This is a genomic window from Amycolatopsis sp. GM8 (assembly GCF_021653975.1).
GTDB lineage: Bacteria > Actinomycetota > Actinomycetes > Mycobacteriales > Pseudonocardiaceae > Amycolatopsis_E.
The window spans coordinates 169,743-624,926 of the sequence record NZ_JAJKFK010000001.1; the positions used below are offsets into that span (position 1 = coordinate 169,743).

The window sequence follows — 455,184 nt, forward strand, 5'->3', positions numbered from 1 at the left end:
GCGGAGTGGCCCGGTCCCCCCGTTCCGCCCCCGCGGCGAGGCGTTCCACGCCCGCCCGCACAAGGCGCGGGGACGCGCCGCAGAGCAGGATCGCGCCGTCGCCGATCTCGCCCGCCAGCTCCAGGTTCGCGGGCCCCGTCGCGGCGATGTGGACCTCCACCCCGGGCGCCGGGTCGCGCATCCGCGAACGCACGCCGGCGAACCCGGTCGTGCGCCCGGCGAGCAGGTCGCGGATGTCCGCGATCCCCCGCCGCAGTTCGGCACGGGTACTGGGTCGCAGGCCGACCGGTGCGACCGAGCTGTTGCCGATCCCGAGGCCCAGCACGAACCGTCCGGGTGCGATCTCGGCGACGGTGCGGGCTGCCGAGGCGATCACCGAGGGGTGGCGGGTGGCGACGTTCGTGACCGCGGTGCCGATGCGCACGGACCGGGTGGCGAGCGAGGCGGCGGTGGCTGTGGCGAACACGTCGCGCCACAGCAGCTGGGAGTCGGGCAGCCAGACGTCGTCGAAGCCGAGTTCCTCGGCCTGCCGAGCCGCCGCGGCCAGCTCGGGTACCGGACGGCAAGGCGGCAGGCGCACGCCGATCCGGACCGACCGGCTCACCGCGTCTCCGCCAGGAAACCGAGGGCCAGCTCGTTGAACCGGGCCGCGTGCTCGTGCTGCGGCCAGTGTCCGCATTCGGGGAAGATCTCCAGCCGCGACCCGGGAATCGACTCGTTCATCCGGTGCGCCTCCGGCACGTCGCCGAACGGGTTCTGCGCGCCCCACACGATCAGTGTGGGGGCCTTGATGCGGCCCATCTGCTCGGCGGTCAGCAGGTCCGGCACGCGGTTTTCCAGCTGCTGCAAGCAAAGCAGGTGGTCGATGTTGGCCACGAACGCGGGCCGGTGGTAGATCGAGTGACGCACGTCGACGAGTTCCTCGGACACGTCGGCCGGATCGTGCATGAGCAGGTGCAGCCGTTTCTTCGTCAGCTCGCGGTCGTCGGTCTCGACGGCGGCACGCGTACTCGTGCGGATACGCGCCATGACCTCGGGGTTGGCGACGGTGCCGCCCGGTGCGACGAGGATCAGCTTCCCGACCCGGCCGGGGTGGTCGGCGGCGAGCCGCCCCGCGACCCAGCCACCGAGTGACTCGCCGACGAAGTGCGCGGTGCCGATGTCGTGGGCGTCGAGGTAGTCCAGGATGTGCCGGACGTAGCCGGGGATGCGCTGGTCGCTGCCCGGGCTGCCGGTGAGCCCGTGCCCGAGCATGTCGACCGCGTGCACCGAGTAGCGGCGGGCGAACGCGGGAACGTTGCGGATGAACGCCTCCAGGTGCCCGCTGGTCCCGTGCAGGAACACCACGGCCTCACCGTCTTCGGGTCCGGCGACCAGAGACCTGGTCGGGATGCCCCCGATGTCGTTGTACCGCAACGCGTAGCCCGTGCCCATCAGCTGGGTCCACAAGGTCATGAGGTCGCCTCCGTGAGATCGTCGGTGTGCGGGTACAGGGTGGCCACGCCCATGCCGGTGAGCCACTGCTCGATCGGCGCGTAGGCGAGGGTCCGGCCGGAGCCGGCGCCCACGGCGGCGGCCATCGCGACCCAGGACCGGATCTCCTGGGCGCCGTTGCCCGCGTCGGCCTCGATGCGTTCGGCGGTGTGGTCGAGGATCGGCGACACGTCGCCCTTTTCGATGAGGCCCAGGAACCATCGGTCGAAGTCCGGGCTGATGTCCGGCTCGGCGGCGCGGATGATCTGCCGGCGCCGTACCTCGTACTCCGACCAGGAGACCCGGCCGTTGAGCCACGCCTCGACGAGGAACCGGTCGTCGTCGGAGAAGGCGGCGAACCACTTCGGCCACGGCAGCCGGTGGGACAGCCCACCGGAGGCGATGACCGCGACCCGCTTGGCCTCGCCGTCGCCGCGGACGGCCCGGGCGATCGCCCGGCCGAGCTCGAAGCAGCGGCGCAGGGAAGGCAGCGGCGGCGCGAACATGTTGATCACGACGGGCACGACCGGGATTTCGAGCGCGGGCACCAGGTACTGCAGCGCGTGCGTGATGCCGTGGTCCACGGTGAGCCGCAACGAGAACGCGGGATCGAACCCGCTCGCCACCGCGGTGTCCACAATGGAGCGCGCCAGGTTCGGGTCGGCAGGCAGGCTGCCTTCCGGGGTTCCGGCTTCCCCCGCGCCGAGGACCTCACCGACACCGACGGTGAAGGCGGGCATCAGGTCCAGGAACATGCCACGGAAATGGTTGGAGCCGATGACGATCACGGCGTCGGGCCGGGCTGCGGCGAGTTCGTCGCGCGCGATCGCCAGGCCGTCGCGGAAGCGGTGCGCGTCGGCGAGGTCGTCGACCTCGTCCCAGTGGGTGTTCATCAGGGTGCTGTGCGAGGCGCCGACGCCGAGCACGATCTCGCTCATGAGCGGTTCCTTCCGGCGAGGTGGACGACGGTGTGGATGAGATGCCGCGCGAGCCGGTCCGCTTCGCGCAGGTCGACGACGTTCATCCCGGCCGGGAAGTCCAGCGGGATCGGTGCGTCGGGGCCGATGCGGTCCATCCCGACGCGCGCGGTCGGCAGCCCGCGGTTACGCAGGATGTTCGCGTCGGTGGCACCGCTGTTGGCCACGATCGGCTGGTGCGGCCTGCCTTCGAGGTGTTCCCACGCCTCGACCGCCGCTCGCACGACGGGCGCCCCGGGATCGGTGTGCGTGCCCGGAATCGCCAGCCGCATCGACCAGTCCAGCTCGATTTCGGGGTGCCGCTTCAGGATCTCGCGGATCGCTTCGCCGAACTCGCGGCGCACGGAGGCCGGGGTGCCGCGGGGGCTGGTGCGCAGGTCGACCTGGAACCGGCACAGTGCCGGTGTCACCGACGCCAGGCGCGGCCAGCCGGACTCGATGGCGGACACGATTCCTTGCGGGGCAACGAGTCCATCGGTGTGCTTTTCGGCGTAGCGCGGAAACCAGTCCTCCAGCTCCCGCACGACGATCGCGGCCGCGTCGATCGGGTTGCGGTAAGGTATCCGGTGCCTGCTGCCGACGTAGCCGAAGGTGCCGCGCACGCGCACCTCGAACCAGCACAACCCGACCTCCTCCCAGGCGACCGCCCAGCCGGGCTTGGCGATGATCGCGTGATCGGCCCAAACCCCTTGCTCCAGCATGAAAGAACAGCCGACGCCCTGACCGGTGTTACGCCGGGTGCGGCCGCCGATGAGCCTCCCGTCAGTGGGCATGCCGCCCGCCCCGAGCCCCACGATGACGTCGCCGCCGAGCGGGATTCCGGCCTTGGCCAGGGCTTCGGCCGCCGCGATCACCGCGGCGCCGTGTCCTTTGGGGTTGCTCGCGCCCAATCCGAGAACGTGGTGCCCGCTGACGATTGCCTCGGGCTTCATGTCGTTGCGCAGTTCGGGCCCGATCCAGGGCACGTCTTCACTCGCGTCGCCAACGGTCAGCGTGTCGATCGGCGCGTACAACAACACGTCATCGCCGTTGCCCTCGCCCGGGAGCCGGCCGATGGCGCTGGCCTGCCGTTCGTCGATCCACTGGGTTTCGGCCGCGAGTCCCGCGTCGCGCAGGGTCCCGGTCAGCCACTCGGCCAGCGGCGCTTCGTCCCCGGTCGGGCTCGGGATACCGACCATCCCGACGACGAGGTCCCGCAGCCGCTCCTCGCTCAGCTGCGCGCAGGCGGCGTCGATCGCGGTGTCCGCGGTCATGGCCTGCGCTCCGGGTCGACGACCAGAACGGTGGTGGCCCGGCCCGCGCGCGCCAGCATTTTGCCGGCGGGTTTGCGGAACACCCAGCCGGCGGCCAGCACCGCCAGCGCCCCGGCTGTCACGATCTTCTTCACTGTTCTCCTCCGTGCGCGATGTCCAGGAACGTGGTGATGAACGCCGCGACCTCGCCGGGGCGTTCGGACTGCGGATGGTGCGCGGTGCCGCCGAGCACGACGGCGTCGGCCCGGGGCAGCAGGCCACGCAGGGAAACCGCGCGCTCGGGGGAGCCGAACGGGTCGTCGCTCCCCCACACGAACAGGACCGGCGCGGCCACGCGCGGCAGGTACTCGACGACGCTGTCCGGTGTGCCGCGGCGGGCAGGATCGCCGGCGACGGCCAGACTCGCGGCCGTGATGCTGGCGCGGTAACGCTTTTCGACCAGCTCACCCGGAATCCGCGTCGGGTCGTGCCATTCCAGCGTCGCCATCAGCTCACGCATCGCCTCGGGATTCGGGTCCGCGTAATACTTTTCCCGCGCTCGCGCGCCGACCGGAGTTCCGCCGCCCTCGCCGAATTCCTGGGCTCCGATCAGGACGATCCGCCGGACCAGCCCGGGTTCGGTCGCGGCGAGGTGCAGGGACACCGGTCCGCCCAGCGATTGCCCGACGAGATGCGCCGCGGTGATGCCGAGCGCGGCGAGAAGCCGCCACAGCGCCGCCGCCATCGACGCATAACGCGGGCCCGCGGCGACCGGGAGAGCCGACCCGCCATAGCCGGGCAGGTCGACCAGCAGCACCGGCCGGTCCCCGAGGCGCTCGGCGACGGCGCCGAAGTCCGCGAGCGCGTGACAGCCCGGGCCGCCGCCGTGCGTGATGACCGTGACCGGCCCGGGCCGGGTCCAGTCGCCACGGCGGTGATGGCACAGGAACGCGTCACTGCCCGGCACGGCGCACCGTGGGTTGCACTTCGAGTCCGCCGCGTTCGATGTGGCGTCGCCACGCGGTGAGCGACAGGTCGGGACGGTAGAGCTTCTCGGGCGGCGCGTCCATGACGTCGACCATCCACGCGTCCTGCGCGGTGAACTGGCCGTGGAAGAGCCAGCGCATCGCCGCGAGGTACTTGAGCTTGAACAGTTCCGCCTTCAGGCCGCGTTCGAAGCGCACCATCAGTTGCACGTACCGCACGTGGTCCTCGTCCACCGGGACGTACCACTCGTAGTGGATGAACTGCGGGTAGGCCACCCGCAGCAGGCCCGGCAGCCGGATCGACACGAAACCGGGCAGGTCCAGGCTCTCGATGACCGGGTTGACCCGGCCGGCCTTGCCGGGCCGGTCCGGCAGCGGGATCCGTTTCCACCAGCGCCTGTTGGTGAAGGTACCCACGCCGGGGAACTCGGCCTCCCAGTGGATCTCGTCCTGTACCCGGATCAGCCACTGTCCTTTTTCGACGATCCGGGTCTTGTTCCACGCCGGCATGACCTTGAACAGCCGCCACAGCGCGGTGTTGTGCAGGTACTTGGCGTGCCCCTCGTCGAACCCGTTCTCCGCCGCGAACCGCCAGTTGCCGTCCCGGATGTCGGTACGGCCGCCGAGTACGAGCGCGTTGCCGGTCAGTTCTTCGGGAATGTCGCGATCGACGGGCGGCGGCTCCTCGCCGTCGGCGAGGTCGCCGAGGTAGACCCAGATCAGGCCCAGCCGTTCGGCCACCGGGTAGGTCGCGACCCTGACCCGGCCACAGATCGGCGAGTCGGGGCCGTCGGTGATGACCGCGTTGAGCCTGCCGTCGGCGAGCCCGTAGGTCCAGCCGTGGTACGGGCAGCTGATCGTGCCAGGGAACTGGCGGCGGCCCAGGGAAAGCGGCACCCCGCGATGCGGGCATCGGTCGTGCAGGCCGTGCACCACGTCACCGTCGCGCACGAGCACGATCCGCTCGCCCAGCACCGTGACCGGCACCGGCTTGGTGCCGACCTGGTGCGCCCACAGGGTCGGGTACCAGAAGTTGCGGAAGCCCAGCGCCGCCGCGTCGTAGGTCGGCCAGCTGGACCAGTCCTGGCCGCCCTGCACCGGCGGGCCGCTCACCGAGTCGGTCGTCACCCCGGCGCGCGGTGCGGCCGGACGCCGCCGGGGCCGGCGCGGCGCGACGTCCGGTTCGGCCGTGGTGGGGTTGTCAGGCATCGGGTTTCCTTCCGCTCACAGATCGAGCACGAGTTCCGGGGACGCGGCGCGGGACACGCACACCATGATCGAGTCGGTGTCCGCGGGATTCAGCACGGCGTCACGGTGTTCGGGACTGCCCTTGAGGACGCGGGTCTGGCAGCTGCCGCACACGCCGTCCCGGCACGCGCTCGGCACGGAAACCCCGGCCGCGTCGAGACAGTCCATGATGGACTGTCCTGATGGGACGGTCACGGTGACGTCGGCGCGGTCACAGACCACGACGAACTCCCGTTCCGCCGCCAGCTCGCTCGCACTCGGTGTCCTGGCCTGGAAACGTTCGACGTGCAGCGCCCCGCCGGGCCAGCCGGCGGCCGCCTTCTCCACAGCCGCGAGCAAGGGTTCCGGGCCACAGCAATAGATCGCCGTGTCGTCGCGGACTTCGCCGAGCGCCGCGGCCAGGTCGATGACCCCGCGTTCGTCCTGGGGCACCAGGCATACGGCGTCCCCGTACCGCGCCAGCTCAGCCGTGAAGGCCATCGACGCGGCGGTGCGCCCGCCGTAGGTGAGCGACCACCGGGCGCCTCGTGCGGCGGCGTGCCGGATCATCGGCAGCAGCGGGGTGATCCCGATGCCGCCGGCGACGAACACGTACTCGGCGGCATCGACCAGAGCGAAATGGTTGCGAGGTCCGCCCACCTCGACCAGATCGCCGGGACGCAGTACAGAGTGCACATAGGACGAACCACCGCGCGAATCCGGTTCGAGCAGCACGCCGAGGCGGTACTCGCGACGGTTCGCCGGATCACCGCACAGCGAGTACTGCCGGACCAGCTCGCCGAGCCACAGATCGACATGCGCGCCGGGCTCCCACTCCGGGAGCAGCCGCCCCGCCGGGTCGGCCAGCGTCAGGGACAGCACTCCCTCGGATTCCTTGCGCAGCGCCCGTATTTCCAGTTCGAGGACACCGTCCGGATCGACCGTGGTCGTCATGCCCCACCTCCGTTCGTACAATGTACGGTACGAGATACCAGTAGCATTGGCAAGGATTTTTCGAAGGGATGATCGCCTTCGGTACACCCGGCGGCGTTACCCGAGTGCTTCGACCGCCTGCTCCACCAGACCGGCGGCGGCGTCGAGCTTCCACGCGTTGCCCGGCAGCGGGTGCGCGTGCCGGTCCAGTTCGGCGTCCACCGCGGCGCGCACTTCGGCGACCGTCGGGCGGGTGCCGCGGAGCGCGTCTTCCGCACCGGTGACCCGCCACGGGGTCGGGGCGAGTGCGCCGAGCACGAGCCGCACGTCGCGCCACGTACCGTCCACATCGGACTCGACCGCCAGCGCGGCGGACGCCGTGGCGAAATCGCCGGTGTAGAGCGCGAGCTTGGTGAACGCTCCGCGCCGGCCCAGTGCGGCGGCCGGAATCCGGATCTCGGTGATCAGCTCGTCCGCGCCGAGCACGGTCTCGCCGGGGCCCGTGTAGAAACCGGACAGCGGCACGACCCTCCGCCGTCCCTGCCCCGAGATCTCGACGGTGGCGTCCAGCGCGAGCAACACCGTCGCCAGGTCCGACGGGGTGACCGCCTGGCAGCGATGCCCGTCGACAGCGGCGTGCTGGAACCGATGGTCGCCGAGCACGGCATAGCACGGGCTGGTCGCGCCATTGCGTTTGTAGCAGTCGAAACCGTTGCGGAAGAACCAGCAGCGCTTGGCCTGAACCAGGTTCCCGGCCACGGTCGCGGCATTGCGGATCTGCGGCGACGCGATACTCGCCACCGCGTCCACCACCATGGCCGGGACGGCCGGATGCTCCGCCAGTTCGGCCAGCGTCACGGCGGCGCCGATCCGCAGCCCGTCCTCGCCCTGCCGGATACCGCGCAACGCGGTCAGCGCCGCCACCGAGACGAGCACCGGGGCGGGCCTGGGCTGCCGGCGTCGTTCGACCGGCAGGTCCGTGGCACCGCCGAGGACTGCGGAGTCCGGCGTGGCGAGCAACGCCGTGGCCTCGTCGAGATCCGCCGGAACGCGCACGACCGGCTGGGGCGGCGGCGGTGCCGTGGCCGCTCGGCGCGCGGGCCCGAAGCGGGTACCGACGGAGTCGAGCAGCCGGTGCACACCGAGCGGGTAGCTCCAGCGGATCGCCGCGATCCACCAGCGGCCGGGCCGCCGCCACAGCCGGTGCCCGCGCCGCCGACCGTCCTGTTCGGACAGTGCGGTGAGGATCTTGTCCGGGGTGATCGGCAGCTCGCGGACGCGCACCCCGATCGCGTCGTACACGGCGTTGGCGACGGCCGCGCCCGGCGGCACGATCGACATCTCCCCCACGCTCTTCGCGCCATACGGCCGGGCGTCGTCGTAGCCGTCCACGATCACCGGGCGCACCTTGGGCACGTCACCGTTGCGGGGCAACGCATAGTGCAAGTAGGTGCTGTTGACGACGCGGCCGCCCTCGCGCACCAGCTCCTCGCCGAGCGCGGCCCCCAGCCCCATCACGGCGCCGCCGACGATCTGCCCCTCGACCGCGGTCGGGTTGATCGCCGTGCCCACGTCGTGGGCGGCCACGTAGTCCGCGACGCGGACCTCGCCCGTACGCCGGTCGACCTCGACCACCGCGCCGTGCGCGGCGAAGGCATAGCTCGGCGAGAGGTTCGCGGTGTCGCGGTCCGGCGCGAGCATTTCGGTGCCTTCGAGCAGATACGTGGTCTCGTGGCTGAGCACGCCGTCGCGGGACTCGTCGGCCAGCGGCACGAGGTCGCCGAGATCGATCGTTTCGCCGCCCGCCTCGGCCCGCCCGTGGCGGAGCACCACCGCGTCCTGCCCCACGCCGAGCTTGCCGGCGGCGAGCTGCCGCAACCGTCCCGCCAGCTCGCCAGCGGCCTTGCCGACCGAGGACCCGGTCATGTGGGTGGCGCGGGAGGACCACGCACCGAGCTCGAAGGGAGTCCGCTCGCCGTCCATGGACAGGACTTCGACGTCGTCGACGGCAATGCCCAGCTCGTGCGCCACGATCTGGGCGAGGATCGTGTTCTGGCCGGTGCCCGCGTCGGCGCCACCGTGCCGGATCCGCACCTGCCCGTCGGTGAACAGGTCGAGCGCCGCGTCGCTGCGGTTGGCGAACTCGTAGGCGTAAGCGCCGCTGCCGTGCATGCCCGCCGCCACGCCCCAGCCGCGCGCGATCGGTCCGCCACGGGGTCGTTCCGCCCGCGCCCGCTCCCAGTCGAGCCCGTCGCGGACCGCGATCAGGCACTCGCGCAGCCGCGTCGAGCCCACCTCGTACCCGCACAAGGTCGTGGTGCCACCGGGAGCGAGATTGCGCAGCCGCATCTCGATCGGGTCGAGTCCGAGCAGCTCCGCGATCTCGTCGACCTGCGACTCCATCGCCAGCGACACCTGCGGGGTGCCGTAGCCACGGAACTGGCCACCCGGTTGCGTCGCGGTGTCGACGAGCCGGGCCGCGTAGCGGACCCCGTCCGGCCGGTACATCGAGCCGAGCGTGATGAGCCCGACGCGCAGCACCGAGGTGCCCATGTGGTTGTAGGAACCGTTGTCGGCCCGGATGTCCGTCTCGAGTGCCCGGATGACGCCGTCCACGTCGGCCGCCGTGCGCAAGGTCGTCTCGAAGCGGTGGCGCGGCTTGTTCGCCCCGAACTCCTCCTCCCGGCTCAGCTCGACGAGTACCGGCCGCCCGCTCGCCTTGGCCAGAGCGGCGGCCAGCACCTCGTGTTCGGAGGCCTTCGACTTGCTGCCGAACCCGCCGCCCACCGCGACCTCCCGGCACACGACCTGTTCGTGCTTCAGGCCGAGCAGGTGCGACACCTCCTTGGCGATAAACCACGGCGCCTGTGTGGAGGTCCACAGCTCCACGATCTCGCGATCGGCGTCCCAGCGAGCGAGCGTCGTGTTGGGCTCCATGCAGGCATGGGCGACGCTGGGGTAGACGAATCGTCCCTCGACCGAGACAGCCGCGCCGGCGAGCCCGGCATCGGGGTCGCCCCACACGCCGTCCAGAAACATCGACACGTTCGGCTCGGCTGTGGTGCGCCGATGAAGCGCGCGTGCCCGCAGTGCCCGCGCCGCCGAGACGGTCAGCGGTGCGGTCCGCCTGCGGTAGCGGACCCGGATGGCCCGGGACGCGGCGATCGCCTGCTCGCGTGTCTCGGCCGCGACCGCGGCGACCTCCTGGCCGACGTGCCGGACGACGCCGTCGGCCAGTGGGGGCCGGTCCGACAGCGGCCCACCTCGGTGTATGTAGCGGATTCCCGGCGCGAAGTCCGCCGCGGTGAGCACAGCGTGCACCCCTGGCATGGCGCGGGCGACGGTGGTGTCGATCGAGACGATTTCGGCGTAGGCGTGCGGAGAACGCAGGATCGCACCCGTCAGATGGGCGCCCGGAAGGTCCGCGGTGTACGCGATGCCTCCCGCACTGCGCGCGTCCCAGTCGATCGGGCGGACCCGGTCACCGATGCTCATCGCGGCGGCTTCGCGGCTCGCGCGAGCGCCACGTCCGCGACGGACTCGACGATCGCGGCATACCCGGTGCAGCGGCAGATGTTGCCGGACAACGCGTGCCGGATGCGGCGGGTTCTGTCCTCTTCGGACAGTTCGGCGAGGTCTCCCCGCAGCAACGCGACCGCGTGCACGACCTGGCCTGGCGTGCAGAACCCGCACTGGAAGGCACCGGTGTCGGCGAACCGGGCCCGCAGGTCCGCGCTCTCCCCGGCCAGTCCCTCGGCGGTCTCGACGGGCTCGGTGACCAGCGCGGCCGGCGTCGTGCACGCCATCCGCGGCCGGCCGCCGACGAGGACCGTGCAGGCGCCGCATTCGCCGCGCCCGCAAGCGATCTTGGTGGCGGTGAGGCGGAGCTGGTCGCGCAGCACCTCGGCGAGCGACCGGAGCCCGGGAGCCGCCACCTCGGCCTCGCGGCCGTTGACCACGAGCCTGTGCGTCATCCCGCGGCCGCCTCCGTTCCGAGTTTCTCCTGCGCTGCCACGGTTCCCTCCGGGCGCACCGCCGGCATCAGGTAGCCCGCCACGAGGGTGACGATCCCGACGCCGGTCATGTACCACGCGATTCCGGTCCAGCCGCCGGTCGCCTCCAAAATAGACGCTCCGATCGTGGGTGCGAAGGCATTGCCCGCGATGGTGCCGATCGTGAACCCGATCGACATCCCGCTGAACCGCAGCGGCGTCGGGAAGACCTGCGAGAAGAACGCCGGGAACACCGCGTAGTTGGCGGAGTAGGCGATGAACAGCAGGACGAAGCCCAGCAGCATGAGACCGTACTGGCGCGTGTTCAGCAGCGCGAACCAGGCGAACGGCACCACCACGAGGCCGGCCGCACCGGCGAGGAAGACCCGCCGCACACCCACCCGGTCGGCCACCCTGCCGAACCACGGGACACAGATCAGCACCACGAACGCGGCGGGCAGCAGCACACCGAGCATCGCCGTGTTGCTCTTGCCCAGCGCGAGCTTCCCGTAGGTGAGCGAGAAAACGGACGCCATCGTGAAAGCCACACCGGCGGCGACCGTCCCCAGCGTCACGAGCGCCACCATGCCACCCGACCGGCGCAGCACGTCCACGATCGGCAGCTTGTGCACTTCGCCCTGCTGCTTGATGTCCGCGAAGTCGGGGCTCTCGTGCAGGGATGTCCGGACGACGAGGCCGACGATCACGAGAACGGCGCTCAACAGGAACGGCACCCGCCAGCCCCACGAGTACAGCTGGGCCTCCGGCAGCTGGACCACGAGCAGGAACACACCATTGGCCAGCATCATGCCGGCCGTCGTCCCGGTGTTGACCACGGAACCGAAGAAGCCGCGGCGGCCCGGCGCGGAGTGCTCGACGGTCATCAGCACAGCACCGCCGTACTCGCCGCCGAGCGAGATGCCCTGCAGGATCCGGGCCGCGACCAGCAGGATCGGCGCCGCGACGCCGATCTGACCGTAGGTCGGCAGCAGTCCGATCAGGACGGTCGAAACACCCATCCCGGTCAGGGTGATCACGAGGATGGACTTGCGGCCGACCCGGTCGCCGAGATGCCCGAACACCAGGGCGCCCAGCGGGCGGGCGACGTAACCGACGGCGAAGCTCGACAGCGAGATCAGGGTGCCCACCACGGGATCGGCGGCGGGAAAGAACAGTTTGGCGAACAGCACCGACGCCGCGAAACCGTAGATCGCGAAGTCGTAGTACTCGATGGTCGTGCCGAGCCAGCTGGCCAGTACCGCTCTGGTCGTCTGACGTGGGGGCCGGGGTGTGGTGGACATGGGTTTCCTCCGGGAATGCGGCCGGAGCTACACGTCTGGCTGACAGCGGCTCACGGGTCACGGCTCGGGCGCCTGAAGTTCTCGTACTATGTACGGTTCAGTGCACGAGTGTCAAGGACGCGGGCATGCCGGTAACCGGGGAAACCTGATTGTCACAAGACAGCGGCGCGTCAGGAGCCGGTCGCGTCCCGTTCGACGAGGCGCAGCGTGCTGTCGATGTACGCCTCGACACCGGCGGCGAACTGCTCGTCACCGGGCAGCGTGGCGACATGTTCGGCGAGCCCGACGACGAGCGGGAAGTCGTCGATCGGCAGTCCGGAGTAGAAATGCACGCGCTGCCTGCGGATCTCCGCGACGTCGGCGTCGTCCTCGCGACCCCAGCTGCGGGGCGTCTGGTAGCTCACGAAGCCGATCGCGTAGGTGATGAGAAAGCCGTAGCAGCGGACGGCCAGCGGCCCCGGGATCCCCGCGTCGACGAAACGCCGCAGCACGGCCTCCATCGCACCCCGCAACGCTTCCTGGCTGTCGGTGACCCGGGTCGCGAGCAGGCGGGCGGCGCTCGGATGCTCGCGCATCATGGCAAGGAGGGCGTAGGCGACCGCGCGCAACGCGTCGGCAGGACCGCTGTCCGGTTCGTCCGGCAACCGCAGCTGGCCGAGGACATGGTCGGCCATCGCGTCGAGGATCTCTTCCCGGCTGCGGAAGTAGCTGTAGAGGGTCATCGCGCCGACGTTGAGATCGGCGGCGAGCCTCCGCACCGTCAGCCGGTCGAGGTCGGCCTCCTCGTCCGCGATCCGCAAGGCGGCCTTGACGATCAGCTCGGGGGTCAACGACGTCTTGCGCGTCGCCTTCTCCTGCCGCATGATCGCGCCCTCCCCTCGTGTCAACCGTACGGTACGCCGTACCCCAGCTGCCGGCCGAGGAGCGGGTCAGGCTGCAAGAAGCTGGCGGCCGTTGGTTGTCATGATCTTTTCGAGGCCCTTCGCCCCGAGCAGGGGTTCGACGCTTTCGTACCAGCCGGTCACGCCCTCGCGGTAGGGCGGATATTCGGTATGTCCGAGGTCGCTGCCGAAGACGAGCAATGAGGTCGGGTACAGCGCGGCCAGGCGTGCGGTGGGACTGGCGGGTGGGTTCGTTCCGAGGTCGGCGACGCAGCCGACCTCGAGCCGGACGTCGAGTGCGCGTAGCGGGATCGCGAGGTCGTCGGACCAGTGCATGAATTCGAACGTCGGGTGATTGACGAGAAAGCGCCGGGCGCCGAGGTTCGCGGCGGCTTCGAAGATTTTCACTGCGTCGGGGACCGGGATGTGGCCGGACGCCAGGATGAGGTCGTGCGCCGCGACGATGTCGAGTACCTGCCGGAGTTCGGGGTGCAGTCCGTCGCCGGAGAAGACCGGGACTTCACGGAAGTGGAGGTCGCGGTGCACCGCCAGGCGGTCGGACGTCGTCGCGGCGGCTTGGTGGGCGGACGAGGAGATCGTGGGTAGCCACACGATGCGTCCGCCGAGACGTGCGGCGACTTCGGCGGCGTCGGGGTTGCACCCGCCGACCGGCGAATTGAGCACGACACCGCCTGACGCGGCTGGCCCGATCAATGCGGCTCGTTCTGCCGAGGATCCTTCGTGTGCTTTCAGGACGAAGTGGGCGACGCCGGTGTCACCCGTGGCTTCGAGGGTGGCCCTATCGTCAAGGCGCCGCGGGAGGATGCTCGGCGCCGAATGCACGTGGAAATCGACGATTCCGCTGCCGATCACAGTTCTATGACCTCGATGGCGTTGCCGACGTCGAGTTCGCGGCGTCGGGTCTTGCCGACGGTCGTGTCCCGGGGCAGGGCGTTCAGGCGGGCGACGGCGGAGGGCCGCATGAAGCTCGGGAGTTCGGATGCGGTCTTGCGGATGTCCTCGAGTGGCGTGGTGGCGGCTTGGATGAAGAGGACGAGTTCCTCGTCGATCAGGCTGCTGGGGCGTTTCCAGAGCGCGAGGTCGTCGATCGTGCCGATCGTGCGGAAGGTGTCCTCGACGAACCCGAGTGGAACGAATTCTCCTTTGACCCGAACGGATTCCGACGCGCGGGCGAGGTAGACCAGTCCACCGTGGTCGTCGTCGTAGCCGAGGTCGCCGGTGGCGAACCAGCCGTCGCGCACGAACGACTCGACGACTCCGCCGGGCCGGACGTAGCCGTCGGCGAGCAGGCCGGGTTCGAGGGCGCGGATGTGGATCTCTCCGTCATCGGAGATGCGGTGGAGGAGTCCGGGCCGGTGTTGCCCGCCGTAGTGCACGGCTCCCTCGGGTGGTTCTGCTGTGTCGTCGCGGCGCCAGAGGTGGGTGTGGCACAGTCCGCCGGCTTCGGTCGAGCCGTAGACGGTGACGGCGAGCGGGATGTCGAATGTGGACAGAAATTCCGGGTCGGCGTAGAAGACGGCGCGCAGTGCGTGCTTTCCGGCGTCGGCACGGGTGGTGCGGCGTTTGAGGATTTCCAGCGGCGGGCCGTGGAGGATGGCCACGGTCGCCGCCGTGTCCCGTACCTGCGGCCAGAACGTGCTGGCGGAGAATCTGGGCAGGCTCAGGCAGTTCGCGCGTGCGGTCAGTGCGCCGAGCACGGCGTAGCCCAGCGGATTGATGTGGAACAACGGAAGTGGGGACAGCACCGTGTCCGTCTCGGTCATCCCCATCACGTCGGCGACGTAGCGGCCGAGGGAGCGGAAGTACCGGTGTGACTGGGCGACCAGCTTCGGCGGGCCGCTCGTCCCGGAGGTCAGCATGAACGCGCTGAGGTCCGAGGCTCGCGCGTCGACGCCCGGCAGCGGGCCGGATCCCGCGCCGCGCGGCAGGTCCGGTGTGCTGGTCCACCGCTCGGCCAACTCGGCGAGCGCCGGACGCGGATCGGTGGTCAGGACGGCCTGTGGAGTGAGTGGGCGCAGGACGTCGGTGAGCAGGTCGTCGGGGAACGACGGGTTGATCAGCGCGGTGGGCAGCGCTGCCAGCTGGCAGGCCATCCAGGTGATCAGCCAGTCGTTGGAGTTGGCGCCGATCAGCGCCACGGGCCGTCCGGGTTCGAGTCCACGGTCGAGCAGGGTCCCCGCGAGGCCGGCGGCCCGGTCGACGGCGTCGGCGACGGTCATCGGCGCGCCGGCGAGGCCGAGCCGGGCCCCGGGCGAGTCCTCGCGCCTGGAGAGGAGGAGCTGAGCGACATTGGGCATGTCAGGCCACCCCTTCGAAGGTGTCCGAGCGCAGCACCCGGCGGGCGATGTAGTTGCGCATGACCTCGACCGAACCGCCGCCGATCCGGTAGACCTTGACGTCCTGCATCAGCTGCCCGAAGTCGGTGTCGGAGTAGCAACCGTGGGAACCGACGAGGGCGAACGCCTCGGAAGTGGCGCGCTCCGCCGCGGCGACGGCCGTTGTCTTGGCGATGCTGGTGGCGAAGGCGGGGTCTTGGCCGGCGTCGGCGATGGTGGCCGCGTGGTCACGAGCCAGCGAAGCGGAATACAGCTGGGTGTAGATGTCGGCGACGGTCCATTGGATGCCCTGGAACTCAGCCACCATCTGGGTACCGACCTGGCGGTTCTTGGCGTATTCGATCGCCTGGGCCAGTGCCCGCCGGCCGTAGCCGATGAGCTCCGAGGCGTTGCCGAGCCGGCTGACGTTGAAGGTCCGCAGGAAGGTTTCCATACCGGCCCCGGGCACCCCCAGCACGGATGTGCCCGGCACCCGGACGTCCTCGAACACCATGTCCGCCGTGGGCAGCATCTTCAGGCCGATCGGGACGGTCTGCCGACTACTGACCCCCGGGCTGCCGGTATCGACCAGGAAGGCCGTCAGCCCGTCCTCGGTGGTCGCGTAGACGAGGGTGACGTCGCTTTGGTGCCCGAGGTTCACGTGCGTCTTGTGGCCGTTGATGATCCAGTCGTCACCGTCGCGGCGGGCGGTGGTCCGGATCGCCTTGAGCGAGGACGCGGCGCCGGGCTCGGAGATCGACTCGGAGAAGACGATCTGCCCGCGCGCGATCCCGCCGAGGTAGCGCGCGCGTTGCTCGGGCGTGCCGAAGGCGAGCAGCCATTGCTGGCCCTGGATGGCGATCTGTGGTGAGACGAGACCGTGGCGAGCGACTTCCTCGCAGAGGAAGCAGTACTCGGCGATGCCGCCGCCGAGTCCGCCCTCGGCTTCAGGTGTGGTGGGCCCGACCCACCCCCGCTCACCCATCGCGCGATAGATGTCCTGTGGGAAGCGGCCTTCGGAGTTCGCCTTCTCGAGTTCAGCGCGGTGCTGGTCGGCGAAGTCGCGGAGCTCGGCGCTGGTGCGCGCGGCCCATTCGGGACCCGCACGGAACCTCATCTCGATGTACATGTTTCTCCTAGCGTCCGGCGATGTCGCCGAGTGTTCGATTGCGGGTGCTGACTCCGTAAGCGGCGAGAGTTACCCCGCCCAGCAGCAGGGCGGTCGCGGTGGTGACGAAGACGCCGGTGAATCCGAACCCGGCCGACACGGCGGCGATGAGGAGGCTGCCGAGGACGACCGCGAGGCGTCCGGCCCCGTTCGCGATGCCGGCGCCGAGGCCACGGAGGCTGGTCGGGAAGATTTCGGCCAGGTAGGCGTATTGCACGGCGACGTTGGTCTGCAGGAGCAGGGTGACCAGGAAACCCGCCACGACGAGGACGACCGGGCTGGTCGTGATCGCGAAGACGATCATCGCGGCGGCGATGAGCACGCACAGCACCGGCGAGGTCCGTTTGCGTTCCCACCGGTCCGCGATCGGCAGCGCGGCGAGCGCGCCGATGAAGGGCGAGATCGCGAGGATGGTGGTGACGGTCAATGCCTGCGCGGTGCTGTAGCCGCGTTGCACCAGCAGCGTCGGCACCCAGGCGCTGAAGCCGTAGTACCCGAGGTTGCCGAACGCGAGGGTCAGCGAGATGACGACGACCCGGCCGAGATACGGGGATCGGCGTAGTTCGGCCAAGGGCCGCGGCGGTTCGGGGGTGCGCTCGACCGGATCCGGAAGCGGTGCGCCGGTGCTGGCCGCACACTCCCGTTCGAGTTTGCCGACGAGCAGTTCGGCGGTCTTTCCCGCACGGCCGCGCACTTCCTGCCAGCGCACCGTCTCGGGCAGCACGAACAGCGCGATGAGACCGGGGATGATGCCGAACCCGCCGATGACGAACACCCAGCGCCACGCGCCGGGTCCGAGCGGGACGATCGCTCGTGCCGCCCCAGCCATCACCGGCAGGCCGAGCAGGCCGATGCCGAGCAGGATGGACTGCAGCCGCCCGCGCAGCCGCCCGGGGAACATCTCGGCGGCGTAGACGATCACCACGCCCGTCACGGCCTGCAGGCCGAAGCCGGTGAGCACCCGCAGCACGGCCAGCACCGCGAAGTTCGGTGCCACCGCGCAGGCGACCGAGGCGAGTGAGTAGAACAGTGTCGCGGCGACCAGGGTCGGCCGCCGGCCGATCCGGTCGGACAACCTGCCGCCGGCGATGGCTCCGGCGAGCATGCCCAGGAAGGTGTAGGACGTGAGGGCACCGACCTGGCCGAGCGAGAGTGTCCACTCGGAACGGATGGCCGGCAGCGCGTAGGACAGTGAGTTGATGTCGGCGACGTCGCAGAGGAACAGCACTCCGAGCAGGGCCATCCACCCGAAGTGCGTGCGGGTGAGCCGGGGAAGCCGTTCCATTCTGGCCGTGAGCGCGACTGCGGCGAGGTGGTGCTGTTCGGGTGTGTTGGTGACCGGGTCCATGGCTCTCCTTTGAGCGGATCGGCGTTGCTGGATTCAGCGACCGGTGAAGGTCGGCACGCGGCGGTCACGGAAGGCCGCCATCGCCTCGGCGGAGTCGGCGGTGGCACGCGCCACCGCCTGGTGCGACGCGATGAGGTCGAGCGAGGTGCGCAGGTCGGCACGTTCGCCGTGCCGTACCGCGCTTTTGATGAGCTGCACCGCGACGGGTGGCTGTCCGGCGAGCTGGGTGGCGAAATCGGCAAGGCGTGCCGGCAGCTGTGAGGACGGGTGAACCTCGTTGACGAGTCCCCAGGCCAGTGCCTGCCCGGAGTCGACGAACTCGCCTGTCCACAGTAGACGCAAGGCTCTGGACCGGCCGATGATCCGGGGCAAGAAATGACAACCGCCGTCGCCGGGCACCAGCCCGACCCGGATGTAGCCTTCGCTCAGCCGCGCCGTTTCCGACGCGATGCGGTAGTCGCACATCAGGGCCATGTCCAGCCCGGCCCCGACGGCGACCCCGTTGATGCCGGCGATCAGGGGTTTCGACAACTCGTCGGCGGCCAGCACGACCTGGTGCACGTGGTCGGTCATGAGCCGCCGGTCCTCGAGCGGGCTGCGCTCGCCGAGCACGTCCAGATCCGCGCCGGCGCAGAACGCGTCGCCGTGACCGGTCACGACCACCACCCGGACGTCGTCGTCGCGCTGGAACGAGCGATAGGCGTCGGCCCACTCGTGCAGCATGGCGACGGTGAACGCGTTCTTGTGATCCGGCCGGTTGAGCCGGATCCAGCCGATGTGACCGGCGACGGTGACCTCGAGATCGGGTGCCATCAGTACCCCGAACTCAACGGCTGGATCTCGTCGGCGGCCGTGACACGGTGCCGGAGCTCACCGAGTTCCTCGACGGCCAGCCGCACCTCGTCGCCGGGGCGCAGCCAGTCCCGGAACCGCTCCGAGCCGAGCTTGTGGTGCTCATAGAGACAGCCGGTGGGCACGGTCCCGGAGCCGATGACGTCCCCGGGGCGTAACACCGTCCCCCGCGAGACATAGGAGATCATGTCGGAGAACGTCCAGTCGATCGTGTCCCAGCAGCCCTCACTGACCGGCTCGCCGTTGAGTTCGGCGGTCATCTGGAGAGCGAAGCCCTTCTTGCTGCGTAACCGCTCCAGTTCGTCCGCGGTGACCAGCGCCGGGCCGATCGTGGTGGCCGTGTCCTTGCCCTTCGCCGGTCCCAGGCCGAGCGGGCGTTCGTTGAGCTGCAGGTCGCGAGCGCTCCAGTCACAGAGAATCGAATACCCGGCGATGTACTCCTCGGCCTCGCTGACCGCGATGTTGCGGCCCGCTTTCCCGATGACGGCGCAGACCTCCAGTTCGAAGTCGAACTGGCTGCTGCCCGGCGCGATCGGCACCGTCGCGTGTGGACCGACGACGGCGGCGGGGTTGGTGAAGTAGAAGACCGGGAACTGGGTGTGACGGTGGTCGAGAACGCCGTTCGGGTCGCCGGTGCAGTTGCGCATGTGCTGCAGGAACGCCGAACAGTCGCGAATCGAACGAGGCTCGAGTGGCGCCCGCAGCTGGATGTCCGTCGTGGCAACGGTTTCCGCCGGTGAGCGGAGTGCGTGCTCACCGGCCTCGATCAGCTCGCCACGGTCGAGCAGATCCAGCAGGGTGACGCCGGGTTCGAGACCGGCCACCCGGTCCCCGTCGAGCACGCCCACCCGGTCACCGCCCGCGGCTGAGGAATAGGTGACGAAACGCATCATCGGATCCCTTCAGGAGTAAGGAATCCCTCCAGCGCGCCCATGCGGTTGAGCACGGCGAGGCGGTCGAACCGGACTGATTCGGGGTCCAGCTGCTGGTAGACGTTGATGACGTTCTGGGCGAGCCGGCCGTGCTCGGGAAGGGCCGCCCACTCGCCGAGGTCGATGGACGCGATCGCCTCGTCCGCGGTGAGGCCCTTGTCGAACCGCTTTCTGGCTTCCTCACCGACGTAGGCCAGGTAGTCGCGAGAGGCGCGGACCTCGGTCTTGGTCGCGATCGGACCGTGGCCGGGAACGATGTGGTCGACGTCCATGCCGAGGATGAGATCCAAGGCGTCGAGCCAGCGTTCGACAGGTCCCGCCCACACCACCGGGGTGCCGCCCGAGAACAGGATGTCGCCCGAGTACAGGATGCGGGCGTCCGGCACATGGACGAGCGTGTCGCCGGGGGTATGGGCGGGACCGACCTGAATGAGCTCGATTTCGCGGCCGCCGACGTCCAGGGACAGGTGCCCTTCGAAGGTGCGGTGCGGCGGGGTCACCGTCACCTCGTCGAACCGGAAGGACCCGAAGATGTGCCGCACGAAATCCCCGTCGGGGCCGGGCAGGCGCAGCATTTCGAGCACCGAGTCCACGGAGTCCTGGGTCATCAGCTCGGCGGCCGCCACGGATGCCACGATTTCCGCGCCCTTCGCGGCGAGCAGCTCGTTGCCGAAAATGTGGTCGCCGTCGGAATGGGTGTTGACCACGGTGCTCACCGGCCGTGCGTCGGTGACGCTCCTGATCCCGTCCAGCATGTCCTGGGCGAGCCGGAGGTCGAACAACGTGTCGACCAGGAGGCTCGTCCCGGCTCCGGTGATCAGCCCGGCATTGCTCAGTCCCCAGCCGCCGTCCGGCTGCAGCCAGGCGTAACAACCCGAACCCAGGTCCGCGAGGCCTTTTCGATACGTCACGAAATCCCTTTCCTTGCCCGGTCAGCCTTGCGGTGACCCGAGAGCCGATTGAGTGAGCGCGGGCAGCCTGCTCTCGACGAGACGCTCGACGAAGTTCCGGCCGTAGGGCACGGCGTCGAGGCCGCTGACCATCTCCACCCAGGCGGCGTGCTGGCAGGCACCCGCGAGCGCGACCGCCTCCAGCCGGAGGTCGATCCCGTCGTGCACCGAGCCCCGGTCCCGCTCGACGGCGAGATAGGCGGCCAGACGCTCCCAAACCAGGTGTGGCCCGGTTCCGGCGCGGCGGTGCGCGGCCGCGTACCGGTCGAACAGTTCGCGATCCGACAGTGCCGATCCGGACATCGGCAGGCTGACGCGGTAGTAGTCCCTCGTCGCGGACACCAGGATGACCAGTCCGGCCCGCAGGTCACCCACCTCGCGGGCCCGTGCGGCGGCGGCCATCAGCGCCTGGCCTTCCGGCAATCCCTCGGTGAGGACCGCGGCGACCAGCGCGCCCTTGTCCTGGAAATACTTGAAAATCGTTCCCTCGGCACAGCCGGCCAGCGCGGCGATCCGCTTCGTGCGCACCGCCGCGATGCCGTCCTCACGAATGATCCTCGCCGTCGAATCGAGAATCCGTTCACGCATCGACACTGACCCGACCTCCTGAAACACACTCTGCAGTGATTGCTCACTCATTACGTGTGCACCACGTTAACCTGCGGAATCGACCACGTCAACGAGATCGTCTGTTGACGGCAGTGATGCCTCGGCTGATACTCGACACACGGCGATGAGTGGACACTCACCTCCTCGCCCGAGACAAGGAGGTCATGTCAATGGCTGACATGCCTGGCCCGGCCGTCGGATCGGCCCAGTGGCCGGCTCGCCGGCTCGACGGCGAGCGCTTCGTGCGCGGCGCGGTCCGCTATCTGGACGACGAGATCCCGCCGGACTGCCTGCACCTGTCCTTCGTGCGCGGCACCGTCGCGCACGCCCGGATCCGGGGCCTGGACACGTCCCTCGCCGCTCGGGTGCCCGGTGTCCGCGGCCTGCTCACCGGCGCCGAAGCCGCGTCCCTGATCAAGGACCTCGTCGCGTTACCGGCCGGCTTCCGCCCCGATGTCGACGGGCCGGTCACGGTGCCATGCCTTGCGGTGGACCGAATCCGCTATGCCGGCGAGCCGCTCGCGCTGGTGGTCGCGGACAGCGAGCGGACCGCTCGGCGAGCCGCCGAACTCGTCCAGGTCGACTACGAACCCGTCCGGCCGCTACTGGAGATCGACGACGCGCTCGCGCCGGAGTCGCCGCGACTTCATCCCCAGCTGCCGGGCAACGAACTGATGTCCGGCGTGGTCTCCGGTGGCGACGCCGAGCGGGCGCTCAGTCACGCGCCCCACGTGATCGAAGGCCGGGTGGACATGGGCCGGGGCAGCGCCGTGCCCTTGGAGACGCGAGGGTGTGTCGCGTCGTGGGATGCCGCCGAAGGCCGTCTTCTCGTGCGGGCGGCCGTGCAGACACCGCATGCGCTGCGCGCCGACCTGGCCCGGCAGCTCGATCTCGCGGAAAGCGATATCCGGGTGCTGGCACCACCGCTCGGAGGAGGCTTCGGGTTCAAGTTCATCGGCCTGCCCGAGGAACCCTTGGTGTGCCTCATGGCACGCCGCCTCGGTCGCCCAGTGCGCTGGGTGGAGTGCCGGGAAGAGGCCTTGCTGATCGGGGCGCGCGAGTACCACGCGCGATACCGCGCCGGTTTCGACGGCACCGGTCGCATGCTCGGGCTCGCCGTCGACCTCGACGCCAATGTGGGAGCTCTCGCGGCCAACCCGGGCATCGGGATGCCCTCGGTCGCCGCGTCGTGCTTTCCCGGTGGCTACGACGTCGCGGACTACGTGGTGCACTGGCGGGCCGTGCTGACCAACAAGGGACCGTGGAACGGCGCACGCGGATACGGCAAGGAAATCACCGCTCTCGTACTGGAAGCGGCGGCCGACGACATCGCCCGCGCCCTGGGTGTCGACCCGGTCGAGGTCCGCCGCCGCAATCTCCTGCACAGCCACCAGCTTCCGCATCGGACCGCGACGATGACCATCGACTCCGGCGACTACCACCGGGCACTCACAAAGGCTTTGGACCTGGCCGGGTACACCGACGCCCGGGCCCGCCAGCATCGCCGTGACAGTGGCTCCTCGCGGATCGGGATCGGCGTCGCGTTCGAACTGACCCCCGAGGGCAGAGACCCGGCCGGCGGTGTCTCCCGTGGCTCCGAAACCGCGACGGTCCGCCTGGACACTTCCGGGCATGCGACCGTCCTCACCGGAGTGACGAGTCCCGGCACCGGCAGCGAAACGGCCATCGCCCAACTGGTCGCCGAACGTATTGGAATTGGTCTGGACCGGGTGCGGGTGGTGCAGGGCGACACCGACCGAACCCCGTATGGGGGCGGCAGTTTCTCCAGCCGCGCGGTGCTCACCGGCGGCACTGCCGCCTGGAAAGCCGCCGATCAGCTCCGCGGGGTCCTCCTGCGCGCCGCGGCCGTCCACTTCGGCTGTACCGAGGAGGAGATCGAGGTCGCGGACGGGACCTACCGCCTCGCCAAGGACTCCTCAATGCGGGTCTCCGTCGCGGACCTGGCCCGCGACGTCCGTGCCTACGGCTCGGCCCGCCCGGGCGTGGCCTTCGAAGAACTCGAGGCGACCGCCACATATATGCCCGGCAACCTGCAGTCCGTCCCCGACGCCCTCGGCCGGGTCCAGCAGTACCCGACCTATTCCTACGGCGTCTACGTGGCCGAGGCGGCGGTCGACCTCGACACCGGCAGTGTCTCGATGCGACGCCTCACAGCCGTGCACGACTGCGGCACCGTGGTCAACCCACGCATGGTGAACGCTCAGATCAACGGCGCGATCGCCATGGGCATCGGCATCGCGTTGTGCGAGGAGGAGACCTACACCCCCGAGGGCCTGCCCGTGAACACCGACTTCAAACGGTACCTGCTGCCCCGCCTGCCGGACATGCCACACATCACGCTCGATCACCTCGAAACCCCGTCCCCCTTCAGCCTGCTCGGCACCAAGGGCGCGGGAGAGTCGGGCATCGGCGGCACGGTCGCCGCGATCGTCGGCGCCGTCCGCGACGCCATCGGTCCCGGACGGCACGCGATACGCACACCGCTGACCCCGCCCAGGGTCCTCGCACAACTGGACGCGATGGAGCAGCACGCATGAGAATCGCTGTCCCCGGAACCCTGGACGAACTCAATGCCTGCCTCGGTGATGCCGCGTACCCAGCGGTGATCGGCGGAGGAACGATGCTCATCCCCCAGCTCACACGAGGCACAATCGCGCCGGACGTGCTGGTTGACCTCCACCGCCTCCCCGGCGCGGCACGCCTACGCACCAGCGCCGGCGCGACCACACTCGGCGCCATGGTCAGCTACACCACACTCATCCGCGACCCGACCGCGCCACCCCTGCTGCGGCATATCGCCCAAGGCATCACCGGCGGCCCGCAGATCCGCAATCAGGGCACCATCGCCGGTTCCGCCTGCTACGCGAACCCAGCCTCCGAGATGCCCACAGCGCTCGTCGCCTCAGGCGCGATCATGCGGATCGCCGGACCCGCCGGGACCCGGTCCTGCGGTGCGGCGGACTTCTTCGACGGCGCGTTCACAACCCGGCTCGCCCCGAACGAAGCTCTGGTGGCCCTGGACCTCCCCGCATCCACCAACTCGCCGGACTACGGTTACTGCAAGATCAAACGATCGGAAAGCAGCTGGCCGATCGCGACCGCCACAGCACTCACATCCGGCAACGGGATGCTCAACCTGGTGCTCGGCGCAGCAGTCACGCGTCCCGTCACCATCACGGTGCCACCCGAGATTTCCACGCTGACCGTCGCGACAATCGACCAAGCCGTCGAGCACCAGGGCGCCGAGTGGTGGGCGGACGAACTCGCCGACATCGGCTACCGCCGGAGAGTCGCCATCGTCGCACTCACCAGAGCCCTCGCCTCCCTCCAAGAGCGAATCGTGAAACGAGACCGGCCATGACCCTCACCGTTGATTTCACCCTCGATGGAGCAGCCACCTCGATCACCGTCACCGAAGCGGCGATCACACTGCTCGACATCCTGCGGCAACAACTGGGCAAGACCGGGACCCGCGCAGGATGCCGGAACGGCGACTGTGGCGCGTGCACCGTCCTGATCGACGGCGAAGCCTACAAGTCCTGTCTCGTCCCCGCCTGGCGAGTCACCGGCACAACCGTCGAGACCATCCAAGGCCTCGCCCCGAACGGCGAGCCACTGCACCCCGTACAACAAGCCTTCCGCAACGAAGACGGCTTCCAATGCGGCTTCTGCCTCGCCGGATCAGTGCTCTGCCTCGTATCACTGCTCAGAACCAACCCCGACCCGACCGACCAATCCATTGTGGACAGCCTGGTGGGAAACCTCTGCCGATGCACCGGCTACCAGCAGATCATGACCGCCGCCCGCGCGGCGACGGATCCGTGACCACATCACACAGCGCTCGTTCGGGCGTGAACCTCGGCCGTTCGTGGGCACGATACTGAGTTGCAGGTGTCTGCTGCCGCCACTTCATGCGCTGAGGGCCACGTCACCGCCTCCCACGATCTGGTCGACGAACCCGTAGGCCAGCGCCTCCTCGGCATCGAACCAGCGGTCCCGGTCTGCGTCGGCGGTGATTCGTTCGACAGGCTGTCCGGTCAGTCGGGCGGTGATCTCCGCGATTCGGCGCTTCATCTTGCCGAAGACCTCGGCCTGGATGGCCATGTCGGTAGCTGGGCCGTGGATACCGGCCGAGGGCTGATGCATGACGATGCGCGTGTTCGGTAGCAGAAAACGCTTTCCGGGTGTGCCCGAGGTGAGCAGGAACTGGCCCATCGACGCCACGAAACCGAGGCCGAACGTGGACACGTCCGGTTTGATGAGGCACATGGTGTCGTAGACGGCCATGCCGGCGGTGACCGAGCCGCCCGGTGAGTTGATGTAGAACGTGATGTCTTTTTCCGGGTCGTCGGCCGCTAGCAGCAGGAGCTGCGCGGTGATCCGGTTGGCGACCTCGTCGGTGACCTCGGAGCCGAGGAACACGATGCGGTCGCGCAGAAGCTGTTCGTAAACGGAATCGGTGAACGTCAGGTCACTTCCCGGCGAACGCAGCTGGGGCAGCAAGTGGGCGGTCATCTCGGGCGCCTCTCGTCGGTGGTCGGGACGCCACCGACGGTATTCGGGTCCGGAACCCGAAACGGGCACCGTTCGCTCTCAGCGTGCGGAGTTCGCTGGTGGCGATCACACGAGAATGCCGTCGAGAAGCCAACTGCCGACCGGCACTTCGAGTCGTCCGCGGAGGCCCGCAGCCCCGGGTTCAGCTCGACGGCCTCGCCCCAATCCGGGTCCGAGGTGCCGACCACGGCGCAGTCCTGGACGGCGGGATGCCCTCAGAGCACCTGCTCGACCTCGCTCGGGTACACGTTGAACCCGCCGGAGATGATCAGGTCCTTCTTGCGGTCGGTGAGATGCAAGTACCCATCTTCGTCGAGGTGGCCGAGGTCGCCGGTGTGCGGCCGGCCGTTCCCGGCCACGTTCGTCGAGGATCCGGACCTCGATCAGCGGATAGGGGCGCCCGCACGAACCCAATCGCGAATCCGGGGCGATGTCCCCGCCGACGAGGTGTTCCTCTGGTCGCAGGTGGGCGATCACGGCGAACGCCTCGACCTGACCATAGCCTCCGGTGAGCACCGGTCCGAACACCCCACCGCGAGCGGTCGCGGGCAGCGAGAACAGGCCCGCGGTGTGCGTGATCGGTGCCGCGGCCAGGTTGACGATCGGCTCCTCGGCGCGGTAATTCAGGGCCATCATCATGTGCGCGACGGCGGCTGTGATGCCGCGGTGGTGAGCATGGCGCCTTTCGACGGGCCGATGGTCCCTCCGGCCGGGATGATCGCCACGACGTCATCGGGGTGGCGATCCGGGCACGGATCCGTGTCCGGATACCGGCCGGCCCACTCGATCAGCGCGGAACTGTCCTGAGTGGAGTCGTCGAAGCAGACCCATACCTCGACCGCGGGCAGTTCCAGGCGACGTCCGCCGCGCACCGGCTGTCGAACAGCACTGCTGAGCAGCCGAAGCGGCGCATGAGGTTGCGGTTGTCCGCGAGCGGGTTCGCGGCGTTGAGCGGCACCCAGGTGTAACCGGCACGCCAGATGCCGAGGATGCTGATCAACGCCAGCGGGTGGTTCGGGGACAACACCGCGATCTTCGCGTCGTCCGCGAGCCCTGCGGCCCGCAGCGCATAGGCGATCCGGCACGACAGGAACCCGGCCTCGTCATCCGCCAGCCACGATCGAAGAACTCAACGATCGACATCGGTCACCGAGCCAGGACCATGATCACGGCGACCGCTTTCCTCGCCGTCCTGGAAACCGCCGCCGTTCTCCGCGAGGGCGATCCGCGCGCCGTCGACCTGCCGGGCACCCGCCTCGTCGCGCAACTGCTTTGGTCCGCTGTGGACACACAGCTCAGCTTTGGTCATCTTCGAGCGGCCTTTGACGCCATGCTCGCGGGCGATCCGTTCAAGATCCGTCTTGGAAATTCCCGACAGGTCTTTCCCGGCGTTCTTCCCGGCGCGTTCGGATGTCCCCGGCGATGGCGTTCCACACTGCGCGACAACGCATCCATCAGGTCTTCACCACGCCGGGCAGCCTCGGCAGGGCTTGCCCCGGTTCCGGGCGACCGCGACCTTCTCCAACTCGGCCAGCGCGTCGCGCAGCAGCACGTATGCGCGATCGGATTTCTCGTCGTCCGGACCGAGCCAATAGGACCGGTCGAACAAGACCGGATCGACCTCCCTCAGCTCAGCGAAGAACTCGGCATCCATCGTTTTCGATAGTCCGGGCGCGACGTCGTCGATATCGGATACGGTCGCCCGTTCCTCGCTGCAGCTGGCCATGATGACCTCCTGCTTTCGGGATTACCAGAGTGTCAGATTGCCAAACATCGACCCGTGACCGCTGACGTGTTTGACCGGGACGCGATCGGGTAGGGCTAGAGAGTCAGATTCCCAGCAACGAAGGAGAATTCTCATGGCTGACAACACGAGCGGACCTGCCGAGGGCGTCAAGGGCGTGGTCGAGGGCGTGAAGGGAAAGGCCAAGGAAGTAGCCGGCGCCGCCGCCGGGAACGACTCGCTGCGGCGGGAAGGCAAAGCACAGAAGGACAAGGCCGAGTCGCAGCGTGAGGTCGCCAAGAAGGAAGCAGCCGCGGACAAGGCCCGCGCAGCGGCAAAGGCGGACGAAGCCCGGCAGCAAGCCGAACAGTGACGAGCGAACCGCCGCCGTCGGTCGAACCACGGCGGCGGTAGCCGACCCAGGGTAGGAGAGGAGCCATTGTGGACACCAACGCATATGTGACCTTCCTGCTGGTAGGAATCGCGCTGGTCCTGATCGACGGCCAGATCATCTACCACAGCGGAAAGCGCTATCTGCGGAACATGGACGGCGAGGACTCACAAGCCCGTTCTTCGATGACCCAGTTGATCACGGTCTTGTTCCACCTCGTCGTCTTAGGTGTATTGGCGCTGATCTCGACCATCGGCTTCCCAGGTGGCAGCTCCTTGCCTTCCGTCGTCGGGCGGGTCGGTGTGATGCTGCTCGTACTGGCGCTGGCCCATGCGATCACGTTGAGCGTGCTGGCCAGAATGCGCGAAGAGCAGGTGGTCGAGGAGATGCACACCGAACCCCGCACCCGGGGGCACCTCGACAGTCGGCTGGACGCGCCGGTCGTAACACCCGCGCCGGGCCAGCCGGGGCGACACCCACAAGTAAGCCCCAGCCTGGAAGCGGACCCCTACTCGGCAAACCAGAACGGCGGGAGCCGCAACTATTGAGCCAGCTGCACGACGCGGCCGCCGGCGTTCGGCAGGTCCGCGGGTGTGATCGCGGCGTGCTGCCGAGACGTTGTGGGCGAACTGACCAGCTGCGGCGAACACACGATCACCGCCCGCTGAACTCCTCAGCCGCTGATCTCGCCTGCCAGCGACCGATCGAGCGCGACCCGCACCAGCGCCGCCGCGAGCGAGGCCAAGTCCTCTTCGGCGACAAGCCCTGCGAGCTCGGTGGTGTCGGTCGGCAGACTTACGCGCTGCGCACCGCTGAGGGCTTTCTTGTCCAGATAGGGCCGCAGCTCGGGCCACACGAGTTGCGCTTCGCGGCAGAAGATGTCGCCACCGACGGGTCCGACGCGGGAGAACGCGCGCAGTCTCTTCGTGATCTCACGCGGATCTCGCCCGGCATCATGGCGCAGTTTCCGCAGATCGCCGGAATGTCGCTCCAGCAGCGTCTCCGCGCTCTGCCCGAGCGCGGTCGCCGTCTGCTCGTCGTACCGTTTGTAATGCGCCCTGCCCAGAGCGTCAACCCGCTGCTGCCACGCCGTTTCGGCCATGGCGCGCGGCGTGGTGAGCTTGGCGCGGGCCAGCTCTTTCGCGGCGTCCACCGCGATGCCGGCGCTGATGCGCGTTGACAGCAGCGTGGAAAGCACGAGCAGCCGATACAGCGGGGCCGGTTTGTCGGCGAGCCTGATACCGGCTTCCGCCGCATACGTCTGACCCGCGCGATTCAGCAGGCGCCGCACAGTGGTCTTGTTCTGGCGCTCAGTCATTTCACCGGCTACCCCGTTTCGTTCCACCGCACACGGGAACTCACTGGCCATCCGGGTGAACGGTGAGGTGATCGCCGCCCCGAGCGGCGAGATCACCCCGGGTTGATCGTCGGGGTCACTCGTCTCTGTCGGCGCGCGGCAAACCCTCGTCCGAAAGCAACGGGCCGAGCGGCCCGAGGTCGATGTTGAGTTCTTCCGGACCTATACCGAAATCGTCGCACAGTCGCGACATCCGGTCCTCCAGGAGCATGAGCGTGCGGCCGATGGTTTCGATCTTTTCCTCGTCGAGGTCGCCCCGGTCCACCCTGCGCAGCGCTTGCCTTTCCATGAGTTGCCGCAACAGTTCCACGACGGTGAGCACCAGGGTCGCCAGCCCGCGTTCGGCGTTCTCGGGGTCGGCATTGACGCGGTTGCGCTCCGGCTCAGTCATCCGGGGCCTGCAACGCGGTGATCGAGGTCAGCAGGGTGCGCAGCGACACATGCACGAGATCGACATCGGCGATGGACAAGGTCAGCTCACCGCTCACCACAACGCCACCGGCGAGGACACGGTCGAGGAGATCGACGAGCGCGATCGGCTGTTGCACCGGCTGCGCGGGTACCGGTTGTGTCATCGTTGCTCCAGGGACGAGAAGGAATAGGGCGGCCAGGGACCGGTCAAGTGCACGCTGATCGTGTCGTGTTCGCCGTCGCACGCCGCGACGGCTTGGGCGAACGACGCCGCGTGGTCGTCGTCGATCAGGTAGGCCGCATTGAGGATCATCCGTCCGGCGTTCCCGGCCAGTACCTGGCTCTGCGGCGGATGTAACCGCGACCCGGCGGCGAGCGTGGCAAGTGTCCGGTGGACCCTGTCGGCCTGCTCGGCGGCGCCACGGTCATGCCGTTCCCGCTGGGTCAGGGCCGCTCGCCGTCGGGCCAGATAGGCGGTGCCGGCTCCGTGCTCGGAGGATTTCCCAGCAGTGGGCCGGCTTTCCGCCACCGGCGTGACGAAAACCTTGACTCCCCACTCGGCCCGGCCGGCCACGTGATCGAGTACCTGGGCGAACTCGGTCGCCCGGTCCGTCAGAACCGTCCGCACCCGATCGTCGTCGCCGTAGACCGTCGCGAGACGAACCGGTACCGCGGGTCCAGCCGCGACGACCGCGCCGATCACGGCGTCATGTGCTCTCGCGACCGCGGCCAGCCAGTCCAGATCCTCGAAGTTCCGGTGCAGCGCTTCTTCACCGAAAGCAGGTAGCGGCACATCGCCGACGACGGCGACCAGTCCGCCCGCTTCGACGGTGCGCGGTGTTTCGGACGCGACGCCCGACCGGTCGCCGAGCGCGGCCGGATTCGCCTTCCGGGTCACGGCATACAGCCAAATCCCCTGGCGCTCAGCCACTCCGCCCCTCCTCGATGGCCTTCGGATCCCGCGTCGATTCGAGTTCGGCGATCCGGGCGCGTAGCTCGCGGTTCTCCTTCTCGAGCTCCCCGCCGTCCCCGGTCAGCCATGGATCGCTTTCCCACCAATTGATTCCGACCTCCCTTGCGGTTTCGAGCGACGCGATGACGAGCCGGAGCTTGATCGTCAGCAGCTCGATGTCGAGCAAGTTGACACGGATGTCCCCGGCGATCACCAACCCCTTGTCCAGCACCCGTTCGAGAATGTCGCCGAGATTGGCGGGCTGGTGGTCACCCTGGCCAAGTCCGCTCGGCGAGGCCGAACTGGGCACGGGCTGCTGGGAAGCCATCTCAACGCGCTCCGTTCACGAGGTCGGTGCGGCCCCTCGGGTACCGTTTCGTGCGACGGTACGCGAGCAGGTCGCCGCCGAGATCGAGCTCGATCTCGTACAGTGCGAGCAGGTCCGACGACGACGGAATCCGGCGTTCCTCCAGCACTTCCACCTCGACGAGCCAGCCATCGTCAACCGGCTCGACCGAAGTGACGGCGGCCGGGTTGCTCGTGATCAGCTCGCCGATGTGGTGCAACGCCGTCGATGCCGCTGTGGACGCCGACATCGTTTCGCCTTCGCTGCCGCCACCCCGGGACTGGTCCTCGTCACGTGCCTTCGCCGCGGCCATCTTTCGTCACCTCGTTTCCTCGTCCGGCCGGCCCGGCGCGGTCATCCGGTCCAGCACCTGTTGCTGTGCTTCGGCTTCCGTGTCAGCCGAGATTTCACCGGCCTCGCGTGCCTCCTCGACCGCTTCCAGGTCGCGGCGCGCGGACGCGGGATTGTTCAGCTCGTCGTTCACCCGCCGCTGGATGAGCTCCCCGAGCGACAACACGCCGCGTACGGGTGCGAGCGGAAAGCCGAGGATCGAGCCAAGGATGCCCATCTGCTACTCCCCCGGCCGCTCAGTGATGACGAAGTCGTAGGCCGCGAGTGGCCCCAGCAGCCGCACGGTGACCCGGCCTTCCCATTCGCGGGCGAGTTCCCCGACCGCTTCTTCGATACCGCTTTGCTGGGCGAGGTCGGCCAGGCATGCCAGCTGCACCGCGTCCTCTTCGTGCGTGGGTTCCCGGACGCTGAGCTGCACCTCGAAGGGCGCCAGCGCGTCGGTCACCTTCTTGGTGTCATTTTCGCGCTTCGCCGCGACGGCGTTGTTGATCTTCTCACCCAGCGCGATCCGCTCATTGCGCGTGGCATCCTCCGGCTTGCCCCGGATCGCTTCGCGCAGCCCGGCCAGTTCCTGGTTCTCACCGAGGATCTCATCCAGGATCGCCTGTTCGACATATCGACCTCTGATGACGTACTCCGCCTTGCCATCCAACTGGTCGAGCGCCGCGCGGAAATCGTCCTGGTTGGCCTCGAGCAGTTCCTCGGCGACAGCGTCTTCGCTGCCGACCACCGCGCCGAACCGCAGCGGCAGCACCGGGACCTCCGCGGCCGCGGCGTCGAGCAGGGCCGCGTGCGCGGTCAGATCCTCGGGCCGGCCCAGCGGCTTGTCGTGGGGGATTTCGCTGACGAGCGCGGCAAGTTCACCCTGGCGCACGGTCGTGACGCGAGCCGGCGGATCACCGACGCCCCGGGATTCCGGGTCGGTCTCGATGTCGGCGGGCGCGATCCCGTACACATAGAAGACGGTTTCGGCTGTATCAGACACTTTCAGTCGCCGCCCTTCCGTCCTTGCCCGGACCGTTCGTGCTCGTCCTCACCGAGGATGTCGCGGAGTTTGTCGCCGGCCGCTTCGAGCGCTCCCTTCGTTTTCGCCTTGGACCCGCCCTCGTTCATGTCCTCGATCAGATCGGGCAGGCCCTTCTGGCCGGTGTCGGAGATGTCCAGCCGGTTCACCGCTTCGGCGAACCGCAGGTAGGTGTCCACACTGGCGACGATGACGCGCGCGTCGATGGTCAGCAGCTCGATTCCGACCAGTGACACGCGGACGTAGGCGTCAATGACAAGCCCCTTGTCCAGGATCGTGTCGATCACGTCGGCCAAGCTGCTCGAACTCGGGCCGGTCCCGCCGCCGCCCCCGCCGGAGGGCTGTATTGCAGTCGTCATCGCCGCCTTCCTCCTCGCGCACGGCCGGGGGCCTGCTCTTCCTCTTCTTCGTCCTCTTCCTGTTCTTCCGGTTCTTCTTCGGCTTCGCCGTCTTCGGCCTCGACCACTTCGCCGTCACGGATCTCGCCTCGCCAGCCCTCGATCTCGTCGGGCCGCAGCAGCGTTTCGGTCATCACGTAGCGGCGGAAATGCTTCAGCTCGAGCCGGACCCGCCTGCCCTGGGCACGCCAGAGGTTTCCGGTGTGCTCGAACAAACCCTGCGGGTGATACGCGAGTACGAGCACGATCCTCGTCAGGTCCGGTGCGATTTCGTGGAATGTAACGGCCCCGTCGACGTGTCCTTTTTGGCCTTCGGACCGCCAGATGATCCGCTCACCGGGTACCTGTTCCAGGATCGTCGCCTTCCAGCTCCGATGCGACCACAGGACCTGCGCCCTCCACTGGAGCGTCTCGTCGCTGACCTGGTCGACGTTCTCGACCTTCTTCATGAACCGCGGGAACTCCGTGAACCGGGTCCATTGGTCGTACACGAGATCGACGGGGGCACCGACGTCGATTTCCTCAATGATGTTGGTGACCTTGAGCTTGTCGCCGCCACCACCACCGCCGCCGGGTAGCGCGTCCTTGACCTGCGCCATCAAGCCCGACAGCCCGCCCTTGACAGCCCCCAGCGCGGCTTTGCCTTTCACACCGGGCTTCGCACCGGTTATCGCTTCCATCAGGCCACCGCCACCGCCCTCGGCGTAGTCGGTGAGACGGCCGGACGTCGCGGTAACCTTTTTCGCCATCGACGTCGCCGCCCGCGTGGCGACGGTTTGCGCGAGGCCACGCAGAGCGTCGGTCAGTTCGTTGGATCCGGCGGCCTTGTCCTTGACTTTGCTCAGCTGCTTTGCGGCCATCGCCCTCACCGCCCCGCTCGCCGAACGGGCGAACGCCCGCTACTGGCACGGGTACGACGAGTCGATCCCTCGTCGCCCGCCGAGCGGGACGTACGCCGGGTGGCGGTACGCCGGCGGGTAGAGTTTTCCGGCGTTTCGTCATCGTCGTCGTTGCCGCGGGCCTGTTCCTGGTCTTCCTCGCCCTGGTCCTCTTCACTCTCGGCCGGCGCGTCGCTTTCCTCCTGCTCCTCCGCGCGCTCGTCCTTCTCCTGCAAGGGATTCCGCACGCCGCCGCCGGACTGGAGACGCTCATTGAGAGACTCGATGCGGTTACTCGCCGCGGCCACCGCGGCGGACTTCGCCGCACCGACCAGCTCGTCGCGCGCCAAGTCGGTCAGCTTGCCGACTTCGGCTGTGGCACCGAGTTGCTTCAGCCCGTTCTGGACGAGCTTTCCGGGAGAGGTGCCCACTCGTCCGGTCGCTCCTGCCGCGGCGATCATCAGCGCGAGCCGCATTTTCTTGGAGCGGCCCAGTAAATAGCCGGCGCCGACCGCAAGGGCGACCCGTACTCCTGCCTTCATCGTTGATCCTCCTGACTCCAATTGGACCGAATTACCCCCCGACGACGCGGTGAAACGACCGCCGGCCATGAAAACGAGATTCCAAATTAGGGGCAAGAATGGAGAATAATTGGCGCGGAACTCTTCGTGGCGACACGCACTGGCCCAGTCGTCCCGGGTCAGCCGGCGCCCCGATTACCTGCCCACTCAGTGGGTATGCGACGGGCATGTGGAGACGACTGAAGCAATGGCCGCCGGCCAGACACGAGCCCATCGCCTCTGAGCCGGGGTATCCGTTAGTGGTCGGGTGTTGGTGCCGTTCAGCATCGCGTGCGGTAGTTGCCGCACCTGCGTCGACGGGTGGACTTCGTTCTGCATGCGCACGATGCTCCTGCCGTGGCGGTCTTCGGTGGCGCCACGGCGGAATGCCGCCAGAAGGGCCTCCCGTATGCCAGACTTGACAGCACACTCGTATTAGCCACGCCGCGGCGCCGGCACGGCGGCGCCGCAAGCAGTCTGATGCCTAACCCTGGCGCGAGGTGACCGATGAGCGTCCAGCACCAGCCTTCTCACCCTGCCCTTGGCCACCGCAGCCAGCCCACTGCGGCCGGTGTCTATGACTGGTGCCTGCGGGGGCGTCATCACCTGCCGTGCGACGCGGACGCGGCCATCGCGGCCCAGCGACTGTTCCCACTCGCAGGCCGTACGGCCCAGTACAACCGCGACTTCCTCCGACGAGCCGTGCGCTGGCTGGTGACCGATGGCGGCATTCGCCAGTTCCTCGATATCGGCTCCGGCTACCCCACCGCCGGCAACGTGCACGAGATCGCGCGGACCCACGCCCCCGACACCCGGGTCGTCTACGTCGACCTGGACCCGGACACCGTCGCCGTCAGCAACCGGCTACTCGCCCAAGACCCCGACACCGTATGCCTGCAAGGCGACCTACGCGATCCCGACAACATCTTCGGACAGCCGCAGATCGAGCTACTCAACCTCGACCAGCCGATCGCACTGTTGCTGGTGTCCGTACTGCCGTTCGTCGCCGGCGACGCCACCTCACTCATCCGCCGCTACACCACCCGCCTGGCCCGGGGCAGCTACCTGGCCATCACGCACATCACCCCACCTGAGGACGAACGAACACGGCGACAACAGGCCGAACTCGCCAAAACCTACAACGCCGTCGTGCAACAAACCGCCCACCTGCGTACCCGTGACCAGATCACCGACCTGTTCGCCGGCACCGAACTCATCCACCCCGGCCTCGTCCGCGCCACCGACTGGCAACCCCCACAGGGCTACCAACCCGATCTCAGCGACCAGGCCGCAGCGGTCATCCTTGGCGGCGTCGCTCGTATTCCCTGACACTTATCGGCGGAATGGCGCCGCATGTCTGGCAGCCTCGCAGATCGGCCGAAATGTCGGACCGTCGTCGTCGACTTCGCGACATGGCCGACGACGGCGACGGAGCGCTGCCCCAGCTGGGACGACTGGAGACCCTGCCGCTGCGGGACGTGTGGCTGCACGAAGCGCAGGATTTCACGCCGTGGCCGCTCACCAACACCGACGCGCTCGGCGAGGCACATGCCGCGCTGGACTGGCTCAACGCCCGCACCCTTGTTCCGGCTGGTGGCGCAACGCAATGACTGGGGCAAGTCCGTGCGGACGCGGGCCCAGTCCCACGACGGCAGCACAACCTGTTCTACGGCGAGTTCTGGGACCGCTACCTCGACGCACTGCGCAAGGCACAGCTGCCGTGGACACGAGCACGCAAGGGGCCCCGCAGCAGAACTGGCTCCCCACGCCCAGCGGGGTGTCGTCCATCGAGTTCACGGTCTCGTTCAGCAAGCAGGGCCTGCTCGTTCGAACCACTGGACGGGCGGAAAGGCTGCCGCATCGGTGACCGTCGACCGGGTGCCGTCGCCGAACAGGACCAGTGGCCGTCCTACATCGACTGGTTCGTCGGCAGCCAGCGGCGGCTCCGTAACGCCGTAGCCGAAGTCGGCGGTACCCGGTAGAACATCCCAACTTCGCACTGCCGAAACACGCGTCGATCGATGATTCCGGCCATGTGCCGCCACCACACACCCAAACACAGAAGGAGTCGAGTTCTCCGTGTCGATCCCACAGCCGGCCGGCGGACCGACCGCTGATGACTATGCACCCCAGCACGAACTGCTCGACCGCTGCATCTCCGGCGACGGGCGCGGCGACTCACTCGCCTCCTTACGGCAATACTTCCGCGAAGACGGTCCGGGCGAAGCGTTGTACAGCGGCCGCCGATTCGAGCGGCTGGCCAGTGGCGGCGACGCACCCGACGTCCGGGACGTCATAACCCCTGCGGACGTGCTGGCTCTGAGTTTCTTGAGCATCACTGACAGGCTGCCGGCGGTCACGATCAACGTCACCGAGACCTACGCCGACCAGATCACGAAACTACTGGCTCAGCTTCCCACCGAACTGGCCATGCACGAGGCGTCGTGGGATTACTACGCCGAAGGATCACCCGCTGCCGAACTCTGGACACTGCTCTGCCACTGCGGCGGGAAACACCGCTGGGTGACGGCCAACAAGCTCCTGGCCCGCAAGCGGCCACACCTGCTGCCCGTCTACGACAACGAAGTGGCGAAACTCCTGGACCAGCCCATCAGCTTCTGGGCCTGCCTGTGGACCTGGTTTCACGCCAACCCAAGCCGGCAGGAAGCCCTCACCAGGCTTCGGGCCGAGGCGGGCGGGATTGAGGACATCAGCCTGCTTCGCTGCCTGGACGTCGTGCTGTGGATGCGCGGTGCGGCCTTCGGAGCCACATCGCACAGCCACGATCGGCGACACCATGAACGACCAGCTCCTCAGGCTGAATGAGATCCTTGACATGTTATGGCGGCGGACGTCCTGGGCTGCCTGGTTGCGCAACCGGACTCTTCCCCTACGACGTCGACGAATAGGGCTTGACACAAAGCGCAATACTGCCTGAAGAAGGCAGGGCCTGCCTCGGCCCGCCCGATCAGTACGAGCGGGCCGCCCGAGTCGAACGCCGCCTTACCCCACCGGCCAGCGCGAATCTCGTCAGAGGTACCAGCCCACGCTAATTCGCGGTCGCAGGGTGGTGACAATGGGGCAGTGCGCTGTCGGCGCATATTCGGGCATTCGGTGCGCAGCGTTTCGCTCAGCCCGGGGAGGGAGAGTAGACCCTCGACCGATATTACTCGTTCTCCTGCCAAGATTCGCTTCTGTCGAATTGTGTGTGTTGCGACGGTGCCCCCTTCTGTCGCGTACTGCGGCTAGTATGATCGAAGTTCTCGACCCCACTCGAACGCACCGCTCAATGCTTGAGTGTGTCGGTGCGTGGAGGATAATCGAGTCATGGCTTTCGACCACGATCTCGCCGAGCGCATCCGCGAACTCCTCGCCGGTGCGCCGGGCGTCACGGAGCAGCGAATGTTTGGCGGCCTGGCCTTTCTGATCAACGGGAACATGGCAGTGGCTGCCAGTGGCCAGGGTGGCCTGCTGGTCCGGGTAGCCCCCGAAGACACCGACACCTACGTCGACGACGAGCGGGTGCGCCGCATGGTGATGGGTGGGCGTGAGATGCGTGGCTGGCTGCACGTTGACATCACGGCCACGGGTGCTGCGAGCGAATTCGACCAGTGGGTGGCTCGCGGTGCCGCCTACGCCCGTTCGTTGCCCGCCAAAAGCCCCGGCCGGCGCCGCCGAGCCCGTTCAGCAGGCTGAACCGATGCCAGGGAGCAACCAGGTGCGCCGAACAGTTCTGAACTGCACTAAACGACTCTGAACGAACCCGCGCCGACCTGCGGAAGTTGCGTTTCCGCAGGTCGGCGCACTATTGCGTCGTTGGTTCACACCGACGAGGTCAGCGGCTCGCCCCAACTGCGGAACGACCAGCACGGGGAATGGCACCGCAGCGAACGGCTGAGGGGTCCACGAACTTGATCATGCGGATCAATGAACTGATGGTGGCGCCCCGTCGCCCGGCCGAAACGGCTGCGGTCCGCGACCAGATCTCCTGGACCGCGCCTACCGAGACAACACACCTGTTCTGCGCCCCGATAACCGCAAACGGGCGACAACGGCCCTACAGGCCAGCCAACGGGCACCATCGCACGCCAACAGCGGCCTGGAGACGCCAACCGTCACCATCCGACCGCACCCAGCGACGGGTTGGAGCACGTTGACGCCCATTCAGCGACCTTGGGCGCATCACCAGAAGGAGCGGCAGCCGAGGCGACCCCGAATGGCCTCGGGTCAAAGCGGTTTCATGATCGACTCCTGATTTCCTCCTGCACACCCCTGTTGATCTTGATTCAGACCACAATGGACAGACAGTCAAGATCAATGGAAAGTAAGAAAAAGACCCGCTGACCTGGGCTCTCACCCAGACCCAGCGGGCCCTTACGACCGTCGGGACGACAGGATTTGAACCTGCGACCCCTTGACCCCCAGGCGGCCTAAAGGGGTCCAGCGGGTCCTGGCCAGTCCAAACAGGCTGGTCGGAGTCCGGGAATCGTCCAGGTCAGGGCCTCTGATCCGGCCCAGTCTTGCCAGTCCGTGAGACGCGTGTGAGACGGGGCCACGAACGGAGACCCATGTTTACGTCTCGTCCCAGGCCGCCCAGCGGCCGTCATGCCCCTGCCAACCCGCTGGCCGCCAGGATGCGGTTGCACGGGCCCACGCGCGCCGGTAACCGCGCGTGCCCTGGCTATCATCGCCGCCTGTCCCCGGGGCACGGCCGTGGTCGACACCACGCTGCCGCGACCTCCTCACCTGCGACGCGCCTGGTCCTCACCTGGCGCCTATGGGCACCGAGGCTCTATGCGGCAGCCCTCCTCGCGACGTGCCGGTATAGGCCAACGATGGCTGGGGGTCGGCGATGAGCGTCGAAGCCATCACCTGGGCACTTACCCAGGCGCCGATACCGCGGAACCGCAAGAACGCTTCGTCGATGGCAAGCGTGCTGGTCGGTCTGGCCAACCACGCTGGTCCCGACGGCACGAACGCCTTCCCCGCCATCGCCACCCTTACCCAGTACACACGTCTGTCCACCCGCTCGGTCCAATACGCATTACGCGATCTCGAGCAACTGGGGCTAATCAGCCCGTCCGATCCCGAGATCATCGCCGCCTACGTCAAACGGGCCGACCGGCGCCCACACGGTTGGGACCTCGCCCTTCGCCGGGCAGAAACCCCACCCCTCACCGCCGCTACCCCCAAGCCGCGCGAGCCTGTGGACAACCACGCGAACGAGGTGCATGCATTGCACCCCGCCGACACCCACGGGGTGCAACAACAGCCGCGCGGGGTGCAAACAGCGACGTTACGGGGTGCAAGCACTGCACCCGAACCATCCCTGAACCGTCCGGGAACCACCCGCCCGCGGCAGCCCAGCCGACGCGGCCGCGTGACCGCGACGGTCGAGCCGGGCGACCGGCCGCCCGCACCGCAGCGGCCGTGCGGGCAGTGCGACGGACGACCCCGAGAACCGGTCGCGACCCGGCTCGTGTGGCACGGCGAGACCGCCGTCCCGTGCCCGCGCTGCAACCCCCGCTCGCCGCACTACCCCAGCAGACCCGGCCTCCCGGCCGCTTCCTGAACCCTCGGCAGAACCCCTGCGCACATATCGAAGGAGAACCCCATGGCTACCGCCATGCTCGACCATCAACATCTCACCGCCAGCGTCGCGGCCCTGCGGGGGCACGCCGCCACCCGACTGGCCGGAAAGATCATCACCGTGCTGTCCCCCAAGGGCGGGCAGGGCAAGTCCACCTTCGCCAAAGAACTCGCCTGGCTGCTAGACGCGATCCTGGTGGACCTGGATTGGGACGGCGGCCGCGTGTCCCGCCTGCTCGGGTATCAGACCGCCCGCTACGTGCGCGCGCCGCTGCTCGACGCCCTGTTCGACCCTCAGGGCCGCCCGCCGCGGATTCACCGCAGCCGCAACCGGCCGGACATGGTGCCCGGACACCGGGACTTCGAGCCCAACCAGCCCGAGCCCGACGCAATGGCCGAGTTGCTCATCGCCTGGAGCCAGGGCTGGGCACGGCCCATGGTGATCGACACCCACCCCGGTGGCAGCCGATCCACCCTCGGTGCCGCGCAAGCCGCCGACCTGGTGATCATGCCGGTCATCTTGGGCACCGGCGAGCTCGACGCTGTCGAGGACGCCCTCGACGAACTGGCTGATTTCAACCTCCTGCTCGTGCCCAACCACGTGCCCACCAACCCCGCCCACCTACCCGGATACGAATCCCGCCGCCTGCTCGCGCTCGCGCAGCGGCACCGAGTGGGCGTCGCCGACACCTTCGTGCGCCACCACGGCTGGATGCCCCGCCGCCGGATCCGCACCGTCATCACCGCCCGCACCACCCACGGCACCAACAGCGCAGCCCTCACGCGCGACCTGACCGCACTCGCCCAAGAGGTCCTCACCCATGCAGCCTGAACCCCCCAATCGCACAGGCGGAACCGAGCACGCGATCGCCGGCACTGCGCGCCTAGCGGCCGCCGGAAATAAGGCCGCCCGCAAGACACGGCACGCCCCTACCCCAAAGGACGGGACCACCAGCCGGACACCCGCGAACCCGCCTACAGCGCCGACCGTTACCGATACAGGACCCCAGGGACCATCTGAGCCAGCTAACGGCCACACTGTAGCGCTATCACCCGCGCACGAGGGCGTCGCGCGAGTACGGCCCATTCACAGTAGCGAAGCCGGCGCGGACTCGCGGCCAAGCCCAGCCAGTGCACCAGGCAATATGGCCGATGGCGGCAGGAACCCGTCAACTGTCGCGCTCGGTCGCAGTCTTCTCCCCGCAATACCACCGCCTACCGCTGGGCCGGTGATGCCCGAGTCCGTCCGCAAATCACTACGTCTGGGCCTGATCAACACCCTGCGCGCTCTCAACGCCGCCCACCGGCTCGTTGAGGCCCGCCAGGACGAGCTCGTCAAGGCCTTCGCCGACGCCCGAGACCAAGGCTTCCCCGAGCGGGAGATCGCACGCCTGCGCGGCGAAGCAGTTGGCCTCGGCTTCGACGACGACCAATACACCCAACTCCTCCACCACACCGGCTGGACTGCCTAGCCGTCCCCAGGGGGTGTCCTCGCCCCAACCACCCGGACGAGGACACCCCCGGCAACCACGAATGCGACAACCCGGGAGCATCCGTGGGAATAGTCGACGCCCACCAGCACCACAGCGCGCACACCCAGCCCCCGGGGCCAAGCCCCCAACTGCCGACGCACGCGCCGAAGACCAACACGCGCACCCGCGCTCCGACGACAACCCGACACCGCGCCCGCATCGCCCTCGAACCACCTGCGCAACGACACGCCCGTCGACGGAACGCGCGAAACCGCCTCATCCATCACACCTGTAGCGCAAGCGCAGAAGGCACCGAACGGCAGAAGGCGCGTCGCATCACCGGCTGGCGCGCGCACGCACGCGCGCGTCGTTGCGCGCGCAACGCGCGCGATACACGTACTCGCCACCACCGTCAAGACCCCGGACGGAAGCCAGCGGCGCCACTCCGCCAGCCCACCTCCACCCGAAGCCGCGCCGCGGCGCTCACCTCCGCGACTGCCATGTGCGCGACCACGGGTGGGCCTGGTCGCCCGAAGGCAGCCGCGCAACGCGCGGAGAAGCATTCATTGCCGAGCCACCGGTGCGCCCGGGGATTTTCGCGGGTCAACATGTAGGAGACACGGTTCCGCTGGCGATTCCGCCGAAAAGGTGCCTGACGTGAGTAACCCCCAACCTGCTACCGATGTCGCGATGGTGCATCGTCATTCACTATCGGAGTAGTCAGTTAGGAGTGAAAACGTGTAGGCTGCCTTGAACGATGGCATAAAGTTGCAGGTTGGCTGAGCGGACTTCCGGAGACCACGCGATGCAGGACACCCCGCCCAACCTCCTGTCCAGCCGTGCTGGACCGCTTCCGGGAGCGGCGGGACACGCAGGTTGATGGTGCGGGCAAAGAGCGGGAGGGGGCCCTTGATCGGTTGGACTTCTAGCGCGACCCCGAACTGGGAGAACATACGCACCGTCAGTGAAATTCACCGACAGTCGCTGCGATGGCGCGCCCACGCGGGCCACTTGTCCGCGTCGCAGGGCATCGCCGCCGCCCCGACCAGGCCACAGGGCGGCCGACTTGAGGTTCAAAGCGCCGTCCCTCACTGATTGCAGGAGGTGAGCCGAAAACCGCAGGCCGCCCACGTAAGTCGCTGGGACCCAGCACGAATTCGCCTCTCGCCATGCGGCGCTGGAGATCACAGAAATTGCCGCGTGTTCGCGAAGGGGGCCACAGCCAGCCCGAGTGGAGGTGGAGCATGCCCCTGGACGTATGCCCGGACGCGGCAATCTGTTGGGCATGCCTTGTGTCGCGATCCGAGACGCCCGAAGAAGAGCCCTGGTATCACGACGGCTATCTCAATGTATTCCTTTGTGGACAATGTGCATGCGACGAGGGTTATGCCGTTGACTCGGCGGTCCCCGCGGATCGCCTAGTCGAATCCATAATCTATCGAAGATACTTGGCGTGGTGACAATTGACCGACACCGGTACTCATATCTGGCCAGAAGCGCGCGTACTTGACGACGCAGTTGATGCATTCCGCATTGGCGGCTTTAGCGCAGCGCGCGCCACACTCGCCGGGGAAACTCGTGCCCGACCGCACATCGTCGACGCCGTCAGCGCAATGGCGATTAGCGTGCTCGTCGTGACTGAGCGAAAATTGTTCAACGAAACAATCGGGCCGACCGCCGACAACGGTGTAGAGCACCTGCTTGGCGTCGTCAAGGTCGACCTCGCGGAACCGCTAATCGATGAACCCGAAGTTGACAGCTCACCTGTCGACGTGGCGAGCATTCTCGTTGCACGTGTCGCCGTTGTCTGTTCACGTGCCGCACGCCCCTCCCATTACCTCATACTCCACCATGCGTTGGAGAACGCGGCACAGCGTCTCGACTTTGAGGATGGTATTTCCCCCCAGGATTCTTACCGCCCCAACGCGCTTAGTTGCGCGAGGCTGATCGGCTTATTTTGGGCAACCGACGGGCTTCCGATCAGTATCGCCACCACTCACGTGCGCGATCACCTCGCAGCGTTGTTCCCGAGGCCACAGGCGATGCGCCGCGCGGCAACTCTATGCGCTTTCGCGCTCGCGCTGACTTACACCAACGCCGACGAATGGTACTTCCCCATCACGTACGGCCAAACCCCCAACATACGCAGCAGTGGCTACCACGATCCCGGCCAATGGCCCGCCGAATCACTCGAACGACAAAGAGCAGTCGTCGCCCGACTGATACGTCTCGCGATTCAACGCAAAACACGGCGGATGAATAGCGAATTGAAGAAACATCTGCCTAGCACGGCATTGCTCGCGGAGCACCTCCTTATGGTCGCCAATAACATCGGCGAGCAGATCATCCACGCTCGCTTCGAGTTCCCAAGAGGCTGACATCCCGTGCTAACGACCACGCCGAACATCGGAGGAGAACATGGTCGTCGCCAACTTCGGCCCGCGATGGCGGGTTATGACGGCCGTCGATGACGTCCATGGCCGGCCGCGGAGGACGCCAGGAATCAGGGCCTGCGCGGCAACTTCAAGGCCAAAGCCGCGGAATCCCGCCATACGGGAGCGCAACGAATGAAATGGCAGCCACCAGATCCGCGCAATCTACCGCTCCTAAGGGGCCAACTCGTAGATCAGATGCGAAAGCCTCTACAAGTGACTACCACCGCAGGAATGCTGTCTCACGGGTTCGGTGCTATTAATCCCGATCCGAGACATCCCAGGCGCGCTGCGGCGCGACTCCTGGAAGACGAGCGCGATCGTCTAATCAGCGCGCCGATGTACTATGTCACCGATGAAATGACTGCTGTGGCACAGCAAGCTGGAGCCAAGCTGCCAACGTGGTCAGTGTGGCCACACGATATTCCCTCGCCCAGTGGCTTTATGGTCTTTGGTGCGTCGATTGGCGGCTACAAATCCGAACACCCGAGCACGGGCTACGCCGATATTTCGATCGTGGCCGCCTCCTGGGGACGAACGAGCCTCATGGGACACCCCGATCAGTATCTGTGGGTCACCTATTGGTCGGCCGTCAATCGTGAAGACGGCATCGCGCTTGCAATGGATAGCATGGGGCTTAATCGTCAGGACGCTCAACGCTTCGTGGCCGAGAATGAGGCGGATCTCGCGTGGGACAACGAGGTACTTGTCGAGTACGGCTCGCCGCTCACTCGAGTCAGGACCAGGTCGAATGAGATCCTCGAGATCGACCCTGCCGAGGATGCGAGTCCGCTCGATGGCACCTGCGCCAGCTACACGCAGACCGTCCGCGCCGCGTGGCTCCTGATGAAAAGGGAGGCGAAGAAACCCATTGCAACCACGGAAGAACGATGGATGCGTAAGAGCATGCAGCGACAGGCCGAGAATAGCGGTCAGCCAATTTACGGCGAGCCCCGCGTGACAGTCGTCCGGCTGCACACCTCGCGGCGCTCGCCGTCGGCGGCCACTACCGGCCAAGCACGCGGCAAGGTGAAGTTCCGCTCGTTGGTCTCTGGCCACGTACGTTGGCAGCCATACAAGTCTCGCAACATCATCGAGCCTATTTGGATCGAGCCGTACGTCCGGGGGCCGGACAATGCTCCCTTCCGGGCCGGACCAAAGAAAGTCAAGGTCAACCTGTTGGACCGACCGCCTGGCGGCCGCCCACCTGTGAGGGGAAAATGAATCACTGTTCCAGCAACGGAATGAGTTGCAGGTGATCCGTGAGCTTTGGCGGCGCATTAGCCGCCACGGAAGCGCAGAAGTACTCATTTTTCCCGCCGACGAGAACAGCTCACAGGAAGCACTCCTAATACGTCGCCCGAGCTCTTATGCGAGAAAGATAGGCGATGATGGCGAGTGGATACCAGTCGAAATTCCGAGAGAGCAGGAGTTCGGAGAAATACTGTCGCCTATTGACAAGAAGCTTCGCGAAGAGTTCTCAAACATTCGACCGTTCAAGCTCGAAGAATGGGACGAATGGCCGCTAGAGGCGGCATGAGGATGACCGAAGACGGCTACTTCATCGACCTGAACCTGCTCGGTGCCATCTCGATCGAATGCGGAGACCCCGCGTGTAACGACCATCAGATCTTCGTGGGTGATGCCATTACGAGTAAAGAGCTACGTAAGCGCATGCTTCGACATGAGGAAGATGTGCCAACCTGTAACAACGCCCGGCGGCGGCGCGCATCCATCTTGCGGGCGCCGCCGGATGCGCTTGCGTCAGACGATCGGGTGTGAGCGCGACGAGAGGCCCCTCCTGGTCGACCGGCCGCAAGAGTGGGTTGTCCACGGCGCCGACTGGCAACTCGGTCCGAGACGCGAGCCAACCAGGTGGCGGCAAAGTTAGGGGCCTTACGTACGGATTCGGAGGCCTTTCACCGCGCGGCGAACGCCGGGTACGCTTCGGCCGCTTGCAGTGATCTGGGTGATCGCGTAGTGACCGTCGACAGACATCCCGACGCGGGTGCCGAACGCCGCGCCGGGTGCGAGCGCGACTGGTGAGCTGAGACCTTGACTAGCCAAGCCGCGGCCGCCCAGGCCAGGTCGGACATGTTCGCGACTTTGTGCGCAGGCGTCATGAACCTCCGTGCCACCCCGTGGCCACGATCAGCGGTGGACACCTCGGCCGACATGTCGACTAACTCGAAGAATTTACAACTCTTCGGAAGGTGGCACCCAACAGTCCGCCCCCGGTGCAGCTTCCCGGTTGCAGGCCCAGCAACTCCAATCGGCCATCGATGCAGTCGAACTCCCGGCAGGCGATTGGCTGCGGATGCGCATCGGGTGCGCCGCCCGTCCGCATTCAGACGTCAACTCCATCTGCATCCGCCAAACGCGTGAATCCTCTCACGAGTGTGCTGGGCGGCACTCATGGCCCCGATGCAGCTGACCTGCGGAAATCAACCCAGATCCTGGCCTGTCATGCACTATCAGAAAACTCCGATAGTGACAAAGATGATCATGCCTGTTCTTTTGAGGACAGAGCCGATAGACCTATCCGCCGTGCCGCCAGAAGCCAAGAAGCCCCCGTCCAACCCGTTCCTGGGCAAGCTGGGCAATCGGTTGCGCTTGCGGCGAGAGGACCGCGACCTGACTCTGGACGAACTGTCGACACTGTCCGATATCAGCGGGTCGACGATCAGTGCGATCGAGCGAGGTCAGAAGAACGCGGGGATCAGCACGATCGCGCGGCTCGTGCAAGTTCTAGAACTCGACTTTGCCGCTCTCATGCGCGATCTGCCAGAACCACCCCCGCCCAAGTCGCGTGGTCGGATGGGACCACCGCGCAGAACGGGGCACGAGGAATAGCTGGAGTTGGGCCCCGAAGAATTGGGTGGCTGCGGGATCAACGTCGGCGAGGTAATCCGGGGACAACCGACGCAACGAGTCAACCGCTTTCGCCGACAAGTCATTAAGGAGCGGTTCATCACACGACCGTGGGATCGATTGCTGCGCCACGCTAGAGCCGCATACGCCGGCCCCCCGCGAAGCCTAACCGCCTGGCAGCTCACCATCGAATCGTTTGATTACCCGTGGCGGTCGTGGCTCTCCGGGCCAGAGCACGACCCGGTACAGATCGTTGCCGAATCGCCCGTCGGGCGAGATGGTGCGGAGTCCGCGGTAGTAGATGCGCGCGGTGTAGTCGCCGGCCGGGATCGGGGTGCGGGGGATGTTGTCGGTGTAGTCGAACGCCGACACGAGAAGCCGTCCGGTTTCGGTGTGCAGGCCTGCCTCGGTGATGTGATCCCAGTCGTCGGGGTTGATGTCGGGTTCGGTGGCGCGGATGTCGAGGATGACGGGCACGGTGGTGCGCCGCGCCGTGCCCACGCCGATCGCACCGGGGGCGGTGGCGACGAGGTCAGTGATGAGGGCCCTGGTCCATTGCCGGTCGGGTGCGAACTGAGCCGCCTCGTCCTGCACGACGAAGGCGTTGTAGTCGGCGAACACGTCCAACTCGGCGTAGGCATGCTGCTCGGTGTCGGTGTTCGTCGTGGGTGGCCGTTCGGTCATGAGGTTTACCTGTACTCCGTCGGGTAGCTGGTGTAGCTGCTGGGCCAAGGGACCGCGGATCCGCATGCACTCGGCTGCGGGTTTGGCGACGATGTTGTCGAAATCGTAGGTCCCGCCAAGGTTGAAGAACCGCAGCGGGATCAAGCGCTGGTCGTGGGTGAGCGCTCCGTACCGGTCCTGCCACGTCGTCGCGTAGCCGCGACAGGCGTTCCTCTCGGGGTCCGCGAGTAGCCAGGCCGCCCAGTCCTGCAGGCACGTGCCGATCCGCGTGCGTTCGGCGGTTTCCGGATCGAACAGAACCACGTGCTCCTGGTGTTCGACCGCGAACTGGCGCCCGCAGAGGTCCTGGCCGAAACAGAACAGGCCATCCGCGAGCCCGTTGTAGGTCTCCTTCCAGGATCCGGGTGTGTTCCATTGGGCGAGCTCAGGGCCGAGACCCGCGCTTCCCGCGTGGAAGACCTGCACGCCGGCGTTGAACACGGTGAACCCATTGACCGCGGTCAGTAGCAGCGCCAACTCGGCGAGTGGGCCGGACTCGTCGAGGACGACGGTGACCTGAGGGCCGAGTGGGTACCGGGCCTGCCGCAGTAACTGGTCGACCAGGTTGGCGGGTGCGGTGGGGTCAGTCGGCAAGGATGATCACTTTCTCGCCGTTGTCGAGGCCGGCGGTTTGGTGTCGGATCGAGGACCCGGCGCCGCGATTGTCGAATGGGTCGATGTATTTGACCGAGGACCCTTCGCCGCCTTCGGCGAACATGGCCGGCGGATACTCGTCCCGGTCGTAGCCGGGTTTGGTTTGCGGGACCTGTTTCATCGACTCGTCGCGCCGTTCCTCAGCACCCTCGCGATCCAGCGTGACTTCCATCGGCTGGGTCCTCGGGAAGGGCACGTCTCCGCGCCAGGAGGTGCCCATTTGGGCCTCGCGCACGTGGTTCGCGGCCTCCGGATAATCGCCCTGGTCGACGATCACGTACTGCGGCCCTGTCGGTTTGGGTTGCTGATCGTTGATGTCGTTGGCGATGTGATCGACCCATCCCGACGCGGTGGTCCCGGCGTCGTGCATCGCGGTGTCGGCGGCATGGGCGGCGGATTGCCCGGCGCGGTGGATGTCCTCGGACGCCTCGTGGGTCGAGGAGGTGACGGTGTTCGCGGCGTCGTCCAGACCGACGGCGCCCAGGACGTGTCCGCTGAGGTTGCCGGCGGCGTCGACCATGTCGGAGCCGAAGTTGGTGGCGGTGATGACGACGTCGCTGGCGAAATGTCCGGCCAAGTCGGCAGCGCCGCGGATCGTGGCGCCCGCCGAGTGCACCACGCCCGCCGCCTGATCTCCCATCCAGTCCACTGCGGAGGTGAATCCGTCGGTGAGGTCGTCGAGGAGGGTGGGTGTCTGGGGGGCGTGTTCCTGTGCCTTGTCGATCGTGGCTACCGCCTGATCGCCCGCGGTGATCAGTTGTGCCCGGGCGCGGTCGAGCATTTGCTGGGCCTGCGTGCGGGCAGCCTCGCCGGGGTCGGTGAACGGCGGCTGGGCCGGTGCGGGTTGCCCGGCCGCGGCGGCCTGCTGCGTCGCAACGGCGACGGCCTGGTTGTGCTGCGCCTGGGCTTGCTGTGTGGCCTGCTCGCCCTGCTGGTAGATGCCGATGGCTTCCCGCGCCTGCCCCTGGGCCCATTCCAGCGTGGCCGTGTAGCCCTCGATGGCTTGCGCGGCAGCGTGGAACGCGTCCCCGGCGATGGTCCAGCGACCCGGCTCGGTGTCGAAGCGTTCGTGGTAGGCGTCGGCAGCTCCGCCGGTCCAGCCGCCGGTGTCGAGCGTTTTCAACCCGTCACCGGTCTGCACCATCTTGTTTCCACACACCACCAGATGGGCGATCGACTTGCGGATTTCACCCGGCTCGCCCGGCACCAACTGCTTCGGATCGGTCGTGTCACCCAACTCCGCCAACGGGGTCACTCCATGCTCTCGAGGCCGGGATCGACGCCAGTCCCGTCGAGCAGGCCCGTCAGGGTGTGCTGATGCGCCTGCTCGATCTCGATGTACGCCCCGGCCGCGTTGATCAGACGCCGGGACAGCTGCTGACCGTCCTTGGTCAGGTTGGCGACCCCGACCTGCCAGCGCGTGGTGAACGACTCGTAGGAATCCGCCAGACCCTTGTGTCCCACGAACTTCCGGTCACAGTCGATGTCCTCCACCGGCACCGCACCCAGCTCGCCAACCAGATCAGACAGCCCAAGGCCGGCCTCTTTCAGGGCGTTGACGTCCACATGGAAACCACCTGATGTCACTCGCGCGTCCCCTCATCCTTGCCCCACCGGGCGACCACCTGAGAGTAGTGGAACAACCTCATAACGTGACTCTAATTCGCACGAGTTTCGCAGCTGCAAATGCCCAAGGTGGCCCGAGGGTAGCCTCGGCAAGGCGCCAACAGTGTGCCACTGAGCGCAGCGTCGTGGGCGAATAAGGCAGAAGCGGGCGCGCAAATTTCTGACGGCAACCCGCTCGCCAAACCGCCCAGCATGCCACCCCGGCGGGTTCCCCCTTTCAGTCCAAGGCCGTCTCGTCCTCGGCGGGCAGCTTTCCGCTGCCCAACGAAAGCGACGAGTGGAGCTTCCTGGTGGGCGCAACAGCTCAGCGACAATCCCGAGGTAGTTGGACGGGCGAAGTGACCGAGGAGACACAATGGACCGTGCATAGCGGCTCATCTTGGCTCCTGTTTCAATCACCTTCACTGGGCCCATGCGGTTGATCAGCCATTTTGGACTTCCGAGGCCCACTGGTGGTTCGATTTCGGTCGAACAGACGTGACTTTACGTCACAGGTCGTTCCTCTGCACAGCGATCGACCCCTTCGCCAGATCGTCCTTTAGTGGTGGTGCCGGGGGTCAGGCCGAACAGGTCGACGACGGGCAGCCACCCACCACATACGGCTCTTTTTTGTCCGACACGGGACGTGGCCGTCGGCGTGCGCAGACGCGTCAGTGCGATTTTCGGTTCGACGCAAGCTGTTCGAGACCGATGTTCAGTGTTCGGGCTATGTGGCGGGCCTCGACCACCGGAAGGTTTCGCAAGCGAAACTCGACGAGAACTACTTGTGACCATGGCACACCAGCCTGACGCGCCAACCCCCGTCTCGAAAGACCGCTATCTTTGCGGTAATATCGAAGATTACGACCGACGCCCCAGTTGGCAGTTACGCTGACACTCCATATACCAATTCGTCGTCGCGCGCGTTTTTCCAATTTTCGAAGCCAATTAGCCATCTATTATTACCCATAACTGGTGGACGCCTTGCGCATGTCTAATTTGACGTCTTTTCATATTGCACACTCTCGCTAGATTTGGTGTCCGCCATATTCAGAGCCACCGTCGACACATCCGACGAGGTGGAAGTGGCATTAGACGCCAGCCCGCCGTTGGGTTGCAGGGACTCCAACGCCTGATGTCGCAGGGTCGCACGTGTTTCCATGGCACCTACCAATAAGAAGCCGGCGACGACTGGCATAAACCACTGCGGGGAATTCAATATAATAGCAGCAACCGCGCCGACGGCGAAAATCGAATAGGCCGCGGAAACTAGGCGGCGGCGGACTTGCAACCATCTCGCCACCTTGGATGTACACATCAATTTCACACAGCGAGTGCAGGCGGTCGACTTATGCACCGAAAGCAACTGTCCGGTTGCAAAGACTAACAAACCAACGGGCCCGACAAATACGATCGCACTGATCGGCTGAGCCCCTCCGTCACTGCACAGCGTGGAGCACGGCGACGCGTGCACACTCTTCGGTATCCCTAAGGCCAGCATAGCGAAGCACAGCCCCAGAATGATCCACGCGATGTGGAGGTTGTGTACGACGATTCTCATTCAATTACGTCCTTCTTGTTTAAGACATCTAAGCGTGGAAGTAGGATCGTCGCAAGAACCAAGACGATCAAGTTAGGCCAAATCCCCTGAAGCGAATTTCTCTAACATATCATCATGACGTGATTCCCAACCATCGATGGCACATTAGGTCAAGCTATCGAATTTCTCGATGTTCGTTGCTCCCAGAACAGCCGAGCGCACCTGAGCACACGGACATCGCTAGTCTTCCAACCCGGCGGGTTCCGGCTTCAGCGCCAGCCCCCCGACGACGCACGACCGCGCGGGATTGCCGTGCAGCGTCGCGATAGCTGGCGACTCGTAAATGTCTGGAAGCCATTCGGGCAGCCACGCTAGGCCGCACGATTCGAAAGCGAAATCGCCGTAGAACGATCGGATTTCATCACGCGTTCGGAACGTGACTGGAGTAGATGATTTCTGGTACAACTCGATAAATTCGCGGATCTGACTCAGTTCAGGTTCGGGGACGCCCTCCTCGACCACGTGAGTCAACGCCAGCGCTGAACCGGGCACCATCAGTTCACGGTAGGATTGGAGTGCGTCGTGGACATCAGGTTTCAGCACGAAATGCAGGACGGCACCAGCGAGGACCGCCAAGGGTTTCCCAGGATCGAGCACTCCTGTACTGACCGCGGTTTCCCACACGGCCCGTGCATCGAGGAGGTTCTCGTGAATGACAGTGTGCCGCTCGGGATCGCCGTGTTCTTCAAGCAGGAGACGAGAGTGTGCTACCGCAACCGGCTCGAAGTCGACATAGACCACACGGGCGTCAGGGCAGATCGTATCGACGATTTCATGCACATTCCCAGCAGTGGGAATGCCGGACCCGAGATCAAGAAACTGCTTGAAACCACGCTGAGCACAGAAGACCGCAGCTCGTTGAATGAACTCGCGGTTGGTCTTCGCGAGAACACGGACGATAGGCATCTTCTCGATCGCCCGTTTCGCGAACCCGCGATCGATCGCCCAGTTCGTGGTTCCACCGAGCAGGAAGTCGTACACCCGAGCCGCGCTTGGGTGCTCAAGGTCCAACCCCGGGAACGGCCCGGTTGCACGCTCCAGTGTCATAGCACCCCTTAACATCTCGCAATAGCCAAAATTCCAGCGGGCGCAGGTCGGCAAAATCGCGATTCCACGATTTCTTTGTTCGCTACTGTGCACCGACTTCGAATATTTGAATCCGACGGCGCCGACGCCAACGATGCCCCGACCGCAACCGCCGGCGGGATACTCATCAGTCGCTCGGAGATGGACGTATGGCGATTGACTCTTCCGAGCGAGCGTTGTAAACGGATGCCAACCTGGCAATCAGCCATGGGTCGACAGTGGCTTGACAAAGCCAAGCAATGCCCTCGACGGCAAAGTCCCAACGCAGCCTGGCCATATCCGCGGACGCCGGAATGCGTGCGGTCACGCGCGTAGCCACCCCGATATCTGACCTCTCTGAGTGCAGAGACCGGAAGTCTGGGGACGAGCTCCCCGCCTTCGCCAACCCCGATGTCGCCGCACACGAGCCGGCGGGGGCGCGCACCCTCGCGCGCCGGGGACTGTGGTCGCAGCGCTGCGGCTGCCACAAAGTGACATCGCGGACTGCACACGGAATTGATTCATGGCGACTTTCAGGACGGGTCGAGGCGGGGCGTACGGAGCTTGCCGCAACCGGAGCGAGGTCAGCTATCCCTGAGGGGGACCGTATCACTGGACAGCCGACCGCATGCTGGACAAGATCTGGACACTCGGTGATTTCGGCTGACCTGCTACTCAAAACGGCCAGGTAAGGCTTTCGGCCGGGGCGGTTGGGCCGTTGACCTGCGCACGGTCCAAGTGCCCCTCGGAGACAAGGCGGCAATTTCACGTGACCAGGCTTGCGTCGCGGGCCTATCCAGGCTGAGTGTGCGATGATCACCTGCGACGGAGTACCCCGTCTCGCACGCATGGTCGTACAGGCGGGTGGCGGGTGCGCTCGTCCCGTAGATGTCGTGCGGCACCGTACGTGCGACACATGTTCGCGGCGCACGTTAGGGAGTGACGAAAATGCACCAGGTGGAGTTCACGTCGATCGACAAGATTAGCCTGGAAGGCGTCATCCACCCGGGCGTCGGCGATTTGACGCGAGGCGCGGTAATCCAGGTCCACGGGATAAACGCGGATATGACCGAGGGCGGCATGTTCGTGCGCCTCGCGGAGCGTCTGGCGGAGGCAGGGTTCAACGTTCTGCGGTTCTCCTTCCGCGGCCACGGCCACAGCGGTGGAACCCAGCGCGGGGCGACGATCGCGGGCGAACTGCTCGATCTACAGGCCGCGATCGACTATGTACGTGAGCGGTTCCCAGGCCCTCTGTCAATTGTGGCGTCGAGTTTCGGTGCCGTGTCGACAGCGCTTTCCCTACGGTGGTTGGGCAATCGGCTCGCTCAGCTCGTCCTTTGGAACCCCGTGTTGGACTTGAAGGCCACCTTCATCGAACCGGAACTACCGTGGGGAAGAATGAACTTCAGCCCGGAGCAGCAAGAGCTGTTGGCTACTCAGGGCTTCCTGATGCTCGATGACGAGTTCGAGGTCGGCCGAGTGTTATTCGAGGAGTTCCACCACTACCAGCCGCTGAACTCGCTCTTAGCGAGCGCGGTCCCTGCGATTATCGTGCACGGGGACCGGGACAGCGCAGTCTCTTACGAGATTGCGCAGCAAGCCGCAGAAGTCAAGCCCAACACAGAATTCTGCACAGTCTCGGGTTCGGATCACGGATTTGACACGCGAGCACGCGAGGACGAGGCAGTTCAGGTGACAGTGAACTGGCTCACGACCGACGAGGGGCCCGCGTGACCATGGCTTCTCTGTATGCGCAGGTCCAGATCCACGACACGACGCTGATCGGCGAGCACTGCGTCTTCGGCTTCCCGAAAGAGGCACGGGTTCGAGCCGAGCAACAGAAGCCTGGATCGGTGTCGATCGGTGCAATGGTGACCGTGGGGCCAAACTGTATCGTAGCGAGCCACGTTGTGATCTACGAGGGAGTCCACGTGGGCGCAGACTGCGTGATCGACGACCGCGTTCGCATCGGCTACGACAGCACTGTTGGCGAACGAACGCGTATTACGTACGGCGCATATGTTTGCGACCGCGTGACGATCGGCGCGGACGCCTGCGTCGCCGGATTTATCTGTGACGCCACCACCATCGGAGACCGTTCGACGGTGATGGGTGAACTGGTACACGAGTATACCCATCCGCACGAGGGCTGGTGGGACGTCGAGGAGGCCCCGCCTGTGATCGAGGAGGACTCAGTAGTCGGTTATGGCGCGCGCGTTGTGGGCGGGGTACGGATCGGCCCGCGAAGCTATGTCGCCGCAGGCGCCGTGGTCACCAAAGACGTTCCCCCAGGGCACGTCGTGACGGGCGTGAATATCCACACTCCCACAGAGCAGTGGCCGGGACACCGACTGCAAGGCCTGATCCGCCATTGGCTTTCGTCGCCGGGGCCGCGTGTGTGGTGATCGACACCGGCAGAGGAGTGGTAGGGACACCGACTACAACGCTGCGAACTCCGGCCGGCGCACTCCTCCTTGCTACTGACCCGGCGTCCCGGCTCGCCCGCGCTGCCCGTGCCTTCTGCTGATTGCGCTGACGGTCTGCTCGCGTGCCGACCAGTGCTCCCTCACCGGCGTCGAGATTTCGCTAGCATGCGAAATGTCTCCCTTACGCAGTTCCAACGGTCGGTTCGTCACTTCCCCACAGGCCCGACGAAGTCGGAGTCCTCGGTGTCGCTGCCCGCCTGACCTTTCGAACGCTGGCGAACCAGAGGAGGGTCGTAGGCGAGGGCGGTAAGTTGCCGTGGAAATCTCGCACGGAGGTCGGGGCGTGGATGGTCAATGTAAAGGGCAGGCAGAAACTCGTCCACGGGCACGATGGCGCTTTCCAGGCGGGTAGCAAGGACGACATCGACTGCGGCTCGGCTAAGCACATAGCCGAAAGTGCAGTGGCTGTAAGCCGGTGAAACGAATCCTTCCATGACTGACGGCTCTCGCCCGGCTGCCAATGGGAAACGACCCAGGTACAGCAGATCGAAGGCAGCGTGCTTGGTCAGCCGATTGAGGCCGTCGAGCAGGTCTTCGAGGAAAGTGGTCGGCAGCAGCGCGTCGTCTTCGAGGATGACAATAAACGTGTTGCTGCCCGCCTTAGCGGCGTGACGCCAGCACGCAAGGTGTGCGAGGGTGCATGCGACCTCCCCGTACTTCAGCGGTCTGCTCCACCACGGGTTGTCTGACTCGATCTGCCACGGAAAGAGTTTGTACCCCCCTTCCTCCAGTAGGTTCATAGTCAGGTTCTGGCCGTCAAACGGTCCGGTCCAGTCCGACGTGAACGTGACCGGAAGGTCACGTGGAAGTGCGTGGTTCATCCATGCGCGGCGGTCGGGGCGCCGGGCCAGGTTGATCACGTAGGTCCGGAGGTCAGCTGGCGTGATCAACGCTCAGCATTCCTTTCTGGCTTCGGTCATTTCGGTAGCGCGCGGAGTTGTCGATCACCGCCGTGAACGGATCATTGTTGCGACGCGCGAGCAGCAGTAGTGGATTGACCATGGTCAGGTCGGCCACGTCCGTGATGCCGCCGACGCGTCTGGCTTCGGTCACCAGGACGAAGTCGGCGTCGCCTATGTGCTCCGTGACGTAGCGGACGCTGCGGGCGCCGCGCTGTGCTTCGAGTAGGCAGCGAGCTGCGCCGAGCACGCCGAGTGTGAGGCACCCCCCGAGCAGGAACACCGTGGTGCCCTGGGCAAGCGTCAGCCGGGTGAACACAGCGACGTCTTCCAGCAGTTCCTGACGCTCAGTCCAGCGAGGCCCCAGGACGAGTCCGTTCAGGCCCGGTACGACCAACGGATCGTCTTCACCCAAGGGGTGAGGCTCGAAATAGAACGGCAGCTGCGGGAGAAACTCCCGGTACTTGGAGTTCCAGGGCGGACCGCCGACGACCACCAAGACATCGGCCTGCGTGTCGTAGTACTCGGATGGCGCGAAGTCGCGGATCGTCAGTGTCGGTGCCAGCTGTGCGAAGCGCGTCCGCAGGTAAATCAGACTATCCAGGTCGGCGAACTTGGCGTAGCGGAGGTAATTGCGGTCGGCTGGCGAGGCGTACTCGGCGACCTCGTTGTCCGGAATCTCCGAACACACGATGTCAACGTGGGACTCGTCGGACAAGCGCCAGAATGACCGAAGGTCATCCCACCAGCGAGCGCTTCGAGACCCCTTCCGGCTACCGGGATCATCGGAATCCCACGCGGCCTCGGACGGCCGGTTTTGGGACGGTCCTGACGGCTGGCGGCCGGCCAGGAGCAGAAACGCGAGCGTGTCCAGAGCCCGATTGGCGTGCCGGCGCACGGTCTTCACCGCGCATTTCTGGACGCGTGCCAGCGACTCCTGCCGCTCGGTGAGGGTCGGGAATTGGTGTTCGCCAACAAGGTTGAAATCGACCTCGACATACAGGCGCTCGTCTTCGACTAGTCCTCCTATCGCCCGGCGGATGACCGCCACGATCAGCGTGATCTCTTCCGCTGAACCAGAGTCCGGCGTACCGCCCTTGGCTAGGTGAGCTCGTACAGCGTCGGGCAGCGTCGTCAGCACCGCCGTCGGACGGGCGAGGCCGTGACCTTGACGCAGGCGTTTCAAGGCGTCTTTGACGTCATCAACGGAGAGTGAGTGACTGGCCACAGTGTCCAGCATATGTCCATCGGTTTGAGCGATGACCACCAACACTGTCGCTGAATGGCCTACGGCGGCATCCATCCTCCACAGAGGCCTACGAACTACGCGCACGCGGCAGCAGAGTCCACACCATCTTCCCGGATAGCAACGTACAGCTCGCCGAATTCTGGCGATGACGCATGCGAAATCAGTCGACTCGGGAGGCGTGACCACACGTGATCACGCCTCGGATGGTCGACGGGCGTGACCTGCCTGACGCTACCTTCGCCTGCTCCGACCGGACCACGTTCACGCGCCCGGACGAGCTGGGACTTGACGTCATCGGGAACGACTCGAAGCCGGTGGCTTCAGGCCGCAGCTACACGCTTCTACATGGCTGGATCGCAGAGCAGCTACCGACAGCTCCCATTTTGCCGGTCAGCGATCCCGACACAGGCCCACGGTGGATCATCGGGCTAGAGTAGTGATCGTTCGGCGTCGGTTCTGCCGGAATTTCACGGAGTGGCTTCGGTTGGGGTCAACGCGAGTTCGCGGGCAAGGCGCATGTTCGCCGCGGCACGCTCAGGGTCGCGCCGGCCGAGCCCGCAGGGCGCGGCGACTGCGTTGACCGGTCGACCGAGGGCCGCCTCAGTGAGCCGAAGCGCCGCGGCGGTCTCGGCCGGGTGCTGTTCGTCGACCACCCCGGCGTAGAACGGGATGTCGGGATCGAGCCGGTTCAATGGTTTGTAGAACTCCGGGTCGAGGGACGGTGGGGTGACGCCATCACACAGGGCGGCGTGCATCGGCGGGATGGTCCGCCCGCCGGCGCGCAGGCGCGCGGCAATCCGGTTGCGGAAGGCCACCAACGGCAGGAGCGTACCCGGGTCAGCGATCGGCTTGTTCATGTAGTCGCCATGGCAGTAGTCGTGCACGATGACCAGCGCGTCTGCGGGGATGGCTTCCAGCACGCGCGCGGTGACGCTGGTCAGGAAGCCGGTCGCGACCGGCCACAGCGATCGCGGGGCACGGTCGTAGCTCACGCACACCGCGGGGGTTTCGACCTGGAAGGCAACCTGGTCGCCCCAGCGGTCATGGATCGCGCGGATCTCGTTGACGACCGCGGTTGTGAACGTCGGCAGGTGGGCCAGCGCAGCGCGGACCGCGGCCACAGCATGGCGGCGGGAGAGGAGCCCCGTCAGCGCCGCGGGGACACCGAAAACGAACGCGGCAAGGTCCAGTGGGCTGGGGATGCTGACCTGATGCGGCGGCAGTCCGGGGTGTTCAGTGGCCAGGTGCCGGTGCGCGACCATCGCCGCGTCGACCTCCGCGACTCGCCCGAGCGTCACGTCGCCCGGAGCAAGGCACCGGCGGCGGGCTACGCGGTAGACGGTGAAGTCGTCGTAGTCGCGGAACTCGCCCGGCACGACGACCTCAAGCACGGCAACGTTGGTGAGGTTGCGCAGATAGCCGATGATCCAGTTGGAATCCCGGTCGGCCGGGAGCCCGGTGAGCGCGACGGGGCCAGCCTGCTCCAGGATCCACCGCATTGCGGTGTCCTCGTCGACAGCGAGCGACGGCGGCAGGGTGCCGACCATGTGCAGCGTCCGCCGCCGCGGGCCCGGTGCGGGATATGGGTGGTGGCGATGATGGATCGCGGTGGATGTCATGGGAATGCTCCCCAACGTGAGGTGGTGGATGAGGCGGGGCCGGTGCGCGGGGAGCGGCCGCACCGGTGTCGTGGTTGCCGCGTGAGGGGACGCGAGCTACCGGTCGGTGATCGGATCGGGTTGGTGGCTCAGCAGACGCCGGGCCCGCGGCCCGTGTTGGCGACGTAGTCGGCGCGCATGTATCCGGTCGGGCCACCGGGGATCTGCAGCGACCACCAGCCGGGGAACTGGCCTGGGGTGGCGAAGCAGCGCAACGACACGGGTTGGCCGCAGTTGTAGGTGCCGAGGATCCGGTAGCCGGTGCCGGGGCCGCTGCGCAGGTTGACCCGGTCGCCGGCCACATAGGCCGGGCCGGGCCGCGGGGCGCACACGGCCAGCCGCACCGGGCCGGCCCCGATCGCCGCCGACGACATCTCGGTAGCCGGTGCCATCGTGCCGATGGTGGTGGCGTCGGCCACGGCCATGCCGCCGAGGATCGCTGTACCGGCTAGAACCGTGGTCAGAACGGCCTTACGGGTTCGCGTTAACATCACGGTTTTCCTCCCCTGTAACAGTTCTCGTGGAATCACGAACGGTTTCGTGTGGACAGTCGGACGTGGATGGGCGGGAACCGGTGCGCGGGGAGCAGGCGCACCGGTCTAGCGGGTGCCACGTGAGGGCGCGGGGCAGCACGCAGGTGCCGGGGAGGTGGCCACTGCGTGGCCGAACGCGGGTCAGCAGTGGTTGGGCACGCCCGCGTGAGCGTCGCCGCGCAGTGCGCCGGCCCAGAAGTAGAAAACGTTGCCTGCCCACGGGCTGACCCGGATCCACGCGTTGTTGGTGACACCGAAATCGGTGATCCACTGGCCTTCGGTCCAGCACTGGCCCCACCATCGGGATCCCGGCAGCGCGGCGCCGTACGCGTGGGGCCCGACGGCCGGCTGGTAGAACATCGGCAAGTTCGGGATATCGCGGCGCACCTGGATGGGTGCGCCACCGACGGCGCTGACCCCAACACCGATCGGGCCGACGTTCACGTTTGCGCTGGGCGCGCCCGTGGCGGCGTCGGCGGTGGCCACACCGCCGAGCGCGGCGGTCCCGGCCAGCACAGTGGCCAGCACTGCTTTGCGGATTCCTCTCAATTTCACGATTTTCCTCCCCTGTAACGGTTTTCACGGAATGCAGAATTGTCGTGTGTGGACAGTCGGGTGTGGACTCGGGTGGTGGCCTCCTTTCATTCCGCGGGCTCGAGGGTCTGGGAGCCGATACGCTCTCGGCTAGCACGGACAGCGCTGCCGGGTGACGCCGGACGAGGTAGCCGGCGCGGATGGCTCGGGATCGGGACGGATTTGCCCGCGATCGCGGCCGCGCCGGTTCCCGTTGGGTGCGCGCGTGTGGGCGCGGCACCGCCCGCACACTGGATCCCGGAGATGACCAGGTCCCTGCGGTATCGTCGGTATAGCGGTGGCGAGCAGCGTGCCGAGGACCCCGGCCAGGGGCGGATAATCCGATCGGCGGCACGAAACCGTCCTGTCTGCACGGACGCGCGGGAATACAGGATCGGATGGGTGCACGGGAGCGCCCACACCCGCGTCGCCGTCAGAGGTGGCTGAGGGTGGCGTCGACCCAGCCGAGGATCTGCCGGTTGGTGGTGGGTGCCGTGGTGGACAGTTGCAGATCGTGCGCCGTATCGGGCACGACGATCCCGTCGACCTGCGCGTGCGCTCCGTAGAAGGCCCGCTCGGCGGCGGCCACCGCGGCACCGCTGCTGCAGTCGATGCCCAGCGGGGCAGTTCCGCACATGATTCGATCCGCCTGACCGTTGATCACCAGGACAGGGCCCTCATACATCCGGGACGACGGGTTCAGGTACTCGGGCAAGTACGAAATGAAATCGGTGGCCGAGTAGACGTCCTTCAGTCGCTCGTCCTCGGCGATCACGGCCGGGTCGGAGGTGCCAGGGGCATAGAACGCGTCAGCACGCACGCTGGCCGATATGGTCAGGTAGCCGGGATCGAGCCGCTTGCTCACGAACTGCGGATCGAGCGTCGCAGGGCGGGAGCTGCCGAGCACGATGCGGATGGCGTCGGCCAGGTTGAGTCGGTGGCTAATGCCGGCGGTCACGACGGCGTCAACGTCTCGGAATAACCCTGCTTCGGTGTAGGCGGTGATCGCGCCCCAGGAATGCCCTAGTTCGATCACCCGGCGGTAGCCGCTGCCGATCGTCCCAGCACGTAGCGCCTGGATGACCTGGTGCACGGTGAACGTGCCGTTGACAAGGTTTACCTCAGTGGACAGCGGATGGGTGCTGGCGCCCGTGCCGAGCCGGTCCAAGGTCAGCGTGGCATAACCGGCCCTGTTGGCCGCGTGCGTAAACGAGTACATGCCGGGATCCATCGGGAAATCCCAATAGGCCCGATTGTAGGTTATGCCCGGAATGGTCACCATAACCGCTTTCGCGCCGACGGGCTGGCACAGTGTGCCGGCCAGCTGCGCTGCGGTGCCGTCGGTCAGGGTGACCGGAACCCGCACCTCCTGACAGCCGGTCGAATTCGGCTCGGCCCCGGACGCGGACGCGGTAAGCGCGGCGAGCAGCGTCGCCGCCGCCAAAATAGCCATTGCGGCGGTGCGAGTGATCGCGCGGGTCAGATGGCGTCGACGGCGGACAGCGGACGGTATGGCGAACATGGGTCCTCCCAATTGGTTGCGAGTGGATCTGGTCGCTGCGTGGGGAGGAGCACGCAGACGGAGATTGGCGAGGGATCCGGGTCGTGACGGCGCAACGAACTTCGCGCTCGCACTGGGACGATGTTGGGGTCGCGGGATCCGGCGTCAGCCGCTAACCGTGACGTGGCCAGGCTTTCGCAATGGCACTGAAACCGCGGGGTCCACATCCGGGTCGCGAAGCGCGCCACTACTCGGCACAGCACAACTTGGTCGAGGCCTCAGACAGAGCTTGGCATGACGGAGCCGACAGGACGGCGAGCGTGGTGTTAGCGGTGACCAGCGCGGCCGACACGATCCTCGCGCGGTGGCGCGGGAGTCGCCGCGAGGGCAGCATCTCGGTCGAGCGCCGCTTTCCCCCTGGAGTCACCGGGCCGCGGGACATGGGAGTGCGACCACCGGGCAGGACCTCCTGCAGTGCACGGTCGCGCTGGTCGGCAGTCATAGACATCACCTCCTCTTTCTCGAATGCGATGACGCGAAGGCGAGATGCGTGAACGCCACAGGCGGCCGCGTCATCCCGGTCTCCGCGGGCTATTACCGGCATGACGCAGCCAGAATCGTCGAGCTGCGGGCCGACTGCAGGTTATGCAGCCGGGCATCGAGGTCAACCGAGTCGATGTGGCGCGCAGGTAGAGCGGCGAACCCACGGCTCAGCATCACGGGCGTCCAATCCCCCAGTGACTGGACGCTGACGTCGAGCGCCGTCCACGGCGTAACAAAATTCGCGCGGAATCGTCGCAATTCCATGAGCTTGCCCTCTCGACTCTATGTCTAACCGCGCTGCATTCGGCGAAGCGACAGCGAACAACGGGACCGATGTACGTGCAAAACGCGGGGCGACAGGAACTTGGAATTTTGTCGGTCGTGCCCGCAGTTTGTGACCAACGGTCGTCGCTCTGTCCAATGTCAGAATGCCGGACCGCATCGCTCGCCGTCAACATATTTCCTCAGGAAAATTCAATTCTTCGTTCTCAGCGGTGCAATTATTTGCGGCACCATTGAAGACCTCGTTACGTTCTCAGCCAACGAGGGAGTGGAGTGTTTTGACAGCGTTCCTAAGGCGCCGTCAGCCTCATCATTTCAGAACAACTGCCGGTCTCTCATCGCACACGGAAATGGTGTCGGCCGTGCTGGGGATGCGGCCGACGATCTTCGCCACTCCCCCGTCGATGTCATTCACGCCTATGTGCGCTCGCCGAGCCACTGGCCCACACATCCGGCCCTGCGGATCGGGCAGGCGAGGAACGGGGCCTATAGTGTTGTGTCGTCCAGCTGGCGACAACAAGAACCGCGACTATCGTGCCGACCAATAGCGCCGCACACCTCCAAACGCTGGTCATGCGATGTCTTGGAATGATGAGTTCGCTGAAGTCCGGAAGCTAGCATCGTGCACGAGGTCGGCGAGCCATAGAAGCGAGTTAGGTTCACGCTGGCGCGCTTGTGCGCGCGCCAGCAAGTCGCGGGCCGCGTCGCCATCAGCGAATCCCCAGCCGAGCACCCACAGTTCCTCGGCGCGGTAGTGGCAGCGACGCAATGCGTAGAGTTCTCCGGTCCGCGACACGTAGCCGACCTCCCAGGGCCCGGCGAGCTCGAGCGGGTCGGCGTCGGGATCAGGTTCATCGTCGTCCCGGCGCCAACCACTCGTCAGGTGCTCGGCCGCAGTGACGCGTCCACCCCATCCAGCGGTGACCGCGCGTCGCGCGTCGCCGTCGAGGAAAGCATCCTCGCTCGCATACGTCTCTGTGACCCACGCCGGTCGCAGAGAGCTGCGCCGCCATCCGCGCGCGGCCTCGCCCAACAGTCCATCGTCGCAGTCCAGCGCAAGGACCACGGTCCGCAATGCGCGGATCAACCAATCGGTGTGGTGCATCTCGTCGCTGACCTGTTGCGCCTCCCCGACCAATTCACGCAGGTCTCCGGCCAACCGCCGGCGCTCATCCAAGGCGCGGTGGCGAGCACCCCCGTCGCACACACCAAGAACCCGGCTGAGTTCGCCGACGCGGCTGGTCTTGCGGGCAAGCAAGAGGGTGAGCTGCTCGCTGCGCTGCCGCAGGTTCTCAGCCCGCCGGCGTAACGTTTCCTCGGCACGCAGCAAGTCATCGGTTGGATCATCCAGTCCGTCGGGGAAGGCCTTGAGCAGGTGCGCCGCAAGCTGGGCCGGAACCAGCGTCAAGCGTTGTCCAGTCCGCAGAGCGAGGCAGTTATCGCGGCGCTGCCATGTCACCAACGGCGGGTAATGGGTCATCGCATCCTCCCAGTTGTATTCGATATCGTCGGGGCGCATGGCAGGGTCATGCGCCTGGTCGGACCGCGCCGATGAACTGACGGGCCCAGTAGGAGCCGGGCGCCCAGATGTTGTCGGTCACCTTCACTACGTCGCCGGATTCCGGGCTGTGAACGACCTGACCGTTGCCGAGATAGATGCCGACATGATGGATCCCGCCGGGAGTCCCGTTGCTGGACAAGAGGATCAGGTCTCCCGGCTGCACTCCGCCCGGGTCGGTGACCGCGGGCTGGAAAGTCGCCCAGATCGCTTGCGTCTGGTGTGGTACCGAAATCCCGACCTGCGCATAGGCATAGAGCGCGAGTCCGGAGCAGTCGAATCCCACAACACCCGCGTCGGCCCCCGTCCCGGGCGACGGCCCCTGAGCAGTTCCACCCGCCCAGGCGTATGGCACGCCACGCTGGGACATCGCCGCCGCGATCACCTTCTGGGCACGCGCCGAGCCCCCGCCGCTGGATCCGCCTGTCGAGCCACTGCCCTGTTTCCAGGTCGCACAGGCGGTGCCAGAGAGCGCGCCGACCACCTGGCGGGCGTCGTCTTCGAACTTGGCGTACTGGTCGGGCAATGCGCTTCGCTCGACTGCCTGGGCAGCGTTGCCCGGCGGTATCCCTTGCCAGTCCGGCACCGCAGTTAGAGCCGCGTAAAACATGGCGGCCGCATACGCGGGGTCGGTCAGTTGGGCGACCGTGCCCCAGCCCTGGGAGGGGCGCATCTGGAATAATCCGAGGCTGTCGCGATCTCCATAGGGCAGGTTGCGCAACCGGGACTCGACCATTGCCGCCATCAGCGCGACCACGATTCCCTGGTCGGGGATCTGTTGCTGACGACCAACGACAACTATCGTCGTCGCGTTGGTCATTTGGTCGCCCGACCATGGGCCGACCTGACTGGCATTGGCTCCACCTGGCGCACAGTTGGCCCCTTTCACCGGCGCAGCCTCGGTGTCGTCGGCGACAAGAAACGCCGTGATCATCAGACACACCACCGCAAGCGGAAGACCAAACATCAGCAGGCAGCCCCACCAAGCCGCGCGGCGCGCTCGCGGGTTGCCCGCCAGTTGAGCCGCAACGATCGCCATCGCTATATCGCCACATCGGATCCACCGCGTTGTGCATCGTTGACCGGTGCGGTCGCGGCCTGGCGTTGCTCCCGCTCGCGCTCAGCGGCCCGAGCCGGCTCATTGACGGCGACGGTTTCGGGGGCGAGCACCAAGGTCAGCAGGAGCTCTCGCTGCCGCTGCAGCCGTGCCAGATCCGCGTACGTGTGAACCATCAGCGTTCGCCCCCGGTACCACGCAACCGAGCCACGATGACCGACACCGCGATGCTGAACGCCCTGCGCTGCCACTTGTCCTCCACCCAGCTACGGAATAGATCGGCGTTGTCCAGGCCACTGGGGTCGTGGGTTCCATCGCAGTGCGGCGTGCCCCAGTTCGGATCCGCCCAGCGGACCCGAGCGCGATCCAGACGTTCTTGAAATGCCAGCGGCGCATCAGCGCTCGCACGGGTGGTCCACGCGTTCTCCCACGCGAGAAACAGCGCTGTGAGGTCGAGGACCAGCAGCGGGTGCAGAGGCCAGCACGGCGGGATTACGGCGCTGAGCCGGGCCTGCCCGGCGAGCCACTCGACCCACCGGTGCAGCCGATGCCATGCCTGCACGGCTTCCTGCGGACCGACCGGGTTCCCGGTGGCGAATGGATGGTTGAACCGGAACGCTGCCCTGCGACCGACTCCCTCTCGCACGTCGGCGCCCTCGACCGCCTCGATGCGCGCGACGAGCGCCGGCAGCGTGCGGTCCACCAACTCTTCCACCGTGTCCAGCGCGGCCTCGACTCGATCGTCCAGCGACGCGGCCACCGCGTCGGTTTCCGTTCCGGGAGGCGGGGTGGGGTGGGTCATAGCAGGCTCCGCTTCTCATTAAGGGCAGCGAAGAACTCCGCCTCGCTGCGGGCGGTCACGGCGTGGTCATCGCGTTCGTAGTAGGGCTGGAGCTCGGTCAGGACCGGTCGCAGCCCGCCGGCGGCAAGCACTAAGGAGTGGAATCTGTCCAGGCCGCGCACGCCGGCCGGCTCCAGGGCTGCACGGGAGCGCATGGTGTAGGACGTGGTCGTGCCGTGCGCTCCCGTGCTGAAGGTCGGGATCTCTTCGTCGAATTCCCCCGCGTAGCCAGCAATGGTGCGGAGCTGGGCCTCGTCACTTAGGCCGGGTAACACCATGCGGATCGCAGCTGACCCCCACATTGCACGTGCATCGTGCTCGCCCCACCGGTACGCCGCCTGCGCGTTTTCCTGGACGACGAGGGTGGTTGGGATTCCGTCTCCGCCTCCTGCAGAGATCAGCGTGGGCATCTGGCCTAGCGTGGCGGTGTTACGGCCTTCATCGGCGATGAGCCGTAGTGGCGGGTCGAGGCGGTTATTGAGTGCGCGTTGCCCGTGCTCGCGGGCGACGGTGAGGACCTCATCGACTAGAGCGCCCAACAGGTCAGCCACGCCGGCGGGTTCGTCTTCATGGGAGAGTACGTACAGCGTGCTCTGTCCGGCCGTGGTGTCGAAGAATGATCTCGGGTCGAATCCCCGCCCGGGTTGGGGCAGGCAGCTGGCAAGCACCCGGGGGTGGTCGAAAGGTTTGAGTGCGGATTCGACGCCCATGTAGTAGCCGGCGCGCTGGCGGTCGGGAAGCCGCGTGGTCGCGTACTGCATTTCTGCCCAGCTGTCTGGTGTGGCCGTGTTGCGTGCGAGGATCGCTGCAGGTTCGACGCTGGTCTGGTCGAAGGCCCAGCGCAGGACCGTACGAATATCCTTATGTGCCAACGCCGCCGCGTGAAGCAGGTTGCGCAGCACGGCCTCGCCGCGGTTGCGCCACGTGTCCGAGTCGGACACTCGGCTCATGTCTACCTTGGACATGAGCTTTTGGGCTCGGCGGATGGCGACGACAGGGTCAGGGCAGTCGGCGACGGGATCCCACTGCACGAGCGGCAGCACCGGTGTTGTGGCGAGCGGGTGGAAGAGGATGACGCAGCCACGATCGGCGCGGGCTCCCCAGGTCGCGGCGAGAACGTCACCTCGGCTGGAGGAAGCAATGAGCGGACCGTCGTGATCGAGGGCTTCGGGAATCACCACGCACGCCGTCTTGCCGGATTCGGAAGGCCCCACGACGTATTTGGATTTGCGGACCGAGGCCCAGCAATCGACGCCTGTATGGATGTCGCGGCCGAGCGGGGTGCCCATCTGCTCGGGTCTGATCCGCGGGGTGGTGCGCGCGAGCTGAGGCCGGAGCCGGGGCGCTTGTTTGATCATCGCCGTGGCGCCGAGCTCGCGGATCACCGTGGCACGGGTGGCGAACCCTGGTCGGAACCGGCCGCGCAGCTCCCGCGTGAGCCTCCATGTCAGCCAGGCACTGATTGCAAGGATTCCGGTGAAGAGAAACCAGAAGATCGCAGCGGGCGGCGGTGTCGCGCCGTCGAGCCCGGGCCAGTCCCGCATGGGGTCGCTAGCGTGGACGTACACGCCGAGGATCGGAGCGAGCGGGGTGAATCGCCGTCCGCCCCATGCCGGCCAGCCGCGATCGGTTACGAGCGCGGTGAACTGTCCCGTCAGGGCCGTCAAAAGAGCGAGGGCGACGACGCCGCCCGCGGCGACCAGACTGACGGTTTCCTGGGTGAGGTGGCGGCGAATCACCGGTCGTTGTTGGTTGCGCCGGCCCATCATCACGTGTCCTCCCGGGGCGAAGCGGACAGCTCGAGAAGGGAATCCCAGTCCTCATCCGCAATCTCGTCGCGATCGGCGCGGCGCAGGTTCATGCGGGAGTCGGTCTGCACCAGTGGTTCCTCCACGGAGGACAACAGGTGTTGGACGACGAATGCGCGGTTGCCCAGAAGCCACATACCGGTGCCTTTGCGGAGGTACTTCAACAGTCCGGTTTGGACGTCAGTGAGGCCGAGCATGTCCCGGGTGATCGGAAGGCTTGCGTCGGTCTGGCGGTAGACGACGCGAAACCCGGTGTCCTCGATCAGACCCCGGGCAAGGCGTGCAGCTTCGGAGCCTTCGGCGCCGGCGGCATAGTCGGTGAGCCGGTGCGCGGCCAGTATGTTGGTGATGCCGAACATCCGGGCGAGTTTCGCCGCTTCCTGCAGTCGTCGCAGTAGCGGCACATAGCGCATCGCGAGCCAACTTTCATCGTAGCCAACAAGTCGGGGGCGGGCGTTGGGGCGCATGAGGGCCGCTTCCATGGCCGACTGGGCGCAGACCATCGACATGACCGTGACGGCCTGGTCGGCGCGCACCGCGTGCAGGTTCAGCACCGTGCCGGGTGCGTCGAAGTCGAGGTAGCGGTGGGCGTCGTCGGTGGCGTCGAACATGCCGCGTAGGGGGCCGTCGACCAGGCTGTGCAACGCCAGGCGCGCATCCCGGGAGTCGTCAAGCAGTTGGGTGGCGGTGACACCGCGATCGCGGAGCGCACTGGTCCATTCCTCGGTGGCTTGGAGTTTCCCGACGACGGCGGGTAGGGAGGCCGGTGCCAGGGTGCCGCGGGCGACGCCGGGGAGTTGGCCGGTGCAGGAGGCGAGCGCGAGTTCGAGCGCGGTACGTTCGGTCATTGATAGCGGCCGGTCAAGCCGCACATGCACGAGTCCCTCAAGCAGGTTGAGCCGACGGGCAGTGAGGTCGGCGCGCCAGGCGTCGTCGGTCTGTCCGGGGTAGCGGCCGTGTGCGGCCAGCGGGTTCAGGCGTACTCCGAGACCTGGGCCTAGGCGCAGGGGCTCGACGCCGAGGACCTGGGCCAGCGGGGTGTATTCGTCCTTGACGTCGACCCAGGAGAATGGGATCCCTACTGCGGCGAACCGCATGATCATGCTTTTGAGCAGTGAGGATTTCGCGCTGCCGATCTCTCCGACGAGGATCCCGTTCGGGCTGGTGATGATCCCTGCCGCGTACAGCTCCCACGGGTCCCAAAGGAAGCTTGCACGGGAATAGAGATCCATGCCGATGTAGATGCCTGGAACTCCTAGCCCGGGGTCCATCACCCACGGATAGAACGATTTCAGCACGCCGGAGGTTGCGGTGTGCGCGGGCAGCCGCATCCGGTGCGCGAGGCGTCCGGACGCAGGTCGGTGCGCGCCGAGGCGGTCCCGGCGCGGTCCGTCGGCGGCGCGGCGTGCCGTCGCGAGATAGCCGCGTCGTGCGCGTTGGGCACGCTGGTGTTCCCGGGCGGCGTCGGCGTCGTGCAGGCGACGGCGAATCTCGGCAAGGAGTCCTGTGTGGGTGGTGTCGGCGCATGTGGGAGGCGGCTGTGTGTTGTGGTTCGGCATGGTTTTCCTTCTTGTTAGGTGCCGGTTAGCGACCACATCGGCGCTAGGCCTCGCGCCAAGGGCAGGGCGGCGGCGTAGAAGCCTTGGTCCTGTTCGCCGTAGAGCACCATGGAGGCGCATCGGATCCGGGTCAGTCGCCGACGCACCGCGGTCACCGCTGTGCGCAGGGAAACCATGTCTGGGGCCGTGCAGGTGACGAGCATCGAGTAGCGGAAGTAGCCGGCGCCCTCGGCGATTTCGTCATCAAGGCGTTCGGCGGCATCGAGCTCCCTGCGGGTGCGGGCGTCGATGACGAGTCCGTGTCTGGCCTTTGCATGTATCGAGCCACCGGCGGCCAGGCGCTGGTTGTTGATCGAGCGCTCCGCGCGTGACACGCCGAGGGGCTCGGCGACCAAGGTGACGGCGCGCCGGACGTCGTTGTGTTGGAGCAGAGGGGTCAGCCAGTTGCGGCTGACCGGGCGGCGCGGCATCTCGTGTACCCAGATCGTGCTCGAGAAAGCGGAATCGTGGACGAAGGCCCGCCACTGGCGTTCGGTGGCCGACGGGCCGGCCGCGCGCGGGTCGAGTTCGCTGTCACGTCCCGCCTGCAGGTCGTACAGCGGAAGAGAGTCGGGATCGAACTGAGAGTGGATTACTGCGGCGTAGTGGCCGGGCGACAGCCACCCGCGGACCGGGATGCGGGCCTCAGCGATCTGGCGCTGCAACTCCGCGAGCCGTTCCACCACGACGATCCCGATCGCCTCGTCATCCCCGCCCGTGGACTTGATCTCGCCGCTTAGGCGTGCCAGGTCGAACGCGACCGCGACGAACACCTCGTGGCGTTGTCCGACCGGCGCGGCCTGCGACACCAGCTCACGTAGCGCCTGCGCCGAGGGAGCCTCGCGGTCGGTGGTGCGGTCGAGGTAGTAGCGCTGTGCAAGGTTTGTCGAATCTGGCATCGAACGGAACAGGAGTTGCCAACGGGAGACGGCGCCGTCCTCGTCCGTGGTGGACTCCATCACGGCCTCCCACTCGTCCAAGCGGGAGGCCTGTTCGGCGGTGTCTTCGAGGATGATCGGGGTGCCCTCCGTCATTAGGGCCGCCGTCACGGTCTCGCTCGATTCGTCGAGCACCAGTCCTATGCGTGTGTGCCCGTCCGGGCTCGGCGCGGACAGCATCCGTAGCCCGGCCAGATCACCCGGCAGATCCATCCGGTGCGCCAGTGAGCTCGGACCGAACACTGCACCGCGGTACACATGGCTGCCCCGTACCTGCGACCACACCGCCCCCAGCACCGGACGTACCCATTGCGTGATCGCGCGGCCGCCGATCCGTGAGAACGCGACTGCCACGACGCACGCGCCGGCCGCAGAAGCGAATGCGAATACGATCGGGGAGCCCGAGCGGATGCCTAGCCACGGCAGCGCGATGCCGATCAGGACGGCGATCGCCTGGCCCAGCCCGATGCGGCCGAAGATGCCGTTGGTGCGGCGTGGCGGAAACACGAAGTCCTGCTCCTCCGTCGACAAGCTTTCCTCCTAAATAAGTCGGTAGCACTGGCCTGGTCCGATGTCCGCGCTCACGCCGGTGGCGGGACCGGTGGATTCGGCGGCGGACCTGCGCCACTGTGGGAATGGCCGCCGGCACCCGTGTCACCGCGGCCACTGGCGGACGAATCCCAGCCACTGATCTGGCCGCCCGGCGCGGCGGGCTCGTCGCGGGTGTCACGGCTGAATCCCCGTGCCACGACGCTGCCGAGGTTGGCCGCGGGACGCAGCCGGCCGTCGGGTGCCGTGCCGCTTGTTCCCGCCGCGGGCGCGGGCGAACGATCCGAGCCACCCGTACCGCTACGACCACCGGGCGCTGCTCGACGGCTGCTTCGGGTGTCCCCGTCGTTGCTACCGTGCGCCGGCGACGCCGACGCTCCCGGCGGGCCAGTGTTACTTTTCCCAATGCCTGCGCCGAGGCGTGCCGTTGCCAGGGCGGCGCCTGATTTCATAGCGCCGACCGCCTTCACGACGCCCTCACGCCCGGCTGTCGCGGCCCGGGCGCCGACCGCGGATGCGCCCTTTCCCGCACGATCGCTCGCCCCGCCCGCGACCGCGGCTGCGCCACCCGCGCGGTCAGAGACGAACTCAACCAATTCCCACAACACCGCTGGCGACGCAGCCAGGGCGAATACGAGAGCGAGGCCCTGAAGAACGTCGACGATCTGTTTGATCAGGTCCTGCCCGGCGTCCATCGGCAGCATCAGTGCGTGGGCTAGCAGCATGACTCCGACCATGACGAACGGAGTCCATGCCAGCGCGGTCCCCCGCCCTGCCCATTTCATCAACCAGCCTGCTGATGCCGGATGTACCTGACCGGCGGCAGCAACCCCGCCCAGTAGCGCCCACATCATGGTCAACGCCCCATGCAGAACGAGGAAGATCAGCGCGAAAACCAGGCACACGGCCATCACGACCCCGACGATCACCGCCACGAAAGGGTTGGTTTTCGCCAATGATTGGGTGAAGTCGGCTTGGTAAGCTAGTGACCCGCCAGCGCTGATCAGAGACTGGGTGCATTCGGTGGCCAGCTGCTCCATCAAAATTGCGCCGACGCCGGCCAGGGTCACGCCGACCGCGGCTTTGAGTCCGCCGAACAGGGCGTACTGCATGCGGCCTTGTTTCCACGACGTCGCAAGGGTGAATAGCCACCCAAGGAACGCTACCGCCAGGGCAACGCCGGCAATCAGGTTGTACACACTGGTAAACGAGTTCCCGGCGATGTTCGGAGTCGCCCCGTTAACTACGATCTTTAGGAACATCGCCCACAAGTTGGTGACGCCCTGGATCACGAAGGAAACCACCTGCGCCATACCTTGCTGGGTGGTCCAGTCCATGATGTCCTGCGCGATCTCACTGGGGGACTTCAACTTGGTATCGGTCTCGCCGTGGAGGACGGCAGGGAACTTGTCGTACGCCCGGTCACGCATGGCCTGGACCTGGCGCACGTATTGGTCGCTGAAGCTGTTCCAAGACTCACATTGTTGGTGCGCCTGCTGTGTAGTCGCGCCGTCGCACGAGATGTAGAACCCGCCGCACGGTGCGTTGTCTGCGCCCTGGGTATTGGTGCAGGCCGCCATGACGGAGTGTTCTTGCCCGGTAGTGTTGTCCGCCTGCGGGTAGTCACCCCACCGGAATCCAAAAGGCCGGAATGACGGGTCGGGAACCGCCCATTGGCGGAGCGTGTCGACACAGAACCCGGCCGGCACGGTAATTTGCGCCGCGATGTCGCGGTAGCCCTGCAGGATCAGCGGCGCGCGTTGGGCGGCGTCGAGATCCATGCCGCCGTAAGTGGGCTGAAAGAAGGCCAACAGATCCGCGTTGTCGCGGATGACGTTTTTCGTGTAGACCGAGAAATCCCCGCCGCGGTCACGGCAGGGCGCAGAGGTCATCCACGGCGACGTCACCCACCCGGGGGTGTCCACAATGTACTGGCGCAAGTTGGCAGGGATGGTGTTCACGTCGATCGGGTCCGCCGACGCCGACGGTGTGACGACTATGAGGATGGGCACGACGGAGACAAGTAACGAGAGGATCCGCCGCCATGCGCGGCCCCGGGGTTGAGGGGCGGACGTCACCGTCGGCTGGGAGACAGTAACGTCCGCCGGTAGCATGCCGCCTGTCGGGGCGAGCGGCGGCATGCGGGTCTCAGGACTCGGGGACATAGGTCCATCCCTGACTGGATTCGTGGGATCGGAAGGAGAAGTCCCCGCGGCCGGAATTCAGCCGCTCGTCGGACCGCACGGGCCACGGACCAGGTTGAAAATGCTGATCCGCCACTCGCCACTGGATGCCGTCCCAGATCACCGAGATGGTGGAGTGTCCCCAGTCCTCGGTGGCGCCCCATTGCGGCGCCAACTGTGATGACTCCGCGGCGACGCCCCAGACCTGGACGTCTGCCCGATCAGGATTATAGGTCTGGACCATGGCGGATACGGGCGCGAAGGTGGACCGTTGCCGGACTAGCTCCGTACGCGGCTGCGTGGGAGCGGCCAGAACGGCAGCGGCGGCGGAGCTGGCGTGTCGGTCGAGCAGGACGGCGGCCGCGGCCGCGGCGTCGAGAGTGCCCGCGGCAACTCGAAATCCGGCGATTTGGTAGTTTTGAGCGGCTGTCGCGGCGCCAGCCGCAGTGCGCCGTTCGGGCACAGGAATGCCGTCGTGCAACGGAAGCTCCGACGCGGAGACCGCCTGCACGGCAGGACGGGGTGCCAGGCGTTCGATCACTAGATACTCGCCGGTGCCGAACAACGCGAGCACACCCACACCGACGAGAACGGCAATCCAGCGTCGTCGGACACCGACGGCGGTATAGCCCACTGTTCTCGCACGCACCACAGAAATTCCCCTCGAATTTTCGCAGACTCGCCGTCAGCTGACGGCGACAATCCAGGTCCATAACGCCCCGGCGGAGGTCAACAGAATTCCGCCAAAAGCCGAGCGCACCATGTTCGTTTTGGCGTTCTGGCTCAGGTGCATTCCACCGGCCAAGTGCCCACCGACCCAGACGATGATTCCGCCGATGAGCACGACAAAGCAGATCCCCAAGCCGAAATACATCAGCACCTGGGCAATCGTGTACATGACGCCCGATTTCGGGACGCCTTTACTGTCAGGAGCGATGTTTCCAAAATCTGGGCCACCCGGGGGTGGCGCTGGGGTTTGCTGCGCCAGGTAAAGGCCCACCTGGTGGACCAGTTCGTGATATGCGGACAGGGTCCCCCACCTCCCCAGGGGTTCCCACGCGCTCAACCAGTTGCAGGCAGGCACCGGCGGTGGACCTGCCGACCTGGTCCAAACGCAATGCCTGGCCGCTGGCCAGGGTCGCGTCGAAGGGGAGGTGAACCAGGGTGGTGACGCCGGCGGCACGCACGAGTGTGCGCGCGGCGTAGATCCGACGCCGGTCTGAGGGTGCTGTCGAAGACAGCACGACGAGTGGCGGCGCGGGCAAGCGGCGCTGCAAGAATGTGAGCGCGGCACAGACTGCCTGCGCGCCAGCAAGGTCGGCGCGCCCGACGAGGATCAGGGGCCACTGGGCCTCCGCGAGGCGCACCGCCAGAGCGAGGTCGACACGGCCGCCATCGACGACGGTGGTCCCGGAGGGTTCCGCGGCCAAGGCGATCAACACAGGGAGCGGGGTGTAGCCGTCGACGTCATCGACGACCATGGTGCCTGCGCCGCTGCACGGGGCGCCAGCTCGAGCTTGCGCCGTCGCCGCGCCTTGGTCGATGAGCCGGCGCGCAGCGGCGGCGGGCAGCCCAGCACGTTCACCGAGGAGTCGCATAGCCAGGGTCGCCGCCCACGGCAGACCAGACTGGTCGACTGCGATGGCCGGTGCGTGGCTGGCGGCCGCGGCTGTGTCGGCCAGCAGTGCCGTGACGGTGGTGGTACCGGCACCGCCGTGGGCACCGGCGACGATAAGCCGTTGAGGTGGCCGGGGTTGGGCCAGCCTGGCGAATATAGGGATCCCCACGCGCGCGGGCCATCCTTTGGGCAGCGATTTGGGTCGCAGCGCGGCGGCCGAGTTGGTCGCCACGGGAATGAGAGGTGTCACGTGTGGCCGGGGTTCGGGCTGGCGCAATGCTCCGGCGCGTGTTCGAAGCATGCGCCAGCCCTCCCCGCCCCAGTTCGCCCGTAGGGCGTGAGCGAAATCCGGGGCAGCCGCCCGGACGGGCGACACCTCCCTTGCCAACCGTCCGGTGACGGCCAGGGATTCAACGGTGATCAGCACGAGAGAGCCCCCCAACGCGACGGACTGGCCGAAGCACCGACGTCGATGCGGACGCACCCAGCGTGCCCCGGCCAATCGCCGGACCACGCACTCCCCAGGCACGCCCGCATCGAAGTCCCCCCTCTGTGCAGTGCCGTGAATCCCCTCGATGCCACAGCGAACGGGCCAGCGCCAACCCCTCAGATGGCGCGATCGACCCAACACGGCGGCACCTCCGCCGACGCAAGCCAGAAATGCTTGGGCTAGCTTGCATTGACGACAGAGCAGAGTTTAGAGATCGCTCTCAAAATGTCAAGGCTAGCTTGCAATTGGGCCCGATCGCCCGCGACGATGGGCAATAGAGTCACAACTGACTGGCGTCGACATGGGGTCTATCGTGGCGGTGACAGGCCGCCGGAACGGCAGGAAGGAGACGCACCGTCGTGGATGCTCCTTCGTCGCCACGGCAGCCCTCGTCCCAGCAGCTGACCCGCGGCCAGTGGGTCAGGGCAGTCCGCAAGAAGGCCAAGCTGACCCAAGAGGACGTTGCCCGGTTGATGACTGAGCGCATGGGCACGCGCTGCAGCCGGAACTGGGTTATCGCGTTGGAGAAGGATCGGATCAACTCCGGTGGCGAGACGGTGGCACGCATGTCCGCTTTGGCCGACATTCTTGGCGTGTCCGCTGTGGAGTTTCTCGAGGATGAGCGAAGCCGACTGCTCTCCGCCGAGATGCCGTTGGTGCTTCTGCTCCATGAGGCTCGCACCGCGGGGATCGAGAGCATCTCGACTGGACGGGGGTTCGTCACATCGGACCTCGCCGATGTCGTACTCGCCCTCGCGGACGCCATCCGTGCGGCACGTCAGCACGTTGAGGATGCCGCACGGGCGGGCACGCCTCGCACGCGCCGCGGCGTGATCGTCCGGACCCCGCAAGATACCTGAGCACGCCGAATCGATGGGCGATTGTGCGCTCGGTCAGGCATGACACATCGCCCGCCAATAACCGGACTTCATGCTCTCAACTCGCAGTCGATGGCCAATCCTCGGACCGGGGCCTGGCGGACTCGATGCAGTGACGCGGCACATGTCGACACCAAGCCTCGATACGCCGAGTATCAATGTCGGTGGACGAGCGCAGCACGCTTGGTTAAGATCATGCCGAACGCACGACATCATGGTGACGTTCTGTCAGTTGTCGCGCCGATCCCAGTGGCATTCGGGCAAGGCCGGTCCCACCCAATAGCCGTGTGGCACGTCACTCGGCGGCGAGGCCGTCCTCCGCCAGGTGACCTGCATTCGCGGATTTCGCGGAGATCATCGCTGTGCGTCGTGCTAGTCATGCCCTACGTGAACAATGCGAGAACCGCATTGACCACCTTGGTTTGCCGCTACCGTTTGAACCTGCCGACCTGCTGCAGGCCGTCGCGAACGTACGACGGCGGACGCTGGTTGCCATGCCGGCGGCGTTGGCTGGCCGTGCGTTGAGTAGTCATGTCATCACGATGCAGGATCGCGATGTCATCCGGTATCCGGCTGACACGACCGACATGCACGGCGACTATCTCATTACATACGAGGCATGGAACCTTGCACTCGAAGTCGATCCACTCACGGACGACACCAGCGGGGACACGTCACTTGGCGCGCTGGCTGAGATCCGTGGCGTGTCCAGTGCGACTGGCATCGGAGGGATGGTGACCACAGCAAATCGGGACCGTCGACGGGAGCTCGAGGTGCTGACGACCTTGTCACAGACCCGGTCAGCGCACGTGATCAGCAAACCTCGAAGCCACAATCTCGTTGCCGCCCAGATAGCCGTGCCGAAACGGGACCTGGATGAATTGGACACATTACGCGACACTCTGGTCAGGGTCCTCGGGCCAGCATCGCAGCCGATCGGACTCGGCGAGTCTGACTACGACTTCACAGAGAACCTCTACCGCAGCTTGATTGAAATTCGCGACGCAGAGCTTCTGCTTGCGGCATTCGTACATCCCGACGCCCGCAAGATCGCCGTCGGTCTATGCCGCGAACGGGGCGACTCCTCGCGTCGACTGGCAGCCGTCACCGAGGCGGCGAACTTGTCTACCGCGTTACACCGCTTCCAGGCGGGATGGCGAACGAGACGTGAGCTGCCTACGAACGTCATTCCCGCAGGATCGCGCCGGCGCACCTTCGCATCCGAGGTTAGACATCTTTGCGCAGTAGCCCAGGCGCTTGACAAAGACCCGATCGTACGCAAGGTAAGCCAATACTGTCTCAACTACCCCGACTCGTCCACCCCCGCGTGACGGCATCATGCCGAACATCACAAAATGCGCGTTCGGAACTCGATAATGCGCAATACGTCGGATATCACGATCGCACACAAAACCAATGACGCGGGTGATTTCGGCTCACCCGAGGCGAATGGAAACGTATTCAGCATGGCCGTAGATCAACCTACTTAGTTGCGATCACCCTGACCCACCAGGCGCACACTTATCACGACTACTCCCCCACCCGGCCCCGGTTGAGCTGCTCATCAGGGGCAGGTTTGATCGGCGTATCGTCGAGATGAAACGGGCTAAGATGATTAAACTGCATACCTTCGGACTCATAGCGTTCATACGAGTCTTCCTTGCTACGCCCTTCGTGCCAAAAGGCGATAGCACCGACGACCACCAGGCCGACAATGACTGCGAGTTCGCCTATCATTTCACACACCTAGATCGGGCTCGCACAGAATCCGAGGGTGCTGGACTCCAGGCCCACGCCGGCAGCCGCCCGGGTTCCACCAAGGCGGCCCTCGTCAGCGACCACCAGGCCACGCCTATTGAAGCGCAAGGGTCCATCGCGGCCGCAACGTCCGCCGGACCGCATTCACGCACAGGCCAAGCACCTTGGATCCCACGAGCCAAGGGCCCAGCTTGCACGCCGCAAGGGTGGCCACGGTCGTTCTTCGAACCGGCAGGAGTTTCGGCAGGATGGAGCAACCTGTAGATCACTACGGCATCGGGCACCACCTGCCGCAGGCAGTCCATGAGTTTGCGTGGCCTCATTGTGGCCGTCACCGCTGTCGCGTTGGGTCGTCGGTCGCAGGAAGACGGCGAAGGCCTCTGAGGACTCGTTGCTTCGTGACCAGGTCGGTGGAGTAACTGGAGGGTGAATCCCTATCCACCACAGGCCAATTCACAAGCCTCGCATCGAGGGCCGCACCGGGCGAACGCCTGGGCAGGCGGACGACGCTAGTCGGTCCCATGGCGACCTGGACCAGGGAGCCGGATGCCGTCGGCACCGACGCGGGCGGCAACCAGCGTGCAACGTCGTGGGCGAGAGGATTTGGTGGCGCGGCCTCGACAACCAATGCCGTTACTCCGCTGCACGACCAAGCCAACATCATCATCGGTACATTGACTTCGGGGTGCAGCAGAGAATTCAGCTCGCCGTCCCAAGACTCAACTCCACCGTGGGCCGCGACAGCGAAAACTGATTTCACAGCGCTGGTAAGAGTTGCTTCAAGGGCCATGTTGTCAACAGATACTATAAGCGATCTGATAGATCCGCCGACCTGAGGCAGCATTAGGCGGCAAACTTCGAGAGGAGGGACAACATCATATTCCGCCGTAGTCGCAGAACACAGCTGACGGCGGTAATTGTGAGTCGTGGCACCCCGATCGAAACCCGGATATCGTGGAATTTCCTCCGGCTCCGCTGGTATCGATAGCTGCTGCGTGTGCGCGATATTGTCCAGAAGCTCAATGAGGCAGATGGGGCGCCGAAGATGCAGTTCCTGAATAGTTCGTTCCTGAGTGACGCGCGGGACACGCGCACCAGCGGTTGACACGGCGGGGCTCTCCCGATGTGGATCAAGCGTACGGCAGATACCGAACGACCTGGCCGTCGGATATGTTCGCACGTTGATATGGGACAGAGCGACACATGCTCTGCCTGGGTCCGGCCGCGCCCTAATGCTACTGGGGTCGGCTCGAGGTAGCTCTCTGGTACCAAAATATGCGTTGAACTCGCTGGCCGATGATACCCATGATGCCGGACACGGTCCACAGGCACATCGAAACCAGACGGCAACCCGAGATTGGTTGCAGACCTAGGGCTCCCCTGTCCGGGCCTTCCGCACGTCCATGTCGTGCCGCGGCCCGCGCTGCGTTCCCGGGGGTGTTGTGTTCGTCAGACGCGTGAGTGTTGGGTGACTTGTCGCGATCACATCACGTCGGAGCATGCGGTTTGTGTTCGTGGGTTGTGGCCGAAGCTATCCGAGCCCGAGCTCGGCTGCCCCGCTAGCCCGTATTGACGCTTCGCGAGGCGAGTCCGGAGCATAAGTGATAACACCGAGACCTCGGCAGCGGCCACGCCGAAGGCGTGGGTGGTGCCCTGCATGAAGGCGCAGACGGATGAAGAGTCGTTACGATCTCCTCGCCAGCCCGTGACTCTCAGGCTGAGCCGTATATTCGATGCCCGCGGCTGTTCGACTCGCCGGTCGGCGCATCTCCGGCGGCGGCGGTCCGCACTCGGCGAGGACCGCCTACGACCTGGCCGCGTAGACGAATCGGCTGCCACGCAAGCTCAACGGATGCGCCCAAGACGGGCGCCGGGTTCCACGCACAACCGGTCCGTCCGCATGAACGGGCCCGGCGTAGACGACCTGTCCGGCGACCGTCCGCTCTACAACAGCTACCGCGATACCGGACGGCGGGGTGTTCGTGCCTCAGTCCCGCTGCCGTGCGGATGGCGGCGATCCCGGCGCCCGCAGGACCGGCCACATGCTCTGGCCGGCGCGAGGAAGAGTTCTCGACGAAGAAGCGGTGTCCGAGCCGAATGACTACGGCCAAGGTGACCGTACCCGCAGAAGGGCCTGGCGGCCGCCGTCGGCGTGACGCCCGTCTACCTCAGCGCCTTGGTGACACTCCACGTCGACGCGTGGGCTTCGAGGTGATGAACGAGCGAGGAACCCCTGCGACCGGTCGTCAGCGTGTTCGACGATGGCCGACGGGTCGACGCCCGCGAACTGTGCCACGCGTTGGAGCAGCATGCTGAGCCGGACGACCTACGCGCCCACGCGGCTCGCGCCATCGCCGAGTTTCATGGCTGTCGTGTGAAGTCTCAGGAGATAGATGACTGATCGTTCTCGGGACTTCCTTGACAGAGTCGATCACTGGTGTTGATCATTGCCAGCCGTGGTGGACGACACGCGGGCTGGGGATCGGGACTGGTTAGTGGAGCAGCGCTACCGGGCGGTGCTGGAAGTGCTGGACGGATCCCCGGTCAGCGAAGTGGCGGTCCGATACGGGGTTTCCCGGCAGGCCGTGTATGCCTGGAAGGCCAAGCACGCGGCCGGCGGTATCGAGGCGTTGCGGGAGGTGTCCCGGCGTCCCAAGACGAGTCCGACCCGGGTGTCGGGCGACGTCGAGGCGCTGGCGTGTGAGATGCGGCGCGCGCATCCCCGGTGGGGTGCGCGGCGGATCGCCTTCGAACTTGCCCAGGCCGGGATCGCGTCGCCACCGTCGCGGGCCACGGTGCACCGAGTGTTGGTCCGCAACGGACTGGTGCGCCATCAGGAACAGCACCACCGGCGCAAGTACAAGCGCTGGCAACGGGAAACGCCGATGCACTTGTGGCAACTGGACCTGGTGGGCGGGATCTTCCTGGCCGACGGGCGCGAGTGCAAGATGCTCACCGGCATCGACGACCATTCCCGGTTTGTCGTCGTGTCCGCGGTGCTCGCGGTGCCCTCTGGTCGAGCCGTGGCCGATGCGTTCCTCAAAGCGATGCGGGTCTACGGCGTGCCGGCGGAAGTGTTGACCGACAACGGGAAGCAGTTCACCGGCCGGTTCACCAAGCCCCGCCCGGCCGAGGTGTTGTTCGAGCGGGTTTGCCGGGAGAACGGCATCACCCAGAAGCTGACCAAACCGTACTCGCCGACCACCACTGGCAAGATCGAACGATGGCACCAGTCGCTGCGCCGCGAACTACTCGATATCACCGAGCCGTTCGTCGATCTGCCCACCGCGCAGGCGGCGATCAGCGCCTGGGTGCATACCTATAACCACAGCAGGCCACACCAAGCGATTGGCATGGCTACCCCGGCCAGCCTGTTCCGTCCCGGTACTCTACCCGAACCTCTCAAGGTCACCGTGGCGACTCCATCGGAGCACGAGGCCACGCCTGACGCCGTTCCACCTGGTGCCACCTCCGGCACTCCCATCAGAGCGGCTGAGATCACGCCTGGTTTCGTGTTGCCACCGTCGGCCGGCGCGGTGGAGTTCGACACGGTCGTCGCGGCCAGCGGCCAACTCAACGTGCTGGGTGCGGTTCAACGCGTCCGGATGGGCGCCCAGCACGCCGGACAACGCGTGCACGTATGGGTCGACGAGCACAGCGTCCACGTTCTGATCGACGGCGACCTGGTCAAGACCGTGCCGTCCAACCTCACCGCCGACGACCTGCATCAACTGACAATGCGCGGCGCCCTGCGCGCGGGACCGCCGCCAGCCCCACCCTCGATCGCTCGGGCCGGCACGCTGGCCGCAGGCGCCGTGGTCGAGGTTGATCGCAGCCTCGATGCCAACGGCGCGACCAGCCTGGCTGGGCTTCGCCTCAAGGTCGGTCCCGAACTGGCCGGCAAGAAGGTGACGCTGCGCCTGGACGGGCACCTCGTCCACGTCGTGCACGAGGGCGTGCTCGCGAAGACCCTGCCCTCCCCACTGGCTGCCGACCAGCGCACAAAGATCCGCGGCGCCCGGATCGCCACCGGTCAGTTGCCCCCGCCGGCCGCCGGGCCGATCAGCGTCCAGCGCAAGGTTCCGCAAGACGGCGTGGTGATGGTCGCTCGCCAACGCCTGCGCATCGGGCGCACCTACCTAGGCAAGATCGTCACCATCCACGTCGAAGACACTCATTTCCGCGTCACCTGCGATGGCGCCGAACTGTCCCTGCACCCCCGCGACAGCCAGCATCCGGTCCGACGCTGGAAGGCCAAGATCCACGCTCCCCGACTCTAACCGGTTGTCCACAATGTCCCGAGACAGTCAACGATGTCGTGCGCCGATCATGTCAACGAACTCCTGAGACCACACACGACACATGGCCTCACCTCGATGTCCTGAGTCCGCTGTTGGCCAAGATGATTGAGGTTCGCAAGGACCCTGCCCGATTGGCAGAGTTCGAAGAGTTCATCGTGTTCGGGGTGAAACGCAATGGCGGTCCGCGGCATCAAGACGCCAGCGATAGGTTGGGCGACAGACAGGACCTTCAGCGACCGGTGGACCACCACGGTGGTGGAATTCGGTGGGCCGGACAGTCGCAACAACCGATGATGGCAGCACTCAGCATGTTCTGCCACGGATCGATAGCGGCGAAGCGACGGCGGCGCGTAGCCGCCGGCCGTCATCGTTTGCGGCCGAGTCCGGCGTAGACGTGGACGCGATCGGGATTGCGGTCGCCGACCTCTCCTGGGTCTGGCCGCCACAAGGGAAGCGGCACGATCCCAGGCTCTACCAGGTCGAGTCCAGTGAAGAACGACTTCTGACGGTCGGGACCACGCAGGTTGGGCCGCGGCCGGTCCCCGAGGTGCATTTGCTCGAACATCTCGTAACCGGCTTGAATCGCCGGGCTATCGTCGAAGTGCGAGATGCCGAGGTAGCTGCCTGATGGAACGGCGTCGACGTAGGCCGAGACCAACTGGTCTGGATTGTCCTCGTCACGAATGTGCAGCAGGGTCTCGATCAGGAGCACTGCGACGGGCTGGTCGAAATCGATAAGCTGAGCTGTCTCCGGGGCGTTAAGGACATCGTCCACCTGGCGTATGTCCAGGCTCAGGAAGCACGCCCGTGCGTTGTCGGCCACGATTGCCTGACCATCCTTGGCCAGTCCTGGCTCATTGTCGACGTACACCACCCGGCACGCCGTGCGTGCGCCCTGTGCGACCTCGTGCACGTGACCGCCGGTGGGAAGTCCCGAGCCGAGATCGAGATACTGGTGGATGCCCTGACCGACTAGATAGCGCACCATCCGGCCGAGCATGTCCCGCTGGCGCCTGATCAGATGCGGGATATGCGGAGCCACGAGGGCGACGTTGTCGGCGAATTCGACCGCTCGGTCTGGCTGATCGCGCAACCCCGTCAACCACACGTGGTTGGCCCGTGCGATGACGCTGGCGTCGAGGCCACTGTGGCCTGGCGCGGTCGGTGATGCCACAGCTGTAACACCTCCATCAGCTTCTGCCGGTAGTCGTGTCGGCCAGCGCGTCACCGGGCGATTCTAGGATGATCCCAGCCGCGCGGACAGTGCCATGTTCCAATGACCTGTCTTCCGGAGCCGCTGTCCGGTGTGACTTGATGAGAATCGCGGCACGTGAGTTACCGGTTCATCACGTACCGTCATCCACCGTTGCCGGGATACCTCACGCCCGTGAGGTGTTCGCTCTGACTCCACAGTCGTTCTTGCGCGGCACGGTCGTGCGAGCCGGCTGAGGAGTGAAGGCATTCTGGGAAACCAGTGAACTGGGCGATGCCTGCCGGCCCGTAGTAGTTGCCACCGCGCGCCGCGGGGTCGACGGCTGCCCGCAGGACCGCGAGTGCGCCCATAAGCGGGTCCTGGAACAATCGCAACCAGTTAAGACGGGGGCTTGCGGCGGCGCGGATCAAGGGATGAAGCTCGTCACCGAAGGCGGTGCGGCAGTTGCCAGGGTGCGCAGCTACAGCGGCGGTCGGCGCACCGATGGCAGCCAACCGGCGCTGGAGCGTGTACGTGCTCAGCAAGAGCGCCAGTTTCGAGCGGGCGTAGGCGCGTAATGGGCGGTAGCCGTGCCGCCCGTGAAGATCATCGAAATCGAGTCGGACGAATCGGTGCGCGGTGCTACTGACGGTGACAATTCGCGAAGCTGGGACGGTGGCGATCTGATCAAACAACAATCCGGTGAGCAGGAATGGGCCCAGGTAGTTCGTGGCGAACGTGCGCTCGAACCCGTCCTCAGTGAGCTCACGGCGCAGCCGCATGAGGCCGGCGTTGTGAATCACCAAATCGAAGCGCGGGTGATCCGCGCGCAACCGCGCAGCCGCACGGCGGATCGAAGCCAGCGAGGCCAGGTCCAGTTGTACTGTGTCAATCTCGACCCGCGGCGCGTGCGCCTGGATGCTGGCCTGCGCCGCCGCAGCCTTGCGCTCATCGCGGCAGGCCAACACGACGGCGGCACCGTGGTGAGCGAGAATGCGGCTGACCTCATAGCCGATACCGCTGTTGGCGCCAGTGATCAGGGCCTTGCGGCCAGTCTGGTCGAGGATTTCGGCTTCGGTCCAGCGCCCCTTATGAGTACGCAATCGCTGTGCCTCCCGACAGATCCGGCGGCGAGGTCATGTAACACCAAGGATAACCCGGCGTCATGCAACCTCGGTTGCTGTCAGTGTTTGGCAAGAACGCGCAGCCGGACTCGAGGAGACGGGGCCATGGTGTGCCCGCGCAACTGTTCGTTGGAACCTCGGGGCTCGCGCATCTCGAGATCCATGTGACGCAACGCCCGGATCAGGATCATCGCGACCTCGAGCTGTCCGAGCTGGGCGCCCGGGCAGCGTCGCGATCCACCTCCGAACGGGAAGTACTCGTCGATCGGCGGACGGCGGAACCGGCCTCGGGCGTCCAGGAAGCGATGTGGGTCGAACCGCTGTGGCTGGTTGAAAACGGCGGGGCGACGGTGGGTGACATAAATGTGCGGCGTCACGATGGTCCCTGCAGCGAAACGCCTTGTTCCGAGTTCGCGGGCTTCGGTGAGTCTGCGGGTGCCGGCGGCCGGAACCGGTGGAGTCAGCCGCAGGGTTTCCGAAATGACGGCGTGCAGGAGTGGTGCGGAGCCCGGCGCAATTCCATCGTCGGGCACATGGCTGAGCTCCGCCCGCACCCGTTCGGCGATATCGGGGTAGCGGTGTAGCCAGACCAATGCCCAGGCGGCGGTCGAAGCGGTGGTCTCGTGTCCGGCGAACAGCAGGGTGACGAGTTGATCGCGGAGTTCCTGATCTCGGCGGTCACCGTCGCGTATGGCGGCCAGGGGTCCGTCGGGTGCCAGCAGATGTGCAGCAAGCGTGCGGGGATCACGATCGGCGGCACGTTTGGCGTGCCGTACCAGCGCGTGGTTGAGCTGCTGATCGGCGGTGGGCAAACCGCCGCGAAGATACCGGTAGGCGAGGGTGCGCGGGCGTGATCCGATGGCCTGGTCCATCCAGTGAGTGAACGGTTCGACAACTTCGTCGTCGACGGTCCCGAATACGAAAGTCGACATGACTCGCATGGCCACCGTGCGGGTCCAGTCCGCCAGCGGGACCTCGGTGCCTGCGGTCAGGGTTGCGATTGATTGATCGATGATGCCGGCGATCATGGCGCGGTAGGTGTCGAGGTCTCGTGCAAGTGGTCCGTTCAATACTTTGCGGTAGTCGCGGTGGCGATCTCCGTCCATCCAGATCAGCGAGTGCTCGCCGAGGACCGGTCGAAACGAGCGACTGCCCGGATGCTGGAGCGTCCGGTCGGTCTGCCAGATTGCACCGATGGCTTTGGGATCCGAGACCAGGATTCGGGGCTGTGGCTGAGTACGGATTTCGATTAGCCCTGCCCCACGGTCGGCGAGGGTGTTGAAGTAACTCAGTGGCTGCAACGCCAGGGCCAACTCCGCCGGGGTCATCAGGTATGCCTCATGCCGCGGTGGATGCGTTTGCGAGTGCTGGATTTTCTCGTGCCCACGCGCGCAGCTCAATGAGCTCGCGGCGCCCAAACGCTTTGGCCAGCCGGATGAAGGGCAAGTCCTGCGCGATCTGCTCTTTCAGCGAAACCGGCTCTGCGGGGAAGTCCCAGCTTTCGTCATAGGTCTCAAGGCCTGCTGGCGTGATCTTCGTGATGATCGTGGGCTTCTCGGCTGGGTAAGGCGCGTACCGTGTAACCAGCCGCCGTACGCGTTTGGCCCTTTCCGCGGGAGTGTCGGCGCGGCAGGCCTCCTCAAAGGCGTCGAGCGCCGAAGCGAGTTCTGCCGCTCTGACGAGGGTGTCATCCTTGGACCTGGACTTGCCGCGAGCGGTGTCCCGTGCCCGCGCCGCTATGCCGGGGTGTATGTAGTCGACCATGCTGCCTCGGACGTCCTGGATTTGACCGGCAATCCAGGTGCGAACCATGCAGAGGTCGTCGTGGTCGTAGTGGAGCAGAAGCTCCCGGGGCAGTACCTGATGCAAGGGCGTCATGGCGCGGACAGATATCCACGCCCATCCGAGTGACAGTCGGTCTAGCACGGCGGGTGCCCACATCAGCCACGTTGCGCCGATGACCATGGACCCGAAGCAGGCGGCCGAGACAAGCTCGCTGATCGTGTTGTTGTCCAGAACGGTGTTCCCACCGTTCAGATCGGCCCACGCCCTCGCGATCTGCCACACAGAGAAGACGAGGGCGACGATCGCGCCGGTGACCTCGAGCCAAATGCTGATTGCCACGCGCCGCGGCGGCCTGTCGCGGCGGAGGTAGCGGACACAAATGAAGAGAAATTCGCTCGCACCGAGTGTCAGGTAGAAACTGTACGTCGTCTGGATCCAGGCCACGTGCAGTTCTCCGCTGTAGGCCGGGAAGATGGGGACGTTCGTCTGGGTATGTAGGCCCGTCACCAGCGCAGTCATCACGCCGGTGCACGCGAGGAGCACGGCTGCGCGCCGGATGGTGCGTCGACGTCCGGCTCGCGGATCGTCCAATGTGGTGGAAAACATCGACAGCACGGAGAAGGTGGCGATGTCGGCGAGAACGCAGGTGAGGAGGTAGGTGACTTTCGGCGCCAGGCCGGCCTGAATGATCGCGTGGTTTGTGACTGGATCGTAGAAGACCGCCCCGAGTCCGCCGAAGATGAAGACGGCGCAGAAGAAGTTGAACCCAGGATCAGATCGCCTTAATCCTCGTGCGAGAAGTGCGGCGACGGCCAGCACTGCGGCAATGGCGGCGCTGGTGCCGTACCAGCTGCCCACCCGGGCGCCCAATAGCAGCACAGCGATGATTGCGAGACTGGCCGCGACGGCGCCGGCTGTGCGATACCCGCTGAGCATGTCATCCTCGCCATTCGCGTTTTCGCGTGCTGCCGAACAGCGACTGGACCGGATCGCGGGGCTTCCACCGCATCATCGCGTGTCGGGGATCGGTCGTGTAATGCTCCAGCAGGCGGGCTGACGCCTCAATACGTTGCTCAGTTTCGGTGTCGTAGATGTCGCGGGCCAGAATGGCGGATGGTTCCTGGTTGCGGACGATGGCGAGGAGTTCCTCGTCCTCATCAGCCAGCTCGGGTGCGAGTTTCTTCCAGAACTCACGCCGTTCGGCGTCCACGTCATGATCGATGTCAGCGGTCGCCGTTCCGTCGAGCGAGGATGTGACTGTGTCGGCATGTCCGGCGTCAAGTGGGAGGTCGCGGTAGTGGAAGAGTTCGTGAACCTCGACCCGCCGGCCGATCGCGGGACCGCCGGGCTCCATCTTGACGCGGTCGGAGATCACGACGACGTCGACGTCAGGGTATTGAACGGTGAGTCCGCACGTCGCGCTGCCAATGGGCCCTCGGGCGATATAGATGGTTCGGCCTCGGCGTTCGGCCTCCATCTGGAACAGCTGATGGGGCCGCACGGGCCCGGAAAAACGCTGCGCGTGTGCCTCGATGACGGCATTCACATCGTCCTTGGCGCTGGCGAGCGCCTGTGGATCCACCCGGCGGAGAAACGGGTCATTGGCCACGAGCCGTTCACTGCCAGTAAATTTGGTCCTGCCGAACACCTCTACTCACCTCCTGTGGAGGGCGGTGCTAAAAACTGAGGCTCTGCAACCGAACGTTGCGCCGACATCGCCTGCTCGCGCTCGATCGCCTTGGCGACCTGCACGAGCCCAGCAAGATCAATCTGTCCGGAGTTGCGAGCAGCCACCGGAAGCCCGCCGAGGAGTCGGCGGGCTTCGAGAAACTGACCGATGTACCCTTCGTCCCACTCGGCACCGAGACGGAACACCATGACCGTCGCGTGGAAGAAGTCGGCGATAGCCGTGAGGGCCTCGACGCTCAGCAGGCGGCCCGGGGGCCTATGACCGTACAACAGGTATCCGACGTCAACGGCCAGCCACCGCTCGCCGGTTTTGTCACTGAGATATTCAGCCAAGTCCGCGAGGCTGTAACCGCCGCCCTCGGGCCGCTCCTTCTCTGCAAAGAAGGTCACAATCCAGTTGAGACGTCGGACGAATTCGGTGAAGCCATCAGGCTCGTTGATCTCCAAAACCAGCAAGCCGTAGCGCCTGGCCACAGCGTCGCCGGGCCATGGGCGAAGGGGGTTGATCCAATGATCACCAACGCCCAGGTACAACGCTGAAGCTGCGATTACCTTGCTTCCCGGGTTCGCGATCTCACCTTTGAGGAACTTACTGATCTGGGCTCGACTGTACAGGCGGACGTGCTCGTAAACGAATTCCGCTAAGGTCTTCTGGTTCCACGTCTTTCCGTCTATTGGACGGGGTCTGCGGTCGTAAACCCTGAGGAAAAACGCAATACGTTCCCATGACGACAGTGACCGACTCTCGTCTGCCATGGACTCTGTCATCGACTCTCCGAACCACGAACCGGTCATCGTCGCGATGACCGCGACGATGGTGCTGCGGCTGACTGTGCCGCCCGTACACCCGACGGCCGCGTCAACTATAGCACAAGTCTACAGAAAAGTGACCTATCGCGAGCGTCGTTGGATCTACTATAGGACAACCAGCCCGTCTCAGCCAGCACGCCGATCCGGCTAGAACGGGGCAGACACCTTCCCAACACCGGGGGTGCCGTGAGCCGATATGGCGCCTCGTGGCGGGACATCGCCGCGGTGCACCGCCTGGACCTTTCGGTAGCAATACTTGCGATTTGCTACGGGTGGCGAGGAGCGTGCTATGCGGTCACGGAACCCACGCAGCTGGTGTCGGCCGCCGCGTTGCTGGCCGCAATCGCGAACGTCCTGCTGTTCCTAGGCGGTGGCCTTGCCCTCAACACGGCCGCCGACGTGAACACTGACGCCCAGCATGCTGGAAAGGCCACGCTCGTAGGAGCGGCAGAACGTACACATGTCTCCCACTGGAGCGCAACGGAAATTGTCGTGGGCGTCGCGGCAGCGATCGCGGTCACGGCGCTGACCGGGCACGCACTCCCGGCCATCGCAGGTACGGTGACCGCCCTGTCATACGCCGCATACAACCTTGACATGCTCGGTCGTCTCAAGCATAAAGGGTTCGTCGGCGCCCTGGTATACGGCGCTGCGACAGGTGGCCTGCCGTTCCTGGTCTCCGCCGGCGCCGTTGTGTCACGGTTGCCGGGCTGGGCATGGTGGCTAGCCATCGGCCTGACCACAATCTCCGCGGGCCGAACCGCGTGGTGGTCTGTGCCCGACCTGTTGGGCGACCGCAAGGCCGGGGCCTACACGCCTTCCGTGCGGCACGGCGCCTACAGGACTACGGCCGTCGCCTGCCTCTTCATGGCGGTCGGCCTCGCCGCCGCTGCCGCGGGGCTGTGGCGATTCGGGCCCATCCAGACCACGCTCGCTATGGCAGCTCACCTCGTTGTATTCGCCATTGCGGCCAACCCGTTGCTCCGTCGAGGGGCGAAGTTCCCGAGCTGGCGGACGATCACCATGCGCATCCTCCCCCTCATCACCCTCGGCGAAGTGCTGGTGCTAGCGGTACCGCTGGTCACCCTGCTGGGCGTACCACGCATCTAGCCGCACGTGACCAATGCGTCAACTTTAGTGCAACTTGCGAGCCCGATGTCACACCCCACTAGACCTGCTCAGCAACCCGCCCCGCCTGTGAGTTGCACTAAAGTTGACAGCCTGAGTGATCGTCATATACTCCCCCCATCAGTGTCAACTTTAACGCAATTCAAGGCGCACGCGATGGACCTACACGGCAACCATGACCGGCCGAACCAGCCAAAATCGTCGACTCACGCGGGTCAACCACGTATCGCAGAGGGCCGTGCTCGACGGCACGGCGGGGCTTCGCCCCGGAGGTCCTCAACGCTGCGAGGCATCAAGTGCGCCAAGCATGGGCACAGGACAACAGGGGCACCAACGCAGCGCGTTGGACACGAGGAAGGGTGACAGATGGCGGGTCAACTGGAAGGCCAGGTTGCTTTTATCACGGGGGCCGCACGCGGCCAGGGACGCGCGCACTGCGAGCGCTTGGCTGAAGAAGGCTGCGACATTATTGGCGTCGACATCTGCAAGGACGTGCCAACGATCGACTATCCGCTCGGAACTGCCGACGAGCTGGCGCAAACCGTGAAGCTAGTCGAGAAGCGGGGACGGCGAATGGTCGCACAACAGGCCGACGTCCGGGACCCCGAGAACCTGCGTGCGGCGTTCCAGGCCGGTTACGACGTTTTCAAACGCGTGGACATTGCGATCGCCAATGCCGGCGCTATTCGCGTCGGCCCGGAGCTCCAGCCCAACTTGGAGTTTGCTGACGTCACCGACACCATTATCAATGGCGCCTTCCATACCATTCGGGCAGTTCTACCCGAAATGAAACAAGGCGGCCAGGGCGGAAGCATCGTGCTCGTCTCCTCAAGCGCAGCACTGAAGCCGACGGGCAGCGAAGTAGCAGCCCACGTGGCGTACAACGCGGGAAAAATGGCACTGATTGCGATAGCGAAAACTTACGCCGCCATTCTTGGAAAGCACCGGATCCGCGTCAACACCATTCATCCGACCGGCGTCGCAACGGGAATGACGATGAATGCAGCAATGGAAACAGCACTTAACGACGGCAGCGCGCTGGCTACAATGCAAAACGCACTGCCCGTCAAAATGCTCCAAGCCGAGGATGTGGCAAACCGGGTCGCACGGCTTGTATCCGCCGAGGAATATTACAACACCGGCGCGACAATCGAACTCGATGCCGGGTTCAGCGTACTTTGAGCGAAGGCAACCCTTCAATGACTACCCGCATACAGGCGCTTCAAGCCGCACAGGCTCAGCCAGGTACATGTGTCGTCGCGACCGAGAAGATTCGACATGAAGTCATCGCCGGACACTTCCCCGCGGCCAAATTGGTGCGGTACGGCGCCGATTTAGTACGCGAGCGAATCGAGCGAGGCCCGTTCGAACGGCGATCACCGGTCATCATCATGGTCGGTAAAAATGACTATGAGGGTGTATGTGGCGATCCAATCCTGGGTGCGGAACTGGACTTCCTGCTAAAGAATCAAAAAAACCGCGACGTTCGAGTGCGAGTAATGGTAATCGACGACGACCAGGTATGCCCAAATAGCCGTAGCGATTCCGGCAAGTGCGCATAATACCGTCTACGACCGATTCGTGGGATCCATATTGCGACAACGGACCAATCCCAAGCTCGTCACACATCGCAACGGTTCTCGCTCGGGCGGTTGCGGCTCCGCTAGGTCGCTGCCACACGGCGCTGCACAACTGGGAATGTGCAGCAGTGTCGTTCCGAATGCTTTTTTTGGGGGGAGCAATGCTCTTGAGTTCGCCAGCTGAGCGCCAGCCGCGTCCGGCGATGGGCGCGGTACCAGCTACCACACGTCCTAGGCATCAAAATCGGCTACCGGATCAGCGTCGCCAAGCTCCTCGGGCTGACCGGCCCGCATACCCGCACCAAAATCATTGGATCTTGGTCGATTCCCGCCTGCTGCTGCTGGCAGTCGGCGCGCGACTCTTCGATGGTCAATCTTCGCGAACTGCGCTTGATCCGACTGCCCGCGGCATCCTGTTACCTCGTATACGCGAAGTCCTTCGGGAAGGGCGTCCGCTCGCGGACACGGCTTTCCACTCCGGTCGTGCATGGAACTTTCGCGTACTGCCAGTAGTGGGTGCGGCAACCGGCACAGTCATCGCCGCGCAGGCTGTCTACGGGACAAATCTACCTGACCGTCCACTGGTGGGGAGTTGGGAATGGCGCGTCCCACCGCCCGATTCCGGTGAAAATCTTCGGACGTACTGGGGCCGGGACGTGTTCCCATTGTACGGTTTTGACCAGCCCCGAGGAAAAGATGGACCGTACCCTCGGGGGGTGTGGTGGGAAGGCCCACGATTTCTCGATGAAGTCATGGTCGGCTCCTATCGCGCACGTATGCGCGAGCTCATCGCAACTGCCCTTCGCTCGCCCGATGTTCTGCACATCGAGGAATTCGAGGTGCTTCATCAGCGAACCGGGCGCAACATGCCGATGCGAATGATAGGACGCCAAGTCCCTGACGACGCAGGACCAGTGCGATGGTTGCAAGGCGTTACCCACCCGATCAGGCGGCTTACACCGGGGCGCCCACGAGTCCAAAGTCTGGAACTCATCACTGCAGCGTTCGCTAACGCTGGAGACCCGCTCGGTGTCATTGATCCTGAGTACCGACAGATCTGGATGACCTCGAACGACTTCGGACATCAGCTCGGAATAGCTCTACCGGATGATCGCTCATTGGTCGCGATGTGCCACCCGGACGACATGCCGATTCTGCATCAGCTAATCACCGATGGAAGTGCAACACCGGCCAGCAGCCCGATCGGACCGCGCCGTGTGCGCATGCTTGGACGTGACGGCAGTTGGCGCATTATCGACCTCACCGCCAGTGGAGTGCGGCTTGACGGTGAGACCCACGTACTCGCGCGCTTCAGACCCTTCACGTAGGCATGCGCGCACGCCGACTGGAACGCGGTGCACTCGACATCCAACGGATGGCCTCGTGGTCATGAAGTGCCCCGCTTCAACGATCTCGTGACAATGAGGATTCTCGTATGACCAACTGGATCTGGCACTCAGGCGTCTGGCGAATCACCGGCGACCACGCCGTGCACCACGCTCGCGCGTACATACAAGCCGGCCACGGCGGCCGTTACGTAGCTGAGGAGCTCCACGACTCCAGTTGGACAGCCATTCGTTCCGTCCTCTCGACGGCGTGGCGTGACGAACGCAACGACGTAGAGGTCCGCGCGTTGCTCATGTCCGAATTGAACCAAGAAGCCACTCACGTCACGTGGCGTTTGGCGGCCGCAAGTCGGAGCCCTTGGCGTTTCGACATGGAGCCGCCAGCCCGCATACTTGGCCTCACTGAGGTCGCCCCTTGCTCGGATCTCAGTGGTTTGCCACTCATGAATGACGTTCTCGACGGTCGCGAGCTGACTGGTGGCCAAATTGCCTTACGCGCAGAGCAAATCGCATCCGCTATCAACGACAGGCGCCGGACAACGGCCATCATGGTTATCTCGGCAGCCGCACTGCAGAACTTCAACGACGACTCGTTGCTCGTATGGCCAGGACTCCTTTCCACCGTCGTGGTTGATGAGCCAACTCGTAGGGCGATAGCGAACAAACTTTCTCTGCTAGACATTCCACCTGCCGGTGCTCGACTTTTCCCTGCTGCTCGGGATAATTTGCCCAACACCCGGTTCACTGCCAATGAGATCAGCATTGCAGCCCTGCAGGTCGTATTCGCCGACTTACTAATCACCCGACAAAGTACGCAATTACCATCCGACTGGATCACCGATAGAGAATTGCGGCAATGGTGGTATGGCGACCCTTTCGCGCAACCCGCGCCTGTGTACCGCGACCCCACGGTCGAGGCCGAGATCCAACGTGGCCGCTCGGAGATCGTGGCCCGCGATCGACAGTTGCGAGAATTGGAACATCGGCACGCGCTGACGACACACATGCTGAACGCCACAACTGCGCGTGTCCACGACCTTGAAACCGACAACAACAGGCTCAGGGAAACTCTCGCTGCGGAAGGCGACCCACATCGAGGCAAATTCGCGGCGCGCCTAGCTTCGGCCAGCGCCGAGGCGAGACTTGAGTGGGAGCGGGCGGAACGAGCGAGCGAGGAACTTGACTGGATCTATCCTCGTTATGGTCGTGTCACTGGGGCGCTCGCGACACTCCGCCCCCAAGACGCTGTCGAGATCCTTCATGCCATCCCACCAGGCTTCGCATCGTTCCCGGAATTGTTGGCCGCGGCGACGGAACAGTTTTCGCGGCTGCGTGTCACAGCAGCCCCAGAGCCAGCAGCAATGTTGGACCGATACCTTAAAGCCGCCCACTGGCGTGCGAAGGCATGGGCGGCATTGGCTACGCTGCAGGCATACGCCGATGCGAAAGCAGTATCTCTGGACCAGGGCTCGGTCCCGGAACCCGAACTGTCAAACGTCGGATCTTTCATACACACTGATCAGCCTGGAGTGCAGATAAGCCTCCACAACGTGGCACTTAGCGAATCCCCAGGCGTGGCCGATCACGCCGTCCATCACAACGCCCGAATGTTCGTTGTTGATCGTAAGACTGATTCATCTGGCGTTGCCTATTTCTCGGCGCACATCCGGCTCGAAGCTTTCCGTCCACCTGCGCCACGAATGTATTTCTATGACGACGTCACAAGATCCGGCGTCGTATATGTCGGCTACTGCGGACCGCAGCTAAGCGGGTCAGGTGCCTGGGCGCCTTAGGCGACGTCGAGGCGTAAGGACACACGGTGAACGAACGCGTAGCGACGCGGGTCGCCCGCTTGCAGCTGGCGACCAAATCCTTGCGGCAGCGTCGGTCGCTTGCGCCGTCTCTGCGACGGCGGCCAACTGTCGTATGGAATCCCATCATTCGCGCAATCGAGCTGATGAACGGCGTTTGACTGGCGCGTTCGGCCCATAGGTCGTCCGGCTCACCGGTTATCCCGGCGATGTTCGGCCGGCGATCAAACATGCTCCGCGACGCCGTCAATCAGCATGCGCACAGCCGCTCCGCATGGGCTGTCCCGGGCGGCGCAGCTTGTCGCCGCACTCGCCGTGTCTTGATGACTGCGTGTCCGGTTTCGGCGGCTGGCTGCCGCGTGTCGAGCGACCGGGTGCGCAAGGCTTCGTGTCTCGGTTCCGACTCGCGCGCTTGTTGTTGAGCACACGTCGGCAGCACTGGCGGACTGGGGCAGCAATGCATCTCCACGGCGCCAGGCCTTCGCAGTCTCAGTGCCTTGCACTCCTGTGCTGAGCGACCTCCTCGCGCAAGTGGGCGAGCCGAGCGGCTTCCCGTTCCCATCGAGCACGCTCGGGACTGGCGACGTCGGGCGGGCCGAACAGCTCGTCGAACACGGCCTCGGTCATGTGGATCGGCCGACGCCCCAGCTCGGGGTTCCAGAGCGGGTAGGGACGACCACGCCCGTGCGCCTCGATCGCCTCCGCCGGCCATGTCGCGTATTTGAACTCGAGCCGCTGCTTGGCGAAGGGGTGCGGGCGGTTCTTGGTGACGACCGGGTCGAAGAAGAAGGTTGCCGACTCTAGGCTCGGGTCCGGTGCGTCGTCCTCGCTGATCACCCGCCATCGGTCATCGACGTCAGCCCGCCCCATCGCTCGGGGCGCTAGGGTCACCCAGGTGACCGATACCAACCAGCTCGACACGCTGTGGGAAGAATACGAGCCTGAGCGTGCGGTCCCCTCGAGGAGGGTCAGCTGCGAATATCCGGCTCCGGCGCCTCGACGCGCACCCCGGCCGCTGTGGGCAGCTCCGCCGGCAGGCGGCGCCCCATGTACCGCCATAGGTCCGTACCAGTGAACCCGCCCTCAGCCAACACCGCGGCCGTCACCGGCCGGTCCCGCACCGGCAACGCCTCCAACCCAAGTCCGAGCGCCGTCGCGAAGCTGAACGCCTCGATCACCCGGCATCGGCTCAGCACGTTCAACGCGTGCCCCAGCATCGTCTCCACGCGGGCGAGACGCGGCAGGAGTGCTCGCGCGCTGAGAGGTCGGCAGTGGTAGTCCGAGGTGACTGGCTAACCGTCAGCCTCGGCCACCTCGACGATCTGGCGACTCAGGTCCACCACTGCATGTACACGCTCATCGTGCATGTAGGCGTCAGGCTGCATCTTGAGGTGCTGCAGCGTCTGCACAATGACCTCTCGGCCCTCTCGCAGCCAGTCCGTGCTTGATCGCGGTTGCGGCATCATGACTCCCCTTGTCGCATGGGTGTTATCGACGCGCCTCGTCCAACTTCACCAGTTGCTTCGCCAGGCGTATGCCCTCGGCAAGATCTTCTTGGACGATCGGGGCGCCAGCGCCCGTCTTGAGTTCGACTTCGGCACGCATCTGTTCCAGGACATCCCGGCCTTCCGCGAGCCACTCGACGACGGTGCGCGCCTTAGTTGGTGTGGTCATGATCAGCAGTCCTCCGACGAATGAACCGGGCGGAGCGTCCCCTCCGACCCGGCTCGCCAATGGGAACATATGTTCGACGATACGGCAAGGCTCGATGGGATGTCGTCCGCACCATCGCGCCCGGCTCGCCAACCGATCTTCGATCGATCGTGAGTCGACACACTTTGCGTTCTTCGAACGCATGTTCTAACGTCGTGTCCGTGCTGGTCGGAGCCAGGGAAGGGCTCTGACCAGCACATCAGCAAGCGGTGGAGGGTACGACGCTGTGGTTTCGGGGTCGCAGGGTGAGTTCGGGTCAGTGGTCCCTGTCCGGCCGATCGGCTGGCGCGTCGACGGACGGTGTCCCTGGGGGCACGACCTGGGCATCGGTGGGTGCACCACGACTTACTCGCACTTGTATGCCCTGCATGAGAGCTTCTGCGAGGCGTGCAGCGTTGCCGGCCGTCGCGGCGCTTGGGCAGAGGTCGACGTTGGTCGGGAACAGCAGTTCACCTCGGAAACGGCGCCCCATAACGGACTCGTGCTCGTGGCGGTCCCGCCAGCACAGCTCGCCGGACTCGGCCGTATCGAGATCCGGCTCGGTCGTACCGTGCTCGGCGATATCGACCTGTGCCTGTGCCGGGTCGAGCAACGGGCCGTGCTCGAACAGGTCCGGGTCGACGAGCAATACCGGCGCCACGGGTTCGGCACCGTCCTGGTCGCCGCCGCACACGCGCGAGCACCCCGCTACCAGTGGTCCACCACCGTCGTCAGAGGCGAGCAGGCGCGGGCGTTCTGGGCAGCCGTATCACCGCCGTTCCCGCTCGGGGAACCACACTGGTGCACCCACATGCACATCGCCGCAGGTCGAACACCCGACGGCCAGTAGAACGGCCAGCCCGCTCAGTCGTTCGGGGCACTAGGGTTGCCCGGGTGACCGATACCAACCAGCTCGACGCGCTGTGGGAAGAATACGACCGCGCACTTATCGCGTTCACTCACTCCGCCAGCTACTCGGGGGACCCGGACCAAGTCCGCAGCGACCGGGAGTGGTGGAACGAAGCGAAGGGGCCACTACGGGATGCCGGTCAGCAACCGATCCTGGAGGAAGACCAGGCGGTCGCCAAGTACGGGTGGGCGCACTACAACAAGCCCTACCTGCGGGAACAGCTCCGGCAGATGCGGGCCTGCCGACGCGCAGCGCCGTAGCTGAACCTCCGCGTGCTCTTCTCGGGCGACTGGCCACCGTAGGGTGGCGGGCATGACCGATGAGGAGATCGCGGCCGCGCTGGACGAGATCGACGAGATTGCCCACGGGGACACGATGGGTGCGGGGATGCTGGCGTTGGAGGGGCTGTGGAGTCGCGTCGGTCGTGACCGGGTCGAGCGGGTACAGGCCGGGCGTACACAGCGGTTGCGGGAGCACGCGCGGCGCGAGCTGGACGAGTACGGCGCAGCCGGACTTCCGCTGCACGATGACACCGTGCCTGAGGCGCTGCGGGAACGGTTATGGAAAGCCCTGGAGACCGGCCGGGTCCGTCGCGAGGCCGACCGAGGGACAGGCCGGGTCCGTGAACGCACGGGCATCATGCTGACCGAGGCGACGGTGGCAGACATCCCATGGTGGGGCGTGACCTGCTTTCACGGCATGTACCCCGCCCACACCTACGCCTTTCCCGCCGAAGTAGACGCGGTAGCACGCTAAGAGCTGCTCGAACAGCGACTCAACAACGACCAGCACCTGCACGAGCTTGACCAGCCGTAAAGAAACAGATGCAGGCGTTCAAAATGGCCACAAACACCCAATCCACGCCCAAACGGGGCGTATATCACGAGAAACCGCAGTCCAGAGCCCGTTCGTAAGGGTGATGTCGCCGCTACGGCGGCCGACGGTGTGGACGCGATGCCCCAGTCGGGCCAGGAACTCGCGAAAGCTGGCGCATCCGTAGTTGACGTCGTCGAAGGGGGATCCAGGGTCACCATGTTCGACCGCACTGCCGACGCGGTCATGATCGCCGACGCCGATCACGGGGACTGCCGTGCCCGAGCTGCACCAGGTCGACCTGGGTCCGCCGACAACCATGTCACTCCTAAGTGCTTTGATCTAATCAAATCCGATATGATCGTGCACGTCGCTGGTCGACTAGCCAGCCGCGCCGCGACGAAAAGGGTGCGTACGCATCAACCCGTTGCGACAGCGCGACAACGATCAACGTGGACCGAGCTTCACGCCGGCGAAGGGATGGACATCGAAGCCTCAAACCCCCAATCGCACCGTGCACCCAACGACGCGGGCCCGCGTGACGAAACCGGCATCCCTGTATCGACCGAGTTTGCGGACTCGCACGGCAATTACACAGCACCCAGAGCCGCGCGCACTATTCGATGCCTCTACCCGCTCTCGGCACCATTTTGTGTCAACCATGAATGCAAATCCCAGTCTCTAAGTGTCACACGACTGGACCGAAACAGAAGGACTCTCACAGGATGGCAATTCGGTGGACAGAAATTTCCGAGGGGCGCCCACCTCATGAGGTCGCCGTGGACGCGGTCGCCCGTGCCTACAACGACTTAGGCGCTCGGGCGGGATGCGCGGCATTGAACTGGACGATGTCCGTGTTCAACCACCAGTGTGGGAGCCTGTTGAATCCCGGCGCACGACTGCGGATCGCGGGCCGGATCCCCGATAACCTCGCCGATACCCAGGGCGAACTAGAACGATGGTCCAACCTTCTGCACGTGCGCCAACTGTTTGATCTTTCGCCGATCCACTCCACTGGCGCCCTTGATATCGACACGCACCTATTTGACGGCAAATTCGAGATTCAGCTACATCCGCCAATACGCGCGTCTCATTGAAGGCGTTTGACGTCAACATTGAGGGTAGACTTGATCGGCGCTGAATGAGTTTGACGCCGCCCGATAGGGTGAAGCTGAGCTCAAGAGCTTTCTCCAAAGGCAGATTAAGCATCTAGGACGGGAGGCCAACATGATACAATATCGTTCCGGAGTCGCGTCGTCGTGTTCTATCGCTCCAGGAGTAGTCGTACCCAACACCACCGCCCGACTTCCCAGCGTCCGCTCGGTACGCAGCATTCACCTGGGCACGTTAATCGTGACACGGGCCGTCGTGCGATTTGCCTACGGCTTGGGGCGGCGGCAAACGGTTGACATTGCTGTCCCGTCGATCAACTCGGTGGAGTTCCGGCGCGGCGTGCTACGTCCGAAACGGGGATGGTTTAGCGTCCGCACGGACGGACGGACATTCGAGTTCTGGGTGACTGCTGCGGCCGCACAGCAGGCGGGCGCCTGTTTACCGATGGCATTTTGATTTCCTCACCGCCCGGCCCTCGCGGTTCTCGCTGTGTCCGGGCCGGTCGCATCACGCAGTCGTGACGCTGCTCCATGCTGGGTGCGTCGTCGCCGGCGAACGGCACGTCCAGCCCGCGGAACCTGTCGCTTGTGAACTGCGCAAAGATCGGCCAGTACGTTGCCGATCTCGACTGCGGCGTCGAGATCCAACTGCCTGGCCTACGCCTTCTTGTGAAAGTCGCCGCGACAAAGCTGCGCCACCCACGGGACGTCGGCGGAAAGCGGTGCGTGTCCGACGCCCACGTACTGGAACCTCGCGACGAGGCCCTCGCCGTCCTGGTGCGATGGCTGCCCGGCGAGTTGGCCAGCATCCACGATGACGGCGCACGCCGCTTGGTGGCGTCGTTCGCCCGCCGACGGCACCGAGCCGGGGACGTTAAGCACGCTGCCCTGCCGAACCAGCAACCCAGAAGCACTAACTGGGGAAGAGCCATTATTCGAACCGTGCGCAATTCCCCCGAGGCGTCACGCGGCGGGACTCGGCAGCCGGAGAACGAGCAAGTCGCCAGGCTCAGGATTCGGGGAATGCGTACGACTTCGGCACGCCGAGCAGGCGCTCGGCCTGACGGTTCTTCTCGTTGAGGTGCTGCTCGAATCGCGCGATCCCCATGTAGACGATCCCGGCCGCGGCCATGTTCGACGCGTGGAAGTGCAGCTGGCCGACCGTCGGTAGCCTGATGTCGGCGAGATCGGTCCCGGTGGTGTCGGCCTCGGCGGTGGCCGCAGTGAACGCCTTCTGGTGCTCGGGGGGCGTCAGGTTCGCGCGCCGCGCGGTTTCCGCGATCAGGGCTGGCTCGCGCTCGGGATCGTGGAGGAGTTCGTGGTGCCACTTGCCGACTTCGTCGAAGAACCTCGGGAGGATGATCTTCATGTCGACGAGTTCCAAGCGGGTCGGCTCGGTCGTCAGCTTCACGATGTCCTCGCGCCAGCCCCGCGCGTAGGCGCGAACCAGGTCGACGCACCACCACATTGGCCGGTATTCGGAGGGATCACCGAGGTTCTTCCGGGGCACGATCCGCCTGTCCCATTCCCCGCGCGGGCAATCCTGATCAGTCATCCGCTTCAGCATGCCAGGCGGGCGTACCCCTCGAGCAACGAAGCCAGGACGTCGGCGTGCCGCACCGCGGCCCTGGCGACGTCGCACGCACCGATGCCACTCAGCAGCGTCTACCTGCGGCGTCTGACGTACGCCGGTGCCTCGCCCCGGCGGATCTCCTCGGGACTGCGCCGAACGATTTCGTGTTCTTGCCAGTACCTTTGCCCGGAGTCGAGCCCTTCGCCCGCCGCAGCGACGTCCTGGCGCTGCTCGGCCTCAACGGGCGCCGAGGGCGACTGTTCTTCCGGCTCGTCCATGAACCGCACTCTAATTCAGGGTCGCCCTGGCTCCGCGCGCGACGAGATCGCGGTCACCGAAGCGGCAGGAACCACGACGCGCGGCTCTCCTGCCATCATCGCCTGGTGATGGAGTACTTCGCCCTCGCCGCGAAGCCGGCTGGCGTTGATCCGGACACCGTTGACGCCGCGCTCCGCCGAGCGTGGAACGCGTGCGCCGGCGTGGCCTGCCCAAAGTGCGGGGTCCCAGCCTGGCAGTGCTGCCGGAACTGGACGGCGGGGTCCTGGCAGATCACCCGGTTTCACCGTCCCCGCCAGGATGCAGCAGGAGTTCCGGAGATCCTGACCCCGGTAGGGGTACGCGGGCTCGCGTGGGCGAAAGGGGAAATGCGGGTTCTCGTGGAAGGACCCCCGCGTTCCGACGGTGTAAATGGACCCAGGCCGCTGTGAACGAGAAAGATCACGCCTTGCCCAGGGACAGGTCCTGGGCGGTGGGTGTCCCCTGCGCCGACTGGCGCCGGGGACGTGCCCGGTGCGGCCCGCGCCCGCCGTACCGGGTCTACCTGTTCCGCCGGGCGGTCTTCTGCGCCCCGTCGATCAGGTTGATCACACCCATGACCAGCAGGACGATGCCGATCACGAGCCACCAAGATCCCAAGGTGAGGTAGGTGACGATCAGCCCGATCGCGCCGAAGATTCCGCCGGCGACCAAGCCGTCGTCGACGGGTGGCTTCGCCGCGTGGGCCCGGCGGGCGGCTTCCTCCTCAGCGGCGAGGTTGTCCCGGCGGCGTTTGAGGACGTCCTCGTAGTCCAGCAGTTTCTGTACGTCGTCGTTGATGCGAGCTTGCAGTCTGGTGTGCCCGTCGGAGCCGGGCTTGAGCGCGGTCAGCAGCTCGCGGTCCTTCTCGATCTTGTTTTTCCGCGTCGTGTCCGGCGGCGCGGGTCATCTGCGCGGCATGTGCGCGGCGGAGGACGCTGGGCCGAGCGTGGAACCAGCCGTCTGCCAGGGTGTCGAGCGCCACGAGGAGTCCGAGGTCTTCCGAGACGGGCAGGGCCATCCAGCCGCCGAGGGCGACCAATAGATCCCGTCTGACGGCCAAGGTCGAGGGATGCACCGCGAGATCGTGGGTGTCCGCCCAGCTGGTGGTGACCGAGCCGGCTGGCAGCCGACCTGAATGTGGATCGTGGCTCCACCCCCTCGTCGAGCCGTCGGGGAGCAGGTCGATAACTGGTCCGGTGGTCCACCCGATCGCGGGCTCGCTGGCGAGTACCTGAATGGCATCGGCAAGAGCGTTGGGGGTCAACTGATCGTCAGCGTCGAGGTTGTGGACCACCGATCCGCCGGCGCGGGCCAACGCAGTCGTGCGTGCCACGGCAGGTCCGCCGCGACGATTGCGACCTAGGCACACCCGTCGATCGTCCCGGATTGCAGACGGTATTTCGGGTCCGCCGGTGAGGCAGTCGATCTGGAGCAACCATTGCCACTCGACCCCTGGCGGCAGCGTTTGGGCCTGCAACGAGGCGAAGGCCGCCAGGAGATGATCAGGGTCAGCCTGCTCGGCGACCGGTGTGATGACGCTGATCAGATCTATCACCGGTTGTGCCTTTGTCTTCGGACCGTGAGAGCATCCTGTCAAGCTTGAAACGCGCCACGGCGTACAGCGCGGTGACGAGCGCGGCGAAGGCGACGCACGCAAACATCAGGAGCAGCCACTCCACCGGACCGACTTCCCGCATGACGCACAGGGTAACTGCCGCCACCGTCGTGCGGGATCACCGCCACGTGTCAAATGCTCGTGCCGGACTACACCAGGTCGATACCGAGGACCCGGACGCGGCCACGGTGACGACGTGACGTTCCCGCGAGTCGGGTCGGCAACCACCGAATGAACCGAGCCATCAGGCTGACCGTGCCCTGCGGCGAGCCGGTCCGCAGCCGTGTTCGCCTTACGTGGTTGCCAGCGCACGGGTCCATCCGTTCGAGAAATTGGTGACCACGAAGCGATCCTGGCGGAAGGTCCCGGCCATCTGCTCGATGACCGGGGTCATCTCGGCTGGCGCCTCTACCACCGCGCCGACCTCGTCGTACCACTGAACATCCCCGCCGACCAGCCTGGCCGACACCAACCGCGCGGCGCGGCAGCGCCAGCAGGTGCCGCGCTCGGCCAGGTGCTGCTCGACCTCGGTCAGCGAGTGCTGCGGCGCGCCCGGCTCGAAGCCTTCGCGCAGCCCGAGCCCGACCAGGATGCCGTCGCGCGGCGAATGGGCCGAGGCGACCGGCCAGCCCGTCTCCGCGGTGAGCCGCGTGGCCAGCGTTTCGTACTCTCGGACCTCGGGAGTGCCGTGGGTGCGACTCGGGTCACGCACGAGCAGCAACTCGTCGACCGGGTCGCCGTCGCCGCCGAACTGGAACGCGGTGATCGGCATGCCGGTGTGCGCGGTCAGGTCCTTGAGCAGGCCGCACACCGTTTCGAACGGGGTTGCGGGCAGCAGTACGCGGGCACTCCAGGCGCCGTTCGCGTGGGCGATTTCGGTGTAGGTCATCGTGGTCATCGTGGCTACCGTCAGTTCGTGCGTTGGAGGTCGGGGCGCTGCGGATTGAGGGCCGCCAGCATGTCGCTGAAACCCGCGACGGGCTGGTCCTTGCGCCTTTTTCCTGTCGCGAGGTTTATGCGGGCAAACGCTGTGTCCGGGTCCAAGATGTCGCTGCTCGCAGCGATCGGGCACGGGCAGGCTCGCACCGCCGTGTGTCTCGCATCGGATCGTCGATAGTGTGCGGCAAGTCACAATCGGGCGCGACGGACATGCTCAACACCCGCTCCTTCCGCGTGCCCTTGACGTCTACCTGCGGCGCCTGACGTACGCCGGTGCCTCGCCCCGGCGAACCTCATCGGGGTTGCGCCGAACGATTTCGTGCTCCTGCCAGTACTGCCGCCCAGCGGTGGACTCGTCGCCAGCCGCCGCGGCGCCGTCCCGGTGCTGTCCGCCTTCAACCGGGTTGCGGGTGCTTGTTCTTCCGACTCGTCCATGCACCGCACCCTAATTCAGGATCGCTCCGCGCCGATGAGCCCGATCTGCCTCTTCCGCAGCGAGACGCTGGGAAATGTTCGCGGAGTGGCGCAGCCTCGGGCTCAGCTGAACATGCCAGCCGACGAGTTCGGTCATCCCGTCGCGTTTGCGCGTGGGTTCCGCGATTCTGGTTGCCCGAATCGGCTGAACCCGCGCGGGTTCGCGGAGTCAGGCGACAGTCGCGGCTGGGTTCGCGAGCAGCACGGCGGTGATCGCGCCGAGGGTCGCCCAGTCCACCAGCGGGCGTTCGAGGAGATCGCCGTAGCGGTGGATTTCGACGTAGGTGCGTTCGGTGTCGTCGGCGACGCCGTGAGCGTTCGCGTCGGTACGGGCGTGTTGCAGTTCGTCGCGGGTGAGTTCGATGGCGAACACGTGTTGCTGGTGCCCGGACAAGGTGGCGGCTGGCTGGCGGGCTTGGTGGACGTGGATGCGGTCGGCAGTGACCTTGATACCGGTCTCCTCGGCGAGTTCGGCGACGGCCTGCTCGATCGGTGAGGCGGGTTTGAATCCTGAGCCGCCCGGCAGTTCCCGCACGAATCCGTCGGCGGTGGTGGCCGGTGATCGAAACTCGCGGACGATGACGACCTCGGTGTCGGCGAGCTCGGGTGCGCGGTGGTAGGCGACGACCGTGGAGATGTCGGGTCGGGACAGCACCACCTCGTTGGCCTTCTCGCGCTGTTCGGCGGCGACCCAGACGACGGCGTGGAACGCCCAGAACAGCACGATGCGTCGCTGGGGTCCAACGCGGAAGGTCCATTCCAGTCGGCCGGACCGAAGTTTGTTGCCGGCGCGTTCCTGGGCGGTCAGCCAGTTCTGGAAGGAGCCGGTGCGCCAGAGCAGCAATGGGACGTGGCGGTGGCCGTCGGCGCGGCGGGCGCCGACGCCGATGTGGTCGAGTGCCAGTGCGACCGTATTGGCGAGGTCGTCGGCGAGCGGGATGCCGGCTTCGGTGGCGTAGTCGCGCTGGTAGTTCACGTGCTCGGCATCGGGCGGGGTGCCGAGCACGACGCGACCGGAGTCCTTCCAGCGCCCAAATTCGTCGTTGGTGGTGTGGCCGGGCAGGCCGGGGCCTCGCGGAATCCAGAACAGCACGACGTCGGCGCGGTCGCCCCAGCGCAGTTCCCAGGTTCGGTTGTCGTCGTAGTCGGGCCAGCGTTCGCCGTTTCGCGGTTCGGGAACGAACACGACCAGATCGCCCTCCACGCGCCATTGGCTGGTGATTTCGGCGATGGCCTTGGGACGCCAGCCGTCCACGTCCTCGGTGCGCGGCGTGGGGCCGCAGAGGAAGATGCTGGCTTCATAGCCTTCCGGTGGTTCTTCGCCGGCGTGAACGAGAATGACGTTGCTGGGCAAGGGTTTCTACCTCCTGATGTTGGTGCTTTTGCCGGGGTGGGCGGTAGTGATGATGTAGTTCATCGGACGGGTCGCATAGGTGCAACATCGCGCTGCACGACAACCTCGCCCCGGACCATGTCGCCGTGCACAGCGCGCGGGCGCGGAAGAAGCTTCTCGCCGACCCCGCCCTCCGCGGCTACCGACCGGGGGCACCTTCCGGACCCGTACTACCGGATCTTCGGTCTCTTCGAGTTGGGGACCCGCGGCGACCTCGTCGGTTGATCGCGCGGCAGCCGCGGGCGTGCAACCCCGGTGAGTATCGGTGCGGGTCGAGGTCGCGTTGGAGTTCGAGGAACCGCGGCGGCATGGTCGCCGCGGTGTGCGTCCCGTCGTTGGGGTCGGTGGAGCCCCATCCGGCCATGCCGGGGCCGCAGATCATCAGGGTCATGGTGCGGCCGGGGTCGACCTCGGTGACTTCGTGGAAGACCTCGGTCCCCGTGGAATTGCATTAGATGCAAGGCTGCGCGGAGATCGGATCCCGCGAGCAGGTGTGATCCCGGTCGTAGTAGCGACCCTACAGCAGGCGTTCTGACCTGCTCGTTTGGCGTATTGCGTGCATCTGTTGCATGATTCACGCGCCGAATGAAGGGGTGATCATGGTCGACGCGCCACCTGAGCCGCCGGGGTCCGCCCGGCTGGTGCTTCAGCAGGGCGTGCGGCTGCTTCATCCGGAGGATGTCGTCTACAGCGCGATGTTGGACGGGTGGGGGATGCAGCTGCGCGGTGGCCGCCGGTTGCGGGACAGGACGGTCAAGGCGTACCGGCGCGACGTCGAGCGCTTCTTCGTCTTCTCCGCGGAGTACCCGTGGTGCTGGACGGCGAGCCATTTCGACGAGTGGATGACCACGTTGATCAGTGAGCGTGGCCTGGCGAGGTCGACGTTGCGCGCCTATCAGCTCGCCGTTCAGTCCTTTTGCGACTACATCACCTCCCCGCATTACCACTGGGCCAAGGAGTGCGAGGCGAGGTTCGGCACCCATCCGGTGCAGGTGTGCCACGAGTGGAACACCGTGGCACACCTGGTCGACTACGAGGGCGATCCGGCACGTCGGCCGATGACGCGCAAGGAAATCCCGCTCCTGTTCGATTATGCCGACGATCAGGTGGAGAACGCGGTTCGGCTGCGCCGCAAGGGCGCGCTGGCTGCCTACCGCGACGCGACCGTGTTCAAGGCGATCTACGGGTGGGGCCTGCGCTGCCAGGAAACGTCCAAACTGGATCTCGTCGACTTCTATCGCAGCCCCGAGGCGCCGGAGCTGGGCCGGTTCGGGAAGCTGCATGTGCGCTGGGGCAAGGCAAGCCGAGGATCCCCGCCGAAGCGCCGCACCGTGGCTTCCCTGATGCCGTGGGCGGTGGAGGCGGTGGAGGACTACGTGGTCAACGTACGGCCGCGACTGGGCTTTCCGGAGGTCGCGGCACTGTGGGTCACCGAGCGGGGAAACCGGTTGCGCCCGCGGGAGATCGAGAGCCGTTTCGCCGAGTACCGCGATGAGCTGGGCCTGCCGAGCGACCTGACGCCGCACTGTCTGCGGCATTCGTACATCACGCACCTGATCGAGGATGGGGTCGACGCGAAGTTCGTGCAGGAGCAGGCCGGTCACCGGTTCGCCAGCACGACCGCGATCTACACCGCGGTCGACGGCGATTTCATGAACAAGATGATGCGCAAGGCCCTGGACAAGGCGTTGACGACCGAGGAGGAGTTGGCCACATGACCGCGAAGCTGGATTACCGATGGCACCTTCGGGAGGTCATGGCCACCCGGGGCATGTTCTCCACTACCGACCTGCGGCCGCTGCTGGCCGAACGCGGGATCGATCTGTCTGCGAGTCAGGTCTACCGGCTGGTGGTCGAGCGGCCGGAACGGTTGAGCCTGAAGGTGTTGATGGCCCTGCTGGACATCCTCGGTTGCCGGATGGAGGAGCTAGTCGAGCCGGTCGCCGCCCGTGGGGCGCAGCGTCGCCGCAAGGTCGCGGGCGAATCCGCCAGCCCTGAGGCCGACTTGCGCGGCGTCGGCGACCTGCGCCCGAAACGGGCCCGGGTTGTCACCGACCGCGATGAATGACGCCGGCGACCGGCCGTCCCGCTTCCTGACCGACCCACTGACCGTCATTACCGAAGCTGTCACGGCGATCGAGCCCGACCTCGATCGCGACCTGGTCGTGCGCGTCGTCACCGACGTCGCGGGACGGCGACCGGAGCAGCGGCTCCTTGCCCAGGCGCTGCATGAGGCGCCAGACCTGCTCACGTCCGGCAGCCCCGAAGGCCCCCGCCGGATCGAGTGGCTGGTCCGTGCCCTGCAACAGGAGGGCGCGGAGCGCGCGGTGCGGCCAGCGTGCGCTGTCTGCGGCGTGATCAAGCAGCTGATCTGCACGACCCCGGACGGGCGCCGTTGCTGCGGTTCGTGCGCCGCGCGGCGCACTCAGCCGCTGGTCACCTGCCACGGCTGCGGCCGCGAGCGGCCCGGCGCGGTCCGTGTCCGGTCCGGCGAGCTGATTTGCGCTCGGTGCGCGCAGGTTCAGGCCCGTACTGAGCACCGGCCCTTCTTGCTCGAACACTTGGCGAAGCTGGAGACCGGCCTGGACGAGCAGGTCCTGGCCCGGGTCATCGACGGTGCCTTGCCGCTTGGATATCAGCGGCGGGTCGTTTGCTGGGAGCTCGATGCGAACCCGGCGCTGCTGAGCATGAACGCCGCGAAGGGATCGCTGCGTTTGGTGGCCCTGGCCGACGCGCTCATCGCCGCCGGCGCCCGCGGGGTCGCGGCTCCCGCCTGTGTGCTCTGCGGTCAGGCCGGACAGCGGCTGCGCCACACGCTCGAGGGACGCCGGTGCTGTCGACGGTGTTTCAACCAGGACCGGCAAGAGCCGTGCTCGCGGTGCGGCAAGCGCCGGCTTTCCGCGGCACGCACGCCCGCCGGGGAGCCGCTGTGCGAATGGTGCAACCGCAGCGACCCGGTCAACCACGAGCGCTGCACCGGCTGCGACATGGTGACCCTGATCAAGCATCGCGAGGGCGACGAGCGGCTTTGCCGGAAATGCTGGCCGGGCGCCACGGCAACCTGCTCGATCTGCGGCCAGACCAGGCCGTGCTACTTCGCCGACACCGCGTCCGCTCGCTGCAATCCCTGCACCCGGCGGCTGCGCACCAGACCCTGCTCCAGTTGCGGCCAGTCGAAGATCGTGTGCACGCGCACCGCCGACGGCGAACCGATCTGCTACACCTGCGGCCGGATTCCGCGTTCATGCCAAGGCTGTTCCGAGGTCAAGATCATCGCCGCCCGCCTGCCGGAGGGCTCGTTCTGCCAGCGCTGCTACCGCCAGCACCCCGCCTCGAAGCGGACCTGCACCTCGTGCGGAGTCGTCGAGCAGCTTCATCACCACGGTCTCTGCGTGCGCTGTGCCGCGCGCGACCGGCTGCACCAGTGGGCCAGCCAGGAAGACGGCTCGATCCCGAGCGCCGTCGCCCCGGTCGTCCAGGCGCTGGCAAACACCGACCCGGAGCGGCTGATGGCCTGGCTGGACCGCTCCTCCGCAGCAGCCGTCCTGCAAGCCTTGCTGCACGCCGGGGAGCCGCCGTCGCACGACGCGCTCGACGAGCACCTGCCCAGCAGATCCGTCCAGTACCTCCGAGCGGTGCTCGTCAACGCCAAGGTGCTCGAACCCCGCGACGAGTACCTCGCCGTCCTGGAGTGGTGGTTGCCCGGTGAGCTGGCCCGCATCCACGATGACGCCGAGCGCCGCGTGGTCGCGTCGTTCGCCCGTTGGCACCACCTGAACAAGCTTCGCAGCCGGTCCCGCCGCCGGCACCTGAGCTACAGCGAGCATTTCTACGTTCGCAAGCAGCTGCGGGCCACTATCCACCTGGTGATCTGGCTCCGGAAGCAGGACCGCGCACTCGGCACCTGCACCCAGGCCGACCTCGACCGCTACCTGGCCTCCGGGGCAGGAAACCGCTACCTCTGCAAGAAGTTCGTCGACTGGGCCACGCGCCGCGGCCACACCCGGAAGCTCGAGATCTCCACCGTCGACCATCAGAGTGCGGGCGTGAAGGCGATCCCCGAGGACGAGCGCTGGGCGCTGCTGCGGCGGCTGCTACATGACGACCAGCTCGATCCTGTCATCCGGTTCAGCGGCCTGCTCGTGCTGCTGTTCGCTCAGCCCGCCAGCCGCATCGTCCGGCTGACCACCGACCAGATCATCATCACAACGAAGGGCAAGACCCAGATCCTGATCGGCCGCAAGCCACTCGACCTGCCGCCGCCGCTCGACGACCTCGCTCGGCAGCTTCTTCACCGCCGTCGAGGCCATGCCCTGCTCGGACACACCGGCGAGAACCGATGGTTGATTCCCGGAGGCGCCCCCAGGCAACCCCTGACCGAAGGTGCCCTCCTGCTCCGCCTCCGGCCGCTGGGCATCCTGACCCGTCCCGCACGCAACGCCGCGATGATGGACCTCGCCGCCCAGCTACCGGCAGCGGTATTGAGCCACCTGCTCGGTCTCAGCGACCCCACGGCAGCCGACTGGGTCCAGGAAGCGGGAGCCTATCGCGCCGCCTACGCCGCCGACATCGCCCGCAAGACCTCCTGATCACCCAGTTGACCGGGTGTGGGAACCGCCCGGGCTGAGTCCGTCCGAGCGATCTTCGGGGCGGTTCGCCGAAAACGTCGGTGCTCGCCGGTACGTTCACAGTGGAGAAACCGGTTCGGCACGCACCGTGACCTCGTTGGGTTTCGGTTGCCTGGTCAACCGGATTCCGGATTGATGGGCAGGAGGACCCCGATGGACGAAGAGCAAGCACCGAAGTCCAGTTTGTACGAGCCGCCGCTGATCACCGAGGTGGGCGACTTCGCCGAGGTAACCCAGGGCCAGTACTCGAGGAACCGCTCCGACGATGGCGATGCTGGGGGCTACTTCCCCGGATGACCGCCGCCCGCGGGGATGCAACGAGGGAACATCGTCGGCTCGGTGGTCCTGGCTGGTGGTGCGCACTGCCCGATGTCGAGGACGCCGTGCCGACGGCGACCGTCCTGCGGAGCGTCGGCACGGTCGCGGCCCGGCATCCGTCCGGACGCGCGTGGATCATGTCGCACCCGGATGCTCCGCCGCCGCAAGTACTTGCCGCCGGCCCGGTCACGCTGGCAATCCTCGGACCATCGCCGTTGGGGCCGGCACAGCTGTCGTCCCTCCGGATCGCCGCAGCCAGCGGTGACCTTTCCTCGCTGATGGCGTGCGCCGGCGACGCGCACGTGATGCTCGCCGAGCCCGGCCAGGTTAGGGCAATGGCGGACGCGGTGGGGTTTCGCCGGTTGTTCACGGCCCACTACAAGGGTGTCCCGGTCGTGGCCAGTCACGCCGACGTCCTCCGTCGGCTGGTCGACGCTCCGGTCGATCGAGCATGGCTCGCGGCGAAGCTCACCAGCCCGGAGATTCCCCACGCTATCCGGGATTCTCGCTCACCGTTCCTCGGCGTCGAGCCGGTCCCAGCCGGGCATGCCGTCGAGGTCGACGGCCGGCGCGCACGGACGCGACCGTGGTGGCGGCCACCGTGCCCAGAACTGTCCCTTGCCCAGGGCGCGGACAATCTACGAACGGCGTTGCGCAACGCAGTCGGGAACCGGGTCGCCGCAGCGGCGGGGCGGGTGAGCGTGCAGCTGTCGGGTGGTCTAGATTCCACGGCGCTGGCCTGTCTGGCGGGCTCGGCGGATCCGCTGCTGGTGACCACTGCGGGTTCCTCCCCGGTCGACGACGATCTCGCCTGGGCCCGCCGCGTCGCCGCGGCGCTGCCGGGTGCCGAGCATCGAATGTTCGGCCCGACCGAGATCGCTCTGTTCTTCGCCGATCTCGATCAGCCGCTGGCGGGGATGGACGAGCCGTGCTCGTTCACCGCGGCCGCGGCCCGACAACGCTACGTGGCTTCGGTGCTCGCCGAGCACCATGTCGGCGTGCATCTCAACGGGCAGGGCGGCGACGAGGTGCTGCTGGCGCCCGGCGCGTTCCTTGCTGGGCTCCCGCGCGGCCGCCGGTCGACGTGGCAGCAGATCCGTGGTCACGCCGCGTTGCGCGGCATCTCGGCCACGGCGCTGGTCAGTGCGATCGTCCGCCGCCCGAGCTACCCGGCCTGGCTCCGGCACACGGCCGTCACCTTGCGGCGAGAGGCGCCGATTGCCACCGAGCTGGTCGCCTGGGAGGCGGCGCCGCTGCTGCCCGCATGGGCGAGCACCGAGGCAGAGCAGTTGGTGGCCGGCCTGCTGACACAGGCCAATCCGCTGCCGGTGCACCTGGACGCCGGCGTGCACGCCGGCGTCGTGCGGATACGAGCGTCGGCTTACCGGGCCGCGCTCTACCGCGACGCGATGGCCGCCGAGGGTGTGCCGACGGCGATGCCGTTTTTCGACCACGCCGTGGTGGCCGCGTGCCTGGCGGTGCGGCCCGAGCAGCGCACCGATCCGTGGCAGCCGAAACCGTTGCTACGACAGGCATTGCGGTCCGTCGCCCCCGGCATTCTGTTGTCACGCAGAACAAAAGGGTTCTACAACCACGATATCTACCGGGGCTGGGCGGCGAATCACGACCAGATGCAGGGCCTGCTCGCCGAGTCTCGCGTGGCGCGACTGGGCCTGGTCGACGAGCAGGTGCTCCGCCGCGAGCTCGCGAGGTTCGGCCCCACCGGGCTGCCGCCCGCGTTCGTGACCGACCTGATCGCACTGGAAACCTGGCTCCGGGATCTGACGCCCGCGCTGCCGAAAGCGGGACGTGCATGCGCCTGATCCGCCGCAACCCGGCACGGTCGGCCCTGGTGCTGGCCCGTGGTGTCGCAGCCACCCCGGTCGGGGACGGGACGATGCTGGTCGATCGGCGCGGAACGCTGCTGCACCTCAACACCACCGCCGCGGTCATGCTGGACGCCCTGCTCGCCGGCGGGCTGGACGCCGCGGCCACGGCCGCCCACCAGCGGTTCGAGATCACCGAGGACACCGCCCGCGCCGACGCCGTGCGGCTGCTGGCGCAGCTGCTGGACCGCAAGCTGGTGAGGTGGACGTGAGCACCCCAACCGTGCTGGAAGCCCCGGTCCCGCTCGCTCCGGGCGAGCGCGCTCGCGGTCTGCTCGCCGTCGGTGCGGCCCGGCTGATCCTCGCCGCTACCCGCGGCCGTCCAACCCGGATTCGCGCGGTCCTGCGCATTCTGCGCGTCGGCGCCAGCCCGGCCGGGCTCGAGGCCGCCGTACGGGCGCGGGCGTGCGTCACCACGGTGTCGCTGCGCTGCGCGAGCGATCACGGCTGCCTGCTGCGCTCGGTGGCGATCGTCGTGGCCTGCCGCCTCACCGGACGGTCGGTGCTCTGGCAGGTCGGGACCGCGTCGCCACCGCCTGCGTCGCACGCCTGGGTGGAGGCCGCCGACACGCCGGTCGGCGAGCCGTTCGACCCCCGTTTGCTCTACAGCCCGATCATCACCGCCTGAGCCCTGGAAGGATCGTCAACATGACCAGCGGCACCACCGCCACCCCTGACCTCGACGCCCGGCTGGCGCGCTACGCCGACGACCTGCGTGCTCGTGGGGCGATCCGCAGCGACGCCGTCCACAAGGCGTTCGCCAGCGTGCCGCGGCACCGGTTCCTGCGCACCTTCCACTTCCGCGCCGACCGGTTCGCCCTCGCACCCGGGGAGCAACCCGCCGCCGAGCTGCTCGACATCATCTACGCGAACAACTCCCTGGTCACCCACGACGGCCACGACGGCGACCCGATGTCCTCCTCATCCGGCCCGAGCGTCATGGCCAGGATGCTGGAAGCTCTCGACCTGCGGCCGGGGATGCGGGTGCTGGAGATCGGAGCGGGCACCGGCTACAACGCCGCCCTCATCCACCAGATCACCGGCGCCCCGGTCACTACCATCGAAGCCGGACGCGCCACCGCCGCCGCGGCCGCGGCCGCGATGACCGCACTCGGCCTGGCCGAGAAGGTACGGGTCGTGCACGGCGACGGCTACCTCGGCGACCCGGACGGCAAGACGTGGGACCGGGTCATCGTCACCTGCGGCGTCGCCGGTATCCCACCGCGCTGGCTGGACCATCTCGCACCCCGGGGCCTCGTCCTGGCGCCGATCGCGCACGCGGGTGTGCACCCCATCCTCGCGATCCACGCGGGCGACGGCTCCGCGACCGGGGTGATCTCGTTGTGGGCGGACTTCATGCCCGCCGCGGGAAACCTCCGGCCTGACGTCCTGTTTGGACACAACCCGGAACACGACATCACCGCCGCACCCGTGCAGCGCCTCCCCGGTGCCGCCCCGGTCGTCGGCGCCGACCGCTACAACGACCTGACCTGCTTCCTCGCCGCCCAGGACGACCGGACCACCCGTGCCTTCGTCGACGACCCAGCGTTCGACCCGGCCAGCGGGATGACCGCCCTCGTCGAAGACGGTGCCGCCGCGTGGATACAGCACACCGGCGACCTCGTTGTGGCCGGCGACTCCGAACACACCGGCGGGCTCCAAGCGCGCCTGCGCGAGCTGACCGCCAGCTGGCTCGACAACGGACGCCCCGAACTCGAACACTGGAACACCGCGCTCGCTGAACGGCCCGGGCTACCTGCGCCGCTACTGACCCCCGGCCGCTGGTCGCACATCATCGATGGGAGCCGATGACGACGTGGTCAGGCGATCGATCTGAGCGTCCTGGTAGATCCGGTTGACGGTGGTGGGCAGGGTGGAGGTCTGCGGGATCACGATCTCGCCGGGGACGTCGAGCCAGTCGTCGGGCTCGAACCAGGAGGTCACGTCGGCGGTGGAGAACTCGGCGGCTTCGGGCCGGCTCGCGTGGCGGGCGAACGTCTCGGCTAGCTCGACCTGCAGGAAGTACACGAGCGTCCGCCCGCGGTGCGCGGCGATCAGTCCCCGTAACGCGGAGCCGTAGAAGGTGGCGCTGAGGATGCCTTCGATGATGACCGGCCAGCCCACGTTGAGCAGGAACCCCGCCGAGTGCGTGATGAAGCTCGGCGCCAGGCCGCCGGGGAGGTCCTTCTTCTCCCAGAGGAGCCTGGGCTCTACGAATAGTCGGGCCGAAAGATCGACTACCACCGGGCACAGATGCGGGCGCATCTTGGATTTTGTGGTGTTCGGAAGTGGCGATTCTTCACCGTGAGCGACGACCAAGTGGACCGCAGTAACGATCGCACCCCGACGTGCCGACCTTACGGTCGTGAGTTCTACGGCTGCCGAGCACGGTGCGTTGAAACCGATCGAGCGGGCGCTGATCGATCACGTTGAGCGGGGCGAGATCCTTGATCTGTCTGGCGGCGATCTGGTTGATGAGACCGCAATGCGTTCATGCGATGAATCCCGGACCGTGCGGGCGTGGGTGTTGCGGGACATCCTGAGAGGGCGACTCGCAGCCGCCCCCGATTCCCACGGAGTGCGGCTACGCAGCGCTCGCATCACCGGCCGACTCGACTTGGACAACATCACCAGCGCGGTCTCCCTCGGGCTCAACGGCTGCCTGCTCGAACAAGGCGTCAGCGCTTGCCACGCGCACTTGGCGGCCGTTGACTTGTCAGGATGCCTGCTGGACCACCCCACCGACCCAGCTCTGGATACCGAGGACCTCACCACCACTCTGCTCTCGCTCAACCAATCAATTGTCATAGGGCATAGCGCCCGCGGTGCAGCGAACATGAACGGCGCCCGCCTCGGCTGGCTGGACTGCACAGGTGCGAGGCTGGGCAACGACTCCGGCCCCGCCCTGCAAGCCGAGAACCTGCAGGTCGACCAGAACGTGTTCCTCAGCGGCGGGTTTGAGGCGGTCGGGGTCGGCGAATCGGGTGCGGTGCAGCTGAGTGGCGCCCACCTCGGCGGGCTGGACCTCACGGGCGCGAGGCTGCGCAACGACTCCGGCCCGGCCCTCGCCGCCGAGAACCTGCAGACCGACAAGAACGTGTCCCTCAGCGGCGGGTTTGAGGCGGTCGGCGCCGGCCTTCAAGGGGTCGTCAGTTTGGCTGGAGCCCACATCCGTGGGCAGCTCAACGGCACGGGTGCGAGGCTGCACAGTGATTCGGGCCCCGCCCTCGTCGGCGACACTGTGCAGGTCGACCAGAACGTGTTCCTCAGCGGCGGGTTTGAGGCGTTCGGTGTCGGCGAATCGGGCGCTGTGCGGCTGAGTGGCGCTCGCCTTGGCGGGCTGGACCTCACGGGCGCGAGGCTACGCAACGACTCCGGCCCCGCGCTGCAAGCGGAGAACCTCCAAGTCGCCCTGGACGTGTTCATGCGCGACGGGTTTGAGGCCATAGGCGCTGGCGACCTAGGCGCGGTCCGGCTGCTCGGTGCTCACCTCAGGCGACTGGAATGTGACGGTGCGAGGCTGCGCAACGACTCCGGGCCCGCCCTGCACGCGGATAACCTGCAAGTCGCCCTGGACGTGTTCATGCGCGGCGGGTTTGAGGCGACCGGAGCCCGTGAGTCGGGAGCCGTCAGGCTGTTGGGCGCCCACCTCGGCGCGCTGGACTGCAGGGGTGCGAGGCTGCGCAACGACTCCGGGCCCGCCCTGCACGCGCAGAACCTGCAAGTCGACCAGAACGTGTTCATGCGCGACGGGTTTGAGGCAACCGGCGCCGGCGAGTCGGGAGCTGTCGATGTCGTTGGTGCCCGCATCGGCGGGCTGGACTGCACAGGTGCGAGGCTGCGCAACGACTCCGGCCCCGCCCTCGCCGCCGACACCCTGCAAGTCGACCAGAACGTATTCCTCAGCGGCCGGTTTGAGGCAGTCGGTGTCGGCGTATCGGGTGCTGTGCGGCTGAGTGGCGCCCACCTTGGCGCGCTCGATTGCGAAAGTGCGAGGCTGCGCAACGACTCCGGGCCCGCCCTGCAAGCGGAGAACCTGCAAGTCGACCAGAACGTGTTCATGCGCGACGGGTTTGAGGCCGTAGGCGCTGGCGAGCTGGGCACGGTCCGGCTGCTCGGTGCCCACCTCAGGCGACTGGAATGTGACGGTGCGAGGCTGCGCAACGACTCCGGGCCCGCCCTGCAAGCGCAGAACCTGCATGTCGCCCTGGACGTGTTCATGCGCGACGGGTTTGAGGCGACCGGCGCCGGCGAGTCGGGAGCCGTCAGTCTGTTGGGCGCACACCTCGGCGCGCTGGACTGCACGGGTGCGAGGCTGCGCAACGACTCCGGCCCCGCCCTGCAAGCGCAGAACCTGCAGGTTGCCCTGGACGTGTCCCTCAGCGACGGTTTTGAGGCAACCGGCGCTGACGACACTGCTGTCGTCAACTTAGGCGGTGTCCAGGTTGGGGGCGTATTGCGATTCGATCCAGCACGGTTAGGACACCTCGATGACCCACAGGCTCGACTACAGGTGGATGGGCTCGTCTACACCGGACTACCTCAAGGCATCTCCACCGACGATTGGCTGCGGCTGCTACGCGACGGCACCCCTGCCTACGCCGCCCAGCCTTACCAGCAATTGGCTGCTGCGAACCGCGCAGCCGGACACGAGGGTCAAGCCCGACGTATCCTCATGGACCAACGCCACAACCAAATCCAGCGACGCGCCCTCGCTGGCCGCGCCGAACGAACCTGGGCTCGGCTCACAGGCCTAGCCCTCGGCTATGGCTACCAACCCTGGCGCGCCCTCATCGGCCTACTTGCCGCAATCACCATCGCCGTGATCCTGTCAATCACCTTGGGCGGACAGGGCGGGCTCGCTCGGGTCCAAAACACGCCAGCACCGGCCGCCTGCACTGTGGTGGAACGCATCGGCGTCGGGTTGGACCTCGGCACCCCACTCATCAGCACAGGCGCCCGCGCCCATTGCGACACCACCAACACCACCACCGGCACCATCCTCACAAGCGCCGGCTGGACGCTACGACTCCTGGCCTGGGCCTTCGCCACCCTGTTCATCGCTGGCTTCACTGGCGCCGTCCGCAAAACCTGACCCACCACCAAGCACGAATACGTGCCAATCGAATACGGACCATCCCAGTGCTGATCCCCTTCGATGTCGTCCTACGTCGCACATGTTCGCCACGTTCCTGCCCAGCTCAGGCTGGGGAGCAGTTCAGGCCCGGTCGGAAAGGCCCAGCACGGATAGCCCGCGCCCATGCCGTCGGCGCACTGCGTCCGCCACCGAGGACTTCCCCGCGCCGCTCGGGCCTCTGACGATGATCAGGAGGCTGTCCGGCGATCCGACCTGCTCAAAGCCCAGCACGGCCACGAGCGTGCCAGCCAGGTACGACACTTTCACGGGCGCGCCCGCGCGACGCGCCTGTGCGCGGGGGGCTGCGTCGGGTGGGCGTGCCGACGTTGTTCGCTTAGGCTGCGGCGTGCTGGGGGTTGATCCGGTACATCCGCGCTCGGAACCGGTCCTGCTCGACGGGGTCGCGCTGGATCGCGACGTGGCAGCCGGTGTCGAGATTTATGCGGGCAAACGCCGTGTCCGGTTCCAAGATGTCGCTGATCGCTGTGATCGGACACGGGCGGACTCGTACCGTCGCGTGTCTCGCATCGGAGAGAGCGCGGCGTGTGTCACAGGTCACCTTTGGGCAGTGGTGGCCCGTAGGCCGGTGGCTTCAACAAACGGCGGTGATAGGCCAGCAGTGGTCGCTGTCGGGGTCGTCGAGCCAGATGTACTGCTTGCCGGGCACATTCAGCGCCGAGACGCCGAGACTGGACGCGTCCGGCCGACCGAGCGCGTCGAACGCGGCGACGGCGTGCTCGATGGTGTCCCACAGGCGGCAGGGGCCGTGCTGCCGCACGGCCCAGGTGCGGTCGGTCGGCGGCTTCAGGTCCGCAAGATCGGTTCCGTTGGCGTCCGCCTCCGCCATGGCCGCGCGGTGAACGATTCCTGGTGCTCAGCTGGCGACTGCTGGACACCGGCAAGAGCCCTTGATGATCTATTGGGTTATTCGCCGGTGCCGTCGCCGCCGCGGGTGGCGCATTGGGTGGGGGTGTCGCGGAGGCAGATCTTGCCGCCGGTGACGCGGAGGCCGGCGTCGTCGAACGCGGTGACCCAGTTTTTCGCAATCGTGGACTGGGCGGTGGCCAGCGGGATGAGCCCCGAGCAGACGGCGTCGTTGAGTTTGTTTTCCACGGCGTCTTTGGGGTTCGGGATGGTGCCGGGCTCGACCCAAAGATTGCGCGGGTCGTCTGGCGCGCCGCCCATCTCGAGGCTGACGAGGTGGTCGTATTCGCCTTTGACGTCTTGGCCGAGGTTGTAGGAGCGGGCTGATTCGGCCTTCATCCGGTTGGTCTTCGAGGTCGGCGGGCGGACGGTTTTCGTCCAGCCGGATTTGCAGATGGTGTCGCCGATGGTGGCCTGGGTGACGGCGGGGTTGATCGCTCCCGGTGTGCAGGCCGGGTCCGGCATTGGTTGCCCGTTGCGGCTGCCGATGGTGCAGGTGCCCGGTGCGGGCATGGGCGCGTTGGCATCGCCGACGGCCAAGCTTGCCCGGGAAGGGCTGGACGTGGACGCCGTCGCGCTGGTCCCGGAGCGGGCGGCGGGCATCCCGCTGCAGCCGGTGGCGAGCGCGACCACGACTGCGAGGACACCGACGGGGAGCGCGGCACGCAGGGGCATGGGGCCACATACTTCCTCAGGCGCGATGCCCGCGGTGGCTGCGACACGGCCCGGAACCCGTGCTCCCGTGTCCGGAAACGGTCAGTGGGTCCAGTCGGTGAGGATCTTCTGCCGGGCGGCGGCGAGGGTGGTGCTGCCGTTGCAGACCTGGGTTTTCAGGGAGTTCTCTTCCTTGTCTTTGGTCTCGGCCGCGTCGCCACTGGGGGTGGTTCCGGCGGAAGTGCGGGGTTCGGGCCACAGGTTGTTCGGGTCTTTCGGGGCTCCGCCCAGTTCCAGCGGCACCAGGTGGTCTTCCTCCAGCTCCGAGTTGGGGATGTCGCTCTCGCCGTACTCGGGCTTCTGCTGGTTTTTCAGGTTGGTGGTGTAGCTCGAGGGGGGCCGCACGGTCGCTGTCCAGCCGGACACGCAGATCGTCGAGCCGATCGTGGATTGGGTGACGTCCGGGTTGAACGCGCCCGGCGTGCACGCTGAATCCGCTTTCCCGGTCACGATCGTGCAGGTGGCTGCTGCCGCGGACGGCGCGGTCGCCACCTGGGCGATCCCGGTGGTGGCGAGCGCGAGCGTCAAACTGGCGGCGGTGACAGAGAACGGTCGGCGCGGCATGGTGTCCTCCCAGTGCGGTGTGCGAGCTCCGTGGTTCCGATCATGGGAGGCCGGCGCCGCGCATAACAGCCACTAATGGTGAACGATGCACAAAGACCGTCCGAAAGTCGTGGACCAACTACGACAAACGGGATGGAGAAGACACCGAGCCGCCCCGGTGGTGACTGGCGGTCGGACGCGACCTGAGCCCTGTTAGCTCCGCGCCCGGCACGGCCCCCCAGGTTCTCCCGCGTGTCGGTTGCGCCGGCCCGCGTTCCCGCCCAGGTGATCGCGGCCAGGTTCGTGCAGTTCTGATCACCAGTGGCCCAGCGCGCCGCTGGCCGTGTGCTCGCTCGGTCACTCAGCCACGTCGGTGTTTCCGTCCTGTGACGGCCGGACCGATGTGCCCAGTCCCTGCGGCGTCAAGGAACTCAGCGGTGGAGGGTGAGGGCGTTGTGGGCGGTGTCGGCGCCGGTGGCGGGCTCTGTGTGGATGGTGGCGGCGGCTAGTCGCGGGATGGTGTGGCGGAGTTGGTGCTCGATCTGGTGCGCGAGCCGGTGGGCCTGCGCCACGGTGAGCGTGTCGTCGACGCCGACGGCGAGCTCGGCGCGCAGGCTGTGGCCGGTCCAGCGCATCCGCATGTCCCGGACAGCCTGCACGCCGGGGACGGCGCGGGCGGTGCGCTCGGCGAGGTCGACGGTGGCGGGGTCCACCGCGTCCATCAGCCGCCGGAAGACCTCCCTGGCGGCGTCGCGCAGGACGAACAGGATGGCGACGGTGATGACCAGGCCGATGATCGGGTCTGCCGCGGGGAAGCCGAGGGCGACCCCGAGGGCGCCGAGCACCACGGCCAGTGAGGTGAACCCGTCGGTGCGGGCGTGTACACCGTCGGCGACCAGGGCGGCGGAGCCGATCTCGCGGCCCACGCGGATCCGGTACCGGGCGACCAGCTCGTTGCCCGCGAAGCCGATGACACCGGCCAGTGCCACGACCCACAGGTGCCGCACCGGCTGCGGATCAATCAAGCGCCCGATCGCCTCGGAGGCGGCCAGCGCGGCCGAGGCGGCGATGAGCAGCACGACCACCACGCCTGCGAGGTCCTCGGCGCGGCCCAGGCCATAGGTATAGCGGCGGGTCGCGGCCCGGCGGCCGAGCAGGAACGCGAGGCCGATCGGCAGTGCGGTCAGCGCGTCGGCGAAGTTATGGATGGTGTCGCCCAGCAGTGCCACCGACCCGGTGGCCAGCACCAGCGCCAGCTGGGTCACCGCGGTGACCAGCAATACGGCGAACGACACCGTCAACGCCCGTATCCCGCGCTTGCTGGCCTCCAGCGCGGTGTCGAGGCGGTCCGCGCTGTCGTGGCTGTGCGGCGTGACCACGTGCCCCACCCGATGCCACACCCGTACCCACCAGCCCGCCCGACGCGCATGCCTGTGGCCATGTCCATGGATGTGGCCGCGACCGCGCTGCACGTTGGCATCGCCGTGCGATTGCGCCATTCCTGCTCCAGCTCCGCTGCGAGGGCCGTCGTCGAGCCGACGGCCGGTTCATCGACGAGCATAACAGCGCATATGCGTATTCATGCAGATACGTAGATAGTGGGGTATTCGGGTAGGGTGGTGGTCATGCACACGTCGCTGCCGGACTTCGACATGCCCAACGACGAGCAGGTCCACCTGGCCGCCGAGTCGTTCCGGCTGCTGGCCGACCCCACCCGCATCAAGGTGCTGTGGGCGCTGTTGCAGGGTGAGTCCTCGGTTGCGTGCCTGGCCGAACTGGCCGGTGCCGCGCCGACGGCCGTCAGCCAGCACCTGGCGAAACTGCGGCTGGCTGGGCTGGTCACGGGGCGCCGCGAAGGTACCTTCGTCTACTACTCCGCCGCCGACACCCACGTCCGCGGCCTGCTGGCTCAAGCCCTGCACCACGCCGACCACGTCGACCGCGACCTTCCGGCCGACCCCGGCGGACACCCGCAGAGGCACCTGCCGCGCGAGCAGCGGGCCTGACCGACACGATCACTTTGACGCCGACCTCGACGGGAGGTCTCACCGTGCTGCCCGGACCATGGCGGCCCCGCCACCCCGGCCAGGGTCTGGGGGCCCGATCTGTTGTCATCTGGGAGTTAGGGGATGCGTTGGTTGAGTCGCAGGGCGGTGGCGACACCGGCCAGGGATAGCGCGGTGCCGAGGATCATCCAGGGTTTGCTGGCGTCGACTCGTTGGGTTTCGTAGCCGACTTGGCTGCCGATGGTGGTGTAGATCTGGTGCAGGGCCCCGGCGCTGGGGGCGTCGTACCAGTGGCCGCCGGAGATGTCGGCGATGCGTTGCATGGTGTCGGGGTCGGCGGGCACGGACACGGTTTGGCCTTGGATGGGGATGGTGACGTCGGGGTTGTCGGTACCGAAGGAGATGGTGTCGATGTCGATGTGCGCGTCCTTGCATTGTTGGGCGGGGCCATCGACCTCGCGGCCGACGTTTTTGCGGCCGTCGGACAGCAGCACGATCCGGCTGGGTGGCGGGCCGTCGGCGCCGGTGAGGAGCTGGTTGACGTTCTGCACGCCGTTGTAGGCGGCGGCGAGGGCTTCGCCGGTGGCGGTGGATTCGGCGAGTTTCATCTGGGCGATGCCGCGCAGGACGGGGTCGCGCAGGGTGGTGGGCATGACCTCGACGGTGGCGGTGCCGGCGAAGGTGGTCAGGCCGAGGTTGATGCCGGGCGGCAGGCCGCGCACGAAGTCGGTGGCCGCGGCCTTGACCGCGTCCAGCCTGCTGGGTGGCACGTCGGTGGCCTCCATGGACAGCGAGTCGTCCAGGACGAGCATCACCGTGGCACGGTCGCGGGGGACCTGGGCGTCGGCGGTCGGCCCGGCCAGCCCGATCGTGAACAGGGTCAGCGCCAGCAGCGACAACGCGGCCGGGATGTGGCGGCGCCATCCCCGTGTTCGGGGTGCGACGCGGTCGAGCAGGTCGAGGTTGGCGAACCGCAGCACGCGGCGGCGCCGGGCGCGTTGCGCGAGCAGGTGGCCGACCGCGTGGCAGGCGATGAGGGCCAGCAGTGCGAACCAGTACGGGGTGGCGAAGTCTCCCACGGACATGTCCTCAGCAGACCCTGGCGGCGGTCAGGCCACGGTGAATCACGGCGGGAATCACGGCGGCCGGGTGATCAGGCGCCCCGGGATCGCCTCCGGCGTGCGGGGGTGTCGCGGAGTTCGCGGTGGTGACCGACGGCGAGCTGGACGATGTCGACCAGGTGCGGGTCCTCGACCAGATACACCTGCCGCTTGCCTTCCCGGCGGGACCGCACCAGCCCGGCGAGCTTCAGCTTGGCCAGGTGGTGGCTGACCGTGGCCACGCTCTGCCCGACCTGCTCGGCCAGGGTGCCGACGTCGCGTTCCCCGCTGGCGAGCAGCCACACCAGGTGCAGGCGCACGGTGGCGGAGAGCAGGCCGAAGGTGGCCGCGGTGTCCTGCAGCAGGTCCGGCGGCAGGTCGTCGGCGGGGTGGGGCGGCAGGTCGGGGGGCAGGTCGGGGGGCAGGTCGGGGGGCAGGTCGGGGGGCACCGGGTGTCCTCTCGGAGGGTTCTGGCTAGCGTGACGCAGCACCCAACGCTTGTGCAAGTATTTGACTGTTCGGGGTGGCTCGGGTCTACTGGTAGCCGACCGGCCCGGAGTGCGGGTGGGCGGTGTGCGCTGTGTGGAGGGAGGTGAGCCGGGATGACCGGTGACGGAAGTAGTAGTCGCGGCCACGCGGGCACCCGGCTGCGCCGGGAGGGGCGGGGGTAAGGCCCCCGGCGGTCCGCGTGGTGCTCGTCGTCCATCACGGCCGTTGCCTCCACTGACGGGACCGCATCATGATCCACACTTCTCCTTCCCTCACACGGCGCGCCAGCCGCGACGCTGACGGGCGCCCGGACGGTGGCGCCCGGTTGCGGGAGCTGGCCGCGGCGCCGGTGCTTTCGGTGTTCCAGATGCTGGCAGGGTCGCCGAAAGGTCTGACCGAGGCCGAGGCGGCGGAGCGGCTGCGGCGCTGTGGGGACAACCGGCTGCCCACCCCGGCCGAGGCGGGAGTGGGGGTGCGTGCCCGGGCGGCGATCGCGAGCCCTTTTGTAGCGCTGCTGACCGGCCTGGGCGTGGTGTTCGTCGTGGTCGGCGATCTCCGCGGCGCGATCACCGTGGGTGTGATGGTGGCGTTGAGCGTCGGGTTGCGGTTGTGGCAGCACGCCCGCTCCGACCGCGCCGTGTGCGCGCTGCGGCGGCAGGTGGCCACCACCGTGACGGTGCGCCGCCGCGCGGGCGACGGTCACGCACCGGTGGAGCGGGAGGTGCCCGTCGAGGACGTGGCGCCCGGCGATGTGGTGCTCCTCGGGCCGGGTGATGTGGTGCCGGCGGATGTGCGGGTGGTCGCGGCGAGCGACCTGGTCGTGGATCAGTCGGTGTTGTCCGGGGAGACGCTGCCGGTGTCCAAGCACCTACCGCCCGCCTCGGCCGCGGTCTCCCGGCGCCGGGGTGAGGCCACTGGAGCGGAGTTGGTGGACGCGCCGGCGTTGTGTTTCGCCGGCAGCTCGGTGGTCGCGGGCCGCGCCACGGCGGTGGTGATCGCCACCGGCGCCCACACCTACTTCGGGTCGATCGCCCGCGAGGGCGCCGGGTGGCGGCCGGAGTCGAGCTTCGACCGCGGGGTCCGCCGGGTCGGGTGGACGCTGATCCGGTTCATGCTGGTGATGGTGCCGATCGTGCTGGCCGTCAACGGCACTGTCACCGGCGATTGGGCGCAGGCGGTGATGTTCGCCGTGGCGGTCGCGGTCGGGTTGACCCCGGAGATGCTGCCGGTGATCGTGACTACCAACCTCGCCCGCGGCGCGGTGCGGCTCTCCGCGCAGAAGGTGATCGTCACCCGGCTCAACGCGATCCAGGATTTAGGCGCGATGGAGGTGCTGTGTGTGGACAAGACCGGCACCCTGACCGAGGACCGGGTCGCCTACGCGCACAGCATCGACCCGGCCGGGCGGCCCGACGGGGAAGCCGCCGAGTACGCCTACCTCGCCGTGCGCGTGCAGGACGGCCCGCGTAACCGGCTGGACGAGGCGATCGCCGAGCAGCTCGGCGACCACGACGACGACCTAGTGCTCGACGCGGTGTTCACCAAGGTCGACGAGATCGGCTTCGACCACACCCGCCGCCGCAGCACCGTGATCGTGCGCCGCCAGCCCGCCGAGCACATCCTGATCACCAAAGGGGACCCGGACGAGATCCTGCCCCGCTGCACCCACGCCCGCCGCGCCGGGGAAGTGGTGGAACTCGGCCGGGCCGAACGTGCTGAGGCCGCCGACATCGTGCGCGCCTACGCCGAACACGGGATGCGCATCCTGGCCGTCGCCGCCACGTCAACCGAGGCACGGCCAGGACCCTACAGCGAGGACGACGAAGCCGGGCTGGTGCTGGTCGGGTTCGTCGGCTTCGTCGACCCCGTCCGCGCCAGCGCCGCCGGCGCCGCCCGCGACCTGGCCGCCCACGGGGTGACGGTGAAGATCCTCACCGGCGACAACCCGCACGTCGCCGCCCAGGTCTGCACCCAGGTTGGTGTGCCGGTCGGGGAGATCGTGCTCGGCCACCAGATCGACGCCCTCGACGACGGCGACCTGCGCGCACTCGTGCCCCGGACGACGGTGTTCGCCAAGGTCACCCCGACGCACAAAGCCCGCATCGTCGGCGCGTTGCGCGAGGCCGGGCACGCGGTCGGGTTCCTCGGCGACGGGGTCAACGACGCCCCCGCGCTGCGCCTGGCCGATGTGGGCATCGCCCCGGACACCGCCACCGACGTCGCCAAAGACGCGGCCGATCTGCTCCTGCTCGACACCGACCTTGGCGTGCTCGCCCGCGGGGTTGTCGAGGGCCGCCGCACGCTGGGCAACACGCTGAAATACGTCACCATCACCGCCAGCTCGAACTTCGGCAACGTGCTCACCGTGCTGACCGCCAGCGCGTTCCTGCCCTTCCTGCCCATGCTGCCCATCCAGCTGATGGTGGCGAACCTGCTCTACGACACCGCCCAGCTCGCCCTGCCCTGGGACCGCGTCGATGCCGGCTACCTGCGCGAGCCCCGACGCTGGGACGCCAGTGGGCTGGCCCGGTTCATGCTCACCTTCGGGCCGTTGAGTTCGCTGTTCGACCTGTCCACCTTCGCCGTGCTGTGGTGGGTGTTCCGGGCGACCACGCATCCGGCGCTGTTTCAGACCGGCTGGTTCGTCGAGAGCCTGCTCACCCAGGTGCTCATCGTGCTCGTCCTGCGCAGCACGACGGCGCCCTGGCGCGGGGCGCGTCCCGCGCGACCGGTGCTGCTGGCCGCCGCCACCGCCGCGACGGTGGGGTTGCTGCTGCCGATCTCCCCACTGGCCGGGCCGCTGCGGCTCGCCGCGCTCCCGGCCGGGTATCTGTTGTGGCTGGCCACGGTCCTGGCCGCCTACGCCGGTGCCGCCCAGCTGGCCAAGACGCTCTACCTGCGGCGACATCGATCCTGGCTGTAACCCGGAACCAGAAATCCCTGATCCAGCAAGGAAAGCGAGCGCAGGATGACGACTGCGGAGATGCTGCTGCGCCTCGGCGCGGGAGTGGGGCTGGGCACGGTGATCGGCTTCGAACGCCAGTATCGCGCCCGCATGGCCGGGTTGCGCACCAACGCCCTCGTCGCCGCCGGGGCGACCCTGTTCGTCTTGTTGTCTGCGCACGGGTTCACCGGCGGCACCGCCGACCCCACCCGAGTCGCGGCGCAGATCGTGTCCGGTATCGGGTTCCTCGGCGCCGGGGTGATCCTGCGCGAAGGACTCACCGTGCGCGGCCTGAACACCGCAGCCACCCTCTGGTGCTCCGCCGCGGTCGGGTCGCTGGCCGGGGCCGGGCTCTACACCGTGGCCGTGGCCGGGACCGCCGTGGTCGTGGCCGTGAACATCGTGCTGCGTCCGCTCGGGCGGGTGGTCGACCGGCGGCCGGACACCGGCACCGAAACCCCCACCTCCTACACGTTCCTCGCGGTGACCCGGGACGACGACGAAGCGCATGTGCGGGCCCTGCTGGTGCAGGCCCTGGGCCGCACCGATTTCGCGCTGCGCTCGGTGGAAAGCACCAACGCCGACACCCACGGCCGCGTCGAGGTGCGGGCCGAACTGTCCGCTGACCAGCGTGACGACAAACAACTGGAATCCGCCATCAGCCGGCTCTCCCTCGAACCCTCGGTGACCAGCGTGCGCTGGCAAGCCGACATGCCCGCTCCCGACCGCGACGACGACAGGTAGGCCGAGAGATGTCCCTGCTGCGCACCTTCCCCACCAAGGGCGTGCTGGCCCGGCCCGGGCGCAGTATCGCCGACGTGATCGTGTTCCTCGCCGCGGCGGCCCTGCTGTGGCTGATCGTGCGGCTTGCGCACGGCGCCACGGTTCCCTGGACACCGGAGACAGCACCGTCCACAGTGTCCACCGACCCGGCTGAACTTCCCTACTATGCGGCGCGTTCGCTGCTGCGCATGTTCGCGGCCCTGGTGCTGTCGCTACTGTTCACCTTCGTCTACGCCACCGCCGCGGCCCGGTTACGGCGCGCGGAGAAGGTGCTGCTGCCGGTGCTGGACATCCTGCAATCGGTGCCCATCCTGGGTTTCCTGTCGGTCACGATCACCGGGTTCATCGCCCTGTTCCCGGGATCGGAGCTGGGGCTGGAATGCGCGTCGATCTTCGCGATCTTCACCTCGCAGGCGTGGAACATGACCTTCGCCTTCCACCACTCCCTGGTCGCCCAACCCCGCGAGGTCGACGAGGCGGCCCGGTTGCTGCGCCTGTCGCGGTGGCAACGGTTCTGGCGAGTCGACGTGCCCAGCGGGATGATCCCGTTGGTCTGGAACGGGATGATGAGCTTCGGCGGTGGCTGGTTCTTCCTCACCGCCTCCGAAGCGCTGAGCGTGAACAACCACGACTACGCCCTACCGGGCATCGGCTCCTACGTCGCCACCGCCAGCGACCAAGGCCAACTCGACCGGGTACTGCTCGCGATCGCCGTCATGATCGTCATGGTGGTCGGGGTCAACGTGCTGTTCTGGCGTCCCCTGACCGCCTGGGCCGAACGCTTCCGCGTCGAGGAATCCGAAGCCGCCGAAGCACCCCGCAGCCTCACCCTCAACCTGCTGCGCCGCTCCCGCATCCCCGCCCTCCTCGGGCGGATCTTCGGGCGGCTGGTATTTCCCGTCGACCGGGTCACCGCGGTGTTCGGGCTGGCCGAGCATCCACTACGGACATCCCCAGCGCGCCGCCGTGCCGGAGACATCGCCTTCACTCTCGTCATCCTGGCGCTGATCGCCTACGGCCTGGCCCGGATGATCGTCTTCATCGAGGACACCGCGGGCTTCGCCGAGGTCGGGCACGCCCTGTTCCTCGGGCTGGTCACCTTCGGCCGGGTCGTCGCGCTGGTCGCGGTGGCCACCGTGATCTGGGTGCCGATCGGGGTGTGGATCGGGCTCAACCCGAAGGTCTCCCGCTTGGCCCAGCCCGTGGTGCAAGTCCTCGCGTCGTTTCCGGCGAACTTCCTGTTCCCGCTGATCACCGCGGTGCTGGTGGCCACCGGGATCTCGCTGAACTGGGGCGGCATCCTGCTCATGAGCCTGGGCGCGCAGTGGTACATCCTGTTCAACGTCATCGCCGGCGCCTCCGCGATCCCCAACGACCTGCGCGAAGCCGCCGCCAACCTGCGGCTGCCCCGGGTCTTGTGGTGGCGCAAACTGATCCTGCCCGCGATCTTCCCCAGCTACGTCACCGGTGGCATCACCGCCGCCGGCGGCGCCTGGAACGCCTCCATCGTCGCCGAGATCGTCTCCTACAACGGCACCACCCTCACCGCCACCGGCCTGGGCGCCTACATCCACGACGCCACCGCCACCGGCAACGCCAGCCACATCCTCATCGGGGTGGCCGTGATGAGCCTCTACGTCGTCGGCCTCAACCGCCTGTTCTGGCGCCGGCTGTACGCCGTGGCCGAACGCCGCTTCTCCCTGTCCTGACCCACCCACACTCCGGAGGTTTTCTCGTGACCATCACCAACGACGAGGTGCTGATCAGCGTCGAGAACGTGAGCAAAAGCTTCACCGGTGCCGCCGGCGACGAACTGCGCGTGCTCGATGACATCGACCTGCAACTGCGGGCCGGGGAGATCGTGGCGCTGCTGGGCCGGTCCGGCTCCGGGAAATCCACTCTGCTGCGCACCATCGCCGGGCTCATCGGCCCCACCAGCGGCACCGTGCGCTACCGGGGTACCGAGCTCAACGGCGCCAACCCCGGCACCGCGATGGTGTTCCAGTCCTTCGCGTTGATGCCGTGGCTGACCGTGCAGGACAACGTCGAACTCGGCCTCGCCGCCCAAGGCGTCCCACCCACACAGCGCCGTGAACGGGCGCTCAAGGCGATCGATGTGATCGGACTGGACGGGTTCGAATCCGCCTACCCCAAGGAACTCTCCGGCGGCATGCGCCAGCGCGTCGGCTTCGCCCGCGCCCTCGTCCTCGAACCCGATGTGCTGCTGATGGACGAACCGTTCTCCGCGCTCGACGTGCTCACCGCGGAAAACCTGCGCAATGAGCTGTTGACCCTGTGGGGCGGGGCGAACTTCCCTACCAAGGCGATCTGCATCGTCACCCACAACATCGAAGAAGCGGTCCTGTTCGCCGACCGGGTCATCGTGCTCGGCGCCAACCCCGGCCACATCCGCGCCGAAGTCCCCATCGACCTCGCCCGGCCCCGCGACCGCCGCGCCGCCGGCTTCGAAACCCTGGTCGACACGCTCTACGACCTGCTCACCGGCCGCGAACCCGGCGTCACCGTCCCCGAACCCACCGAAGCCACCCCCACCGCCCGGCCCCTGCCGACCGCCTCCGTCGGCGGGCTGGCCGGGCTCGTGGAGATCGTCTACGCCAAAGGCGGGCGCGCCGATCTGCCCGACATCGCCGCGGAACTCAGCTTCGAAGCCGATGATCTGCTGCCCCTGGTCGACGCTGCCGCCATGCTCGACCTGCTCATCGTCGCCGGCGGCGACCTCGCCATCACCCCGATCGGCAAGGAGTTCACCACCGCCGACATCCAGCGCAGCAAGCAGATCTTCGCCCAGCAAGCCCGCCACCGCGCACCCCTCGTGCGCACCATCTGCACGGCCCTGGCCAGCAGCGCCGACGGCAACCTGCGCGCCGGATTCTTCCTCGACCTGCTGCGCCGCGGCTTCTCCCACGACGACGCCCAGCAACAGCTGGATACCGCCATCGATTGGGGCCGCTACGCCGAACTCTACGACTACGACACCGACAGCGACCAGATCACCGCCGACCCCGCCGCCGGACTCCACCCCGCCCTCACTGCATGACACCAAGCACCTGACGGCCAGGCACAGCCGGGTGAGGCGAACTGTCGGCGGGCAGTAGCGTGTGCCGCTATGGCCCGCACTCGCCTCTACCGCAACGGTGCCCTGGACGCGGAGAACTTCCCACCCGCGGATATTTCGGACTATCTCGGTGATCCGGCCGCCACCGTGTGGCTGGACATGTGCTCACCGACCGAGCAGGACCTGGCCACCATCAGCGAGGAGCTGAACCTGCACCCACTCGCGGTCGAGGACGCCGTGCACGAGCACCAACGACCCAAGCTCGACCGCTACAACACCCACGCCTTCCTCACCGCCTACGCCGTGCGACTGGACACCACCACCGGACAACTCGACACGTGCGAGGTGGCCGCGTTCATCACCGACCGCGCCCTGGTCACCGTCCGCAACGACGAAAACTTCGACATCAACGAAGTCGTCGACCGCTGGAACTCCGCGCCCGAACTCGCCAAGAACGGCGTGGGCTTCCTCGTGCACGGCCTGCTGGACTACGTGGTGGACAGCCACTTCGACGCCGTCCAGGCCCTGGACGAACAGATCGAGGCACTGGAAGACCTCGTCTTCGCCGAACACGTCGACCACGCCGACATCCAACGCCGCTCCCTGCACCTGCGCAAAAGCCTGGTCACCCTGCGGCGGGTCGTGCTGCCCATGCGCGAGGTGGCCAACGCGTTGATGCGCCGCGACTTCCACATCGTCGACGACACCCTCATGCCCTACTACCAGGACGTCTACGACCACGTCCTGCGCGCCACCGAATGGACCGAGTCGCTACGCGACCTGATCACCACCATCCGCGAAACCCAGCTCAACCTACAGGGCAACCGGCTCAACACGATCATGAAAAACTCTGACAGCGCGACCTGCGCACGTTGCATCGTGAACTCACAGGAGAGGAACCCGAGCTACCGCATGACGACGAAGATCCCCACGACCATTTCACGCCCGACGACGACCTCTACCGCAATCGCTGACGCAAAAGACTCATCGACCGTGACCGGCGACCGCATCCCTGCGCGAGGCGCCTACTAACTCGGGCGCACATCGGTCACATCAGACATTTCTTAGTCCGGAAAAACACCCTCGTCGAGCAGCTGCTCATCCAGTAACTCGCCGCAGCCGCGGTCCCATTCCGCAGGTTCCAATATCCGTGACTACCAGTGCGACCGATCTTGTTGACCTCGCCGACGCGGTGCTCGACGTCGAGTTCGGGCACCACGTCGCCGTCTCACCTGGGAAAGAGCCCTTATTCGAACCGCGCGCTAGTCCTCGTTCTGACTTGCAGGCGGCCAGGTTTCTCGGGGCTGTTCGGTCTGGGCTGCGCGCCAGCGGTCGTTCAGTTCTTTCGTCCATCCCTTTGGGGGCGGCCATGCCACGCCCCAGACGGCAAGTTGCGCACGGGTGAAGCCGCCTGCGGGGGTGCGTGCGCGTTCGATCTCTTCCGGGGACGGCAACACATGCATGTCGAGGGCGGGCGGGCAGCCGGTCGCTCGAGTGTCCGGCTGGTAGGCCGCGGTGTCGTGGATGTCAACCAAGCCGACCGTGTCGGGTATCTCGACTTCCGCGCGTCCACGCCAACGCACCCACAACGCCACGCACCCGGCGTCGACCTCGGCCAGCAGCTTCCGCAGTGACCAGGCCTTCCCGAACTGGTCAATCTCGATCGCCACAGCGGGCAACTCCGCCGGCCGCGTACAGACCAGATCCAACCGAGCACGCCTCAGGCCGTTCTTCGATGGCCGTGTGATCCGGCCCTGAACCTCACGCGCGACAGTCCAGCCCTGCTCACCAGCCCAGCACGCCGTCCGCTCGGTCAACAATCTCGTCGCCTGCGGTGCGCTCAGCCCGCTCAACCGCTCCGGCTCGAGATACCCACGCAGCGAAGCCGCCAAAGCCATCGTCCCGTCACCCACAGAAGCCACGTGGCCACGATAGAACCTCGGACGGACGGAATCCCCGGTTCACCGCGGGTAGAACCTGCTCGACGTAGCCGGTCGCGGGTTCGATCTCCCCGCAATTCCGTCTCTTCCGCAGCGAGCCGCCGTGGAGGACGCTGGCGGAGTGGCCAGTGCGAGGCTGTCTTGCGCTGGACTTGTGCGTGTTGATCGTTTCTGTCGGTTGCGGCTGGCAGGATGACGTCCATGACAAGCAGTCAGCGAGCCGTGTACGTGGTGCATGACCGCACCACGTCTGCCCAGCCCGGCATCCTTGCGACGGCGTTCGAGTCCATCACGAAGGCGATCGCGTATCTCGACGGGTTCCGCGCCCAGCACCCCGACAACCCCGGCCCGCTCACCTGGACCACCGGCCCCGGCTGGGCCAACGGCCGCGACGCCGACGGCAACGAGATGTTCAACGTGTTCGGCCTGGCGCTGCACCCCGACAACGAACCGGCCTACTTCGAGCGGACTTCCCGCAGGTCGTGACCAGATGATCACTGAAAGGCGAAGTAAGGAGTGCGGATGAGCGGGGACCACGCGACGCTCGGGCCGGGCGTGCACGAGACGGAAGCGTTGACGGCGCTGGAGAACGGCGACATCGAGACGGCGAAGGTCCGCGCGCAGCTCGCCCAAGCGGCCGCGCTGAACCGGCTGGCCTCGATCCTTCAGCAGGCCGCCGCGCCGAAGTACGACCTGTAGCCCGCGATCAGCTGCAAGCTCTGGGTGCAGAGCGCCAACTGGCAGGCCACCGTCCGAGCCGACCGGATCATCGGGCTCCGTGTGAGCGCGGCACCAGGCACGAGCGACCCGTACGACCCGTTCCGGCTCGAAGCCGTCACCACCGACCCGATCGGCGAGCACGGGACCACGATCGTGCGGCTGTGCTCGGGGAAAGTGGAGACCTTCCCCGAGGACACCGCCATCAGGTCGGCGTAGGCGTCAGGCTGCGGCCGATGCTTCGAGGTCGGGGTCTTCCGGTGGGCAGCGAGGTCTTCGGCCAGCGCTGCGGCGTGCGGACCGATGACCTCGACAAGGTAGGGGGCCGCGCGCAACGCGTAATGCAGCATGTCGTCGGGGATCGGTTGGGTCGCGTTCTCGCCGACCTGTTCGAGTTCGGCGACCTGGGCGGCGGTCTTGCCGGGCCAGGGCATGAATCCCGCCGGGTAGTGGTCGGTGGTGAACAGCTCGGTGTAGCGAGCGAGATCCTTGACTGCCAGGATCGCGCCCATCCTGCTCCGCGGAACCAACCCGTCATCGCGGCGCTGCTGCAACCATCGGTCGCAGTGCTGCTGGGTCAGCTCGTCCAACTGCTTGATGCCGGCCTTGGCCAGCCACCGTAGCCAGGCGATGGCGTCGAAACGCCGCTGGATGCAGGTGCGCAACGCCAGCCGGTCCCGGCGAGCCCAGGCAACTCGGCGATGAGCTCATGATGCGGGGAACGCAAGGCGACCACGAACTCGCGGACCAGGACCTGCCAGTGCGGTTGCGGGATCTCGCGCCAGTCCCAGACCAGCTCGCCGGGATGCATCTGGACTCGCGCGTCGCGAACTCCGCGCAGATCCCACGTGTCGTCGTCGAACCGGGGACGCGGGCCCGCAGGGTCGAGGGGGATGTCGAGTAGTTCATGCACGAGTTGGCCGGCGAACGGGGATCGCGCGATCCTCGCGCGGCGAAGGGAACGGTCGGTCATTCGGTGGTTTCCTCGGGACGCAGGGGCAACTCGTCGTCGCGATCCCTGACGTCGGCCGCGGCGGCGGTGAGCACTGCGGGTGCGAACTTCGGCAGGATGTCGGTGTCCAGGCGATGGGCGTAGGGACCGAACACGGCCAAGAACTGTGTCACGGTCATTTGCCGGAACTGGCGGGCGAAGAACGCCTTCAGCCGCAACAGGTTCGCCGCGTGGCGCGGCGCGAACACCGCCAGCGGACGCGATCCTCGGCGTCCAGCTCGGATACCGCGATCCCGTCCTGAGCTTGAATTTTAACCTGACGCAGTCAGTCGCGGGCCACGGTTGATCACGGAAGCGGCCTCTGGTTGATCATGCTCGTTGTCGAGGGAAGCCGATCTATCGGAACCACCCGTACCCCCTTGCCGCGGCCTGCCCCGGTAAGCGACCTGGCGGTCCGAGTACGCCCCTGCTTGCATCCACACACCTAGAGCCGGGCAACGCTCCCGTCGGCTGGGCTTGACTTTTTCGGGGCACTCGGAAATCCTCTGGTCGAGGAAGTCATCACTGGCAACCTAGCGGACACACCAACTCGGGCTCAAGGGAGTGAGACCGACCGTGGTATTCCGCGGAGCATCTCACGCCAGAGTCATCACCGTGCTCGCGGCGTGTCCGATGTAGACATTATGCCAGCTCCGGCATCGCTGTTCCTGCCATCCGGTGTCCACCACCGTTCGGGTGCGACTTCCTGCCTGCACCCGAAATCGTTGCGACACACGGACAAACGAACAGGAGACCGGCATGACATACCCCGCCGACCACGACCAGCACCCGCATCCGGCGCCGGAGCGGCCGCCCTCGCCGGTGCACCTGACCGGCGCCCTGCCACCAGGCATCGATCCCGCTGGTGACCCGCCGCGGGCGGGCGGTCTCGCGCGCCGGGACGATCTGGTACTGCGCTGGGATCCCTTCAGCGGCTGGGCGCATCTGGCCCGCGACCGTCGCGGCGGCAGGCCACGGTTCCTGGGCTTCCTGCACCTGGCCGCGCCGACCCCGGCGGTGCTGAGCGCGCGACTCGCGGCCGCGGGGTGCGAGATCCTGGGCGAGCGCACCGTTGACGAGCAGCTCGTGGAATTCCGATTCCGCCTGACGCCCTTGGCCGACGCCGGCACAGATCCGTGGATGCCTGCCCAAGCGGGGGCGTGACCATGTACGACAAGGTGCATCCGGCCGGGACCGGGGTCAAGCTGGGGCAGCCCGACCGCGGCGACCATACCGAGGCCGCCACACCCATCCGTGCTGCCAGTGCCAGTCCGCAGGAGCCGAGGCTGGCCAGCTTGCTCGGCACGGCGCGCACTGTCCATTACTTCACACGTCCCGCCGACTCCGTCGGGGCCATTCCCGACGGAGCGGAGTGGACAACCAAACCCGACATCCTGCGTTCCGGCCGGATGGTCGAGTGGTGTGAAGGCCCGTGCATGGCCGCGATCCGGAGTGCGATCTCCACGGACGAATGCTCGCTCGGCGTCCTGCAGCAGTTCCGCTGGCTCCACGAAGCCCCGGTCCGTACGAGTGAGGTGGAGCAAGTCACCATCAGCGTCACGTGCACCGGGGTGATCGGACGCCGCACCACCTGGGACGTGGTGGCCCACGACGCCAACCTAGTGAAGCTCGGCCACGGTTCGATGGAATTCGTCGTCACCAACCAGGACCGCTACCAGGTTCGACACGGGCTTACCGCAGTGAGGACAGGATGAGGGTGGCCGCGAAGTCATCCGGGAGAGGTCGCCGGCATCACCTGGACCGCCGTGTTCACCCTCATCTCCACGACCATCCCGCCCGGCCCCGACGGCTGAACACACTGCCGGTCACCCCCGCAGACCACACCGGCATTCTCCCCCGCCGGACACAGGCCGGCAGCCCTTCACCTCGCGCAACTCCACACAGGACAGAAGCACAGGGGAGAATTCCACGCGACGACCTGGTGTTCTCGGTCCCGCTGCTGCGACTACGGCCGCTGCGGTGTAGCCGACGCCGACGCCAACCTTGACCTGTGCCACGACCTCGCCACAGCCGCATCACCGACATGGACCGTCCTTTGTGGATGAAACCGCTGCCCGGAACGACCAATCTCTGGAGGAAATAATGAGTGTGTTCGATGACGACCTAGGAGCCTCGGCCGTGATGGCCGGCGAGTGCGACGGCCTAGTCGGCCAGCACCTACTGTACGAGTACGGGAACGGCTGGCGATACGAGCTGTACGTGAAGAACGGCACCACCATCGACTACCGGATCCACACAGGCATGGTGGGTGGCCGGTGGGTCAAGGATCAGGCGGTGATCCTGGCTCGGCTGGACGAGGATTGGTTCACGTGTTCCTGGAGCGAGCCGACCGGAACGTCGGTGAGCTTGACAATCTGCCCGGCCCGGCGCCGGCTGCACGGTGCGATCTTCTTTCCGCGTTGGGTCGAGCAGCATCCCGAGCGCACCGTGGTGTATCAAAACGAACGTCTCGACGAGATGCGCGCCCTGCGCGATGCCGGCCCGGCCTACCCCATCGCGGTGGTCGACGAGACGGCACGGATCTTCTTCGTCGAGGACAGAGGGCTGGACGACGAGAGTGTGATCGGCTGCGCGCCGCACGACCTGGCCCCCGGCTACGCGACGCGGAGGAACTAGCGATCATGCTGAAACTGGACGGACATACGCTTCGGATCGACGACGTGGTGCACGCCGCGAGTCATCCCGGCATCCAGATCGATGTCGCCGCGGACGCCGCGCGTGCAATGCGGGACTCCCGCGAGCTGAAGATGACCTTGATCGACGACGGTCAACCGATCTACGGCGTGACCACCGGCTTCGGCGACAGCGTGACCCGGCAGATCTCACCCGAGAAGGCCGCCGAACTACAGCGAAACATGATTCGGTGCCACCTCAGTGGTACCGGACCGCGCACGCCGGAGCCCGTCGTCCGGGCCACTCTGTTGATCCGTGCGAATTGCCTGGCGCGAGGGCATTCCGCGGTGAACCCGGTGGTGATGCAGCGGTTGCTGGATCTGCTGCGCGCGGACGTGCTCCCGGTGATCCCGCAGCGCGGCTCAGTCGGCGCCAGTGGCGACTTGGTGCCGCTGTGTTACGTGGCGGCCGCCCTGATCGGTGACGGCGAGGTCACCGTCCACGGTGAAACTCGCCAGGCTAGTGCGGTGTTCGCCGAACGGGGCTGGGCGCTGGTCGAGCCGGAAGCGAAAGATGCCCTCGGGCTGTTGAACGGCACCAGCTACAGCGCGGCGTGGTCGACGGTGGCTCTGGCCGAGGCCGAGCAACTCGCCACAGTCACTGACGTGTGCACCGCGCTGGCCAGCGAAGCACTCCTCGGTAATCGCGGCCATTTCCACGAATTCATCCACCGCAACAGGGCTCACCCGGGGCAGATCACCAGCGCTCGCATCATCCGGGAACTCCTGGACGGCTCGCAGCTGGCGCTGACCCACAGCCAGGTCGTCGACCTCAACGACCCGCTCGGGGAACGCGGCTACCAGACACTGCGGCGCAGCATCCAGGACCGCTACTCAATCCGCTGCGCACCCCAGATCACCGGTGTGCTGCGCGACACGGCGGACTGGGTGCGGCACTGGCTGGAGCGCGAGATCAACGCGTCCACTGACAACCCCCTGTTCGACGTGGACTCCCACACGGTGCACAGCGGCGGAAACTTCTACGGCGGCCACGTAGTCCAGGCCATGGACGCCCTGAAAATCGCGGTGGCCAACATCGCCGACCTGCTCGACCGGCAGCTCGAGCTGCTGGTCGACGAGAAGTTCAACGCCGGCCTGACCCCGAATCTCATCCCCCGCGCCGCCGAGCACAACCGGGAAGCCGGACTCCACCACGGGTTCAAAGGCATGCAGCTCACCGCGAGCGCGATGACCGCGGAAGCGCTCCAGCGCAGCACACCCGCCAGCGTGTTCTCTCGATCCACCGAGGCGCACAACCAAGACAAGGTCAGCATGTCGCCGATCGCTGCCCGCGGTGCCGCCGAGATCGCCGGCCTTGCCCGCCAGGTGGCCGCCGTCCACATCCTGGCCGCCTGCCAGGCGCTGGACCTGCGCGGCGCCGAGCACATGAGCCCACGTACCCGCGCCGTGCACGACCTCATCCGCGACCATATCCCCACCCTCGACCGCGACCGGCGCATGGACCACGATATCGCCACCGTCGTCGACCTGATCAGCAACAACACGTTCGCCCAGATCGATGAGCCCAGGTCAATGTAATGCCTGCTACGTGAATGTCCAGCACGGCAAGGGATCCTGTGCCCGGTTAGTGCGAGAGCTGGCCGCGGACCAGCGCAGCGGGTCGCGATCACCGACGACCGCTCCACGGCGGTGTGTGTTCTTCACCTGGGGATCGGGCATACCGGTTGGAGTTATTGTCCGGTCCGTGCGGAACGGGGCATACCAGCCCGCGCCTATACGGAGACCCCGTTTCCTATAGACGCCAACTCCTGGTAACGATGGAACGGTATCTTCACCCGCCCGCTATCAGGAGGGGTGACGAGGTAGTCGCCCAGGAGCCGGCTCGCGATCAGTTTCATGCACTATTTCATCCTTTCTCGCTTTACTTGGGGTGATCTCGGCCAAATGTCATCCGGTTCTGGATCTTCGAGCCGCTGAATGAACACATTCACGACCTGTGCCGGGTCTATGAGGCTGGCGACTCGCCGCCATGCGTCGCCGGGGTCGGTGGCGTCGGGAATTCGATGCTGCGAGAGCGCGAGTTGCTGTCTGTCGCCCTTGAGATCGAGGTGCAGGAAGACGTCGAAGGCGAACATCGGCGGCTCGCCGTCTTGGCGCGATGAACGGAATCGGCGCGTGTTGACCAGGATGTCGCCCTCGCGAATGAACACAACACCTCGGAGCACGAGGATCTTGATCGCCCCTCGCGTCACTTCCGTCGAGGTTCTGTGCTCGCGCGCCAGCTTCTCGATGTTCGGCAGCCCGGAGAGCCGATCGATCACAATCGTCTCCGCGATCCGGTCAGCCATGGTTTCCGCCATGTCCTCCGGCGGAGCCCCGACAAACGTGCCCATGGTAGGGACCCTCGTCACGACTCCGCGTTGCGCGAGCAGCCTCAGCGCTGCGCGAACAGTGCCGAGAGAGACTCCATGTCGATCCTTCAAAACCTGCTCACCGGGCAGTCTGGAACTCTCCGGGTATTCGCCACCCGATATTTGCAAGGCGATCAAGTCCGCAAGGGCGACGTGTTTCTTCTGATTTTCTATCAACGACTTTTACCCCAAGATAGTGACGATTCCTATAGCCAGCAGTGCTGCCAGCATCCAGCCGACGAACGCGAGTGCATTGCCGGGCGGCTGTGCCGGCACGATCTCTGACGTTGCAGACGGGGCAGGGCGCGCTCCATCAACTCGCGCGTCAACTGTGGGGGAACGACCGGGATCGCGGCGGTATCGACGAGCATCGCACACTCCAGGCACAGCAGTCGGACCTCGTACGCCGTTTGCGCCGGGATGGACGCAACACCGCACTCCTCCGACCCCGCAAGCGTCCGCCCCTACGCCGACAGGCACGTTCTGTTCTCCGGCCTCACCTTGCGCAGGTCGCAATTGAAGAGGCCACACCAGACCTCGGTAGACTCCGTTTCCTGGAACACTGGCTCTACGTGGATTCGGCATCTGTGGCCTGGCGGTACAGCAGCTCGTACAGGTGTGCGCCCTTGATGAGGACCGAGGCTTCGACGGGGCGTTCGTTGTCGCTGTAGATGACACGCAACTGCCGGATCACGGGTGTCCCATCGGGAAGGTCCAACGTCTCGGCTTCCTCCACGGTTGGGGGTCGCGCCGAGATCCGGTCCGCGAAGGATCGCTGGGGAAATCCGAGGTCGGTGAGCGCCTGGGGCGCACCTCCGCGGATCTTCGCTGCCCTCGCCAGGCTGCTGTTGGCGGCGATCTCGGCGGGATAGTACGACGCGGACAGCTCCACGGGATGCTCGTCATGGAAGAGGATTCTGGTACGGATGATCGCGGTCGCGCCGGGCGCCAGCTGCAATCCGTCGACGATGTCCGCTGGCGGGGCGATGGTGTCGACGGTGAGCAGCTGATACCGGAACCGCCCTGGTGTGGGCGTGATGTAAGCGGCGGCGTCAATGACGAACGGCTTCCGGTCGCGGACGTAGACGCCTTTGCCGACGCGGCTGTCGAGGAAGCCTTCGTCCTTCAGCGCCTTGAGTGCATGTTGGATGGTGGCGTTTGCCGCGTTGTATTGCTTGACAAGTTGCGTGGTGGACGGCAGTTGCGTCCCTGGGCTGAGTTCGCCGCGCATGATGAGATCGCGCAGTTCCGCGGCGATCTGCTGATGCCGAGGCCGTGTATCACGTGCGCGCGGCAAAGTCGGCTCCTGAAGAGGTCGTCGGGGCGGTCATGGGGTCAGCTCGTAACGCAACCGCCGCCCGTCGGCCACCATCGTCATCACGCTGGCTTCGACAAGCAGATCGTTCTCGGCGATGAGCGTGCGCGACAGCAACAGCACGCACGACGGGTCATCCAGCTGCAGCGCGGTCCGTTCCTCGGGTGTGGCCAAGCGCGCGCTGACGTCTTCGCGGACGTGGCGCGGCGGGTGACCGAGGTCAGCCAGGAGGGCGACTGCACCGCCGCGGATCTTGCGGAATTCGGCCAGCCGGGTGCCCCGAGCGATGGTCGCGGGGTAGTAGGAGTCGACGAGCTCGACGGGGTGGTCGTCCAAGAGCATGAGGCGGCGCCTCATGACCACCGGTTCGTACCGGGCCAAGCCGAGCATGACGGCGATGGACTCGGACGCACCCACCTCGCCGACGCTGAGCAGCGTCTGGGTTCCCGTGCCGCCGTGCTCGGCCGCTTCGGCACCCCATGCGTCACCGCGCTGGCCGCTCACGTACGGCATCGACACGCTGGTCCATGGGCCGGCGTTGGTCATCGCTCACCCTCCTCGGGTCTCACGAACGTCGGGTGCTTCGGCTTCAACCTTAGTCGTACGGCAGCAAGGCCACCTCCAATCAATCTTGCTACCTTTCGGATATCGCAGTAAGGTTGTCCGAAGTGCTGAGGATACTACACATCGTCACTGGCACGCCGGCAGGTTCCCGATGGGCTGGCCGCTGCGTCGTCAAGCCCGGTCATGCGGTTCCGTCGGCAATGCAGGTCGCCCAAGCGCTATTCGGCATGACAAAGAGGGGAAGGGGGTTACATGGATTGGCGCAGCCACTGGCAGACTCCCCCGGCCTGGCCATCCCCAATACGCCGAACTGAGCCGCCGCTGCACCCTCGCTGAACCTCTTCACGTACCGCAGGCCGGGGGCCGTATTGCTTGGCAGGCAGAAGGAATCTCGACGGGCGAAACGGGGGCATCCCTGGTCGATGGGCAGGTGCGATGGTCTGTTGCCTCAGACGTGGCGGCGTGACAAATGGAGCGGGTCCGCGAGGTCCGCGCCGCAATCGTTGCAGCCGACAGCCCACTCGGCCGAGTGGGCCAAACGATCGACGACCTGGCAGCGCAACTGCCGACGGTGGATCAGCCACGGACGTGCCCGTTGTGCTCGGATCGGCCCTGGCCTCGTGACCAGTTCGATGATGCCGCGCACCGCGTACTGGCGGTCGGCCTGCGGTTCAGAGACCTGGTTCCTCTCGACTTGCACGAACGCCTGTGGCCGCCGAAGAGGGCGCGAACGCCACCGTCCTCTACCCAGAACCTTGGCGGTTGGGTTCGGCCAGGAGGAGCAGGAGCGATGACAACGACGAGTCGTCGCGTAGTCGTGCGCAGGCGGCGCCTTAACAGACGTCCGCTCGACGTAGCCCGGGGATCCGGAATCGTTCACCGAGACAGGCCGCTGAGGGGGTGAGTGGTGGTGAGACCGCCCTCCGTTTCGGCGGGATTCGACTCGCGGGTGTGCTCGCGGGAGCACTCGGCCCACCGCGGTCGGTGAGCGCCAAGCCTCGGCCCAATCTCGCCTTGACCTGTCTGGTCGAGGCGTCTGGTGCGGCGAAGAAGTCGTTGGCCTTCAGGCTCAACCAGCTTGCGGAGACCGCTGGTCTGGAGACGCACTACACCCACACCAGTTGGACGAACTGGATGAAGAGGGGGACGCGTCCGGCACAGGCGGTACGCCCGCTCGTCGCCCAGGTCTTGGAAGAGCGACTCGGGCGGCCGGTCAGCCTGGCAGAGATCGACCTTGATCACGACCCTGGCGTCGACTCAGGCATCGGCTTGGACTTCCCACGCGAGCTCGGCACCGCCGTGCAAGTCGCGACCAGGTTTTGGAGCCAGGTGGACCGCCGCGACATCCGTGGCCCCGGCGTCGCCGTTATCAACTACAACACCCCGGTTCGTCGCTGGCTGGCGCTCCCCGTTGACAGCAGCGCAGCCTCGCAGTCCTCTGCGGCGTTCCGGCGCGTTGGGAAAGCCGACGTCGTCGAACTGCTCGAAACAGCTGAACAGGCTCGGCAGTGGGATTCGCGCTACGGGGGCGGGAACTGGCGAACGTCGCAACTGACGGTCTGCCTGAAGGAGCGGGCGGCCCCGCTCCTGCACGGCTCCTACAGCGACGTCCTCGGACGCCGGCTGTTCACGGCCACGGCGCAACTCGCCCGGCTCGCCGGATGGACCGCGTTCGACAACGGCGACCACGCCAACGCCCAACGGCACTACATCCAGGCGCTGCGCCAAGCCCGCGCCGCGGGGGATGTCCAGCTCGGCGGCTACGTGCTGACCTGCATGGCCCTGCAGTGCAGCCTCGGCGGATTCCACGACGACGCGATCGACATGGCCGACAGCGCGTTCCACCGCGTTGGCGGTCACGCCACGCCGCGCGTGAAAGGCTTCTTCAAGCTGATCGAGGCCTGCATCTGGGCACGCACCGGCAACGCCCACATGGCCGACAGCGCCTTCGCCACGGCCGAGCGCCTCCTCGACGACGCGAACTCCCACACCGGTGACGACCCGGCCTGGATCGACTTCTTCGACGAGCACCGTCTCGCCTCCGACGCAATCGAGATCAACCGCGATCTCGGCCGACCGCGCGAGGCACAACACTGGAACGATTTAGCCGCCATGCCTACCGACACCTTCGCCAGGGCGCACGCCCTCCGTCAAAGCGTCCTCGGCAGCACCTACCTGCAGGGATACCATCCTGACCTCGAACAAGCGCTGGACCACGGCCACCGCGCCGTGTCCGCTCTCGCCGTTGTCAGCTCGGCCCGCGCCGTGGACTACCTTCACGCACTGATCTCCCGGATGTCACGCTGGCGCACCGAACCCGGCGTGGCCGAACTGACACGACGGATAAAGCGCGAAATATATGCGACCTGAATACGGAAAGAACCTGATCGTGACAACATCTGACACATTGAAAATCAACCTTCCGAATCCTGCAATGATAATTCTCGTCGGCTTGCAGGGGAGCGGCAAAAGCACCTTCGCATACCGATACTTTGCACCCATTGAGATACTTTCGATGGATGAGTTCCGTGCCCGAATGTGCAACGACCCAGCCAGTCAGTCGAACAGTTTGCCAGCGCGCAAACAACTACTCGACATGCTCCGCCAGCGCCTCCGGAACAGAGTCACCACCGTGGTTGACTCCACCAACCTCCGAGGTGATCAGCGTGCACAACTCCTCAACATAGCAACGGAATTTGGGACACCTACGATCACACTCGTGTTCACCGCCAGTGCGGAACGGTGTCGAGAGCGCATTAACAACCGGGCGAGCATCATCCGTGATGACGTCCTCGCCCAGAACGCTGATCTGTTGGACCAGACGCTTCGCGAAATCGACAACGAAGGCCATTCTAATGTGTTTCGCCTCGGCAATGAACAAGCGGAGTCAATCAGGTTCGAGCACGCCTTTCCTGATGATCCTGACCCGGACCGCTGGTTCGAGGTCGAGCAACTCCGCCCGCGCGCATGGGTATTCCGGCACCCCGCTGACGAACTCCGGCGCCACCCTGCTGTTCTCGCCGAGATGCGACCGACCTGGGACTTCATCGCACGGGTCGCCGCCGATATGGCGCTTGGCGCGCAGATTGCGTCGACGAACGTGCAGGTCGGCGCTGAACTGCGCGTACGGCTGCCGCACTGCCTGCCCATCCACCTCGTCGCCCGTCAGACCGGCTGGGAGCGCAAGCCGCCACACGCCAGGTGATCCGTGAGCCCCCTCGTGAGCCCTCCCGCCGCGATCCACATCGCGATTCCATGAGAGCTGGTCACAAGCAGTACGCAACGAGAGGACGAACCGTGAGATCCCACTCAGTGAACTCAACCCGAGTCGCGGTGAGCGACCTGGCTCGGAAACGCTACTGCATCGGCGACGGCAGCTTCTCGTTCGCCGCGGCGCATCACCTCACCGATCTGCTCGACACCGAGAACAAGGCCGCGCGACCCCACGGTCATACCTTCACCGTCGAGGTCGAACTCACCGACACCGAACTGCGGGCACCCGGTTTCGTGGCGGACTACGCCGAACTCGCCCCCGTCGGCGAATACCTCAAGCGCGAACTGGACCATCGCGACCTCAACGCCTTGTTCACCTTCGACACCACCACCGACTCGCTCGCCCAGCACATCACCGCGTGGTTCCTGGCCCACATGCCACCCGAGCGCGGGAAGCAGCTCCACGCCATCCACGTCAATCTCGGCGCAGCCACCAGGTCGCACCAGCACGCCGGAGACGAGTCGTTCACCTTCGAGGCGGCCCACTACCTGGAGGGCCTGCCGGACGGACACAAGTGCGGCCGGCCTCACGGCCATTCCTATCGAGTGGACCTCCAGCTGGACCAGCAGACGAGCCCCCGCCGTCGCGCCAGGATTCGCGCCCTGCTCGCCGAGTACCTCGACCGTCAACTGGACCACCGCGATCTGAACGCCGTGCTCGAGTTCCAGCCGACGTCGGAACTGCTTGCCGAGCACCTGTATGCCTGGACCCTCAGCCAGGCCAACGGACGAGAGGCCACCGCGGTCCAGGCGGTTCGCGTCTGGGAGTCGCCGCGCCGATGGGCCGAGTTCACCCAGGACGAGCGGAGCGGCCGGTGACGATCACGCTGGCCGACGACGAGCTGCTCGTCGCGGAGACATTCGGGCCGACCGTGCAGGGCGAAGGCCCGTCGACCGGGCGCCGTGCAGTGTTCATACGGCTGATGAACTGCAACCTGACGTGCAAGAACTGCGACACTCCCCACACCTGGGACGACACCCGGTTCGACTTGAACGCCGCAGGCACCGTTGTTTCGATCAGCGACCTGCTGGCCTGGGCGACAGCGCAGCCGGTCGACCTCGTAGTGATCACGGGCGGCGAACCCCTGATTCAGCAGCGCCGCCTCATCCCACTCGCGCAGGGGATCGTGTACGCCGGGATGCAGGTGGAGATCGAAACCAACGGCACGATAGCCCCCGCGCCGGATCTGCTCGCGTGGGTGACCAGGTTCAATGTTTCGCCGAAGCTGTCGACCTTCGGCGCCGGGATGCCGATCTCCAGACGGATCAAGGGACGGGTGCTTCGCCGCTTTGCGGTCAGCGGACGGTCGGTGTTCAAGTTCGTCGTCTCGAGCATCGCCGACCTCGACGAGATCACAGAGCTCGTCGAGGTCCACGACCTGGCGCCGGTCTACGTGATGCCCGAAGGCCGGACCGCCGAGGAGGTCACGCGGCGGCTGGCCGAGATCGCCGATCCGGCCATCGAGCGGGGCTTTCACCTGACCACGCGGCTGCACCTGCTCGCCTGGGGAGACCAGCGTGGCCGCTGACCCCGCCGCCGGCCGTGCCGACGTGCCGCCGTACGAGGCTTCCCGCGGTGTGATGATCACCGTCGAAGGGATCTGGGGCACCGGGAAGACGACGACCGCTACCGCGATGGGCGAGCGGCTGATCGCCGCCGGATTCTCGACGCGCGTCATGCACTACGGGCCCAGTCACGGCATCGTGGAACGTCTGTCGGACATGCTCGACACCGCGCCGCTCCGTCGGCGCGACGGCCTTGGCGGCTACGACGCGGCGCACCACGCCACGGTCGACGTCCTGCTGCGGCTGTGCCGGGAGGCGTACCACCACCGTGTCCACTACCGGCCGGCGCTGGCCGAGCACGACGTTGTGGTCGTCGACCACGGCGTGTACTCCAAGCTCGCCTACGCCCTGGCGGTGTTGTCCGAACAACACCCCGACGTGGATCCGGCGCTGCTGTTGACTCAGGTCCGGGCCGTCGCCGCGCCGTGGTTTCTGCACCCCGATGTCGCGCTGTGGCTGGACATGCCCTGGCCGCTGGCCCGCGAACGTGCCATTGACCGCGGCCAGGGCGGCGGCAACCCCGGTTCGGTGGAGCGGCTGCTGTTCCTGCCCCGCTTCAGCCACTCCTACCGCTTGGTCGCCGATGCGCACCCCGACCGCATCCGGCGGATCCGGGTCGGCGCCAGGACCACGCCGAGCGTGCTCTTGGAGATCGACAAACTGCTCTCCCCCCTGCTGCACACCCAGACAGGAGCGTTGCGATGATCGAGACCCGGATCCCCGAGGTCCTTCTGTTCTCCGGCGGACTGGACTCCTATCCCGCCTGGCACTTCCTCGGCTGCCCACCAGGTCTGTACTTCGACCTCGGACACCGTTACGCCAGCCAGGAACGCGCCGCTATCGCTGCGCTCTCCGACGCCGCCGGGATCGAAGTCGAGATCAGCGACGAACTCCGGCTCGGGGCGTGGGAGGCCGAGGACGCGATCATCCCGCTGCGCAACGTGCACCTGGCGATGCTCGCGGCCAACCGCGCGGAAACGGTGTGGTGCATAGGCGTCAAGGGCGACCACACCCTCGACAAGAGCCGCGAGGCGTTCGCCGGCATGGACCGGTTCATCACCGGGTTCTCCGAGCGACCGGTCCGGGTCGACAGCCCGTTCTGGGACATGACCAAGACCGAGATCATCGCCTGGTACTTGGCGCAGGGCCTGCCGGTTGACCACCTGCTGCTGACATTCTCTTGCAGCCGCATCGACGGCAGCACCGTGCATTGCGGCCGGTGCTCCAGTTGCCTGCGCCGCTGGACGTCCCTGGTCAACAACGGCGTTGAGGCCGAGTTCGAGCATCAGCCCTGGACCTGGGATCGGGTCCGCGAGTTCTACATCCCGGCCATGGGCGATGGCCGATACCCCGACCACCGAGCGCACGAGTTCTTCGCCGCGCTGGCCACCGTCGGCGCGGCCGTAGCGAGCTGACAAACCCTGGCAACCCTCGATCGAGGAGCATCTCCATGAAGACATACATCGCCGCACCGCTGTTCTGCGACGCGGAGAAAGGTTTCAACCTCCAGGTCGACGCCGCGGTACGCGCCCTCGGCCTCGCCACCTTTCTGCCCCAGCGCGACGGCGGCGAAGCCGCCCCGCTGGTCCGCCAGGGCCTGGACGAGGACACAGTCCGACGCCGGCTCTACGACCTGGATTGCGCCGCGATCACCGAGTGCCCGATCTTCGTGTTCATCCTCGACGGCCGCGTCCCCGACGAGGGCGGCTGCGTGGAACTCGGCATGGCCCGCGCCCGCGGCGCCGACTGCTTCGGGCTGCAGACCGACTCGCGCCGCTTCGGCGGCACCGACTCCAACAACCTGATGATCGACTACTCGCTCAACGGCGGCATCGCCCACTCGATCGACGAGCTCAGCGCCCTCCTGCGCGCCCACCTCGACGCGCTCACGCCCGCCCCCTCCACTCCACCACCGATCCGACAAGGAGCCCCGCCATGCCCCTGGGCGTCAACCTCTGCTTCGCCGTCAAGCGGATGCCGGAACCGGAACACTGGGCCGCGTTCGTCCGCGAAGACCTCGGCCTCGACCGGGTGCAATTCACCTTCGACCTGCTCGACCCCTGGTGGCCCGACGAGCAGCGCGCCCGGCTGGCCCGCCGGGTACGCGACGCCGCCGCGGCCTACGACCTGATCATCGACTCGTGCTTCGTCGGCCTGGCGCACTACGTGCCCAGCGGCATGCTCGACCCGGACGCCGACGCCCGCGCCGCCGCCGTGACCTGGTGGCAGCGCGCCATCGACCTCACCGCCGAACTCGGCGCTCCGGCCGTCGGCGGCCCGCTCGGCACGATCAGCGAGGCCGACGCCGCCGATCCCGACCGCCGAGCCGACCGCCAGGACGAGCTTGTCGACCACCTCGAACGCCTGGCCCGCCGCGCCACCGACGCCGGAGTGCGCGAGCTGCTGGTCGAGCCCACCCCGATCCTGCGGGAGTACCCGGCCTACATCGACCACTGCCAGACCCTCCTGAACACCCTGCGCGAGCGCGGGATCGACAACGTCGGGCTCACGCTGGACACCGGGCACGCGCTGTTCCAGCGGCTGCACGGCGCCGACGCCGGGATCGAGAGCTGGATCCACAACCTCGGCTCACGCATCCGGCAGATCCACCTGGACAACACCGACGGCCACGGCGACCCGCACTGGGGCTGGCCGCACCCGCAGGGCACGTTCGACGTCGGCGCACTCGCGACCTGCCTGGCCGACAACGACCTGGCCGACATCTCGGTGATCCTGGAGGTCTACCCGCGGTTCGAGGACGACTCCGCCGAGGTGCTGAAGCTGCTCACCAGCTCCGTCGAGTACTGCCGCGCCCACCTCCCCGTCGACGCCCAGGTGGTCCGCGATGCTGCCGCTGGCTGAGCTGTATCCGCGCGACCGGCTCGCGGTCGAGGTGTCGCTGTGGTCGGCCGACTTGGCCGACCTCGGCGCAGAGGTCACTCGGTTGACTCCCTACGCCGACGTCTTCCACATCGACGCCTCCGATACCCGCTTCGTGCCCAGCCCGCTGTTCTTCCCCGACCTGGTCGCGGCGCTGCGCCCTCGCACGACTGTTCCGTTCCACGTCCACGTCATGGCCGAGCGCGCCCTGCCCTTGGTCGAGGACTTCGCCCGAGCCGGGGTGGACCTGCTGTCCGTGCACGCGGAGGCCGAGGACATCGCCGAGGCCCTGCAGGCGATCCGGGCACTGGGCGGCGCCGCCGGCCTCGCGCTGCGCCTGGACACACCCGTCGACACCGTCGCCGCGCACCTGGACGACGTCGACTTCGTGGTCCTCATCGGCACACCGCTGGGAACCAAGGGCACCACGATGGACCCGGCCGCACCGGATCGCGTCCGGCACCTGCGGGCACTGGCCGCAGGCACAGGCCGATACCAGCTTCCCGTGATCGCCGACGGCGGCATCCGCGAGAACACCGTCCCCGCGCTCGCCGCCGCCGGAGTCGACGCCGTGGTCGCCGGATCGCTCCTGCTGGGCAGCGACGACCTCGCGGCCACCGCCACCTGGCTGCACAATCAGCGGGGCGACATGGCGTTCGACGGAGAGCGCGTCGAGGAGCGAACGTGACACCGGCCGCCGCAGGCCCGTTGGAGAGCTGGGTGGTCAGCGTCGACCTGTGGGGAACGCTGATCACCTACGGCGACCGTGACGCCGAAGCCGCCTGGCGGATCCGCGAGTTCGAGACCGTGCTCACCGAGTTCGGCCACGACCTACCCGACGGCCAGGTCCGCGAGGCGATCCTCACCGTGCGCGCGGAAACCCAGCAACGCCAACGCATGACCGGCGAACAACCTCCGGTGCGCGGTCAAGTCGAGCAGATGCTCACCGCCATGCGTCTGCCCCTGGACAAGCGGCTGGTCGACACCCTGCTCGTGCCGCACACCCACGCGGTCCTGCGAGCCTGCCCCGACCTCATCCCCGGCGCGCACACCGCGCTCTGGGCATTGAGGCAGGCCGGAGCCCGGCTCGTGCTGACCTCGAACACACTCGCCACCCCGGCGTCGGTGTCCCGGCTCATCCTCGACGACCACGACCTGACCGCGGTGTTCGACGAGACCGTCTTCTCCTCCGACGTCGGGCTGGCCAAGCCTCGCCGAGAGATGTTCGTGGCAGTCGCCACCGCCGCAGGCACGGACCTGGACCGGGTCGTGCACGTCGGGAACAGCCTGACCACCGACATCCACGGCGCGCTGAACGCCGGATGCCGCGCGGTGCTGTTCAACCCGCGTGGCAAACCCTGCCCGGCCGGCGTGCGGGCCATCACCAGCCTCGACCAGATGCGCGACGCCGTGCTCGCCACCTGCTCCTGAACCCACCGATCCGAGGAACCCGTTTGATGATCACGCCGATGGACATCCCCACGGCCCGCGTCTCTCCATGCCCGCTGCCGCCCGGCGGCCTGGAACTGCTCGTCGCGGCATCAGCGCGCGAAGGCCGTGCTCGACGTCTCCGCGATCTGCTGACGGGAGCCGACGCCGACGGATCGGTCTACCTGGCCCACTCGGACGAGGTGCGCGCAATGCTCAATCGCGGCATCGACCCGCAGCTCTACCACGCCTACCGCGACATCGCCGCGCCCCGTCCCAAGACCGGCCAGCCGGTCGACGGTGCGGACGGCACACACGCCTGGTTCGCAGACCTCGTCGTCTACACCGCGGCGAACCTCGGTGGCAGCCGAGAACTCGGCCGGTCGCTCGGCCACTGGAACACCCCGGCACAGGTCGAAATCTTCCAGTGCCTGTCCGGCCGGGTTCTCATGCTGCACACCAACATCGACGACGACGGAAACTCCACAATGGACTATCATGTGTGTCGGGCTGGTGATCACCTCGTCATTCCGTTCGGTGCCTGGCACCTAACCGTCGTGCTCGACGCCCCAGCGGCGGTGTTCAACGTCTACACCGACGTCGCCGACCTGCTGACCGGACACACCAGCCGGGAGGCGGTCGACAGCGACCTCAAGTACCGAGTGGCGCCCGCACCCGAGCTGACCATCGCGCGCACGGCTTCGAAGATCGCCGTGGTCGGCTCCAGCCGCGAGCTCTCCGAGCGACCTTTGCGGCGTGGCGAGTTCCCGAGCTGGGCCGAGGCCCTACTGATGCCCTCCGGACTAGCGGCGCTCTACCGCCATGCCCCGTCCGCCGAACTGGCCCGGTTGCAGGAGCACGCCGCACATTTCGGCCGCCAACCTATCCCAGCCACGGCGTCATGACGAGCCCGCGCAAGCACCAACCCACGCCTACCGATGTCTCCTGTCCGTTCGGGCCGCTGATCGGCTATGCCACGCCCGCTCGCGCTACGCGCCGCTTCGCCCAGGGCGCGGCCAGCGTCACCCTTCGCGCCGACCGCAGCGAGTTGATTAAGGACGCGGAGACCACGCTCTACTCCTACGAGCGCACCAGGACCGCGGCCAGCCGGTGGACCATCACCCTGCACACCGGCGTGTCCGTCGACCAGGTCGGTGCCAATGCCCTGTTCGCCGACGCCGACGACCACGACATCGGTCCGAATCTGAAGGCCCGGTCGATCGGCGTGCCCGGCGGCCGGGCGTTCTGGATCCGCGACCACGCCACCCTCGTGCACCTCGACCACCTGCTCGGCACAATCACCGTGCACGCCGGCGATCTGAGCGCCGCGCGGTTCTTCGCCGCCCGACTCGTGCGGCAGGCCATGACCGCCCAGCTTCTGGAGCACGACGCGGTCTACGCGCACACCGCCGCGCTCGTGCGCGCCGAGCACGGCCTGCTGATCGCCGGGCCAAAGGGCGCGGGCAAGACCACCACCCTGCTGAGCGTCCTACAACTGGTGGGTGGGGACTTCGTCACCAACGACCGGCTCCTGCTCCGCCGCGACCCCGACGGCGGCACGATCGGCTACGCCTGGCCGATGCACCTGCGCGCCACCGCCAGCACGCTGCGCGCCGTACCGGGGATGACCAGATTCCTGCCCGCCGAACAGCAGCAGAACAGCCCGGCCGGCAAGTCCACGCCCGGCGGCAAGATCGCAATCGAACCGGGCGAGCTACGGACCGCGCTGCCCGACACGCAGATCCTCGGCGAGGTCCGGCCCACGCTGATGCTCTGGCCCTACCGCAGCGCAAGCGACCTGCCGCCCAAGCCAGTGCAGCCGGCCGAGGTCCGCGACGTCCTGGTACGCACCCAGTTCTTCATGCACGATCCGGTCACCCGCGTCACCTCGCACCGCAACCACTGGCTGCTGCCGCCCGACGAAGGCCGGACCGCGCTCGCGCTCACCGGCGTCGCGGACCAGCTCGCCCGGACCGTGCCGTGTGTTCGGATTCCGGTCACCAACTCTCCCGCCATGTTGGCAGCCCGCGTGGCTGCCCTGCTCGACCACGCAGCGACCCGATCGGCCGGGCCGGGTGGTCGGGGATGACCGACCGACGGGCAGGCCGCCTCGCGGAGGACGCGGTCCGCGCCTTGTGCTGGGGCACCGGTGCCGAGAGCCACGAGATGATCGCCCGTGCGGTGGTCGCCGAGCTGGGCGCGGTACTTGAGCAGTCGGTGCGGTCGAAGACGCTCTGCCTGCTGGCCGCGTACCTGCACGACCACCCCGTCCCCGAGCTGGATCGCGCGGTGACGCGGTTCCTCGACAGCACGCTGCGCACCAACCGGTACAAGACCTACGCCTGTCGCGTGGCCGCGCTCGCCGACACGGCGGCGTTGCGCACCGCTGGAGTATCCGCCGTCGTGCTTGGGGGACTCAGCGTGGAGCACTCCCTCTACGCCGGCACCGGCGCCCGCCAGTTCAGCGACATCGACCTGCTCATCGCGCCCGGCGACGCCGACCGCACGTACGCCGTCCTCCGTACCCAGGGCTACCGTCCCAGCGGGGACAGCGGGGCCTGGACGCGGCAGACCGGCGACCCGATCGTCCCTCTCATCGTTGTCGACCTGGCCACGACCCTGCCTCGCGGCGGCACCGACGACGTCCCCTGCCTGCTGGCCCGCCGCGCCGGGATCACCGTTTCCCCGCACGACTACCCGCTCCCCATTCTCGCGCCGTCCGACGCGGTCAACCACATGCTGGCCCGGCTCGCGGCCCGGCCGCGCTGGGCGCTCGCCGCCGACGCGATCCGCCAGGTTCGCACGACCGCCCCGCCCGTCCCGCACCATGCCGACGTCCTCGCCGGCTGGTCGGTGCTGCGTTCGCAGTGGCCTCTGCTGCCTGCCGACCCGGCCCGCCTCACCGTCGACGAGGAGGCGCACCGATGATCATCGCCTTGGCTGGGCTGCCCGGTGTCGGCAAGACCACGCTGGCCGAGCAGCTCACCAGCCACATTCCCGGCGCGCTGTTGCTGCGCAAAGACGCCGTCCGGCACGCGCTGTTCGGCACCGAGCACACCACCTACACCCGCGACCAGGACGACCACTGCGTCCAGGTCCTGTTCGCCACCGCGGTCTGGCAGTGGCTGCGTGCTCCCGCCACGACCGTCGTGCTCGACGGTCGGACCTGGCTTGCCCCCGGCCAGGTCGAGGACCTGCGCGCCTTCGCCGCGACGCACCGGCAACCCCTGCTGCTGCTCGAATGCGTCTGCCCGGTCGACGTCGCTCACGCCCGGCTGGCTGTCGATCAGCAGCACGGCCTTCACCCAGCGGCCAACCGCGCCCCGCAGCTACACCAGGAACTCGCCGCCACCGCCGTGCCGATCACTGGCCCGAAACTGCTGCTGGACACCGGAAACCCGGTCGCGACCAACCTCGACATCGTCCTGCGCCACCTGGACACCCTCGCTCCGTCCGACGCCGTGACCCGTCCGCCAGCCCCGACCACCGTGGAGACCTCGTGACCACCGAACTGCCAGGACTGCTGCTGATCGCGCAAGCGACCGTCGAGCACGGCGCGGCGTTCTTGCGCACCCACCGCCCCCGCACCTGCACTGGCAAGGGCGACCGGGACATGGCCACCGACGTCGACCTCGCCATCGAACGAATCCTGCGCGACGAGCTGACCCTCGCTACCCCCGGAATCGGTGTCCAAGGCGAAGAAGAAGGCGGCCCGACCAGCGGCACCCGCTGGGTCATCGACCCGGTCGACGGCACTGCCAACCTCACCCACGACATCCCGCTGACCGGCATCTCCCTGGCCCTGGTCGTCGACGGGGATCCTCTGCTCGGAGTCATCGCGCTGCCCCAGCTCGACCGCACGTACTGGGCAGCGGACGGTCTCGGCGCCTGCCGGGACGGCCACCCGATCCGCATCGCCGGCCCGGCCCGGCTGGATGAGGCGATCATCGCGGTCGGCGACTACGGCACCGGACCCGACGCCGCCGCCCGCAACGCGGCGATGCTGGCGATCCACGCCGCCCTCGCGCCCCGAGCGCAACGCATCCGGATGCTCGGATCCGCCGCGGCCGACCTCGCGCTGCTGGCCGACTCCGCCCTCGGCGCGTCGATCACTCTCGGCAACCGGACGTGGGACATGGCCGCCGGAGCCGTCATCGCCCGCGAAGCCGGCGCCCACGTGACCGATCTCGACGGCACCGACCACACCACCGCCTCACGCTGCACCATCGCCGCCGCACCCGCCCTGATCGAGGACATCCTCGACATCGTCCAGCGTGCGAGCACGATCAACGGCTTCACCGGCGAGGATGTCGTGGCGTGCTGATCACGTTCGAGGGCCTGCCCGGAGCGGGCAAGACCACACAGAGCCGGATGCTCGCGAGGTGCCTGGAAGCCAGCGGGCATCCCGTCACCGTCCTCCCAGACCTGGCCACCCTGGACACCGATCCCGTCGCGGCCACCCTCGTCGACCTGCTGCGCACCGGCGACGACCCCTTCCTACGCAGCGGCGACGCCATCACCGACACCATGATCACCGCCGCCATCCGAGCTGACCTCGTCGCCACCGTCCTCGATCCGGCGCTGGCCGAGAACCCAGCCGCGGTCGTGATCGAAGACCGCGGCATCCACACGATGGCCTCCTACGCGATCGCCGCCCTACTCCGCCAGCACCGCGCCCCTACCAAGGTCGCCCTCGACTGGCTGAACGCCCTCGCAGCTCTGGCCGGACCGCGCCCCACCCGAGAGTTGTGGCTACGGGTACCCCCGGAAGTCGCCGCCCGTCGCGCCGACGAACGTGGCGGAGACCGCCGCCCCGCATTCACCGGCGAACAACGCGCTCACCTCTCCTGGGTCGACCACGCCTACGCACTGCTTGCCGAACAAGACCCCCAGCTCACCGTCCTCGATGTCACTGAGCTCGACCCGGTCGACACTCACCACGCAATTCACGCCATCCTGCGTCAGATCAGCCAGACGGGCGACATCGACCTGAGCCCGTGTGCGGGGCACCACGACACCGCCGAGCCTGTCTCCTACGCTGGCCCCGCCAGCCCCCGTCCATCCGTGCCGAGCCGAAACCGAGAGTCCGAAACGATGACCACGTTGGCCAGCCGCCGCGAGAACACCGCTCCCACCGACCTGCTCAGCGCCCTGCGCACCGCGCGTGCAGCCGGAGCCGACGCACTGGCCGCCACACTCGACGAACACGGGTTGCGCGCACTCGACGGTGGTCGCAACAACGACGTCTTCGCCTGGACCGCGGCCCCCACGCCGATCTGCATCAAGCTCTACAAGAAGACCGACCGGCAGCGCGTCGAGCGCGAATGGCACGGCCTCATCCACGCCGCCGGCCTGGGCAGCGCACCGGAACCGCTGTGGCTCGACGAGGACCCCGAACACCCAGCCCTCGGCATGACGCTGCTGCCCGGCTCCCCGATCCTCGACGTCCTCGACCCGGCGTCGGCCATCAGGTCGCTAGCCAACACCACCCACGCTCTGCAGAGCGTTCCACTGAAAGAGCCGCTGGCCGGCCTGGAGCGCGTCGACTCCATCGGCCACTACATCGCCCGGCTCACCGATGTCTGGCCCGGCCAGCTCGCCAACGCCGCCGACGATCCCCAGACCCCGGAGATGCTCGCTCTCCTGCACCGCTGGGAGAACAGCGGCGACGCCGAACTGCTCGCACAGCCCGCTACCCGCGTCTACTCCCGCGGCGACGCGAACCTGCTCAACTGGCTCCACGACGGCGAGTCCACCTACGTCGCGGACTTCGAGTTCAGCGGCTTCTCCGACATCGCCGTCGACGCCGCCGACCACATCGAGCACATCAGCGCCCGCGTCATTCCCGACGACGTCTGGACCAGCGCCGAAGCCGATCTCGGCGTCACGCCGGGCAACCGCGCCCGATTCGACGCCGCGCGGCGCACCATCGCCTTGCGGTGGCTCGCCGTGCTGTGGAGGCAGCGCACCAAGCGAGTCGAGGAGTTCACCGCTCTGCACGAGCGGGTCCGCGCCCTCCAAGGCTGATCACGACTGTCCACCACCCGCCAGCGACGTCAGCACGGAAACCGGGTCGAGGTCGCCAGCGCTGAGCATCGGCACGACCGCGAACAAGCCGGCCGCGAGCAGCCGCGTGTCGGCAAACATCGCGAGGCCGTCGAGCTCCTCCCGCTCGGTCCAACGGAACGGATGCTCCGGCTCTCGGACCACCTCATCAGGGTCGGTGACGAAGGCGACGTACTGATGATCGACATGCACGTGACGCTCCCCGCAGTGCCCATCCGGCGGTACAGGCTGCTCGGTGATCCACCACGGCATCGTCAGCACCGTGCGCGGAAAGGCGGGCGGGACTGCTGGACCAGGGGGCCGCACCAACCGAACCCGCCGGCCAGTTTCCTCTTCGACCTCGCGAAGTGCGGCATCAACCTGCGACTCGCCCGGTTCGGCATGACCACCGGGGATCATCCAACGCCGCAGGCGAGGATGCTCGATCAGCCCGAGACTCCACACTCCACCGACCAGACTGAAGATGAACACGCTCGATGTGAAGTGCTTGATCACTCCATGAGTTTGCCAGGCCCGACCGGCACGGCCGCGCATACGTGCGCCGGCTGGCAACGGAAGCGCATCTCGACGAGGACTGTGACGAGGAGGGCATGCAGCTATGCCAGTCTGGCCGCTGCTCCGTCAACCCGCCGAATCCCGATTTGCCCCTCGGTCGACGGGCTGATCATCAACCTCACCGCCGACGACGGGACGCGAGACATCTCGGACTTGGCTGTTCTTCGACATGGCTTCTCGTCGGAAGAGCCCAGCGTGCCGAAGGCCGTCGACCCGGGCCAGGGAGAATGCATCGCATGTCAGCGACCAGCCTGGACGACATTCGGCGTGCCCTGTGCATCAACGACGCAGCCGCTGCTATCGGTCTGCGGGAGTGTGCCTGGCTCGACGTCAAGAGCGGCCCATATCGGCTGGATAGCGCAACCGGGAAGGAGGAGTTGGTCAAGGACGTGGCGGCGTTCGCGAACGCTGTGACCGGCGGCCTCCTCCTGATCGGGTTCAAGACGCAGGTCGAGGACGGTGAAGAGGTTGTCTCTGAACTGGGCCCGATTCCCAGGGACAAGGTGGACCTCGACCAGCACCGCAAGATCATCCGGACCCGCGTGATGCCGCCTCCACGCGGCTTCACCGTCGAGTGGATCGACTGTGGCGGTGCGCGCGGTGTCCTGGTCATCGACATCCCCGCCCAATCGCAAACACGACGCCCGTTCGTCGTACCGGGACCGTCGGGAAACGACAAGGCGAGTGACCGGTCGGTCGCGGTTCCGGTGCGGGAGGCAGACGGTACCCACTGGTTGCCGCAGTCTGAGATCCGCCGACTGCTGGCGCTCGGCTGGGCGGAGGCCGGCGGCCCCAGCGAGGAAGTGCTGTCTGCACTGGTCACCGAGGCGGTGTACACCGCCAATCGCGCCACGGATGCCGCACGACCTGCATATGAAGTCGGAGTCGGCGAGCCGGGCTGGAGACAGCCGTTTCGGCAGGCGTACGAGCGGGCGCGTCAGCTGATTCAGTTGAGTCGACCAGCGACGGAGGTCTATCGGATCGGCCCAGGTGTGGCCCAGGGGTTCGAATCGGGCGGTTCGGCTGATGGGTGGGTCATTTGTGCCTTACCTGACCATCTACCGGTCACGATCGCCGAATCGGTATGGGACGGGCTGCACGCGGCGGGGAGCGGAGTGCCGGACGGCGATGTGCTCGGCGCCCTCGGGCTTCCGTTCATCGAGCAGGACAACGTGCGGTCCGGGCGGGTCGTCAACGAACTGGCCACCGTGGTCGAGTTGCGCGGAGGACGCTGGGGAACTGGCCGGCTGGTGCGTGCCGACGCCAGTCGGACCTGGAGGTGGGAGCCGAGCCCTGGCTTCAGCCTCACCACAACCCGCTACTCCGGGAACTGGACCGGCGGAGGCGCGCCGCCGCTGCTACGCGTTCGGGCGATCGCAACGCTCCCGTCGGTCGGGAATGGAGAGCGAGAGATACCGACCGCGCGGCGACGCGAATTCGCCATGACCTTGCCGATCAGCGAGCTGGCCGGCGCCGTGACCATCCTGTCGCAGCGGCGTGGCGCGGACTTGCGCGCTGCTCAGTGGAAGCCAGGTCCCAACCGAAACGCTGGTGATGCTGCCAGCTTCTCGACCACGATCGAGACCTCCGACCACCGCTCGGCGCTGTCCAGCGAGGTGATGGCGGCGCTGCCGAACGCGACGTCCTCGGCTGTCGTGACCTGCGCCGAGCTGCGGATAGACGACCTCGGGGCCTGGGCAGACGCGCTGGGGTTGCCAGACGGGCGAGCAGCTGGCGCCGACCTCCGGCTCTCGCTGGACGAGTTGACCGAGTTCCTCTCCGCGGCATGGCAGACCGCAACCGAGGTACTGCCGACGCTCATCACCCCTGACCCGCGCAGCGGCCGATGGGCCGGCCCTCCGACCGTAGAGCTGCGGTTGAGCGCCGAACAGCAGCATGGTGATCCGGGACCACCGCCGCTACTGACCGACCTGGTCGACTTCGCGGCATTCGGCGAGCGCGCTGATGACCAGCTCACGAGCATGGCCGTGACGATCACCGCGCCACCGCAGCTTCCACGGGAACTCCGCCGGACCCTGACTCGCCAAGCGCTCGCGTATATGGGTCAAGCGTTCGGCTTCACGGACGCGTCCGAAGATCAACTGTAGAGATTGGCGCGTTCCTCGAACGTATGTACGACTCGGGTGTATGTTGCAGGTCATGGGCCCGCAGACGCGTGCGAACAGCCGGCCAGACGGCGCGCTGCGCTGCCGCGTTGACGAAACTGGCACGCAGGTCGCCCGTCTTCCCCACTTGCATAACCGGCCATGACCTGATGATCGTCGACCGGTAATCACGAGCTGCCGAACGTGCGGGGTTCCCTCGTGCATGCACCGCCTTTTGGCGCACTGCATGATGGCTACTGCCAGGCCGTCGGTCGAGGGAAGTTGTGTCCAGGGACTGTCGCCACCAATATGGCAGCGCAAATTACGTATTTCAAATTTCTAGTCAGACAGGGTAACTTTCCAAACGGTTGACCGAGGACTGACGCCGTACGTTATGCAGCGCAAAAGTATCTCACCTTCGCCAGCAACTTCTATATCTGTTATATCGGCCAGTCCCGTAAGTTCAACTATGTCCGAACGCCGATGCGTGACGGTATTGAATATATAGAAGCACCAACCATTGCCATATTTGTTGCGCGCCAAGATTGCAACCCTTTGTTCGTCTAAGGCGGCAACGGCGGAAGTGTATAGATCGGATGGCGAACTCACGATTTCCGCACCTGAAGGCGAACCGGTATCCGATAGATCAACTAATGCGTAACCGTTCCCACTAGTTGTCACGAATACACTTGTCGCACCCATTGGGCAGACATCCGCAACCTTAGCCTTACATGTAATATCCAAAAGATTCTGATTGCCGGGTTCTTTCCCGATTCTCTCAATGCTTGGAGGCTTCGAGTAGAACAAGCTTGAAGTGCCTGGGCAAAACAACCAGATGTTGCCATCGATGTCCCGGGTAAGCTTACTGCCAGCGACACCACACGCGGCGATAGAAAGTATCGATTCGAGAGGATTCCAGCGTACGGTGGCTATACCTCTACGAGGTGGCGGTACTACGCTCCGGCCGTCATGCCCTCGCAGCGCGACGATGCTTCCGCCGGGTTCTGCGTATGCAGTGCTGGTACAGTCACTCAGCTTCAGTAGCATCATGCTGGAGCCGTTACTCGGATCAACTTCCTGCACGCCGTACTCGCCAGTAAATAGAAACCTGCGATCGTTGGTGACACTAAAACCGTCAGTTTCATAATGGGACCCGCTGCCGATGACGACCGGTTCAAGCGAGAACGTAATTTTGCGACGATTGTCACCGTAGAAGCTTCCTCCTTTCGGCGTGATCACGTCAGAATTTGGTGGACGCGAGCACTCGAAAGAAAGTCTCTCTCGGCTAAGGACATCCCATTGTGATGGCGCTGGATACGGATTCTCGTACGGCGGGAAAAGTACCCCAATAGGAACGAATGATCCGCCATGTCGACTACAGTAGGACATAATACGGTGCATTAGCTCTGCGGGACCTATCAAGCCGGAGAGCATAGACTCTACATGGTCACGGTTTAGTAGAATTATCTCAGGATGGCTCGCGGAAAAATCATATACATGCCTGGTATAGCCTGACATGGAGACCAAGACGCCAAGAACCCCAGGAGGTCGAACCCGCAGTCGCAGAAGCAGCTTTGCTAATGGATCTGCACTGATTGCATCCTTCCCCCATTTCGCTTCAAGTATATAATACGTGTTTCCGAGAGAGAAGCCGACATCAATCTCGTCGCGCCCTTGTAGTCCGGTTTGATCTGAACATGCCTCTACGCCCCACGCCTTGAAAAGGTCCGCAAGAAGTAGGTTGAGCTGCTGGCCCCGGGCCTGCGGTGTTATGCCACTCGCCTGGTGCAAGGTCTCATAGCGGGCCATCAAAGCTCGTAGGGCGTGCTCCATGCGGCCTATTCTGACATCGAGTACCCGCAGGCGTGTGTCCTCCGGCAGCACACCGCAGTCGCGCCGCGCCTGGGCCAATGATGCCGGCATACCCCGGGGCACTGGCAGAGCCGGTCAACGGCCACTGCCAAGCGCACGCGTAGTCGCCGATATGCGAAATGTGGGCAAGCTCCGCTGCCTGCGCGGGAGGCAGACCTTCCTGCCGCGCTTCCCAGGAACCGGCCGAACAATCGGCGATCAGCCGGGCCCGGTCATCAAGGGTGAGCGCGTCGCTGGGTACTTCCACGACCTCGCCATCGGTGCTGGAGGGCGATTCGGGGATCCAGCACGAGCCGGAGAGAGCCCCTCGAGGACGTGGGTGCGATGGCGGTCAGGGTCAGTGCCTGGCGCTGTCATGGTCGTGTTCCCCCTCGAATCGGGTGCTGGTGGTCGGCCCGCGCGCCAAACACTTGTACGCGACTTTGGCGTGGTCAGAACACCCGCCTGCCCACGCGGTAGGTGCCATCCGGCGCTCGGACGACGATCAAGGTCGCGGCGGCGTGCTCGCTACTAGGGTAGCTGCCCACAGCGCAGGCGGTGCTGATGTCGCCGGCCACCTCGACGTTGGCGGCGACATCAGTGCCTGGTGCCTCCGGCGGGATGACGGCGCGAGGGTCGCGGACGCTGCTGCGGCAGTGCCAGTCGACGAACTGAGCCCAGTCGCTACCGGTCGTGCCGTCGCGTAGTTGTTCGTCGCGAACGTGCTGGTCGTCGGAGACGTACGGTCGCACCCGGTCGATCCATACTGTCGGGCCTGGGTCGCGCCAATCGCGAGTGCGGGAAGCGATCATCCAATCCTGAGCCGCATCGACCGCACTGCGAGCTGGGGCGGTCGGGACCAGGTTGGTGCTGTCGCTCCGCGGACTCTCGCCAGCGGACGCGCTCCGTGAGGCCGACGGTTTCCCCGCTGGCCGGTTCATCGCGCACGCTCCGAGCGCAGGCACGATCAGCGCGCACGTCACGGCCGCGAACCACACCCGCCGTGCTCCACAATATGGTCTGGACATAATCGGTCAACGCCTCCTGATTGTTTTCCTTGTTTCACAGCGACTTCACGGATGCAGAGAGGACATAGCACCCGAGGCTGGTGGACACCGGCTGGCAGGAACAGCGATGCCGAATTCTCCACAATGTCTACATCGGACGGATCAAATACACAAGTATCGTGCTGGTGTTGAATGTTCCGCAGCGCGCCTCGATCAGGCTCACTCCCCCGGAGTCTCATTGGGCGTGTCCGCGCGGTAGCCAATGCTAACTTCCTCGCGTCTGAGCTTTTAAGACCACCGGTGAAATCTCAAGCTCGCTTGCCACGCGCGTTGTCAGCGCAGGGTCATGATTACGGCTCTGGGCCAACGTCGCGCTCAGTGTCGCGTGGCACGGATTCGGGTGAGCTGTGGCGAGGGCGTTGTAACCGACCGGTCAACCCGTCGAGTGCGCCGCGCAATCTCGCGGCCCGGCTCGAAGAGGACGTGGCGATGCGCGATATGGCGCGCCATTGGGGCTTGGCGGTGGTGCTGAGGTAGCGCTCCACCCAGCTGCGGGCACGCCCCTGGGCGCCGCCGTGGTGTTCGGGCAGCAGCTCGGGCACTCCGGGTGAGACGCCGAAGGCTTCGCGATAGGCGGCGACCTGCCCAGCACGGCCGATCCAGGCGGCGCGGGATATTGGATTGGCGGGAACCTCACCGAGCAATTCTGCCCACGCAGGCGGGTTCGTGGCGACGCTGTCACCCAGTGCTCCGACGCGATCCGCAATGGCGCCGGCGCGGCGGCGTAGCCAGGCGGCCAGTTCAAGTGAATCGGGGCCCCTGGGTGCGTCAGGGTCATCCGCACGTGGCGGTGTCGCCACCCAGCCGGGCAATAGCGGCGGCCGGTCGACGCCGGGTCTCGGTGTCGGCATGGCGGCGCTGACTCGGTAGTGCATGACCTGCGCGACCGACTCCGCAGTGTCCAGCTCCCGAGCTTGGGCGCACGCTTGCAGCAGGCGCATTGGGTTCGCGCCTGCGTCACGGGCCTCGTGCAGAACGGTCTGTAATGCGGGCCAGGCCGGGTCGGCGAGGATGCCGTCGGCCTGGTCGGGCATCGCGGCCCAGACCCAGGCTTCGGCTTTTCGGGCGGCGTCGGGTCCGCGCCAGACCAACATGGCGTGGGCGTAGCGCGGTACGGCGAGATCCAGGCGAAAGGGTTCATCGAGGGCGCTGCGCAGCTCCTCAGTGGCCGACCGTTCGGCGCCTTCGCGGTCGAGGATCTGCGCGAGCGCTCGGGCAGCGCCAGACGTGTTGCGGTGCCGGTAGAACAACTCCCCGGGCAGCACGGTGGGTTCGGTGACCTGTTGGATGTCCTCGACGTCGAGATAGGCGTAGTTCCCGTGGATCCCTCGGGAGAGTGCGACCAGTGCGGCCTCACGCACGGTCGAGCCGGTGAGGTAGCTGCGGGCAATGTCGACGGTGAGGCCTTGCGCCCGGTGGATTGTGGACGCGTAGCCGAGTTCGACGTGCTCGTCGACGTACCAGGCCGGGAGGGTGACGTGCCCGCGGTGCCGGATGTGGCGCACGGTCAACCGGCCGTCGGTGTGGGCCTGCTGGACGGTCCACAGATCACCGTTCTTCACCATGTCGCGACCGTTGTTAACTATGAGGCGGCGGCGATTGAGGCGGGTGACGATCCGATCGCCGACCCCAGCCACAGTGCCGTCCCGCAGCGCGAATCCGGTGGTCGCGACGAGTCCGCGGGCTCGCAGATCGGTTTGCGCGCGGGCCGACAGTTCGCGGGCAATGTCGCGGGAGTCGGAAATCATGATGCTGGTTGCCGACCCTGCCAGGTCGGCCTGCCAGTCGTGGTAGAGCTGGTCGAGCACTGCGGCGCGGGCGCCGCCGACGAGCCGGTCGTTGTCCTCGTAGAAGCCGATCGCACGTGGGTCACCGACCCGGAACTGAAGGACGGCCTCGGCCTCGTCGGGGCGGGCGAAGCGCCGGACGTCGGTGAGTTCGACGCCGCCAGTGTCGTGGTACAGCAGACGAAGCGCACCGCCTGCTTCGACGGCGCCGAGCTGACGGTGATCACCGACCAGGCGCACGACCGCCCCGGCGTGTTCCGCGATCTCACGGACCGTGTCCAGGGTGCGGGTGTCGGCCATCCCAGCCTCGTCCACCAGCAACATGTCCCCTGCTCGCACGTCCACGTCCTGCCCGTTCTCCCAGCCTGCGGTTAATGAGTGCAGGGTGTCCGCGCGAGCAGAGGGTGTCTGTCGAGGCGCAAGCTGGTCACCGGCGTTGAGTTCGTCCGTCAGCACCGATGCGGCAGCTGCCGAGGGCGCGAGGCCGATGACGCGGCCCCCGGTGGTCTCCCATGCTGTCCGGACCGCCCGCATCGCGGTGGACTTCCCGCTGCCGGGCGGGCCGATCGCGACCGCCAGCGCCGCGCCACTGGAGACGAAATGCTCGACCAGGGTCCGCTGCCCCGGGTTGAGCACGAGGCCCCGCCCACGCTCAAAGGCCGCCACGGCGCGGTCCCGGGCCGCGGCGGGCACGACGGGCCCGCCGCGTGTGCGGGAGTCGGTGAGCAGGCGCGCTTCGGCGGCCAGGATCTCGCTGCTGGTATAGCGGATGCTGGCGTGGCGGTGAAAGATCGAGAACCCATCGCGGCGTTGCAACAGGACCGGCGTCGTGTCGACCGCGACATCCAGCTGAATCGAGGACCGCTCCAGAGCCAACCCGACAATGTTTTCCACCGCAGTGGAACGTTCAGCCATCGACGCGAATGGGATGTCCCATAGCTGCCGCAGTGCTTCGGCGCGCACGTGATAGATCGTCCACGTCGACCGTGCCCGCGAAACCTTGTCGATCACAATTTCCGCCAGCACGCCCAGATCCGGAATCCCAGCCGCCGCGCCGCGCCCGCCGCCAGGAGTGCACCCGCCGATCACAGTCTCGAGGTCCAGATGCGGGGTGATCTGTTGGGCCTCGGCACGCCACCGTTGCAGCATCTGTGCCAGTGGCACCGGATCGGGCTTGTCCGGACGATCCCGCCCCAGCTGCGCCTGCTGAGCTAGCTGGATCTGTACCGAGCGCGGTGGGGTGTGGCCATACCGCGCGACATACTCCGCAACAAGCGCGTCATAGCCTGCTTCGACTTGAGCGCGGCGTTTGGAGAACGCCGTGATCCACTCTGGGGGCATTCCCGCGATCTCGTGCACGGCCTGTTTCCCGGGCCCGACCGACCGCTTTGCCCAGGCAACACCGAGCCGTTCGGTCATCAGCTGCTCAAGCATCGCGTTGTAGGTTTCCGAGATTGACACCGCGGCCTTAAACAGTTGCTGACCGTCCACTGTGCGCCATTTCCCGTCTCCGGCCAGGACCCGGTTCGCCACCGCGACGTGGGTGTGCAGGTGTGGGTCACCAGCACGGCTGTCGCGGTGATCGAAGGCGGTCGCGACGAACCCTGAGGTGTCGACCTGCGCCACTCCCCCGGCGCCTACACGGGTGAATGCGGCCTCCCTCTCGCCGTAGGCCAGCGCGGCCCGCCACGCATCGTGATGCGCTCGTTCTACTTGCTCGCGCAGCCACCGATCGCCCAGCGCCCACAGCAGAGACACGCTCTTGGCTGGCGCGAACACTAGATCGAACCCCGACACCGGCTGACGGGCCTTGCCGAGCTCGTCCTGCAGGAACTTCCGGATCTCCCGCTCGCTGGTGATCGGTCGATGCGGATGCCGCTCCTGCAGCAGACGTCGCCCGACCTCGGTCTTGAGATCGTGCCGCTCCGCCACCGTTGGACGACGGTGGTGCCGCCGGGCAAACGCGGCGTACTCGTCCCGCAGCCCCACGGACAGCGGTACATGGCTGTCGAACTGCGGCATCCGCCGGCCCAGCCGGGCGGCTTTGATCGCGCCATCGATGCTCGACCCGCCGGTGATCTGCTCGGCGATGAACTCGTTCGCGTCCGGACGCAACCCTTCACCGAACAGCGCGAGCATGTGCTCCTCGGTGACTTCCCCGGACACGCCGAGATCTGCGCACCCGGCACCCACCCAGTAGCCCGGCGGGTCGCCGCTGGTCGTGTAATAATCCACCAGCGGGTCACCGCGACCGCGGTCGTTGTCGCCGCTGGCGACGTTGCGCGTGAGGTAGGTGTAGCCGTCGCCGGCGTGCAACACGCGCGGAGTCATCGTCACCGCGTGGTCACGACAAGACCTCCTCCCCCCAGAGCATCAAATATACCGCGACGCGGGGCGCGTCGGCCGATGAACGACGATTACTGGGTGACTTCCGGTCACTCGCTGTGGGCTTTTGTGCCTGGTTGATGTTCGTGAGCGCACAGCTTTTGCGCGGCCCACCAAGCCACCCAGGTCCCAGGGATACCGGCCAGCAGGATCAGCCAGATCCAGTCGTAACGCGAAGCGGTGACAACGGTGCAGACGGCGACTAGCACCGTATTCCCCCAACCGCTATGCCAACTCGCCTGCGGCTGAACGCGGTACACAAACACCGCGGTCAGGATTACCCACCCGGCTACGATCACCAACGGTACCCATACAGGCATTGACATTCCCCCCTCGCTAGTCTGCGCACACCATCATGCCAGCGGTACCGCGGGAAAGGTCACCGAGCCGGAAAACAAAGACCATCGACGCATTTGCATCGGCATACCGACAGCAGGGTGCTGATATGAATCGTTGCCAATTCGTCGATGTGTGCTGGTCGTGCGGATGTGATGCGGGCATAAACGTGTGCCGTCATCCGGTGAGGTCTCGACGTGCCCGTTGTACCTTCACCATCGCGCGGCATGCACCTAACCTAGGCCAGGTTGTTCTGCATCCCTCGTGCCCTGGATAGGCGCTTGCGCGCCGGACGACCACAACAGGCGCCGGCGGCCGGTATTCGAGCGCGGTGCGTGTTGTCTCCGGGGTAATCAGCTCGGCGACGACCGCGACGCACAGAGATCGTCACGGTCATGGCACCCTGCCCACCCGGCGCAAGTCCAGCGTTACGTGTTTCTCGGTTGGTCAGGTGACATTGCCACAGCCCGGGCGGCTGCGCGCCAGCTTCGGCAAGGCACCTTCGCGTATTCGGTGACGGCCGATACGCCGGTGGGAGCCCCTTGCTGCTACGGGAACGAGTCGCATGGTCGTTGCGCCGGTGGTCCGATCTGATCAGGCTTCACTTCCGGCTCTGGACTCCGAGGTCGAGCACCTCGACCAGGTCATCGGCTCGTCCGGGCTGGAAGGCCGTCCGGTGCACGCCGAGGAGATGTCCTGGCTGATGCACCGGTCCTGCTCGCTCGGCCTGCCCGCGCCCCGCAACATGCCCGCGGTGCCGGGCGCGGAATGGGAGCCGGAGGACCTGGCGAGTTTCACCGACGCCGCGGACTTCCACGCCGAGCCGTACGCGCCGACGCTGACCGTGCGCGGGCGCACCGGGTCGAACGCCGGGGTGCGCCGCCATCTCGCGGTGCTGACCGTCGGCCAGATGCACGGCCTGCAGATCCCCGAGGTCGACGACCCGTGGGTGCAGCACGCCGACCGGACGAGCAACCACGGTCTGGACCGCCTGCGTGGCAAGTCGCCGCGATTGGGAGGGGTGTCCCGCGCGCGAGGCCCGGCGGACCTCGCCAAGCACCTCGATCACGCGTCCGCCGTAACGCGCGGCTCGGCGGCCACGAAACGTTATCGCAGTGTTGACCGATCGATGATCGTGCGAAAAATCATGTGGATCAGCGGCGTAGTGATCGTGGTCGGCTTCCTTGGCCTGTGCGGGTGGGGGATCTTCGTCAACAAGGACGCGACGTGGTGGGGCGCGCTCGGTCAATGGGTCGGGGGCATCGGTTCCATCGTCGCGGCGGTCGTGGCGCTTTGGATTGCCCGTGAGGGTTGGCGGCGGGTTGAGCGAGAGCGGCGCGAGGAGGAAATGATCCAGGCTGAGTTGGTGCAGTATGACGGATTCAACCGGTACGACACGGTGGATTCCGCGTACAGCAACGCCTCGATCACGATCCACAACCGCTCCGGGTCTTACGTGATGGACGTCGAACTTGTAGCGGTTCAACACCGAGGTGAGATCCGGATCGGCGATTGGTATCTTGTTGGCGCGTGTTACGTAAACGCGGCGGGCGAGTCGGTCACTCCGGAGCTGACGTCTGCGCCGGGGAAGGAATTCAATGAGGTCTTCTCCCGCGTCAGCCCAGAAGAACGAGTCCGATTTTACGTCACTTTCCGTCTCCCCGACGCCCGGTCCGAGATACCCGAGATTGGACCGATCGTGACGTTTTCTTACATGGACGCTCGCGGGCGGCGGTGGACGCGAACCGACGCTGAGCGGCCTACCCGAACGCAACCTGGTGACGGATTCGCGCGGCGTGAAGGCGCGCCGATGTTTAGCCACATCGTCACACGGCCCCCAGAACTCACGAACTAGGCGTCCAAACGCGGTGTGGAATCCGGTGTGCGCCGACGCCTGCACCACCGTGAGCGCGTCACACGCCGGTCACGCGGAGTTGGCCGACTCACCGCGGAGTCTGGCGGGCGAGCTGAAGGCGGTGATGCTCCCGACCTTAGCCGCCCCCTCGGGGCCTAGCCTTCGGCTCCCCGCGCGTCGCACACGAACACACGCCGGTCGACCATCTAGCATTCCCTGGGCGTCGCGCCTTCCAAACGAAGCTCCACGTTCACCAGGGAGACGCTCCCCTCGCGCGACTTGACGTGCACTAACGTACACGTTTACGCAGTTCACCATGCGTGTCGCGACCTCGCCTGCAACGTAACACGCGCCCGCTCACTGCGTAGTGCAAGAGGTGCCTTCGGGGTAGGGGAGGGGCGAGCAGGTGGGGAAGAGCGGTAGGTGCGGAGATGGCGGTGGGGCCCAGGTGAGCAGACAGGGAAGGAGTGCGACGCGGGTAGTGCGCTGGTGGGGTGGGCTCCTGGGTCCGGCGCGGGCGAAAGCCGTCGGGCGCGGACGCGAGGCGACCACGGGGCCGCGTAGCGGCCGGAGAGGATGAGTCGGCCCTGTGGGGTCGTCCTCTGACGGGGGGCTGGGGGCGGCGTCCTCAGACGGTGGGGCGGGCTCGATGCCCGCTCCACCGTGTTGCGGCTGCACCGGTTGGGCGGGGCCCCGGTATCAGCGGGGCCCCGCCCAACCGACGGGTTAAGCGGCGATCGGTTCGCGGGCGGCGGGGTGATTGTTCGTGTGCCGGTCGAGGATCTCGGCGCACCGGCGGAGGTCCGCGCGGTCGGCTGCGCGGCGCGCTCGGCGGCTGTCGTCGCGGCGTTGAGCTGAGCGTTCGAGCGCGGCCTTGCGGGCGGCGGCGTAGGGGTCCACAGGTGCGGGGTCGGTAGTGGTGACGGTATGGCCGAAGTGGGCGGTCACCCATTCTGTAACGGGAGTGCGGCGCTTGGGGTGATGGTGCCAGTAGTAGCGGGCGAACCGCAGCGCGGTAGCGGGTGCGTGCTGCGTGGCGATGACTTCGCAGGGCGCGACAAGGTCCGCGTCTGAGCGGTTCGCGCGCACGGGGAGGCTGCGGCGGATGGTCGCGATGGCGCCGTTGATCAGCTCGGGGGTGATTCCTACATATCCCTCGGCGCGGCAGACATCGCACAGGCCGTCATCGTGGGTGTTGGCGGCACGCGCGGTCCAGATGTGGCGGGCGGGGCGTTCGATCCAGCACGAGACACATGGGGTGCTGAGAATCGGATGGTCGGAGTACATCTTCTCGTAGTCGTTGGCGTAGCCCTCGGCGTCGTCGCACTCGTGCGGTATCCGGACATCGAAGGGGTTCCAGATGAACCGGGTAGCCATATAGACGGTGACCACCTTGGGCTCGACCTGCGCAGGGCGGGGTTCGCGGCGCTGGATCGGATCGACGCGCTCACGGAGGCTTCGTGCACTCTCGCGCTGGAGGGCGGTGGGAGCGTCGACGCGAAGGTCGCGGGGGTTCTTTTTCTGCTCGCGGCGAGGGGCGTCTTCGTCGTCCGGGTCCAACCGGCCGATTAGGCCGAAGGCCTCGACGTTGACGGTGTCGACCTTAGCGGTGTCCTTGTCGAGCTTCCACAGCTCCAGGCGCCATTCATCGGCTGTGGTGAGACGGCCCGAGTCCTGGAGCCTGGCCAGTCGGCGACAGCCCCTGTCGAGCACATCAGACGCACTCTCGGCGGCGCAGTGGTCCGGGTTGTATTGCTGGGGGTCGGCCTCGGCCATACAGAAGGTGATGAGGTCGCGGGTCACGGCGTCGCCGGTGTCCCACTGAGCGCGCAGCTTCGCTTGCGCGAGAGCGGGGCGGTGATTGGCCAGGGTATCAAGACTGCGGGAAAGGATGTCAAGCTGATCAACGGACGCAGTGTCAATCATACGGGCGGCGAGTTTCTTGGCCTCTTGCAACGTAGCGGGAGTGCCCACCTCGACCAGGAGAGAAATTTCATCCAAAAATTCGAGAACAGTAGACATTGGCTAAAACCCAATCATTCGCTGAATTTCGAGACTCACCGGGCTTGCCCTCCCGGCTGTTACCCGTCAATATTAGCAACAAGAGGGTTATATAGCAAGTTCGGAACCGATCTTCGTCCTATTTTGCATTGGCTTTGACTAGCGATTTTGTGGCCACTGTCCGCCAGACCGACCGCTTCCGCACATTGTCTGAATAGTGGGATCTGTAAAGCTGGGGAACATTGCTGAAATGGAATTTGGGGAGGGGGCGAAGTAACGGGGCAGGCGGCAGCCTGCCCTTAACTCCTGCCCCAGGGAGCAGGGGACCCGAATGTCAAGGGTTTGCCGACGAGAAGCAAGAACTACGTCAGCCGTGCAAACCCTTGACATTTGGGGGAGGCGACCGATACAATTTCGCCCCCTCCCTAAATTTCATTGGACGCAACAGTCGCAATTTTATTGGAACCGTGCAGGACTGGGACATCGTTCTGAACCAAGGACCACAGGTAACCGTAACGGAAGACGGGCTGCCGCATCGAGTTCGGCCGGTATCTAGACCGCGAGGCCGTGTAGAGAAAGCACCCGGCATGCCCGATGCATGAACCTCCGGCCGGATTCCGTGCTCGTCGCTTGAGCCGATACAGTGGCTGTGTCCGTGACGACAAGGGGCGCGTTGAACCCCGAGACCATCACCGGACACCTGTCGGTGTGATTCTTGCCCGAACGCGCCGACGACAAGGGCGGGCTCGGCACGGTCGTGCCGAGCCCGCCGCTGTCTCTGCCCCGAGCGGTCGGTTCGTTGCCGCGCGAGAACGCTGCCTGGGCGAGGCTTCCAGATCCCGCCGCGCGGGCGGCTTGTGTCAGCACGGCCGCAAACGCGGACGGGTTGGTTCCCGCCAGACCCGGGGGGTGAGCAGTGTGGTCAGGGTGTTGGGCGACTCCGTCGCTTCGCCGGCTATACGAGCCCAGGCGCCACCACCGCGCAGGCGTAGCCGGGGTGATGACACCCGACGGCGGCCGGCATACGGTCCCGCGGCCAGTAGCCACAGATGCTGCATGAGGTTTCTGCGCCAAGGGGCAGGTCATCACGGCCCGAGGACGGCGGAGCCGAAGCACAGCGGACAGTGGTTGTCGTCGCCATCTTCCGGGCAGCGTGGGCAATGCACGAACCGAGGGTTCTCGTCGATGTCAACGAGCAGGTCCGCGTACTGGTCGAAGATCGCCTGTTTCTGCTCGGCGGTGTAGCCCGACGAGGTCTCGTTCGCGACCATCGCAGGACCTCCTTTCCGTGTTCATGAGAGCGGATTTTGTGCCCCGGCCCTGGCGGAACCGGGGCGTGGACATGGCACCCAGCCGAGGGGCTGGCCCGCGCCACGGGCACACCACGGGACAAAGCGAAAACGCATCCGCAAGGGTGCCAAGAACCCGGCCTGGCCTCTGTCGGACAGACACCAGGCCGGGCGAGCGAAACCGCGCCGGTGGGGGCCAGCGTGCTCCGCTCGGTCAGATGGTTTCGATACGGATTAGAGCTGCAGCTCTCCGGCCTCCGTGCTGGCTCCGGCAGCGGGGGCCGAACCCCCCGGGTCGTCAGCGGGCACGCCACTGCCACCGCCGTATCCACCGACACCGCCAACGGGTGCCGCGGCTGACCTTGTTGACCTTGGCAGTGGCACAGCGAAGCAACGGACCGATCTCGTCGACCTCGAGCTCGACAACGGTCCGCTTCTCGCCTTCCCTGGTTTCAAACGAACGCTGCTTCAAGCGCCCAGTGTGACCACCCCCTCGCTCCCCCGGTCAAGCTCTCTGCAACGTTTTCAGCTGGCTGGCGCCCGACCACGGTGGCCTCAACCCGTCGAACGGACCGCCCGCTGGAGCACCTGGCCAGGGCGAAAGACAACGCGTTGGCAAGACCTTAGGTGTAGCTGCCGGCACGGCCCTCGGTGAACGGACGACTTACCGGTCCCAGACGTGTACGACATTGCCGGTCTTGAACGGTTTGTCGTCCGGCCCCTTGATATGGGGGTTGATCCAAACAGGCCGCCGGAGTTGGCGGTTTGGGCCGTACGCTTGGTTGCGCCAATGGCCACGAACCATCCAGCGGACGGCGAATTCGCGTTCATCACCCGCGTCATTGGTCTGGTTGTTGGTGGGGGCAGCGTCGCGGTGCCGACGGTGCACGTGGACCACCTGGACGTCGGAGTTGCGGCGTCCCTCGCGCTGGTCACGGCGCTGCTGGTTACGGCCGGCTCGTTCCTGGCTGACCTCGGTGATGCCAGGTTGGGTCATCAGTAGCCAACTGGAATAGAGGACCTTCAACCACGGAATGACGGACTGGTCCTGTGGCGTCCTGCTGATTTCGTGGGCAAGATTCAAATCGCCGATGGTGTGCCCATAACGAAGCGCAGTTTCGTTGTCCCACATCCACTCTGGTGTTGCTCGTATGGCCCTGTCAAGTTCAGCAGACTTAGGTTTACGGCCAACGATTCGGGGTAGCACATGGCGAACGTATTCATAATCGCTGGAACTATAGAATGTTACACCAATAGCAGGATCATTCTTCGTTGGATAGAACGTCGACCCCCAGGTCATCGCAGCGATCGGAATTTGACGATCGCGGAACATGTCACCAATATAGGAACCAACGGGTTCGCCGAAGACAATGAGACCACGATTCGCAGGCTGGTGCGTCTCGTCGATCCTCAGGTCCTCTGGCAGCGTTTCGGCCGCCGCACTTGCGACCTGCGTCATTTCGGGTGAAACCCAGTAGAGCGCGCCGTTCGCCAGCCTCTCGTATTCGTCATCTAGTAAGATTTTCGCCGCAACGACGGGGTCATCGGCAGGTCGCAAGCCGACTCTACCCTCAGCTATCATCTGAGCATGAAAGGCGAATATTTGGGGACTCCGCATCTGATCGCAAAGGCTTGCGCGAATCGACGGTAGTTCCCGCGCATGCGGTGCAGAGTACTTACTTTTCCATAGACCGGTGGCGGGATCGAGAGGCATTAGAACGTGATCTCCTGAATACGGTAGCTTTGGAAACGAGAATCGTTGGCGAGGGCACCGACTGGGTGCCTCGAGAACATGGCTCGCTGACACCGGAAATGGCGCGTCACCCGCGCGGGTCGCAGGACCTACAGGCCACCCGCTAGACACGCGCGCGACGATGACGTGCAGCCCACTGCAGGAAACAGCCGAGAAAGAAGTCGGCTGGGAATCTGTCGCGGCAGATTCCCAGCCGGAGTTAACGGAGCCGCGCGAAGAGACTGTCTACAGAAATCCGTGGTTATCGGTGGCAGTGCGGATCAGGGGGAGGCTCACCACCTGAACCGCCCCTTCGCCGAGGGCGCGGCCGAACCCCCACGGGTCGTCAGAGGGCGCCCCGCCAGTGGCTGCACCCGACGAGCCTGAACTGCAGCTGATCTTGTTGACCTTGGCGGTGGCATAGCGCAGCGAAGGCCGATCTCGTCGACCTCCATTTCGATGACGGTGCGCTTCTCGCCTTCCTTCGTCGCGAACGAGCGCTGCTGAGCCGTCCCCAGACCACAACCCGCATTCCGCGAGTCAGCGTTACCCGGATCTGCGGAGAGGTGTCTTTGACGTCTACAACGTCCGACGCCCAGGATCTGCTCGTGCGATGTGGACGCTCCGGTGAAAGTATCCACGAATGATTAGGAAACAGCCCGCAGATACTCGCGGTATTTCGCGACCGTGATGTTCTCTCGGCCAACCCGCGAAGCCAACACGGCTAGGTCCTGTTTGCGGGCTTGGGCCCTCAGCCGCCGCGCATACTCATGCATGCCGGGTTCGCCGTTACGTGCGGCCGCGATAGCCCTCACGGCCAGAGCGCGCAGGGTGGCGGAGGACTTCATTCTTCCTCCTCGTCTTCGTGCTCCAGCGCGTCCTGGCTAATGCTGATGTCGGGTGTGTCGGTGACCACGACGTCTGTGTCGCTGCTATTCACCTCCAGCGCGGCCCGGACCCAATGGGCAGCGGTGTACGGGTCTTCCGTATCCGTGATCTTCACCGGCACGGTGATGGTCGCCGTACCGATGAAACACGGGTGGTACTCGGGTAGCCCGAGGTCGGAGAGGACTTCATTCGTACCCTCACTGCACCACTGGCCGTCCTTGTTGTGTTTGATCGCGTACGCGCGAACCTGCCGACGGAAGTTCTCATGCGTGCGCGCCAGTTCGACGAACTCGTCCGACCTGGCGCGCAGGGATTCCTGGCCTGTGGCGACAGCCTCACGCAGCTGGGTTAACTCCTGGTCGCGCTGGTCCGCCGCTTGGTTCATCGCGTTGATTTGGTCGTTCGAGGCCGCGAGTTCCGATCGCAGGTTCACGAGCGACTCCTCGCGAACCTGAACCGCTTCCTGCAAGGCCTCGCGCGAAGCGTTGGTCAAGTGCGCGGGCAATTCGATCGTGGTCATGGCGTACCTCCTGATTGTCCGGTTACTGTGGTTTGGCCACGAAAAAGCCGAGAACGCGCAGCTGGCTTGTATGCGCGCATTCGGCCCGTCTCAGTCGGTCTTGCTTACCCAGCAGGTAGGCCGGGCATCACCGCCCCTATCCACCGGCTGGAAACCGCCAGCGTCGGGGAATAGCCAGCGGCCATGGAGCTGCGGGGCGCTCGGCCGCCACGGATGGCACGCGGCCGAGGTCGGGCGGAGCCAGTGCCGAATGATGCGCTGGCGTGCTCCACTCGGTGAGGTGGGAATCGGTGGGGATCAGAACGGCGGCTCGTCGGCGAAACCACCGCCGTCCCCCGGCGGGCACGGCCGTGCCCCACGGCTCGTTCACAGGCGCACCAGCGCCGCTGGCGCCGCCCGAGGAGCTGGAGCTGCGGCTGACCTTGTTCACCCTGGCGGTGGCACAGCGCAGCGATGGACCGATCTCATCGACCTCGAGGTCAATGACGGTCCGCTTCTCGTCTTCCTCTCGAACGACCGCTGCTTCAGCCGGCCCTGCACCACGACGTGCGCGCCGCGGGTGAGCGCTATGTGCATCTAGGCGAAGGCTGTCCTTGATGCCCACGTCGCAGGCCTCGGGTGAGGGTTCCGCACGTCCGAAGCTGCCTTGGATCCCTCGAAATTGCGTCCTAATAGGACGATCGGAAGTCAACGAGGATTCGCCGGGCTGACCAAGGTGGCCGCGTTGGTGCTACGTTACTCAACGTAGCCATAGGATGGCCAGACATCTCTCGGGCAGGTGGCCGCCGATGGGAAATTTGAAAAGGCCACCAACAGAAACCGCTCGTGACCAAAGCTAACACCGGCGGAGTGGAAACCTCTACGAAGTCGGCGGGCTGTAAGTCACCGGTTCAATGCAAATGCGCCGACCGCTCCCGCCGTCAGCGGACGTGCGCGTCGCGGCAGCTGGTGACGGCGTGCAGCTGCCCCTCGAACTGGACACGGACGCCGCGTCGGCCCGGCACGCCGTAGTAGCGGCAGACATAGGCGGCACTCACTGGTCCTCGTCGAGGTTGGCCACGTACACCTTGCTCGGGGGGATGTGGTCCAGCAGCCGCTCCATGTAGGGCGGAATGGCGCGGCGTCGCTGCTCGGGCAGCGGTCGCACGGCCAACTCGCTGACGCCGAGCCGGGCCTTCTGCTCGTCGGCCCAGTTGTCCATCGCGGCCTCGTCGCCCTGGAAGTCCGGCACAGCCGGGACGTCGCGCAGTGGTGGGTGCTGCTCGATCAGCCACTCCGCGCAGGGCTCGACCACGCCGAGCGCGTGGGTCGGCGCCGGGATCGGCACGCCGGAGAGGTATTCGAGGATGTCGCGGTACGGCCGGGCCGTGATAGGCAGGTGGTGCGTGATCGCCAGGATGGTATAGAGGTCGAATTCTTTGGCCTGGTCAGGCATGACGATTCGTCCTTTGTGATAGATGCAGCGCGCTGCTTGTGCTAGCTGATTGGGTGGCTCAGAGCCCGATTAGGAGCGACCTGCCTCGGCCTTACTCCTCGCCGGGCGACGCGACGGCTGAGGCCGTCGACGACCTGCCCTGCTAATGCCCAACCCGCAGCGCCGCCGGACTGGCCGAAATGCGTCAAATTCAGTACTGCAGATCGGGATCGGCGAGAACCGCGTTATTGATGCACCTCGGCCGGTTCGGAACAGCGATTCGTCGACATGGGTGGGCGCGAGGCGCTGCGGCACTCGCGCCCACCGGGTATCTCGCACAGGGGACCATGCGCGGTGCTAGACGCTGGCCTCGATCACGTCATCCGAGTCGACGCCAAAGCTGTCGGCGACATCGGCGTGCGTCTCCGGCGCATCCGTGCCGACCGCATCCTGTTCGTGGCTACCGACTCGCGGTGGGTCGATGCTAGCGTCTTGTCCAAGCTGTGTGGCCGCGGCATCCTCGGCGCTCTCGGGGGTGAGTACTTTGAGTTCGGTGTCGGAGGCGGGGTAACCCCATCCGATGATGGTCGATATGTATTCCTGGTCCGTTCCTCGCGGGTGCCGCCAGGCGTCTCGGGGCAGGTTTTCCTCATCGCACACAGGGTAAGGAATACGTCGTACACGGTGGCTTTCGGTGCCGATGCTTTGGCGATCTTGTCGAGCAGTGGGCTCGGCTGGTCGTGACCGGGTTCGAGCAGCTTGAGCAGTGTGTGCCCCAGCTTGTGGCCGCGCTCCATCGCGCGGCGTAGCTCCCGCGGGCCGCTGGCCTTCTGCAGGGCGAGCCACGCATGCGCCCCGCGAGGTGCTTGTTTGCGGTTGGCGAACTCCGCCAGCCATTCCTGCCGTGGTACGACCGCGGCGTCCCAGTTCTTGTTGTTCTCGCGTACCCACCGATTCGTGATGCGGCGATCTCACGGGCTCGTTCCTCGGCTGCCGCGGCGTCTGCCGGGTCGGCGGGCATCGTGTCGTCGACCAGTCCGGTCCTGGCCCTGTCGGCGTTTCCGAAGTCCACCTGGCCTTCGTGGACATGGATCAGAGCGTGGCCGTGCGCCCGGAAGTCGCGGCACCCGTAGATCGCGACCACGATCGGGTTCTCGTTGTCGTCGTGTGCCGGCTCGAGCCACGCCGCGTGGCCGGGGCACGACGCGTGAGCCTCGATGGTGAGTTCGCTGTAGAGTTCGCTGTCGGGAGCGGGCCGGAGCCGATTAAGCGTGCGCGCGTCGCCGGACCATCGGGATACAGTGGAATCGAGAACTGGCACACCGGCGTCGGTGAGTTCGGCGGTCAGCGTCTCGGTCAGCTGCTGTGTCGTTTCCCGCTCGGTGCGGTCGTTGCGCTTGCGCTGCGCCAGCGCCTTGAAGTTGTTCGGGTGCTCGACGGCGGTCGTGATGAGCTCCTTCGCGGCATCGACGTCACCGTAGCCTTCGAACTCGGCCACCACCGCAGCTTGTTCGAGGTCCAAATCGTACCGATCGGCGGCTTTGGCCGCGAGTTCGCTATCGCCGACGGTGACCACTTTCTGAATGTGCCCGACCGGGCGGCTGAACTTGCGGGCGATCCCGACCGAGGTGAGGTCGAACGCCCGCAGCTGGGCCACGGCCATGTATTCGTCCCCACGGGTGAGTCCGCGACGCAGGGTGTTCTCGTTGACCTGCGCCACGACCCGCTCGATCGTGGCTTTGCGCTCATCCGCGACGGGCGGGGCCTGCATCCAGACCGGCAGTGGGCAGCCGGCTTCCCGGGCGTTGAGGACACGACGCTGCCCGCGACTGATGACCACAACGCCCACATCGTTGCGGTACCCGTTTACCGGCTGATCGACACCGCGCTGACGCATATCGCGGATCGTGTCGGCATCGGTGGTGGCGTTTTCCTGACGCACGTTGACATCGATCTCGACGTCGTGAGGGTCGACGAAGATGATCGTGTCGTACTCGGCTTCCCTGGCAACCGCGTCCTCGGGCCGGTAGGGGGACTCGGTAGGTTCGGTCGTCCCGGCCGTGTCCGAGTCGACCAGCGGTGATCGCTGGCCGTCGCTCCCGACGGTGATATCCGTGGTGGTCACAGAAACACTCCTTGAGAAAGGTTGATGTGCTGGTGAATGTGCGGCCGGCGTCTACGGTTCGCGCGCTGTCGCGCAGTCCGGCCACAGGCGAAGGGCCGGTGTCCCCCGATGGGGTCGCCCGCTTCCATTGACGGTGCCCGAGCGCAGTGGTCTCGCACTCCACGCCAACGGGTGGTGCGGGTGGCTCACTCGGCGAGCCGCGACGCCCGACAGGTAATTCCGTCAGCGCCAGGGGGCATCGGTCAGGTGATGAAGGATGTCCTCAACGCTGGTGACCAACAGGGCACGGTGATCCTGAATCAGGCGATGGCATCCCCCGGACTGCGGCGAGGTGATCGGCCCCGGGACCGCGAAAACAGGGCGGCCCAGCTGCTCTGCGTGTCCGGCGGTGTTCAGCGACCCGCTGCGCAGACCGGCTTCGACGACGACCACTCCGCTGGTAAACATTGCCAGCAGCCGGTTGCGTGCCAGGAAGCGTGGGCCGGCTGGTGGTGTGCCGGGCGGATACTCGCTCACGAGCAGGCCGTTGCCGGTAGTACGCTCGAGTAACGCCGTATGGCCCCTCGGATATGCCGTGTCCACACCGCACGCGAGCACGGCCACAGTCGGGGCTTTGCCAGCCGAGAGCGTTCCGCGATGGACGGCACCATCGATGCCGTACGCGGCGCCGCTCCAGACCGGAATATCCCGCCGCGCCAGCGTGTAGGCGACATCGGCTGCGACGTTCTCACCGTAGGCGGTCGATGCGCGAGCGCCCACGACGGCCAATGACCGGCCCGCGACCTCGGCCAGCCGTGCAGAACCGCGAACCCACAGCGCCAACGGCATGGCGGGGACATTCACCGACGCAGTATCACCGATGTTCGTGGGCCAATCATTGTCCTCGGGGGTGAGTAGCCGGAGATCACCATTGCCTGCTCTGGACAGATCACGCTTGGCAAGATCCCAGTGGTCGCCAGCCCGACGTTCGTTCACAACCTCCTCCGGTGCGTGTCCGTTGTGGACGGTGCGTGCTGCTTCGAGGGGTCCCACATCGTCGACGAACCGCGCCGTATGCCAGGCGGGTGGTTCGACGGCGCGTGCGAGAAATGCGCGGGCGAGGCGGACATCGTTGATCAGGGTCATGACGTACTCCTTGCGACAGGAATGGAAGGTGCAAATGACGCTACGGGCCGGGGAGGGATCAGGGCGTCGGTCGCGATCGCGCACTGCTGGGATGTGTTGGCATCAGCGGGAACCGCGCGTGGGTGATCACCGCTACGGCGTCGGCGGGCCGGCCGCGGAAGATGCCAACGTGGTAGGCGATCGCGACCGCGTGGGCACGGTTACGCGCATTGAGCTTGCGATAAATATTCTTGAGATGGCTGCGAATGGTCTCGACCGAACGGTCGGTGGTTGCGGCAATCTCCTGATTTTCGTTGCCCCGCGCCGCAAACTCCAGGACCGTGAGCTCGACGTCGGTGAGTGGATTGCGGCGTTCCGCCATGTCGTGTTCTCCCAACAAGAATGAGGACCCGGAAAGGGCAGCGACAGGCAGGCGTGCCTGCCCCCGTGTCGGGTCGCTGAACGGGGGTGCGAAGGGGCGCCTGCGGCCTGTTCGCCGACGCCGACGCATCGCGCGTCAAGGTGTTGGTAAGTGCGGGTCGCGGCGGCGAGCGCCGTCGCATCGAGGGCCCCGGGCCCGTCAACGGCTAGTCAGGCCCGCGCGGTGTTGACGCTCGTATGCAGCAGGCCGTCCACCGCGAGGTCAACGCCACAACGGTCCCCTAGCCGCAACGATTCGTCGCTGCAGGGTGTAATCCCAGGCGAATGAGAAGCCCTGGCCGGGGTACTGGGGGCGCGGTTGTACCCCGGCCAGGGTGAGCGGGCAGCGCAGCAGGACTGCGCGCCTCAGCTCGGCCAGAACGTCGCGGAGTGTGTGCTCCCGCCTGGCATCGCCGTATCCACCTCGGTGGTTAGGCCATCGGCACGGCGGCCAACCTCATGCCAAGGGCCCTCGACCGCCGCCCACCGCGGCGAGGGGCGTGGCGTCAACGGGCAGACGCGTCCCCTGCGGATTTAGCCAACAAGGCGCGTGCGTCGCGTGCCGCTGTGGTAAATGCAACACTGAGGTTCTGGGCATCCGCTCCGACTCTGCTGGCCCGCACGAGCAGGCGGGTGAGCAGATCATGTGTTGCAACAGCGAGGTCACCAGCGGCGTTCGCCACGGCGCCGTCTCCGCGCAGCAAGGCGTGCGCGACGATGAGGCCGGCGAGCCGCTCCGCGAACACCGGTGGCGCCAGCTTCCACAAGGCAAGCCAGAGGGCTTCCGCGGCGCGTGCCAGCTCATCGTTCGGCGGTGCGAGCATGGCGGCGCGCACGGGCAGGCTGGCGCACGCCCCGATCAGATCGGCAATAGTGTGGTCATCCACGGGAAGTCGGCCGCTCCGGGCCTGCGCGATCGCATGATCGAGTCGCCTGACACGGGCCAGCAGCGCGGCGCGATTGTCCTCGGCTTCCTCCGTCCTCACCGCCCTGGCGGCCGCCAGGACTAAGGGTGCGACCCGAGCGCGGTCTGCCAACGAGGCCGGGGTGAACTGAGCGAGGAACTCGCGGTGGCTGCCGAAGATCACCTGCCCCTGCGCAGCGGCAGCGGACGCACAGATCGACGCGCGCGGATCAGAGAGCGTACCGGACCAGCCGGGATCGTCATAGCAGAACCAACGAGCCCCTGCCGAGAATCGCGAGAGGTGGAGAAGGTCCACAGCGCCGAACCCGTGATCGTTCAGCCAGAGGGAGATAGGCGCCACGGCTTCGGGCGACGGTGGGTCGCCCTCGGGGCCGGTCGATCCGGCAACGACGACGATCAGACGGTGGATCGGCGTATCGCCCACACGCGCCGTCATCAACGTGAGTGCACGTGCCGGATCGGCGAGGACATCACGAAGGTCCATCCGCGCAATGCCATCGAGCGTGTAGCCCTCACGGTCAGGAGTCCCCAGGGAGACCAGAAGGAGCGAGTCCTCCGGCGGGAAGCCCACCAGAGCCGGAACCCCGGCCAAGAGGCCGTCAACAGACAAAGTAACCACGTGTACATCCTTGGGTCTAAAAGAAATAGGCGAATAACAACGCACTCACAGGAGAGGAATCGATCACAGCGTCCGCACGACGCGTCAGCTCGAGCGCGAGAAATAATGACGGTCAATTCCGGCGTGCGGCGCCCCAGCATCGGATTCACCAGTCGTTTGACGTGTGGTGCAAGTTTCCATCGGCGACTGGTTCGCGAAGCAGACCGAAACGCATCCAGCCGCTGTAACCGCACCCGTATAACCGATTCTCGCAGGTGATGACATCACCTGGTTGCAGCGACTGGCTGCGTCGCCGACGGTAGTCCACGGCGACGTCGTAGAGTTCCGCACCAACGGATCGTCGACGGTGACGTTCAACAACTCACACGGTGACTTGGGATCGGCTTAGCAGGACATTCGACGAGAACATGTTTCGCCGTGTAGCCAGATAGCCGATCACCATTGATGTTGTGGAAGCCGCGGGATTGTCATGACATACTCGCCTCTCGTCGGGACGGATGGTGGACGATGACAAATGAATCCGTTCGGGAGGAAGCAATATTGGTTCCGCGTGACACGTAATCGCCGGCCCGCTCGGGTTGATCGCCCGACGCCCTGGTGGTCACGCGGTTCCGCCGTGTCGAGCGAGCCAGGCGCGTCATTTGGCTCGAACCCATCGGGCACGGCCACACGGGTGTCCTGGCTCATCGGGTGGCTAGGCGGTCGTCCCAGCAACACGGCCCTACCCAGTTGCTCTGGTAACGCATCGCGGTTTCGATAGCGACGTGATCGCGGCAGATCCAGCAGCACACCACGGAAACATCGGCGTAACCAGGCAGCAGCCCCGATGTAGCGGGCCGCGCACATGTGCCGGCGGACGCCCCGGTACCGGCTGTGGTGTTGACAACCTGGGCCACGACTGCGGTGTAGAGCGGCGTGGCCTCGAGCTCGCGCGGGGTGCGTGGATCGTTCGACGGGTCGCCGTGACACTCCTGCTCGAGCCAGCGGACCGCGTGGTCCCGAGCCTCGGTTGCCGACGTGGCGTCGATCGTGAAGAGCACTGGGCTGTAGGAGCCTGAGCAGGCGATCGTCTTGCCGCACGCGATCTCGCCGAGCTGCACCGTAGCAATGAGAGGCTCGTAGTGCGGACCAGGGCCACGCACTGCGGCGACGGTGTAGGGCCGCAAACCACGGCGCAACCGCGCACGAATCTCAGCCTCGCTCTCGCGCGGATTAACCCCGGCTTTCCTGAACCACGCGTCAAGGAGGTCCCTCATGTCCGTGTGGGTCTGGCTAGCGTGGGAAAGCAGCGCGGCAAGCTGGATTATCAGGTCGCCTTCATGACTATCCGGGTTGATCCACGTGTGATGCCGCGACGCACCGTACCGTGTGCCCGAATAGCAGGAGCAATCCGAACTACACGCCCCACCGATATCGGTGCCACAAACACGACGCATGTCGATTAGCGTTCCGCTAATAGTTTCAGTATGACCCCAATCGTTGGACATTCATTCCTCCTTGATAACAAGCGCAGCACGCTTCTTCAGGTCATGACGCCGACCGACCGGGCCACATTGCATTCGGTCGCATCGAGGTCGCAAATCACGGCAGACCCAGTAATAAATGGGGTTCTGAGCGTGCCGTTGTGGCCACTCGAACGGTCTTTCGCGCCCGCGGACAGCCACCGGGGGGGAGAGCCGGACGGATGCTGTCGCTATCGTGCCGCACCTGAGGAATGTTTCGTGTTGCCCTGACTCAACTGGAAAATCGCATTCCCGGGTAAGGCGCTCGTCAAAGCGTATGACGGTCATTTCTCGGTGGATTTGCCGAAGCGCACGCTCTCATAATCCGTCGACCGCGCGGTCGCCGATGAAATTCGGCCGGGCACTTCCACCTCAATCACGGCGACGATCACGAACTTTCGCGTGATCTTTGTTGGGGGCGCCGAGCGGGCTCTATCGTCGGGCGATGAGCCGATGGGTGGGGTACATCCGTGGTGGTCGACCGCGCGGGTACCGGTCGCGGCCGGCGCAGAGACGTTGCCGCGCGAAACCGCACCCACAGGTTATCGGCTTTGGCGGTGTTGTCGACCTGGTCTTTCAGGTCGTTGGTGGTCCCGTGCTCTGCCACTTGGAGCACACGAATCGCGTGCTCGCGTACCGCGCGCCGCCAGGCGGCGCGGAGCACGATTCCCTTGAGGTGCGCGCAATGTTGCTGGGGCGCCGGTCCGGCCGCGCCGTACGCATCGATAATCCATTTGCCGACGCGTTGGAGCCGAAATTCCTGCGGGCGTTCGGCGACCTCCGTGGCGGCATCGAAGAGGATCGTCGGAGCGGGATTGTGGCCAGCGGCGACGGCCTGAATAGCCAGCCGCAATACGAACTCGGCGACGGGATCCGCCAGGTCACTGGGACGCAGACCAGCCAACGCCGTGCGGGCCCGGTCCGGATCGAGCCACATGAGATGACCAAGGAATTGACGTTCGGCGCTCAAAACAGCCCGGTCGGGGCTGACTCCACCAGTCACAACGGTCTACTCCTTTCCGCCCGGGCCACACCTCGGCAGTGGCGGTTAATGGTACGGCTCCGGTTCCGACTCGAACGCCTTCCCGGGTCGCCGTCCTCCAACTGGAACCCGGCGGCGCGCAGCTTCGCCAGAAGGTTGGCCACAGCCGCCTCCTCGATGTCGGCCAACACCAACTCGACGACCGCTATGCGAGCGCTCCACAGCTTGTCGCTCATGGGTCAGCACTCGGTCCGGTACTCTGGGGCCAGGCGGGCGAACTGCACCGCCGTGTCGTGGGGCACGGGAGCTTCGAACGCGACGTCGTCTGTGCGCACAACAACGTCGTTCCCGTACCCGATATGCAGCTTATCCGGTGCATGCTCGAGCACCCGGCCGCCGAGCACGATCTGCAGGTCCGCGAGCATCGCGTCTCGCTTCGCGTGGTACGTGTCCGCCTCCGCCTTCTTCACCCTGGCCTTCGCCAGGGTGTCGCGGTAGCCGGGCAGTAGCGACGTGTGATCTCGTTGGTCATCTGGGTGGCGACCGGGTGGCCGCCACGGTGATCTTGTTTTCTGCCGTGCCGCGGTGCGACCGTTGCCACGCAACTCGGGCGGCAGGATTCCATTAATCGCGATACGCCCCCGACGGACGCTGTTCCAGCCGTTGGTACGGACGTGTAACCACTCGCCGTTGGGCGCGCGCAAGCGGCCGTCGCGCGAGTCGCGCTCGTCGGCTGTCCAATCGCGATCGAGGCTGGCGGTGGGCTTATGAACGAGGTCGTTCATCTGGTCAGCGTTCATCGTGATCCTTCCCGGCTCGGCGTGGTGGTTGATGCTCCGGCCGCCGACCAGGGCGGTGGATCACGTCGTCAGTGCTGTCGGCCGGTTCCCGACCCGGCCGTGAGCAGCGCGTCGCGTACGGACTCTCATAGCTATCTGTGAACCACGTTTCCTGAACCGGGCCCTCGCGCACCGCCGGTGAACACCATCATCCGCGCGATGAACGCCGCCGCAGCAAGGATTGCGGCGAGTCGGCTGTGCACGATCACTCGCCACGCTTCACCACTGCGAGCATCCTCTCGGCGAATGCGACCAGCTCCGTGATGGAACCCTCAACGGCGAGCGCTCCGCCACCGTCGCCGCCGAGCAGGAGCACCGGCGACGTGGTGGCCTCCTGGGCTTCCAGGTCTCGGGTAGCCTGCTCGGCGCTCATCAGCTCTATTCCACAGCTGCGAGCGGCATCCCATTCGATGTGCAAAGACATAGCGCCGCCCTTCCTGGTATTCGTGAATGGTGAAATTGCGCGCCCAGGCACGGGATTCGAATCGGCCGTGCGACGATCTGGCCGCTGGCGGTGCCTTGGTGGGTCACAGGACTACTGCCCTGCAATCGAGGGTGTCCCCGAGCAGCGTGTATCTGATGCTCCGAACGAAAACCGTTACCCCCCAACGTGTTCCGACGAAGGCGAGCGAATCGTCGCCGTCGGCGGGTGGTCACGAGGAGGAGTGGGGCAGTCGCTCCTGACCGGACGAGCTATAGCTCTCCCCTGTCCCGTGGCTACGACGGATCAAGCGGATTCCACGCGCTGCCCAGACGTCGCGCTCCGCCACGGGTCTCATGGTGCGGAGACCTCGGCGCGACGCCCCTGAACTACAGCGGCTCGTGCCGCCCGGCATCCATGGCCACGGTGATAGCGACAGGATCAGCCAGCCAGTCCCGCGACATCGTCAACGACCGGGCCTCGGCCTTCCCTACATCAGGTCGAGCACGCTCCTGGGCGGGCGGCCACCCAGACGCGGTTCCTTGCCACTGAGCTGGTGCAGGCACGTGGCAACGCTGGCACACCACGATGTCCGAGGGCCAGCCCCTGCACCGACTGAGCAGGACCGTGACGACGTGGACAATCTCCGGTGCAAGCGGGTCGCCGGCGGGCTCGCTTCCGGACACGGACTCGGCGTGTCGGGTCGCCGGGCACGAGGTCGCAATCGTCCTCGGTGGCGGGCGTACGATCTCGCATTGGCACGAGTCGCGGCCGCTGGCGCGGCTGGGCGCGCCGCAGAGTGGGAGATCACGCCATGACGAATCAGGCATCCGTGGCCGGCGCTTGGGACCTCTACTCCACGAAGCACCGCGACAAGCGGTTCACGTGGGGCGGTCGACGGACGCTCGGCCGCAGTCCGGGTATGAAGGTGCTGAACCCTCGGGCTGGTCAGCGCGCGCTTGAACTCGGCTGCGGCTCGGGAGACAACGCCGCGCATGTTGCGGCCCTGGGCGCGTGTGTAACCGCGATCGACATGTCCCCGGTGCAGGTGGCCGCTGCGCGCGATCTGTGGGGGCACCTGCCGAATCTGACTGTGGAACAGGCCGAAGCGGTCGCGTTCCTTGATGACGACGACGGGCAGCAGTTCGACGCCGTGTATTCGGTGTACGGGGCCGCGTGGTACACCGACCCGGAGCTGCTGCTGCCAGCGGTGAAAGCCCGCGTCGCACCTGGTGGCGTGTACGTGTTCAGCCACGCCCACGCACCGGAGACCGGGCGCGGCACGTTGGACAGTTGCCCGAGTGTCGAGCGCTGGGATTTCCATCCCCACACGTGGGTGTTTCTCCTGCGAACGCACGGCTTCCGGCAGATCGAGACGTGGGAATTGCCTGCTAGCAAGGGGTTCCCGGATTGGCCGACAATGCTGGTACGGGGCCGAATTGACAATGACTGATGTCCGTTAGCGACCTGCTGGCCGACCTGCACCGTGTGATCGAGCTGGTCCGAAGGCTCGAGTTCACTGCTACCACGTACCGGCCCCACGCCGAGATCTACTAGTCGTGGTCCGTACTGAGTGGCTGGTCAGGCTTCCACGTGTCGTCGTCGGCGTCCGGGCGTTCGTAGCGCCCGAGCTGCGGTAGGCAAAGCTGGTCGGTGCTCTCGGGGTCGAGGGCGTGCCGCTGCGCGTTGATCCCCGTGAGACGTTCGTCGGTGATGCGCCCTTGTGCCCCGGTGAGCGGCGGGGAAGTCCACCGGCCAACACTGCGCCGCCTGGCACCGAAGACGTGGCGCCCGAGCGCGGTCACAACGAACAATGCCACACCCAGCAGGGCGACGACCACCCACAAGAAGATCACAGTAAGCCTTGTCGTAGCAGCGTTTTCGTGTGTTGCGCGCGCATTCTGTCGGGGAAGAATACGTGTGGCCCCGAGTGTCCTGTGTAGACACACGGGGCCGTACGTCATTCGATATTTTGAATCCGGTCGAGAACCCGCTCCGCAAGAATGCGTTTCTCCTGCGGTGTCAACGAATCCGGGAGTTTGGTCTCCGGCTCCGGGATCGGTTGAGGCACGCGGATGGGGAGCGTGCCCCTGATCCGACCTACAGGCCCACGGGATCGATCTCTACCGGGTTGCACTTGATGCGCTGCTTTCCGTTAGGCGGCTACGATGCCGCGCGCTGTGTCGTACAGCCAACCTCGGAAGTCCGGCGAGCTGGTGTAGACAGTGGGCGCTTCGCCGGGGTATTGCGCCGCCCCCCGGCTGCATGTGCCGACGAGCGTGGGAGTGCCATGGACGAACGCAACGGCCGGACCACCGGAATCACCCGCGCCGGGTCCGTCCGTGCCGTGTGGATTGCTTGTGCAGATCTCCCCGGCTGACTGCTGCGCGTCGGCACACTTGGCCGAGGGCAGGACCCTGCTGTCGAGCTGCTGAAGCTGCGTCGGCAGGTTAGACGGATCGCCGTCCGGCTGGTCGGCGCCCCAGCCGTAGAGCGTCACCCGGTCACCGGGGCGCGCTCCCCGCCCGGCAAGCTGAATGGGCTGGACGTTCACCGGGTGATCGAGCTGGAGCATCGCCACGTCGTCCACGGGCTGCTTCGGTGCCCCGACTGACCACTGCCAGCCGGGATATACCACGATCTTGACCACCTTGGCCGTTTCACCGCCCTGGGTGCGGTCCTTCGAGCCGACACGAATGGAGAATGTCTTGGCGGCTGTCGGGATGCTTTGGGTGTTGCCCGGCATGTCGCTGACACAATGGGCGCCGGTGACCACCCACGAGCGGAACAACAGTGCGCCGCCGCAGGTGTGGTAGTTGGAGCGCCCGTAGGCCGGAGCGTCGTATTGCAGCGACACCATCCAACTCGTGTTGCCGGTGGCCTCACTGCCGCCCACGATGTTCGGCTGCACAGCGGCCGCCGCCGGGCTGGCCGCGAGTATGCCAGCCAGGCTGAGAAATGCGGCACCGGAGGCGATAGCGGTGTTCCTCAAAATCGTCCTTCCTTCGTTTGGGCATACTCTTGCGGCCTTCACATCCAAATAGATGCGAAGGGGACTGAAGGACGCTATTTCGTCGTAGCGCGGTTCCCCCGCCCACGTGCGGAACCCATGGGCGGGGGGAACTCGCTGGGAACCGTCCCCTGTGCCTGGGGGTCCGCACAGAGGGGGCGGCGTGGACTACAGCTCGTCCGGGTCGTTGACCGGCCAACGCGGGATCGCCAACGGGGCATCTGCGACTGCACCCACTGGTGTAACGGCCGAGGTCTCGCCAGGTCACCGAAGTCCACAGTGTCCTCGTTGGGGTCTACCGGTGGCGCTTCAATACGTCATCGACCAGCTCGCGCACTGGCTCGGCCAAATCGACGTTCTCACCATGCTCCGCCCGGTACAGGATCCGCGACGCCGCCCCCAGCAGCGCCACATGACCGTCGTAGGAATCGAGCACGTCCGCGAACGTGTCCCGCACCTGGCGAGCGACGTCCGGGACCAGCAACGTGAACACATACAACGTCGCCGGATCGGTGCCGACCGGTCCACGACCCCAGAATTCCCAGTCCAGCAAAGAAAAGTCCGGGACCAGCACGTTGTTCCAATGAAGATCGCCGTGCACCGTCTCCCACGCCCGCACGGGGAACGCCTCGGCCACCTCGTCACCAAAAACGCGACGTATACGGCTGTCGTGGTTCGGCCGACCCTGGAAGCGTCCGGTCGGCACCGTACGCAACTTGTCCAGGGACCCGCGCAGGTTGGCGAACCAGGACTCGGTCAACTCCAGCCACACTCGTAACGCCTCGGTATTCGACACCGGGAACCCCGTCATGTGCGTCATGACCTCGGCGCGCACGCTGCGGATGTCGTCCGTCCACTCCGTCCAGTCCAGCACACGCGGCTTGACCACTCCAGCAATCGTGTTGGCGTCCACGTTGCCCGTCCAGAAGTCGTGCATGTCCGCGACGTATACCGTCCGTTCCGAACACACCCGCAACCACCGGAGACGTCGGCCTGGGGTCCAGGCGGTCGTGCTCAACGAACGCAACGCCCACCCGAACTTCGGCTCACCGGTGGGCCACAGGTCAAAGTGGCTGCCCGCCCGTGCGAGGTTTCCCATCATCCAAGCACGGAAGGCGTCGTCGGAACGTTCGGCGTCCAATTCAGGCCCTTGGGTGGCAGTGAATCGGGTAGCAGTTCCCTTGCGGGCCGCACGGGGTGCAATTTCCCTGCGGCGGCATCCCTTGAGCGGTCAGCGCTTCTCGTGCACCCGGCATCGCAGCCAACGTGTCCACAAGCTCCTGCTCACGTACGTTCCCGGTGTCCATCCACCGAGACATGATGCACGGGCGGACCGACCCGTCCGGCAGGACCGCCGCCACACCGTCCCCGCACTGACCACACAACTGCGCGGCCGACTCGCCCACCTTGCGCACACCACGGCCGATCTCGCGCAGCAGGTCATACCCGACCTTCGGCACGCCGAGCTGCACCAGCTCGTCCCGCGCAGCGTCCGCGCGCTGGTCACCACCCATGTCGATGACGCCAGTCCGAAGCGGAATTCCTCGGGTCACGGCCTTGGCGATGTTGGCCTTCGTGCGCGCGTAGGTCGGACGACCCGTGATCTCCTGGTGCTGGTCAGCATCGTCGGAATAGTAGGAGGTCGCGAGGCTCACACCGGGCCGGGCGAACACCTCCCACAGTTCCTCGGACACGTGCACCAGGTTCGTGAACACCTCCACCGCAAGGTCCTTGTTCAACGCGTGCAGCACCAGGTCAGCGAGGTTCGGGTGCAATGTGGGTTCGCCGCCGATGAACTGGACGCCGCGCACGCCGGCCGCGGCCGCTTGGTCGATCACCCGTGTCCAGTCATCCAGGCTCATCGACCCGTGGTGACCAGCCGGTGAGCTGTCGGCGTAGCAGTGCCCGCACTCGAGCTGACACTTGCCGGTGATCTCCAGCCACAGGAACGACACCCCTGTAGGAGGCGACGACGGTTCCAGTACGGCAGTCATGCAGTTACCCAATCGGTAGTAGGGGTAGTTCTTTCGGATGCCACCACGCAGGCGCGCGGAGGATGGACCCGGCCGAGAGCACGTGCGTTCGGGGCCACCCCCGTGCCCCCAGCCGGAAGCGGGGGGGACTCAGGCAGGCCATTCCAGAACTTGCCGCACAACGTCGCGCAGCGAGCCGGTCACGATCCTTCCCGGCTCAGGCCATTCGCCTGGCGGCCAGGGAAACCCGCGGCGTTCGTATCGGCAGCAGGCCGATGCCTTGCCGCCAGCGGTCACCAGCGACATCATGTCCACGAAGTGACCAGTGAAGCGACGGGCGTAGACCTCCGACTTGTCGGGTGTCGCTCCGCTGTAGACGAACCCGTGCGAAGCAGCAACGGCCATCGCGGCGGCGTCCATGTACGCCTCGGGGTCGGGTTCCCATTGGTGGCCCAGAATCGGAACGTTGGTCTGGCCCAGGATCGGAATACCGGTACCGCCGACAAGCGGGATACCGCTGGTCAGCAGGCTACTCACGGCGAATCACCGCGCTCGGTGCGCATACGTTGACCTCCTGTGTCCGGGTAGGCCGAACGTATGCCCGAGGTCAGGGGGCGCCGTGTCCCGAGAGGACACACCTGCCCCGTTTCACCCGATCGGAGCAACACCTATTCGCCAGGCAAGTCCTCGCAGGTCAGGACCACCGGCATCCCGGCGAGCCACAGTCATCATCGATGTCACGGCGTCCCGAACGAACTGGTTGTTCCGCACCTGCTGCGGAGTCAGTTCCTCGGCTTGCAGCAACGCCCGTAGACCCTGCTCACGGGTCTGCTTACCCTGGATAAGCCCACGGCCCAGATCCATCCAATAGGCCCCCTGGCGCGACGTAGGGGCCGCCTGCCACGTGACGTTCTTGGCAACCTCCGCAACGCCCGGTCCGCGCCCCAGCTCGACGCCGAGGCTGACCTTCCAAATGCCGACGTTGGCTTGGCCGAAGTTCATCGTCCCTTCGCCCCACGTGGACAGCTCGCCAATCTTGGCGGCCATCGCGTCCGCTTCGGCTAGGTGTGTGCGAGCGGCGTCTGCGTCGCCTTGCGCGGCCTTCGCCAGGGCTGCGGTCAGATGACCCATGCCGCGTGACTCCAGCCGCGAACCAGCCATTTCGGCCGCCTGGACGGCAATTTGGTACTGCCGGCCCCGGGACCGCGACGCGATGTAGTGCGCCCGTGTCCACGTCGCGATGCCGAGCCATTCTGGATCTTCCAGCAGTTCCGCGGTCTGTTGCACGCGGTCCGTCATCAGGTAGGACAGGTGGGCCGATCCGAGCGCCGCCGTGACGCGTCCAGTCGCGTGGTAGGTGCCGATGAGCCCCTTTAGCGCATCGCCACGATGCTCGTCGTACTGCGGGTCAGCGCCGTAGATCAGCAGGTCAAGGATCAGATCGGGCACCAGTTCGCCCATCGCGGCGTAGTCCGAAGTCGGCCGTAGTTCGTCGATGAGCTTGCGCAGTTCCGCGTCCACCTCTTCCCACGGGCGGGCCGGCCGTTCGTCCGGAATCTCGCCGGGCCGCCACGAGGTCAGTACGGCTTCGATCGGGTCCAACGCTTGGTGGGCTCGGTTGCTGGTGGCGTCCACGGGGGCGTAGGGGCCGCCGCCGAGGTCCGCTGGCGATACCCGCAGTGTATGTGCGAGGGCTTCGCGCGTTTTGCGGCTTTCCAGGGATCGTTCGCCGCGTTCGATCTTGGACAGGTAGCCGAAGCTGATTCCGGACAGCTCGGCGGCCTGCCGCAGGCTCAGCTTGCGCCACTTTCGGATTTCGCGAATGCGTTGTCCGGTTGCTCCGCCGTCGTCCACGCGTGCCGGGAAGTCGTCGCGCATGTATGCACCTCTCGTTCCGCCCGAGTGCCCATATCCGCCCGAGAACCCCCGACCCGTCGGCCGGGGGCCTTGCCTCTCGGGCGGAAAGGCGCAGTTGCCAGGGTAAGCGATGATGTCCACCACCGGGTGACAGGACGATGAAACCCCCTGGTCGCAACCTCTGACCAGGGGGTTCGAGCCAATCAGGACGGCACGAACACCGGCACCCGTAGCAGGGCCAACTCGCGTTGATGCTCGGCGAACTAGTGGCGGGGATCGCCGTCGTCTGGAACGTGCGTCGGTACGGTATGCGCGACGCGCGGTTCGCCAACCGATCCGCCGTGCGGCGATACCGTGACGAGCTGGCCGACTCACGCAGCAACCAACGGGTCTCGTCATTGTCCTTCGCGGCCGCCCCCTTCCCGAGCGTAATAGTCGTGCCGGAGCGCGATATCCCAGCCTTCAGCCTCGGTCTTGCCGTTGCCGATTACCTCGCCGTCGAACGTCACGACAACCCCGTTGTCTTTGCGCTCGATCGCGTACCGCTCGTTCGGTGTCACGCGGTCGTCGTTGACTGTCGGCCGAAGTGGACGGTCGAGCAGATAGTCACAACCCCCGGAGGGGCTGACGAAATACCACTGCTCGTACCGTTCGGTTCCCGGGAACACGACCAGCACTTCGCGACCCTTGTCAGCGCGCATCTTGATCTGAGACACGGTGCCGTTGACCAGTGCCGGGCCGGGGATCATTGCCGCGACCGCCTTACCTTCCTTGTACGGGAACGTCATTGCAGGGCCTCCAAAGGAACATCGATGTCGAACACGCGGCGCGTGCCCCGCTTGGTCATGACCGTGCGGGGCAGGTCATCCGGGTCCAAATGGGGCATCCAGGTCCACGCGGCCCGGCTACACCTCGTACGTGGTGCCCCCGACGCGTTTGGTCAGCGACCGCACCGACCGGAACCGGAAGTGCTCCCCGGTGTGTGCCACTGTCGCCACATGGATCGGCCCCTGGCCGTCTGGTCCTCGGCGTCCGGCGCCCGCGTGAGCAAGGTGCGGACAACCTCGGCGCGAGGCATCCCGATGACGTCGGCCCATTCATCGACACGAGCCTTCAATTCCCTCGCCCAGCTCCTGCCGAATCTCCGACCGCTGGAGGGACGTCGCATGCGCGACGAACGAGACCCGCGCGGCGTGGTCGTGACATCTTCCTTCCGAATCGCCAGGCGAAGACTCATTTTGCGATACTGCTTGCCGCCAGCGAATACACCATACGCGTGAGGGCTTCGGCGTCCACGTCGGACACTTGTTGCATTACAACCCAATCCAAAGACGCACGCCGAAGGTGGCCCACCTCAAGCTTGCAGAGGTCACGGTGTTGAGCTTGATAATGATCTTCCAAACATTTCCTGTATGTGCGCCCCAGGTGAGGGAGGTCCTGTTGCGGATCAACCCGGGCGCAACGATGCTGCCTACCGTCGTGTGACCATCAAGAGGCCTGAACGCGTTACGCGGCGGGGTCGCGCGTCTGCGGGTCGCTGTCGAAGCCGGCCTCTGCTGACGACGAGGGCCGGCGCGGGTCTCGTTGATCCGGCGAAGCAGGTGGCTCGCTCTCGGCATCACGAACCAGTTGCCGCAACTGTTTCAAGTCGGCCTCTTTCGTGCGGAGTAGGCGTTCGACCCGACTGTACGATAGTCGTAGCTCACCGCCGACCATGCGATCCACCACTCGGCCCATCTCCGTCCGGACCTGCTGCAGATCCGCCTTGAGCTCATTCTGTTCATCAAATCTGAGCAAGAACTCCGCGATTAGGTCCGCCTCGAGTTGGTCTCTGTGCTCCCGTGCCGCGTCGACCTCCCTTTTCAGTGCCAGGGCGCGCTTGCGGGCTTGCTCTCGTTTCCGCGGTGATGGTGCTTTATTTCTACTCATGAACCTACCATAGCGGCCGCGGCGCGGAAATTGGTGAGATATGTGAACCACTAGGCAGGACCTTAGACGATAAGGGGGGCGCAACCGTCGAACAAACGACGTTGGAGGCCGACCACCGCGCGGGAGAGCAACGACTCGTGCGGCGTCGGTGACGCGGAAACGTTTGCCCGCAGCCAGACGCTGACCGGCCACGCCGTGTCCACACGCGACACGAAAATAGAGCACGCCCGTGCTCGACGGAGGAGGCGCCTCTGCCAAACCGGTTTGATCTAAGGTTGACGTAGTCGCAATTGTCAGCGGAGCTGCCGGTAAGCAAACCGGCAGCTCCGCGGTTCAAACGACCACCGCGGACGGCAGAACTCTTCGGCAATGCCGAATTGCTTCCGCCGTGCGGTGGCCCCAGTCGCGATGGCGGTCGCGTGCCGGTCGACAGCAGGTGGCAGCGTCGCTGAGCATGCATATCGGTGACGCCACGAGCCGGCGTCGACGGGGCCAGCGTGACCGAAGAGCGCGTGCCCGCGGAAGCAACACCCGTGTCCGCGACGGCGACATTTGGCGGTCCGGGCAATCACTGCGACGCGGCTCGCGGTCAGGTCGTGGATGCACGCCAGCGCTGTCCGAGGTCCGGAGTTGAGCTGTTCGCGGCGGGCTCCTGCCCGACACACGCACCGTCGGTCTCCGTGAAGCGTGGCACGCCGAGGCCGTGCTTCCAACGGACTCCCGCTTCAACCAGGTCGCTCCGAGCTGGCGCAGTTTGGTGGGGGCCCTACAGGTCGTCGAGGCCGTCACTTTATATCGTTGATCGTTTCCGCTAACATCGCTTCCAACCCCTCGCGAGAAGCATGCGCGCCGAGGGGAGTTTTACACGTTGAGTTCACCCAATGACGAGCCGTTACGAGTTCAGCCAGGCAACCAATTAACCGCGGATCGCTTGTCTAGCGCACCCGGACCCGTGATTGCCGTGACTGACGTGGCAACCTTCCACAAGACCCGGGAGGCCCGGACTCAGCTCGGCTCTGTATTCGCGTTCGACCTAGAGGGAGCCATCCCCGATCGTTCGACCTTCTGGTGGAATCCTCTCCGCACCGCGCGTGGAGCAGCGGCGGCGGCGAGAATTTCGCATGAATTGACAAAAGGCTTCCGAAGGACTCGTCGCCAATATCACAATGCAACGCTAATCCAGCTAGCAGACGCAATGCGTCACCTAATTCTTGCGGCGATAAACAAGGACGAAACCCTATTAAAAGTCCAAGAATGGGCAGCGACCCAGAGTGAAGAACCCGTGAGGATACTTGCAGACTCAGGATCCAACACTCAAGCTAAACTTCTCGGCAGCCTCCTTAAAACACCTCACGATCACAGAGGAACGATATTTGAAGGACTCGACGATCATTTACAAGAAGTACTTGACGACACTGCCGCTGCATGCGTTGCAGCATCTGCACGAAACAAACCCGGTGATCCGCCTGCGAAACCGGAGTTCACACCATGGCAGCTCTTCGATGCCGACAGCCACGGGATTGCAAGCTTGTACATCATCACAAGTCGCGCAGATTCGCCAGAAAATCTCCTCATTTCGATGCTGACCGTAGAATTGACTGCATTCGCAATCATGTACGCGAGACTCATGGGAGGAAAGATTTATCCACCTCTTTCCATCGCAAGCCCACGATTGCCTCGTATGATGAAATCACACGAGATTGGGATAATTCCCCAGATTTGATTACCAACGCTACACCGGGTGCAGGGCCGCCTATCGCGACGCAAGGTGCACGAGCACCCGCTTGATTTGGACGGCGGCCGGAACCAAAACTTGGCCGACAGTTTCCCACGCGGCGACACCAAGATTGGAATTTGGCGAGCATTCAGCTTATCGCCGTCGCCTTAGAATAGGAGCTAATACCGGCAGTGCTCGCCGCAGCATGCACGTCTCGACGGGACATTGAGTCTGCAGGCATCGCGAGGTGCGCCTCATGGTAAATCCACCGATAGAGCGCGAATTATCGACGCGGTAACTACGCGCCTCCGTCCTCCGATCATAATGACCTTGGCGGGGAATTCGTTGCGCCCGATAAGGTCGTGAGCCCAACTCGTCGAGATACCGAATGCGGCGGCCGCATGCGGCACACCCACCGTGGCCGGCCAGTTCGCGATCTCGGCCAATGTGGGACCTTGGTCAGCACCAGGATCGGCTGGGGAGGCCATCATGATGCTCGATCAAGAACTGGCTCGACGTCAAAAAGGTCGCTGATCCTTACACCCAGGCGGCGAGCCAAGGCAACCTTCTGCATTGGCCCCAGCTCTCGCTGTCGCCGCTCGACCCGGCTCAGATAGGTAGGGTCAAGGCCGCACAGATCGGCGACGTCTCGAAGCGTCAAGCCACGAGACTGGCGCCATTGACGTAGCCTGCTGGCGTCCTGCTCGGTCAACACCATCCACCCCCCTCGTATGTTCGGATGGCGACCCAACGACTTGATCGTGTCGCAGGTTGGTTGGGTTGTCAAGCGAACAAACGATATGGCAGACTAGCGCGGTGGCAAGACCCCAGACACTCAGCGAGGCAGTGGGCGAGAATCTGCGACGTATCCGCCAAGAGTATGGGATGACGCACGAGGAACTCGCCCGCCTCCTCCGCGCGAACGGGTTGAACTGGAGTCGAAGTAGCTACACAGCACGCGAAGCGGGCAATCGCCTCGACCTGGACCTCAGGGACACACTCATGTTAGCCATCGCACTAAATGTAGATCCCGTAGAACTGATAGCCGGCGATGGTGAAATTCAGATGAGCGACACCGCCGTCCTTTCCCGCAGCTTCTTGAGAAAGGTACTCCGCGGCGATCACAAGCGAGCCGACCTAAGCGATTCCACACCGAGAAACAAACAACAAACTATCACCCACGACCAGGATAATGCGTCAGCCGTCGATGCTGCGCTACAGCCGGGAGCGATCGAGGTTGACGCGCGAGTCGCCACCCAACTCGGAATACCGCTGAGGGCTGTTTTGGATGCTGCCTACACCTTGTGGGATCACCCGTTGACCGAGGAGCGCGATGTACGGGCATCAGCATACCAGGGAGTGGATTCACGCCGGAGACAAGCTCATCGCGGCCATATTACTCGCCATCTAGTCGCAGAACTTCGAGCGGAACTCGCTCGAAACGGCGTCATCGACCAGGCGCCGAACCAGAGGAACAATGACACGTGAAGGAGGTCAAATGGGCGAGCCGATCAAAAAGATCCAACTAAAGAATGGCGATGTACGATACCGATTCGTCGTCGACATAGGCGCCGATCCCACGACGGGCAGGCGTCGACAGCTGACCAGGACCTATGATTCCAAGAAGGAGGCCCGCGCCGAGTACTCCAGGATCAGGCACGAAACCGACGACGGAACATTGGTCGCACCGGCCAAGATCACCGTCTCGGACTGGCTGGACACCTGGCTCAAGTCAGCCACGATTGACGTGGAGAAAGGCACCGCCGCCAACTACGCCGACGCGCTCCTGCCCGTGCGGGAGCGTCTCGGTGACCGGCAGTTGCAGCAACTCGACGAGGAGCACATTGACGGGCTGGTGAGCTGGATGCTGACCTCCGGTCGCAAACGGGGTGGCAAGGTCGGCACTGGGCTGGGCGTCCGGTCGGTCGAGCTGACGCTCGGCCGACTCCGTTCCGCCCTCAACGTGGCCGTGCGGCGCAAGTTGGTGGTGCGCAACGTCGCGCAGTACACCAAGATCCCGCGGGAAGCGCGCAGGAGGGCCGCGGCGGCAAAGGCTAAGAGGATCCCGTGGAACGCGGACGAGGTGAAGACCTTCGTGGCCGCGACCCGCGCGGACAGGTTGCACGTGCTGATGCTGCTGTCGCTGCTGGGTATGCGGCCCGCCGAGGTTTGCGGGCTGCGCTGGGCCGCCGACGTCGACCTGGAAGCCAAGACGATCCGCGTGGAGAACACCCGGACCATCGTGGAGGGCGAGGTCGAGGAGAAGGGGCCCAAGTCGGAAAAGGGCAAGCGTACCTTGCCCCTACCTGGCCCCGTAGTCACCGCCCTGAAGGCCCTGAAGGCCCGCCAGGCGGACGAGAAGCTCGCCGCTGGGTCGGCGTACGTTGCCTCCGGGTACGTGCTGGTCGACGAACAGGGCATGCCCTGGAAGACCGACAAGCTGCGTCGGGAGACCTACAAGCTCATGGCCACTGCGAAGGTGCGGAAGGTCCGGCCGTACGACGCCCGGCACGCTTGCCTGACGTACCTCGCAACGTCTGGGGTGCCTGACGTCATCGTAAGTGCCTGGGCAGGCCATGCGGATCTCAGCTTCACCAAGCGCGTCTACATCCACCCCAACGTGGAGCACCTCCAGGATGCCGCCGACCAGCTCGACGCGCTCCTAGGCTGATTTAACAGTACAAGCGTTCGTGAGAAAATGTGAGACGACAGGTCCCGGACAAGAGTCAGGGCCCCGTCTCACCGAAGTAAGAACAAGGCCCTGACCTGGACTTTCTCAGTCCGCCGACCGTCGGGACGACAGGATTTGAACCTGCGACCCCTTGACCCCCAGTCAAGTGCGCTACCAAGCTGCGCCACGTCCCGGTCGTCATCACCCCGCGTATGGGGTGATGACGACCAGCTTACGGGGTCCGGGCAAGCGGCTCTCAGCTGGGGTCACCCGGCCGGCGGGGTCGGCGCCGCCGGCGGTGGCTCGAGCGCTGCGGGGTGTGGGGCGGCGGCAGGAGGACAATCGCCAGGTCGAGGCCTTTCTCACCGAGCTCGGCGGCATCCGGAACGACCTTGGCATAGTCGTGATCCGGGCCGGGCGTGGCTCGACGAGCATGATCTCCTTCGGGTCCCGACCGACGGTCACGCAGTGCTGGTGCAGAGCGTCCGCTTCTCACCACTGTCCGCGATGCGGATCGGCGGGTGGGGTCGCCGGAGCGACCCCACCCTGCCGGGTCACACCGGGCGTACCGGTCCGTTGACGATCACCGGCCGCACGCCCGCCGGGCTCGCCGCCGCTGTCGGCTGCACGTACCCGTTGATGTGCAAGGAAACCGCCCGGATCGAACCGGTGTCCGCGCCCGCCACATCGGCCACCTTGAACGTCCACATGCCGTCCGCCGGGGCACCCGTCAGCGCCCCGAGCGGGCTGATCGGCCGCCACGTTCCGGTGAACGGCGCCGCCGTGCCGAACGCCGACGTGATCGGCGTCGACGCACTGTCGTCGAACACGACCTGGCACATGTTGTGCCCGCTGGCGCCGTTGCGCTGGAACACCGTCGCGCTGAGCCCGGTCGGCGACGTCAGCGTGCCGACCAGGTCACCGACATACGAGTGGTTGAGCCCCACCGTCGTCGACGCGGCATCCGTGCTGCACGCCGTGCCGTCCACCGAGAACGTCACCCGCGACGCCCGGCCCACCCCGCTGACCGTGATCGGCACCGAGGCGCCGATCGGGCTGTTGTCCGGGATCGCCACCGGCGGACCGGTGTAGGCGAAGTCCCGCACCACCGGCGACGGGGTGCCCACCGGCACCGAGAACGACGTCGTGGACGGCGAGTAGGCGCCGGCGAACGTGACCTTCGCGTCGAGCACGACCGGCTGGCCGAGTTCCTGCGTCGCCGGCACGGTCAGCGTGAACTCGTTGATCCCGGTCTGGCCGGGACTGATCGTGCCGTAGGACTTCGACCGCGGCGCGATCGTGACCCCCGGCGTCGGGCTGGTCAGCACGACGCTGGTGGACACCGCGGTGCCGTCGCCGTCGTTGTGCACCGGCAGCCGCACGGTCGCGACATCACCCGGGTCGAGCCCGGCGCCGCCGTCGCGCGGCACGATCGACGGCTCCTGCGCGGTCACCAGCGGCTGCGGGCTGGCGCCGGTGTAGGCGAGTACCTTGTCCGCCAACAGGATTCCATGCCCGGTCAGATTGTCCTGGCCCGGTGCCTCGATGTCCACCGCGGTATTCAGCAGCGCCTCATGAACGTCCGTTGTAGACAGTCCGGGATTGCCGGACACCACCAGTGCGGCGATCGCGGCCGCGTGCGGGGCCGCCGCCGAGGTCCCGAAGAACGGGCTGAACCCGGTCACGCTCGTGGACACGCCGTCGGCCGCCGTGAGGTCCGGCTTCGCGCGGACCTCACCACCGGTCGAGGACACGTTCCCTGGCGTGATCGGGGTTCCGTCGGCCTGATAGAACACCCGCCGCGGACCATCCGAGCTGAACCGTTCCGCCTTGGTCGCGGCCGAGAACGAGCCGGGGTACGGACCGGCGGGGTTCGGCGGGTCACCCGGTTCGAGAGCACGCCCGAAGGCCGCCGCGGCCGGTGCCGCCGCCACGCTGAAGGCGTCGCGCGCCGCGGAGTGTCCCACCGTCACTCCGGGAGTGTTGTAGGCCTTGAGCCCGTCCGCCGAGTCGGAGAACCTGCCACGCAGGGCTGAAAGCGAAAGGTACCGGTTCGCGCCCGAGTACTTGACGATCGCGAGCCGCAAGCCGCTGCCGCCGAACGGTGACGTGGCAAGGAACTCGTACGGATCCTGGGTGCCGTCCTGCACGTCCTGGCTGAAGGCCACAATGGACCCTGCCGAGTCGAACAGGTACAGGTCGTAGTCGTCGGACGCGGCGCCCAGTGGATCGGACCAGTGCAGCGTCACCGGGATGCCCGCCGACGAGGCGTCCGAGATGGGTTCGAAGATCTGGGTGCCGGACGAACCGGCGAAGTTGTGCGCGGTGCCGGCGAACTTGCCCACCCGCTGGCCCGAGTCGACGAAGTCGCCTTCCCAGTGCGCGGCAGTGCCGTCCGCGACGCTTCCTTCATTGCCGGCCGAGGAGAAGTACAGGGCGCCGTCGGCGGTCACGTCGTTGACCGACTGCGCGATGATCCAGTCCTGGAACGGCGATTCCTTGAAATAGATGACGTCGTCGACGATCACGTCGCAGTGCCGTTCGAAGCGCAGTGTCCGGATGTTGTCGGCGAAACTGGCGTCGGAGTTGAACGCCGAGGCGAAACCGAGCGCGGCGCCGGGCGCGAGGTCATGGATGATCTCGAGCATCGCTGTGCCCTCATCGCCGGCGCCTTCCTGCCCGGCAACGACGTCGACCGCCGGCAGCTCGCCCGCCGCCTGCGAGACGGCGAGGGAGTCGACGCCGTCGGACAGCGCGCACACCTTCACCCCGACGCCGGTGACGCCGAACTGCTGGCGCGCGGCGTCGGCGTTGTGCGCGCGGTCGCCCTCGCTGGTGACCGCCGACGCGGCGACCTGTGTGCGGGCCTGCGTCTTGGCCGTGACGGCCTGCTGGAGCTCCTGCTGGATGCGGGCTGCCTTCTGCTGCTTGGTCTCGGCCGGGGTGGTCGTGCCCGGTACGGCCGGCTCCCGCTGAGTCATCGCTCCGTCCGCGGCTTCGACCCGCTTGACGTCGGACCGCGCGGCGATCGCGGTGAGCGCGGCAAGTGGCACGTCGGCGCGGATGCTCGAGTACCGGTCGGACACCGCGCGCACCCCGGCGCCGGCCTTGGTGAGCGCGGTGATGAGGTCGCCGGACACCTTGGTGACGCGGATGTCCACGAGTGCGGTGCTGCCGGCGTTCTTCCGCAGCGCGGGCAGGGCCGAGGCGTTCAGCTTGCCGCCCTGGAGCTTCTCCTGCACCAGGAGGTTGCTGTCTACTTTGGACTCGGTCTTGGTCGAACCGGCCTTGATCGCCTGCAGGGTCGCGATCTGCCGCAGTGCGTTCGCGGTCGGATCGCCGGCCTGTGCGGCGGCCGCCGTGGCCGGTGCGGCCAGGCCGAGCGCGGCGGCTATTGCCGCCACACAGGCCAGTACCGTGGATCTGGATCTTCTGCTGGAACGGTGTGGATTCACGAGCGTCCCTTCATCCTCAGGCACGTGCCCCGACACACGCTGAGCCATGCCGGTTCGATCACCGGCTCAGGAAAGGTAAAGGCTTGTGGATATCTCACCGCAGCGGCCGTACGGGTGACTTGGGGAAGATATTTTCCGGCAAGCAGCAGAGCTCGTAGGCCGTTCGGTGCAACGCCTGACGCTTTGGCACCAACAGGTCCGCACAGTCGAGTCGATTGGCCGAACCAATCGAAGTGGTTCGACCAGTGACGCGACTGCGCGAACCTGCCATCCTCCTCCGGCGTGGCGAAGGTCTTGAGGCTCAGACCTCCCTTAGGCGACCGTTCTCGAGGCGCAGCCGGCGGTCCACCTTGATCTCCGCCAGAAACCGTTCGTCGTGGCTGACCACGACGAACGCGCCCTGGTACGCGTTCAGCGCAGCCTCGAGCTGCCCGACGCTGACCAGATCGAGGTTGTTCGTCGGCTCGTCCAGCAGCAACAACTGCGGCGACGGTTCGGCATTGAGCACGCACGCGAGCGTCGCGCGCAGGCGTTCGCCGCCGGAGAGGACGCCGACCGGCAGGTGCATCCTGTTGCCCCGGAACAGGAAACGGGCCAGCAGGTTCAGCCGCTGCGCCTCCGGCATGTCCGGCGCGAACGCGGCCAGGTTCTCCGCCACGGTCCGGTCCAGGTCGAGCAGGTCCAGTCGCTGCGACAGATACGCGACTCGGCCCGCGACACGCGTGGGCTCCCCCGCTTCCGGCGAAAGGTCGCCGGCGATCAGGCGTAGCAACGTCGATTTGCCGGCACCGTTCGGACCGGTCAGGGCGATCCGTTCGGGCCCGCGGATCGCCAGGTCGATCCCGTCGCCGGCGAAGACGGGCCGCGAGTCGTACCCGACCTGCATCCGCTCGCCGAGGAAGACCATGCGTCCGGCGGGCACCTGTGTTCCGGGCAGCACGAGCACGACCTTCTGGTCCTCCCGCAGTGCCCGCTCGGCCTGATCGAGCTTCGCCTTCGCGTCGTCGACACGGGCGGTGTGCGTCTCGTTCGCTTTGCCCGAGGATTCCTGTGCGTTGCGTTTTCTCGCCCCGGCAAGGATTTTGGGCAATCCGGCGTTGCCGATGTTCCGAGCGGCGTTGCTCGCGCGCCGCGCAGCCCGTTCACGCGCCTGTTGCATCTCGCGCTTTTCGCGCTTGACCTCCTGTTCGGCGTTGCGGACGTTCTTCTCGGCGACTTCCTGCTCGACACGGACGGCTTGCTCGTATTCAGCGAAATTGCCGCCGTAGAACCGCAATTCGCCGCGACCGAGTTCAGCGATGCGGTCCATCCGGTCGAGTAGCGCCCGGTCGTGGCTGACCAGCAGCAGGCAGCCGTTCCAGTCCTCGAGCACGCGGTAGAGCTTGCGCCGCGCGTCGAGATCGAGGTTGTTGGTCGGCTCGTCGAGCAGCAGCACGTCGGGCCGCTTCAGCAATTGCGCGGCCAGGCCGAGCGACACGATCTGCCCTCCGCTCAACGTCCATAAAGGACGATCGAACGACAGATCGCCAAGGCCAAGGCGATCCAGTTGGGCTCGGGTACGCTCCTCGATGTCCCAGTCGGTGCCGATGGTGGTGAAGTGCTCCTCGCGCGCGTCGCCGGCCTCGATCGCGGCGAGCGCCTTGATCACTGGGGCAATGCCGAGCACTTTGGCGACGGTGAGGTCCCCCGCCAGCGGCAGGGTCTGCGGGAGATAGCCGAGCAGCCCGTCGACGGACACGCTGCCGCCGCCGGGACGCAGTGCGCCGGCGATGAGCTTGAGCAGCGTGCTCTTGCCGGCGCCGTTGGGCGCGACGAGACCGGTGCGGCCTCCGCCGATGGTGCAGGACAGATCCTGGAAGACGACCGTGTCGTCGGGCCAGGAAAAGGACAGGTCAGAACAGACGATGAATGCGTCGGACATGCGAAAAAGCCTTCGAGTGTGGCGCGCGTTCGCGCGAAGGAACAGGGAACGACGGCATGGCCGCTGCAGGCTCACGCACCCGGCAGCGGCCGATCATCATCCGGTCTATCCGGAGATGTCGAGGTCACCTTCCACAGTCGTCTCCTCGTTCCGTTCACTCGCTCCAGTCGATGCTACCTTGCCGATCCGGTAGCCGGGCATGGATCACCCGCGTAGCCCGTTCGGCGTCGGGCTCCTCACCGGTGATCAACGCCAGGTACACATAGGACTCCATGACAACGCTCGCGTTCGTGGTCGACAGCGGGCGAGATCGTCTTGGCGTTCCAGAAATCGTTGCATACCACAGTTTCCGATCGCGGCCGTGCCTGCTCCGGTCACGACATAGCGGCGCGCAGCCGTTCAACGGTGCCGTTCATCAGGTTCCATCACACCTGGCTCCGCGGCGAGCCCCGTGCACATCGACTCGCGCGCCGGACCGCACCGGTCAACTGCCTGCGCAACGGTCTGCCACCACGCATGTTCGCCCCCGTTGGCTGCCTTGACATCGATCGTGGCTCGGAGGACAGTCCGCGACATTACGCGAATGTGTGGCAATGGAGCGGCAGATGAGCGATTCGATGCAGAGCCCCGTCGTGACCATCAGCAGCGGTCGACTGGCCGGGCGCACTTCGAACGGCGTCACCTCGTTTCTGGGCGTGCCCTACGCCGCGGCGCCCTTCGGCGAGAACCGGATGCGACCACCACAGCCCGTCGAACCGTGGTCCGGCACGCGTTCCGCGACCGACTACGGCCCCACCGTCCCCAAGGGCGACTACCCGCCGAACTACCAGCCGCTGTTCCGTGAGGTCGTCATCCCGGGCGAGGAATGCCTGAACCTCAACGTGTGGACGCCCGACCCGGGCGCGGGCGGGCTACCGGTGCTCGTCTGGATCCATGGCGGCTCCTTCATGAACGGCTCGGGCTCGATCGGCGAATATGACGGCAGCGCGTTCGCCCGCGACGGGATCGTCTGTGTCACGATCAACTATCGCCTGTCGGCCGAAGGGTTCCTGTACCTCGGTGACGACGTCGCGAACCTCGGGTTGCTGGACCAGATCGCGGCGCTGCGGTGGGTGCGGGACAACATCGCCGCGTTCGGCGGCGATCCCTCCCGGGTGACCGTCGCGGGCGAGTCGGCCGGAGCCATGAGTGTCACGACGCTGCTGTCCATGCCACTCGCGGACGGCCTGTTCGCGCGGGCGATCATCCAGTCGGGAGCCGGCGCACACACGCTGACACCCGAGCAGGGCCGGCTCGTCGGCGGCTATCTCGCCGAAGGCCTCGGCGTGCCCCCGGTACGCGAAGCGATCGCAGGCGTCCCGATCGACAAGCTGGTGCGGACGGCGTCGGACCTCGTGGCCGCAGTACAGACAACGCCTGATCCTGCCAAGTGGGGAACGCTCGCGCTGAGCCTGCTTCCGTTCGCACCGACCGTCGACGGCGACGTCCTGCCCGCCGCGCCGGTCGACGCGTTCACCACCGGGCAGAGCCGCGACGTTCCCCTGCTGGTCGGTTCCACCCGGGACGAGGCACGGCTGTTCCTCGTGGCAGCAGGCACGATCGACCTGGTCGACGACGCGATCCTCGGCGCAAGCGCCGCAGCCTACGGGCTGGGTCACGATGCCGTGGCCCGCTACCGGGCGAACCGGCCGGACGCCTCGGCCGGCGACGTGCTCGCGGCCCTGATATCCGACTGGTTCTTCCGGATCCCGGCACTCCGCGTGGCCGAAGCACGCGGTGATGGCGACACCTGGGTCTACCGCTTCGATCACCCGGATCCGTCGGCCAATCACAACCTGGGCGCGGCCCACAGCGTCGAGATCCCGTTCGTCTTCGACACGATCGGCCGGCCCGAGGCCCGCCCGCGGATCGGGGATTCGCCCTCGCAAGCAGTAGCCGACACGACGCACGGCACCTGGGTCTCATTCATCGTGCACGGCGACCCTGGCTGGAGCCGGTACGACCAGGAGCGGCGCGCGACGGGCCTGCTCACCGACAAGGTAACCGAAGCCGCGGACCCAGCCGGCGACGAACGAGCCCTGTGGGACGGCATCCGCTGACGACCTGCCCCGCTGCCGCGTCAGACCATAACCTCACCTCCCTGCACAACATGGCGGAAATGCTTCGGGTCGGCGAGCACCTCGATGTCGGCCAGCGGATCACCATCGACGACGAGAAGGTCGGCATGCGCTCCTGGACGCAGAGTGCCGATCTCGCCCGTCATGCCGACCAGGTCCGCAGCCACCGTCGTCGCGGAGCGGAGGACGTCCAGCGCCGGCTGAACCTCCCCACGCAGCCGGAACTCATGGTTCTGGTGCCGGTGCATGCCACCCAGCAGATCCGTTCCGTAGACCAGTTTCACCCCGCCTCGCGCGGCCCGCTCCAGCGCCTCCAGCCCGGCGCCGAGCACCTCGTCCACCTTGCGCCAGTTCCGCTCCGGCAGCCCGAACTCCCGCCCCTCCTCCTTCAGCGCCCAGTACGTCACCAGCGTCGGCACCAGGAACGCGTCGTGCTCGAGGAAGAGCGTGACACTTCGGTCGTCCAGCAGATTCCCGTGTTCGATCGACCGGATGCCTTGTTCCAGCGCCCGGTTCACGGCCCTCGCCGTGTACGCGTGCGCGGCGACGTACCGGTTCGCCGCTTCCGCCTCCTCGACGATCGCCCGCAACTCCTCCACCGAGTACTGGGTCGAGTCGATGCGGTCGGTCGGTGAGGCCACCCCGCCGGAGGCCATCACCTTGATGTGGTGCGCACCCTTCCGCAGCTCGTCCCGCGCCGCGGCACGGACCGCGTCCACCCCGTCGGCGATCCGGCCCAGGCCCGCGCAGCACGGATGGTCATCGTGCACGCGGGTGCCCCGGTTCCGGTTGTCACCGTGCCCGCCGGTCTGACTCAGCGCCCGCCCGCAGAACAACAGCCGCGGACCGCGGAACAGCCCTTCGGCCTGCGCGTCCGAGAGACCGTAGTCAGCGCCGGAGGCATCCCGCACCGTGGTGAACCCGCGGTCGAGCATCTCGCCCATGATCCGCATGCCGTGCGCGGCCACATAGGACGGTGACGACGACGGTAGCGAGCCCAGATCCGCCGTCGACGCCGTGACGTGCACGTGTGCGTCGATCAATCCCGGCAGCACGACCGCGCCCCGCAGATCCTCCGTGCGCACGCCGGGCGCGGTCAGGCCGCGCCCGGTCTCCACGATCCGGCCGTCCGCACAACGCAAATCACTCTCGGTGTACTCGCCGGCTTCCGGATCGAGCAGCAAAGCGTTGCGCAGCAACAGTGAACCGGTCATCGGTCACCCGCCAGAGCCCGCAAGGCCGGCACCGCGAACGGCGCCAGCTTGACAGCCGCGGCGACGGAGGCCTCGTCGTAGCGGCCCTCGGCGTCGAGAATGTTCAACGCTCCCAACGTCTCCCCCGCGTCGACGACCGGCACGTTGATCACCGCGCCGCAGCCGAGCGAGTCGATCAGCTCGTGGTCGGCGAACACCTCGCGCACGGCGACACGATCCGGCCCGAGATACGGCTCCTGCCGGACGATGCATCGCTCGAGCCAGCCGGACGAGATTTCCACGCTCTTCTCACCGCCCACGGGATAGTGCTCGGGATGGCTGGTGTACACGCGCCGCATCGCCCGTCGCTCGGGAATCCAGGCCAGCACGGTGAACAGCCGTACCCCGATCGCCGCACGCACCCGCTCCTCCACTGTGGACAGTTCGGTCATTTCGTCAGCTCCTCGTGATGGGTGCAGGCACGCCGGATTGGGTGTTGACAACATATCGTGCAGTTCGGCATATTTGCAAGGGTCGTTGCAGACTTTGAAGAAAGGGGAGGTGAGATACGGTGGGCACGTGCCGGATGCGGAGAACCTCGCTCACTTCGACGACTTCGTCGAATGGCTGGAGAGTCTGTTGCCCGAGCGCGGCCTGCGGTCGAAGTCCGCCGCCGTGGTGCAGGTCCTGCGCACGCACCCGCGGCTGGCGTCGTTCGGGTCCACAGCGGACATCGCGCGGCGCGCCGGCGCCAACGTCGCGACCGTGACGAGGACAGCGCAGGCGCTCGGCTTCGCCGGTTGGCCGGCACTGCAACAGGAATTGCGAGGGTGGTACCTGTCGTCGCTGAGCGCACCCGAGGTCATCAAGGAGCACCACAGCGTCGACTCGCCAGCCGCCGCGTCGATCCGGCGTGACCTCGACAGCCTGGGAATCGTGCAACGCCGCTTCATCGAGCACGAGATCAACGATGTGGCCGAGGCGATCGCGAGCGCCCGGCGCACCATCGTGATCGCCGACGGTAGCTATGCGGCGGTGGGCATGGCCTTCGCACACAACGCCCGCCTTGCCGGATATGACGTGCACGCGATCTCGGTAGGCGACGCGGAGCTGGCAAACGCGATGGCGAGGACCACCGGGGACGACGTACTCGTCGCTATCAGCTTCTGGCGGCTATACCAGAGCACGGTGCTCGCCGCACACGAGGCACGTGAGCACGGTGCGCGGGTCTTCGTGATCACCGACGCCGCGAGCCCGGCGCTGGCGAAAGCGGCGGACCGGGTACTGCTGGTGCCCACGGAGGGCGTGACGTTCTTCCCGTCGCTCACGGCAGGCATGGCGCTCGCACAGGCGATCGTCGCGCAGCTGGCGGGCATCGACGAGGACCGCACCGAGAAGTCCATCGAAGCCGCCGAGGCGATGTGGGCACGGTTCGACCTCCTGCGCCGGCGTCCACACAAGGCCTCAAACGCTGATTGAAAACTTCAGAGAGAAAGGTCCACAAGCGCTGAGCCGACCGCGTCGGGGCACGCCGCCGCCCCGTGGGTGGGGACATCTGCCACCGGCCGGGCCCCCGGGCCGGTTCCTGAACGGTTTCGCCGACGGCGGTGTGCGCGTCCACCGGCCGACGGCACCTTCTGACCCGCCGTCAGAAGGTGCCGGTCAACTCGCGATCTCTGCTAACTTCTCACGGAAATCGCGCATGTGGAACGGGGGCGCTCCAATGACAGACACCGGTCTGTTCCGTCGCAAGCCCATCGACCAGATCGAATCCGTCGAGACCGGTGGCCTGCAGCGGACACTCGGGCTGTGGCAGCTGACCGCGATCGGTATCGGCGGGATCATCGGGGCCGGCATCTTCTCCCTCGCCGGTGCGGTCGCCCACGAGACCGCGGGGCCGGCGGTGCTCATCTCGTTCCTCGTCGCGGGTGTCGCGAGCGCTGCCGCCGCGTTCTCCTACGCGGAGTTCGCCGGGCTCATTCCGCGCGCCGGGTCGGCCTACACCTATGGCTACGCGGTCCTCGGTGAGCTGGTCGGCTGGTTCATCGGGTGGGATCTGCTACTGGAGTACACAGCGATCGTCGCGGTGGTCGCGATCGGGATCTCCGGCTACTTCAACGATCTGCTGGGCTTCTTCCACGTCGAGCTGCCGCTGTGGATGTCGGGCGCACCCGGCACCGAACCCGACGGCGTGGCCGCGGGGTCATACAAGGTGAACCTGTTCGCGGTGGTGCTGTGCCTGCTTATCGCGTTCGTGCTCAACCTCGGCATGCGCTCGGCGGCGCGGTTCGAGACCCTGCTGGTGTACCTGAAGATCGCGCTCGTCGTGCTGGTCATCGTGGTCGGCGCGTTCCACATCAACAGCGGCAACTGGTCCGACTTCTTCCCGTTCGGCATCGGCGGCGCGTTCACCGGGGCGGCAACGGTGTTCTTCGCCGTCTTCGGGTACGACGCGATGTCGACCGCCGCCGAGGAGTCGCGTGACTCCCAGCGGCACATGCCGAAGGCGATCCTGTACTCGCTCGGCATTTCGATGGTGCTGTACGTGCTCGCCTGCCTCGTGCTCACCGGCATGGTGAACTACAAGGACATCGACACCGAAAGCGCTTTCTCGAGTGCCTTCGCGAGCGTCGGGCTACGGGCCCTCGGCGCGGTCATCGCCGTCGGCGCCATCCTGGGCATCCTCACGGTGCTGTTCACGTTCCTGCTCGGGGCGACCCGCGTCGGCTACTCGATGAGCCGCGACGGGCTGCTGCCGAAATGGTTCTCCGGCACCCACCCCACTCGCCGGGTGCCCACCCGGATGACCTGGGTCCTGGGGGTGGCCGCCGCGGTCATCGCGGGGCTGCTGCCGATCGGCGAAGCCGCGGAACTGACGAACATCGGCATCCTGCTCGCGTTCGTCGTCGTGTGCGTGGCTGTGATCGTGCTGCGCTACCGGCGACCGGACCTGCCCCGCACGTTCCGCACCCCTGGCATGCCCGTGGTGCCCGCGATCGGTGTCGTGTTCTCGATCTGGCTGATCACGTTCCTGAAGCCCGAAACGTGGCTGCGGTTCGTGATCTGGTTCGTGATCGGCCTGATCGTCTACTTCACCTATTCACGACGCCACTCGCGTCTCGCGCGCTAGCGCCTCGTCCAGTTCGGCCAGCAGCCGCATCTTCGGCCGGGCGCCGACCAGACCGGCGACCGGCCGGCCATGGTGGAACAGCATCAGGGTGGGCAGCGACATCACCTGGAAGTCCCGTGCTACCAAGGGATTCTCGTCGCTGTTCAGCTTCACGATCCGCAGGCCGGGCCGCTCGGCGGCGATCTCCCCCAATACCGGCGCGATCATGTGGCACGGCGGGCACCACTGCGCCCAGAAGTCGACCAGCACCGGCCCATCGTGCTGGAGCACCTCGGCGGCGAACGTCTCATCGGTCACGGCAGGCAGGCTCATCAGTTCTCCTCGGAAAATACGCCACAAGGGCCGGGCTGTTTCGGTATCGCGTCGGCGAGTTTGGCCAGCAAGGTCTCGCGCACCTCGGTGAGCCGCGCGATGCAGGCAGTCACCTCGTCGATCTTGCGCTGGTACACCTCGATCGAATCGGCACACGAATCGCCGGTCTCATGACCGGCGCGCAGGCATTCGACGAACGGACGCGTGTCGTCGAGGCTCAGCCCGAACGCCTGGAGCATTCGGATCTCGCTGACCAGGCGAATGTCGTCCTCGCCGTAGTCGCGATACCCGTTCGCCGAGCGCTGAGCCTTCAGCAGCCCTTGGGACTCGTAGAACCGCAGCGCCCTGGTCGTCGTCCCGGCACGCTGGGCGAGTTCACCGATTCGCATACTCCCGAAGGTAAACCTTGACGCCGGCGTCAAAGCAAGACGTCACGCCACCGCTGGTCGATCTCCGCCGGCAAACCCGGGGCGTCCTGGGCGACCTTCGGGAACGAGTCGCCCCATTCCCAGGCAGGCGTCGGCGATCGCGCGGCTGTTGTACGCGGACGAGCCTTCGGGGTGGGCGGATCAATGTCATCGTCGACGATCGCCACGTACGGTTCACGGATGCCGACATCGCGCGATGGGGCAGGTGGCCTGGTGTGGCCGGCCGGGATACCGCTGGTGCAGGGAAACCGCGATGCACAGGTCCTTCGCCGGACGGGTCCTTGTCACGCAGGTGGTCGGAGGAGCAGCCAGCCCTCGATCGCGAGCTCGCAGGGATCGGCAACCCCGTGTCCGGCGCTCCCACCACCGGAACGCCCTTGCACGCGGACACGGTGCCAGTCGCGCTGGGCATCGGCGGCCCGGTCGTCGGCGTGGCGCTGGTTCTGGTCGCCTGGGACTCCACGGGCCGCCGCATCGGGGCGATCGCGCGGGCGCTTAGTCGGTCAGGTCCACCCGGATCGTCAAGAGGTTCGTGCCGACCGCCCGGACGCCGGAGCTGTTGAAGCGCGGCAGGGTGCGAAGCCGGGCGATGGGGTCGTCCTCGGGCAGCAGGTGCGCGACTCCGGGATGCCATCGGCCGTGCAGGCGGACCCGGACGCGCGGGTTGGCCCGGATGTTGCGTACGTACTGGGATCGCTCACCGTGCTCGGAGACGAGCCAGAACTCGTCGCCGGTGCGACGGCCACCGAGCGGGGTGTGCCGTGGCCTGCCGGACACCCGGCCCGTGGTCTCCAGGAGGATCTGCCCCGGCATCCGCCGAAGGATCGGATTCAGGATCCGCTTCTGGAATCGAATGACCCGGCGGTGCTTGCTCCGCACCGGATCGGCCGCATGTTCCAGCAGGCGCGGGATCACGCCGGTATGAATCGGCGCGGCGAGAGACCACAGCACCCGGCCCGGCGCGTTCCGGTACTCGACGGTGGTCGTCCAGCGCACCGACGCTTCGCCGGTCTCGACGACATTGCGGCTCTCGATCAACGGCGACGGCGCCTCGAGCACCACCTTCCGCGGCTCCGACGTCACGACCTGCCAGCCGAGCACCTGGGGCTGCGCCGTGGCCAGCCGGAACCCGAGCAGCCGCCACCCCGTGCGCAGGAACCACCTCATCCCGCGGGGCGCGCCTTCCCAGGTGGCGCGCGCCCACTGCTCCGCGGTCCGCTGGTCATCGCGGGGACGAGCGATCTCGGTGGTGTAGTCGACCATGCCCCGAAGCTACGCGCGCCCGGCGTGTCCCACATTCAGGACGGCGAGTTCGACGTCGGAGCAGGCCCCGCCTGGCCGGCTCTGCCGATCGCCTCGACACGGTTGCGGGCACCGAGTTCATGCAAGCGCCGGCTGCAGGTACGGCTTGGGGATATCCGTGGAGAACGGCACGCTACTGGCCACGATATACACCAAGCTGGAGAGCCATGCAGAGATCGCGTCGAAGTACAAGGCCGCCGCGTTTCTGGAGCCGCCGAACGGCAGCGTCGACTAGGGGTATGCGGTCGCGGGGGTCGGGGCTGCAGAAAGCGCTACGGCCTCACGAGTCGTAGTCGACCGTGAGCGTGTCGGAGCACGGCAGCGATTGGCAGGTGAGTACGAACCCTGCGGCGATCTCGGCCTCTTCGAGTGCGAAGTTCCGCCGCATCTCGGCCTTGCCGTCGGTGATCCGGGCGCGGCAGGTTCCGCACACGCCGCCCTTGCACGCGAACGGCAGGTCCGGCCGCACCCGCTGCGCGCCGTCGAGGATCGGGGTGTCCCGTGGGAGTGCGGTGGTCGTCGAGCGGCCGTCGAGGATGACGGTGACCTCGCTGGTCAGGCCCTCGACGGGCGCGTCCTCGTGCCGGACCGGGGCGGGCGGCACGTCGTCCACATAGAACAGCTCCTGGTGCACCCGCTCGGCCGGCACGCCGTGCTCCACCAGTAGCGCGCGGGCGTCGGTGACCATGCCGAACGGGCCGCACAGCCACCAGTGCCCGACCGCCGAGACATCGGGGAACAGCGCGAGCAGCGCTTCGAGCTTGCCCGCATCGAGCCGCCCGGTGAACAGCTCGGCCTCGCGCGGTTCCCGGGACAGCACGTGCACCAGTTCGAGCCGCGCGGGATAACGGTCCTTCAGATCGGCGAGCTCGTCGGCGAACATCACCGTGGCGGTGCGGCGATTTCCATAAAGGACGGTCACCGACGCGGCCGGGTCGCGGAGCACGGTCGCGGCGATCGACAGCACCGGGGTGATGCCCGACCCGGCGGCGATCAGCACATGGTGCGCCGGCGTTCCGAGGTCCGGGGTGAACCGGCCGGTCGGCGGCCCGACCTCGATCTCGTCGCCGGGCCGGACTTCCCGCACCAGCCACGACGAGAACAGCCCGTCGGGCACCTCGCGAACGCCGATGCGGGGCGCGGCACCTTCGGGCGCGCAGATCGAGTACGACCGCCGCTCCTCGCGCCCGTCGATCATCCGGCGCAGCGTGAGCGACTGCCCCGCGCGGAAGGAATATGTGTCGGACAGCGAAGGCGGCACGTCGAACGTAACGGCCACGGCGTCGTCACAGAGCCGCTCGACCGCGGTGACGGTGAGCGAGTGGAAGCCCGCGCGCAGAGTGGTAGTCAACTCAGATTTCCTTCACGTGCTCGAAAGGCTCCTGGCAGGCGCGGCACCGGCGGAGCGCCTTGCATGCCGTCGGCCCGAAATCCGACAACGACTCCGTGTCGGCGGAACCGCAGCGCGGGCAGCGCACCTGGCGCACGGGTGGCGTCAGCGTCAACCGCACCGGGCCGCGCGGCGCGGCGCCGGGCGGGGCGGCGCCGGGCGGGGCGATCCCGGCGTCGGAGAGCTTCTGCCGGCCCGCTTCGGTGATCCAGTCCGTGGACCAGGCCGGGGACAGCACCATGCGCACTTCGACGTCGCCATAGCCGGCGCGGGAAAGCGCGTGCAAGAGGTCATCGCGCATCGTGTCCATCGCGGGACAACCGGTGTAGGTGGGTGTGATCGACACGACCACGTGACCGTCCTTTTCGGACACCTCACGCAGCACACCGAGATCGGCGAGCGTGATCATCGGCAGCTCGGGATCGGTCACCGTCTCGGCGACGGCCAGCGCGCTCACCATGTCGCCCCCGGATAGGCCCGCGCCACGCTTTGCAGTTCCGCCAGCAGGAAGCCCATGGCCTCGGTGTGCACGCCGTCGCGGCCCGTCCGGCCCGCGACGGCCGCGCGCGGCGGCACCTCGGGCGTGGTCAGCGTCGCGGCTTCGAGTACCTGGGACAGCACCTCGTCGAACTCCTCCCGCGGCACCGGGACGCCGAGCCGGCGTTCAACATCATGCTGGGCGAACAGTTCCTCGACGTAGGGCCACGCGGAGCCGAGCCCGGCCTGCATCCGTTCGTGCGAGTATTCGGTGCCATCGCCCAGCCGCACTGCCCACCGGGCGGCGTAATCGCGGTGGTAGGTCAACTCCTTGATCCCCTTGGCCGCGATCGCCGCGAGCACCGCGTCTTCGCTGTCCACCAGCCGCGAGAACAACGCGAGCCGCCAGGTCGAGAACACCAGGAGCACCGCGATCAGCTGACCGAAGTCGCCGCGCTCCAGTTCCGCGAGCCGGACGTTGCGGAACTCGTGCTCCACCCGGAGGAACGCGAAATCGTCCTCACTGCGCCCGGAACCGTCGGCTTTCCCTGCCCTGGCAAACAAAAGGCGGGCCTGGCCGAGCAGGTCGAGGCCGATGTTCGCGATCGCCACCTCGTCCTCCAGCTCGGGCGCGTTCGTGCACCACTGCTGCAGCCGATGGGAGAAGATCAGCGCGTCGTCCCCGAGCATGAGGCAGTACGCCGCCAGTGCAGAACCGTCCACCCCGGACGGCACCGAAGTGTCCACACCGGACAGCGGATCCTCGAACCCCGTGCCGAACGCCCAGCGGGAATCGTCGGACGCGTCGGTGAGCGCTTCGAAAGCGTTGTCAAAGGCCATCACGCACTCACATGTGGGGAACGTTGTCGGGAATGTCGTAGAACGTCGGGTGCCGGTACACCTTGTCGCCCGACGGCGCGAAGAACGGGTCCTTCTCGTCAGGGCTTGACGCGGTGATGTCCGCGGCCCTGACCACCCAGATGCTCACACCCTCGTTGCGGCGGGTGTAGAGATCGCGGGCGTTGTGCAGGGCCATCTCGTCGTCCGCGGCACGCAGCGAGCCCACGTGCACGTGGTTCAGACCTCGCTTGCCCCGCACGAACACCTCGTACAACGTCCAGTCGTTCACCGCTGCCTCTCCTTCTGCCTCGCAGCATGCACGGCGGCGGCTTCCCGCACCCACTCGCCGTCCTCGTGCGCCTTCCGGCGATGCTCGACCCGTTCCGCGTTGCACGGCCCGTTGCCCGAGACCACCTGCTTGAACTCGTCCCAGTCCAGCTCGCCGAAGTCGTAGTGCCCGCGGTCGGCGTTCCAGCGCAGGTCCGGGTCCGGCAGCGTCACGCCCAGCACCTCCGCCTGCGGCACCGACATGTCGACGAATCGCTGACGCAGCTCGTCATTGGTGTGCCGCTTGACCTTCCAGGCCATCGACTGCGCGGTGTTCGGCGAGTCGGCGTCCGGCGGGCCGAACATCATCAGCGACGGCCACCACCACCGGTTCACCGCCTCCCGCACCATGTCCCGCTGCGCCGCGGTGCCCTTCATCATCGTCATCAGCAGCTCGAAACCCTGCCGCTGATGGAAGGACTCCTCCTTGCAGATCCGGATCATCGCCCGCGCGTACGGCCCGTAGCTGCTGCGGCACAACGGAACCTGGTTGCAGATCGCCGCGCCGTCCACGAGCCAGCCGATCACGCCGACATCGGCGAACGTGAGCGTCGGGTAGTTGAAGATCGACGAGTACTTCTGCCGGCCGGTGATCAGCCGCTCGGTCAGATCGGTCCGGTCGGCGCCGAGGGTTTCCGTCGCCGAGTACAGATACAACCCGTGCCCGGCCTCGTCCTGCACCTTCGCCAGCAGGATCGCCTTGCGCCGCAGCGAAGGCGCGCGAGTGATCCAGTTGCCTTCCGGCTGCATCCCGATGATCTCCGAATGCGCGTGCTGCGCGATCTGCCGGATCATCGTCTTGCGGTAGCCGTCCGGCACCCAGTCGCGCGGTTCGATCCGCTGGTCTTTCTCCAGCGTGTGCTCGAAATGCCGTTCCAGGTCCTCTTCGGACAGTGCCGCTATCATTTCGCCACCAGGGTCAGCACGTCGTACTTCGCCACCGAATCGCCGGCGGCGTTGGTCACATCGGCGTCCCACCGGACTTCGCCGTAGTCCTGGTCGATGCGCGGCGTGATCTGCTTGGCGGTCAACGTGACCGTCAGCTCGTCACCCGGCTTGACCGGGGTCAGGAAGCGAAGGTTCTCCAGGCCGTAGTTGGCCAGCACCGGCCCCGGTTCGGGCGAGACGAACAGCCCGGCCGCGAACGACACGACCAGGTAACCGTGCGCCACGATGCCGCCGAACAGCGGGTTCGCGGCGGCCGCCTCAGGATCGGTGTGCGCGTAGAACGTGTCACCGGTGAACTCGGCAAAATGGTCGACGTCGGACTGACTGACCACCCGCGGCCCGGCGACCACCGAGTCGCCGATCTTCAACTCCGCCAAGGACTTCCGGAACGGGTGCACACCTTCAGCGCGCGGCGCGCCCGGCACCCAGCGACCGGTCACAGCCGAGAGCACCTTGGGGCTCGCCTGCACGGCGGTGCGCTGCAGGTGGTGCAGCACGCCGTGGATACCGCCCATCTCCTCGCCGCCGCCCGCCCTGCCGGGTCCGCCGTGGACCAGTTGCGGCAACGGCGATCCGTGCCCGGTGGACTCCTTCGCATCGTCGGCGTCGAGCACCAGCAGCCGCCCGTGCCACGGCGCGACCCCGAGCACCACCTCGCGTGCGAACTCGGCGTCCCCGGTCACCACCGAACCCGCCAGGCTCCCCTCTCCACGCGCGGCGTAGTCGATGGCCTGCTCGGTCGAGGTGTACGGCAGCAGCGTGGACACCGGGCCGAACGCCTCGACCTCATGCGGCTCGGCGCGCTCCGGATCACCCTTGAGCAGCACCGGCGAGATGAACGCGCCACGCTCGGCGTCGGCGTCCACGACCTCGACCTGCTCCGGATCGCCGAACACCACGCTTCCGGCCGCCAGCAACGCCTTCAGCGACCGGCGCACCTCCTCGCGCTGCTCCAGGCTCGCGAGCGCACCCATCCGCACGCCCTCGGCCGCCGGGTTGCCGACCGTCACCTTCGCCAGCCGCGCGCTCGCCGCGGCCGCGACGTCATCAAGCAGCGCCGCCGGCACGAACGCGCGCCGGATCGCGGTGCACTTCTGGCCGGCCTTCACGGTCATCTCCGTGACCAGCTGCTTGACGAACAGGTCGAACTCGGCCGTGCCCGGGGTGGCATCCGGACCGAGGATCGAGCAGTTGAGCGAGTCGGCCTCGGCATTGAACCGGGCAGCATTGCGCACGATCGCCGGATGCGCACGCAGCCGCCGCGCCGTGGACGCCGAACCGGTGAACGCGACCAGATCCTGCCCGGTCACATGATCGAGCAGGTCACCCGCGCTGCCGCAGACGAACTGCAGCGTGCCCTCGGGCAGGATCCCCGATTCGACGATCAGCTCGACGAGGCGCGCGGTCAGGTACGCGGTTTGGCTCGCCGGCTTGATCAGGCTCGGCACCCCGGCCAGGAACGCGGGCGCGAACTTCTCCAGCGGCCCCCAGACCGGGAAGTTGAAGGCGTTGATCTGCACGGCGACACCCCGCAGCGGAGTCGCAATGTGCTGCCCCACGAACGTGCCGCCCTTGCCGAGCGGCTCGACGCCGCCGTCGACGTACACCGTGTCGTTCGGCAGTTCCCGTTTGCCCTTGCTCGCGTAGCTGAACAGCACACCGATGCCGCCGTCGATGTCGAACTTCGAATCGCCCAGGGTGGCGCCGGTCCGCGCGGACAGCGCGTACAGCTCCTCGCGGTGCTCACGCAGGTTCGAGGCGAGCGCCTTGAGCAGGGCCGCCCGCTGGTGGAAGGTCAGCTCGCGCAGCGCGGGCCCGCCGACGCGGCGGCCGTGGTCCAGCGCCGCGGCCATGTCGACGCCCGCCGACGAGACCCGCGCGACCTCTTCGCCGGTCACCGCGTCATGCAGCGGAACCCCCTCGTCAGGCGCGGTGTGCCAGTGGCCGCCGACGTAGCTGCGCAGGAGCGCCATCGATCCCTCCTCGAATAACCAACCGAACGTTCAGGAATTCATGGTAGCGTCTTGACAAGCGCGGGGCCAGGGGTCAGTTTGTTAACCGTCCATTCGGTCGGTAAGCAGGTGGTGCACAGTGACGGTTTCCGCGCCCGCGCAGGCGATGTTCGACGACGACGTCGCCTCCAAGTCCCTCGGCATCGAACTCGTCGAAGCCGACGGCGGACGCGCGGTCGCCCGGATGCGGATCACCGCGGAGATGGTCAACGGGCACGGCATCGCGCACGGCGGCTTCCTGTTCCTGCTGGCCGACACCGCGTTCGCGTGCGCCTGCAACAGCCACGGTCCGGTGACCGTCGCCGCCGGCGCCGAGATCTCGTTCGTCACCAGCGCCCGCCTCGGCGACGAACTCGTCGCCACCGCCGACGAACGCACCCGCTACGGCCGCAACGGGATCTACGACATCACCGTCCACCGCGGCGCGGAGGTCATCGCCGAGTTCCGCGGCCGCAGCCGCACCATCTCCCGAAGCTGAGGAGCCATGACCACGACGCACAGCGAAGTGCCGTACGCCAAGCGACTGGGGGCAGCGCCCGCCGCGGAGGACCTGTCGGCCGCCGAGCGGATGAGCGTGGACGAGCTGCGGTCCGTCCAACTCGGACGTCTACAGTGGACACTCAAGCACGCCTACGACAATGTGCCCTGGTATCGCCAGAAGTTCGACGAGGCCGGGGTACATCCGGACCACTGCCGCTCGCTCGAAGACCTCGCGAAGTTCCCGTACACCACCAAAGCGGACCTGCGCGCGAACTACCCGTTCGGCATGTTCGCCGTGCCACAGCGGGATGTCCGCCGCATCCACGCCTCCAGCGGCACCACCGGCAAGCCCACCGTCGTCGGCTACACCGAGGCCGACCTGGACACCTGGGCGAGCGTGATGGCCCGGTCGATCTTCGCCGCCGGCGGGCGCCCGGGACACAAAGTCCATGTGGCGTACGGCTACGGGCTGTTCACCGGCGGGCTCGGCGCGCACTACGGGGCCGAAAAGCTCGGCGCCACCGTGATTCCCGCGTCCGGCGGGATGACCGCGCGGCAGGTGCAGCTCATCACCGATTTCCGGCCCGAGATCATCATGGTCACCCCGTCCTACATGCTCACGCTGCTGGACGAGTTCGAGCGCCAGGGTGTCGACCCGCGCACGAGTTCCCTGCGGGTGGGCATTTTCGGTGCGGAGCCGTGGACCGAGCGGATGCGCGCTGAGATCGAGGAACGGCTGGACCTCGACGCGGTCGACATCTACGGCCTGTCCGAGGTGATGGGGCCCGGCGTGGCGCAGGAATGCGTCGAGACAAAGGACGGCCTGCACATCTGGGAGGACCACTTCTACCCCGAGGTGATCGACCCGGTCGACGAGAACGTGCTGCCCGCCGGCGAGACGGGCGAGCTGCTGTTCACGTCGCTGACCAAGCAGGCACTGCCGATCATCCGCTACCGCACGCGCGATCTGACCGCGCTGCGGCAGGGCACCGCGCGGCCGTCGTTCCGGCGGATGGACAAGGTCACCGGCCGCAGCGACGACATGATCATCCTGCGCGGCGTCAACGTTTTCCCCACCCAGATCGAGGAAATCGTGCTAGCCACGCCGGGTTTGGCGCCGCACTTCCAGATCCGGCTGACCCGCGAGGACCGGATGGACCACCTCACCGTGCTGGTCGAGGCCCGGACGGACACCCCGGCCGAACGCCGCGCCCCCGCCGCGAAGGAGATCTCGGCCCGGGTCAAGGACGGCGTCGGCGTGACCGTCGGCGTCGAGGTGCTGGACCCGGACACCCTGGAGCGTTCGGTCGGCAAGCTGAAGCGTGTGATCGACCAGCGCCCGCGCGACTAGACCAGGCCAGGGATACTCACGGTATGACGACCGCACCGCCGGCCCGGCCCGCCAAGCGCGGGCGGCCGGGCTATGACCTCGAGTCGCTGCTGGCCGTCGCGGTGAAGCTGTTCAACGAGCGCGGCTACGACGGCACCAGCATGGAGGACCTGTCGCGGAAGCTGGGCATCACCAAGTCCGCGATCTACCACCACGTGCCCAGCAAGCAGGAACTGCTGCGGCTGTCGGTGGACCGCGCGCTCGACGGGCTGTTCGCGATCGTGGCGGAGCTGGAAACCGTCGAGGGCCGCGCGGTGGTGCGGCTGGAGTATCTGGTGCGCGGCAGTGTCGCGGTGCTCGTCGAGCAGTTGCCGTTCGTGACGCTGCTGCTGCGCGTGCGGGGGAACACCAAGGTGGAGCGTGCCGCGCTCGCCCGGCGGCGTGAGTTCGACCACATCGTCACGTCGCTCGTGACGGAGGCCGTCGCGGATGGCGACCTGCGCTCGGACATCGATCCCGCCACCGCGGCGCGGCTGCTGTTCGGGATGGTGAACTCCCTGATCGAGTGGTACCGCCCGCGCGGCGGCATCGGGGCTGACGCCCTCGCCGATTCGGTCGCGACGATGGCCTTCGACGGACTGCGCATCCGCGGCTGACCACCCGCGAGTCCGACATTCAGGACAACGAGTCTCCCGTCGCGCGCCAAATTCCTTCAGCTAAAACTGGACAGTTTTAGCTGAAGGTTCTACTCTGGATCTTGTGACAGAAGGCGTATCTGATTCGGCCCTGCGCGCGGCGCGTGAGGTGCAGGTGGTCGTGAGTCGCTTGCGGCGGCGCCTCAAAGAGGTCGCCGGCAAGCACGAGATGACCCCGTCCCAGGTGTCGGTGGTCACCAGGCTGGACCGGGGCGGCCCGGCGTCCGCGAGCGATCTCGCGGCGGCGGAACGGGTCCGCCCGCAGTCGATGGCCACCGTGCTGGCCGGACTGGATGAACAGGGGTGGATCGAGCGGCGGCCTGACCCGGCGGACGGGCGCAAGCAGCTCGTTTCGCTGAGCCGGAGCGGACAGCGCTGGATGACGGAAAACCGTTCCCTGCGCGACGAATTCCTCGGCCACGCACTGCAAGATCACTTCAGCGAGAAGGAACGCCAGACCATCCTGCAGGCGTGCGCGCTGCTCGACCGGCTGACCACGCTATGACCGAACGGTTCAACCGCAAGCTGATCGCCCCGATGATCCTGGGGTCGATCCTGAACCCGGTCAACTCCTCGATGATCGCGGTCGCGCTGATCCCGATCGGCGCGGCGTTCGGCGCCCCGCCCGCGCAGACGGCGTGGCTCGTGTCCGGGCTGTACCTGGCCACCGCGATCGGGCAGCCCGTGGTGGGACGGCTGATCGACATCTTCGGCCCGCGCCAGCTGTTCCTCGCCGGCACCGCGCTGACCGGGATCGCTGGCGTGGTCGGCGTGCTCGCCCCGTCGCTCCCGGTGCTCGTGATCGCGCGCGTGATCCTCGGATTCGGGACGTGCGCCGGCTATCCGGCCGCGATGTACCTCATCCGCACCGAAGCGGACCGCACCGGGCAGAAGAGCCCGGCCGGGGTGCTGACCACGCTCGCCGTGGCCAGCCAGACGATCGTGGTCATCGGGCCCACGGTCGGCGGGCTGCTGATCGGGCTGGGCGGCTGGCGCACCATCTTCTCGGTCAACATCCCGCTGGCGGTGGCCGGTATCGTGCTCGGCCTGCTGCGACTGCCCAAGACCGGACGGCGCGGCGACGGCCACATCGACCTTCCCGGGATCGTGCTGTTCGCCGGGATGCTCACGTCGCTGCTGCTGTTCCTGATGGACCCCGTCGGCGAATGGTGGCTGGTCGTCGTGACCGTCGTGGTGGCCGCGGGCTTCGCGGTGTGGGAACGGCGTGCGGCGGAGCCGTTCCTCGATTTGCGGCTGCTGGGCGGGAATCCGGCGCTGCTGGCCACCTACGTCCGGATGCTGCTGACCGCCATCGTCTCGTACGCCTTCTTGTACGGCTACACGCAATGGCTCGAGGAGTCGCACGGGTTGTCGGCGTCGCTGGCCGGGCTCGTCCTGCTGCCGCTGTCGCTGACCGCGATCCTCGTGTCGTCGGCGACGGGCCGCAATCCGGAGGTACGCGGGAAGCTTCTCGTCGGCGGCGCTTGCCAGGCGCTCGCGTGTGGCGGCCTGCTGATCCTGCATTCCGGCAGCGCCATCTGGCTGCTGATCGTGATCGGCGTGCTCGTCGGGATCCCGCAGGGGCTCAACAACCTCGCGAACCAGAACGCCTTGTACCACCAGGCGGATCCGGCGCGGATCGCCTCGTCGGCGGGGCTGTTGCGGACGTTCTTCTACCTCGGCGCGATCATCTCGTCCTCGGCCAACGGCGCGTTCCTGAGCGAGCGGGCCGACACCCCCGGCCTGCACTCGCTCGCCTGGTTCATGCTCGGCGCGTCGCTGCTCATGCTGGCACTGACCATTGTGGACCGTTCACTGCGCCGGATCGGCGCTTCCACCGACGGGGAAGAGAAACCGATGGCACTGACCACTTTGGACGACAACACCGCACTCGTGCTGGTCGATCTCCAGCACGGCACGGTGTCGGGCTCGCGCGGCACCCCGCATCCGGGCCAAGACGTGGTCTCGCGGGCCGTCGAGCTGGCCGACGCGTTCCGCAAGCACGGCGGGCCGGTCGTGCTGGTGCGGGTGACCGGCGAGCCGGACGGCGCGGACGCGACGCCCGGCCGCACCGAGGCCGGCAGGCGGGATGCGCCGCCCGAGGGCTGGGACGTCATCGTCGACGAGTTGGCGCCGCAGGCGGGCGACATCGTGGTGACCAAACGGAACTGGGGCGCGTTCCACGGCACCGATCTCGACCTGCACCTGCGCCGTCGCGGGGTGACGCAGATCGTGCTGGCCGGGGTGGCGACGAGTATCGGTGTCGAGTCCACGGCCCGCGCCGCGCACGAGCACGGCTACCACGTGACGCTCGCGACCGACGCGATGACCGACATCGACGCCGACGCGCACCAGAACAGCATCCAGCGCATCTTCCCACTGCTGGGCGAGACCGGCACGACCGCCGAGATCATCGAGCTCCTGGAGAAAACGCGCTCCGGAGTGTCGGACTCGACGTCCTGAGTGTCGGACTCGGCGTCGTGAGCGTCGGACTCGCGAGCGGGAAGTCGCGGGGCGAGTAGGGATGTGCGACGGTACGGGATATGGCCGCTCCCGCTCGATCCACGGTGCTGTCCTGGACGACCGTCGTGCCCGTGGTCGGGGTGCTGGTACTCGTGGCGACGTGGGGGCGCGCCCTCTCGCTGGTTCCCGTGGTGCTGGTCGCGATCGTGCTCGCGGCAACCGTACTGGCCGCCGTCCATCACGCCGAGGTCGTCGCGCTCCGGGTGGGTGAGCCGTTCGGGTCGCTGGTGCTCGCGGTCGCGGTGACCGTGATCGAGGTGGCGCTGATCGTCACGCTGATGGCGTCCGGCGGGCCCGGGGCGTCTTCGCTGGCGCGGGACACGGTGTTCGCCGCGGTGATGATCACGACCAACGGCATCGTCGGGATCGCGCTGCTCCTGGGCGCGTTCAAGCGGGACACCACGCTGTTCAACGCCGAGGGCAGCGGTGCCGCGCTCGCCACCGTGATGACCCTCGCGACGCTTTCCCTGGTGCTGCCTACTTTCACGACCAGCCATCCCGGTCCGCAGTTCTCCGGCCCGCAGCTCGTGTTCGCCGCGCTCGCGTCGCTCGTCCTTTATGGCATCTTCGTGTTCACCCAGACGGTGCGGCACCGGTACTTCTTCCTGCCGGTCACCGAGGAAGGTGTGATCGAGACCGAGGAGCACGCGGAGGTGCCCACCGGCAAGGCCGTCCTGCTCTCGCTGGGGCTGCTGCTGATGGCCCTGATCGCGGTCGTCGGCCTGGCGAAGGTCGAGTCGCCCGCGATCGAGGCCGGCATCCGGGCGGTGGGCTTCCCGTCGTCGTTCGTCGGCGTCGTCATCGCGTTGCTCGTGCTGCTGCCGGAGACGATCGCCGCCGCGCGGGCCGCGTGGCGTGACCGCATCCAGACGAGCCTGAACCTGGCCTACGGCTCGGCCATCGCGAGCATCGGTCTCACCATCCCGTCGATCGCGCTGGCTTCGGTGTGGCTCACCGGACCGCTGACGCTCGGCCTCGGGCCGGTGCAGATGATCCTGCTGCTGGTGACGGTGCTGGCGAGCGTGCTGACGGTGGTCCCCGGCCGCGCGACCCGCCTGCAGGCCGGCGTGCATCTCGTGTTGCTGGCCGCGTTCGTGTTCCTCGCCGTGAACCCCTGATACGAGACACGGGGCGGAGCCCGAAAGGCCCCGCCCCGTGCCACCCCCACATCAGGCCGTCGCGGCGAACTGCGCCGAGTACAGCCGGTAGTACGCGCCGTGCGCCTCCAGCAGTTCCTCGTGCGTGCCCTGCTCCACGATCTGGCCCGACTCCATCACCAGGATCAGGTCCGCGTCCCGGATCGTCGACAACCGGTGCGCGATCACGAAGCTCGTCCGCGATGACCGCAACGCCGCCATTGCCTTCTGCACCAACGCTTCCGTCCGGGTGTCGACCGAGCTCGTCGCCTCGTCGAGGATCAGCAGCGACGGCGAAGCGAGGAAGGCCCGCGCGATCGTCAGCAGCTGCTTCTCCCCCGCGCTGACGTTCGTGCCCTCCTCGTCGATCACCGTGTCGTACCCGTCCGGCAGGGTCCGCACGAACCGGTCGACGAAGGTGGCCTTCGCCGCCGCGATGATCTGCTCCTCCGTCGCATCCGGCCTGCCGTAGGCGATGTTGGCCCGGATCGTCCCGCCGAACAGCCAGGTGTCCTGCAGCACCATGCCGATCTGCGACCGCAGATCCTCCCGCCGCAGCTGCGTGATGTCCACCCCGTCGAGCGTGATCCGGCCCGCGTCCAGCTCGTAGAACCGCATGATCAGGTTGACCAGCGTGGTCTTCCCGGCGCCGGTCGGCCCGACGATCGCGACCGTCTGTCCCGGCTCCGCGACCAGCGACAGATGCTCGATCAGCGGCTGCTCCGGCCGGTACGCGAAGCTGACGTCGGTGAACTCGACCCGGCCGCGCCGGTCCGCGGGCAGCGAAGCGGCGGTGCTTCCAGTCGCGTCGGGCTCCTGCTCCTCGGCGTCCAGCAGCTCGAACACCCGCTCCGCGGACGCCACCCCGGACTGCATCAGGTTCGCCATCGACGCGATCTGGGTCAGCGGCTGCGTGAACTGGCGCGAGTACTGGATGAACGCCTGCACCTCGCCGAGCGTCATGGCACCCGAGGTGATCCGCAGCCCGCCGACCACCGCGACCACGACGTAGCTCAGGTTCGACAGGAACATCATCGCCGGCATGATCAGCCCGGACACGAACTGCGCGCCACGCGCCGCCTCGAACAGATCGTCGTTGCGCTGGCGGAACTCCTCTTCCGACTCGCGCTGCCGCCCGAACACCTTCACCAGCTGGTGCCCGGTGAACGACTCCTCGATGTGCGCGTTGAGCTTGCCCGTGTTCTTCCACTGCGCGATGAACAGCTTCTGCGAGCGCTTGCCGATCTGGGTGGTGATGACCACCGAGATCGGGATGACCGCGAGCGCGATCACCGCCAGCAGCGGCGAGATCGTGAACATCAGGACGATCACGCCGAGCACGGTCAGCACCGACGTCATCAGCTGGCTCAGCGTCTGCTGCATCGTCGTGGCGATGTTGTCGATGTCGTTGGTGACGCGGGAAAGCAGCTCACCGCGGGGCTGGCCGTCGAAGTAGCGCAACGGAAGCCGGTGCAGTTTCGCCTCGACCTCTTCGCGCAGAGCGAAAACGACCCGCTGCACGACGCGGTTGAGCAGCCGCCCCTGTCCCCAGGAGAACACCGAGGACGCGAGGTAGAGCCCGAGCACCCATGACAGCGTCTCGCCCAGCGCGCCGAAGTCGATGCCGCCGCCGGGCACGTGCCGCAGCTTCTGCAGCACGCCCTGGAAGATCACGTCGGTGGCCTCGCCGAGCAGTTTCGGCCCGGCGACGGTGAACCCGACCGCCGCGACACCGAGCACGACGACGACGGTGAACGCGAAGCGTTCGGGCCGCAGCAGGCCGAGAAGCCGCTTCGCCGACGGGCCGAAGCTCTTGGCCTTGCTGACCGGCATCCCCATCCCGGGCATGCCGCGGCCCATCGGGCCGCCCGCGGGCCGCGGTGCTGGTCTGTTTTCGGTGGTGGTCACGCCGCCTCCAGTGTCCTGCGGGACGCCCGCACCCGGTCGGCTCGCATGAACTGGGCTTCGCGATTGTTGCTCATGCCGCCTCCGCCGGGGTGAGCTGGGACTGCACGATCTCCACGTAGGTCGGGCAGGTCTCCAGGAGCTGGTGGTGAGTGCCGACGCCGACGATCGCGCCGTCGTCGAGCACGATGATCTGGTCGGCGTCGAGGATCGTGGTCACCCGTTGCGCCACCACGAGCACCGCCGCGTTGCGGGTGTGCGGGCGCAGCGCCGTCCGCAGCGCGGCGTCGGTGGCCAGGTCGAGCGCGGAGAACGAGTCGTCGAACAGGAAGATCTCGGGCCGCCGCACGAGCGCCCGCGCGATCGACAGCCGCTGCCGCTGACCGCCGGACACGTTGGTGCCGCCCTGCGCGACCGGCGCCTCCAGCCCGCCGGGCATCTCCCGGACGAAGTCGGCGGCCTGCGCGATTTCCAGCGCCTGCCACAGTTCCTCGTCGGTCGCGTCGGGATTGCCGTACCGCAGGTTGCTCGCCACGGTGCCGGTGAACAGGTACGCCCGCTGCGGGACCAGCCCGATCCGCCGCCACAGCACTTCGGGCTCCAGCTCCCGCACGTCGACCCCGTCGACCAGCACCGTGCCGGACGTGACGTCGATCAGCCGCGGGATCAGCGAGAGCAGCGTGGTCTTGCCGGCGCCGGTGCTGCCGATGATCGCCGTCGTGGTCCCGGCCCCGGCACGGAAGGAGATGTTGCGCAGCACGGCTTCCGCCGCCCCCGGATACCGGAACTCGACCCCGCGGAACTCCAGTTCGGCCTGGGACCGGAGCTCCCGCACGGGGGCGACCGGCGGCCGCACCGAGGACTCGGCGTCGAGCACCTCGTTGATCCGCTCGGCGCAGACCGCCGCGCGCGGGATCATGATCGAGATGAACGTCGCCATCATCACCGACATCAGGATCTGCAGCAGGTAGTTGAGGAACGCGGTCAGCGCGCCGATCTGCATCTCGCCGGTGTCGACGCGGTGCGCGCCGAACCACAGCACCGCGACGCTGGAGGCGTTCAGGATCAGCATGACCGTCGGGAAGATCAGCGCCTGCAGCCGGCCGACGCGCAGCGCCGTGTCGGTCAGCGTCGCGTTGGCGTCGGCGAACCGCCGGGCCTCCGACTTCTCGCGGACGAACGCGCGCACCACGCGGATACCGGTCAGCTGCTCGCGCAGCACCCGGTTGACGACGTCGATGCGTTCCTGCATGAGGCGGAACTGCGGCACCATCCGGACCACGATCGCGCCGATCGCGATCAGCAGCGCCGGCACGCACACCAGCAGCAGCCAGGACAGCCCGACGTCTTCGTTGAGCGCGAGCACGATCCCGGCGAAGCACATGATCGGCGCGGTGACGAGCATGGTGCAGACCAGCACCACGAGCAGCTGCACCTGCTGCACGTCGTTGGTGGTGCGGGTGATCAGCGACGGCGCACCGAAGCTCGAGACCTCGCGGGCGGAGAACTCCCCGACCCGGTGGAAGATCGCGGCCCGCACGTCGCGGCCGAAGCCCATCGCGGCGCGGGCGCTGAAGAAGACGGCGCCGACCGAGCAGATGATCTGCAGCAGCGTCACCGTGAGCATCCAGCCGCCGGTGGACAGGATGTAGCCGGTGTCGCCGCGGATGATGCCGTTGTCGATGATGTCGGCGTTGAGGCTCGGCAGGTAGAGCGACGCGACCGTGCCGATGAGCTGCAGCACGAGGACGACCGTCAGCTCCTGCCGATACGGGCGCAGGTGGGTGCGTAACAGGCGGATGAGCAAGGGGTCCCCCAAGAGAAACCAACCGTATCTAACATGGACACAGTACCCCGGATCAGATAAGAAACGCAACGTATCTAAGGAGTCAGGTGTCCGAGACCAGGTCGCGCCGCCGCGGCGAGCAGCTCGAAGCGGCGATCCTCGACGCCACCTGGAAAGAGCTGAAGGAAACCGGCTACAGCGGGTTGACCATCGAAAGGGTCGCAAGCCGCGCCGGAACGAGCAAGCCGGTTATCTATCGCCGCTGGAGCAACCGGGCCGAGCTGGTGCTCGCCGCCTGGGCCCGACAGGCGCCGATGCGGCCGGAGCCGGTGAACACCGGTTCGCTACGGGCTGATCTGGTGGAGCTGTTCAGCAGGATCGCGAGCCGCGCCGGCGACATCATGGGCGAGATGATCGCCGGCGTGATGGGCGAGGCGTTCCGGGATCCCGAGGTGCTGGCCCTGTTGCAGGAGCGGCTGCGGTCCTCGCCGCTGAAGATCGCCCTGAACAGGATCGTCGACAGGGCGGTCGAACGGGGTGAGCTGCCGCCGGTCGAGCTGCCGGACCGGGTCACCCGGCTGCCGCTCGACCTCATCCGCGGCGGGGCGATGGTCACCGGCGGTCCGCCCCAGAAGGAGGAGGTCGAGGAGCTGGTCGACGACGTCTATCTCCCACTGCTGCACGGGCTCAGTGCCCGGTGAAGCGCGAGTTGAGCCGCGCGGCCTGTCGCATGAGGTGGTCTCGTTCGGGGAGGTTGGGCGCTGACCGGGCGGCTTCGGTGTAGAGCCGGGCCGCAGTGACCGGGTCGCCGGCACGCTCGTGCAGGTACGCCGCGGCGGCGGAGTGCCGCGGCAGTGCGGGATCGAGCTCCGCCAGCGCGGCCAGGCCGGCCTGCGGGCCATCGGCCTCGCCGACCGCGACCGCCCGGTTGAGCCGGGCCACCGGACTGTCGGTGAGCCGCACCAGTTCGTCGTACCACTCGACGATCTGCGGCCAGTCGGTCTCCTCGGCCGTCCGCGCGTCGGCGTGCAGCGCGGCGATGGCTGCCTGGGCCTGGAACTCGCCCAGGCGGTCGCGGGCTAGCGCGGCCTGGAGCACGTCGACCCCCTCGGTGATCAGGCGGGTGTTCCACCGTCCGCGGTCCTGCTCGGCGAGGGGCACCAGCCTGCCGTCGGGACCGGTTCGGGCTGGACGCCGCGCGTGGTGCAGCAGCATCAGCGCGAGCAGGCCCGCGACCTCCTCGTGGTAGGTCTTGACCGCGAGCTGGCGGGTGAGCCGGATCGCCTCGGCGGCGAGGTCGACGTCACCGGAGTAGCCCTCGTTGAAGACCAGGTAGAGCACGCGCAGCACCGTGCCGAGGTCGCCGGGCTGGGTGAACCGGACGCCGGAGACGGTCCGCTTGGCCCGGCTGATGCGCTGGGCCATCGTCGCCTCCGGCACCAGGTAGGCCTGCGCGATCTGACGCGTGGTCAGGCCGCCGACCGCGCGCAGTGTGAGCGCGACGGCCGAGGCCGGGGTCAGGGACGGGTGCGCGCACAGGAAGTACAGCTGCAGCGTGTCGTCGACCGCCCCGGGCTCGCCGGGCGCGGGCTCGTCCTCGATGCGGATCTCGCGTTGCCGCCGGGAAGTGTCGGCGCGGGCGGCGTCGAGGAACTTGCGCCAGGCCACCGTGACCAGCCAACCCTTCGGGTCGCGCGGCGGGTCGGCCGGCCACACGCGCACGGCCTCGATCAGGGCGTCCTGCACGGCATCCTCGGCCGCCGCGAAATCCGCTCCGCGGCGACCGAGGATCCCGATCACGGTAGGCGTGAGGGTCCGCAGCAGGGCCTCGTCCACGTGAGTCACTCCGTGATGGTGGGAACCACGCCGTAGCAGGGGCGCAGTTCCAGCCACTCGTGGATCGGCTTCCCGCCCGCGCCCGGCGCCGCGGACAGCTCGCCGGCCAGCTCGACCGCCCGCTCGTGGCTCTCGACGTCGATCATCATCCAGCCGGCGATCAGGTCCTTGGTCTCCGCGAACGGGCCGTCGGTGACCGGCGGCTTTCCCTCGCCGTCGTAGCGGACGAAGATGCCCTCCGGGGAGAGGGCCTGTTCGGCGACGAACTCGCCGGTGGTCTCGAGCCGGGCGGCGAAGTCGCGCATGTACTGGATGTGGGCGGAAATCTCCTCCGGTGTCCACTGGTCCATCGGCGCGTCGTGGACCGACGCCGGCGCGCCCCGGTAATGCTTGAGCAGCACGTATTTGGCCATCAGATACTCCTTTTCACGCGTGCTGACGCTCGGCCCGGCGGCGGATCAGCTCTTCGACCGCGGTCGGCAGTGTCGTCTCGAAGTCGATCAGCTTCGCCCAGGTCGGGGTCACCACGATCCGGACCATACTGTCGTAGAGCGAGTGGACCTCGGCTTCCCACTCGACCCGCTGTTCCGGCGTCATCTCGTAACTACCGTTCATCTGGAGGTACTCCTCAGGGATGCCGTCGACGACGTCCAGCTCGGCCCGGCCGCGGATGAGCAGGATCTTCGGCGGGTGCACCTCGGTGTCGATGGTCAGCGCGACCATCGGGTTGGCGCGCAGGGACGCCAGCTTCGGCGCGTTCGTCGAGGTGCACATGACGATCTCCGAGCCGTTCCAGGTGAACGCGATCGGGACGCTGCGGGGTGTGCCGTCCTGGGCGACATAGGCCAGCCGGGTCAGGTCGCGGGCCAGCAGCTCGCGGCTGAACGGCCGGTTCAGGACCTCGGTGATCTCGTTCGGGTGCATGGGTGCTCCTGTGGTGAGGTACGGCCCGTCGCGGCCGTGTTCACCGCGGGGACGGAGCCACGCCCGGGTTCTCGACATCCCATGGCAGGGCGGAGTTCATCAGGCCGATCATGCCCGAGACCAGCCGCATCTGCTCGACACTACGGACGTCGGCTTCGACCAGGCGCGGTGAGCACACCAGCACAGCCAGTGCCTGCGCGCGAGACAGGGCCACGTTGAGCCGGTTGCGCGAAAGCAGGAAGTCGAGCCCGCGCGGCAGGTCGAGCGCCGAGGACGAGGTCATGGTCGCGATCACGACCGGCGCCTCCTGCCCCTGGAACCGGTCCACCGTGCCCACGCGGACGCCCGGGAACCCGGCTCGTTCCAGTGCTCGGCTGACGACCCGCGCCTGCAGGTTGTACGGGGCGACGACGAGGATGTCCTTGTCCGACAAGGGCCGCTTGCCGTGCGTATCCGTCCACTGTCGACCGTGCACAGTGGACACCAGCTCGACCACCGCCGCGGCTTCCTCGGGCGAGCGCGTCGTGTTGCCCCGGTGCTCGACCTCCAGCAGGTGCAACCCGGGCCGCACGCCCTCGATCCCGCGCTCCGCCGTCGACGGGTGCGCGTGCAGCAGCCCGGCGTAGGACAACCGCGAGACCGGTGCGCACACGTCGGGATGCATCCGGCGGGTCTGGTCGAGGAAGTACCCCAGCTCCGGCGGGATCACGTCCGCGTCGCCGAGCAGGTGCCCGAGCGCGGACGCCTCCGCACCGGCCGGATGGGTGCCCTGCACGACCTGCGGCAACTGTTGCGGATCTCCCAGCAGCACAAGGTTTTTGGCCGCCATCGACACCGCGAGCGCGTCGGCGAGGGCGAACTGGCCCGCCTCGTCGACGATCAGCACGTCGAACGGCTCGGCGCGCAGCGCGGAGTTCGCGAAGGTCCACGCGGTGCCGCCGACGAGATGCCCGTCGTCGTGCTCGGTGCGCCACCGGGCCAGCGCGTCGTTGCTCTTCGGCTGGTCCCACGGCTGCTCGGGATCGGGCGTCTTGCGCGGGCGTTTGGCGCACGGCAGGCCGGGCGCGGTCGCCTTCGCCGCGGCAAGCACGTTCTCCACCGCCTTGTGACTGGTCGACGTGACCGCCACGGTCCTGCCCGCGCGCACCAGATGCGCGATGAGCTTGCCCGCCAGGTACGTCTTGCCGGCGCCGGGCGGCCCCTGCACGGCGAGCGCCGACCCGTCGAGCGCGTCGACGGCGTCGATCACCGTGCGCACGAGATCCTCGCCGGGCTCGGGCAGCGGGCGCCCGCCGCGCAGCCGTGGCGGGGTGCGGCGCAGCAGGTCGACGCCCGGATGCGGGGGCAGGTCCGGCAGCTGGTCCACGACGAGCTGGGCGAGTTCGGCGACCGCTTCGTCCTTCGGCTGCGGCCGGACGGGGCTGCCGGGCAACACCGCGGCGGGCAGGTCCGCCGCGGTCTCGCCGACCGCACAGCTCTCCTCCAGCGTCAGTTCCTCGGCCGACGCCGCGACCACCCGCGCGTCGCGGGCCGCCGCGCCGTACCGGAGCCGGACCTGGTCACCGGGCGCGAACGGGTGCGGCTGCTCCGGGTCACACGCGACGACGAGCGTGCGCTTGGCCAGGCGGGCGCGTCCCGACGGCGGCACCCACTCGCCCGCGTCGACCGACACCGGTACCGCGCACGTCGTGTCGACCTCGAGATCGGCCAGCGGCGCAGCCAGCTGGCGGAAGAACTCCCACCACGCGGGGTTGGTCTCACGGCGGTGATAGCCGACGGACGCGCCGAGCAGGTCCGCCGCCTCGTCGCCGGAGTTTTCCAGTGCCGCCACCAGTTTCGCGAGCTGGGCGGCGCGCTCGGCCCGGCGCTCGGCGGCGAGATGATCCGTGGTTTCCCGCAGCAGAGCGTCCACTTCGGACTCTTCGGCGGGCGGATTCGGCTCGATATCGGCCTTTTCGCGGACCTCGTGCAGGAACTCGAACAGCCGCAAGGTGGAGACGCAGTCGTATTCGTTGTAGTCACTGATCCCGCGCAGGACCTCGCCGGCCCGCACTGTTTCGCCGAGGCTCGCCAGCGTCAGATACTCCTCGTACGCCTCGATACTCGACGCGGCGGTCTTCACGTCGCCATCGCGGGCGGCCGGCATGTACAGCGGTTCCAGGTACTTGATCGAGTACGACCGCTGCGAAACCCGCAAAGCCTTGCGCACCACCGCATACAGGTCGACGAGCGCGCCACGGCGCAGCAGGTCGTCGACCTCTTCCTCGCGGGTGCCGTGCAACGCGGCCAGGCGCTTGAGCGCGGTGACCTCATAAGGCGCGTAGTGGTAGATGTGCGCCTCGGGATCGTCCGCCAGGCGGGCCCACGCGAAGTCGACGAACTGTTCGAAGGCGCGTTTCTCCGCGAGGCGGGAATGCGCCCAGAACGGGGTGAATCCGGCGCCAGAGTCCACCGCACCGAAGAGATACTCCAGCCCCTGCCCGCCCAGCGCGTACGGATCTCCTTCCATGTCGAAGAAAACGTCGCCGGGCCGGGCGGGCGGCAACGCGGCGAGCGGGCCCGGGTCGACGATCTCGTAGCCGACCTCGCCGGTCACCTCGCCCCGGACCTGGATCGCGGCCTGCGCGCGCAGCGCCGTGAACGTGCGCTCGGACATGTCGCGCGGCCGGTCCCCGGGTTCGGCGGTGGCGAGGTTGTCGATGGTCGCCACGCCGGCCTCGGCGAGCTTGCGGCGCTGGTCACCCCGCATCCCGGCGACGAGTGACAGATCGCGGTCGGCTTCGCGGCCGGCCGCGCAGTGCTCGGCGAACCCGCAGCCGGCGCACGCGGGGCGCTCGTCCGCCCACAGCCGGTCGGGCAGGTGTGGTTGGCGCGCGGTCAGCTTGGCGCGCAACCGGTGCAGCAGCGGGAGAAAGTCGTCGACCCGCAGGCTCGCCGTGCCGCCGTCGCCGAGCAGCAGATGCATCCGCGGCCCGGCGGGCCAGCCGCCGCGGCGCAGCGCGTCGGCATAGGCGGCGACCTGCAGCACCGCGGACGGCCGGGCGTGCCGGGCGAGCTTCGTGTCGTAGACCTCGTACCGGCCTTGGTCGTCGCACACCAGGAAGTCCGCGCGGCCGGTGAACTCTCCGTCGTCGAAAACCGCCTGGTAGATCACGGGAGCGCCGGCGAGCAGCGCCATTTCCGTTGCCACCACGGCGGTTTCGTGGTTGCGGAAGTCGATCTCCACGAGACCGGGCCGTTCGTCGCGGAACCGCTCCAGCGTCGCCTGCTCGTGCGCCTGGCCGTGCTTAACGGCGAGCGGGTCGCCGCCGGACCGTGGCTGCGGCGCACCCTCGAGCCCGGCGGCGAACGCCTGCTTCAGGATACTGCGGTGCTCGCATTCGAGCAGGTCGGCGAGGTCCGATGGCGTATGCATCGCCGGCGAGTCTGACACGAGGGCACAATCGAAGGGGAAAGCCACGCCGACGAAAGGCAACCGATGACGCGCGAGATCAAGATCCCGGACGCGACCCATCCGATCACGGTCGAACCGACCCCCGGCCGGGTCGTGGTGCGGGCGGCCGGCAAGGTCATCGCCGAAAGCACCGCCGCGCTGACCCTGCGTGAGTCGAGCTACCCGCCCGTGCAGTACGTCCCGATCGCCGACGTCGACCCGAGCGTGCTGAAGGCGAGCGAGACCAAGACCTACTGCCCGTTCAAGGGCGAGGCGAGCTACTACACCCTCGCCGTGGGGCAGCAGGAACTGACCGACGCCGTGTGGACATATGAGACCCCGTACGACGCGGTCGGTGAGATCGCCTCGCACGTCGCCTTCTACCCCAACCAGGTGGACATCACCGTCGCCGGCTAGAAGCCGTGGTTGACCGCCTCCACGTTGTGGCCGTCCAGGTCCCGCAGGAACACCGCGTAGTAGCCCGGGTGGTACTCGGGCCACTCACGCGGCGCGTGCAGCACCTCCACCCCCGCCGCGACGGCGGCCTCGTGCACCGCGTCGACCGCGGCGCGGTCCGGTGCCTGGAAGGCCACGTGCAGTTCGCGGGTCTCCGATCCGCGCGCCGGTGACAGCCAGAACTGTGGAGGTCCCTCGCCGATGCCGAACCCGGCCACGAAACCCTCGTCCAACGGGATGCGCATCGCTTCACGCATGCCGAGCGGACCGAAAACACGCAGGTAGAAGGCGAGCGACGCGTCGACGTCGGCCACCTGGACACCAAGATGATCGAGCATGCTCGCGAGGCTAGCCGCGACCTACGACAATTCCGTGCGGCTAGCGCCAGGCGAAGACCGGCTGCTCCAGGTGGGCCACCCTGGTCTGCCGCCCGCGCAAGGCCACCTCGCGGAACTGGAACAGCACGGCCCCGGTCGGCGCGTGCACGAGATGGCCGATGAGCGGGAGCTGGATCACCGGCCGGTCGGATTCGGGGATCCGCAGGAACCGCGGCTCGACGTCGAGTTCGGTGAACGGGATCCGGTGCAGCTCAGCCACTTCGGCCGGGTTCGGCACCGGCTCGACGGCCTCGATCCGGACCACCACCGGCGTGATCACGTAGCCGGAGCGGGTCGGGTAGTCGTCCAGCAGGCCCGCGCACTGCGCCCGCCCGGCGAAGATGCCGAGCTCCTCGTGCAGCTCACGCAGGGCCGCGTCGATCGCGTCCTCGCCGTCGTCGAGCCGCCCGCCGGGCAAGGCGAACTGGCCCGGGTGCTCGCGCAGCCGCGACGTGCGGCGGGTCAGCCAGACGGCCGGGCCGTGCTCGTCGGCGAACATCGCGATCGCGACGGCCGCGGCACGCCGCTCGCCGAGTGGGGCGGCCAGGCGTGGGAACTCCCGCACCGCGGCTTCAGCGTCGTCGAGTGCGGTCACCTGATCCACTCTAAGCCTTGCACCTCACGCGACGGCAGGTCCTAGCGTGGCCGGTGTGAGCGAACAACAGCGATGGACGATCGGCGAGCTGGCCCGGGCCAGCGGCGTCACGGTGCGCACGCTGCACCATTACGACGACATCGGCCTGCTCACGGCGGGCGAACGTACCGCGGCCGGCCACCGCCGGTACACCCCGCGGGACCTCCGGCGGCTCTACCGGATCCGGGCGCTGCGCACGCTCGGTCTTTCGCTGGAGGAGATCGCGGACCTGCTCGCCGACGCACCGGACGACCTGGACACCCTGCGCGAGCTGCTGAAAGCCCAGCTGCGCGCGCTCGAAACCCAGGCCGGCCGGATCCAGCACCTCACCCGGCACATCACCGAACTGCTCGGCCGCGTCGACGAGTCGACCGCGCCCGGGCCGTTCCTGGAAACCCTGGAGCTGATGTCGATGTTCGAGACCTACTTCACCGAGGACGAACGCGAACAACTGGCGCGGCGGCGCGGTGAGCTCGGCCCGGACCAGGTCGAGGAAGCCAAGGCTCGCTGGACCAAGCTCGTCGAGGAACTTCTGTCGCATATGGACAATGACACCCCGGTCGACGATCCTCGGGTCCACGAACTGGTGACACGATGGGACGCGATCGCCACCCCATTCCACACCGGCGAACAAACGAAAACCGCCGCGCGACGGATGTGGCTGGACCACGGCGGCGAACTCGCACGGAACCTGCCCTGGCCCACGGAAAAAATGACCGCCCTCGTCACCTACCTCGAACGAGCCCGGCACTCGGCACGCTGAGCCCGCAAACTCACACACCCATCTGTTCCAGCTGTTTCTTGAACGTCTCCGCACGCTCGGTGGCTGGTTCGTCGAGGATGCCGTCGTCGAACCAGTTCGCCAGCGCTTCCCACAACCGGGCCCGTGAGGACGACTGGAACCACTCGCGCAGCTGCTGAGCCTCCTTCGGCGGTCGCACGATCCTGGGCGCCCGCAGAGGACGGCTCGAGCAGGCGACAACGGCCACCCGGAAAAGGTCGACCAGGCCGTCCATCCGGCCTTCGCAGCCGTCGATATGTGCCTGGGCGACCTTGTTGATCAGGTCGATGCCCTCCGCGCTGTCCCGGATGCCGCCCAGCTCCGCCCCACCGGCCAGGCCTTCGTACATCCGGTACAGCAATTCCTCGCTGTAGCGCGGATAGCGCACGACAGGTTCGGGGAAACCGTGCCGCCGCGCGAGATCCCGGAGCTTGGTGATGGTCTCACACCGGGTGAGCCAGTCCCGCCGGTTGACCGCGAGGTTCTGGATCTCCTTCCACGCCTCGTCTTCCATGGCATACAGCTCGCGCGAAAGCCGCTCCGCCTTGACCGGGGACGACGGCACGCCTTCCCAGACCCGGGAAAGGCATTGCGCGGCAACGCGAATCAGCTGACCCATGTACACCAGTTGTTCCCACACATGCAGCCGGGTCGGCCGTAACGACGCGGGGCGCGGCGGCGCGTAGGTGACCATCTCGAAGTTACGGAAAGCCGGCTGCCCGCGCAATGTCGCCAGATCGGGATCCTCCGACAGTGCCCAGTTGCGGACCGTCGCGATGAAACCGGTGTGACTGCCGGCCGCGGCCCGGTACAGCTCGCGCACGGCGAGTTTCGAAATGTTCTCCAGTTCCTTCTGCGCGAGAGGGGACTTCTGGGCACCATTACGGAACAGATCGATCGGCAGGAGTGCGACCGCGTACGCGCAGGCGGCGTTGTAGTGCTCGTGCCAGGTCGAACCGTTCAGGCGTTTCCGCAGCGTCGCCCCCACCGCGTCCTTCAGCGCATCCGACGACGGAGGCCACTGGGTCGCCGCATAGAACTGCTGGATCTTGGGAGCCGGCCGGGTCTTGGGAAACAGGTACTCCAGTGCCACGTTCGGGGTGCCCGCGCTCGCGAGCGCCATCCGCCGCCGCAACGCGATCCAGACGAGTGCGACGCGCAGCGAACTCTTCGAGATGAGATCGGCCAGCGGACGCATGCGGAACCGCTTGACGAAGGAACGCGGATAATAGTCGTACACAAGACGTTCGAGTTCGTACTGCGAAAGCCCGCACAGATAAGAACGCAATCCGGCCGCGTTGGCCTCGACGGTTTCTTTCGCCTCTCCGGGCTGTGGAATGCCGAGGAGGTTCGCCTGGTTGCCGCCGAGCAGGCCCTCGTATCGCGGTGCGAACCGGCGGCTGATCACCCGGCGCAAATGGGCACGCTGTACTTCACGCCGGTTCCGGTGCGAAGGATGGGCGCATTGCTCGTCGCGCCGCCACCACTGGTCCGCCACCCAGTCGCCCTGACCGAGCACGGCCGCGTGCCGGAACCGGGCGAGCAGCTTGGCCGTCTCGAAATCACCGAGCCGCGGCGAGTTCTCGATCGCGAAATCGTCGGTGTTCCACCAGTTCGCCAAGTCGCGATCGCTGCGGCTGCAAATGATGATGATGTCGTCGTAGGTCACCAGCGCGTCCAGGAACAGGTCGAGCTGTTCCTGCAGATAGCCGATCTCGAGTCTGATGTAGACGTTCGTCGGATCGTGGTGCAGCGCCCGGTGGTACTCGTTCAGCGCGTCGTCGTACCGGCGCTCGGTGCGGAAGTTGTGCGCCCGCTGGTAGGCGTCGAACAGCTCCGGCGGGATGCGCGCGCCCCGCCACGCGGACCAGTGCGCGCTGCGGCAGAACGCACTGCGGGGCATGACAAGTGCGGCGACGGAGTTGGCCGCCCGTTCGAGCACCCGGTCCCAACTCGTGTCCTCGATGATCACCGGGCTGGCCGCGAAGTTGGGCAGGCGCACCAGTTCGATCAGGAGCCGGTAGGTCTTCGGCCCACCGTTGGACGCCTTCTCCGGCGGCAGCACCGTGCCTTTCACCCAGTACGCGCACGGTGGGCTGCCCAGGCGCACCAGCCGCGCCAGTACTTTCCACAACCCGTTGCTGGCACCGTCGCCGGCGGTTTCGACGATCGTGATGAAGTCGTACGAGGAAACGGATCCGGGCACCGCGGTCGGGTGGTACAGCCGCGAGTTGCCCAGCTCGCGCTTGAACGCGGCGGTCAACTCGTGCGCGGGCACATCCGAACCGCTGCCGGAGTCGCCGAACACCTCGACGGAGATCCGCAGCGCGTGGAACGCGTCATGCTCCAGCCGGGCACGGCCGATGCTGTACAAGGACATCACGAGCAACGCCGTGATGGACACGGCCTGCACCAGGGTCCAGGTCACGGTCGTGGAAACCGTGGCGCCCGACCCCGACCGGCCCGGCCAGGAAAGCACATAGGGCACCGTGAAAAGCGCCGCCGCGGCCAGCAGGAAGATCGCCAGCGCCAGCCACCAGCGAATTCTGTGCGGCTCCGGCAACTCCGCCGGTTCGATGACGGATCTCGATTTCCGTGCCATCGCGAGGCACCCCCTCCGCGTCCTTCCTGACAACGGAATGGGCGCCCCGCCCGTTACACGACGCTACTGCGAGAACGCCGCCAGGAACCGGTCCCGGAACGCGCTCATCGGCCAGACCGGGGCGTGCGGGTCCGGGCGCAGGCCGGGCGTCCAGCCCCAGCTGGAAACCCGGTCCAGCACCTTGGGGTCCTTGGCCACGATCGTGATCGGCACGTCGCGGCTCGCGCCGTCGCTGCCGGTCACGGACGTGTTCGGCTGGTGGTCGCCGAGGAAGACCATCACCGTGTTCTCGTCGCCGTAGGTCTGCAGGTACGAGATCAGCGTGTTCAGCGAGTACTGGATGGATTGCCCATACGCGGCACGGGTGTTCGCCGGGGACGACCACGCTTCCGGCAGCTGCAGGCCCTGCGCCGGCATCGGCTTGTAGACCGATCCGTCGCCCACCTGGTCCCAGCCGACCATCCGCGGCAGCGGCGCCCACGGCCAGTGGCTCGACACCAGCACGATCTCCGTCATCAGCGGCGGGTGCCCGGGCTTGGCCAGCTCGTTGTCCTGGAACTTCTTCATCGTGAACTGGTCGGGCATCGACGCGTAGGAGAAGGCCGGGCCCTGGTAGCCGACGTTCCGCCCGTCGTAGACCTGGTCGTAGCCGTAGAACTTGCCTTCGGGCCAGTCGCCGAAGTTCGAGGGTTCGTCGGCGACCGTCCGCCAGCCCGCGTTCCCGAAGGCCTTCGCGAGCGTCAGCCGGTCACCGCCGACCAGGTCGTTGTAGCGCTGCTGGTTGTTCACCCAGGTGCCCGATTCCAGCGTCGAGTGCGCGAACCAGCTGCCACCGCCGGTCGTGGACGAGGTGAGGAACCCGCTGCGCGCGTCGAATCCGGCCGCCTGCAAGGACTTCGTGCCGCTGTCGAGCAGCGAGTCGATCGCGGGCGCGATATCCGAGTCCTGCACGGCGACCCGCCCGTAGCTCTCGATGAACGTCAGCATCACGTTCTTGCCCCGCAACGCGGTCAGCAACTGGTCCGGTGGCGTGTTCTTGTACGCGTCCGTCGCCACCTCCTGCGCGAACGCCTCGCGGTCCTTGAGGTCGGCCGACACCTGGCGCGCGTCGTGATAGACGAGCGAGGCCGCGGTGCGCGCGGCGATCGGTTCGCCCTGTTCGAACTGGAGCCCGAACACCGCGCACACGATCCACACGACCGCCAGTACGGCGGCGGTGCGGCCCACGGTCTTGCGCTGCCCGGCGGCGACCCGCATCAGCCGGACCGCGGCGAGCGCCATCAGCACCAGCACCGCGACGATGAGCAGGCACGCGCCGATCTCCGCGGCCAGGGCGCCCGCCTTGCCGGCCGACTCCTCGACCAGGCCGATGGCCGCCGGCAGGAAGCTCCAGTCGAAGACCAGGTTGAACGGCCGGTCGAAGGCGATGAAGAAGCCGATGTCGGCGAGCTTCACGAGCAGCACGAGCCCGAGTCCCGCGCCGAGCACGGCCGCCACGATCTTCCTGGGCCGCGGCGGCAGGAGCAGCGCCAGCCCGATGCCGACGAGGAGTTCCCCCGGGATCCGCAGGAACGCCAGCACGGTGAACCGGCTGAACTGGTCGGGCAGGACCAGCGCCGCCAGCACGAGCAGCAGGGCCAGTGCGGTCAGCACGCGCCCGAAGATCCGCCGGCCCTTCGAGGGCCCTTCGGCCGTGACCGGTTCAGCGGGCGGGACGCGCGTGAGCAGCGACACCGGGGGTCCTTCCGTCGGGATGGGGTCACTTCCTACACGACCCCGGCGGTGTCGCGGTTCAGCTCCCGCTGTGACCGGCTGGGCAGTCCGTACTCCCTGGCGCACCTTGATTCGGACACCGTGTCGCGTCTCGTGACAAAGTCGGCCGTATGCGAATCGGCATCCATCTCCCCATCACGACCGCCGAACAGATCCAGGCGGACGCGGCCACGGCCAAGGGCGCGGACAGCTTGTGGGCGAACCAGCTGCCCGGCGCCGGCGACGCACTGCTCGGACTGAGTGCCGTGGGCGGGACGCAAGAGCTGGGCACGGCGGTCATCCCGGCCCGTCCGCGGCATCCCGCGGAGCTGGCGGCCGCCGCACTGACGACGCAGGCGCTCACCGGCGGCCGGCTCACGCTCGGTATCGGGGCCGGTCACCGGGCCGTCGCCACGGACATGTTCGGTGTCCCTTACACCGCACCGGTCCGGCACCTGCGCGAGTACCTGGAGGTGTTGCGCCCGCTGCTGCGCGGCGAGCACGTCAAGCACTCGGGCGAGTTCTTCACCGTGGACACCGCGGTCACGATGCAGGCAGCCGCGCCGCCGGTCCTGATCGCCGCGCTGGGGCCCCGGATGCTGGAGGTCGCCCGTGATCTCGCCGACGGCACCATCGCGACCTGGGTCCGGCCGGAACTGGTGGCCGAGTATTTTGTCCCGCGCCTGCGCGAGGACTCCCGCGTGGTGGTGACGGCGATGGTCGCGGTCACCAACGATCCCGACGGCCTCCGGGACACGTTCGCGCGCCAGCTCGAGATGGTCGGCGACGTCCCCGCCTACCGGGCGATACTCGACCGCGGCGGCCTGTCCGGTCCTGCCGACACGCTCGTCGCCGGGCCGGAAGACGTTGTGCGGCGCGAGATCCAGCGGTTCCGCGATGCGGGTGTCACCGACCTCGTCATCGCCCCGGTCGGCGACCCGCGGCACGTGCTCGACGTCGCCACGTCGTAGGCCGTTACGCAAACGCCTTGACGACCACCGCCGCGCACTGGCTGACTGTTTCGTCGTCGCGGGCGAGAATGACACCGTCGACGGCGACCGCCGGGTCGAGCGGGATCGAGCGCACCCGCTTCGATTCCGTGATCTGCCCGGCGGGCAGCACGGCCCAGCTGCCCGGATCGGACCCGATCTCGACGAGCAGGTTCGGCGTCGTATCGGCCGGGCGGCCGAGGGATGGCCGGACGCGGGCATCGCGCAACGCGGCCGTGACGGCGTCGTGCAGCGGCGGATCGGCCTCGCGCGCGGGCAGGCGGAGCACGAAACCGGCCAGCTCGCGCAAGGTGACCGCCTCTCGCGCGGCCAGTGGATGACGGACGGACACCACCGCCCGCAGTGGTTCAGACCATGCCGGGAGTACCCGGAGCCCGCTCACCCGGCGCATTCCCCGGGCCAGCGCGAGGTCGATTTCCCCGCTCCGCAAGGCTTTCAGCCGCTCGGTGACCGGCAGCTCGACCAGCACCGGGGTGAAATCGGGCGAAAGTTCCCGCAGCAGCTCGAGTCCGCGTTCGAGCCGGTCGGCAGGCCCCGGCGCGGTGCCGATCCGGACTATGCGGACGGGATTCCCGGCGACGGCATGCACGCGGTCGGCCGCCAGTAGCGCCTCGCGCGCCGCGCCGAGCACGCGCCGTCCGGCCTCGGTGAGCCGGACCGTGCGCGGCGACCGGTCCAGCAGCCGCACCCCGAGCTCCCGCTCCAGCCGCGCCACCTGCTGGCTGACCGCGGGTTGCACGATGCCGAGCCGCTCGGCCGCACGGCCGAAGTGCAGTTCCTCGGCGACGGTGACGAAATACCGCAGCGCCCGCAGCTCCATCCCTACCTCCACCTGCGACGATCACCCGATCTTATCGCTGCGCGGGCGAAGTGGATCTGGTTCGGTGTCCGGCCCGGGCCGAGACTCGGTCTCATGCGAATCGGAATCGACCTGTCCTTCTCGACGCCCGAACAGTTCCGGGCGGACGCGGCTATCGCCAAGGATGTGGACAGTTTGTGGACCTATCAAGCCACCGGCGGCTGGGACGCGCTGCTCGCACTGACCACGCTGGGCGGCACGCAGGAACTGGGCACCGCGGTCGTCCCGACCTACCCGCGGCATCCGGCCGTCCTGGCGGGTGAGGCACTGACCTTGCAGGCGCTCACCGGTGGCCGTTTCACCCTCGGTATCGGCCCCAGCCACGAGTCGTTGATGACCGGCCAGTACGGGATCCCTTACACCGCACCGGCCCGGCACACCCGCGAATATCTGGAGGTGCTGCGCCCGTTGCTGCGCGGCGAACACGTCAAGCACGCGGGCGAGTTCTTCACCGTCGACACCGCACTGACGATTCCCGCCGACCCGCCGCCGGTGCTGATCGCCGCGCTGGGCCCGCGGATGCTGGAGGTCGCCCGCGATCTGGCCGACGGCACGATCGCGACGTGGATCCGACCGGACACGGTTTCGGACTACCTCGTGCCGCGCCTGGGCGACGGCGCCCGGGTGGCCGCGGGCGTGATGGTCGCGGTCACGAACGACCCCGACGGGGCGCGGGAACAGTTCGCGCGCCAATTCGAATTCGTCAACTCCTTTCCGGCATACCGGGCGGTGCTCGAGCGCGACGGCAGCTCCGGTCCCGCGGACACGCTCGTCGCCGGTCCGGAGGAGGTAGTGCACCGGGAGATCCGGCGGTTCGCCGACGCCGGGACGACCGACCTGCTGGTGGCTCCGTACGGGGACCTGCGGCGGATGGTCGACGTCGTCACCGCGGGCGCCCGCATGCTGGAACCCTGATTTCGAATCCTGGGAAGCGAACTCTACCCTGACCTCATGAAACTCGGTGTGATTCCTGGTGACGGCATCGGTATCGACGTGACGGCGGAGGCACTGCGCGTGCTGGACGCGGTGGTGCCCGGCGTGGAGAAGGTCGACTACGACCTCGGCGCGGCGCGGTATCTGCGCACCGGCGAGATCCTGCCCGATTCGGTCCTGCACGAGGTCCGCGGGCACGACGCGATCCTGCTGGGCGCCATCGGCGATCCTTCGGTGCCGCCGGGCGTGCTGGAGCGGGACCTGCTGCTGCGCCTGCGGTTCGAGCTCGACCACTACGTGAACCTGCGGCCCGCGAAGTTGTATCCGGGCGTGACGACCCCGCTGGAGGGCAACCCGGAGATCGACTTCGTGGTGTACCGCGAGGGCACGGAGGGCCCGTACACCGGCAATGGCGGAGTGCTGCGCCGGGCGACGCCGCACGAAGTCGCCACGGAGGTCAGCGTCAACACCGCCTTCGGGGTGGAGCGCGTGGTGCGGGCCGCTTTCCGGCAGGCGCAGTCGCGGGCGAAGAAGCGGATCACCTTGGTGCACAAGACGAACGTGCTCAAGTTCGCGGGCGCGCTGTGGCAGCGCACGGTGGACGCGGTGAGCGCGGAGTTCCCGGACGTCACCGTCGACTACAACCACGTCGACGCGGTGATGATCCACCTGGTGACACATCCGGAACGCTACGACGTGATCGTGACGGACAACCTGTTCGGCGACATCGTCACCGACCTCGCCGGGGCCATCTGCGGCGGGATCGGGCTGGCCGCGAGCGCGAACCTCAACCCGGACCGCCTGGCGCCGTCGATGTTCGAGCCGGTGCACGGCTCCGCGCCGGACATCGCCGGGCAGGACAAAGCGGACCCGACGGCCGCGGTGCTGTCGGTCGCGCTGATGCTGGACCACCTCGGCGAGACCGAGGCGGCCGCGAAGGTCGAGGCGGTCGTGCGGGCCGACCTGGCCCAGCGCGACCCCGAAAAGCCCGGCGGCACAAGGGAAATCGGCGAACGCCTCGCGACTGCCGCGGCCGCGTGAGGGCCCGGGGCGGCGCGGCTCGATCCGCGCCGCCCCGTTTTTGTCGTACCCCTTCGCTAGCGTCCGGCGCATGGATCTCACCGCGAGTACCAGCGCGCTGGCGAGCGCGACGGCCGAGCTGACCCGCCTGCTGCCCGGCCGCACACTCGACCCGGTGCTGGCCGGCGTCCTGCTCACCGCCGGCGAGCACGGCCTCGTCCTGTCCGCGAGCAACCGTGAGCTGGGCCTCCGGCTGACCCGCCCGGCGATGGTGCACTCGGACGGCGCCGCGCTCGTCGCCGCGCGGCCGCTGGCGGAGACGGTGCGCGCTGGAATCCGAGGACCTGCGGCTGGTGACCGAGGGCGCCCGGCTCGCGATCCGCACGCCGGGTGCGCGGTTCGCGTTGCCGTTGCTGGACATCGACCTCCATCCCGGGGTGCCCGCGCCACCCGCCCGGGTGGGCACGGTGCCGGGCGACGCCCTGCGGACGGCACTGGTCGCGGTGGCGAGTGCCGCGTCGAAGGACGACGCGCTGCCGATCTTCACCGGGATTCGGCTGTGGACGGACGGCGGCCGGCTGACGCTGCTGACCACCGACCGCTACCGGATGGCGCGCTGCGTCGTGCCCTGGTCCGGCGGCGAGCTGGACCTGCTCGCGCCGGGCGCCGTGCTCGCCGAGGTGGCGCGGCAGTTCAGCGGTCCGGTCGCCGTGCACGCGGATGCCGACCGGCTCGGCCTGAGCTGGGGTGACGACGCGTTCAGCACGGCGTTGCTGGGGGTGTCGTTCCCGGACGAGCGCGCCCGCCAGTTGCTGCTGCGCGCGACCGCCACCGGCGCCGCCGAGGTGGAGGCGGACGCGCTCGCCGCCGCGGTCCGCCGGGCGACGCCATATGCGGGCCCGCGCGGCACGGTGACGATCACCGCTTGGGAGGGCGAGCTGCGGGTCCAGGGCAGTGACCCGCACAACGGCGAGTCGGAGGAATCGGTCAAGGCGAGTGTCTCCGGACACCACGGCGCGGCCGTCTACCAGGCCCGTTTCCTGCTCGACGCGCTCCGCCCGTTCGCGGGCCGCCCGGTGCGCGTCGAACGGCAGGAAGGCTTGCGCCCCACCGTTTTCACCGGCGAGATCGGGGAGGTGGAGCTGACTCATCTGGTCGTCCCGATGCGGACCTGACCGCGCGCGGCCGGCGCACCTCGAACCAGCGAAACCCGGGGTCATTACGCTGGGCCGGACAACGCGGAGTGAGGAGCGGGGATGGGTGTCGAGGCCGCCGCGGTGGACGCGGCGTACGAGCGGCTGAGCGGGGTGGTGGCGCGGACGCCGCTGCAGCCGCACCAGCGGAGCACCACCCGCACCGGCGCCGACGTGTGGCTCAAGCGCGAGGACCTGCAGGTCGTGCGCTCCTACAAGCTCCGCGGCGCGTACAACCTGCTCGCCCAGCTCGACCAGGAGCAACGGGATCGCACGGTGGTGTGCGCGAGCGCCGGGAACCACGCCCAGGGCGTCGCGTTCGCCTGCCGGGCGCTGGACCTGCGCGCCAAGATCTTCATCCCGCGCACGACGCCCCGCCAGAAGCGCGCCCGGATCGCGCTGCTCGGCGGCGACCGGGTGGAGGTCATCATCGGTGGCGAGACCTACGACGCCGCCTCCGCCGCGGCCCGCGAGGAGGCCGCGCGGTCCGGTGCGGTGATGGTGCCCGCGTTCGACCACCCGGACGTCATCGCCGGGCAGGGCACGGTCGCGCGCGAGATCGTCGAGCAGCTCGGCCGCGCGCCCGACGCGGTGGTCGTGCCGGTCGGCGGTGGCGGGCTGATCGCGGGCATCACGACGTGGTTCGCGAAGCACCATCCCGGCACCCGGATCATCGGCGTCGAACCGGCCGGCGCGGCGTGCATGGCCGCGGCCGTGGCGGCCGGCGGGCCGGTCGAGCTGGCGGAGCTGGACGGGTTCGTCGACGGTGCCGCCGTGCGCAAGGCCGGCCTGCACACCTACGGCGTGCTCGAGGAGCATCCGGTCGAGCTGCGGCAGGTCGACTCGGGTGTGCTGTGCGAGGAGATGCTCGCCCTGTTCGATGTGGACGGTGTGATCGCCGAGCCGGCCGGCGCGCTCGCCGCGGCCGCGTTGCGCGCGAAAGGTGTTGTGCGGCAAGGGGAAACGGTGGTCGCGGTGGTGTCGGGCGGCAACCACGACGTGAGCCGCTACGCCGAGGTGATCGAGCGCGCCCTGGTGTCGCGCGGGGTGAAGCACTATTTCCTGGTCGAGTTCCCGCAGGAGCCGGGCGCGCTGCGGCGCTTCCTGGACCAGATCCTCGGCCCCGACGACGACATCACGCTGTTCGAATACGTCAAGCGCACCAACCGCGAATACGGTCCCGCGCTGGTCGGCGTGGAGCTCGGCAGCCCGGACGACCTGGCCCCGCTGCTCGCGCGCCTCGACGCGTCGCCGGTGAACGCCGAGAAACTGTCGCCGGACGACCCCGTTTTCCGCTTCCTGGTCTGATTCGTCCGAACGAGTGGATCTACCCATACCAGACAACGTGCTCGGAAGTGATCGCGTGTCCCCGGCGCAGTACTTCACATACTGAGGGGAGCCTGGGGTGAGACCTGTTCGTATCGCGGCCGTTTGTGCGGCCGCAGTGCTGACCGTTGTGGCACCGGGGGTGGCGGCTGGCGCCGGTAAGGCGCCGGCCGCTTTCGCGTTGACGGGCGCGTACAACGCGCCGGCGTTGGAAGGCACGGACTTCGACACGGTGGCGCGGGTGTACGCGTCGCCCACGACGCCAGGCACGACGAGCGTGCAGCAGCCGGACGACACCCTGTACGTGGGCCCGCTGTCCACCGGGACGTCGTGGTTCCTGCACGTGAACGCCAAAGTGGGCGCGTTCGACGACGCGGTCCCGCCCGCGGGCGCCACGCTGGACCCGAACTTCGACGCGTCGGCGAACCTGAGCGAGCGCGGCGCCACGAGTGCGAACGTGCGCTCGGACTACATGCTGGAATCACAGAACACGATCTTCGACCAGACGCCGCAGCACGCGTGGTTGTACCTGGACGACGCGACCAGTTCCGCGGACTGCGCCCGCGGCTCGCAGACCGCGACGGCGGACGCCGCCCGGCTGTGGGTGCGACAGCCTGACCGGACGCTGACGGAAGTCCCGGTGCCGCAAGGAGATCAGGCGTACGAGGTGGACCAGGTGCCGCTGCGGCTGCCCGCCTACACCATCGACCAGCAGTCCCAGCCGCAGTACGCGGACATCACGATCCGGCGGGTGGACAGCCCGGCGGACCTGGTCCAGACCGACCAGTGGCACACCGGGCGGGCCAGTGCCGCCGCAGGCTGGCGCGTCGATGTGGACAGCTACATCCTCACGTCCGGCACCCGCTCCGCCGAGCAGCACGCGGTGCTGATCCTCGGCGCGGCAACCTGTTCGCTGCACTGACGCGAACGCCGAACTCGCTGTCCTGAACGTACGACTCGCGCTCCCGAGCGTCGGACTCGCCGACGCCCACGCGAGTCCGACACTCCAGACGGCGAGTCCGACACTGGGGACGGCGAGTTCGACAGTCCGGACGGCGAGTCCGACACGCGGGGCGGGCGCGCGCGGGGGGTCAGGGGCGCAGGCCGTCCCAGGACCAGTGCGGCATCGGCAGCCCACCGGGCACCGTCCCCGTGACCGGGTATGACAGGACCTGCCCGACGGCCCATTCCATGTACGCGCGCAGCGCGGCACGGAACTCCGGGTCGCCGGGCAGGTCCGCGTCATCGGCCGCGTGCACGAAGCAGTCGACGAACCGGCGGCCGAGGTCGCTCATGTCGCCGTTGCCCGCGTGCATCACCAGCACTCCGCTGTGATCGCCGCACGACTCGGAGTAACGCGCCGGCCCGCCCATCACCTCCGCCCAGTAGGCGGCGAGCCGTTCGACGTGCTGCGGGTGCTGGTCCGGATGCGAGAACGGATGGTTCAGCTCCGGATCGGCGAGGCAGCGCGCATGATGCGCCCGCGCCAGGGCGAGGAACGCGGGCTCTCCCCCGGCGAACTCGAACAACGACGGACGCATGGGGGCAATCTAGCCCCGTTCGGCCCATCCGTCACGCCCGCGCGGCGGAGTCCACAGTGGACATCCCGCAGCCCGGACCGGCAGCGGTGTTATTGTCCGGGTATTCCCCGATACCCCTTATGGGCGGTGATCAATGGCAGCGACGATCGGCACCCCGGTCTGATGTGGCTCGCGGGTGATCCGTACGAGCGCTTCGTCGGCCGGTGGAGCCGCCGCTTGGCGCCGGTTTTCCTGCGGTGGCTGGGGGTTGCGCCGGGCGGCCGGTGGCTCGACGTCGGTTGTGGCACCGGCGCGCTCACCGCGGCCGTCGCGGCGACGGCGGATCCACGCCAGGTCATCGGTGTCGATCCCGCCGAAGGATTCCTGACCGCCGCGACCGCGGGCGGACCGGTGACGTTCGCCGCCGCGGATGCCCAGGCCCTGCCGATCGCGGACGAGTCCTGCGACGCCGTAGTTAGCGGGCTGGCGCTCAACTTCGTACCCGACCCGGCGCGGGCGCTCGCCGAGTTCACGCGCGTCGCCCGGCGGAACGCGGTGCTGGCCGCGTACGTGTGGGACTACGCCGAAGGCATGCAGATGCTCAGGTATTTCTGGGACGCGGCCGCCGAACTCGACCCCGCCGCCGCAGAACTCGACGAAGGACGCCGGTTTCCCTTGTGCCACAAGGAATCACTCCGTCGCTTGTGGACGGACGCCGGTCTCTCGGACGTCGCCGTGCTGCCGATCGAGATCGCGACGGTCTTCCGCGACTTCGACGACTACTGGCAACCGTTCCTCGGCGGCCAGGGTCCCGCACCCGGCTACGTCGCCACGCTGCCGGACGAGTCCCGGCAGGCACTCCGCGACCTGCTGCGGGCGCGGCTGCCCGCCGGGACGATCCCGCTGACCGCCCGTGCGTGGGCGGTCAGCGGACGTCGATGAGCACCTTGCCGACCGCGCCCGCCTCGACGGCCGCGTGCGCGTCGGCCGTGCGTTCCAGCGGGAAACGGTGCAGCGGCAGGCCCGCCGCCTCGCCGACCCGGAGCGCCCCGGCCGTGACGGCGGCGTTGATGTCCTCGATGGCCTGCGTCTTCGCGGCCGCGGGCATCGTGTACAGCAACATGAACTGGTAGCGGACGTTCGCGGTCATCAGTGGCCGGATGGTCGTCGTGAAATCCTCGCCGCCGTTGTTCGCGTACACCGCGACGGTGCCGCTCAGCGCGAGCACCGCCTCGTTCAACGAGGCGTTCATCGCGGGCGCGACCTCGACGACGACATCGACCCCGTCGGGGAAGATCTTGCGGATGGCCTCGGCGGCGTTCTCCGTGCGGTAGTTGACCACGTGATGCGCGCCCGCCGCCCGCGCCAGCGCGGCCTTCTCGTCGCTGCTTATGGTGGTGACAACCTCGGCGCCGGCCCAGCGCGCCAGCTCGATCGCGGCATGGCCCACCGCGCCCGCACCGCCGGCCACCAGCACGGCCCGGCCGTCGAGCGCGCCCGGCGCGAGCCGCGACGGCCCACCCTCGGCGACGGTCAGCGCCCGGTGCGCGGTCATGCCCGGCACGCCCAGCACCGCACCGAGGTCGAAGGAAGCGTTGTCCGGCAACGGAACCACGTTGCGCACGGGCAGCACGGTGTACTCCTGCGCGGTGCCGGTTGGGCGCTGCCACGCCGACTCCCACAGCCAGACGCGCCGCCCGGGCTCGAGCCCGCTGACGTCCGGCCCGACGGCATCGACGATCCCGGCGCCGTCCTGGTTGGGCACGACCTCCGGGAACGGGAGCCGCCCGCCGGTCGTCGCGCCGGACCGGGACTTCCAGTCGGTCGGGTTGACACCGGACACCTCCACCCGCACCCGCACCTCGCCGGGCCCCGGTTCCGGCACCGGCCGCTCGACGAGCCCCAGCACTTCCGGCCCGCCGGTCTGTGAGTAAGCGATCGCCTTCATACCCATAGCCAACCGCAGCCGTCCGGATCTGTTCCCCGCGGTGCCGGGTTCTCTCGGTCAGTTCACCCGGTTCGTCAGCGCGTGCGCTTCCTTCAGCAGCAGGGCGCCCAGCTCCGGCCGGCGTTCGGCGCGGAAGCGGGACTCGACGCCGGTGAGCGTCAGTGCCCAGTCCGGCTCGCCGGACCGGCCGAAGACCGCGGCCGCCATGCCCCAGCTACCTTCCACGACCAGCCCGGGATTGACCGAGTAGCCCAGCTCCCGAGTCCGCGCGATCCGCTCGCGCACGGCGCCGGGCGCATGCGACGGCCCCCAGCGCGCGGTGAGGTCGGCGCGGCCGAGGTAGTCGTCCACCTCGCGGTCGGAAAGCATCGCGAGCACGACGAGACCGGCCGAGACGACGCCCAGCGGGAACCGCGCGCCCTCGTACAGCACGAACGAACGGATCGGGAAGTCGCCGTCCTCACGCAGCAGGCACACGGTCTCCTCGCCCCGGCGCGCGGAGAAGAAAGCGCTTTCACCGGTGGCCGCGGCGAGCCGGTGCACGCTCGCCCGCGCGTGCTGCGTGACGTCGTAGCGACGCGCCGCCACCTCACCCAGCAGGTACAGCTCCGGCCCGAGGAACCACCGGCCGGTCCGCCGGTCACGGTCCACGTAGCCCTCCTCGGCGAGCGCGACCAGCAGCCGGTGCACGGTCGGCCGCGCGAGCTCGGTGGCGCGGGCGAGATCCGAGGTCGACGCGCCCTGGTCGTTGGCCGCGGACAGCGCCCGCAGCACCGCGCCGGCCCGGCCGATCAGAGTCATGCACTCATCGTACGTTCACTGAGTGAACGCCTCGCCCACGAACGTTCACCAGCCGAAAGATGTTTTGACTCCGGACGAACCGATGAGCTGGACTCGTCGATGTTCAATGGCCGAACACAAGGAGGCTCCGTGCTGTACGCCAACACCGCCGAAGCGCTCTCCGACGTACTCGCCGACGGGATCACGATCGCCGTCGGGGGCTTCGGGCTGAGCGGTAACCCGAACGACCTGATCGAAGTCGTCCGCGACTCGGGCGTCCGCGAGCTGACCATCGTGTCGAACAACATGGGGGTCGACGGCAAGGGGCTCGGGCTGCTGCTGGAGAACCGCCAGGTGCGCAAGGTGATCGCGTCGTACGTGGGCGAGAACAAGCTGTTCGCGCAGCAGTACCTCGACGGCGAGCTGGACGTCGAGTTCGCGCCGCAGGGCACGCTCGCGGAGCGGATGCGCGCAGGCGGCGCGGGCATCCCGGCGTTCTACACGGCGACCGGCGTCGGCACGCCCGTCGCGGAGGGCAAGCCGCACGCCGAGTTCGACGGCCGGACCTACGTCCAGGAGCGCGGGATCGTCGCCGACGTCGCGCTGGTACACGCGCATCTCGCGGACCGCGCCGGGAACCTCGTCTACCGCCGGACTTCGCGCAACTTCAACCCGCTCGTCGCGACCTGCGGGCGGGTGAGCGTGGCCGAGACCGAGGTCCTCCTCGACGACTACATCGATCCCGATCTCGTGATCACCCCCGGTGTGTTCGTCAACCGGCTCGTGGTGGCCGCCGAGCGGGTCAAGGACATCGAGAAGCTCACGGTGCGTGCGGCATGACGGGCTGGACGAGGGACGAGATGGCGGCGCTGGCCGCCCGGGAACTGTCCGACGGGGACTACGTGAACCTCGGCATCGGCATCCCGACGCTGGTCGCCAACCACATCCCCGAGGGCGTCGAAGTGACGCTGCAGAGCGAGAACGGCATCCTCGGCATGGGCCCGTTCCCGCTGGCGGGTGAAGAGGACGCCGATCTGATCAACGCCGGCAAGCAGACGGTCACCGTCGTGCCGGGCGCGAGCTTCTTCGACTCGGCCACGTCGTTCGCGATGATCCGCGGCGGTCACGTCGATCTCGCCATCCTCGGCGCGCTGCAGGTCGCGGCCAACGGCGATCTCGCGAACTGGACCGTGCCCGGCGCCCTCGTCAAGGGCATGGGCGGGGCCATGGACCTGGTGGCCGGCACGAAGCGGATCGTGGTGCTCACCGATCACGTGGCGAAGGACGGGCAGCCGAAGATCGTCGAGCAGTGCACGCTGCCGCTCACCGGCGCGGGCGTCGTCGACCGGATCATCACCGATCTCGCGGTCATCGACGTGACCCCGGCCGGGCTGGAGCTGATCGAGACCGCGCCGGGCGTGTCGGCGGCGGAGGTCCAGGAGAAGACGGGGGCGAAGATCGCGGGAGGATGAGGCGAGCATCCCCTCGGTACGACAAAGGAGGCAGCTTCCCGTGGAGCTTCCCGACGACCTGCTCGCGCTGCTGCGCGCGCCCAGCCTCTGCTTCATCGCGACCACGATGCCGGACGGCTCGCCGCAGCTGACCCAGACCTGGGTCGACACCGACGGCAAGCACGTGCTGGTGAACACCGTGCAGGGCTTCCGCAAGGTCAAGAACATCGCCCGCGACCCGCGCGTCGCGCTCAACGTCGTTGACCGGGACAACCCGTCCCACTACTTCCGCATCCGGGGCCGCGTCCTGGACATCACCGAGACCGGCGCGGCCGAGCACATCGACGAGCTGGCTCAGCGGTACACGGGCCGCCCGTATCAGTGGTACGGCGGCGCCGGCCAGATCCGGCTGCTCGTCACGATCGAACCGGACACGATCTCGTCAATGGGATAACCGGCCTCACCTGCACAAACGTCACGTTCCGTCACGCAAAGTGAGACTGGGTGATGTTATCCCGAGCTGCACCACCCGAAGGTGTATGTAGCAACGAAAGTGTCTACTAGTAGTGTCGTCGCTGCCCGGGACGGGTGACCTTCCAATCTTCCTGCCCGGGCCCGGGCCCCGCCGTCTCCCCTGCCGTCGGGGCCCGGTCTCATTTCGTCGACGCTGGGGTTCCGGCGCGGCTGATCGCGTCACGCACGTCCGGCCAGGCTCCGCTGTGGGGATCGACGAGTTCGAAATGCGCCATTCCCGGCAGCAGGACGAGCTCCGCGGTGGCATGAGCGTCCACATAGGACTGACTTTGGCTCGGCGGGACGCCGGTGTCGTCGGCGCCGTGCACGAGGATCACCGGACCCGCCGGTGCCGGTAGCCGGACCGGGTCCAGGTCGGGCCGGTTCGCGGGCGGGCCGCCGAGGAACTCCGCGACCGCGCCGTCACCGAGACGCTCGTCGTGCGCCCGCACGAGATCCGCGACCGGCGCGAGCGCGACCGTGCCGAGCAGCCCGGGCGGCGGGCAGGTCACCGCGGCCCACAAGGCGAGCTGTCCGCCCGCCGAATGGCCGGCGAGGACGACGTCTTCGGCATCGACGGCTTGCAGGGCAAGCCGGATGTCGTCGGTGTACGCGTCCGGGTTGCCCGGCTCGCGGCGGTACTCGATGGACGTGACGGGCCAGCCGGCGTCGCGCAGGGCGGCGGCCAGGTTGCGGGTGTGCGTGCGGTCGTACCGGGGCCGCCAGAACCCGCCGTGGATCAGGACCACCCGCGGCCGCCCGGTTTCCGCGGGCAGCCACACGTCGGCGACGTGCTCGGCCAATGGCCCGTACCGCATCTCCCGGTCCGGCTCCGGCCCCGGACGGCTCAATATCGACCGATCCATCGCGCCGATCCTACGACGCCGTGCCGGCCCGCCACGTCGCCGTGTTTGCCCCCCGCGCGGGCGTGTTGGCCCGCCACGTCGGTGAGTTGGCTCCCTGCGCGGGTGTGCCGACCGTCGCGCCGCGCAGCGGGCAAACTCACCGACGCGCGGAGCAAACACGGTGACGCAGCGGGCAAACACGGCTCCGTAGAATCCGCGCCGTGGCCGAGGACATGCGATGCCCGTGCGGCACGGGCGAGACGTACGGGGATTGCTGCGGTCCGCTGCACCGCGGCGAGCGGGCGGCGGCCACGGCGGAGCAGCTGATGCGGTCCCGGTTCAGCGCGTTCGCGGTCGGCGACACCGAGTACCTGCTCGCGACGTGGCATCGCAGCACCCGGCCGGCCGGCGTCGACCTCGACCCGGCGCAGCGCTGGACCCGGCTGGACGTGCTCGCGACCACCGGCGGCAGCCCGTTCCACGAAACCGGCACCGTCGAGTTCCGGGCCCATTACCGCCAGGACGGCAAACCGGGGTCGATGCACGAGAACAGCGCGTTCACCCGCGAGGGCGGCCGCTGGCTATACGTCCGAGGACAGGAGTGACCATGATTCGCGAGTCGTTCAGCTTCACCCCCGAGCAGGGCGTGCCACCGGCGGTCGCGCCGTTCTCGCATGTCACGCGCTGGGGCTCGATGTTGTTCGTGACCGGCCAGATGCCGACCGACCCGGCGACCGGCGAACTGGTGCCGGGCGGCCCGGCCGCGCAGGCCGAGCAGGTGCGGCAGAACCTGCTGGCCTGCCTGCGCCCGTTCGGCGCCGACCTCGACAACGCGCTGATGGTGCGCGTCTACCTGACGGATTTCACCGGGTTCGAGGCCTTCAACGAGCAGTACCGGACCTGGTTCACCGGCCCGCTGCCGAGCCGCACCTGCGTCGGCACGACCGCGCTCGCCGTGGGCGCCGATATCGAGATCGACCTGATCGTGGGCCTGCCCGAGTTGACCTCCAGTTAACTGGAAGTTCCATCCTGGAGGCATGTTCACCGATGCGGAGATCGACTACCTGACCACGCAGGGCCTCGGCCGCCTGGCCACCCAGCAACCGAACGGCACCCTCCAGGTGAGCCCGGTCGGGTTCACCTACAACACGGACGAAAAGGCCATCGACGTCCACGGCCACCGGCTGGCCCACAGCCGCAAGTTCCGCAACATCGCGGACAACGGCAAGGTCGCCTTCGTCGTCGACGACCGGCCTTCGCTCAACCCGATGCGGGTGCGCTGCCTCGAAATCCGCGGTCACGCGGAGGCGCTGACCGATGGGCCCGACGCCGTGATCCGCATCCACCCGGAGCGGATCATCAGCTTCGGCATCGAGGACCCGGACCATTCGCCACTGGAACTGGTGCCCCACAACCGAAACGTCTAGCTGGTTGTTCACCTGGTCGTTGACCAGGCCGGATAGCGTGCGGCACATGATCGTCAGGCGCGCGCCGGTCGCGGGGTTGCTCATCGCATGCTGCGTGACGCTGGCGGCGTGCTCGGGAGGCGGCATCACGGTCGACGCCGCGCGCAAGGCTGCCACCGCCGCCGGGCCGACGCCCACCGGCTGCCCGGTCCCGTACGACGTCTCCGCCGCCTTGAGCGGCCGGCCGGTGCAGCCGGGCGAAGTCCAGGTCCAGGTCTCGAAGACCACCACGCCGGCCCCGGATCCCCTGGTGGCGCAACGGGATCAGGGCATGTCCGCGCTGGACGCCGCCGCCGGGGTCGCGATCGACTGCGAGTACCAGGTCGCGGGTCACACCCTCGACACGTGGCTCGTGGTGACGCCCGCGCACGCGGCGGTCGCGATCATGGCGCCCCGGATCACCCAGGCCGCGCACCTGGACATCGTGCAGATCCAGGATTTCCTGAACCACCAGCCGGCGGCGGGCGAGGTCAAGCTCACTACCGGCGGCGACGTGGCGGTGGCTCGTGTCCCCGTCGACGGTGACGGCGACGCGAGCCTGCTCGTGGACCCGGACGGCGTGGTCAGCGGCGACGACCTCAGCAAAGCCGCGCAGACGCTGCTGGGCCAGATCCACTTCTAGCCCGCCCTTGATTCTCTGACTAAAGTCAGAGAATGGACATGGTCGAGGAGATCCGGCGGTTCAACCGGACCGTCACGCAGCGCGTCGGTGCGCTCAACGACGCCTACCTGTCACGGGATCGCCCGCTCGGGCAGGCGCGCGTGCTGTGGGAGATCGGCCCGGACGGGTGCGACGTGCGAGCGCTGCGGGCCCGGCTGGACGTCGATTCGGGCTACCTCAGCCGGCTTCTGCGGGCGCTGGAAGGCGACGGGCTCGTCGCGGTCGAGCGCAGCGACGGCGACGGGCGGGTCCGTACCGCGCGGCTCACGAAAACCGGCCTGGCGGAACGGGAAACGCTCGACAGCCGGTCCGACGAGCTGGCCGCGTCGATCCTCGCCCCGCTCAGCGAACGGCAGCGCACCCGGCTGGTCGCGGCGATGGCGGAGGTCTCGCGGTTACTCGTGGCGTCGACGGTCGATGTCGCGGCGACCGATCCGCGCGGCGCCGCGGCGGAGGAATGCCTGCGCGCGTATTTCGCGGAGATCGGCGAGCGGTTCGAGAACGGGTTCGAGCACGATCGGTCGCTGATGCCGGACGAGGCGGCGATGACCCCGCCGGCGGGCGTGTTCCTCGTCGCCACGCTGCACGGCGACGCGGTCGGCTGCGGCGGATTGTTGTTCGAGGACAACGATTCCGCGTATCTCAAACGGATGTGGGTGTCCTCTTCGGTGCGCGGGCTCGGCCTCGGCCGGCGCCTGCTCGCCGAGCTGGAATGGCACGCGGCCGCGAGTGGCGCCCGGACGGTGCGGCTGGAGACGAACCGCACGCTGACCGAGGCGATGGGTCTGTACCGCGCCGCGGGCTACCGCGAGGTCGAGCCGTTCAATGCCGAGCCATACGCCCACCACTGGTTCGAGAAACAGCTTTAACGGCGCCACCAGCGACGACGCTTCTCCGCAGGCGGCTCCCCCGGCGCGGGCCGGGACTCGCGCCACCCCGCCACCACCTCGTCCGCGTCGACCGGCGCGACCGGGATGTGCGGCCCGGACGGCGCCCGAAGCCACTCGGCGATCCGGCGGTTCAGCTCGGCGACCGCGTCCCGCACCAGCCGTTCCGTCGGCAGCGGGCGAACCGTCTCCGGCAGCCGCCCGATCTCCTTGCGCAGCCGGATCGGCTCGGGCAGCAACACGTCGGCCGAGAGACCCTCGTCATCCAGCTTCTGCCGGATCCACCACAGCTCGTCGCGCGGCTTGTCCAGGCCAGGCAGCGGTTTTCCCCGCCCGGGCAGATTGTCGAACTCGCCGCGCTCCTGCGCTTCGCGGATCTGCTTGTCGACCCACGTCTCGAAGGTGACGCCCGGTGGTTTCCGTTCCGTCATTGTTCAATTGTGCCCGCTACATTGCGGCCCCATGAACCCTCGAATTCCCGTGGCGCTCGCCGCTGGTGTACTGGCCCTCGGCGTGCTGACCGCCCCGCAGGCCGGCGCCACGACCTCGCACGCGTGCTCCCGCCAGGTGAGCATCGACTCGTTCTCCGACTCGCTCGACAAGACCACCTTCGACGGCACGTTCGTCGGCAACCTGTCCGCGCTCGCGGTCGGCCGGGACGGCGACATCGACGCGCTGTCCGACCGTTCCGTCCTGTTCACCCTCGACGGCCGCACGAAGCAGCCCAAGCGGGCGGTGCCGCTGGCCGACGAGAACGGCCAGCAGCTCGACTCCGAGGGCCTGGTCATCGACCGCGACGGCACCCGGCTGATCACCTCCGAGATCGAGCCGTCGATCCGCCGCTACACCGCGAGCGGCACCGAGATCGGCCGGCTCCCGGTGCCGGACTCGCTGCGCGTCGCGCCCGCCGGGCGGGCCGTGTCGAACGCCACCTTCGAGGGCCTCACCCTCCAGCTCGGTGGGCAGACGCTGATCGCCTCGATGGAGCAGCCGCTCGCCGGCGACCAGGCCGACCTCGTCCGGTTCCAGACCTGGCAGCGCGGCCGCGGCGAGTTCGAACTCGCCGAGCAGTACGCCTACCGGATCGACCCGGGCCTGGGCGTCGCCGAGACCACCGCGACCGGCGACGGGCGGCTGCTCGTGCTCGAACGCGGGTTCACCGCGGGGGTCGGCAACACGATCCGCCTCTACCTCGCCGACCCGCGCGGCGCGTCCGACGTCAGCCACGTCGACACGCTGTCCGGCCAGCACCTGCGGCTCGTCCGCAAGACACCGCTGGCCGACCTGGTGAACTGCCCGTCGCTCGGCGCCACCGCCAAGCAGCCACAGCCGAACCCGTTGCTGGACAACATCGAAGGCATGACGGTGCTCGGCCGCGCCCCCGGCGGGCGGCTGCGGGTGCTGCTGGTCAGCGACGACAACCAGAACGCGGTCCAGACCACCCGGCTGTACTCACTGACCGTCCGCCTCTGACCGGCGGGCCCGCAGCACGACGTCCGCACTCGGGATGCCGTGCACGACGCGCGGCCGTTCCTCGGCGACCTGGATCCGCCAGCCGTCGCCGAGGGAGGCCGCGACCTCGTCGGCGGTGAAGAACTTCTCCGGCGGATGATCACCGTGGTGCGCCATCGACAGGGCGTGGCCGACGATCAGCAGCGTCCCGCCCGGCGCGACCGCGTCCGCGAGCCGGGCGAACGCCGCGGCCCGTTCGTCCGGCAGCACCTGCAGGAAATGTGAGGTGACCAGGTCGAACCGCGCGGGCGGGGTCCACGACGTGACATCCGCCCGCACCCAGTCGACCTCGACACCGGCCTCCTTCGCGTGCCCCGCCGCGCGTTCCAGCGCCGTCCCCACGAAGTCCGCGCCGGTGACCCGCCAGCCGCGCTCGGCGAGCCACACCGCGTCCCCGCCTTCGCCGCACCCCGCGTCCAGGGCGGTGCCCGGTGGCAGGTCCGACACCTCCGCGACGAGCTGCGCGTTCGGCTGGCCACTCCAGAACTTGGTGTCCGTGCGGTACAGCTCCTCCCACCATTCCCGGTCGACCACCGGCATTCCGTGCCCGCGGTGACCGAGAACCCGTTCGGCCACTTCACGTTCCTGGGCCGCGGTGAACTCCGCGGACATCGCGTCGCGGACGTCCTCCTGCATGAGATCACCGTTGATCGCCGCGCCGGCGGTGAGCCCGCCGGCTGCGGACGAGATGACCTGCGCCATGGCGTTCGCGACGTTGCCCGCCACCCAGACGCCCGGCAACGACGTCGCACCGGTCGGATCGGCCGGCACGTAACTGCCCACGACCTGGCCACCCACCTCCAGCTCGGTGGTCTCCAATCCCAGCGACACCAGGACATCCGCGCGCGCGGTGAACTTCGGCGTCACGACGACGGCCGCGCGCGGCACCACCTGACCGGAACGCATCCGCACGCCGGTCAGGTGCCCGTCGCTGATTTCGAGCGCGGCGACCTCATCGTCGACGAACCGGATGTCGCGCGCCGCCAGCTGTGCCCGCTCCTGCGCCGACGGCACCGGTCCGGTGTGCCGGAACAGCACCACGTCGCCCGTCCACTGCCGCCACAACAGTGCCTGGTGCACCGACATCGGGCCCGCACCGATGATGCCGACGGGCTGGTCGCGCACCTCCCAGCCGTGGCAGTACGGGCAGTGCAGCACGTCGCTGCCCCACAGCTCTGCGACGCCGGGGAGTTCGGGCAGCTCGTCGGTGAGTCCCGTGGTGACCAGCAACCGGCGCGCCCGGATCTCCCGCCCGTCCGTGAGAGTGACCTGGAACCCTTGCCCGTCAAGGGGTTTCGCCGCAGAGACAGTGCCGTCCGCGAACTCGCCGCCGTAACCGGCGACCTCCGCCCGGCCGATCGCGACCAGCTCGCGCGGCGGCGTGCCCTCGCGGCCGAGGTAGTTGTGCACGTGCCCGGCCGGCGCGTTACGCGGCTCGCCCGCGTCGATCACGAGTACGGACCGGCGTGCCCGCGCCAGTGCCGTCGCGCCCGCGAGTCCGGCGGCCCCGCCGCCGACGATCACCACGTCGTATTTCTCGTTCATGTCGTCCGCCCTTCGCCTGTGGTGTCCGACTATCCGCACAGGCCGCGAACTTGACAAAGAATGTTGCCGATCCGGCAAATCACTCGTCGCGTGGTGGCGGGATGGTGACGACGGCGAGCCGGCACAGGCCGCGCACGTACCGGGAGGCGCGGCCGTCGGACGGCACGACCAGCGTCGGGCGTTCCAGCACCTCGCCGTTGTACCGGGTGGCCAGCAGCGCCGGGCAGCCGCCGAACTCGGGATCGATCTCGGCGAGTGACAGCACGACCTGGAAACCGTCCTCGGACAGGGCGAGCACGACGACGTTGAGCTGACCCATCTTGTGCCGCTGGTCGAGCCGCGGCGGAATCTCGGCGAGCACCTCGTACAGCAGCACACCCTGGACGCGATGCACCTCGCGGCGTTTGCGCGTCACGTACTGGACTTCCCGCACGGCGCAGGCGCGCGCGTCGAGGGCCGCCGTGTCGAGCACGCGCTCGCCGACGACGTCCCCGGTGACGAGCACCTGCCCGCGCCCCAGCAACGGCACCACGCAATCGACCCTAGAACGGGCCTCCTGCCTCCGCAAATACGCCAATCGAGCGGATCTTTTCCCCGCATCCGCGGAGCGCAGGATCATGCCCGTTGCACAGCTGGATCGGATCAAGGTAAGGTGGACGGCGTCTACATCTCGTGGCTGCGGGATTTTCCCCCACGAGAGTTCTCACGGAATCCTTCCGGACTTCCCCTTTGCCGTTCGCGGCTTCCTTCATCCCAGAAAGACGTATGCCCATGAACACCTCCGACAAGTCCATTGTGGACATGACCGGAATCCTCGACGTGACAGGCAATCGCGCCTTCATCCGCGCCGAGGGTTACCTGCCGGGACCGGACGACGCGCCGGTCCCCGCCAAACTCCTGCGCCAATTCGACCTGCGCCGCGGTGACACGGTCACCCTGCGCGGCGGCGAGGTCGCCACCGTCAACGGGCAACACCCCCGCTACCCGCGGCCGGCGTTCGACGATCTCGTTCCCTTGTATCCCAACGAAAGACTGCGCCTGGAGACCGAGCAGCACGAGCTGACCACGCGGGTGGCCGATCTCGTGATGCCGGTCGGCAAGGGCCAGCGCGCGCTCATCGCCGCACCGCCCAAGGCGGGGAAAACCTCGGTCCTGCAAGCGATCGCGCACGGGATCAGCAAGAACCACCCCGAATGCCACCTGATGCTCGTGCTCGTCGGCGAACGCCCCGAGGAGGTCACCGACCTCGCCCGCGCCGTGCCCGGCGAAGTCATCGCCGCGACCTTCGACCAACCGCCGCGCGAGCACATCGCGCTGGCCGAGCTGGCCATCGAGCGCGCCAAACGGCTCGTCGAGATGGGCCGCGACGTGGTGGTACTGCTGGATTCCCTGACCCGGCTGGGCCGCGCGTACAACCTGGCCGCACCGGCGACCGGGCGGATCCTCTCCGGTGGCGTCGACTCCACCGCGCTCACCCCGCCGAAGCGGTTCCTCGGCGCCGCCCGCAACATCGAGAACGGCGGCTCGCTCACCATCTTCGCGACCGCACTGGTCGAGACCGGCTCGCTCGGCGACACCCTGATTTTCGAGGAATACAAGGGAACCAGCAACGCCGAGCTGCGCCTCGACCGCACGATCGCGGCCAAGCGCACCTTCCCGGCGGTGGACATCCGCCAGTCCGGCACCCGCAAGGAGGAATTACTGCTGAGCCCCGGCGAGCTCGCGGCGACGCGCAGCCTGCGACGCGCTTTCGACGGCCGCGACAGCGTGCGAGCGATCGAGATGCTGCTCGACGGCCTCCGCCGGGCCCAGACCAACAGGGATCTTCTGAAACAAGTAGCGACCAGATAATCCCTGTGCCAGGGTGATTCCATGCCCCGACTCGGTATCCGCATTCCGCGTGAACTGTCCGCCGCCCGGCTCGTCGATCTCGCCCGGCGGGCGGAACAGGCCGGGCTGGACGAGGTGTGGGTGGTCGAGGACTGCTTCTACGCGGGCGGGATCGCGACGGCCGCGACGGTACTCGCCGCGACCGAGTCGATCACGCTCGGCATCGGCGTACTTCCCACGGTGGCCCGGAATCCGGCGATCGCCGCGATGGAGCTGGCCGCGCTCGCCGAGTTGCACCCCGGCCGCCTGATCGCGGGGTTCGGGCACGGCGTGCCGAAGTGGATGAAGCAGATCGGCGCCTATCCCCCGTCTCCGCTCGCGGCGCTCGAAGAGACCCTCACCGCGGTCCGCCGCCTGCTGCGAGGTGAGCGGGTTTCGTTGTCCGGCAAGCAGGTTCGACTCGACGAGGTCGAGTTCGAGTTCCCGCCGTCCGTCGTGCCGCCGCTGTACGCCGGGGTGCGCGGGCCCAGATCCCTTGCGGTGGGCGGAAAACACGCCGACGGCACGCTGCTCGCGGAGCCCGCGGCGCCCGAATACGTCCGCGCCACCAGGGAAATCGTCGGGCCGCGGCACACGATCGCCGCCTACAACTGGTTCGCCCTCGACGACGACTCCGAGCACGCCGTCGAGCGCGCGCGCAAGGACGTCGAGAACACCATCAAACCCAGCACCGAACCACACCTGCGCCCGCTACCGTTCGGGGAGGAACTGCTCAACGGCGGCCGGGACCCGATCCCGGCCGAGTGGATCCAGCGGCTGAGTGTCTCCGGCACCCTCGCCGAATGCGCGGCCCAGCTCGCCGCGCTGGACGAAGCGAGCGCCGGGTCGGTGATCCTGTTGCCGCTCCTGGGTGAACCCGAAGAGGACGCGATCAGCGCGGCAGGTGAACTCGCGCGCGCTGCCGGTACGCCGCCGGCGTGATACCCGTCCCCTTCTTGAACACCTGGCCGAAATGCGAAACGCCGTGGAACCCCCACCGGCGCGCGATCGCCGCGACCGGCACGTCCAGCTGACGCGGGTCGGCCAGGTCCAGCCGGCAGTGTTCCAGCCGCCGTTCCCGGATCCACGCCGACACCGTGGAGTCGGCGCGTTCGAACAGCACATGCAACTGCCGCGGCGAGATGTAGTGCGCGGCCGCGATCCGGGCCGGGTCCAGCCGCGGGTCGTCCAGGTTCTCCTCGATGTACGCCTGGATCTCCCGCAGCTGCGCCTCGCGGTGCCCGGGCCGCTCCGGCCCGCCCAGCTCGGCGCGCAGCATGGTCACCACCAGGTCCATCACGTTGCGCACCGCGACACGCCCGTGCCCGCCGAGTGACTCCAGGTTCCGGTTCAGGCTGATCAGCATTCCCCACACCGCGGCGGGCAGGCCGGGCTCGCATTCGAAGGCCCGCGCCATCAGCCCGTCCGGCGGCCGCTCGCCCAGCCACGCCTTGGGGAACCGGACGCACGTCGAGCGGTAGCCGTCGCTGGCCGTGATCGCCGCGGGCTCGGACGAGTCGTAGATCGCGAACTGGCCCGGCTTGACCACCGCGACCCGGTCGCCCTGCGCCAGCCGCAGCTCGCCGGCCAGCTGCAGGGTCATCACGTAGAACCCGCCGGCGGGCGGGGAGATCAGCGCGCGGTCGCGGTACGCGGCGTGCCGCGCGCAGGCCATGTTGACGAAGTTGACCCCGCCGAGGGTGCGGTTGCTGATCGTGCCGGCGAACGCGCGCGGCTGCTCGCAGTCGAACTGGAAGCTGAGCACACTGCGGCGGACGGCGTCGGTCCACGAGCCGAACGTCACCTCGTCGCCGCCCACGGCCAGGTCGGCGGCGGCGAACTGCTCGGTCAGCGACGTCAGTGTCATGGCGGGTCATCTCCACCGTGCGCGGCTCTGCGACAGCCAACGCTACCCGTTCCTGCGCGGATCCGACAATTTCGTGCGCTGTCGTGACATGCCCCGGCCGCGTATCCCGCTTAGCGTGCGAATCAACCCCTCACTGTGGAGGCGCACAATGTCGTACGTCGAAGGTTCACATCACGTGACGCTGTCGGTCGGCCGGGCGCAGGAGGACGTCGACTTCCACGTCAAGATCCTCGGCCTGCGCTTCATCAAGCGCACCGTGCTGTTCGACGGCACGCTGCCGATCTACCACCTGTACTACTCGAACGCGAACGGCGACCCGTCGAGCGTCGTGACGACGTTCCCGTGGGCGCAGGCCGGGTTCTTCGGCAAGCGCGGCACCAACCAGGCGCGCGAGGTGCTGCTGTCGATCCCGCACGACTCGATGAACTACTGGCACCAGCGGCTCACCGAGCACGACGTCGAGGTGACGAACATCGAGCGGTTCGGGCAGCGGCGGCTGGCGTTCCGGCACCCGTCGGGCATCGAGTACGTCTTCGTCGGCAACACCGGCGACGAGCGCGTCGGGCACACGGGGTACGGCGTCCCGCAGGAGCACGCGATCCACGGCATCCACGGCATCGGCATCCATGTCGCGACACCCGATCGAATGGTCGAGTTCGCGAACGAGTCGTTCTTCGCGAAGGACCGCCTCGCCGAGGAAGGCGACGTCGCGGCGCTGCAGATCGGCAACCAGAAGCACGGCAACTACCTCGAGCTGACCGTCAACCGCACCGACGACCAGGGCACCTGGGGCTACGGCGCGGGCACCTACCACCATTTCGCGTGGAACGCGTCGACGCTGGAGAACCAGGACGACGTCAAGTTCCAGATCGAGGGCCGCGGCTACACCGACATCTCCGAACTGAAGGACCGCAAGTACTTCAAGAGCGTCTACGTCCGCACGCCCGGCGGCGCCCTGTTCGAACTGGCCGTGACACACTCCGAAGGCGGCTGGACCTGCGACGAGTCGCCGCAGGAGCTGGGCACCCGGTTCCAGCTGCCCGAGCAGTTCGAGGACCGGCGCGAGGAGATCTTCGCCCGTCTTGAGCCGATCAGCATCTAATATGTTAGTTACTCATCTGACTGGCGGTCAGCAGATCACCGTCAGGCGCGGTCAGTTCTGGATTCCCGGCGAACGCGTCGCGACCGAGGGCGGCACGGTGCAGCGCGCGCCGATGTTCGTGCAGTGGGAGGCACCGGTCGAGAACACCCGCCCGATCCCGCTGGTGCTCGTGCACGGCGGTGGCGGGCAGGGCACCGACTGGACCGGCACGCCGGACGGCAGGCCCGGCTGGGCGAGCCGGTTCGTCGAGGCAGGGTTCGCGGTGTACGTCGTCGACCGGTGTGGGCACGGCCGCTCGCCGTACCACCCGGACGTCGTCGGCCCGATGGGTGCGCAATTCCCTTACGAGACAGCGGAAGCGCTGTTCGCCGGCAACACCGATTGGGCGATCGACCAGCTGGTCGCGCCGATGGGACCGCTGCCGGCCGACCTCGCCGAGTCGCAGCGGATGGACGCCGACCGGCTGGGCCGCCTGCTGGACGTGCTCGGCAGTGCGGTGCTGGTCACCCACTCCGCGGGCGGCCCGGTCGGCTGGCTCACGGCCAACGCGCGGCCGGAGCTGGTCGCCGCGATCGCGGCGGTCGAGCCGATCGGTCCCCCGTTCGCGGAGTTCCCCGGGCTGGGCACGCTGACCTGGGGACTCACCAGCGCGCAGATCCGGACCGACCCGCCCGCCGAGACGCCGGAAGACGTGCCCGGCCGGCGGATCCCCGGGCTGGCGGGCAAACCCGTCGCGGTGGTGACGGGTGGCGCGTCCGCGTTCGCCGGGTTCGCGCCGCAGGTCGTCGAGTTCCTCACCGCGGCCGGCGCGCGGGCCGGGCAGCTGCACCTGCCCGATCACGGCGTCGAGGGCAACGGCCACGGACTGATCTTCGAGCGCAATTCCGACGAGACCGTGACACCCGTCATCGACTGGATCGTGAAGGAGACGTCGTGAACGGCCTGCATGTCAGCGACGAATTCGACGCCCTCAACGCGCGGATCGACGAAATCGCCCCGGTGCTGCGGGACGAGGCGGAAAAGAGCGAGGAGCTGGGGCGGCTCACCGACCCGGTCGCCGACGCCCTGCGCGACAGCGGCGCGTTCAAGATCGGCATCCCGCGTGAGCTGGGCGGGTACGAGTTCTCGCCGCGCCAGGTCATCGACACGATCACCAAGCTCAGCTACGCGGACGCGTCCGCGGGCTGGGCGCTGATGGCGGTGCAGATGATCACCGGGACCACCGCCGCCTACATCGGACCGGAAGCGGCGGCGGAGCTGTTTCCCGATGTCGAGGGCGACCGGTACGCGCTGATCGCCGGGCAGGGCACACGTCTGGGCAAGGCGGTCCGCGCCGACGGTGGCTACCGGGTCAGCGGGCAGTGGGGGTTCGCGTCCGGCGTGTCGATGGCGAGCCACATCCACACCGCCGCGTTCTGCGAGGAAACGGGGCAGCCGCTGGTTTTCACGTTCCCCAAGGAGCAGGCGACGCTCGTCGACAACTGGGACGTAATGGGCCTGCGCGCGACCTACAGCATCGACTACGTGCTCGACGACCTGTTCGTGCCGTCGTCACACGTGTTCGAGATATCCACAATGGACCCGCGACAGGGCGGGGCGATCTACCGGCTCGGCATCGCGAACCTCGCCGGGATCTGCCACAACGGCTGGGCGATCGGTGTCGGCCGCCGGATGCTCGACGAGCTGAAGATCCTGGCGGCGAAGAAGACCGGCACACCCGGATCCACTGTGGACACCGGTCAGTTCCACGCCGAGTACGCGCAGGCCGAGGCGAAACTGCGCGCGGCGGCCGCGTGGACGAGGGAAGTCTGGGCGGACAACGAGGAAACTCTCGACCGCGGCGAGCTGCTGTCGACGGAGCAGGAGACGCTGACCCGGCTGGCGCTCAACCACACCACGTGGGCGGTGCAGGCCGTCGGCGCGGCGGCCTACAAATGGGGCGGCACAACGGCTTTACGCCGGGGCGACCTCCAACGCTACTTCCGCGACCTCAACGCCGGGACGCAGCACGTGACCTCCGGCCCGGTGGTGCTACAAGGCTGCGGCAAATGGCTCGCCGACCTCGCGCCCGACGCACACTGGGTCTTCCTCGAACTACAGGGCTAAAGGTTCTCCACCACGACAGGTTCGATGCCCTCGCCCGGCGGCAACGGGAAACCGAGGATCTGACTGTAGAAACTCAACTCCGCCTCCAGCGCGCGGTGCATGTTCTCCGCGCGCCGGAAACCGTGCTGCTCGCCGGGAAAGAGCACGTACGCGACGGGAAGTTCCCGCTCCCGCAACGCGTTCACGATCAGCTCGGACTGGTTGGGCGGCACCACCGGGTCGTCCGCGCCCTGCAAAACCAGCAGTGGCCGGGAAAACCGGTCGATGTGGTGGATCGGCGACCGCTCGGCGTACACGTCGCTCGCCTGCGGGTACGGGCCGACAAGCCGGTCCAGGTAGCGGCTTTCGAACTTGTGCGTGTCCGCCGCCAGCACCGCCAGGTCGGCGATCCCATAGAGGTCTGTACCACCGGCGAACGGCGTGTCCTCCCGCGCGAGCGCGGCCAACGTCGTGTAGCCACCCGCAGAACCGCCGCGGATCAGCAACTTCTCGCCGTCCACCCGGCCCTGCGCGGCGAGCCACCGCGCGGCGGCGAGGCAGTCGTCAACGTCGACCACACCCCACTCGCCGAGCAACTGCTCGCGGAACGCGCGGCCGAATCCCGTGGAACCACCGTGGTTCACCGCGACGACACCGAACCCGCGGCTCGTCCAGAACTGCACGGCCGGCGACAGCACGGGCACCGCGCTCGCCGTGGGACCGCCGTGGATCATCACGATCAGCGGCGGGCGAGCGCCCTCCGGGCCGTCGAACTCCGGGTTCGCGGGCGGGTAGAACAGGCCGTGCGCCGTCCGCTCGCCCGAGGGGAACGAGATCGCCTCCGGCACCGAGACGTACGCCGGATCGACGCCCAGCTCGCGCGGCGCGCGCAGGGTCCGCACGGATCCCTTGGCGGACACCAGGAACGCGCCCGGTTCCGCGGTGGGCGAGCCCGCGAGCACCACGACCTCGTCCGGACCCGCCGCGCGGATCGCGGAAATCGCGGAGAACGGCACGTCGAGGTCGGTCACCTCACCGTGTTCGGCGAGCGCGAGCCCGTCGTACCCGCCCGACCAGCGCGCGAACACGATCCGCCCGTCCGGCAGCGGCACGTAACGCCGGGTGCCCAGCCGCCAGCCGGGCACGCCGATCTCCGCGTCCAGCACGATCACCGGTTCGACCCCGGCCGGCGACCAGCGGTACAGGTTCCACCAGCCGGTGCGGTCGGACAGGAAGAGGAGGCTGCCGTCCGCCTGCCAGCGCGGTTCGGACACCGACTCCCCCGGCCCGCCGGCGACGACCGTTTCCTCGCCGGTGCCGAGGTTCCGCACGGTCAGCACCGTGTCGTCCCACGGCATCGACGGGTGGTCCCAGGAAATCCACGCGAGCGCCTGCCCGTCGGGAGAAAACCTCGGGCTGGCAACGAAATCGGGTCCGCTGACGAGCACCTCGGGCTCGCCGGGCCGGTGCGCGGGCAGGCGCACGATCTCGTTGCGGACGCCGTCGCCATGGCGTTCCCGCACCGCGACGAGGAACGCGCCGTCCGGGCTGAGGTCACCGTCGGCGAACCGGTCACCGCGCGGCGTCCCGGGTTCCGGCGTGAGCGGCTCGAGCTCGCCGCCGAGCCGGTACAGCCGCTGATCACTCCAGTTCGCGAACCACACGACGCCGTCGCGGACCCACCAGTCGCCGCCGCCGTACTCGTGCACCGACGTGCGCGCGTCGAAGCCGTCGGGCAGCAACTCGGTCGTTGTGCCGTCGGCGTCGCGGCGGATGATCTGGTTGCGGCCACCTTCCGCGGGCCGCCGCTCGGACCACACGACGGCGTCGCCGTCGACCTGGACATCGGACAGTTGCACGGCGGCCCCGGTCACCAGCCCGGCGGTGACCGGCGTGGCCCAGGACCCGAACGCGGAGATCTGCACGAGGCCCACGCTAACGGCTTGCGAAGCACTGGGCTGCCCGCCCGCGCGGCCGTACCGATAGATTGCCGCCGCAACCGGCCTGAGGGGGACCATGAAAACGGAACAATCGCCCGAGCGGCTCGTGTTCTTCTCCGACGCCGTGGTCGCCATCGCGCTCACTCTGCTCGTGCTGCCGCTGGTCGACATCGTGCCGGAGCTGGTCGCGAGCAACGGCCGGCCGGTCGACGCGTTCACCGAGCACCAGTGGCAGTTCTACAGCTTCCTGCTCAGTTTCGTGGTGATCGGCCGGCAGTGGCTGGCGCACCACAAGCTGTTCGGGCAGGTCCGCGCCTACAACCGGGCGCTGCTGTGGCTGAACCTGATCTGGCTGCTGTCGATCGCCGCGCTGCCGTTCCCGACCGAGATGATCGGCGCGTTCGGCACCGACCATTTCACGACGGTGCTCTACGTCGGCGCGACCCTGTTCAGCAGCGCGATGCTGTCGGCGATGCTGCTGCTGATCCGCGGGAACCCGGAACTGACTGCGCATCCCGGCGGGATCACCGACCGGTGGCGGATGGACTCCGTCGGCAGCACGCTCGCGCTGGTCGTCGGGTTCGTCCTGGTGCTGCTGGTGCCGGCGGCCAGCTACTACGTGCTGCTACTGCTTGCGGTGCCGCCGCAGATCGCCCGGATCCGCTACGGCCGCGACGGCTGAGTGCGGGCGACCACACCCGGCAGCACCGAAGCCCGCGGTCCGGACACCACCCCCTAAAGTGTCGGACGATGCGTAAACACCTATGGGTCATCCCCGTGCTGTGCGCTGTGTGGCTGTTCTTCGCGTTCCGCGGGATGTTCAGCGCCATGCCGACGCGGCCGCAGATCGACCTGGAGGTCTACCGCTACGGGGTCCAGGCCTGGTGGGACGATCACAGCCTGTACGGCACGCTGCCCCCGGTCGCGAACGGCGCGGAACTGCCGTTCGTGTACCCGCCGTTCGCGGTGCTCGTGCTCAGCCCGCTGGTCCTGCTGCCGTGGGACGCCGCCGTCGTCACGCTCTACGTGCTGAGCACGATCTGCCTGGCCCTCACGCTGTACCTGGTGTCGCGCGTCGCGTGGCCGCCGCTGGGCCGCACCGGCGGGATCATCGTGGCCTCGATCGGGCTGCCGCTGACCGTGTTCCTGGAGCCGGTCAGCCAGACCTACCAGTTCGGGCAGGTCAGCCTGATCATGATGGCGCTGGTGGCGATCGACTGCCTCGCCGGGAAGACGTTGTGGCCGCGCGGGTTCGGTATCGGCCTGGCCGCCGCGCTGAAGCTCACGCCCGCCGCGTTCGTGCTGTTCTTCTTGATCCGTAAGGACTACCGGTCCGCGGCGCGGGCGGGCATCACGTTCGCCGCCGCCGCGGGCATCGGGTTCATCGTCGACTTCCATGCGTCGGTCCAGTACTGGTTCAAGGGCGGCCTGTCCGGCGGCGGCGTCAGCGGGACAGCGTTCAAGACAAACCAGACAATCGAGGCGGTCATCGTCCGCACCGGGCTGTCGGGCGCGGCCGAGAAGGCCGTGTGGATCGTCCTGATCATCGCGCTGGTCGGGGTGGTCGCGCTGGCGATGCGCCAGGCCGGTCCCGCGCTCGCGCTGATGGCGAACGCCGGGCTGACGCTGCTCGTCTCGCCGACCTCGTGGTCGCACTACTACGTGTGGGTCGCGCCGGCGCTACTGGTGCTGCTCGCCTACGGCGCGCGGCGGGTCTGGGAACGGTCGTGGCTGGCGGCGGCGTGGTTCGCGTGGGCCGCGCTGACCGCGACGTTCTTCTACCTCGCGCCGTTCCACCAGTTGCCGGACACCGACTTCCCGGTCGTGCACGTCCACTGGGAGTGGCTGCAGCAGCTGTCGGCGGCGACGTATCCGCTGGTCGGGGTCGCGCTGCTGCTCGCGTTCGCCATCCCGCGCCTACGCCGGCCGGAGCCGGTGCTGCTGCCGCCGCTGGAGCAGCCGGTCGAGGCGGTCAATCGCTGACCGGCTAGGCCCGTAGCGCGCCGCGGCGGCGCTGCCAGTCCGTCACCGCGTCACAGCCCGCGTCGATTTCCGCACGCAGCAAGGCGGTTTGCTGTTCGAGCAGTTCCGCGCCGAGCACCTTGCTGTCCTCCAGCGCGGCGAGCGCTTCCCACGGGGTGGCGCACAGGGTGCCCACTTCCTCGCCCTCGGGCGGCGGGGTCAGCCCGTCCTCGATCCCGGCCCGGCCCGCCGCGAGCAGCGCCGCGACCACGAGATGCACCTGCGCGTCCGCGCCCGCGAAGCGGAACTCCAGCCGTCGCCCGGCGCCATGCCCCGCGATGCGCACCGAAGCGGTCCGATCGTCTGTGCCCCAACGGATCGAGCGCGGCGAGAACGGGCCCGTGCGCAGCCGCACGTAGCTGTTCCAGGTCGGCGCCCAGATCGCGGTGAGCGCCCTGGCCTCCCGCAGCACGCCGGCCAGGAACGCTTCCGGCGTGGGCGGCGTCAAGGAAAGGTGCACGTGACAGGAGTTGCCCTGGCCGGTCCGCGGCGCGGCGAGATAGCTCGCGGTCACGCCGTGTTCGGCGGCGGTGGCGCGCACGATGAGCTGCTGCAGCATGGCGTCGTCGCACGCGGCGAGCGCATCCCGGTGCCGCAGCACGATTTCGTACTGTCCCGGATGGCATTCCCCGCGCGCGGACTCGACGCGAAGCGGTGCCAGTTTCGCGCGCAGGTCCTTGAGTAGCGGCCGTAACCGCTCGGTGCCACCGACCGCGTAGTCGACTCCATGTGCGGTCAGCGGTTCCCCGCCGTCGAGGAATGTCACCTCGTGCTCGATGCCCACGGACGGCACGAAACCCAGTTCCGCCAAGGCCCGCAGCTCGTCGGTCAGCACCTGCCTCGGGGCGACGCGCACGGGCTCGCCGCTGGGCCATTCGACATCGCACACGACCGCGTACACACCGTCCTCGACCGGTGTCACGCGCGCGAAGTCGGGTCGCATCCGTAAGTCCCCGTAACCGCCGAGATAGCGTGACAGCGTCTCGACGGGTTCTCGCTCGGGAGTCCAGGCGAAAACATAGGTGCACATGCCGTAGCCGTTTTCGAGCACTTCCTCGTCGACGAAGTCCCGGGACAGCTCGACGGCCGCGAACCGCGCGTGCGGATCCGGCACCAGCAACAGAACGTGCGACGCGTCGTCCGGCAGCGTACTCACCACGCACCGCCGGGATCGGGGCTGTGCAAGGGATTGGGCACCCGTCCCCAGCGGACGTCGAACTCGTCGTCCCGCTCGACCTTGTCGAACCCACCGCCTGCCAGGTGTTCCCGGTTCAGCGTGACCCGCTCCACGTCCGGCGCGAACAGGCGGCACGCGTCGAACCGTGCCGCGACGTCGGGATTTTCCTTGCGGTAGCGGGTAACGACGTCACGGACCAGCGCCCAGAACCGGGGCCGCGGGAAGCCGAGATCGTCGAACAGGATCTCCGCCCAGAACCGCAGCTGCCCCGAGAACACCGAGCTGAACAGGGACTGCGCGAGCAGATGTGCCGGCCAGCGCAGCATTTCCGCCTCCGGGTCAAGCAGCCGGTAGCAGTCCAGGTCCTCGTCGAGCAGGTCCACGCCCTGCGCGAAGTCCTTGATCGCGACGCGCAGCGGGCACCCCTGGTCGTCCACGATGAGGATCAGGTTCTGGCCGTGCGGACAGAATCCGACGCCGTAGCGCAGCAACCACTGCAGCAGCGGGGTCAGCAGGAGATCGAAGATCCTTACGCACCACTCCTCGGTTTCGAGGCCGCTGCGCCGGATCAGCTCAGTGAGCACGGCGTTGCCCTCGGGATCACGATAGGTCAGGGCCGCGAATGAAAGCGCCTGCTCACCGTCGGCCAGCTTGGCGGAAAGGGGTTCTCGCCAGAGCGCGCCGAGGGTTTCGTGGAACCGGTAGGGCAGCTCTTCGAGTGCGCCGAAGATCGGATGGCGCACGGACACGCTCGCCACCTCACCGAGCAGCTCGAACCGGTATTCCCGCGACAGCAACGGATCTTGGGCGTCGAGCCGCTTGAGCCAGGTCGTGACCGCGGGCGCGGCGAGCGTCGCCGCGGAGGCCAAGCCGCGGTAGACGAGCGTGTTGCGCACCGACACGGCGGTCTTCACGTCGTGCCGGCCGGGAGTGGTCATGTTCGCCAGCGTGCGGACCGTCTGATGTGGACGGTACTCGTCGTGGCTTTCGCCGAGGTCGATCAGTATGCCGGTCGCGAGCTCACCGGCGTAGAGGGTGCCGATGATCTCGTCCGCCTGCCAGGGATGAACCGGCACGAACACATACTCGGCTGGGTTGGCCTTTTCCTGGAATTCGGCGAACTGGTCGGCGTCCAGTTCCTGTCGCAGCAGCGTTTCCTCGTCCAGATCCGCGATGGACCGGAACCGCGCGTGCGCGCGGTGCACGGCGAACCACCGGATCGGGAACGGCTTCCCCGCCTCGGGCGCGTAGTTCTCCCTGTCCCGCAAGGAAAATCCGACCCTACCCTTGTTGACGACGATACGCGGATGGCCGGTCAGCTTCCCGTCCGCCACGTTGTAGTCCATCGTGGACAGTTCCGCCGCGCTCGGCGCGTGCTCGAGGCGGGCGGCTTCGTTCGCGACCGTGGAAGTGAGTTCCGACAACACATCCGCCAGCCGCAATCCGGACAGGCCGAGCGTGCTGCGCGCGTCCACGATGAGAGTGCGCGGATCATCGGCCGGAATTCCCTGCCGGGTAGCCGTTCCCGGCGCGACGGTCCACGAGTCGAACGCGCCCCGGCGGGCCTGGAACTCGTAGACCACATCGTCGGGCAGGTGCAGCCGCCAGCCGTTTTCGGTGGGCTCGGGCTCGAACAGCCCTTCGTAGGACAGTTCGCCGAGCATCTTGTGCACGATCAGCGCACCGGCCGCGCGCCAAGCCTGGTCGCTCATGAGTCCTCCAACCCGAATGTGGTGAACGCCGTGCGCGGCGGCAGGCGGTAGACCTCGCGGCCGCACACCGAGTTGATGATCGACGCCGCGCGCCAGGCCCCGAGCCCCAGATCCGGCGCGCCGACCCCGTGCGTGTGCCGTTCCGCGTTCTGCACGTAGACCGACCCGGCGACGCCGTCGAGCCGGAGCCGGTAGTCCCGCTCGACGACGGGGCGCCCCTGCCCGTCCGTGATCATGCGATCGGCGAGCGGGCCGAGCAGCCGTTCGAGCGAAGTTTCCGTGTAGCCGGTGGCGGAAACGACGGCGTCGGTGTGCCAGACCGCGCTCGTACCCTGCTGCCGGTGGCGCAACCCGAGCGCGATCCGGTTCCCGTCCGAGGAAGCCGAGACCACCTCGACGCCGGGCGTCATGGTGACTTCGGGCCACCTGCCCCCGATGCTCCGCCGGTACAGTTCATCGTGGATCTCGGCGATTGTCCCGCTGTCGATTCCTTTGTACAGCTGCCATTGCGCGGGAACAAGACTGTCGCGTGTGGACTCGCCGAGGCCGTGGAAGAACGTCGTGTAGTCCGGGGTGAACTGCTCCAGCCCGAGCTTCGAGTACTCCATCGGCGCGAACGACACCGTGCGCGCGATCCACCGCAACCCGTCCGGGCGGGTCCGGTGCCGCAACAGGTCGAGGAAAACCTCCGCGCCCGACTGCCCCGAGCCGACGACCGTGACGCTCGGCGCGGCCAGCAGCCGTTCTCGCTCGGCGAGGTAGTCCGCGGAGTGCACGACGAGCGCCGCCGGGTCGGAAGCCAAGGAGCGCAACGGTTCCGGCACCAACGGTGAAGTGCCGACGCCGAGCACGACATTACGCGTGGCGATGGTTTCACCCTCGCTGGTAGACAGGTGGAAAGCGCTTTCACGCCAGTCGACCGCAGTGATCTCGACGCCGAAGTGACAGCTGCTGAGCCGTTCGGCGGCCCAGCGGCAGTAGTCGTCGTACTCCGTGCGCGCGATGTGGAACTTCTCGGCGAAATAGAACGGGAGGAGTCGGTCATGCTCGCGCAGGTAGTTCAAAAAGGACAGTTCACTGGTCGGATCGGCGAGCGTGACGAGGTCGGCGAGGAACGGCACCTGGATCGTCGCACCTTCGATGAGCAACCCGGGATGCCAGCGGAACTCCTTGCGGCGCTCGAACATCGCGACGTCCAGATCCGGCACCGGGTCGGCGAGCGCGGCGAGCGACAGGTTGAACGGTCCGATCCCGGCCCCGGCGAGATCCAGCGTCACGAGGCGACCGCGCCTTCCGGTGCACTGGCGGCCGCAACGGTCGCGTCAAGCAGACCGAGATATTCGGCGGCCGTGGCGTGCGGGTGCAGCAAGGTGAGCTTGAGCCAGACCTCGCCCGGCGGCATCGTCGCCCGCCCGATGATCGCCGTGCCGGACTCCAGCAGCGTGCGGCGCACGCGGGCGACGTCACCGAACCGCGGCCGGAAGAGCACAGTGGACAGTGCGGGGTCACCCCACAGGTCCAGCGCGGGGTGCCGCCGGACGGCGTCCGCGACCTCGCGCGCGGTGGCACAGCAGCGTTCCACCAGCTCACCGATGCCTTCGATACCCAGAGCCCGCATCGTGACGGCCATCCGGAACGCGTCCGGGCGGCGCGAGGTGCGGATCGAGCGCCCGAGCAGATCGGGGAAACCGGCTTCGGTGTCGTCCTCGGCGTTGAGGTACTCGGCCCGGACGGTAAGCGCTTTCAGGTCCGCGGACTCCTTGCTGGCGAACAAGCCCGCGGCGACCGGCTGCCAGCCGAACTTGTGCAGGTCGAGCGCGACCGAGTCGGCCTCGTCGAGCCCATCCAGCAGCGGCCGCAACTTGGTGCTGCACAAGACCAAACCGCCGTACGACGCGTCGACGTGCAACCGTGCGCCGTGGCGGCGGCAGACCTGGACGAGGTCGCGGAGCGGGTCGATGTCCCCGGTGTCGGTGGTGCCGGCGGTCGCGACGACCACGGCCGGGCCCGCTTCGCGCAGCACCGCGTCCAGCGCCGCCGGGTTCATGCCCGCACGGTCGCAGTCGACGATGACAGGCGCGGGCAGGCCGAGTAACCAGGCGGCGCGCGCGACGCTGTGGTGCGCGTTGCGGCCGCAAACCGGCTGCACGCTCGTGTTCTGTTCGCGGGCAAGGAGAAGCCCGAGCAGGTTGGACTCGGTGCCGCCGGTGGTGACGACGGCGTCCGGAGTGAGCGCTTTCGGATAGCACAGGCGCGCGATCGCGCCGAGGAAGGAGCGTTCGAGTTCACTCGCGACCGGGGCCTGGTCCCACGAGTCCATCGACGGGTTCAGCGCGCCGGCGGCGACGTCCGCGGCGACCCCGATCGCGAGCGGCGGGCAGTGCAGATGCGCGGCGCACCACGGATCCGCGGGATCGACCGAGCCGGCGGCCAGCAGCGTGCTCAGCTCTGAAAGCGCTTGCTCGGCGCCGACCCCGCGGGCCGGGACGAGGGGTTCGAGCGCGGCCACGCTCGCCGCGACGGGAGCGGGCCCACCGGCCGGCCCGGGTGTCGCCCGCTCGGCCGTGCCCACCGCCAATCCCCGCAGTACCAACGGAATCAGCTCCGCGAGCCGCTCGTGTCCCTGTCGTCCGCCGGCCAGCGCGGTCGAGTCTCCCATTGATCACTCCCTTAGGTAAGCCTACGCTAAGCCACGATACGGACACCGTCCTGCCAGGGCACCACCTCCGGCGCACTTTCCCACAAAAGTGCCCCACTGCAACCGCCCCATCCGAGTGGCACCCCGCGAGTCCGACACCCACGACGCCGAGTCCGACACTCAGAACCGCGAGTCCGACACTCACGACGGCGAGTCGGACACTGGCGACATGCTCGGCCACGTTCTGCGGCCGCAAGCGTCGAACTCGCCGTCCCCAACGTCGGACTCGCCGTCCCTAACGTCGGACTCGCGGTCTCAAGCGTCGGACTCGCCGGGCTCAGCGCGGGGCGAGGGCGACCACCTGCTTGGCCGGGTCCTCGCCGGTGCGAACCAGGGCGATGACCGGCGTCGTCAGCCCATTGTCCACATAGGACTCCAGGCGCTCGCGGCAGGCCTCGGGGCTCCCGTGCACGATCAGGTCGTCCACCACGGCATCCGGGATCGCGGCGTTCGCGCCCTTGCGATCCCCGGCCGCCCACAGCTCGTGCATCTTCGCCAGCGCCTCGCCCCGGCCGAGCCACTCGTGGAACGCCGCGTACACCGGCACGGTCAGATAACTACTGATCATCAACCGCCCGAGCGCCCGCGCCGCCTCGGCATCCTCCGTGGGACACACGAAGATCCGCGCCACCAGCTCGACATCCGGCCCGACCTCGGCGCGCACCCGCGGCACGTCCGACGCCGCGAGCCAGTTCGTGATCGCGCCGTCCGCTTCCTTCGCGGCCAGCCGGAGCATCCCCGGCCGCAGCGCGGCGAGCATGATCCGCGGCGCCACCTCCGGCACCCGCTCCAGCTTGAACCTGCTCACCGAGAACGTCGGATACTCCTCGGTCACCTTCTCCCCCGCCAGCGCGGACCGCAGAAACCGCAGCGTGTCACGGGTCCGCCGGTACGGCTCCACGAACTCGGCCGCGTTCCAGTTCGACACGACCACCGGCGACGAAGTGCCGATGCCCAGCACGAACCGCTCCGGCGCCACCTCGGCGAGCGTCGCCGCGCTCATCGCGATCAGGCCGGGGCCGCGCGTGTACACGGGCACGATCGCGGTGCCCAGCCGCAGCCGCGGCGCCCACTGCGACGCGAGCACCAGCGGCGAAAACGCGTCGGTGCCGGCGGTCTCCATGGACCACGCGTCGGTGTACCCGAGGTCGGGCAGCTGCTCGATCAGCTCGCGGTGCTCCATCAGCGGCACCCCGGTCAGCGGGATCGTGATACCCCAGCGCTTCACGCGTTCAACTCCTTCTTCAACCAGTCCACCTGGACGCGCATCAGGTTCTCCGCGACGTCCTCGTCCTGCGGGGTCATGTGCGTGGTCCCGACCAGCGGCAGGAACGTGTGCGCCCGGCCGGCCGCGAGCAGCGCCGACGACAGCCGCAGCGAGTGCGCGGCGAACACGTTGTCGTCGGCGAGACCGTGCACGATCAGCAAAGCGCGCTCCAGGTCGTGCGCGCCGGCGAGCAGCGAATTCCGTTCATACGCCGCCGGATCGTCCTGCGGCGTGCCCAGATACCGCTCGGTGTAATGGGTGTCGTACAGCGTCCAGTCCGTGACCGGCGCCCCGGCGACCGCCGCGCGGAACACGTCCGGGCGCCGCAGCACCGCGAGCGCGGACAGGTACCCGCCGTACGACCAGCCGCGGATCGCGACGCGCGCAAGGTCCAGCTCGGGATGCTCGGCCGCGACCGCGTGCAGCGCGTCCACCTGATCGGCCAGCGTCACGCTCGCCAGCTCGCGCGAGACCTCCCTTTCCCACGCGGGCCCGCGCCCCGGCGTGCCACGGCCGTCCGCGATCAGCACCGCGAAACCCTGGTCGGCGAACCATTGCGAGGCCAGGAACGCGTTACGGCTGTGCAGCACGCGCTGGGCGTGCGGCCCGCCGTACGGGTCGAGCAGCACCGGCAGCTTCGTGCCCGGCTCGTACCCGGCGGGCAACAGCAGCGCCGCCCGCAACTCGCGTTTCCCCGCGGTGAGCCAGATCGGCCGCGGTTCGATACCCGGATCCTCGGGATACGACCGGACTTCCACCGCCGGGCCGTCGCGCAGCACCGAAACCTTCGGCCCGCTGTGCGCCAGGCTCCACGACGACAGCACCGCCACCGCCGCCGAACCCGCGCCGACGTGCACACCGTCCGAAGTGGACAGACGGGTGACCGGCCCGGTGCGGTAGACGTGGATCTGCGTCGAGTCGGCGTCCGAAGCGCTGAACAGCACCTCGTCGGCGACGTCGAGCACCGAGCGCACCTGCAGCTCCGGCCCCGTCACGGGCACCCCGTCGACGATCAGCCGGTACGCCCCGTCAGCCGCGCTGACGTGCACGAGCCGCCCGTCGCTCGTCCAGGCGGGCGCGCCCGGCACGATCTCGACCCACGTCGGATCGGTCTCCGCGTGCAGCAGCTTCGTCGCCCCGGTCACCGGGTCGACCGAGTGGATCTCGAACCTGCGCTGGTCCCGGCTCTGCACACCGAGCAGCGGTGGCCCGCCTGCGGACCAGTGCACCGCGGCGAGGTACTCCCAGTCGCCGCGCTGGACGTCCACGCGCGTGCCGTCGAGGCTCACGATCGCGAGCGACACCTCGACGTTCCGCGTACCCGCGGCGGGATAGGCGACCGTGCCGGCGGCGGTGCCCGGGTTCGCCGGGTCGGCGATCGTCCAGCGCGGGACGCCGGTGCGGTCGCTGCGCTCCACCAGCAGGCTCGTGCCGTCGGGCGACCACCAGTAGCCGCGCGTGCGGCCCATCTCCTCGCCCGCGATGAACTCCGCGAGCCCCCACGCGATGTCCTCGCCATCCTCGTCGACCAGGAGCCGGTCCTCGCCGGTCGCCGGCTCGATCACGCGCAGCCGCCGGTCCCGGACGTACGCGACATGCGAGCCCGGCGGGCTCGGCCGCGGGTCCACGACCGCGCTGTCGATGAGCTCGGTGACCCGCCTAGTCGCCAGATCGACCGTGTAAAGCTTGCCGGACAAGGAAAAGGCCGCGATGCGCAGCTCGGCGTCGGTCGCGTAGCCGACGACACCGCCCGCCCGCTCGCGGGTGCGTTCGCGGCGCGCGCGTTCCTCGGCGGGCAGATTCTCCTCACCGGGCAGCAACTCGACGGCGTCGACGATCTTCGTCTCGGCGCCGGTGGCCAGGTCCAGCTCCCACAGGCTGTTCCGGTGGTCGACGCCGGACTCCGACCGCAGGAACAGCAGTCTCGACCCGTCGGGCGCGACCCGGAACTCCCTGGGTGTGCCGAGGGTGAAGCGCTGCGTCCGGGCCTGTTTGCGAAGGAAGGAGAGCTCGTCGGTCACCTCCGCACTCTGTCAGACCGCTCGGTATGTTGGCGAGTGCGACAGTGCCCGCACCGAGCGGAGGACCGGCATGAAGTACGTCCTGTTCTACGAGTCCTCGCCGGGCGCGCCGGAACGCGGTGCCGAGTTCGCGCCCGGGCACCAGGCGCGGATCCGCGAGTTCGCCGGGCGTGGCGTGCTGGTGATGATCGGGCCGCTCGAGGATCCCGGGACCAACGGCGCGCTGGCGGTGTTCACGACCCGCGAGGCGGCCGAGGACTTCGCCAAGGAGGACCCGTTCGTGCTCGGCGGCGTGGTGCACTCGTGGCGGGTGCTGGGCTGGAACGAGATCCTGCACAACGATTAGCCGCCGCAGGCGCCAACTGCGCAACGAAGCTGTCCTGATCAATGCTGTTTTCAGCTCTTAACCTATGGGCATGACGACCGCCGCAGACTTCATCGCGCTCGATGAACGCTGGAGCACGCACAACTACCACCCGCTGCCGGTGGTCATCACCGAGGGCGAAGGCGCCTGGGTCACCGACACCGAGGGCAAGCGGCACCTGGACTTCCTCTCCGCCTACTCGGCGCTGAACTTCGGCCACCGCCACCCGGACCTGGTCGCGGCTGCCGTCGAGCAACTCGGCCGGGTCACGCTGACGTCGCGCGCGTTCCACCACGACCAGCTGGGCTTGTTCTGCGAGGAGTTGGCGGGGCTGACCGGCACGCAGATGGTGCTGCCGATGAACTCGGGCGCGGAGGCGGTCGAGTCGGCGCTGAAGGTGGCGCGGAAGTGGGCGTACGAGGTGAAGGGGATTCCAGACGGGACAGCGGAAATCGTGGTCGCCGGGTCGAACTTCCACGGCCGCACCACGACGATCGTGTCGTTCTCGACGGACGAGACCGCGCGGGCGCATTTCGGGCCGTTCACGCCGGGGTTCATGGTCGTCAAGTACGGCGATGCGGCGGCGTTGCGGGACGCGATCACCGACCGGACGGCGGCGGTGCTGCTCGAGCCGGTGCAGGGCGAGGCGGGGGTGATCGTGCCGCCGGACGGCTACCTGGCGGAAGCGCGGCGGTTGTGCGACGAGCATCGGGTGCTGCTGATCGCGGACGAGATCCAGTCGGGCCTCGCGCGGACCGGCACGCTGCTGGCGCTGGACCACGAGCACGTGCGGGCGGACCTGTACACGCTGGGCAAGGCGCTGGGCGGCGGGATCATGCCGCTGTCGGCGGTGGTCGGGCGGCGGGACGTGCTGAGCGTGCTGAAACCGGGCGAGCACGGCTCGACGTTCGGCGGCAACCCACTCGCGTGCGCCGTCGGCCGCGCGGTGATCAAACTGCTCGCGACGGGCGAGTTCCAGCAGCGCTCGACCCGGCTGGGCGCGCACCTGCACGCGCGGCTCGGCGAGCTGATCGGACACGGCCTGGCAGAGGTCCGCGGGCGCGGGCTGTGGGCGGGCATCGACATCACGCCCGGCGGGCTCTCCGGCCGCGAGGCTTCGGAGGCGCTGGCGGCGAAAGGCGTGCTGTGCAAGGAAACGCACGGCGCGACGCTGCGTCTCGCGCCGCCGCTGGTGATCTCCGAGGAGGACCTGGACCGCGGGATCGACGCCATCGCCGAGGTGATCACGCGCTGAGTGCCGGATTCGCGCCGCGGGTCTCGGCGTCGCCGATGTCGGGTTCGGCGTCGCGGGCGTACGACTCGCGGTCCTGGACGTCGGACTCGCGGTCCCAAGCGCCAGACTCGCCGTCGCGGGCGTCGGACTCGCGGTCCCAAACCTCGAACTCGTCGTCTCGGGCGTCGGACTCGGCGTCGCGAACGTCGGACTCGCGGTCGTGAGTGTCGGACTCGCGGGGCGTGGGGCGCGCATAGGGTCGGTGTGGTGAGGGTGGGGATCGCGGTAAGCGCGGCGCTGGTGGCGCTCGTGCTCGGCCTGTGGCCGCCCGCGGCGCTGCAGCGAGGCGGCGGGGCGCACAGCACCCTGCTCGACATCCTGGTGCTGCCGACCGAGCCGTACGTGCTCATCCCCGTCATCGCGCTCGCCGCCGGGGTTTGCGCGGTCCGGCACAGGTGGGCCGACCTCACCCTCTGCCTCGCCGGGACCGCGGGGCCCGTCGCACTCAACACCTGGGTGCTCAAGCCCCTGTTCGACCACCCGCTGCACGACTACCTCGCCTACCCCAGCGGCCACACGGTCAGCCTCGTCACCACCCTCACCGTGCTGGTTTTCCTCACCAGGCAACGGATCCTCGCCGCCACAGCGGCGGCCGCGATAGCCACCGCAGCCGGGATCGGGCTCGTCGGGATCGGCTACCACTACCCCGTCGACGTCATCGGCGGCGCCGCCACCGCGGTCGCCCTCGTGCTCACGCTGTCGCTGGCGACGCATCCCGGGCGAGCGCCGTCAGCCGGCTCACCGCGCGCAGGTACTTCTTCCGGTAGCCCCCCTGCAACATCTCCTCGGTGAACAGCGCCGAAAGCGGCTCCCCCGACGCGAGCACCGGAACCGCCCGGTCGTACAGCCGGTCCGCGAACGCCACCAGCCGCAGCGCGACGTTCTGATCCGGCGCCGCGTGCACCCCCCGCAGATGCACCAGTGACACCCCGTCGACCAGCCGGCCGTACTTCGACGGGTGCAGGCTCTCCAGATGCGCGCACAGCGCATCGAAGTCATCGAGCGAAGAATCTTCCTGGGAAGAGGCTGACGCGGCAAGCGTCGCGTCGTCCACCGGCGGGGGCGGGTCGGGCAGGCCGCGGTGCCGGTAGTCGGGGCCGTCCACCCGCGTCACCGAAAACCGCGCGGACAGGGACTGGATCTCCCGCAGGAAGTCGTCCGCGGCGAACCGGCCCTCGCCGAGCTTGTCCGGCAACGTGTTCGACGTCGCCGCGACGTACACGCCCGCGTCGGTCAGCTCGCGCAGCAGCCGGTTGACCAGCATGGTGTCGCCGGGATCGTCCAGCTCGAACTCGTCGATCGCGAGCAACCGGTGCGCCGACAACCGCCGGACCGCTTCGGCGAAACCGAGCGCGCCGACCAGGTGCGTCAGCTCCACGAAGGTGCCGTACGCCTTGGGCGACGGCGCCGCGTGCCACGTCGACGCGAGCAGGTGCGTCTTGCCGACGCCGAACCCGCCGTCCAGGTACAGCCCCATTTTCGGGGCGGGCCCGGCGTTTCCGAACAGCCGGAACCGGGATTTCCGCCGCGGCACGGCGATCCGCGCCGCGAACGCCGAGCACGACTCGACCGCCTGCGCCTGGCTCGGTTCGTCCGGGTTGGGCACGTACGTGCTGAACCGGACGGCGTCGAATCGCGGCGGCGGTACGAGCGAGGAGATCAGCTCGTCCGCCGCGATCTCCGGGCGGCGGTCGGTCAGGTGCATGAAGCGAGGTTATCCGTGGACGCTCAGTACGATCCGCGGCATGCGCATGCTGTGGCCGAACCCACTCGACGACGTCACCGACGACGACCTGGAGCGGCTCTACGGCTTCCCCGAGGACCTCGACCGCCCGTGGGTGCAGGTCAACTTCGTCTCCTCCGCGGACGGCGCGGCCACCCTTGACGACGTGTCCGCGGGCCTGTCGAACCCCGCCGACAAGCGGATCTACCTGATGGGCCGCGACCTGGCCGACGTCGTGCTGGTGGGCGCCGGCACCGCACGCGCCGAGGGTTACCGCGGCGCCCGGACCAACCCCGAACGGCAGGCCCGGCGGCGCAGGCTCGGGCTGTCCGAGCTGCCGCCGATCGCAGTCGTCAGTGGCAGCGCCCGGCTCGACCCCGGCTCATCGCTGTTCACCGACACCGCCGTCCCGCCGATCGTGATCACCACCGCGAGCGCCCCCGAGGACCGGCGCGCGGCGCTCGCCGAAGCGGGCGCGGACGTCCTCGTCGCCGGCGACGAGATGATCGACCCGCGCGCGGCGCTCGAGCAGCTGGACGCCCGCGGTCTGTGCCGGATCAACTGCGAGGGCGGCCCGCACCTGTTCGGCGAGCTCATCGCCGAGGATCTGGTGGATCAGCTGTGCCTCACCGTCGCCCCGATGCTCGCCGGGGCCGGCGCCGGGCGGATCACGGAAGGCCGGACCGGCGAGGCGAGGCGGCTCGACGTCGCGTCGATCTTGTTCGAGGACGGCTTCACCATGTTCCGCTACCGCAAACGCGCATAGTCTGAGCGCATGTCCGTGATCCGGTCCGCGCGCCTGGACTTGGTGGAGCTGACCGGAAACCTGCTGCGGCTGACGCTCGAGCGGGACCTGGACGCGCTCGCCGGGCTGCTCGGCGTCGAGGTCAGCCAGGAATGGGCCGACCTCATCCCGGCGCGCGAGAACCTCAAGGCCATCCACGACGAGCCGGACGCCCAGCCGTGGCTCTCGCGCGGGATCGTGCTGCGGGAGGCCGGCGCGCTCATCGGCGAGGTCGGCTTCCACAATCCGCCGGACGAGCTGGCGGTCGTCGAGCTGGGCTACGAGGTGCTGCCCGCCTTCCGGCGGCGCGGTGTCGCCACCGAGGCGATCCGCGCGCTGACCGACTGGGCCTTCGCGACGGGCGACGCCTCGACGGTCTACGTGACGATCGCGCACGACAACGCGGCGTCGATCGGGCTCGTCCAGTCGCTCGGCTTCACCTTCCAGGAGGACTACCACGACCCGGTCGACGGGCAACTCGTCTTCTACGAACGCGCGCTCCCCCTGCCTCGCTGAGGCAGAATGACCTGCATGTTGCCGCTGAGTCCGCCGGTCCAGCCGATGCTGGCACGTCCGGTGAAGAAGATCCCGGACACCGGCGGGATGCTGTTCGAGCCGAAGTGGGACGGGTTCCGCTGCCTCGTGTTCCGCGACGGTGACGAGCTGACCCTGCAGTCGCGCGCGGGTAAACCGCTCAACCGGTACTTCCCCGAGGTGCTGACCGGGCTGAGCGCCGTGCTGCCCGAACAGATCGTGCTCGACGGCGAGCTCGTCATCGCCCACGACGGGCATCTCGACTTCGACCTGCTCACCGAACGCATCCACCCCGCCAAGAGCCGCGTCACGATGCTCGCCGAGAGCGTGCCCGCCACGTTCGTCGCGTTCGACCTGCTCGTCCTCGGCGAAGAGTCCTTTGTGGACGAACCGACGAGCGTGCGCCGGGATCGGCTGGAAAAGCTGACCGGCATCAACATCACGCCCGCGACGCAGGACCCGGCCATCGCGCGCGAGTGGTTCACGCTCTTCGAAGGCGCCGGGCTCGACGGCGTGATCGGCAAACCGCTGGACGCGACCTACCAGCCGGGCAAGCGGATCATGGCCAAGTACAAGCACGCCCGCACCGCCGACTGCGTGGTCGCGGGCCTGCGCTGGCATGCCGACTCCGAACCCGGGGAGTCGGTCGGCTCGTTCCTGCTCGGCCTCTACGACGACAACGGGATCCTGCATCACGTCGGCGTCGTCGGCTCGTTCCCGGCAGCGCGACGCCGTGAGCTGGCCATTGAACTCGCCGAGTTGATCACCGACGGCGAGCACCCGTGGCTCGGCGACGCGGTCGTCGAGGGCCAGCGGCTGCCCGGCGGCATCACGCGCTGGCGCAGCACCGAGCAGCCGTGGGTGCCGCTGCGCCTGGAACGGGTCGTCGAAGTCGGGTACGAGCACACCGAGGGCGGCCATCCCGCACGGTTCCGGCACACCGCGCAGTTCGCGCGCTGGCGCCCGGACCGCGAACCCGCGTCCTGCGGCTACGCACAGCTCGACGAGCCCGCCCGATACGACCTCGACGCCGTGTTCAAGGGCGAGGTGCGGCTACCCTGACCCGCTTACCCGCTGCTCACCCGGTACGTGCGAAGGTCGGGACCGAACGTGGATCGAAGTGAGGGGACCCGTCTTGCTCCGCCGGCATTCCTTGCTGTTGCTCGCCGTGCTGGTGCCGTGCCTGGCCGCCGGCTGCACCGCGGGACCGTCACAGCGCCCGGCCGTGGTGGAGAACGACGAGCGCTCGGCGACGACCACCGCGAGCACGCCGCAGGTGGTACCCCTGCCGCCGCTGACCGAACCGCAGTCGCCGTCCGTCGACTGGGCCGACTGCGGCGACCAGACCCGCAGCAGGCTCGATCCGCCCGCGGTGCCGGCCACGCTGAAGTTCAGCTGCGCCGACGTGCAGTCCGTGCTCGACGCGCCGGACCTGCCTGGCCGCGTGCAGACACACATCGCGCTGCTCAAGGCAGGCGACGGCCCGATCCCGCTGGTGGTGCTCAACGACATCGAAGGCGAGACCGGCACGCTCTACGCTGCCCACCTCGCCGCATTGCTGCCGGCGACGCTGCTGCAACGGTTCTCGCTCATCGGCGTCGACCGGCGGGGCACCGGTGACTCGGACCCGGTCGGCTGTGTGCCCGGCGAGGCCCGCGGCGCGCTGCTGAGCCAGGATCCGGCGGGCGGTGACCTGGAGGCCGTGCTCGACGCCGCGCGCCGGGCCGGGCAGCAGTGCGCGATCGAACTCGGCTCGACCCAGCAGGCACTGGACAGCTGGCGCACCGCGGGCGACCTCGACGAGGTCCGCGACGCGCTGGGGGTGCCGAAACTCAACGCGATCGCCCGCGGCGAAGCCTCGGACGTGCTCACCGCGTACGCCAACCGCTACCCCAGCCGCGTCGGGCGGGTCGTGTTCGACGGCATCCCGGACCCGTCCTCGGACCAGGCGACCGTGCTCGGCGACCTCGCCACCGCCCAGCAGGCCACCCTCGACGCGTTCACCGCGGACTGCGTCGCCCGCGGCTGCCCGCTCGGCGCCAACGCGGCCGAAGCTGTGCCGTCACTGCTGGATCAGCTGCGTTCGGCGCCGCCCACGCTGGCGAACAGCGTCCCGTTCGCGCCGGGGATCGCACTGAACGCGGTCCTCGCCGGGCTGGCGAACCGCGCGCGCTGGCCCGAGCTCGCCGACGCGATCCAGGCCGCCCGCACCGGGAACCCGACGCAGCTGGCCGCGTTCGTCGCGCCGATGATCAACGGCTCGCAGCTCGCGCCGTCCCGGCTCGACGGGGCGCTGGCGACCGAGTGCAACGACAGCGCGATCCGGCTGCCGGCCAACCAGACCGACACGCTGACCGACACGCTGCGCCAGCACAACCCGCTGTTCGGCGGCCTTGTCACGCAACGACTCCTGTGGTGCCTGCCGTGGCCGGGCCGCAGCGGCGCGGTCGCGTCGCTGGGCGTGTCCGGCATCCCGCCGGTGCTGGTGACGAGCACGAAAACCGACCCGCTGACGCCGGAGGCCGGCACAGCGCGGGCCGCCGAACAGATGACCAGCGCGGTGCGGATCTCGTGGCAGGGCGTCGGACACGGAGCGATGTCGTCGTCGTGCGTCGGCGAGGCGGTGCGGGCGTTCCTGGTCGACGGAAAGGTGCCGACGGACGGCACGCTCTGCCCCGCCTAGGGGATCCCGTCGAAGGCCGTTACGCTTGGCAGTCGCCGTTGGTCAAGTCCCACACTGGGGGTCACCGTGTCGTCATCCGCCGTCGAGGCACCGGCTGCCGCGCCGCCGCCCTCGCCGCCGGCAAGACGCACCATTCCGGCGCCCGCGTTCTGGGCCGTGCTGGTGCTCGGCGCGCTCGCGGGCGGCTGGTACCTCAAGGAACTGCTCGCCGACATCGGCTCGATGATGCACCTGCTGGACCTCGGCGTGTACAAGATCGCCGGTGCCCGGGTGCTCGACGGCGTCTCGGTCTACGACACCCCGCTGCTCGGCGAAACACGTGGCGTATGGGAGTTCGTCTACACGCCGTTCTCCGCGCTGCTGTTCGTGCCGCTCGCGAAGATCGATGGGAACGCGTTCACCTACGTCGGCGGGATCGGCGGGTTCGTGTTCCTCGCGGTCGGCGTGTGGGCCGCGCTGGCGATGCTGAACTACCGGCGCGACGCGAAGCTGGTGATCTTCAGCCTGCCGGTCGCCATGCTGTTGCTGTGGTCCGAGCCGATCCGCGAGACGATGGCGTTCGGTCAGGTCAACATCCTGCTGATGACGATCGTGCTGGTCGACATGGCGCTGCCGGATTCCTTCCGCGGCAAGGGAATCCTGACCGGGATCGCGGCCGGCATCAAGCTGACGCCGGCGTTCTTCATCGCCTATTTCCTGTTCACCAGGCGTTACCGGGCGGCCGCGGTGTCGGCCGCCTCGCTCGCCGCGACGGTACTCATCGGTTTCCTGGTGCTGCCGCACGACTCGAAGACCTTCTGGGCCGGCGCGTTCTTCGACCCGACCCGCGTCGGGGTGCCGGAGAACCCGTCCAACGAGTCGCTGCGCGGCATGTTCGCGCGCAGCGTCGGCCTGGACGGCGGCTGGAAGATCCTGTGGTTCCTCGTGGCCGCGGTGCTTGCGCTGGCCTGCCTGTACCTGGCGCGGCGGCTGTCGTTCGGCCGTCAGGAGCTGCTGGCGGTGGCGCTGTGCGGGCTGGCCACGACGCTGATCTCGCCGTACAGCTGGGTGCACCACTGGGTGTGGTGGGGCGCGCTGCTGATCTGGCTGCTGGACGCGTCGCTGCAGCGGTGGAACGTCGGCGCGTGGCTCGCGTTACTGGTGACGTTCTTCGTGGTGTCCGGCGGGATCCTCACGTTGTTCGGGTCCGAAGAGAGCTCGGTGCTGACCTTCCCGTCGTGGCGGCACCTCGGCGTGGTGTACCACAACGCCTACATCTGGCTGACCGTCGCGGCGTTCGTGGTCGTGGCGCTGCGGTTGAGGAGCCTGACGGCGAGCCGTTCGTACGAGTCGAGCAACTCGCTCCGGTCGTAACCGCTCGTCGAGAGCAGGACTTCGTCGGCGCCCGTGCGTTCGACCAGGCCGGTCAGCTCGCGCGCCGCTTCGTCGCCGGTACCCCGGATCTGATCGCGCATCGCGTGGGTGAACAGCTCGCGTTCCTTGGCGGTCATGTCGAGCGCGAGCACCTCAGCGGTGGGCAGCAGCGGCGGGAACACGCCGTGCGTGCGCGAGTACGCCGCCGACCACGCCTCGGACACCAGCAGCCGCTCGGCTTCTTCGGTGGTTTCCGCGGCGGCGACGGTCGCCGAGACGACCACGTACGGGTACGGCGACCAGTGTGAGGGCACGAAGTTCTCGCGGTAACGGCCGATGGCGTCCAGCATCCGCTGCTCGCCGCGCACGGCGCCGATGACCAGCGGCAGGCCCAGTTCCGCGGCCAGGTCGGCGCCCGTGCCGGTGGCGAGGATGAACGGCGGGACACCCAGCCCCTCGGCAGGGTACGCGTGCACGCCCGGGTGCGCCCGCTGGCTGCCGTCGAGGAACCCGAGCAGTTCCCGGACCTGCTCGCCGAACCTGTCGGCGTCCTCCCGGTCGCGGCCGAGCGCCTGCCGGACGCCGCCGGTGAACCCGACGGACCGGCCGAGCCCCATATCGATCCGGCCCGGGAACAGCGATTCCAGCACGCCGAACTGCTCGGCCACGACCAGCGGCTGGTGGTTGGGCAGCATCACACCGCCGGTGCCGACCCGGATGTGGTCCGTCGCGGCGGCGATCGCGGCCGCGAGCACGGTCGGCGCGGAGCCGGCCACGCCCGGCACGCTGTGGTGCTCGGACACCCAGAACCGGTGGTAGCCCAAGGCTTCCGCCTGCTTGGCGAACTCGACGGTCGCACGCAGCGCGTCCGCGTGGGACGCACCTTTCCTGGTCCGCGACCGGTCGAGCACCGAAAGCCTCATGATCAGTCCAACAAGGGCAGCCGGGCCGGGGATTCCCGACTAGGTTCGGGGCATGCGCTACGCCATCGCACTTCCGCAGTTCAGCGCCGACGGTGAGTTCGACCCCGCGGCTTTCCGCGCGTATGTCCAGCGCGCCGAGGCCCTCGGCTTCGACGGCGGGTGGACCCAGGAGCAGGTCCTGGGCAAGAGCCCCATCCTCGGCGCGATCGAGACCATGACCTACGCCGCCGCGTGCACCGAGCGATTGCGGGTGGGCTGCTCGGTTTTCGTGACCCCGCAACACAATCCGGTCGAGCTGGCGAAGAGCCTCGCCACCCTGGACCAGCTCAGCCGCGGCCGGGTCGACGCCGGGATCGGGGTCGGCGGGCCGCGCCCGTACCACCCGGCTTTCGGACACCAGGGCGACGCCCTCGTCGCGCGGTTCACCGAGGGGCTCGCCATCATGCGGTCGCTGTGGACGGAGCCCGAGACGACCATCGACGGGCGGTTCTGGCAGCTGAGCGGGTCGCCGATGGAGCCGAAGCCGTTCCAGAAGCCGGGTCCGCCGGTGTGGATCGGCGGCAGCCACCCGAACGCGCTGAAGCGGGCCGTGCGGCTCGGCGACGGGTTCTTCGGCGCGGGCTCCACCACGACCGCGCGGTTCGCCGAGCAAGTGCGGGTCGTGCACGCGGAGCGGGCCGATTTCCCCATCGCGAAGCGGATCTACATCGCCGTGGACGACGACGGTGACCGTGCCCGCAAGCAGATGTCCGACGGCCTCGAGATGATCTACGGCTCGCGCGGGCTGGAGCCCGTCGCCGTGGCCGGTACCCCGGCGGAGTGCGTGCGCGGGGTGCGGGAAGTGGCCGACGCGGGCGCCGAGCTGATCCTGTTCACCACGGTCGCCGACCAGGCCGAGCAGATGGAACGCCTCGCCGCCGAGATCATCCCCCAGGTGCCCTGACCCCCCGCGTGTTTGCTCCCTGCGCCGGCGTGTTTGCCCGCTGCGTCAGTGAGTTTGCCCGCCGCGTCGACGTTTTGGCTCCCTGCGTCGGTGAGTTGGCCCGCCACGTCAGCGTGTTCGCCCGCCACGTCAGCGTGTTCGCCCGCCACGCGCCGGGGCGGCGCCTCAGGTGTCGTGGCGCGCCTTGCTCGGCTGCACCCGCTTCGGCTCGCCCGGCATCTTCGGGTAGTCCGGCGGATAGGGCATCTCGCCCAGCCCGCGGTCGCGCTCGTCTCGGTCGTACCACTCCAGGGCGGTCTCCAGGCCGAACGCCTCGGAGTCCAGCCCGGCGTGCGCGTCACCGTGTTCGGCATGCCAGCCGGGCACGGTGAGCACGTCGAAGTCGTCGGGGTGCACCTCGGTCAGCTGCTCCCAGGTGACCGGCGTGGACACCGTCGCCCGCGCGGTGCCGCGTACCGACCACGCGGACGCGATCGTGCGGTCACGGGCCGCCTGGTTGTAGTCGATGAACACCCGCCCGCCGCGTTCTTCCTTCCACCACGCGATGGTCGCGAGCTTCGGGATCCGGCGCTCGACTTCGCGACCGAGCGCGATCACCGCGTGCCGCACCGCGATGAAGTCCCACTCCGGCCGGATCCGGACACGCACGTGCACCCCGCGGCCACCGGAGGTCTTGGGATACCCGACCAGGCCGGCGTCGCCGAGCACCTCGCGCACGGTCTGCGCCACCCGCACCGCGTCGTCGAAGCCCGTTTCGTCGGACGGGTCGACGTCGATGCGCAGCTCGTCGGGATGGTCGACGTCGGGCCGCCGCACGGGCCACGGGTGGAAGTCGAACGTGCCCAGGTTGGCGGCCCACAGGATCACCGCGGGCTCGGTCGGGCAGACCTCCTCGGCGGTCCGGCCCGACGGGAACGCGATCCGCACCGATTCGACATACGGCGGCGCACCCTTCGGCACCCGCTTGGCGTAGAAGTACTCGCCGGTAACGCCGTCCGGGTACCGCTTCAACGTCGTCGGCCGCTCGCCGATCGCCGCCAGCAACGGCTCGGCCACGGCGAGGTAGTACTCGGCCACCTGCCGCTTGGTGATGCCGCGCTCGGGGAAGTAGACCTTGTCCGGGCTGGACAGCCGGACCGTCCGCTCCCCTACCTGGTATTCGACCGGTTCGCCGTTCTTGGGCACGGCATCACCGTAGCCGCACTACGCCGGGCCCGGCCGTTGAAGTCGAACACGTCAAGCAGCAGGGGCCACGTGAACTCGGCGTGCGTCCCGATCAGGCGGCGGATTTCCTGGTCCCGCAACACCCGGCAACCGGAGCGCGGCGCGGGCTCACGCATCGCCCCATATACCGTGGGGCCCATGTCCCGCCGGATCAAGCTGGTCGTCGCGGTCGCCGTGCTCGCGGTGCTCGTCGCGGCGGCGTTCGTGCTGCCGCTGCCCAACCCGGCGCAGCTGCGCGACTGGGCGGCGGGGGCGGGACCGGCCACGGCCTTCCTGTTCCTGGCCGCGTATTCACTGCTCACCGTGATTCCGATTCCACGCACGGTGTTCAACCTCGCCGCCGGCCTCTTGCTGGGCACGGTCGCGGGCATCGCGGTCTCGATCACCGCCACCGCGATCTCCGGCCTGCTCGGTTTCGGGCTGGCCCGGCTGCTCGGCCGCGACCTGGTTTCCCGGCACCTGCACCGGAAATCCGTGCGCGCGGTGGACGAACGCCTTGCCGACGGCGGAATTCTCGCGATCACCTCACTGCGGCTGATCCCGGTGGTGCCGTTCGCACCGTTCGGCTACTGCTGCGGAATCCTTTCCGTGCGGCCACTTCCGTACCTGATCGGCACGGTGGTCGGCAGCCTGCCCGGCACGATCGCGGTGGTCGTGCTCGGCGACGCGCTCACCGGCGGCACCCCGCCCGCCCTGCTGGCGTGTTACCTCGCGTTCGCGCTGGTCGGGGCCCTCGGATTGATCAAGGTCGTGCGCGGGGCGTCTTACGGAGCCCGCACGAGGGAGACCGCTACACTCGACGCGGTGCGCGAGGAGGGTAAGCGCGCTCGATCAGACCACGAAATGCAGGCATTTTCCGAGGAGTAGTCCCATCGACACCGGTCAACTGATCGCAGGGCACTATCGCCTCGTTGAGCACATCGGCAGCGGTGCCATGGGGGTCGTGTGGCGCGCGGTCGACGAGCGCCTCGAGCGCGCCGTGGCGGTGAAGCAGATCCTCGCCCAGCCAGGGATGTCCGAGGCCGAGCGCAGCAGCATGCGGCAACGGGCGATGCGCGAGGCGAAGAACGCCGCGCGTTTCCAGCATCCCAACGCGATCGTCGTGTTCGACGTCGCGGAGCAGGACGGCGACCCGTGCCTGGTCATGGAGTACCTGCCGTCGAAGAGCCTGTCGGCGGTGATCGGCGAGCAGGGCACGCTCCCCCTCGGCCAGGTCGCGAAGATCGGCGAGCAGGTCGCGTCCGCGCTGGTCGCCGCGCACCGGGCCGGCATCGTGCACCGCGACATCAAGCCCGCGAACATCCTCATCGACGAGCACGGCACCGCGAAGATCACCGACTTCGGCATCTCCCGCGCGGCCGGTGACCTGACGCTCACCCAGACCGGCCTGATCGGCGGCACCCCGGCGTATCTCGCGCCGGAACTGGCCCGTGGTTCGGACCCGTCGCCCGCCTCCGACGTGTTCTCCCTCGGCGCCACGCTGTATCACGCCCTGGAAGGCCAACCGCCCTACGGCAACAGCAGCAACCAGCTCGCACTGCTCTACACGGCGGCGAACGGACAGGTCATCCCACCACGCCAGTCCGGCAAGGCCACCGCGCTATTGATGAACCTGCTCCGCGTCGAACCGGAAGAGCGGCCGAGCATGGTCGAGGCCCGCGAACGGCTGGCCGCACTCGCCTCCGGCGAGCCCGAGAGCAGCGCGAGCACCCAGGTGTCCCCGCCGCTGTACAACTCGGGGCGGCAGCCCGCGGCTGCGCCGGTGGGCGACCAGCTGGGGGCGGACCGCCCACCGTGGGCGCGCCCCGCCGCGCCGATGCAGCAGCAGTCGCCGCGCAACCCCACCGCGGCGTTCATCCCGCCGTCCCGCCCCGCCGACCCGAACGCGCCATCCGCAGCGGCGTCCAGACGTAAGGGCGTGCTGATCGGCTCGGTCGCCGCCGCGGTCGTCGTGGTCGGCGTCGTGCTGCTGGTCGTGCTCAACCTGGGCGATTCGGGCAACGGCAACAACGCGCAACCGCCGGCGAGCAGCCACACCAGCACGTCCGCACCACAGACGAGTACCTCCAGCCCGGCGAACGCGGCGCCGGTCGGCCAGGCCGAGAACATCGGTGGCACACCGAACTACGGCCAGGCCGGCAACATGGTGAAGACCTTCCTCGACGCCACCGGCACCCCCAGCGGATGGGCCCTGCTGACGCCGGGCGCGCAGGCCGTCTACGGCTCGCTGGAGAACTTCCAGGCGTACTGGGTGGCGCACAAGATCGACTCGTACCGGCAGATCCTCGCCGACGCCGGCCCGAACGCCGACGGCTCGGTCGACATGTACGTGACCATCAACGGCAACCGGGTGCACTGGCGGGTGGTGAACACCGCCGAGGGCCTGCGGATCGACGCGAACACCCAGATCGGCTGATGGCCTACCGTGGGGGCATGGCCGAGAGCGAACGGTTCGACGAGGACCTGATCGGCCTGGACCGCGACGACCCCGAGGTCCAGGCGTTCGCCGCGCACCTGGACCGGATGCGGCGGTGTGAACCTGGCTTCACCATCGAGGCATCGCTGCACCGCGTCGAGGACTTCGCGGACTCGTCCGCCCGGGCCGGTGGCCTGCGCTGGTGGGTCGCCGCGACGGTCGTGGTGCTGCTCGTGTTCGGGGTGGTCGTGGCCGCCTGGGACATCGTCATGCGGGCGCTCGAGTGGCTGACCGCCGGGTAACCTGGGAACCATGGAACCTGTCACTGGATCCGCCCCTCGCGTGGTCAAGTCGGAGCAGGAATGGCGCCAGGAGCTGAACCCGCAGGAGTTCGCGGTGCTCCGCAAGGCCGCCACCGAGCGCCCATTCACCGGCGAGTACACCGACACCAAGACCGAAGGCAGCTACGAGTGCCGCGCGTGCGGTGCTGAGCTTTTCCGCAGCGACACCAAGTTCGAGAGCCACTGCGGCTGGCCGTCGTTCTTCGACCCGGCGGACTCCGACGCCGTCGTGATCCGCGAAGACCGCTCGGGGGGCATGGTGCGCAAGGAAGTCCTGTGCGCAACCTGCCACAGCCATCTGGGCCACGTCTTCGAGGGCGAGGGCTTCCCCACCCCGACCGACCAGCGCTACTGCATCAACTCGATCTCACTGCGCCTGAAGCCGACGGAGTGATTCACACGACTTCCACCGCACACGGCAGATCCGGCGCTTTGGTGAGCCGCACATCTGCCGTGAGCAGTGGAAGCTCCAGCCGGGCCGCCAGCGCCACATAAAGGGCGTCGTAGAAGCTGACGTTGTCTCGCAGCTCCCAGGCCGCCTGCGACAACCAGCCGGAATGCGGGTAACGCTCGTCCACCAGGCTGGGCATGACCCCCAGTGCGGCCGCCGCCATTTCCTCGGGCACCCTGCCGGCAAGGACCTTCCGCCGGAGCACGTTGCCCACTTCGGGATCGATCAGATGCGGGGCATGCAGCTGGCTCCGTCCGAGCCGTGCCAGCATCTCGCGGGCCGGCTCGGAGTTCCCGGTCAACGCCAGCACGGCAACCGACGCGTCCAGGACGTAACTCTCGGCGAACCGCACTACTCACCCCGGACCGAACGGATCTCGGCCACGATCTCATCCTTGGTCAGGCCGGTCCTCGGAGTGCGCTCCCAAACGCGTTGCAAGGCATCGAACACCAGGCGCTTCTCGGCCAACCGGGCCAAGACGCCCATCTGCTCTTCCATGTAGGCCTGCAGCGACTTCCCTTCCGCTTTCGCGGCTTCGCGAAGGGCCTCATAGGTTTCATCCGGAACGTTCCGGATCTGAATGGTCGCCATAACCCCAGCGTACCAGCGGTAGCGCTAAAACAGCGCTACTGCACGCGGCTCAGCGCGCTACGGCAGGGCCGCGATCAGCTCGGCGGGCGGCACCTTCGTGCCGGTGTAGAAGGGGATCTCCTCGCGCACGTGCCGCCGCGTGTCGCTGCCGCGCAGGTGCCGCATGAGGTCGACGATCCGGTGCAGCTCGTCCGCCTCGAACGCGAGGATCCACTCGTAGTCACCGAGCGCGAACGAGGCCACGGTGTTGGCTCGCACGTCCGGGTAGTCGCGCGCCATCTTGCCGTGTTCGGCGAGCATCCGGCGGCGCTCCTCCTCCGGCAGCAGATACCACTCGTAGGAGCGCACGAACGGGTACACGCACACGTACTTGCGCGCCTCCTCACCGGCCAGGAACGCCGGCACGTGGCTCTTGTTGAACTCCGCGGGCCGGTGCAGCGCGAACTGGCTCCACACCGGCGTCGACGCGCGGCCCAGCGGCGTCCGGCGGAAACCGGTGTAGGCGGCCTGCACCTGCTCGGCCTCCTGCGCGTGCCACCAGATCATGAAGTCGGCATCCGCCCGCAGCGCGGACACGTCGTACACGCCGCGCACAACGGTTCCCTTGCCCGCCAAGGCATCCAGGTACTCGGTGGTCTCGCGCGCGGCCTCCCCGCGGTCCTCGGGGAGCCGGCCGGGCTCGACCCGGAACACGGACCAGGCGGTGTAGCGGATGGTGTCGTTGAGCTCGGTGTAGTTCAGGCGCGCCATGAATTCATCATGGCACTCACCGATCCGCGCCGAGCCCCGAGGTGATGCGGCTCGCGGCCGCGCCGGCCGTGCCGATGCAGGCGGGGATACCGACGCCGTGCAGCGCCGCCCCGGCGATCGCGAGCCCCGGCACCTCGGCCACCGCCTGTTCGACGCGCGCGACGACGTCGAGATGCCCGACGCCGTACTGCGGCAGCCCGCCGCCCCAGCGCATCACGTAGGTATCGATCGGTTCGGTGGTCACGCCGGTCAGCTCGGCGAGGTCCGCGCGCACCAGCCGGACCAGCTCGTCGTCGTCCGCCTTGAGCGCGCCCGGTTCCCCGAAGCGGCCGACCGAGCCGCGCACCAGCAGCGGGCCGTCGTCGAGGTGCGCCCATTTGCGGCTGGAGAACGTGAACGCCTTCGCGTTGAACCCCTCGCGGGCGCCGATGAGCACCCCGGACGCGTCGGGCACCGCGGCGTCGCCGGGCAGCGCGAGCGCGACCACGGCCATCGACGCGACCTCGACCTCGCTCAGTGCCGCGGACGCCGATGGCACCACGTCCACGAGCAGCCGCCGGGCGGCGGGAGCCGGGACGGCGAGCAGCACCGCGTCCACGTCCACGGTTTCGCCGACGAGATCCAGCCGGAATCCGGTGGGCAGCCGCGTCAGGCCGCGCACGAGCGTGTTGAGCCGCAGGTCGGGCTTCGCCAGCTCCACCAGCCGGTCGACGAGCACGCCCAGTCCGCCGACCAGCGTGCCGAACACCGGCGCGCCGCTGGTCGCGGTCGGGATGAGCCCATGGGCGGCCTCGGTCAGCGACCGGGCACCCTCGTCGATCGCGGACGCGAGCGCGGGCACGGTCGCCCGGAGGCCCAGCCCGTCGGCGCCGCCCGCGTACACGCCGCCGAGCAGCGGGTCGACCAGCCGGTCCACCAGCTCGTCGCCGAACCGTCCGCGTAGCAGCTCGCCGAGCGCCACATCGCCGTCCAGCCGCACAGGCGGCAGGTCCGGCTCCGCGGCGACCTGGCGACGCCCGTCCTCGGACAGCACGTCGGCGACGGCCTCGACCGAGCCCGGCACGCCCATCACGGTCCCGCCGGGCATGCCCACCTGCTGCCCACCCGCACGGATCGTCGAGCGCGCCTTCGTCGGGTGGGTGAGCCTGTCCGCGAGCCCGGTCTCCTCGATCAGCGCGCGTCCCTCAGGCCTGCGCGCCAGGAACGCCTCCGCGCCCACGTCGTAGGCCTGCCCCGCCAGCTCGACCGTGCACAGCTTGCCGCCGAGGCGCTCCGCCGACTCGAACACGGTGATCGTCGCGCCGTCGCCGAGCCCGGCCCGCAACCGGTACGCCGCGGTCAGCCCGGAGATCCCACCACCGACGACAGCGACCCGCATCACGGCTCCAGCTCGTGCACCAGCTCGACGACCCTGGTCAGCACCCCGGGATCGGTGCCCGGCAGCACGCCGTGCCCCAGGTTGAAGATGTGCCCCGCGGCGGCGCGGCCCTCGGCGACGATCCGGCGGACCTCCGCCTCGATCACCGGCCAGGACGCGCCCAGCAGCGCCGGGTCGAGGTTGCCCTGCACGCCGGGCGCCGGCCCGCCGTCCGCGGTCAGCCGCCGCACCGCCTCGTCGAGCGGGATCCGCCAGTCGACGCCGACGACGTCCGCGCCGGCCTCACGCATCGCCGTGAGCAGCTCGCCGGTCCCGACCCCGAAATGGATCCGCGGCACGTCGTAGTCCGCGAGGCCGCCGAGCACCTTCGCCGAATGCGGCAGCACGAACTCGCGGTACTCGCGCAGCGACAGCGCGCCCGCCCACGAGTCGAACAGCTGCACCGCGTCCGCGCCCGCGTCCAGCTGGGCGCGCAGGAACGTCAGCGCGATGTCCGCCAGCCGCCCGGCGAGCAGGTGCCACAGCTCGGGCTCGGCGCGCATCAGGGCCTTGGTGTGCTCGTAGTTGCGGCTCGGCCCGCCTTCGATGAGGTACGACGCGAGCGTGAACGGCGCACCGGCGAACCCGATGAGCGGCGTCTCGCCGAGCCGTTCGACCAGCAGCCCGACGCCCTCGGCCACCGCGGCGACCTGACCGGGCTCGAGCGCGGGCAGCGCGGCGACCGCCTCCGCGGTGCGAATCGGGTTCGCGACCACGGGCCCGGTGCCGGGCACGATGTCGATGTCGATCCCGGCGGCGTACAGCGGGACCACGATGTCGCTGAACAGGATCGCCGCGTCCACCCCGTGCCGGCGGACCGGCTGCAGCGTGATCTCCGCCAGCATCTCGGGATCGAAGCAGGCCTTGAGCATCGGCACGCCCTCGCGCAGCGCGCGGTACTCGGGCAGCGACCGGCCGGCCTGCCGCATGAACCACACCGGGACCCGCGAGGGCCGCCCGCCGCGAGCGGCGACCAGCAGGGGTGCGCCGGGCAGATCGCGCTGGGCCGGCCGCCGGCGTGACGGGGCATAAGTAGACATCGATTACATGTTCCCACGCGCGCCCGCGGCGGCCTCTCTCGGCGCGTCTACGCCTGCAGCCCAGCGTTGCGGCTTAAAGTCGGCCGGGTGACCGCGATGACGCAAGCGCCCGAACTGTTCCGTGAAGCCGTCGCGGCGTTGCAGGCCCTCCAGGCTCGCCCGGAGATGACCGTGGAGCCCGTCCGGGCGCCGCAGCGGCTGGCTCCGTGGGCGCACGCGCTCAGCTGCGAGACGACCGGGCCCGCGGACGTGCTGGCGACCGGCCGGCTGGTGCTGCTGCACGACCCGGATGGCCAGGAGAACTGGCAGGGCACCCTGCGACTGGTCGTCTACGTGCGAGCCGAGCTGGACCGCGAGCTCGCGACCGATCCGTTCCTGCCCACGGTCGGCTGGTCCTGGCTGACCGACGCGCTCGAACACTCCGGCGCGGCGTTCACGGCGCTCGGCGGTACCGTGACCGAGACCTCCTCGGCACGGTTCGGCGAGATCTCCGGGCCCGCCCGGAGCGACGATCTCGAGCTGCGGGCCTCCTGGACCCCGCTCGACTCGCACCTCGGACCACACGGCGAGGCGTTCCTGCAGCTCATGTCGAGCGTCGCCGGCCTTCCCCCGGTCGGGGTCACCCTCTTCGGCCACCGCCAGGGATCGTAGCCAGATCGTTCCGTCACCCTTTCAGGCAGAGTTCGCACCGGGCTCTGTACTCGGACCGTGAGCGGGCCTGTTACTGCGAACTGATGAATGGGCTCCCTTTACGGGATGCCGGCGGCTAGATTGTGGCTCGGGCAGATGCACGAGCCGTATGCACGAGCACCGCTCGTCCTACCATCTGTGCCCTATCGTGTTCGCTCCGCGAACCGTTAGCCGTAGGCGGGATATTAACCCGTTCGTGTTACAAAGACACCAGTTAGTAACTACTCGATCGGGATAGATACCCGTTCGATCCCCCCGCGGACGGCCGGAGGCGGCTAGAGTGCCTCTTCGACGACACCACTTTCGGTCTAGCTGGCGCGGCTAATTGGCCGAAAGTCCCGGTGCCGGTCGGGGGGCACGACCGACTCCAGGGAGGTAGTGACGTGGCTGCCGTCGGCTTATCTCAGGCCGTCAGATCCACGCCAGCCGGTGCTTTGCCGGCGAGCATGGTTCCGCACCCGCGGGAAGAGCTGTTTTCCGTACTGGTGGTCGATGACCACCCGTTACTGAGGGAGGCTATTGCCGCACGACTCGCTCAAATGGGAGCGGGCACCGTACACGAGGCTGCCACGGTAGCCGAGGCGAGGGCGCGGGCCACCGCGACAGGTCCCTGTGACCTGGCGATCCTCGATCTCGGGTTGCCCGACGGGTCGGGCATCGAGCTCGTCACCGAGCTTCGCAACCACGGCTGGCCCCGCATCGTGGTCTTGGCGTCCTCGGACGACCCGTACGCCGTTCGCTCCGCCTTCCAGGCGGGTGCGCAGGCGTATCTGCTGAAGTCGGCCTCACCGATGGTGGTGACGGACGGCGTCCGGCGGGTTCTCGAAGGCGGCGTGTACGCGGATCCGAGCGTGGCCCCGGTGCTCGCCACCGGAACCCGGGTCCCCGGCACGGACAACACGCCGCGGGAGCTGTCCGCGCGCGAGGTGGAGGTTCTCCAGCTCGTGGCGGACGGTCAGTCCAACAAGGAGATCGGCGAGGAGCTCAGCCTCTCCGCGCTCACCGTCAAGTCGCACCTGTCGCGGATCGGGCGCAAGCTCGGCACCGGTGACCGGGCGCAGATGGTGGCGCTGGCGATGCGCGCGGGCGTCATCCGCTGACCGACGCGAAAGGCTCTGCGGGACGGGCGCACCAGGCGCGGTCCGCCCGTCCCGTAGGGTTGAAAACCGTGGAAACCGCAGATCACGACCCGGAGACTCCTGAACCGATCCTGTTGACGGAGCCGGCTGACGGAACTCCACCCGTGATCTCCGACCCCGCGGAACTCGCCCTCGGATGCGACAAGCTCGCCGAGGGAACTGGGGCCATCGCGGTCGACACTGAACGCGCGTCCGGCTACCGGTACTGGCCGAAGGCATACCTGGTCCAGCTGCGGCGCGAGGGTGCCGGCACGCTGCTCGTCGATCCCATCGCACTGGATGGCGAGCTCGAACCTCTCCGGCAGGTCGTCAACGGCGAAGAGTGGGTGCTGCACGCCGCCTCGCAGGATCTGCCCTGTCTGGCCGAGCTGGAGCTGAGCCCCGCGAGCCTGTTCGACACGGAACTGGCCGGCCGGCTGGCGGGCTACGACCGGGTCGCGCTGGGCACGCTCGTCGAGCGGTTGCTCGGTTATCACCTCGAGAAGGGGCACAGCGCCGCCGACTGGTCGAAGCGGCCGCTGCCCGTCGACTGGCTGAACTACGCGGCGCTGGACGTCGAGCTGCTCGTGCCGCTGCGCGAGAAGCTCGAAGCCGAACTGGCCGCGCAGGGCAAACTCGAATGGGCGCGGCAGGAGTTCGAAGCCGTCCGGACGGCCCCGCTGCCGGCGCCGCGGGCAGAACCTTGGCGCCGCGTTTCCGGAATCCACAAGGTGCGCACCGCGCGCGGGCTCGCCGCCGTGCGGGCGCTGTGGGAGGCGCGTGACGAGCTGGCCCGCAAGCGCGACCGCGCGCCCAGCCGGGTGCTGCCGGACACCGCGATCATCAACGCGGTGCTGTCCGACCCGAAGAACGTCGCGGAGCTGCAGGCGCTGCCGGTGTTCGGCGGCCGCGTGCAGCGCCGGTACACCGCGAGCTGGTTCCGGCATTTGGAGGCGGCGAAGACGCTACCGCGTGAGGAGCTGCCGAACCCCTCGCAGCCCAACGACGGTCCCCCCGCGGCGAACCGCTGGGCCGACAAGGATCCGGACGCCGCGGCCCGTCTCACCGCGGCGCGCACGGCGCTGAACCGGATCGCCGAGCACCACCAGCTGCCGGTGGAGAACCTGCTGTTGCCGGACCTGCTGCGCCGCACCTGCTGGCGCCCGCCGGCCGACACTTCGGCCAGGGGCGTCGCGGAGGTGCTGCGGGCAGGCGGGGCGCGGCCGTGGCAGATCCAGCTGACCGCCGCTGACTTGGCGGAAGCCCTACAGGCGACGGCCCGGAAGTAACCCGCAGCCGGGCGGTGCCTGCCAGGCCGCTCCGGCGGACGGCGCGGTTGGCCGCCAGTCAACGGCGCACACCAAGCCACTCCACTCTGACGGTGCGGACGGCCGCCAGGCAACGCTCGCCGAGCCGTCGCAAGCACAGCGCAGCAGTAGCCACTCCCAGCGGCGCCCGCTGCTAACCGTGGTGGCGCGGCTGTCCACCGGCGGCGGCCACCCGCCGCCCCGCGGCGATGACCATCGTCACTTCGCCGAAGCCCAGACGACCGCCCTGGCTCGCCCCGAGGCCCGGCCGGTGACCAGCCGCAGGTCGCCACCACCGGAGGCCTTCGCCATCGCAGCCCCACCGAATCGGGATCGTGCGACCGCCCGCAGATCGCCACCGCGCAGCCCCAAGCCCGGGTGACAGCCGCTCGCAGATCGCCACCACCGGAGGTCACCAGGCTCACGCCAAGGTGGTCAGCCCTGGGTGGCGTTGCGCCATCATCGCGGCCCGGACGATCGTTTCCTTGTAGCGGGCGGCGGGTCGGCCGGTCAGGATGGCGTCCACCGGGGTGTCGTCGGCGCGTACGAACTGGATCAGGCCGTCCCGCCGGCCCAGGCTGATGCACTGGTTGTAGTACCGGAAACGCAGCGGGCCCGGCTCCCGGCCGGCCAGGCGCCGGGCGATCGCCATCGTCGCGTGTTCTGCCGCTGGTAGCCCGGTCGCGCACGCCATCCTCAGCTCCTGGCCGGTGGCCCGCCGCATCGCGGCCGCATCGCCGATTCCATAGACCTCCGGGTGCGAGACCGAGCGCAGCGTCGCGTCCACGATCATCCGCCCCCTCTCGTCGACGGCGATGCCCGCGTCCGCGGCCAGTGCGGGCACCTGAAAACCCGTGGTCCAGACCACGGTGCCGGCCGCTATCCGCTCGCCGTTCGCCAGGCACAGGCCGTCCGCGGCCACCTCGACCACGCGGGCACGCTCGTGCCGTTCGACGCCCAGCCGTTCGAGCACCCGGCCGAGATGACGCTGCCCCCGTCTGGAAAGGGCCGCCCCCAGCACCCCGCTCGTCACCAGCTCGACCGGCGTGTCCGGGTAGGACTCGGCCAGTTCCGTCGCGGCTTCGATACCGGTCAGCCCGCCGCCGACCACCGCGACGGAACCGCCGTTCCGCAGGCGGTCGCGCAGCAGCCGCGCGTGCTGGACGTCGGCGACGGTGTGGGCGTGTTCGGCCGCCCCCGGCACCGAACCGAGATCGGCCTGGCTGCCGAGCGCGTAGATCAGCACGTCGTAGCGCAGCGGCTCGGGCCGGCCCGCCAGCGTGATTTCCCGGGTCGACGGGTCGATCCGGACGGCGCGGTCCACGATCAGCTGGATCCCGGTGCCGGACACCAGGTCCCGGATCGGCGTTTCGTTCACCTCCTGTCCGGACGCGACCTGATGCATCCGCACCCGTTCGACGAACCGGTCCCGGGCGTTGACCAGCGTGACCGGCGCACCGGTGCGGCGCGCGGCGAGCTTCGCGGCGATCAGGCCGGAGTAGCCCGCGCCCAGGACGACGATGTGCGGAGCCATGGCGCTTCCTCTCCCTCAGCGGGTTCCGGCGACTTGACCGCGTAGCACCTCCCGAACGTGACGTGACCGTCATCACAGTCCAGCGCTGTCACATCGAGGGCAGCCATCCAGTCGAGCTGACACCACCGGAAAGGAGAGGGAGATGGAAGAGACCAGAGCGGTACTGACCCGCGGGGCCGAGGCCGAGCTGCTGGGCGCGGGCCCGAACCGGACATGGCTCATCGCCGACGCCGAGCACACCGGCAACGTGATGAACGTGGTCCGGACCACCCTGGGGGCCGGTGTGGACGGCCCACCGCCGCACTATCACAAGAACTCGCCCGAGATGTTCTACCTGCTCGACGGCGCACTACGAGTGCTCACCGGCGACGAGGTAGTGACCGTCGAGAAGGGCGACTACCTGCTCATCCCGCCGCTGATGCCGCACGCCTGGGCCGCACCGCGCGAGACCGGCGCGGACGTGCTGATCGTCAAGGCGCCCGGCACCAACCGGTTCGACTACTTCCGCCTCGGCGACCGCATCCGGCGCGGCGAGGCCGAACCGCGGGAAATCCTGGCGACCGCCGAGCGGTTCGACAACACGTTCGTGGACAACGCGGCCTGGCAACACGAACTGGTGACACGGGAAGGAGAACGGACCCAGTATGTCCCATTCTCGCCCGCCGAGACCCGCCCATGAGCACAATCGAGGTCGTGGAAGAAGACGCGCTAGCCGAGTTCCAGGCGCAACGGGCATGGCTGTTCGGACTGGCCTACCGCCTGCTCGGCGGGGCATCCGAGGCGGAGGACATCCTCCAGGAGGCGTACCTGCGCTGGCGGTCCGCGGCCGCGCCGGACAACCCGGCCGCGTGGCTGACCCGGGTCGTCACGAACCTGTGCCTGACCCGGCTCACCTCGGCGCGCGCCCGGCGCGAGCGGTATGTCGGCACGTGGCTGCCCGAGCCCGTGCTCACCAGCGGCGGCGCGGACCCGCTGGAGATCATCGCCGGCCGGGACACGGTCTCGCTGGGTTTCCTGGTACTGCTGGAAAAACTCACCCCGCCGGAAAGGGCGGCCTTCGTGCTGCGCACGGCGTTCGACTACAGCCACCGCGAGATCGCCGCCATCCTGGACACCGACGAGCCGAACGCCCGCCAGCTCTACCATCGGGCGCGCGCCCGGATCGGCGAGCCACGCCGCCGGTTCGCCGCGTCACCCGAGCAGCGCACGAAACTCGTCGAGCGGTTCATGGCCGCCACCGTGCACGGCGATCTGCCCGGACTGGAGCGGATCCTGACCGAGGACGTGATCACCTGGGCCGACGGCGGCGGGAGGGTCACCGCGGCGCGGAAGCCGATCTCTGGCAAGGACAGGGTCGCGCACTTCTTCGCGGGCCTCGCCTCGACCCGGCGGGCGAAGGCGGCCGCCCTGGCCCCGGCGGAGGTCAACGGCGAGCCCGGAATCCTGGTGCGGGAGCACGGCGAGCTCACCGGCGTACTCGTGCCCGCGCCGCGGCATGACCTCGTCTTCGACGTCTTCGTTGTCGTCAACCCGGACAAGCTCTCGTACATCGAGGTCCAGCTCGAGCCCGGAAAGGTGGCGTGACCCACCCGACCGGGCCACCACACTGGTTACCGGCGGGTAACAAGGGCTATGGTGCGGGTGTACAGCCTCTACTTCTGTCCCTGAGGAGCAACCGTGGCCGCAACACCCCTGGCGGCATCCCAGCCCCGCGCGGTGCGCACCGTCGCGTTCGTCGACGGGCTGCGCACCCCGTTCGGCAAGGCGGGCGAGAAGGGCATCTACGCCGACACCCGCGCCGACGACCTCGTGGTCAAGGTCATCCGCGAGCTGCTGCGCCGGCATCCCGAGCTGCCCCCCGAGCGGGTGGACGACGTCGCGATCGCCGCCACCACCCAGATCGGTGACCAGGGCCTGACCATCGGCCGCACCGCCGCGCTGCTGGCCGGGCTGCCCAAGTCCGTGCCCGGTTTCGCGATCGACCGGATGTGCGCGGGCGCGATGACCGCGGTGACCTCCGTCGCCGGCGGGATCGGCTTCGGCGCGTACGACATCGCGATCGCGGGCGGTGTCGAGCACATGGGCCGGCACCCGATGGGCGAGGGCGTGGACCCGAACCCGCGCATCGTCGCGGACAAGCTGGTCGACCCGACCGCGCTTGTGATGGGCCAGACCGCGGAGAACGTGCACGACCGTTTCCCGGAGATCACCAAGCAGCGCACCGACGCCTACGCCGCGCAGAGCCAGGAGCGCTACGCGGACGCGGTGAAGGCCGGGAAGATCGGCCCCGAGCTGGTGCCGGTCGCGATCCGCAACCCGGCGCTGGGCTGGGGCCTGGCGACCGAGGACGAGCCGCCGCGCCCGGGCACCACGGTCGAGCAGCTCGCGACGCTCAAGACCCCGTTCCGCCCGCACGGCCGGGTCACCGCCGGCAACGCCGCGGGCCTCAACGACGGCGCGACCGGCGCCATCCTCGCCGACGAGGACACCGCGCGCGAGCTGGGCCTGCCGGTTGGCATGCGGCTGGTCGGCTACTCGTTCGCCGGTGTCGAGCCGGAGGTGATGGGCATCGGACCGGTGCCGGCCACCGAGAAGCTGCTCGCCCGCACCGGACTGTCCATTGAGGACATCGGGCTGTTCGAGATCAACGAGGCGTTCGCCGTGCAGGTCCTGGCCTTCCTCGATCACTTCGGCATCGACGCGGAGAGTGAGCGCGTCAACCCGTGGGGCGGCGCGATCGCCTGCGGGCACCCGCTGGCGTCCTCCGGCGTGCGGCTGATGACCCAGCTCTCGCGCCAGTTCGCCGAGCATCCCGAGGTCCGCTACGGCCTCACCACGATGTGCATCGGAATCGGCATGGGCGGTTCCGTGCTCTGGGAGAACCCGAACTACGACGGGAGCGGCAAGTGACCTTCACCGCTGAGCAGGCGAAAGCGGCGTTCCCCGACGAGGTGGTCACGAAGGCCGTCACGCGCCTGGTGCCCGTGCCCGGTCTGGACAAGCCGGTCGCGCTGATCACCCTCGACAACGGGCACGACCACACCCGGCCCTCGACGTTCGGGCCGCAGGGGCTGGCGAGCCTGAACGAGGCGCTGGACGTGGCGTTCGCCGCGGAGCCGGCCGCGATCGCGGTCACCGGCAAGCCGTTCGTCTTCGCCGTCGGCGCGGATCTGTCCGGCGTCGAGGCGCTGTCGGATCCGGCGCTGGCGCACGAGATCGCCGCGACCGGGCACGCCGTGTTCCGCCGGCTGACCGAGTCGAAGATCCCGACGTTCGCCTTCGTCAACGGCGCGGTGATGGGCGGCGGGCTCGAACTCGCGCTGTCCTGCCACTACCGGACGCTGTCGGAGAACACCGCCGCGATCGCGTTCCCCGAGGTGTTCCTCGGCCTGTTCCCGGGCTGGGGTGGCACGCAGCTGCTGCCGAACCTGATCGGGCCGGACGCGGCGGTCACGGTGATCATCGAGAACGCGTTGAACCAGAACAAGATGCTGAGCGTCGCGAAGGCGGCGGAGCTGGGCATCGTGGACGAGGTGCTGGGCTCGGCGGACTACCTGGAGCAGTCGCTGCTGTGGCTGGCGAAGGTCGTGCGCGGTGAGCTGACCCCTGCCCGCCGCGAGATCGACCGCGGCGCCGGCTGGGATGCCGCGGTCGGCCGCGGTCGGTCCATTGTGGACGGCAAGACGCACGGCGCGTCGCCGGGCGCGACCAAGGCCGTGGAGCTGCTGGAACTGGCTCGCGCCAACGATCTCGACGCGGGCTACGCGGCGGAGACCGAGGCGCTGACCGAGCTGCTGATGTCCGACACGCTGCGCGCTGGGCTGTACTCGTTCAACCTCGTCAACAAGCGGGCGAAGCGGCCGGCGGGCGCGCCGGACAAGTCGCTGGCGCGCAAGGTGAACAAGGTCGGCATCGTCGGTGCGGGGCTGATGGCCTCGCAGCTGGCGCTGCTCTTCGTGCGGCGGCTCAAGGTCCCGGTCGTGCTCACCGATGTCGACCAGGCGCGCATCGACAAGGGTGTGTCCTATGTGCACGGTGAGATCGGCAAACTCCTTGCCAAGAAGCGTATCTCGCCGGACGTCGCGAACCGGCTGAAGGCACTCGTGTCGGGCTCGCTGGACAAGGCGGCGTTCGCGGACGCGGACTTCGTGATCGAGGCCGTGTTCGAGGAGATGGGCGTCAAGCAGCAGGTGTTCGGGGAGTTGGAGCAGTACGTCTCGCCGGAGGCGATCCTCGCGACCAACACGTCCTCGCTGTCGGTCTCGGAGATGGCGGCGAAGCTGGAGCACCCGGAGCGGGTGGTCGGGTTCCACTTCTTCAACCCGGTGGCCGTGCTGCCGCTGCTGGAGATCGTGCGCGGCGAGCGGACCGACGACGCGTCGCTCGCGACGGCGTTCGCGGTGGGCAAGCAACTGAAGAAGTCCAGCGTGCTGGTCAAGGACGCGCCGGCGTTCGTGGTGAACCGGCTGCTGCTGCGGTTCCTGGGCGAGGTGCTGACCTCGATCGACGAGGGCACCCCGTTCGAGGTCGCCGACCGCGCGCTCGACCCGCTGGGGCTGCCGATGTCGCCGCTGGTGCTGACACAGCTGGTGGGCCCGGCGATCGCGCTGCACGTCGGCGAGACGCTGCACGCGGCGTTCCCCGACCGGTTCGCGGCGAGCGAGAACCTGAAGCGGTTCGTGGACTCGGGCAAGACCGCGGTGTGGCAATGGGACTCGGCGGGGCGGCAGACCGTCGACCCGGAGGTCGCCGCGCTGTGGCAGCAGGGCGACAAGGTGTCCACCGAGGAGGAGGTCCGGGAGCGCGCGCTGGCGGTGATCGCCGAGGAGATCCGGATCATGCTCGACGAGGGCGTGGTCGCCGAGGCGCAGGACATCGACCTGTGCCTGATCCTGGGCGCGGGCTGGCCGTTCTGGCTGGGCGGCATCACGCCGTACCTGGACCGGACCGGCGTGTCGACGAAGGTCAACGGGAAGCCGTTCCTCGCCCCGGGCGTGGCTTCGGTCCCGGCGTAGGTTCGCGACGGAAAGGGCCCCGCACAGCTTTCACCGTGCGGGGCCCTTTTCACACCTCGATGACGTGGACGGCTCGCTCGAGACCGGCGAAATCCTTGCCATTGCGGGTGACGATGGGGAGCGAGTGGGCGGCCGCGGTGGCCGCGATCTGCAGATCCAGCCGGCGGGGCCGCGGATCCCGGCCCGACTGGCGGACGAGTGCGGCCATAACGCCGTACAGCTTCGCGGCCGCGACGTCGAAGGGCAGGACGTCGGCCCGCGCCAGCACGTCATCCAGGCGTTCGGTCCGCGCCAGCCGCTGCAGTGCGTCCGGCGTATCCAGCCCGTAGGCCAACTCGGCGACCGTCACCGCACTGACCACCGGCGTCGCGCCCGCGAGATCGCCGAGGTCGATCCCCTCGGGATCGATGATCGCCGACGTGTCGAAGACGACTCGACTCACCGTCGACGCTCCCAAGGATCGTCCGGATGATCAGCGCCGAATATCTCGTCATCCGCGGCACGCTCACGTCGCCACAGCTCGACATCGATCGGCGGTCGTTTCTTGAGGAACTCGATGAACTCGCCCGCCGTCGGCGGGCGGCCACCGTCCGCCTGGTGCGGGATCAGGTCGGCGATGGGTTTGCCGTTGCGGGTCACGACGAAGCTCTCGCCCTGCTCGACGCGCCGCATGATCTCCGCGTTGTCGTTGCGGAGCTCGCGCTGTCCGATCGTCTGCGTCATGCAGGCACCGTAGCACACCCGCGGCCACTGAGCTACGGGTGTGCTACAGCGCGGCATACCGCGGCTATGCCTTGTCCCCCAAGGGGTTGAGGTTCTCGACCTTGCCGTCGGCGGCGACGAGCAGCAGGTCGGCCATTGTGAAGGTCTCGCTCGGGGCGCCGGTCGGTGCCCACGGGCGCCATTCCGGCTCGCGTAGGATCGAGTAGCCGCTCGCTTCCATGCACCGGTGGAACACCTCGGCCACGATGCGGCCGCCGACACCATTGAGATGACCATCGCCGACTTCGGACTCCCGCAGCACGTAGAACCACAGCGGCGTGTTCTCGGTCAGCTGCGCCCGCATCTCCGGGGTCAGCTTCGACAGGTCCGCGCCGGTCCCGTTGCCGTTCACGATCTGGTCCGGGGTCAGCGCTGTCGGACGCGCCTTCCCCGCGGCGCTCAGCTTCTCGTCGATCAGCGCGAACATCTGCTGCCCGGTGGCCAGTTCGACCATGTTCGCCCGGACCAGGTTGCGGTAGGCCAGGTTCCGCTGGATGTCGTCGGCGGGCAGGCCCAGTTCCCGGCCGCCGAAGGTGCCCGCGGGCAACGCCGCCAGCGGGTCCGCCAGGATCGTGTCGATCCGACGCGCCAGATTGAGCACCGGCCCCTGCAACTCCGGGCGACCGGTCGGACTGAAATCGTGCAGCCGCCGCCAGTCCACGATCCAGTTGGTCGGCAGCCGCAGCGCGCCGGAGTTCGGGTCGTCGAGGTCACCGGCCGGTGCGAGGTTCCCGGCCGTGCCGCTGAACCTGAACAACAGCAACAAAGTCGCCGGGGTCAGGCCACCCGGCTGGAAGATCCGGTTCCATGAATAGGCTTCCCGCGCCATGCTGTGGCCCAGCCGGTACGACGCGACGGAGAATTCGATCGGCATCGTCGCCGGACCCGACACCCCGACATCGAAAATCGCGCGCCCGTGCGCGAACACGTCGTCGACGATCTCGCGATGCACGATCCGCGGCAGGAAATCCTGGCGCACCATCCACTGGTAATGCTTCACGACCTCTTCGCGCGCCCGCTCGAACAGCAACGCGCTCGGCACCGGCTGCGCGGCGAGCTTGTCCACGACCCGGTTGTGGAAATTGATGAACCCGATATGCGTCTGCGCCACCGCGAGGTTCTCGTCGTTACGGGTGTCCGGGATCTGCGCGGTGCGCTCGTCCGCCTTCGTCGCGCCCGTGCCGACCCGCGGCACGTCGAAACCGGTGCGGTTGATGTTGGTCCCGGCGTCACCGTCGACCGCTGCGGTCGTGCCGACCCGCAACCTGATCCCGTCCGCCGCGTAGAAGTGCTTGTCCCGCAACGGTCCCCGGCCGTACAGCGAGTCCAGGTCGAGCGCGGGCGAGCGGCCCTGCACCAGCTCGTCCACGGTGACGTCGTCCCCCAGCGCCGTCGCCGTGCGGTCCAGCGTCAGGTCGTGATCGACGAACTGGCCGAGATAGGTGAAACCGGCCGGAACCTCGGAATCCTGCTCGTTCTGGGTCGGCGCCGTCATGGCCTTCGCGAGTTCCTGCAACAACGCGTTGTCCGCCTGGGGCCCCTTGTTGCCCAAACGGGAAAAACGGAACCGCCGCGGTTCCGCATTCGGTGAAGGCCAGCTCGCCTCCGGGTTTCCCTCCCCGTCGAAAGCGAGATCGCCTTCATTGATCACGTAATAACGTTCACGGTTGTGACGTTCCATCGCGCATCCTCCTCCTCGGACGCGGATGACAGTGGCACCGGGTGAAAACCGGGCCATACCACCAAAAGAGCGATTACGTCGAAGAAGTGACTTAAGTCCCTACCGGCAGCCGCACCGTGACCGACAAGCCGCCGCCGACAACGGGTTCGGCCGACACGACACCGTCGTGCGCCTCGACCGCCGCGCGCACGATCGACAATCCGAGACCCGCGCCGGACCGCGCGGTGCGGGCGACCCCGGCGCGGCGGAATGGTTCGAACAACTCGGCCACCGTCGCCGGGTCCACCAGCCCGCCGGACGAGCGCACCCGCAACATGGACCAGCGCTCGCCCGGCTCGGTGGTCACCTCGATCCAGCCGCGCTCCACGTTGTGCCGCACCGCGTTCTCCAGCAGGTTGCCCGCGATCCGTTCCAGCAGCGCGGGATCCCCGCACACGGGCGCGTGCTCGGTGTGGAACCGCGCCTGGATGCCGCGCTGGTCGGCCTCGCCGCGCACGGCGCGCCACGCGCTCGACACCAGCGTCACCAGATCCGTCGGCTCGGTCATCACCAGCCCGGACCCGTCGGTGCGGGCCAGCAGCAGCAACGAGTTCACCAGCTGCCCGGCCCGCTCGGTCGCGTCCCGCACGACGTTCGCCATCCGGCGCAGCTCGGTCGCGTCGGCGTCGGGATCGGTCAGTGTCACGTCCAGCTCGGTTCTGATGACCGACAACGGGGTGCGCAGCTCATGACTCGCGTTGGCGACGAAATGCCGCTGCGCTTCGAAAGCGGCCTGCAACCGGTCGAGCATCGCGTCGAAGGTGTGCGCCAGCTCCGTCAGCTCACCCTTCGAGTCGACTTCGCCGATGCGCTCGCCGAGCGACTCCACCGACAGCCGCCGCGCGGTGCCGGTGATCTCCCGCAGCGGCCGCAGCACGCGCGAGGTGAACGTCCAGGCCAGGATCGCCGTCGCGGCGACCACACAGAAGAACGCGATCGAGCCGAACAGCAGCACCTTGTCCCGCGCGTGCTCACGCATGTGCGCGGCGAGCGCGGACGCGTCCACGTCGATCCCGTCCACCCGCACACTCGTGCCGGGCGGCAACTGGGGCACGGCGGCGACCGCGTCGCCGACGAGCGTCCACGCGAGCCAGAGCAGCACGAGGCTCACGCCTGCCGCCAGTCCTGTCGCGAGCAGCGTGATCCGCGCCCGCAGGCTGTTCACCGGCCGCAGGCCGGCGCGCGGGCTCACCCCTTCATGGCACCGGCGTCCGGCACCCGGTATCCCGATCCCACCACGGTCTCGATGATGCCAGGTTCGCCGAGCTTCTTGCGCAGGGTCATCACTGTCACGCGCACGGTCGTGGTGAACGGGTCGGCGTTCTCGTCCCACACTCGTTCCAGCAGCTCCTCGCTGCTGACCACGGCGCCCTTCGCGGCCATCAGCACCTCGAGCACGCCGAACTCCTTGCGGGTCAGCTCGACCGGCCCTTCGGCGCGGCGGACCGTGCGGCGGGCGGGGTCGAGCTCGACGTCACCGGCGGTCAGCAGCGGCGGCGCGGCCGGGGTGGCGCGGCGGCCGAGCGCCCGCACCCGGGCGACCAGCTCGGGGAAGGCGAACGGCTTGGCCAGGTAGTCGTCCGCGCCGAGGGACAGGCCCTCGACGCGGTCGGACACCGTGCCGCTGGCGGTCAGCATCAGGACCCTGGTCAGCTCGCCGGACGCGACGATCTCCTTGCACAGCTCGTCGCCGGACATCCCGGGCAGGTCGCGGTCGAGCAGTATCACGTCGTAGCGCGTGATGCTCGCCTTCTCGTGCCCGTCGTCGCCGTTGAGGGCGATGTCCACCGCCATGCCTTCGCGACGCAGCCCGCGGGCGATCGCGTCCGCGAGCGGCTCTTCGTCCTCGACTACCAGAATCCGCACGTCAACCACGGTGCCACAGATTCCTGAGAAGTGTCTGTGTTCGGCTCAAAGTGCCACCGACACATACTTCTTGCCGTCGAAGTTCTCCACTTCGATGCCGCTGACGTCCGGCGGTGCGACGAGGGCCGTGCCGTCGAGCGAGGTCCCGTTCGCGTCGCCCGGCACGAGCCAGCTGCCTGCCTCCTGCCGCGAGCCGTCGCGTGACACGACGTACAGGCGGCACTTCTCGCCCATCGGGATCCCGCTCACGGACGCGGTGACCCGCACCCAGCCGGCGGCCGGCTGCACCGAGACCTTCATCTTCGCGCCCGTCGAGGCATCGGTGGCCGACGCCGTCCTGGCACCGGCCACCTGGGTCACCCCGGGCGACGCGACCGTCCGGCCGAGCACGACGCCACCGCCGGCGAGCGCGATGGCGACCACGACAGCCGCGGTCGCGGCCATCGTCCGGCCACGCCGGGCCTGGTTCCCGCTCTCCCGCCGGACCTGCCGCAGCGTGCGCCGCAGCAGCAGGTCGCCGTCGTCGGGCGGGCCGTCCAGGAGGAACTCGGGCGGCAGCGCGTCCAGCGCGACCCGCGCCGGACGCAGCTCCGCCAGTTCCGCCTGGCAGCGCCCGCAGGTCGCCAGGTGCCGCTCCATCGCACGCATCTCCCGCAGGTCCAGGGCTCCGAGCACAAACGCGCCGAGCGATTCCGACTCGTGTCCGATCACCCCGCCACCTCCGGGATCGCGAACCGCCGGCTCCCGCCGAAGGTCTGCCGCATGGCCCTGAGCGCGTAGTACGACCGGGACTTGACCGTGCCCGGCGGCACGCCGAGGTGCTCGGCCGCCTCCGCGACACTGCGGCCACGGAAGTAGATCTCGGTCAGCACGTCCCGGTGTTCGGGGGACAACCGTTCCATCGCGTCGAGCACCACCATCGAGTTCACCACCAAATCGGCATGATCGTCTTGCACGGCCGTGGTGACCGGGGTTTCGGCCACCTCGGCCGGCCGGGCGGCCCGGGCGCGGTAGCGGTCGGTGACGATGTTGCGGGTCACCGTCAGCAGCCAGCCGCGCACCGAGCCCTTGCCGTTGAGGAGCGAGTCGGGATGCCGCCAGGCACGCACCAGGGTCTCCTGGACGACGTCCTCGGCGGCGGCCCGGTCGTTCGTCAACCGGGTCGCATAGGCGAGCAGCGCTCGCCCGTGCTCTTCGTAGAGTGATCGGATCAGTGCCTCATCGGCAACCGCCACTCGTTTGCGGGCCAGGACAGCCGGCATCCGGTCACTCCTTGATCTCTCAGTGCCTGTCAGTAGCCGTAGCCACCCGAGTTCGCGGCCGTGCTCGGCGCGGCACTCGAAGGCGCGGTGGTGGTGTTCAGGGGTTTCTTGCCGTCGGCGACCTTGCAGCCGTTCACCTCGACCTCGAACCAGGTGCCGCCGACGGCGTGGCCGTTGGCCTGCCCCGGCGCGGTGTCCTTGGCGAAGCGGTACATCGGCCAGCCGCCGACGGTGACCTGCTCGGTGCCGTCGGCGCGCTTGACCTTCCCGACGAGCTTCGGGTCGATCCCGTTGATCTGCACGTCACCCTGCGCGAGCAGTGGCGGCCACTTGGCCGCGCAGTCACCGTCGCAGGTGGACTTCGAGGGTTTCTTGGTGTCCTTGGTGAACAGGTAGAGCGTCATCCCGTTCTGGTCGGTCAGGACGACGTCCAGGCCGGGGATGTTGGTCGTGTTGATCGCGGTCTGCGGTTCCGGCGCGGCCACGGTGGCCTTGCCACCGGTCGGCGTGATGGCGCTCCAGGTACCGCCGACGCCCTGGCCCTTGGCCTGTCCGGGCGCCGTGTCCTTCGCGTAGTAGTAGACGGCCCAGCCGTTGACGGTGACCTGCTCGGTGCCGTCGCTGCGGGTGACCGTGCCGACGAGCTTCGAGTCCACGCCCTGCACGTCGATGGAGCCGCCGGCGAGCAGCGGTGGCCACGCCTTCGCGCAGTCACCGTCGCAATTGGACTTCGGCGGTTTCGCGGTGTCCTTGTCGAACCGGTAGAGCGTCATCCCGTTGCTGCCCGTGAGTACCTGGCCGAGGCCCTGGACGTCCATGGCCATCAGCTTCACCGGCTCGGCCTGCTGGGCCGCGGCCTGGCGCTGGACGGCGACCGGGGCCGGGGTGTCGGCGGTGGTCCCGGCGCTGAGCGTGCTGCTGCAGGCCCCGAGCAGGCCCAGGCTGAGCACGGCGGCTGCCGTGACGAGGTGGCGCGCGGACATGGGTTCTCCTTCGCTGGCTTGGGGGTCCCGCGGCTGCCGCGGTGACCGGCACCCAGCACACGAGGGCCGGCGCGGCCCGGTTCAGCCCTTTTCCGGGCTTTTCACGGGCCGCGCCGGCACCGGCTCACTCCTTACAGGTGCGGCCCGAGTTCACGCAGTTGACCAGGCGGAACATGATGCACTGCGACATCACGTTCGCGAAGTCGTCGTGATCGGACAACGGGTTGTGGTGTTCCTCGGGGAAGGAGTCCACTTTGTACTGTCCGGCGACCTGGACGGCGTGCGGGATGTTGTAGGTCAGGGTGACCCGCAACTGCGGCACGGCGACGAAGCCCTGCTTGCACTTCCCGTTCGCGTCGGGGAACACGATGTGCGTCCGGTGGTTCGCACTGTCGATGTTCTTGCCGTCCCAGCAACTCGGGAAGTCGTGGATCCGCTCGACCTTGCTGCCCTCGGGGCAGATCGGGTACTTGTCGATCAGCCGGTCCTCGAACCCGGTGCATGTCCACGCCGCGCGGGCGTTCGTCGGCCCGTTGGCGCCTTCCTTCGCGTCACCGGTGAGCACGCGCAGGAACTGCGGCATCGCGCGGACCCGGCTCGTCGGGCTGCCGCGGAAGGTGAGCGAAACCGTGGCGGGGCGCTGGATTTCGCCGTCGTTGCCCGCCACCTGGTTCTGGTCGTCCACGCCGGGCAGTTCGCTCGAAGACGCGGCCGCGCTCGATGAGCTCGAGCCCGTCGAGTCCGGGGCGCTCGTGTCCGTCGACTCCGGCGCGCTGGTGTCGGTCGAAGACTCCGGTGCGCTGGTGTCGGTCGGGGCGGCGCTGGAGGACGCGGGCGCGCTGGTCGTCGTCTGCGCGCTCGTCGTCGCGGGCGGCCTGTTGCCACCCTTGCCACCACGGCCACGATGCTTCGACTGCACGGCCGCCTTGGTGTCGGCACCGACGCTGTTCTGGTCGCCGTTGTCGATACCGTTACTGGTCTGGTCCTTTACCCCGCAGGTCGCGAGGTCCTTGGTCTGGTCCAGTTGCCCGCCGGCGGCCTGGGCGATCTTGTCGATGCTCGCCTTTCGCTTGCCCTTCAACGGGTTCATCACCGCGGCCGGGTCCGCGCCCTGCGCCATCTGCTGGTTGGCCGCCTCGGTGTCCTGGTCGATGGTGCGCAGTTCGGTGTCGACCGTGCCGATCGCCTGGTCGGGCACCTGCCCGAGCTGGCTCGCGATGTCCGGGCAGTCGGCCTGCGGCGCGGCCGCGGCGTCCACGGCAGCGTCCCGCTGGGCGTTGACGTCGGCTTCGGCCGGCTGCTGCGGCGCGTTGCTCGCTTCCTCATCGCCGGTGTCGATGCGCACGACGGGCCAGAAGTAGGCGGACTTGTCGCCGTTCTTGCAGGTGGTGCCACCGGCCAGCAGGCTCTGGTTGTTCGAGTCCGCGTTGGTGGTCAGGTTGCCGACGTAGTCGTGCAGGTGCTGGGCGCCGTTGCGGACACCGGGCTGGGCGATGAAGTTGTCCGGGTTGAAGTGGCCATTCTCGTTCTTGCCACAGTTGACCGTGAACGTGCCGGTCGAGGCACCCCGGTTCGCCGCCGGGTCCTTCACGTTGGGCGCCACTTTGGTGATGTCGACGAAGAATGCCTTGTCGACGGCGTCGGCGCTGGCGCGGCCGGGGTCGCCGGTGGTCGTCGCGACCGCGACACCGCCGGCCGCCAGCACGAGTCCCAGGACTCCGGTGGCGATCTTGGTCCGGCGGCTGACGCGATGCCGGCCATCTCTGCGGGCCATGCAGTACTCACCTCGTTACGGGTTTGCGCCCAGGGGCGCCCCGTGTGGGGGCAGCCACCAAGGCAACAGCAAGGGATTGATTGGTGACGGAGAAGGCCCCCGAGGCCCGTCATTGAGGTATACGGCTGAGGTTGCTCAGTAGTTCAAAATGCGATCTGGCCGTGACCTGGCCGTTGTAATCACTGGTCAGCGAGGGATGGTTTCGAGCAGTTCGCCGCTCGTGGTCCGGATCTCGAAGCGCGCGATCTCGGCCGGGGACAGTGCCGTGCCGCCGGAGACGCGCAGCGGGTCGAGCACCGTGCCGCCCGGGCCGGGCACCGACCAGTTGGTGACGATCTGCTCCGGGCCGGCCCACGGCACCGCGATCAGCTGGCAGGACCGCGGCCCGGTGACCCCGCTGAGCTCGAGGTCGACGTTGGAGCCCCACGCGGTGGGCTGCACGATGACCCGCGCCTGCAGCGACTTGCCGGCCTCGTTGCCCGCGAACATGCTCGCGGTGGCCGGGTCGCCGGCCGCGGCGGCGGGCGCGCTCGCGACCACCGGAGCGGGTGCGCCGGCCACCGGAGTCGAACCGGACGGCAGCAGCGCGAGTGTGATGAGCGGGCCGGCGACGATGAGCAGCAGGGCGGCGGCGCTCGCGATGCGGATGACGAACTTGCGGCGGCGGCGCAGCCGGGCCAGCTCGTCGAACATCCCGCCGAGCGGGCGGGGCTCGACGATCGGCGGATCCGGCCAGTACTTGCCGACCTCGGCGAGGATCTCGGGCAGGTCGTAGAACTCGAGCAGATCGAACTGGCAGTGCGGGCAGTCGGCCAGGTGGGCCTCGAAGACGGCGTTGTCGTCCGCGTCGAGGACGCCGAGGACGTACGCGGCGATATCGGTGTGCGCGACCCCTCCCACCTCGCGTCACCCCCGATCTCGTAAGGCCCGCCGTAGCGCGCGTACCGCGTGGTAGATGCGGGATTTGACGGTACCTGGGGGAATGCCGAGGGACAGGGCGACCTCGTTCACGGTTCGATCACGGATGTAGGTCTGCAAAACGGCTTCGCGTTGTTCCGGGGAGAGGTTGCCGAGCGCCTCGTAGACCACCATCGCGGCGAGGGTGCGGTCCGACTCGTCGGGCACGCCGACCGAATCCGGTTCGGCTTCCTCGACCTCCTGCGGCCGGGCCTGGCGGCTGCGCCAGCCGTCGATGACGATGCGCCGCGCCACCGTGTAGAGCCAGGCGCGCAACATCTCCGGTTCGCGGTCGAGCTTGTCGGCGTTGCGCCACGCGCGGATCAGCGTCTCCTGTACGACATCCTCGGCCCACTGCCGGTCACCCGCTGTCAGGGTCAGCACAAAGGCGAGTAACGGCCGTCCGAACTCCTGGTACAGAGCGGCGGCCAGTTCCTCGGGGCCGCTGCCGGCCTCTGGCTCGACAACGGTTCGCAATGATCGGCTGTGGCGTCCCACGGCGGACATCTTTACGGTGAACTCGGGAGTAGTCCAGTACCAAAAAATCTGTTCACATTATTTGAACCGCTCCAGGGTGCGCCGCGTATCCCCCGGCGAAGGCCCCAAAGGCGCTGACCCCCGACAGCGCTTTCACTCCACTATGGACAGAAATGTCCACAGTGGATTCACCGTGCTCGCAAGCAGGCGTTTTGCGTGCGAGCACACGCCCTGGCCCCCGACAGGGAAGGAAGTTTGTTGCATGCAGCACAAAGCCAGATCGATGATTCCCCTGGTGACAGTGGGTGTCGCACTGCTCGCCGCCGCCGGCTGCGACGTGCCGAGCTCGTACTCCTCCACCACCGCAGGTCAGAACGCCATGCAGGGTATGCAGGGCATGGCCGGTGCGGCGGATGACACACCGGCACTGAGCGAAGTCCGCGCGTTCGACCTCGGCCAGATCGTCGTCGACGGTGGCGGATTCACCGTCTACCGGTACGACAAGGACAGCACCAACCCGCCGAAGTCGTCGTGCAACGGCGCCTGCGCCCAGCAGTGGAAACCGGTTCCCGCCAACGCGACCGAGCATCTCACCGGGCTCGACAGGTCCGCGGTCGGCACCCTGACCAGGGACGACGGCACAGACCAGGCCACCCTGCACGGGTGGCCGCTGTACCGGTACGCCAAGGACTCGATGCCCGGCGAGACCGCCGGGCAGGGTGTCGGCGGTGTGTGGTTTCCCATTGCCCCGCAAGGCACGAAGGTGACCGCGGTCTCGAATCCGGGACAGGCCGATGTCTTCGGGCTCTGATCGCGGGCTAGTGCGCGCGCTCGTCCTGGTGGTCCTGCTGATGCTGAGCCAAATGGCGGTACCGGCAATGGCCTCGGCACAAACAGCGACATTGACCGATTCCGACCGGGATCTGCTCAATCGCGTTCGCCAGGCCGGACTCTGGGAAATGCCGTCGGGCGACATGGCCCGCACGCGCGCACAAACCCCGCAGGTACGAGAAGTCGGCCAGACACTGATGGTCGACCACGGCCGGCTCGACGTGCAGGTACGGGCGCTCGCCGCGAAATACGGCGTCGTGCTGCCCGACCAGCCCACCGCCGACCAGCAGAGCTGGCTGGCCGAAGAGCGCAACGCGACGACGTCGTCGGATTTCGAGCGCGTCTTCGTCAACCGGCTGCGGGCGGCGCACGGCGTCATCTTCGCCGTCATCGCACAGGTCCGCGCCGGCACCCGCAACGACGACATGCGGGCGTTCGCGGCGACCGCGAACCAGGTGGTCATGCGCCACATCACGCTGCTGGAGAGCACCGGGCTGGTGGACTACAACGCGCTGCCGCAGCCGACCGTGAGCACCACGGCATCCACGTCGGCGGCAGGCGCGCTGAACCTCGGGTCCATGACCATCCTCACCAGTCTGCTGGTGGTCATGCTCGTGTTCGCGGCCACGTTGCTCGTGCTGTGGCTCATCCGCTCTTCGTCGAGAAGAAGACGACATCGATCAGGAGAAGAGAACTATGCCTTTGACGGCAACCCCGAACCGGCGCCGAAAGAGCCGGTCCGTTAGCTCCGGGAGGCGGTCGTGACCGTCTCCGACAGCTGGTCCCTGGCGCTGCTGCCCATGGCCCAGCAATCGAGCGACACCGGGTTGCGCAGCGTGGCGCAGATGTCCGCCCGAATCTCCTACGTTTTCATGTGCCTCACGTTGTGCTGGGGCGTGCTCACCGCGACGGGCTGGGTCCGCAACCTCACCGGCCGTAAAGCCTTGCGGGGCGGGCACATGGTGATGGCGACGCTGACCCTCGCGTTCGGTGTCGTGCACGCCGCGTCGTTCTATTTCCTGTCCGTGGGCGCGTTTTCGATCGCCCGGCTGACGGTGCCGTTCCTGCCCAGCGGGCTGGCGCGGCACGCGTTCGGCATCATCGGCCTCGAGCTGATGATCGCGATCGCGATCACCGCCGGCATGCACCGGTTCATCGCCTACCGGCGCTGGCTGTGGCTGCACCGCCTGGCGTACCTGGCGATCCCGCTGCTGGCGGTGCACTCGTTCTTCGGTGCGATCGCCAACGGTCACCTCGCCGTGCTGTGGCTGGGCGGGATCACGTTGCTGGTGCCGGTCGTCACGCTGTCGGTGCTGCGGTTCCTGCCGTCGCGGGCACTCGAACGGATCGGCCTCGTGGAGGAGCTCATATGAAGACACTCGACCGTTTCCGAGGTCCGCGCATCGCCGTGGACAACGACCGTTGCGAGGTCTACGGCATCTGCGTGTGGGAAGCGCCGCAGCTGTTCCAGCTCGACCGGGACGGCCGGCTGCGCTACCGCAGGCAACTGGAGGAGGCCGATTTCCCACAGGCCGCCGCGGCGGCCCGGTGCTGCCCGATGCAGGCCATTGTCTTGAGAGGGATGACCGATGAGTGATGGAGACCGGATCGTCATCGTCGGCGCCGGTGTCGCGGGCCTGCGTTCGGCCGAACGGCTGCGCGAGCTCGGTTTCGACGGCGAGATCGTGATCGTCGGCGACGAGCGCAGGCGGCCGTACCACCGGCCGATGGTGTCGAAACAGCTGGTGACCGGCCAGCTGCGGCCGATGGATGTGGAGCTCAAACCGTATGTCGACGTGGACGCGCACTGGCGCTTCGGCGCCCGTGCCACCCATCTGGACACCAGCCAGCGCGTCGTGCACCTGCCCGGCAAGGAGGAACTCTGGTACGACGGGCTGATCATCGCGACCGGGGTGGTACCCCGGCACCTTCCGGGCGCGCCACGGCACGACCCCCGGGTGCGGGTGCTGCGCACGGTCGAGGACGCGGTGTCACTGCGCCGCGCGCTCACCGCGAGCAACAAACCGGCCGTGGTGATCGGCAGCGGGCTCATCGGCTGCGAGTTCGCGGCGAGCATGCGCACGCTGGGCCGCGACGTCACGCTCGTCGGGCACGCCAAGGCGCCGCTGTACCGGTTCGGCCCGCGCGTGGCGGAGGCCGTCACCGAGACGCACGAGAAGCATCGTGCGAGCCTGGCGATGAACTCCGAGGTGCGGCACTGGATCAGCACGAAGGACGCGTTCGGCCTGCACCTGACGAACAACCAGCTGATCGTGGCGAGCTGTGTGGTGCTGGCGATCGGCAGCGTGCCCGCGGTCGACTGGCTGCGCGGCTCCGGGCTGGACATCTCCGACGGCGTGCTGTGCGAGCCGACGCTGTTCGCCGAGGGCGCCGAGGACGTGGTCGTCGCCGGTGACGCGGCGCGCTGGCCGAACCTGCGCTTCGACGAGACGCCGCGGCGGGTCGAGCACTGGCTCAACGCGGTCGAGTCGGCACGCGCGGCGGCGGAGAACCTGATGGCGGGACGGCGGCTCGCGAAGCCGTTCACCCCGCTGCCGCGGGCCTGGTCGAGCATCTACGAGCACCGGCTGCAGATGGCCGGGATGCCCGCGCTCGGCGAGGACACGGTGGCGCTGGCCGACGGCGTGACCGGGTTCGTCCGCGGTGGCCGGCTGATCGGCGCGGCGAGCTGGGACAAGCCACGGGCGATGCTGCACTGGACCGCGGAGCTGGAACGCCGGCTCCCCGTGCCGGAGTACACGCCGGTGGCCGAGCCTGCCGCCGAGCTGTCGCCTACGGCCGAGCCATCGCTCGAAACCGAGGCGTTGCCGATGCTGAGCGCCCAGGCGGCGGAGCAGCAGCCGTACGTGCCCACCGAGGCGCTGCCGGAGCTGTCCGAGGACATGATGTTCTCCGACGAGGAATGGCTCCGGGTCGGGCAGGGAGTCTGACGGTTCGGGCGTGTTTGCCCGCCACGTCGATGAGTTTGCCTCCCACGCGGGTGAGTTGGCCGCGTGGGAGGCAAACACCGTCACCTCAGCCGAGCGCGGCGTTGATCATCGCGCGGCCGACCGGGCCCGCGACCTTCGCGCCGACCGTGGCGAGGTCCAGGTTTCCGCCCGAGGTGACGACGACGGCGACGGCGATCTGCGGGTTGGCCCCCGGCGCGAACGCCACGTACCAGCCGTAGGGCTGCACGTGTTTCGGATCAGGGCCGTGCTCGGCGGTGCCGGTCTTGGACGCGATCTGGATCGCCGGGTTCTTGCCGGCCGTGCCGGAGTGGCTTTCCGACGCCTCCATCATCTCGGTCATCGTCGCGGCGACCTGCGGCGAGATCACGTTGTCGTGCAACGTCTCCGGCGTGAAGTCCTGGATCGTCGAGGAATCCGGCGCCTGCAAGGCTTTCACGAGCTGCGGCCGCATTTCCTTGCCACCGTTGGCGATCGTGGCCGCGATCATCGCGTCCTGCAGCGGCGTCTCCTGCACGTCGAGCTGCCCGATCCCGCTCTGGTACAGACCAGCTGTGCCGTTCGGGATGGTCAGGCAACTCTTGGCGGGCCCGACACACGACGGGACCACGCCGAGCGGCACGGACAGGTTGCTGTCGCCGAAGCCGAACTTGGCCGCCTGCGCGGCGACACCGGCGGCCCCGACGCGTCCCGCCAGCGTCGCGAACGCGGTATTGCAGGAAAACGCGAGCGCCGTCTTCATCGAGACCTGGCCGCCCACCGACTGCGGACAGGTCTCGCCGTCGAAGTTCTCCAGAGTGGTTGAGGTGCCGGGCAACGTGACCCGCGGCGCGGCGGGCAGATCGGGCGTGTTCTCGTCGCCGGTACCGCCCGACAGGGCGGCGGCCGACACCACGAGCTTGAACGTGGAGCCGGGCGCGTAGGCCTGCGAAACGGTCTGGTTGATGAGTGGACTCGTCGCCGACTGCGGATCGTCGCTGTTGTAAGCGGATCGCGCGGCCGCGGTGTCGTGTGTGGACAGTCCATTCGGGTCGTAAGAAGGCACGCTCACCATCCCGAGGATCTGCCCCGTCGACGGCTGGATGGCGACCGCCGCACCGGTGAAACCGTTGCGCACCATGGTGTCGTACCCGGCGGCCTGCACCTTGGGGTTGATGGTCAGTTGGACGTTCCCGCCGGTCCGGGTGTTCGAGGAGAGGTCTGTGAGCTGCCTCAGTTGCAGGCGGCTGTCGTTGCCGTTGAGGATCTGGTTCTCGGCGTACTCCATGCCGTGCGCGCCGGAGGTCACCGAGTAGTAGCCGGTGACCGGCGCGTAGAGCGGGCCGTCCGGGTAGGTGCGCAGGTACTTCAGCTTGTCGTCGGTCGCCGTCGAGGAGGCCAGCACCGTGCCGTCGGCGGCGGTGATCAGACCGCGCTCGACGTTGTACTGGTCGTAGAGCCGGCGAAGGTTGTCCGGATTGTTCGCATAGCTGTCGGCCTTGATCACTTGCACATAGGAATTGTTGGCCAGCAACAGAACCATGAGACTCAGCATCAGGATCCCGACCCTGCGGATCGCCCTGTTCACCCGCCCATTGTGCTCAGTGCCGCGTGTGGTCAGGGTTTGCGCATCAGGAACGTCGTCCGCGACCACTTGGCCGCGACGTCGAGCCGCACGGTGACGGTGAGCCCGGCTTGTGCCAGCAACGCCGCGATCCGGTCCCCGGGCAGGAGATACGACTCGTACGAGACCCGGTGCCCGCCGTAGCTGTGGGTCGGCCGCAGGTGCTCGTCGGCACCGATGTACGTGGCGAGCATCGCGTGCCCGCCGGGCGCGAGGGTGCGCTCGAACTCGGCGAACACGGCGGGCAACCACTCCGGCGGCGTGTGATGGGTCGAGTAGTGCGCCAGGATCCCGCCGAGCGCGCCGTCGGAGATGTCGAGCGCCGTCATCGAGCCGACGCTGAACCGCAGGTGCGGATGCGCGCGGCGGGCCTCGCCGATCATCTCGGGCGAAATGTCCACTCCGGACACAGCCACACCCAGTTCCGCCAGCAGCGCGGTCAGCCCGCCGGGCCCGCACCCCAGATCCGCGACCGGCCCTCGGACGACTTCCGCGAACGCGCCCAGGATCGCGCGCCCCAATGGAGCCAGCTCCGAGGCCGGATACCGCCGCGCATACTCGCCGGCCACGGTGTCATACGACTCCCGCACGGCTGCGAGATACGAAGGCTCACCCATCTCCCCGCACTCCACCGTCGAACTCGCTGTCCTGAATGTCGAACTCGCCGTCCTCAACGCACGACTCGCCGTCTCCCGCGTCGGACTCGCCGACGCGAAGCCCGCACCCCGCGAGTCCGACACTCACGACGGCGAGTCCGACGTTCACGACGGCGAGTTCTACGCTCGGGGGCGCGAGTTCGTCATTCGGCGGGTTCCGGTTGGGGGTCCAGGACGAGGTTCGCGGCCCACTCCGTGACCCGGCGCGCCACGTCCTGCGCGGTCAGCCCGACCCGGGCCAGGACCTCCTCGCGCGAGCCCTGCTCGTGGAATTCCTGCGGCACGGCCAGATCCCGCAGCGGCACATCGCATTCGGCGTCCCGCAGCAGGGCCGCGAGCGCCGAGCCGAACCCACCGTGCCGGCCGCTGTCCTCGACCGTCACCACGAGCCGGTGCGCCTTCGCCAGCCCGACCAGCTCCCGCGGCACCGGCACGACCCACCGCGGGTCGACCACCGTCACGCCGATCCCCTGGTCGGCCAGCCGCTCCGCCGCCGCGAGCCCCAGCTTCGCGAACGCGCCGACCGCGACCAGCAGCACATCCGCCCCCTCGGCGGGCTTGCGCAGCACGTCGACCACCCCGCGCCGCTCCACGGCCGGCACCGACGCGACGACGCTGCCCTTGGAGAACCGCAGCGCGGTCGGCCCGTCGGACACCGCGACCGCCTCGCGCAGCTCCTCCCGTAGCGTGTCGGCGTCCCGCGGCGCGGCGACCCGCATGCCCGGCACCATGCCGAGCAGCGACAGGTCCCACATGCCGTGGTGACTCGGCCCGTCCGGCCCGGTGATCCCGGCCCGGTCGAGCACCAGCGTGACCGGCTGCCGGTGCAGCGCGACATCCATCAGCAGCTGGTCGAACGCGCGGTTGAGGAACGTGGAGTAGACCGCCACCACCGGGTGCAGCCCGCCCATCGCCAGGCCCGCCGCCGACGTGACCGCGTGCTGCTCGGCGATTCCCACGTCGTACCAGCGGTCCGGGAAGCGCTCGGCGAACTTGTCCAGACCTGTCGAGCGCAGCATCGCCGCGGTGATCGCGACGACGTCCTCGCGCTCCCCGCCGATCTTCACCAGCTCGTCCGCGAACACCGACGTCCAGCTGCGGCCCTTCGGCTTGGGCAACCCCGTTTCCGGGTCGATCGGGTCGGTCTGGTGCATCTGGTCGTGGCCGTCGTTGACCGCCGGCGGGTACCCGTGCCCCTTCTCGGTGACCGCGTGCACGACGACCGGCCCGCCGAACGCCTTCGCCGCCGCGAACGCCTTCTCCAGCGCGACCAGGTCGTGCCCGTCCACCGGGCCGAAGTACTTCAGGCCGAGGTCGGAGAACATCATCTGCGGGCTCAGCGCGTCCTTGATGCCGGCCTTCGCCGCGTGCAGCGCCGCGTAGATCGTGCGGCCCACGACCGGCGTGTGCAGCAACAGCTCGCGCCCGCCGTCGAGCATCCGCTCGTAGCCGGGCTGCAGCCGCAGCGACGCGAGGTGTTCGGCGAAGCCGCCGATCGTCGGCGAGTACGAGCGCCCGTTGTCGTTGACCACGATCACCACCGGCCGGCCCGGCTCGGCGGCGATGTTGTTGAGCGCCTCCCAGCACATCCCGCCGGTGAGCGCGCCGTCGCCGACGACGGCGACCGTGTGCCGGCCACCGCCGGCCAGCTCGAACGCCTTCGACAGACCGTCCACATAGGACAATGCGGTGGACGCGTGGCTGTTCTCGACGAGATCGTGCTCACTCTCGGCCCGGATCGGGTACCCGCCGACACCGCCTTGCTGGCGGAGCTGGTCGAAACCCTCGTGCCGGCCGGTGACGATCTTGTGCACGTAGCTCTGGTGCCCGACGTCCCACACGATCGCGTCCCGCGGCGAGTCGAACACGCGGTGCAGCGCGATCGTCAGCTCGACGACCCCCAGGTTCGGCCCGAGATGCCCGCCGGACCGGCGCACGCGGTCGATCAGGAAGTCCCGGATCTCCCCCGCCAGCTGCTCCAACTGGCCCTGCCCCATGCGCTTGAGGTCGGCCGGTCCGTGCACAGACTCCAGCAACGTCACTTTCCACCTCACGTGTTCGATCCTGCGACCGTCCGCCCAGTGTACGAAGGAACGCTAACTCGTCACCCTACCCTTCCCAGGCCCACACGGACGGTGAGAACGTGGGCCGGATTACGTAACATCGCGAGCGCGAAGGGCAGGGGTGATGACGGACTTCTTCATCGACGGCGAGTGGGTCCCGGCGAAACTGGGTGGCAGCAGGCAGATCCACTGTCCCGCCGACGGCACCCTGGTCGGCACCGTCGGCGAAGGCACCCGCGAGGACACCGAAGCCGCCATCGCCGCCGCGCGCCGGGCGTTCGACACCGGTCCGTGGCCGTCCACACCGGCCGGCCAGCGCGGCGATTTCCTGTTGCGGGTGGCGGAACTCCTCGAACGCGACCGCGACGCCTACGCCCGCGCGGAATCGCTGGACACCGGAAAACGGCTGGTGGAAAGCGAATACGACGTGGCCGACATCGCGGCCTGCTTCCGGTATTTCGGCAAGCTCGCCGGTCAGGACGCCGGCCGCGTGGTGGACGCCGGGAGCCCGGACGTGTTCAGCCGCGTCGTGTACGAGCCGGTCGGGGTGTGCGGGCTGATCACGCCGTGGAACTACCCGCTGCTGCAGACGGCCTGGAAGGTCGCGCCCGCGCTCGCGGCCGGGAACACGTTCGTGCTCAAGCCCAGCGAGCTGACCCCGCACACCGCGATCCTGCTGATGCGCACGCTGACCGAGGCCGGATTGCCCGCGGGGGTGGCGAATCTCGTGCTCGGCGCGGGGCCACAGGCCGGCGCGCCGCTGTCCGAGCATCCGGACGTGGACCTGGTGTCGTTCACCGGCGGGCCGGCCACCGGCCGGGTCATCGCCGCGAACGCCGCGGTGACGGTCAAGAAGGTCGCACTCGAACTGGGTGGAAAGAACCCCAACGTGATCTTCGCCGACGCCGATTTCGACCTCGCCGTCGACTACACGCTCACCGCGGTGTTCCTGCACTCCGGGCAGGTGTGCTCGGCCGGGGCGCGGCTGGTGGTCCAGGAGGAGTTGCACGACCGGCTCGTCGGCGAGGTCGTCCGCCGCGCGGAGCGGATCCGGCTCGGCGGGCCGTTCGATCCGGACGCCGAGACGGGCCCGCTGATTTCGGCCGCGCACCTGGCGAAGGTCGACAAGTACGTCCAGACGGCGATCGCCGAGGGCGCGATCCTGCGCACCGGCGGCCGGCGCCCGGACAGCGAGTCCCTTGCCGGCGGCCATTTCTACCTCCCGACCGTGCTCGACGGTGTCCGGCAGGGCGGCTTCGCGGTCATCGAGGAGTCGTTCGGGCCGGTGCTAACGGTGGAGACGTTCACCGACGAGGACGACGCGGTCCGCATCGCGAACGACACGCACTACGGGCTCGCCGGCGCCGTGTTCACCTCGGACGCCTCCCGCGCGCAGCGGGTCGCGAACCGGCTGCGGCACGGCACGGTGTGGATCAACGACTACCACCCGTACCTGCCGCAGGCCGAATGGGGCGGCTTCAAGCAGTCCGGCTTCGGCCGCGAACTCGGCCCGACCGGACTCGCGGAGTACCAGGAGGCCAAGCACATCTACCAGAACCTGCGGCCGGCCCCGTCGCGCTGGTTCAGCGGCTGAGGCGGCCGCGCTCCACAGTGAGCTTCGCCGCGTCCGCCGCGGCCCGGCCGGCCATCCAGCCCGCGCCGTTGCTGACGGAATGGGTGCGGCGGCCCACGGTCGGGAACAGCTCGCTGAACAGCGTGTCCACCTCCTGACTGCGGCGGGCCAGTACCGGCAGCAGCCGCTCGTCCGCGACCCGCGCCGACGCCGCCGAATCCGCTTCCGCCAGGCGTTCCCGTATGCGCCCGGCGTAGGCCAGCAGGAACGCGTGCCGGAACGAGCGCGTCCCGGTGCCGTGGCGGCCCGCGGCGAGCATCGCCTCGGTGGCCTGGACCAGCAGTGACGTGGCCAGCAGTTCGACGAGGTCCAGATCCACGTCATGTCCGACGACGGCCAGGAAACCCAGCTTCTGGTACGAAACCGCCCGGCACCGGTTGGCCGACGCCACGGCCGAGACCAGCGCCGATTTCGCCGCCAGGTACGGCTGGTCCAGCCAGAACCGCCGCGCCGCGCCGGCCGACCGTGGCGACGCGACCAGCGCCTGCTCGAACGAATACCGGCTCATCAGCTCCTGCGCCTTCGCCGACAGCGCTTCGGCTTCCTCCGGGAACTGCGTCGACTCCGCCTTCGCCAGCAACGCCCGCACCCGCGCGAGCATCTTCTCGTCCACGCCCGTCGGCGACGGCTCGGACATTGGCAGCTCCGGCAGGGCAGGCAGTCGCGTGAACACGTCCAGCGCCCGCGCCACCTGCGACAACGCCTCGAACCGGTCGAGGCCCTCGCGCCGCGCGTACTGGCTCAACCGCGGCTCGTCCCGCCGCCACCACACCGCCGCGCCGATCTGCTCCAACTGCTTGTGCCACAACGGATGCACCGTCGCCGCGGGTCTGCTGTCCAGCTCGGCCGCGACGGCGTCCCCGGCGAGCGCCGCCGGCCCGGCACCAGCCCGGCGCACCGTGATCCGGTGCACGTCGTAGGGCTGCCATCCCTTGCGCAGCAACCGCCCGGCGGCCTCCACCAGCACCAGATCCGCCGCAGTGTCCACGAGCCGGTCGGCGAATCCCGGCCCGGTCAGCTCACGCACCACCGAATCCCGCCGGTTCGTCCAGGTGGCCGCACACAGCAACAGCGCGCTGATCTCGTCGAGGTCCTTCACCGGGGCACGACAAGCGCCACGCACTCGATGTGGTGCGTCATCGGGAACGCGTCGAACGCGCGCAGCCGCTCGAGCCGGTAGCCGGATCCGGCGAACGTGGCCAGATCCCGGGCCAGCGCGGCCGGATCGCAGGCCACATACACGATCCGCGCCGGGCGATGCTCCACAATGGACTCGACGACCTCGCGCCCGGCACCGGAACGCGGCGGGTCCAGCACGACCACCTCAGGCCGTTCTTTCAGATCCCGCAGCACATGCTCGACCCGGCCGCTCCGCCAATGCACCTGCGGCAGATCCGCCAGCACGGCCTCACCATCGGACACCGCACGCCGCCCCGACTCGACGGCCACCACGTTGCCGTCCGGGCCGACCTGCTCGGCCAGCACCGACGCGAACAGGCCGACGCCCGAGTAAAGGTCCCAGGCCACCGCGTCCCGTGGCGCGTCGGCCCAGTCCCGCACGACCTGCGCGAACGTGTCCGCCGCGGCGGGATGCCCCTGCCAGAACCCGTGCGCGTCGAGCTTCCAGTCGCGGCCGGCGGCGTGCTGCACGGCGATCCCGCCGGTGAGCTGCTTCGCCCGGCGCTTGCCCCGCACCACGCTCAGCTCGCGCACATGCGTCCGCCCGTCGCCGTCGGCGGTCACCTCCAGCTCGGTGCCCGGCCGCCAGCGCCGCGAAAGCACTGAGTCGAGCGCGCCCGGCACCGCGATCAGGCACTCCTCGACCGGCACGACGTCGTGGCTTCGATGCGCCCGCAATCCCGCCCGGCCCCCGTTTCCGGCGACCAGGCGCACCCGGGTCCGCCAGCCCAGCGGGCCGCCCGGCAGCGCCTCCACCGTGACCGGCAGGTCGATACCCGCGAGCCGGGACAGCTGTTCGGTGACCACCCGGGCCTTCAGCTCACGCTGGAACTCGGGCGTCGCGTGCTGCCAGTCGCAGCCCCCGCAGGCGCCCGGAGCGGCGAGCGGACACGGCGGCTCGACGCGTTCAGGCGCGGGTTTCAGCACGCGTACCGCGTCGGCCCGGCAGAACGAGCCGCCCTTGTCCTCGGTGACCTCGGCGAGCACCACCTCGCCGGGCAGAGCGTGCCGGACGAACACCACCCGGCCGTCCACACGCGACACACAGTGCCCGCCGTGCGCGACCGGGCCGACCTCGGCTTCGAGCGTCCGGCCGAGCCAGTTCACTTGCGCTCCGATTGGTACAGACCACGCCGGACGTCACCGGCGGCCGGCCGCGCCCGGGTCAGCCGGCGCGCCGCGGCCTGCGAAGAAGCGAGCTGCCACGGCACGCTCGCCACGACGACCCCGGGCTGGAACAGCAGCCGGCCCTTGAGCCGCAACGCGCTCTGGTTGTGCAGCAACTGCTCCCACCAGCGCCCGACCACGTACTCCGGGATGAACACGGTGACCACATTGCGCGGATTGTCCCCGCGCACCCGCTTCACGTAGTCCACCACCGGCTTGGTGATCTCGCGGTACGGCGACTCCAGCACCTTCAGCGGCACCTTGAACCCGCGCTTCTCCCATTCCGCGGTCAGCGCGCGGGTCTCCTGGTCGTCGACGTTGACCGTGACGGCTTCGAGCACGTCCGGCCGGAACGCCTTCGCGTACGCCAGCGCCCGCAGCGTCGGCAGGTGCAGCCTCGACACCAGCACCATCGCGTGGTTGCGCGAGGGCAGCACGCTGGGCTCGTTACCGTCCACTTCGGACAGCTCGGTGGCGACCCGGTCGTAGTGCCGCCGGATCCCGGTCATCAGCACGAAGATCACCACCATCGCGGCGATCGCGATCCACGCGCCGAGCAGGAACTTGGTGATCAGCACGATCACCAGCACGGTGCCGGTGCAGACCAGGCCGATCGCGTTGACCGTCTGCGAGCGCCGCATCCGGCGCCGCACCGACGAGTCGGTCTCCCTCGCCAGCAACCGGTTCCAGTGCCGGATCATGCCGGCCTGGCTGACCGTGAACGACACGAACACGCCCACGATGTACAGCTGGATCAGCCGGGTCACCTCGGCGTCGAACGCGATGATCAGCACCAGCGCGAACGCCGCCAGGAACAGGATGCCGTTGGAGAACGCGAGCCGGTCGCCGCGGGTGTGCAGCTGCCGGGGCAGGAACCGGTCCTGCGCCAGGATCGAGCCCAGCACCGGGAAGCCGTTGAACGCCGTGTTCGCCGCCAGCAGCAGGATGATCCCGGTGGCGAACGAGACATAGTAGAAACCCGGCGGGAAGCCCTGGAACACCGCCTCCGCGATCTGCGTGACGATGGTCTTCTGCTGGTAACCGGGCGGGGCACCGGCGAGCTGGCGCGCCGGGTCGTCGGCGAACTTGACGCCGGTGATGATCGCCAGCGAGATGATCCCGACCAGCATCGTCACCGCCAGCAGGCCCATCATGAGCAGCGTGGTGGCCGCGTTCTTCGACTTCGGCTTGCGGAAGGCGGGGACGCCGTTGCTGATCGCCTCGACCCCGGTCAGCGCCGCGGCGCCGGAGGAGAACGACCGCAGGATCAGGAACACGAACGCGAACCCGGTGAGCGAACTCTCCTCGTTCAGCTTGAACCCGGAGCTCTCGGCATGCAGCGGCGTGCCGCGCAGCGCCTCGATCAGGCCCCACAGGACCATCGCGAAAATGCCGATGATGAACCCGTAGGTCGGGATCGCGAAGGCCTTCCCCGACTCCCGCACGCCGCGCAGGTTCAGCGCGGTCAGCACGGCCACGATCAGCACCGCGAAGATGACCTTGTGCTCGGCGATGAACGGGATGGCCGACCCGATGTTCGCCACGCCCGACGAGGTCGAGACCGCCACGGTGAGCACGTAGTCCACCAGCAGCGCGCTCGCCACGGTCAGCCCGAACCGGCGGCCGAGGTTGGTGGTCGCGACCTCGTAGTCGCCGCCGCCGCTGGGATAGGCGTACACGTTCTGCCGGTACGAGGCCACCACGACCAGCATGACCAGCGCGACCGCGACCCCGATCCACGGCGCCAGCGAGTACGCGGACAGGCCCGCGACGCTCAGCGTCAGGAAGATCTCCTCGGGCGCGTAGGCCACGCTGGAGAGCGCGTCGGAGGCGAAGATGGGCAGCGCGATGCGCTTGGGCAGCAGGGTGTGGGACAGCCGGTCACTGCGGAACGGACGGCCGAGGACCAGCCTTTTTGCCACGGTCGCGAAGTTCGGCACGGTGAGAGACTAGTAGGGCGTCCGGGCAAGGTAGGTTCTGCGCTGGCGTAACGCGGGGAACCGCCGTTCGGGCTACGCACAGGAGGCAAGCGGGTGCACGTGGTGATCATGGGCTGCGGCCGGGTGGGCGCGTCCCTGGCCGCGGCGCTGGAGCGCCTTGGGCACGAGGTCGCGGTGATCGACAAGGCGCAGGACGCGTTCCGGCGGCTCGGCCCGGATTTCCACGGCAGGCAGATCGTGGGCATCGGGTTCGACCGCGAGGTGCTGATCGAGGCCGGGATCGAGCGGGCCGGCGCGTTCGCCGCCGTCTCCAGCGGCGACAACTCCAACATCATCTCCGCGCGGGTCGCGCGCGAGACCTTCGGCGTCGAGCACGTGGTGGCCCGGATCTACGACCCGAAGCGGGCCGCGGTGTACGAGCGGCTGGGCATCCCGACGGTGGCGACCGTGCCGTGGACGACCGACCGTTTCCTGCGCACCCTGCTGCCGGACGGCGTGGCGTCGGCGTGGCGGGATCCCACGGGCAACGTGGCGGTGCTGCAGCTGCCCCTGCACGACGACTGGGTCGGGCGCAGCGTGCGCGAGCTACAGGAAGCCACCGGCGCGCGGGTGGCGTTCGTGATGCGGTTCGGCACCCCGGTGCTGCCGGACGAGAAAACGGTGCTGCAGGCGGATGATCTGGTCTACGTGGCCGCGCGTTCCGGGACGGTCAGCGACGTCACGAGCGTCGCCGCGAAGGCCCCTGAGGAGGAGAGCTGATGAGGGTCGCGATCGCCGGTGCGGGCGCGGTGGGGCGCTCGATCGCCCATGAGCTCATCGACGGCGGCCACCAGGTCATGCTGATCGAGCGGCAGCCGGCGCAGTTCGAGCCGGAGACGGTCGAGCAGGCGGACTGGGTGCTCGGCGACGCTTGCGAGGTCTCGACACTGGAGGAGTCCGGGGTCGAGCGGTGCGACGTGGTGATCGCCGCGACCGGGGACGACAAGGTCAACGTCGTCGTTTCGCTGCTGGCCAAGACGGAGTTTGCGGTCCGCCGCGTCGTGGCGCGGGTGAACGACCCGGCGAACGAATGGCTGTTCACGGACTCGTGGGGGGTGGACGTCGCGGTGTCGACGCCGCGGATGCTCGCCGCGATGGTCGAGGAGGCGGTCAGCGTCGGCGACCTGGTGCGGCTGATGACGTTCCGGCAGGGGCAGGCCAACCTGGTGGAGCTGACGCTGCCGGCGGAGACGCCGCTGGCGGGCCGCCCGGTCAGCGAGATCGCACTGCCCCGCGACGCCGCCCTGGTGACGATCCTGCGCGGCGAGCGCGTGATCGTGCCGCAGCCCGAGGACCCCCTGGAGCCCGGCGACGAACTCCTGTTCGTGGCAAACGCCGAAGTCGAACCCGACGTCCGTGCGGCGTTGGGCTACTAGCCGCGAGTCCGACGCCCACGACGCCGAGTCCGACGCTCGAGACGCCGACTTCGACGCGAAACACCGCTGACGGGGCCGCCCTGTCAGCGACGTCCGCACGGCCCCACGGCTACTAGCCGCGAGTCCGCTGGCGGCTCAGCGCGCGGAGGGCTCCGGCGAAGAGCATCGCGCAGACCACGGTCAGGCCCAGCGAAGCGAGCAGGAGCACCCGGGTTCGTGCCGGCATGCCGCGATGGTGCCGAACCGGGCCGGGAGCGGTCCCCTAGGTCTCGTTCGGGCGTTCGCTGTACTTGAGCCGCAGGGCCGCTTCCACGTCGGTCTCCTCGGCGGTACGGGCCTCTCGCTGCTCCTTGAGGCGCTTGTCGGAGCGCCGCACCGCCCAGACGACCACCAGCAGCGCCAGCGCGTACAGCGGATAGCCCATCGCGATCTTCGCGAAGGCCAGCCAGCCCGTCTGGTCGGAGTCGTAGAGCCACCGCTGCACGACGAACCGGGCGGCGAACATCGCGGTCAGCACCAGCGTCGCCACGTCGTAGCCGAAACGCGAGGACTTGTCCCGGTGCCAGTCGGTGCCGGTGCCGTTCAGCGCGTTCCAGATCACGCCGACGAGCGGCCAGCGCACGATGATCGACAGCAGGAACACGCCGCCGTAGATGAGGCTCGCCCAGATGCCGAACAGGAAGAAGCCCTTGGCCGAACCCGTGCGGTAGGCGATGAACGCGGCGATGGCCACGCCGAAGAACCCGGAGATCGCCGGCTGCAGCGGTTCCTTGCGCACGACGCGCAGGATCGTGATCGCCACCGCGCTGCCGACCGCGCTCCAGATCCCGGCCTGCAGCCCGAAGAACGCGTTGATCAGGACGAACACCGCGATCGGCACCGAAGAGTAGATGAGCCCGGAGATACCGCCCATCTGTTCGAGCATGGTCGGTTCCGGCTTGTCCGGGGTCTTCTCTTCGGTGCCGGCGGGTTCAGTCACGGTATGAGTACCAACTCAGGAGGTCGTCTGCAGTTCGTAGAACGGGTTGTACAGCACCTTCTGGCCGTCGCGCTCGGCCATCCGGCCGCTCACCTTGATCGTGCGTCCTGGCTCGATGCCCGGGATCCGGCGCCGTCCGAGCCAGACTAGCGTCACGCCTTCCGTTCCGTCGAACAACTCAGCCCGTAGAGTGGCGGCCTTGTCTTCGGGGCAGAGCTCCACGCTGCGGAGTCTGCCGAGTACGGTCACCTCTTCGCCCGAACGGCAGTCGCAGGCGCGCCGCGCCCCGACCGCCTCGGATTTTTCGGAGAGATCGTCGGCGTCGAGCTCCTCGACGTCGCTGGTCAGCTTGCGAACCAGCCGGCTGAAGTAGCCGCCGTCTTTGGCGGACATAAGCGGTGCTCCTGTAGTCCGGGGCCCCCGACTAGAACGGCCCGTACCTGGTCAACGTTAACGTGGTCGTCTTCAGTTCCAGGCAAGGGAAACCGGTTTGCATCGAGAACGCAACGTGACGTCCGCTATGCCGCGGCGCCGGGCGGTGCTGTTGCCAGGAACCGGCTCGGACGAGGTCTTCGTCCGCGCTGTTTTCGCAGGTCCGCTGGCCGCGCTCGGCGTCGAGGCGGTGACGCCGCGGCCGCCGGGCGGCGAAAAACTCGCCGTGGGCTTCCTCACGTTGCTCGACGAACTGGCGGCGGACGGCCCGGTCCTGGCCGGCGGCATCTCGTTCGGCGCGCATCTGGCCGCCGAATGGGCCGTGCGGAATCCGGACCGGTGCGCCGGGCTGCTGCTCGCCCTGCCGGCCTGGCACGGCGAGCCGGGTGACGCGCCGGCCTCGCGTGCGGCGAAGGCGTCGGCGGACCTGGTGGACCGCGAAGGCGTCGAGAAAGCGCTGGCACTGTCGGTCGCGGGGGTCGCGCCGTGGCTGGCCGGCGAGCTGACCCGGACCTGGCGCCGGCACGGTGACGGCCTCGCGGCGAGCCTGCGGGTGGCCGCCGGCCGTCCGTCACCGACCCTCGCCGAACTGCGAGCACTCGGCGTCCCGGCCGGGATCGCGGCCTGCACCGACGATCCCGTGCATCCGGCGGCGGTCGCGCACGAATGGGCTGCCGCGCTGCCGCACGCGGCGGTCGCCGAGACGACCCTGGCCGCGCTGGGCGCCGACCGCCAATCCCTGGGCCGGGCCGCGGTCACGGCGTGGCAGCGCGCGGGCGGGTGCTGAACGGCTACCGGAACTCGATCATCAGGCCTGCTGGGCCTGCTGCTGTTCCGCGATGTGCTGGGCGACCGCGTCGGGCAGGGTGATCGGCAGCGGGGAGCGCACCGGCATCGGCGAGTCGCCGCGGACGACGATCGTGTCGCGGACGATCTCCCGCAGCACACCGGGCGCCTCCGCAGACGCGGACTGCGGGCCGGCGATGACCCCGCGCAGCATCCAGCGCGGCCCGTCGATGCCGACGAACCGCAGCGCGACGTCGCCGATCAGCGCCGACAGCTCGAACCCCCACTCGCCCTGGCCGGGCGAGACCCGGGCGCCGTCCTTGCGCAGCTGGTCGGTCAGCTCGGCGCCGACCTCGTCCCACAGCCCGCCGGACCGCGGCGCGGCGTAGGCGCTCACCGTGATCTGCCCCTGCGGGGTCACCACGTGCACCGCGCGCACCCCGCCGGCCTGCGGGTCCATCTCCACCTGGACCTGCGCGCCGTCCGGCACCGGCACCCGCACGGAACCCAGGTCGATCCGCGGCACCTCGTCCACCGGCGCGTCCGCCACGTCGAACGGCCCGTCGGTGACGATCGGCCCCTGGTCGTCGTAATCGCCGTAGTCCTCGTAGTCGCCGGGCTCCCCCGGCTCCTGCAGGGCGTGCCGGCCACGCGGCTGCTCCGGCTCCGGTGGTTGCCGCTTGCGTCCGAAGATGCCCACTACTTCCTCGCTCCTTCCCCGGTCACGCTGCTGTTCAGCGTGGCATGCCCACCGGTGGATCCGTAACCACCGGCACCCCGCTCGGATTCCGCGAGCTCGGCGACCTCCACGAACTCGGCGGTCTCCACGCGCTGTACGACGAGCTGCGCGATCCGGTCGCCCCGGGACAGCGTGAGCGGCTCGCGCGGGTCGTGGTTGATCAGGCACACCCGGATCTCGCCGCGGTAGCCCGCGTCGATCGTGCCCGGGGTGTTCACGACCGACAGCCCGGCGCGCGCCGCCAGCCCCGAGCGGGGATGCACGAAACCGGCGTAGCCCTCGGGCAGGGCGATCGCGATACCGGTGCCCACGACGACCCGTTCGCCGGGTCGCAGCACGACGTCGTCGGTGGTCACGAGATCGGCCCCGGCATCGCCGGGACGCGCGTAACGGGGAAGCGGCACACCCGGGTCGACCCGGGTAAGCAGGACCTGCACGATGGACACGGGCCGCGAGACTACCCTGAACGCGTGGGTGACAGCGCGAGTGCGGCCGGTGCGCGGGTGGACAGCACCGGGGACGCCGAGCAGAAGCGGTACAGCGAGCGGCTCTACGTGTCGTGGTGGGGCTGGCCGTTGCCGCTGATCGCGGCCGGACTGATCGCCGCCGAGATCGACATGAGCTTCCTCCCGGCGGACCTGGCCTGGCTGCCCTACGTGGTGCTGGTGGCGCTGATGGCCGCCTGGCTGCTGACGATGGGCCGGGCGAAGGTCGCGGTGACGGACCGCAGGCTGCTGGTGGGCAAGGCGAACCTGCCGCTCGGATTCGTCGGCGAGGTGGAGATCGTCCCGAAGGAACGCAAACGCAAGGCGATGGGGCCCGAGCTCGACCCCGCGGCGTTCGTGCTGCATCGCGGCTGGGTCGGCCCGGTCGTCCGGGTCCATCTGACGGATCCCGAAGACCCCACGCCCTACTGGGTTTTCAGTACTCGTAAACCGGAAACGGTGGCCGAGCTGCTACGCAAGTAGCCCGGCCGCCTCGTGCTCACGCGCAGTCGCGGCAGATCATCTGGCCGTTGTGCTCTTCGGCCAGCCGGCTGCGGTGGTGCACCAGGAAACACACGGAGCAGGTGAACTCGTCCGCCTGCTTCGGCACCACCTTGACGGTCAGATCCTCACCGGAGAGCCCGGACAGGTCCGCACCCGGAAGTTCGAAGTTCTCCGCGGTCGCGTCCTCGTCCACGTCCACCACGCCGGACTGGTTCTCGTTGCGCCGTGCCTTCAGCTCCTCCAACGAGTCTTCGGCCAGCTCGTCGGCTTCGCTGCGGCGCGGAGCGTCGTAGTCGGTCGCCATTGTCCCTCACCCCTGCGATCAGCTTGTCGATTTCCGAAGGACCCACGATGCGCGTCGTAAAGCCCTTCGTGCCGCTGGACAACGTTCCAGCGCCCCTGTTTGTGCCCACGCCCGTAGTGAGGCAGGTCTCTCTTCCGCAAGCGTTCCCGGAGACCCCCGGCTACGGCCGGAGCCCGCAGAGGGTAGCTCACGACATACCCGGACGTGCAACGTGTTAGACAAAGGTCCGCAGACGTCACTCAACAGGGGGAATGGGTCGCCTCAGAAACCCAGGTGACGGCGGATCGTGACCCACCCGAACGGCTGGGTCGCCGGTGGTGCACTGTAACGCTTAGGCTGATTGGGAACGAAGGTCCTGGTATGGGGGGACGGTCGGGAATTCGGGGAAGGGATCGGGCAGGTGGCGTCGGGGATCGGTTTCGGCAACCGCAAAAAACGGGGCTACCGCAAACGCCGCCCGCTGCCGGCCATCATCTTCATCGCGATCCTCTGCCTCGCCGCGATGGTCGTGTGGGTCCGCGCGATCACGAACAAGACGGACATCGACACGGCGCTGCGCTGCACACCGGCACCGGCCGCGGTGGACGGCGTCACCTTCACCTCGCTGGCACACACCGCGCTCGACGACACCGCACCGATTCCGCCGGACAAGATCGCGGTCAGGGTGCTCAACGCGAGCCAGGCGCGGGGCCAGGGCGCCATCACCACTGAAAGCCTGCGTGAGCTGGGCTTCACCCAGATAGCCCCGCCGGACAACGACAAGGCGTATCCGGCGCAGGACGCGAAGTGTCACGGTCAGCTGCGGTTCGGGGACAACGGCAGATCCGCCGCCCGCACGGTCAGTCTCGTCCTGCCGTGTGTGGAGCTGGTGAAGGACACCCGTGCGGACGCGTCGGTGGACTTGGCGATCGGGACCGCGTTCGGCGACGTGCAGCCGACCCAGCAGGCCCGCCAGATCCTGCAGCAGCTGCAGCAGTGGTCGACACAGCATCCGGGGGCCGGCGGCAACGAGCAGTCCGCAGCGAGCGCCCCGGCGATCGACCCGGCTCTGCTGACCGCGGCTCGCAACGTCTCCTGTTAGCCCGGGCTATACCTGGTCAATCCCGCATTCGATCAGCAGGGCGCGCAGCGGTTGCGCGATCGAGGACGCGGCGACGAAGGTCGCGTCCGCACCCAGTTCCGGGTCCTCACCCGGTAACGACACCGTGGCACCGGCCTCGGCGGCGATGAGCGCGCCCGCCGCCCAGTCCCACCGGTGCAGCCCGTGCTCGACATACGCGTCCAGCCAGCCCGCCGCGGTCGCGCACAGGTCGAGCGACGCCGCGCCGGCCCGCCGGATGTCGCGCACCCGCGGCACCAGTTCCAGGACCACCGCGGCCTGCCGCGCCCGGCGCTCTGCGTCGTATGCGAACCCGGTGCCGACGAGCGTCAGGTCGAGCCGGGGCGGCGACGAGACGTGCAGCGGCCGCCCGTCGAGCCAGGCGCCCTGCCCGCGGACCGCCGTCCAGCAGCGCCCACTGACCGGTTCGACCACCGCGCCCGCGACCGAGACACCGTCGATCTGCGCGCCCACCGACACGGCGAAACCCGGTGCGCCGTAAAGGAAGTTGACCGTGCCGTCGATGGGGTCGACCACCCACGTCACGCCGTCCCCGGCCGCACCGCCCTCCTCCTCGCCGAGCACCTCGTCGCCGGGACGCAGCTCGGCCAGCCGTTCCCGGATCAGCCGCTCCGAGGCGCGGTCCACGGCGGTCACCACGTCGGTCTCGGTGGACTTGGTGTCGACCTGCACGGGTTCGCCTGTCAACATGGCTGCACGGGCGCGGCGCACCAGGTCGGCGGCCTCCTCGGCCACCCGGACGGCGATGTCTCGCAACTGCGGCGATTCGGTCTCGTTGACTCCCACGCCACCATGTCACCACACCCGGTTAAAGTCTCGTGGACAGGCTTCTGAATCGAACAGGAAGGGATCACGCCAATGACGGCGACCCGTGGTTTCGGTATCGACATCGGCGGCAGCGGTATCAAGGGCGCCCTTGTCGACCTGGAAAAGGGCGCGCTCATTGGCGACCGCCTCCGGATCGACACCCCGCAGCCCTCGACCCCCGAAGCGATCGCCGACGTGGTGCTCAAGGTCGTCCGCCACTTCGACTGGGACGGCCCGGTCGGCATCACGCTGCCCGCGGTGATCAAGAAGGGTTTCGCGCACACCGCGGCGAACATCGATCCCAAGTGGATCGGCACCGACGCGGACGCGCTGTTCGCCGACGTGCTCGGCCGCTCGACCGACGACATCGCGATGCTGAACGACGCCGACGCCGCCGGGATGGCCGAGATCCGCTTCGGCGACCCGGCCGCCCGCCACGGCGTGACCACCTTGCTCACCTTCGGCACCGGGATCGGCAGCGCCGTCTTCCAGGACGGCAAGCTGGTGCCCAACACGGAATTCGGCCATCTCGAGGTCGACGGGCACGACGCGGAGAAGCGCGCGGCCGCGTCGGTGAAGGACAACGAGGGTCTGTCGTATCCGCACTGGGCCAAGCGAGTCAGCCGTTATCTGAATGTGCTCGAAAATCTCATCTGGCCGGACCTGTTCATCGTGGGCGGCGGGGTCAGCAAGAAGTCCGAGCGGTGGGTGCCGCTACTGGAGGTCCGCACCAAGGTTCTGGTCGCATCGTTGCAGAACAACGCGGGGATCGTGGGTGCGGCGGCCGCGGCGGTCGAGGGCATCGAGCACTGAGTCCGCCGCGCCGCGGATCGGCCCAACGATGATCGGCCCGCAACCTTGCGCGTATCGTCGTTACAATGGAACACGGCCCACGGTCGCGGAGGCAAGAACCGCAGGCCGCGGGACGTTCCCCGAATCTGAGGCAGCTGGGACCCGGTTCCGGCTCGCCGTGATCGACCGCTGCGAAAGGGCGTACGTGGCACCCGCAAAAACCGCTACTCGAAGCGGCACGAAGACGACAAGCGCGGAACCCGACGCAGGCGACGAGGCCGCCGCCACCGAGCAGAACGGCACCGCCGCCAAGAAGCCGGCCGCCCGTAAGACGGCAGCGAAGAAGGGCCCGGCCAAGACTCGTGGCGCCCGCAAGCCCGGCGCCAAGGGCGAGGACGGCGACGGTCCCGACGCCGACGGTCCCGGCACCGACGAGGAGCTGGAGGACGTCGACCTCGAGGCCGACCTGGCCGACCTGGAAGAGGTCGAGGTGGACGTCGTGGACGCGACGGTCACCGAAGAGGAAGCCGAGCCCGAGGACGACGACGCGCCGACGCCGCGCGCCGAGCGCACCAAGCACCCTGGCCCGAAGTCGTCGAACGACCCCGATTTCGTCTGGGACGAGGAGGAGTCGGAGGCGCTGCGGCAGGCCCGCAAGGACGCCGAGCTCACCGCCTCGGCCGACTCGGTGCGTGCCTACCTCAAGCAGATCGGCAAGGTCGCGCTGCTCAACGCCGAGGAGGAGGTGGAGCTCGCCAAGCGGATCGAGGCCGGGCTCTACGCCGCCGAGCGCGTCCGCGTCGCCGAGGAGGAGGGCGAGAAGCTCGCCACCCAGATGCGCCGCGATCTCAAGTGGATCGTGCGCGACGGCGAGCGCGCCAAGAACCATCTGCTGGAGGCGAACCTCCGGCTGGTCGTCTCGCTGGCGAAGCGCTACACCGGCCGTGGCATGGCGTTCCTGGACCTGATCCAGGAGGGCAACCTCGGTCTGATCCGCGCGGTCGAGAAGTTCGACTACACCAAGGGCTACAAGTTCTCCACGTACGCCACGTGGTGGATCCGCCAGGCGATCACCCGCGCGATGGCCGACCAGGCCCGCACCATCCGGATCCCGGTGCACATGGTCGAGGTGATCAACAAGCTCGGCCGGATCCAGCGCGAGCTGCTCCAGGACCTCGGGCGCGAGCCCACCCCGGAGGAGCTGGCCAAGGAGATGGACATCTCGCCGGAGAAGGTGCTGGAGATCCAGCAGTACGCCCGCGAGCCCATCTCACTGGACCAGACCATTGGCGACGAGGGCGACTCGCAGCTCGGTGACTTCATCGAGGACTCCGAGGCGGTCGTCGCGGTCGACGCGGTGTCGTTCACGCTGCTGCAGGATCAGCTGCAGTCGGTGCTGCAGACACTGTCCGAGCGCGAGGCGGGTGTGGTGCGGCTGCGCTTCGGTCTCACCGACGGCCAGCCCCGCACGCTGGACGAGATCGGCCAGGTCTACGGCGTGACCCGCGAGCGGATCCGCCAGATCGAGTCGAAGACGATGTCCAAGCTGCGGCACCCGTCGCGCTCGCAGGTGCTGCGCGACTACCTGGACTGAGCACACGCTTTCCCGCGAGGGGCCCGCCACGAAGAGGTGGCGGGCCCCTCGTTTTCGGTTGGGACGGTGTGCAACGAAGTCCGTGATCTTCTACGCCAGCCCCTCGCCCGACCACCACCCCCGATCGACGCGCTTCGCGCGGCTAGCATGCCCGGATGGGCATCACGCGAACGCTCGACGTAGACGAAATCCTTGCGCGACAGGAATCCGGTGAGCTGAAGCGGCATCTGCGCGGCCGTGACCTCGTCGGGTTCGGGGTCGGCATCATCATCGGGACCGGCATCTTCACCCTCGCCGGAGTGGAGGCGAAGACCCACGCCGGGCCGGCGGTCACGCTGTCGTTCGTGATCGGCGCGGTCGTCGCGGCGCTCGCCGCCCTCTGTTACGCCGAACTGGCCTCCAGCGTGCCGACCGCGGGAAGCGCTTACACGTACGCGTTCGCGACGCTGGGCGAGGTGTTCGCCTGGGTCATCGGCTGGGACCTGCTGCTGGAGTTCGCGCTCGGCGCGGCCGTGGTTTCCCGTGGCTGGTCGGGATATCTGGCGAACCTGCTCGGCCTGCCGTCGCAGTGGTTCGGTGAGGACGCGACGGTCAACGTCGGCGCCGTGGCGATCATCGCGGTGCTGACCGTCGTCGCGGTGCTGGGCATCCGCGAGTCCGCGTGGCTGACGAACGTGCTGGTGGTCGTGAAGGTCTCGGTGTGCGTGCTGATCGTCGCGGTCGGCGCGTTCTTCGTCCGCAAGGCGAACCTCGTCCCGTTCATCCCGCCGGCACAGCCGTCCGGCTCGGACGGTGGCGTGCTGAAACAGCCGGTGATCCAGGCCGGGCTCGGACTTTCGCCGTCGGTCTACGGGTTCGCCGGGGTGGTCAGCGCGGCGGCCATCGTCTTCTTCGCCTACACGGGTTTCGAGGCGCTGGCGAACCTCGGCGAGGAGACCCGCAACCCGCGCAAGGATCTGCGGGTCGGCATCCTCGGCGCGCTCGCCGTGTGCGCGGTGCTGTACATCGCGGTGTCCTTCGTGCTGACCGGCATGGTGCCGTTCACGGACATCGACGCGGGCGCCCCGCTGGCCGCCGCGTTCGACTCGGTGGGCCAGCACTGGATCGGCGCGCTGATCTCGGTGGGCGCGGTCACCGGGCTGACCTCGGTGATGATGGTCGAGCTCGTCACGATCGGCCGGATCGGGTTCGCGATGGGCCGCGACGGGCTGCTGCCGAAACGGCTGGGCCGCACGCATCCGAAATGGGGCACGCCGCACCTGATGACGATCGGCGGCGCGGTCGTCATCGCCGTGCTCGCCGCGTTCGTGCCGATCACCGAACTGTCCGACATGGTCAGTATCGGCGCGCTGTCGGCGATGATCATCGTGGCGATCGCCGTGCCCGTGCTGCGCCGGAAGCGCCCGGATCTGCGGCGGCCGTTCACGGTGCCGTTCTCGCCGGTGGTGCCGATCGTCGCCGCGCTGGCGTGTTTCTACCTGATGCTGAACCTCGACGTGCTCACCTGGATCCGGTTCGCCGTGTGGCTCGCGCTCGGGCTGGTGATCTACTTCGGTTACGGCCGCAAGCATTCCCGGTTCGCTACGCCCACAGTCGCGGAGCCAGGCCCGCGTTCGTGACGAGTTCCTCGGCGGCCTGCCGCTCCGCTGCTTCGACCACGAGCAGCAGGCCGCCGGGGGTGGTCATGGTTTCGCGGCGCAGTGCGAGCACGAGCCGTTCGAGCAGCTGCCCGTGCACACCACGGTCGCCGAGCGACGGGTAAGTGTCCACTATGGACGCGATCGCGCCGCCGGGCCCGGTTCGCAGGCCGCCGACGAGCACGAAATGCCCGGCCCGCCACCGAGAAGTCCAGAACGGCGGGAGCCCGCCTTCGAGATAGTCCAGCAACGCGCGGTCCGGGGTGTCGTGCGCGCCGAACTCGCCGGTGTCCACATTGGCCACCGGCGCGACCCAGTTCAGCTGATACAGGCCGGAAAGCAGCGTGCCGAGCTTGCCGGTGTCCCAGTCCCCGCTGGCCGGGACCGCGAGCAAACTGCCTTCCGACAACGTTTCGACCGCCCTCGCGACCCCCGTCGGCGTCGCGCCCTCGTCGGCCGGGTCGGTCGCGCGGGGCAGCTGGAGGCGGTAGTCCTCGCGGCCCTTCTCCCCCGGCGGCCACGTCGGTGTCCGGTCCACGGCGAGCCGGACCCCGGCCGCGACCGCCGCCTCGTCCTGGTCCCGCACGGCGATTCCCTTGGCACGCAAGGAAACCAGCGTGACGAAGGCGCCGCACAGCTCGTTCTTCTGCGGCATCTCCGCGCGCGCTCGCGTCACCAGTTCCGGGGCTCCCGGAAACCACCGTATGCCGTTGAGCAATTCAGTACCGCCACAGATGCGCGGCGACGATCTCGTCGATGTCACGTTCAGCGGCCCATTTCAGGTCCGACTCGCGGACCGCGCGGAAGGCACCGAGCAGTTCCTCGCCCAATACCCCGGTGATGCGCGGCGACGAAATCAGCGCCGCGTCCTGTTCCGCGGGCGTCCTCGGCAGTCGCGTGACCCCCGCCGCGGCCCGGCGCTCCTCGGTCCAGGTGCCCGGATCCTCGGCGATCGGCTCAGGCAGGGTAAGCGCTTCCTCGATCCCGGCGAGCCCGGCCGCGAGCACCACGGCCAGTGCGAGATAAGGGTTCGCCGACGCGTCGGAGGGCTTGAGCTCGACGTTCGCGTGGGCGGTGCCCAGCAGCTCGCTGTCGGGCACGTACCGCAGCGGCGCCTCGCGGTTCTCGACGCCCCAGAACCCGTAGGCGCTGGCGAAGTAGCCGGGCCGCAACCGCGCCGTCGACGGCACGCTGGGCGCGGTGACGGCGGTCAGCGCGGGCAGATCCCGCAGCAGGCCGGCGAGATAGCCGGCACCTTCCGCATCGGGAATCCCGGCCAGCAGGTTGCATCCATTACGCCACAAGGAAGTGTGCAGATGCCAGCCGTTGCCCACCGCCTCCGGATCGACGACCGGCGCGAAGCTCGCCCGCAGACCGTGCGCGTGCGCCGCGGCGTGGATGGTCTGGCGGGCCAGTAGCTGGTCGTCGGCCGCCGCGACCGGATCGGTGGCCCGCAGGGAGAGTTCGAGCTGGGCGAGCCCGTACTCGGCGTGCAACTGGTAGAGCGGCAGGCCGTTCGCCTCGAAATCATGGAGTAGTGCGGCGATGAACGCGTCCAGCTCGACCAGTGCGTGCGGGCTGTAGGCGGGACCTCGGTGCCCGGGCGACGACGCGATGTCCGGGCTTCCGGCCGGGGCGACCGCGAACTCCAGCTCGTAGCCCGCGCGCAGCTCGAAGCCACGCTCGGCCGCGGCCGCGACCTGGCGCTCCAGCACGCTCCGCTGGCAGTAGGGCCACGGCGAACCGTCCGCGGCAACCTGCCGGACCGGCGCCCAGGCGAGCGCGGGTTGGCCGGCGAGCCGGCGCAGCCGCTCGATGACGGGCACCAGCCGGATGTCGCCGGACGGCGTCGCGAGGAGCGGGTGGGCGTAGGTGATCGTGTCGTGGGAATCGAAGACTGCGAATAGCGTAGTGGCGCCGACACCGCGCGTGGCCGCTTCGCCGAGACCGGCGATCGGCACGATGCGTGACCGTGGGATGCCGTTGTTGTCGGCCCACGCCAGCTGTGCCCCGGCTACGCCGGCGGCCGCCAGGTCCTTCGCGGCGGCCGATGCTGCCTTGGTCATGAAGTGAAGTGTCTCACGTGCGCAAGAGTCCGAACGGGCACAAAATCGGCACCGCCGAATTTCGCCGAGAACGAACAAAGGACCCGTGGAAAATCCACCCCCGGCGGGGATTGCCGAGGTGGACGCGCACTCGCTCGTGATCGTTTGACCTGGTAGAACACGGTGGTCTGGACGTTTCCGCGACGTTTCGCCGTCCTGCATCGCGGGATTGCTTCTACGGCATCCGGGGTAATTCGGCGTGACACAACTCCCACACTGGCGGGAACACTTGCACCACGCTCAGCGTCTGCAAGAGTGGAAGCTACGAACACGGAGGAGCCGGGGCGACCCCGCACCGGCAGCAGTACCGAAGTGGACGTGCTGGATCGATGGCACCGGGTGACCGGTGCCGGGACGGAGGGAGACTCCCATGACCTCACCCACGCTCGCCCGCCCCGACTTGACCGCTGCCGACCGTTGCGACCGGTGCGGCGCCGCAGCACAGGTACGAGCGGTCCTCGCCTCCGGTGGAGAGCTGCTCTTCTGCGGTCACCACGCGCGCGAATACGAGGGCAAGCTGAAGGAAATGGCAGCCGAGATCCAGCGATAAGCCACTGGACTTAGCAAGGCGGGCGGGGACCTCCTCAGGTTCCCGCCCGCTTCTCGTATCACCAGGAGCGGAGGGTGACGATCCGTTCTTCCAGCTGCTCGACGGTCGCCATCGCGGTCGGCGGCCCGCCGCAGACCCGCCGCAGCTCGTTGTGAATCGCGCCGTGCGGCTTGTTCGTGCGGTGGTGGTACACCCCGACCAGCGTGTTCAGCTCCTTGCGCAGCGACGCGATGCGCTCGGACACCGACTGCGGCCGCTCGGACACCACAGCCGCCGGGTCCTCCTGCGGCTTGCGGCGCTTGTCGTCGGCGAGCTGCTCCTCCTGCCGCTTGCGCAACAGCGCCCGCACCTGGTCGGGCTCCAGCAACCCCGGTAGCCCCAGGTACTCCTGCTCCTCCTCGCTGCCGGAGAACACCGCGGTGCCGAACGAGTTGCCGTCGTAGATGACCTGGTCCAGCTCGGCCGAGGCACCCAGCGACGTGAACGCCTTCTCCTCCTCGCCCGGCTCGTCCTCGGTCCGGTTGGCCTGCGCGAGCAGCTCGTCTTCCCAGCCGTCCTTCTCGCGGTGCGGCTTGCCGAGCACGTGGTCGCGCTCGGCCTCCAGCTCGCTGGCCAGCTCCAGCAGCACCGGCACGCTCGGCAGGAACACGCTCGCCGTCTCGCCCTTGCGCCGCGCCCGCACGAACCGGCCGATCGCCTGTGCGAAGAACAACGGCGTCGAGGCGCTCGTCGCGTAAACGCCGACCGCCAGCCGCGGCACGTCGACGCCCTCGGACACCATCCGGACCGCGACCAGCCAGCGGTCATCGGAGTCGGCGAACTCGCCGATCCGCTTGGTCGCCTTCGGATCGTCGGAGAGCACGATCACCGGGTTCTCGCCGGTGATCCGCGCCAGGGTCTTCGCGTAGGCGCGCGCCGAATCCTGGTCGGTCGCGATCACCAGCCCGCCGGCGTCCGGGATGCCACTGCCGCGCAACTGCTGCAGCCGGGTGTCCGCGGCCTGCAGGACCGCCGGGATCCACTCGCCGCCCGAGTCCAGCGCCGTGCGCCACGCGCGGGCCGTCTGCTCCGCGGTCAGCGGCTCGCCGAGGCGGGCCGTGAACTCCTCGCCCGCGTTCGTCCGCCACGACGCCTCGCCCGAGTACGCCAGGAACACGACCGGCCGCACGACACCGTCGGCGAGCGCGTCGGCGTAGCCGTACGCGTGGTCGGCCTTGCTGCGCATCGAGCCGTCGGCGTCGGGCTCGTAGGTGATGAACGGGATGCGCGAATCGTCGCTGCGGAACGGGGTCCCGGTCAGTGACAGGCGCCGCACGGCGGGGGTGAACGCCTCGCGGACCGCGTCCCCCCAGGACTTCGCGTCCCCGCCGTGGTGGATCTCGTCGAGGATGACGAGCGTCTTGAAGTTCTCGGTGCGCACCCGGTGCAGCGTCGGATGGGCGGCGACCTGTGCGTAGGTGAGCGCGACCCCCTGGTAGTCATCGGACGTGGCGCCCTGGCCGTTGCGGTAGTTCGAGTCGATCGCGATCCCGGCGGCGGCCGCGGAGATCGCCCACTGGTGCTTCAGATGCTCGGTCGGGGTCACGATCGTGATCCGCTCGATCGTCCGGTCCGACAGCAGTTCCGCCGCGACCCGCAGCCCGAACACCGTCTTCCCCGCGCCGGGGGTCGCGGTCGCGAGGAAGTCCTGCGGCTTGCTGGTCAGGTACTTGGTCAGGGCGCGCCGCTGCCACGCGCGCAGCGGGCGAGGTGTCACGTCCTGCTCGGCCTCGGGCGCCGCGAAGCCCCCGTTACGCTGTGCCGTGTCCGACAAGGGTGTTCCCCCTCCTCTCGCCGATCCCCGGATGCCACATGCGAAAACCCCCACGATTCGGGCCGACCGCGATGCCGGGCCGGAGTGAGGGCGCTCGGCCGAGAGTACCGGTCGGGTCCGCCGACGGCCGCCTCGACACAACCGAGCTCCGGCGGAGTGGAACACGCCACACCCCTGACGCGACGGATACGCCCGGATGGACCATGCTGGAAGCAACATGAGTGACAAGCCCGCAGCCCCGCCGCCGCGCAAGGGTGCCCGACGGCTGATCGGCCGGACGCTGTCCAAGGCGTGGGACGGGAACCTCTTCTCCGAGTCCGCCGAGGCGGCGTTCTGGCAGACGCTGTCGCTGCCGCCGTTGCTGCTCGGACTGCTCGGCAGCCTCGGTTTCATGGGTGACTGGTTCGGCGCCGGCTTCGTGGCCGACGTGCACGACAAGATCATCGCGCTGTGCGAGCGGGTGTTCACCGAGAACGTGGTCAACCAGATCATCGGGCCGACCGTCGACGACATCCTCACCAAGGGCAAGGGCGAGATCGTGTCGGTCGGGTTCGTGATCTCGCTGTGGGCGGGCTCGTCGGCGATGTCGTCGTTCGTCGACGCGATCACCGTCGCGCACGGCCAGGAGGGCGTGCGGAACAGCGTCTGGCAACGGGTCTTCGCGCTGATGATGTACCTGTGCGGGCTGATCCTGCTGGTGAGCGGGCTACCGGTGATCGCGCTCGGACCGGACCTGCTGATCGAACTACTCCCCCGCTCGTGGCAGCCGACCGTGTCGACGTGGATCGGCGTGGGGTACTACCCCGTGCTCGGCGTGGGTCTGCTGCTGGCGCTCGCGACGCTGTACAAGCTCGCGCTGCCGAGACGGCTGCCGTGGCACCGGGGCCTGCCGGGCGCGGCGCTCGCGATGGCGATCTTCCTGCTGTCCAGTATCGGGCTGCGGATCTACCTGGGCTGGATCACCCGCACCGGGTACACCTACGGCGCGCTGGCGACGCCGATCGCGTGGCTGTTGTTCACGTACTTCATCGGGATGGCCGTGGTCGGCGGCGCGTACTTCAACGCCGCCATCCAGGAACTGTGGCCGGCCAAGATGACTCATCGGCAGCGGCGCCGGTGGCGGCGGCTGGAACTGGAACGCCCGAGCCGGCCGCGGCCGCCGGAGCAGCCGTCCGGCGACGACAACGGCCGCCCGCCCGAACCTCCGGCGGACGGCGGTGCGCGGGTCGCGGATCAGTCCTCGGGGCCGGGGCGCAGGCCTTCGTAGATCTCCTTGCACGCCGGGCAGACCGGCGAGCCGGGCTTCGGCGACTTGGTCACCGGGAAGACCTCACCGCAGAGCGCCACCACGTGCGTGCCCATGACCGCGCTCTCGGCGATCTTGTTCTTGCGCACGTAGTGGAACATCTTCGGCTGGTCGGTATCGGTGTCTTCGGTGCTCTCGGGCCGGGTGTCGACCTCGGGCAGAGTCGTGGTGCTCATGTGCCCATGATGCCGCAGCGATGGCGCGACGCGAAGGGATGGCCTTCGGGTGCCGCCGTGCAGCGGGCGGCGGTGTGGCGCACTATCTGAGCTGAAGGGGGTGAGGCCCGGATGTTGGAGCCGCGTGCCAGTCGTCCGCACATGCCCGGTTACGGCACCCTGCCCGCCGGTGAGGGCACGGGGTTGTTGCCGTGGTCGTGGGCGCTGGGCCGGCTGCGCGCGTCGCACGAGTACTGGGTCGCCACCGTTTGGCCGGACGGGCGGCCGCACCAGATGCCGGTCTGGGCGATCTGGCGGGACGAGGCGCTGTGGTTCTCCTCGTCGCTGGGGTCGCGCAAGATCCGCAACATCGAGGCGGGCTCGGCGGTGTCGATCACGACGGACGACGCGCTCAACCCGGTGATCGTCGAGGGCACCGCGCGGATCGTGAAGGACCCGGCCGCGCTGCGCGGTTTCCTGGATGCGATGAACACCAAGTACGGCACGGACTACGGCCCCGAACTGACCTCCCCGGCGACGAACGCGACCGTCCGGGTCCGCCCCGCCTGGGCCTTCGGCCTGGACGAACGCGACTTCCCCGGCTCCCCCACCCGCTGGGACTTCAACCCGCCGCATCGGTGACGCGGGTTCAGAGTGCGCGCAGGCAGCGCCTCGTCATGACGTCCTGAACGCGCCGCCCCAGCGGTCCGGCCACGCGTGTCAGCACGGTGGCAGGCCGGGAAAAAGCACGAATCGTGAACGCCACGCCACCGTCTCGATCTCGCTCGAGCATGAAGGCCTCCTCACCGGCTTCGGGATGCCCGGGCAGCGTGCCGTACGCGAAGCCGCGCCGGTCCGGTTCGGCCACGACGTGAACAACCCGGCAGGGCGCGCTGAGGCCGAGGAGGCTGAGCACCACCACCGCACCCGGCTCGGCAACGGTGCTTTCCGCGCAGACCCTCAAACCTGCGCGCCGATGCACCTGCCAGCGCAGGAGATCGGCTGCCGCCGCTTCGAAGTCGGTGGTATCCGCCAGCGGGCGGGAACGCTGGAACCTCCGGTAGCCGCGCGGGAAGCCGTACTCGGTCGCGCCGACTCGGGGTAGGTGAACGGCAGGGCGCGCAGCTCCGCGACCCGCGCCGGATCCAGCGGCGGCACCTGCGCATTCTCCGAGCCCCGCCGGGTGTTCGGCCCGCCGCGTCGGTGATGATGGGCGGTCGTGACCCAGATTTCCCTGTCCGGCGAGGTCGCCGAGGCCGTTGACAGCGGCCGGCCCGTCGTCGCGCTCGAGAGCACCATTCTGTCCCACGGCCTGCCGCCCGGCCGAAACCTCGACGTCGCCCGGCGGCTGGAGGAGACCGTGCGCGCGGCGGGCGCGGTCCCGGCGACGATCGCCGTGCTGGACGGGGTTCCCGTCGCCGGGCTGTCCCCCGCGCAGCTGGACCGCGTGTGCGCCGCCGATTCCGGGCTGGACAAGCTTTCCCTGCGTGACCTCGGCCCCGCCATCGGCCTCGGGCGCTCCGGCGCGACGACCGTCGCGAGCACCTCCACCCTGGCCCACCAGGCCGGCATCGGGGTGTTCGCCACCGGCGGCCTCGGCGGAGTCCACCTCGGCGCCGCCGACTCCTGGGACATCTCTGCCGATCTCGGTGTGCTCGCCCGGGTTCCGACGCTCGTGGTGTGCTCCGGTGTCAAGTCCGTCCTCGACATCGCCGCCACGCTGGAGGTCCTCGAGACCAACTCGGTGCCGGTCCTCGGCTACCGCACCGACGACTTCCCCGCGTTCTACCTGCGCTCGTCGGGATTCCCCGTGCCGTGGCGCGTCGACGACGCGGTGCGGGCCGCCGCGGTCGTCACCGCGCATCGCCAGTACGCCGGATCCGGTGTCCTCCTGGCGAATCCGATCCCACCGGAGTCCGAAATGGACAGAGAGCTGCACGACCGGCTGCTCACCGACGGGCTGGAGTTGTTGCGCAGCAAGGGCGTACACGGCAAGGATGTCACACCGGTCCTGCTGGAACACTTCCATACCGCCAGCGGCGGCGTGAGCCTCGACGCCAACGAGGCGCTCGTCCTCGCCAACGCGAAGCTCGCCGCCGAGATCGCCGTGGAGCTGGCGTGAAGGTGATCGTGGTCGGCGACGCGGGCCTGGATGTCGTGGCACGGCACGAAAAAGCGATCGTGCACGGCGGCGACTCGCGCGCGGAGATCCGTCTCCAGGGCGGCGGCGCGGGCGCGAACACCGCGTTGTGGCTGGCGGCCACCGGGATGGACACGACGTTGGTCGCGCGCGTCGGGGACGACGCGGGCGGGCGGCTCGTCCGGGCGGAGCTGGAAGCCGCGGGCGTGCGGTGCGCCTTCGCGGTCGACGCCGAAGCCGCGACGTGCTGTGTCGTCGTGCTCGTCGACGGCGAAGGCCAGCGCAGCATGCTGCCCGATCGCGGCGCCAACGCGCGGTTCCGCGCCGAGGACATCGACCGTGCGGTGCTGGCCGGTGCGACGCATCTGCATCTGTCCGGCTACGTGCTGCTCGATGCCTCGTCACGTCCGGGCGGCCTCGCCGCGCTGGCTGCGGCGCGCGACGCGGGGCTGAGCACCTCGGTGGACCCGCAGTCGGCCGGATTGATCACGGATCCGGCCGCGTTCCTCGACGACGTGCGCGGCGTGGACCTGCTGCTGCCCAACACCGACGAGCTGGTCGCGCTGACCGGCTCGGCCGATCCGGCAGCGGCGGCGGCACTCCTGGACACCGTCGGCGCGGTGGCCGTCACCGCGGGCCTCGACGGCGCGAGCTGGGTCGGCCCGGACGGCGTCGTCAGCGTGCCCGCCGAGGACGCCGAATCCGTGGACTCGACCGGAGCGGGCGACGCGTTCGACGCCGGTGTGCTGTCGGCGTGGCTAACCGGAAAGTCCACAGTGGACGCTCTGCGCGCCGGGACGGCACTCGGCGCGCGAGCCGTTTCGCGGGTGGGCGCGCAGCCCTAGCCGTCGATGATGCGGTGTTCGCGGTGCTCGATCTGCCGGGCCTCACGCCGGTAACGGCTGACCTGCTCCGCCTTGCGCGGCGGGCGGTCGTTGGCGACGAGCACCGCGACCCACGGCAGCGGGATCGAGATCACGATGAACAGCAGCGCCAGCCACCACGTGTGGTAGAAGACGCCCGCCAGGATCAGGCACGGGAAGCGCAGGCCCATCATGGTCATGTACTTGCGCTTCCGGGCGGCGTGCTCCTCTTCGTAGGAGGGTGCGGCCTCGGTGATCAGAACCGGGTCGGCATCGTCCCTGTGGTCGTGGGACGAATTGCTCACGATGACCACCTCCTGATCTCATGCTCCCACTCGGGGCCGCGGGACGATACCTCGGGAGGGGTGTCGATCCCGCACCGGTCACGGCGCCGCCAGGAATTCCAGCGCCGCCATGACGAGTGTCTCGACCCCGGCACCCAGCGTGGGCTCGAGCACCGGCGCGAACAGCGGAGAGTGGTTGGACGGCACGTCCTCGTCGAACCGGCCGCCCGCGATCGCGGTCAGCACCTGGTCCTGGTCCAGGCCACCGACCAGCCAGAACACCGACGGCACCCCGGCCGCCCTGCCGAACTCGCTGAAGTCCTCACTACCGGTCACCAGCGGCGCCTCGATCACCCGCTCCGGCCCGCGAACCTTGCGGAACAGCGCGGTCAGCGTCTCGGTCGTGGCATCGTCGTTCGTGGTCACCGGGAAGCTCGCGATGGAGGTGATCTCCGGCGGCTTCGGCGCACCGGCCGCCGCCGCCTCGCCCCGCACGATCCGGTCGATCGCCGCGAGCACCTTCGCGCGCACCTGCTCGTCGAACGACCGCACGTTGACCTCGAGCACGGCCTCGTCGGCGATGATGTTGCTCGCCGTGCCGACGTGCAACTGCCCGACCGTCACCACGGCGGACTCGGTCGCGGAGATCTCGCGCGACACGATGGTCTGCAGCCGCATCACGACCGAAGCCGCCATCACCGCCGGGTCCACCGTCGTCTCCGGGCGCGAGCCGTGCCCGCCCCGGCCGTGCAGCACGATCCGCAGCGAGTCGGTCGCCGCCATGATCACGCCGGGCCTGATCAGCACCCAGCCCGCCGGCCCCGGCACGATGTGCTGCCCCAGCACGACCGACGGCGTGCCCGCGATGTCGAACAGCCCGTCGCGCAGCATCGCCTCGGCGCCCGAGCCCCGCTCCTCCCCGGGCTGGAAGACGACCAGCAGCGTGCCCTGCCAGGATTCCCGCGCCCGGGCAAGGAGATCGGCCGCGCCGCTCAGCCAGGTCGCGTGCATGTCGTGCCCGCACGCGTGCATCACCGGCACGTCCTTGCCGTCGACGTCGGTGCCGCGCGCCCGGCTGGCGTACTCGAGCCCGGTCTTCTCCTGCAGCGGCAGCGCGTCGATATCGGCCCGCAGCAGCACCACCGGGCCGGTTCCGTTGCGCAGCACGCCGACCACGCCGGTACCCCCGATGCCCGTGTGCACCTCGTACCCGGCATCGCCCAGCCGCCGGGCCAGTTCCGCCGCCGTCCGGTGCTCCGCGAAGGACAGCTCCGGGTTGCGGTGCAGGTCGATGTACAGCTCCCGTAAGGACGGCAGCAATCCTTCGAGCGGCGCGAGAGTCACCAGGCCATCTCAACACACCCGTGCGAGGATCACCCCTTGTGAATCCTGAGTTTTCCGACGATCTGTGTGCCCGGCTGCGCGAGGCTTTCCAGCGGACGCGGTACGACGCCGACGGCGTGCTGGCGGCGCTCGGCGGCGCGGCGCACGCGGCGCTCGGGCGGGGCGAGCCGGAGCTCGCGTTCCGCGCGAGCCGCGACGCCGGTGAGCTGGGCACGTTGATCCGCCTGTTTCTGCTCGGGAGCGCCGAACCCGCGAACGAGGTCGAGGCCGCGCTCGCACCCGTGGCGGTCGAGGACGCGCTGGCAGCCGGGCTCCTGAAGACGAACGGAGACGCGCTCGAGGCCGCGCTCGACGTCCGCCCGCACGGCGACGAGCAGGGCGAATGGTGGGTCATCTCGGATCTCGACTCGGACCTGCTGGGTGGCGAGGTCCCGCCGGAGCATGTGCTCGGCGTCGGGCACGCGTCACTCAGCCTCATCCGCGCGACGATCAGGCGCCCGGCCGGCACGCTGCTCGACCTCGGCACCGGCTGCGGGGTGCAGGCGCTGCACGCCGCGAGGCACGCCCAACGGGTCACGGCGACCGACGTGTCCGAGCGTGCGCTCGCCCTGGCGGACGCGACCTTCCGGCTCAACGAGCTCGACGTCGAACTCGTGCGCGGCGAATGGTTCGCGCCCGTCGCGCGGCGGCGGTTCGACCAGATCGTGTGCAACCCGCCGTTCGTCGTCGGGCCGCCACGCGTCGACTACACCTACCGCGATTCAGGCCTCGCCGGGGACGACGCGTCCGCGCTGGTCGTCCGCCAGCTGCCCGCCTTCCTCACCGATGGCGGCGTCGGGCAGCTGCTCGCGTCCTGGCTGCACGTCGAGGGTGAGGACTGGGCCGATCGGGTCGCGCGCTGGCTCCCCGCGGGCACCGACGCGTGGTTCGTGCAGCGTGACGTCGCGGATCCGGGCCTGTACGTCGGAACCTGGCTGCGCGACGCGGGAATCGACCCGCGCTCGCCCGAAGGCCGGGCGAAGGCGAGCGCCTGGCTGGACTGGTTCGACGACAACAAGGTGCGCGGGGTCGGGTTCGGCTTCGTGACACTGCGCCGCGCGGATGTCGCACATCCGACGATCGTCTGTGAGGACCTGCGCCAGGCCTTCGACGATCCGCTGGGCCCGGAGGCCGGCGGCTGGCTGGACCGGGTCGCGTGGCTGCGCGAGCACGGCGACGAGCTGCTGGACACGCGGTTCCGGGTGCCGCCGACGGTGTTGCTGGAGACCGTCGCCGGGGCCGGTGACGAGGGCTGGGAGACCGGCATCCGCCGCCTGCACCGCACGGACGGGCCCGGCTGGCAGCACGAGGTCGACGAGCTGGCCACGGCGCTGCTGGCGGGCTGCCGGGGCGCGTTGCCGCTGTCCGACCTGCTGGAACTGCTGTCGTTCGCGCACGGCGGCAGTGTGGAGGACTTGCGGGACGCCGCGTTGCCGATGATCCGCGAGCTGGTGCGGCACGGCATGGTCGAGCCGGCATGAGGACTGCTTGCAGGTCCGAATCACCAGACACCATGCTGGCCGACGCGAAGACACTGCCGCGGCTTGCCGCGTCCGACAAGGAGGCCGTATGAGGGCGGTTGCCGCGCGCGTCACCAAAGCGGACGTGACGGTCGACGGCGAGGTCGTCGGCGCGATCGCCGAACCAGGACTGCTCGTACTACTCGGCGTACACAAGGACGACACACCGGACAAAGCGGTCACCATGGCGCGGAAGCTGCACGAGTTGCGCATCCTCCGTGACGAGGAGTCGGTGGCGACTTCCGCCGCCCCCGTGCTCGTGGTGAGCCAGTTCACCCTCTACGGCGATACGCGCAAGGGCCGGCGTCCATCATGGAGCGCGGCGGCCCCGCCGGAAGCGGCGCGGCAGATCTTCGATTCCGTCGTGAGTGAACTCCGGGCGCGCGATGTCCGTGTCAGTACCGGCGAATTCGGCGCGACCATGAAGGTGCGGAGCGTGAACGACGGTCCTTTCACAGTTCTGATAGAGGTCTGAACCAATTCTCTCTCAGGAGAACCTCAGGCTTGCTGGAGCAACCGGATCGGGCGTGACCCCGTCCACTCTTGTAGAAGCTGGGAACGTTTCGGAGACCGAGGGCGTTGACCCAGATGTCCGGCTGACGAAGCCGGAGTCGTACACCGGGTTCCACAGGCTCGGCGCACGACGCATTACCGGTGTGACGCACCAACACGTGTCAGCCCGTGACCGGGGAGGCAAACATGTCAGTACAGACCCTCGAACGGAAGACTCGGCGTACCCGTGAACGGGCTGTCGCCGAGCCCGCCTCCGAGCCGGCTCTCGAGTCCAGCGTACGCGTTCCGCCGAACCTCGACGCGGACCTCGACGCGCAGGGTCCGGCGGCGGACCTCGTGCGCGTGTACCTCAACGGTATCGGCAAGACGGCGCTGCTGTCCGCCGCCGACGAGGTCGAGCTGGCCAAGCGCATCGAAGCAGGGGTGTTCGCCCAGCACATGCTGGAGACCGCGGCCAAGCTGTCCGACCAGCGGCGCACCGAGCTGAGGGCGCTGATCCGGGACGGCCACCAGGCGAAGAACCACCTGCTGGAGGCCAACCTGCGGCTGGTCGTTTCGCTGGCCAAGCGCTACACGGGGCGGGGAATGCCGTTGCTGGACCTGATCCAGGAGGGGAACCTGGGTCTGATCCGCGCGGTCGAGAAGTTCGACTACTCCAAGGGGTTCAAGTTCTCCACCTACGCGACCTGGTGGATCCGGCAGGCGATCACGCGCGGCATGGCCGACCAGGGCCGCACGATCCGGCTTCCGGTGCATCTCGTCGAGCAGGTGAACAAGCTGGCCCGCATCAAGCGTGACCTGCACCAGCAGCTCGGCCGCGAGGCGACGAACGACGAGCTGGCGGCGGAGTCGGGTATCCCGGCGGAGAAGGTCGGGGACCTGCTCGACCACGCGCGTGACCCGGTGAGCCTGGACATGCCAGTGGGCACCGAGGAGGACGCCCCGCTGGGCGACTTCATCGAGGACTCCGAGGCGACCGACGCCGAGAGCGCGGTCATTTCGGGGCTGCTGCAGGACGACCTGCGGCGCGTGCTGGCGACCCTCGACGAGCGCGAGCAGTCGGTGATCCGGCTGCGCTACGGGCTCGACGACGGGCAGCCGCGCACCCTCGACCAGATCGGCAAGCACTTCGGCCTGTCGCGCGAGCGCGTGCGGCAGATCGAGCGCGAGGTGATGGCGAAGCTGCGCCAGGGAGAGCGGGCCGAGCGCCTCCGCGCCTACGCCAGCTGATCACCAGGAACGGTTTCAAGCGGCTTGCGTGGCGGTGCGGGTAGCGGAACCGGAGGCGGTCCCTCGCTTGCCCGCAGCAAGCGGCTCGGCCGCCTCGAAAGTGATCACCCTGTGAGATCGCGGCTTTACGCCTATCGGCAGCGTTGACATATGACATAGATCACGGGACGGTCGAAGCAACACGCTCGGGAAACGCACGTCTTCCGAGTGTGAGCTTCGCGAGGGGCGCTGCTGCGCTCGCTCGCTTGCCCCGGAAGGTCGGGTCCGTCGGGGTGGGCCCGGCCTTCCGATTTACCCGGACCCGGGTCAGGACTCGGCCAACTCGGCGAGTTTCGCCAGCGAGGCCCGGAGTTTGTCCGCCGTTGTGGCCCGCGCCCGGACCTGCCGCTTCTCGTCGGTCAACCGGGTCCAGTCGTAGGTGTGGGTGACCCGGGTCAGCGTCTCGCCGACCGGTTCGAGCTCCCACCGCCACAGGTGTCCCGGCGGTTCCTGGCCCGGTTCCGACGGCTGCCACGCGATGCGCCGCCCCTCCTCGAACTCGACGACACGGTTCTCCCGCGTGGTGCCCACGGTGAGCGTCATCGTGAACACCTCACCCGTGCCGCGCACCCGCTGACCCGCGGGCGCCTCGGCGAGATTGTCGTTGCCGTCCCACCGTGGTTGCTGGGACGGGTCGGCGATGAGTCCGAAGATCCGTGCCGCGCCGGCGGCGATGTCGCGGTGCGCGGTGACGACCCTCGGCGGATCGGTCTCGATGGCCATGGCAACAACTTAGGCTTCACCACACCACACGGTCAGCACGGGGATTCGCGCGGTAACGTCAGCTCCCACCCGAACCGCCCGCGCAAGGGAGCCGTGCGTTGACCGCCACCACCACCTCGTTCCAGTACACCGATGTGCTGCCCCTCGCCCCGGACAACCACACCGAATACCGGCTCGTCACCCCGGACGGCGTCCGGGTCGTGGAAGCGGGTGGGCGCACTTTCCTCGAAGTAGCACCGGAAGCGCTGACCAAGCTGGCGAAGACCGCGATCACCGACATCCAGCACCTGCTGCGCTCCTCGCACCTGGCGCAGCTGCGCGCGATCGTCGACGACCCGGAAGCAAGCGGCAACGACCGGTTCGTCGCGATGGACCTGCTGCGCAACGCCGCGATCTCCGCGGGCGGTGTGCTGCCCATGTGCCAGGACACCGGCACCGCGATCGTCATCGGCAAGCGCAGCGAAGGCGTGCTCACCGGCGGCGACGACGAGCGCGCGCTCGCGCGAGGCGTGTTCGACGCGTACCAGGAGCTGAACCTGCGTTACTCGCAGATGGCACCGGTGAACTTCTGGGAGGAGCGCAACACCGGGACGAACCTGCCGGCGCAGATCGAGCTGTATCACAAGGACGGTAAGGGCGACCCGGCTTACGAATTCCTGTTCATGGCCAAGGGCGGCGGCAGCGCGAACAAGACTTTCCTTTACCAGGAAACGAAAGCCGTGCTGAACCCGAAGCGGCTCGCCCGGTTCCTGGACGAGAAGCTGCGCAGCCTCGGCACAGCGGCGTGCCCGCCGTATCACCTCGCGATCGTCGTCGGCGGGATGTCGGCCGAGTTCAACCTGAAGGTCGCGAAACTCGCGTCCGCGCGGTACCTGGACGACCTGCCGACCGAGGGGTCCACGCTGGGCCACGGGTTCCGCGACCCGGATCTCGAGCAGCAGGTGCTGGAGATGACGCGGCAGTTCGGCATCGGCGCGCAGTTCGGCGGCAAGTACTTCTGCCACGACGTGCGGGTGATCCGGCTGCCCCGGCACGGTGCTTCGTGCCCGGTCGGCATCGCCGTCTCGTGCTCCGCGGACCGCCAGGCGAAGGCGAAGATCACCGCGGACGGCGTGTTCATCGAGCAGCTGGAGCGGGACCCGGCGCGGTTCCTGCCGGAGGTCACCGAGGACGACCTGTCCGACGAGGTCGTGAGCGTCGACCTGAACCGCCCGATGAGCGAGATCCGTGCCCAGCTCGCGGCACTGCCGGTGAAGACGCGGCTGTCGCTGACCGGGCCGCTCGTGGTCGCGCGGGACATCGCGCACGCGAAGATCGCCGAACGGCTCGACGCGGGCGAGGAAATGCCGCAGTACCTGAAGGACCACCCGGTGTACTACGCGGGCCCGGCGAAGACCCCGGAGGGCTACGCGTCCGGTTCGTTCGGCCCCACCACGGCCGGCCGGATGGACTCCTACGTCGCCCAGTTCCAGGCCGCGGGCGGTTCGCTGGTGATGCTCGCGAAGGGCAACCGGTCGAAGCAGGTCACCGCGGCGTGCCGCGAGCACGGCGGCTTCTACCTCGGCTCGATCGGCGGGCCCGCCGCGCGGCTGGCGCAGGACTGCATCAAGCAGGTCGACGTCCTGGAGTACCCGGAGCTGGGCATGGAAGCCGTGTGGAAGATCGAGGTCGAGGACTTCCCGGCGTTCATCGTCATCGACGACAAGGGCAACGACTTCTTCGCCGAGACCTCGGAGCCGGTGCTGCAGATCAGCTTCCGCAGTTGAACCTACAGTGTTGTACACTTGAGTAGGAACAATGTAGTGGAGGTGGCTATGACGTCTGTATCCGTTCGTGAACTGGCCTACAACCCGAGCGCGATCCTCACCCGCGCCGAGAAGGGCGAGACCATCGAGGTGACCCGGCACGGCCACGTGGTCGCCGTCGTCAGCCCGCCGCCGCGCGCGCAGAGCCGCCACGACGAGCTGGTGGCACAGGGCGCGATCCGGCCTGCCGAACGAGGGCTGACGGCCGGGGACTGGGACAAGTTCACCCACATCGAGGTGCCGGACGATGTGGACCCGCTCGCGATCCTGTTCGAGATGCGCGAGCACGAGCGGTGATCTATCTCGACGCCTCCGCGCTGGTGACAGTTGTCGTCGAGCGGCAGCACGCACAAGATCTGCGGCGTTTTCTGGACGCTCACGCGACGGTGAAGACCTACACGAACACCATCGGTTTCGTGGAGACCGTCCGCACCTGCGATCAGATCGGCAGCTTCCCCAACCTCATGGCCACGCTGCTGCGGGACCACAACGAACTCAAGGTCACCGACGCGGTCCGGGACGCGGCGATCCGCGTGCCGGGCGCGCTGCGCTCGCTCGACGCCCTTCACGTCGCCAGCGCCGAGCAGCTCGGCTCGGAGCTGACCGCACTCGTGACCTACGACGGCCGGATGGCCGAGACCGCACGGAAAGCGGGCCTGCCGGTCGCCATGCCCGGCGCCGAGTAGGCGCTAGCCCGGGAACATCCCCGCCAGGCGGTCGAGAGTGCGCTCGATGCCTTCCTTGTTCCGCCGCGGGAAGAAGCTCAGGCTGATCGCGACCGGGACGCGCGCGGTGGACCAGTCGAACGTCTCGGTGACCTCCGTGCCGCCGTCGACCGGGGTCAGTTCCCACCGCCAGCGGTGGCCGTTGAAATGCCGCCAGGCGATCAGCCGGTTCTCCTCGTACTCCACGACGGTGTTGAGGATCTTGTAGGGCGCGCCCAGCTTCATGTCCATGCCGAATCTCGTGCCGAGTTCGAGCCGGTCCGGCCCGCCGGAGCGGGCTGCCTGGACAGTGCCGGACCCGTCGAGCACCGGGTGCTGCGACGGGTCCGTGAGCAGAGCGAAGATGTCCTCCGGCGGGGCCGCGACGAAGCGCGTGCCCGAGACCTGGCGACGGTTCGGCATGCCAGGAGGTTAGCGATTTTCCTTGAGGGTCAACAAGAGGATCTTGCGGTTACCGAGAGGTTCGCTCAACGGCACGGAAATCAGCGGGTACCGGATGTCCATCGTGCACATCCGTCCCTGCATGTGGGATTGGGTTTCCCGCAGGTTGATCACGATCTGTTGAGTGTCCTGTTGCTGCACGTCCGCACTGGCCCGGCCGCAACCGCCCTCCTCGGCACGGAAGTAGAGCGCCTTGCCGTCCGCGCTGACGTACACCTCGTGCGGATAGTCCTGCGGCAGCTTGCTGTTGTCGACCTGCGCGGCCGGCACGAGCGTGCTGCCCGCGGGCGGGGTCTGCGCGTCCCACGGCCCCGACGAGGCCGGGGGCGGCGGCACGGACATCGACGGCGGCGGCAGGGCGGGACCGGCGCCGGGACTGACGCTTTCCGGGCGCTGCCCGCAGGCCGTCGCGGTGACGAGGACGATGCCCAGCCCGGCTAGCGTTGCTTTCCACCTCATGCCCGGAAGACGGAACATCCCGCACACGGGGTTGCATGGGGTTAGATGTCGGCGTGACAGACCAGCTGAAACGCCGCCTGGGCACCGGAGACGCCGTTGTAATCGGGCTGGGCTCGATGATCGGTGCCGGGGTTTTCGTGGCGTTCGCACCCGCGGCCCGGGCTGCGGGTTCGGGCCTGTTGATCGGTCTGGCCATCGCGGCGCTCGTGGCCTATTGCAACGCCACATCTTCCGCGCGCCTCGCCGCGAAGTACCCGTCGTCGGGCGGAACCTATGTGTACGGCCGGGAACGGCTGGGCGAATTCTGGGGCTACCTCGCCGGCTGGGGCTTCGTCGTCGGCAAGATCGCGAGCTGCGCGGCGATGGCCCTGACCGTCGCCGCGTACGTGGCACCTGAGGGCTGGCGGCCGTATGTCGCCGCCGCGGTGGTGCTGGCACTGACCGCGTTGAACTATCGCGGCGTGGAGAAGTCCGCGATCGTCACGCGGGTGATCGTCGCGGTGACGCTGGCTGTGCTCGCGGCCGCCGTGGTGGCGATTTTCGTGTCCGGCCGGGATCCCGGGCAGACCGTGTTCTCCTTCTCGTTCGGCGGAGTGCTGCAGTCGGCGGGCCTGCTGTTCTTCGCGTTCGCCGGGTACGCGCGCGTCGCGACGCTCGGCGAAGAGGTCCGCGACCCGGCGCGCACGATCCCCCGCGCCATCCCGATCGCGCTCGGCCTCACCCTCGTCGTCTATGTCGCGGTCGCTTTTGCCTTGCTGTACAAGCTGGGCGCGGCCGGTCTGGCATCCTTTGTGGACCCGCTCGCGCAGGCCGTGCCGTCCGGGCTGGCGCCGGTCGTACGTGCCGGGGCCGCGATCGCGGCGCTCGGTTCGCTGCTCGCGCTCGTCCTCGGCGTTTCGCGCACGACGTTCGCCATGGCGCGGGACGGGCACCTGCCGCGCGCGCTGGCCACGGTGCATCCCCGGTTCGGCGTGCCGCACCGGGCCGAGCTCGCGGTCGGTGTCGTCGTCGCGATCCTGGTGCTGTTCACGGATTTGCGCGGCGCGATCGGGTTTTCGTCGTTCGCCGTGCTGACCTACTACGCGATCGCCAACGCCAGCGCCTGGACCCTGCGACGTGGGGTCGTGCCGGCCCTGGGGCTGGTCGGCTGCGTCGTGCTCGCGTTCAGCCTGCCCCTGTGGTCGGTGGTGATCGGTGCTGCCGTGCTCGCCGTGGGCGCGCTCGCCTACCTCGTCTTTTCCAGGCGCTCCAACGCTTCCTCGTAACCGGCGAGCAGCTCCGCCATGATCTCCGCGACCGGGCGGATCCGGTCGACGCGCCCGATGATCTGCCCGGCGGGCATCGACACGAGACCGGGATCGTTCGCCTCGTGCAGCCGGTTGTGCGCGTGCGAGACGAGCAGGTTCTGCAACGGCATCGGCAGCGGTTTCGGCGCTCCGGGCGCCTCCCAGGCTTCCGTCCAGCGGGTCTTGAGCAGCCGCGCGGGCTTACCGGTGTAGATGCGGGTGCGGACGGTGTCCGAGGACGTTGCCGCGACCAGCGCGCTCTGCATCGCCTCCGAACTCGGCATCGTCCGCAGGTACTCCTCGGTGGCGAGCCAGAGCGAACCCATCCACACCCCGGACGCGCCGAGCGCGAGCGCGGCGGCCATCTGCCGCCCGGACCCGATGCCGCCCGCGGCGAGCACCGGGACGTCGACCGCGTCGGCGATCTCCGGCAGCAGCACCATGGACGCGATCTCGCCGGTGTGCCCGCCCGCCTCATACCCTTGCGCCACAACGAAATCGACCCCGTTGTCGACATGTCGCCGGGCGTGCTCGGCTTTGCCTGCGAGCGCCGCGACCGGCACGCCGTGGGCGTGCGCCTGCTCGATCACGTCGATCGGCGGTGAGCCCAGGGCGTTGGCGATCAGCTTGATCGGATGCTTGAGTGCGACCTCGACGTGCGAGCGGGCGACCGAGTGCAGCCAGCCGAGCACCCCGGCCCGTTCCTCGGTGTCCCCGGGCAGCTCGGGCACGCCCAGCTCGCGCAGCGTGCGCTCCACGAAAGCCTTGTGCTCCTCGGGGATCAGCTTGTCGAGGTCGAGCTGGGTGCCCTCGGTGGGGATCTTCGCGGGCATCACGATGTCGACCCCGTACGGTTTGCCGCCAGTGTTCGCGTCCATCCAGTCGAGCACGGCGTCGAGTTCGGCGGCGTCGTTGAACCGGACGCACCCCAGCACGCCGAGCCCGCCCGCCTTGCTGATCGCGGCGGCGACGTGCTCGGACGGTGTGAAGCCGATGATCGGGTGCTCGATGCCGAGCCTCTCGCACAGCTCGGTGCGCATGAATCCTCCTACTGGGCGGGCTGGTGTTCGGCCGCGTAGCGCTGGGCCCACGGGTAGTCGGGTTTACCGCTGGGCAGCCGGCCGATCCGGTCGGTGAACCAGATCGTGCGCGGCACCTTGTAGCCCGCGATCTCCAGCCGCACATGCGCGTCGATCCCGGCGAGGTCGGGTTCCTGACCGGGCCTGGTCTCCACGATCGCGGCGACGCGCTGCCCGAGGCGCTCGTCCGGCACGCCGATGACCAGCGCGTCGAACACGCCGGGGTGCGATTTCAGCGCGCCCTCGACCTCTTCCGGGAACACCTTCTCGCCGCCGGTGTTGACGCACTGCGAGCCGCGACCCAGCAATGTGACCGTGCCGTCCTCCTCGTAGCGCGCGTAGTCGCCGGGGATGACGTAGCGGGCGCCGTCGATCTCGGCGAAGATCTTCTCCGTCTTCGCCGGGTCCTTGTAGTAGCCGATCGGCACGTGCCCGCGCCGCGCTATCCGGCCGGTGGCGCCGGGTTCCTTGGGTACCAAACGGTTTTCGTCGTCGATCAGCACGGCGTCCTTGCCGAAGTTCACCCGCGGCCCGGCCGAGTGGTCGGCGTCCTTGGCGAACATGCCCATGCCGGTGAAACCGCTTTCGGTGGAGCCGATCGCATCGGTCAGCACGACGTTCGGGAAGGCTTCCAGGTATTGCTGCTTGACCGACTGGGAGAACAGCGCGGCATGGCTCGACACCGCCACGAGTGACGATGCGTCGTACCCGCCGCGGTAGTAGGCCTCGATGAGTGGGCGGGCCATCGCGTCACCGACGATCGTGAGCACATGCACCTTGTGCTCAGCCACGCGCCGCCAGATCTCGTCCGCGTCGAACTGCGGCACGAACACCACCGTGCCGCCGCCGAACAGGGCGCCGAACGCGGCCCACTGCGCGGCGCCGTGGATCAGCGGCGCCGCCGGCAACCGGACCATGCCGAAGTTCTTGCCGTTCTCGGCGAGCGTCCACTCGTCCGGGACGTACTCGCCGGTGACGAAGTCGATCCCGCCGCCGAGCGCGCGCCAGACGTCCTCGTGGCGCCACACCACGCCTTTCGGGTAGCCCGTGGTGCCACCGGTGTAAAGCATGTAGATGTCGTCGGAGCTGCGCTCGCCGAAGTCGCGCTCATCGGACTGGCCGGCCAGCGCGGTTTCGTATTCGGTGCCCTCGAATGGTGAGTCGCTGCCGTCTTCGACGACTAAAACGTGTTTCAGTTTCGGCGCATCCGGCAGCACGTCGGCGACCTTGTCGGCGTAGCGCCGCTCGTGCACCAGCGCGACGAGGTCCGCGTTGGTGAACAAGTACTTGAGCTCACCCTGCACGTAGCGGTAGTTGACGTTGATCGCGATGGCGCGCACCTTGTACGCCGCGTACATCGCCTCGATCATTTCGATCGAGTTCCGGGAGTACACGCCGACGTGATCCCCCTTGCCGACCCCCTGGGCGGCGAGGTGGTGGGCGAGCCGGTTGGCACGGCGGTCCAGTTCCGCGTACGTGACCTGGCGGTCGCCGCACACGACCGCGGGGCGATCCGGCACGGCGTCGACGGCGTGCTCGAGCAGATCCGCGATGTTGTAAGCCACGAAGCCAAAGTAGAACATGTTATTGTTTTGGGCAATGGCCCGTGGAGGTGCGAATGGCTGAGCCGCATGCCCTGATAGAACAACGAGGGCACACGCTCGTGGTGACGATGAACAGGCCCGAGGCGAAGAACGCGATCACCGGCGAGATGATGTCGATCATGGTGGAGGCCTGGGACAGGGTCGACAACGATGGGTCGATCCGGTCCTGCGTGCTCACCGGTGCGGGTGGCGCGTTCTGCGCGGGTGCCGACCTGAAGTCCATGGCCCGCAACTCCCCCGCCGACTCGTACGAGCGCGGAACGTTCGACCCGGGCCGCATCGAAGGCCTGTTGAAGGGCCGCCGCCTGACGAAGCCGCTGATCGCCGCCGTCGAAGGCCCCGCGATTGCCGGTGGGACCGAGATCCTGCAGGGTACGGACATCCGGATCGCCGGGGAGAGCGCCCGGTTCGGGGTGTCCGAGGCCCGCTGGGGCCTTTTCCCGATGGGCGGTTCGGCTGTGCGGTTGCCACGGCAGATCCCCTACACCGTTGCCGCCGAGATCCTGTTGACCGGACGGCACATCACGGCCGCCGAGGCGAAGGAGATCGGGCTCATCGGACATGTCGTGCCGGATGGGACGGCGCTTACCCGGGCGCTGGAGATCGCCTCGCAGATCGCGGAGAACGGTCCCCTCGCGGTGCAGGCGATCCTGCGGACCATCCGGGACACCGAGGGGTTGCACGAGGAAGAGGCGTTCAAGCTGGAGGCGCAGTACGGGTTGAAGGTCTTTCAGTCGGCTGATGCCAAGGAAGGGCCCCGGGCCTTTGCGGAGAAGCGGAAGCCTCGGTTCGAGGGTGCTTAGGTTTTAAAGATGTCCTCGCCGGACGGGCTGGCTCCAGGATGAGGGGGCCCAGGGGATCTTGCGTTGGGTGGGTGGTCGGGGTGGGTTGTCAAGACAAAGCCGCACCACCACTACCTCAAATCGAGCGTTCCCGGCCCGCCCAGTAAGGGTCTCGCAGCTTTCGCTTGTACAACTTCCCGTTCGGGTCCCGCGGCAGTTCATCCACATAATCAACCGACTTGGGGAGTTTGAACTTTGCCAGCCGTTCGCGGGCGTATTCAAGCAGCTCCGCCGTCAACTCGTCACTAGGCGACACGCCATCGGCCGGTTGGACGACCGCCTTGATCTCCTCGCCCCAGTCCTCGTGTGGCACGCCGAAAACCGCGATGTCCGCGACCTTCGGGTGCATCACCAGTTCGTTTTCGATCTCGGCCGGATAGATGTTCACCCCGCCCGAGATGATCATGTCGTTCTTACGGTCGTGCAAGAACAAGTATCCATCCTCATCAAGGTAACCGACATCCCCCAGCGTGAACAGATCCCCGTGCCGCGCCTTTTCGGTTTTCGCCTTGTCCTTGTGGTACTCGAAGGTCGAGGTGCCCATTTTCATGTAAACCGCACCAGGCTGGTTCGGCGGCAGCTCGTTCCCGTCATCATCGAGAATCTTCACCGTCGAACCCGGCCACGGTAACCCGACCGAACCCGGTTTACGGAGCCATTCTTGACCACTGATGACGGTCCCACCGCCCTCGGTCGCGGCGTAATAGTCCGTCACGACCGGGCCCCACCATTCGAGCATCCGGCGCTTCACCTCAGGCGGACAAGGCGCCGCACCGTGAATCATGTTCCGCAGCGACGAAAGATCGTAGGCACCGCGCACGTCATCCGGCAGCGCCAGCAGGCGGCGGAACTGCGTCGGCACCATGTGGCTGTGCGTCACCCGGTACCGCTCGATCAGGCGCAGCATCTCCTCCGGGTCCCACCGGTCCATGAGTACCGCGGTGTGCCCGAGCTGGATCGAGATGACCACGAAGTTCAGCACCGCCGTGTGGTAGAGCGGCGAACCGCACAGGTGCACGTGATCGTCGAACGGTTTCAGCCCGAAGATGCCGAAGAACCAGCTCGACGCACCCGGCACGTCATCCGGATCGGTGCCGGTCAGCGGACGGCGGACACCCTTCGGCCGGCCGGTCGTGCCCGACGTGTACAGCATCGGCGAACCGCTCGTGCGCCGCGCCGGGCGGCCCTCGCCACCAGCGCCGAGGTCGCTCACCGGGCGGAAGCCGTCGATCCGCCCGACCGCGAACCGGCCCTCCGCAGACAGTCCCGCCTCGTCCGAGGCGATCACGGCGGTCTCGGCGAACCGCTCGTGTGCCAGGAACGCTTTGGCCCCGCTGTCCGACACGATGTAGGCGATCTCGTGCCCGGTCAGGTGCCAGTTGGCCATCACCACGTACAGCCCGGACTGGATCGCGGCGAAGTAGGCGGCGATCAGCTCGTGGCTGTTCGGCTGCAGGACCACGATCGCGTCCCCGGTCTCCAGCCCCAGCTCCCGCAGCCCCCGCGCGTAGGCATTCGCCTTGTCCACGAGCGCGCCGTAGCTGATCTCGGTGCCGTCCGGGTCGATCACCGCGGTCCGGCCGGGCTCGACCGCCGCGATGCTCCACAGACCGGTCGTGATGCGCGTGTCCGCCGAGGTCGTCATGGGCTCGAATCTAGAACCTGTTCCACCTGCGGGCAAGTGCGCCTTGCCGCTATTTCGAGAACGTGTTTCACTTCTGATCGTGAGTACAGTGCTGTCAGCTCCGCTCGAGGTCGGGTTCGACTACACGCGTTCGCTCGGGCCGGTGCTCGGGCGCTTCGTCAACGGGTTGCGTGAACGCCGCATCGAAGGCGTGCGTGGCGCCGACGGCCGCGTGCACGTCCCGCCCGTCGAATATGACCCAGTGACCGCCGCCCCGTTGACCGAGTTCGTCCCGGTGGCCGACGAGGGGACCGTCGTCTCGTGGTCGTGGATGAGCGAACCCCTGGAGGGACAACCACTTTCCCGCCCGTTCGCGTGGGCACTGATCAAACTGGACGGTGCGGACACGCCGATGCTGCACGCGGTCGACGCCGGCTCCCCCGGCCAGATCCACAGTGGACTGCGCGTCCGCGTCCGGTGGGCCGACGAGCTGGTCGGGCACATCCGTGACATCGCGTACTTCGTGCCCGTCGGCGCACCCGACGGCATCGCGCCCGAGCCACCGCCCGTCGCGAAACGCGAGGAAGGCGCGCCGGTCAGCATCGTGATCACGCCGGTGCACCTGCACTACCAGCACTCGGCGTCGCCCGAAGAAAGCCGGTACCTCAAGGGCCTCGCCGACGGCAAGCTGATCGGCCAGCGCTGCCCGGCGTGCGAGAAGGTCTACATCCCGCCGCGTGGCGCGTGCCCGGTGGACGGCGTGCCGACCGCGGAGGAGATCGAACTGCCCGACACCGGCATCGTGACCACGTTCTGCATCGTCAACGTGCCTTTCCTCGGCCAGCGCATCAAACCGCCGTACGTCGCCGCGTACATCCTGCTCGACGGCGCCGACATCGCGTTCCTGCACCTGGTGCTCGGCTGCGAGGCGTCCGAGGTCCGGATGGGCATGCGGGTGCGCGCCGCGTGGAAACCGCGCGAGGACTGGTGGACGAGCCTGGAGAACATCGACCATTTCGAACCGACCGGCGAACCGGACGCGCCGTACGAGTCCTTCGCCCACCACCTGTGAGGGGTGCTCCGATGTCAGATGTCGCCGTGGTCGGGTTCGCGCAGGCACCCAACGTCCGCCGCACCGAGGGCACCACGAACGGCGTGGAGATGCTGGTGCCCATCTTCGCCGAGGTCTTCGAGCAGACCGGGTTGTCCAAAAAGGACATCGGGTTCTGGTGCTCCGGCTCGTCGGACTACCTCGCGGGCCGGGCGTTCTCGTTCATCTCGGCGGTGGACGCGACCGGCGCGTTCCCGCCGATCCACGAGTCCCATGTCGAGATGGACGCCGCCTGGGCGCTGTACGAGGCCTGGCTGAAGATCCGGATGGGCGAGGTCGACACCGCGCTGGTCTACGGGTTCGGCAAGTCCTCGGCCGGGCAGCTGCGCCGCGTGCTGGCCCTGCAGCTCGACCCGTACCTGGTCGCCCCGCTGTGGCCGGACTCGGTCAGCATCGCCGCGATCCAGGCGCGGCTCGGCCTGGATTCCGGCCTGTGGAGCGAAAAGGACCTCGCGGAGGTCGCCGCGCGCAACCGCGGAGTGGACGTCGAGGGTCTGCTCGACGCCCAGTATCTCGCGGATCCGTTGCGCGCACACGATGTCGCGCCGATCACCGACGGCGCCGCCGTGATCATCCTGGCGTCCGCCGAGCGGGCCAAGGAGTTCGCCGCGCGGCCCGCGTTGATCACGGGGATCGAGCACCGGGTCGACACGCCGGTCCTCGGCGCCCGCGACCTCACCCGTGCCCTGTCGGCGGAAGCGGCCGCGCGGGCGGCCGGCGCGGACGGCGTCGAGGTCGCGGAACTGCACGCGCCGTTCACGCACCAGGAGCTGATCCTGCGCTCGGCGCTCGGACTCGGCGACCAGGTGCGGGTGAACCCGTCGGGCGGCGCGCTGGCCGCGAACCCGATGTTCGCGGCGGGGCTGGCCCGGATCGGCGAGGCCGCGAGGGAGATCTTCGCCGGGCACGCCAATCGGGTGCTCGCCCACGCGACGAGTGGGCCGGCGCTGCAACAGAACCTCGTCGCGGTCATGGAAGGACTCGACTGAATGGGCAAGCAACTCGCCGCGGTGCTCGGCACCGGGCAGACCCACCACCGGGCCAAGCGGACCGACGTGTCGATGCCCGGCCTGCTGCGCGAGGCGATCGACCGCGCGATGGAGGACGCTCGCGTCGAGTGGCCGGACATCGACGCGGTGGTGGTCGGCAAGGCACCCGACCTGTTCGAGGGCGTCATGATGCCGGAGCTGTTCCTCGCCGATTCCCTTGGCGCGACGGGGAAACCGTTGCTGCGCGTGCATACCGCCGGTTCCGTCGGGGGATCGACGGCGCTCGTCGCGGCATCGCTCGTGCAGGCCGGGGTGCACCGCCGGGTGCTGACGGTCGCGTACGAGAAGCAGTCGGAGTCGAACGCGATGTGGGCGCTGTCGATCATGCCCCCGTTCCAGATGCCGGTCGGCGCCGGCGCGGGCGGGTACTTCGCGCCGCACGTGCGCTCGTACATCCGCCGTTCCGGGGCGCCGGACCACATCGGCGCGATCGTGGCGGCGAAGGACCGGCGCAACGGCGCGCTGAACCCGTTCGCGCACCTCAAGCAGAGCGATATCACGGTCGAGTCGGTGCAGGCGTCACAGATGCTGTGGGACCCGATCCGGTACGACGAGACCTGTCCGTCCTCGGACGGGGCGTGCGCGATGGTGATCGGCGACGAGGCCGCGGGCGACGCCGTTTCCGGTGGTGCGGGGTGGATCCACGCGACGGCGATGCGCACCGAGCCGACCACGTTCTCAGGCCGCGACCAGGTGAACCCGCAGGCGGGCCGCGACGCGGCGGCGGCGCTCTGGCGCGAGGCCGGGATCACCGACCCACTGTCGCAAGTGGACACTGCGGAGATCTACGTGCCGTTCTCGTGGTTCGAGCCGATGTGGCTGGAGAACCTCGGTTTCATGCCCGAGGGCGAGGGGTGGAAGCTGACCGAAGCGGGTGAGACGGCACTGGGCGGACGGCTGCCGATCAACGCGTCCGGCGGCGTCCTGTCGTCGAATCCCATTGGCGCGTCAGGGATGCTGCGGTTCTCGGAGGCGGCGAAGCAGGTGATGGGCCGCGCTGGCGACTACCAGGTCGACGGCGCCCGCATCGCACTCGGGCACGCGTACGGCGGCGGTTCCCAGTACTTCTCGATGTGGGTAGTCGGTTCTTCGAAGCCGTAAGACAAAAGGAGCCCTCCCCAGCCGGGGAGGGCTCCTTTTTCGGCGTCCGGTTCAGGAATAGGCGACCTGGTAGTGCTTGATACCGTTGAGCCAGCCCGAGCGCAGGCGCTTCGGCTGCTCGATCTCGCGGATCCCGGGCATTTCGTCGGCGATGGCGTTGAAGATCAGGTCGATCTCCAGCCGCGCGAGGTTGGCACCGATACAGTAGTGCGAACCGGTACCGCCGAAGCCGACGTGTGGGTTGTCCTCACGGAACACGTCGAATTTCTCCGGCTGGTCGAACACCTCCGGGTCGAAGTTCGCCGAGCTGTAGAACAGGCCCACCCGATCGCCGCGCTTGATCCGCTGGCCGCTCAGCTCGGTGTCGGCCATCGCGGTGCGCTGGAACGCCACGACGGGCGTCGCCCAGCGGACGATCTCGTCGGGCGCGGTCTTGGGCCGCTGTTCCTTGTACAGCTCCCACTGGTCCGGGTGGTCAAGGAACGCCTTCATCCCGTGCGTGATCGCGTTGCGCGTGGTTTCGTTGCCCGCCACGGAAAGCAGGATGACGAAGAAGCCGAACTCCTCCGAGGCCAGCGCCTCGCCGTCGACATCGGCGTGGATGAGCTTGGTGACGATGTCGTCCATCGGGCACCGGCGGCGGTCCTCGGCCATGTTCCAGGCGTAGCCGACCAGCTCGGCCGACGCGGCGAGCGGTTCGACCTGGTACTCCGGGTCGTCGTAGCCGATCATCTGGTTGGACCACTGGAAGATCTTGCTGCGGTCCTCCTGCGGGATGCCGATCAGCTCGGCGATCGCCTGCAGCGGCAGCTCGCACGCGACGTCCTGGACGAAGTCGCCGGAGCCCTTCCGCTTGGCCTCGTGCACGATCCGCGCGGCGCGCTCGCGCAAGGTGTCTTCGAGCTTGTTGATCGCGCGCGGGGTGAAGCCCTTGGAGACGATCCGGCGCAGCTTCGTGTGCTGCGGCGCGTCCATGTTGAGCAGCACCAGCCGGTTCGCGTCCATGTTCTCCTGCGTCATGGTGTCGTCGAACCGGATGATCGCCAGCTTCTCGTGGGACGAGAACAGCTCGCTGTCGCGTGAGACGGCCTTGACGTCCTCCAAGCGCGTCACGACCCAGAAACCGTCATCGCCGAAGCCGGCCAGGTTGTGCGGCTGGGCATTCCACCACACCGGTGCCGTCCGCCGCAGCTCCGCGAACTCCTCCAATGGGAGTCGTTCGGCGTACAGATCGGGGTCGGTGAAGTCGAACCCGGTAGGGATGATCGGTGTTACCACGGCTACCTCCCGAGGTGCCACATCGTCGTGGAACACGTTCTAGGGAAGATTGAAGCATACGGTGTTAACCAAAGATAGATCCTTGGTGATACCTGTTTACTTTTTCGATTAGGATCTTGAAATCCCTGGTCGGAGGTTCCTCCGGTACGAGTGATCAAAAACTCGCCGACCTGCGGGTGGCTTGCCTCACAGTGAAACCTGTTCTACTTTGAAGTCAGCCGAGAGCCGATTTCCGACAAAGGAGACCCACGTGGGCGAACCCGTCATCGTCGAGGCCGTGCGGACCCCGATCGGCAAGCGGCGCGGCTGGCTGTCCGGTCTGCACGCGGCCGAACTGCTGGGCGCCGCGCAGGTGGCACTGCTCGAACGGGCCGAGGTCGATCCGGCGCTCGTCGAGCAGGTGATCGGCGGCTGCGTCACGCAGGCAGGCGAGCAGTCCAGCAACGTGACGCGCACGGCGTGGCTGCACGCCGGGCTCCCGCAGTGGACGGGCGCGACGTCGATCGACGCGCAGTGCGGGTCCGCGCAGCAGGCCACCCACCTGATCGCCGGGCTCATCGCCGCGGACGCGATCGACGTCGGCATCGCCTGCGGGGTCGAGGCGATGAGCCGCGTGCCGCTGGGCGCGAACCGCGGTGTGGACGTCGGACAGCCGCGGCCGGATTCGTGGTCGGTCGACATGCCGAACCAATACGGGGCCGCCGAACGGATCGCGGTCAACCGCGGTCTCACCCGCGAAGACGTCGACCGGTTCGGTGTCGCGTCCCAGACGAAGGCCGCGGCAGCCTGGGCCGATGGCCGTTTCGACCGCGAGATCGTCCCGGTCAAGGCGCCCGTGCTCGACGAGAACGGCACACCGACCGGCGAAACCCGTTTGGTGGCCCAGGATCAGGGGCTGCGCGACACCACACTCGAGGGCCTGGCGCGACTCAAACCCGTCGTCGATGGCGGCGTGCACACCGCGGGCACATCGTCACAGATCTCCGACGGCGCCGCGGCCGTGCTGCTCATGGATGCCGCGCGCGCCCGTGAACTCGGCCTGCGGCCGCGTGCCCGGATCCGCGCGCAGGCACTGATCGGCGCCGAGCCGTACTACCACCTGGACGGTCCGATCAAGGCAACCGAACGGGTGCTCGCGCGCGCCGGCATGACGATCGGCGACCCCGACCTGTTCGAGGTCAATGAGGCGTTCGCGTCCGTTGTCCTTTCCTGGCAACAGGTTCACCAGCCCGACCCGGACCGGGTGAACGTGAACGGTGGCGCGATCGCGCTCGGGCATCCGGTCGGCAGCACCGGCGCGCGGCTGATCACGACCGCGCTGCACGAGCTCGAACGCGGCGACGCGAGCACGGCGCTGGTCACCATGTGCGCGGGTGGCGCGCTGTCCACCGGCACGATCCTGGAACGGATCTAGGGTCGCTACTGGGCCTTCGCGGCGTCGTAACGGGCGCGGGCCTCGGCGACTTCAGGGACCTTGCCCTCGACGAACTCGATGAGAGCCTGCAGCTTCGCGGCGACCTCGATGCCGCTGGGCGTCAAGCTGTACTCGACCCGCGGCGGGATCGTCGGCTGGGCCTCGCGGTGCACGAAACCATCGCGTTCGAGGGCCTGCAGCGTTTGCGCCAGCATCTTCTCGCTCACGCCGTCGACCTTGCGCCGCAACGCATTGAACCGGAACGGGCCCTCGGCGAGCGCGGCGAGCGCGAGCGTGCCCCAGCGTCCGGTGATGTGCTCCAGGATGCCGCGTGACGAGCAGGCGCGGGCGAACACGTCCGCGACCAGCTCATCGATCTCAAGCACCTCACCGCTCATGCCTCTCACGGTACCTGGTGGAGGTCGGCGCGCACTGTGATCGCACTAACTCTTGGTTGGCACTTTCTCTGAGTTAGTACAAACTCAGAGCTGGTACAACCAACCGAGGGAGAACCGCATGATCGTCGTCACCGGAGCCACCGGGCAGCTGGGCCGTCTCGTCGTCGAAGGCCTGAAGACGAAGCTGCCGGCCGACCAGATCGTCGCCGCCGTCCGGAACCCCGCGAAGGCCGCCGACCTGGGCGTCACCGTCCGGCAGGCCGACTACAACGAGCCGGAGACGCTGACCGCCGCCCTCGAAGGCGCGGACAAGGTGCTGCTGATCTCTGGGACAGAGCTCGGCCGTCGGGTGGCGCAGCACGAGGCGGTCGTCGAAGCGGCGCGGAAGGCCGGGGCCCACATCGTGTACACGAGCGCGCCGAAGGCCCACGACACGGCGCTCATCCTGGCGCCCGAGCACAAGGCGACCGAGGAGATCATCCGCGAGTCCGGGCTGCCGTTCACGTTGCTGCGCAATGGTTGGTACCACGAGAACTACGAGGAGACCGTGCGGGAGGCGGCGCAGACCGGTGAGTTCATCGGCAGTGCTGGCGAAGGCAGGACGTCCAGCGCTTCGCGTGCGGACTTCGCGGACGCGGCTGTCGCCGTGCTCACCGGCGACGGGCATCAGAACAAGGTTTACGAGCTGTCCGGTGACACCGCCTGGACGCGCGCCGAGCTTGCCGCCACGATCGCCGAGGCGGCCGGAAAGCCCGTCACCTACGCCGATCTCACGCCCGAGCAGCACCAGGCGGCGCTCGTCGAGGCCGGCCTGCCGGAGGGTGCGGCGCAGTTCACCGTCGCGCTCGACGGGAACACCAAGGACGGACTGCTCGGCGAGACCAGCGGTGAACTGCGGGCGCTGATCGGCCGCCCCACCACGCCGATCTCGGACTACGTGGCGCGGGTCGTCAAGTCGGCCTGACGCGTGGGCGGTGGGTAACACCGCCGACACGCTGTGCTTGACTGCGGCAATGCACACCGAGGACGGCACCTGCGCGGTCGAGGACGCCGAACTGCACGTGCGGCGTCTCGGCGACGGGCCGCCACTGCTGATCATCGCCGGCGGCATCGGTGCGGCGGGCAGCTACGAGACTCTGGCCGGGTTGCTCGCCGAGCAGTACACGGTGCTGTTGTACGACCGCCGCGGGCATTTCCGGAGTGCCGACCGCACCGAAGGCCCGATTCCGGTGGAGCGGCACGCCGACGACGCGCGCGCGGTGATCCAGCATTTCGGGTTCGGCCAGGCGCTGGTGTTCGGCAGCAGCGCGGGCGCGCAGATCGGACTGGCGCTCGCCGCGGGATATCCCGAAACCGTGGGCGGGCTCGTCGCGCACGAGCCGCCCGCGGTGCGACTGCTGCCCGATGCCGACGAGTGGCTGGAGTTCGCCGCCGAACAGGTCGCGCGCACCGAGGGCGGTGACCTGATGACGGCGTTCAAAGGGTTTCTCGGGTCCATCGCGGGCGCCGGGCTGCCGACGGTCGGCACGGTCCGGCTGTCCAACGAAGCCGAGTGGCGTGTCCTGTTCACGCGCGAGCTGGCCCGGTTCTACGAATACCTGCCCGACATCGAGGCATTGCGGCGATCACAGGTGCCGATCGTGCTGGCCGCCGGGGAAGGCAGCCGGGGCTACTACCACTACCGCCCGGCCCGGGTCCTCGCGCTCGAACTGGGCCTGCCGTTCGTGGAAATGCCGGGCGCGCACCTCGCGCCGCAACGCAACGCCGCCGACTTCGCGACCGCGTTGTCGGAGCTGCTCAGGGATCTCGTGCTCTAGCGCTGCCGGATCAGGACTGCCGGATCAAAGCCGCCGGATCACCCGGCACGGGTTGCCCGCCGCGAACACGCGCGACGGCAGATCCCTTGTCACCACACTGCCCGCACCGACCACAGTGTTGTCCCCAACGGTCACTCCTGGGCACACGATCACGCCGCCACCGAACCAGACGTTGTTCCCGATCGTGATCGGCGCGGCCGTTTCCCAGCGCTGCCGGCGCATTTCGTGGTCCTCCATGGGATGCAGCGCGGTGAGCAGTTGAGCCCGCGGCCCGATGGACACGTCGTCGCCGATACGGATAGGGGCGCAATCCATCAGGATGGCGTCGTAGTTGAGGAAGCTGTTGGCGCCGATGTCGATCAGGTAGCCATAATCACACTGGAAACGCGGCATGATCCACGAACCCGCACCGAGCCCGCCGAGCAGTGTGCGCAACACCTGTTCGCGCTGCTCGGCGGGGCAGGCGTTGAGCTCGTCGCAAAGCTGCTGGGCCTGGCGGCGGTCTGCGACGAGCTCAGGATCGTTGTCCCGATACAGCTCTCCACGCAGCATGCGCTCTTTGTGCTCGCCCATCGGCCCAAAGTAGCGCGTCCAGTACTCGCAAAGGGCTGTACTCTGGAGTAAGGCGATCGGCGCCTTCCTCCCCAGTTTCGCGCCGGTCGCGGCTCCGGCGCACACTCCCCCTCGGGCGCCGGGGCATACGGCCCCCGGGCCGCGTCCTCCTCCCCCAGTTCGACGCGCCCGGGGGTCCCTCCATGTCAGTCCATTGTGGACCCGATGAGGCGGTTCCCGTCCCGCCAGACCTGCCGGATGTTGCCGGGCAGCGCGGCGAAGTCGTACACGTCGCCGGAAGCCAGCACCAGGTCCGCCCGGTAGCCGGGCGCCAGTTTGCCCAGCTCCCCGCCATAACCGAGCAGGTCCGCCGAGGATGACGTCGTCGCGGCCAGGACCTGGGCCGGGGTCAGCCCACAGCTTTGCATCAGCGCGAGCTCCGCGAGGTTCTCGCCGTGCGGGCCCACGCCCGAATCGGTGCCCATCGCGATCCGCACCCCCGCGTCGACCGCCCGGCGCACGGACGCCGCATGCACTTCGGCGACTTCTTCCGCTTTGCGCACCATTTCCGCAGGTAGCGCGGCGCCTGCCTGCGCCGCGCGGATCACGGCCAGTGGTGCGACCAGTGTCGGCACCAGCCAGGTGCGGTGCTCCAGCATCAGCTCGATCGCCTCGTCGTCCAGGAAGATGCCGTGCTCAATCGAGCGGATCCCTGCCCGCACAGCGTTTTTGATGCCCTCGGCACCTTGCGCGTGCGCCATCACATACCGGCCGCGCATGCTGGCCTCGGCGACGAGAACATCGAGTTCCGCTGGGGTGAACTGGGAATGCCGCGGATCGTCACCGGGTGAGAGCACCCCGCCGGTTGTACAGACCTTCAGTACTTCCGCGCCGGCTCGCAGCAACGTCCGGGCAACGCGGCGCATCTCGTCGGGCCCGTCGGCGATCGCGGCGGGGCGGCCGGGATGGGGAATCCAGTGGCTGACGCACTGGCCCGAGGGCATCCAGCCGTCGCTGTGACCGCCGGTCTGGCTGATCACGTTGACCGAGATCTGCATCCGCGGCCCGGGAATCAGGCCGTCCGCGACCGCGCGGCGCATGCCGAGATCCGCGCCGCCCGCGTCCCGCACGGTCGTGATGCCCTGGGCGAGCGTCCGCCACAGGTTTCGCGCCGCCTCGTAGAACTGGTACGAAAACGGCATCTGCAGGCCGCGAAGCAGGTCGACCCCGGACATCACGACATGCACGTGACAGTCGAAGAACCCGGGCAGCACGGTCAATCCGGTGCAGTCGACAGCCACGTCACCGTCGAGCCCGGTGCCGATCTCGACGATCCGCCCGTCCTGCACCACCACGTCACCGGCGGCACGATCGCTTCCCGTGCCGTCGAAAACCTGTCCGCCCTTGAACAGGATTCTGCTCACGCACTCACCGTCTCTCGTTCCGGCGTGCGGGCACCCGCACGCTCGATCAGCGCCACGACCGGCGGCGCCCCAGCCAGCAGCACCGCGGCCGCGCAGCACCGCGATCTTCGCCGCGACCGCGCCGCTCACCGTGCCTTGTTCTTGAGCCCGTGAGGGGTCTCAGGGTGCGAGCCGCCGCACCGCGAGTTCGGCCAGCAGGGTGGCGGCGTCGGCGACCACGCTGTCGTCGAACGCCGCCCGGGGAGAGTGGTTGTAGGCGGTGGTATCAGGGTCCTCGGCGAAGGTCGCGCCGAGGAACACAAACGCGCCGGGGACACGGTCGAGTACCCGGGAGAAGTCCTCCGAGCCGGTCGATGGGCTGGCCAGCGGCAGGAAGCGCTCCTCGCCGAAGACCTCGCGCACGGTCTCGGCGGCGAACTCGTGGCTCGAGGTGTCGTTGACGGTGACGGGATACTCCTCCGTATAGCGGACTTCCGCCTCGAGCCCGTGCGACGCGGCGATCTCACGACACAGCCGCACGGTGAGTTCTGCGGCCCTTTCCCTTGCCTCGGCGGAGAAACTGCGGACCGTCGCTTCGAAGTACGCGTCGTCGGGGATGATGTTGCGCCGGGTGCCGGCGTGGAAGACCCCGACGGTGATCACGACCGGGTCGAACACGTCGAACCGCCGCGTGGCCAGTGTCTGCAGCGCGGTCACCATCTCCGCCGCGACGGGCACCGGGTCGAGCGCCTGGAACGGCCGCGAGCCGTGCCCGCCGGCGCCGACGACCCGCACATGCAGCCCGTCGGACGCGGCCATCAGTGGTCCGGGGCGCGAGCTGAACTTGCCGTTGGGCACGATCGACGACAGGACGTGGATACCGAACGCCGCGTCGACGGGCCGCCCGGCGGCGTCGAGCACGCCTTCGTCGATCATGTGTCCCGCGCCGTTCCAGCCTTCCTCGCCGGGCTGGAACATGAACACCACGTCCCCGGCGAGCCGTTCGCGATGCTGGGACAGCAGCCGTGCCGCGCCAACGAGCCCGGCGGTGTGCAGGTCGTGGCCGCAGGCATGCATCATCCCGTCGTGCCGCGACGTGTACTCCGCGCCGGTCTGCTCGGTGACTGGCAACGCGTCCATGTCCCCGCGCAGCAGCACGACATCGCCGTCGCCGCCCTGGCCGCGCAACACCGCGGTCACCGATGTGACGTCCTTCCCGGTGGAGATCTCCAGCGGCAACCCGTCGAGCGCCTCGAGGACCTTCTCCTGCGTCCGCGGCAGCCGCAGGCCGACTTCGGGAATCTGGTGCAGGTCCCGGCGCAGCCGCACCAGGTCGTCCGCCAGCGCTGCCGCGTCCTTCCGCAGGTCCATCGGTCTCCTCCCCTACGCTTGGTCTCGATGCGAAGATTCCGTCATCGAACCACAGCTGAGGCGAGGAATCGATCATGCTGCCCGCGACCGACCTCAGTCTGGTGACGCTTTGCAGATCGCCCCACGTGTGCCTCGGCCTTTCGTCGGCGCACGTTCGCCATCGCCGGGGTAGCCGCAGCCTGACGCTGGAAACAGCCGCCCAGGGCAAGGCCCGGCTGTCGGCCCATCCAGCGGCAGGGTCGCCCTGGTGAGCGGTGCCATCCGCCGCGCCGCGAGACGGCGAGGTCGCTGCCTCCCACGTCGGTGACGATCACGCGGTGGCTCCGCGTGCCGCCGGATCGGCTCGACTCCGCGCCGCACTCTCTACCGACTTGACCCCGCACTCTCCCGATTTCGCGTCGCGCTCCGGGCTTCACGGCCCGCTCCCTTCCGACTTCGCGTCGCGCTCCCTCGCGACGCTGCCGGAGGTCCAGATGTGCGCGGCCGACAGCGGCTCGGCAACCTGCTCGTGGTCGGCCGGGTACGCGGCCCGGTGGAGTCGGTGGCGATGGAGAGCTCACGATCACCAAGCTGCCGTCGGTCGACATCATCGACCGCTCAGTCACCATCCACACGGTCGAGCTGATGGGCGCGGTCCCTGACGAGTTGGGCTACGCCCGGCCGCACGTCCACTCGACTTCTGGGCACCGGTCCTGCCCAGAGTCACAGCCGACCACCCCTTCTCACGTAACGAACTGTGCGGCCATCGGAGATCTCGCCGAACCGTGCTGTGGTGAGCGGCAGCCCTGCACTCAATCGCGCGTGTCGACCGCCTCGATGGACGCACCACAATGGCTTCCAGCATTTGCCGCGGCCCGGGCCCGGTCTGCGCTCTCGTGGCGCACAGTGCCGGACAGTTCATCCCGCTGAGCGGCCTCCGCGATCGGCGTACCAGGCGCGGACGTCACGCGCCCAGCCGCCGTCGCGAAAAGCCTGGTGCTCAAAGGCTTTCCCGACCATCACCGCAGAGGTGATCAGGCTCCACGGCGGGATCGCCATCCGGTGGGAGTACAAAGCCCACTGGTCCCTCACACGAGCACACGGCACCGCACACCTCTTCGGTCAAGCACACCACCACCTTTCCCACATCGTCCTGGATATCATCTGAAGAATTTTCGAATTTTCCAGCCGGTTCCCCTTTCATTGATGTTCAACCGCGGTGAATTGCTCGACCGGTCGCCTCACCGCGGACCCAGCCCGGTCATTCCGGCAGCGGCCAGCACGTCGGGCACCGAACACGGCCTGATGTCGGTGCGACGGGCACACACGCGGCACCACACTCGGCGAGACCGAACACCCGCCCCCGCGCGCGCAGACGGGAAGCGTTGCAGGGCCTCACTTTGTGCACGAGATGCTGCGAGAACACACCGGGCCAGACGAGCTCAGACTCCGCGTACGCGGGCGCCGTGTCCACCGGAATACCGTGGCATTCCTGGCGGCCCGCAGTCGTTCTTCGTGCGGGCTCTCGCGCCACGACGCGCCGGACGGCGCCCGCCACGAGTCGTCCGGACCACGGTGCCGGCAGCTTTGGACATCACAGGCTCCTCCACTCAGGATGATAGAATTCGTTGATATGCCAGGATTTTTGGCGATGATCGCCGGGAACCACACCACCGGCACGCCACCACTGTAATCGAACGGACGTTCCTGCGCATCCCGAAAATTGGGTGTTTACGAATCTCGCCGGAACCGCTACCGTCAAACAGAGCCAGTCGTCGGGGCCAACCCAGTCGAACAGTCCGCCAAGGTCTGCGCGCAAGGGTTTGGTTGCGGTGTAACGGCCTTGGTAGAACAGAAGCGGACGACCGGCCGTGGGTTCGCCAAGCGCCGTTACCCGGCCGACAGCCACGAAATGGTCACCCGCCTCGTGCACCGCTTCCAGCTCGCAGTCAATCCAGGTCAGCGCACCGGCCAGGATGGGCGAGCCAGAAGGGCCGGCAGTCCAGTCCACGGAGCCGAACTTGTCGGCGCCGCGGGCACCGAAGGCCACGCACACCTCGCGTTGCTCCTCGGCAGGGACGTTGACCGCGAACCGGCCGGCGCGCCGGATCACCGGCCAGGTCCTGGAATGCTTGCCGGGGCAGAACAAGACCAGCGGTGGGTCGAGGGACAACGCGGCGAACGACTGGCAGGCAAAGCCGGCGGGACTCACGTCGTCGTGCGTGGTCACCACCGGCGATGCCGGTGCAGAAATGGCCGAGCACGGTCCGGAAGCGGGACTGGTCGACCACCTCAACGGTCACTGCATGCCCACGCTGAAGTCGTGACCCCAGAGGCTGACCGCCGTGCTTTCGCGTGCAACCCAGCGGTCGTCGTCGACCTGGCGGCCTTCACAACCGAATTCCACATCGAACCCACCAGGAGTCTTCATGTAGAACGAAAGCATCAGATCGTTGACGTGCCGGCCCAACGTCGCCGACATGGGCACCTTCCGGCGCTTCGCGCGATCCAGGCACAACCCCACATCGTCGGTGTTCTCGACCTCGACCATCAGGTGCACGATGCCACTGGGCGTCGGCATCGGCAGGAACGCCAGGCTGTGGTGACGCGGGTTGCAGCCGAAGAAGCGCAGCCACGCGGGCGGTCCGTCAGCAGGACGGCCGACCATCTGCGGCGGCAGGCGCATCGAGTCGCGTAGCCGGAAGCCGAGGACGTCGCGATAGAAGCGCAGGGCGGCGGCATCGTCGTGAGTGGACAGCACGACGTGACCCAGACCTTGTTCCTCAGTGACGAAACGGTGTCCGTACGGGCTCACCACGCGACGGTGTTCCAGAGCCACGCCGTGGAAAACCTCGAGTGTGTTGCCCGAAGGATCGTCGAACGTGATCAATTCGGCGACCCGGCGATCAGCGAGTTGCTCCGCCGTGCCCTCCTTGTACGGCACGCCGTGCGACTCCAGGCTCGCCCGCACCTCGTCCAGTTCGGCGGCGTTGGCGACCTCCCAGCCCGCCTGGGCGAGCCGGTCGGCATCGCCGGGAACGATCACCAGACGTGCCGGAAAATCGTCCATGCGGAGGTACAGGGCCGCGGGGTCGGCGCCTTTTCCCTCGACCATGCCCAGAACCTTGAGCCCGTACTCCCGCCACTTGTCCATGTCCGTGGCTTCGATCCGGAGGTACCCCAATGACCTGACACCCATCATCAGCTCCCGAGGAAATCGAGGGTCAGCCGATTGAACTCGTCGAACTTCTCGAGCTGCGCCCAGTGTCCACATTGGCCGAACACGTGCAGTTGCGCGCGCGGGATCATCTTCAGCGCGACAAGGGCTCCGTCGAGTGGGTTCACCCGGTCCTCTCGGCCCCAGATCAGGAGCACACGTTGACGCAGGCGATGCGCTTCCCGCCAGAGCATGCCCTGCTCGAACGTGTCCGGGTGCATGAACGACGCGCCCATGGCGCGCATGGCGGCCAGTGACTCCGGAGTGCTGGCCGCGGCAAACCGCTCATTGACAATTTCATCAGTGATCAGCGACTGGTCGTGCACCATCACGCGCAGGAAGGCTTCCAGCTTTTCCTTGCTGGGGCCCGGCGGAGCCGCGAACCGGCCGAGGTTCTTGACCCCCTCGGTCGGGTCCGGCGCGAACACGTTCACGCTGAGACCACCCGGGCCCATGAGCACGAGCCGGCCTGCTCGGGCCGGGTGGTCCAGCGCGAGCCGGACCGCGGTTCCACCGCCGAGCGAGTTCCCGACGAGGTGGGCCTTCTCGATACCGAGCCGGTCCAGCAAGCCGACCACCGCCTGCGCGCTGTGTGTGAAGTACTGGGGGTGCTCGGTCGGCTTGTCGGACCGGCCGAACCCGGGTTGGTCGACGGCGATCGTCCGGTATGTCTTGGCGAACACCGGGATGTTGCGTGCGAAGTTGCTCCAGGCGGAGGCGCCGGGTCCGCCGCCGTGCAGCAGGATCACCGTCTCCGGGTGCTCGACGCCGGCCTCGTGATAATGCAGTCGCAGTCCGTCGCGAACCTCGATGTACTTGCCCTCGGTCATCGTCACACCATCGCGTTCTCGACGGGCAGACCGAACTCGCCGGTGCCGAACATCGTGTAGGCACGTTCGGGATCGTTCGCGGCGTGCACCCGCCCCGCGTGCGCGTCGCGCCAGAAGCGTTGGATCGGCGTCCCCACTTTGAGTGCTCGTCCGCCCGAGTTCTCGAAGAGCCGGTCCACGGCGGCGATCGCGCGCTCGGTGCCGCGGACCTGGTCCCGGCGGACCCGCAACCGGGTGGAGAACGGCAACTTGTCGCCCCGGCGGGCAAACTGGTACAGCTCGTCGATGTTGTGGGTCAGCTGCAGCCACGCGGCATCGATCTCGCTGGCCGCCTCGGCGATCCGCACCTTGGCGAAAGAGTCCTCTTTGGACTGTTCGCCGGCGTAGGCAGCCCGGACGCGCCGGCGCTGGTGCTCGACGTGAGCGTCGTAGGCACCTTGTGCCATGCCGATGATCGGCGCGGTGATCGTCGACGGGTGCACCGAACCGTACGGAAGCCGGTACAGCGGGCCGGGATTGACGTCCTGGCCGGGGGTCTTGCATTTCGACGTCAGCCGGAAGCTCAGCGTGCGGTGCTGGGGAACGAACACGTCCTCGACGAGAATGTCGTTGCTTCCTGTGCCGCGCAGGCCGACCGTGTCCCACACATCAATGATCTTGTAGTCCGCAATCGGAAGGAGGTACGTACAGAAGTCCACCGGCTTGCCGTCCGCGAACGCGGGCGCGCCGAGCAGCACCCAGGTGGCGTGGTCGCAGCCGGACGAGAAGCTCCAGCGTCCGGATAGGCGGTACCCACCGTCCACGACGGTCGCCTTGCCCATCGGCGCGTAGGACGACGAGATGCGCGTGTCGAAATCCTCGCTCCACACGTCTTCCTGCGCCTGCGGCTCGAACAGTGCGAGGTGCCAGGGATGCACGCCGAGGATCGAAGCGACCCAGCCGGTCGAACCGCAGGCGCTCGCGATCATCTTGACCGCGGTGTAGAACGTCACGGGATCGGCTTCGTAACCGCCGTAGGTCTTGGGCTGCAGGAGCTTGAAGAATCCCGTCTCCTGCAACGATTTGATCGACTCGTCGGGAATGCGCCGGCCGTCCTCGGTCTCCTGGGCCCGCTCCCGCAGCACCGGCAGGAGTTCAGCGACTCCGGCGATCACTCCGTGCGTGTCCTGCTCGCTCATCGGCGTTGCCCCGTCCTCATCAGACCTGCGATCTCGTCGCCAAGACTAGAACACGTTCTCGTTTTTGTCACTGCGCACCACCGAGCTGCCCGCTCGTCGGCCTGAGAAAACACAATCCGCCAATGACAGCCCGCTCACGTAGGACCTGGAACAGATTCCTACCGCGGAACGTCCAGCGGCGTAGAGACCCGGGATCGGCTCGCCGTTTTCGGCGCGCACCTGGCCGGTGCGCTCGTCGACGACGAGACCGCCGAGCGTGAGCATCGCGCACGGAAAGCTCAGGCTGGGCTTGATCGAGATGTCCAGCAGCGAGAACGGTGGTGTGCGGAGGGGTTGCACGTACTCGCCCGGTTTTCCCGCCGGATCCGCGGCACCGGCGGCAGCCGCCTCGTTGTAGGCGTCGACGGTGGCCTGGAGCCCGTCCGGATCCAGCCCGACCCGCTTCGCCACCTCGGCCGGCGACGAGCCTGTCACGCGGCCGCGGCTCAGCACATAGGCGGCTTGAAGCCATTGGAACCACTGGGCTTCCTTGCGGGCGGTCCGCTTCGCAGTGGCGACGATCTCGTCGTCGACCAGCAACCAGCCCTTGGCCTCATGGTGCTGGATCAACGCCTCCCCGACGGCCGCGCCGTAGCGGGACTCGTCGATGACGCGTGTCCCGTTGCGGTCGACGATCAAGCCCCTGATGAAGACGCTCGGCGGCGTGACGAAACGCCACGCGGTCACCCGGTCCAGGAAGGCCGTGGCCCCACCCGCACCGACGCCCAACCGGATACCCGAGCCATCATCGGCCGAAGTGCCCAGGGCGAGGCCGCCACGATAGGCAGGGGCGTGCTCCCGGACCATCGCCCGGTTCGCGATGAAGCCGCCTGCCGAGATCACCACCCCACGGCGGGCGGTCAACTCTTCCTCGCGCGCGTAACGTCGCTCCAACCTTTCCGCTTGGCGCGACAACGCTTTCCTTATCGCGGGTACGTAGATTCCGGGCTTCGCCGAATAACGCCCGAGCACCCGGTGCGCCCGCCGGACCCACGTGGGCGCGTCGCGCAGTGTCCGCACCCGCACGCCGGTGACGGCACCCGCGTCGTCCGTAATCAGTTCGGTCGCTCGCGTGCCGGGCAGCACCTGCACGCCCCGGCGGCGAACGGCGTCGGCCAGGCGCGCGAACAGCAGCTTGCCCGACGTGCCCGGCCCGTGCACCCGGTGCCCGCGCGCGGCGGGCTTCGCGACCTCGCGAAATCCGCCCGCCGTCTCGCTGCCCGAGTGGTACAGGTAGTAGTCGTCGTTCGGGTACGACGTCTTGTAGGGACACAGGCTGCCCGCGAACGGGACGCCGTTGTCCTGCAGCCAGCCGACCATGTCCACACTGCCGGTGCAGAACCGGCGCAGCGTCTCTTCGGACACCGCGTCGCCGACCTCGAGCCGGAGGTAGTCGTACATCGCGTCGACGGAGTCGTCGACGCCGGCGGCTCGCTGCTGTTCGGTGCCGCCGCCCGCGTAGACGACGCCACCACTCAGCGCACTCGCACCACCCCCGGCGAACCGGTCGAGCACGAGCACCGACGCGCCCGCATCGGCGGCCTCGATCGCCGCACACGCGCCGGCGGCGCCGAACCCGATCACAACGACATCCACTGGTGCACCCACCCGGCTCACCCTAGAACTGAAACACGTTCTCGTCTATGGTGACGATGGAGGCTTCGAGCAGGCACGCGTTCGAATGTAACGCGTTTCATTCCGGAGGTGACATGACCGGCGAACGCGGCGAACACGACGGTGACTTCGACGTCGTCGTCGTGGGGAGCGGGGCGGCCGGGATGACGGCCGCGCTCGCGGCGGCGAAGCGCGGGCTGCGGGTGGTCGTCCTTGAGAAGGGCGCGAAGTTCGGCGGGTCGACAGCGCGGTCCGGCGGCGGCGTCTGGATCCCGAACAACGAAGCCCTGCCCGATCACGGCGACACACCGGAAGCGGCCCGCGCCTACCTCGAAGCCATCGTCGGGGACGTGGTGCCGGCCGAGCTGCGAGAGGCCTTCCTCCAGCACGGGCCGGAGGTCGTCGCCCTCATCCAGCGGGAAACACCGCTGCGCTTCCAGTGGGTGCCCGGCTACTCCGACTACCACCCCGAGGCTCCCGGCGGGCGGGCCGCCGGCCGCTCCGTCGAGCCCAAGCCCCTGGACGGGCACATCCTCGGAGAGGAGCTCGCCAACCTCGAACCGCCCTACAGCGCATCTCCCCTGGGCGTACCGATCACGCAGGCCGACTACCGCTGGCTGAGCCTGATCGCGCGACACCCCCGGGGCGTCCTCCGCATGCTCGGCCTCGGCGCGCGCTGGCTCACCGGCCGCGTGACCGGCAAACAACTCCTTGCCATGGGACAGGCGCTCGCGGCGGGCCTGCGCGCCGGGCTCCAGCAGGCCGGGGTCACCGTCCGCCTGGACACCCCGCTCGTCGACCTCGTCACCGAGAACGACCGCGTCACCGGTGTGCTCACCACGAACGGCGAAGTCATCCACGCGGCGCGTGGGGTGATCCTCGCGGCCGGCGGCTTCGAGCAGAACGAGGAGATGCGCACCAAATACCAGCGCCAGCCGATCGGCACCGCCTGGACCGTCGGCGCCGCGGCCAACACCGGCGACGCGATCACGGCCGGGATGAAGCTCGGGGCCGCGGTCGACCTGATGGACGACGCGTGGTGGGGACCGACGATCCCGCTCACCGGCGGCCCCTGGTTCGCCCTCGCCGAGCGGTCACGGCCCGGTTGTCTGATGGTCGATGGCCGCGCCGAACGGTTCGTCAACGAGTCCGCGCCGTACGTCGAGGCCGTGCACGCCATGTACGGACCCGGTGATGGACCGGGCGAGCACATCCCGACCTGGCTGGTCTTCGACCAGCGCTACCGCAACCGCTACATGTTCACCGGCATCGGCCCCCGCCAGCCGCTGCCGGGGCGGTGGTTCAAGGCCGGGATCGCCGCGAAGGCCGGCACTCTCGGCCAACTCGCCGAACGCATCGGGCTGCCGGCGCAGGCACTCGAAAACACCGTCAGCCGCTTCAACGACTACGCGCGCAAGGGCGTCGACGAGGACTTCCAGCGCGGCCAGAGCGCGTACGACCACTACTACGGCGACCCGCTCAACCGCCCGAACCCCAGCCTCGGCCCACTGGACAAGCCGCCGTACTACGCGATCAAGATCGTGCCCGGCGACCTGGGCACGAAGGGCGGCCTGCGCATCGATACCCACGCTCGCGTGCTGCGCGAGGACAGCTCGGTGATCGCGGGTCTCTACGCCGCCGGGAACACGAGCGCGGCGGTCATGGGGCACACCTACGCCGGCCCGGGCGCGACGATCGGGCCCGCGATGGTCTTCGGCTACCTTGCGGCCACCCATCTGGCCGCCCAGAATCGCACCGGAGGTCGACGATGACTGAAGTCCGCACCATCGACGCGGGGGCTCCCCCGGAGCGCTTCGCCCGTGGCTGGCACTGCCTCGGGCTGGCAGACTCCTTCAAGGACGGCAAACCGCACGCTGTCAACGCTTTCGGCACGAAGCTCGTGGTGTTCCAGGACCAGGACGGCAAGCTCAACGTGCTCGACGGCTACTGCCGGCACATGGGCGGGGACCTGACCCAGGGCACCGTCAAGGGCAACGAGATCGCCTGCCCGTTCCACGACTGGCGCTGGGGCGGCAACGGCAAATGCGTCTCGATTCCTTACGCCAAAAGGGTTCCGCTGCGCGCTCGGACCCGTGCGTGGCTCGCCCTCGAGGAGAACAAGCAGCTGTTCGTCTGGCACGATCCGCAGGGCAACCCGCCGCCGGAGGACATCGTGATCCCGCGCATCGACGGGATCTTCAGCGGCGAGTGGAGCAACTGGACCTGGGACTCGGTGCTGATCGAGGGCTCGAACTGCCGCGAGATCATCGACAACATGGTCGACATGGCCCACTTCTTCTACATCCACTACGCGTTCCCGACCTACTTCAAGAACGTGTTCGAGGGCCATATCGCAACCCAGTACCTCAACACCAAGGGCCGTCCCGACATGGGCATGGCGTCGAACTACGGCGGCGAGGACAACCTGCTCCACTCGGAGGCGTCGTACTTCGGCCCCTCCTACATGATCAACAAGCTGGTCAACACGTTCAAGGGCTACGAGATCGAGAACGTGCTGATCAACTGCCACTACCCGGTCACGCCGAACTCGTTCGTACTGCAGTGGGGCGTGAGCGTGAAGAAGCTCCCCGGCGTCAACGACGAGCAGGCGGACAGGATCGCGGGGAAGTTCGCCAAGAGCATCGGTGTCGGGTTCCTGCAGGACGTCGAGATCTGGAAGAACAAGAGCCGCGTCGACAACCCGTTGCTGTGCGAGGAAGACGGGCCGGTGTATCAGCTGCGCCGCTGGTACGACCAGTTCTATGTGGACGTCGACGACATCACCGAGGACATGACCCGCCGCTTCGAGTTCGAAGTGGACACGACGAAGGCGAACGAGGCGTGGGCACGGGAGGTGGCCGAGAACCTGGCGCGGCAGCAGGAAGAGGTGCCGACGTGACGACCACCGAGCGCACCGAGTTCCTCACCGGTGGCCTGCGCCCGCACGTCTGTACGACCTGCGGAACCTGCGTGCTCGTCAAGAAAAACAGCTGGAAGCACACCAGCATCCAGTGGACCACCGACGCGGCCGGCAGCTGCCCGGTGTTCGCCGAGCAGGTCGCGGCTGGGGAGAGCACGGCGCTGCTCGACACGTGCGAGAAGCTGACGGTGAGTATCGCGGAATCGGTGCGTGACGGGGAGTTCGGGATACTGGATGCCTGAGGTCCACACGCTCACCGTCGCCGAAGTGATCGCCGAAACCGGCGACGCGCATTCGGTGGTGTTCGAGCTGAGCCCCGATCAGATCGAGGCTTTCCGTTACCGCCCAGGGCAATTCCTCACACTGCGGATCGGGACGGCGGCGCGGTGCTACTCGCTCGCGAGCGCGCCGCACGAGGGCTCCCGGCTGAAGGTCACGGTGAAACGCACCGAGGGTGGCTACGGCTCGAACTGGATCTGCGACAACATCCGGGCCGGCTCCACAGTGGACGTACTCGTCCCGGCCGGGATCTTCACGCCCGCCGACTTCGACGAGGACCTGCTGCTGTTCGCCGGCGGCAGTGGCATCACGCCGGTCATGTCGATCCTGAAGACCGCCCTGCGGCAGGGAAACGGGCGGATCGTCCTGATCTACGCCAACCGCGACGAGCGTTCGGTGATCTTCGGCGCCGAACTGTCCACATTAGTCAAAGAGTACTCGGATCGGCTCGTCGTCCTGCACTGGCTCGAATCCGTGCAAGGACTGCCCAGCGAAGCACAGCTGGGCGCGCTGGCCCGGCCGTTCGCCGGATTCGAGGCCTTCCTGTGCGGTCCGGCACCGTTCATGGCCGCGGCCAAGCAGGCGCTCGAGGGTCTCGGGTGGGGAAGAAAGCGCATTCACCTCGAGAAGTTCGTCTCGCTCGGCGGCAATCCGTTCGAGACCGAACCGTCCGAACCGGACACCGGGGAAACCACCGAACTGCACGTCGATCTGGACGGCAAGCAGCACGAACTCACTTGGCCGCGTCAGCGCAAGCTCCTCGACTTCCTGCTGGACAAAGGTTTGGAGGCGCCGTACTCCTGTCGCGAGGGCCAGTGCAGCGCCTGCGCCTGCCGGATCGTCTCGGGCGAGGTCAAGATGCTGAACAACGAGATCCTGGACTCCGAGGACATCGCGGAGGGCATCGTGCTGGCCTGTCAGTCGGTGCCGCTGACCGACGAAGTGTCGGTGACCTACGAATAGGAGCGCGCGTGCCCATCGACCCCGAGCTCGCCATCGGTGCCGACCTCGGCGAGGTGGCCTTCGCCTGGACGTCGTCCGACGTCCTGCTCTACCACCTGGCGCTCGGCGCCGGCGCAAACCCGACCGACCCGAAGGAACTGCGTTACGCCTACGAGCGAGACCTGCGCGTGCTACCCACGTTCGCGACCGTCGCGGCGGACCTGCACACCGTCGATCCCCCCACGGTGAGCATGCCCGGCATCGAGATCGACCTGGCCAAGGTCGTGCACGGCACGCAGGCCGTCACGGTGCACCGGCCGATCCCGATCGAGGCGAAGGCCGTGGCCCGGACCCACGTCGTCGACGTCCAGGACAAGGGCAGGGCCGCCGTCATCCTCAAGGAGACCGTGGTGCACGACACCAACGGAAGTCCACTATGGACAGCGCAGTTGAGCATCTTCGCACGCGGCGAGGGTGGTTTCGGCGGCCACCGCGGCAGCTCGGACAAGGTGGAGGTACCGGAGCGCGAGCCCGACGCGACGATCGTCACTCCGACCTTGCCGCAGCAGGCGCTGCTGTACCGGCTGTGCGGCGACCGGAACCCCTTGCACGCCGACCCGGAGTTCGCCCGGGCCGCCGGTTTCGACGTGCCGATCCTGCACGGCCTGTGCACCTACGGCATGGTCGCGAAGGCCGTGACGGACGCGCTCCTCGACGCCGACGTCACGCGGGTGAAGTCGTTCTCGGCGCGGTTCGCGGGCGTCGTGCTGCCGGGCGAGACGCTGCGAACCCAGGTGTGGCAGGAGGATTCACGCCTGTTCGTCCGGTCGTCCTCGGTGGAACGCGACGCACCGGTGCTCACGGACGCGGTCCTCACCACGGTGTGATCCCCGCAACGAGCATGTACGCCATGCCCAGGCCCATCGCGGAACGGTAGATCGGCCGGGCGGTCAGTACCTCCCGCACGGGTGCGCGGTGCACCACCCGGATCGCCTTGAAACCGGAGCGTGCCGCGTCGACAGCGAAGTAGCCGATCGCGATGACGGCGAGCACGGGCCAGGCGAGCCGGCCGGACATGTCGGACATCACGAGCCACGGACCGTGGTCCATGCCCTGTCGCGGCATCGCGGTGATCATGTACAGCATCGCGGCGGCGCAGACCGTGTGGTGCACCGCGCAGCAGCGGCGGCCTCGCAGCGACGCGACGAAGAACCAGCCTGCCATCAGGACGAGCACGGCCTGCCAGCCCGCCGCCGGGATCGGTCCGCCGAGCGGCGAGACCATCGCGACCATGGCCACGACCGTCAGCACCTCGGCGAGGTCCATCTGCCGAATGTCGGGGTCGTGCACCTCCAGCCGTACCAGCCGGTACACACTCGGCACGGCCAGGAGCGCGAAGAGCACGGTGAGGCTCCACGCGACGGCGTCCGGAATGTGCATGTGACCACCGTTGCCGACGGTCCCGGGATCGAGCTAGGGGTCAACCAGGTGAAATGGGTCGCACCCGGTGCACGAACGTTGAACTCGGCGTGCCGAACGACGGACTCGGCGCCGCGAGCGTCGAACTCGGCGTCCTGAACGTAGGACTCGACCTCCCGAACGTCGGACTCGGCGCCGCAAGCGTCGGACTCGCTGTCCCGAACGTACGACTCGGCGTCATGAGCGTCGGACTCGCCGGGGTTAGGGGGCTGTCAAGAGGAGGGCGCTGGTGGGGACGCCGGTGCCGGCGGTGACGAGGACGTGGGAGACGTCGCGGACCTGGTTGACGGCCGTGCCGCGGACCTGCCGGACCGCCTCCGCGATGCCGTTCATGCCGTGCACGTACGCCTCGCCCAGCTGGCCCCCGTGCGGGTTGAGGGGCAGGGCACCCTCCAGCGTCAGCGTGTCACCGGCGATGAAGCCGGGCGCCTCCCCGCGGCCGCAGAAGCCCAGCTCTTCGAGTTGCATCAGCACGTACGGGGTGAAGTGGTCGTACAGCACCGCCACATCGACGTCCGCCGGCCGCAGTCCCGACTGTGTCCACAGCTGCCGCCCGACGACGCCCATCTCGGGCAGCGCCGCGAGGTCGTCGCGGTAGTAGCTGGTCATGATGTACTGGTCCGGCCCGCTGCCCTGTGCCGCGGCCGTGACCACCGCGGGCGGGTTCGGCAGGTCGCGCGCCCGTTCGAGGCTCGTCACGACCAGAGCGACGGCGCCGTCGGTCTCCTGGCAGCAGTCGAGCAGATGCAGCGGCTCCGTGATCCAGCGGGAAGCCTGGTGTTCCTCCAGCGTGATCGGCTTGCCGTAGAACCAGGCGGCGGGGTTCGTCGCGGCGTGCTGCCGGTCGATCACCGCCACCCGGCCGAAGTCCTCGCTCGTCGCGCCGTACTCGTGCAGGTACCGCTGCGCCACCATGGCCACCGTCGAAGCCGGGGTGCCCAGGCCCATCGGGTAGTGGAAGCTGTTGTCCACTCCGGACGAGTTGACCTGGCCGGCGGCCGCGCTCGACACCTGTCCGAACCGCATGCCCGAGCGCTCGTTGAACGCGCGATACGCCACCACGACGTCCGCGACGCCCGTAGCGACCGCCATCGCCGCCTGCTGGATCGTCGCGGCCGCCGCGCCGCCGCCGTAGTGGACGCGACTGAAGAACGTCAGCTCGGGAATACCCAGTTCGCGCGCCACCGCGATTTCCGCGTTGGCGTCCATGGTGAACGACACCAGACCGTCCACATCGGACGCCGACAGACCGGCGTCCGCCAGTGCCGCCCGCACCGCCTCCGCGGCCAGCCGCAGCTCGCTGCGCCCGGAGTCCTTGGAGAACTCGGTGGCGCCGATCCCGGCGATCGCCGTCGCGCCGGACAGGTTCACGACATACCTCCGACCGTCACCGTGCCCGCGATGTGCTCACCCAGGTTTCCCTTGCCGCTCACCCGGATCGTCATCTCGTCGCCGTCGTGCTCGACCACTTCGCCGGACAGCACGAGCGTGTCGTAGGCGTAGCACGGCACCCCGAGCTTGATCTTGATCGACCGCACGAACGCCCGCGGCCCCGCCCAGTCCGTCACGAACCGGTGCACCAGCCCGGTATCCGTGAGGATGTTCATGAAGATGTCCTTCGAACCGCGGGCGATCGCGGCGTCGCGGTCGTGGTGCACGTCCTGGAAATCGCGGGTCGCGATCGCCGCGCTGATCACGAACGTCGGGGTGATCTCGACGGTCAGCGGCGGCAGTGCGGTGCCGATCATGCGATCACCCGCCAGGCCGGGAGCGTCAGCTCGTCGTCAACCTTCACGAACGCCACCTCCACCGGCTGTCCTATGTGCACAGAAGCGACATCCAGGACCTCGCCCAGCATCCGCACGCCTTCCGCCAGCTCCACCAGTGCGATGACGAACGGCAGTTTCTTGCCGGGCACGGCGGGCCGGTGGTGCACGACATAGCTGTAGACCGTGCCGCGCCCGCTCGCGACCACCCAGTCCGGTTTCGCGTCGAGGTCGCCGTCCGGCGGCATGGGACCGGGCGGATGGCGCAGCTCGTCACCCCAGCGCTGGATCCGCAGCTCACCGGCTTTCATGCCCTCCCAGAAGAACTCGGTGTCCTTGCTGACCACCGGCCGCAGTACGCCGGACTGGGTGGGCTTCGGCTTGAACTTCAGCACCCGGAACAGCATGTCCGCGACCACCTCGTCACCCACGTACCAGGTGGTCGTGGTGGTCACGAAGTAGCCCTCGCCGAGCGCTGTCCTCTTCGGACCGACGATGCCTTCGAGTTTCGTTGTGGACGCGACATGTTCGCTGTGATGGAGCAGCCGCCGGTAGTTCTGCTCAGAGTTCGTCGCGACGATCGAGGTGTACCCGGCCTCGTCCAGCACGGTGATGATCGCGCCCAGCGGGTCGTCGGCGGTGCGCTGCCAGTTCAGGCCACCCATCGTCCACACCTGGGCCATCGCCGGCGGCGCCACGCCTTCGGCCACGTAACGCGGGTTCTCGTCGCCCAGCGCCTCGAGCCAGTTGTTGATCATCGCCGGGTTGACCGGGTCGCGAGCCAGGCGCGGTGCCGATTCCCCTTGCGCGGCAATACGCGCCGCGTCCTCTTCGATCGTCATCGGGGCACCCTCGGCAGTCCCAGTCCCATCATCGCGATCAGCTCGCGCTGGATCTCGTTCACCCCGCCGCCGAAGGTCAGCACGAGGTTGCGACGCGCCAGCACATCGAGCCATTCGGCCAGCTCCGCGGTCTCCGGATCGGTCAGATCCCCATGGCGCGCAACGACTTCTTCGAGCAGCCGGGCGATCCGCTGGATGCGCTCGGACCCGAAGACCTTCGTCGCCGACGCGTCCGCCACGTCGACCGGCTGCGTCACCGCGACCTGCCAGTTGAGCAGCTCGTTGATCCGCACCGTGGCCTCGGTCTCGCGCAGCACGCTCCGCACATCGGGCTGGTCGAGCAGCCCGCGGGCCGCCGCCCAGGCGAAAACCCGGTCGTACAGCCCGGCGATGCGCCCGGCCGGGCCGAGCATGACACGTTCGTGATTGAGCTGGGTGGTGATCAGCTTCCAGCCCCGGTTCTCCTCGCCGACCAGCATGTCCGCCGGCACCCGGACGTCCGAGTAGTAGGTCGCGTTGACGTGGTGTGCGCCGTCGCAGGTGATGATCGGTGTCCACGAGTAGCCGGGGTCGCTCGTGTCGACGATGAGGATCGAGATGCCGTGATGCTTGGGCGCCTCGGGATCCGTGCGCACGGCGAGCCAGATGTAGTCGGCGTCGTGCCCGCCGGTGGTGAAGATCTTCTGCCCGTTGACGACGTAACCGTCGCCGTCGCGGACCGCGGTGGTGCGCAACGAAGCCAGGTCCGTGCCCGCGTCGGGTTCGGTGTAGCCGATCGCGAAATGCACCTCACCCGCCAGAATCCGTGGCAGGAAAGCGTTCTTCTGCGCCTCGGTGCCGTACTGCTGCAAGGTCGGGCCGACGGTCTGCAGCGTGACCGAGGGCAGCTGGACGTCCGCCCGCGCGGCTTCGTCGACGAAGATGTGCTGTTCGATCTCGCCGAACCCGCGCCCGCCGTACTGCTCCGGCCAGCCGACGCCGAGCCAGCCGTCCTGGCCCATCCGCCGCACGATCCGCCGGTACACTTCGCCGTGCCGCTCGCGCAGCAGCGCCGTGCGTTCCTCCGGCGCGATGAGCCCGGCGAAGTAGTCCCGCAGCTCGGCGCGCAGTTGCCGCTGGGGGCCGGTCAGTTCGATGTACATGCGCTCAGCTCCTTGATCAGCGCGTAGTACCGGTGCAGCGGGTAGGTGATGTCGAGGCCGAGACCGCCGTGCAGGTGATGGCAGATCGCGAGCGCCTTCGGCGCCTCGTGCGCGAACCAGTACCCGGCGATGTCGAGGTCGGGGCGCGGGTCGAGGCCCGAAGCCAGCCGCCAGATCACCGAGAGCGCGGCGAGATGCACCGTGCGCGAGGCGATGTAGACGTCGGCGATCTGCTGCGCCACCGCCTGGAACGCGGCCAGCGGGCGACCGAACTGGACCCGCTGCCCGACATGCTTCGTGGTGAGCTCGAGTGCGCCGGCCAGCACGCCGTCGCCGAGCGCGATCATCCCGGCCAGCGCGTACCGGCGCAGGGTCGCGAGCGCGTGGCCCGGCTCGCGGTCGCGCAGCTGGTCGGCCTCCTCGACCGCGACGCCGTCGAGCCGCATCGTGGTGCCGGCGGCGGTGACGCCTTCGGCGCGCGGGTCGACCAGGAACACGCCCGTGCCGCCGGGCATCGACGCCGGCACGAGCACCCTGGTCGCGGCCGCGAGCTGCGGAACGGCGGTCTTGACACCGGTGAGCAGCCACCGGCCACCGTCCGCGACCGCGCGTGTCGACGGCTGTTCCGTCAGCGGCGCGGAAGGTTCGTGCACCGCCGCGGTGACCACGGCTTCGCCGGTCGCGATCTCGGGCAGCAGTTCCGCGCGCTGCCCGGGGGTGCCGAGAACCTCCAGCGGCAGCAGGCCGAACGTCAGGCTGAGCGCCGGGACTGGCGCGGCGGCGCGGCCCAGCTCGGTGAGCAGGACGGCGACCTCGGCGATGCCCAGGCCGTCGCCGCCCAGCTCGGGCGGCAGCGCGAGGCCGAGCAGGCCCGCCTTACCCAGGGCCCGCCACACCTGCTCGTCGAAACCGCGCTCACCTGGCGGCCGTTCGAAGTCGATCTCCCGGCCGAGGATCTTGGCGGCGAGACCGGCGATCTCCCGCTGGGGCTCATCGAGGGTGAAGTCCACGCAGACTCCTCAGACTAAGACTGAAACACGTTCTAGTCTTAGCCGAGTGGGCGTGTGCAGGCAAGCCCTTCAGGCGACCCCGTTGGCAGCATCGAGGAGATCTTTGAGCTCGCTCGTGATCGCGTCGGCGAGCGGCCACAGTTGTGGAACGAGTTCTCGCGCACCGAGGAGACCCACGTCCACCCGGCCCGCATTGGAGATCACGGTGACGTTCAGGCCGGCGCCGTGGAACACCGGGCCGAGCGGGTAGAGCCCGGTGACCTTCGCGCCGAGCAGGTACAGCGGCATCGGCGGGCCCGGCACGTTCGAGATGACCAGGTTGTGCACCACCGGATGCTTCTCGGCCAGGCGCAGCGCCGCGTAGGCCCGCGCGGCGAAGCCGAAGATCCGTGGCCCGGCGAACTGCGCCCAGTCCTGCAGCATGTCCGGCCTGATGGTGAAGTGGTGCTCCTTCGCGACCCGGTTGCTCTCCGCGATCGCGTGCACGCGGGCCACGGGATCGGCCAGCTGGGTGGGCAGCGCGGCGAAGAACGCGGAGACCTTGTTGCTGCCGGCGTCCGTCTCGGTGCGGTCCTGGACCGACACCGGGACCGTCGCGACCAACGGCTCGTCCGGTAGCTCGCCGCGCGCCTGCAGGTACCGGCGCAGCGCGCCCGCGCACAGGGCGAGCACCACGTCGTTGACCGTCACCGAGAACGCGTTCTTCACCGCCTTCACCTCGTCGAGGTCGAGGCTCGTGTACGCGACCGTGCGCAGGCCGGTGATGGTGCTGTTGAACGAGGTGCGCGGGGCGGTGAACGGCACCGGCATCCCGGTGCGCTTGAGCGCGCGGCCGATCCAGCGCGGGGCGACGGCCAGCAGGTCGGGCAGCAGTTTCGCGATCTCGGCCGGCCGTCGTGCCAGCGAGGCGACGCTGTTGCGCAGTAGTTCGAGATCGCTGGGCGGCGCCGGGTTGCGCTCCGTCTCCGGCAGCGGCGGCAGCGAGTCCGGGTCGAGCCCGCACAGGTACGCGATCAGGTTCGCACCGCTGACCCCGTCGACCGTGGCGTGGTGCATCTTCAGCAGCGCCGCGATCCCGCCGTCGGGCAGGCCCTCGATGACGTACATCTCCCACAGCGGGCGCGCCCGGTCCAGCGGCTGGCTCGCGAAGTGGGCGCACAGTTCGGCGAGGGTTTCCCGGTCGCCGGGGCTGGGCACCGCGACCCGGTGCACGTGCCTGTCGACGTCGAACGTCTCGTCTTCGACCCACACCGGGTGCAGCAGGTTCAGCGGCGAATTGTGCAGTTTCCGGCGGAATTCCGGAATCGCCGAGACGCGTTCGGCGAGCTTTTCCCGGAACGCGGTGAACGAGTATCCGCCCGGCATCGTCGAGCCGTCGAGCGTGAGCAGGCCGCAAATGTGCAGCACCTGCGAAGGCGTTTCCAGGTAGAGGAAACTGGCATCGAGGCCACTGAGCGGTTGCACAAGACCAGACTAATGCGGGCATTTACGATCTGACATATGCGACCGCGTTTCCTCACCCGTCGGGCGGTTCAGCTCGCGCTGACCGCGAACGCAATGCGTCCCGTGCCGGGGGCGCGCGCCGCGATCCCCGCCTTCTTCGCGGGCTGGCTCACCGGCGAGCTCGCGCCACACCTGCTCGCGCTGACCGTCGCCGACACGGCGGCGCACGTCGCCCGCTACGGTGCGCGCACCACTGCGGATCGCGTGGCGCTCGCTCTCGCGGGTGCGTCCGCGGCGGGCCTCGGCGCGCTGATCGCCGACGCGCAGCGGGCCCGCGGCCAGGTCGAGCAGGCACTGGCCGAGGCGCTCGGCCCGAAGTACCTGCAGGACCTGCGGCGCCCGGCGGACCCGAAGGACCTCGCGACCCCGTGGGGCCAACTGGTGCTGCCGTTCCGGATGCGCGACCCGGATGTCCGCCGCGACCGCGACGTGGCGTACGCGCCGGGTGGCAAGCGGTTCCTGATGGACATCTACCGTCCGAAGGAGCCGGTCCGCGGCCGGCCGGTGCTGCTGCAGATCCACGGCGGCGCGTGGATGGTCGACAGCAAGGACCACCAGGGCATCCCGCTGATGCTGCACATGGCGCGCCGCGGGTGGGTGTGCGTCGCGATCAACTACCCGCTCTCGCCCGCGGCGCACTGGCCGGAGCACATGATCGCGGTCAAGCGAGCCGTCGCGTGGATCCGCGAACACATCTCCGGCTACGGCGGCGACCCGTCGTTCCTCGCCGCCACCGGCGGTTCCGCAGGCGGGCATCTAGCGGCGCTGCTCGCGCTGACCCCGAACGATCCCGGGCTGCAACCGGGGTTCGAGGAGGCGGACACGGCCATCCAGGCGTGCGTGCCGCTGTACGGCATCTACGACTTCGCGGCGACGACCGGCTCGCACGCGAGCGAGTACCGGCTGACGTCCTTGCTCGCGCGGTATGTGGTCGGCAAGGACCCGGTGGAGTACCTCGACGACTACGTCGCCGCGTCGCCCCTAGACCGCGTCAACGACAAGGCGCCGCCGTTCTTCGTGCTGCACGGCGAGCGCGACACGATGGTGCCCGTGCCGGAGGCGCGCGAGTTCGTCCGGCGGCTGCGCGAGGTGTCCCCGAATCCCGTTGCCTACGCGGAACTTCCCGGCGCGCAGCACGCGTTCGACGTCTTCCCGTCCATCCGCACCGCCCACGCGGTCCGCGGCATCGAGCGGTTCCTGGACTGGACTTATCTGCGCTCACTGACCGGATGACAACGGGTGGTTGAGCACCTGCGGCTCGCCCAGGAGCTGGCCCGCGACCTGGCAGGCGATCCAGAAGAGGGACCCAGTTCCCGCGAGCGCACCGAACCCGCGCCCGGTGATCTACTCGACCAGACCTTGAGCCAGCGTTGTCCAAGGCCTGGCACTGTCGGCACTGGTGCAAGCTGTAACCAGCAACTATCACGACCTTCGTCTCGTCAACTCGCTGCGCGTCGTCGTCGACTTCCTGACGATTTTGGCGATATGGCAGGAATACATGGTGGGGGCGACCATCTTCGCGTGGGTGCCGACCGTGCTGGACTCGATGGTGCCCTTCGCTCTGGGGGCCGTGCAGTTCGCCCTGTGCACGTCTCTCCGCAGCGGGTTCGGCACATACCTGCTGGAAGCGACGGGGACGATCACGATAGGCACCGTCGCCTATGCCAACTTCGCCTTTCACGCCCGGCGCGGGTTCCGCAGCAACCAGTCATCTTACCGTTTCTTCCGGCCCCATGTCCGCTTCGGTTTGCTGTGCTGCGTCTGCGGGTTCATCGGCATCACGTCCCTCTGGCTTATCGGCGAACTGTCCGGACTCTCGAACAACGAGCACTACCAGATTCTCGCCGGTGGATTGGGTGCGCTGTGCCCGGCGGCCCTGGTGCTCCATTTCATCCCGCACTGGAATGGGGCCATCGCGAAAGCCCGCAGAAGCACGAAGGACTCCGCAATTCCCCGGTAACCGCGCGACCGACCTCGATGGGGGCTACGACAGCGCGTCCAGCGGTGTGCGGGCGCCCGGCGCGACGGGTAGCCAGCCGTCCGGGGTAGGGCGGAAGAGATACCAGCGGTGGTCCTTCCCCAGCCGCAGCTGCACATCGCCGCGGGTGAGGCGGTTGCGCCAGAGCTGAGTCTCACCGGGTAGGTCGGCATCGTCCAATTCGGACTGTGCTTCGAACAGTGCGGCGCGCGGAGGCTGCCACGACTCGCGCAGTGCAGCGAGGCCGCCGCGACCCGCCGCGCGCCACGCGGCGACCCAGGCCGCCGGCACGTCGGGAGAACCTCGCCGGGCCAGGTCTTCCTGCAGTGTCAGCGGTTCCGGATCGCCGCCGGTCAACAGGTCCAGAGCGCGAGCGGCCGCGTCGGCGGCGAGCGACGACAGCGTCGACGCACTCAACGCCGAACCCGGAGGCGGCGCACCGAGCGGTGCCGGCTCACCCGGCCCGGCAGGCGCCTCGGGCAGGGCGGGGACCGCGGAAGGCTTGCGGGCAAAGGCTTCCTTCGGCGTCAGGCCGGGCTCCTCGACGACCACCGTGGCCCGCGACCGCCGCGAACGCAGCTCCGAAAGCACCGCCTCCCGCCCGCGTCCGCGCAACAGGAACAGCACGAACGGATCGGCGTCCACCTCGTCCGCGACCAGATAGCACACCGCAGCCGAATGCTTGCACGGGTCCGCGGTGTCCGGGCACGAGCACCGCGGCCGCAGCTCGCCGGGGCCGGGCAACAGATCGACGCCCGACTCGCGCGCGTGCGACGCGAGGTCCGTCGGCAGCTCGCCGTCGAGCAGCGCCGCCGTGTGCCCGAGCCGCCTGCCGATCAGCTCCAGCAACGTTTCCCAGTCCTGGTCGGAAAACTTGTGGGTCCCGATCTTGACCCGGTACGGCACGGACCGGCTGCCCTGCACCCACGCCCGGATCTCGCCCGCCGTCACGTCGAGCGCGCTCACCCGCCCCTTGCGCGCGTACGTGCGCCCGCGCGGCAACCGGTTCGGATCCAGCTTCGCGCGGCCCTCCAGTGCCTCGACCCACGCGCGGCCCCACCAGGTCGCGCCGAAGGTCCGGCGCGGCGTCATCGCTGCTCACCCAGGTGCACAAGATCGGCGAGCTCGTCGTCGGACAGCTCGGTGAGCCAGTCCTCCCCCGCCCCCACCACGGCTTCGGCCAGCCCGCGCTTGGCCTCCAGCACCGTCGCGATGCGGTCTTCGAGCGTGCCCTCCGCGATCAGCCGGTGCACCTGCACCGGCCGGTCCTGCCCGATCCGGTACGCGCGGTCCGTCGCCTGGTCCTCGACGGCCGGGTTCCACCACCGGTCGTAGTGGATGACATGCGTCGCGCGGGTCAGGTTCAAGCCCACGCCGCCTGCTTTGAGGGACAACAGGAACACCGGGATGTCGCCGGACTGGAACCGTTGCACCATCTCCTCGCGGCGGCGCACGGAAGTCGCGCCGGACAGCAGTTCCACCGGCAGCCCGCGCTCGCCCAGCCGGGCCGCGAGGAGCTTGCACAACTGCACGTACTGGCTGAACACCAGCACGCTGTCGCCCTCGTCGAGGATCACGTCGAGCAGTTCCTCGAACGCGGCGAGCTTGCCCGAGCGGCCGGTGAGCGGCCCGGGCTGCTTGAGGTACTGCGCCGGGTGGTTGCAGATCTGCTTGAGCTCGGTGAGCAGTTTCAGCACCTGCCCACGCCGCTGCACGCCCTTCGACTCGCGGATCACCGCCAGGTTCTCCCGCACGACCGCCTCGTACAGCGTCGCCTGCTCGGTGGTGAGCGGCACGAACCGGTCGGTCTCGGTCTTGCGCGGCAGCTCCGGCGCGATATCCGGGTCGGTTTTGCGGCGGCGCAACAGGAACGGGCGGACGGTCGCGGCGAGCCGTTCGGTGCTCGCCTTGTCCCGGTCACGTTCGACCGGCCGAGCGATCGTGCGGCGGAAATGCTCCAGGGTGCCCAGCAGGCCCGGCGTCGTCCAGTCCACAATGGACCACAGTTCGGTGAGCCGGTTCTCCATCGGGGTGCCGGTGAGCGCGACCCGCGCGGCGGCCGGGATGCGGCGAAGTTCCTTCGCTGTCAGGGAAAGCGGGTTCTTCACGTGCTGGGCTTCGTCCGCGGCGACGAGTCCCCAGCCGACCTCGGCAAGCGCTTCCCGGTCGCGCCGCAGCACGCCGTAGGTGGCGAGCACGACCTCGTCCGGCGCGACCTCGTCCAGATGCCTGCTGCCGCCGTGAAAGCGGCGCACCGGAACACCAGGCGCGAACTTCGCGAACTCGCGCTCCCAGTTGCCCAGCAGGGAGGTCGGGCACAGCACGAGCGTCGGCCCGGCGGCGAGCGCGCGCCGGTGCAGGTGCAGCGCGATGAGCTGGATCGTCTTGCCCAGCCCCATGTCGTCGGCGAGGATGCCGCCGAGCCCCAGCTCGGTCATCTCGGCGAGCCAGCCCAGCCCGGTGCGCTGGTACGGCCGCAGCGTCGCCTGCAGGTCCGCCGGGACGTCTACTGTGGATGGTCCACGGCGGATCCGGTCAAGCAGACCGGAAAGCGCTTTCGGCGCGGAGAACTCCAGCCGCTCACCGCCGACCTCCAGTGTGCCCGTCAGAGCCGCCGCGAGCGCCTCGGCCGCGCTCACCTCGCCGGACGAGCGCCGCCGCAGCTTCGCGAGCATGGCCGGGTCGACCCGGACCCATTGGCCGCGCAGCCGGATCATCGGCCGCTTCGCCTCCGCCAGCGCGGTGATTTCCGCCTCGGTCAGGTTCTCGCCGCCGACGGACAGCTGCCAGCGGAATTTCAGCAGGTCCGTCATCCGGAAGACGGCGCCGCCTTCGCTGCCCGGGGCGGGCGTCGCGCTCGCCTTCACCCGGACACCATCGCTGAACATTCCCTTGGGCCACAACACTTCCACGCCCGCGGCACTCAGCGCGGAACCAGCCGGGCCGAGCAGCTCGACGAGTTCGTCATCGGTGAAGGCCAGCTCGGCGGGGGCGGCCGCGTCGAGCGCGCGCCCGAGCGGCTCCCAGGCTCGCGCGCCGCGCCGCAGCGCGATCAGCAGCTGCGCCTCGACCTGGTCGCCGAGCCGGGCCAGCACCGCGTCCGGCGCGTCCCACAACGTCGCGGCGTCGACCACCAGGCTCGGGTCGATCGCGCTGCGCAGAGCGAGCACCCCGGCGAACTCGGGCTCCTCCTCGCCGCGGATCTCGACGCGCAACTGCAGGTGCGCCCCGCTCGGCTGCTGCGCGGCAAGCCAGTCGAGGTCCGCCGCGTCCAGCAGGGTCGGCTCCGGCGCGGCGAACGCGGGGCCGCCCGCGACCACCCTGGCCGCCGGGGTGCGCACCAGCACGTCGGCCGTCGCGTCCCACAGCGCGCGCACGAGGGTCTCGGGCGAGTGCAGGCGCACCTTTTTCAAGCCTGACAAGGGAAGCGCGTGTGCCTCGGGCGGCAACGCGGCGGCGAGTTCGCGCAGCAGGGTCTCGTCCGTGCCGTCGAGCGGGCCGACCCGCCAGGCGTCGAGCCCGCCGGAGGTGGCAGTGGGCAGCACCCGGCCGCGGGCGATCAGGTGCAGCGCCGCCTTGACCGCCGCCGACCACGCCGCGATCGCCGGGCCGTTTTCGGCCGGCGCGGACAGCAGCAGCGGGATCGCCTCGGCCAGCGGCAGCACGTGCGCGTCCACCTTGGCGCGGCCGAACGACCCTCTTTTCGACGACACGAGTCCCTTGGGCAGTACGAGTTCGACCGGGGTGGGGCCGGCACCGTCACCCCACAGCGCGAGCACGCCTTCGCGCGGCGGATCCGAGGGCACGAAGATCGCCCTGGTCTCGGCAGTCAGCTCCACGTTCTCACGATAGTGTCGGGTGTGTTGGCCGCGTACGGCGCCAACTCACCGACGCAGGGAGCAAACTCACCGACGTGGCGGGCAAACACGCCCGGGAGGTCAGCGCGGGAGGCCCAGCAGGCGCTCGGCGGCGACGTTGCGGAGCACCTGGGTGGTGCCGCCGGCGATGCTCAGGCAGCGGGTGAGCAGGAACTCGTGCTGTGCGGCGGCGTCGACGACACCCGCCGGGCCGAGCAGGTCGAGCACGGTCTCGGCGACCTCCTGCCGGTGCCGCACGCCGACGAGCTTGCGCACGCTCGACTCCGCCCCCGGGTCCTGTCCTTCCAACCGCCGCAACGTCGACCGCAGGTCGAGCAGCGAGCACGCCGAGCCGTCGGTCACCAGCGCGCCGAGCCGGTCCAGCAGCGCCGCGTCGGGCGAGTCGACCGCGGCGAGCAGGTCCTCGACGGCCTCCCCGACCGAGGACCCGCCGCTCATCGCGACCCGCTCGTTCGCGAGCGTCGTGCGTGCGAGCCGCCAGCCGCCGTCGACCTCGCCGACCACCTGGCCATCGGGCACGAACACGTGCTCCAGGAACACCTCGTTGAACGCCGGGTCGCCGGTGATCTCCCGCAGCGGCCGGATCTCGATCCCCGCCGACCGCATGTCGACCAGGAAGTACGTGATCCCCTTGTGCTTGGGCGCGCCGGAATCCGTGCGGGCGAGGCAGATCGCCCAATCCGCTTCGTGCGCGAGCGAGGTCCACACCTTCTGCCCGGTGAGCGTCCAGCCACCGTCCACTTTGGTCGCTTTTGTGCGCAGCGACGCCAGGTCCGAACCGGCCTCCGGCTCGGAGAACAGCTGACACCAGGTGATCTCGCCACGCAGCGTGGCGCCGGCGAACCGGTCTCGCTGCTCCGGCGTGCCGTGTTCGAGGATCGTCGGCACCGCCCACGCGCCGATCACCAGATCAGGGCGGCGGACCCCGGCGCGCGCGAGTTCCGCGTCGATCACGAGCTGCCGCGCCGGATCGGCGTTCAGTCCGTAGGGTTGCGGCCAGTGCGGCATCAGCAGACCGGTCTCGGCCAGCCGCACGCGCTGCTCCTCCACCGGCAACGCGGCGATTTCGGCGACCGTCGCGCGCACCTGGGCGTCCTCGCCGATGTCCAGCGCGAGCTGACGGCGTTCCCCCGCCAGAGCCAGCTTCGCGACCCGGCGCCGCCAGCGGCCCGAACCGCCGAGCAACTGCCGCAGGGTGACCGCGCGCCGGAGATAGCGATGCGCCTCGTGTTCCCAGGTGAACCCGATCCCGCCGAGCACCTGGATGCAGTCCTTCGCGTTGCCGACCGCGGCATCGAGCGCCCCGGCCGCCGCCACCGCCGCGGCGAGCGGGTGTTCCCCGCCCGAACGCGCCGCGTCCCACGCGAGCGCCGCGGCGACCTCGGCGCGGCACAGCATCTCCGCACACAACTGCTTGACCGCCTGGAATGAGCCAATCGGCCGGCCGAACTGCTCGCGCACCTTGGCGTACTCGGTCGCGGTGCGCACGCACCAGCCCGCGATACCCGAGGCTTCGGCGGCGGCCAGTGTCGCGGCGAGATCGAGCACCGGCGCGTCGTCGAGCAGGGCGCTGCGCGGAACTTCCAGTGCTAGCTGGAAAAATCCGACGTCACGGGACAGATCGAGCCCCTCGGCCTTCTCGACCGGTTGCGGCGGCAGCACGAACCAGCCCCGATCGGTGGCGACGATGAGATGCGCCGAGTCGTCGGCGTCGAGGACCGGGTCCGTCCGTCCCTTCAGGAAGAACCCGGTGTCCGTCGGGGTCGCGACCACCGAGCCGGGTCCCAGCGCGACGGCCGCCCGCGCGCTGCCGTCGGCGAGTAGGGGCACGAGTTCCTTGGCCGCCAGCGAATCGGGCCGGCGGGCGAGGATCAGTCCGGCGAGGACGGTGCCGAACAGTGGTCCCGGCGCCAGCGCGGCCGCTGCCTCCGCCAGCCCCACCGCCAGATCGATCACCTCGCCGCCCGCGCCGCCGAGATCCTCCGGCAGCGCGACCGCGCACAGCTCGCCGGGAGCGCCGCCGCGTGCCCGGACCGATTCGGCCCATGCCCGCTGTTCCGAAGTCACCGCGATGGCCATGAGATCACTATAGAACGTGTTTCAGTTTTTCGGCAGGAAGTCCGTTAGGTAAGCTACGTGACGACGGTGGAACAAGTTTCGGAGCAGAGGTCGATGGCCGGTAAATCGCGAGCAGCAGCCCAGAGCAGGAACGGGCTCGGTGACGAGCTCGGTTCCGTCGCGCAGCGGGACCGGCGGCGCCGGATCATCGACGCCACCCTCGCCCTGGCCTCCAAGGGCGGGTACGACGCCGTGCAGATGCGCGCGGTCGCCGACAAGGCCGACGTCGCGCTGGGCACCCTGTACCGGTACTTCCCGTCGAAGATCCACCTGCTGGTCTCCGGTCTGTCGCGGGAGTTCGAGCGCGCCAGGGAGAAGATGGACCGCAGCGCCATCCCCGGCGAGACCCCGAGCGAGCGGCTGATCTTCGTGCTCAACCGCAACACCCGGCTCATGCAGCGCGACCCGCACCTCACCGAGGCGATGGTGCGCGCGTTCATGTTCGCCGACACCACCGCCGCGGCCGAGGTCGAGCAGGTCGGGCGGCTGATGGAGGACATGTTCGCGAAGGCCATGCGGATCGAGGAGCCCACCGAGCACGACCGCGCGGTGTTCCACCTGATCGCCGACGTGTGGATGGCGAACCTCGTCGCCTGGGTCACCCGGCGCGCGTCCGCGGCCGACGTGTCCGACCGGCTCGAACTCTCGGTACACCTGCTGCTGGACCGCTCCGCTGCGGAGTGAGCACGGCCCGTCACCCGCTGGTGATGGTGGCTGTGTGCGAGCTGTCAGGAACCTGAGGGTTGTATTTGGATCTTGAAAAGACGCAACAACCCGATACCGGGACTGCGTTTTCCGGTTTGTGAAACGCGCTGCGGCCGGACGGGCCGTACTCGGAGCGGTCGCACTCGGGGCCGTCGTCCTGCTGGTCACCTCGCTGGTCCACCAGGAGAACGCCGTCTCGGCGGCGAGCACCCACGTCGAACCCACGCCCGAGGAGACGACCGAGACCACGGCCCCGGCGCTGGCGACCCAGTCGACGCCCACACCCAAGCCGGTGCCGACGGTGTCGCCCGAGGAGTCGCGAGAGATCGCCGACCGGGTCGAGGACGCCGTGCAGCGGAGCGTGCCGAGCGCGCGGATCGGCATGGAGGTCTACGACCGGCAGACCGGCCAGGTGCTCACCAGCCTCGGCGCGGACAGCCAGTTCTCCAGCATGTCCGTGGTGAAGCTGCTGATCGCCGTGGACCTGCTCGCCCGCGACGACGGGTCGCTGCCCGACACCGCGGCCCAGAACCGGATCAGCCGGATGCTCTCGGCGAGCGACGACGGTATCGCCAGCTCGTTCTGGGTCACCGGCGGCGGCCCGTCGATCATCACCCGCGACGTCCAGCTGATGGGCCTGACCGGCACAGAGCCGCCCGCCACCTCCGGCGAATGGGGCGACACCGAGGTCACCGCGCAGGATCTGGTGAAGGTGTACCGCTACGTCGAGGACGAACTGCCGGACGACGCGCGGAACCTGCTGTACAACGCGATGTACCAGGCGAGCGAGACCGCGGCCGACGGCACCGACCAGTACTTCGGCATCCCCGACGGGCTGCCCGGCAGCACCTGGGCCATCAAACAGGGCTGGGGCAGCAGCGGCTCGACCGCGTTCTTCAACACCACCGGGCTGGTCGGGAAAGACGCGCGGTACGTCGTGATCGTGCTGACCGCCGCGCCGCTGGCGCACTACCGCGAGCTGGGCAGGGCGCTGACCACCGGCACCGCCCAGCTCGCGAAGCTCGTCAGCCCTTGAGCTTCGGCAGCACCTCGGTGCCGAACACCTGCAGGAACTCTTTTTGGTTGCGGCCCACGTTGTGGATGTAGATCCGGTTGAACCCGGCGTCGACATAACGCTGCAGCGAGGCGCGGTGCACGTCGGGGTCCGCCGAGATGACCATGCGGCCCTCGAAGTCCTCGGCCCGCACCAGTTTCGCCATCTGCGCGAAGTCGAACGGCGAGCGGATGTCGGCCTTCGGGAACTTCATGCCGCCGTTGGGCCACTGGTCCATCGCGTTCGCCAGCGCCTCCTCGTCCGTCTGCGCCCACGACAGGTGCACCTGCAGCAGCTTCGGCATCTCGTCGGGGTTCTTGCCCGCCTTACGCGCGCCCTGGTTGAAGTTGTCCAGGATCCCGGCCAGCTTCTCGATCGACGCGCCCGGCGTGATCAGCCCGTCCGCCAGCTCACCGGTCTTGCGCGAGGTGTACGGCGCGGCCGAGGCGATGTAGATCGGCGGCGGCGCGTCCGGCAGCGTCCACAGCCGCGTGGTGTGCAGTTTGAAGAACTCGCCCGAGTGCTTGACATCCTTGCCGCTGAACAGTTTCCGGATGATCTCCAGCGCCTCGAACATCCGCCGCACCCGCTCGGGCGCCTCCGGCCAGTAGCCGCCGATGATGTGCTCGTTGAGCGCCTCGCCCGAGCCGATACCCAGCCAGGTGCGGCCCGGGTAGGTGGCCTCCAGCGTCGCCGCGGCCTGCGCGACCATCGCCGGGTGCAACCGGAACGAGGGACAGGTCACACCGGGGCCCAGATCGCCGCTCGTGTTCTCGGCCAGCGACGCCAGCACACTCCACACGAACGAAGCCTCGCCCTGCTGCGGTACCCACGGCTGGAAGTGGTCAGCCGCCATCTGCCCGGAAAAGCCGTGCTGTTCGGACAATGCCGCCAGCTCGATGGACTCCCGTGGGGAGAACTGCTCAAGCGCCGCGGCCAACCCGATCTGAACGTCACTCACGACCTCATCAACCTTTCTGACATGCGATATCCCAGAACCTACCGGTAAGAGTCGGCGAATGCCGAGAACTCGTCGAGCCGCACCAGCGCTTCGGATTCGGGCAGATCCGGCAAGAGGAACGTGACCCGTTCGACAGTGGCGTCGGCGTACTCCTCGATCTTTGCCTTGTCGAGCGGCGCGGCGAAGACGGTGAACGGCACGTCGGGCCGCCCGTTGTCGGTGAGCCACGCCCGGACGCGCTTGATCTCGTCGATGCTGGTGTGCCCACGCGGCAGCCACGCGTCGGCGTGCTTCAGCAGCCGGTTCAGCGCGGCTTCGCTCTCACCGCCGACGTAGATCGGCGGGTGCGGCCGCTGCACCGGCTTGGGCCACTGGAAGATCCGGTCGAACCGGATGTGCTCGCCGTCGTAGGACGCCTCGTCGTGGGTCCAGATCGCTTTCAGCGCCTCGATCTGCTCGTTCAGCAGCGCGCCCCGGGTGCGGGGGTCGGTGCCGTGGTTGCGCATCTCCTCCCGGTTCCAGCCCGTGCCGACACCGAACAGCACCCGGCCCCCGGAGATCAGGTCCAGGCTCGAAACCTCGCCCGCGGTGTGGATGACGTCCCGCTGGATCAGCAGCGCGATACCCGTGCCGAGCAACAGGTTCTCGGTCACCGAGGCCATCGCGGACAGCGTCACGAACGGGTCGAGCGTGCGGTAGTAGCGGCGCGGCAGCTCGCCGCCGGGGTACGGGGTCTCGCGGCTGGCGGGAATGTGCGAGTGCTCGGCGAGGAACACGGAGTCGAACCCGCGTTCCTCCAGCGCACGGCCCAGCTGTGCGGGACGGATGGTTTCGTCGGTCACGAAGGTGGCGATTCCGAACTTCATATGACGCCATAACCCCTTGCCGTACTGGGTGCATTCCGCCGGTCACGGATAGGCTAGCGGCATGAGCGCGCCCGACTTGGACTTCGATCAGGTGTACCGGGAATCGCCGCTGGTGCCGTGGGTGATCGGCGAACCGCAACCGCTGCTGGTCGAGCTGGAGAGCGCGGGCGAAATCCGCGGCGACGTGCTCGACGTCGGCTGCGGGCCCGGTGACAACGCCGTTTTCCTTGCCTCGCGCGGATATCACGTGACGGGCGTCGACGGCTCGCCGACCGCGATCGAACGGGCCCGCGCCAAGGTGGCGGACCTCGACCTCGAGTTCGAGGTGGCCGACGTGACGAAGCTCGAGGGCTTCGAGGACCGCTTCGACACCGTGGTCGACAGTGCGCTTTATCACTGCCTGGACGACGACGAGCAGCGCGCGTACGTCGCGGCGTTGCACCGGGCCTGCCGCGGCGGCGCCACCGTGCACGTCTTCTGCCAGGCCGAGCAGGTGGCCGGCCTGCCCGGGCCACGCGTGATCTCCGAACAGAACCTGCGCGACACGTTCGCCGGGGGCTGGCGGATCACGCGCCTGCGCCGGGCCGACTACACGACGGTCATGACCCGCGACATGCTCGTCCGGATGACCGAGCAGTCGCTGGACGAGGTCCGGTTCGACGACAGCGGGCGCTTCCTCATGCCCGCCTGGCAGCTGACCGCCGTCCGCGCCTGACCGTCGAACTCACGCTCCCGAACGTCGGACTCGCGGTCCTGAGTGTCCGACTCGCGGTCCTGAACGTCGGACTCGCGGAGGTGCCCGCGAGTCCGACGCTGGCGACGCCGAGTCCGACGGTCGCGACGGCGAGTTCGACGCTCAGACGTTGCGCCGGTATTGGCCGCCGACCTCGAAGAACGCGCTGGTGATCTGGCCGAGCGTGCACACCCTGGCCGCGTCCATCAGCACGCCGAACACGTTTTCGTCCGTGGCCGCTGCCTCGCGCAGGGCCTTCAGTGCCTGCTCGGCGTCGTCACGGTGGCGCTGCTGGTAGTCCGCGACGCGGTCGAGCTGCGACCGCTTCTCGTCCTCCGTCGCCCGCGCCAGCTCGACCGCCACCTCGTCTTCTTCCGGGTGCGGGTTGCGGAACGTGTTGACCCCGATGATCGGGAGCGTCCCGTCGTGCTTGAGCCGCTCGTACAGCATCGACTCGTCCTGGATCTTGCCGCGCTGGTAACCGGTTTCCATCGCACCCAGCACGCCGCCGCGTTCGGAGATCCGGTCGAACTCGGTGAGCACGGCCTCTTCGACCAGATCGGTCAACTCGTCGATGATGAACGCGCCCTGCAGCGGGTTCTCGTTCTTCGACAGGCCCCATTCCTTGTTGATGATCATCTGGATGGCCATCGCGCGGCGCACCGAATGCTCGCTCGGCGTCGTGATCGCCTCGTCGAAAGCGTTGGTGTGCAAGGAGTTCGCGTTGTCATACAGCGCGCACAGGGCCTGCAGGGTGGTGCGGATGTCGTTGAAGCTGATCTCCTGCGCGTGCAGCGACCGGCCCGAGGTCTGCACGTGGTACTTGAGCTTCTGCGAACGTTCGTTGGCGCCGTAGCGTTCCTTCATCGCGGTGGCCCAGATCCGCCGGGCGACACGGCCCAGCACCGAGTACTCCGCGTCCATCCCGTTGGAGAAGAAGAACGACAGGTTCGGCGCGAAGTCGTCGATGTCCATACCCCGCGCCAGATACGACTCGACGTAGGTGAACCCGTTGGCGAGCGTGAAAGCCAGCTGCGAGATCGGGTTCGCACCGGCCTCGGCGATGTGGTAACCCGAGATCGACACCGAGTAGAAGTTGCGCACCCCGTGCTCGATGAACCATTCCTGGATGTCGGCCATCATCCGCAGCGAGAACTCGGTGGAGAAGATGCAGGTGTTCTGGCCCTGGTCCTCCTTGAGGATGTCGGCCTGCACGGTGCCGCGGACGTTGCGCAATGTCCACTCGCGAAGCTCGCCGGCCTCGTCCGGGTTCGGCTCGCGGCCGTGCTCGGCACGGAAGGCGTCCATCCGCTGGTCGATCGCGGTGTTCAGGAAGAACGCGAGGATCGTCGGCGCGGGACCGTTGATCGTCATCGACACCGAGGTCGACGGCGCGGTCAGGTCGAACCCGTCGTACAGCGCCTTCATGTCGTCCAGTGAGGCGATCGAAACGCCGGAAGTGCCGACCTTGCCGTAGATGTCGGGCCTGGTGGCCGGATCGCGGCCGTACAGCGTCACGGAGTCGAACGCGGTCGAGAGCCGCTTCGCCTCCGACTCAGCCGACAGGTACTTGAACCGGCGGTTCGTGCGGAACGCGTCACCCTCGCCGGCGAACATCCGCGCCGGGTCCTCACCGTCTCGCTTGAACGGGAAAACTCCGGCGGTGTAAGGGAAGTAGCCGGGCAGGTGCTCGCGGCGCAGGAACGAGAGCAGCTCACCGCGCTCGGTGTAGCGCGGCAGTGCGACGCGCGGGATCTTGTTGCCCGACAACGTCTCCCGCCACAGCTGGGTGCGCAGTTCCTTGTCCCGCACCTTGAACACGAGCTCCTCGCCGCGGTACTCCTCGGACAGCACCGCCCACTCGTCGAGCAGCCGGCGGGTCGCATCGTCCACACGCGACTCGGCCTCGTCGAGCAGCTCGCCGATCGGTGCGGTGTCGGCGCCGGCCTTCGCCAGCGCGGCCTTCGCCGCCGCGAGCTGGTCCCGCTCGCGTACCGCCTCGACCTGGTCCTGCGTGCGCTGGTGATAGCCGCGGACGGTGTCGGAGATGTCGGCCAGATAGCGCGCCCGCGACGTCGGGATGATCGTGCCCGCGCCCGTGGAGACCTTGCCCGCGATCCGCGGCAGCGTGCCGACGGTGACCGAGAGTCCCTTGTCCGCCAAGGCATCCCGCAGGTTCTGGTACAGCGCGGTGACCCCGTCGTCGTTGAACTTCGCCGCGCTGGTCCCGAAAACCGGCATGTCGTCGGGCGTGGAGGAGAACTCCTCGCGGTTGCGCACGAGCTGGCGGGCGACGTCCCGGCGGGCGTCCTCCGCGCCCCGGCGCTCGAACTTGTTGATCGCCACCACATCGGCGAAGTCGAGCATGTCGATCTTCTCCAGCTGCGAGGCCGCGCCGAACTCCGGCGTCATGACGTACAGCGAGTGGTCGACGTGGTCGACGATGCCCGCGTCGCCCTGGCCGATCCCCGGGGTCTCCACGATCACCAGGTCGTACCCGGCTGCCTTGCACGCCAGGATCGCCTCGTCGAGGCCCTCCGGGATCTCACCGCTCGCCGTGCGGGTGGCCAGCGATCGGAAGTACACCGAGGAGCCGTCGAGGCTGTTCATCCGGATCCGGTCGCCCAGCAGCGCCCCGCCGCCGCGCCGGCGCGTCGGGTCCACCGCGAGCACCGCGATGCGCACCTTGTCCTGCTGGTCCACGCGGAATCGCTGGATCAGCTCGTCGGTGAGCGAGGATTTGCCCGAGCCACCCGTGCCCGTGATGCCCAGGACCGGCACCGTCCGGTTCTTCGCGGTGTCGGCGATCGCGCGGTGCCAGTCCGCCGGCAGGGTTCCCGCCTGCAGCTGGGTGATCGTCCTGGCCAGCGCGCGCACGTCGCCGGAGAGCAACTGCTCGGGCGAGCCGACCGGGCGTTCCGCGAGATCGACGTCGCATTCCTTGATCATCAGGTTGATCATCCCGGGCAGGCCCAGCTCCAGGCCGTCGTCCGGGGAGAAGATGCGCGCAACACCCCGCGAGTGCAGCAGCTCGATCTCCTCGCGGACGATCACGCCGCCCCCGCCGCCGTAGACCCGGATGTGCCCGGCGCCGCGCTCGCGCAGCAGCTCGACGAGGTAGGAGAAGTACTCGACATGCCCGCCCTGGTAGGCGCTGATCGCGACGCCCTGGGCGTCCTCGGCGATCGCGGCCGTGGCGACCTCGTCGACGGACCGGTTGTGCCCCAGGTGCACGACCTCCGCGCCCTGCGACTGGAGGATGCGGCGCATGATGTTGATCGAAGCGTCGTGCCCGTCGAACAGGCTCGACGCGGTGACGAACCGGACCGGGTGCACTGCGGTGTACAGAGGCGCGCTCATGCCTCCAAAATACTCGGACTTCCTACTATTTCAAACCCGACTGTCGGAGTGACGTGAAGCACTGCCGCAGGAGAAGAGCGCAGACGGACGACACGTTGGGGTCCGGGGGCTTGCCCCCGGGCGGGGTGTGGGGGTTGCACCCCCACAAGACACGGACGGGCGACTCGGCTCACGCTTTCCGTGAGCAGACGTCGGCCGAGAACCGTCCCATCAACGAGCGTTGGCCGCCCGGAGCGAGATCCACTGCCGCATGGCGTACTCGACGAGCGTGATCAGCGTCTGCTTGGTCGACTCGCGGTCCCGCGCGTCGCAACGCACGATCGGGATGCTCGGGTCGATCGCCAGCGCCTCACGGACATCGTTGAGGTCGTGGTGCACCACGCCGTCGAACGTGTTGACGCCGATGATGTACGGCAGCCTGCGGTCCTCGAAGAAGTCGACCGGCGCGAACGAGTCCGCGAGCCGGCGCGTGTCCGCGAGCACCACGGCGCCGATCGCACCGCGCACCAGGTCGTCCCACATGAACCAGAACCGCTGCTGACCCGGGGTACCGAACAGGTACAGGATCAGATCCGCGTCCAGCGACACCCGGCCGAAGTCCATGGCCACCGTGGTGGTCGCCTTGTTCGGGGTGGCGTCGAGGTTGTCGATACCGCGGCTGGCATCGGTCATCATGGCCTCGGTGGTGAGAGGCACGATCTCTGATACCGACCCGACGAAGGTGGTCTTGCCGGCGCCGAAGCCACCGGCGACCACGATCTTGGCCGAGGTCATGGTCTGCGGCGCGGCCGGCCGCGGTGCTTTAAAGCCGACGGAGTCCACTCAACACCCTTTCCATCAACATGAGATGCGCCTCGGCGTTATCGCTGCCGGACGCGGTCTTGTGCACGGTGATCAAGCCGGCATCGGCCGCGTCACTGATGAGCACCCGAGCCACCCCGACCGGAACCCGCAGCAACGCCGCGATCTCGGCGACCGAACGTGGCGATCGGCATTCTTCCACTATCTGGCGGTGCTCGAACTGCATCGCCACCCCCGCGTCCATCCGGGCGGCGACGGCGTCCTTCACGGACACCAGCGTTTCCAGTTCCAGCGCATAGCTGGCCCTGGCCTTGGTCCGGCCACCGGTGAGCGCATACGGCCGCACGGCGGCCGTCTCGTCCTCGAACGGCACAGGTTCGGGCCGCTCGGGCAACACCGGCCCGGCGTTGGTGACCGCGGGCTCGAAATAGCCCGTGCCGAAACCCGCGCCCCGCGCCGGTTCGAAATACCCCGAATCCTGGGCAGGCTCGAAGTAACCCGAAGCGTGGCCGGTCTCGAAATACCCGGTGCCCTGTGCCGTGTCGGCGAATCCGGGACCCGGTGCCGGCTCGTAGGACGGCGGCGGCGGTTCGGGCACGCCGGGGCCCGCCTCGTCGGGCCGCGGCTCGGTCTCGGATTCGGGCTCCCTGGCCTTCTTCCGTTTCCGGCGACCACGCCCCGAATCGAGGGTGAAGCCGTTGAGGACGTCCGCGAAGGTCGCGTCGTCGTCCTCGTCGGGTGGGGTCATCGCGGCATCATCCCACCGGTTCGCCGATCAGGGCCCCGGCGGAACCCTGCAGCTGGGCGCGCAGTTCCGGAGTGAGGATCTGGCCGACACGGTCGACCAGCATCGTCATCTCGTACGCCACCTGCCCGATGTCGCAGTTCGGGGCCGCGAGCACGGCGAGGCACGAGCCGTCACTGATGGACATCAGCACCATGATGCCGAGTTCCATCTCGACGACGGTCTCGTTGACCGCACCGGCCTCGAAGCAGCGCGCCGCCCCCTGGGTGAGGCTGATGAGACCGGACGCGACCGCCGCGAGCTGGTCGGCCCGGTCGAGCGGCAGCCGGTTCGACGCGGTCAGCAGCAGCCCGTCGGCGGACACGACCACCGCGTGCGCCACCCCCGGGACGCGCTCGGCAAAGTCGTTGACCAGCCATCCGAACTGGTTGTGTTGTGGCTGCGGCGAGGTCATTCACCCTCCATCGTTTCGTGTTCCGACTCGACCGGCTGACCAGTTCGGTGCCGTCCACGCCGGACACCTTGCTGGAAACTGTTCAGCCTGCCGCGCACATCCTGCGGGTCGCGCTGGGTTCGGGGGCCCGCCCCGCCCGCGGAATTCGCACTGCCCGGCATCAGTTGCTCGCCACGACGGCGGCGCGGCAGCCCCGCCGCCGTGTAGCCCGTCGGAGCGGTCTGCGAAGCCGCCTGCACCGTCCGCCAGCTCTCATCGGTCGCGAACGACCAGGCAGACTCCGGGGCTGCGGCGACCGGTTCGGGCGCGGTCTCGGGTTCCCCGTCCTGCCGGCGCGGCAACCGAGTTTCCGGCGAGGGCGCCTGCTCTTCCTCGAAGAACCGCGGCTTCTGCCAGAGGTACTCGCCCGACTCCTCGGCCGCCTGCCCGGCCTGCTCCTCCGGCGGTTCGAGACGCCGCGGCGGGTCGGTCGGGCGGCGCGGGGGAAGCGCGTTCGCGTCCGTCCGCGCGGCCGCCGGCCTCCGCTGGGGCAGCGGGTTCTCCCCGGCTGGCTGCTGCTCGCTCGCGGCGGCCGGCTGGTCACCGGCGGGCTCGCGGCGCGGCAGCGGGTTCTCGGACTGCCACGCCGGCAACGGGTTTTCTCCCGTCGGGTGCTGCTGCGGCCAGGCATGCTGCGTGCTCTCCTCCGCCGCCGGCTCCGGGCGCCGCCACGGCTGCGGGTTCGCGGCCTCGGCTTCCTGCGCGTCGGGCCACGCCCCCTGCTGCTGCGGCTGGGGTTGCGGCCTCGGCCGGCGCTGGCGCTGCGGGAGGCCCGCCGCGGTGGTCGCCACCGGGGCCGACGTCCCGCTCGCGGGCTGCGGCGGTTCCTGGCTCGCGGCCGGCGGCTCGACCGTGGCCTGCGGCTCGGCGGCCACCTGCTGCGGCTCGGCTGGCTCGGCTCCGGGCTCGGCCGGTTTGGCCGCGTGCCGGGCCCGGCTGAGGCCCTGCTGGAAGCTGCTCAGCCGGCCACGGATGTCCGCGGGATCGCGCGTCGGCAACGCCGGCGCCGAATCCCCGGCACTCGCGGGCTGGGCCGCGGGGATGCTGGGCGCGGCGCTGCCGGGCATGAGCTGCTCGCCACGGCGGCGCCGCGGCAGGCCGGCCTCGGTGAAGGTGGTCGGCGCGGTCTGCGACGCGGCACGCGCGGCGCGGAAGCTCGCGTCGGCCGCGAAGTCCCAGCCGGTGGTGGCGTGCGGCTCGGCCACTTCCTTCTGTTCCGCCGGCTCGGCCGACTCTGCCGAGTCCCCGTCCTCGGGCTTCGCGGCGTCCTCGGCCTTGGCCTCGGGCTTCGGCGCCGGCTTGTCACTGCGGAACCAGGCCGAGAGCGTCTCGTCGAAGATCGGCGTCGTCTCGTTCGGCGTGGGCGGCGGAGGCGGTGGCGCCGGCTCGGCCGCCGCCGCGCTCCACCACTCGGTGAGCGCGCCGGAGCTGGTGTTCGCCTCGAACAGCGCGCTACCCGAAGGCAGCGCGCCACCGACCAGGTCTTCCGGTTGCGGGTCGGCCGGCGGCCGGTCCATCTCGTCCTGGATCGGGCTGAACAGCGCGGTGCCGGAGACCTCCAGGTCCGACGGCGGCCGCGGCGGCAGCATGCCCGAGTGGCCGTTCTGGCTCCACGGCCCAGGCGCGGCGGCACCGTCGCCGAGCGTGCCCGACGTGGTGCCGGCGAGGCTGGTCAGCCCACCGGGACGGCTGGTGCCGTTGACCATCCGGCGGCGCGGCAGCTCCGGGTCGGGCTGGATCGGCTCGGGCTGCTGGACCACTTCGGGCAGGCCCATCACGAGCTCGGCCGGCACGCTGACCGTGGCACGCACGCCGACGATGTCCTTGCCGCCGTGCAGGGTGACCCCGATGTGGTGCCGCCCGGCGAGGCGGCCGACCACGAACAGGCCCATCCGGCGGGACGTGGCGAGGTCGACGGTCGCGGCCTCGGTCAGCCGGGTGTTGGCCTCGGCGACTTCGGCCTCGTTCATGCCGATGCCCTGGTCCATGATGTCGATGACGAGGCCGCGGTTGTCCCCGACCCGCGTCGACACGGTCACCTGCGTCTCCGGCGCGGAGAACGCGGCCGCGTTGTCCAAGAGCTCCGCGATCAGGCGCATCAGGTCGCTGGCCGCGTACCCGACGATCCGCGCGACGGGCGGCGCCTGCACCGAAACCCGCTGGTACTGCTCGATCTCCGAGACCGCGGCGCGCAGCACGTCGGCGGTGGTGACCGGCTGACCGGAGCGGCGGCCCGGCTCGGCGCCGGAGAGGACCATCAGGTTTTCGTTGTTGCGCCGCATCCGGGTGGCGAGGTGGTCGAGCTGGAACAGGGTGGCCAGCTGGTCGGCGTCCTCCTCGTCCCGCTCCAGCCGCTCGATCAGCTGCAGCTGCCGCTGCACGAGGCTCTGGCTGCGGCGGGACAGGTTGACGAACACGCTGGAGAAGCCGGTCCGCATCGCGGCCTGCTCGATCGCGAGCCGCAGCGCCTGGCTGTGCACCGCGTCGAACGCCTTGGCCACCTGGCCGATCTCGTCGGCGGTGCCGACCGAGACGGGCGTGACCTCGGCGCTCTGCTCGACGCCCTCCTGGATGTTCGCGACCGCCATTGGCAGTTGCCGGTCGGCGACGTCGAGGGCACTGGTACGCAGCATCCGCAGCGAGCGCAGCAGCTGGCGGGTGATCAGGAAGACGACGGCGGCGGTGAGCACGAGCGCCGCGAACAGCAGCACCGCCAGCAGGCCGGCGTCGGTGCCCGCGCTGTCGACCAGCACGCCCGACGTGGTCAGCGCCGCGTCGCCGAGCCGGTTGCTGACCGCGCGCAGCGAGTCCACGACGGCCGTCGACACGGTGTTCCACTGCTCACCGGAGATGGCCTCGAGCGCGTCGCCCGCGGTCACCCCCTGCGCGGCCAGCACGCTGCCGACCAGGCGGCTGCGGGTGTCGAAGTCCTGCCCGGTGACCGTCCGGTCGAAGTCCTGGCCCTGCGCGCCGGTGGCCGCGGCGCGGAAGTCCTCCAGCCGGTCGGCCAGCCGGACCTCGGCCGTGCGCAGCTGGTTGAGCTGGGTCGGGGTGAGGCTGCCGCGCGCGATGCCGTACGTGAGCAGCACCTGCGACGTGGACACCTCCTCCTTGGCTACCTGCAGGTCGTGCAGCGCGTTGACGGTGCCGCTGATCGACGGGTCGCCCATCCCGGCCACCAGCGAGGTGTCGAGGGACAGCAGCGCGGTGGTCATCGCCGAGTACGCGTCGAGCGCCTGCACGGAGTCGAGCTGGCCGGCGGCGACCTGCTGGCGGACCTCGCCGAGCCGGGCGAGCGCGTTGGTGCTGGCGGTGCCCGGCGCGGCGACGGCGCTGTCGACCTCGACGACGCGGTCGGTGTCCGTGCTCAGCGGCTTGAGCGCCCGGTCGGTCGCGGCGCGCGCCGCGTCGAGCTCCGGCGAGCTGCCGACGGTGCCCTGGGTGAGCAGGGCGGCGGTGCGGGTGCGCTCGCCCTGCAGGGCGTCCACCAGGCCGCGCACGTCCGTGCTGAGCACGACCAGCCGGTCGATGCGGTCGTAGTCGTTGGACCGCTGGACCTGGCTGTTGATCGTAATGCCACCCAGCACCAGCGCGATGATGATGGGGACCAGCGTGACCGCGGCCAGCTTGACCGACAGCCCCCAGTCGCGCCATCTGCTGAGCGCGCTCCATTTCGAGGGTCGCCGCGGCTGCTGGCCTAGGAGCTGTCCCACAGGCACTTGGCCCTGTCCTGCAACGGTCACGAAAGTGACTCCCTGTCCGGCGTCTCGTGTGCGCGTCCTGCGACGTCCGTGTATACGTGCCCTGCTCGGGCCGACGGCATTGTCCCCAGCCTCGTCGACCTGCTGAGCTGCGGTGTCCTTGCATGATGCGATGTGCAGCGAAGCCCGAACAAGATCAGTTACCTTCGGTCACAGCGAGTCAACGTGGCCAAGGAAGCGTACACCAATGGGGCAGGAACCGAACCTGCCACAAAAAGTGCCCTCGACCTGCGGAAATACCCGTTGTAACAAGGGGTTGACTGGCCAGTAGGCATCGCTGTCACTTACCCGTTCGGATACGTTACGGCCCAGGTGGGACCGCGTTCACCCGCTTTCACCCACATAGCCCAGGTGTCGCCCGAGCTTAGCGCGAAAGGTGTACCGACCGTGTATCGCACGGCCGAGTTACAGAAGAATAACGCCCGATCATGTGGCTTTCGTCGCCTGGTCCATTCCCGGAGCTTTCCGGCCAACCGGCGAAATCGGACAGAAGTTTTCCTGTTCACGCTCCGAGTCCGTTAATCCCCGCCAGTTCACTCCAGAGAGTGAGCTTTGCCGATTGTGGACACGATCTGTAACAGCGCCCGCGGATGCCTCCCGGCGAACCTAGCCTGAACGGCCCATTACACCTGGTGAAAGGACCAACAGACCCTCACGGAGTGAACCCGGCCTCGCCGATGACCCGTATTCAGCTGTGGCTAGCATGTGCCGCTCAAGGTTCGCCAGCTCGCCCGAGGAGGCAGCCATGCAGGACGTCGGCCAGAGTTTCACGCCGCCGAGGACCCCCGCCGAGGACACCGGAGAACTGCCGGCCTTGTTCGAGGAGGTCGAGGAATCACCCAGGCCCCGCAGGCGTGTCGCGGACGTGGACTACGTCGCGATCCAGCGGAGTCACGAGTTCACCACGCTGCGGAGCAGGTTCCGCGGCTTCGCGTTCCCGATGACCCTGCTGTTCATCGTCTGGTACCTGGTGTACGTCGTGCTCGCGGCGTTCGCGCACGACTTCATGAGCACGAAGCTGATCGGCGAGATCAACGTCGCGATCGTGATGGGGGCCCTGCAGTTCGTCTCGACCGCCCTGATCACGATCGCCTATCTGCGGTTCGCGAAGCGCCGGCTCGACCCGCAGGTCGGAATGGTGCGGCAGCAGGCAGGAGTGCGGTAGACACATGATCACCACGTTCGCGGCCGGCGAGAGCCCGGACAGCAACCCGATTCTCAACACCACGGTGTTCGCGATCTTCGTCGCGATCACCCTGTTCGTCGTCTACCGGGCGAGCAGCGGCGGCAGGTCATCCCGCGCCGACTACTACGCCGCGAGCCACGCGTTCACCGGCAGGCAGAACGGCATCGCGCTGTCCGGCGACTTCCTGTCCGCCGCGTCGTTCCTCGGCATCGCGGGCGCGATCGCGATCAACGGCTACGACGGCTTCCTCTACTCCATCGGCTTCCTCGTGGCCTGGCTGGTCGACCTGCTGCTGGTCGCCGAACTGCTGCGCAACACCGGCCGCTTCACCATGGGCGACGTGCTCAGCTTCCGGATGAAGCAGCGCCCGGTCCGCGCCGCCGCGGCCACCTCGACGCTGGTCATCTCGCTGTTCTACATGCTCGCGCAGATGGCCGGCGCCGGTGCGCTGATCGCGCTGCTGCTCAACGTGCACAGCCGGTTCGGCCAGTCGGTCGTGATCGGCGTCGTCGGCCTGGTCATGATCTTCTACGTGCTGGTCGGCGGCATGAAGGGCACCACCTGGGTGCAGATCATCAAGGCGGGCATCCTGATCCTGTCCGTGGTGCTGATGACGGTGTTCCTGTTCGGCAAGTTCGGGTTCAACCTCTCCAACCTGCTCAACCAAGCGGCGTACCACAGCCCGCTGGGCGAAAAGCTGCTCCAGCCGGGCGCGCAGTACGGCAAGACCACCACGACGAAGATCGACTTCATCTCCCTGGGCATCGCGCTGATCCTCGGCACCGCCGGCCTGCCGCACGTGCTGATGCGCTTCTACACCGTGCCGAACTCGCACGAGGCCCGCCGCTCGGTGGTGTGGGCGACCGCGTGTGTGTTCGTCTTCTACCTGTGCACGCTGGTGATCGGCTTCGGCGCGACCGCGCTCGTCGGCACCGCCGAGATCAAGGCCGCGCCCGGTGGCGAGAACTCCGCCGCGCCGCTGCTCGCGCTGCACATCGGCGGCACGGTGCTGCTGGGCATCATCTCCGCGGTGGCGTTCGCCACGATCCTCGCGGTGGTCGCCGGCCTGACGATCACGGCCTCGGCGTCCTTCGCGCACGACGTGTACGCGAACATCTTCAAGCGCGGCCACGCCGAACCGCAGGACGAGGTGCGTGTCGCCCGCCGGACGGCCATCGGCATCGGCATCCTGTCGATCCTCGGCGGCATCCTGGCGAACGGCATCAACGTGGCGTTCCTGGTGGCGCTGGCGTTCGCGGTCGCCGCCTCGGCGAACCTGTCGACGCTGCTGTACACGCTGTTCTGGAAGCGGTTCAACACGACCGGCACGCTGTGGGGCATGTACGGCGGGCTGACCGCCTCGGTGGTGCTGGTGCTCTTCTCGCCGGTTGTGTCCGGCGGCGCGACCTCGATCATCAAGGGTGTGGACTTCCACTGGTTCCCGCTGAGCAACCCGGGCATCGTGTCGATCCCGTTCTCGTTCCTGTGCGGGTTCATCGGCACCCTGGTCGGCCGGGACAAGGCCGACCCGGCCACGTACGCGGAGATGGAGGTCCGGTCGCTGACCGGTATCGGCAGCTGACACGCTGGAGGGCGTGTATTCGGAAAGGATCCGTGGCTTCCTGGCCGGGCGGCTGCCCCCGGCACCGTTCCTGGTGGTCGATCCGGCCGTGGTGACCGGGCGAGTGCGGGAGTTCGCGACCGAACTCCCGCACTCGCTCCTTTTCTATGCGGTGAAAGCGAATCCCGAGCCCGCCGTGCTGCGCGCGGTGCTCGCCGCGGGCGGCGGCTTCGACGTCGCGAGCCCGGCCGAGATCACCGCATGCCTGGCCGAAGGTGCCCGGCCGGAGCGGCTCTCCTACGGCAACCCGATCAAGAAGCCGGCCGACATCGCGTTCGCGTTCGCCCACGGGATCCGGGAGTTCACCACCGACGCCGGGTCCGACCTGGCGCAGATCGCCCGGCACGCGCCGGGCACGTCCGTGACGGTGCGGGTGCTCGTGGACGCGCCCGCGTCGGCCACGCCGTTCGGCCGCAAGTTCGGCTGTTCGCCCGCCGAAGCGGTGCCGTTGCTGCGCCGGGCCGCCGAGCTGGGCCTCGACCCGGCCGGGGTCGCCTTCCACGTCGGCTCGCAGCAGGCCGACGTTTCCGCCTGGGACAACGGGATCGCGGCCGCGGCGAAGATCGCGGCCGAATTCCCGTTGCGGCGGTTGAACATCGGCGGCGGCTTCGGCATCACCTATCGCGAGCCGGTCCCGTCGCTCGCGTCGTACACCGCGGCCGTGCGCACCTCTCTGGCGGCGCACTTTCCCGCCGGTGCACCGGAAATCGCGCTCGAACCTGGGCGCGCGGTCGTCGCCGAGGCGGGGGTGATCCGGGCCGAGGTGGTACTCGTGGCGCGGCGCGGCGGGCACCGGTGGGTCTATTTGGACATCGGGCGCTACAACGGGCTCGCGGAGACGGAGAACGAGGCAATCCCGTACCGGTTCGAGGCGGGCCCGGGTGAGCGGGGGCCGGTCGTCATCGCGGGCCCGACATGCGATGGTGACGACGTGCTCTATCAACACACGCCCTACGAACTGCCGCTCGCGCTGAAGGCGGGCGACCCGGTGGACATCCTCGACGCCGGCGCGTACACGGCCAGCTACTCGTCCGTGTCGTTCAACGGGATCGAGCCGTTGCGGACGTACTGCCTTGACTGAGATCGGCGCGTTCTCCGGCCGCCATGTGCTCGCCGAACTGGACGGGATCGAACCCCGGCTGCTCGACGACCCGGCTTTCCTCGGCGAGGCGCTGCGCTCGTCGGTCGCCGAGGCGGGCGCCACGGTGATCGATGTCCTGACGCACCGGTTCGAACCGCACGGCGTCACGGTGCTCGCGCTGCTCGCCGAGTCGCACGCGTCGGTGCACGCCTATCCCGAGATCGGCGCCGCCTTCGCGGACGTCTTCACCTGCGGCGACAAGGCGGATCCCGAACTGGCCGTGCGGCTGCTCGCCCGCGCGCTCGGCACCGAGTCGTTCCGCATGAGCACCGCCCACCGCGGGCACGGCGCGCGGCAGCTGACCGAGCCGGTCGGGCGCGGCCTCACCCGCTCCTGGGCGGTTTCGGACGTCATGTTCGAGACGCGCACGGACTTCCAGCACCTGCTCATCGGCCGGACCGCGCAAGGGATTTCGCTGTTCTGCGACGGCGAGCGGCAGAGCACCGAGGCCACGCAGCTCACCTACCACGAGGCACTCATGGTGCCGCCGATGCTGCTGGCCGAGCGGGTCCGCCGGGTGCTGATCGTCGGCTCCAGCGAGGGTGTCGCGAGTCAACTGGCCGTCGCCGAGGGCGCCGAAGTGGTCGACCACGTCGACATCGACCGGGTCGCGGTGCGGGCCTGCGCCGAGCACCTGCCGTACGGCTACACCCCGGCCGAACTGGCCGCCGCCGAGCGCGGGGACGGGCCGATCCGGGTGCACTACCGCGACGGGTGGGAGTTCCTGGCCGCCGCGGAACCCGGGTACGACGTGATCGTGATCGACCTGCCGGACGAGAACGACGACCCGGCCGCGCAGCACAATCGCTTGTACGGCAAGGAGTTCCTCGACCGCTGCACCGCTTTGCTGGCACTAGGCGGGGTGGTGTCGAGCCAGGCGGGCTGCCCGACGATGTGGCGCGACGACACGTTGATCACCGCGTGGCACCGGTTCACCGAGGCGTTCGGCACGGTTGTCTATTACGGCTCCGACGAGCACGAGTGGGCGTTCCTGTCCGGCCGCGCCGAACCCGGCGAACCGGACCTGGAGGCCAACCTGAAGAAGGCGGGCTACCGGCCGGAGACCATCGACGCCCTGGCGTTGCGGGGCAACACCGTGCCGCCGCTGCGGGTCAGAGCTTCTGACCGGCCTCGACGCGGTGCGTGACCGAGCGCTCCGCGACGAAGGACAGGAACGGGATGGTGCCGGCGAGGAGCACGAGGATCGTGCCCTTGATCGACCAGCGTGCCTTGAGCGCGAGGTCGACCGCGACGACCAGGTACACCATGTAGAAGATGCCGTGCGTGACCCCGGCCCAGCTCAACATGCCGGGCGAGTCGAAGCCGTACTTGAGGATGACGGCGACGGTCAGGCACAGCAGCGCGACACCGGTGGCGTAGGCCAGCACCCGGTAGCGCAGCAGCGGCCCCTTCAACGAAGTCGCGACCCGTGCGCTGCCCTCAGTGCTGCTCACCATGGCGGTCTTCTCCTAGGATTCCTGTTGGTCTCGCTGGTAGAGCTCGGCGAGGTAGCGGTTGTACGCGGCCAGCTCTTCGTCCTCGTCCTGCGGGACGACCGGGGCGGCCGGTGTCGCGGGCCGGGGCTTGGGCACGTCGGCGACGGGCCGCTGCCCCCACTGCTCCGGGCGCGGCGCGGGCTTGGCCGAAGCTGCGGCCTGGTCCGCCGCCGCGGCCTCCCGGCGCAGCTTGCGGATCCGCATCACCATGAACGCCGGGAACAGGCCGAACAGCGGCCACTGCAGGACGTACCCCAGGTTCTGGAAGGTGCCGGTGGCCGACTCGAACCGGTTCCACTGCCACCACGCCAGCCCGCAGCACACGATCAGGCTGATCAGGCACAGCACCCCGATCGTGAGACGGCGTGGCGTGAGAAAACCGGCTGGCACAGCAACGACGCTAGCACCCGCGGTACTTCACGAGACCTTTACCACCTGCGCGGCCCTGGCGTAGGAGTCGGCGAGCCCGAACACCTTCTGCGCGTATTCGACCGAGTTGTTGTACGACAGCACGCCCTGCCACCAGCCCGCCGCGCTCGCCATGTCACGCCCGCCCGCGCACAAATACTTCGCGGCGGCGAGTGCGGCGGCGTCGATCTGCTGCGGGTTGTACCCGCCGCCCCATTTCGCCCAGGTGCTCGGGATGAACTGCATCGGGCCGACCGCGCGGTCGTATTGCGGGTCGCCGTCGAAACGGCCGCCATCGGTGTCCGGGATCGCCTTCACCCCGGTGGACCCGTCCAGCGGCACGCCCACGATCGGCTTCGACGGGTACCCGTTGGCCTGCAGGACCGCGCCGCCGTACTGGCCGTGGTTCGACTCGATCCGGCCGACGCCCGCGAGCGTGGCCCACGAGATCCGGCAGGACGGCTGGCTGTCGTGCAGGGCCAGTTCGGCGTTGCCGTAGGCGATCAGCGCGCGGGCCGGGATGCCGGTCACATCGGACACCTTGCCCGCCCAGACCGACAGCGCGTCTTCGTGCCGCTCCGGCTGCTGGTTCACGACCGGCGCGCCCGCGACGGTGGCGTCGACGGGAGCCGTGGACCCGGGCGCGACATCCGCGGGCTGCACCGAGAGGGCCGGGATGTCGGTGGTCGTCCGGCCGGGCGCCGGGGTGCTGACCCTGGTCATCACCAGCACCGCCGCACCGGCCACCGCGAGTACCGCGACCACGATCCCGAGCCGGCCGAGTGCCGCGAGACCGGCCCGGCGCCTGTGCGGCTCGGCGGGCACCTGAGCGGCTTCGTCCTCGACTTGCTCAGTGCCCAACAATCTTGCCTTCCCTGCGCGTCCGTACATCCAACGAAGTACGAACGCGTACGTTACGGCGAGATCAGCTGGCGCGCTGTTGACGCGCGAGGCGGGCGACGCACCACGCGGGGGCGCTGCCGCGGCGCAGGTGCTGCAGCACGGTCATCGGGCCGAGGCGACGGCTCAGGTCACCCGGCGTCAGGCCGGCGGCGCGGTAGTCGAGCGCGCGCTGGTCCAGCGGGCTGATCCCGGCGTCCCACCACTTCGCGGCCTCGTCGACGTCGCCGATCATCTGCCACCAACCGGCGGCGGCGACCAGCAGATCGTTCGGCACCCCGGGCAGCCGCTCGCGCATCGCGTCGAGGTAGTCCGGGTCGGCCGAGGACACCGGGGCCCAGCCACGGGCTCCGGACCGGGCGCGCTGGCCGGGAATCCCTGGCGCCTGCTGCGGTACGTCGGCCATCCACGCGGACGCGATCCGGTCGATCTCCTGCTCCTCGGCCGTTTGCTCGCGTTCGGCAGCCCATTGCCGAATAACCGCATCAACTCCGGGATCTCCGGTCATCCCTGCCTCCTTGTGCCCCAACGACAAGTCGTGATGATCGAGCGATCGAGTGCGCCAGAACCAGCTGGTCACGCAATGTGAGCACCGTAGAGGGAATTCGTGCCCGTGCGCCAGACCCTTGGGGCGACGAATTCGACGACCAGGGCCTTCAACCCCTTGATCCACCCGGATGGTCGAATGTATCGCCCCATATTCCGGGAGTCGTGACTTTACGTGATCACGTTACGGGTGCGCACGAAAGGCCGGCACCGCGTTCCGCGGCGCCGGCAGGCTCGGTCTGGGGTCAGGAGAAGAGTGCTCGCACGAAGGTCACGATCGCCTCGGCACCGTCCCGCAGCCAGCCGAGCACGTTGTGCACGACGTCGGCCGACTGGGTGGGCCTGGTGATCAGGAAGAACAGGACGAGCGCGACGACCGCGACGATGACGATCTTCTTCGCGTTCGCCGACATGCGCCCCCCGATCATTTCGCGGACCACAGGGCCCGGGACACCCGCCATCCTGCCCAACGAACGAGCTTTCCGACAGGCTTTCACCCGCTCGGCGGTCACACTTGACTCTCCGTATGCGGCCTCAGCCTAGCTTCCGCCGTCTGCTACCCCGTGCGGGACATGCCGGGCGGCCCGCGGGTAACGGGATTTGCGGGCCGCAAACAGCGGTGCTCATCAGAGCGTGCGCGAGATGATCTCCTTCATGATCTCGCTGGTGCCGCCGAAGATCCGGGTGATCCGCAGATCCGTCCAGGCGCGGGCGATCGGGTACTCGGTCATGTAGCCGTAGCCGCCGAACAGCTGCAGGCAGTCGTCGACGACCTTGTTGACCCGCTCGGTGGTCCACAGCTTGGCCATGGCCGCACCCCGCACGTCGAGCTCGCCCCGCAGGTGCCGCTCGATGCACTGGTCCAGGAACGCCCGCGCCACGGTGGCTTCCGTCGCCGCCTCGGCGAGGGTGAACTTGGTGTTCTGGAACGAAAAGATCGGGCGGCCGAACGCGGTGCGCTCCTTGGTGTAGGCGATGGTCGCCTCGATCGCCGTCTCCATCCCGGCCACCGCGGTGATCGCGATGAGCAGCCGCTCCTGCGGCAGCTGCTGCATCATCTGGATGAAGCCCTGCCCCTCCTGCTCGCCGAGCAGGTTCGCCACGGGCACGCGCACGTCGTCGAAGAACAGCTCGGCGGTGTCCTGGCCCTTGAGCCCGATCTTGTCCAGCACCCGGCCGCGGCGGAAGCCCGGCGTGTCCGCCGGCACCGCGATCAGCGAGACGCCGTGCGCGCCGGCGTCGGGATCGGTCTTCACGGCGAGCACGACGAGATCGGCGAACCCGCCGTTGGTGATGAACGTCTTGGCGCCGTTGATCACGTAGTGACTGCCGTCGCGGACGGCGCGGGTCTTGATGCCCTGCAGGTCCGACCCGGTGCCCGGTTCGGTCATCCCGATGGCGCCCACCATCTCGCCGCTCGCGAACTTGGGCAGCCACTCCTTCTTCTTCTCTTCGCTCGCGTACTCCAGCAGGTACTGCGCGACGATGCCGTTGTGCACGGACACGCCCCAAGCGCTGTCGCCCGCGCGCGCCTGTTCCTCGAAGAGGACGGCCTCGTGCGCGAACGTGCCGCCACCGCCGCCGTACTCCTCGGGGATCGACAGTGCGAGCAGGCCCACTTCGCCGGCCTTGTGCCACAGCTCGCGGTCGACGTGCTTCTGCGCGTTGTAGCGCTCGATGTTCGGCGCGATCTCCTTCTGGCAGAAAGTCCTTGCCAATTCACGGAAATCGTCGAGCCCGGCCGCCCAGGCGCTGTTCGGTGTCGGCAGTGGCACGGTGGGGCCTCCTGGAAAACATTACGAGCGGAAGGTAAGTTCTGTGCGTAATGTACATCCGGGAGGTAGCCGTGGTCGAGCCCCGAGGACACCGCACCCAGGCGCAGCGGCGCGAGCAGACGAGAGCCGCGCTGCTCGACGCGACCATCGACTGCCTGGTCGAACTCGGCTACGCGCGCACCTCGATGCAGGAGATCTGCCTGCGCGCCGGGGTCTCGAAAGGCGCCGTCCAGCACCATTTCGCGGGCAAGGCGGAGCTGATGGCCACCGCGGTCGAGCACCTCACCACAAAACGGATGACGGCGCTCGCCGCCTCGCTCGGCACCCTGCCCCGCGGTGCCGACGCGATTCCCGCCGCGGTCGACATGCTGTGGGCGGGTTACTCAGGCGCGCTCGCGACGGCGGCGACCGAGTTGTGGATCGCCGCCCGCACCGACCCGGTCCTGCGTGCCGCGATCCGTCCGGTCGACCGCGCGATGGGCCGGGCCGCGCTGGCGAGCATCCGGACGGTCGCTGATGAGGTGCCCCCGGAGCAGGTCGAGACCCTGTTCTGGCTGACGGTCAACCTCATGCGCGGGCTCGCACTCGACGCCGAGCTGGGCGGCGCCCCCGCACGACGCAAACGGTTGCTGGAGGAGTGGCAGCGAGTCGCGATGGAGTACGCGAAGTAGCCCCGCCCCTCGCCATACCGGCGGTACGGTGTACCCACGGGTAACCGCGCGCCCAACGGAGGGGTCATGACGAGCACTGCCGCGACCAGCGGGCACGAAGGCAAGCCGACCACGGTGGGCGGGGTCGTCGGAGCACCGTCGGCGGCGCGGGGGGCGCAGCTGGCCCGGCGGGCGGCGGGCGGGCAGGACTCCGCGCCCGCCGAGATGACCGCCCCGTTCACCGGCCTGGTCACCGCGACCGTGCCGCAGGCGACGGATGCCGACGTGCGCAGGGTGTTCGCCGGAGCGCGAGACGCGCAGCGTGCGTGGGCCGCACGGCCGGTGCGGGCGCGCCAGCAGATCCTGACCCGGCTGCACCGGCTCGTCCTCGACCGTCAGGACGAGATCCTCGATCTCGTGCAGGTCGAAGCGGGCAAGGCCCGGATCGACGCCTTCGACGAGGTGAGTGCGACCGCGCTCGTCGCGGCGTACTACGGCAAGCACAGCGCTCGCATCCTCGGCGCGAAGCGGGTCGCCGGGGTGATCCCGCTGCTGACGAAGGCCACGGAGCTGCGGCATCCCAAGGGCGTGGTCGGGGTGATCTCGCCGTGGAACTACCCGCTCGCGCTGACCGCGATGGACGTGTTCCCGGCGCTCGTCGCGGGCAACGCCGTCGTGCAGAAGGCGGACAACCAGACCGCGTTGTCCGCGCTGTGGCTGAACGAACTGGCCGAGGAGGCCGGTCTGCCCGCGGGCGTCTGGCAGATCGTGCTCGGCCGCCCGGCGGAGATCGGCGACGCGATCGTCGAGGAGCCGGACTACCTGTGCTTCACCGGTTCCACCCCGACCGGCAAGGCACTCGCGGCGAAGATCGCGGGCCGGCTCGTCGGCTATTCGCTGGAGCTGGGCGGTAAGAACCCGATGATCGTGCTGCCGGACGCGCCCGTCGCGAAGGCCGCCGCGGGAGCGGTGACGGCGTGTTTCGCCTCGGCCGGGCAGTTGTGCGTGTCGGTCGAACGAATCTATGTGCACGAAAGCATTCGCGAGGAGTTCACGCGCGCGTTCGTCGCGAAGACCAAGGCACTCCGGCTCGGCGGCGAGCTGAACTACGGGGCGGACATGGGTTCGCTGACTTCGGAGAACCAGCTCACGTCGGTGTCGGCGCATGTCGAGGACGCCCGCGCGAAGGGCGCGACGGTGCTCACCGGCGGACGGGCGCGGCCTGACCACGGGCCGCTGTTCTACGAGCCGACGATCGTGACGGACGTGCCGGAGAACGCGGACCTGTTCGCGGCCGAGACGTTCGGACCGGTCGTGTCGATCTACGGCTACCAGGACGTCGAGGACGCGATCGAGCGGGCGAACGACACGGCGTTCGGGCTGAACGCGAGCGTGTGGACCGGAAACGCCGCGACCGGGCGGGCCGTGGCGGCGCGGATCAAGGCGGGCACGGTCAACGTGAACGAGGGTTACGCGGCGACGTTCGGCACGATCGCGCTGCCGATGGGCGGGATGAAGGAGTCGGGCCAGTCCCGCCGCAACGGTGTGGAGGGGCTGGTGAAGTACACGGAGCCGCAGTCGATCGCCGTACAGCGCGGGATGCGCCTGCGCCCGCCGCGCTTCGTCCCGTCGACGCTGTGGGTCCGCGGGATGACCGCGGGAATCCGGCTGCTACGCCGAATCCGCTGACCCGCGCCGTAGGCGCTGGGTGACCGCGTGCTGTTCGATTCGTTCGATCATCGTGTCGAGTGCGACCTCGAGCGGGGCGGTGTCGCGCTGAGCCTGAACCAGGAGCAGACCACCCTGCAGAGCGGCGAGCATCGCGACCGAGAGCCGGTCCGGGTCGGCGTCGGACCGCAGCACCCCCCGGTCGATCATGCTCTGGAGCCCGTCGCGAATCGCGCCGGACCATTTCGAGAAGCTGTCCACCAGCGCCACGCGCGCGTCCAGGTCGTGGTCGGCCAGTTCGCTGGACAGTGACCCGAGCGGACAACCGCCGACACAGTGCAGATCCCGTTGAGTCTGCACTACCACGTCCCGCCAGGCCCGCAGTGCCGCGAAACTGTCCAGCCTGCCGAGCATTTCCGCCTGCGCACCGACGATCGCTCGTGTCTGATCGGCGATGACCGCCCTGGTCAGCGCCTCTTTGTCAGCGAAGTAATGGTAGATCTGCGACGAGCTGACCCCGGCCGCGTCCCGGATCGCAGGCGTGCTGGTGCCCGCGACGCCGTGGGTGAACATCAGGTCGGCCGCGGCGCGCACGATGCGCTCCCGCGTCGCCTGGCCCTTCGTGGTGAGCGGCTTGTCCACAGTCCCATCGTACAAATTCTGGACTTGACTATCCACTCCGCACCGGACAGAGTGGATAGAACAATCCATTCTTGGTACCGATTGGAGCTTTCCCATGGCAGGCAAGGACACGACGATCGCCGACCGGACCGCTGAGGTACGTCAGCAGTCAGCACAGCGGCTGCCCGCCGACGCCACGGCCGCGTTCGACGCCGAACTGGCCCGGCTCGTCGGCCTGGGAGTCCCAGCCGGCGTGGCGGCGCCGGGCACGCCGATGCCGGACGGCGACCTGCTCGATGTGGACGGCAAACCCACGACCTTGACGGCGGCGCGGGCCGGACGCCCGGCGGTCGTCGTGTTCTACCGCGGCGCGTGGTGCCCTTACTGCAACGTCATGCTGCGGGCCTATCAGGAGAAGCTGGTCGGCGAGCTGGACTCCCGTGGCGTCGCACTCGTCGCGATCAGCCCGCAGCAGCCAGACGGGTCGCTCTCGGTCGCCGAGAAGCACGACTTGTCCTACGCGGTGGTATCGGATCCCGGCAACCAGATCGCCCGGGGGCTGGGCATCGTGTTCTCCCTCGGTGAGGGCGCTCGCGCGGGCCAGGCCAAGCTTGGTCTGGACCTCACCACGGTCAATGCGGATGGCACCCACGACCTGCCGCTGGCCACAACGGTGGTCGTCGACGCGGAGGGCACGATCCGCTGGATCGACGTGCGTCCCGACTACACGACCCGATCCGAGCCTGCCGAGATCATCGCGGCCGTGGACTCGCTCTAGCGACCCGGCCGCCGTTCAGGTCCGGACCAGCAGGCCGCGGTCGTAGGCGATGGCGACGGCTTCGGCGCGGCGGGTGGCGCCGAGCTTCGCCATCACGCGGGACAGGTGCACGCTCACCGTTTTCTCGCTGATGTACAGCTCCTCGCCGACCTGCCGGTTGGTCCGGCCCAGCGCGACCCGTTCGAGTACTGCCCGTTCCCGTTCGGTCAGCGGATCCACGGCGTCCCGCTGGGGCTGCGCCGCGGCTACCACCCCGGGCAGCTCGATCCGCGCCCGGCGAGCCAGGTCCCGCACCGCGTCGCGCAGCGGCAGGGCGCGTAGTTTCTCCGCGGTCTCGTGCGCCAGCACCAGCGCAGCCGTGGCCGGCTCCGGCTCGCCCGCCGCCAGCAATGCCTCCGCGTACTGCCAGCGGCACACGGCCTGCTCGTACACCGCGCCGTAGCCGAACTCCTCGATCGCCTTCGCCCACAGCGCCGGGTCGGCGGCGCAGGACAGCCCGCTCGCGGTCGCCTCGGCGCGGGCGAGCCAGGCGCGCCCCTCCGGGCCGAGCGTGCCGGACCGCGGCCTGCCGGTCGCGGCCGCCTCCCGGATCCGGGCGATGAGCTGCCGCCCCGTCGCGATGGCGGCCGACTCCCCCTGCTCGTCCCGGCGGGTCCGGGCCGCCGCGACCTGGGCGACGGCGGCGGCCAGCGCGCCGGCCCCGATCCGGATGCCGCTCAGCCGGTACCCCGGGTCGAATGCGTCCAGGAAGTCCATCGCGTCCCTGGCCCGCTTGATCGCCGTCTCGTGGTCGCCCTGCCAGTACGCCAGCTCGGCGCCCGCGCCCCCGGCGGCGATCGCGGTCAGCGGCTCGGCCCGCCAGTGCGGGCGCAGCTCGCCGAGCAGCTTGCCCGCCGTCGCGAACCCGCCGCGCGACACCACGACCGGCAGCCACTCCGCGGTCATGCGCGCCGCCAGCACGCTGGACACCCCACGCGCGGGCGCCCCGGTGACGGACTCGGCCGGCCAGTCCCCGCTCTGGTACTGCAGCGACAGGTGCCTGCCGCGCAGCTCCAGCCCGTAGGCGCTCCACGTCATCCCGGTCTCTTCGGCCCGCCGGATCCCGCGCTCGTACACCTCGATCGCGTCGACGATCTCGCCGTGGTCGTGGTAGCTGAAACCGAGGAAACACAGTGCGCGCAGCTCGACGCTCGGCGCGGCGGCTTCACGGGCCTTGCGCGCGGCATCCCGCAGCCGGGCCCGCGCCTCGGTGAAGTCGGCGGCGTTGTCGGCCAGCGCGCCGAGCGTGATCAGCGCCGACGCCTCCGCCCCCGCCGTGCCGACCGAACGCGCGTCCTCGATCGCGGTCTGCGCGCTGACCAGCGACTCCTCGAAGAGATCGCTGCTGCGCAGGATCGCCGCCCTGGTGGCGAGCACCCACGCCCTGGTCTTGCTCGGCTCGGTGGCCGCGATGAGGTCCCAGGACCGGTTGATCGCCTCGAGCGCTTCGTCGATCTCGCCCTCGACGTTCATCAGCGATTCGGCCAGCCGGCGCCACGCCTTGGTCGCCCGCACTACGTCAGTGTCGGCATTCAGCTCCCGCACGGCCGATCGCGCGTACGCGATGGCCCGCTCGGGCTCGCCCGACGTACCGGCGAAGTACGACGCCTCGTGCAGGAGCCTCAGCTCGTCCACATCGGGCGGTCTGGCCGCGGCCGGGACCGCGTCCCAGATCTCCAGCGCCTGCTCGACATGCCGCAGCGCGGCACCGGGCGCACCCAGGCGCTCGGCCTCCTCGGCCGCACGCAACAGCGCGGGCAACGCGGCATTGAGATCCCGGCTCTGCAGGCTGTGGTACGCCAGCTTGGCGTCGTGCCCGCGGCCCTGCGGGGTGCGCAGGATCCGCGCCGCGTACGCCGCGTGCATCCGGGTGCGCTCGCCGGGCAGCAGATCGCCGTACACCGCCTCCTGCAGCAGGGCATGCCGAAAGGTGTACGCGCCCTTCTCCACGACCAGCGCGTGATGGTGCACGGCCTCGCGCAGGGCTTCGTCGAGCTCGTCCTCGCCGAGCCCGGACACCTCCGCCAGCGCCGCGTGCGTGACCGATTCACCGGCCACCGCGATCACCCGCATCACCCGGCGCGCGTCGGTGGTGAGCCGCTCCAGCCGGGCCAGCAGCACCTCGGCGAGCCCGGCCGGGAGATCCGCGTAGTCCGTGGCCGAGGCCAGCAGCTCCTCGGCGAAGAACGGGTTGCCCTCGGACCGCTCGACCACGCTGGTGATCACTTCGGGCGCCAGCGGTCCGTCCGCGAGCGCCTCGACGAACACGCGCGCGTCGACGTCCTTCAACGGGTGCAGCTCGACCTGGCTGACCACGGGCAGCCGCACCAGCTCCACCAGCAGACCGCGCAGCGGATGCCGGCGGTAGACGTCCTCGCCGCGGTAGCTCGCCACGATCAGCAGCCGCTGCCCGCGCAGCCGGGAAAGCAGGAACGACAACAGGTTCCGGGTCGAGTCGTCGGCCCAGTGCAGGTCCTCCAGGACCAGCAGCACCGGCCGGTGCTCGGCGATCTCGGTGAGCACCCCGAGCACCGCGTCGAACAGTTGCAGCTGCCCGAGGTCCTGCTCCGGGCGCGGCCGGTACGGCACGTCCCGCTCGGAGCTGACCGGTGCGTGCTCCGCGATCGACATCGGACCCGGCTGGGCAAGGGGCAGCAACCGGCCCAGCGCCGGCCGGATCCGCACGGCGTCGCCGATCGCGGTGTCGTCCGCCGTGGCCAGCGGGCCGAGCGCCTCGGCGAACGGCAGGTACGGCAGACCGCCCTCGCGCACGTCGAGGCAGCGGCCGGTCAGCACCAGCGCGCCGCGGCTCGCGCCGAACTCCGCCAGCTCGGCGAGCAGCCTTGTCTTTCCCACGCCCGCGTCCCCCGCGAGCAGCACCGCGCCGGCCTCACCACGCTCAGCGCGGGTGAAGCCGGCGCGGAGCCGACGCATCTCGTCGACACGCGCGACCAAGGGGATCCCGGAACCCAATCGAGGCACGAGTCGCATTCTTGCCTACCCCACCGACAGTTCCGGAACGGTTTTCGCTGTGGGCGACATCCCGCCTCCCCTTGGTCTCCCGCTACCGCGCCCGAGCCTCGGAGAGCGTCGTCTCGTCCCGGCTCGGGCGCCGCTGCCGCGGCACGTGTACCTCCGGGGTCCTTCTGCCCAGCCGCCAGCGGCGCCGCTTGTGCTCGGCCGGCCAGGACTTGTAGATCTCCTCGGTCCGGTAGGCGACTTCAGCCTGCACCGCGTCGAAGATCCAGTCGTTGCGCATGGAGATCCCTCTTCCGCCTCATCGGTTCCTTGCCTGCGAACCTCAGAGTCGTCCTGAGGGCGGACCCCCGGCATCGGCAGTTCACGCCGTCCACGGCGGCAAAAGACCCCTTACCCCGCTCTGCCCCTGCTCGGCGGTGTAAGGGGTCGTTTGGTGAAGCACTCAGACGCGGCCGACAACGCCCAGGAGACCACGCCAGCCCGCCGTGGACACGCTCACCGCGCCCGCGCCGGGGTTCTTCGAATCACGGATCCCGACGTGCTCGGAGAGCAATGCGACCTCGACGCAGTCGTTGCCGCCGCCGCTGTAGCTGCTCTTGCGCCAGGCTCCTCCGGGAAATTCCACTTTGGCCATAGCTCCCCGCTCCTTACTCTTACCCACGCGGTGGTTTTATCCGGCTGAATATCGTTCCGCGGCGTCGGCGACCAGCGCGAGCGAGTCGTCCGGGCTGAGCGCCGCGGCACGCAGATGATCGAACATGAGCGAATAGCGCCGGACATCGGGGGGTAGTTCCAGAAAGAAACCACTCGGGGTGCTGTCCACATAGACCACGTCCTGATCGGCCTGCTCGGGAAAACCGAGGATCACGAACGGGCCCTCCATCCCCGGGTGCGCCCCGGCCGTGAATGGCACGACCTGAATCGTCACATGCGGTGACTGCCCGACCTCCAGCAACCGCTTCGTCTGCTTCAGCATGACTTCCGGCCCGCCGACCACCCGGTGCAGCACGGCCTCGTCGATCACCGCCCAGTAGTCGGGCGGGGTCGGGTCCGTCAGCAGTTGCTGGCGCGCGAGCCGAGCGGCAACCCGCTTCTCGGTCTCCGACTCGTCGGAGTCCGGCCGCATCGCGCGGATCACCTCGCGGGCGTACGGCTCCGTCTGCAGCAGGCCGGGCACGAGCAGCGCCTGGAACGCGCGCATCGAGCTGGCGTCGGCCTCGAGGCCGACGAACGTCCCCGTGAAGACTTCCTTGTAGGCATGCCACCAGCCCGGCTTGCGGGCTTCGCGGGCGAGCTGGACCAGCGCCTCACGTTCGTCACCGGTCAGCCCGTAAAGTTCCAGCATGTCCCGGGCGTCACGCGGAGTGACCCCGACATGTCCGGTCTCGATCCGGCTCACCTTGGAGGCGGAACACTCGAGCTTTTCGCCCACCTCGTCGATGGTCAGATCGGCTGCTTCCCGTAACCGACGCAACTCGCTGGCCAGCCGCCTTCGCCGAATGGTGGGCCCCTGACCTCGTTTCACAGTCACACCTCCGCGTTGGTCCGCGCCCATCCGCGGTCGTTTCTCAGCGCTTTACTACATCTAAACAGCCGATTGTCCCAGCAGAAGCGGCGTGACCTACCCGTACGGGTTACTTTCGCCGAATCGGCGTACTGCAAATTGCAGTCTGCGGCAGTAAGGTGGCATCCTGCGTCCGTTTCGGGCGGTCAGCATCGCTGGGACGGGCGAATTCACAGGAGGCGGCGTGCTCCACGGCAACCCACTCACCGGACCACTGCAGACCTCCGTGCACCAGCGCCTGGACGACCTCACGCGCACCGCGGGACTGGTCGACGCCGGCCGGGCGGCCGACCTGGCCCGGCGTGAGATCCCGCTGCTGGTGCAGGCTCTGCGCTCCGTGCTCGCCGCCCACGAACCGGACGAGCACGGGCGATGCCCGGTATGCCGCACCGGGTCCTCGCGGCTGCCGTTCCGCCGGCGCGGCCGGCTGCCCTGCCGCGCGTACCTGGCCGTCCAGCTGCGGCTGGGCACGGTCGAAGCGGCGACGCCGGGACTGCGCCCGCGCCGGCATCGCGCCACCCACCTGCATTCGGTCAGCTAGGCCGGGGCACCCGCAGCAGCCCTTCCTGGACGACGGTCGCGATGAGCGTGCCGTCCGCGGCGAAGAAGCGGCCCGTGGCCAGGGCACGCGCGCCGGACGCCGACGGGGACGCCGAGTCGTAGAGGAACCACTCGTCCGCGCGGAACGGCCGGTGGAACCACAGCGCGTGGTCCAGGCTCGCGCCGCTGACCTCGTCGAGGTCCCAGTAGATCCCGTGCGGCGCCAGCGTCGAGTCGAGCAACGTGATGTCCGAGGCGTAGGTCAGCACGCACACGTGCAGCAGGTCGTCGTCGGGCAGGCGGCCGTCCGCGCGCATCCAGACCTGGTTGCGCGCCGGGGCGCCGCCGTTCCCGCGGGTCGCCCACGGCGGGTCGTTGACGTACCGGACGTCGATCGGGTGCGACCGGTCGCGAGCCCCGGGCAGGTCCGGGAAGTCACGCACGCGCTCGGCGAGCGTCGGCAGCGTGCCGGGCGCGGGCACGTCCGGCATCTCGTCGGCGTGCTCCAGCCCCGGCTCCGGCCGCTGGAACGACGCGGACAGCGCGAAGATCGCCTTCCCGTGCTGGATCCCGACCACGCGGCGGGTGGTGAAGGACCGCCCGTCGCGGATGCGGTCGACCTCGTACACGATGGGGACGCTCGGGTCGCCGGGCCGGATGAAGTACGCGTGCAGCGAGTGGACCTTGCGCTCGTCCTGCACGGTCCGGCCGGCGGCGACGAGCGCCTGACCGGCGACCTGCCCGCCGAACACCCGCACCGGTGAGTCCGCCGGGCTCACGCCGCGGAAGATGTTCTCCTCAACCTGCTCCAGGTCCAGCAGGCGCACGAGCCGGTCGAGCACGGCCTGCCCCGCCGCGGCGTCTTTCGCCAGGTCTGTCATGCGCAAAGGTTAAGCGTGGTCGTCCTCGCCGAGGCGGTGCACCCGGATCAGGTTCGTCGTGCCGACGGTGCCGGGCGGCGAACCGGCGACGATGACCACCAGGTCACCCGGCTGGTACCGCTCCATCTCCAGCATCGCGTGGTCGACCTGCTCGATCATCTTGTCCGTCGAGTCGACCTTCGGCACGATCTGCGTCACCGTGCCCCAGGTCATGGACAGCTGGGCACGCACCTCCTGCTCGGGCGTGAACGCGAGCAGCGGCAGCCGGGTGTGCAGCCGCGCGAGCCGCCGCACGGTGTCGCCGGACTGGGTGAACGCGACCAGCGCCTTGGCGTTGAGCCGTTCCCCGATGTCGCGCGCGGCGTAGGAGATGACGCCCCGCTTGGTCCGCGGCACGTGCGAAAGCGGCGGCACGGTGGGCGAGTCCGTCTCGACGGCCTCGACGATCCGGCCCATGGTGCGCACGGCCTCGATCGGGTACCGGCCGACGCTCGTCTCGCCGGACAGCATCACCGCGTCCGTGCCGTCCAGCACCGCGTTGGCGACGTCGGAGGCCTCGGCGCGGGTCGGCCGGGAGTTGTTGATCATCGATTCGAGCATCTGGGTGGCCACGATGACCGGCTTGGCGTTCTCCCGCGCGATCTGGATCGCGCGCTTCTGCACCAGCGGCACCTGCTCCAGCGGCAGCTCGACGCCCAGGTCACCGCGGGCGACCATGACCCCGTCGAACGCGAGCACGATCGCTTCGAGGTTGTAGACCGCCTCGGGCTTCTCCAGCTTCGCGATCACCGGCAGCCGGCCCTTGCCCATCCGGTCCATCACCTGGTGCACCAGGTCGATGTCGGCGGGCGAGCGCACGAACGACAGCGCGATGAAGTCCACGCCCAGTTCCAGCGCGAACTCCAGGTCCTCGATGTCCTTCTCCGACATCGCCGGCACGGACACGTCCATGCCCGGCAGCGAGACGCCCTTGTTGTTGCTGACGGGGCCGCCCTCGGTGACCTCGCAGACCACGTCCGGGCCTTCGACACCCTTGACGACCAGCCCGATGTTGCCGTCGTCGACGAGCAGCCGGTCGCCCGGCTTGGCGTCCTTGGCCAGGCCCTTGTACGTGGTGGACACCCGGTCATGGGTACCGGCGACGTCCTCGACGGTGATGCGCACGGTGTCGCCCGCGCGCCACTCGACCTTCCCGCCGGCGAACGTGCCGAGCCGGATCTTGGGCCCCTGCAGGTCGCCCATGATGCCGACGGCGCGGCCGGTCGCCGCGGCGGCCTCGCGGACCATGTCGAAGACCTGCTTGTGGTCGCCATGGCTGCCATGGCTGAAGTTCATCCTCGCGACGTCCATTCCGGCGTCGACGAGAGCCCGCACCTTGTCCGCGGTCGCGGTGGCGGGACCAAGCGTACAAACGATCTTCGCGCGTCGGCTCACGTTTCAACAGCGTAGACCCTCGTGGCCGATCCGTCTTTACCGATCCCGAGATCGAGTCAGCGACGGTGCGCCTGTTCGCTCACCCCAACGTGATCGCGGGCCCACTCGTTGAATTCGCGCACCTGCCGCCACGCCTTGCGGACCCGGTCGAGGCACGCGCGTTCATGCAGCGTGTCGTCGGGTTCCCAGGCCCGGACCGCGTAGAGCGAGCGGTGTTTGAGCAGTTCGAGCCGCGGATGGTCGTCGGCGAACCCACGCGGCTTGGTGCGCAGGGTGTCGCCCGAGATCTGCCAGCCGGTCTTGCGGAGTTTCCCGAGAATTCGCGCCAGCACCTCGCCGTGGACGTCGGTGTCCACGGCTTGGCGGAACCGTGCGAGCTGGTCGGACTGGAGATGGAAACAGCCGCCCCCGACACGCAGGCCCTCCGACGACAACTCGACGTAGTATGCGCCGCCGCCACGGCCCTGCTCGATCACCGCGCCGCAGTGCGTCTTGTACGGGCTCTTGTCTTTCGCGAACCGCACGTCGCGGTGCGGGCGGAAGACCTTGCCCTCGCCGAATTCCGGCGCGAACTCCGGCGTCAGCTCGGCGAGCAGCGCCTCCATCGGGGCGCGCACCTGCTCGCGGTAGATCTTCAGGTTGTCTTCCCAGTAGGGCTTCGAATTGTCGGCGAGCAGCCCGTCGTAGAACTCGACGGCATGTTCTCCGAATCCCGCGAACATCACGCCCGTGACCATAACCAGGGTCCCCGACAAGGGGGACCGCCGGTTTGCCAGCCCGCCGCGCCGGGAACGGCTTCGGAGTCCGAAGTGACCAGCGGAGGGAGCACTCGTGAACCTGTTCGACAAAGCCAAGGAAGCCCTCGGCAAGCACCCAGACCAGGCCGACAAGGGTATCGACAAAGCCGCCGACGCGGCCAAGTCGAAGTGGGGCGAGCACGGCGACAAGATCGACCAGGCCGCGGAGAAGGCGAAGGGCTACACCCACCAGCAGGGTGAGCAGCCGCCGCCGGAACCGCCCGCCTGACGCCGGTCGTCCGGGGGCGGCGCCGTGTCGCCGCCCCCGGACGAGCCTCAGCTGCTGACCGCGGTGATCAGCTCACCGTTCGTGGTGTCACCCGACAGCTCCCAGACGAACGCGCCGCCCAGGCCCTGGTCCCGGGCGTAGCCGATCTTCCCGGCGATGGTGCTCGGGGTGTCGTAGCTCCACCATTCGCTGCCACAGAAGGCATACGCCGTGCCGGCCACGGTGCCGTTCGACGGGCAGCGGGACTTGATCAGCTTGTAGTCCTCGATCCCCGCCTCGTACTTGCCCGGCGCCGCCCCGGTGGCACTGCCGCCCGGCGCGGCCTGCGTGACACCGGTCCAGCCGCGGCCGTAGAAACCGATACCCAGCAACATCTTGCTCGGCGGCACGCCCTTCGACTTCAGCTTCTGGATCGCGGCGTCGGCGTAGAACCCGGCGATCGGGATGCCGTCGTAAGAGGTCAATGGCGAGTGTGGCGCCGTCGGCCCGTCCGCGTCGAACGCGCCGAAGTAGTCGTAGGTCATCACGTTGTACCAGTCGACGTACTGCGCCGCGCCGCCGTAGTCGGCCGCGTCGATCTTGCCGCCGGATGTGCCGTCCGCGGTGATCGCCGAGGTCACCAGCTCGCCGCCGAACCTCGACCGCAGCGCGCCCATCAGGTTCTTGTACGCGGCCGCGCCGCTGGTGTCACAGGAGAGCCCGCAGGCGTTCGGGTACTCCCAGTCGATGTCGATCCCGTCGAACACGCCGGCCCAGCGGGGGTCGTGCAGCAGGTTGTAGCAGGAGTCGGCGAACGCGGCCGGGTTCTGCGCGGCCTGCCCGAAGCCGCTGGACCAGGTCCAGCCGCCGAACGAGTAGATGACCTTCAACCCGGGGTGCATCGCCTTCAACCGCTTGAGCTGGCCGAAGTTACCGCGCAACGCGCTGTTGTCCCAGGTGTCGGAGACGCCGTCCACGCTGCTCGCCGCGTCGTAGTACTTGTCATAGGCGGCGTACGTGTCGCCGATCGCGCACTGGCCGTTCGTGACATTCCCGAACGCGTAGTTGATGTGGGTCAGTTTCCCCGCCGAGCCGCTCGTCTCGACGTTCTTCACCTGGTAGTTGCGGTCGTACACGCCCCATTCGGTGAAGTAGCCGACCACTTTCCCGACGGGGGCGGCGGTCGCGGCCGGTGGCGCGAACGTGACGGTCATCAGCACCGCCGCGAGCGCACCCGCCGCGGTGAACAGCTTTCGGTGTCGGAACATGCTTCCTCCCCGAGCCGGACAAGAAGGGACGAAGAGCACGTTAAGTGGACTAGACCATCACATCAATGGTCTAGTCCAGTATTCCCGACGAAAGTAGCAATCCGCTCACGGAGCGTCAGGCAGAGGTGTGAATTCCACACCGGTCGCCTTGGCCCGCCGCTCACCCCAGTCGTAGAGCGCCTGCAGGGCCGGGCCGAGCGCGGCGCCGTCCCCGGTGAGCCGGTACTCCACGCGCGGCGGTCGTTCGTCGAACGTCTCGCGCGTCACCAGGCCATCGGCTTCGAGGTCGCGCAGTTGCTGCGTCAGCATCTTCTCGCTGATCCCCGGCATCCGGCGGCGCAGCTCGCCGTAGCGGTGCACGCCTTCCTTGAGGTGCGCCAGGATCACCGGCTTCCACCGGCCACCCACCACGTCCAGGGTCAGCTCCACCGGGCAGTAGTACCGCCGTGTCACCAGTCCTCCCCTCACCACGCACCCCATGGTGCGTACTTGCCGGCGCCGGGCCAGGAGGTGTTGCCTTGCCCCATGACCGACACACCGCCGAGTCTCTACGAATGGGCCGGTGGCCGGCCCGCGCTCGTGCAGCTCTTCGAAGTGTTCTACGACAAGGTGCTCGCCGACGAGCTCCTCGAACCCGTCTTCCGGGGAATGGACCCCGGGCATCCGCGGCACGTCGCCGACTGGCTCGGCGAGGTGTTCGGCGGGCCCGCCCGCTACAGCGGCGAACGCGGCGGGCACGCGCACATGATCGGCCGGCACCTCGGCCGCGCGATCACCGAAGAACAGCGCCGCCGCTGGGTTTCGCTGCTGATGGACGCCGCCGACGAGGTGAACCTGCCCGCGGACCCGGAGTTCCGCGCCGCGTTCGCCGGTTACCTGGAATGGGGCAGCCGGCTCGCCGTGCTCTTCTCGCGACCGGGCGCGGATCCGAACACGGACGAGCCGATGCCGAAATGGGACTGGCCGATGCCGCCGTGGCAGCCCCAAGAGACTCAGCCGAAGAAGACCTCGGCCTCTTCGTAGCGCTCCTGCGGGACGGTCTTCAGCTCGGCGGTCGCCTCGGCGAGCTTGACGCGCACGATGTCGGTGCCGCGCAGGGCGACCATCACGCCGAAGTCGCCGTCGATGACCGCGTCCACCGCGTGCAGGCCGAACCGGGTCGCGAGCACCCGGTCGTACGCGGTCGGCGTGCCGCCGCGCTGCACGTGCCCGAGCACCACGGCGCGCGACTCCTTGCCGGTGCGCACGGCGATCTCGTCGGCCAGCCAGGTGCCGATGCCGCCGAGCCGGACGTGCCCGAACGCGTCCTTTTCGCCGCTGGTCAGCAGTTCCGCGCCGCCCTCGGGCAGCGCACCCTCGGCGACCACGATGATCGGCGCGTACATCCGCTCGAAGCGGCGCTCCACCCATTCGACGACCTGGTCGACGGAGAACGGCCGCTCCGGCACGAGGATCACGTTCGCGCCGCCGGCCAGACCGGAGTGCAGCGCGATCCAGCCCGCGTGCCGGCCCATCACCTCGACCACGATCGCGCGGTAGTGCGACTCGGCGGTGGTGCGCAGCCGGTCGATGGCCTCGGTGGCGATGTGCACCGCGGTGTCGAAGCCGAACGTGTAGTCGGTCGCGGCGAGGTCGTTGTCGATCGTCTTGGGCACGCCGACCACGCCGATACCGTCGTCGGTCAGCCGCTTCGCCACACCGAGGGTGTCCTCGCCGCCGATCGCGATCAGCGCGTCAATCCGCTGCTCGGCCAGCGTCGCGCGGATCTTCTCGACGCCGCCCTCCTCCTTGTACGGGTTGGTGCGCGAGGAGCCGAGGATCGTGCCGCCGCGGGTGAGGATCTCCTCGACGTCGGCGAGGCCGAGCGGCCTCGACTCCCCGGTCATCGGGCCACGCCAGCCGCTGCGGAAGCCGACGATGTCCCAGCCGTGCACCTCGATCCCCTTGCGGACCACGGCCCTGATCACCGCGTTCAGCCCGGGGCAGTCGCCGCCACCGGTCAGCACCCCCACTCGCATGGGAACCCGCCCTTTCCAGAAAGTTGTTCCTCGTCACAGTCTGTCGAGCGCCAGCGTAGCCGCGCGCGGCCTTGATCGGTCAAGCGGTCAGCGCCTTTGGTAGGGTCGCTTCCGTGCGGCGGTATTTCTGGTTTAGCGGGCCGGCCCTGGGTGGGCCAGCCGGCGAGATCGCCGCGCGCTGAACCTTCCACCCTCGAGCCGGATGACAGACCGGCTCGGGTGAAGACGCGGGCCGGTCGGATGAGGACCAGACCCGCCATGCACATCGCCGCAGGCCCCGCCACAGACCTGGACAACCAGCGCACCGTGGGCATCAGCCCGCTGATCTCCCCCGCCCTGCTCCGGCAGGAGCATCCGATGGACCCGGACGTCGCGAAGACCGTCGCGGCCGGGCGCGACGCGACCATCGACATCCTCGACGGCACCGACGACCGGCTGCTCGTCGTGGTCGGCCCGTGCTCGGTGCACGACCCCGAAGCCGCCGTCGACTACGCGATCCGGCTCGCCGAAAAAGCCGATGCCCTGCGCGACCGGCTGCACGTGATCATGCGCGTGTACTTCGAAAAACCGCGCACCACGCTGGGCTGGAAGGGACTCATCAACGACCCGGCACTCGACGGCAGCTACGCGGTCAACCAGGGCCTGCGGATGGCACGCAAGCTGCTGCTCGACATCTCGAAGCTCGGGCTGCCGGTGGGCTGCGAGTTCCTCGACCCGATCAGCCCGCAGTTCATCGCCGACCTGGTCAGCTGGGGCTCGATCGGCGCGCGGACCACGGCGAGCCAGGTGCACCGGCAGCTGTGCAGCGCGCTGTCGATGCCGGTCGGGATCAAGAACTCCACCGAAGGCGACGTGCAGGTCGCGGTCGACGCCACGCGCGCGGCCGGGGCGAGCCACGTGTTCCCCGGGATCAACACCGACGGCCTCGCCGCGTTGATCACGACGTCGGGCAACCCGGACTGCCACGTCATCCTGCGCGGGCACGCGGGCGGGCCGAACTACGACGCCGGGACCGTGCGGGACACGCTCGCGCGGCTGCGCAAGAGCGAGCTGCCGGAGCGGGTGATCATCGACGCCTCGCACGGCAACAGCGCGAAGGACCACGTCCGGCAGGCGGGCGTCGCACGGGAGCTGGCCGCGCGGATCGGCGACGGCGAACGCGGCATCGTCGGCGTGATGCTCGAGAGCTTCCTCGAAGCCGGGCGGCAGGAGCTGGTGCTGGGCCGCGCCTCGGAGCTGACCTACGGGCAGTCGATCACCGACGCGTGCCTGGACTGGACCACCACGGCGGATCTGCTGGACGGGCTCGCGGACGCCGTCGCTCAGCGCCGCTGAGCCTCGATCACGCGCCAGCGTTCGAGGTTGTGGCGGGCGTCGGCGAGGGCGTCGTGCGCGTCGGTGGGGGGCGCGGGCAGCTTCGGCTTGCCCGCGTCCTCCCAGCGCTGGCGCAGATCACGGGTGAAGCGCGGCAGTTGCCGTGGCAGCGCGGGCATCGGGCCCCACAGCTGCGCGAGCGCGACATGGTCGTAGGCGGCGTACCAGGCCCACAACTCGATCCCGCCGGGCGGCTTGCCGAAGAAGTCGAGGAGGTCGGTGCGGATCTGCTCGCGGCCGCGCCACGCCGAGTCGGCGGGTGAGGGCAGCTTCGGCAGGACGTTGTCGCGCACCCACGGCCCGGCCTTGCCGGGGTCGAAATCGGTGGAGACCGCGTAGAACTCCCGGCCCTTCTCGTCCACGACACCGATCGACACAAGATCGATCGTCACGCCGTCCTCGATGAATTCGGTGTCGTAGAAGAATCGCACCGGAGCACTTTAGGCGACTAGCCCGCCTTGGTCTCCGGGACCCGGTCGACCTCGGTGGCCTGGGCCGGCACATCCGCGCGGACGCCCGCGGCTTCGGCCGCCAGCAGCTCCTTCGCGCGCGCCGCGTAGATGTCGACGTACTCCTTGCCCGACAGCTCCATCAGCGCGTACATGATCTCGTCGGTGATCGACCGTTCCACGAACCGGTCGCCCGAGAGGCCTTCGTAGCGGGAGAAGTCCAGCGGCGCCCCGAAGCGGATCTCGAGCCGCTTCGGCCACCACATCTTGGAGCCGATCGGGTTGACCTTGTCGGTGCCGATCATCGCGACCGGGATCACCGGCACCCGGGCCTCCAGCGCGATCCGGGCGACGCCGGTCTTGCCCTTGTGCAGCCTGCCGTCGGGCGAGCGGGTGCCCTCCGGGTAGATGCCCAGCAGATGCCCTTCGCGCAGCAGCCGGATCGCGGTGTCCAGCGCGGCCTGCGCGGCGGTGCCGCTCGAGCGGTCGATGGGGATCTGGCCGGCGCCGGTGAAGAACCACTTCTTCAGCCGGCCCTTGACACCCTTTTCGGTGAAGTACTCCGACTTCGCGGGGAACGTGACCCGCCGCGGCACGCGCAACGGCATGAAGAACGAGTCGGCCACCGCGAGGTGGTTGCTGGCGAGGATGGCGCCGCCGTGGCCGGGGATGTGCTCGGTGCCGCTGACCTTCGTCGGCCACAGCAGTCGCAACATCGGTCCGAGCAGCACCCATTTGAGCAACCGGTACAGCACGAAGACCTGCCCCTCTAACCTGCCCGACCAGCCTGCCCCCCAGGGTACGAACAGTGAGCACCTGAGCACAACGCCCGGCTTGCCCGGTGCGCGCGATCTCACAGGCCCGCCGGGCATATCGCCAACTCCTCGCGCGTGCGACGATGGGTCGGGTCAGGTCGTGAGGGAAGGGGCGGTGACCATGCCCGTGCTCGCCGGTGCGGAACCGTTCTCGCACACCGGATCGCTGGAAGCCGGCGTGCTGCTGTGCCATGGCTTCACCAGCACCCCGCAGAGCATGCGGCCGTGGGGCGAGTACCTGGCCGAGCGCGACTACACCGTCCGCTGCCCGCGCCTGCCCGGCCACGGCACGACGTGGCAGGAGCTCAACCGCACCAGCTGGCCGGACTGGTACGGCTGTGTGCGCACGGAACTGCTCGCGCTGCGGGAACAATGCGAGTCGGTCTTCGTGTTCGGACTGTCCATGGGCGGCACCCTCACACTGCGGCTGGCGCAGGACTTCGGCGAGCAGATCAAGGGCCTGGTGCTGGTCAACCCGTCGGTGACCACGTTGCGGCGCGACGCCAAGCTGCTGCCGGTGCTGGCGCGGGTGCTGCCGTCGGTGGCCGCGATCGGCAGCGACATCGCCAAGCCCGGCGCGACGGAGCTGGCGTACTCGCGCACCCCGGTGCGGGCGACCGCGAGCCTCGCGCAGCTGTGGCGTCTCGTGCGCGCCGACCTGGCGAAGGTCACGCAGCCGTTGCTGCTGTTCCGCTCGCGCACCGACCACGTGGTGGAACCTGTCAACGCCCGGATCGTCCTTGATGGCGTGCGCAGTGAAAATGCCACCGAAGTGGTGCTGGAGAACAGCTTCCACGTGGCTACGCTCGACAATGACGCTCCGCTGATCTTCGAGCGCAGCGTGCAGTTCGCACAGGAGCAGGTGGGATCCCGATGAGCTCGCACGGCACCGACCCGGAGGACGTGGACGCCACTTTCGCGGCGATCGTCGCCGACCTGCGCGCGGAGGGGGTCGGCGAGTTCGTCGACGAGCCCGCCGAGCCCCGGACCGACAAGATCGACAAGATCGAGAACACGGACAAGGCGCCGCCCGCGGCGCCGGAGCCGGCCGACCCGCCGTGGCGGGGCGGGGGCACGACGTGGGACGACACGGTGCTCGGGGACGACCCGTCCGACGACGAGCACTACATCCCGCCCGAGCCGCCGCCACTGCCCAAGCCCGGCAAGGGCGCCTTCATCGTGCTGCTGTTCTTCCTCGTGGGCCTGTTCCTGTTGATCGCGCCCGGCCTGATCGGGATCAGCTCGTCGCTTGGAACGCCGCTGGGCATCCTGTCGCTGGCCACGGCGATCGCGCTGCTGTTGTTGCGGGTCAAGCAGGGTCCGCCGGACGGTGCCGACCCGAGCAACGGCGCCCAGGTCTGACCGGTCAGGCGGGGTCGTCGTAGCGCAGTCCCCGACGCCGCGACTCTTCGATCCACGTCATGGTGCCGGCCTCGATGTCGCGCACGGCGCCGGAGACCGCCGGGTGCACGGTGGCCAACTCGGCCAAAGCGGCCACGAGGTGTTGTTCGGCCTGGTGGAACCAGGACACGGAGGCGTCGATGGCCTCCTGCCGGCCGCCGGGGGTGCCGCGCCGGACGACCTGGTCCACGGTGGTCCAGTCGTCGACGTTGGCTCGCCCGGCGTCGATCAGGGCCAGGTCCAGCGCGATCCCCCAGCATGTTCCCAGGTGCCGCTCGATGGTCCGGCAGGTGCCGGTGCGCATCGCGGCGAGCAGCTCACCGGCCAGCTCCGGCCTGACATAACCGATGAAAGTGACCATGGCGGGCGCGGCCACGTTGGCGTGGCGCAGGTCCACGTACCGTTCAGGGCCGAGCGGCTCCCGGTTGATCTGGATGGTGCGCAGGACGCGGGTGGCGTCGATGAAGGTCCAGAGGCTGTAGAAGCAAGCCAGCCGTTTGACCTGGTCGGTCCGGCCGGTGGGGTAGATCAATGAACAGTAGCCGGCGCCGGTGTCGGGATAGGTGCCGCGCACGGTGTCGTATCTGGTGCGTGCGATGGGATGGAGCACGTCCTCGCAGAATGCCTTGCAGTGGGCGTAGATCTCAGCGTGGGCGGGATGGCGCCCGGGGGACGGGAACCTGCTGCGCAGGATCGGCACCTGATATCCGGTCATCGTGGTGCCACGGTACGGCGCCTTGCCGGGCAGGCGACCGGGGACGACTTCCACGGTGGACGTGCTTTCCCTAGTCTGCTGGGCATGCCCAGAGTCGTGATCGCGCCGGACAAGTTCAAGGGAAGCCTCCCCGCGAAGGAGGTCGCGGACGCGATCGCGGCAGGTCTGCACCGGGTGAACCCGGACGTCGAGACGCTGGAGTGCCCCATCGCGGACGGCGGGGACGGCACGGTCGCGGCTGCCGTCGCCGCGGGGTTCGAGTACGTGCCGGCCGAGGCGACCGGGCCCACCGGGGAGCGCGTGCGGACGGGGTACGCGCGCAAGGACGGTACGGCTGTCGTCGAGCTGGCAGCGGTGTCCGGGTTGGCCATGATGTCCGAACTGGCGCCGCTGACCGCGAACACGCTCGGCGTCGGTGAGCTGATCGCGCGGGCGCTCGACGACGGCTGCACGCGTGTCGTGCTCGGGCTCGGCGGCAGTGCGAGCACCGACGGTGGCGCCGGGCTGATCCGCGGCATGGGCGCCCGGCTGCTGGACGCGAGCGGTGCCGAGATCCCGTTGGGCGGCAAGGCTTTGCTCGACCTGGCCCGGGTCGACGTGAGCGCGTTGCGGCGCGCGGAGATCGTCGTCGCGAGCGATGTCGACAACCCGCTGCTGGGCGAGCACGGCGCGGCGGCGGTCTACGGCCCGCAGAAGGGTGCGAGTCCCTCCGACGTGGCGCTGCTGGACCGGGCGCTGTCGCATTTCGCCAAGATCGTCGGCACCGAACTGGTCGACGCGCCGGGTGCCGGGGCCGCGGGGGGCACCGGGTTCGCGGCGCTCGCCGTCCTCGGTGCGACGTTCCGGCCCGGCATCGACGTCGTGCTGGAGATGACCGGGTTCGCGGACAAGCTGCCGGGCGCGGATCTGGTGATCACCGGGGAAGGCTCGTTCGACGAGCAGACGCTGCGGGGCAAGGGACCGGCCGGGATCGCCACGCGGGCACCGGGAATCCCGGTGGTCGCGATGGCGGGCCGGATCGCGCTGAGCCGGGAAACCCTGAAGCAGCACGGTTTCTCGGCCGGCTATGGGCTGACCGACATCGAGTCCGATGTGGACCGTTGCATGACGGACACGGCGGCGCTGCTGGAGCAACTGGCGGCGAAGGTCGCCGCGGATTGGCTGTAGCGGTCGCATGGGCAGGGCGGCTGAGGTGTATCGGCGGTTCGGTGAGGTCGACGCGGCCGGGACATCGCTGCTGTACGAACGCATCGCGGTCGCGCTGAGTGAGTCCGACGAGGCGCTGCGCGCCATCGAGAAAGCGCGGGCGCGCAAGCGACAGCCCGCGCTGATCCTCGCCGCATTGCACGACCTCGCCCTCGCCGGTCGTGCCCCGGCGCTTGCCGCGGCCTATGCCGCCGCGGACGGTGACGCCGCCGCGAACGCGGCCATCGACACGCTGCTGACCATGACCGACTCGGTCGTGGCCATCGCCGCCCGCCGGCGGCCGCGCACCGGCGAGACCAGCCGCGGCGCCGTGCTGTACCCGGCCATCGCCGAGGCGGCGCACCGGGCAGGCGCGAAGGCGGTCGGGCTGATCGACGTGGGCTGTTCGGCCGGCCTCAACCTCGGCGTCGACCGCGTCGGCGTCACCTACAGCAACGGACAGACGCTGGGCGACCCGTCATCTCGTGTACAACTCACGGCTTCGATCGTGGGCGACCGGCCCCTCCCGGAGCGGGCGATACCCGAGGTCGTCGCGAGGATCGGTGTCGATACCGATCCGGTCGACGTCACCGACGCCGACGAAGCCCGGTGGCTGCGCGCCTGCGTGTGGCCGGATCAGCCGGAGCAGGCCGCGAGACTCGAAGCCGAGCTGGCGTTGGCGGCGACAGCGCCTCCGCTGCTGCTGTCCGGTGACGCCGTCGAGGTGCTGCCCGACGCGATCGCCCAGGTGCCCGCGGATGCGCTGCCTGTCATCACCACGACGTGGGCGCTGTCGCGCTTCACTCTCGAAAGCCGCCTGCGCTTCCTGCAACGCCTCGACGAAGCGGCGACCGGCCGGGCGGTGGCGTGGGTTTCGGCGGAGGGGGTCGGGGTCGCGCCGGGGATACCGACGTTCGGCGATCGCCGCGCCTCCGGCCACAGCATCATCGGCCTGGCGGCGTTCGAGCATTCGACCTTGCGCGCGGAGGCCGTGGGCCGCTGCTGGTCGCGGGGCCGCTTGCTGGCGTGGCTGGCGGACTAGCCGAAGAGCCTCTTCCATTCCTCAATGGACTTCGGGCGGTAGACGAAGTTGTCGCGCCGCACGGAAGACAGCGCGGCCGAGGACTCGGGCGAGTACTGGTGCCCGGGAAAGACCACGGGATCGCCGGGAAGATCAGCCAGGGCGCGCAGGCTGTGGTACATCGCTTCCGCGTCACCGCCGGGGAAATCGGTACGGCCACAGCCTTCGAGGAACAGCGTGTCCCCGGCGACCAGCCGGCCGTCGAGCAGGAAGCACTGGCTGCCCGGGGTGTGGCCGGGCGTGTGCAGCAGCCGGATCGGGATCTCGCCGACCTGCACGACGTCGTCGTGGTCGTGGCTCGTCAGGTCGGTCGCGGACACACCGGTGACCTGCCGCACCCACTCGGCCTCGGCCCGGTTGACGTGCACCGGCACGGGCTCGCGGGCGAGCAGCTCCGCGAGCCCGGCCAGGGTGAAGCCCATCATGCTGCCACCGACGTGGTCGGGGTGGTGGTGCGTGGCGAGCACCCCGGTCAGCCGCATGTCGTCGGCCGCGAGCACGTCCAGCAGGTCACCCACCGCATACGCCGGGTCGACCACCACCGCCTCGCGCGTCTCCCGATCGCCGATCAGGTAAGCGAAGTTGACCATCTGGGTGGCGATCGCGTCACCGACGGCGAAGTCACGACCGGACAGCAGCTGACGGAAGTACAGGCGGTCTTGCATACCCAAACATTAACTGAACGGGGTCTTCGGCCGTTCCTGCTTCACGCCATCGACGAACACGTCCACCTTCTCGTCGTAGAAGCAGACCAGGCCCTGCACCTTCTGGCTCTCCGGCAGCGTCGTCCGGTAGTACCAGACGACGTCGTTGTGCAGCTGGTCCCCGACGCGCAGCGAGTAGTACTCCGCCTCGCCCTTGTACGGGCAGCGGGTGATCGTGTCGCTCGGCTCGATCAGGTCCAGCCGCAGGTCGGTCTTGGGCAGGTAGTAGCGCGTCGGCAAGCCGGTCTCGAACAGCAGGCGCGGGTTGCGCGATTCGGCGACCGTCACGCCGTCGATCTCGATGCGCACGTGCCGCGAGCTGGCCAGGATGTCGACCCGTTTGTGCGGGTCACGAGGGTGGACGAAGATCTCCTCGTCCTCCTCGAACCAGTTGTCCATCGCGGCGAAGTCCAGCCGCACGTGGCCCTTCAGCTCGTCGATCGGCGAGTCCTCGTACTCGTAGGCCGCGTCCACGGCCTCGCGCTCGCCGACCCGGACGGTCGAGAGCTTCGCGTCGCCACGGCTCGGGGAATGGTAGGTGTTCGCGGACGGCTCGAGCACGCCCGCGACGAAGTCCGTACGCGGAATATAGTAGGCCGGGTAGTACGGGACCTCCCAGACCAGCAGTGGCCGGATGGTGTCGGCGATGACCTTGCCACCGAAGACCACCCGCACCCGCTTGGCACCGTGTTCGGTCCGCACGCGGCCGCGACTGTCATTGCCCATGGTGACTGCAACCACAGTGCCGGCGGGGTTATTTCGCCGACCGAGGCTCAAAGATCGTAAGAGCGCAGCCACAGTTCGAGGGTGAGTACGAGCCACAGCTTCCCGCCCTGGCGTGGCAGCACTGCGCCCTCGCCGCGCAGCCACGAGCGGATCGTGGCGGGACGGAACAGGCCGCGGTCGCGGGCTTCGCGGCCGAGCAGGAGGTCGTGCCCCAGGTCGCGCAGGGGCCCGCGCAGCCATCGCTGGACGGGCACCCGCATGCCACTCTTCGGCCGGTCGACGATGGTCGCCGGGAGGAGGTCCCGCACCGCTTGCTTGAGCACCCACTTCTCCACCGTGCCGGTCAGCTTGTGGCGTGGCGGCACGCGGAACGCCTGGTCGATCACCTGCCGGTCGAACAGCGGCGCGCGGCCCTCGACGCCCGCCGACGCGGTCAGGCGCTCCACCTTGGTCAGGATGTGGTGCGCGCCCTTGGTACGCAGGTTGGTGTGCAGCAGCTGGTTGAGCAGCGTGCTCATCCGGTCCGGCCGCAGGTACGGCTCCAAAAGACGCTCCAGTGCCGGCGCGGATTCCAGCTCCGCCAAGGCTTTCGTGGTCAGCAGCCGGGGCAGGTCGGCGTAGCACTTGCGATAGGACTCGAGGTAGGCGGTCGCTCGGGCGGTGGGTGACGGATCGTCGCGAGCCAGCTCGAACACGAGCATCGGAAGGTTCTTCGGCCCGCCGAACACCGGGTCGCCGCCCTCGCCGTTGAGCACCACCCGATGTCCGTCGGCGGCGACGGCCTCGGCGAGCAGCAGGTTCGGCACGGTCAGCGGGTCACCCACCGGCGAGTCCAGCAGCGCGACCGTGCCGGCGAGCCGATTCGCGACCGCCTCGGGCGCCACCGTCAGCACCCGGTGCCGGGTGCCGCAGTGCGCCGCGACCAGACCGGAGTAGCCGAGCTCGTTGGGCGCGTCGTCGCCGAAGCTGATCGAATACGTCGAAACGGGATGGTCGCTGAACTTCGCCGCGAGCGCGGTGACCAGGCTGCTGTCGATCCCGCCGGACAGCAGGACGGCGACCGGTTCGGCGACCGGCAACCTCCGGACCGTCGCCGCCTCCAGGTGCTCACGCAGCGCTTGCGCATGCCCGTCGCCGTCGAGGCTCTCGTCGAGTTCTTCCGCGGGTTCCCAGAAGACCTCCTCCGCGACCGAGCCGTCGGCGCGCAGCCGCACACACCGCCCGGCGAGCACCTCGGATACCCCGCGCAGCAACGTTTCTTCGCCGGGCAGGTAGGCGAAGGTGAGGAAGGACCGGACGGCGGGAAGGTTCAGCCCGGTGCCGAGCGTGGGCCAGCGGCGCAACGCGCGCAGCGAACTCGATGCGGCCCAACGGTTTCCGGCGCGCGCGTAGAACAGCGTGCGGCCACCGGCGTGGTCGCGGATCAGCAGCAGCTCGTCGCGTTCGGCGATGACGAGCGCGAACATGCCCTCCGCGGCGGCGATCCCGGCCAGCCCGAACCTGGCGTAGGACCGCAGGAGCAGTTCGCCGTCGGTGCACTCGGGGGGCGCGCCGAGCCGCGCGCGCAGCTGGGCCGCGTTGTGCAGGGTGATCTCGCCGACGGCGGTCAGCCCGGCGAACCGGTACGGCCCGGCCGCTTTCCCCGGCATCGCGTCGAGGAGGCCGATCGACGTGCCCGCCGTCGTTTCGACCGGGCGGGCGCCCATCGCGACGAGCTGGTCGGCCGGGCCATCGCCGTGGCACACACAGAACCGTGGCAAAACTGGCTCCCCTTAACCGAAGTGGTCGTCGTCGCTGTCGGTTTCCCAGGACACCCCGCTGCCGCCGTCACCCGAGGACTGCGAGGCACTCGCCTGTGCCTGCTGGCGCAGCTGCTCCTCCTCTTCCGGCGACATGAACGCGGGCGGCAGCTCGATCGCGGCGATCGTGGCGCCGATGCCCACCGCGGCGAGGATCGCGCCGACCCGGCCGCCGAAGGAGGTGCGGTTGGTGGTGAGCACGTTGTCGCTCCACGCGGTGCGGCCGAAGCCGAGGTCCTTGCCGTAGCGGACCGAGCCGTCCGCGGTGGTGCGCTTGATCATTCGCCGCCCGAGCGGCTCGTCGGTGCCCGTGCCGCCCTGATCGTCGCGCCAGTGCACCCGGCCGGACGCGTCACGGGTGCGCCACTCGTGGCGCCCGTCGGAGTAGCGCCGGTGCACCGTGCCGTCGGCGAGCAGCTCGTCGGTGTAGGTGATCTCCTGGCGGGGTCGCAACGTGAAACCTCCGGCTATCTTCTGGGCCAGGTAAGGAAACCAAGGCTGCGCGCCCGCCGCAGGCCGTTCCACTGTGGACGGTCGGCGGGCACGTCGCGCACCAGCCGGTGGGTGAACCGCAGCAGCATCGCCGGGTTGACCGAGGCGACTTCGGCGAACCGGCCCTCCGGGCCGCGTCCGCGCACCAGGTGCATCGCCGCCGCCTGCCGGGGACGCAACCCGAGCGGCAGCACCCGCACCCGCGGTGGCGCGGTGATCGTCCGGCCGAGCGCGAGCGCCTCGGGACTCGCGTCGTGCAGGTAGTAGATCGTTCCGTCCACAGTGGACATCATCGCGGTCAGCCGCGGGTCAAGTGGCAGCTCGTCCAGGCCGAACACCGGGCAGGCCGACTCCATCGGCATCCCGTTCGCCCGGAGCATGCCCGCGATCTCCTGCCGCTGGCAGACCAGCACGCGCGGCAGGCCGTAGTGGAACAGGTCCGGCTCTGCCGTGTGCCGGCCCGCGGGCGCGCGACGCGGTGCCAACTCGGCCTCGCTGAGCAGGCCGGGGACGGCGCCGAACCGGTCCAGCGCGGCGCGGAACGCGGGATAGCCGACGGCCGGCGCCACCGTGAACCGCGGACGTTTCGGGATCCAGTCGGCGGGCCGCAGCACCCGGCACAGCTCGTAGTACAGCTGCCGCTCGGTGAACCGGATCCCGCCGGGCTCGCCGGCACGGGCGACCGCGACGGCGAGCGCGCGGTCGATCAACACCCTCCTGGTGCCGCTCATGCCGCCGGCCAAGTCAGGAAGCCGAGCGCGCGGTCGATCAACGCCCTCCTGGTGCCGTTCATGCGGCCGGCCAGGTCAGGAAGCCCAGCTGCTCCGCCTTGCGTTCGGCCCGGGTCAGCCGGTCCGCGGCGCGGTTCACCATGGCGATGAGGCGGGCCGGCGGCACCGCGGCGACAGGTGCCCAGTAGCCGTCGCCGAGCCAAGTCTGTTCGGACTGGTGCAGGTCGTAGTGGGACAGGCCGGTGACCCGGCCGCGTTCCTTGGTCCGCAACTTGACGATTCCCTTGGCCCGCATGGCGTTCCGGGGCCGCAGCCCGGCGACGGCGACCGGTCGTCCACCCAGCTCCATCAGCGCGCGGTCGGCGA

The 455,184-nt window shown here is 68.3% G+C and carries 437 protein-coding genes, 1 tRNA gene and 11 pseudogenes (2 of these 449 running past the window's edge); 189 read left to right on the top strand and 260 right to left on the bottom strand.

Going from position 1 to position 455,184, the window contains the following annotated elements; all coding sequences use genetic code 11:
* The 20 genes from LOZ83_RS00805 to LOZ83_RS00900 all read right to left on the bottom strand — a co-directional run.
* Nucleotides 1-604, bottom strand: partial view of an LLM class flavin-dependent oxidoreductase gene (locus LOZ83_RS00805; RefSeq protein WP_236787848.1) — the 5' portion only. 419 nt of this gene lie to the left of the window's left edge; 604 of the gene's 1,023 nt are visible here — the first part of the coding sequence; its start codon is at nt 602-604; its stop codon lies beyond the left edge, outside the window.
* Nucleotides 601-1,455: an alpha/beta fold hydrolase gene (locus LOZ83_RS00810; RefSeq protein WP_236787850.1), complete on the bottom strand. Its 855-nt coding sequence runs from the start codon at nt 1,453-1,455 to the stop codon at nt 601-603. Before LOZ83_RS00810 ends, LOZ83_RS00805 begins: the two co-directional genes overlap by 4 nt.
* On the bottom strand, nt 1,452-2,411 hold the full coding sequence (locus LOZ83_RS00815) for a hypothetical protein (protein ID WP_236787852.1): 960 nt from the start codon (nt 2,409-2,411) through the stop codon (nt 1,452-1,454). The genes LOZ83_RS00810 and LOZ83_RS00815 overlap by 4 nt, the downstream gene beginning before the upstream one ends.
* Nucleotides 2,408-3,703, bottom strand: coding sequence for a M20 family metallopeptidase (locus LOZ83_RS00820; protein WP_236787854.1), 1,296 nt, complete (start codon nt 3,701-3,703; stop codon nt 2,408-2,410). Before LOZ83_RS00820 ends, LOZ83_RS00815 begins: the two co-directional genes overlap by 4 nt.
* On the bottom strand, nt 3,700-3,837 hold the full coding sequence (locus tag LOZ83_RS00825; RefSeq protein ID WP_236787855.1) for a hypothetical protein: 138 nt from the start codon (nt 3,835-3,837) through the stop codon (nt 3,700-3,702). The genes LOZ83_RS00820 and LOZ83_RS00825 overlap by 4 nt, the downstream gene beginning before the upstream one ends.
* Entirely contained in the window at nt 3,834-4,649 is an 816-nt protein-coding gene (locus LOZ83_RS00830; RefSeq protein WP_236787856.1) for an alpha/beta fold hydrolase, read from the bottom strand. The genes LOZ83_RS00825 and LOZ83_RS00830 overlap by 4 nt, the downstream gene beginning before the upstream one ends.
* Nucleotides 4,636-5,877: a Rieske 2Fe-2S domain-containing protein gene (locus LOZ83_RS00835; protein WP_236787857.1), complete on the bottom strand. Its 1,242-nt coding sequence runs from the start codon at nt 5,875-5,877 to the stop codon at nt 4,636-4,638. The genes LOZ83_RS00830 and LOZ83_RS00835 overlap by 14 nt, the downstream gene beginning before the upstream one ends.
* Nucleotides 5,878-5,892: 15 nt before the next feature.
* Nucleotides 5,893-6,849 carry a PDR/VanB family oxidoreductase gene (locus tag LOZ83_RS00840; RefSeq protein WP_236787858.1) on the bottom strand — a complete coding sequence of 319 codons (957 nt, stop codon included), beginning with the start codon at nt 6,847-6,849 and terminating at the stop codon, nt 5,893-5,895.
* Nucleotides 6,850-6,945: 96 nt separating this feature from the next.
* Nucleotides 6,946-10,323, bottom strand: a complete 3,378-nt coding sequence (locus LOZ83_RS00845; protein WP_236787859.1) for a molybdopterin cofactor-binding domain-containing protein — start codon at nt 10,321-10,323, stop codon at nt 6,946-6,948.
* A complete protein-coding gene (locus tag LOZ83_RS00850) occupies nt 10,320-10,802 on the bottom strand; it encodes a (2Fe-2S)-binding protein (RefSeq protein WP_236787860.1) in 483 nt (160 codons plus the stop codon). Before LOZ83_RS00850 ends, LOZ83_RS00845 begins: the two co-directional genes overlap by 4 nt.
* Nucleotides 10,799-12,121 (bottom strand): MFS transporter, encoded by a 1,323-nt coding sequence (locus LOZ83_RS00855; RefSeq protein WP_236787862.1) that lies wholly within the window; start codon nt 12,119-12,121, stop codon nt 10,799-10,801. Before LOZ83_RS00855 ends, LOZ83_RS00850 begins: the two co-directional genes overlap by 4 nt.
* A gap of 170 nt (nt 12,122-12,291) precedes the next feature.
* Entirely contained in the window at nt 12,292-12,984 is a 693-nt protein-coding gene (locus LOZ83_RS00860; protein WP_236787863.1) for a TetR/AcrR family transcriptional regulator, read from the bottom strand.
* A 66-nt stretch (nt 12,985-13,050) separates the two neighbouring features.
* Nucleotides 13,051-13,875, bottom strand: a complete 825-nt coding sequence (locus LOZ83_RS00865; protein WP_308190178.1) for a DUF6282 family protein — start codon at nt 13,873-13,875, stop codon at nt 13,051-13,053.
* Complete coding sequence (locus tag LOZ83_RS00870; protein ID WP_236787864.1) at nt 13,872-15,320, bottom strand: AMP-binding protein; 1,449 nt, start codon at nt 15,318-15,320, stop codon at nt 13,872-13,874. Before LOZ83_RS00870 ends, LOZ83_RS00865 begins: the two co-directional genes overlap by 4 nt.
* A 1-nt stretch (nt 15,321) precedes the next feature.
* Nucleotides 15,322-16,467 (bottom strand): acyl-CoA dehydrogenase family protein, encoded by a 1,146-nt coding sequence (locus LOZ83_RS00875; protein WP_236787865.1) that lies wholly within the window; start codon nt 16,465-16,467, stop codon nt 15,322-15,324.
* A gap of 7 nt (nt 16,468-16,474) precedes the next feature.
* A complete protein-coding gene (locus tag LOZ83_RS00880; RefSeq protein WP_236787866.1) occupies nt 16,475-17,854 on the bottom strand; it encodes an MFS transporter in 1,380 nt (459 codons plus the stop codon).
* Nucleotides 17,855-17,887: 33 nt separating this feature from the next.
* Nucleotides 17,888-18,667, bottom strand: a complete 780-nt coding sequence (locus LOZ83_RS00885; RefSeq protein ID WP_236787867.1) for an enoyl-CoA hydratase/isomerase family protein — start codon at nt 18,665-18,667, stop codon at nt 17,888-17,890.
* Nucleotides 18,667-19,596 carry a fumarylacetoacetate hydrolase family protein gene (locus LOZ83_RS00890; RefSeq protein WP_236787868.1) on the bottom strand — a complete coding sequence of 310 codons (930 nt, stop codon included), beginning with the start codon at nt 19,594-19,596 and terminating at the stop codon, nt 18,667-18,669. The genes LOZ83_RS00885 and LOZ83_RS00890 overlap by 1 nt, the downstream gene beginning before the upstream one ends.
* On the bottom strand, nt 19,596-20,549 hold the full coding sequence (locus LOZ83_RS00895; RefSeq protein WP_236787869.1) for an MBL fold metallo-hydrolase: 954 nt from the start codon (nt 20,547-20,549) through the stop codon (nt 19,596-19,598). Before LOZ83_RS00895 ends, LOZ83_RS00890 begins: the two co-directional genes overlap by 1 nt.
* A 21-nt stretch (nt 20,550-20,570) precedes the next feature.
* Nucleotides 20,571-21,176: a TetR/AcrR family transcriptional regulator gene (locus tag LOZ83_RS00900; protein WP_236789394.1), complete on the bottom strand. Its 606-nt coding sequence runs from the start codon at nt 21,174-21,176 to the stop codon at nt 20,571-20,573.
* Between the two features lie 191 nt (nt 21,177-21,367).
* Between LOZ83_RS00900 and LOZ83_RS00905 the strand changes: the two genes are divergently transcribed.
* Genes LOZ83_RS00905 through LOZ83_RS00915 form a run of 3 tightly spaced genes read left to right on the top strand, consistent with a single transcriptional unit; the run spans nt 21,368 to nt 25,043 of the window.
* Nucleotides 21,368-23,755, top strand: coding sequence for a xanthine dehydrogenase family protein molybdopterin-binding subunit (locus LOZ83_RS00905; RefSeq protein ID WP_236787871.1), 2,388 nt, complete (start codon nt 21,368-21,370; stop codon nt 23,753-23,755).
* Nucleotides 23,752-24,579, top strand: coding sequence for a xanthine dehydrogenase family protein subunit M (locus tag LOZ83_RS00910; RefSeq protein ID WP_236787873.1), 828 nt, complete (start codon nt 23,752-23,754; stop codon nt 24,577-24,579). The genes LOZ83_RS00905 and LOZ83_RS00910 overlap by 4 nt, the downstream gene beginning before the upstream one ends.
* Nucleotides 24,576-25,043 (top strand): (2Fe-2S)-binding protein, encoded by a 468-nt coding sequence (locus tag LOZ83_RS00915; RefSeq protein WP_236787875.1) that lies wholly within the window; start codon nt 24,576-24,578, stop codon nt 25,041-25,043. Before LOZ83_RS00910 ends, LOZ83_RS00915 begins: the two co-directional genes overlap by 4 nt.
* Before the next feature lie 84 nt (nt 25,044-25,127).
* On the opposite strand, the gene LOZ83_RS00920 is transcribed toward LOZ83_RS00915, so the two are convergent.
* The 6 genes from LOZ83_RS00920 to LOZ83_RS00940 form a co-directional block, all read right to left on the bottom strand.
* Entirely contained in the window at nt 25,128-25,733 is a 606-nt protein-coding gene (locus tag LOZ83_RS00920) for a ClpP family protease (protein ID WP_236787877.1), read from the bottom strand.
* 254 nt (nt 25,734-25,987) lie between these two features.
* A complete protein-coding gene (locus tag LOZ83_RS00925; RefSeq protein WP_308190179.1) occupies nt 25,988-26,131 on the bottom strand; it encodes an AMP-binding protein in 144 nt (47 codons plus the stop codon).
* 276 nt (nt 26,132-26,407) lie between these two features.
* Nucleotides 26,408-26,644, bottom strand: coding sequence for a hypothetical protein (locus LOZ83_RS00930; protein ID WP_236787879.1), 237 nt, complete (start codon nt 26,642-26,644; stop codon nt 26,408-26,410).
* Nucleotides 26,560-26,799, bottom strand: a complete 240-nt coding sequence (locus LOZ83_RS40685; protein ID WP_374202603.1) for a hypothetical protein — start codon at nt 26,797-26,799, stop codon at nt 26,560-26,562. The genes LOZ83_RS00930 and LOZ83_RS40685 overlap by 85 nt, the downstream gene beginning before the upstream one ends.
* A 102-nt stretch (nt 26,800-26,901) precedes the next feature.
* Nucleotides 26,902-27,081: a hypothetical protein gene (locus tag LOZ83_RS00935; RefSeq protein ID WP_236787881.1), complete on the bottom strand. Its 180-nt coding sequence runs from the start codon at nt 27,079-27,081 to the stop codon at nt 26,902-26,904.
* Nucleotides 27,082-27,234: 153 nt separating this feature from the next.
* Complete coding sequence (locus tag LOZ83_RS00940; protein WP_236787883.1) at nt 27,235-27,498, bottom strand: Ku protein; 264 nt, start codon at nt 27,496-27,498, stop codon at nt 27,235-27,237.
* 133 nt (nt 27,499-27,631) lie between these two features.
* Here LOZ83_RS00940 and LOZ83_RS00945 point away from each other — a divergent pair, with 133 nt between their 5' ends.
* Both LOZ83_RS00945 and LOZ83_RS00950 read left to right on the top strand, forming a co-directional pair.
* On the top strand, nt 27,632-27,868 hold the full coding sequence (locus LOZ83_RS00945; protein WP_236787884.1) for a CsbD family protein: 237 nt from the start codon (nt 27,632-27,634) through the stop codon (nt 27,866-27,868).
* A 68-nt stretch (nt 27,869-27,936) separates the two neighbouring features.
* Entirely contained in the window at nt 27,937-28,434 is a 498-nt protein-coding gene (locus tag LOZ83_RS00950; protein ID WP_236787885.1) for a hypothetical protein, read from the top strand.
* 125 nt (nt 28,435-28,559) lie between these two features.
* Here the strand turns inward: LOZ83_RS00950 and LOZ83_RS00955 are convergent, their stop codons facing one another.
* From LOZ83_RS00955 to LOZ83_RS01005, 11 genes are all read right to left on the bottom strand, one after another.
* A complete protein-coding gene (locus LOZ83_RS00955; RefSeq protein WP_236789395.1) occupies nt 28,560-29,204 on the bottom strand; it encodes an endonuclease in 645 nt (214 codons plus the stop codon).
* 115 nt (nt 29,205-29,319) lie between these two features.
* Nucleotides 29,320-29,634 carry a gas vesicle protein K gene (locus tag LOZ83_RS00960; RefSeq protein ID WP_236787886.1) on the bottom strand — a complete coding sequence of 105 codons (315 nt, stop codon included), beginning with the start codon at nt 29,632-29,634 and terminating at the stop codon, nt 29,320-29,322.
* Nucleotides 29,627-29,818: a gas vesicle protein gene (locus LOZ83_RS00965; RefSeq protein WP_236787887.1), complete on the bottom strand. Its 192-nt coding sequence runs from the start codon at nt 29,816-29,818 to the stop codon at nt 29,627-29,629. The genes LOZ83_RS00960 and LOZ83_RS00965 overlap by 8 nt, the downstream gene beginning before the upstream one ends.
* Nucleotides 29,815-30,585, bottom strand: a complete 771-nt coding sequence (locus LOZ83_RS00970) for a GvpL/GvpF family gas vesicle protein (protein WP_236787888.1) — start codon at nt 30,583-30,585, stop codon at nt 29,815-29,817. The genes LOZ83_RS00965 and LOZ83_RS00970 overlap by 4 nt, the downstream gene beginning before the upstream one ends.
* On the bottom strand, nt 30,578-30,934 hold the full coding sequence (locus LOZ83_RS00975) for a gas vesicle protein (RefSeq protein WP_236787889.1): 357 nt from the start codon (nt 30,932-30,934) through the stop codon (nt 30,578-30,580). The genes LOZ83_RS00970 and LOZ83_RS00975 overlap by 8 nt, the downstream gene beginning before the upstream one ends.
* A 1-nt stretch (nt 30,935) precedes the next feature.
* Nucleotides 30,936-31,265 (bottom strand): gas vesicle protein, encoded by a 330-nt coding sequence (locus LOZ83_RS00980; RefSeq protein ID WP_236787890.1) that lies wholly within the window; start codon nt 31,263-31,265, stop codon nt 30,936-30,938.
* A gap of 6 nt (nt 31,266-31,271) precedes the next feature.
* Nucleotides 31,272-31,520, bottom strand: a complete 249-nt coding sequence (locus tag LOZ83_RS00985) for a gas vesicle protein GvpG (RefSeq protein ID WP_236787892.1) — start codon at nt 31,518-31,520, stop codon at nt 31,272-31,274.
* A gap of 3 nt (nt 31,521-31,523) precedes the next feature.
* Nucleotides 31,524-32,288: a GvpL/GvpF family gas vesicle protein gene (locus tag LOZ83_RS00990; RefSeq protein WP_236787893.1), complete on the bottom strand. Its 765-nt coding sequence runs from the start codon at nt 32,286-32,288 to the stop codon at nt 31,524-31,526.
* Between the two features lie 2 nt (nt 32,289-32,290).
* On the bottom strand, nt 32,291-32,686 hold the full coding sequence (gvpJ, locus tag LOZ83_RS00995; protein ID WP_236787895.1) for a gas vesicle protein GvpJ: 396 nt from the start codon (nt 32,684-32,686) through the stop codon (nt 32,291-32,293).
* A complete protein-coding gene (locus LOZ83_RS01000) occupies nt 32,683-33,585 on the bottom strand; it encodes an SRPBCC family protein (protein ID WP_236787897.1) in 903 nt (300 codons plus the stop codon). The genes gvpJ and LOZ83_RS01000 overlap by 4 nt, the downstream gene beginning before the upstream one ends.
* 5 nt (nt 33,586-33,590) lie before the next feature.
* A complete protein-coding gene (locus LOZ83_RS01005) occupies nt 33,591-34,145 on the bottom strand; it encodes a hypothetical protein (RefSeq protein ID WP_236787899.1) in 555 nt (184 codons plus the stop codon).
* Nucleotides 34,146-34,670: 525 nt separating this feature from the next.
* Between LOZ83_RS01005 and LOZ83_RS01010 the strand changes: the two genes are divergently transcribed.
* The 12 genes from LOZ83_RS01010 to LOZ83_RS01065 all read left to right on the top strand — a co-directional run bounded on the left by LOZ83_RS01010 (nt 34,671) and on the right by LOZ83_RS01065 (nt 46,509).
* A complete protein-coding gene (locus LOZ83_RS01010) occupies nt 34,671-35,492 on the top strand; it encodes an SAM-dependent methyltransferase (protein WP_236787901.1) in 822 nt (273 codons plus the stop codon).
* 83 nt (nt 35,493-35,575) lie between these two features.
* Nucleotides 35,576-35,773 carry a hypothetical protein gene (locus LOZ83_RS01015; RefSeq protein ID WP_236787903.1) on the top strand — a complete coding sequence of 66 codons (198 nt, stop codon included), beginning with the start codon at nt 35,576-35,578 and terminating at the stop codon, nt 35,771-35,773.
* A 469-nt stretch (nt 35,774-36,242) separates the two neighbouring features.
* On the top strand, nt 36,243-36,989 hold the full coding sequence (locus tag LOZ83_RS01020; RefSeq protein WP_236787904.1) for a DUF6308 family protein: 747 nt from the start codon (nt 36,243-36,245) through the stop codon (nt 36,987-36,989).
* A gap of 501 nt (nt 36,990-37,490) precedes the next feature.
* Complete coding sequence (locus tag LOZ83_RS01025; protein WP_236787906.1) at nt 37,491-37,859, top strand: TfoX/Sxy family protein; 369 nt, start codon at nt 37,491-37,493, stop codon at nt 37,857-37,859.
* Nucleotides 37,860-39,015: 1,156 nt separating this feature from the next.
* Nucleotides 39,016-39,735 carry a helix-turn-helix domain-containing protein gene (locus LOZ83_RS01030; protein WP_236787907.1) on the top strand — a complete coding sequence of 240 codons (720 nt, stop codon included), beginning with the start codon at nt 39,016-39,018 and terminating at the stop codon, nt 39,733-39,735.
* 42 nt (nt 39,736-39,777) lie between these two features.
* Complete coding sequence (locus LOZ83_RS01035; RefSeq protein ID WP_236787908.1) at nt 39,778-40,584, top strand: ParA family protein; 807 nt, start codon at nt 39,778-39,780, stop codon at nt 40,582-40,584.
* 397 nt (nt 40,585-40,981) lie between these two features.
* Nucleotides 40,982-41,224, top strand: coding sequence for a hypothetical protein (locus LOZ83_RS01040; protein WP_236787909.1), 243 nt, complete (start codon nt 40,982-40,984; stop codon nt 41,222-41,224).
* Nucleotides 41,225-42,687: 1,463 nt separating this feature from the next.
* Nucleotides 42,688-43,602 (top strand): hypothetical protein, encoded by a 915-nt coding sequence (locus tag LOZ83_RS01045; RefSeq protein WP_236787910.1) that lies wholly within the window; start codon nt 42,688-42,690, stop codon nt 43,600-43,602.
* A gap of 270 nt (nt 43,603-43,872) precedes the next feature.
* Entirely contained in the window at nt 43,873-44,880 is a 1,008-nt protein-coding gene (locus LOZ83_RS01050; protein ID WP_236787911.1) for a hypothetical protein, read from the top strand.
* Between the two features lie 31 nt (nt 44,881-44,911).
* Nucleotides 44,912-45,196: a hypothetical protein gene (locus LOZ83_RS01055; protein ID WP_236787913.1), complete on the top strand. Its 285-nt coding sequence runs from the start codon at nt 44,912-44,914 to the stop codon at nt 45,194-45,196.
* A gap of 2 nt (nt 45,197-45,198) precedes the next feature.
* Nucleotides 45,199-45,438, top strand: coding sequence for a hypothetical protein (locus LOZ83_RS01060; protein WP_236787915.1), 240 nt, complete (start codon nt 45,199-45,201; stop codon nt 45,436-45,438).
* Between the two features lie 717 nt (nt 45,439-46,155).
* The gene (locus tag LOZ83_RS01065; protein WP_236789396.1) at nt 46,156-46,509 is read left to right on the top strand and encodes a helix-turn-helix domain-containing protein; all 354 of its coding nucleotides are present in this window, start codon (nt 46,156-46,158) and stop codon (nt 46,507-46,509) included.
* A 183-nt stretch (nt 46,510-46,692) separates the two neighbouring features.
* Here the strand turns inward: LOZ83_RS01065 and LOZ83_RS01070 are convergent, their stop codons facing one another.
* From LOZ83_RS01070 to LOZ83_RS01090, 5 genes are all read right to left on the bottom strand, one after another.
* Nucleotides 46,693-47,844, bottom strand: a complete 1,152-nt coding sequence (locus LOZ83_RS01070; RefSeq protein WP_236787917.1) for a hypothetical protein — start codon at nt 47,842-47,844, stop codon at nt 46,693-46,695.
* Nucleotides 47,834-49,150, bottom strand: a complete 1,317-nt coding sequence (locus LOZ83_RS40260; protein ID WP_304512141.1) for a putative T7SS-secreted protein — start codon at nt 49,148-49,150, stop codon at nt 47,834-47,836. The genes LOZ83_RS01070 and LOZ83_RS40260 overlap by 11 nt, the downstream gene beginning before the upstream one ends.
* A 5-nt stretch (nt 49,151-49,155) precedes the next feature.
* On the bottom strand, nt 49,156-49,470 hold the full coding sequence (locus tag LOZ83_RS01080; RefSeq protein WP_236787918.1) for a hypothetical protein: 315 nt from the start codon (nt 49,468-49,470) through the stop codon (nt 49,156-49,158).
* A gap of 1,033 nt (nt 49,471-50,503) precedes the next feature.
* The gene (locus LOZ83_RS01085) at nt 50,504-51,070 is read right to left on the bottom strand and encodes a hypothetical protein (RefSeq protein ID WP_236787920.1); all 567 of its coding nucleotides are present in this window, start codon (nt 51,068-51,070) and stop codon (nt 50,504-50,506) included.
* A gap of 219 nt (nt 51,071-51,289) precedes the next feature.
* Nucleotides 51,290-52,156, bottom strand: coding sequence for an SAM-dependent methyltransferase (locus tag LOZ83_RS01090; RefSeq protein WP_236787922.1), 867 nt, complete (start codon nt 52,154-52,156; stop codon nt 51,290-51,292).
* A gap of 966 nt (nt 52,157-53,122) precedes the next feature.
* Here LOZ83_RS01090 and LOZ83_RS01095 point away from each other — a divergent pair.
* Nucleotides 53,123-53,908 carry an alpha/beta hydrolase gene (locus tag LOZ83_RS01095; RefSeq protein WP_236787924.1) on the top strand — a complete coding sequence of 262 codons (786 nt, stop codon included), beginning with the start codon at nt 53,123-53,125 and terminating at the stop codon, nt 53,906-53,908.
* Between the two features lie 2 nt (nt 53,909-53,910).
* Entirely contained in the window at nt 53,911-54,579 is a 669-nt protein-coding gene (locus tag LOZ83_RS01100) for a DapH/DapD/GlmU-related protein (RefSeq protein WP_236789397.1), read from the top strand.
* A gap of 227 nt (nt 54,580-54,806) precedes the next feature.
* On the opposite strand, the gene LOZ83_RS01105 is transcribed toward LOZ83_RS01100, so the two are convergent.
* The 16 genes from LOZ83_RS01105 to LOZ83_RS01180 all read right to left on the bottom strand — a co-directional run bounded on the left by LOZ83_RS01105 (nt 54,807) and on the right by LOZ83_RS01180 (nt 73,328).
* A complete protein-coding gene (locus tag LOZ83_RS01105) occupies nt 54,807-55,550 on the bottom strand; it encodes a glycosyltransferase family 25 protein (RefSeq protein WP_236787925.1) in 744 nt (247 codons plus the stop codon).
* Entirely contained in the window at nt 55,534-56,832 is a 1,299-nt protein-coding gene (locus LOZ83_RS01110; protein WP_236787926.1) for a hypothetical protein, read from the bottom strand. Before LOZ83_RS01110 ends, LOZ83_RS01105 begins: the two co-directional genes overlap by 17 nt.
* 443 nt (nt 56,833-57,275) lie before the next feature.
* Nucleotides 57,276-58,355, bottom strand: coding sequence for a hypothetical protein (locus tag LOZ83_RS01115; RefSeq protein WP_236787927.1), 1,080 nt, complete (start codon nt 58,353-58,355; stop codon nt 57,276-57,278).
* A gap of 200 nt (nt 58,356-58,555) precedes the next feature.
* A complete protein-coding gene (locus LOZ83_RS01120) occupies nt 58,556-58,891 on the bottom strand; it encodes an SH3 domain-containing protein (RefSeq protein ID WP_236787928.1) in 336 nt (111 codons plus the stop codon).
* Nucleotides 58,892-59,140: 249 nt separating this feature from the next.
* Nucleotides 59,141-59,554 (bottom strand): hypothetical protein, encoded by a 414-nt coding sequence (locus tag LOZ83_RS01125; RefSeq protein WP_236787929.1) that lies wholly within the window; start codon nt 59,552-59,554, stop codon nt 59,141-59,143.
* Nucleotides 59,555-60,005: 451 nt separating this feature from the next.
* Entirely contained in the window at nt 60,006-61,094 is a 1,089-nt protein-coding gene (locus LOZ83_RS01130) for an alpha/beta fold hydrolase (protein ID WP_236787930.1), read from the bottom strand.
* A 1,375-nt stretch (nt 61,095-62,469) separates the two neighbouring features.
* Nucleotides 62,470-63,417 (bottom strand): hypothetical protein, encoded by a 948-nt coding sequence (locus LOZ83_RS01135; RefSeq protein ID WP_236787932.1) that lies wholly within the window; start codon nt 63,415-63,417, stop codon nt 62,470-62,472.
* A gap of 7 nt (nt 63,418-63,424) precedes the next feature.
* Nucleotides 63,425-64,495: a C40 family peptidase gene (locus LOZ83_RS01140; RefSeq protein ID WP_236787933.1), complete on the bottom strand. Its 1,071-nt coding sequence runs from the start codon at nt 64,493-64,495 to the stop codon at nt 63,425-63,427.
* Between the two features lie 2 nt (nt 64,496-64,497).
* Entirely contained in the window at nt 64,498-64,689 is a 192-nt protein-coding gene (locus tag LOZ83_RS01145; protein ID WP_236787934.1) for a hypothetical protein, read from the bottom strand.
* Nucleotides 64,689-65,315 (bottom strand): hypothetical protein, encoded by a 627-nt coding sequence (locus LOZ83_RS01150; RefSeq protein WP_236787935.1) that lies wholly within the window; start codon nt 65,313-65,315, stop codon nt 64,689-64,691. Before LOZ83_RS01150 ends, LOZ83_RS01145 begins: the two co-directional genes overlap by 1 nt.
* Nucleotides 65,312-67,123, bottom strand: a complete 1,812-nt coding sequence (locus tag LOZ83_RS01155) for a type IV secretory system conjugative DNA transfer family protein (protein WP_236787936.1) — start codon at nt 67,121-67,123, stop codon at nt 65,312-65,314. The genes LOZ83_RS01150 and LOZ83_RS01155 overlap by 4 nt, the downstream gene beginning before the upstream one ends.
* Entirely contained in the window at nt 67,123-68,721 is a 1,599-nt protein-coding gene (locus LOZ83_RS01160; RefSeq protein ID WP_236787937.1) for a hypothetical protein, read from the bottom strand. The genes LOZ83_RS01155 and LOZ83_RS01160 overlap by 1 nt, the downstream gene beginning before the upstream one ends.
* Nucleotides 68,722-68,735: 14 nt before the next feature.
* Nucleotides 68,736-70,229 carry an SCO6880 family protein gene (locus tag LOZ83_RS01165; RefSeq protein ID WP_236787939.1) on the bottom strand — a complete coding sequence of 498 codons (1,494 nt, stop codon included), beginning with the start codon at nt 70,227-70,229 and terminating at the stop codon, nt 68,736-68,738.
* 50 nt (nt 70,230-70,279) lie between these two features.
* On the bottom strand, nt 70,280-72,259 hold the full coding sequence (locus LOZ83_RS01170; RefSeq protein ID WP_236787941.1) for a hypothetical protein: 1,980 nt from the start codon (nt 72,257-72,259) through the stop codon (nt 70,280-70,282).
* Nucleotides 72,260-72,395: 136 nt separating this feature from the next.
* Nucleotides 72,396-73,064, bottom strand: a complete 669-nt coding sequence (locus LOZ83_RS01175) for a hypothetical protein (RefSeq protein ID WP_236787943.1) — start codon at nt 73,062-73,064, stop codon at nt 72,396-72,398.
* 51 nt (nt 73,065-73,115) lie between these two features.
* Complete coding sequence (locus LOZ83_RS01180) at nt 73,116-73,328, bottom strand: hypothetical protein (protein ID WP_236787945.1); 213 nt, start codon at nt 73,326-73,328, stop codon at nt 73,116-73,118.
* A 1,569-nt stretch (nt 73,329-74,897) separates the two neighbouring features.
* Here LOZ83_RS01180 and LOZ83_RS01185 point away from each other — a divergent pair.
* A complete protein-coding gene (locus tag LOZ83_RS01185) occupies nt 74,898-75,398 on the top strand; it encodes a helix-turn-helix domain-containing protein (RefSeq protein WP_236787947.1) in 501 nt (166 codons plus the stop codon).
* Between the two features lie 512 nt (nt 75,399-75,910).
* Nucleotides 75,911-76,747 (top strand): DUF6545 domain-containing protein, encoded by an 837-nt coding sequence (locus LOZ83_RS01190; RefSeq protein WP_236787949.1) that lies wholly within the window; start codon nt 75,911-75,913, stop codon nt 76,745-76,747.
* Between the two features lie 199 nt (nt 76,748-76,946).
* On the opposite strand, the gene LOZ83_RS01195 is transcribed toward LOZ83_RS01190, so the two are convergent.
* Entirely contained in the window at nt 76,947-77,153 is a 207-nt protein-coding gene (locus tag LOZ83_RS01195; RefSeq protein WP_236787951.1) for a hypothetical protein, read from the bottom strand.
* A 2,477-nt stretch (nt 77,154-79,630) separates the two neighbouring features.
* Between LOZ83_RS01195 and LOZ83_RS01200 the strand changes: the two genes are divergently transcribed.
* Nucleotides 79,631-81,454, top strand: a complete 1,824-nt coding sequence (locus LOZ83_RS01200) for an IS481 family transposase (RefSeq protein ID WP_236787952.1) — start codon at nt 79,631-79,633, stop codon at nt 81,452-81,454.
* A gap of 385 nt (nt 81,455-81,839) precedes the next feature.
* Here the strand turns inward: LOZ83_RS01200 and LOZ83_RS01205 are convergent, their stop codons facing one another.
* From LOZ83_RS01205 to LOZ83_RS01230, 6 genes are all read right to left on the bottom strand, one after another.
* Nucleotides 81,840-82,649 (bottom strand): SAM-dependent methyltransferase, encoded by an 810-nt coding sequence (locus LOZ83_RS01205; RefSeq protein WP_236787953.1) that lies wholly within the window; start codon nt 82,647-82,649, stop codon nt 81,840-81,842.
* Nucleotides 82,650-82,831: 182 nt separating this feature from the next.
* The gene (locus tag LOZ83_RS01210) at nt 82,832-83,770 is read right to left on the bottom strand and encodes an oxidoreductase (RefSeq protein ID WP_236787954.1); all 939 of its coding nucleotides are present in this window, start codon (nt 83,768-83,770) and stop codon (nt 82,832-82,834) included.
* A gap of 80 nt (nt 83,771-83,850) precedes the next feature.
* Complete coding sequence (locus tag LOZ83_RS01215; RefSeq protein ID WP_236787955.1) at nt 83,851-85,119, bottom strand: cytochrome P450; 1,269 nt, start codon at nt 85,117-85,119, stop codon at nt 83,851-83,853.
* A gap of 10 nt (nt 85,120-85,129) precedes the next feature.
* A complete protein-coding gene (locus tag LOZ83_RS01220; RefSeq protein WP_236787956.1) occupies nt 85,130-86,512 on the bottom strand; it encodes a hypothetical protein in 1,383 nt (460 codons plus the stop codon).
* A 1-nt stretch (nt 86,513) separates the two neighbouring features.
* Complete coding sequence (locus LOZ83_RS01225; protein WP_236787957.1) at nt 86,514-87,224, bottom strand: hypothetical protein; 711 nt, start codon at nt 87,222-87,224, stop codon at nt 86,514-86,516.
* A 2-nt stretch (nt 87,225-87,226) separates the two neighbouring features.
* Nucleotides 87,227-88,033, bottom strand: coding sequence for a hypothetical protein (locus LOZ83_RS01230; RefSeq protein ID WP_236787959.1), 807 nt, complete (start codon nt 88,031-88,033; stop codon nt 87,227-87,229).
* 267 nt (nt 88,034-88,300) lie between these two features.
* Between LOZ83_RS01230 and LOZ83_RS01235 the strand changes: the two genes are divergently transcribed.
* The 4 genes from LOZ83_RS01235 (at nt 88,301) to LOZ83_RS01250 (ending at nt 93,922) form a co-directional block, all read left to right on the top strand.
* A complete protein-coding gene (locus tag LOZ83_RS01235; RefSeq protein WP_308190194.1) occupies nt 88,301-89,185 on the top strand; it encodes a UbiA family prenyltransferase in 885 nt (294 codons plus the stop codon).
* Between the two features lie 384 nt (nt 89,186-89,569).
* Nucleotides 89,570-90,385: an SDR family mycofactocin-dependent oxidoreductase gene (locus LOZ83_RS01240; protein ID WP_236787962.1), complete on the top strand. Its 816-nt coding sequence runs from the start codon at nt 89,570-89,572 to the stop codon at nt 90,383-90,385.
* A 1,114-nt stretch (nt 90,386-91,499) separates the two neighbouring features.
* Nucleotides 91,500-92,111, top strand: a complete 612-nt coding sequence (locus tag LOZ83_RS01245) for a hypothetical protein (protein WP_236787964.1) — start codon at nt 91,500-91,502, stop codon at nt 92,109-92,111.
* 461 nt (nt 92,112-92,572) lie between these two features.
* Entirely contained in the window at nt 92,573-93,922 is a 1,350-nt protein-coding gene (locus LOZ83_RS01250) for a hypothetical protein (protein WP_236787967.1), read from the top strand.
* 507 nt (nt 93,923-94,429) lie between these two features.
* On the opposite strand, the gene LOZ83_RS01255 is transcribed toward LOZ83_RS01250, so the two are convergent.
* From LOZ83_RS01255 to LOZ83_RS01265, 3 genes are all read right to left on the bottom strand, one after another.
* Entirely contained in the window at nt 94,430-94,777 is a 348-nt protein-coding gene (locus LOZ83_RS01255) for a hypothetical protein (protein WP_236787969.1), read from the bottom strand.
* A 131-nt stretch (nt 94,778-94,908) separates the two neighbouring features.
* Entirely contained in the window at nt 94,909-95,166 is a 258-nt protein-coding gene (locus LOZ83_RS01260) for a hypothetical protein (RefSeq protein ID WP_236787971.1), read from the bottom strand.
* A gap of 262 nt (nt 95,167-95,428) precedes the next feature.
* A complete protein-coding gene (locus LOZ83_RS01265) occupies nt 95,429-95,614 on the bottom strand; it encodes a hypothetical protein (protein ID WP_236787973.1) in 186 nt (61 codons plus the stop codon).
* 526 nt (nt 95,615-96,140) lie between these two features.
* Here LOZ83_RS01265 and LOZ83_RS01270 point away from each other — a divergent pair.
* From LOZ83_RS01270 to LOZ83_RS01285, 4 genes are all read left to right on the top strand, one after another.
* The gene (locus tag LOZ83_RS01270; RefSeq protein WP_236787975.1) at nt 96,141-96,482 is read left to right on the top strand and encodes a GNAT family N-acetyltransferase; all 342 of its coding nucleotides are present in this window, start codon (nt 96,141-96,143) and stop codon (nt 96,480-96,482) included.
* 44 nt (nt 96,483-96,526) lie between these two features.
* Nucleotides 96,527-96,802 (top strand): hypothetical protein, encoded by a 276-nt coding sequence (locus tag LOZ83_RS01275; protein ID WP_236787977.1) that lies wholly within the window; start codon nt 96,527-96,529, stop codon nt 96,800-96,802.
* A 52-nt stretch (nt 96,803-96,854) separates the two neighbouring features.
* The gene (locus LOZ83_RS01280) at nt 96,855-97,298 is read left to right on the top strand and encodes a hypothetical protein (RefSeq protein WP_236787979.1); all 444 of its coding nucleotides are present in this window, start codon (nt 96,855-96,857) and stop codon (nt 97,296-97,298) included.
* An 836-nt stretch (nt 97,299-98,134) separates the two neighbouring features.
* Complete coding sequence (locus LOZ83_RS01285) at nt 98,135-98,452, top strand: hypothetical protein (protein ID WP_236787981.1); 318 nt, start codon at nt 98,135-98,137, stop codon at nt 98,450-98,452.
* A 1,024-nt stretch (nt 98,453-99,476) separates the two neighbouring features.
* On the opposite strand, the gene LOZ83_RS01290 is transcribed toward LOZ83_RS01285, so the two are convergent.
* The 7 genes from LOZ83_RS01290 to LOZ83_RS01315 form a co-directional block, all read right to left on the bottom strand.
* A complete protein-coding gene (locus LOZ83_RS01290; RefSeq protein ID WP_236787983.1) occupies nt 99,477-100,022 on the bottom strand; it encodes a hypothetical protein in 546 nt (181 codons plus the stop codon).
* A 110-nt stretch (nt 100,023-100,132) separates the two neighbouring features.
* Complete coding sequence (locus LOZ83_RS01295) at nt 100,133-100,318, bottom strand: hypothetical protein (RefSeq protein WP_236787985.1); 186 nt, start codon at nt 100,316-100,318, stop codon at nt 100,133-100,135.
* Nucleotides 100,319-100,856: 538 nt separating this feature from the next.
* Nucleotides 100,857-101,009 (bottom strand): peptidase, encoded by a 153-nt coding sequence (locus LOZ83_RS01300; protein ID WP_236787987.1) that lies wholly within the window; start codon nt 101,007-101,009, stop codon nt 100,857-100,859.
* A 52-nt stretch (nt 101,010-101,061) separates the two neighbouring features.
* On the bottom strand, nt 101,062-101,892 hold the full coding sequence (locus tag LOZ83_RS40690; protein ID WP_374202604.1) for a glycosyltransferase: 831 nt from the start codon (nt 101,890-101,892) through the stop codon (nt 101,062-101,064).
* Nucleotides 101,846-102,034: a hypothetical protein gene (locus LOZ83_RS01305; RefSeq protein WP_236787989.1), complete on the bottom strand. Its 189-nt coding sequence runs from the start codon at nt 102,032-102,034 to the stop codon at nt 101,846-101,848. The genes LOZ83_RS40690 and LOZ83_RS01305 overlap by 47 nt, the downstream gene beginning before the upstream one ends.
* Before the next feature lie 210 nt (nt 102,035-102,244).
* Nucleotides 102,245-102,841 carry a hypothetical protein gene (locus tag LOZ83_RS01310; RefSeq protein WP_236787991.1) on the bottom strand — a complete coding sequence of 199 codons (597 nt, stop codon included), beginning with the start codon at nt 102,839-102,841 and terminating at the stop codon, nt 102,245-102,247.
* Nucleotides 102,842-103,534: 693 nt separating this feature from the next.
* Nucleotides 103,535-104,719, bottom strand: a complete 1,185-nt coding sequence (locus LOZ83_RS01315) for a nucleoside 2-deoxyribosyltransferase domain-containing protein (protein ID WP_236787992.1) — start codon at nt 104,717-104,719, stop codon at nt 103,535-103,537.
* Nucleotides 104,720-105,357: 638 nt separating this feature from the next.
* On the opposite strand from LOZ83_RS01315, the gene LOZ83_RS01320 reads away from it, so the two are divergent.
* The 8 genes from LOZ83_RS01320 to LOZ83_RS01355 all read left to right on the top strand — a co-directional run bounded on the left by LOZ83_RS01320 (nt 105,358) and on the right by LOZ83_RS01355 (nt 113,402).
* The gene (locus LOZ83_RS01320) at nt 105,358-106,476 is read left to right on the top strand and encodes a tyrosine-type recombinase/integrase (protein ID WP_236787994.1); all 1,119 of its coding nucleotides are present in this window, start codon (nt 105,358-105,360) and stop codon (nt 106,474-106,476) included.
* Nucleotides 106,473-106,826, top strand: coding sequence for a helix-turn-helix transcriptional regulator (locus tag LOZ83_RS01325; protein WP_236787996.1), 354 nt, complete (start codon nt 106,473-106,475; stop codon nt 106,824-106,826). Before LOZ83_RS01320 ends, LOZ83_RS01325 begins: the two co-directional genes overlap by 4 nt.
* Nucleotides 106,819-109,347: a hypothetical protein gene (locus LOZ83_RS01330; protein WP_236787998.1), complete on the top strand. Its 2,529-nt coding sequence runs from the start codon at nt 106,819-106,821 to the stop codon at nt 109,345-109,347. Before LOZ83_RS01325 ends, LOZ83_RS01330 begins: the two co-directional genes overlap by 8 nt.
* Nucleotides 109,348-109,539: 192 nt before the next feature.
* The gene (locus LOZ83_RS01335) at nt 109,540-109,683 is read left to right on the top strand and encodes a lasso RiPP family leader peptide-containing protein (RefSeq protein ID WP_236788000.1); all 144 of its coding nucleotides are present in this window, start codon (nt 109,540-109,542) and stop codon (nt 109,681-109,683) included.
* On the top strand, nt 109,680-111,527 hold the full coding sequence (locus LOZ83_RS01340) for an asparagine synthase-related protein (protein WP_236788002.1): 1,848 nt from the start codon (nt 109,680-109,682) through the stop codon (nt 111,525-111,527). The genes LOZ83_RS01335 and LOZ83_RS01340 overlap by 4 nt, the downstream gene beginning before the upstream one ends.
* Nucleotides 111,518-111,802 carry a PqqD family protein gene (locus LOZ83_RS01345; protein ID WP_236788004.1) on the top strand — a complete coding sequence of 95 codons (285 nt, stop codon included), beginning with the start codon at nt 111,518-111,520 and terminating at the stop codon, nt 111,800-111,802. Before LOZ83_RS01340 ends, LOZ83_RS01345 begins: the two co-directional genes overlap by 10 nt.
* Complete coding sequence (locus LOZ83_RS01350; RefSeq protein WP_236788006.1) at nt 111,799-112,218, top strand: lasso peptide biosynthesis B2 protein; 420 nt, start codon at nt 111,799-111,801, stop codon at nt 112,216-112,218. The genes LOZ83_RS01345 and LOZ83_RS01350 overlap by 4 nt, the downstream gene beginning before the upstream one ends.
* Before the next feature lie 20 nt (nt 112,219-112,238).
* On the top strand, nt 112,239-113,402 hold the full coding sequence (locus LOZ83_RS01355; RefSeq protein ID WP_236788008.1) for a protein-L-isoaspartate O-methyltransferase: 1,164 nt from the start codon (nt 112,239-112,241) through the stop codon (nt 113,400-113,402).
* Here the strand turns inward: LOZ83_RS01355 and LOZ83_RS01360 are convergent.
* On the bottom strand, nt 113,355-113,855 hold the full coding sequence (locus LOZ83_RS01360) for a hypothetical protein (protein ID WP_236788010.1): 501 nt from the start codon (nt 113,853-113,855) through the stop codon (nt 113,355-113,357). The two genes, LOZ83_RS01355 and LOZ83_RS01360, sit on opposite strands and share 48 nt — an antisense overlap.
* A gap of 100 nt (nt 113,856-113,955) precedes the next feature.
* On the opposite strand from LOZ83_RS01360, the gene LOZ83_RS01365 reads away from it, so the two are divergent.
* Nucleotides 113,956-116,685, top strand: a complete 2,730-nt coding sequence (locus LOZ83_RS01365; RefSeq protein WP_236788012.1) for a hypothetical protein — start codon at nt 113,956-113,958, stop codon at nt 116,683-116,685.
* 634 nt (nt 116,686-117,319) lie between these two features.
* Here LOZ83_RS01365 and LOZ83_RS01370 read toward each other — a convergent pair.
* The 4 genes from LOZ83_RS01370 to LOZ83_RS01385 form a co-directional block, all read right to left on the bottom strand.
* Nucleotides 117,320-117,574, bottom strand: coding sequence for a hypothetical protein (locus LOZ83_RS01370; RefSeq protein ID WP_236788013.1), 255 nt, complete (start codon nt 117,572-117,574; stop codon nt 117,320-117,322).
* Nucleotides 117,575-117,651: 77 nt separating this feature from the next.
* Entirely contained in the window at nt 117,652-118,284 is a 633-nt protein-coding gene (locus LOZ83_RS01375) for a hypothetical protein (RefSeq protein WP_236788014.1), read from the bottom strand.
* A gap of 123 nt (nt 118,285-118,407) precedes the next feature.
* On the bottom strand, nt 118,408-118,929 hold the full coding sequence (locus LOZ83_RS01380) for a hypothetical protein (RefSeq protein ID WP_236788015.1): 522 nt from the start codon (nt 118,927-118,929) through the stop codon (nt 118,408-118,410).
* Between the two features lie 410 nt (nt 118,930-119,339).
* Nucleotides 119,340-120,407 (bottom strand): cation diffusion facilitator family transporter, encoded by a 1,068-nt coding sequence (locus LOZ83_RS01385; RefSeq protein ID WP_236788016.1) that lies wholly within the window; start codon nt 120,405-120,407, stop codon nt 119,340-119,342.
* Nucleotides 120,408-120,533: 126 nt separating this feature from the next.
* On the opposite strand from LOZ83_RS01385, the gene LOZ83_RS01390 reads away from it, so the two are divergent.
* Nucleotides 120,534-120,914, top strand: a complete 381-nt coding sequence (locus LOZ83_RS01390) for a metalloregulator ArsR/SmtB family transcription factor (RefSeq protein WP_236788017.1) — start codon at nt 120,534-120,536, stop codon at nt 120,912-120,914.
* Between the two features lie 116 nt (nt 120,915-121,030).
* Here the strand turns inward: LOZ83_RS01390 and LOZ83_RS01395 are convergent, their stop codons facing one another.
* Together LOZ83_RS01395 and LOZ83_RS01400 are read right to left on the bottom strand one after the other, a co-directional pair.
* On the bottom strand, nt 121,031-121,999 hold the full coding sequence (locus tag LOZ83_RS01395; RefSeq protein ID WP_236788019.1) for a VWA domain-containing protein: 969 nt from the start codon (nt 121,997-121,999) through the stop codon (nt 121,031-121,033).
* 68 nt (nt 122,000-122,067) lie between these two features.
* The gene (locus LOZ83_RS01400) at nt 122,068-122,463 is read right to left on the bottom strand and encodes a metalloregulator ArsR/SmtB family transcription factor (protein WP_308190180.1); all 396 of its coding nucleotides are present in this window, start codon (nt 122,461-122,463) and stop codon (nt 122,068-122,070) included.
* A 290-nt stretch (nt 122,464-122,753) separates the two neighbouring features.
* Here LOZ83_RS01400 and mgtA point away from each other — a divergent pair, with 290 nt between their 5' ends.
* The 5 genes from mgtA to LOZ83_RS01425 all read left to right on the top strand — a co-directional run bounded on the left by mgtA (nt 122,754) and on the right by LOZ83_RS01425 (nt 130,338).
* Nucleotides 122,754-125,426: a magnesium-translocating P-type ATPase gene (gene mgtA / locus LOZ83_RS01405; protein ID WP_236788021.1), complete on the top strand. Its 2,673-nt coding sequence runs from the start codon at nt 122,754-122,756 to the stop codon at nt 125,424-125,426.
* 45 nt (nt 125,427-125,471) lie between these two features.
* Nucleotides 125,472-126,191 carry an MgtC/SapB family protein gene (locus LOZ83_RS01410; RefSeq protein WP_236788022.1) on the top strand — a complete coding sequence of 240 codons (720 nt, stop codon included), beginning with the start codon at nt 125,472-125,474 and terminating at the stop codon, nt 126,189-126,191.
* A gap of 8 nt (nt 126,192-126,199) precedes the next feature.
* Nucleotides 126,200-127,939 carry an ABC transporter permease subunit gene (locus LOZ83_RS01415; RefSeq protein ID WP_236788024.1) on the top strand — a complete coding sequence of 580 codons (1,740 nt, stop codon included), beginning with the start codon at nt 126,200-126,202 and terminating at the stop codon, nt 127,937-127,939.
* A gap of 26 nt (nt 127,940-127,965) precedes the next feature.
* Nucleotides 127,966-129,288 (top strand): nitrate/sulfonate/bicarbonate ABC transporter ATP-binding protein, encoded by a 1,323-nt coding sequence (locus LOZ83_RS01420; protein ID WP_236788026.1) that lies wholly within the window; start codon nt 127,966-127,968, stop codon nt 129,286-129,288.
* 69 nt (nt 129,289-129,357) lie between these two features.
* On the top strand, nt 129,358-130,338 hold the full coding sequence (locus LOZ83_RS01425) for a magnesium transporter CorA family protein (protein ID WP_236788028.1): 981 nt from the start codon (nt 129,358-129,360) through the stop codon (nt 130,336-130,338).
* A gap of 230 nt (nt 130,339-130,568) precedes the next feature.
* Here LOZ83_RS01425 and LOZ83_RS01430 read toward each other — a convergent pair whose 3' ends face one another.
* Nucleotides 130,569-131,228 (bottom strand): hypothetical protein, encoded by a 660-nt coding sequence (locus tag LOZ83_RS01430; protein WP_236788029.1) that lies wholly within the window; start codon nt 131,226-131,228, stop codon nt 130,569-130,571.
* Between the two features lie 219 nt (nt 131,229-131,447).
* On the opposite strand from LOZ83_RS01430, the gene LOZ83_RS01435 reads away from it, so the two are divergent.
* Nucleotides 131,448-131,732, top strand: a complete 285-nt coding sequence (locus LOZ83_RS01435) for a hypothetical protein (RefSeq protein ID WP_236788031.1) — start codon at nt 131,448-131,450, stop codon at nt 131,730-131,732.
* Between the two features lie 36 nt (nt 131,733-131,768).
* Nucleotides 131,769-131,945 (top strand): hypothetical protein, encoded by a 177-nt coding sequence (locus tag LOZ83_RS01440; protein WP_236788033.1) that lies wholly within the window; start codon nt 131,769-131,771, stop codon nt 131,943-131,945.
* On the opposite strand, the gene LOZ83_RS01445 is transcribed toward LOZ83_RS01440, so the two are convergent.
* Complete coding sequence (locus LOZ83_RS01445) at nt 131,912-132,628, bottom strand: hypothetical protein (RefSeq protein WP_236788035.1); 717 nt, start codon at nt 132,626-132,628, stop codon at nt 131,912-131,914. The two genes, LOZ83_RS01440 and LOZ83_RS01445, sit on opposite strands and share 34 nt — an antisense overlap.
* Before the next feature lie 47 nt (nt 132,629-132,675).
* Between LOZ83_RS01445 and LOZ83_RS01450 the strand changes: the two genes are divergently transcribed.
* Nucleotides 132,676-132,867: a hypothetical protein gene (locus tag LOZ83_RS01450; RefSeq protein ID WP_236788037.1), complete on the top strand. Its 192-nt coding sequence runs from the start codon at nt 132,676-132,678 to the stop codon at nt 132,865-132,867.
* A 65-nt stretch (nt 132,868-132,932) separates the two neighbouring features.
* On the opposite strand, the gene LOZ83_RS01455 is transcribed toward LOZ83_RS01450, so the two are convergent.
* Complete coding sequence (locus LOZ83_RS01455) at nt 132,933-133,163, bottom strand: hypothetical protein (RefSeq protein WP_236788040.1); 231 nt, start codon at nt 133,161-133,163, stop codon at nt 132,933-132,935.
* 550 nt (nt 133,164-133,713) lie between these two features.
* Between LOZ83_RS01455 and LOZ83_RS01460 the strand changes: the two genes are divergently transcribed.
* The 4 genes from LOZ83_RS01460 (at nt 133,714) to hutH (ending at nt 137,186) form a co-directional block, all read left to right on the top strand.
* Nucleotides 133,714-134,118, top strand: a complete 405-nt coding sequence (locus LOZ83_RS01460; protein WP_236788042.1) for a hypothetical protein — start codon at nt 133,714-133,716, stop codon at nt 134,116-134,118.
* A 2-nt stretch (nt 134,119-134,120) separates the two neighbouring features.
* Nucleotides 134,121-134,669 (top strand): hypothetical protein, encoded by a 549-nt coding sequence (locus LOZ83_RS01465; RefSeq protein ID WP_236788043.1) that lies wholly within the window; start codon nt 134,121-134,123, stop codon nt 134,667-134,669.
* 388 nt (nt 134,670-135,057) lie between these two features.
* Nucleotides 135,058-135,591, top strand: coding sequence for a phenolic acid decarboxylase (locus LOZ83_RS01470; RefSeq protein WP_236788044.1), 534 nt, complete (start codon nt 135,058-135,060; stop codon nt 135,589-135,591).
* Nucleotides 135,592-135,596: 5 nt separating this feature from the next.
* Entirely contained in the window at nt 135,597-137,186 is a 1,590-nt protein-coding gene (gene hutH / locus LOZ83_RS01475) for a histidine ammonia-lyase (RefSeq protein ID WP_236788045.1), read from the top strand.
* Nucleotides 137,187-137,509: 323 nt separating this feature from the next.
* Here the strand turns inward: hutH and LOZ83_RS01480 are convergent, their stop codons facing one another.
* From LOZ83_RS01480 to LOZ83_RS01495, 4 genes and pseudogenes are all read right to left on the bottom strand, one after another.
* Nucleotides 137,510-138,001, bottom strand: a complete 492-nt coding sequence (locus LOZ83_RS01480; protein ID WP_236789475.1) for a hypothetical protein — start codon at nt 137,999-138,001, stop codon at nt 137,510-137,512.
* A 45-nt stretch (nt 138,002-138,046) separates the two neighbouring features.
* Nucleotides 138,047-138,109 (bottom strand): annotated as a pseudogene (locus LOZ83_RS40345) (hypothetical protein); the annotation flags it as partial.
* A gap of 478 nt (nt 138,110-138,587) precedes the next feature.
* Nucleotides 138,588-139,316: a GntR family transcriptional regulator gene (locus tag LOZ83_RS01490; protein WP_236788046.1), complete on the bottom strand. Its 729-nt coding sequence runs from the start codon at nt 139,314-139,316 to the stop codon at nt 138,588-138,590.
* 30 nt (nt 139,317-139,346) lie between these two features.
* On the bottom strand, nt 139,347-139,880 hold the full coding sequence (locus LOZ83_RS01495; protein ID WP_236788047.1) for a GntR family transcriptional regulator: 534 nt from the start codon (nt 139,878-139,880) through the stop codon (nt 139,347-139,349).
* A 1,032-nt stretch (nt 139,881-140,912) separates the two neighbouring features.
* On the opposite strand from LOZ83_RS01495, the gene LOZ83_RS01500 reads away from it, so the two are divergent.
* From LOZ83_RS01500 to LOZ83_RS01575, 16 genes and pseudogenes are all read left to right on the top strand, one after another.
* Nucleotides 140,913-142,268 (top strand): sporulation protein, encoded by a 1,356-nt coding sequence (locus tag LOZ83_RS01500; protein ID WP_236788048.1) that lies wholly within the window; start codon nt 140,913-140,915, stop codon nt 142,266-142,268.
* Nucleotides 142,269-142,287: 19 nt separating this feature from the next.
* Nucleotides 142,288-143,103, top strand: coding sequence for an ATP-binding protein (locus LOZ83_RS01505; RefSeq protein ID WP_236788050.1), 816 nt, complete (start codon nt 142,288-142,290; stop codon nt 143,101-143,103).
* Between the two features lie 107 nt (nt 143,104-143,210).
* Nucleotides 143,211-143,990: a 6-carboxytetrahydropterin synthase gene (locus LOZ83_RS01510; RefSeq protein ID WP_236788052.1), complete on the top strand. Its 780-nt coding sequence runs from the start codon at nt 143,211-143,213 to the stop codon at nt 143,988-143,990.
* On the top strand, nt 143,987-144,700 hold the full coding sequence (locus tag LOZ83_RS01515) for a 7-carboxy-7-deazaguanine synthase QueE (protein WP_236788053.1): 714 nt from the start codon (nt 143,987-143,989) through the stop codon (nt 144,698-144,700). Before LOZ83_RS01510 ends, LOZ83_RS01515 begins: the two co-directional genes overlap by 4 nt.
* Entirely contained in the window at nt 144,690-145,442 is a 753-nt protein-coding gene (locus tag LOZ83_RS01520; protein ID WP_236788054.1) for a hypothetical protein, read from the top strand. The genes LOZ83_RS01515 and LOZ83_RS01520 overlap by 11 nt, the downstream gene beginning before the upstream one ends.
* Nucleotides 145,439-146,152 carry a 7-cyano-7-deazaguanine synthase gene (locus LOZ83_RS01525; protein WP_236788055.1) on the top strand — a complete coding sequence of 238 codons (714 nt, stop codon included), beginning with the start codon at nt 145,439-145,441 and terminating at the stop codon, nt 146,150-146,152. The genes LOZ83_RS01520 and LOZ83_RS01525 overlap by 4 nt, the downstream gene beginning before the upstream one ends.
* A 35-nt stretch (nt 146,153-146,187) precedes the next feature.
* A pseudogene (locus LOZ83_RS01530) lies at nt 146,188-146,508 on the top strand (nucleoside 2-deoxyribosyltransferase); the annotation flags it as partial.
* 164 nt (nt 146,509-146,672) lie between these two features.
* Nucleotides 146,673-147,599: a sugar phosphate isomerase/epimerase gene (locus LOZ83_RS01535; protein WP_236788056.1), complete on the top strand. Its 927-nt coding sequence runs from the start codon at nt 146,673-146,675 to the stop codon at nt 147,597-147,599.
* Entirely contained in the window at nt 147,583-148,305 is a 723-nt protein-coding gene (locus LOZ83_RS01540) for a ribulose-phosphate 3-epimerase (protein WP_236788057.1), read from the top strand. The genes LOZ83_RS01535 and LOZ83_RS01540 overlap by 17 nt, the downstream gene beginning before the upstream one ends.
* Entirely contained in the window at nt 148,302-149,048 is a 747-nt protein-coding gene (locus tag LOZ83_RS01545) for an HAD family hydrolase (protein WP_236788059.1), read from the top strand. Before LOZ83_RS01540 ends, LOZ83_RS01545 begins: the two co-directional genes overlap by 4 nt.
* A gap of 26 nt (nt 149,049-149,074) precedes the next feature.
* The gene (locus LOZ83_RS01550; RefSeq protein ID WP_236788061.1) at nt 149,075-149,950 is read left to right on the top strand and encodes a hypothetical protein; all 876 of its coding nucleotides are present in this window, start codon (nt 149,075-149,077) and stop codon (nt 149,948-149,950) included.
* The gene (locus tag LOZ83_RS01555) at nt 149,947-151,134 is read left to right on the top strand and encodes a hypothetical protein (protein WP_236788063.1); all 1,188 of its coding nucleotides are present in this window, start codon (nt 149,947-149,949) and stop codon (nt 151,132-151,134) included. The genes LOZ83_RS01550 and LOZ83_RS01555 overlap by 4 nt, the downstream gene beginning before the upstream one ends.
* Nucleotides 151,131-151,973, top strand: a complete 843-nt coding sequence (locus tag LOZ83_RS01560) for a nucleotidyltransferase family protein (protein ID WP_236788065.1) — start codon at nt 151,131-151,133, stop codon at nt 151,971-151,973. The genes LOZ83_RS01555 and LOZ83_RS01560 overlap by 4 nt, the downstream gene beginning before the upstream one ends.
* Nucleotides 151,970-152,548, top strand: a complete 579-nt coding sequence (locus LOZ83_RS01565; protein ID WP_236788067.1) for an AAA family ATPase — start codon at nt 151,970-151,972, stop codon at nt 152,546-152,548. The genes LOZ83_RS01560 and LOZ83_RS01565 overlap by 4 nt, the downstream gene beginning before the upstream one ends.
* Nucleotides 152,545-153,369 (top strand): inositol monophosphatase family protein, encoded by an 825-nt coding sequence (locus tag LOZ83_RS01570; RefSeq protein ID WP_236788069.1) that lies wholly within the window; start codon nt 152,545-152,547, stop codon nt 153,367-153,369. The genes LOZ83_RS01565 and LOZ83_RS01570 overlap by 4 nt, the downstream gene beginning before the upstream one ends.
* Nucleotides 153,363-155,072 carry a phosphotransferase gene (locus tag LOZ83_RS01575; RefSeq protein ID WP_236788071.1) on the top strand — a complete coding sequence of 570 codons (1,710 nt, stop codon included), beginning with the start codon at nt 153,363-153,365 and terminating at the stop codon, nt 155,070-155,072. Before LOZ83_RS01570 ends, LOZ83_RS01575 begins: the two co-directional genes overlap by 7 nt.
* Here the strand turns inward: LOZ83_RS01575 and LOZ83_RS01580 are convergent, their stop codons facing one another.
* Nucleotides 155,073-155,606 (bottom strand): NUDIX hydrolase, encoded by a 534-nt coding sequence (locus LOZ83_RS01580; RefSeq protein WP_236788073.1) that lies wholly within the window; start codon nt 155,604-155,606, stop codon nt 155,073-155,075. It lies immediately after the preceding gene.
* A gap of 296 nt (nt 155,607-155,902) precedes the next feature.
* On the opposite strand from LOZ83_RS01580, the gene LOZ83_RS01585 reads away from it, so the two are divergent.
* Complete coding sequence (locus tag LOZ83_RS01585) at nt 155,903-157,774, top strand: ATP-binding protein (RefSeq protein ID WP_236788075.1); 1,872 nt, start codon at nt 155,903-155,905, stop codon at nt 157,772-157,774.
* A gap of 336 nt (nt 157,775-158,110) precedes the next feature.
* On the opposite strand, the gene LOZ83_RS01590 is transcribed toward LOZ83_RS01585, so the two are convergent.
* From LOZ83_RS01590 to mobF, 4 genes and pseudogenes are all read right to left on the bottom strand, one after another.
* Nucleotides 158,111-159,010, bottom strand: a complete 900-nt coding sequence (locus LOZ83_RS01590; RefSeq protein WP_236788077.1) for a hypothetical protein — start codon at nt 159,008-159,010, stop codon at nt 158,111-158,113.
* 204 nt (nt 159,011-159,214) lie between these two features.
* A pseudogene (locus LOZ83_RS40695) lies at nt 159,215-159,694 on the bottom strand (restriction endonuclease); the annotation flags it as partial.
* A 380-nt stretch (nt 159,695-160,074) separates the two neighbouring features.
* On the bottom strand, nt 160,075-160,374 hold the full coding sequence (locus tag LOZ83_RS01595; protein ID WP_236788079.1) for a hypothetical protein: 300 nt from the start codon (nt 160,372-160,374) through the stop codon (nt 160,075-160,077).
* 605 nt (nt 160,375-160,979) lie between these two features.
* Nucleotides 160,980-164,807, bottom strand: coding sequence for a MobF family relaxase (gene mobF / locus LOZ83_RS01600; protein WP_236788081.1), 3,828 nt, complete (start codon nt 164,805-164,807; stop codon nt 160,980-160,982).
* 961 nt (nt 164,808-165,768) lie between these two features.
* Here mobF and LOZ83_RS01605 point away from each other — a divergent pair.
* Nucleotides 165,769-166,164 (top strand): annotated as a pseudogene (locus tag LOZ83_RS01605) (ATPase); the annotation flags it as partial.
* Between the two features lie 1,614 nt (nt 166,165-167,778).
* On the opposite strand, the gene LOZ83_RS01610 reads toward LOZ83_RS01605, so the two are convergent.
* The 17 genes and pseudogenes from LOZ83_RS01610 to LOZ83_RS01690 all read right to left on the bottom strand — a co-directional run bounded on the left by LOZ83_RS01610 (nt 167,779) and on the right by LOZ83_RS01690 (nt 183,836).
* Nucleotides 167,779-169,074: a hypothetical protein gene (locus tag LOZ83_RS01610; RefSeq protein WP_236788084.1), complete on the bottom strand. Its 1,296-nt coding sequence runs from the start codon at nt 169,072-169,074 to the stop codon at nt 167,779-167,781.
* 1,064 nt (nt 169,075-170,138) lie between these two features.
* A complete protein-coding gene (locus LOZ83_RS01615) occupies nt 170,139-170,324 on the bottom strand; it encodes a hypothetical protein (protein ID WP_236788085.1) in 186 nt (61 codons plus the stop codon).
* Nucleotides 170,325-170,576: 252 nt separating this feature from the next.
* Nucleotides 170,577-170,887, bottom strand: a pseudogene (locus LOZ83_RS01620) (single-stranded DNA-binding protein); the annotation flags it as partial.
* A gap of 119 nt (nt 170,888-171,006) precedes the next feature.
* On the bottom strand, nt 171,007-171,924 hold the full coding sequence (locus LOZ83_RS01625) for a hypothetical protein (protein WP_236788087.1): 918 nt from the start codon (nt 171,922-171,924) through the stop codon (nt 171,007-171,009).
* A 396-nt stretch (nt 171,925-172,320) separates the two neighbouring features.
* Nucleotides 172,321-172,621 (bottom strand): annotated as a pseudogene (locus LOZ83_RS01630) (hypothetical protein); the annotation flags it as partial.
* Nucleotides 172,622-172,918: 297 nt separating this feature from the next.
* Entirely contained in the window at nt 172,919-173,482 is a 564-nt protein-coding gene (locus tag LOZ83_RS01635) for a hypothetical protein (RefSeq protein ID WP_236788089.1), read from the bottom strand.
* 297 nt (nt 173,483-173,779) lie between these two features.
* Nucleotides 173,780-174,049 (bottom strand): annotated as a pseudogene (locus LOZ83_RS01640) (single-stranded DNA-binding protein); the annotation flags it as partial.
* A 466-nt stretch (nt 174,050-174,515) separates the two neighbouring features.
* A complete protein-coding gene (locus LOZ83_RS01645; RefSeq protein WP_236788091.1) occupies nt 174,516-174,917 on the bottom strand; it encodes a hypothetical protein in 402 nt (133 codons plus the stop codon).
* Between the two features lie 336 nt (nt 174,918-175,253).
* The gene (locus LOZ83_RS01650; protein ID WP_236788093.1) at nt 175,254-175,556 is read right to left on the bottom strand and encodes a hypothetical protein; all 303 of its coding nucleotides are present in this window, start codon (nt 175,554-175,556) and stop codon (nt 175,254-175,256) included.
* A complete protein-coding gene (locus LOZ83_RS01655) occupies nt 175,546-177,021 on the bottom strand; it encodes a hypothetical protein (protein ID WP_236788105.1) in 1,476 nt (491 codons plus the stop codon). The genes LOZ83_RS01650 and LOZ83_RS01655 overlap by 11 nt, the downstream gene beginning before the upstream one ends.
* A 222-nt stretch (nt 177,022-177,243) precedes the next feature.
* Nucleotides 177,244-178,146: a DNA-processing protein DprA gene (dprA, locus tag LOZ83_RS01660; protein ID WP_236788107.1), complete on the bottom strand. Its 903-nt coding sequence runs from the start codon at nt 178,144-178,146 to the stop codon at nt 177,244-177,246.
* 58 nt (nt 178,147-178,204) lie between these two features.
* Nucleotides 178,205-178,507, bottom strand: a complete 303-nt coding sequence (locus LOZ83_RS01665; protein WP_236788109.1) for a helix-turn-helix transcriptional regulator — start codon at nt 178,505-178,507, stop codon at nt 178,205-178,207.
* Nucleotides 178,508-179,051: 544 nt separating this feature from the next.
* A complete protein-coding gene (locus tag LOZ83_RS01670; RefSeq protein WP_236788111.1) occupies nt 179,052-180,089 on the bottom strand; it encodes a DUF4192 domain-containing protein in 1,038 nt (345 codons plus the stop codon).
* 683 nt (nt 180,090-180,772) lie between these two features.
* Nucleotides 180,773-181,576, bottom strand: coding sequence for a hypothetical protein (locus LOZ83_RS01675; RefSeq protein ID WP_236788112.1), 804 nt, complete (start codon nt 181,574-181,576; stop codon nt 180,773-180,775).
* A gap of 403 nt (nt 181,577-181,979) precedes the next feature.
* Nucleotides 181,980-182,594: a hypothetical protein gene (locus LOZ83_RS01680; protein WP_236788114.1), complete on the bottom strand. Its 615-nt coding sequence runs from the start codon at nt 182,592-182,594 to the stop codon at nt 181,980-181,982.
* 218 nt (nt 182,595-182,812) lie between these two features.
* Entirely contained in the window at nt 182,813-183,373 is a 561-nt protein-coding gene (locus LOZ83_RS01685; RefSeq protein WP_236788116.1) for a hypothetical protein, read from the bottom strand.
* A gap of 244 nt (nt 183,374-183,617) precedes the next feature.
* Nucleotides 183,618-183,836 carry a hypothetical protein gene (locus LOZ83_RS01690; protein WP_236788118.1) on the bottom strand — a complete coding sequence of 73 codons (219 nt, stop codon included), beginning with the start codon at nt 183,834-183,836 and terminating at the stop codon, nt 183,618-183,620.
* A gap of 811 nt (nt 183,837-184,647) precedes the next feature.
* Between LOZ83_RS01690 and LOZ83_RS01695 the strand changes: the two genes are divergently transcribed.
* A complete protein-coding gene (locus LOZ83_RS01695; RefSeq protein WP_236788120.1) occupies nt 184,648-185,286 on the top strand; it encodes a bifunctional 2-polyprenyl-6-hydroxyphenol methylase/3-demethylubiquinol 3-O-methyltransferase UbiG in 639 nt (212 codons plus the stop codon).
* 100 nt (nt 185,287-185,386) lie between these two features.
* On the opposite strand, the gene LOZ83_RS01700 is transcribed toward LOZ83_RS01695, so the two are convergent.
* The 8 genes from LOZ83_RS01700 to LOZ83_RS01735 all read right to left on the bottom strand — a co-directional run bounded on the left by LOZ83_RS01700 (nt 185,387) and on the right by LOZ83_RS01735 (nt 192,602).
* Nucleotides 185,387-185,689, bottom strand: a complete 303-nt coding sequence (locus tag LOZ83_RS01700) for a hypothetical protein (RefSeq protein WP_236788122.1) — start codon at nt 185,687-185,689, stop codon at nt 185,387-185,389.
* Between the two features lie 299 nt (nt 185,690-185,988).
* Nucleotides 185,989-186,825, bottom strand: a complete 837-nt coding sequence (locus LOZ83_RS01705; RefSeq protein WP_236788124.1) for a trypsin-like serine protease — start codon at nt 186,823-186,825, stop codon at nt 185,989-185,991.
* 313 nt (nt 186,826-187,138) lie between these two features.
* The gene (locus LOZ83_RS01710) at nt 187,139-187,756 is read right to left on the bottom strand and encodes a hypothetical protein (RefSeq protein ID WP_236788126.1); all 618 of its coding nucleotides are present in this window, start codon (nt 187,754-187,756) and stop codon (nt 187,139-187,141) included.
* A 229-nt stretch (nt 187,757-187,985) separates the two neighbouring features.
* Nucleotides 187,986-188,837, bottom strand: coding sequence for a radical SAM/SPASM domain-containing protein (locus LOZ83_RS01715; RefSeq protein ID WP_236788127.1), 852 nt, complete (start codon nt 188,835-188,837; stop codon nt 187,986-187,988).
* Nucleotides 188,838-188,966: 129 nt separating this feature from the next.
* Entirely contained in the window at nt 188,967-189,353 is a 387-nt protein-coding gene (locus tag LOZ83_RS01720) for a hypothetical protein (protein ID WP_236788129.1), read from the bottom strand.
* Nucleotides 189,354-189,464: 111 nt separating this feature from the next.
* On the bottom strand, nt 189,465-190,694 hold the full coding sequence (locus LOZ83_RS01725) for a helix-turn-helix domain-containing protein (RefSeq protein WP_236788130.1): 1,230 nt from the start codon (nt 190,692-190,694) through the stop codon (nt 189,465-189,467).
* Nucleotides 190,695-191,068: 374 nt separating this feature from the next.
* Nucleotides 191,069-191,461: a hypothetical protein gene (locus tag LOZ83_RS01730; RefSeq protein WP_236788132.1), complete on the bottom strand. Its 393-nt coding sequence runs from the start codon at nt 191,459-191,461 to the stop codon at nt 191,069-191,071.
* Nucleotides 191,462-192,179: 718 nt separating this feature from the next.
* Nucleotides 192,180-192,602, bottom strand: coding sequence for a hypothetical protein (locus LOZ83_RS01735; protein ID WP_236788134.1), 423 nt, complete (start codon nt 192,600-192,602; stop codon nt 192,180-192,182).
* Nucleotides 192,603-193,572: 970 nt separating this feature from the next.
* Here LOZ83_RS01735 and LOZ83_RS01740 point away from each other — a divergent pair.
* A complete protein-coding gene (locus LOZ83_RS01740; protein ID WP_236788136.1) occupies nt 193,573-194,325 on the top strand; it encodes a hypothetical protein in 753 nt (250 codons plus the stop codon).
* Nucleotides 194,326-194,806: 481 nt separating this feature from the next.
* Here LOZ83_RS01740 and LOZ83_RS40700 read toward each other — a convergent pair whose 3' ends face one another.
* Entirely contained in the window at nt 194,807-195,037 is a 231-nt protein-coding gene (locus tag LOZ83_RS40700) for a helix-turn-helix domain-containing protein (RefSeq protein ID WP_374202605.1), read from the bottom strand.
* Between the two features lie 284 nt (nt 195,038-195,321).
* On the opposite strand from LOZ83_RS40700, the gene LOZ83_RS01745 reads away from it, so the two are divergent.
* The gene (locus LOZ83_RS01745; RefSeq protein WP_236788138.1) at nt 195,322-195,807 is read left to right on the top strand and encodes a hypothetical protein; all 486 of its coding nucleotides are present in this window, start codon (nt 195,322-195,324) and stop codon (nt 195,805-195,807) included.
* Between the two features lie 10 nt (nt 195,808-195,817).
* On the top strand, nt 195,818-196,990 hold the full coding sequence (gene xerC, locus LOZ83_RS01750) for a tyrosine recombinase XerC (protein WP_236788140.1): 1,173 nt from the start codon (nt 195,818-195,820) through the stop codon (nt 196,988-196,990).
* 120 nt (nt 196,991-197,110) lie between these two features.
* On the opposite strand, the gene LOZ83_RS01755 is transcribed toward xerC, so the two are convergent.
* From LOZ83_RS01755 to abc-f, 4 genes and pseudogenes are all read right to left on the bottom strand, one after another.
* Nucleotides 197,111-197,184 (bottom strand) — tRNA-Pro (locus LOZ83_RS01755).
* Nucleotides 197,185-197,246: 62 nt separating this feature from the next.
* A pseudogene (locus tag LOZ83_RS40705) lies at nt 197,247-197,526 on the bottom strand (hypothetical protein); the annotation flags it as partial.
* An 18-nt stretch (nt 197,527-197,544) separates the two neighbouring features.
* Nucleotides 197,545-200,394 (bottom strand): S8 family serine peptidase, encoded by a 2,850-nt coding sequence (locus tag LOZ83_RS01760; RefSeq protein ID WP_236788142.1) that lies wholly within the window; start codon nt 200,392-200,394, stop codon nt 197,545-197,547.
* A gap of 352 nt (nt 200,395-200,746) precedes the next feature.
* Complete coding sequence (gene abc-f, locus LOZ83_RS01765; protein WP_236789399.1) at nt 200,747-202,366, bottom strand: ribosomal protection-like ABC-F family protein; 1,620 nt, start codon at nt 202,364-202,366, stop codon at nt 200,747-200,749.
* A 605-nt stretch (nt 202,367-202,971) separates the two neighbouring features.
* Here abc-f and LOZ83_RS01770 point away from each other — a divergent pair.
* Nucleotides 202,972-204,465: a carboxylesterase/lipase family protein gene (locus tag LOZ83_RS01770; RefSeq protein ID WP_236788144.1), complete on the top strand. Its 1,494-nt coding sequence runs from the start codon at nt 202,972-202,974 to the stop codon at nt 204,463-204,465.
* Between the two features lie 20 nt (nt 204,466-204,485).
* On the opposite strand, the gene LOZ83_RS01775 is transcribed toward LOZ83_RS01770, so the two are convergent.
* Both LOZ83_RS01775 and LOZ83_RS01780 read right to left on the bottom strand, forming a co-directional pair.
* Nucleotides 204,486-205,697, bottom strand: a complete 1,212-nt coding sequence (locus LOZ83_RS01775) for an amidohydrolase family protein (RefSeq protein ID WP_236788146.1) — start codon at nt 205,695-205,697, stop codon at nt 204,486-204,488.
* On the bottom strand, nt 205,694-206,128 hold the full coding sequence (locus LOZ83_RS01780; protein ID WP_236788148.1) for a GAF domain-containing protein: 435 nt from the start codon (nt 206,126-206,128) through the stop codon (nt 205,694-205,696). The genes LOZ83_RS01775 and LOZ83_RS01780 overlap by 4 nt, the downstream gene beginning before the upstream one ends.
* Nucleotides 206,129-206,255: 127 nt before the next feature.
* Between LOZ83_RS01780 and LOZ83_RS01785 the strand changes: the two genes are divergently transcribed.
* Both LOZ83_RS01785 and LOZ83_RS01790 read left to right on the top strand, forming a co-directional pair.
* Nucleotides 206,256-207,155, top strand: a complete 900-nt coding sequence (locus LOZ83_RS01785) for a MurR/RpiR family transcriptional regulator (RefSeq protein ID WP_374202606.1) — start codon at nt 206,256-206,258, stop codon at nt 207,153-207,155.
* 244 nt (nt 207,156-207,399) lie between these two features.
* On the top strand, nt 207,400-208,806 hold the full coding sequence (locus LOZ83_RS01790) for an amino acid permease (protein ID WP_236788150.1): 1,407 nt from the start codon (nt 207,400-207,402) through the stop codon (nt 208,804-208,806).
* On the opposite strand, the gene trxA is transcribed toward LOZ83_RS01790, so the two are convergent.
* The 9 genes from trxA to paaZ form a co-directional block, all read right to left on the bottom strand.
* Nucleotides 208,777-209,118, bottom strand: coding sequence for a thioredoxin (gene trxA, locus LOZ83_RS01795; protein ID WP_304512142.1), 342 nt, complete (start codon nt 209,116-209,118; stop codon nt 208,777-208,779). The two genes, LOZ83_RS01790 and trxA, sit on opposite strands and share 30 nt — an antisense overlap.
* Complete coding sequence (locus LOZ83_RS01800; protein WP_236788152.1) at nt 209,118-209,507, bottom strand: MerR family transcriptional regulator; 390 nt, start codon at nt 209,505-209,507, stop codon at nt 209,118-209,120. The genes trxA and LOZ83_RS01800 overlap by 1 nt, the downstream gene beginning before the upstream one ends.
* A 534-nt stretch (nt 209,508-210,041) precedes the next feature.
* Nucleotides 210,042-210,809, bottom strand: coding sequence for a nitroreductase/quinone reductase family protein (locus tag LOZ83_RS01805; RefSeq protein WP_236788154.1), 768 nt, complete (start codon nt 210,807-210,809; stop codon nt 210,042-210,044).
* Between the two features lie 319 nt (nt 210,810-211,128).
* On the bottom strand, nt 211,129-212,199 hold the full coding sequence (gene paaE / locus LOZ83_RS01810; protein WP_236788156.1) for a 1,2-phenylacetyl-CoA epoxidase subunit PaaE: 1,071 nt from the start codon (nt 212,197-212,199) through the stop codon (nt 211,129-211,131).
* Nucleotide 212,200: 1 nt separating this feature from the next.
* On the bottom strand, nt 212,201-212,698 hold the full coding sequence (paaD, locus tag LOZ83_RS01815) for a 1,2-phenylacetyl-CoA epoxidase subunit PaaD (protein ID WP_236788158.1): 498 nt from the start codon (nt 212,696-212,698) through the stop codon (nt 212,201-212,203).
* Entirely contained in the window at nt 212,692-213,555 is an 864-nt protein-coding gene (gene paaC / locus LOZ83_RS01820) for a 1,2-phenylacetyl-CoA epoxidase subunit PaaC (RefSeq protein WP_236788160.1), read from the bottom strand. Before paaC ends, paaD begins: the two co-directional genes overlap by 7 nt.
* Nucleotides 213,556-213,562: 7 nt before the next feature.
* On the bottom strand, nt 213,563-213,844 hold the full coding sequence (paaB, locus tag LOZ83_RS01825) for a 1,2-phenylacetyl-CoA epoxidase subunit PaaB (protein WP_236788162.1): 282 nt from the start codon (nt 213,842-213,844) through the stop codon (nt 213,563-213,565).
* Complete coding sequence (gene paaA / locus LOZ83_RS01830; protein WP_236788163.1) at nt 213,841-214,788, bottom strand: 1,2-phenylacetyl-CoA epoxidase subunit PaaA; 948 nt, start codon at nt 214,786-214,788, stop codon at nt 213,841-213,843. Before paaA ends, paaB begins: the two co-directional genes overlap by 4 nt.
* Nucleotides 214,785-216,803, bottom strand: a complete 2,019-nt coding sequence (paaZ, locus tag LOZ83_RS01835) for a phenylacetic acid degradation bifunctional protein PaaZ (RefSeq protein WP_236788164.1) — start codon at nt 216,801-216,803, stop codon at nt 214,785-214,787. Before paaZ ends, paaA begins: the two co-directional genes overlap by 4 nt.
* A 145-nt stretch (nt 216,804-216,948) precedes the next feature.
* Between paaZ and paaI the strand changes: the two genes are divergently transcribed.
* The 6 genes from paaI (at nt 216,949) to LOZ83_RS01865 (ending at nt 222,988) form a co-directional block, all read left to right on the top strand.
* Complete coding sequence (paaI, locus tag LOZ83_RS01840) at nt 216,949-217,320, top strand: hydroxyphenylacetyl-CoA thioesterase PaaI (RefSeq protein WP_236789402.1); 372 nt, start codon at nt 216,949-216,951, stop codon at nt 217,318-217,320.
* A 6-nt stretch (nt 217,321-217,326) separates the two neighbouring features.
* The gene (gene paaK / locus LOZ83_RS01845) at nt 217,327-218,673 is read left to right on the top strand and encodes a phenylacetate--CoA ligase PaaK (protein WP_236788165.1); all 1,347 of its coding nucleotides are present in this window, start codon (nt 217,327-217,329) and stop codon (nt 218,671-218,673) included.
* Nucleotides 218,674-218,696: 23 nt separating this feature from the next.
* Entirely contained in the window at nt 218,697-219,308 is a 612-nt protein-coding gene (locus LOZ83_RS01850) for a TetR/AcrR family transcriptional regulator (RefSeq protein ID WP_236788166.1), read from the top strand.
* Between the two features lie 103 nt (nt 219,309-219,411).
* Entirely contained in the window at nt 219,412-219,852 is a 441-nt protein-coding gene (locus tag LOZ83_RS01855) for a MarR family transcriptional regulator (protein ID WP_236788167.1), read from the top strand.
* Nucleotides 219,849-221,810, top strand: coding sequence for an isochorismatase family protein (locus LOZ83_RS01860; RefSeq protein WP_236788169.1), 1,962 nt, complete (start codon nt 219,849-219,851; stop codon nt 221,808-221,810). Before LOZ83_RS01855 ends, LOZ83_RS01860 begins: the two co-directional genes overlap by 4 nt.
* An 80-nt stretch (nt 221,811-221,890) precedes the next feature.
* Nucleotides 221,891-222,988, top strand: a complete 1,098-nt coding sequence (locus tag LOZ83_RS01865) for a calcium:proton antiporter (RefSeq protein WP_236788170.1) — start codon at nt 221,891-221,893, stop codon at nt 222,986-222,988.
* A 51-nt stretch (nt 222,989-223,039) separates the two neighbouring features.
* On the opposite strand, the gene LOZ83_RS01870 is transcribed toward LOZ83_RS01865, so the two are convergent.
* Both LOZ83_RS01870 and LOZ83_RS01875 read right to left on the bottom strand, forming a co-directional pair.
* Nucleotides 223,040-224,866, bottom strand: a complete 1,827-nt coding sequence (locus LOZ83_RS01870) for an ABC transporter ATP-binding protein (RefSeq protein WP_236789403.1) — start codon at nt 224,864-224,866, stop codon at nt 223,040-223,042.
* A gap of 118 nt (nt 224,867-224,984) precedes the next feature.
* A complete protein-coding gene (locus LOZ83_RS01875; RefSeq protein ID WP_236789404.1) occupies nt 224,985-226,718 on the bottom strand; it encodes an ABC transporter ATP-binding protein in 1,734 nt (577 codons plus the stop codon).
* An 86-nt stretch (nt 226,719-226,804) separates the two neighbouring features.
* Here LOZ83_RS01875 and LOZ83_RS01880 point away from each other — a divergent pair, with 86 nt between their 5' ends.
* On the top strand, nt 226,805-227,398 hold the full coding sequence (locus tag LOZ83_RS01880; RefSeq protein ID WP_236788173.1) for a TetR/AcrR family transcriptional regulator: 594 nt from the start codon (nt 226,805-226,807) through the stop codon (nt 227,396-227,398).
* On the opposite strand, the gene LOZ83_RS01885 is transcribed toward LOZ83_RS01880, so the two are convergent.
* Genes LOZ83_RS01885 through LOZ83_RS01900 form a run of 4 tightly spaced genes read right to left on the bottom strand, consistent with a single transcriptional unit; the run spans nt 227,385 to nt 232,872 of the window.
* A complete protein-coding gene (locus tag LOZ83_RS01885) occupies nt 227,385-228,533 on the bottom strand; it encodes an RNA polymerase sigma factor (RefSeq protein ID WP_236789405.1) in 1,149 nt (382 codons plus the stop codon). The two genes, LOZ83_RS01880 and LOZ83_RS01885, sit on opposite strands and share 14 nt — an antisense overlap.
* A 5-nt stretch (nt 228,534-228,538) precedes the next feature.
* Nucleotides 228,539-228,946, bottom strand: a complete 408-nt coding sequence (locus tag LOZ83_RS01890; RefSeq protein ID WP_236788175.1) for a YciI family protein — start codon at nt 228,944-228,946, stop codon at nt 228,539-228,541.
* Between the two features lie 13 nt (nt 228,947-228,959).
* Complete coding sequence (locus tag LOZ83_RS01895) at nt 228,960-229,457, bottom strand: pyridoxamine 5'-phosphate oxidase family protein (RefSeq protein WP_236788176.1); 498 nt, start codon at nt 229,455-229,457, stop codon at nt 228,960-228,962.
* Nucleotides 229,458-229,497: 40 nt separating this feature from the next.
* On the bottom strand, nt 229,498-232,872 hold the full coding sequence (locus LOZ83_RS01900) for a TM0106 family RecB-like putative nuclease (RefSeq protein ID WP_236788177.1): 3,375 nt from the start codon (nt 232,870-232,872) through the stop codon (nt 229,498-229,500).
* 63 nt (nt 232,873-232,935) lie between these two features.
* Here LOZ83_RS01900 and LOZ83_RS01905 point away from each other — a divergent pair, with 63 nt between their 5' ends.
* On the top strand, nt 232,936-233,307 hold the full coding sequence (locus LOZ83_RS01905; RefSeq protein WP_236788178.1) for a DUF427 domain-containing protein: 372 nt from the start codon (nt 232,936-232,938) through the stop codon (nt 233,305-233,307).
* Here LOZ83_RS01905 and LOZ83_RS01910 read toward each other — a convergent pair.
* Nucleotides 233,304-233,684 carry a VOC family protein gene (locus LOZ83_RS01910; protein WP_236788179.1) on the bottom strand — a complete coding sequence of 127 codons (381 nt, stop codon included), beginning with the start codon at nt 233,682-233,684 and terminating at the stop codon, nt 233,304-233,306. The two genes, LOZ83_RS01905 and LOZ83_RS01910, sit on opposite strands and share 4 nt — an antisense overlap.
* Before the next feature lie 40 nt (nt 233,685-233,724).
* Nucleotides 233,725-234,318 (bottom strand): CoA pyrophosphatase, encoded by a 594-nt coding sequence (locus tag LOZ83_RS01915; RefSeq protein ID WP_236788180.1) that lies wholly within the window; start codon nt 234,316-234,318, stop codon nt 233,725-233,727.
* A 55-nt stretch (nt 234,319-234,373) separates the two neighbouring features.
* Here LOZ83_RS01915 and LOZ83_RS01920 point away from each other — a divergent pair, with 55 nt between their 5' ends.
* Nucleotides 234,374-235,120, top strand: a complete 747-nt coding sequence (locus LOZ83_RS01920) for a MerR family transcriptional regulator (RefSeq protein WP_236788181.1) — start codon at nt 234,374-234,376, stop codon at nt 235,118-235,120.
* Nucleotides 235,121-235,130: 10 nt separating this feature from the next.
* Here LOZ83_RS01920 and LOZ83_RS01925 read toward each other — a convergent pair whose 3' ends face one another.
* Together LOZ83_RS01925 and LOZ83_RS01930 are read right to left on the bottom strand one after the other, a co-directional pair.
* The gene (locus LOZ83_RS01925; RefSeq protein ID WP_236788182.1) at nt 235,131-237,740 is read right to left on the bottom strand and encodes a hypothetical protein; all 2,610 of its coding nucleotides are present in this window, start codon (nt 237,738-237,740) and stop codon (nt 235,131-235,133) included.
* A 63-nt stretch (nt 237,741-237,803) separates the two neighbouring features.
* Nucleotides 237,804-239,474 (bottom strand): sulfatase-like hydrolase/transferase, encoded by a 1,671-nt coding sequence (locus LOZ83_RS01930; RefSeq protein WP_236788183.1) that lies wholly within the window; start codon nt 239,472-239,474, stop codon nt 237,804-237,806.
* A 149-nt stretch (nt 239,475-239,623) separates the two neighbouring features.
* Here LOZ83_RS01930 and LOZ83_RS01935 point away from each other — a divergent pair, with 149 nt between their 5' ends.
* Nucleotides 239,624-240,463, top strand: a complete 840-nt coding sequence (locus tag LOZ83_RS01935; protein WP_236788184.1) for an LLM class flavin-dependent oxidoreductase — start codon at nt 239,624-239,626, stop codon at nt 240,461-240,463.
* 4 nt (nt 240,464-240,467) lie between these two features.
* Here the strand turns inward: LOZ83_RS01935 and LOZ83_RS01940 are convergent, their stop codons facing one another.
* A complete protein-coding gene (locus LOZ83_RS01940) occupies nt 240,468-241,322 on the bottom strand; it encodes a LysR family transcriptional regulator (RefSeq protein WP_236788185.1) in 855 nt (284 codons plus the stop codon).
* A gap of 93 nt (nt 241,323-241,415) precedes the next feature.
* Between LOZ83_RS01940 and LOZ83_RS01945 the strand changes: the two genes are divergently transcribed.
* The 6 genes and pseudogenes from LOZ83_RS01945 to LOZ83_RS01970 all read left to right on the top strand — a co-directional run bounded on the left by LOZ83_RS01945 (nt 241,416) and on the right by LOZ83_RS01970 (nt 246,755).
* Nucleotides 241,416-242,276 carry a TIGR03564 family F420-dependent LLM class oxidoreductase gene (locus tag LOZ83_RS01945; RefSeq protein ID WP_236788186.1) on the top strand — a complete coding sequence of 287 codons (861 nt, stop codon included), beginning with the start codon at nt 241,416-241,418 and terminating at the stop codon, nt 242,274-242,276.
* A gap of 36 nt (nt 242,277-242,312) precedes the next feature.
* Nucleotides 242,313-243,335 (top strand): 3-isopropylmalate dehydrogenase, encoded by a 1,023-nt coding sequence (locus LOZ83_RS01950; RefSeq protein ID WP_236788187.1) that lies wholly within the window; start codon nt 242,313-242,315, stop codon nt 243,333-243,335.
* Nucleotides 243,336-243,405: 70 nt separating this feature from the next.
* Nucleotides 243,406-243,585 (top strand): annotated as a pseudogene (locus tag LOZ83_RS01955) (DNA polymerase III subunit beta); the annotation flags it as partial.
* An 82-nt stretch (nt 243,586-243,667) separates the two neighbouring features.
* Nucleotides 243,668-244,489, top strand: coding sequence for a DNA polymerase III subunit beta (locus tag LOZ83_RS01960; protein ID WP_236788189.1), 822 nt, complete (start codon nt 243,668-243,670; stop codon nt 244,487-244,489).
* An 81-nt stretch (nt 244,490-244,570) separates the two neighbouring features.
* Nucleotides 244,571-245,815, top strand: a complete 1,245-nt coding sequence (ilvA, locus tag LOZ83_RS01965) for a threonine ammonia-lyase IlvA (RefSeq protein ID WP_236788191.1) — start codon at nt 244,571-244,573, stop codon at nt 245,813-245,815.
* Between the two features lie 97 nt (nt 245,816-245,912).
* Complete coding sequence (locus LOZ83_RS01970; protein ID WP_236788193.1) at nt 245,913-246,755, top strand: hypothetical protein; 843 nt, start codon at nt 245,913-245,915, stop codon at nt 246,753-246,755.
* 169 nt (nt 246,756-246,924) lie between these two features.
* Here the strand turns inward: LOZ83_RS01970 and LOZ83_RS01975 are convergent, their stop codons facing one another.
* Nucleotides 246,925-247,374, bottom strand: a complete 450-nt coding sequence (locus tag LOZ83_RS01975) for a group II truncated hemoglobin (protein ID WP_236788195.1) — start codon at nt 247,372-247,374, stop codon at nt 246,925-246,927.
* Nucleotides 247,375-247,500: 126 nt separating this feature from the next.
* On the opposite strand from LOZ83_RS01975, the gene LOZ83_RS01980 reads away from it, so the two are divergent.
* Entirely contained in the window at nt 247,501-248,295 is a 795-nt protein-coding gene (locus LOZ83_RS01980) for a class I SAM-dependent methyltransferase (protein WP_236788196.1), read from the top strand.
* Here LOZ83_RS01980 and LOZ83_RS01985 read toward each other — a convergent pair.
* Entirely contained in the window at nt 248,279-249,301 is a 1,023-nt protein-coding gene (locus tag LOZ83_RS01985; protein ID WP_236788197.1) for an NADPH:quinone reductase, read from the bottom strand. The two genes, LOZ83_RS01980 and LOZ83_RS01985, sit on opposite strands and share 17 nt — an antisense overlap.
* A gap of 57 nt (nt 249,302-249,358) precedes the next feature.
* Nucleotides 249,359-250,102 carry an IclR family transcriptional regulator gene (locus tag LOZ83_RS01990; RefSeq protein ID WP_236788198.1) on the bottom strand — a complete coding sequence of 248 codons (744 nt, stop codon included), beginning with the start codon at nt 250,100-250,102 and terminating at the stop codon, nt 249,359-249,361.
* Between the two features lie 99 nt (nt 250,103-250,201).
* Between LOZ83_RS01990 and LOZ83_RS01995 the strand changes: the two genes are divergently transcribed.
* Genes LOZ83_RS01995 through LOZ83_RS02005 form a run of 3 tightly spaced genes read left to right on the top strand, consistent with a single transcriptional unit; the run spans nt 250,202 to nt 251,986 of the window.
* Nucleotides 250,202-250,921, top strand: coding sequence for a CoA transferase subunit A (locus LOZ83_RS01995; RefSeq protein WP_236788199.1), 720 nt, complete (start codon nt 250,202-250,204; stop codon nt 250,919-250,921).
* A complete protein-coding gene (locus LOZ83_RS02000) occupies nt 250,918-251,553 on the top strand; it encodes a CoA transferase subunit B (protein ID WP_236788200.1) in 636 nt (211 codons plus the stop codon). The genes LOZ83_RS01995 and LOZ83_RS02000 overlap by 4 nt, the downstream gene beginning before the upstream one ends.
* A gap of 40 nt (nt 251,554-251,593) precedes the next feature.
* Nucleotides 251,594-251,986 carry a TIGR03618 family F420-dependent PPOX class oxidoreductase gene (locus LOZ83_RS02005; RefSeq protein ID WP_236788201.1) on the top strand — a complete coding sequence of 131 codons (393 nt, stop codon included), beginning with the start codon at nt 251,594-251,596 and terminating at the stop codon, nt 251,984-251,986.
* A gap of 199 nt (nt 251,987-252,185) precedes the next feature.
* Here LOZ83_RS02005 and LOZ83_RS02010 read toward each other — a convergent pair whose 3' ends face one another.
* Nucleotides 252,186-252,911 (bottom strand): alpha/beta hydrolase, encoded by a 726-nt coding sequence (locus LOZ83_RS02010; RefSeq protein WP_236788203.1) that lies wholly within the window; start codon nt 252,909-252,911, stop codon nt 252,186-252,188.
* 212 nt (nt 252,912-253,123) lie between these two features.
* Between LOZ83_RS02010 and LOZ83_RS02015 the strand changes: the two genes are divergently transcribed.
* From LOZ83_RS02015 to LOZ83_RS02035, 5 genes are read left to right on the top strand one after another with little or no spacing between them, the layout of a single operon-like run.
* The gene (locus tag LOZ83_RS02015; RefSeq protein WP_236789406.1) at nt 253,124-253,495 is read left to right on the top strand and encodes a YchJ family protein; all 372 of its coding nucleotides are present in this window, start codon (nt 253,124-253,126) and stop codon (nt 253,493-253,495) included.
* Nucleotides 253,496-253,497: 2 nt separating this feature from the next.
* A complete protein-coding gene (locus tag LOZ83_RS02020; protein ID WP_236788205.1) occupies nt 253,498-253,905 on the top strand; it encodes a RidA family protein in 408 nt (135 codons plus the stop codon).
* A 22-nt stretch (nt 253,906-253,927) separates the two neighbouring features.
* Complete coding sequence (locus tag LOZ83_RS02025) at nt 253,928-254,317, top strand: PPOX class F420-dependent oxidoreductase (RefSeq protein WP_236788206.1); 390 nt, start codon at nt 253,928-253,930, stop codon at nt 254,315-254,317.
* Nucleotides 254,318-254,363: 46 nt separating this feature from the next.
* Nucleotides 254,364-254,978 (top strand): hypothetical protein, encoded by a 615-nt coding sequence (locus LOZ83_RS02030; RefSeq protein WP_236788208.1) that lies wholly within the window; start codon nt 254,364-254,366, stop codon nt 254,976-254,978.
* Nucleotides 254,979-255,010: 32 nt separating this feature from the next.
* Complete coding sequence (locus tag LOZ83_RS02035) at nt 255,011-255,886, top strand: MarR family winged helix-turn-helix transcriptional regulator (protein WP_236788210.1); 876 nt, start codon at nt 255,011-255,013, stop codon at nt 255,884-255,886.
* Here the strand turns inward: LOZ83_RS02035 and LOZ83_RS02040 are convergent.
* Nucleotides 255,883-256,335, bottom strand: coding sequence for a DUF1992 domain-containing protein (locus LOZ83_RS02040; RefSeq protein WP_236788212.1), 453 nt, complete (start codon nt 256,333-256,335; stop codon nt 255,883-255,885). The two genes, LOZ83_RS02035 and LOZ83_RS02040, sit on opposite strands and share 4 nt — an antisense overlap.
* A 31-nt stretch (nt 256,336-256,366) precedes the next feature.
* Between LOZ83_RS02040 and LOZ83_RS02045 the strand changes: the two genes are divergently transcribed.
* Entirely contained in the window at nt 256,367-257,377 is a 1,011-nt protein-coding gene (locus LOZ83_RS02045) for an esterase-like activity of phytase family protein (RefSeq protein ID WP_236788213.1), read from the top strand.
* Here LOZ83_RS02045 and LOZ83_RS02050 read toward each other — a convergent pair.
* Together LOZ83_RS02050 and LOZ83_RS02055 are read right to left on the bottom strand one after the other, a co-directional pair.
* Nucleotides 257,357-258,961 (bottom strand): bifunctional NAD(P)/FAD-dependent oxidoreductase/class I SAM-dependent methyltransferase, encoded by a 1,605-nt coding sequence (locus tag LOZ83_RS02050; RefSeq protein ID WP_236788214.1) that lies wholly within the window; start codon nt 258,959-258,961, stop codon nt 257,357-257,359. The two genes, LOZ83_RS02045 and LOZ83_RS02050, sit on opposite strands and share 21 nt — an antisense overlap.
* Before the next feature lie 79 nt (nt 258,962-259,040).
* Nucleotides 259,041-259,493, bottom strand: a complete 453-nt coding sequence (locus LOZ83_RS02055) for a molybdopterin-binding protein (protein WP_236788215.1) — start codon at nt 259,491-259,493, stop codon at nt 259,041-259,043.
* A 239-nt stretch (nt 259,494-259,732) separates the two neighbouring features.
* On the opposite strand from LOZ83_RS02055, the gene LOZ83_RS02060 reads away from it, so the two are divergent.
* Both LOZ83_RS02060 and LOZ83_RS02065 read left to right on the top strand, forming a co-directional pair.
* The gene (locus LOZ83_RS02060; RefSeq protein WP_308190181.1) at nt 259,733-260,812 is read left to right on the top strand and encodes a transcription termination factor Rho, short form; all 1,080 of its coding nucleotides are present in this window, start codon (nt 259,733-259,735) and stop codon (nt 260,810-260,812) included.
* Between the two features lie 21 nt (nt 260,813-260,833).
* A complete protein-coding gene (locus LOZ83_RS02065; RefSeq protein WP_236788216.1) occupies nt 260,834-261,772 on the top strand; it encodes an LLM class flavin-dependent oxidoreductase in 939 nt (312 codons plus the stop codon).
* Here the strand turns inward: LOZ83_RS02065 and LOZ83_RS02070 are convergent.
* Nucleotides 261,723-262,697 (bottom strand): helix-turn-helix domain-containing protein, encoded by a 975-nt coding sequence (locus LOZ83_RS02070; RefSeq protein ID WP_236788217.1) that lies wholly within the window; start codon nt 262,695-262,697, stop codon nt 261,723-261,725. The two genes, LOZ83_RS02065 and LOZ83_RS02070, sit on opposite strands and share 50 nt — an antisense overlap.
* Nucleotides 262,698-262,845: 148 nt before the next feature.
* Between LOZ83_RS02070 and LOZ83_RS02075 the strand changes: the two genes are divergently transcribed.
* The 3 genes from LOZ83_RS02075 to LOZ83_RS02085 are packed head-to-tail and all read left to right on the top strand — an operon-like array spanning nt 262,846 to nt 265,905.
* Complete coding sequence (locus LOZ83_RS02075) at nt 262,846-263,799, top strand: VOC family protein (protein ID WP_236788218.1); 954 nt, start codon at nt 262,846-262,848, stop codon at nt 263,797-263,799.
* 1 nt (nt 263,800) lies between these two features.
* The gene (locus LOZ83_RS02080) at nt 263,801-264,736 is read left to right on the top strand and encodes an alpha/beta fold hydrolase (RefSeq protein WP_236788220.1); all 936 of its coding nucleotides are present in this window, start codon (nt 263,801-263,803) and stop codon (nt 264,734-264,736) included.
* Entirely contained in the window at nt 264,733-265,905 is a 1,173-nt protein-coding gene (locus tag LOZ83_RS02085; RefSeq protein ID WP_236788222.1) for an acyl-CoA dehydrogenase, read from the top strand. Before LOZ83_RS02080 ends, LOZ83_RS02085 begins: the two co-directional genes overlap by 4 nt.
* Here the strand turns inward: LOZ83_RS02085 and LOZ83_RS02090 are convergent.
* On the bottom strand, nt 265,902-267,809 hold the full coding sequence (locus tag LOZ83_RS02090) for a S9 family peptidase (RefSeq protein WP_236788224.1): 1,908 nt from the start codon (nt 267,807-267,809) through the stop codon (nt 265,902-265,904). The genes LOZ83_RS02085 and LOZ83_RS02090 overlap by 4 nt on opposite strands.
* A 91-nt stretch (nt 267,810-267,900) precedes the next feature.
* Between LOZ83_RS02090 and LOZ83_RS02095 the strand changes: the two genes are divergently transcribed.
* Nucleotides 267,901-268,506: a TMEM175 family protein gene (locus tag LOZ83_RS02095; RefSeq protein WP_236788226.1), complete on the top strand. Its 606-nt coding sequence runs from the start codon at nt 267,901-267,903 to the stop codon at nt 268,504-268,506.
* Between the two features lie 68 nt (nt 268,507-268,574).
* Nucleotides 268,575-269,807 (top strand): glycosyltransferase 87 family protein, encoded by a 1,233-nt coding sequence (locus LOZ83_RS02100; RefSeq protein ID WP_236788227.1) that lies wholly within the window; start codon nt 268,575-268,577, stop codon nt 269,805-269,807.
* A 4-nt stretch (nt 269,808-269,811) separates the two neighbouring features.
* Here the strand turns inward: LOZ83_RS02100 and LOZ83_RS02105 are convergent, their stop codons facing one another.
* From LOZ83_RS02105 to LOZ83_RS02130, 6 genes are all read right to left on the bottom strand, one after another.
* Entirely contained in the window at nt 269,812-271,002 is a 1,191-nt protein-coding gene (locus LOZ83_RS02105) for a glutamine synthetase (protein ID WP_236788228.1), read from the bottom strand.
* Nucleotides 270,999-272,735, bottom strand: coding sequence for an IucA/IucC family siderophore biosynthesis protein (locus LOZ83_RS02110; RefSeq protein WP_236788229.1), 1,737 nt, complete (start codon nt 272,733-272,735; stop codon nt 270,999-271,001). Before LOZ83_RS02110 ends, LOZ83_RS02105 begins: the two co-directional genes overlap by 4 nt.
* Nucleotides 272,732-274,012, bottom strand: a complete 1,281-nt coding sequence (locus tag LOZ83_RS02115; RefSeq protein WP_236788230.1) for a lysine N(6)-hydroxylase/L-ornithine N(5)-oxygenase family protein — start codon at nt 274,010-274,012, stop codon at nt 272,732-272,734. The genes LOZ83_RS02110 and LOZ83_RS02115 overlap by 4 nt, the downstream gene beginning before the upstream one ends.
* Nucleotides 274,009-275,394, bottom strand: a complete 1,386-nt coding sequence (locus LOZ83_RS02120; RefSeq protein WP_236788231.1) for an aminotransferase class I/II-fold pyridoxal phosphate-dependent enzyme — start codon at nt 275,392-275,394, stop codon at nt 274,009-274,011. The genes LOZ83_RS02115 and LOZ83_RS02120 overlap by 4 nt, the downstream gene beginning before the upstream one ends.
* 316 nt (nt 275,395-275,710) lie before the next feature.
* Nucleotides 275,711-276,661 carry an LLM class F420-dependent oxidoreductase gene (locus tag LOZ83_RS02125; RefSeq protein WP_236788233.1) on the bottom strand — a complete coding sequence of 317 codons (951 nt, stop codon included), beginning with the start codon at nt 276,659-276,661 and terminating at the stop codon, nt 275,711-275,713.
* The gene (locus LOZ83_RS02130) at nt 276,658-278,721 is read right to left on the bottom strand and encodes a S9 family peptidase (protein WP_236788235.1); all 2,064 of its coding nucleotides are present in this window, start codon (nt 278,719-278,721) and stop codon (nt 276,658-276,660) included. The genes LOZ83_RS02125 and LOZ83_RS02130 overlap by 4 nt, the downstream gene beginning before the upstream one ends.
* Before the next feature lie 70 nt (nt 278,722-278,791).
* Between LOZ83_RS02130 and LOZ83_RS02135 the strand changes: the two genes are divergently transcribed.
* The 3 genes from LOZ83_RS02135 (at nt 278,792) to LOZ83_RS40350 (ending at nt 281,171) form a co-directional block, all read left to right on the top strand.
* Nucleotides 278,792-279,067 (top strand): YciI family protein, encoded by a 276-nt coding sequence (locus LOZ83_RS02135; RefSeq protein WP_236788237.1) that lies wholly within the window; start codon nt 278,792-278,794, stop codon nt 279,065-279,067.
* 70 nt (nt 279,068-279,137) lie between these two features.
* The gene (gene rocD / locus LOZ83_RS02140; RefSeq protein ID WP_236788239.1) at nt 279,138-280,340 is read left to right on the top strand and encodes an ornithine--oxo-acid transaminase; all 1,203 of its coding nucleotides are present in this window, start codon (nt 279,138-279,140) and stop codon (nt 280,338-280,340) included.
* A gap of 246 nt (nt 280,341-280,586) precedes the next feature.
* Nucleotides 280,587-281,171: a phosphatase PAP2 family protein gene (locus LOZ83_RS40350; RefSeq protein WP_236788241.1), complete on the top strand. Its 585-nt coding sequence runs from the start codon at nt 280,587-280,589 to the stop codon at nt 281,169-281,171.
* Here LOZ83_RS40350 and zapE read toward each other — a convergent pair.
* Complete coding sequence (gene zapE, locus LOZ83_RS02150) at nt 281,071-282,084, bottom strand: cell division protein ZapE (RefSeq protein ID WP_236788243.1); 1,014 nt, start codon at nt 282,082-282,084, stop codon at nt 281,071-281,073. The two genes, LOZ83_RS40350 and zapE, sit on opposite strands and share 101 nt — an antisense overlap.
* Nucleotides 282,085-282,124: 40 nt before the next feature.
* On the opposite strand from zapE, the gene LOZ83_RS02155 reads away from it, so the two are divergent.
* The 5 genes from LOZ83_RS02155 (at nt 282,125) to LOZ83_RS02175 (ending at nt 287,456) form a co-directional block, all read left to right on the top strand.
* Nucleotides 282,125-282,868: a pyrimidine reductase family protein gene (locus LOZ83_RS02155; protein WP_236788245.1), complete on the top strand. Its 744-nt coding sequence runs from the start codon at nt 282,125-282,127 to the stop codon at nt 282,866-282,868.
* A gap of 9 nt (nt 282,869-282,877) precedes the next feature.
* Nucleotides 282,878-283,402, top strand: a complete 525-nt coding sequence (locus LOZ83_RS02160; protein ID WP_236788247.1) for a GNAT family N-acetyltransferase — start codon at nt 282,878-282,880, stop codon at nt 283,400-283,402.
* A gap of 6 nt (nt 283,403-283,408) precedes the next feature.
* Entirely contained in the window at nt 283,409-284,482 is a 1,074-nt protein-coding gene (locus tag LOZ83_RS02165; protein ID WP_374202607.1) for an ATP-dependent DNA ligase, read from the top strand.
* A 58-nt stretch (nt 284,483-284,540) separates the two neighbouring features.
* Complete coding sequence (locus tag LOZ83_RS02170; protein ID WP_236788251.1) at nt 284,541-286,103, top strand: alpha/beta hydrolase; 1,563 nt, start codon at nt 284,541-284,543, stop codon at nt 286,101-286,103.
* Between the two features lie 66 nt (nt 286,104-286,169).
* Nucleotides 286,170-287,456, top strand: a complete 1,287-nt coding sequence (locus LOZ83_RS02175; RefSeq protein WP_236788252.1) for a glycosyltransferase 87 family protein — start codon at nt 286,170-286,172, stop codon at nt 287,454-287,456.
* Here the strand turns inward: LOZ83_RS02175 and LOZ83_RS02180 are convergent.
* Nucleotides 287,354-288,379 carry an LLM class flavin-dependent oxidoreductase gene (locus LOZ83_RS02180; RefSeq protein WP_236788254.1) on the bottom strand — a complete coding sequence of 342 codons (1,026 nt, stop codon included), beginning with the start codon at nt 288,377-288,379 and terminating at the stop codon, nt 287,354-287,356. The genes LOZ83_RS02175 and LOZ83_RS02180 overlap by 103 nt on opposite strands.
* Before the next feature lie 52 nt (nt 288,380-288,431).
* Here LOZ83_RS02180 and LOZ83_RS02185 point away from each other — a divergent pair, with 52 nt between their 5' ends.
* A complete protein-coding gene (locus LOZ83_RS02185; RefSeq protein WP_236788256.1) occupies nt 288,432-289,322 on the top strand; it encodes an LLM class flavin-dependent oxidoreductase in 891 nt (296 codons plus the stop codon).
* Between the two features lie 165 nt (nt 289,323-289,487).
* Here LOZ83_RS02185 and ligD read toward each other — a convergent pair whose 3' ends face one another.
* Nucleotides 289,488-290,507, bottom strand: a complete 1,020-nt coding sequence (ligD, locus tag LOZ83_RS02190; protein WP_236788258.1) for a non-homologous end-joining DNA ligase — start codon at nt 290,505-290,507, stop codon at nt 289,488-289,490.
* A 177-nt stretch (nt 290,508-290,684) separates the two neighbouring features.
* Between ligD and LOZ83_RS02195 the strand changes: the two genes are divergently transcribed.
* The 4 genes from LOZ83_RS02195 to msrB are packed head-to-tail and all read left to right on the top strand — an operon-like array spanning nt 290,685 to nt 293,697.
* Nucleotides 290,685-291,413, top strand: coding sequence for a TVP38/TMEM64 family protein (locus LOZ83_RS02195; protein WP_236788260.1), 729 nt, complete (start codon nt 290,685-290,687; stop codon nt 291,411-291,413).
* Nucleotides 291,414-291,432: 19 nt separating this feature from the next.
* The gene (locus tag LOZ83_RS02200; RefSeq protein ID WP_255823182.1) at nt 291,433-292,962 is read left to right on the top strand and encodes a serine/threonine-protein kinase; all 1,530 of its coding nucleotides are present in this window, start codon (nt 291,433-291,435) and stop codon (nt 292,960-292,962) included.
* Nucleotides 292,962-293,264: a hypothetical protein gene (locus LOZ83_RS02205; protein WP_236788264.1), complete on the top strand. Its 303-nt coding sequence runs from the start codon at nt 292,962-292,964 to the stop codon at nt 293,262-293,264. The genes LOZ83_RS02200 and LOZ83_RS02205 overlap by 1 nt, the downstream gene beginning before the upstream one ends.
* Before the next feature lie 10 nt (nt 293,265-293,274).
* Nucleotides 293,275-293,697 (top strand): peptide-methionine (R)-S-oxide reductase MsrB, encoded by a 423-nt coding sequence (gene msrB, locus LOZ83_RS02210; protein WP_236788266.1) that lies wholly within the window; start codon nt 293,275-293,277, stop codon nt 293,695-293,697.
* 1 nt (nt 293,698) lies between these two features.
* Here msrB and LOZ83_RS02215 read toward each other — a convergent pair whose 3' ends face one another.
* From LOZ83_RS02215 to hemE, 5 genes are read right to left on the bottom strand one after another with little or no spacing between them, the layout of a single operon-like run.
* Nucleotides 293,699-294,106, bottom strand: a complete 408-nt coding sequence (locus tag LOZ83_RS02215; protein ID WP_236788268.1) for a type II toxin-antitoxin system VapC family toxin — start codon at nt 294,104-294,106, stop codon at nt 293,699-293,701.
* Nucleotides 294,106-294,345 (bottom strand): hypothetical protein, encoded by a 240-nt coding sequence (locus tag LOZ83_RS02220; protein WP_236788269.1) that lies wholly within the window; start codon nt 294,343-294,345, stop codon nt 294,106-294,108. Before LOZ83_RS02220 ends, LOZ83_RS02215 begins: the two co-directional genes overlap by 1 nt.
* 57 nt (nt 294,346-294,402) lie before the next feature.
* A complete protein-coding gene (hemQ, locus tag LOZ83_RS02225) occupies nt 294,403-295,095 on the bottom strand; it encodes a hydrogen peroxide-dependent heme synthase (protein WP_236788271.1) in 693 nt (230 codons plus the stop codon).
* Nucleotides 295,096-295,111: 16 nt separating this feature from the next.
* On the bottom strand, nt 295,112-296,473 hold the full coding sequence (gene hemG / locus LOZ83_RS02230) for a protoporphyrinogen oxidase (RefSeq protein WP_255822916.1): 1,362 nt from the start codon (nt 296,471-296,473) through the stop codon (nt 295,112-295,114).
* A complete protein-coding gene (hemE, locus tag LOZ83_RS02235; RefSeq protein WP_236788275.1) occupies nt 296,473-297,552 on the bottom strand; it encodes a uroporphyrinogen decarboxylase in 1,080 nt (359 codons plus the stop codon). The genes hemG and hemE overlap by 1 nt, the downstream gene beginning before the upstream one ends.
* 87 nt (nt 297,553-297,639) lie before the next feature.
* Between hemE and LOZ83_RS02240 the strand changes: the two genes are divergently transcribed.
* The 3 genes from LOZ83_RS02240 to LOZ83_RS02250 all read left to right on the top strand — a co-directional run bounded on the left by LOZ83_RS02240 (nt 297,640) and on the right by LOZ83_RS02250 (nt 300,649).
* Entirely contained in the window at nt 297,640-298,203 is a 564-nt protein-coding gene (locus LOZ83_RS02240) for a DUF3000 domain-containing protein (RefSeq protein ID WP_236788277.1), read from the top strand.
* A gap of 422 nt (nt 298,204-298,625) precedes the next feature.
* Entirely contained in the window at nt 298,626-299,342 is a 717-nt protein-coding gene (locus LOZ83_RS02245; protein WP_139096005.1) for a response regulator transcription factor, read from the top strand.
* Between the two features lie 68 nt (nt 299,343-299,410).
* Nucleotides 299,411-300,649, top strand: coding sequence for a ribonuclease D (locus LOZ83_RS02250; RefSeq protein WP_236788279.1), 1,239 nt, complete (start codon nt 299,411-299,413; stop codon nt 300,647-300,649).
* A 439-nt stretch (nt 300,650-301,088) separates the two neighbouring features.
* On the opposite strand, the gene LOZ83_RS02255 is transcribed toward LOZ83_RS02250, so the two are convergent.
* Nucleotides 301,089-302,201, bottom strand: a complete 1,113-nt coding sequence (locus LOZ83_RS02255) for an NAD(P)/FAD-dependent oxidoreductase (protein ID WP_236788281.1) — start codon at nt 302,199-302,201, stop codon at nt 301,089-301,091.
* A 142-nt stretch (nt 302,202-302,343) separates the two neighbouring features.
* Between LOZ83_RS02255 and LOZ83_RS02260 the strand changes: the two genes are divergently transcribed.
* The 4 genes from LOZ83_RS02260 to LOZ83_RS02275 all read left to right on the top strand — a co-directional run bounded on the left by LOZ83_RS02260 (nt 302,344) and on the right by LOZ83_RS02275 (nt 307,216).
* Entirely contained in the window at nt 302,344-302,880 is a 537-nt protein-coding gene (locus LOZ83_RS02260) for a cupin domain-containing protein (protein ID WP_236788283.1), read from the top strand.
* Nucleotides 302,877-303,785: an RNA polymerase sigma factor SigJ gene (sigJ, locus tag LOZ83_RS02265; protein WP_236788285.1), complete on the top strand. Its 909-nt coding sequence runs from the start codon at nt 302,877-302,879 to the stop codon at nt 303,783-303,785. Before LOZ83_RS02260 ends, sigJ begins: the two co-directional genes overlap by 4 nt.
* Nucleotides 303,786-303,917: 132 nt before the next feature.
* Entirely contained in the window at nt 303,918-305,111 is a 1,194-nt protein-coding gene (locus tag LOZ83_RS02270; protein WP_236789407.1) for a thiolase family protein, read from the top strand.
* On the top strand, nt 305,108-307,216 hold the full coding sequence (locus LOZ83_RS02275) for a 3-hydroxyacyl-CoA dehydrogenase NAD-binding domain-containing protein (protein WP_236788286.1): 2,109 nt from the start codon (nt 305,108-305,110) through the stop codon (nt 307,214-307,216). Before LOZ83_RS02270 ends, LOZ83_RS02275 begins: the two co-directional genes overlap by 4 nt.
* Before the next feature lie 49 nt (nt 307,217-307,265).
* On the opposite strand, the gene LOZ83_RS02280 is transcribed toward LOZ83_RS02275, so the two are convergent.
* From LOZ83_RS02280 to LOZ83_RS02330, 11 genes are all read right to left on the bottom strand, one after another.
* On the bottom strand, nt 307,266-307,658 hold the full coding sequence (locus LOZ83_RS02280) for a PIN domain-containing protein (protein ID WP_236788288.1): 393 nt from the start codon (nt 307,656-307,658) through the stop codon (nt 307,266-307,268).
* The gene (locus tag LOZ83_RS02285; protein ID WP_236788290.1) at nt 307,655-307,939 is read right to left on the bottom strand and encodes a type II toxin-antitoxin system Phd/YefM family antitoxin; all 285 of its coding nucleotides are present in this window, start codon (nt 307,937-307,939) and stop codon (nt 307,655-307,657) included. The genes LOZ83_RS02280 and LOZ83_RS02285 overlap by 4 nt, the downstream gene beginning before the upstream one ends.
* 64 nt (nt 307,940-308,003) lie before the next feature.
* Nucleotides 308,004-309,659: a heme peroxidase family protein gene (locus LOZ83_RS02290; RefSeq protein WP_236788291.1), complete on the bottom strand. Its 1,656-nt coding sequence runs from the start codon at nt 309,657-309,659 to the stop codon at nt 308,004-308,006.
* Nucleotides 309,660-309,750: 91 nt separating this feature from the next.
* Complete coding sequence (locus tag LOZ83_RS02295) at nt 309,751-310,890, bottom strand: cell wall metabolism sensor histidine kinase WalK (protein ID WP_236788293.1); 1,140 nt, start codon at nt 310,888-310,890, stop codon at nt 309,751-309,753.
* Nucleotides 310,887-311,564 carry a response regulator transcription factor gene (locus LOZ83_RS02300; protein WP_236788295.1) on the bottom strand — a complete coding sequence of 226 codons (678 nt, stop codon included), beginning with the start codon at nt 311,562-311,564 and terminating at the stop codon, nt 310,887-310,889. Before LOZ83_RS02300 ends, LOZ83_RS02295 begins: the two co-directional genes overlap by 4 nt.
* A gap of 45 nt (nt 311,565-311,609) precedes the next feature.
* Nucleotides 311,610-312,275 carry a zf-HC2 domain-containing protein gene (locus LOZ83_RS02305; RefSeq protein ID WP_236788297.1) on the bottom strand — a complete coding sequence of 222 codons (666 nt, stop codon included), beginning with the start codon at nt 312,273-312,275 and terminating at the stop codon, nt 311,610-311,612.
* Nucleotides 312,272-312,826, bottom strand: a complete 555-nt coding sequence (locus LOZ83_RS02310) for a sigma-70 family RNA polymerase sigma factor (RefSeq protein ID WP_236788299.1) — start codon at nt 312,824-312,826, stop codon at nt 312,272-312,274. Before LOZ83_RS02310 ends, LOZ83_RS02305 begins: the two co-directional genes overlap by 4 nt.
* 29 nt (nt 312,827-312,855) lie before the next feature.
* A complete protein-coding gene (locus tag LOZ83_RS02315; protein ID WP_236788301.1) occupies nt 312,856-313,809 on the bottom strand; it encodes an SCO0930 family lipoprotein in 954 nt (317 codons plus the stop codon).
* A gap of 124 nt (nt 313,810-313,933) precedes the next feature.
* On the bottom strand, nt 313,934-315,583 hold the full coding sequence (locus LOZ83_RS02320; RefSeq protein WP_236788303.1) for a DUF1996 domain-containing protein: 1,650 nt from the start codon (nt 315,581-315,583) through the stop codon (nt 313,934-313,936).
* 186 nt (nt 315,584-315,769) lie between these two features.
* Nucleotides 315,770-316,483, bottom strand: coding sequence for an anti-sigma factor (locus LOZ83_RS02325; protein ID WP_236788305.1), 714 nt, complete (start codon nt 316,481-316,483; stop codon nt 315,770-315,772).
* 6 nt (nt 316,484-316,489) lie between these two features.
* A complete protein-coding gene (locus LOZ83_RS02330; protein ID WP_236788307.1) occupies nt 316,490-317,038 on the bottom strand; it encodes a sigma-70 family RNA polymerase sigma factor in 549 nt (182 codons plus the stop codon).
* A gap of 274 nt (nt 317,039-317,312) precedes the next feature.
* Here LOZ83_RS02330 and LOZ83_RS02335 point away from each other — a divergent pair, with 274 nt between their 5' ends.
* The 5 genes from LOZ83_RS02335 (at nt 317,313) to LOZ83_RS02355 (ending at nt 320,799) form a co-directional block, all read left to right on the top strand.
* Nucleotides 317,313-317,828: a hypothetical protein gene (locus LOZ83_RS02335; protein ID WP_236788309.1), complete on the top strand. Its 516-nt coding sequence runs from the start codon at nt 317,313-317,315 to the stop codon at nt 317,826-317,828.
* 91 nt (nt 317,829-317,919) lie between these two features.
* Nucleotides 317,920-318,594: a DUF4142 domain-containing protein gene (locus LOZ83_RS02340; RefSeq protein ID WP_236788311.1), complete on the top strand. Its 675-nt coding sequence runs from the start codon at nt 317,920-317,922 to the stop codon at nt 318,592-318,594.
* A 54-nt stretch (nt 318,595-318,648) separates the two neighbouring features.
* The gene (locus tag LOZ83_RS02345; protein WP_255823192.1) at nt 318,649-319,221 is read left to right on the top strand and encodes a ferric reductase-like transmembrane domain-containing protein; all 573 of its coding nucleotides are present in this window, start codon (nt 318,649-318,651) and stop codon (nt 319,219-319,221) included.
* Complete coding sequence (locus LOZ83_RS02350) at nt 319,218-319,445, top strand: ferredoxin (RefSeq protein ID WP_236788315.1); 228 nt, start codon at nt 319,218-319,220, stop codon at nt 319,443-319,445. The genes LOZ83_RS02345 and LOZ83_RS02350 overlap by 4 nt, the downstream gene beginning before the upstream one ends.
* A complete protein-coding gene (locus LOZ83_RS02355) occupies nt 319,438-320,799 on the top strand; it encodes an NAD(P)/FAD-dependent oxidoreductase (RefSeq protein WP_236788317.1) in 1,362 nt (453 codons plus the stop codon). The genes LOZ83_RS02350 and LOZ83_RS02355 overlap by 8 nt, the downstream gene beginning before the upstream one ends.
* An 85-nt stretch (nt 320,800-320,884) precedes the next feature.
* Here the strand turns inward: LOZ83_RS02355 and LOZ83_RS02360 are convergent, their stop codons facing one another.
* From LOZ83_RS02360 to dxs, 4 genes are read right to left on the bottom strand one after another with little or no spacing between them, the layout of a single operon-like run.
* Nucleotides 320,885-322,384 carry a penicillin-binding transpeptidase domain-containing protein gene (locus LOZ83_RS02360; RefSeq protein WP_236788319.1) on the bottom strand — a complete coding sequence of 500 codons (1,500 nt, stop codon included), beginning with the start codon at nt 322,382-322,384 and terminating at the stop codon, nt 320,885-320,887.
* Between the two features lie 29 nt (nt 322,385-322,413).
* Nucleotides 322,414-323,037: a class I SAM-dependent methyltransferase gene (locus LOZ83_RS02365; RefSeq protein ID WP_236788320.1), complete on the bottom strand. Its 624-nt coding sequence runs from the start codon at nt 323,035-323,037 to the stop codon at nt 322,414-322,416.
* On the bottom strand, nt 323,030-323,185 hold the full coding sequence (locus LOZ83_RS02370) for a hypothetical protein (RefSeq protein WP_236788323.1): 156 nt from the start codon (nt 323,183-323,185) through the stop codon (nt 323,030-323,032). The genes LOZ83_RS02365 and LOZ83_RS02370 overlap by 8 nt, the downstream gene beginning before the upstream one ends.
* A gap of 34 nt (nt 323,186-323,219) precedes the next feature.
* Nucleotides 323,220-325,118 carry a 1-deoxy-D-xylulose-5-phosphate synthase gene (gene dxs, locus LOZ83_RS02375; protein ID WP_236788324.1) on the bottom strand — a complete coding sequence of 633 codons (1,899 nt, stop codon included), beginning with the start codon at nt 325,116-325,118 and terminating at the stop codon, nt 323,220-323,222.
* Nucleotides 325,119-325,263: 145 nt separating this feature from the next.
* On the opposite strand from dxs, the gene LOZ83_RS02380 reads away from it, so the two are divergent.
* Nucleotides 325,264-326,733 carry an aldehyde dehydrogenase family protein gene (locus LOZ83_RS02380; RefSeq protein WP_236788325.1) on the top strand — a complete coding sequence of 490 codons (1,470 nt, stop codon included), beginning with the start codon at nt 325,264-325,266 and terminating at the stop codon, nt 326,731-326,733.
* Here LOZ83_RS02380 and LOZ83_RS02385 read toward each other — a convergent pair.
* The 3 genes from LOZ83_RS02385 to LOZ83_RS02395 are packed head-to-tail and all read right to left on the bottom strand — an operon-like array spanning nt 326,723 to nt 331,058.
* Nucleotides 326,723-327,871, bottom strand: coding sequence for a DUF2786 domain-containing protein (locus LOZ83_RS02385; RefSeq protein WP_236788326.1), 1,149 nt, complete (start codon nt 327,869-327,871; stop codon nt 326,723-326,725). The two genes, LOZ83_RS02380 and LOZ83_RS02385, sit on opposite strands and share 11 nt — an antisense overlap.
* Nucleotides 327,868-329,058 carry a class I SAM-dependent RNA methyltransferase gene (locus LOZ83_RS02390; protein ID WP_236788327.1) on the bottom strand — a complete coding sequence of 397 codons (1,191 nt, stop codon included), beginning with the start codon at nt 329,056-329,058 and terminating at the stop codon, nt 327,868-327,870. Before LOZ83_RS02390 ends, LOZ83_RS02385 begins: the two co-directional genes overlap by 4 nt.
* Nucleotides 329,055-331,058: an APC family permease gene (locus LOZ83_RS02395; RefSeq protein WP_236788328.1), complete on the bottom strand. Its 2,004-nt coding sequence runs from the start codon at nt 331,056-331,058 to the stop codon at nt 329,055-329,057. Before LOZ83_RS02395 ends, LOZ83_RS02390 begins: the two co-directional genes overlap by 4 nt.
* Nucleotides 331,059-331,151: 93 nt before the next feature.
* Between LOZ83_RS02395 and LOZ83_RS02400 the strand changes: the two genes are divergently transcribed.
* A complete protein-coding gene (locus LOZ83_RS02400; RefSeq protein ID WP_236788329.1) occupies nt 331,152-331,817 on the top strand; it encodes a TrkA family potassium uptake protein in 666 nt (221 codons plus the stop codon).
* Nucleotides 331,817-332,473 (top strand): TrkA family potassium uptake protein, encoded by a 657-nt coding sequence (locus LOZ83_RS02405; protein WP_236788331.1) that lies wholly within the window; start codon nt 331,817-331,819, stop codon nt 332,471-332,473. The genes LOZ83_RS02400 and LOZ83_RS02405 overlap by 1 nt, the downstream gene beginning before the upstream one ends.
* Before the next feature lie 262 nt (nt 332,474-332,735).
* Here the strand turns inward: LOZ83_RS02405 and LOZ83_RS02410 are convergent, their stop codons facing one another.
* Nucleotides 332,736-333,452: a DUF3159 domain-containing protein gene (locus LOZ83_RS02410; RefSeq protein WP_236788333.1), complete on the bottom strand. Its 717-nt coding sequence runs from the start codon at nt 333,450-333,452 to the stop codon at nt 332,736-332,738.
* A 15-nt stretch (nt 333,453-333,467) separates the two neighbouring features.
* Nucleotides 333,468-333,845 carry an OB-fold nucleic acid binding domain-containing protein gene (locus LOZ83_RS02415; protein ID WP_236788334.1) on the bottom strand — a complete coding sequence of 126 codons (378 nt, stop codon included), beginning with the start codon at nt 333,843-333,845 and terminating at the stop codon, nt 333,468-333,470.
* Between the two features lie 115 nt (nt 333,846-333,960).
* Here LOZ83_RS02415 and LOZ83_RS02420 point away from each other — a divergent pair, with 115 nt between their 5' ends.
* Nucleotides 333,961-334,671 carry an alpha/beta hydrolase gene (locus tag LOZ83_RS02420; protein WP_374202608.1) on the top strand — a complete coding sequence of 237 codons (711 nt, stop codon included), beginning with the start codon at nt 333,961-333,963 and terminating at the stop codon, nt 334,669-334,671.
* Nucleotides 334,672-334,692: 21 nt separating this feature from the next.
* Here LOZ83_RS02420 and LOZ83_RS02425 read toward each other — a convergent pair whose 3' ends face one another.
* Both LOZ83_RS02425 and dut read right to left on the bottom strand, forming a co-directional pair.
* Nucleotides 334,693-335,370 (bottom strand): DUF3710 domain-containing protein, encoded by a 678-nt coding sequence (locus tag LOZ83_RS02425; protein WP_236788335.1) that lies wholly within the window; start codon nt 335,368-335,370, stop codon nt 334,693-334,695.
* Complete coding sequence (gene dut / locus LOZ83_RS02430; RefSeq protein ID WP_236788336.1) at nt 335,370-335,855, bottom strand: dUTP diphosphatase; 486 nt, start codon at nt 335,853-335,855, stop codon at nt 335,370-335,372. The genes LOZ83_RS02425 and dut overlap by 1 nt, the downstream gene beginning before the upstream one ends.
* Before the next feature lie 24 nt (nt 335,856-335,879).
* Here dut and LOZ83_RS02435 point away from each other — a divergent pair, with 24 nt between their 5' ends.
* On the top strand, nt 335,880-336,377 hold the full coding sequence (locus LOZ83_RS02435) for a DUF3093 domain-containing protein (RefSeq protein ID WP_374202609.1): 498 nt from the start codon (nt 335,880-335,882) through the stop codon (nt 336,375-336,377).
* A gap of 16 nt (nt 336,378-336,393) precedes the next feature.
* On the opposite strand, the gene LOZ83_RS02440 is transcribed toward LOZ83_RS02435, so the two are convergent.
* Complete coding sequence (locus tag LOZ83_RS02440) at nt 336,394-336,702, bottom strand: DUF4193 domain-containing protein (protein WP_144644933.1); 309 nt, start codon at nt 336,700-336,702, stop codon at nt 336,394-336,396.
* Between the two features lie 400 nt (nt 336,703-337,102).
* Here LOZ83_RS02440 and cei point away from each other — a divergent pair, with 400 nt between their 5' ends.
* Complete coding sequence (cei, locus tag LOZ83_RS02445; protein WP_236788337.1) at nt 337,103-337,783, top strand: envelope integrity protein Cei; 681 nt, start codon at nt 337,103-337,105, stop codon at nt 337,781-337,783.
* 6 nt (nt 337,784-337,789) lie between these two features.
* Here the strand turns inward: cei and LOZ83_RS02450 are convergent, their stop codons facing one another.
* Entirely contained in the window at nt 337,790-338,608 is an 819-nt protein-coding gene (locus LOZ83_RS02450; protein WP_236788338.1) for an inositol monophosphatase family protein, read from the bottom strand.
* A gap of 72 nt (nt 338,609-338,680) precedes the next feature.
* Here LOZ83_RS02450 and ppgK point away from each other — a divergent pair, with 72 nt between their 5' ends.
* The 3 genes from ppgK to LOZ83_RS02465 all read left to right on the top strand — a co-directional run bounded on the left by ppgK (nt 338,681) and on the right by LOZ83_RS02465 (nt 342,634).
* Entirely contained in the window at nt 338,681-339,442 is a 762-nt protein-coding gene (gene ppgK, locus LOZ83_RS02455) for a polyphosphate--glucose phosphotransferase (protein ID WP_236788340.1), read from the top strand.
* Nucleotides 339,443-339,626: 184 nt separating this feature from the next.
* Nucleotides 339,627-341,015 carry an RNA polymerase sigma factor gene (locus LOZ83_RS02460; RefSeq protein ID WP_236788342.1) on the top strand — a complete coding sequence of 463 codons (1,389 nt, stop codon included), beginning with the start codon at nt 339,627-339,629 and terminating at the stop codon, nt 341,013-341,015.
* 155 nt (nt 341,016-341,170) lie between these two features.
* The gene (locus tag LOZ83_RS02465) at nt 341,171-342,634 is read left to right on the top strand and encodes an amino acid permease (RefSeq protein ID WP_236788343.1); all 1,464 of its coding nucleotides are present in this window, start codon (nt 341,171-341,173) and stop codon (nt 342,632-342,634) included.
* Here the strand turns inward: LOZ83_RS02465 and LOZ83_RS02470 are convergent.
* Nucleotides 342,597-343,328, bottom strand: coding sequence for a hypothetical protein (locus LOZ83_RS02470; protein WP_236788344.1), 732 nt, complete (start codon nt 343,326-343,328; stop codon nt 342,597-342,599). The two genes, LOZ83_RS02465 and LOZ83_RS02470, sit on opposite strands and share 38 nt — an antisense overlap.
* Nucleotides 343,329-343,371: 43 nt before the next feature.
* Nucleotides 343,372-344,718 carry a glutamine synthetase family protein gene (locus LOZ83_RS02475; RefSeq protein ID WP_236788345.1) on the bottom strand — a complete coding sequence of 449 codons (1,347 nt, stop codon included), beginning with the start codon at nt 344,716-344,718 and terminating at the stop codon, nt 343,372-343,374.
* Nucleotides 344,719-345,127: 409 nt separating this feature from the next.
* On the opposite strand from LOZ83_RS02475, the gene LOZ83_RS02480 reads away from it, so the two are divergent.
* A complete protein-coding gene (locus tag LOZ83_RS02480; protein ID WP_236788346.1) occupies nt 345,128-345,307 on the top strand; it encodes a hypothetical protein in 180 nt (59 codons plus the stop codon).
* 58 nt (nt 345,308-345,365) lie between these two features.
* Here the strand turns inward: LOZ83_RS02480 and LOZ83_RS02485 are convergent, their stop codons facing one another.
* Complete coding sequence (locus tag LOZ83_RS02485) at nt 345,366-347,120, bottom strand: DEAD/DEAH box helicase (RefSeq protein ID WP_236788347.1); 1,755 nt, start codon at nt 347,118-347,120, stop codon at nt 345,366-345,368.
* Between the two features lie 217 nt (nt 347,121-347,337).
* Here LOZ83_RS02485 and LOZ83_RS02490 point away from each other — a divergent pair, with 217 nt between their 5' ends.
* Nucleotides 347,338-348,387: a YihY/virulence factor BrkB family protein gene (locus tag LOZ83_RS02490; protein WP_236788348.1), complete on the top strand. Its 1,050-nt coding sequence runs from the start codon at nt 347,338-347,340 to the stop codon at nt 348,385-348,387.
* On the opposite strand, the gene LOZ83_RS02495 is transcribed toward LOZ83_RS02490, so the two are convergent.
* The gene (locus LOZ83_RS02495; protein WP_236788350.1) at nt 348,354-348,602 is read right to left on the bottom strand and encodes a DUF3039 domain-containing protein; all 249 of its coding nucleotides are present in this window, start codon (nt 348,600-348,602) and stop codon (nt 348,354-348,356) included. The two genes, LOZ83_RS02490 and LOZ83_RS02495, sit on opposite strands and share 34 nt — an antisense overlap.
* A 111-nt stretch (nt 348,603-348,713) precedes the next feature.
* Here LOZ83_RS02495 and LOZ83_RS02500 point away from each other — a divergent pair, with 111 nt between their 5' ends.
* Nucleotides 348,714-349,223: a pyridoxamine 5'-phosphate oxidase family protein gene (locus LOZ83_RS02500; RefSeq protein WP_236788352.1), complete on the top strand. Its 510-nt coding sequence runs from the start codon at nt 348,714-348,716 to the stop codon at nt 349,221-349,223.
* A 7-nt stretch (nt 349,224-349,230) separates the two neighbouring features.
* On the opposite strand, the gene LOZ83_RS02505 is transcribed toward LOZ83_RS02500, so the two are convergent.
* Nucleotides 349,231-349,890: a DUF1990 family protein gene (locus tag LOZ83_RS02505; RefSeq protein WP_236788354.1), complete on the bottom strand. Its 660-nt coding sequence runs from the start codon at nt 349,888-349,890 to the stop codon at nt 349,231-349,233.
* Between LOZ83_RS02505 and LOZ83_RS02510 the strand changes: the two genes are divergently transcribed.
* Both LOZ83_RS02510 and LOZ83_RS02515 read left to right on the top strand, forming a co-directional pair.
* Nucleotides 349,801-350,703, top strand: a complete 903-nt coding sequence (locus LOZ83_RS02510; protein WP_236788356.1) for a pseudouridine-5'-phosphate glycosidase — start codon at nt 349,801-349,803, stop codon at nt 350,701-350,703. The genes LOZ83_RS02505 and LOZ83_RS02510 overlap by 90 nt on opposite strands.
* A complete protein-coding gene (locus LOZ83_RS02515) occupies nt 350,700-351,566 on the top strand; it encodes a PfkB family carbohydrate kinase (protein WP_236788358.1) in 867 nt (288 codons plus the stop codon). Before LOZ83_RS02510 ends, LOZ83_RS02515 begins: the two co-directional genes overlap by 4 nt.
* Here the strand turns inward: LOZ83_RS02515 and LOZ83_RS02520 are convergent.
* Both LOZ83_RS02520 and LOZ83_RS02525 read right to left on the bottom strand, forming a co-directional pair.
* Nucleotides 351,563-351,889 (bottom strand): DUF3099 domain-containing protein, encoded by a 327-nt coding sequence (locus LOZ83_RS02520; protein ID WP_236788360.1) that lies wholly within the window; start codon nt 351,887-351,889, stop codon nt 351,563-351,565. The two genes, LOZ83_RS02515 and LOZ83_RS02520, sit on opposite strands and share 4 nt — an antisense overlap.
* A gap of 78 nt (nt 351,890-351,967) precedes the next feature.
* The gene (locus tag LOZ83_RS02525) at nt 351,968-353,212 is read right to left on the bottom strand and encodes an amidohydrolase (protein ID WP_374202610.1); all 1,245 of its coding nucleotides are present in this window, start codon (nt 353,210-353,212) and stop codon (nt 351,968-351,970) included.
* Between the two features lie 38 nt (nt 353,213-353,250).
* Between LOZ83_RS02525 and LOZ83_RS02530 the strand changes: the two genes are divergently transcribed.
* From LOZ83_RS02530 to LOZ83_RS02540, 3 genes are all read left to right on the top strand, one after another.
* Nucleotides 353,251-354,732, top strand: a complete 1,482-nt coding sequence (locus tag LOZ83_RS02530) for a class I SAM-dependent methyltransferase (protein WP_236788362.1) — start codon at nt 353,251-353,253, stop codon at nt 354,730-354,732.
* Between the two features lie 88 nt (nt 354,733-354,820).
* The gene (dtd, locus tag LOZ83_RS02535) at nt 354,821-355,246 is read left to right on the top strand and encodes a D-aminoacyl-tRNA deacylase (RefSeq protein WP_236788364.1); all 426 of its coding nucleotides are present in this window, start codon (nt 354,821-354,823) and stop codon (nt 355,244-355,246) included.
* A 224-nt stretch (nt 355,247-355,470) separates the two neighbouring features.
* The gene (locus LOZ83_RS02540; protein ID WP_236788367.1) at nt 355,471-356,514 is read left to right on the top strand and encodes a sigma-70 family RNA polymerase sigma factor; all 1,044 of its coding nucleotides are present in this window, start codon (nt 355,471-355,473) and stop codon (nt 356,512-356,514) included.
* 306 nt (nt 356,515-356,820) lie between these two features.
* Here the strand turns inward: LOZ83_RS02540 and LOZ83_RS02545 are convergent, their stop codons facing one another.
* Complete coding sequence (locus LOZ83_RS02545) at nt 356,821-357,276, bottom strand: SRPBCC family protein (protein WP_236788368.1); 456 nt, start codon at nt 357,274-357,276, stop codon at nt 356,821-356,823.
* A 98-nt stretch (nt 357,277-357,374) separates the two neighbouring features.
* On the opposite strand from LOZ83_RS02545, the gene LOZ83_RS02550 reads away from it, so the two are divergent.
* The 3 genes from LOZ83_RS02550 to LOZ83_RS02560 are packed head-to-tail and all read left to right on the top strand — an operon-like array spanning nt 357,375 to nt 359,767.
* On the top strand, nt 357,375-359,042 hold the full coding sequence (locus tag LOZ83_RS02550; protein ID WP_236788370.1) for a fumarate hydratase: 1,668 nt from the start codon (nt 357,375-357,377) through the stop codon (nt 359,040-359,042).
* A 48-nt stretch (nt 359,043-359,090) separates the two neighbouring features.
* Nucleotides 359,091-359,378, top strand: a complete 288-nt coding sequence (locus LOZ83_RS02555; protein WP_236788372.1) for a type II toxin-antitoxin system Phd/YefM family antitoxin — start codon at nt 359,091-359,093, stop codon at nt 359,376-359,378.
* On the top strand, nt 359,375-359,767 hold the full coding sequence (locus LOZ83_RS02560; protein ID WP_236788374.1) for a PIN domain-containing protein: 393 nt from the start codon (nt 359,375-359,377) through the stop codon (nt 359,765-359,767). The genes LOZ83_RS02555 and LOZ83_RS02560 overlap by 4 nt, the downstream gene beginning before the upstream one ends.
* 3 nt (nt 359,768-359,770) lie before the next feature.
* Here the strand turns inward: LOZ83_RS02560 and LOZ83_RS02565 are convergent, their stop codons facing one another.
* Together LOZ83_RS02565 and LOZ83_RS02570 are read right to left on the bottom strand one after the other, a co-directional pair.
* Nucleotides 359,771-360,208, bottom strand: coding sequence for an SRPBCC family protein (locus LOZ83_RS02565; RefSeq protein ID WP_236788376.1), 438 nt, complete (start codon nt 360,206-360,208; stop codon nt 359,771-359,773).
* 9 nt (nt 360,209-360,217) lie between these two features.
* Nucleotides 360,218-360,706, bottom strand: a complete 489-nt coding sequence (locus LOZ83_RS02570) for a hypothetical protein (protein WP_236788377.1) — start codon at nt 360,704-360,706, stop codon at nt 360,218-360,220.
* 116 nt (nt 360,707-360,822) lie between these two features.
* Between LOZ83_RS02570 and LOZ83_RS02575 the strand changes: the two genes are divergently transcribed.
* Nucleotides 360,823-361,971, top strand: a complete 1,149-nt coding sequence (locus LOZ83_RS02575) for an amino acid permease (protein ID WP_236789411.1) — start codon at nt 360,823-360,825, stop codon at nt 361,969-361,971.
* Here LOZ83_RS02575 and LOZ83_RS02580 read toward each other — a convergent pair.
* Both LOZ83_RS02580 and LOZ83_RS02585 read right to left on the bottom strand, forming a co-directional pair.
* The gene (locus LOZ83_RS02580; protein ID WP_236788379.1) at nt 361,932-363,032 is read right to left on the bottom strand and encodes a nitronate monooxygenase family protein; all 1,101 of its coding nucleotides are present in this window, start codon (nt 363,030-363,032) and stop codon (nt 361,932-361,934) included. The genes LOZ83_RS02575 and LOZ83_RS02580 overlap by 40 nt on opposite strands.
* Nucleotides 363,033-363,040: 8 nt before the next feature.
* Nucleotides 363,041-364,636: an acyl-CoA synthetase gene (locus tag LOZ83_RS02585; RefSeq protein ID WP_236788381.1), complete on the bottom strand. Its 1,596-nt coding sequence runs from the start codon at nt 364,634-364,636 to the stop codon at nt 363,041-363,043.
* Between the two features lie 53 nt (nt 364,637-364,689).
* On the opposite strand from LOZ83_RS02585, the gene LOZ83_RS02590 reads away from it, so the two are divergent.
* Nucleotides 364,690-365,478, top strand: coding sequence for a crotonase/enoyl-CoA hydratase family protein (locus LOZ83_RS02590; RefSeq protein WP_236788383.1), 789 nt, complete (start codon nt 364,690-364,692; stop codon nt 365,476-365,478).
* A gap of 115 nt (nt 365,479-365,593) precedes the next feature.
* On the opposite strand, the gene LOZ83_RS02595 is transcribed toward LOZ83_RS02590, so the two are convergent.
* On the bottom strand, nt 365,594-367,162 hold the full coding sequence (locus LOZ83_RS02595) for an acyl-CoA synthetase (protein ID WP_236788384.1): 1,569 nt from the start codon (nt 367,160-367,162) through the stop codon (nt 365,594-365,596).
* A 79-nt stretch (nt 367,163-367,241) separates the two neighbouring features.
* Between LOZ83_RS02595 and LOZ83_RS02600 the strand changes: the two genes are divergently transcribed.
* Genes LOZ83_RS02600 through LOZ83_RS02610 form a run of 3 tightly spaced genes read left to right on the top strand, consistent with a single transcriptional unit; the run spans nt 367,242 to nt 370,402 of the window.
* Nucleotides 367,242-368,213, top strand: a complete 972-nt coding sequence (locus LOZ83_RS02600) for a Zn-ribbon domain-containing OB-fold protein (protein ID WP_374202611.1) — start codon at nt 367,242-367,244, stop codon at nt 368,211-368,213.
* Nucleotides 368,214-368,224: 11 nt separating this feature from the next.
* Complete coding sequence (locus LOZ83_RS02605) at nt 368,225-369,241, top strand: thiolase domain-containing protein (RefSeq protein ID WP_236788386.1); 1,017 nt, start codon at nt 368,225-368,227, stop codon at nt 369,239-369,241.
* Complete coding sequence (locus tag LOZ83_RS02610) at nt 369,242-370,402, top strand: thiolase domain-containing protein (protein ID WP_236788389.1); 1,161 nt, start codon at nt 369,242-369,244, stop codon at nt 370,400-370,402.
* Between the two features lie 51 nt (nt 370,403-370,453).
* On the opposite strand, the gene LOZ83_RS02615 is transcribed toward LOZ83_RS02610, so the two are convergent.
* Nucleotides 370,454-371,680, bottom strand: coding sequence for a cytochrome P450 (locus LOZ83_RS02615; protein WP_236788390.1), 1,227 nt, complete (start codon nt 371,678-371,680; stop codon nt 370,454-370,456).
* A gap of 250 nt (nt 371,681-371,930) precedes the next feature.
* Between LOZ83_RS02615 and LOZ83_RS02620 the strand changes: the two genes are divergently transcribed.
* Nucleotides 371,931-373,094 carry a steroid 3-ketoacyl-CoA thiolase gene (locus LOZ83_RS02620; protein WP_236788392.1) on the top strand — a complete coding sequence of 388 codons (1,164 nt, stop codon included), beginning with the start codon at nt 371,931-371,933 and terminating at the stop codon, nt 373,092-373,094.
* A 5-nt stretch (nt 373,095-373,099) separates the two neighbouring features.
* Here LOZ83_RS02620 and LOZ83_RS02625 read toward each other — a convergent pair whose 3' ends face one another.
* Nucleotides 373,100-373,492, bottom strand: coding sequence for a helix-turn-helix domain-containing protein (locus LOZ83_RS02625; RefSeq protein ID WP_236788394.1), 393 nt, complete (start codon nt 373,490-373,492; stop codon nt 373,100-373,102).
* A 118-nt stretch (nt 373,493-373,610) separates the two neighbouring features.
* Between LOZ83_RS02625 and LOZ83_RS02630 the strand changes: the two genes are divergently transcribed.
* Nucleotides 373,611-374,456 (top strand): SDR family oxidoreductase, encoded by an 846-nt coding sequence (locus tag LOZ83_RS02630; protein ID WP_236788396.1) that lies wholly within the window; start codon nt 373,611-373,613, stop codon nt 374,454-374,456.
* 49 nt (nt 374,457-374,505) lie between these two features.
* Nucleotides 374,506-375,309 (top strand): alpha/beta fold hydrolase, encoded by an 804-nt coding sequence (locus tag LOZ83_RS02635; protein WP_236788403.1) that lies wholly within the window; start codon nt 374,506-374,508, stop codon nt 375,307-375,309.
* A 24-nt stretch (nt 375,310-375,333) separates the two neighbouring features.
* On the opposite strand, the gene LOZ83_RS02640 is transcribed toward LOZ83_RS02635, so the two are convergent.
* From LOZ83_RS02640 to LOZ83_RS02680, 8 genes and pseudogenes are all read right to left on the bottom strand, one after another.
* Complete coding sequence (locus LOZ83_RS02640; RefSeq protein ID WP_236789413.1) at nt 375,334-375,882, bottom strand: sugar O-acetyltransferase; 549 nt, start codon at nt 375,880-375,882, stop codon at nt 375,334-375,336.
* Nucleotides 375,883-376,067: 185 nt separating this feature from the next.
* Nucleotides 376,068-377,285 (bottom strand): amidohydrolase family protein, encoded by a 1,218-nt coding sequence (locus tag LOZ83_RS02645; protein ID WP_236788405.1) that lies wholly within the window; start codon nt 377,283-377,285, stop codon nt 376,068-376,070.
* Nucleotides 377,286-377,444: 159 nt separating this feature from the next.
* Nucleotides 377,445-378,635 carry a M20 family metallopeptidase gene (locus LOZ83_RS02650; RefSeq protein WP_236788407.1) on the bottom strand — a complete coding sequence of 397 codons (1,191 nt, stop codon included), beginning with the start codon at nt 378,633-378,635 and terminating at the stop codon, nt 377,445-377,447.
* A 1,744-nt stretch (nt 378,636-380,379) separates the two neighbouring features.
* Nucleotides 380,380-380,917, bottom strand: a pseudogene (gene hsaB / locus LOZ83_RS02660) (3-hydroxy-9,10-secoandrosta-1,3,5(10)-triene-9,17-dione monooxygenase reductase subunit); the annotation flags it as partial.
* Nucleotides 380,914-381,813 carry an iron-dependent extradiol dioxygenase HsaC gene (hsaC, locus tag LOZ83_RS02665; RefSeq protein WP_236789414.1) on the bottom strand — a complete coding sequence of 300 codons (900 nt, stop codon included), beginning with the start codon at nt 381,811-381,813 and terminating at the stop codon, nt 380,914-380,916. The pseudogene hsaB and the gene hsaC, both read right to left, overlap by 4 nt.
* Before the next feature lie 2 nt (nt 381,814-381,815).
* Nucleotides 381,816-382,661, bottom strand: coding sequence for a 4,5:9,10-diseco-3-hydroxy-5,9,17-trioxoandrosta-1(10),2-diene-4-oate hydrolase (gene hsaD / locus LOZ83_RS02670; RefSeq protein ID WP_236788409.1), 846 nt, complete (start codon nt 382,659-382,661; stop codon nt 381,816-381,818).
* A gap of 2 nt (nt 382,662-382,663) precedes the next feature.
* Nucleotides 382,664-383,839: a 3-hydroxy-9,10-secoandrosta-1,3,5(10)-triene-9,17-dione monooxygenase oxygenase subunit gene (gene hsaA, locus LOZ83_RS02675; protein WP_236788411.1), complete on the bottom strand. Its 1,176-nt coding sequence runs from the start codon at nt 383,837-383,839 to the stop codon at nt 382,664-382,666.
* 45 nt (nt 383,840-383,884) lie between these two features.
* On the bottom strand, nt 383,885-385,495 hold the full coding sequence (locus LOZ83_RS02680) for an FAD-binding protein (RefSeq protein WP_236788412.1): 1,611 nt from the start codon (nt 385,493-385,495) through the stop codon (nt 383,885-383,887).
* A gap of 92 nt (nt 385,496-385,587) precedes the next feature.
* On the opposite strand from LOZ83_RS02680, the gene kstD reads away from it, so the two are divergent.
* The 5 genes from kstD to LOZ83_RS02705 are packed head-to-tail and all read left to right on the top strand — an operon-like array spanning nt 385,588 to nt 390,520.
* A complete protein-coding gene (gene kstD, locus LOZ83_RS02685) occupies nt 385,588-387,264 on the top strand; it encodes a 3-oxosteroid 1-dehydrogenase (protein WP_236788413.1) in 1,677 nt (558 codons plus the stop codon).
* The gene (locus LOZ83_RS02690) at nt 387,261-388,391 is read left to right on the top strand and encodes a Rieske 2Fe-2S domain-containing protein (RefSeq protein WP_236788414.1); all 1,131 of its coding nucleotides are present in this window, start codon (nt 387,261-387,263) and stop codon (nt 388,389-388,391) included. The genes kstD and LOZ83_RS02690 overlap by 4 nt, the downstream gene beginning before the upstream one ends.
* Nucleotides 388,388-388,654 (top strand): hypothetical protein, encoded by a 267-nt coding sequence (locus LOZ83_RS02695; protein WP_236788415.1) that lies wholly within the window; start codon nt 388,388-388,390, stop codon nt 388,652-388,654. The genes LOZ83_RS02690 and LOZ83_RS02695 overlap by 4 nt, the downstream gene beginning before the upstream one ends.
* The gene (locus tag LOZ83_RS02700) at nt 388,647-389,654 is read left to right on the top strand and encodes a ferredoxin--NADP reductase (protein WP_236788416.1); all 1,008 of its coding nucleotides are present in this window, start codon (nt 388,647-388,649) and stop codon (nt 389,652-389,654) included. Before LOZ83_RS02695 ends, LOZ83_RS02700 begins: the two co-directional genes overlap by 8 nt.
* 8 nt (nt 389,655-389,662) lie before the next feature.
* Complete coding sequence (locus tag LOZ83_RS02705; protein ID WP_236788423.1) at nt 389,663-390,520, top strand: MaoC/PaaZ C-terminal domain-containing protein; 858 nt, start codon at nt 389,663-389,665, stop codon at nt 390,518-390,520.
* Here the strand turns inward: LOZ83_RS02705 and LOZ83_RS02710 are convergent.
* From LOZ83_RS02710 to LOZ83_RS02740, 7 genes are all read right to left on the bottom strand, one after another.
* Nucleotides 390,507-391,073, bottom strand: a complete 567-nt coding sequence (locus tag LOZ83_RS02710) for a DUF5134 domain-containing protein (protein ID WP_236788426.1) — start codon at nt 391,071-391,073, stop codon at nt 390,507-390,509. The two genes, LOZ83_RS02705 and LOZ83_RS02710, sit on opposite strands and share 14 nt — an antisense overlap.
* Nucleotides 391,074-391,313: 240 nt before the next feature.
* Complete coding sequence (locus LOZ83_RS02715; protein ID WP_236788427.1) at nt 391,314-392,483, bottom strand: lipid-transfer protein; 1,170 nt, start codon at nt 392,481-392,483, stop codon at nt 391,314-391,316.
* Complete coding sequence (locus LOZ83_RS02720) at nt 392,480-392,860, bottom strand: MaoC family dehydratase (protein WP_236788428.1); 381 nt, start codon at nt 392,858-392,860, stop codon at nt 392,480-392,482. Before LOZ83_RS02720 ends, LOZ83_RS02715 begins: the two co-directional genes overlap by 4 nt.
* Entirely contained in the window at nt 392,857-393,720 is an 864-nt protein-coding gene (locus tag LOZ83_RS02725) for a bifunctional MaoC family dehydratase N-terminal/OB-fold nucleic acid binding domain-containing protein (RefSeq protein ID WP_236788429.1), read from the bottom strand. The genes LOZ83_RS02720 and LOZ83_RS02725 overlap by 4 nt, the downstream gene beginning before the upstream one ends.
* Nucleotides 393,717-394,862, bottom strand: a complete 1,146-nt coding sequence (locus LOZ83_RS02730; RefSeq protein WP_236788430.1) for an acyl-CoA dehydrogenase family protein — start codon at nt 394,860-394,862, stop codon at nt 393,717-393,719. The genes LOZ83_RS02725 and LOZ83_RS02730 overlap by 4 nt, the downstream gene beginning before the upstream one ends.
* Nucleotides 394,847-395,872, bottom strand: coding sequence for an acyl-CoA dehydrogenase family protein (locus tag LOZ83_RS02735; protein ID WP_236788431.1), 1,026 nt, complete (start codon nt 395,870-395,872; stop codon nt 394,847-394,849). The genes LOZ83_RS02730 and LOZ83_RS02735 overlap by 16 nt, the downstream gene beginning before the upstream one ends.
* A 69-nt stretch (nt 395,873-395,941) precedes the next feature.
* A complete protein-coding gene (locus LOZ83_RS02740; protein ID WP_236788433.1) occupies nt 395,942-397,336 on the bottom strand; it encodes a wax ester/triacylglycerol synthase family O-acyltransferase in 1,395 nt (464 codons plus the stop codon).
* 36 nt (nt 397,337-397,372) lie between these two features.
* On the opposite strand from LOZ83_RS02740, the gene LOZ83_RS02745 reads away from it, so the two are divergent.
* The gene (locus tag LOZ83_RS02745; RefSeq protein WP_236788435.1) at nt 397,373-398,608 is read left to right on the top strand and encodes an alpha/beta hydrolase; all 1,236 of its coding nucleotides are present in this window, start codon (nt 397,373-397,375) and stop codon (nt 398,606-398,608) included.
* 166 nt (nt 398,609-398,774) lie between these two features.
* On the top strand, nt 398,775-399,335 hold the full coding sequence (locus LOZ83_RS02750; protein ID WP_236788440.1) for a hypothetical protein: 561 nt from the start codon (nt 398,775-398,777) through the stop codon (nt 399,333-399,335).
* 24 nt (nt 399,336-399,359) lie between these two features.
* Here the strand turns inward: LOZ83_RS02750 and LOZ83_RS02755 are convergent, their stop codons facing one another.
* The 3 genes from LOZ83_RS02755 to LOZ83_RS02765 form a co-directional block, all read right to left on the bottom strand.
* A complete protein-coding gene (locus LOZ83_RS02755) occupies nt 399,360-400,445 on the bottom strand; it encodes an SWIM zinc finger family protein (RefSeq protein WP_236788441.1) in 1,086 nt (361 codons plus the stop codon).
* Nucleotides 400,442-403,192, bottom strand: a complete 2,751-nt coding sequence (locus tag LOZ83_RS02760; RefSeq protein WP_236788444.1) for a DEAD/DEAH box helicase — start codon at nt 403,190-403,192, stop codon at nt 400,442-400,444. The genes LOZ83_RS02755 and LOZ83_RS02760 overlap by 4 nt, the downstream gene beginning before the upstream one ends.
* A 99-nt stretch (nt 403,193-403,291) precedes the next feature.
* The gene (locus LOZ83_RS02765) at nt 403,292-405,310 is read right to left on the bottom strand and encodes an acyl-CoA dehydrogenase family protein (protein WP_236788446.1); all 2,019 of its coding nucleotides are present in this window, start codon (nt 405,308-405,310) and stop codon (nt 403,292-403,294) included.
* A 93-nt stretch (nt 405,311-405,403) separates the two neighbouring features.
* Between LOZ83_RS02765 and kstR the strand changes: the two genes are divergently transcribed.
* Nucleotides 405,404-406,033, top strand: a complete 630-nt coding sequence (kstR, locus tag LOZ83_RS02770; protein ID WP_236788452.1) for a cholesterol catabolism transcriptional regulator KstR — start codon at nt 405,404-405,406, stop codon at nt 406,031-406,033.
* A 118-nt stretch (nt 406,034-406,151) separates the two neighbouring features.
* A complete protein-coding gene (locus LOZ83_RS02775; protein ID WP_236788454.1) occupies nt 406,152-407,090 on the top strand; it encodes a hypothetical protein in 939 nt (312 codons plus the stop codon).
* On the opposite strand, the gene LOZ83_RS02780 is transcribed toward LOZ83_RS02775, so the two are convergent.
* Both LOZ83_RS02780 and LOZ83_RS02785 read right to left on the bottom strand, forming a co-directional pair.
* Nucleotides 407,080-408,069 (bottom strand): TIGR03557 family F420-dependent LLM class oxidoreductase, encoded by a 990-nt coding sequence (locus LOZ83_RS02780; protein WP_236788456.1) that lies wholly within the window; start codon nt 408,067-408,069, stop codon nt 407,080-407,082. The two genes, LOZ83_RS02775 and LOZ83_RS02780, sit on opposite strands and share 11 nt — an antisense overlap.
* A 38-nt stretch (nt 408,070-408,107) precedes the next feature.
* Entirely contained in the window at nt 408,108-408,935 is an 828-nt protein-coding gene (locus tag LOZ83_RS02785) for an LLM class F420-dependent oxidoreductase (RefSeq protein ID WP_236788457.1), read from the bottom strand.
* A gap of 61 nt (nt 408,936-408,996) precedes the next feature.
* Here LOZ83_RS02785 and LOZ83_RS02790 point away from each other — a divergent pair, with 61 nt between their 5' ends.
* Nucleotides 408,997-409,650 (top strand): class I SAM-dependent methyltransferase, encoded by a 654-nt coding sequence (locus LOZ83_RS02790; RefSeq protein ID WP_236788459.1) that lies wholly within the window; start codon nt 408,997-408,999, stop codon nt 409,648-409,650.
* Between the two features lie 141 nt (nt 409,651-409,791).
* On the opposite strand, the gene icmF is transcribed toward LOZ83_RS02790, so the two are convergent.
* The 5 genes from icmF to LOZ83_RS02815 all read right to left on the bottom strand — a co-directional run bounded on the left by icmF (nt 409,792) and on the right by LOZ83_RS02815 (nt 418,810).
* A complete protein-coding gene (icmF, locus tag LOZ83_RS02795) occupies nt 409,792-413,028 on the bottom strand; it encodes a fused isobutyryl-CoA mutase/GTPase IcmF (protein WP_236788461.1) in 3,237 nt (1,078 codons plus the stop codon).
* 210 nt (nt 413,029-413,238) lie between these two features.
* Nucleotides 413,239-413,850 (bottom strand): ATP/GTP-binding protein, encoded by a 612-nt coding sequence (locus LOZ83_RS02800; protein WP_236788465.1) that lies wholly within the window; start codon nt 413,848-413,850, stop codon nt 413,239-413,241.
* Complete coding sequence (locus LOZ83_RS02805; RefSeq protein ID WP_236788466.1) at nt 413,831-414,577, bottom strand: DUF742 domain-containing protein; 747 nt, start codon at nt 414,575-414,577, stop codon at nt 413,831-413,833. Before LOZ83_RS02805 ends, LOZ83_RS02800 begins: the two co-directional genes overlap by 20 nt.
* Nucleotides 414,578-414,584: 7 nt before the next feature.
* Complete coding sequence (locus LOZ83_RS02810) at nt 414,585-415,028, bottom strand: roadblock/LC7 domain-containing protein (RefSeq protein ID WP_236788467.1); 444 nt, start codon at nt 415,026-415,028, stop codon at nt 414,585-414,587.
* Nucleotides 415,025-418,810: a nitrate- and nitrite sensing domain-containing protein gene (locus tag LOZ83_RS02815; protein ID WP_236788474.1), complete on the bottom strand. Its 3,786-nt coding sequence runs from the start codon at nt 418,808-418,810 to the stop codon at nt 415,025-415,027. The genes LOZ83_RS02810 and LOZ83_RS02815 overlap by 4 nt, the downstream gene beginning before the upstream one ends.
* A gap of 763 nt (nt 418,811-419,573) precedes the next feature.
* Here LOZ83_RS02815 and LOZ83_RS02820 point away from each other — a divergent pair.
* From LOZ83_RS02820 to LOZ83_RS02840, 5 genes and pseudogenes are all read left to right on the top strand, one after another.
* Nucleotides 419,574-419,993, top strand: a complete 420-nt coding sequence (locus LOZ83_RS02820; protein ID WP_236788476.1) for a DUF485 domain-containing protein — start codon at nt 419,574-419,576, stop codon at nt 419,991-419,993.
* A gap of 4 nt (nt 419,994-419,997) precedes the next feature.
* Complete coding sequence (locus LOZ83_RS02825) at nt 419,998-421,596, top strand: cation acetate symporter (RefSeq protein WP_236788478.1); 1,599 nt, start codon at nt 419,998-420,000, stop codon at nt 421,594-421,596.
* Between the two features lie 13 nt (nt 421,597-421,609).
* Nucleotides 421,610-422,716, top strand: coding sequence for a type III PLP-dependent enzyme (locus LOZ83_RS02830; RefSeq protein WP_236788480.1), 1,107 nt, complete (start codon nt 421,610-421,612; stop codon nt 422,714-422,716).
* Nucleotides 422,709-423,059: pseudogene (gene speD / locus LOZ83_RS02835) on the top strand (adenosylmethionine decarboxylase); the annotation flags it as partial. The gene LOZ83_RS02830 and the pseudogene speD, both read left to right, overlap by 8 nt.
* Nucleotides 423,039-423,923, top strand: a complete 885-nt coding sequence (locus tag LOZ83_RS02840) for a spermidine synthase (RefSeq protein ID WP_236789415.1) — start codon at nt 423,039-423,041, stop codon at nt 423,921-423,923. The pseudogene speD and the gene LOZ83_RS02840, both read left to right, overlap by 21 nt.
* Here LOZ83_RS02840 and LOZ83_RS02845 read toward each other — a convergent pair.
* The 6 genes from LOZ83_RS02845 to LOZ83_RS02870 all read right to left on the bottom strand — a co-directional run bounded on the left by LOZ83_RS02845 (nt 423,889) and on the right by LOZ83_RS02870 (nt 427,901).
* A complete protein-coding gene (locus LOZ83_RS02845; RefSeq protein ID WP_236788482.1) occupies nt 423,889-424,233 on the bottom strand; it encodes a DUF3817 domain-containing protein in 345 nt (114 codons plus the stop codon). The two genes, LOZ83_RS02840 and LOZ83_RS02845, sit on opposite strands and share 35 nt — an antisense overlap.
* Nucleotides 424,234-424,245: 12 nt before the next feature.
* Nucleotides 424,246-424,662 (bottom strand): hypothetical protein, encoded by a 417-nt coding sequence (locus LOZ83_RS02850; RefSeq protein WP_236788483.1) that lies wholly within the window; start codon nt 424,660-424,662, stop codon nt 424,246-424,248.
* 27 nt (nt 424,663-424,689) lie between these two features.
* The gene (locus LOZ83_RS02855) at nt 424,690-425,541 is read right to left on the bottom strand and encodes a murein transglycosylase (protein ID WP_374202612.1); all 852 of its coding nucleotides are present in this window, start codon (nt 425,539-425,541) and stop codon (nt 424,690-424,692) included.
* Between the two features lie 64 nt (nt 425,542-425,605).
* The gene (locus LOZ83_RS02860; RefSeq protein ID WP_236788485.1) at nt 425,606-426,088 is read right to left on the bottom strand and encodes a helix-turn-helix transcriptional regulator; all 483 of its coding nucleotides are present in this window, start codon (nt 426,086-426,088) and stop codon (nt 425,606-425,608) included.
* A gap of 283 nt (nt 426,089-426,371) precedes the next feature.
* Nucleotides 426,372-426,554, bottom strand: a complete 183-nt coding sequence (locus LOZ83_RS02865) for a hypothetical protein (RefSeq protein ID WP_236789476.1) — start codon at nt 426,552-426,554, stop codon at nt 426,372-426,374.
* A 198-nt stretch (nt 426,555-426,752) separates the two neighbouring features.
* Nucleotides 426,753-427,901: an acyl-CoA dehydrogenase family protein gene (locus LOZ83_RS02870; RefSeq protein WP_236788486.1), complete on the bottom strand. Its 1,149-nt coding sequence runs from the start codon at nt 427,899-427,901 to the stop codon at nt 426,753-426,755.
* 50 nt (nt 427,902-427,951) lie between these two features.
* On the opposite strand from LOZ83_RS02870, the gene LOZ83_RS02875 reads away from it, so the two are divergent.
* Nucleotides 427,952-428,572, top strand: coding sequence for a TetR/AcrR family transcriptional regulator (locus LOZ83_RS02875; RefSeq protein ID WP_374202613.1), 621 nt, complete (start codon nt 427,952-427,954; stop codon nt 428,570-428,572).
* A gap of 66 nt (nt 428,573-428,638) precedes the next feature.
* Nucleotides 428,639-430,240: a succinic semialdehyde dehydrogenase gene (locus LOZ83_RS02880; RefSeq protein WP_236788489.1), complete on the top strand. Its 1,602-nt coding sequence runs from the start codon at nt 428,639-428,641 to the stop codon at nt 430,238-430,240.
* Here LOZ83_RS02880 and LOZ83_RS02885 read toward each other — a convergent pair.
* Nucleotides 430,223-430,861, bottom strand: a complete 639-nt coding sequence (locus LOZ83_RS02885) for a TetR/AcrR family transcriptional regulator (RefSeq protein WP_236788490.1) — start codon at nt 430,859-430,861, stop codon at nt 430,223-430,225. The two genes, LOZ83_RS02880 and LOZ83_RS02885, sit on opposite strands and share 18 nt — an antisense overlap.
* Nucleotides 430,862-430,955: 94 nt before the next feature.
* Here LOZ83_RS02885 and LOZ83_RS02890 point away from each other — a divergent pair, with 94 nt between their 5' ends.
* Entirely contained in the window at nt 430,956-431,618 is a 663-nt protein-coding gene (locus LOZ83_RS02890) for a peroxiredoxin-like family protein (protein WP_236788491.1), read from the top strand.
* Nucleotides 431,619-431,633: 15 nt separating this feature from the next.
* On the opposite strand, the gene LOZ83_RS02895 is transcribed toward LOZ83_RS02890, so the two are convergent.
* The 4 genes from LOZ83_RS02895 to LOZ83_RS02910 all read right to left on the bottom strand — a co-directional run bounded on the left by LOZ83_RS02895 (nt 431,634) and on the right by LOZ83_RS02910 (nt 436,161).
* The gene (locus LOZ83_RS02895) at nt 431,634-434,648 is read right to left on the bottom strand and encodes a helix-turn-helix transcriptional regulator (RefSeq protein WP_236788493.1); all 3,015 of its coding nucleotides are present in this window, start codon (nt 434,646-434,648) and stop codon (nt 431,634-431,636) included.
* A 73-nt stretch (nt 434,649-434,721) separates the two neighbouring features.
* Nucleotides 434,722-434,916, bottom strand: coding sequence for a hypothetical protein (locus LOZ83_RS02900; protein WP_236788495.1), 195 nt, complete (start codon nt 434,914-434,916; stop codon nt 434,722-434,724).
* A gap of 162 nt (nt 434,917-435,078) precedes the next feature.
* On the bottom strand, nt 435,079-435,270 hold the full coding sequence (locus LOZ83_RS02905) for a DUF397 domain-containing protein (RefSeq protein ID WP_236788497.1): 192 nt from the start codon (nt 435,268-435,270) through the stop codon (nt 435,079-435,081).
* A gap of 36 nt (nt 435,271-435,306) precedes the next feature.
* Nucleotides 435,307-436,161 carry a helix-turn-helix transcriptional regulator gene (locus LOZ83_RS02910; protein ID WP_236788498.1) on the bottom strand — a complete coding sequence of 285 codons (855 nt, stop codon included), beginning with the start codon at nt 436,159-436,161 and terminating at the stop codon, nt 435,307-435,309.
* A 223-nt stretch (nt 436,162-436,384) separates the two neighbouring features.
* On the opposite strand from LOZ83_RS02910, the gene LOZ83_RS02915 reads away from it, so the two are divergent.
* Complete coding sequence (locus tag LOZ83_RS02915) at nt 436,385-436,741, top strand: hypothetical protein (RefSeq protein ID WP_236788500.1); 357 nt, start codon at nt 436,385-436,387, stop codon at nt 436,739-436,741.
* Here LOZ83_RS02915 and LOZ83_RS02920 read toward each other — a convergent pair.
* From LOZ83_RS02920 to LOZ83_RS02930, 3 genes are read right to left on the bottom strand one after another with little or no spacing between them, the layout of a single operon-like run.
* Entirely contained in the window at nt 436,734-437,621 is an 888-nt protein-coding gene (locus tag LOZ83_RS02920; RefSeq protein ID WP_236788502.1) for an acyl-CoA thioesterase II, read from the bottom strand. The two genes, LOZ83_RS02915 and LOZ83_RS02920, sit on opposite strands and share 8 nt — an antisense overlap.
* A 9-nt stretch (nt 437,622-437,630) precedes the next feature.
* Nucleotides 437,631-439,055 carry a pyruvate kinase gene (pyk, locus tag LOZ83_RS02925; protein ID WP_236788511.1) on the bottom strand — a complete coding sequence of 475 codons (1,425 nt, stop codon included), beginning with the start codon at nt 439,053-439,055 and terminating at the stop codon, nt 437,631-437,633.
* A gap of 56 nt (nt 439,056-439,111) precedes the next feature.
* Nucleotides 439,112-439,780 (bottom strand): DUF2461 domain-containing protein, encoded by a 669-nt coding sequence (locus tag LOZ83_RS02930; protein ID WP_236788513.1) that lies wholly within the window; start codon nt 439,778-439,780, stop codon nt 439,112-439,114.
* 106 nt (nt 439,781-439,886) lie between these two features.
* Here LOZ83_RS02930 and LOZ83_RS02935 point away from each other — a divergent pair, with 106 nt between their 5' ends.
* On the top strand, nt 439,887-440,081 hold the full coding sequence (locus LOZ83_RS02935; protein WP_236788515.1) for an antitoxin: 195 nt from the start codon (nt 439,887-439,889) through the stop codon (nt 440,079-440,081).
* 47 nt (nt 440,082-440,128) lie between these two features.
* On the opposite strand, the gene LOZ83_RS02940 is transcribed toward LOZ83_RS02935, so the two are convergent.
* Nucleotides 440,129-441,328: a glycoside hydrolase family 18 protein gene (locus LOZ83_RS02940; RefSeq protein ID WP_236788517.1), complete on the bottom strand. Its 1,200-nt coding sequence runs from the start codon at nt 441,326-441,328 to the stop codon at nt 440,129-440,131.
* A 105-nt stretch (nt 441,329-441,433) separates the two neighbouring features.
* Nucleotides 441,434-441,781, bottom strand: coding sequence for a helix-turn-helix domain-containing protein (locus LOZ83_RS02945; protein WP_236788519.1), 348 nt, complete (start codon nt 441,779-441,781; stop codon nt 441,434-441,436).
* Between the two features lie 72 nt (nt 441,782-441,853).
* Between LOZ83_RS02945 and LOZ83_RS02950 the strand changes: the two genes are divergently transcribed.
* Nucleotides 441,854-442,351, top strand: a complete 498-nt coding sequence (locus tag LOZ83_RS02950) for a group II truncated hemoglobin (RefSeq protein WP_236788521.1) — start codon at nt 441,854-441,856, stop codon at nt 442,349-442,351.
* Here LOZ83_RS02950 and LOZ83_RS02955 read toward each other — a convergent pair.
* Nucleotides 442,321-443,346, bottom strand: coding sequence for a 6-phosphofructokinase (locus tag LOZ83_RS02955; RefSeq protein WP_236788523.1), 1,026 nt, complete (start codon nt 443,344-443,346; stop codon nt 442,321-442,323). The genes LOZ83_RS02950 and LOZ83_RS02955 overlap by 31 nt on opposite strands.
* A 258-nt stretch (nt 443,347-443,604) precedes the next feature.
* On the opposite strand from LOZ83_RS02955, the gene LOZ83_RS02960 reads away from it, so the two are divergent.
* Entirely contained in the window at nt 443,605-444,681 is a 1,077-nt protein-coding gene (locus tag LOZ83_RS02960; RefSeq protein ID WP_236788525.1) for a 3-deoxy-7-phosphoheptulonate synthase, read from the top strand.
* Here the strand turns inward: LOZ83_RS02960 and LOZ83_RS02965 are convergent.
* Both LOZ83_RS02965 and LOZ83_RS02970 read right to left on the bottom strand, forming a co-directional pair.
* Nucleotides 444,669-445,151 carry a polyadenylate-specific 3'-exoribonuclease AS gene (locus LOZ83_RS02965; RefSeq protein WP_236788528.1) on the bottom strand — a complete coding sequence of 161 codons (483 nt, stop codon included), beginning with the start codon at nt 445,149-445,151 and terminating at the stop codon, nt 444,669-444,671. The genes LOZ83_RS02960 and LOZ83_RS02965 overlap by 13 nt on opposite strands.
* A gap of 17 nt (nt 445,152-445,168) precedes the next feature.
* Nucleotides 445,169-445,924 carry a 1-acyl-sn-glycerol-3-phosphate acyltransferase gene (locus LOZ83_RS02970; RefSeq protein WP_236788529.1) on the bottom strand — a complete coding sequence of 252 codons (756 nt, stop codon included), beginning with the start codon at nt 445,922-445,924 and terminating at the stop codon, nt 445,169-445,171.
* A 181-nt stretch (nt 445,925-446,105) separates the two neighbouring features.
* Here LOZ83_RS02970 and LOZ83_RS02975 point away from each other — a divergent pair, with 181 nt between their 5' ends.
* Both LOZ83_RS02975 and LOZ83_RS02980 read left to right on the top strand, forming a co-directional pair.
* The gene (locus LOZ83_RS02975) at nt 446,106-446,861 is read left to right on the top strand and encodes a carboxylesterase (protein ID WP_236789416.1); all 756 of its coding nucleotides are present in this window, start codon (nt 446,106-446,108) and stop codon (nt 446,859-446,861) included.
* The gene (locus LOZ83_RS02980) at nt 446,858-447,346 is read left to right on the top strand and encodes a hypothetical protein (protein WP_236788530.1); all 489 of its coding nucleotides are present in this window, start codon (nt 446,858-446,860) and stop codon (nt 447,344-447,346) included. Before LOZ83_RS02975 ends, LOZ83_RS02980 begins: the two co-directional genes overlap by 4 nt.
* A 4-nt stretch (nt 447,347-447,350) precedes the next feature.
* Here the strand turns inward: LOZ83_RS02980 and LOZ83_RS02985 are convergent, their stop codons facing one another.
* Nucleotides 447,351-448,154, bottom strand: coding sequence for a hypothetical protein (locus tag LOZ83_RS02985; RefSeq protein WP_236788531.1), 804 nt, complete (start codon nt 448,152-448,154; stop codon nt 447,351-447,353).
* Between the two features lie 30 nt (nt 448,155-448,184).
* Between LOZ83_RS02985 and LOZ83_RS02990 the strand changes: the two genes are divergently transcribed.
* The gene (locus LOZ83_RS02990; RefSeq protein WP_236788532.1) at nt 448,185-449,267 is read left to right on the top strand and encodes a glycerate kinase; all 1,083 of its coding nucleotides are present in this window, start codon (nt 448,185-448,187) and stop codon (nt 449,265-449,267) included.
* A 7-nt stretch (nt 449,268-449,274) separates the two neighbouring features.
* Complete coding sequence (locus LOZ83_RS02995; protein WP_236788533.1) at nt 449,275-450,327, top strand: DUF2332 domain-containing protein; 1,053 nt, start codon at nt 449,275-449,277, stop codon at nt 450,325-450,327.
* Here LOZ83_RS02995 and LOZ83_RS03000 read toward each other — a convergent pair.
* The 6 genes in view from LOZ83_RS03000 to LOZ83_RS03025 are tightly spaced (at most 58 nt apart) and all read right to left on the bottom strand, a layout consistent with a single transcriptional unit that may run on beyond the window.
* Nucleotides 450,324-451,031, bottom strand: a complete 708-nt coding sequence (locus LOZ83_RS03000) for an MBL fold metallo-hydrolase (protein WP_236788535.1) — start codon at nt 451,029-451,031, stop codon at nt 450,324-450,326. The two genes, LOZ83_RS02995 and LOZ83_RS03000, sit on opposite strands and share 4 nt — an antisense overlap.
* Before the next feature lie 9 nt (nt 451,032-451,040).
* On the bottom strand, nt 451,041-451,796 hold the full coding sequence (locus LOZ83_RS03005) for a DUF427 domain-containing protein (protein WP_236788537.1): 756 nt from the start codon (nt 451,794-451,796) through the stop codon (nt 451,041-451,043).
* Between the two features lie 47 nt (nt 451,797-451,843).
* Entirely contained in the window at nt 451,844-453,556 is a 1,713-nt protein-coding gene (locus LOZ83_RS03010; RefSeq protein ID WP_236788540.1) for an asparagine synthetase B, read from the bottom strand.
* Between the two features lie 12 nt (nt 453,557-453,568).
* Nucleotides 453,569-454,048: a hypothetical protein gene (locus LOZ83_RS03015; RefSeq protein ID WP_236788542.1), complete on the bottom strand. Its 480-nt coding sequence runs from the start codon at nt 454,046-454,048 to the stop codon at nt 453,569-453,571.
* 14 nt (nt 454,049-454,062) lie between these two features.
* On the bottom strand, nt 454,063-454,818 hold the full coding sequence (locus LOZ83_RS03020) for a hypothetical protein (RefSeq protein WP_236788544.1): 756 nt from the start codon (nt 454,816-454,818) through the stop codon (nt 454,063-454,065).
* Between the two features lie 58 nt (nt 454,819-454,876).
* A protein-coding gene (locus tag LOZ83_RS03025) for a hypothetical protein (protein WP_236788545.1) crosses the window boundary here: on the bottom strand, nt 454,877-455,184 show its end. 685 nt of this gene lie beyond the right edge of the window; only the last 308 of its 993 coding nucleotides appear in the window; its start codon lies off the right edge, out of view; its stop codon occupies nt 454,877-454,879.

What these genes read in the sequence shown, in the direction of transcription:
- LOZ83_RS00810 (WP_236787850.1), bottom strand. Translation starts at nt 1,455, where the DNA reads ATGACCTTGTGGACCCAGCTGATGGGCACGGGCTACGCGTTGCGGTAC.
- LOZ83_RS00815 (WP_236787852.1), bottom strand. Translation starts at nt 2,411, where the DNA reads ATGAGCGAGATCGTGCTCGGCGTCGGCGCCTCGCACAGCACCCTGATG.
- LOZ83_RS00820 (WP_236787854.1), bottom strand. Translation starts at nt 3,703, where the DNA reads ATGACCGCGGACACCGCGATCGACGCCGCCTGCGCGCAGCTGAGCGAG.
- LOZ83_RS00835 (WP_236787857.1), bottom strand. Translation starts at nt 5,877, where the DNA reads ATGCCTGACAACCCCACCACGGCCGAACCGGACGTCGCGCCGCGCCGG.
- LOZ83_RS00840 (WP_236787858.1), bottom strand. Translation starts at nt 6,849, where the DNA reads ATGACGACCACGGTCGATCCGGACGGTGTCCTCGAACTGGAAATACGG.
- LOZ83_RS00845 (WP_236787859.1), bottom strand. Translation starts at nt 10,323, where the DNA reads ATGAGCATCGGTGACCGGGTCCGCCCGATCGACTGGGACGCGCGCAGT.
- LOZ83_RS00850 (WP_236787860.1), bottom strand. Translation starts at nt 10,802, where the DNA reads ATGACGCACAGGCTCGTGGTCAACGGCCGCGAGGCCGAGGTGGCGGCT.
- LOZ83_RS00855 (WP_236787862.1), bottom strand. Translation starts at nt 12,121, where the DNA reads ATGTCCACCACACCCCGGCCCCCACGTCAGACGACCAGAGCGGTACTG.
- LOZ83_RS00860 (WP_236787863.1), bottom strand. Translation starts at nt 12,984, where the DNA reads ATGCGGCAGGAGAAGGCGACGCGCAAGACGTCGTTGACCCCCGAGCTG.
- LOZ83_RS00870 (WP_236787864.1), bottom strand. Translation starts at nt 15,320, where the DNA reads ATGCCCAATGTCGCTCAGCTCCTCCTCTCCAGGCGCGAGGACTCGCCC.
- LOZ83_RS00875 (WP_236787865.1), bottom strand. Translation starts at nt 16,467, where the DNA reads ATGTACATCGAGATGAGGTTCCGTGCGGGTCCCGAATGGGCCGCGCGC.
- LOZ83_RS00880 (WP_236787866.1), bottom strand. Translation starts at nt 17,854, where the DNA reads ATGGACCCGGTCACCAACACACCCGAACAGCACCACCTCGCCGCAGTC.
- LOZ83_RS00885 (WP_236787867.1), bottom strand. Translation starts at nt 18,667, where the DNA reads ATGGCACCCGATCTCGAGGTCACCGTCGCCGGTCACATCGGCTGGATC.
- LOZ83_RS00890 (WP_236787868.1), bottom strand. Translation starts at nt 19,596, where the DNA reads ATGCGTTTCGTCACCTATTCCTCAGCCGCGGGCGGTGACCGGGTGGGC.
- LOZ83_RS00900 (WP_236789394.1), bottom strand. Translation starts at nt 21,176, where the DNA reads ATGCGTGAACGGATTCTCGATTCGACGGCGAGGATCATTCGTGAGGAC.
- LOZ83_RS00905 (WP_236787871.1), top strand. Translation starts at nt 21,368, where the DNA reads ATGGCTGACATGCCTGGCCCGGCCGTCGGATCGGCCCAGTGGCCGGCT.
- LOZ83_RS00910 (WP_236787873.1), top strand. Translation starts at nt 23,752, where the DNA reads ATGAGAATCGCTGTCCCCGGAACCCTGGACGAACTCAATGCCTGCCTC.
- LOZ83_RS00915 (WP_236787875.1), top strand. Translation starts at nt 24,576, where the DNA reads ATGACCCTCACCGTTGATTTCACCCTCGATGGAGCAGCCACCTCGATC.
- LOZ83_RS00920 (WP_236787877.1), bottom strand. Translation starts at nt 25,733, where the DNA reads ATGACCGCCCACTTGCTGCCCCAGCTGCGTTCGCCGGGAAGTGACCTG.
- LOZ83_RS00935 (WP_236787881.1), bottom strand. Translation starts at nt 27,081, where the DNA reads ATGACCAAAGCTGAGCTGTGTGTCCACAGCGGACCAAAGCAGTTGCGC.
- LOZ83_RS00940 (WP_236787883.1), bottom strand. Translation starts at nt 27,498, where the DNA reads ATGGCCAGCTGCAGCGAGGAACGGGCGACCGTATCCGATATCGACGAC.
- LOZ83_RS00945 (WP_236787884.1), top strand. Translation starts at nt 27,632, where the DNA reads ATGGCTGACAACACGAGCGGACCTGCCGAGGGCGTCAAGGGCGTGGTC.
- LOZ83_RS00955 (WP_236789395.1), bottom strand. Translation starts at nt 29,204, where the DNA reads ATGACTGAGCGCCAGAACAAGACCACTGTGCGGCGCCTGCTGAATCGC.
- LOZ83_RS00960 (WP_236787886.1), bottom strand. Translation starts at nt 29,634, where the DNA reads ATGACTGAGCCGGAGCGCAACCGCGTCAATGCCGACCCCGAGAACGCC.
- LOZ83_RS00965 (WP_236787887.1), bottom strand. Translation starts at nt 29,818, where the DNA reads ATGACACAACCGGTACCCGCGCAGCCGGTGCAACAGCCGATCGCGCTC.
- LOZ83_RS00975 (WP_236787889.1), bottom strand. Translation starts at nt 30,934, where the DNA reads ATGGCTTCCCAGCAGCCCGTGCCCAGTTCGGCCTCGCCGAGCGGACTT.
- LOZ83_RS00980 (WP_236787890.1), bottom strand. Translation starts at nt 31,265, where the DNA reads ATGGCCGCGGCGAAGGCACGTGACGAGGACCAGTCCCGGGGTGGCGGC.
- LOZ83_RS00985 (WP_236787892.1), bottom strand. Translation starts at nt 31,520, where the DNA reads ATGGGCATCCTTGGCTCGATCCTCGGCTTTCCGCTCGCACCCGTACGC.
- gvpJ (WP_236787895.1), bottom strand. Translation starts at nt 32,686, where the DNA reads ATGACGACTGCAATACAGCCCTCCGGCGGGGGCGGCGGCGGGACCGGC.
- LOZ83_RS01000 (WP_236787897.1), bottom strand. Translation starts at nt 33,585, where the DNA reads ATGGCCGCAAAGCAGCTGAGCAAAGTCAAGGACAAGGCCGCCGGATCC.
- LOZ83_RS01005 (WP_236787899.1), bottom strand. Translation starts at nt 34,145, where the DNA reads ATGAAGGCAGGAGTACGGGTCGCCCTTGCGGTCGGCGCCGGCTATTTA.
- LOZ83_RS01010 (WP_236787901.1), top strand. Translation starts at nt 34,671, where the DNA reads ATGAGCGTCCAGCACCAGCCTTCTCACCCTGCCCTTGGCCACCGCAGC.
- LOZ83_RS01015 (WP_236787903.1), top strand. Translation starts at nt 35,576, where the DNA reads ATGGCCGACGACGGCGACGGAGCGCTGCCCCAGCTGGGACGACTGGAG.
- LOZ83_RS01025 (WP_236787906.1), top strand. Translation starts at nt 37,491, where the DNA reads ATGGCTTTCGACCACGATCTCGCCGAGCGCATCCGCGAACTCCTCGCC.
- LOZ83_RS01030 (WP_236787907.1), top strand. Translation starts at nt 39,016, where the DNA reads ATGAGCGTCGAAGCCATCACCTGGGCACTTACCCAGGCGCCGATACCG.
- LOZ83_RS01035 (WP_236787908.1), top strand. Translation starts at nt 39,778, where the DNA reads ATGGCTACCGCCATGCTCGACCATCAACATCTCACCGCCAGCGTCGCG.
- LOZ83_RS01060 (WP_236787915.1), top strand. Translation starts at nt 45,199, where the DNA reads ATGACCGAAGACGGCTACTTCATCGACCTGAACCTGCTCGGTGCCATC.
- LOZ83_RS01065 (WP_236789396.1), top strand. Translation starts at nt 46,156, where the DNA reads ATGATCATGCCTGTTCTTTTGAGGACAGAGCCGATAGACCTATCCGCC.
- LOZ83_RS01085 (WP_236787920.1), bottom strand. Translation starts at nt 51,070, where the DNA reads ATGAGAATCGTCGTACACAACCTCCACATCGCGTGGATCATTCTGGGG.
- LOZ83_RS01090 (WP_236787922.1), bottom strand. Translation starts at nt 52,156, where the DNA reads ATGACACTGGAGCGTGCAACCGGGCCGTTCCCGGGGTTGGACCTTGAG.
- LOZ83_RS01095 (WP_236787924.1), top strand. Translation starts at nt 53,123, where the DNA reads ATGCACCAGGTGGAGTTCACGTCGATCGACAAGATTAGCCTGGAAGGC.
- LOZ83_RS01100 (WP_236789397.1), top strand. Translation starts at nt 53,911, where the DNA reads ATGGCTTCTCTGTATGCGCAGGTCCAGATCCACGACACGACGCTGATC.
- LOZ83_RS01115 (WP_236787927.1), bottom strand. Translation starts at nt 58,355, where the DNA reads ATGGTCGGCACCCTGCCGCCGTCGCTCGCTGTCGACGAGGACACCGCA.
- LOZ83_RS01120 (WP_236787928.1), bottom strand. Translation starts at nt 58,891, where the DNA reads ATGGCCGTGGCCGACGCCACCACCATCGGCACGATGGCACCGGCTACC.
- LOZ83_RS01130 (WP_236787930.1), bottom strand. Translation starts at nt 61,094, where the DNA reads ATGTTCGCCATACCGTCCGCTGTCCGCCGTCGACGCCATCTGACCCGC.
- LOZ83_RS01135 (WP_236787932.1), bottom strand. Translation starts at nt 63,417, where the DNA reads ATGCGCCCCGACGATATCGAATACAACTGGGAGGATGCGATGACCCAT.
- LOZ83_RS01140 (WP_236787933.1), bottom strand. Translation starts at nt 64,495, where the DNA reads ATGGCGATCGTTGCGGCTCAACTGGCGGGCAACCCGCGAGCGCGCCGC.
- LOZ83_RS01145 (WP_236787934.1), bottom strand. Translation starts at nt 64,689, where the DNA reads ATGGTTCACACGTACGCGGATCTGGCACGGCTGCAGCGGCAGCGAGAG.
- LOZ83_RS01150 (WP_236787935.1), bottom strand. Translation starts at nt 65,315, where the DNA reads ATGACCCACCCCACCCCGCCTCCCGGAACGGAAACCGACGCGGTGGCC.
- LOZ83_RS01155 (WP_236787936.1), bottom strand. Translation starts at nt 67,123, where the DNA reads ATGATGGGCCGGCGCAACCAACAACGACCGGTGATTCGCCGCCACCTC.
- LOZ83_RS01160 (WP_236787937.1), bottom strand. Translation starts at nt 68,721, where the DNA reads ATGCCGAACCACAACACACAGCCGCCTCCCACATGCGCCGACACCACC.
- LOZ83_RS01180 (WP_236787945.1), bottom strand. Translation starts at nt 73,328, where the DNA reads ATGTACACGATTGCCCAGGTGCTGATGTATTTCGGCTTGGGGATCTGC.
- LOZ83_RS01190 (WP_236787949.1), top strand. Translation starts at nt 75,911, where the DNA reads ATGCCGGCGGCGTTGGCTGGCCGTGCGTTGAGTAGTCATGTCATCACG.
- LOZ83_RS01195 (WP_236787951.1), bottom strand. Translation starts at nt 77,153, where the DNA reads ATGATAGGCGAACTCGCAGTCATTGTCGGCCTGGTGGTCGTCGGTGCT.
- LOZ83_RS01215 (WP_236787955.1), bottom strand. Translation starts at nt 85,119, where the DNA reads ATGACCCCGGCGGAGTTGGCCCTGGCGTTGCAGCCACTGAGTTACTTC.
- LOZ83_RS01220 (WP_236787956.1), bottom strand. Translation starts at nt 86,512, where the DNA reads ATGCTCAGCGGGTATCGCACAGCCGGCGCCGTCGCGGCCAGTCTCGCA.
- LOZ83_RS01230 (WP_236787959.1), bottom strand. Translation starts at nt 88,033, where the DNA reads ATGACAGAGTCCATGGCAGACGAGAGTCGGTCACTGTCGTCATGGGAA.
- LOZ83_RS01240 (WP_236787962.1), top strand. Translation starts at nt 89,570, where the DNA reads ATGGCGGGTCAACTGGAAGGCCAGGTTGCTTTTATCACGGGGGCCGCA.
- LOZ83_RS01250 (WP_236787967.1), top strand. Translation starts at nt 92,573, where the DNA reads ATGAATGACGTTCTCGACGGTCGCGAGCTGACTGGTGGCCAAATTGCC.
- LOZ83_RS01265 (WP_236787973.1), bottom strand. Translation starts at nt 95,614, where the DNA reads ATGACCACACCAACTAAGGCGCGCACCGTCGTCGAGTGGCTCGCGGAA.
- LOZ83_RS01280 (WP_236787979.1), top strand. Translation starts at nt 96,855, where the DNA reads ATGACCGATGAGGAGATCGCGGCCGCGCTGGACGAGATCGACGAGATT.
- LOZ83_RS01290 (WP_236787983.1), bottom strand. Translation starts at nt 100,022, where the DNA reads ATGACTGATCAGGATTGCCCGCGCGGGGAATGGGACAGGCGGATCGTG.
- LOZ83_RS01295 (WP_236787985.1), bottom strand. Translation starts at nt 100,318, where the DNA reads ATGGACGAGCCGGAAGAACAGTCGCCCTCGGCGCCCGTTGAGGCCGAG.
- LOZ83_RS01305 (WP_236787989.1), bottom strand. Translation starts at nt 102,034, where the DNA reads ATGCGGGAAGTCGGTCCGGTGGAGTGGCTGCTCCTGATGTTTGCGTGC.
- LOZ83_RS01310 (WP_236787991.1), bottom strand. Translation starts at nt 102,841, where the DNA reads ATGACCTACACCGAAATCGCCCACGCGAACGGCGCCTGGAGTGCCCGC.
- LOZ83_RS01320 (WP_236787994.1), top strand. Translation starts at nt 105,358, where the DNA reads ATGGTCGACGCGCCACCTGAGCCGCCGGGGTCCGCCCGGCTGGTGCTT.
- LOZ83_RS01325 (WP_236787996.1), top strand. Translation starts at nt 106,473, where the DNA reads ATGACCGCGAAGCTGGATTACCGATGGCACCTTCGGGAGGTCATGGCC.
- LOZ83_RS01330 (WP_236787998.1), top strand. Translation starts at nt 106,819, where the DNA reads ATGAATGACGCCGGCGACCGGCCGTCCCGCTTCCTGACCGACCCACTG.
- LOZ83_RS01335 (WP_236788000.1), top strand. Translation starts at nt 109,540, where the DNA reads ATGGACGAAGAGCAAGCACCGAAGTCCAGTTTGTACGAGCCGCCGCTG.
- LOZ83_RS01340 (WP_236788002.1), top strand. Translation starts at nt 109,680, where the DNA reads ATGACCGCCGCCCGCGGGGATGCAACGAGGGAACATCGTCGGCTCGGT.
- LOZ83_RS01345 (WP_236788004.1), top strand. Translation starts at nt 111,518, where the DNA reads ATGCGCCTGATCCGCCGCAACCCGGCACGGTCGGCCCTGGTGCTGGCC.
- LOZ83_RS01355 (WP_236788008.1), top strand. Translation starts at nt 112,239, where the DNA reads ATGACCAGCGGCACCACCGCCACCCCTGACCTCGACGCCCGGCTGGCG.
- LOZ83_RS01360 (WP_236788010.1), bottom strand. Translation starts at nt 113,855, where the DNA reads ATGCGCCCGCATCTGTGCCCGGTGGTAGTCGATCTTTCGGCCCGACTA.
- LOZ83_RS01370 (WP_236788013.1), bottom strand. Translation starts at nt 117,574, where the DNA reads ATGGCGGAGGCGGACGCCAACGGAACCGATCTTGCGGACCTGAAGCCG.
- LOZ83_RS01380 (WP_236788015.1), bottom strand. Translation starts at nt 118,929, where the DNA reads ATGCCGCGCCGACCGTTCTCTGTCACCGCCGCCAGTTTGACGCTCGCG.
- LOZ83_RS01385 (WP_236788016.1), bottom strand. Translation starts at nt 120,407, where the DNA reads ATGGCGCAATCGCACGGCGATGCCAACGTGCAGCGCGGTCGCGGCCAC.
- LOZ83_RS01390 (WP_236788017.1), top strand. Translation starts at nt 120,534, where the DNA reads ATGCACACGTCGCTGCCGGACTTCGACATGCCCAACGACGAGCAGGTC.
- LOZ83_RS01395 (WP_236788019.1), bottom strand. Translation starts at nt 121,999, where the DNA reads ATGTCCGTGGGAGACTTCGCCACCCCGTACTGGTTCGCACTGCTGGCC.
- mgtA (WP_236788021.1), top strand. Translation starts at nt 122,754, where the DNA reads ATGATCCACACTTCTCCTTCCCTCACACGGCGCGCCAGCCGCGACGCT.
- LOZ83_RS01410 (WP_236788022.1), top strand. Translation starts at nt 125,472, where the DNA reads ATGACGACTGCGGAGATGCTGCTGCGCCTCGGCGCGGGAGTGGGGCTG.
- LOZ83_RS01415 (WP_236788024.1), top strand. Translation starts at nt 126,200, where the DNA reads ATGTCCCTGCTGCGCACCTTCCCCACCAAGGGCGTGCTGGCCCGGCCC.
- LOZ83_RS01425 (WP_236788028.1), top strand. Translation starts at nt 129,358, where the DNA reads ATGGCCCGCACTCGCCTCTACCGCAACGGTGCCCTGGACGCGGAGAAC.
- LOZ83_RS01435 (WP_236788031.1), top strand. Translation starts at nt 131,448, where the DNA reads ATGACAAGCAGTCAGCGAGCCGTGTACGTGGTGCATGACCGCACCACG.
- LOZ83_RS01440 (WP_236788033.1), top strand. Translation starts at nt 131,769, where the DNA reads ATGAGCGGGGACCACGCGACGCTCGGGCCGGGCGTGCACGAGACGGAA.
- LOZ83_RS01450 (WP_236788037.1), top strand. Translation starts at nt 132,676, where the DNA reads ATGCGGGGAACGCAAGGCGACCACGAACTCGCGGACCAGGACCTGCCA.
- LOZ83_RS01460 (WP_236788042.1), top strand. Translation starts at nt 133,714, where the DNA reads ATGACATACCCCGCCGACCACGACCAGCACCCGCATCCGGCGCCGGAG.
- LOZ83_RS01465 (WP_236788043.1), top strand. Translation starts at nt 134,121, where the DNA reads ATGTACGACAAGGTGCATCCGGCCGGGACCGGGGTCAAGCTGGGGCAG.
- LOZ83_RS01470 (WP_236788044.1), top strand. Translation starts at nt 135,058, where the DNA reads ATGAGTGTGTTCGATGACGACCTAGGAGCCTCGGCCGTGATGGCCGGC.
- hutH (WP_236788045.1), top strand. Translation starts at nt 135,597, where the DNA reads ATGCTGAAACTGGACGGACATACGCTTCGGATCGACGACGTGGTGCAC.
- LOZ83_RS01480 (WP_236789475.1), bottom strand. Translation starts at nt 138,001, where the DNA reads ATGGGCACGTTTGTCGGGGCTCCGCCGGAGGACATGGCGGAAACCATG.
- LOZ83_RS01495 (WP_236788047.1), bottom strand. Translation starts at nt 139,880, where the DNA reads ATGACCAACGCCGGCCCATGGACCAGCGTGTCGATGCCGTACGTGAGC.
- LOZ83_RS01525 (WP_236788055.1), top strand. Translation starts at nt 145,439, where the DNA reads ATGATCGAGACCCGGATCCCCGAGGTCCTTCTGTTCTCCGGCGGACTG.
- LOZ83_RS01535 (WP_236788056.1), top strand. Translation starts at nt 146,673, where the DNA reads ATGCCCCTGGGCGTCAACCTCTGCTTCGCCGTCAAGCGGATGCCGGAA.
- LOZ83_RS01540 (WP_236788057.1), top strand. Translation starts at nt 147,583, where the DNA reads ATGCTGCCGCTGGCTGAGCTGTATCCGCGCGACCGGCTCGCGGTCGAG.
- LOZ83_RS01550 (WP_236788061.1), top strand. Translation starts at nt 149,075, where the DNA reads ATGATCACGCCGATGGACATCCCCACGGCCCGCGTCTCTCCATGCCCG.
- LOZ83_RS01555 (WP_236788063.1), top strand. Translation starts at nt 149,947, where the DNA reads ATGACGAGCCCGCGCAAGCACCAACCCACGCCTACCGATGTCTCCTGT.
- LOZ83_RS01560 (WP_236788065.1), top strand. Translation starts at nt 151,131, where the DNA reads ATGACCGACCGACGGGCAGGCCGCCTCGCGGAGGACGCGGTCCGCGCC.
- LOZ83_RS01565 (WP_236788067.1), top strand. Translation starts at nt 151,970, where the DNA reads ATGATCATCGCCTTGGCTGGGCTGCCCGGTGTCGGCAAGACCACGCTG.
- LOZ83_RS01585 (WP_236788075.1), top strand. Translation starts at nt 155,903, where the DNA reads ATGTCAGCGACCAGCCTGGACGACATTCGGCGTGCCCTGTGCATCAAC.
- mobF (WP_236788081.1), bottom strand. Translation starts at nt 164,807, where the DNA reads ATGACTCCGCGCGTGTTGCACGCCGGCGACGGCTACACCTACCTCACG.
- LOZ83_RS01610 (WP_236788084.1), bottom strand. Translation starts at nt 169,074, where the DNA reads ATGTCTACTGTTCTCGAATTTTTGGATGAAATTTCTCTCCTGGTCGAG.
- LOZ83_RS01615 (WP_236788085.1), bottom strand. Translation starts at nt 170,324, where the DNA reads ATGGTCGCGAACGAGACCTCGTCGGGCTACACCGCCGAGCAGAAACAG.
- LOZ83_RS01625 (WP_236788087.1), bottom strand. Translation starts at nt 171,924, where the DNA reads ATGATAGCTGAGGGTAGAGTCGGCTTGCGACCTGCCGATGACCCCGTC.
- LOZ83_RS01635 (WP_236788089.1), bottom strand. Translation starts at nt 173,482, where the DNA reads ATGACCACGATCGAATTGCCCGCGCACTTGACCAACGCTTCGCGCGAG.
- LOZ83_RS01645 (WP_236788091.1), bottom strand. Translation starts at nt 174,917, where the DNA reads ATGCCTGACCAGGCCAAAGAATTCGACCTCTATACCATCCTGGCGATC.
- dprA (WP_236788107.1), bottom strand. Translation starts at nt 178,146, where the DNA reads ATGACCCTGATCAACGATGTCCGCCTCGCCCGCGCATTTCTCGCACGC.
- LOZ83_RS01665 (WP_236788109.1), bottom strand. Translation starts at nt 178,507, where the DNA reads ATGGCGGAACGCCGCAATCCACTCACCGACGTCGAGCTCACGGTCCTG.
- LOZ83_RS01675 (WP_236788112.1), bottom strand. Translation starts at nt 181,576, where the DNA reads ATGTCCAACGATTGGGGTCATACTGAAACTATTAGCGGAACGCTAATC.
- LOZ83_RS01685 (WP_236788116.1), bottom strand. Translation starts at nt 183,373, where the DNA reads ATGAACGCTGACCAGATGAACGACCTCGTTCATAAGCCCACCGCCAGC.
- LOZ83_RS01690 (WP_236788118.1), bottom strand. Translation starts at nt 183,836, where the DNA reads ATGTCTTTGCACATCGAATGGGATGCCGCTCGCAGCTGTGGAATAGAG.
- LOZ83_RS01695 (WP_236788120.1), top strand. Translation starts at nt 184,648, where the DNA reads ATGACGAATCAGGCATCCGTGGCCGGCGCTTGGGACCTCTACTCCACG.
- LOZ83_RS01715 (WP_236788127.1), bottom strand. Translation starts at nt 188,837, where the DNA reads ATGACTGCCGTACTGGAACCGTCGTCGCCTCCTACAGGGGTGTCGTTC.
- LOZ83_RS01725 (WP_236788130.1), bottom strand. Translation starts at nt 190,694, where the DNA reads ATGCGCGACGACTTCCCGGCACGCGTGGACGACGGCGGAGCAACCGGA.
- LOZ83_RS01730 (WP_236788132.1), bottom strand. Translation starts at nt 191,461, where the DNA reads ATGACGTTCCCGTACAAGGAAGGTAAGGCGGTCGCGGCAATGATCCCC.
- LOZ83_RS01735 (WP_236788134.1), bottom strand. Translation starts at nt 192,602, where the DNA reads ATGAGTAGAAATAAAGCACCATCACCGCGGAAACGAGAGCAAGCCCGC.
- LOZ83_RS40700 (WP_374202605.1), bottom strand. Translation starts at nt 195,037, where the DNA reads ATGGTGTTGACCGAGCAGGACGCCAGCAGGCTACGTCAATGGCGCCAG.
- LOZ83_RS01745 (WP_236788138.1), top strand. Translation starts at nt 195,322, where the DNA reads ATGTTAGCCATCGCACTAAATGTAGATCCCGTAGAACTGATAGCCGGC.
- xerC (WP_236788140.1), top strand. Translation starts at nt 195,818, where the DNA reads ATGGGCGAGCCGATCAAAAAGATCCAACTAAAGAATGGCGATGTACGA.
- abc-f (WP_236789399.1), bottom strand. Translation starts at nt 202,366, where the DNA reads ATGTCCGACGCATTCATCGTCTGTTCTGACCTGTCCTTTTCCTGGCCC.
- LOZ83_RS01770 (WP_236788144.1), top strand. Translation starts at nt 202,972, where the DNA reads ATGAGCGATTCGATGCAGAGCCCCGTCGTGACCATCAGCAGCGGTCGA.
- LOZ83_RS01775 (WP_236788146.1), bottom strand. Translation starts at nt 205,697, where the DNA reads ATGACCGGTTCACTGTTGCTGCGCAACGCTTTGCTGCTCGATCCGGAA.
- LOZ83_RS01780 (WP_236788148.1), bottom strand. Translation starts at nt 206,128, where the DNA reads ATGACCGAACTGTCCACAGTGGAGGAGCGGGTGCGTGCGGCGATCGGG.
- LOZ83_RS01790 (WP_236788150.1), top strand. Translation starts at nt 207,400, where the DNA reads ATGACAGACACCGGTCTGTTCCGTCGCAAGCCCATCGACCAGATCGAA.
- trxA (WP_304512142.1), bottom strand. Translation starts at nt 209,118, where the DNA reads ATGAGCCTGCCTGCCGTGACCGATGAGACGTTCGCCGCCGAGGTGCTC.
- LOZ83_RS01800 (WP_236788152.1), bottom strand. Translation starts at nt 209,507, where the DNA reads ATGCGAATCGGTGAACTCGCCCAGCGTGCCGGGACGACGACCAGGGCG.
- LOZ83_RS01805 (WP_236788154.1), bottom strand. Translation starts at nt 210,809, where the DNA reads ATGGTCGACTACACCACCGAGATCGCTCGTCCCCGCGATGACCAGCGG.
- paaD (WP_236788158.1), bottom strand. Translation starts at nt 212,698, where the DNA reads ATGGTGAGCGCGCTGGCCGTCGCCGAGACGGTGACCGATCCCGAGCTG.
- paaC (WP_236788160.1), bottom strand. Translation starts at nt 213,555, where the DNA reads ATGGCCTTTGACAACGCTTTCGAAGCGCTCACCGACGCGTCCGACGAT.
- paaA (WP_236788163.1), bottom strand. Translation starts at nt 214,788, where the DNA reads ATGATAGCGGCACTGTCCGAAGAGGACCTGGAACGGCATTTCGAGCAC.
- paaZ (WP_236788164.1), bottom strand. Translation starts at nt 216,803, where the DNA reads ATGGCGCTCCTGCGCAGCTACGTCGGCGGCCACTGGCACACCGCGCCT.
- paaI (WP_236789402.1), top strand. Translation starts at nt 216,949, where the DNA reads ATGTTCGACGACGACGTCGCCTCCAAGTCCCTCGGCATCGAACTCGTC.
- paaK (WP_236788165.1), top strand. Translation starts at nt 217,327, where the DNA reads ATGACCACGACGCACAGCGAAGTGCCGTACGCCAAGCGACTGGGGGCA.
- LOZ83_RS01850 (WP_236788166.1), top strand. Translation starts at nt 218,697, where the DNA reads ATGACGACCGCACCGCCGGCCCGGCCCGCCAAGCGCGGGCGGCCGGGC.
- LOZ83_RS01860 (WP_236788169.1), top strand. Translation starts at nt 219,849, where the DNA reads ATGACCGAACGGTTCAACCGCAAGCTGATCGCCCCGATGATCCTGGGG.
- LOZ83_RS01865 (WP_236788170.1), top strand. Translation starts at nt 221,891, where the DNA reads ATGGCCGCTCCCGCTCGATCCACGGTGCTGTCCTGGACGACCGTCGTG.
- LOZ83_RS01870 (WP_236789403.1), bottom strand. Translation starts at nt 224,866, where the DNA reads ATGGGCCGCGGCATGCCCGGGATGGGGATGCCGGTCAGCAAGGCCAAG.
- LOZ83_RS01890 (WP_236788175.1), bottom strand. Translation starts at nt 228,946, where the DNA reads ATGGCCAAATACGTGCTGCTCAAGCATTACCGGGGCGCGCCGGCGTCG.
- LOZ83_RS01895 (WP_236788176.1), bottom strand. Translation starts at nt 229,457, where the DNA reads ATGCACCCGAACGAGATCACCGAGGTCCTGAACCGGCCGTTCAGCCGC.
- LOZ83_RS01900 (WP_236788177.1), bottom strand. Translation starts at nt 232,872, where the DNA reads ATGCATACGCCATCGGACCTCGCCGACCTGCTCGAATGCGAGCACCGC.
- LOZ83_RS01905 (WP_236788178.1), top strand. Translation starts at nt 232,936, where the DNA reads ATGACGCGCGAGATCAAGATCCCGGACGCGACCCATCCGATCACGGTC.
- LOZ83_RS01910 (WP_236788179.1), bottom strand. Translation starts at nt 233,684, where the DNA reads ATGCTCGATCATCTTGGTGTCCAGGTGGCCGACGTCGACGCGTCGCTC.
- LOZ83_RS01925 (WP_236788182.1), bottom strand. Translation starts at nt 237,740, where the DNA reads ATGGCACGGAAATCGAGATCCGTCATCGAACCGGCGGAGTTGCCGGAG.
- LOZ83_RS01935 (WP_236788184.1), top strand. Translation starts at nt 239,624, where the DNA reads ATGCGAATCGGCATCCATCTCCCCATCACGACCGCCGAACAGATCCAG.
- LOZ83_RS01940 (WP_236788185.1), bottom strand. Translation starts at nt 241,322, where the DNA reads ATGGAGCTGCGGGCGCTGCGGTATTTCGTCACCGTCGCCGAGGAACTG.
- LOZ83_RS01945 (WP_236788186.1), top strand. Translation starts at nt 241,416, where the DNA reads ATGCGAATCGGAATCGACCTGTCCTTCTCGACGCCCGAACAGTTCCGG.
- LOZ83_RS01950 (WP_236788187.1), top strand. Translation starts at nt 242,313, where the DNA reads ATGAAACTCGGTGTGATTCCTGGTGACGGCATCGGTATCGACGTGACG.
- ilvA (WP_236788191.1), top strand. Translation starts at nt 244,571, where the DNA reads ATGGGTGTCGAGGCCGCCGCGGTGGACGCGGCGTACGAGCGGCTGAGC.
- LOZ83_RS01975 (WP_236788195.1), bottom strand. Translation starts at nt 247,374, where the DNA reads ATGCGTCCGTCGTTGTTCGAGTTCGCCGGGGGAGAGCCCGCGTTCCTC.
- LOZ83_RS01985 (WP_236788197.1), bottom strand. Translation starts at nt 249,301, where the DNA reads ATGAAGGCGATCGCTTACTCACAGACCGGCGGGCCGGAAGTGCTGGGG.
- LOZ83_RS01990 (WP_236788198.1), bottom strand. Translation starts at nt 250,102, where the DNA reads ATGACTCTGATCGGCCGGGCCGGCGCGGTGCTGCGGGCGCTGTCCGCG.
- LOZ83_RS01995 (WP_236788199.1), top strand. Translation starts at nt 250,202, where the DNA reads ATGTTCAATGGCCGAACACAAGGAGGCTCCGTGCTGTACGCCAACACC.
- LOZ83_RS02000 (WP_236788200.1), top strand. Translation starts at nt 250,918, where the DNA reads ATGACGGGCTGGACGAGGGACGAGATGGCGGCGCTGGCCGCCCGGGAA.
- LOZ83_RS02010 (WP_236788203.1), bottom strand. Translation starts at nt 252,911, where the DNA reads ATGGATCGGTCGATATTGAGCCGTCCGGGGCCGGAGCCGGACCGGGAG.
- LOZ83_RS02015 (WP_236789406.1), top strand. Translation starts at nt 253,124, where the DNA reads ATGCGATGCCCGTGCGGCACGGGCGAGACGTACGGGGATTGCTGCGGT.
- LOZ83_RS02020 (WP_236788205.1), top strand. Translation starts at nt 253,498, where the DNA reads ATGATTCGCGAGTCGTTCAGCTTCACCCCCGAGCAGGGCGTGCCACCG.
- LOZ83_RS02025 (WP_236788206.1), top strand. Translation starts at nt 253,928, where the DNA reads ATGTTCACCGATGCGGAGATCGACTACCTGACCACGCAGGGCCTCGGC.
- LOZ83_RS02030 (WP_236788208.1), top strand. Translation starts at nt 254,364, where the DNA reads ATGATCGTCAGGCGCGCGCCGGTCGCGGGGTTGCTCATCGCATGCTGC.
- LOZ83_RS02035 (WP_236788210.1), top strand. Translation starts at nt 255,011, where the DNA reads ATGGACATGGTCGAGGAGATCCGGCGGTTCAACCGGACCGTCACGCAG.
- LOZ83_RS02040 (WP_236788212.1), bottom strand. Translation starts at nt 256,335, where the DNA reads ATGACGGAACGGAAACCACCGGGCGTCACCTTCGAGACGTGGGTCGAC.
- LOZ83_RS02045 (WP_236788213.1), top strand. Translation starts at nt 256,367, where the DNA reads ATGAACCCTCGAATTCCCGTGGCGCTCGCCGCTGGTGTACTGGCCCTC.
- LOZ83_RS02050 (WP_236788214.1), bottom strand. Translation starts at nt 258,961, where the DNA reads ATGAACGAGAAATACGACGTGGTGATCGTCGGCGGCGGGGCCGCCGGA.
- LOZ83_RS02060 (WP_308190181.1), top strand. Translation starts at nt 259,733, where the DNA reads ATGAACACCTCCGACAAGTCCATTGTGGACATGACCGGAATCCTCGAC.
- LOZ83_RS02065 (WP_236788216.1), top strand. Translation starts at nt 260,834, where the DNA reads ATGCCCCGACTCGGTATCCGCATTCCGCGTGAACTGTCCGCCGCCCGG.
- LOZ83_RS02070 (WP_236788217.1), bottom strand. Translation starts at nt 262,697, where the DNA reads ATGACACTGACGTCGCTGACCGAGCAGTTCGCCGCCGCCGACCTGGCC.
- LOZ83_RS02075 (WP_236788218.1), top strand. Translation starts at nt 262,846, where the DNA reads ATGTCGTACGTCGAAGGTTCACATCACGTGACGCTGTCGGTCGGCCGG.
- LOZ83_RS02080 (WP_236788220.1), top strand. Translation starts at nt 263,801, where the DNA reads ATGTTAGTTACTCATCTGACTGGCGGTCAGCAGATCACCGTCAGGCGC.
- LOZ83_RS02095 (WP_236788226.1), top strand. Translation starts at nt 267,901, where the DNA reads ATGAAAACGGAACAATCGCCCGAGCGGCTCGTGTTCTTCTCCGACGCC.
- LOZ83_RS02100 (WP_236788227.1), top strand. Translation starts at nt 268,575, where the DNA reads ATGCGTAAACACCTATGGGTCATCCCCGTGCTGTGCGCTGTGTGGCTG.
- LOZ83_RS02110 (WP_236788229.1), bottom strand. Translation starts at nt 272,735, where the DNA reads ATGAGCGACCAGGCTTGGCGCGCGGCCGGTGCGCTGATCGTGCACAAG.
- LOZ83_RS02120 (WP_236788231.1), bottom strand. Translation starts at nt 275,394, where the DNA reads ATGGGAGACTCGACCGCGCTGGCCGGCGGACGACAGGGACACGAGCGG.
- LOZ83_RS02135 (WP_236788237.1), top strand. Translation starts at nt 278,792, where the DNA reads ATGAAGTACGTCCTGTTCTACGAGTCCTCGCCGGGCGCGCCGGAACGC.
- rocD (WP_236788239.1), top strand. Translation starts at nt 279,138, where the DNA reads ATGACGACCGCCGCAGACTTCATCGCGCTCGATGAACGCTGGAGCACG.
- zapE (WP_236788243.1), bottom strand. Translation starts at nt 282,084, where the DNA reads ATGCACCTGACCGACCGCCGCCCGGAGATCGCGGCGGACGAGCTGATC.
- LOZ83_RS02155 (WP_236788245.1), top strand. Translation starts at nt 282,125, where the DNA reads ATGCGCATGCTGTGGCCGAACCCACTCGACGACGTCACCGACGACGAC.
- LOZ83_RS02160 (WP_236788247.1), top strand. Translation starts at nt 282,878, where the DNA reads ATGTCCGTGATCCGGTCCGCGCGCCTGGACTTGGTGGAGCTGACCGGA.
- LOZ83_RS02165 (WP_374202607.1), top strand. Translation starts at nt 283,409, where the DNA reads ATGACCTGCATGTTGCCGCTGAGTCCGCCGGTCCAGCCGATGCTGGCA.
- LOZ83_RS02180 (WP_236788254.1), bottom strand. Translation starts at nt 288,379, where the DNA reads ATGAGGCTTTCGGTGCTCGACCGGTCGCGGACCAGGAAAGGTGCGTCC.
- LOZ83_RS02185 (WP_236788256.1), top strand. Translation starts at nt 288,432, where the DNA reads ATGCGCTACGCCATCGCACTTCCGCAGTTCAGCGCCGACGGTGAGTTC.
- LOZ83_RS02195 (WP_236788260.1), top strand. Translation starts at nt 290,685, where the DNA reads ATGTCCCGCCGGATCAAGCTGGTCGTCGCGGTCGCCGTGCTCGCGGTG.
- LOZ83_RS02205 (WP_236788264.1), top strand. Translation starts at nt 292,962, where the DNA reads ATGGCCTACCGTGGGGGCATGGCCGAGAGCGAACGGTTCGACGAGGAC.
- msrB (WP_236788266.1), top strand. Translation starts at nt 293,275, where the DNA reads ATGGAACCTGTCACTGGATCCGCCCCTCGCGTGGTCAAGTCGGAGCAG.
- LOZ83_RS02220 (WP_236788269.1), bottom strand. Translation starts at nt 294,345, where the DNA reads ATGGCGACCATTCAGATCCGGAACGTTCCGGATGAAACCTATGAGGCC.
- hemQ (WP_236788271.1), bottom strand. Translation starts at nt 295,095, where the DNA reads ATGGCGCGCCTGAACTACACCGAGCTCAACGACACCATCCGCTACACC.
- hemG (WP_255822916.1), bottom strand. Translation starts at nt 296,473, where the DNA reads ATGCGGGTCGCTGTCGTCGGTGGTGGGATCTCCGGGCTGACCGCGGCG.
- hemE (WP_236788275.1), bottom strand. Translation starts at nt 297,552, where the DNA reads ATGTCTACTTATGCCCCGTCACGCCGGCGGCCGGCCCAGCGCGATCTG.
- LOZ83_RS02255 (WP_236788281.1), bottom strand. Translation starts at nt 302,201, where the DNA reads ATGGCTCCGCACATCGTCGTCCTGGGCGCGGGCTACTCCGGCCTGATC.
- LOZ83_RS02260 (WP_236788283.1), top strand. Translation starts at nt 302,344, where the DNA reads ATGGAAGAGACCAGAGCGGTACTGACCCGCGGGGCCGAGGCCGAGCTG.
- sigJ (WP_236788285.1), top strand. Translation starts at nt 302,877, where the DNA reads ATGAGCACAATCGAGGTCGTGGAAGAAGACGCGCTAGCCGAGTTCCAG.
- LOZ83_RS02285 (WP_236788290.1), bottom strand. Translation starts at nt 307,939, where the DNA reads ATGACGCAGACGATCGGACAGCGCGAGCTCCGCAACGACAACGCGGAG.
- LOZ83_RS02290 (WP_236788291.1), bottom strand. Translation starts at nt 309,659, where the DNA reads ATGGAACGTCACAACCGTGAACGTTATTACGTGATCAATGAAGGCGAT.
- LOZ83_RS02310 (WP_236788299.1), bottom strand. Translation starts at nt 312,826, where the DNA reads ATGCCGGCTGTCCTGGCCCGCAAACGAGTGGCGGTTGCCGATGAGGCA.
- LOZ83_RS02315 (WP_236788301.1), bottom strand. Translation starts at nt 313,809, where the DNA reads ATGTCCGCGCGCCACCTCGTCACGGCAGCCGCCGTGCTCAGCCTGGGC.
- LOZ83_RS02320 (WP_236788303.1), bottom strand. Translation starts at nt 315,583, where the DNA reads ATGGCCCGCAGAGATGGCCGGCATCGCGTCAGCCGCCGGACCAAGATC.
- LOZ83_RS02345 (WP_255823192.1), top strand. Translation starts at nt 318,649, where the DNA reads ATGGCCCAGCAATCGAGCGACACCGGGTTGCGCAGCGTGGCGCAGATG.
- LOZ83_RS02350 (WP_236788315.1), top strand. Translation starts at nt 319,218, where the DNA reads ATGAAGACACTCGACCGTTTCCGAGGTCCGCGCATCGCCGTGGACAAC.
- LOZ83_RS02355 (WP_236788317.1), top strand. Translation starts at nt 319,438, where the DNA reads ATGAGTGATGGAGACCGGATCGTCATCGTCGGCGCCGGTGTCGCGGGC.
- LOZ83_RS02365 (WP_236788320.1), bottom strand. Translation starts at nt 323,037, where the DNA reads ATGGGTGAGCCTTCGTATCTCGCAGCCGTGCGGGAGTCGTATGACACC.
- LOZ83_RS02380 (WP_236788325.1), top strand. Translation starts at nt 325,264, where the DNA reads ATGACGGACTTCTTCATCGACGGCGAGTGGGTCCCGGCGAAACTGGGT.
- LOZ83_RS02405 (WP_236788331.1), top strand. Translation starts at nt 331,817, where the DNA reads ATGAGGGTCGCGATCGCCGGTGCGGGCGCGGTGGGGCGCTCGATCGCC.
- LOZ83_RS02415 (WP_236788334.1), bottom strand. Translation starts at nt 333,845, where the DNA reads ATGTCCGCCAAAGACGGCGGCTACTTCAGCCGGCTGGTTCGCAAGCTG.
- LOZ83_RS02440 (WP_144644933.1), bottom strand. Translation starts at nt 336,702, where the DNA reads ATGGCGACCGACTACGACGCTCCGCGCCGCAGCGAAGCCGACGAGCTG.
- ppgK (WP_236788340.1), top strand. Translation starts at nt 338,681, where the DNA reads ATGACGGCGACCCGTGGTTTCGGTATCGACATCGGCGGCAGCGGTATC.
- LOZ83_RS02465 (WP_236788343.1), top strand. Translation starts at nt 341,171, where the DNA reads ATGGGCATCACGCGAACGCTCGACGTAGACGAAATCCTTGCGCGACAG.
- LOZ83_RS02475 (WP_236788345.1), bottom strand. Translation starts at nt 344,718, where the DNA reads ATGACCAAGGCAGCATCGGCCGCCGCGAAGGACCTGGCGGCCGCCGGC.
- LOZ83_RS02480 (WP_236788346.1), top strand. Translation starts at nt 345,128, where the DNA reads ATGACCTCACCCACGCTCGCCCGCCCCGACTTGACCGCTGCCGACCGT.
- LOZ83_RS02490 (WP_236788348.1), top strand. Translation starts at nt 347,338, where the DNA reads ATGAGTGACAAGCCCGCAGCCCCGCCGCCGCGCAAGGGTGCCCGACGG.
- LOZ83_RS02495 (WP_236788350.1), bottom strand. Translation starts at nt 348,602, where the DNA reads ATGAGCACCACGACTCTGCCCGAGGTCGACACCCGGCCCGAGAGCACC.
- LOZ83_RS02500 (WP_236788352.1), top strand. Translation starts at nt 348,714, where the DNA reads ATGTTGGAGCCGCGTGCCAGTCGTCCGCACATGCCCGGTTACGGCACC.
- dtd (WP_236788364.1), top strand. Translation starts at nt 354,821, where the DNA reads ATGAGGGCGGTTGCCGCGCGCGTCACCAAAGCGGACGTGACGGTCGAC.
- LOZ83_RS02540 (WP_236788367.1), top strand. Translation starts at nt 355,471, where the DNA reads ATGTCAGTACAGACCCTCGAACGGAAGACTCGGCGTACCCGTGAACGG.
- LOZ83_RS02545 (WP_236788368.1), bottom strand. Translation starts at nt 357,276, where the DNA reads ATGGCCATCGAGACCGATCCGCCGAGGGTCGTCACCGCGCACCGCGAC.
- LOZ83_RS02555 (WP_236788372.1), top strand. Translation starts at nt 359,091, where the DNA reads ATGACGTCTGTATCCGTTCGTGAACTGGCCTACAACCCGAGCGCGATC.
- LOZ83_RS02565 (WP_236788376.1), bottom strand. Translation starts at nt 360,208, where the DNA reads ATGCCGAACCGTCGCCAGGTCTCGGGCACGCGCTTCGTCGCGGCCCCG.
- LOZ83_RS02570 (WP_236788377.1), bottom strand. Translation starts at nt 360,706, where the DNA reads ATGAGGTGGAAAGCAACGCTAGCCGGGCTGGGCATCGTCCTCGTCACC.
- LOZ83_RS02575 (WP_236789411.1), top strand. Translation starts at nt 360,823, where the DNA reads ATGATCGGTGCCGGGGTTTTCGTGGCGTTCGCACCCGCGGCCCGGGCT.
- LOZ83_RS02580 (WP_236788379.1), bottom strand. Translation starts at nt 363,032, where the DNA reads ATGCGCACCGAGCTGTGCGAGAGGCTCGGCATCGAGCACCCGATCATC.
- LOZ83_RS02590 (WP_236788383.1), top strand. Translation starts at nt 364,690, where the DNA reads ATGGCTGAGCCGCATGCCCTGATAGAACAACGAGGGCACACGCTCGTG.
- LOZ83_RS02595 (WP_236788384.1), bottom strand. Translation starts at nt 367,162, where the DNA reads ATGACGACCTCGGCGGACACGCGCATCACGACCGGTCTGTGGAGCATC.
- LOZ83_RS02605 (WP_236788386.1), top strand. Translation starts at nt 368,225, where the DNA reads ATGTCAGATGTCGCCGTGGTCGGGTTCGCGCAGGCACCCAACGTCCGC.
- LOZ83_RS02610 (WP_236788389.1), top strand. Translation starts at nt 369,242, where the DNA reads ATGGGCAAGCAACTCGCCGCGGTGCTCGGCACCGGGCAGACCCACCAC.
- LOZ83_RS02625 (WP_236788394.1), bottom strand. Translation starts at nt 373,492, where the DNA reads ATGAGCGGTGAGGTGCTTGAGATCGATGAGCTGGTCGCGGACGTGTTC.
- LOZ83_RS02630 (WP_236788396.1), top strand. Translation starts at nt 373,611, where the DNA reads ATGATCGTCGTCACCGGAGCCACCGGGCAGCTGGGCCGTCTCGTCGTC.
- LOZ83_RS02635 (WP_236788403.1), top strand. Translation starts at nt 374,506, where the DNA reads ATGCACACCGAGGACGGCACCTGCGCGGTCGAGGACGCCGAACTGCAC.
- LOZ83_RS02640 (WP_236789413.1), bottom strand. Translation starts at nt 375,882, where the DNA reads ATGGGCGAGCACAAAGAGCGCATGCTGCGTGGAGAGCTGTATCGGGAC.
- LOZ83_RS02650 (WP_236788407.1), bottom strand. Translation starts at nt 378,635, where the DNA reads ATGGACCTGCGGAAGGACGCGGCAGCGCTGGCGGACGACCTGGTGCGG.
- hsaC (WP_236789414.1), bottom strand. Translation starts at nt 381,813, where the DNA reads ATGGGTGTCAGGTCATTGGGGTACCTCCGGATCGAAGCCACGGACATG.
- hsaD (WP_236788409.1), bottom strand. Translation starts at nt 382,661, where the DNA reads ATGACCGAGGGCAAGTACATCGAGGTTCGCGACGGACTGCGACTGCAT.
- hsaA (WP_236788411.1), bottom strand. Translation starts at nt 383,839, where the DNA reads ATGAGCGAGCAGGACACGCACGGAGTGATCGCCGGAGTCGCTGAACTC.
- kstD (WP_236788413.1), top strand. Translation starts at nt 385,588, where the DNA reads ATGACCGGCGAACGCGGCGAACACGACGGTGACTTCGACGTCGTCGTC.
- LOZ83_RS02690 (WP_236788414.1), top strand. Translation starts at nt 387,261, where the DNA reads ATGACTGAAGTCCGCACCATCGACGCGGGGGCTCCCCCGGAGCGCTTC.
- LOZ83_RS02700 (WP_236788416.1), top strand. Translation starts at nt 388,647, where the DNA reads ATGCCTGAGGTCCACACGCTCACCGTCGCCGAAGTGATCGCCGAAACC.
- LOZ83_RS02710 (WP_236788426.1), bottom strand. Translation starts at nt 391,073, where the DNA reads ATGCACATTCCGGACGCCGTCGCGTGGAGCCTCACCGTGCTCTTCGCG.
- LOZ83_RS02720 (WP_236788428.1), bottom strand. Translation starts at nt 392,860, where the DNA reads ATGATCGGCACCGCACTGCCGCCGCTGACCGTCGAGATCACCCCGACG.
- LOZ83_RS02725 (WP_236788429.1), bottom strand. Translation starts at nt 393,720, where the DNA reads ATGACGATCGAAGAGGACGCGGCGCGTATTGCCGCGCAAGGGGAATCG.
- LOZ83_RS02730 (WP_236788430.1), bottom strand. Translation starts at nt 394,862, where the DNA reads ATGTACATCGAACTGACCGGCCCCCAGCGGCAACTGCGCGCCGAGCTG.
- LOZ83_RS02745 (WP_236788435.1), top strand. Translation starts at nt 397,373, where the DNA reads ATGCGACCGCGTTTCCTCACCCGTCGGGCGGTTCAGCTCGCGCTGACC.
- LOZ83_RS02755 (WP_236788441.1), bottom strand. Translation starts at nt 400,445, where the DNA reads ATGACGCCGCGCCGGACCTTCGGCGCGACCTGGTGGGGCCGCGCGTGG.
- LOZ83_RS02765 (WP_236788446.1), bottom strand. Translation starts at nt 405,310, where the DNA reads ATGGCCATCGCGGTGACTTCGGAACAGCGGGCATGGGCCGAATCGGTC.
- kstR (WP_236788452.1), top strand. Translation starts at nt 405,404, where the DNA reads ATGGCCGGTAAATCGCGAGCAGCAGCCCAGAGCAGGAACGGGCTCGGT.
- LOZ83_RS02785 (WP_236788457.1), bottom strand. Translation starts at nt 408,935, where the DNA reads ATGAAGTTCGGAATCGCCACCTTCGTGACCGACGAAACCATCCGTCCC.
- LOZ83_RS02790 (WP_236788459.1), top strand. Translation starts at nt 408,997, where the DNA reads ATGAGCGCGCCCGACTTGGACTTCGATCAGGTGTACCGGGAATCGCCG.
- icmF (WP_236788461.1), bottom strand. Translation starts at nt 413,028, where the DNA reads ATGAGCGCGCCTCTGTACACCGCAGTGCACCCGGTCCGGTTCGTCACC.
- LOZ83_RS02805 (WP_236788466.1), bottom strand. Translation starts at nt 414,577, where the DNA reads ATGACCCCACCCGACGAGGACGACGACGCGACCTTCGCGGACGTCCTC.
- LOZ83_RS02810 (WP_236788467.1), bottom strand. Translation starts at nt 415,028, where the DNA reads ATGACCTCGCCGCAGCCACAACACAACCAGTTCGGATGGCTGGTCAAC.
- LOZ83_RS02820 (WP_236788476.1), top strand. Translation starts at nt 419,574, where the DNA reads ATGCAGGACGTCGGCCAGAGTTTCACGCCGCCGAGGACCCCCGCCGAG.
- LOZ83_RS02825 (WP_236788478.1), top strand. Translation starts at nt 419,998, where the DNA reads ATGATCACCACGTTCGCGGCCGGCGAGAGCCCGGACAGCAACCCGATT.
- LOZ83_RS02840 (WP_236789415.1), top strand. Translation starts at nt 423,039, where the DNA reads ATGAGCACCGCCCACCGCGGGCACGGCGCGCGGCAGCTGACCGAGCCG.
- LOZ83_RS02845 (WP_236788482.1), bottom strand. Translation starts at nt 424,233, where the DNA reads ATGGTGAGCAGCACTGAGGGCAGCGCACGGGTCGCGACTTCGTTGAAG.
- LOZ83_RS02860 (WP_236788485.1), bottom strand. Translation starts at nt 426,088, where the DNA reads ATGACCGGAGATCCCGGAGTTGATGCGGTTATTCGGCAATGGGCTGCC.
- LOZ83_RS02865 (WP_236789476.1), bottom strand. Translation starts at nt 426,554, where the DNA reads ATGATCGGGGGGCGCATGTCGGCGAACGCGAAGAAGATCGTCATCGTC.
- LOZ83_RS02875 (WP_374202613.1), top strand. Translation starts at nt 427,952, where the DNA reads ATGTACATCCGGGAGGTAGCCGTGGTCGAGCCCCGAGGACACCGCACC.
- LOZ83_RS02880 (WP_236788489.1), top strand. Translation starts at nt 428,639, where the DNA reads ATGACGAGCACTGCCGCGACCAGCGGGCACGAAGGCAAGCCGACCACG.
- LOZ83_RS02890 (WP_236788491.1), top strand. Translation starts at nt 430,956, where the DNA reads ATGGCAGGCAAGGACACGACGATCGCCGACCGGACCGCTGAGGTACGT.
- LOZ83_RS02895 (WP_236788493.1), bottom strand. Translation starts at nt 434,648, where the DNA reads ATGCGACTCGTGCCTCGATTGGGTTCCGGGATCCCCTTGGTCGCGCGT.
- LOZ83_RS02900 (WP_236788495.1), bottom strand. Translation starts at nt 434,916, where the DNA reads ATGCGCAACGACTGGATCTTCGACGCGGTGCAGGCTGAAGTCGCCTAC.
- LOZ83_RS02905 (WP_236788497.1), bottom strand. Translation starts at nt 435,270, where the DNA reads ATGGCCAAAGTGGAATTTCCCGGAGGAGCCTGGCGCAAGAGCAGCTAC.
- LOZ83_RS02920 (WP_236788502.1), bottom strand. Translation starts at nt 437,621, where the DNA reads ATGACAGACCTGGCGAAAGACGCCGCGGCGGGGCAGGCCGTGCTCGAC.
- LOZ83_RS02940 (WP_236788517.1), bottom strand. Translation starts at nt 441,328, where the DNA reads ATGTTCCGACACCGAAAGCTGTTCACCGCGGCGGGTGCGCTCGCGGCG.
- LOZ83_RS02950 (WP_236788521.1), top strand. Translation starts at nt 441,854, where the DNA reads ATGACCGACACACCGCCGAGTCTCTACGAATGGGCCGGTGGCCGGCCC.
- LOZ83_RS02955 (WP_236788523.1), bottom strand. Translation starts at nt 443,346, where the DNA reads ATGCGAGTGGGGGTGCTGACCGGTGGCGGCGACTGCCCCGGGCTGAAC.
- LOZ83_RS02960 (WP_236788525.1), top strand. Translation starts at nt 443,605, where the DNA reads ATGCACATCGCCGCAGGCCCCGCCACAGACCTGGACAACCAGCGCACC.
- LOZ83_RS02975 (WP_236789416.1), top strand. Translation starts at nt 446,106, where the DNA reads ATGCCCGTGCTCGCCGGTGCGGAACCGTTCTCGCACACCGGATCGCTG.
- LOZ83_RS02980 (WP_236788530.1), top strand. Translation starts at nt 446,858, where the DNA reads ATGAGCTCGCACGGCACCGACCCGGAGGACGTGGACGCCACTTTCGCG.
- LOZ83_RS02990 (WP_236788532.1), top strand. Translation starts at nt 448,185, where the DNA reads ATGCCCAGAGTCGTGATCGCGCCGGACAAGTTCAAGGGAAGCCTCCCC.
- LOZ83_RS02995 (WP_236788533.1), top strand. Translation starts at nt 449,275, where the DNA reads ATGGGCAGGGCGGCTGAGGTGTATCGGCGGTTCGGTGAGGTCGACGCG.
- LOZ83_RS03000 (WP_236788535.1), bottom strand. Translation starts at nt 451,031, where the DNA reads ATGCAAGACCGCCTGTACTTCCGTCAGCTGCTGTCCGGTCGTGACTTC.
- LOZ83_RS03005 (WP_236788537.1), bottom strand. Translation starts at nt 451,796, where the DNA reads ATGGGCAATGACAGTCGCGGCCGCGTGCGGACCGAACACGGTGCCAAG.
- LOZ83_RS03020 (WP_236788544.1), bottom strand. Translation starts at nt 454,818, where the DNA reads ATGAGCGGCACCAGGAGGGTGTTGATCGACCGCGCGCTCGCCGTCGCG.